This is a genomic window from Rhodococcus sp. NPDC056960 (assembly GCF_042674125.1).
In the GTDB taxonomy this organism is placed as follows: domain Bacteria; phylum Actinomycetota; class Actinomycetes; order Mycobacteriales; family Mycobacteriaceae; genus Rhodococcus_F.
Genome location: NZ_JBHURF010000002.1, coordinates 1 through 461,373, shown reverse-complemented (window position 1 = coordinate 461,373; position 461,373 = coordinate 1). Strand labels below are relative to the sequence as shown.

Here is a 461,373-nt window from a genome sequence, read left to right as displayed (position 1 = left end):
ACCGAACCGCTGGGCGAAGTCGTCCAACCGCAGTTCGAGGGCATCGAGGACACGGTCGACCGCGTCGGCGGCGAAGGCGTCCGAGGAGGTGATCAGGGCGCTCGACTCCTCCTTGACGATGTCGGCGAAGTGCATACCGGACGCCGAGAGTGCGGAGGCCACCTTCGGCAGCACCATCCGCTGGGTGCCGAGTTCCGCGGCGATCTTCATGATGTTGATTCCGGCGGCGCCGCCACCGGCCACGAGGGTGCTGTCCTGCGGATTCAGGCCCTGCGCGATGGTGATCTCGTGGACCGCCTTGACCATCGCCTCGCTGGCGAGAGACAAAATGCCCCACGCGGTTTCGTGGACACTGATCCCGAACCGGTCGGCGAGCGTGCTGATCGCCGTGGTCGCGGCGTCGACGTCGAGTTTCATCCGGCCGCCGAGGAAGTAGTCCGGGTCGAAATAGCCGAGCACACAGGCGGCGTCGGACAGGGTGGGCCGAGTTCCGCCGTTGCCGTAACACGCCGGTCCGGGTTCGGAACCGGCCGATTGCGGGCCGACGCGCAGCAGGCCACCCTCGTCGATCCACGCGATGGAGCCACCGCCGGCGCCGATCGAGCGAATGTCGACCGAGGAGATGCCCAGCAGGTCGCCCTCCCACTCGGGTCCGAGCCAGGTGTCACGTGAGTGCACCACCGAACCGTCCCGCGACAGGCCCACGTCGAAGGTGGTTCCGCCGGTGTCGGCGACGATCATGTCGCCACCGAGACCTTCGAGCTGCGAGTAGTTCAGGCCGGCCAGCGGGGCCATCGACGGGCCACTGCGCGCGGTGTGAATGGGAGACTCGATGACCTCCTCGATGTTCATCACCCCGCCCATGCTCGTCGAGACGAGGATGGTGCCCTGGTAGCCGAAGTCGCGGATGTCCTGCTCGAGCTCCCGAAAGTGGTGCTGCATCAGTGGTTTCAGGGATGCGTCGATCGCGGCGGCGGAGGTCCGCCGGTACTCGCGGACGATCGGCGCGATCTGATGCGACAGCGTCACCGGCAGGTCCGGGACCAGCTCCGCGATCTTCTTCTCCACGCGCAGTTCGTGGTCCGGGTTGACCACCGACCACAGCAGCGACACCGCGACCGCCTCGAAACCGCCCTCGCGGATCGTCTCGATGGTCTCGGCGAGGTGGTCCTCGTCGAGGTCGAGGACGACCTCCCCTTCGGAATTGACCCGCTCGCGGACCCCGAAGGTGTGACTGCGCGGAATGTACGGCTTGGGGTACTGCTTGGTGAAGTCGTACCCGTCCTGCTTGCCGCCCTCCTTCAGCAGCAGCACGTCCTCGAACCCCTCGGTCGAGAGCAGCGCGGTCTTGGCGATATTGCGGGTGATGATCGCGTTCGTCGCACGCGTGGTGCCGTAGATGAACAGGTCCGTGTCGTCGAGGACCTGCTTCGCGGTCAGCCCGAGTTCCCCGGCCGCCGCCTCCAATGCGGAGGACAGTCCACGAAAGACCCTGTCATGTGTGGTGAGCGACTTGCCGATCACCTGTTCCGATGCTGCGTCCTGAATAACGACATCGATGAACGTTCCGCCGGTGTCGGCGGAGACCTTGAAACCCATCGAATTCTCCCTGCGATTCATGCCTGAGTCGGTGTCCGCCATCGGTGGCGGGGAGGGCGTGTGGTCGGCCCGAGACTGAGCACCCTCGACGTTTCCGTCGCTGTCGCACCCGAGGTGATCTGGTTCACCTTCGCGTCATGAGGATCATTTAACGGGTCGTAAGGAAGCGTGTCAAGACCGAATCTCCCAGGAGGGCGGCGCCGCCTCCGCTCGACCCTGTACATCCCGGCCGGCGCCGACCCCGGACACAGCCAGGCCGCTCACCAGCAATTTTCTCGGCAGACTCGACGCAAGCGTCGAATCTCATCCCTCCAGAGGGACCGTCACCCCTTCCCCCGCACGGCAGAGGACAGGGATCCGGGCTCCCGTCAGTGGGTTGGGAAAAGTTTGCCCCCGGGAGTGGTGCAGGACACGATCTCAAGCTAACATTCATTCGCAAGTATGGCGTCGATCACGTCAACGGCAATGTTTCGAGGTGGCCCTCGACACCTTCCGGATCGCGAATCGATGGACCTGCCCGCACCCCGCGGGACGTCCGTGCCCCAGGTATCACAAGGAGACATCTGTGAGCGCCAATCAGCCCCTCGCGCAGCCCAGTCCCACCGTCGCCGTCATCGGCAGCGGTCCGTCCGGCTGCTACACGGCCCAGTTCCTGCGCAAGGAGTTACCCGGAGCGGAGATCAGCATCTTCGAGGCCATGCCGGTGCCGTACGGACTGGTCCGCTACGGTGTCGCCGCCGACCACCAGGGCACGAAGGCCGTCACCCGGCAATTCGATCGCATGTTCGAACGCAGTGGCATCACCTTCGTCGGCAACACCCGGATCGGGGTGGACATCGACTTCGAGACCATCACCGACGCCTTCGACATCGTGGTGATCGCCACCGGGCTTCCCGACGACCGCGCGCTGCCGATTCCGCGGGACGAGGGCGCCCACGTCATCGGCGCGGGCAAACTCCTGCGTACCCTCAACGCCTTCCCCGAGGAAGCCACGGTATCGTCCGCTCCCCTCGACGAGGAACTCGGCGACGACCTCATCGTCATCGGTCAGGGCAACGTCGCCGTCGACGTCGTGCGGCTGCTCACGAAGCCCGCACATCATCTGACCGGGTCCGACATCCACGACCGGGCACGGGATCTGCTGCGGCCCACGCCGCCGAAATCCATCCGCGTGATCGGCCGGTCGCCGGCCGAGAACGCCAAGTTCGACCTGGCGATGTTGCGCGAGCTGTGCGGTCTCGACAGCATCGGTATCGACGTCGAGGGGCTCGACGACTCGGCGCAGGGCGCCGTGGCAGAACTGCTGCGTCAGGCACAGCGGCAGCCTGCGGTGACCACCGAGGACGACTCGACCGGGCGAACCCGGGTCACGTTCCACTTCGAGACCGTCCCCACCGCTGTGCGCCGCGACGACACCCGTACCGTCCTCGACGTCGCGATTGCGTCCGGCGAGACGAAGTCGTTCGCCGCGGACGCCGTCATCACCGCGATCGGTTTCTGCCAGGCCGACGACGACCGGGACGACGTCCCGGTCGCGGCCTGGTCGGGGGCACATGTCTACCGTGTCGGCTGGCTCGACCGGGGCGGCCGGGGCAACATCGCCGAAAACCGCAAGCATGCCCAGACGGTGGCGAAAACCATCGTCGCGGATGTGGCCGGCGGCGTCATTCCGCACGGGGCCCCGGGGTTGGCGGCGATCGAGCCGCACCTACCCCTCACCACGGTCGGGTTCGCCGGCTGGCAGGCGATCGACGAGGCCGAGCGCCGCAACGCCGACACGGGGCGCTGCCGCCGCAAGATCACCGATCTCGACGAAATGCTCGCGATCGCGCACGCCACGAGCTGAATCACCCGGCGTCTGCGGACGCCCTCCTCAGGCACTCAATCGAGAAGAAAGCACACTGACACATGAGCACCATCAAGGTTCTGTTCGGCACCGAATCGGGCAACGCCGAATTGGTCGCCGACGACATCGCCGACACCTTCAACGACGCCGGCGTGAAAGCGGAAACCGTAGCGATGGAAGACTTCGACGTCGCCGACCTCCCCGGAGCCGGCACGATCGTTGTAATCACCTCGACCTACGGCGAGGGTGAACTTCCCGCCACCACCGCGCCGTTCCAGCAGGCACTCGTCGAGGGCCGGCCGGACCTGTCCGATCTGCGTTTCGCCGCGTTCGGGCTCGGAGACAGCAGCTACGAGACCTACAACAACGCGATCACCATCCTCGCCGCCACCCTGGACGAACTCGGTGCCCGCCAGGTCGGCGAGACCGGCCGCCACGACGCCGTCAGCGGCGAACCGTTCACCGACGTGGCAGTCACGTGGGCCGAGAACATCGCCGAGGCCCTGTGAAAGCACCTGTCCGCCGGACGTTCACACCTCATCTGCGAGATCGAAACGAGTAGCGCATGACCCAGAATCTCACTCTCACCGACCAGTCACCGGAAACCGACTACCTCCCGTGGGAGGACCCGGAGTTCATCCGGGCGCCCTGGCCGTGGTTCGACCGGCTGCTCGCCGAGAAGCCGATCCTCACCGTCGACGACGGCAGCATCGTCGTCAGCAAATACGCGGACGTCGTCAAGTACGCGAAACATCCCTCACTGCTGGCGGTGCCGGAGGAGGGCATCGGTGACAGCCCGTGGGCGGCGAACCTCAACTCGGTGCTGCTCACCGAGGGGGAACGCCATCGACGGATCCGCCGCTCGTTCGCGGGCTGGCTGACCCCGAAGGCCGTTCAGAAGTGGGCGCAGACGGCGGCGGACAGCGCGGGCGCCGCCCTCGACCGGATCGGTCCCGACGGCATCATCGAGGCGCACAGCGCCCTCGGCGTCCAACCGGCACAGGATGCCATGGCGCACGCCCTCGGCGTGGACACCGAGGACGGCTTCCCGTACATCCATGCCACGAACCTCACCATGATGTCGATGGGATGGAACCCGTCCGCGGACGAGGTGACCCGCGCCCACGAGGGGTTCGGCTACATGATGTTCCAGGCCGAGAAGCTCATCGAGGCCAAGCGTCGCAATCGCGGTGACGGAATGCTCCTCGACGAGATGATCACCGCCGTCGACGAGGGGCGTCTGACCGAACGCGAGCTCAAGGAGTCGATTCAGATTCTGTGGGGGTCCGCTGCCCACAACCCCGGGCAGGTGATGGCCTCGGCGCTGGTCGACCTGGCCGCCCACCCCGAGGTCTTCACGGCATACAAGGAGAACGTGGACTCCCGCGAGGCGATCATCAACGAGGTGATCCGGCGGTCCCTCCCCGAAGTCGCCCTCGACCGGTTCACCACCACACCGCTCGAGATCCGTGGCGTCGACATCCCGGCGGGTGTCCGGATCCGGTTCGTCCTCGGAGCGGCCTTGCGCGACCCGGAGGTGTTCCCCAACCCGGACGTCTTCGACTACAACCGTCCGAAGGAAGCGAGCATGGCGATCGCGTTCGGTGTCGGCACCCACAACTGCGCAGGCCAGGCCATCGCCCGCGCCGAGGCCCGAGCCGTCCTCGACGTGCTCGCCGATCGGTACAGCACGATCGAGGTCGTCGGGGAACCGGTGTGGATGAACTCGGATCGGCACCGCAACTGCGAAGGCCTCACCGTTCGCTTGTCCTGACACAACGGGTGCCCTCGGGTCCGCACACCCGAGGGCACCCGTTCGGATCCCGGTCCCGGCGGCGCGCGATATCCGACGCCCACCGGAGCCGGACAGCCTCCCCCGCGTCCGGCCCCGATGCCCCGGCCATTTATCAATCATTAAGTCGCCCGTCCAGAGCCTCGGCCGCTTCGCCGCCGGGCGGCCGCCCCTCGGCCCATCGCTCCGCGCTCGCCCGGCCCGAACGCCGGTGACCGCCTCCCGGACTGCGGGACGGACTCTTCTGTATTGCTCTTCTAAAATGTTGTGTAACAACAATTTAACGACACTCGCCAGAGACTCCCGGCGCGCATCACGCCGAAACCCGGTACGGTTGCACCGCGCGGCCACCCCACCGGTTCCCCTTGTCGCAAATCCCCCCGACAATCCCCTGGAATTCAGGGGTTGACAGACCGACTCCTTAATGACCATTATATGACTTAGGTCACATCGGATCTTCGTCTGCGGCCCTCAGGAAAGTGAAGAACGCAATGGAATCCCCCAGCACGACTCAAACGCCGGTATCCGGCGACGGCTCGGCGAGCCGCCTCTCCGGTCAGATGAGCACCACCCAGCTGGTGCTGTCGGTCCTGGCGTTTTCGTCTCCCCTGACCTGCCTCGCGGGCTACTTCTCCCTGACGATCATGGCCTCGGGCAACACCGCACCCGTGGCGTTCGTCCTCGTGACCGCGGTCCTGCTGATCTTCTCGGTGGGCTACATGGCGATGACCAAGCACATGCCCCGTCCCGGCGCCTTCTACGCCTACATCTCCGAGGGCCTGGGCCGACACGTGGGCCTGGCTGCGGCGTTCCTTGCGACGCTGTCGTACTCGGTCATCGGCATGGGTGTGTATTGCTTCGCAGGCCTGACCGTCACCGACCTCATCGCGAAATGGGGTGGACCGGTGATCCCGTGGTGGCTGGGGGCGTTGGCATTCTGGGTGATCGTCGGAATCCTGGGCTACTTCAACGTGGACGTGTCCGCGAAGGTACTGATGTGGGTGATGTTCGTCGAGGTCACCATCGTGATGATCTTCAACGTCGCCATCGTCGGCCAGGGCGGGGAGTCCGGCCTGCACCTGCAACCGTTCAACGTCTTCGACTTCGCGGGGGGCGAGGTGTGGGTGGGCCTGCTCTTCGCCATGCTGGTGTTCATCGGGTTCGAGGCGACCGCGCTCTACCGCGACGAGGTCCGCGACCCGAACCGGACCATTCCGCGGGCCACCTACCTCGCTGTCCTGTTCATCGGCATCCTGTACACCGTCACCGTCTGGGTGATGGTCACCGCCTTCGGCAGTGACGCCCAGAACGTGGCGACGGGCGACGCCGCGGGCATGTTCGGCATCGCCGCCGACCGGTACGTCGGCGTCTGGTTCAGCAACGTCGCCACCACCCTCGTGATCACCGCGGTGCTCGCATCCATTCTGTCCATCCACAACGCCTCCACCCGGTACCTGTTCAACCTCAGCGCGGACGGCGCCCTGCCCACGGCACTCAGCGCCGTGCACGGCCGACACCGCTCCCCTTACCGTGCGTCGATGGCCATCTCCGCGCTGGTCCTGGTCGGAGTCGGACTGTTCGCCGTCGCCGGCAGCGACCCGTCGATGGCCTACGCTCAGCTTGCCGGTCTCGGCAACGCCGGCGTCTTCATCCTCATGGCCCTCGTCAGCGTCGCCGTGGTGGCCTGGTTCCGCCGCAACGGCAAGGACACCGGCGAAGGCGCCTGGGCGACCCTCGTCGCACCCACCATCTCGGCCGTCGCCATGACCGCGCTGGTCACCTTCGCTCTCGCGAACTTCGAACTCGTCGCCGGCGAATCCGACAGCAATTCCATTCTGCTGGCCGTGCTCGGCGCCGCGTTCGTGGCCGGTCTGGTCACCGCGGCCGTCATGAAGGCGAAACGACCCGCCGATTTCGAGCGGCTCGGCGGCCAAGACCGCTGAACCCGCCGCCCACTGCGGCACAACTCCCTTCTGATACCCACACCCATTCCGGCCCTCATTGCGTTGTCGGACGGACTTTTCAAGGAGAATCGATGACTGTCGAGAACACCGAACGCGTCATGCACGCCTACCACGATGCGTGGGAGCCCGGCGACCAAGAAGCCGGAATGGACTTCTACGCCACCGACCTCGTCGTCCACATGGGCGGTGACGGCCCCCTCGCCGGTGTCTTCCACAGCCGCGAAGAATTCGTCCGCAACTGGGTCAGCCGCGTCGCCGCGTACACCGACAGCTGGGACGTCGTCGGCAACGACACCCTTCTCGTCGGCGAGGACGGCGTCCTGCTGCTCGTCCACGAAAAGTGGAGTCGCGGTGACCGTTCGGTGACCACCGAACGCCTCGGCTACTACCGAGTGTCTGGCGACAAGATCGTCGAATGCCGCTTCGCCGACATGAACCAGCCCGAGGTCGAAGCCTTCTTCGGCGACCTCACCCCGGTTCCCGCCGGCCGGCACTGAGCGCCTCGATGTCCACCCCTCACGAACCCGCGGCGGCCGCGGCCGATCCGGATCGGACCTCCGCCCCGCAAGGATGGGCGATCCAGCACCTCGACGATCCCCGCGTCGTCGCCCAGCAGGAACACGAAGATTACACCGATCACGTCGTCCCGCTCACCGCCCGCCAGCCGCGGATCAACGTCCTCGGCAGCTGGTGGTCGATCGCCAGCGCCATGGCGTTCCTGTACTACGGTGCGCTCGCCGCGTCCCTGGCAGGTACGCAGCAGGCGCTGATCGGGCTGGCCGTCGTCATCGTCGTCTACTCGGTCCTCGGTGCGTTCGCATCGAACGCCTCGATCCGGCGCGGCCTGAACTCGATGCTGCTCACCCGCGAGATGTTCGGGGTGCGCGGTGCCGCACTGACACCCCTGATCTGCGGTCTCGGTGGCCTCTACTACGCCGTGTTCGAGTCCAGCGTCATGGCCGCGGCACTGCAGGCCTACTTCCAGGTGTTCGACATTCGCGTGTGGTACGCCATCGTCATCATCGCGATGTTGCCGCTGATGCTCGGCGGCATGCAGACCTGGCTGAACAAACTGAACACCTGGTCGCTGCCGATCTACATCGGTGGTGTCGCCGCCGCGGTCGTCGCGGCCGGTCTCCGCTTCGGATGGAGCGGCGACTGGTTCACCACGACCCCCGACATCGTCGGATCCGGCTCCGTCCCCAAATGGCTGACCACGTTCGTGTTGTTCATGGGCAACTGGCTCCTGTTCGCCGACACCCCCGAGTTCGCACGCTTCGGACGGCCGGAAGACCGACGGTTCCACGCGCACATCACCTTCGGATGGCTCTTCTACCTCGTCGCCTACGGATTCAACGGGCTCGCCGGCATCGCGATCGTGGCGCTGGCCGCACCGAACGCGACGGTCGCCGAATCCGCCGTCACCACCGGCATCGTGGCCTCCCTCGGGCTGGCCGGGTTGATCGTCGTCCTCGTCAGCCAGATCCGGATCAACTCCGCGAACTTCTACGTCGCCAGCATGTGCCTCGAACGCGTGGTCAGCCACTTCTCCACCCGCAACCTGCCGCGTCGCGTCTGGGTCGTGCTCCTGGCGATCGTGACCTTCCTGTTGATGTTGACCAACGTGTTCAGTTACATCGCCACCGCGCTCGCCTGGCAAGGCATCGTGACCGTCTCGTGGGTCGGCATCTTCGTCGTGCACCTGCTCGTCGTCTCCCGCGACCCCGAGATCCGCGCGAGCCGGCTGCCCGGCGTGGCTCGCGGACTCGCGGTCTGGGTGGCCTCCGCGGCGGTCGGCCTGGCGGCGCTCGAACTCGGCTCGGGCGCGGTGTCGCAGTTGGCTCCCCTGATCTCGCTGGTCGCCAGCGTCGCCTTGTACTTGACACAGGTACCCGCGCTGCGGCGGCGATCATCCACTGCGAGTGACGCCGATCGTGCGGACCTGCGGAACTCCGTGGGCGATCTGTGGGGCACCCGTACCCGATGCGCAAGTTGCGGTCTCCACTACACCACCTACGAAATAGACACGCCCGCAGATCATCCCGAGACTCCCCTGTGTCTCGAATGCCAAGTGCATCCCGTGCCGGCGAGCGGCGTCGACGCCGCGCACACACCGATGACACCACCGCTCGCCTGAGCGGATCCGTGTCGAAACCCCCAGACACTCTCCACACCCAGCGAAAGAAGGAAGACATCATGACACAGTCCATGGACGACAAAGTCGTGATCGTGACCGGAGCCGGCTCCGGCATGGGACGATCCATGGTCGAGGAGTTCGTCGCCGCCGGTGCGCGCGTCGCCGCCCTCGACATCAATGAACCCAAGGCGAAAGAGGTCGTTGCTGCACTCGACACCCCGGACCGCGCCATCGCAGTGGCCGTCGACGTCTCGTCCGAGGAGTCCGTGACGGCCGCGGTACGGCAGGTGCTGAACTGGGCCGGGCGAGTCGACGTGCTGTGCAACAACGCCGGCATCATCGACAGCTTCCGCCCGGCACACGAAATCTCCATCGACGAATGGGACCGCAACCTGGCAGTGAACCTGACCGGGCCCTTCCTCATGGCACGCGCTGTCATTCCCGACATGCTCAGCCGCTCCCAGGGCATCATCATCAACACCGCCTCCATCTCCTCGCTCAGCGCGGCCGGCGGCGGCACCGCCTACACCGCAGCCAAACACGGTGTCCTCGGCCTCACCCGGCAGCTGACCTTCGACTACGGCAAGCTCGGAATCCGGGTCAACGCCATCTGCCCCGGCGCCACCCTCACCGGCCTGACCGTGCCGGAGGGGGGCTCGGACACCCTCCCCGACTCGGACGCCGAAATCATGCGCACCCCCGCGCAGCGCTGGGCTCAGCCGTCGGAGATCGCTCGGCTCGCGCTGTACCTCGCCGGCACCGACGCCGACTTCATCCACGGCCAGGCCTTCGTCATCGACGGCGGCTGGCTGACCGCCGCCCGCAACCCGATCTAGGGGCACCCGCCCCACCCACACCTCCTGCCCGACCGGACACGGCCAGGAGGTGTGGGTGGGGCGCAACGACCGCTTACTCACACCTTCCAGAAAGGACGTAACACAGTGCTCGACACGCCAGGACGGGTCACCGGAAAGGTCGCGGTCGTCACCGGCGGCGCCCACGGCATGGGGGCAGCACATGTACGGCTGCTCGCCGAACACGGCGCCTGTGTGGTCATCGCCGACGTCGACAAGAGTGAGGGCATCCGCCTGGCTCAGGAGCTGGGGCACAGGGCCCACTTCGTGCAACTGGATGTCACCGATCCCGACCAGTGGCGCGCTCTGACCGAGACGACCCGGTCACGCTTCGGGCCGATCGACGTACTCGTCAACAACGCCGGGATCCTCCTCTCACATACCGTCGAGACCGCAACACTCACCGATTTCCGAAAGGTGATCGAGGTCAATCAGATCGGCACATTCCTCGGAATGCAGGCAGTCATTCCGAGCATGAAGGAAGTCGGCCGCGGTTCCATAATCAACATCTCCTCCTCCGCGGGAGCAGTCGGTATCACCGACAACTTCGCGTACGCCGCATCGAAGTGGGCGGTACGGGGTATGACGAAGGAAGCGGCATTAGAGCTTGCCCCCTTCAACATTCGGGTCAACGCCATTCTTCCCGGCGAGGTCAACACTCGGATGATCGCGGACTTGCATCTCACCGTCGAGACCACACCCCTCGGCAGGTTCGGCGATCCTCGAGAAATCGCCTACCTCGCGCTGTATCTCGCGTCGGAAGAGTCCGCGTACACAACCGGCGCGGACCACGTCATCGACGGAGGCTACACCGTACCCTGACCTCACACTCACGAAGAACGGTCCCGCCCCTTCCCATCGTCGATCACCCCGCACCTGCGGACCGCTACCAGCACTCACGCATGATCGACGACCCTCCACCAGGAGCCGCCCATGCCCGCGCCTCCGGCATCACGCCACACCCCCGCATGCGTCGTGCTCATCGACACCGTCGCCGATCGCCTCATCGCGCAACAACTCACCAGACACTACGCGCTTCCCGACTCTGTCGAACTGATCGATGTCCGCTCGATCGCCCAGCGAGGCGCAGCCGTCATCGAGGCGCTGCGCGCGACCCGATTCACCGGCGGCATCCTGATCATCAGCCGGTCACCCACGGAAGACCGAGTCGATCTCCTCGACGCCGGCGCCGACCACGTACTCGACTCCTCGAGAGGGGTGGACGAACTCGTCGCCTGGGTCCGATCGAACCTGCGCCGCACGCAGTGGGATCGACGCACACCTCTCCTACCCGAGCACCTCGACCCGGAGCTCACGCTATGCACCCGCACCAACGCCATCGTCAACGACGAACTGCGGACCGACATCACCGAGACGGAACGCAGGATCCTCACCGTGCTCCTGCGCAACCGCGGCGACATCGTCCACCGCCGCCACCTCCTGATGGTCGTCTGGGGCGTCACCTGCGAATCCACCACCAACGTTCTCAACGCCTACATCTGGTCGATCCGCCGCAAACTCGCCGCCGTAGGAGCCCCATCCATCCTCCGCACCATCCGGGGAAAAGGATTCGTCCTTCTCACCTGAGCCGCCGCCGGAACAGTTCTGAGGCCGAATACAACTCAGCTATCACGTTCAGTTCCGCTACCGAGCGCGATGGCAGCCACGGTCTGGTCGATGAAGGTCGCGGGCAGGTCGGGTTTGTCCTCGCGGAACAGCGCGACGAGGGTGTCCACGACTCGTTGGCCACCCCCGAGGAGGAAGCGGATCAGCCCGCGGCGGGCACACATGGCTGCAATCGGGAGCAGTGCTGCCTTGGCGTCGTCGGTACGGCCGGCCGCCCACAGGCACGACACCAACAAACGGCCCGCGCGGAGACCGGCCAGTTCACGACCGGAGCCGTCGAGCGCGTGGACCCACTCCTCGGCCCGGGTGTGGGCGATCCCGATCTCCTCGGGCGTGCCGCTTCGCAAGAGCAGCATGATCGCCGTCTCGTCCTCGAGTTGCGCAGTGGACTGCTCGATTCCGCTTGTCGACACAGGGCTTCGGCGTGAAGTGGCGACAAATCCAGGTCGCGGTGGTAACCCGAGTCGGACGCGTTCGTTGTCGACGGCAGCTCGCAGCCGCGGCAGGGTCAATGCCTCGGCGGTGGCGGCACCGGCGTCGAGTTCGGCTGCGGCGCTCACCGAGTCGCCATGGATCACCAGAATCCGCGCATTCAGGCAGTAATGCCGGATCATGAAGTCCGGGGCACCACCGAGCGCGATGACGTCGGACGTCTCCCCCAGCAACTCTTCAGCCTCAGACACCTCATTCCGCCAGTACAGGATCTCTGCAAGGAGCACGCGCGCGAGGCGAGCATGGTGCGACTGGGTGTTGCCTGCCTGTTGGATGAGGTCGAGCGCTTGATGGTAAAGCTGCAGGGCGCCGGCGAGATCGAGCTGCTCGATCTTGGCGAGTCCCGCGTAGCAGTATCCGTAGGCGACGGCGTAGGGGCCGGTCGCTCGGCTGTGGTAGGGAGCAGCCCACGTCTGTCTGCGGTACGCGTCTGTGAACCGGAATTCGTAGAGATCGATGATCGTGTCGATCAGGGCGGCCATCGAGACGACGAAGGGATGATGCTCGGGAGCGTTGGTGAGGCATTCCGCAACAAGGTCTTTGACGCCGGATGTGCGCTCGAGCGCGCTCTCGATAGAGGCCTGCAGGACATCGACTTCTACGCGCAACTGAATTCTCCGGTCCTCGGGTAACGCGAGAGCATCGATCAACTCGATGGCTCGGCGCCGTGACTCGCGCGCTAAGTCGAGCCGCTGCAGTTCGACGTTCGCCCATCCGGTTGCCAGCTGCAGTCGGGGACTGGCAGAGACTAGATCGGCCGGTAGTTTCGCGATCAGGCCGAGGAGCGTCGACATCTGTGACCTGCTCAGGAGGTAGTAGCTCTCGTCTTCGATCAGCGTCACTGCTGCAGTTCTATCGCCTGCAGCGAGAAGATGATCGAGCGCCTCGCCTAATAGGTGCCGCTGCCGGAACCATCCGGAGGCAATCCGGTGCAGCTGTGTCGTTCGTCCCGGATGGTCCCGTTCGAGCCGCTGGCGAAGTACCTGGGCGAACAGATGGTGGTATCGGTACCACCGGCGGTCGTCGCCTGCCCGGCCCAGGAACAGGTCGCGGGCGACAACGCGTTCGAGCCGTGCCTGGCCGTCGGCGACGTCCGCGAGTGCCGAGGCCAGTTCTCCGCAGACGCGTTCGGGGACCGCGGTCGCGAGAATGAAGTCGAGCATGTCCGGCTCGAGGGAGTCGAGGACGTTCTCGGCGAGGTACTCGCCCAGCGCGTCGGTGTCACCGCGGAGTTGCTCGAGCAAGAACGGCGCGGCGGAACCGAGTTCTCCTGTGCCGGCACCGGATCGTTCCCGCAACGTCAACGACGCGAGCTGCAGGGCTGCGATCCACCCAGCGGTCGACTCCCGTAAGTAGTCGATATCCGTGTCCGTCAGGTGCGCCTCCTGCACCCGGTTCGCGAAGAATTCCCGTGACTCGTCAGGGTCGAAGCCAAGTGATGCAGCGTCGATTTCTCGCAGCTCATCGTGCATCCGCATTCGGCTCAGCGGCAGTCCGGTCCGGCTGCGACTGGCTACCACAAGCTTCAGGTGGTGGCAGCCGCTGTCGAGCAGAAACTCGAGCGCAGCTGTGGATTCGGGTGCGGTGACTCGGTGCCAGTCGTCGATGACGATCACGATCGTGTCATCGCGGTTGTGCAAACGGTTGATCAGTTCGGTCAATACGAATCGCTCCGCTGCTCGCCCGTTCTCCTCGAGAACGTGCCCCAGATCCTGGACGACCTCCGCGTGTACCCGCCCGATCGCCTGCACCAGGTGCGAGAGGAACCACACCACGTTGTCGTCGTCGCCATCGACGGTCAGCCAGGCCACGACGTTGCCGTTCGCGAGGAGCTCGTCTCGCCACTGCGCCACCAGGGTGCTCTTGCCGAAGCCGGCGGGACCGTGCACAAGGATCAGTCGACGATCCCGACTGTCTCGTAGCACGTCCAGGAGGCGGTGGCGCTGCACGAGGGGGCGGCTCGTCGTGGGTGGCCGGAACTTCGTCACCGGTGCCGGCGGAGTGGGTGACGAATGCAGCACATCGGGACGGCGATGAACGGATGCGGCGACCGTGGCCCCCGCTTCTCGATCCGGACTATCTCCTCTCGCACGTGCCAGTATCTGCATGTCGTCGACGGCAAGGCCATGAACGCGCTCGATTTCGCGGAGCCGGTTACCGAACTCGGCGGCTCCCGCGGTCCGGTCCTCCAGGCTGCGGGTCATAGCCTGCTCCACGGCTGCGCACACATCGTCCGGGATACCGGAGTCCCGCAGGTCGGGGATCGGCTGTCGAGAGATCCGCAGGAACTGGGCGATCACCTGCTCGCCAGTGTGCCGCTCGAACGCCGCATGGCCCGTCAATGCGCAGAACAAGGTTGATCCCAGGCTGTACACGTCGGAAGCGACCGTCGGCGGACGACCCTCGAGCACCTCGGGCGCGGTGAACGCGGGCGAACCCGTGATCGTTCCTGTCGTCGTCTCGAAACCACCCGAGATCCGGGCGATGCCGAAATCGGTCAGTTGCGGCTCGTCGTAGTCTGTGAGAAGGATGTTCGCGGGCTTGACGTCGCGGTGCAGGGTGCCACCGCGATGGGCGGTCTCGAGTGCCCCCGCGATCTTGATGCCGAGCCGCAGCACCTGCGCCCACCCGATCGGTCCCGACCGGCGGATCTGCGCATCGAGCGAACCGAGGGAGTGGTACGGCATCACCAGGAACGGGCGGCCCCGGCGCGTCACGCCCACCTGGTACAGGTCGACGATGTTCGGATGCCCCGACATGCGGCCCATCGCCCGCTGCTCACGCACGAACCGGGCGAGATGCTCGGGGTCGAGGTCCGAAGTGAGGACTTTGACGGCGACCGTGCGGTCGAGATCCTCCTGCAGGCACCGGTAGACGACTCCGAACCCTCCGCGTCCGATCTCCTCGGCCTCGTCGAAGCCGGCGGCGGCCAATTCGACCACGATATCCGGCTCACGCTGCGTCACCCACGGGTCATCCGCCATCGGCCTGCACCACCTCTGACACGCTCTACTCAGGATAGACCGCAGGGCTGTCGCGTCGAGAACATCGACATGAGCCCGGTAGTGGGGGCGCAATGGACCCAGCGATGCGGCGAAGACAGCCGTGAAGGGCTTGCCCCTCGGCGCGGTACGATCACGGTCGTGTACTCCCACCGAATTCGGTATCACGAGGTCGACCAGCAGGGATATCTCTTCAACAGCCGATACCTGGAAATCGCGGATATCGCGATGACCGAATTCTTCCGTTCGCTCGGATGGCAGTACGACACACTCATTGCGGAGGGGACGGATCCGTCCGTCGTCAAGAGCGAGATCGCCTTTGTGAGTCCCTGTCGTTTCGATGACGTCATCGATGCCGACACGGTTCCGACCCGCGTCGGAACGTCGAGCTTCCACCTACGCATCATTTTGCGGCGTGACGAGGTCATCGTCGCGACGGTCGAGAACACCTATGTCAACGTCGATCTCGCGTCAGCCCGGTCGCGTCCACTGCCAACTGACGTCGCCGAAGCGCTCAGGCGGGTAGCTCGGGTCGAAACAACCTAGTACCGTGCGCATTAGATGTCAGCGAAGACACTCGAGACTGCCTTCCGGGGCGCTCAGGTGAAGGGCACCCCGCCAGTGACGCCGAGGACTTCTCCTGTGACGTAGCTGGATTCGCTGGATGCGAGGAACACATATGCGGGCGCGAGTTCCGCCGGTTGACCGGGCCGCCCCAGAGGCACGTCGTCCCCGAACTGCCGGTAGCCGTCGGCCGGCATGGTCGCGGGAATCAACGGCGTCCAGATCGGCCCCGGTGCCACGGCATTGACCCGGATGCCTCTTTTCGCCACATCAGCGGCCAGCCCCTTGGTGAAATTGATGATCCCCGCCTTCGTGGTGGCGTAGTCGAGAAGGCCCGGAGAAGGATTCATCCCCTGGATCGAGGACGTATTCACGATGGTCGAGCCGGGCTCCATGACTTCGAGGGACATCTTGCACAACCAGAACAGAGCGTAGAGGTTCGTCCGCAGGACCCGATCGAACTGCTCGGTGGTGACGTCCGCGATACCACCCGTTTGCACCATCTGAAAGGCCGCGTTGTTCACCAAGATGTCCAGGCCCCCGAATTCATGGACGGTCAGGTCTACGAGGCTCTGGCAGTGCGCCTCCGAGGTGATATCTCCGGTTGCGACGACGCCTTTCCGGCCGGCTGCTTCCACCAGCCTCCTCGTCTCCTGCGCATCCGACTCCTCCGCGTCGAGACAGCTGACGACGACATCGGCACCCTCACGCGCGAACGCGAGCGCCACCGCTCGCCCGATACCCGAATCCGCGCCGGTGATCAGGGCGCGACGGCCCTCGAGCCGACCGCTTCCTCGATACGTGTCCTCACCGTGATCCGGGGCGGTCACCATCTCGGTGGTCAGTCCCGGATGCTGCAACTCGGGCTGATTCTCGCGATCAGGAGCGGGGTACTGCGTGCTGGGATCCTGCCGCGCGTACTGGTCGGCCATTCAAGTTACCCCCTTTCGGCATTCTCTCGAATAGACATGAACTGCTGCATGATTCATCGAGCACCCAAAAAGCGCTCGTCTCCGCTTACCCCTTCGCGGGCACACGGAAACCAGGCGTACCGGTGGTCGTGGCGCCTCCGAGTGCGGCCGCCACGTTGGGGCGATAGGCGGCTAATCGCCTCGTTACGAATTCAGTTGTGCGAGAACTTCGGCGGCGGCTCGCCGGCCGGACCGGACGGCTCCGTCCATGTAACCGTTCCAGATGTCGGAGGTTTCCGCGCCGGCCCAGTGCAGACGTCCGATCGGTTCGGCGAGTGCGGCACCGTACTGGGTCCACACGCCGGCCCCGAGTCGGCCACCGTAGCAACCACGGGTGTACTCCTCGGCCATCCAGTCCTGTTCGAGGTAGTCGACGGGCTCGCCGGCTGCAGACCCGAAGAGTTTGACCAACGTCGCCACGACCGACGCTCGGCGCTCGTCCGGGGTCCAGCGCGCGGCGTTGCGCGCGTGGGCGCCTTCGAAGAAGCCGACGAGGACACCGCACGTGCCATCGGCGGGCGAGTTGTCCAGGGTGACGCTCAGTTCGTCGTCCAAGTTGAAGGCGAACCCGTTCAACCCAGATTCTCGCCAGAACGGCGTCGGGTAGGCGATCTGAATCTTGATCACCGATCCCATCGGGATCTGCTGGGTGAGGCCGTCGCGGGAACCCGGAAGGGCGGGCCGGTAGCGAAGACGACCGGCCAAGGTCGGGGGGATCGCCACGATGGCATGCGCGGCAGCGACCGTTCCGCCGTCGAATTCGACTCGGACCTCGTTGTCGTCGTGGGTGATCGTGTGAATCGGGCTGTTCAGCCGGACCGCGTCACCGAGCTCGGCGGCGAGTCGTTCCGAAATCTGGTGTGTGCCCCCGGCGACGCGCAACTCCTGGGCGCCGCCGGTGGTGGCGACGAGGGCATCGATCATGCCGCCGGACTTGATGTAGAAGAGGAAGTGCAGCAGCGACATCTCGGCCGGCGCGGCGGAGAACAGGGCGGGCACGACCGCGTCCCAGAATGCCCGAACCTCGGGGTCGTCGGTGTTGGCGCGCAGCCATTCGTCCAGCGTCCTGCGGTCCAGCGCGGCGGCGTCGGGCGAGGCCCACGGCGCCGACAACGACACCGTGCCGGCCAGTTCCTCGAGTTCGTGCTGGAGTCTGCCGACTTCGACCGCGGCGTCGCCGGAAAGCCCGAAGGTCTCGTCGGCGTATCGAGTGGTTTTTCCTTTGTAGAGGGTGACGGCGGCGCCCTCGTCGTAGGTCGGGAACGTCTCGAGCCCGAGCTCGCCCACCAGCGCCAACACCTCGGTCTGGGTTCGGCCGATCCACTGCCCACCCAGCTCTACCGGAACACCGTTGGCCAGGTGACCGCCGAGATTGCGCCCGGCCACCCGATCGCGAGCCTCCAGAACCTTCACGCGGCGTCCCGCCGCAGTCAGCGCCCTGGCTGCCGTGAGCCCGGCAAGCCCGGCACCGACCACGACCACATCGCAATCCACCATCGCAAATCCTCCTCAAAAGTCAGTCGGTTGTCCGACCGTAACCTAGATCACAGTGGCGGGGTATGCAAGAGTGAGGTCGAGTCCACAGGGGACGTCGGAGGAGGAAGAGCGGTGGCCTACGTCAAGGCGTCCGAGCGCGAGGAGCAGATCGTCGCGGCGGCGATCAGGGAGTTCAGCGAGACGGGCGTGCCGGGTACCACCCTTAGGGCCGTCGCCGCGCGGGCCGGCATTCCGCTCGGCACGCTGCACTACGTCTTCCCCAGCAAGGACCAGCTCCTAAAGGCCGTCATCGCGACCGTCATCAGTGAGATCTCCGAGACGCTGCGCACCGAACTCGCGGTCGACAAGGGCGTCGAACATGCGCTGCGACACGGCGTGGGCAACTTCTGGAAGAAACTGGTCACGAGCAGGGTCGGGCTGCAGATCATGCAGTACGAGTTGCTGACCTATTCGCTGCGCAGCGATTCCGATGGCGGATTGGCGCGGCTGCAGTACGAGCGCTACAGCGCGCTGGTCACCGAGTTCTGCGAGCGGGCGGCGCAAGCGGCGGGCGAACGCTGTGCCGTCGGCTTCGACACCCTCGGGCGGATCGCGCTGGCCCAGGTCGACGGGCTGATCCTGCAGTACATCGCCAAGCCCGATCCCGACCGCGCGCGACGCGACCTCGGCCACGCGCTGGACATGCTCGTCCTGTTCGCCGACCCGCAGCCGGTCGCGCGCACGAAGGCGGCGAAGGCCGAGACGGCCTGAGGCCGAGACCCGAACGCCGGCGCCCGAGCCGGCCACGACGCGACGACTATTGCGTTCGCGAAGATCTCCTTCTACGGTAACTCGTACGGATGTCCGACTTACAAATGCGCACGGCGCTCTCCGTGCCCCGCGCCCTGGCGAAAGCTCGGCGCCGCGGACGAAGTCAACAGGCAGTCGCCTCGTTCACCGTCGATCAACGATCGGAGTGAGATCTATGAACCAACACCCCACCGACAGCTCGAACGACGAGCAGGCAACCTCACGCGAGACCACCGTCGCGGTGGTCGGTGCCGGCATGTCGGGTCTGATCGCAGCGAGAGCGCTGCACCGTCAGGGGCTCGACGTCCTGGTACTCGAATCCGCGGACCGCACCGGTGGCCGGATGATGGCCGACACCTCAGCGCTGGGCTCGCGGTTCGACCTGGGTGGCCAGTGGATCGGTCACGGACACCACCGGTTCTCTGCCCTGGCCGCCGAACTCGGGACCACCGTGTTTCCGATGCACACACCGAAGCGGCCGATGGTCGTCGGCGACGGTCGCACCGTCTCGGCCGTGAGTCCGTCCATGCTGCTGGCCACTGCCGTGCTGTCGGTCTGGGAGATCCGGGCGAGGCGAGGAGCGCCGAAGCGATGGAACTCGACGACCGTACGGGAGTGGCTGAACACCGTGCCGGCCGCCAGAGCTCGCCGCCTCCTGGAGGTACTCGTCGAGATCTCGACCACGGCAGATCTCGACCGCTTCTCGATGGACGCGTTCGTCAAGATGATCGATTACCAGGGCGGACTGTCCACGATGTTGTCGACGAACGGCGGTGCTCAGGAGAGTCTGATCGTCGAGGGGGCAGGAACACTGACCGACAGAATTGCCGATGAACTCGGACCGCGGGTGCTGACCGGCAGTCGAGTGACGTCCATCAGCCAAAACGGCCGCGGAATCGTCCTCCAGTCGGCATCGGCTCTCGTCCGGGCGTCCAAGGTGATCGTGTCGGTGCCGCCCCCGGCGGCGGCCACGATCACCTTCGACCCTCCGCATCCGGCCAATCGTCACCGTCTCGAGCAAAACACGTACATGGGTTCGGTGTACAAGGCGGTCGCGGTCTACCGGCAGCCGTTCTGGCGCTCCACTACAGACGCCGAATTCATGTTCCTCGATCGCCCCGGTTTCGCGGTCTTCGATACCTCCCCGCCCGGCGGGCCGGGCCACCTCTGTGTGCTGGTAGGCGGTCGAGAAGCGCGGGAACTCGACGGACTCGACGAAGCCGGCCGCCAGCGGGCGCTCCTGGGCCCCCTCGCCGCCGCCATCGGGTCACCGGAGATCCGCCGGCCGGCGAGCTGGCACGAGAAGTCCTGGCACCTCGACGAACATGCGATCGGGGGATATTCGGCACTACCGACAGCAGGCAACCCGGAGGGATCGTTCCCGTTTCCCTCCGAACCGATCGGCGACATTCACTGGGCCGGCACCGAAACCGCAAGCGAGCACGCCGGATACATCGAAGGGGCCATCGAATCCGGCGAGCGAGCCGCACACGAGGTCGCACATGCCCTGCGGCACAACACCGCTAATGCCACCAACCGCCCACACTAATCGAAGGACCGATAATGATGGACGGCACCACCAACGCACCGAAGTCTGTGCCACAGAAGCATATCGACCCGATCCACTTCGCCGTCGAAGCCGAAAGAGTCACCAACAACGGTCGCATCGACGAACTACTCGCCCTCTACGCACCCGATGCGGTTGCCGAATGGATCATGGACGGCGCCTACGACAGACACGACGGTATCGCGGCCATCCGGACGGCCGCCACCGAACTGTTCGCCGTGTGCACACGGCTGCGGTTACGCGTCCGCAAGACCGTGGTGTGCGCCGAACCGAACACGGTCGTGATCACCTGGACAGGCGGATTCGGCGGAGCAGACCGACAATCCGGAATCGAGATCTGGACCTTCCGAGATGGACTGGTCGTGCGTCACCAGATGTATTCCTACCTCGATATTCGCGCGAGCAACTCGCCGATCGCGCGCCTTCGGCTTCTTCTTACCTCGCCGAAAGTCGTGCTCGCATCGGTCGCGTATCGGCTGGGACGACTCACAAATGCGCCTCGACGGAACCACCATCACCCCCAGAGCCCTGCTGCGACGCCACCCGGCAGCCGTGGTTGACCGGGCCAGCCGGTCGCGAGGTCCCCGGTGCGCAGCGCCATAACCAGGCCTCGAGTTGGTGGCAGGCACGCTCTATTGCTGAGTTTGCCGCACCACAACGCCGTCTACGACCAGGTTGTCCGCGCCCAGCACGGAGCACGTGAATACCTCCTGAGTCCTCCCGCTGACTATGTCAACGACTCTGTCCCAGAACACGTCGCTCGTGGCGAGGACCCTGAGGCCATCGTCGTCGAGCACCTCGGCGACCTTGGCGAGTCGGGAACGACTCACAGCATGCTTCCACAGGGTCGATCCGCAGAATTTGGTATTCATTGCTGCTGCGAATGCACGGTGTGTGACACCGTTTGATGCCAGAATCTCGCGAACTTGGACCCAGACCTCATTCGGAATGGTATCGACGTTCAGGTTGGGGGCCACCGACGAAAGCTCACCCAGCACCCTCCGCGCAGCTTCGCCTCTGGCACCATGCACACCCACCACGGAGAGAAACTGCGTCTGGTTCTGGCTTCCGGCAATTGTCAAGAACCAGCAATCACGGTAACCCGACTGAGGGACCCGTTTGATCCGTCCGTGAACGCCGAGCCGGAGCAGTAGCATCGCAATGTCGTCGACCAGGCGACGACTCGTCGACGCGTAATACACGCGTCCCTCATTCCCCTTCTCGTCCCACCGAACCGAGCCATCCGTGGCCCACAGATGTCGCAGAAACAGCGCAACTTGATGGTTCCCCACGTCGAATATCACTTTGGGAACGAACTTGTCATAGCTGCGCATTCCGAAGAGTCCAAGCTCATCGAGCCAGGCTGCAATGGGATTGCGCTTGCCATGCCCGAGCCTATAGGGCGCCGGCAATCGCAGCGTGATACACCGCGCAGCTGGATACTCGTCACGAACCGCGGTGACACCGAAGTGGGCGGCCGCCGTAGTCACAGCTGCGAGATTTTGTTCATCGATCGATGCGTAGCGGATGGGCTGGCGCTTTACGCACGATCCGTCCCCGATCATGTGCGCCAGCAGAATGATCTCAGCATCAGCAAGTTGCGTCCCATGAATTGGTTCGGGTACGTATCGCGGATAGCCAGTCGTTGACCGATCTCCAGTTTTGTCAGCGGAATCCAGCCGTTCACCGTTCTGAACTCCTGGTCGCGCGACAGTTCGATTTGACGACCCGACGCGAGATGCACACGGAGGACATTGGCCACTCCGGCACGAACAACCTTACCCAGTGGTCTGGCGACCATTCGCAGATCCTCACCTAATGACCACACACATTGCGGTTCAACCGAACACGCGAGCTCGCCCATCTTGACAGGCGCTCCCGTGTCGGCGCGCAACACCCGCGCAGACGAAGGTATGCCTGAAGCTGGACTCGAAGGACCCCATCCCTCCGATACGAGTTCCAGTAGACCGCTTACAATCGATCCCAGTTCCCCACCCATGACTACTCCCCCGTTTTGAGCGACTAGTTGAATGATTGTATCTAAATAATCAGTGGCACAATAGGTTTTGGAAGATGGAGCAACAAGGAGTTGTGATCCACCAGGATCTCCCGTAGGTTAACGAGCAATTGAGCAGATGGCCACGAAGGACGTTCGTCAGCAACACCCTTGATTCTACAATTGCTAACACCTACAGCATATTTCGCGACTCAATGGCCGTTTGGCGACGAAAGGTTCTACACCGCTGCGAAAGAAGGAATCTCCTTTCGCAACACCGGAAGAGTCTCCGAGTTCCTGCTCGAGGTCGGCCAGATACTGATGCGGCCACCCCTTCATTGAGCTGGGATGCCAGGGGCGGCCTCGACGCGAACGCGTCAGGCTTCGCCGATGACGGCATTCGAAGCCGGAGAAGGCAATAGCGAAGCGTACGGCGATTACTGACCGGGAAAAGCAGCCACAATCACAGCGGCGGCGCCACCCCCAGGGAGGTGGCGCCGCCGCGCGAACAACTGCTTTTGCTGCTACTGCTGCCGCCTAACCTCTCGCCATATCCACGAACTTGGACAGGTGAAGCTGGTGCGCCACAGTGATTGTCGCGGTCGGACCGTTACGGTGCTTACCGAGGATGAGGTCGGCCTCGCCGCCGCGGGGGTCGTCGCGTTCGGTCGCGTCGGGGCGGTAAAGCAGGATCACCATGTCGGCATCCTGTTCTAGCGATCCGGATTCGCGCAGGTCAGCGACCTGCGGGCGCTTGTCCTGCCGCTGTTCGGGACCACGGTTCAGCTGGCAGATCGCGACCACGGGAACTTCGAGTTCCTTCGCCAGAAGCTTGAGGCTACGCGAGAACTCGGAGACTTCCTGCTGACGTGACTCGACCTTCTTACCGGAGCTCATCAGCTGCAGGTAGTCGATCACGATCAGCTTGATGTCGTGTTTCTGCTTGAGCCGCCGGGCTTTTGCGCGAATCTCCATCATGGTGAGGTTCGGCGAGTCGTCGATGAAGAGCGGGGCCTCACTGATCTCGCTCATGCGGCGAGCCAGCTTCGTCCAGTCGTCGTCGGTCATCTTGCCGGAGCGCATGTCGCCGAGCTTGATCTTCGCCTCCGCCGACAGCAGACGCATGACGATCTCGGTCTTGCTCATCTCGAGCGAGAACATGACGCTGGCCATGCCGTGCTTCACGGAGCACGAGCGCAGGAAATCCATTCCGAGCGTGGAGTTGTGGGTGGGCACCATCGACCGGCCCGCAAGGTACAGGTGGTCGGCGTTGTCGACCTCGACGCAGCGGACGGGGACGCTGTCGACCTGGCGCACTGCGATGATGTGGCGCGCACCGTCGACCTCGCTGCGAAGCTCCTTGTGCCGGATCGCTTTCCGGTGGAGCTGGAACACCTCTTCGTCGGCGCTGAAGGTGATACCTCCACCGACACGACGGGAGTCGTATCCCAGGCCGATCACGAGTTCGGCGACATCGTCGGACAGCGGGAGGCTGCCGGTCTCGAACAGCACCGAGCCGTCGTCGGTGACCGATCCTGCTACATCGAGCAGGCCGGCGAGCAACTCGCGACGCTCGGCTTCCGAACCGCGCAACAATTCCGCCGGAATTCGCTTGGCATCGGCCTGAACGGGGAGCGAGGCTCCCAGAGCGTAGGGGTCGACGCGCACAGCCGACGTCGGCAACTGGAGCGCGCGCGTGTGCGCGACCTGATGCTCGCGGTCGACGGAACCGGCGATCTGAGCCGTGGTGCGGACGGCGGCCCGGCCGTCGACGTTCGTCAGCCACTGATGCTGCTCGTCGGCGACGAGAACCGTGCCGTCGGAGAATTCCACCTCGTAGCAGGGTCGGCCGACCATGACGTCGGTGGCGGCGACGACGCGGGTGGGCTTGCCGTCGGCGTCGATGAGGTGGTCGCCGACCTGGACGTCACCCATGGTGGTCCAGCCGGTAGGCGTGGCGAGGGGGGTGTCGAGGGCGAGCGCCTTACCGACACCGGGACGCGCCGCGACGATGATCATCTGACCGGGGTGGAGTCCGTTGGTGATCTCGTCGAGTTCGACGAAGCCGGTGGGTACACCGAGGGAGATGCCGCCGCGGCTGGCGATGGAGTCGATCTCGTCCATCGTGGGCTGCAGGAGCTCTTCGAGGGGTACGAAGTCCTCGGTGGTGCGGCGTTCGGTGACCTCGAAGATCTCGGCCTGCGCGCGGTCGACGACCTCGGCGACGTCCTGTCCGTCGGCGCCGGTGTAGCCGTACTGGACGATGCGGGTGCCGGCGTCGACGAGGCGACGCAGGATGGCCTTCTCCGCCACGATCTCGGCGTAGTAGCCGGCGTTGGCGGCGGTGGGCACCGTCTGGGTGAGCGTCACCAGATAGGACGCGCCACCGATGCGACGGAGTTCGCCACGGCGATCCAGTTCCGCGGACACCGTCACCGGGTCGGCGGGCTCACCGCGGCTGTAGAGGTCGAGGATCACGTCGTACACCGACTGATGCGCGGGACGGTAGAAGTCGCCGGGGCGGAGGACCTCGAGCACGTCGGCGATGGCGTCCTTGCTGAGGAGCATGCCGCCGAGCACCGACTGCTCCGCCGCCATGTCCTGAGGGGGCTGCCGGCCGAACTCTTCACCGGGCTCCGCGTCGGGCGGACCCGGGTATTCGGAATGGCCCCGATCGTCTACTACAGCCACTCGACCGACCTTCCCCATCAACTGTTGCGCCGCCCCGGGAAAAGCTTCCCGGTGTTGGTGCTACGAACTCTTTGTACTCGCCCCCACCGACAACATTCGCAGGCTCTCCGCGGCAGCCGACGTCGTGATCGTGAGACACGCTGGGACGACGTTAGGGATTAGCTACCCAGGGTTCAAACCGGCCTGTGTACACAGTTGGGGACAAATTGTGTAAACCGCTGGGGACGTGTGTTAACCCCATGGGGATAACCTGAGGATAAGTACATATCACAATCCCAAATCCCCAGATCAAAGCAGTTTTTTTGATTCTCCCCACTGTGGATGAAAACCCGTTCGGCGTGTCTTTCGCGTTGACGACTCGGGCGTGTTGAGTTGATCGCCCCTGCGTGGCAATATGATTCACCTCACACACCGCCGGCGGGGGCGGCTAACTTCCAGTCACGCCTGGAAGCCAGTCCCCTGCGCGCCTCACACCCCCGGAAACGGGCTCGAGAGGGCAAGCGGAAGCCGGAATCGACAAACGCAGGCCCCCCGCACGCCGAGGCGTCCGGGGGGCCTGTGTGTGAACGAGTCGACTAGGCGCCGACGACGTTCAGGTGGAACTTCGCAACCACGTCGGGGTGCAGGTTCACGACGATGGCGTGCTTGCCGGTCGCCTTGATGTGAGCCTTCGGCAGCTCGAGGCTGCGCTTGTCGACGACGGGTCCACCGGCGGCCTTGATGGCACCGGCAACGTCGGCGGCGGTCACCGAACCGAAGAGCTTGCCCTTGTCACCGGCGGTCTTGACCGTCAGCGAGATGTTCTCGAGACCCTCGATGGCGTCCTTGAGCTCCTTGGCGTGGTCGAGACCGCGCACGGCGCGGGCTTCCTGCGCACGACGGATGCCCTCGACCTGCTTCTCGGCGCCACGGGTGGCGACGATGGCCAGGCCGCGGGGCAGCAGGTAGTTGCGGCCGTAGCCGTCCTTGACCTCGACGGTGTCGCCAGGCGCACCGAGGTTGTCCACGTCAGCGGTGAGGATGAGCTTCATGTCTTTCCTCCCTTTCCTTAGCGAGCCACGGTGGCGTAAGGCAGCAACGCCACCTCACGTGAGTTCTTGACGGCAATGGCAACGTCGCGCTGGTGCTGGACGCAGTTGCCGGTGACACGGCGCGCGCGGATCTTGCCGCGGTCGCTGACGTACTTACGCAGCAGCGTCGTGTCCTTGTAGTTGATCTGCGTGTTCTTCTCTTTGCAGAAGATGCAGATCTTCTTCTTCATTACCTTGTCGCGCAAGGGCGGCTTCGGCATTTGTTTGCTCTTTTCTGGATGTTCCGATCAGGTACGGATCAGAACGGGGGTTCGTCGCTCCCACCACCAGAGCCTCCGAAGGAGCCGGACGCCTGCGGCGCGCTGCCCCACGGATCATCTCCGCCGGTGTTGGATTGCGGACGTCCGCCGCCCGATCCGCCGGAGGAACCGAAGCCACCGCCGCTGCCGCCACCACGGTTGGCCTTGTTGACCTTGGCCGTGGCGTACCTCAGCGAGGGGCCGATCTCGTCGACCTCGAGCTCGACGACAGTGCGCTTTTCACCTTCACGAGTTTCGTAGGAGCGCTGCTTGAGCCGGCCGCTCACGATCACTCGCGAGCCACGGGTCAAGCTCTCCGCGACGTTCTCGGCTGCCTCGCGCCAGATGTTGCAACGCAGAAACAGTGCTTCGCCGTCTTTCCATTCATTGGTCTGACGGTCGAAGGTGCGGGGCGTGGACGCGACAGTGAAGTTCGCGACCGCGGCACCCGCGGGGGTGAATCGAAGCTCCGGATCAGCCGTCAAGTTTCCGATGACGGTGATGACGGTGTCGCCTGCCATATGGTTCCTCCTGCAGAATGTGGAGTTCGGTTGGGCACGAGCCTAGGGCTGGTGACCGACAGAAATCACTTGTTGTGGCGCAGAACCTTCGTACGCAGCACCGACTCGTTCAGACCGAGCTGACGATCGAGCTCCGCGACGGTGGCGGGCGTAGCGCTGATGTCGATCACCGCGTAGATGCCTTCGCTGTGCTTCAGGATCTCGTAGGCGAGACGACGCTTACCCCAGACATCGACCTTGTCGATCTTGCCGCCGTCCTGGCGAACAACATTGAGGAACGTATCCAGCGAAGGAGCAACAGTGCGCTCGTCCAGGCTGGGGTCAAGGATGACCATCAATTCGTAATGACGCATAAGACCTCATCACCTCCTATGGACTAGTGAAAACGGCCACGGACTGTCCGTGGCAGGAGGGTCGTTGCGTCAGCAACCTTTGCAGGGTACATGACGAGCCCCTGACCAGCGAAATCAGGTCGTCCGGTGTGACCGGGGGTACGGACGGGTACGCCGACACGATGGCAGCAGACAAGAATTTGCACCGGGGCGACAAGGTGGAGTGGAAGACGCACGGCACCACCACGTCCGGCGAGGTCGAGGAGAAGATCACCGACGACACGGAGGCCGCGGGCCGCACCGTGCGGGCCTCCGAGGACGACCCGCAGTACCGCGTCGTCAGCGACAAGAGCGGGAAGGACGCGGTCCACAAGCCCGACGCCCTGCGCCGGACGGGGGACTGACCGCCGCACGCACGGCGTTTCCGCGTCGCACGCGGGGGCCCGCGCACCCTAATGTGGATTCATGCATATCGGAGCTCGGCAGCGGTCGCCGATCACGGCGGTCGTCGTCGGGTTGGCGGGTCTCGCCATGCTCGCCGGCTACCTGCAGAAGGCGCGGTGCGCAGGGGCGCCGTTCGACGGCGTCGGGCGAAGCCTGCTCTTCGACCGCATCAAGGACACGCAGGTCTGCTACTCCGACATCCAGTTCCTGTGGCTCGGACGCGACGTCAACCTGCACGTCTTCCCGTACGTCACCGGCGGGATCAACGCCGACGGCGTGCTCACCGGCGGCACCGTCGAGTACCCGGTCCTGAGCGGTGTCCTCATGTGGCTCGGCGGTATCGGTTCCCACACCGACGCCGACTTCCTGCTGCACTCGGCTCTGATCCTCGCACCGTTCGGCCTGCTCACGGCGTGGATGCTGGGACGTCTCGCGGGGTGGTGGGCGCTGCTGTGGTCGGCGACTCCGCCGCTGGTCCTGTACGCGTTCCACAACTGGGAACTGCCGGTGGTCGCGACGTCGGTGGCCGCGATCTTCGTCATGACGTTCGAGCGCATCCCGCTCCGCGCCCGCGCCGTCCTCGCGGCGGTGCTCCTCGCCGTCGGTTTCTGTCTGAAGCTGTATCCGGGCGCGTTCGTGCTCCCGCTGATGGCGTACGTCCTCACCCGCAACGGCACCGCGGGACGACGCTACGACGTGCGCGGCGCGTTGATGGTCGCGGCCGCCGCGATCACCACCGTCGTAGCGGTGAACCTCCCGTTCGCCCTCATCTCCTACAGCGGGTGGCGGGCGTCGTTCACGTTCCAGCAGAACCGCCAGGCCGACCTCACCACGAATTCCATCTGGTACTGGGGCCTGCGACCACTGTTCGGTCCGGTCTCCGACGACGTCCCGCTCCCGGCGTACGACCAGACGGTGAGCCTGCTGTCGCCGCTCCTCGTGTGCGTCGCGTTCGCGATCGCCCTGCGGCTCGGCTGGATGCGATTCCACCGCGACGGCGTGTACCCGTGGATCGCCGTCAGCGCGGCCATGCTGTGCGGTTTCCTGCTGCTGCACAAGGTGCACTCGCCGCAGTACACGCTGTGGCTCATCCCGTTCTTCGTTCTGCTGCGCGTCCCGTGGGGGCTCGTCGCGGCGTACCTCGTGGCCGACCTGTCGATGGGGATCGGCGTCTTCAAGTACTTCGGCGCCCTCGCCGCGCAGACGGACGCGTCGACGTTCGAGGTTCTGGTGAAGTTCGGGGTGTGGGGCCGCGCGGGACTGCTGGTGGTGCTGTTCTTCGTGTTCCTGCGCGCCACGCTTCGGCATCCTCCTGTGCGCGGACACACCGGTCCCGATTCGGACCAGCGGCCGATGCTGAAGTCTCCCGAGCCGGTGCGATGAGCGAATCCTGGTTCGCGCACCCCACTCTCACCGGGCGGCACGTGCGACTCGAGCCGCTGGGCGAGGAGCACGTCGACGGACTGCTGGCCGCGGTCGACGACCCCCGGATCTTTCACTGGACGTCGGTCGCCATCGCCGATCGCGACGACGCGGCGGCGTTCGTCCGCGCCGCCGACGAGGATCCGGCCCGGCTGGCGTACGCGCAGATCGACGCCGCCGCCGGGAGGATCGTCGGTTCGACGTCGCTGTATCTGATCGACCCGAAGAACCGCAGCCTCGCGATCGGGCACACCTGGTTGTCCCGGTCGGCGCAGGGCACGCTCGTCAACCCCGAGTCGAAACTGCTGTTGCTGCGCCGGGCGTTCGAAGACCTCGGCGCCGTCCGCGTCGAATGGCACACCGACGAACGCAACGCCCACTCCCGCGGCGCCATCGCCAAGCTCGGAGCCGAGTTCGAGGGCATCCTGCGCAAGCACCGACGCCGCCGGGACGGGACCTGGCGCAACACCGCGCTCTTCTCGATGATCGACGAGGAATGGCCACGCGTCAGCCCCCGACTCGAGGCGCGAGTCGAGGGCTGACACGATCGGGTCACGTCACACGACGGGGGCGGTGGCCGTGACCCCCTTCACGAACTCGACGACCGCCGTACGCATTTCACTGCTGCGCGGCACCGCTCCGGACATCCAGAACGCTCCGTGGATCAGACCGTCGAACCGGATCGCCTCGGTGTCGACCCCGGCCTGCCGCAGCGACGCGGCGTACGCCTCGGCCTCGTCGCGGGCCACCTCGTTCTCGGTGGTGAGCACGAGGGCCGGCGGAAGCCCCTCGAGGCTCGCGGCGCGACTCGGGACCGCATACGGATGTTGCGCGTCGTCGGGCGAGGACAGGTAGTTGCTCCAGAACCAGTCGAGGTCGCCGGCGCCGATGACGTACCCCTCGGCGAACTCCCGCCGGGACAGGAACTCGGCGTTCGGGTCGACGACCGGGTAGATCAGCACCTGCCCCCGCAGGTGGGGTCCGCCCGCGTCGCGGGCCCGCAGCGCGGTGACGGCCGCCAGGTTCCCCCCGGCGCTGTCGCCCATGACGACGACGTTGCCGGGGTCACCGCCGTACTCGGCGACGGTGTCGGCCACCCACCGCAGGGCGGCCGCGGCGTCGTCGGCGGCGGCGGGGAAGCGATGTTCGGGAGCGCGGCGGTACGTCGCGGCCACCACGACCGCGCCTGCGCCGTTCGCGACCGCCCGCGCCGGTTCGTCGACCACGTCGAGGTCGCCGGCGACGAACCCGCCGCCGTGGAAGTACAGGACCACCGGATGCGGTGCCGGACCGTCGGGCACGTAGATCCGCAGCGGAATCTGCGTGCCGCCGCTGACATAGTGCGCGTCCGCCACCCGCGCGACCGGTTCGGGTGGGGCCTGCAGTCCGGTGAACGTGCCCACCACCGCGCGGGCCTCGTCCACGGTCATCTGCGCGAAAGCCTTCATACCCTGCGCCTGCAGTCCGGCGATCAGTTCTGCTGCGTGTGCGTCGAGTGCCATGTCGGTCTCCTCTGTCGGGGGTTCTGGTCAGGACACGGTGGCGGCGGCGCGGGCCTCGGCCGGGGCGAGGTCGAAGCCGGAGTAGCCGGCCTCGACGACCTCCGCGCACGTCGCCCGGTAGGTGGGGGCACCGCCGAGGTAGACCATGCAGGCGCGGGGCTTGCCGGGAATGTTCGCGCCCATGTACCACGAGTTCGTCTCCGGCAGCAGGGTCTGGTCGGCGATCTCGTTGGTCAATGCACCCCAGTCGCTTTCGGCCTGTGCGGTGGGCTCGATGACGTCGAGGCCGCGCTCGTTCAGATGGTCGATCGCGTCGGTGGCGAAGTCGACGTGGTCCTCGATGGCGAGCGGCATATTGTACAGCACCGACGGCGACTGCGGTCCGGTGACGAGGAACAGGTTCGGGAACTCGTTGACCATGATCCCGAGGTACGTCCGGGGCCCGTGCTCCCACTTCTCGGCCAGCGGCAGCCCGCCGCGACCGCGGATGTCCATGGCCATCAGCGGACCGGTCATCGCGTCGAATCCGGTTGCCAGGACGATGGTGTCGACCTCGTAGACACGGTCGCCGACCCGGACTCCGCTCGCGGTGATCTCGTCGATCGGCGTGGACTTCACGTCGACGACGCTCACCGAGTCGCGGTTGAACGCCTCGTAGTAGTTGGTCTCGAGCGGGGGACGCTTGGTGCCGTACGCGTAGCCCGTCGGCGCCAGCGTCGCCGCCTTCGCCGGGTCCTGGACGCGCTCGTGGATGCGCTCCCGGATGTAGTCGGCGATCGTGTCGTTGGCGGCCTTGTCGAACAGGATGTCCTGGTAGGAGTCGATGAACAGCCGGAACCCGCCGGCGTTCCAGCGTTCGTCGAACGTGCGGCGACGCTCGTCGGCGTCGACGGCGAGCGCGGACGGCTGCACCTGAGTGAACGGGACGCCGAGGAAGTGGTTGCGGGCCGCGTCCCGGACCTCGCCGTAATTGCTCTTGATCTCGGCGACCTCGTCCGGGTCGATCGGACCGTTGCCGAGGGGGGTGGCGAAGTTGGGGGTCCGCTGGAACACCACCAGTTCGGCCGCCTCCTCGGCGATGAACGGGATGGCCTGGATGCCGCTGGCCCCGGTCCCGATCACCGCGACGCGTTTGCCGGTGAAGTCGGCGCCCCCCCCGCGGCCAGTTGCCGGTGAGCAGCACCTCGCCGCGGAAGTTGTCGATGCCGCCGAACTCCGGGGTCTTCGGGACCGACAGGTTGCCCGCACCCGAGATGAAGAAGCGACTCCGCACGCTCTGCCCGTCGTCGGTGTGCACCGTCCACACCGAGTCCTCGTCGTCCCAGTGCACGCCGACCACCCGGGTGCCGAACGTGATTTCCTTGCGCAGGTCGAAACGGTCGGCGACGTGTTCGAGGTAGCGGAGGATTTCCGGCTGCCCGGCGAACTTCTCACTCCACTGCCACTCCTGCTGCAGATCCTCGTCGAACGAGTACGAGTAGTGGATGCTCTCGATGTCACAGCGGGCTCCCGGGTACCGATTCCAGAACCAGGTGCCGCCCACGTCCGAGCCGGCCTCGAACACGCGCGTCGTCAGGTTCATCGTGTCGCGCAGCTTGCGCAGCGCGTAGAGGCCGGCGAACCCGGCACCCACGACGACGACATCGACGTCAGCGGAAGAAATGGTCTTTGACATGGTGCTGAGCTCCTCGTGAACGATGGGTTCCGGCTGAGTTCGAGCGGCCAACCGGGGCATGTCAATCACGATGACCCACGTCACATCACCCCCACACGGGGTAAAACACCCCCTTCGTTACCTGTGTTGGCCGTCACATTCCGATGGGGGTACGTTCAGGCCACACCCTGGCCGCTCGGAAGAGGGAGATCCACTGACTCGCTCGAGAGAACTCACGAGGTCGATGACCAGCTTCATCGGCCGGCGGCGCGAGATCGAGGAGGCCCGGGCCCGGCTGCAGCAGTCCCGGCTCGTGTCCCTGCTCGGTGCCGGCGGCGTCGGCAAGACCCGACTGGCCGAGGAACTCGCGGTGCGCTCCGCCCGCGCCTTCCGCGACTCGGTCCGATGGATCGACCTCGCGCCCGTCCGCGACCCCGACGCGCTGCCCTCCGCGGCAGCGACCGCGCTCGGCGTCACCGACCAGTCCAGCCGCGCGGTGATGGACAAGGTGATCGACCACCTGCAGTCGCGGCACCTGCTGATCGTCCTCGACAACTGCGAGCACCTGCTCTCCGCCGCAGGCGAATTCGTCGGCACGGTCCTCGCCGCCGCGCCGGAGGTCCGGATCCTCACGACAAGCCGCGAGCCGCTCGGGATCGCCGGGGAATTCACGTACGTCCTTCCGCCGCTGAGCACTCCGGGTGACATCGAGGACTGCCGCGCATCCGACATCGCGCCGTTCGAGTCCGTGTCCCTGCTGGTGGAACGCGCGCAGAGCGTGGTCGCCGACTTCCGCCTCACCGACGCGAACGCCCACGCCGTCGCGCAGTTGTGCAATCAGCTCGACGGGATCCCGCTCGCCATCGAACTCGCCGCGGTCCGGCTCCGATCCCTGTCCGCCTCGCAGCTCGTCGAGCGCCTCGACAAGCGGTTCGCACTCCTCACCGGCGGCGACCGGGCCGCCCTGCCCCGGCAGCAGACGCTGCGCGCCCTCATCGACTGGAGTTACGAACTGTGCTCCGACACCGAGCGGCTGCTGTGGTCCCGGCTGGCCGTGTTCCCCGGCAGCTTCGATCTCGAGGCAGCCGAGGCGATCTGCGGATTCGGCGCGCTGTCCGACTCACCTGTCATCGACGTCCTCGACCGGCTGGTCGGAAAAAGCCTTGTCACCGTGGACCGTTCAACCGAGCGACTCCGGTACTCCCAGCTGATGACGGTGCGGGAATACGGGCAGGAGCTTCTCGACCTCGGCGGGGAGCGCGACGAGTTGTACCGCCGGCATCTCGAGCACTATTCGGCGCGCGCCCGCCGGTCGTCGCTCGACTGGTGCGGGCCAGGACAATCCGAGATCCTCGCGGAGCTGCGGATCGACCACCCCAACCTCGTCGCCGCTCTCGACTGGGCGCTGCACGACGACTCGCAGCGGGCCGCGGCCGCGGAACTGGCGGTCGCGCTCCGCTACCACTGGATCGCCGGCGGCAATCTGTCCGACGGACGGACCCGGCTCGAGCGGATCCTCCACCGGCTCACCGAACCCACCCGGGAGCGGGGGGACGTGCTGTGGGTGACCGCGTGGACCGCGCTCATCCAGGGTGATCGCGACGCCGCCCGGGAGCACCTCGACGAATGCACGGCGATCGCGACGGCACTCGGTGACGACCGGCTGCGCGCGAACGCCGACCACTGGGCAGGCAGCCATGCGATGTTCTCCGGCCGTCCCGGCGACGCCATCGCGCTGTTCCGCGGCTCCATCGCCGTTCAACGCGTCGTCGGCGACACGGCGGCGGCGCTCACCGCGTCGTTCGAACTGGGCATGGCGCAGACGTACGACGGCCGCCTCGACGACGCACTGGACACCTGCCGCGACGTGATCGCGGTCGCCGACGCGCACGGCGAGAAGTGGAACAAGGCCTACGCCCTGTGGGTTTCGAGCGTCGCCTATTTTCACCTCGGCCGGCACGACGACGCCGTCGACGCCGCCCGGCAGGCGCTGCGGATCCAACGCGATTTCAAGGACAAGATCTGCACGGCCCTGTCGATCGAGGTGCTGTCGTGGGTGGCCGCATCGAGCGGCGACGCGAGCGCGGCGGCGACACTGTGCGGTGCCGCGAAAGGGGTGTGGCACAGGCTCGGCACGTCCGTCGCGGCGTTCGGCCCCCAGATCACCGACGACTCACAGACGTCGGAGCGCGCCGCCTCCGGCACCGTCGGGGCGCACGAGTTCGCCAGGCTCGCGGAACCCGCGGTCCGGCTCACCATCGACCAGGCCGTCGACCTCGCGCTCGGCGCCCGAACCGAGGACGCGCCCGCCACCCGCGCCGAGCCGTCGCCGCTCACCAAGCGGGAACAGGAAATCGCCGAACTGCTCGCGCAGGGCCTCAGCAATCGGCAGATAGCCGAGGCCCTCGTGATTTCGCGGCGCACCGTCGACGGGCACGTCGAGCACATCTTCGACAAGCTCGCCGTCGGCTCCCGCACCCAGGTGGCGGCGTGGGTCGCGGCGCGGTCGCATCCTCCGGCCGTGGACAGCGGCCGATAACCGGGGCGTCACCGCCGGTAGCCGAAAGGTACTGCACAGTCGGGCATCTGGACGGGTCTATACTCCACGTCGTCGCCCACCGGCCGTGGGCAGGACCACCGGGAGGCAACGGATGACGTCGCAGCAGCAGGACACCGGGGCGGACTACCGCGGGCCGCTCGCACCGCCGCCCGCCAGCGGTGTGCCGCTCGCCGTCGTCGCGATCGTCGCGTTCGTGCCGTTCGGCATCGTCGCGCTGCTGCGTTCGCTCACCGTCCACCGCCTGTGGGAGAGCGGCGAATACGACCGGTCCGTGCGCGCCGCCGCCGACGCCCGCCAGTGGTCGATCCGCGCGATCGCCCTCGGCGTGTCGATCGCAGTGTTCGCCGTCGGGGCGGCGCTGGTGCTGTCGAAGTCCTAGGCCGGCGAAACACCGGGAGCGGGAGTCGCTTCCACCCGGGCCCGCGGGCGCAACCAGTCCGGCAGCCACCGCGGTTGATCGTCGGGGGCCTGGTCGAGTACCCCGCCCGCCGGGTCGTCGACGAAGCCGTACCGCACGAGGTCCTCGCCGGGACGGTAGATCTGGCGGATGATCAGCGCGCAGATGACGACGACGGCGACGTCGCGGACCACCACCGCGGCGGTGAACCACTGCTCGGGGAGTCCCTTGTTGGACACGCCCAGGTAGTAGAACATGCGCGGCACCCACACCAGCGCGTCGATCGTCATCCAGGCCAGCAGGATCCGCCGGTGCGGGAACGCGAGCACGGCCAGCGGCACCAGCCACAGCGAGTACTGCGGGCTCCACACCTTGTTGGTGAGCAGGAAACCCGCCACCAGCAGGAAGCACAGTTGTGTCAGCCGCGGCCGGCGCGGCGCCGTCAGCGCGACGTATCCGATTCCGACGCACACGAGGACGAACAGCACGAGCGACACGGAGTTGAGCACGGTGGGCGCCTGACCGGACGGGAGGATGCCGTCGAATCCGGTCCAGCCCGTGAACGACGAGATGACGTTGTAGACGGAATCCGGGTCGGCGCCGCGTTCGGAGTTGAGCCGGAAGAACTCGGCCCAGCCGCGCGGGAACAGCACGGCGATCGGCAGATTCACCGCCACCCACGCGCCGACCCCGGTCAGCGCCGTCACCGACCACTCCCGCACCTTGCCGGTGCGCAGGCACAGCACCAGCAGAGGTCCGAGCAGGAGCAGCGGATACAACTTGGCCGCGCCACCGAGCCCGAGCAGGATCCCGGCGAGCACCGGCCGTTTCCGCGACCACGCCAACAGGCCGCCCGCCGCGAAAGCCGTTGCGAGGGGATCGAAATTCGTGAACACGTGCACGATCACGAGCGGGGACCCGGCGATCAGCGCGGCATCCCAGATGCGGCGCCCGGCCAGCAGCGCGCTGGCCCACACCGTGACCAGCCACGCCAGCGCCAGACCGAACGCGACCACGTTGAAGTAGAGCGCGACCTGCAGCGCACCGGGCAGCCAGTGGACCGCGTCCCACGACTTCGCGATCGTCATCGCGCCGTACTGGTAGAGCCCCGAGATCACCGGGTACTCCATGTACCGGCGTTGCACCTGGCCGTTGCCGGCGGACTCCTCCCACCACTTCTTGTAGGGGAAGGCGCCCTCGTTCAACCGTTCCGCGCCGTACAGGGGCACCGTGTCCGAGTAACACATCGCGACGTACTGCCGGCTGCCACTCCAATCGAGTCCGAGCGCGCCGTTCGCGCCGACCGGCGCCTGCTGGATGCACGGAGCCTTCGCGAACCAGCCGAGCGCGAGAAACACGATCGCCAGCAACAGGATGGCGCGCATCGGTGTGAAGAACCGGCTACGCCCGACGACCGCATGCCGTCCGACCGGACCGCCGATCACCCCCGACAGGTCGGCGGTCAGCGGGTCGGTGCGCCCCGGAAGGTCGCGCCAGTCCGCGGAACGCCGATCCTTCGCCAGAGGCGCGGGCGAGACGAATCCCGCCTCGCCCGCGTCTCGGACGGCGTGCGCGTCACGGTTGTCGGCCACTCCGCGAGGCTACCGGTCGCCGTTAACGGGTCGGAACCTGCTGCTGACCGTTACCCGCGTTCGGCGGCGTGGTTGTCTTCGGCTCCGCCGGAACCGCCGGAGGCTGCGTCGTCTGCCGCGGGGCGAGACCCGGAATCGGAATGGTGATCCCGGGCAGGATCTCCACCGGCGACGGCGTCACGACCACCGGCGGCACGAGCTCCGTCGGCAACTGGAACGTGCTCGTCGGCGGCGCCGACGTCTTGGTCGGTGCGGGCGCCGAATAGGCCGGGACACCCGACTGACCACCGATCGCTCCCGGCTTCGGGAACTTCTCGACGTCGGTGCCGTCGAGGGCGCCGTCCATCGTGTCCTTCCAGATGTCGGAAGGCAGACCGGAACCGTAGATCATGGCCCCGCCGCTGTTCTCCAGCGCCGAACCGTCGGTGGTGCCCACCCAGACCGCCGTGGACAGCGACGGGGTGTACCCGACCATCCACGCGTCCTTGTTCTTCCCGGTGTCGCCGAGCTGCGCGGTACCCGTCTTCGCGGCCGACGGTCGTCCGCCCGCCAGGTTGTGGTTGCGCGAGTACCCGGCGATGGGCTCCATCGCCGACGTCACGTTGTCGGCGACGTCCTTGTCGATGCGGTCCTCACCGGTGTCGCCGCCGCGGTCGAGCAGGACGGTGCCGTCCGCGCTCACGACCTTCTGCACGAAGTGCGGGGCGTGATACGTGCCCGACGCCGCCAGCGTGGCGTACGACGACGCCATGTCGAGGACCCGCGACTGGTACTGACCGAGCACGATGCCGTTGTTCGGTCCGCTGCCGTCCGGCTCGGTCAGCGACGCACCGACACCCGGGATCTCCTCCGGGATGCCCGCCTTGTGGGCCATGTCGGCGATCGCCTGCGGTCCCCCGTCGAGTGCGAGCTCCTGACGGTAGAAGCTGGTGTTCAGCGACCGCTTCAGCGCCTCGGCGATGGTGCAGGTGCCGCAGCCCTCACCTTCGACGTTGCTGATGGTGATGCCGTTGACCGTGAGCTCCGAGCTGTCGTACATCTGCGACAGCGGGATGCCCTGATCCAGGGCCGCGGCGAGACCGAACACCTTGAACGACGAACCGGTCTGCAGTCCGGCGTTCGCGAAGTCGTATCCGCCGCCGTCCTCGCCGCCGTAGTACGCCCGCACCGCGCCGGTCTTCGGATCGACCGACACGACACCTGTACGCAGGTTCTCCGGCTCACCCTTCATGTTGGAGCGGGCCGAATCGACCGCCGCGGCCTGCGCGACCGGGTCGATCGTCGTGGTGATCTCGAGGCCCTCCGTGTTGAGCAGCTGCTCGCTGATCCCCGCCTCACCCAGCTCCCGCAGAACCTGGTTCTTGATCAGGCCCTCCGGACCGGAGTCCTGGTTGCCGTTGTCGACCTGCGCGATCGGCACGTACGGCGGGTACTGCATGCCGGCGCGGGCCGACTGCTCGAGCGTTCCCGCCGACACCATGCCGTCGAGCACGTAGTTCCAGCGCGCCTGCGCACCCTCCGGGTTGGTCTCCGGATCCAGCAGCGACGGCAGCTGGATCGACGACGCCAGCACCGCGCTCTCCTCGACCGTCAACTGGTCGACGGGCTTGTTGAAATACGCCTTCGACGCCGCGGCGATCCCGTACGCACCACGCCCGAAGTAGATGGTGTTCAGGTACGCGGCGAGGATGTCGTCCTTGGACCACTCACGGGCCATCTTCGACGAGATGACGAGTTCCTTCATCTTTCGCGTCAGCGAACGCTCGGAACCGACCATCGTCTTCTTCACGTACTGCTGCGTGATGGTCGAGCCACCACCGGCGCTGTCCTTGCCCAGGACGTTGTCGCGGGCGGCACGCGCGAAACCACCGATCGAGAAGCCGGGGTTCGAGTAGAAGTCCCGGTCCTCGGCAGCGAGCACCGCGTCACGGGTGTGCTTCGGAATCTGGTCGAGCGTCACCTCGGTGCGGTTGCCCTCGGGCGGCACGACCTTGCTGAGCACCGACGTGCCGTCGGACGCGTAGATCGTGGCCACCTGATTGGTCTTGAGGTCGCCGGGGCGCGGAACGTCCTGGACGACGTACGCCGCCATGAACAGCAGGATCGGGATGATCAGACCCAGCGCGACGCACGCGTACGCCGTCCGGCGCACGACCTTCCACCGCGACTTCTTCACAGCCGTCTTCTTTCCACCCTTGGGAGGTTCACCCCCGCGGCCGCCACCACCGGTCTTGCGACCGTTCGACGGCGGAGGTCCCGGCGGGCGCCCACCGGGGCCCGACTGGTTCCGCGCCACCGGGGGCGGGCCCGCGGGACGTCCGGGCGGCGGGCCCGGACGACGCGGCGGGGGACCCTGCGGCGGCGGACCGGGGCGACGCGGCGGCGGGCCGGGCGGACGGCCACCACCCTGCGGGGGCGGAGGCGGCATGCGACGCGGCGGCGTGCCGCCCGGTTGACGCGGCGGGGGCCCACCCGCAGGCTGTCCGCCGCGGGGTGGTGGACCTCCGGGGCGTCCCTGTGGCGGGGGGCCACTCGGTCGTCTCGGTCCGTTCGGTCGATCACCCGGGGCGTTGCTGCGGGGGGAACTCACGTACAAATCTCCAGTGGGTCGTGGACCGGCTTCAGTCCTGCGTTACGTCGGTGGGCATTCTTCGGCCCGCGTCCGTCTTCGGGCGTGTGTCTACTCGCTCGCGGTCCGGCGGGGCCGTGGCGAAGATCGCCGCGGCCGTTTCGGTGCGGGCACGGTACCGAGAACATAGGACTGAACCAAATGGTTCCAGCTGCATGTCCGGCACACCTCGACCACGTGAACCGAGAATTCCTCCTGAGTGGACGCGAGACGCACCAACTCTTCGGCCGTACGAGCGGAACCCGACACCGGGCCCAACTTGTCACCGAAGACCCAGGAGACCAGAGTCAACTGCTCCTTACGGCAGATCGGGCACACCACATCACTGCCCTTGCCGTGGAACTTTGCGGCACGAAGCAGGTAAGGGCTGGCGTCACAGACCTCCGTGACACCCGTCCTGCCCGAGTAGACCTCGGCCAGGAGAGACCGGCGCTGAAGCGCATAGTCCACCACCTGCCGCTGTATTCGCACGGAGACCAGAGTACGTGCGTCCCGTCGGGAGAGAAGGGGTCGGTCGAGTGACGCTGGTCAAACACGGTTACCCCATTACGATGCCGGTGTGGCCTCAGGACCGTCCTCGCAGACTCGCGCACGCGACCTCGACCGGGTCAACGCGTGCAGCCGGCTCGACGCCGCCTACGCCGACGGGCAGCTCGGTGCCGCCGAGTACCACGACCGCAGCGCCCAGGCCATGTCCGCCAAGACCCTCACCGAACTGAATGTGCTGATCAGCGACCTGCAACTGCCGTCGTCGATCACCGATCAGGCACCGGTCCGGGCGCCCCGCTCACCCCGCCGGGTCCTGCGGATCGCGGTCGCGTGCGGCGCGGTCGTCGCGGTCGGAGCGATCGGTCTCGCGCTCACCGAGCAGGACGGTCCCGACCCCGTCACCGTCCCCGTTCCCGCCCACGTCGAGAAGGCGGTGGCCCAGCCGGAGGTCGAGGTGCCCGCTGTCGACCCGATCATCGTCGGCGGGGCGCAGCCCCTCACCCAGGACGGGATCTACGCCCTCTTCGAGCAGTACCGGCAGAAGTTCGGCGACCTCACCGTCCACGAACTGGCGCTGTACGACAAATACGCCATCCTGTCGAGGACGGCCGCCGACGCGCCCGACAAGGTCGACCGGTACGACTTCCGCGGCGGATTCAAGGTGTCGGGCACCCGCACGCAGCGCCTTCCCGGGACCGGCGAAGTCGACCTCGCCCAGGTCGACGTCCCCGCACTCGTCGCCCTGCTCGGCGACGCACCCCGGCTGGTCGGGGTCCCCGACGGCACCATCGGCCACGTCCTCCTCGCCGACGGCGGCAAGGGACCGTCCGTCAACGTGTACGTCTACGACAGGGCACAGTCCGGCGGCGGGTACCTGCGCGCGACACTCGGCGGAGACGTGTGGCAGGTGACGCCCGCGAATCAGTGACGGGCGCTCTAAGATCCTCCCGTGGCCAGCCGATACCCACCGAACACGCGGGCGCGCGACGTCGATCGAGCCAACACGTCCGCACTGCTCGACGCGGCGTTCGGCGACGGCCAGATCAACGAGGCCGAACACCGGGCGATGTCCGACCTCGCCGCCGAATCCCGCACCCTCGCCGACCTCGACGTCCTGGTCAGCGACCTGCAACGACCCGCCGACGCACCACCGGACGCGACGCCTCCGCGCGACACCGCCCGGCACTGGTTCCCCGTCGCGGTCGCCGCTGCCGCGGTCGTGGCCGCCGTCGGCGCCTTCACCCTCGTCGACAGCGACGACGCGCAGGCCACCGCTACCCCCGCCGCGCAACAGGTCGACTTCGATTCCGTGCAACCCCTGGTCGTCCCCACGCCGAGCCCCGTCACCCCCGACGGCATGAAGCTGTTCCTCGACCGGTACCGCGCCAAATTCGGCGACCTCGTCGTCGACGAACTCTCCCTCTACGAGGCCGGCCACGGAAGTCTCGAGCGGGCACTCCCGCTCGAACCGAACCGGGTGGTGAGCTACGACTACCGCGGCGGATTCACGCTGTCGGGCACCCCAACCACCCGGAAGGTCGACACCCCGACCTTCGATCTGTCGACGCTGAACCTCGACCGGATCGGCGGAACTGTCCTGGGCGCTCCGGTGAGCCTCAACGTCCCCGACGGAAAAGTCAGCCACATCTCGTTCCAGACCGACAGCGGCGGCCCCACCGTGTCGATCTACGTGAACAACGAGTTCAGCGAGAGCGGACACATGGAACTCGCCCCGTCCGGTGAACCGCTCAGTGTTCGCCCCTTCGGCAGCTAGGACGCAGATGCCCAAGACCACACTCGCCGGTTTCCGCGCCCGCGACTCCGACCGCGCCGACGCGTGCGGTCTCCTCGACGCCGCCCTCGCCGACGGCCAACTGTCCGCCTCGGAACACGCCTCACGCACAGCCACCGCCATGAAGGCGAAGACGTTCGACGACCTCGAGCGCCTGATCGGCGACCTGCAGATCCCCCGCCGGCTCGCCGCCAGCCCCGTCGTGTCCCCGCGGCGCCGCCGATCACCCCGACGGTGGGTCTACGCCGCCGTCCTCGTCGTCGCCGCGGCCGCCGTCGGCGGTATCGCCGGAGCGATCGCGAACAGCGACCTCGGCCCGGCGAAAACCGTCCCGACCCTCACCACCGGCGCCGGCCTCCACTTCTTCCTCGACGAATACCGCGCCGAATACGGCGACCTCGTCGCCGACGAACTCGGCCTCTACCCCGCCCACGCCGTCTTCGACCGGCCCGCACCCGGCAACAACCGCGAGTCCGACCCCCACCTCTACGACGGCGAATTCGACGACTGGGGCAGCCCCACCACCCGAACCGACGACGACAGGTCCTTCGACCTCGCGGCCGTCGACCAGATCGCGATCGCCGGACTCCTCGCCGGAGCACCCGACACCCTCCACGTCCCCGACGGTGCCGTCGAAATCATCTCCTTCGGCTACGAACCCGGATCCGACAACGGACCACCCACCATCTCCATCCACGTCAAGAACGACGCCGGACACACCGGCCACATGGTCGTCGGCTTCGACGGCGAACCCTTCGACATCTACCCCTACGAAAACTGAAGGTCCGGGGGGCACGGCGCCGTTCACCTCGTCGTCGCCACCCAATGTCACATCCGTTCAGTCAGACGCCACCGGTGTGACATTCGGCGACCGGCACCCACCAGCCGGCTCCCCGTCGTCCCCACTGCCTCCGCCGCCCAATGTGACATGCGTTCAGTCAGACGCCACCGGTGTGACATTCGGCGACGCACCCACCAGCACTCGCCGCCGCCCAATGTCACATCCGTCCAGTCAGACGGCACCCGTGTGACATTCGGCGACCGGCACCGACCAGAACTCACCGCCGCCCCGACCCGCGTCAACCACCTGTGACGGGTTGTCCCATGTATCGAGCGGGCGTATCGTCCTATATATCGGTGCGATATAGTTTTGAATCGCATCACACGGTTAGGTCGGGCGACTCAGGGGGTGAACGTGCTCGAATTGGCAATTCTCGGGCTGCTTCACGAGTCACCCATGCACGGATACGAGTTGCGCAAACGGTTGACGGGGCTGCTGGGCGCTTTTCGCGCCTTTTCCTACGGTTCCCTCTACCCGACGCTCCGACGCATGCAGGCAGACGGTTTGATCGCCGAGGACGCAGGCCCTCCGGGGACCGTCAAGCGTCGCGCCCGCCGCGTCTACCAGCTCACCCCGATCGGCAAGGAGCGGTTCACCGAACTGGTCGCCGATACGGGTCCGCAGAACTACACCGACGATGGATTCGGCGTCCATCTCGCCTTCTTCAGCCGCACACCCGCAGAGGCGCGGATGCGGATTCTCGAGGGCAGACGACGTCAGGTCGAGGAGCGCCGGGAGGGGCTTCGAGACGCGATCGGCAGAGCAAGCGGCACGCTGGATCGCTACACCAAGCAGCTCCACCAGCTCGGTCTCGAATCCAGTGAGCGCGAAGTGCGCTGGCTCAACGAGCTGATCGCCGCCGAGCAATCGACAGCAACACCTAAGAAAGAAGGAGAACCCGACCATGGGTGAGAACAGCACCGCGGTGCGCGTAGCCATTGTGGGCGTGGGGAACTGTGCCTCGTCCTTGGTTCAGGGCGTGCAGTACTACAAGGACGCCGACGAGACGGCGACCGTTCCCGGCCTCATGCACGTCAAGTTCGGCAAGTACCACGTGCGCGACGTCCAGTTCGTCGCCGCGTTCGACGTCGACGCCAAGAAGGTCGGATTCGACCTCTCCGAGGCCATCTTCGCCAGCGAGAACAACACCATCAAGATCGCCGACGTCCCGCCGGCCGACGTTCCGGTGCTGCGCGGCCCCACCCTCGACGGCATCGGCAAGTACTACGCCGAGACCATCGAGATCTCCGAGGCCGAGCCGGTCGACGTCGTCAAGGCCCTCAAGGACGCCAAGGTCGACGTGCTGGTCTCGTACCTGCCCGTGGGTTCCGAGGACGCCGACAAGTTCTACGCCCAGTGCGCGATCGACGCGGGTGTCGCGTTCGTCAACGCCCTGCCCGTGTTCATCGCTTCCGACCCGGAGTGGGCTGCGAAGTTCAAGGACGCCGGCGTCCCGATCGTCGGTGACGACATCAAGTCGCAGGTCGGCGCCACCATCACCCACCGCGTGATGGCGAAGCTGTTCGAAGACCGCGGCGTGCAGCTCGACCGCACGATGCAGCTCAACGTCGGTGGCAACATGGACTTCAAGAACATGCTCGAGCGCGACCGCCTGGAGTCGAAGAAGATCTCGAAGACGCAGGCCGTGACGTCGAACCTGACCCGCGACCTCGGTCCGGGCAACGTGCACATCGGCCCGTCGGATCACGTCGGCTGGCTCGATGACCGCAAGTGGGCGTACGTCCGCCTCGAGGGTCGCGCGTTCGGTGACGTTCCGCTGAACCTGGAGTACAAGCTCGAGGTCTGGGACTCCCCGAACTCGGCCGGCATCATCATCGACGCCGTCCGCGCGGCCAAGATCGCCAAGGACCGCGGCATCGGTGGACCCGTCTACCCGGCGTCCGCGTACCTGATGAAGTCCCCGCCGGTCCAGATGGCGGACGACAAGGCTCGCACCGAGCTCGAGGCGTTCATCATCGGCGCGGAGTAAATCCGCGCAGCAGCAATAGGGCGAATGCACCTTTCGACGTCTTCACGGCGACGAAAGGTGCATTCGCCTTTGTGTTCGACTTCTTGTCAGACCCTCCCTCTACGGTGACACCCAGGATTCATCGAGGGAGGCGTGATGTCCGACAACACTTTCGATCGAGAGATCGACGACGCCTGGACCCAACTCCAGGACCGTCTGACCCGGTACGTGCATGCGATGGAGGACGACGACGAACTGGTGCTGCAGTCGCAGTACGACAGCGTCGACGACGGTCTCGTCGAGACGGCCGCGTGCGTGCGGTTCTTCGCCTGGGCGGGCGACACGGTGCGGTGCGAAGTGCCGTCCAACCGCTTCCTGCATCCGGCGCGGGCGCTCACCGAGGAGGAGCGCGATCGACTGATCGAACTCGGCTGGAACCGCCCCGACCTGTGCGAGCGGGTCGACGAGGGCAACGGTTCCGCGTCGTACTACCTCGACGTCGATCGGGAGGACGCCGAGCGGGTGGCGTCGATGACGGTCACCGTGTTCCGGGAGATCTGGGATCTCCTGCATCCGTCGTTCCTGAAGGCGATCACCGGGGGCCGCAGCGAAACCCCGGTGTTCGACAGCGCGGACGCCCCCGGCCCGTTGCGCGACGGCGCCGGGCTGCGTGACCGTGTCGATGCGGCGGTCGAAGCCATGCTGGAGCAGGCGCCGGGCCGGGATGCGGACGGCGACATCCTCGTGTGGGTGGGTGAGCTCCCCACCTACGTGCGGGTGATCGAGGAGGATGCCCGTGTCGAGGTGTTCGCCCGGGTGGTCCACACGATCAGCGACCGCACCCGCACAGCGGAGGCACTGGCCGACCTCAATCGCCAGTGGCCCGACATCAAGTTCCTGCTCATCGTCGACAACGTGGTCGCCGTCATGCGCGTCGACGGTGCACCGTTCGTCGCCGATCATCTCGTGTCGGTGTTCCGGATGTTCGAGCATTTCGTGGACACCGTCGACGACGCATTTGCCGAAAAACTCGGCGGCAAACTCAATTCCACTCCCGACGCCCCCACTGCGGACGCCGAGCACGCATGCGAGGACGAGTTTCCCGCCGCCCTCGTGACGCTGATCCACCTGGATTCCGAGAGCGGACTCGACGCCGACGACGTCGCGGAAATCTGCGGACGCGACCGCGACACCATCCTCGAATTTCTCCGCCTCTGCTCGGAGCAGGAGATCGAGTGGCGTCACAACGCGGAACTCGCCCGCGAAGCGGAACCCGAGGAAGCCGACATGTGCGACGACGAATCGAGGGCCTGGGCCAAGACGAAGGAGAGCCTGCGCGCCGCGCTGCGGGTCGTGGTGCTGCCGAACAGGACTCCGCCGCGCGGCGGGTTCCAGAACCTCGGCTAACCCGGCAGCGGTATGACGACGCCCGGCAGGATTTCGATCTGAGTCGGCGCCGGGACGGGTGCGGGCACCGGTGGGAGGATTGGGGCCGGCACGGTGGCGGGTGGCACCTCGACGGGTGCGGGGGTGGGCGCACCGGGCGGCGGGACCACCCCGCTGGTGCCGGTTCCCGTTCCGTCGCCGCTGGTTTGACCGCTCCACGTCGGCACACCGGCCTGGCCGCCGATCGGATCGGGCCACGGGAAATCTTCCCAATCGGTGTCTTCGAGGGCGCCGTCCATCGTGCCCTTCCAGATGTCGGACGGCAGGCCCGAACCGTAGATCAGGCCGCCCCAGCTGTTGTTGATGGCGGTGGCGTCGGACTTCCCGATCCACACCGCCGTCGACAGCGACGGCGTGTACCCGACCATCCAGGCGTCCTTGTTCTCGCCGGTGTCCCCGAGCTGCGCCGTGCCGGTCTTCGCCGCCGACGGCCGTCCCCCCGCCAGCGCGTGCCCGCGCGAGTAGGACGCAATGGGCAGCAGGGCCTGGCTGATGTTGTCGGCCACCGCCGCATCGAGCCGGCGCTCCCCCGGGCTGGGTGCGCGGTCGAGGAGCACGACGCCGTCGGCTGTCACGACGCGCTGCACGAAGTACGGCTGGTGATAGATGCCCGACGCCGCGAGCGTCGCATACGCGGACGCCATGTCGATCGGCCGCGACAGGTACTGGCCGAGGACGATGCCGCCCTCCGGTTCGCCGCCGTTCTCGCTGAGCGTCTTGCCCTGCACCCCGGGAATGAACTCGGGGATCCCCGCCTGGTGCGCTGCGTCGGCGATGGCTTGCGGACCGTTGTCCATCGACATCATCAACCGGTAGAAGCTCGTGTTCAGCGACCGCTTGGTGGCCTCCGCGATGGTGCACGTCCCGCAGGACTCGCCCTCGACGTTGCCGATCTGGACGTTGCCGACGGTCAGCGGGGCACTGCTGAAGCGGGCCGACAGGGGGATGCCCTGCTCCAGGGCCGCGGCCAGGCCGAACACCTTGAACGACGACCCCGTCTGCAGCGGCGCCTGCGCGTAGTCGAATCCGGCGCCGTCCTCGCCGCCGTAATAGGCGCGCACCGCGCCGGTGCGGGGGTCGATGGACACGACAGCGGTGCGCAGCGCCGGGTCCTCACCCTCGAGGGTGTCGTGGACGGCGTCGATCGCGGACTGCTGCGCCCGCGGATCGATCGTGGTGGTGATCTGCAGCCCCTCGGTGTTGAGGGTCTGCTCGGAGATCCCCGCATCCGACAGCTCGCGCAGCACCTGGTTGCGGATCAGTCCGTCCGGGCCCGGGGCCGAGTTGGCGTCGGTGGGCCGGTTGGACGGCGCGGTGACCGGGAACTCCGCGGCCGTGCGGTCCTGCTGGCTCAGCACACCCATCGAGACCATGCCGTCGAGCACGTAGTTCCATCGCGCCTGCAGCTGGTCGAGGTTCGCCTCGGGGTCGAGGTACGAAGGGCTCTGAATCACGGACGCGAGCACGGCGCCCTCCGCCACGGTGAGGTCGCCGACCGGCTTGTCGAAGTACGCGCGCGACGCCGCCTCGATGCCGTAGGCGCCGCGACCGAAGTAGATGGTGTTGAGGTAGGCGGCGAGGATCTCGTCCTTGGACCATTCGCGGGCCATCTTCGTGGAGATCACCAGCTCGCGCATCTTGCGGTAGACGTTGCGATCCGCGCCGACCAGCACGTTCTTGACGTACTGCTGCGTGATCGTCGACCCACCGCCTGCGCTTTCCTTGCCGAGGACGTTGTCGCGGGCGGCGCGCATGAACCCGGTGACGGAGAAGCCGGGGTTGGAGTAGAAGTTGCGGTCTTCCGCCGACAGGACGGCGTCGCGGACGTGCTGGGGAATGGCGTCGAGTGCGATCTCGGTGCGGTTGCCCTCCGGCGGGATCACCTTGGTCAGCTCGGTGGTGCCGTCGGCGGCGAAGACGGTGGCCACCTGGTTGGTCTTCATGTCCGACGGGCGCGGGACCTCGGCGCGGACGTAACTGACCAGGAACCCGACGAGCGGGATGACCAGCAGCAATGCGATCACCACCAGGCTGACCCGGCGGACCGTGCGCCACCGGGTGCGCTTCGTCTTGCCGTCCGATGCCGGAGTGGTCGTGTCGGCCGCACCGTCGTCAGACGGCGGGGTGCCCCCCGGATCGGAGGCAGGGGAACCCGTCGCGTCGTTGCCAGAACTCACTTACACACTCCCGGTCAGTTATCCGGTCACGGAGGATCGTCGCACCCACCCGTACGTATGTTATGTGAATGACCGCGAGCATGACGCGCGCCGCGCTACCGCTCAGCAAATATCCATACCGACCGTACTGTTTCAGCGCACCCGATTCCGGGCGACAACCGCCAGCCCCGACAGCACCAGGCACCCCAGCAACACCAGCGCGGGGGTGACTCCGGGATCGCCGCGGAAGACCTCGATCACTGCGGCGACGAACGCCATCACCGTGAAGAACCCGAGGATCCCGATCAGAACCTCGAGCCGCTGCCGCTTCGCCACCGGATGCATCCCCGACACCTCGGCCGTCAGCTTTTCACGCCGCCGGCCGTCAGGCCCGACACGATGCGACGCTGGAACAGCAGCACCATGATCACCAGCGGAATGGTGACGATCGTGCCCGCCGCCATGATCGCCGCGTACGGCACGACGTGCGGGTCGTTGCCGGAGAACCGAGCGATGGCGACGGTGACCGGTTCGGTGGCGTCGCTGGAGAGCTGGCTCGCGAGCAGGTACTCGTTGACGGTCGCGATGAACGCGAGGATTGCGGTGGTGAACAGGGCGGGCGCCGCGAGCGGCAGCATCACCAGACGGAACGCCTGACCACGGCTGGCACCGTCGATCCGGGCCGCCTCCTCGAGCTCCCACGGGAGTTCCTTGAAGAACGATGTCAGCGTGTAGATGGTGAGCGGCAGGACGAAAGAGATGTTCGGGATGATCATGGCCTGGTAGGTGCCGATCCAGCCGATGTTCGTGAACAGCTGGAACAGCGGGGTGACCAGGGCGACGACGGGGAACATCGACGCCCCGAGCACGATGCCGACCACCACGTACTTGAACCGGAACTCGATCCGGGCCAGCGCGTAGGCGGTGAAGATGCCCACGGCAAGGGCAATGGCGGTGGTGGCGCCGCCGATGATCATGCTGTTGACGACGGCCCGGGTGAAGTTGTTGCCGCTGTCCGTCGACAGCGCGTTCTGGAAGTTCTCGAGCGTGAGGTGCGTGGGCCACGGCGTGGTGTCGAACGTGTAGTCAGGGTCGCGGAACGCCGTCACCATCATCCAGTAGAACGGGGCGAGACCCCAGACGAGGATGATCGCGACCCCGATGTAGATGCGGGAGTTCTTGAACGCGAACCGCTTCGGACGGTTCCGGGGGGCGGGCTCGGCAGGGAGTTCGAGCTCCGGGGCGCGGTGGGTCACGGCTTCGGCCCCTTTCGCTGGGCTTCCTGCGTGTCGACGGCATTGGCGCCGAGGAACTTCACGAGGACGAACGCCACCGCGAAGATGAGAAGGAACGTGATGGTGGAGAGTGCGGACGCGCTGTTGAACCCTTGCCGCACCTGGTCGACCACGAGGATCGACACGGTCGTGGTGGCCGGGTTGCCGCCGGTCAGGATGGCGGGCAGGTCGTACATGCGCAGGGCGTCCATGGTGCGGAACAGGATCGCGACCATCAGCGCCGGCTTCACCAGTGGGAGCGTGATCTGCCGGAATCGCTGCCATGCGGAGGCGCCGTCGACGCGGGCCGCCTCGTACACGTCCTGCGGAATCATCTGCAGACCGGCGAGGATCAGCAGGGCCATGAACGGGGTGGTCTTCCAGACGTCGGAGATGATCACGGCGAACCGGGCGGGCCAGGCGTCCGACGTCCACAGGATCTCGGTGCCGAGGATCCGGTTGGCGATGCCGTCGTACGCGAAGATGAAGTACCAGAGTTTGGCGGTGACCGCGGTCGGGATGGCCCACGGGATCAGGACCGCCGCGCGCAGCAGGGCCCGGCCCTTGAACGTCTTGCCCATGATGATCGCCATCCACAGGCCGATCGCGACCTCGAGCGTCACGGTGACGACGGTGAAGAACGCGGTGTTGCCGACGGCCGCCCAGAACTGGGAGCCCAGCGTCCCGGGCGGGCACGCCATGGCCACGCCGCTCGGGGAGGTGCACTGCTGCAGGATCCAGTGCGTGTAGTTGGTGAATCCGGCCCAGCCGCCCTCGACGAACATGCCCGTCGTCGGGTCGAGGCCCGCGTCCTTCTGGAACGACATCACCACTGCCCGGACCACCGGGTAGCCGATGACGACGGCCAGCACGGCCAGCGTCGGCACGACGAACAGCCACGCGCGGCGACCGCTCATCCCGAAGCGCCGGTTCTCGCTCGCCTCACGCGAACCGCGGCCGGGGTTCGAATCCCCGGCCGCGGTGCGGGCCGGCGCCCCACTGGTGGTCCCAGTCGGAACGGCCATGTTCACTCCTGTGCTGTTACGAGCCTGCGGACTGGATACCGGACTGCATGTCCGTGATCGCCTGGTCCACCGACTTCTCACCCTTGATGGCAGCGTAGGCGTTGTCCTGCACAGCCTTCGACACAGCGGGGTAGAACGGCGTGACGGGACGCGGGACGGCGTTCTCGATCGACATCTTCAGCGTCGGCATGAACGGGTAGGCCGCGATGATCTCCGGGTCGTCGTACAGCGCGGCGCGAACCGGCGGCAGGGAACCCATCGCGATGATCCGCTGCGCCTGCTCACCCTGCAGGAACGCGAGGAAGTCGCGGGCCGTGGCCTTGTTCTCGGAGTACGCGCTGATGGCCGCGTTGTAGCCGCCGAGCGTCGATGCGCCGATGCCGTCCTTGCCGGGCAGCGGGGCCACCGCGTACTTGCCCTTGACCGCGGACGAGTCCTTGTCGGCGGTGCCGTACACGTAGGGCCAGTTCCGCAGGAACAGCGCCTTGCCGTCCTCGAACGCCTTCTGGCTCTCCGGCTCCTTGAACGTGGTGTCCTGGGCGGGGATGTCGCCGTTCTTGAAGTTGTCGACCAGCACCTGCAGGCCGGCGCGGGCCTCGGGGCTGTCGACGGTCGGGGTCTTGCCGTCCTCGCCGACGAACGAGCCACCGTACGCGTTGATGACCTCGGCGGTGTTCACCGTCAGGCCCTCGTACGGTGCGAACTGACCGGCGTAGCAGTCGATGTTGTTGGTCTTGGCGACCTCACACGCGGCGGACAATTCGGCCCACGTCTTCGGTGCGGCGGGCAGCAGGTCGCTGCGGTAGTACAGCAGGCCGCCGTTGGTGTTCTTCGGCGCCGCGTACTGGGTGCCGTTGTAGGTGGCGCTGTCGACCGTGGCGGGGAGGATTCCGGTGTTGTCGACCGCGAACTCGCCGGACAGCGGCTGCAGCCAGCCCTTGGCCGCGAACTCCGCGGTCCAGGGGACGTCGAGTGCGACGACGTCGTAGTCGGACTGCTTGGCCTGCAGGTGCTGGACCAGGTCGTCGTGCGCCTGATCGGCGTCGTTCGACTGCTCCTTGAACGTGACCTGCTCGTCCGGGTGCTCGGCGTTCCACGCGTCGATGATCTGGCGGACGACACCGGTCTCGGTGGTGTCCTTGCCCTCGACGTACGTGATGGGTCCGCGACCGTCGAGGTTCTCCGACGTGGAGTCGCTGCCGCTGTCGCTCGAGCAAGCGGTGAGCGTGACCAGCGAGGCAGCGGTGGCAAACACCGCGGCGCGCCGGACCGCTCTCGAAATCTGAACCATGGAGTCTCCCCGTAGGTAGATGTGGATGAACCCGATACCGGCGGCACGACGGAGCTCGCGGCACCGGCGCGGTGTCGGAACATACTGTGGCATGGAACACCGTCGAAGTCGTGCATTACCCCCGACCTGAATCGGTCAGGAGACGCCGCGATCAGCTGAGCCGGTACCCCTCGGACGCCGAGAACAGGTGCACCTGCGACGGGTCGACGCGCAGTTTCACCAGGTCACCCTTGCGGGGCGGGTTCCGCCAGTCGGCGCGGGCCACCAGCTGCTGTGTCTCACCGTTGACGGTGCTGCGGCCGTAGATGTAGGCATCGGATCCGAGCTCCTCCACCACCGCGACCTCCATCGGGATGCCCGTGGTGGACAGTTCCAGATGTTCGGGGCGGATCCCGACGACGACCTGGCGTTCGTCGGTGTCGGAACGCAGCTGCCGGGGCAGCGGGATGGTCGCGTCGCCGAGCACGACGCCGTCGGCGGTGATCGGCAGCGTGAACAGGTTCATCGACGGCGACCCCATGAACCCGGCGACGAACACGTTCGCGGGCCTGTTGTAGAGGTCGCGGGGCGACGCGCACTGCTGCAGCACCCCGTCCTTCAGCACGGCCACCCGGTCGCCCATGGTCATGGCCTCGACCTGGTCGTGCGTCACGTACACCATGGTCGTCTCGAGGCGGCGCTGCAGTTGCGCGATCTGGGTGCGCGTCTGCACCCGCAGCTTCGCGTCGAGGTTGGACAGCGGCTCGTCCATCAGGAACACCTGCGGCTGCCGGACGATGGCGCGTCCCATCGCGACGCGCTGCCGCTGCCCGCCGGACAGCGCCTTGGGCTTGCGGTCCAGGTACGGCTCGAGGTCGAGCAGCTTCGCGGTCTCCTCGACCCGCGTGCGAATGTCGTCCTTCGCGGCGCCCGCGAGCTTCAGCGCGAAACCCATGTTCTCGGCCACCGACATGTGCGGGTACAGCGCGTAGTTCTGGAACACCATCGCGATGTCGCGTTCCTTCGGTTCCTGCGTGGTGACGTCGCGGTCACCGATGAGGATCCGCCCGCTGTGGACGTCCTCGAGCCCTGCCAGCATCCGCAGCGACGTCGACTTGCCGCAGCCGGACGGTCCGACGAGGACCAGGAATTCACCGTCCTCGATCTTCAGGTCGAGCGTGTCGACGGCCGGTTTGTCCGAGCCGGGGAACAGGCAGGTGGCACCGTCATAGGTCACTGTGGCCATGAACGTCGAAGTCCCTTCTACCCGGCGCCGCGCTCAGGTGCGTGAGAATGTACCTGTTGACACACCTTCTCACTCACCTGTGGGTTCGTCGGGTACGAATTCGCCTCGGTCCGAATCATGTTGGTCGCATTCATGTACAGGTTTTTCCACAGCTGGGGATGGACGCGCCAATGAAACGGGGCGGTGAATACCGTGTGAACACAGGCCGCTTCGCGTCCCGTGCGCCTTTTTGGTTGCCCTAGCTACCAGAAGGGCGCACGGGCGGGGGCGCCTCGAACCGGTCCGGACTGTCGACCACGCCTGCGCTGCAGGCGGTCAGGCGGGGCTCGGCGCCACTCGTGCGGACCCGCACCCGGTCGGTGCCGTCCGGGTGCCGGACCAGGACGTCGGTGTCGCCGTCCGGTCGTGGGCTCGCCGACAGCGGGATCACGTCGTCCAGGCCGAGCAGCGACCGCTCGACCCGGACGGTGTGCTCGGCGAATTGCAGCACCGGGTCGTCGGTGCACCGGCCGCGGTAGTGCTCCGGCACCACCCGCCCGCGATCATGCTCGGCGACAATGCGTTCCGCGGCCTCCGCGGTGACCCGGCCGTAATAGATGCCCGACGGCAGGCACACCATGGTCGCGGCGAACCGGTCGCCGCCGACGTGCGTCGACTCCCAGACCCGTCCGCCGCGATGGCCGAGACCGGTGACCACCGGGCGTCCGAACGACGCGCAGCAGGCGTCCTTCTTGCCGTGCGTGCAGACCAGGAACAGCGATTCGGCGGCGCCGAGTCGTTCCCCGCGGCCGGGCGACAGGGTCAGGTCCAGGTCCAGCAGGTCCCGGTCCTCACGCACCAGCAGTCGCTCGGCCCAGCCGTCGTCGCGGCCCGGCCGGACGAGGTAGACGTGCCGTCCGCCGGCGAGGTCGCGGCGCTGCCGGGTGCGGATCAGCACCGGACGCACCCCCGCGTCGGCGCACCGGGCGGCGAGCGCGTCGCCGAGGACCGGGTCGAGGCGGCTCTGCCGGAGCCGGTCGCGGCCCCACGGTCCGGGTTGCTCGATCAGCAGCCAACCGCGCACCCGGGGCGCGGTGCCGCACAACGGCTCCTGGAGTGACCGGGACAGCGCCGCGCAGGCCGGTGGCGTCCACCCGTCGGGCAACGTCGTCACCTGCACGCTCACTCACCAGACTGCATATGGTTAGGTTCACCTATCTTCTCCCCCCTTCGAGATCGAGGTCCCGGATGCGTTCCGCCACGTGCTCCCCGAATGTCACCGACGTCCAATGGCAGGAGATCGTCGACGCCCTGACGCGACGCGAGTTCGGCGCCGGACTGGGTACAGCAGCGCTGGCCGCGATCACCGCCGCGTGCGCGCGGCCCGACGCGGCGGCGGGCAGCGACGGCGAACAGCGCACCGTCACCCACGCCATGGGGACGACGACGGTGAGCACCCGGCCCAGTCGCATCGTCGCGCTCGACAGCCTGCCCATCGACACCGTCGTCACGCTCGGCAAGACCCCGGTCGGCGCGGCGCAGGCCGGTTCCGCCGACGCACTGCCCGCCTACCTCGGCGGCGGACTGGACAGCACCACCGTCGTCGGGTCGATCGCCGAACCGAACCTCGAGGCCATCGCCGCACTGCAACCCGACCTCATCCTCAGCAGCAAGCAGCGGCACGGCGACCTGTACGACGCGCTGTCCGCGATCGCGCCCACCGTTTTCGCCGTGTCGCCGGCGGTCGACTGGCAGGGAACGGTGCGGCTGTTCGCCGAGGCCATGGGCGAGAGCGCGGCAGCAAAGGCGAAGTTGTCGGCGTTCCACGCGCGGGCCGCCGCACTGAGCGACGCCACCCGCGGCCGCACCGCACACGTCATCCGTGTCATGGACGACGGCCTACGCCTGCACGGACCCGGCACCTTCTCCGGTTCGGTCTTGACCGCGGCCGGCTACACCGTCACCGGGCAGGCATGGGACGCGAAGAACGACATGTCCGAGATCTCGCTCGAGAACGTCGCCACGATCGACTCCGACATCGCGTTCGTCGCCAACACGGCCGCACCCGGTGAGCTGGGAATCGACCCCGCACTCGTCGGGCAGATGGGGCCGTCACGACGCGACGGCGTCCACCAGACCGACTACCGCGTCTGGATCACCGGCATCGGACTCACCGGCGCAAACCTGATCCTCGACGACCTCGAGCGGCTGTAGGCGCTTCGCGCCCGTGCGCCTTTCTGGTAGCACCCACGACCAGAAAGGCGCACGGGCGATAGCCTGCCTGGGTGAGTTCCGACAAGATGCTGACCCGTATCGGTGGGCTCCTCCGGCAGGCGGAATCCACCGACAACCCGCACGAGGGCGAAGCATTCATGGCGGCCGCCCAGCGGCTCGCCACCGCCGCGTCGATCGACCTCGCGGTGGCGCGCGCACACGCGGCCGGCCGGGAGAAGCGGGCCACCCCCACGCAGCGTCTGGTCACGATCGGTGAACCGGGCAAGAAGGGACTGCGGACGTACGCGCAGCTGTTCCTGGTGATCGCCGCCGCCAACGACGTCCAGTGCGACATCGCCCAGACGTCTGCCGTCATCTATGCGTACGGGTTCGCCGGCGACATCGACGTCTGCGAGGCCCTGTACGCGAGCCTGCTGATCCAGATGGTCCGGGCGTCGGACGCCTACATCAAGTCGGGTGAGTACCGCGGCGAGACGACGGTGCGGACGCAGGTCGAGACGCGGGGACGCCGCCGGGTCGCAACCCGGGTGCGACGGCCCGTCGCCGGTGTCACCGCCCGGTTGAACTTCCAGCTCGCTTACACCGCCCGGATCGGGCAGCGCCTCGCCGACGCCAAGACGGAGGCCGAGGAGCAGGCGGTGTCCGTGCCGGAGTCGTCGGCGGAGACGGCACTGGTGCTGCGCGACAAGCAGCTCGAGCTGAAGGACTACTACTCGGAGAACTCGCAGGCCCGCGGCACGTGGCGGGGAGGGCGGGCGTCCGCCGGACATTCGTCGAGTGCCCGGCGCGCCGGTGACCGCGCCGCCCGGACCGCCCGCCTGGGCAACTCACCCGAACTGCCGGCCGCCCGCAAGCAGATCCCGTCGTGAAGCGGCCCCGCGACAGTCAGCGGACCGCCGTGTACGACGCGGAAGCCCTCGTGCGCACCATGTTCGACCGCGCCGACGAGCGCGGGCTGCGCGTCGTCGACGTCCTGGGGTCGCAGGTGACGCTGCCGGTGGAACGCAAGTTCGCGTCGATCGACTCGGTGCAGGATTACGTGGACCGGGTGCTCGCCCTGAACTGGGTGCGGTCGACGTGGACGCGGGCAGCCACCCCGATCCACGTCCGCGCACGGTCGGGCAACAAGGCCGCGCATTACGAAAGCGATTGCGCCACAATCGCGGTCCCCGAGCATCGGAACGGGAACGCCTGGGCGTTCAGGGAACTGGTGGTGCTCCACGAGATCGCCCACCACCTCGACCCGTCCGACCCCGACTACCCGAGTGTGGCCCCGCACGGGCCGGAATACGTGGACCGCTACCTCACCCTGGTCGGGGAGATCATCGGCCCCGAGGCGGCATTCGTCCTGCGGACTATGCTGCTGGCGGGCGGGGTGCGGCTGAACTGAGGTGCCTCAGACGCGGGATCGCAGCCTGACGAAACGGATCTCACGGCCCGCCGCCCGGAAGTCGGACGCACTGCCGTCGACGTCGAAGCCCATGACCCGGGCGAGCCGCATTCCGAGTTTCGGATGCTCCGACCCGTAGTGCGCCATGAAGTCCGCGCCGGTCTCGGGATCGAGGAATTCGGCCGTCACCGACAGTCGACGGCGGCCCACCTGAATCGTCGCGTCCGGCTGCGCCCGCAGGTTCCGGTACCAATCGGATTTCGGGCCGAAACCGGCGGCCAGCACGTACCCGTCGTCGACGGCGTCGTGGTTGACCACCTCGAGCACGACCTGCCGCCGGGCGCCGCTCTTGCGACCGACGTGTTCGAGGAGCAGGAACCTGCCGCCGAGCAGGAACCCGAGGTGGCAGCGGTAGAGATAGATCGGTGCCCGGAGGAACGCCCGCCGGAGTCCGGTGGGCGGGTCAGGCCGCTGGGTGACCTTCACAGACTCAGTGTTCCACGTCCGCGGTGTGCGGGCGGCGGTAGTCGGGTGAACGTACCGCTCGGCGCTTCCGAGGCGTCGAACGGTACATTCGCCCGCTCGGGTCGTCCGACCGGCGGGTTCGTTGTGCCCCCGCCCGTCGCGCGAGCAGTATGGATCCAGAAGGCCCAACGTCTACTCCGAGGAGCCACGAATGACTCGTCCAGTTCGCATCGGTGTCCAACTTCAGCCGCAACATGCGCCCGAGTACGGGCTGATCCGCGACGCGGTACTGCGGGCCGAGGACGCCGGCGTCGACATCGTCTTCAACTGGGATCACTTCTATCCGCTGTACGGCGACCCGGCCGGCGCCCACTTCGAATGCTGGACGATGCTCGGCGCGTTCGCCGAGCAGACGGAGCGGGTGGAGATCGGCGCACTCGTCACGTGCGCCGGCTACCGGAATCCCGACCTCCTGGCGGACATGGCCCGCACCGTCGACCACATCAGCGGCGGACGACTCATCCTGGGCATCGGCGGCGGCTGGTTCGAGCGCGACTACGACGAGTACGGCTACGAATTCGGCACCGCCGGGTCGCGGCTGAACCTGCTCGGCGAGTACCTGCCGCGGATCACCGCGCGGTTCGCGAAGCTGGAACCCGCACCCACCCGGCACATTCCGATCCTCATCGGCGGTGGCGGCGAGAAGAAAACGTTGCCGCTGGTCGGCAAATACGGCGACATCTGGCACAGCTTCAGCGACATGGACACCTACCGACGTAAGTCGGGGATCCTCGCCGAACACGCCCGCAGTGCCGGACGCAGCCCCGACAACATCCAGCACTCCACGTCGTGGCCGGGTGTCGACGACGCGGCAGCCCACGTCGACGCCGGCGTCACCCTCTTCACCGTGGGTGTCGGCGGTCCGGACTACGACCTCGGCACGCTGAAGGAGGCCATCGCCTGGCGCGACGAGAACACCCCGCCGCCGCTGTCGGGCCTGGCGTAGGCGCTTCGCGCCCGTGCGCCTTTCTGGTTGTTGGAGCTACCAAAAAGGCGCACGGGCGGCGGAGCCGCCTACAGCCGCTCGAGGACCATCGCCATGCCCTGACCGCCTCCGACGCACATGGTTTCGAGGCCGAACTGCTTGTCATGGGTGGTCAGGTTGTTCAGCAGGGTGGCGGTGATGCGGGCGCCGGTCATGCCGAACGGGTGTCCGAGGGCGATCGCACCACCGGAGACGTTCAGCTTGTCCTCGTCGATGTTCAGCTCCCGCGCCGACCCGATCACCTGGACGGCGAACGCCTCGTTGATCTCGACGAGGTCGATGTCGGAGATCCCCAGCCCCGCGATCGCGAGGGCCCGCTTGGACGCCTCGATCGGCCCGAGTCCCATGATCTCCGGGGAGAGCCCGGACACTCCGGTGGACACGATCCGCGCCAGCGGGGTCAGACCGAGTTCCTTGGCCTTGGTGTCGGACATGATCACCAGCGCGGCGGCGCCGTCGTTGAGCGGGCACGCGTTGCCGGCGGTGACGGTGCCGTCCGGCCGGAACACCGGCTTCAGCTTGCTGACGGCCTCGTAGGTGGTGCCGGCGCGGGGGCCGTCGTCGGCGCTGACCACGGTGCCGTCGAGCAGGGTGACCGGGGTGATCTCCCGGGCGAAGAAACCGTTGTTGATGGCCTCCTCCGCGCGGTTCTGCGAGCGCACCGCCCACCGGTCCTGCTCCTCGCGGGTGATGCCGGTGACCTGCGCGACGTTCTCCGCGGTCTGGCCCATCGCGATGTAGGTGTCCGGGACCAGGCCCTCCTGCCGGGGGTCGACCCACCGCTGGCCGCCCTGGGCGAGCTTCTCGGTGCGGGTCTGCGCGTCCGCGTACAGCGGGTTCTGGGTGTCGGGCAGCGAATCGGAGTTGCCCTTGACGAACCGGGACACCGTCTCGACGCCGGCGGAGATGAACACGTCGCCCTCGCCGGCCTTGATGGCGTGCAGCGCCATCCGGGTGGTCTGCAGCGACGACGAACAGTACCGGGTGATGGTGGTGCCGGGAATGAAGTCGTAGCCCAGCTGGACGGCGACGTTGCGGCCCATGTTGAAGCCCTGCTCGCCGCCGGGCAGACCGCAGCCCAGGATCAGGTCGTTGATGTCGGTCGGGTCCAGTGCGGGCACCTTGTCGAGGGCCGCCTGGACCATCTGCGCGGCCAGGTCGTCCGGGCGCATGCCCACCAGCGACCCCTTCATGGCACGACCGATCGGCGAACGGGCAATGGAAACGATGACGGCCTCGGGCATGGGTAACTCCTACCGATTGACGTGGTGGACGGCAGTCGGTGCGGACCTGCAGCCCCTCAGTTCTAAGCATATGCTTATTTTCTAAGCGTTTGCATATATTGTCTGTGGGGACGGCACGGTGTCAACCCCCGGAGACGTCCCTGGTTGCGCTTACACAGGTCCGTTTGTCATGCAGAGACAACGGGGTCGACGAAGATGTCGATCGTCAGGGGATCGGCACCACCGTAGGTCGTGAAGTCGGTGACGCCGGCTTCGGCGAGAACCTCGACGTCGAGAAGGGTGCGGCCGTTGTCGGTGCCGGCGGGACGGCCCAGGAGTTCGATCGCCGCGTCCGCCATAATCTCCGGCGACCGCGCGTGCCGCAGGCTCGTGTCGCCGCCGAGCAGGTTGCCCACGGCCGCGGTCGCGATCGTCGTCTGGGGCCACAGGCAGTTGCTGGACAGCGGCGTGTGCGCGTACTCGGCGGCGATCCCCAGCGTCGCCAGCGTCATCCCGTACTTGGCGAGCATATATCCGGGGTGGGCGCCCAGCCACTGCGACGACAGGTTCAACGGGGGCGAGAGCGTCAGCACGTGGGGACTCGGCGACTTCTGCAGGTAGGGCAGGCAGGCGCGGGTCAGCGCGAACGTGCCGCGCACATTCACCTGCTGCATCAGATCGAACCGCCGGAGGGCGAGGTCTTCGGTCTTCGAGATGTCGAGCACACTCGCGTTGTTGACCACGATGTCGATGCCGCCGAAGTTGTCACGGGCGGCATCGACGGCCCGGGCGATGTCGCTGTCGTTGCGGACGTCGCCGACCACGGCCACCGCGCGTCCACCCAGTTCGTTCAGTTCCCCGACGGCGGTGTGGATGGTTCCGGGCAACCGTGGGTCGGGGGTGTCGGTCTTCGCGAGCAGGACGACGTTCGCGCCACGACTGGCGAGAGCGCGCGCGATCGCGAGGCCGATGCCGCGACTGCCCCCGGACATCACCACGGTTCGCCCATGGAAGCTGTTGTCTTTCATCGCATTCCTTCGTTTCTCCGGAGCAGAGGAAGCCCGCACGTAATGCCGGTCCTCACGGTAGAAGGGCCGTCGCGCCTTGGCCACGCCCCGGAAGCACCAAGGATCAGCCGCGGCTTGTCCTGTCCGGACAAAGACATCCTCAACCCGCCGAGCTTCTGCACGACAATTCCCTGGTAGAAGAGATTTCCGGTGAAGTGGTGCCCGCAGTGCCGCCAGGCTCTATTGTCCTCACCATGGCTTTACACGACGAGAACGTCGCGCTTCTGGTCGGACGCATCGCAGCTTCACTCAACCAGCGCCTGGTCCCGCTGACCAGCGACATCACCGAGGTGCTCTATGCCGAGATCCCGGACCTGCGCGCCGACCGGCAATTGTTCGACCTCCTGCGAGCCAGCGTGGAGGGCAACCTCGACACCATCTTCCACACGCTCCAGCACGATATCGACCCGGAGGTCCTCGATGCGCCGGCTGCCGCCATGGAGTATGCGAGAAGACTTGCCCAGCACGGGGTTCCCGTCAACGCGTTGGTACGCGCCTATCGGCTGGGGCAGACGAACCTGCTCGGACTGGTTTTCGACGAACTGGGCGGTGCGGCAGTCTCGGCCGAGCTGGGTGTGCCGGTGCTCCAACGCATCATCACCGTCATGTCGGTGTACATCGACCGGGTCTCCCAGCAGGTCGTCGAGGTCTACGAGCGGGAACGAGAGCGCTGGCTGGCTCACCAGAGCAGTGTCCGGGCGGTTCGCGTGCAGGAGATCCTGGCGGGCAACGATGATCCGGACGTCGGCGCCGTCCTCAACTACGTTCTGCTCCAACGCCACCTCGCCGCGATCATCTGGGTGCCGGACACCGATTCGGGTGACATGCTGGCCCGGATCGAGGCCGCGGCACACGACGTCGCCGGCTTCGTCGGGGGCGTGACGGATCCGTTGTTCGTGGCGGCGGACCGCGTCACCGGATGGGTGTGGATCCCTCTCGGCGCGCGAACACGTGCCCCGCGCGGGTACCGCGAGGTGGGCGAATTCCTCACCGGGCGGTATCCCGGGCTCGCCATGGCCGTGGGCGAAGTGGCGCACGGTCCGAACGGTTTTCGCCGCTCTCACGGCGGCGCGCACCGCGCCCGTGCGCTCGCCCTCGCCGCAGGCCGGAACGCCCCCGTCGTCACGTCCTACGACGAGCCGGGGGTGTCCACGGTCTCCCTGCTGATCGACGACCTGACCGCGACCCGCGCCTGGGTACGTACCGTCCTGGGTGGCCTGGCCGCCGACAACGACAACGCCGCCCGCCTGCGTGAGACCGTGCAGGTCTATCTCGCGAACAATCTCAGCAACGTCACCGCAGCGAAAGAGCTGGGCCTGCACTACAACTCCGTGAAGTACCGGGTGAAGCGCGCAGCCGAGGAACGCGGCGAGGACTTCACCCGTGACCGGCTCGCCGTCGAACTCGCGCTCCTCGCGTGCCAGTGGCTGGGGCCCGCGGTCCTGGCGCCCAACTAGACGAAGCCCCGGTCACGCGGGCCGGCTTTCACAGCACGTCGCCTCCGCTTCGCCGCAGGTAGCGCAACGCGGACTGGGCGGCGTTGTACCCGCTCATGCCGTGCGCTCCCGCCCCCGGCGGCGTCGACGCGGAGCACAGGTAGGTGCCGGGGACGCCGGTGCTGTAGGGGTCGAGGGCGATTCGCGGTCGCAGTACCACCTGGGTTTCGGTGTTGGCGCCGCCGATGATGTCGCCGCCGACGTAGTTCGCGTTCGACGCCGCCAGCCGGACCGGACCGCTGCTCACCGTCGCCACGACGCGCTCGCGGAAGCCGGGGGCGAACCGTTCGATCTGCGCGACCACCGCCTCGGTGGCGTCGCCCGAATAGCCGTGCGGAACATGCGCGTACGCGTACAGCGGGTGCAGGTCACCCTTGGACCGTCCGGGGTCGGCGAGGTACTGCTGCCCCACGAGGACGAACGGACGCGACGGCATCCGGCCCGTCGCGACGTCGCGTTCGGCGTCGGCGATCTCCGCGAAGGTGCCTCCGAGATGGACGGTTCCGGCACGGCCGCAGTCGGGGTTCGTCCACGGCACGCCGCCGTCGACGGCGAAGTCGATCTTGAACGCGGCCGGCCCGTGCCGGTACCGGCGGTAGGCCTTGGCGACCCGCGACGGCAGCCGGTCGCCGAGGATGTCGACGGCGGCGGACGGCGCCACGTCGAGCAGGACGACGTCCGTGGGCGGGAGGTCGCGGCTGCCGCGGACCCGGGTTCCGGTGGTGATCTTGCCGCCCCGGTCGGTGAGCATCGCGGCGAGCGCGGTGGTGATCGACTGCGATCCGCCCTCGGCGACCGGCCAGCCGTAGCGGTGGCCGGCCGCGACGATCATCAACCCGACCGCGGAGGTGGCGGGCCGATCGAGCCGGTAGTAGGCGTGGGCGGCGACCCCGCCGAACAGGGCCCGGCCCCTCTCGGTGCGCCACCAGCGCGCCGTCGCGGTCGCGGGCAGCAGGGCGCGCGGACCGAAACTCGCGAGCTTGATCGGGTGCCGGGGAATGTTCGCGATCGGGCGCATCAGGTCTGCGGCGAGGTCGTCGAACCCGTCGGCGAGACCGCCGAACATCCGCTGCCAGCGCGGCCCGTCGGCACCGAGGCCGGCGGCGGTCTCCGCGATCGACCGATGCAGCAGGCCGGCGTCGCCGCAGTCGAGGGGGTGGGCGCAGTCGATGTCGGGCCACTTCCAGGTGAGGCCGTAGCGGTCGAGCTCGAGGGTCTGCAGATACGGCGACCCGGCACCCATCGGGTGGAAGGCCGAACACTCGTCGTGCAGGAGTCCGGGGACGGTGAGTTCTCCGGAGCGAGTGCCACCGCCGATGGTGTCGGCCGCCTCCAGGACCTGCACCTCGACCCCGTGACGGGCGAGGTGGACCGCGGCAGCGAGCCCGTTGGGCCCGCTGCCGACCACGACTGCGGTCGTCACGGCCGCACCGCCACACTGTCGTCCGTCATCACGCTCTCCTCGGTCTCACCCTCCAGTCTCCACCGGACGTCGAACGGAATGGGACCGTTCGGCAACCAGGGCTGCTCGGCGATGGCGTCGGTGACCTTGTAGGTGCCGCGTTCGATCACGCCGAGGGCGGCGTCGATCACCTTGTACTCCTGGACGCCCTTGTGGATGGGTTGCGACTCGATCCAGGCGACCACGAACTCGCCGGGAGCGAAGTTGCAGCGACGCTGGAGCGCGGCGATCAGGTGCTCGTTGTGCAGGTGGCCGTCACCGAAGTTGAACGCCACCAGCGAGTTACAGCTGAATTCGGCCTCACGCAGGGTGTAGGTGTCGATGTCGTCGCCGAGATGCCGGCTCATCAGCGAGAGCAGCGCGCGGCCCTGGCTGTGCATCGACCGCCAGCCGAGCAGCTGGTGCATCACGACGTCGGCCACCTCGGGCGGATAGGTCGCCAGCAACTGGGTCCGGGTGTTCCGGCTCGGTCGCTTGACGAACTGGTCGAGCTTGTCCTCGGCACCCGGCGCGAACGCCCAGGTCGCCGACGCCCAGTTGCCCGCGTACTGGCGCATCGAGGGAAGGAACGAGACGAGGTCGGGTCGCAGGTTGCCCAGGATCGGGAAGAACACCAGGGCCGCGATGATCACGGCGAGCAGCAGCGGCGAGGAGAAGTCCGACAGTCCGAAGCCGGAGGCATTCGGGAAGCCGAGGAACAGGAAGATCGCCGCGTACGCGAACAGCAGGTTCCATTCCAGCGGCACCGCGAGCGGGAATGTCGACAGGATGAACAGGTGGAACGCGACCATCAACACGACCGCGAGCAGGGTGACGGTGCCATTCGTGGAGAACAGCAGCACCAGCGGCGTCACCACCTCGACGACCGTGCCGAGCACGTGGGCTACGCCGCCCGCGACGACCGAGGGCCGCAGGTCGTTCGGGAAGTTGCGGTAGTGGGCGCGCTTGATCGACTTGACCGGCAACCAGGGGGTGTTGGACAGCATCGGGGGCACGACCATCGAGAAGTGGTGTCCCAGTTTGGAGATGCCGGCACCGACCCACACCGACACGATGAGCAGTTTCAGCGCGACGATCATGTCCACGAACGGCAGGACACCGAAGAAGACGATGGCGGGGAAGTACTGCTCACCGCGGGCGGCGATGAAGATGACCTTGTCGCGCAACCCGATCACGACCAGCAGCGCGATCAGCGGCAACAGGAGGGCTGGGTTCACCAGACCGTGATTGCCGGGCAGCACCGCGTCGATCGATGGAGTGGGCACGCCGGCAAACCCCAGCGCCAGAGCGGTGTTGACGAGGATTGCGAGGTAGACGAACACGTCGAAGACGGTGCGGGTGTCGCCGGACGTCAGTGGCACCTTCCCCGGCCACGGTGGAAGCCGGATGGTGCCGGGCCGCAACCAGAACAGAGCGCCGCCCATCATCGGCTTGAAGTGTCCGGCGAGCGGGCCCCAGGACCCACCCAGGCCGAGTGCCTCGATCAGCAGCGTCCACAGGATCATCTTCTGGTAGACGATCGGGGCGTTCCACCAGGCACCGACGTCGAGGACGTTGTAGCCGGAGGTGAACGTCGCGATCGACAGACCCGCACCGAGATAGAGGACGAGCAGCTTCAGGATGTAGATGGTGTGCACCATCTTCGGGGTCCCGAAGCCGTAGTCGACCCAGTGCGTCGACATGGCGCGGATGCGGTCGAAGAACGGGCGGTCGAGGAAGGTGGCGGGGTCGACGTCGGGAAAGTTCCCGGTCTTGAATCCCATGGGAGGCTCCTGGGGGTAGGGGGCATCGCCTCGGGTGGGTCCCGAGGTCTGGGGTCGTGCGGGGTCAGCTGACGGTGGTGGTCCGGTGGCGGTCGCGCAGTCCGGGCTTGTCGATCTTGCCGACGGGGTTGCGCGGCAACGCGTCGACGACGTGAATGGCCACGGGCAGTTTCACTTTCGTGAGCCGGCCGCGGAGGTGCTCAACGAGGTGTCCGTCGGTGACGGCGCTGTCGGGGTAGGTGACGACGTAGGCGACCGGCACCTCGCCGTACACCTCGTGCGGTGCACCGATCACGGCCGCCTCGAGCACGCCGTCGTGCGTGGCGAGGGCGTTCTCGATCTCCTTGGGGTAGATGTTCTCGCCGCCGCGGATGATCATGTCCTTGATCCGGTCGACGAGGGTGAGATAGCCGTCCTCGTCGAGGCGGCCGACGTCGCCGGTGTGCAGCCAGCCGTCGACGACCGTGCGTCCGGTCTCCTCGGGGCGTCCGCGGTAGCCGCGCATGACGTTCGGGCCCGCGACGAGCACCTCGCCGGTGGCGCCGACGGGCAGATGCTCGCCGTCGGGTCCGGCGATCGCGATCCGCTGTCCGGGCAGGGCCGGTCCGACGGTGCCGAGTTTGCGGACCCCGCCGGGCGGGTTGCACGCCGACGCGCACGTGCCCTCGGTGAGCCCGTACCCCTCGACGATGACGAGCCCGAACCGCTGCTCGGCGCGGTCGAGGAGTTCCCTGGAGATCGGTGCCGCGCCGCAGACCGCGAACCGCAGCGAGGAGGTGTCGCCGACGATCTCCTGGGAGGTCAGCAGCGCGTAGATGGTCGGGACGGCGGAGAAGTACGTGGGCCGCAGCCGGGCGACGTCGTCGAAGAACCGGGCCGGCGAGAAGCGTCCGGTGACGCTCAACTGTCCCCCGGCCAGCATCGGGGCGAGGAAGCTGACGCAGATCGCGTTCACGTGGAAGAGCGGCAGAATGAGCAGGCAGTGATCGTCGGCGGTGAGCGAGAAGTGCTGCACCATAGACGAACTCATGAACTGGAGATTGTCGTGGGTGAGCATGACGCCCTTGGGGCGTCCGGTCGACCCCGACGTGTAGATCAGCAGGGCGACGCCGTCGCCGGACGTGCCGATGTCGGGAACCCAGCCCGGCCGCGGGGTGGTGGCCATGTCCGCGACTGCGATCGTCGGGCGGCCGCCGGACGGGAAGTCGGGACCCTCGTTGACGACGAGCGCGGCGCCGGCGTCGTCGAACTGGTACTCCGCCTCCACGGCGGTGAACGTGGGATTGACCGGAGTCGCTGTCGCGCCGATCCGCCACGCAGCCATCAGGGCGACGAGGAGTTCCACCCGGTTGGGCAGCATCACCGCGACGACATCTCCAGAGCGGACGCGGCGAGCGGACAGTTGCGCCGCGAACGCGTCCACCCGGTCGGCGAACTGCCGGTAGGTGAGGTGGAGGTGGTCGTCGCGCACGCACGATGCGTCACCGTGTGCAGTCGCGAGGTCCCAAGCGAAATAGCCGATATCCGACACTGTTTCGATCCCCTTCAGTGGTGGTGTGATCCACGACACTATGCAGGGGATGTGGGGTGCGAAATATTCCGTGGGGCTCGAGTTCGCAGAGGGATTTGTCCGCCGGGGACAAGGCGCTCCGCGCCCGTGCGCCTTTCTGGTTCCAGCTACCAAAAAGGCGCACGGGCGGCGGAGCCGCCTACGCCCGGCTGAGGATCGCCTGCAGGTCGGCGGTGGGGGCGAGGGTGCCGTATTCGTGGGTGCGGTCGGGGCCGAGGCGGGCGTCGACGAAGGCGTCGGCGACGGCGGCGGGCGAGAACCGGGTGAGCAGCGACGCCTGCAGGGCGAGGGCCATTGACTCGACGACGGTCCGGGCGCGCAGTTGGGCGGCGGCGGGGTCGAGGCCGGCGAGGTCGCCGAGCTGGCGACGGACCCGGTCGAGGTGCGCGTCCAGCAGGGTGCTGCTACCGCGGGCCAGGTTCACCTCGGCGTCGAAGGCGGCGACGCTGTCGGGTTCGCGGGTCATTGCGCGCAGCACGTCGAGGGCGATGACGTTGCCCGACCCCTCCCACACGGCCATGACGGGCTGCTCGCGGTAGCGGCGGGCGAGCGGGAAGTCCTCGGTGTAGCCGTTGCCGCCCAGGCATTCCAGCGCCTCGTAGGCGTGGTGCGGTCCGCGCTTGCAGATCCAGTACTTCGCGACCGCGGTCGCGAGGCGACGGAAGCTGCGTTCCTGCTCGCTCGCGTCTTCGTCGTGCGCGCGGGCGAGGCGGAGGGCGGTGACGGTCGCCGCCTCGGACTCGAGCGCGAGGTCGGCGAGCACCGATGTCATGGCCGGCTGATCCGCCAGCACGGCACCGAACGCCGACCGGTGCCGCGCGTGCCACACGGCCTCGGCCACCGACTGCCGCATGCCCGCGGCGCTGCCGAGCACGCAGTCGAGGCGGGTGCGCGCGACCATCTCGATGATGGTGCGCACCCCACGACCGGGTTCGCCGACCATCACGCCGACGGTGCCGTCGAGCTCGATCTCCGACGACGCGTTCGACTTGTTGCCCAGCTTGTTCTTCAGTCGCTGAATGCGGAAGACGTTGCGGGTGCCGTCGGGCAGGATCCGCGGCAGCAGGAAGCACGAGAGAGCCTCGCCGCCTTGGCCTTCCGCCTGCGCGAGCACGAGGAATGCGTCGGACATCGGGGCCGAGCAGAACCATTTGTGACCGGTGAGCAGGTAGTCGGCGCCGGGACCGCCGCGCCCGGCGGGTGTCGCGACGGTGGTGTTGGCCCGGACGTCCGAGCCGCCCTGCTTTTCCGTCATCGACATGCCGAAGATCGCGGACGCCTTGCCCGGGGCGTCGAGTTCGGGGGTGTAGCTGCGGGACAGGGCCCGCGGCTTCCAGATCGCGGCGACGTCGGGTTGCAGGTCGAGGGAGGGGATGACGGCGTTGGTCATCGAGATCGGGCAGGAGTGCCCGGGTTCGATCTGCGCGAACATCATGAAAGCGGCTGCGCGCGCGACGTTCGCGCCCGGTTTCGGGTCGGCCCACGCCGACGTGTGCGCCCCGTGCGCGATCGCCGCGGAGATGATCCGGTGATAGGCCGGGTGGTACTCGACCTCGTCGATCCGGTTGCCCCAGCGGTCGAACGTCTTCAGTTCCGGGATGATCGTGTTGGCGAGTTCGGCGTCGTGCTGGAAGGTGGCGCTGCCGACCAGTTCGCCGATGTCGGCGAGCTCCGCGGCGGCCCAGTCGGCGTCGTGGCGGCGCACACCCTCGGACAGGACCGTGTCGAGGGTGAACTCGTTGACGTCGGTGCGGGGCACCGACTGGTTGAGCACGGTGTGCGTCCGGTGGGGTGCGGGATGGGTGATGCGGTTGTCGGAGACGGAAGTCATGGTGGTGCCCTTCCCCAGGTGAGTGGCAAAGCGTGCTGGAGCACAACGCGCCGCTCACGTGGTCAGTCGATGGAGGTGTTGAGGACGGTCTCGGGGATCTGCAGGTTCGCGAAGATGACGGCGACGGCCTCCTCGAGCGAGTAGCCGAAGCTCTCGCCGGTGGCGGTCTTCTGGATGACCAGGCCGAAGATCGCCGACCAGAAGGCCTTCGCCTCCACGTCGATGCCCGCGCGCAGTTGCCATCCGGTGCGCATCAGTGTGCGGATGAGCGCGTCCTCGCCCGACGAGTGCAGCGTGCGGAGGGTGTCGGTGATGAGGTCGCGCAGTTCGCCGCGGCGGCCGGTCATGAGCATCGCCTCGACGAACAGTTCGACGCTGGGCGCGCCGGGTCCGAGGAGGGAGCCGACGAGTTTCTCCGTGTAGTCGCCGACGGTCTCCGCGGTGGCCGCGTCGTCCTCGGCCCGCTTGCCGGCCCGCAGCACGGCGGCGCAGGCGACCTCGACGAAGAGTCGCTCCTTGGAACCGTAGTAATAGGTCACCTGGTTGGGGTGGGCTCCCGCGGCCGCGCAGATCTGCGCGATCGGGACGCCGTCGCCGTGTTCGAGGAAGAGTCCAGTGGCGGCCGTGAACAGGGCGTCGCGGGTCTGCCGACCGGACTCCCGGGTTGCGCGCGCCGCTCTGCCCGTCTGCACCATGACTGCCGCCCCTCATTGTTTGTACGACAAACAATAACTCTTCTTTGTTTGTATGACAAACAAGGAGAGTGACGGGCGTCGCCCCGGACGTCCACCGACCCCGGAAAACCCGGATGCCAGGGTTACGCTGCTCATCATGTTTTCTTCCGTCGGGCCGAAGATCCGTGTGGTGGTGGCGCTACTGCTCACCGCCCTGCTGGCGCTGACCCTGTCGTCCTGTTCCAGTGACGGCAGTTCGTCGGGATCGGCGCCGCAGGATCTCTGTTCGCCGCCGGGAGTCGGGGCCGCCACCGCGGCGCCCACCAACCTCGACGCGGCCGCCGCGGCCGGCGCCGAGGACAAATACACCACCCCCGGCGTCACTCCCCTCGACCAGATCGACACGTCCAAGCTGAACCTGATCACCCCGGGAGTGCTGACCGTCGGCACCCTGTCCGACGCCCCGCCCAGCATCTGCGTCAACTCGGACAACCAGTTCACCGGATACGACAACGAACTCCTGAAGGCCGTCGCGGCCAAACTCGGTCTCCGAGTCGACTTCGTCGGCACCGAGTTCGCCGGACTGCTCGCCCAGGTGGCCGGGCGCCGGTTCGACGTCGGATCGTCGTCCATCACCACGACGGACGAGCGCCGCAACACCGTCGGCTTCACCAACGGCTACGACTTCGGCTACTTCTCACTCGTCGTCCCCAACGGCGGACCGATCCAGGGCTTCGACGACCTGAACGCGTCCACCCGCATCGGTGTCGTCCAGGGCACCGTGCAGGACGACTACGTGGTGAACACCCTGAAACTCGATCCGGTGAAGTTCCCCGACTACGCCACCGCGTACGCGAACCTCAAGTCCGGGCAGATCGACGCGTGGGTGGCGCCGTCGCAGCAGGCCGAGGGGGCCATCGCACCCGGCGACCCCACGTCGATCGTGCAGAACACGTTCAGCGTCAACAACTTCGTCGGCTGGGCCGTCGCGAAGGAGAACCAGCCGCTGATCGATGCGCTGAACTCCGGTCTCGACGCCACCATCGAGGACGGCACCTGGGCCGAGCTGTACTCCGACTGGGTGCCCCGCGAACTTCCGCAGGGCTGGAAGCCGGGCAGCAAGGCTGCGCCGATGCCCGACCTTCCCGACTTCGCCGCGCTCGCCGCCCAGAACGCGGGCAACACGACCGAAGCCCCCGTCGCCGAACCCAAGTCGACACTCCAGCAACTGAAGGACACGTTCTTCGACTGGGACCTCTACACGCGCGCGTTCCCCGACCTGCTGAAGACCGGTCTGCCGAACACGCTCATCCTCGCGTTGGCGTCGGGCATCGTCGGCACCGTCCTCGGCATGCTCCTCGCGATGGCGGGCATCTCCCGCACCCGCTGGCTGCGCTGGCCGGCCCGCGTCTACACGGACGTGTTCCGCGGCCTGCCTGCCGTGGTCATCATCCTCATCGTCGGACTCGGCGCCGGACCCATCGTCAAGGGCCTCACCGGCAACAACCCGTACTGGCTCGGCGCGGCCGCGCTGTCGCTGCTGGCGTCCGCGTACATCGGTGAGATCTTCCGGTCCGGCATCCAGAGCGTCGAACCCGGACAGCTCGAGGCGTCCCGGGCGCTCGGCTTCAGCTACCGGAAGTCGATGTCGCTGGTGGTCGTTCCGCAGGGTGTGCGACGGGTTCTGCCCGCGCTGATGAACCAGTTCATCTCCCTGATCAAGGACTCGTCGCTGATCTACTTCCTCGGTCTCCTCGTCAGTCAGCGTGAACTGTTCGCCGTCGGCCGCGACCTCAACGCGCAGACCGGAAACCTGTCACCGCTCGTCGCCGCCGGCCTGTTCTACCTGGCGCTGACCATCCCGCTGACGCACCTCGTCAACTACATCGACAACCGTCTGCGCACCGGCCGCGCCGACACGTCCGGCACGCTCGATCCGGTGGAACAGTCCATCGTCGTGGAAAGGGGATAGGGCGATGGCCGTCTCTCTCACTGGAACCAACCTGCACCTCGCGTTCGGCACCAACCAGGTGCTGCGCGGCGTCGACCTCCACGTCGACGCCGGGAACACCGTCACCGTCATCGGACCGTCCGGTTCCGGCAAGTCCACCCTGCTGCGCGTCCTCAACCGGTTGCACGAACCCGACCAGGGCGACGTCCTCCTCGACGGCAAGTCCGTGCTGAAGGACAACCCCGACAAGCTTCGGCAGCGGATCGGGATGGTGTTCCAGCACTTCAACCTGTTCCCGCACAAGACCGTCGTCGACAACATCGCCCTCGGGCCCCGCAAGCTCAAGGGAATGTCCAAGGACGAGGCGCGGTCGGTGGCGCTCGAGCAACTCGAACTCGTCGGCCTCGCCAACAAGGCCGATTCACGCCCCGGCAACCTCTCGGGCGGGCAGCAGCAGCGGGTCGCGATCGCCCGCGCGCTGGCGATGAAGCCCGAGGTGATGTTCTTCGACGAGGCCACGTCCGCACTCGACCCCGAACTGGTGAAGGGCGTCCTCGCCCTGATGGCCGACCTCGCCAAGGGCGGCATGACGATGGTCGTCGTCACGCACGAGATGGGCTTCGCCCGCGAAGTGTCCGACACCGTGCTGTTCATGGACCACGGTGCCGTCGTCGAGACCGGCAAACCCGACCAGCTGTTCGACAAGCCCGAAACCGAACGGCTGCAGCAGTTCCTGTCGCAGGTGCTGTAGGCCGCTGCGCGGCTCGTGCGCCTTTTTGGTAGCTGGAACAACCAGAAAGGCGCACGGGCGGCGGAGCCGCCTACCGGGTCATCGCCCGGATCCGCCTGGCCGCGACGGAGATCAGCGCCAGCGTGGGTTCGGTGGCGACCTCCGATTCGATTTCGGTGAGCAGGGCCCGCGCGCGGGCGAGACGGGCAGCGTTGTGCTGCTCCCACTGGTCGACCTTGTCGGACGCGTCGTCACCGGGCTCGCTGACGGACAGCGCGTCGAGGGTGATCGCGCGCAGCGAGCTGTAGAGGTCGTCGCGCAGGGCCAGTCGCGCGAGGGCGTGCCACCGGTCCAGCCGGGGCAGGGCCGTGACCGCCGTGAGTGCGGTGTTGATGTGCAGGTGCGCCGACAGCGCGAAATACAGTTCGGCGACGTCCTCCGCGCGGTGCTGGGAGATCTCCGCGATGTCCACGATGTCGAGGAGGCAGTACGTGTGCAGGAGATCCGCGACGTCGGCGGCGATTCCGGGTTCCGCACCCCGCGACGTCAGGGCCTCGGTGCGACCCTCGACCGCGGTGATCTCGTCGCCCTGCAGCCATTCCCGCACGCGCGGACCGAGTTCGCGGACCACCGGCCGGTAACGGGCGATCGTGGCCTCGAGCGGCAGCGGTTGCGGGCGGTGCGTGGTCAGCCACCGCGACGCCCGGTCGATCAGCCGCTGGGTCTGCACCGTCAGCGCGTTCGTCCCGGTGGCCGGCGTCGTGTCTGCGGCCGCCCGGATCCTGTCGAAAGTCGCTCCGAGGTCGAAGATCTCGGTGACTGCCGTGAAGGCGTTCACCGCCTCCGCGGAGTCGGCGCCCGTCTCTTCGCGCAGGCGGAAGGCAAACGTCATCCCGGCACGGTCGACCATGTCGTTGACCACCGACGTGGTGACGATCTCCCGGCGCAGCGGGTGCACGGCGACCGTGTGCGCGTACTCGCGGCCGAGCCGCGGCGGGAAGTAGCTGTGGAGCCGGCCGGCGTAGACCCGGTTGTCGGGCAGTGTCGTGCCCGACACCTCGCTCTTGATGAACCGCTTGACCTGCGCGGTGAGCTGCGCCAGTTCGGGACTCGTCAGTCCCTTCTGCTCGCGTTCGAGCGCACCGAATTGCGCGGACGTCGGGAGCACGTCGATGGCACGGTCCACGTGTCCGCGCCGTTCCAGGTCGTCGACCATGCGGGAGTGGAAGCTGACGAGCGTGCCCGCCTGCGCCCGGTTGAGGCTCATCATCTCGTTCTGGCTGCGGTTGTCGGCGAGGACGAGCCTGCTGACGTCGTCGGTCATGTCGGACAGCAGTTCTCGACGGTCCTGCGCGGCGAGGGTGTTGTCCGCGGTGGCACCGGCGAGAGCGATCTTGATGTTGACCTCGTGGTCGGAGCAGTCGACGCCGGCCGAGTTGTCGAGCGCGTCGGTGTTGACGCGACCGCCGTTGCGCGCGTACTCGATCCGGCCGAGCTGGGTCAGTCCGAGGTTGCCGCCCTCGCCGACCACCCGGACGCGAAGCGCGGGCGCGTCGAGCCGGACTGCGTCGTTCGACTTGTCGCCGACGTCCGCGTGGCTTTCCGTCGTCGCCTTGACGTAGGTGCCGACCCCGCCGTTCCACAGCAGGTCCGCGGGCGCACCGAGGACGGCGCGGACGAGTTCGACGGTGGTGAGCGCCCGATCGGTTTCGATGCCCAGCGCGCGCCGGGCCTGGGGGGTGAGGCGCACCGACTTCGCCGACCGGTCGACGATCATGGCGCCCTCGCTCAGGACCGCGCCGTCGTAGTCCTTCCAGCTGGACCGGCCGAGCGCGAAGAGCCGTGCGCGCTCGTCCCACGACCTCTGCGGGTCGGGATCGGGGTCGATGAAGACGTGGCGATGGTCGAACGCCGCGATCAGCCGGATGTGCGGGCTGAGCAGCATCCCGTTTCCGAAGACGTCGCCGCTCATGTCGCCGATGCCGACGACGGTGAAGTCGTCGGTGCGGGTGTCGACGCCCATCTCCCGGAAGTGCTGCAGCACGCTCTCCCACGCGCCGCGCGCGGTGATGCCCATCGCCTTGTGGTCGTAGCCGACGGACCCGCCCGACGCGAATCCGTCACCGAGCCAATAGTTCCGGTCGAGTGCGATCGAGTTGGCGACGTCCGAGAACGCGGCCGTCCCCTTGTCGGCGGCGACCACGAGGTACGTGTCGTCGCCGTCGCGCCGGACGATGCCCTCCGGCGCCTGCACCTGACGGGTGGTGATGTCGAGGTTGTCCGTCATGTCGAGGAGGCTCGAGATGAACTCGCGGTAGCAGGAGATGCCCGCCGCGAGCAACGCCTCCCGGTCGGCGGCGGCGTCACCGGTCGGCGCGGGCGGGTTCTTGACGACGAATCCGCCCTTCGCTCCCGCCGGCACGATGACGGCGTTCTTGACGGCCTGCGCCTTGACGAGTCCGAGTATCTCGGTGCGGAAGTCGTCGCGGCGATCGGACCACCGGATGCCACCGCGGGCGACGTCGTCGAATCGCAGGTGTACACCCTCCACGCGGGGCGAGTACACGTAGGCCTCGTATTTCGGCCTCGGCAGCGGCAATTCGTCGATCGACGAGGAATCGAACTTGAACGCGAGAGCGCGCTCGGGCCGGCGGTCACCGGCGTAATAGGTGGTGCGGGTGGTTGCACGGATCAGGGAGAGCAGCGCCCGCAGGATCCGGTCGGCGTCGATCCCGGCGACCGCGTCGATCGCGTCCCCGATGCGGACCTCCAGGGCGTCCTCCGCGGCGGCATCGCGGGCCACGTCCGGGTCGAGTCGGAGTGCGTGCAACTCGACGAGGAGTTGCGTGATCGCGGTGTTGCCCAGAAGAACTCGTTCGACGTTGCTGCGGCTGTACGGGAGTCCGGCCTGGCGCAGGTACGCGGCGTACGCACGGAGAACGGTGACCTGACGCCACCCGAGCCCGGCGTGCAGGACGAGAGCGTTGAACCCGTCGACCTCGGTCTCCCCCGTCCACGCCGCCCGGAACGCGTCCGCGATCCGGCTGTCGCGGGTGCTGCCGTGGCCGTGGCCGTCCGTGACGGCGACCAGATCGACGGTGAGGTCGTAGATCCAGGCGCGGTGCCCGTCCGGCCGGGTCAGCGCTGCCGGCCGTTCGTCGAGGGCGTTGACGCCCAGGCTGGACAGGATCGGCAGAACCTCGTTGAGCGGCGCGGGTTTTCCGACGGCGTAGATCTTGAGGTTCTCGTACGGGGCGGACGCCGCGGTGGTGGTGAACGTCAGCGCCACGCTGTCGACGTCGAGTCGTTCCACCTCACCGATGTCGCGGATCGCCTGCGTCGGATCGGTTTCGGTGGCGTAGCTGATCGGCAGCGCGGACGCGTAGTGACGCGCGACCGCGGCATCCGCGCGATGCGGCTCCGTGAGCAGCGTGCTGCGCCACAGCTCGTGGGACCAGGGTGTGTCGAGTTCCGTACCGAGACTGTTCATGACGATGGGGTGATCTCCTGTTGTGGAATCGGAAACGAAGCCGATCAGGCAGTGATGAAGCGAATCAGTTGACCGGGGCGGGCCTGCGCGATCCGGTCGATGTCCTCGTCGGCGACGACGCCGATGACGGGGTACCCGCCGGAGATGGGGTGGTCCGGGAGGAATACGACGGGCTGCCCGCTCGGCGGAACCTGGATGGAACCGAGTGCGACACCCTCGGTGGGGAGCTCGGCGTCGGACTTCCGCACCAGCGGGGGCGCGTCGCCGTGCCGGTTGAGGCGGGCGCCGATGCGGTCGGTGTCCGGGGAGACAGCCCACGCGCCCGTGATCAGGGCCTCCGGGTTGGTGAACCAGTCGTCGCGGGGGCCGCCGATGACGCGCACCGACAGCATTCCCGGGTCCATCGGGGGGACGGGTGCGACGTCGACGTTCGGGAAGCTTCTCGCCTCGGTGCCGACGGGGAGAACGTCGTTGGGTTTCAACGCTTCCGGGCCGATCCCCGACAGCGTGTCGCTGCTGCGGGAGCCGAGCACCTCCGGCACCGCGACGCCGCCGCGGATCCCCACGTAGCAACGGAGACCGACCGGCGCGTACTGCAACCGCAGCGTCTCCCCCGGCTGCATCACGATGACGCTCGCGTGGCCCATCGGGATTCCGTCGAGCAGCGCCGTCGCGGGTGCACCGGTGACGGCGACGGTCGTCACCGCATGCGCGCGCAGGGCGAGCCCGCCCATCAGCACCTCGATGCAGGCGCTGTTCTCGTCGTTGCCGACGAGACGATTCGCCAGCTTCGCGGACCCGCGGTCGGCGGCGCCGGACACGCCCACTCCCGAACTCAGGTAACCGGGGCGGCCGAGATCCTGGATCAGGCTGAGCGGTCCCGTTTCGAGTACTTCGAGTTCACTCACAGCGTTTCCTCGTCGACGAATCGGACGCGGCGTCCCGGCTGCAGTAGCGCCGGGGGTTGCGCGTCGAGGTTCCACATCGGGGAGTCCGTGGTTCCGATGATCTGCCATCCGCCGGGCGACGACCGCGGATACACCGCGCCGTACCCGCCGGCGAGGGCCACGGACCCGGCGGGCACCACGGTGCGGGACTGGGCGCGGCGGGGCACGGTGAGCCGGTCGTCGCCGCAACTCAGATACCCGAAACCCGGTGCGAATCCGATGAACACACAGCGCCAGACGGCGGACGTGTGGGCGGCGATCACGTCCTCGCGGCTCAGCCGCAGGTGGTCGGCGACGTCGCCGAGATCGGCGCCGTCGTAGCGGACGGGGATCGTGACCGGTTCGGTGTCGGACACGCCGGTGGGGGCGTCGTCGTCGAGATCGACGGTCATCGTCCGCAGCGCGCGGCGCACCTCGTCGAGGTCGGTCCGCGGCGCGGTGGTGACGAGCACGGTGCGCGCGGCGGGAAGGACGTCCTCCACACCGGGCACCGGGGTGCGGCGGAGACGTTCGGTCAACGACACGACCTGGGGTTCCGACTCCAGTTCGACGAGCAGGGCGCGGGTGCCCGCCGGGAGGATCCGGGTGGTGGTCATGTGAAGGATCCGAGCGTGACGTCGGCAGTCTGCAGGGCCTGACGGACCCGGCGCGCGGTGTCCACGGACCCGGGCGAGTCGCCGTGGACGCAGATGCTCTGCACCGCGACCGCCACCTGCGCCCCGTCGAGCGCCTCCACCGTTCCGGTGGACGCCATCCGCACGGCCTGCGCGGCGGCGACGTCGGGATCGTCGATGACGGCGCCGGTCACCGAACGCGGCGTCAGCGTGCCCGCGGCGGTGTAGCGGCGGTCGGCGAACCCTTCGGCGACGAACTCGATGCCGTGGGTCTCCGCGGCACGTTGCAGCTGCGAGCCGGGTTGCCCCATGAGCGCGAGCGGTTCGGTGAACTCGTCGATGGCCGACGCGACCGCGTCGGCCCGGTCGTAATCGAGCGCCGCGGAATTGTAGAGCGCGCCATGCGGTTTGACGTACGTCACCGACGATCCGGCGGCGCGGGCGAATCCGGCGAGCGCGCCGATCTGGTAGAGCGTCTCGTCGCGCAGATCCGCGGCCGACACGGCGAGTTCGCGTCGTCCGAACCCGGCCAGGTCCCGGAACCCCACGTGCGCACCGATCGCGACCCCGCGTGCGGCGGCGTTCTCACAGGCCCGGCGGATGTTCATCGGATCTCCCGCGTGAAACCCGCACGCGATGTTGGCGCTGGTGACGATGTCGAGGAGTGCCTCGTCGTCGGCGAGCCGCCACTGCCCGAAGCCCTCGCCGAGGTCACAGTTCAGGTCAATGCGCATCGGGGACCTCCAGGACGTACTCGCTGTCCGGGGTGTCGGTGATCAGCATGTAACCGGGCGCGTGGGTGATCGCGAACGGCAATCGCGACGCCATCACCGCCGCCTGCGGGGTGACCCCGCACGCCCAGAACATCGGCACGTCGCCGGGCTCGAATGTCACCGGATCGCCGAAGTCGGGGGCCGTGACGTCGGCGATGCCGAGTTCCGCGGGATCACCGATGTGCACGGGTCCACCGTGGACGGCGGGCATCCGTGCCGAGATCGACGCCGCGAGCGACACCTGATGTTCGGGGACGGGACGCATCGACACGACCATCGGTCCGCTCATCCGTCCGGCGGTCCGGCATTCGCGGTTGGTCACGAACATCGGGACGTTGCTGCCCTGCTCGACGTGCCGGAGCGGCACACCGGCAGCGGCCACCGGGTGCTCGAACGTGAAACTGCACCCGATGTGGAAGGCGACCAGGTCGTCGCGCCACAGCGCCGACACGTCCGCGGTCTCCTCGGCCAGTTCGCCGTCCTTCCACACCCGGTACAACGGCAGGTCGGTGGTGATGTCGGCGCCGGGGGCGAGCATCGTCTCCCGGGAACCGACGTCGCCGACGTCGAGGACGGGGCACGGCTTGGGGTTCCGTTGCGTGAACAGCAGGACGTCGTAGGCCCAGTCCTCCGGGACGGCGATGAGATTCGTCTGCGCGAATCCGGGTGCCAGACCGGCGGTCGGGGTGATGCGTCCCGAGCGGAACGCGGATCGGAGGTCGGTCGGCGAGTCAGGCAAGTTCGCTCCCGCGGGTCTCGGGGAGGAAGAACAGGGCGATGACGGCGATGGCGTAGCCGAGCGCACCGAAGATCATCGCGCCGCCGATCCCCAGCTGGGTGGCTGCCAGGAACCCGACGACCGCGGGGAACACGGCACCGACCGCACGGCCGAAGTTGTACGTGAAGCCCTGGCCGGTGCCGCGGGCGTGCGTCGGGTACAGCTCGGACAGGAACGATCCGAATCCGCTGAAGATCGCCGACGTGCAGAAGCCGAGCGGGAAGCCCAGGATGAGGATCAGCGTGTTCGCGCCCTCCGGCACCTGGGTGTAGCCGACCATGAAGATCGCCGACAGGAACGCGAACAGCTGCATGGTCCGTTTGCGGCCCAGCTTGTCGGTGAGGATGCCGCCGCTGATGTAGCCGAGGAACGCGCCGGAGATGAGGATCGCCAGGTATCCGCCGGTGCCGACGACGTCGAGTCCGCGCGAGTTCTTGAGGAACGTCGGCAGCCAGGACGCCAGCGTGTAGTAGCCGCCCTGCACGCCGGTGGCCAGCAGCGACGCGAATACGGTGGTGCGGATCAGCCGGCCGCGGAAGATGGCGGCGAACGAGCCGGTCTCCTTGCCCGCGGACTCGCGACGTTCCGTGACGACCTCGGGGTCCTTCAGATTCCGGCGCACCCAGATGATGAGGAAGGCGGGCAGGACACCGGTGAAGAACAGCACGCGCCATGCGACGTCGGGGTCGAACAGCTGGAAGACGATGGTGTAGACGATCACGGCCAGTGCCCAGCCGACGGCCCACGCACTCTGCACGAAGGCGACGGCCCGGCCGCGGTACTCGGCGCGGGCGTATTCGGCCACGAGGATCGCGCCCGCCGCCCACTCACCGCCGAAGCCGAGGCCCTGGAAGGCGCGGAAGACGAGCAGAGTCTCGAAGTTCTGCGCGAAACCGCACAGCACCGTGAAGACCGTGTACGTCGCGACGGTGACCTGCAGCGTCCGGACCCGGCCGATCTTGTCGACGAGGACTCCGGCGAGGGCGCCACCGAGTGCCGACACCACCAGCGTCACCGTCGTCAGCAGGCCCGCCTGGCCGGTGGTGAGGCCGAAGTAGGCGGCGATCGCCGCGAGGCCCAGCGGGAGAACCTGGAAGTCGTAGGAGTCGAGCCCGTATCCGCCGAACGCGCCGACGAAGGCTCTTTTTCCCTTCGGCCCGAGGGTGCGGAACCAGTCGAAGGGGCGCGCCTGCGCGACCTCGGTCTGTGTATCTGTGGTCATGGCACCTCGCCTGAAGAAGGGATGTAACCGCCCTCACGTTACAAATCGTTCAACGATCCTGCAATACCCTGAGAGGATCGTTTAACATGGAGAGCATCGCGGAGCCGAGCTCACAACTATGATTGCGGTCGAGATCGAACCTGAGGAGTGGACTTGACCAGCTCGAATGCCCTTCGCGGCGATGCGCATTCCCGCCTGGCCGCTCACCGCGGCCTGCTCGAACGCACCAGCAGGACCACCCGGGTCGCGGGAATTCTGCGTGACGAGATCATCGACGGAACGTTCCGGCCTGGGGTGAGACTCTCCGAGCCCGACATCTGCGCCGCCCTCGACGTCTCCCGCAACACCGTCCGCGAGGCCTTCCAGATCCTGATCGAAGACCGCCTGGTGGCGCACGAACTCAACCGCGGCGTCTTCGTCCGCGTCCCCACGGCCGAGGACATCACCGAGCTCTACATCTGCCGCCGCGTCGTCGAGTGCGCCGGCGTCAACGGATTCGACCCCGAGACCGGCGACCTGTCCGGCGTCGCCGAGGCCCTGAACCTTGCCGACGAGCGCCACGCCGTCGAGGACTGGACCGGCGTCGGCACCGCCGACATCTACTTCCACACCGCCCTCGCCAGCCTCAACAACAGCAGCCGCATCGACGAACTGATGCGCAGCGTGTGGAACGAGGCGCGGCTCGTCTTCCACGTCATGGACGACGCCCACCGATTCCACGGGCCCTACCTCACCCGTAACCACGAAATCTACGACGCCCTGGCGGCCGGCAACACCGAAGCCGCAGGTCAGCTACTCAAGACCTACCTCGAAGACGCCGAGGCGCAGATCCTGGAGGCGTACTGAGGCGCTTCGCGCTCGTGCGCCTTTCTGGTAGCTGGAGCAACCACAAAGGCGCACAGGCGCGGAGCGCCTACCGGATCAGCCCGTAGAAGCCCTCGATGTGCTCCCGCACGAGGCGGGCGGCGTCGGCGCCGTGCCCGGAACGCAGAGCGGCGACGATGCCGCGATGCTCGCAGCGCAGGCCCGTCGCGACCGCGGGCCAGTCGTCGAGGAGCGGAACGGCGTCCATGACGTAACCGTGGATGGAGTCGCGGAGCGAGGCCATCATCGCCTCGACGAGGACGTTGCCCGCGAGACCGGCCATCGCGACGTGCAGGTCCGCGTCGAGCCGGTGGAACGCCTCCGGGGAGAGACCCTCGTCGTCCATCGCGTCGAGCAGCGAGTCGATGGCGGAGAAGTCGAGGTCGCGGGACCGTTCGGCGGCCTCCTGCACCGCCCACGACTCGAGCAGTGTGCGAGTCTGGACGACGTCGCGGATCGGCAGCGTGCGCGTCGCCATGTGCAGCCTGAGGGCGGCGCCGATGGACGCGGCTGGGTCGGCGGCCACGATCGCGCCTGCGTCCGGACCCGATCCGACCGCCGTCCGCACGATGCCCATCGCCTCGAGCACGCGCATGGCCTCGCGGACGGACGAGCGTCCGACGCCGAGTTCCTCCGCGAGCGCCCGTTCGGCGGGCAACCGGCCGCCGACCGTGAGTTTGCCGGCCGCCAGATCCTGCTCGATGCGGTGCAGGACGACCTCGTGTGTGCGCACGATCGAAGTTTACCTGGTGTGGTCTGACCACAGTGCGCTACTGTGGTCAGACCACAGCCCAGCCCGGTTGGAGTACCCGATGAGAATCGCCCTGTTCGCCACGTGCCTGGCGGATGCCCTGTTCCCCGAATCCGCCGCCTCCACGGTTCGCCTCCTCGAGCGGCTCGGCCACGAGATCGTGTGCCCGCCCAAGCAGACGTGTTGCGGGCAGATGCACGTCAACACCGGCTACCAGGCCGAGGCGTTGCCGCTCGTGCGTCACCACGTGGCGGCGTTCGAAAGCGGACCGTCCTGGGACGTCGCCGTGGCCCCGTCCGGGTCGTGCGTCGGATCCGTCCGGCACCAGCACGCGATGGTCGCCCGCCGGTACGGGGACGAAACCCTCGCCACGCGCGCCGAGGAGATCGCGTCCCGGACATACGAGCTGTCCGAACTGCTCGTCGACGTCCTCGGCGTCACCGACGTCGGCGCCTACTACCCGCACCGGGTCACGTACCACCCGACGTGCCACTCGCTGCGAATGCTGCGCGTCGCCGACAAGCCGCTGCAACTGCTGCGCGCGGTGCGCGGGATGACGCTGATCGAACTCCCCGCAGCCGAATCGTGTTGCGGTTTCGGCGGAACGTTCGCGCTGAAGAACTCCGAGACGTCGACCGCGATGCTCGCCGACAAGATGGGCAACGTCCTGAGCACCGGCGCCGAGGTGTGCAGCGCCGGCGACTCGTCCTGCCTCATGCACATCGGCGGCGGACTGTCCCGGCTGCGCAGCGGCGTCCGCACCGTCCATCTCGCCGAGATCCTGGCGAGCACCGAGAAGATCGGGAGCCCAGCATGACCACGTTCCTCGGCTCACCCACCTTTCACGCGGGCACCGGAAACATTCGGGGCACAGAGTCTTTCCCCGACGCCGCGCGGAAATCCCTCGCCGACACCCAGCTGCGGGCCAACCTCGGCGCGGCCACCACCACCATCCGCAACAAGCGGATCGCGGCGATCGCCGAGGTCGACGACTGGGAGGAACTGCGGCGGGCGGGCAGTGCCCTGAAGGCGGACGTGATGGCGCGGCTCCCCGAACTGCTCGTGCAGTTCGAGGAGAACGTCACCGCCCGCGGCGGCACCGTCCACTGGGCGCGCGACGCGGAGGAGGCGAACCGGATCGTCACCGACCTCGTCCGGGCCACCGGTTCCGACGAGGTCGTGAAGGTCAAGTCCATGGCCACCCAGGAGACGGGCCTCAACGAGCACCTCGAGGAGAACGGGATCGCGGCGATCGAGACCGACCTCGCCGAACTCATCGTCCAACTCGGCGAGGACAAGCCGAGCCACATCCTCGTCCCCGCCATCCACCGCAACCGCGCCGAGATCCGGGAGATCTTCCTGAAATCCATGCCCGGCATCGACCCGGACATCACCGACGACCCCCGGGCGCTGGCGATGGCCGCGCGGGCGCACCTTCGGCGAAAATTTCTGTCCGCCAAGGTCGCCGTCAGCGGCGCGAACTTCGGTGTCGCCGAGACCGGGACCCTGGCGGTGGTGGAGTCGGAGGGCAACGGACGGATGTGCCTGACCCTGCCCGACACCCTCATCACGCTGATGGGCATCGAGAAACTGGTGCCGTCGTTCACCGACCTGGAGGTGTTCATGCAACTGCTCCCCCGGTCGTCCACCGCCGAGCGGATGAACCCGTATACGTCCATGTGGACGGGGGTGCATCCCGGCGACGGGCCGCAGAACTTCCACGTCGTCCTCCTCGACAACGGACGCACCAACGTCCTCGCGGACGAGGTGGGGCGGTCCGCGCTGCACTGCATCCGCTGCAGCGCGTGCCTGAACGTGTGCCCCGTGTACGAGCGGGCGGGCGGTCACGCCTACGGGTCGGTGTATCCGGGCCCGATCGGCGCGATCCTCAGCCCGCAACTCACCGGGACCACCGGTCACGACGACCCGAACGCCTCCCTACCGTTCGCGTCGACGCTGTGCGGCGCCTGCTTCGACGCCTGCCCGGTGCGCATCGACATCCCCGGCATCCTCGTGCACCTGCGCGCGGAACAGGTCGACTCCGAGCGGCACGGGCTGCCGGGCGGCCAGGACCTCGCGATGAAGGCGGCGGGTTTCGTGATGGGGTCGGAGAAACGGTTCGCCGCCGCGGAGACCGTGTCCAAGGTCGGCCGGGTGCTGGGCGGAAAGAAGGGGCGCATCACGTCGTTGCCGTACCCGGGTTCGAAATGGACCGGCAGCCGCGACCTGCCCGCCCCGCCGAAGGAAACGTTCCGGCAATGGTGGGCCCGCACCCACGAGGACGGTGAGAAGTGAACGCCCGCGCAGAGATCCTGAGCCGCATTCGCCACGCGATCGGCGACACCCCGGCGAGCCCACCGGTTCCCCGCGACTACCACCGTGACGCGGTGACCGGCCCCGGGGACGTCGAGTTGTTCGCCCACACCGTCGACGACTACCGCGCGCAGGTCCACCGCGCCGACGAGAGCACCGTCGCCGAGATCGTCACCGGGCTGATCGCCGAGGGGGCGCGCGCCGTGGTCCCACCGGACCTGCCGCAGTCGTGGCGGCCCCGGGGGGACGTCGTCGTCGACGGGGCGCCCACCGCACTGACGACGCTCGAACTCGACGCACTCGACGTCGTGGTCACCGGGTGCACCCTCGGGATCGCCGCCACCGGGACGATCGTCCTTGACGGCGGGCCGGGCCAGGGGCGGCGAGCGCTGACCCTGGTCCCGGACCACCACATCTGCATAGTGCGCACCGATCAGATCGTCGACACCGTGCCGCAGGCCTTTCAGACCCTCGATCCGGCGAAACCCCTGACGTTCATCAGCGGCCCCAGTGCCACCAGCGACATCGAACTCAACCGCGTCGAGGGCGTCCACGGTCCCCGGGTGCTGGACGTCGTGATAGTGCGCTGACGCGCCTGTGCGCCCTTTTGGTAGTTCCAGCTACCAAAAAGGCTCACGGGGCGCGGAGCGCCCTCGCGGCGAGATCGACGACGGCGCGGACGATCTCCCGGCCGCCGAACATGACGTCGTCGTTGTGCCCCGCACCTACCAGCACGACGGTGTCGACGTCGCCGAGCGCCGCTTCGGCGACGCGGGCGCTCTGCTCCGGTGGCACGACGGTGTCCGCCGTCCCGTAGACCACGGTGGTGGGCACGTCGATGCGTGCGACGTACTCGGCGACGGGAAAACGGTCGCGCAGCAGCAACCCGACCGGCAGAAACGGGTAGTGGTGACCGCCGACGGCGGCGAGGTCGACGAACGGGGAACGGAGCAACAGCCCCGCGGGCGGCTGCTCGGTGGCGAGTTCGGTGACGACGCCGGTGCCGAGGCTTTCCCCGAGGTAGAGCAGCCGGTCCGGCGGAACGCGACGTTCGTCGACGAGGTGCCGGCGAGCGGCCCGGACGTCGAGGGCCAGCCCCTCCTCGCTGGGGTGACCGGGGTTGCCGCCGTACCCGCGGTAGTCGAAGAGCAGCGTGGCGAATCCCGCGGCGGCGAGATCGGAGGCCAGCAGCGCCCGGTCGGCCCGGTTGCCGGCGTTCCCGGCGGCCACGAGGACGGTCATGCGCGGCTCGCCGACCGCGGCCGGGACGTACCAGGCCCCGAGTTCGAGGCCATCCGAAGTGGTCAGCGTGACCTCCTCCGCCCCGGCGACCATCCGGCCGGCGGGCGGAACCGGGGTGTCATCGGGGTAGTAGATCAGTTTTCGCTGCAGCACCCACGCGGCGGTACTCAGTAGTGCGACCACCGCGACCGCGATCATCACGACGCGAATCATTGCCGAATCGGCGCGCCCTGCCGGGTCCAGTCGAGCAACTCCTCCACGGGCAGCGTGTTGACCACGTCCGACGGTTCGACTCCGCGTTCGGCGGCCCGCTCGCAGGCGTAACCCTGCCACGCGAGCTGACCGGTGGTGTGCGCGTCGGTGTCGATGGAGAACAGGCAGCCGCTGTTCAGGGCCAGATCGATCAGCCGTCCCGGCGGGTCGCGCCGCTCGGGGCGGGAGTTGATCTCGACCGCGGTGCCGTACTCGCGGCACGCGTCGAAGACCCGTTCCGCGTCGAACTTCGATTCGGGCCGTGGTCCCCGGGTGCCCTCGACGAGCCGGCCGGTGCAATGCCCCAGGACGTCGACGTGCGGCGACTTGACGGCCTGCAGCATCCTCTTGGTCGTCGTCGCGCGGTCGGTGTCCAGATGCGAGTGCACGCTGGCCACCACGATGTCGAGGTCGGCGAGCAGGTCGTCGTCCTGATCGAGGGACCCGTCGACGAGGATGTCGACCTCGATGCCGGTGAGCACCCGGAACGGCGCGAGCTCGACGTTCAGTTCCGCGACCACGTTCAGCTGGGTGAGCAGTTGCTCCGACGACAGCCCGTTCGCGACGGTCAGCCGCGGCGAGTGGTCGGTGATCGCGCAGTACTCGTGACCCAGCGCGGCGGCCCGGCGCATCATCTCCCGGATCGGGCACCGGCCGTCGGACCAGTCCGAATGGGTGTGCAGATCACCGCGGAGGGCCTCGAGCAGCTCCGTTCCGCCGAGCCCGATCGGCTCCGCGGACCCGCGGAGGTACAGCAGATACAGCGGCACCGCAGTGGCGCACTCACGGATGATGGCGGCGGGCTCGGACTCGATGTCGGGCGGTGCCGTCCAGCCGACCTCCTCGAGGTCGGCGAGCTGCTCGGGGGTCGAGTAGGCGACCGCGTCGGCGGCCCGCCGGAAGGCGGCAATCCTTTGGGCCTCGTCACGCGAGCGCTCCAGCCAGAACGCAATTTCCCGCAGCGCTTCGACGGGGTCCATCTATCCATGGTGCACGGCTACCGGGCTGCTGGCTAGACGCAATTTCCTCACGACTTAGGGTCGCCTCGTTGTCCGCACGTTCATACAAACGTTCCCTTTCCCTCGCTTGCAACTTCTACGGTGCCGGAGTTGTCCAATTCGAATCGGGAGCCACGGTGAGTTTGAAACCCCTCGCTTTGTTCGTCAACCACGACGGCGTGTCTTCGCGCGCAACCGTCACTTGCCAGTACAAGTGCGGAAACGCCTGCTCCCACGACGTCCCCAACACGTCGCAGGGCGAGTACTTCCGTGACATCGCCCGCACCGCCCTGTCGCGGCGCGGGATGCTCCGTGGAACGGGAATGGCCGTCCTCGCCGTCGGCGCCGGCTCCGCCCTGGTGGCCTGCTCGGACGATTCCGGAAACGGAAGCTCTTCCGCCGCAGACGGTTCGAACGGTAGCGCGCCCGCGGGTACGAACTTCGGCGCCGTCGCCCCCAACACCGAAGACGCCCTCGTCGTCCCCGAGGGGTACGAGCAGGCCGTCGTGATCCGCTGGGGCGACCCGGTGCTGCCCGGGGCTCCCGCCTTCGACTTCGACAACCAGACCGCCCAGGCACAGGCACAGCAGTTCGGGTTCAACAACGACTTCGCCGGACTGCTGCCGGTCGACGGCCAGCCCAGCACCTTCCTGCTGGTGGTCAACCACGAGTACACCACCGAACCGTTCATGTTCAAGGGCTACGACGCCGAGAACCCGTCGCCGGAGCAGTTCCAGACCGCGCTCGCCGCGCACGGACTGTCCGTGGTGCAGGTGAAGGGCGAATCCGCCTCGGGTGCACTCACTCCCGACTTCGGACCGTACAACCGGCGGATCACGGCGACGACGGAATTCGTCGTCACCGGCCCCGCCGCGGGCAGCGACTTCCTGAAGACGTCCGCGGATCCGACCGGCACGAAGGTGCTGGGCACGCTCAACAACTGCTCGGGTGGCGTGACCCCGTGGGGCACGGTGCTGTCCGGGGAGGAGAACTTCAACCAGTACTTCGCGAACGCCGAACTGGTCACCGACCCCGCCGTCGCCGCCCGGCTGAAGCGGTACGGGGTGGAAGGCGCTGCCTCCGAACGCAAGTGGGAGCGCTTCGACAAGCGGTTCGACCTCGCCCAGGAGCCGAACGAGGTCAACCGCTTCGGCTACGTCGTCGAGGTCAACCCGTGGGACGCGACGTCCGCACCCGTCAAGCACACCGCGCTGGGCCGGTTCAAGCACGAGGCCGCGACCATCCACGTCACCGACGACGGCACCGTCGTGGCGTACAGCGGCGACGACGAGCGCTTCGACTACATGTACAAGTTCGTGTCCAGCCGCAAGGCGATGGACGGCAACAGCCAGGCCGCGGTGCGCCACAACATGACGCTGCTCGACGCGGGCACGCTGTACGTCGCGAAGTTCAGCGGCAACTCGGCGGACGAGATCGACGGGTCGGGGACGTTGCCGGCCGGCGGCGCGTTCGACGGCACCGGTGAGTGGATCCCGCTGCTGCGCACCGGTGAGGACGGCAAGGGGGAGTCGCTCGTCGACGGCATGAGCGCCGAAGAGGTGGCGGTGTTCACCCGGCAGGCGGGCGACAAGGTGGGCGCCACCAAGATGGACCGCCCCGAGGACTTCGAGCCGAGCCCGACCACCGGCAAGGTGTACGTGGCACTGACCAACAACACCAAGCGCGGCGTCGACGGCGCGGCGGCCGCCGACGAGGCCAACCCGCGGAACAACAACAAGAACGGGCAGGTCCTCGAACTCACCGACGACCACGCCGGCACCGCGTTCACGTGGAACCTGCTGCTCGTGTGCGGCGACCCGACGGCCGCCGACACCTACTTCGGCGGCTTCGACAAGGAGAGCGTCAGCCCGATCTCCTGCCCCGACAACCTGGCGTTCGACCCGCACGGCAACCTGTGGATCTCCACCGACGGCAACGCACTGAAGTCGAACGACGGCCTGTTCAGCGTGGTCCTCGACGGCCCGAACCGCGGCGAGACCAAGCAGTTCCTCACCGTCCCGAAGGGCGCCGAGACGTGCGGGCCGATCGTCGGCGAGAACCGGGTCACGGTGTGCGTACAGCACCCGGGCGAACTGGACGACGCGAGCGCCGACAGCCCGGCGTCACACTGGCCCGACGGCGGCGACGCGCAGCCCCGTCCCGCGGTCGTGGCGGTGTGGAAGTCGGGCGGCCTGATCGGCGTCTGACCCACAGGTGAGTGGCAAAGTGTGCCCCGGCACGCTTTGCCGCTCACATGGGGGGACGGCCGAGGAGCGACTCGAACACGGCGTTGCCCGCGAGGAAGCCGTGCCGGTCGTAGAACTCGAACATCGCGGACAGCCGGACACGACCATCCTCGGACAGCGACTGCCCGTGCCGCGACATCCACTCGTCGACGGACACCTGCTTCACCGAGACCGGCTCATCCGCCCGCTCACACAGGTCCCGAACGCTGAGGGCCTCGGGGCCGCCGAGTTCGTAGGTGGCGCCGTGGTGGATGTCGGGGCCCTCCACCAGCACTCGCGCGGCCACCTCCGCGACATCGGCGAGCCGGACGAACGAGAACCGGGCGTCGGGACTGTAGGGCAGTTCGACGGTGCTCGCCGAACCGTCCAGGATCGCCGCGAAGTTCTCCGCGTAGGCGCACGGTTGCAGGACGGTCCATCGCAGTCCGGACGTCCGCACCAGGTCCTCGCACCGCGCCTTGTCGACGTGGTGGGGCATCGCCGGGGTGTACGGCCACGCAACCGAGTGGTAGACGACATGCTCGACTCCTGCATCGGCGGCGGCCGCGAGAACACGCCGCACGAGGGCCGGTTCGTCGGGATGCACGTTGGGCGCGATGACGTACACGCCCCGGCAGCCCGACAGCGCCTCGTCCAGACCCGCGCCGGTGTCGAGGTCGACGGCGTGATCGCCGGGACGCCGGGCGGTGTGCACCACCCGGCGTACGCCGGCGAGCCCCCCGAGCGCCGCGACGACGGCGGCTCCGGTCTTCCCCGCGGCGCCGACGACGGCGATGTCGGCGCCGCGGGAGAGGGACTCGGTCATCGGATCACCGGTCGATGAAGTCGAATTCGGCGAACTTCGCACCGCCGGAAAGGCGTTCGTACCCGGGACCGCGGTCGAAGAACGGCTCGTCCAGGCCGCGGTCGGTGCGCATCTGCTCACGCAGCGCCTCGGTGGCGTCCACGTCCGCGACCGGCTCCTCGGTCGACGACGCCAGCACCACACCGTAGTCGAGCCGGGCGCCCTCCGCGGACACCTTGCCCCACAGCACGTCGCGGACGACTTCCTCCGCCGGACGGTCGAGCGGGTCGCCCCAGCCGCCGCCACCGGTCGTGCGGATGCGCACCACCTCGCCGGCCTTGATCGGTTCGGCGTCGGTCAGCGCGTCGAACTCGCGCTCGTTCGGGCCGCCCGGGTCGAGAACCACCGAGAAGGGGCGTCCGGCCTTGCCGCCCTTCACTCCCCAGCAGGAGAGGATGGAGCGGTCGGCGATGGACATGAAGTTCGCATCCTTGAGCATCCGGATGTGCTTCTCGTAGCCGAGCCCGCCGCGGTAGCGTCCGGCGCCGCCGGAATCCTTCGCCAGGCCCAGCTTCTCGACGATGAACGGGAACCGGCTCTCGGTGAACTCGGTCGGCAGGTTCCGGGAATCGGGAACGACGTGGATGGTGTCCTCCCCGTCCGCGTAGTGCCTGCCGCCGGAGCCGCCGCCGAGCACCTCGCGCATCAGGTACGAGTGCCCGTCGAAGTCCTCGCCGTACACACCCGTGTAGCGGATGGTCTCCTGGTCGGCGGGCATGTTCCCGTCGACGGCCTTCGCGACCACACCGGCGAGCACCCCGAGCAGACGCAGGATCACGAACGTCCGGGCGTTGGTGGGCGCCGGGAAGATCGGGGTGATCAGCGTGCCCTTCTCCGGGAACTTCATCTCGATCAACGGCACGACGCCCTCGTTCACGTCGAGTTCCGCCATCCGCTCGGGACTGTCGGCGAGGTTGCGCAGGATCGGCGCCAGCCACTTGATGAGGAAATTGCCGTCGGCGTAGTCACCGCAGTGGTTGATGGGACCCTTCGCCTGCGGTCCGGTGCCGTTGAAGTCGAGGATGAGACGCTCGCCGCCCTCGTCCTCCGGTCCGGTCTTGGTGAGCGTGATCCGCTGACGGTGCAGCATGGGCTCGTCGACGCCGTCGTGCTCGGCGTAGTCCTCCCACGTGTATTCGCCCTTCGGGATCTTGCTGAGGATCTCCCGCCGGTATGTCTCGGTGGTGGCGTCCATCATCGCGTCGAAGCACGCCTCGACGGTGTCGCAGCCGTACCGCTCGAACAGTTCGGTGAGGCGGCGGGCACCCATGAGGCAGGCCGAGCACTCGGCGTCGAGGTCGGCGGCCAGCGCGTCGGGCATCCGCGAGTTGCGGGTCATGATGCGCAGCGCGGCCTCGTTGGGCACACCCTGATCCCACAGCTTGATCGGCGGGACCATCAGGCCTTCCTCGTACACCGTCGTCGCACCCGACGGCATCGATCCGGGGCAGCAGCCGCCGATGTCGTCGTGATGGCCGAACGCCTGCACGAACGCGACGACGGACGGTTCCGCGTCGCCCGGCCGGGTCGCGAACACCGGAACGGTGACGCAGAGGTCGGGGAGGTGGCCGATGCCGCCCTCGGACAGGTACACGTCGTTGTGGAAGTAGACGTCGCCGGGCTTCATGGTGTCGAGCGGGAAGTCCCGCGCCACCGGATGCACCAGCGCCGAATACGAACGCCCCGTGAGCTTCCGGAGGTTGCGGTCGTGGATGCCGGCGCGGAAGTCGTGCGCGTCGCGGATCATCGGGGAGCGGGAGGTCCGCGAGATCGACGTCTCGACCTCCATCTCGACGCTGGCGAGGTAGCCGGCGACGATCTCGACCAGCACCGGGTCGGGCGTCGTTCCGTCGACCGGTGTCAGCCGGTAGGGCTTGGCCGCCTGCACTGCAACGGGTTCGGTGGTGACGGTCATCGGTTCGCTCCGTTCGAGTCGGCGATCTTGGTGATGCGGATGTTTCCGAAGGTGTCGATCCGCGCGCGGAAGCCGGGGTGCACGGGGATGGTGGAGCTGAATTCCTCGATCACAGCGGGCCCGTCGAGCACGTCGCCCGCGCCGAGCCGAGCCCGGTCGTAGACCTGGGTGGTGACCCATTCGTCGAAGTACGCCGGACGGGTGCCGGTCACCGCGGACTCGGCACCAGTGCCGGCCGCGATCTCGTTGAGCGTCGGGCGCTTGATCGGGCCGATGCCGCTGACGCGCAGGTTCACCCACTCCACGTGCTGATGCGGGTCGCCGCGGAAGTCGTACCCGTACAGCTCCTTGTGCGCCTGGTGGAACCGTTCCGCGGCCTCCTCCATCAGCTCCGGGGTGACGGGACCGTCGCCGATCGCCACCCGGACCTCGAACGCCTGCCCGAGGTAGCGCAGGTCGGCCGAACGCGCATATTTGCGCTCGGACGGACCGAAGCCCTCGTCGGCGAGTGCGACTTCCGCCTCGGCGGCGAGCGCGTCCAGCCCCGACTGCAGTTCGGCGATCTCCAGCCGGTCGTGCCGGCAGACGTGGGTCTGCACGTAGTCGTTGCGGACGTCGACGGTGAGCAGTCCGAACGCGGACACGTTGCCCGGGTTCAGCGGGACGAGAACGTCCTTGAGCCCGAGGATGTCGACGAGCCGGCAGGCGAGCAGCGAACCGGATCCGCCGAACGTGACCAGGGTGAAGTCGCGGACGTCGAGGCCGCGCTTGACCGTGATCTGCCGCAGCGCGTTGGCCTGGTTCCACGCCGACACCTCGAGGATGCCGGTGGCGCAGGCCTCGAAGTCGAGCTTCAGCTGGTGCGCGAGTTGCTCGACGCCCTTTCGGGCCAGTTCGGTGTCGAGGGGAATCTCGCCGCCGAGCAGGTGGGGTGGGATGCGGCCGAGCAGCACGTGGGCGTCGGTGATGGTCGGCTCGCTGCCGCCCTTGCCGTAGCAGAGGGGACCGGGGTCGGCGCCCGCCGACTGCGGTCCGACGCGCAGCGTGCCCTCGGGGGTCTGCCAGGCGATGGAGCCGCCGCCGGCGCCGACGGTGACGACGTCGATCATCGGGATCTTCGACGGGTATGCCCCCACCCTGCCCTCGGTGGTGAGCGCGGGCTCCCCCTTCACCACGACGGTCACGTCGGTGGACGTTCCGCCGCCGTCGCACGTGAGGACCTGCTCGACGCCGGCGACACTCGCGATGAGCGCGGCACCGAGCGCGCCGGCCGCCGGGCCGGACAGCACCGTCGTGATGGGCTGGTGCACGACCTCCTTCGCGGAGAGCACGCCGCCGTTCGACTTCATCACGTAGAACGGGATGTCGCGGGCCTCGCCCTCGTCGGAGGAGAATTCGCGCAGCCGGTTCGCGATGTTGTTCACGTAGTTGCGGATGTTCGGCTTCACCGCGGCGTCGACGAGCGTGGTGATGGACCGCTCGTATTCGCGGTACTCGCGCAGCACCTGGCTGGAGATGCTCACCGTCGCCTCGGGGTATTCCTCGAGCAGGATGTCGCGGACGCGGCGCTCGTGGCTCGGGTTGGCGTAGGAATGCATGAGGCACACGCCGATGGTGCGGATGCCGCGGTCGGCGAAGAAGCGGGCGGCCGTGCGGACGTCGTCCTCGACGAGGGGGCGGATCTCGCTGCCGTCGAACGCGAGCCGGCCGCCGATGGTGCGGACGCGGTCGGCGGGGACGATGCGGTCGGGCTTGACCCAGAAGTAGGAGTTGCCGTAGCCGTCGGGGACGGACTGGCGGGCGATCTCGAGGACGTGCTCGTAGCCCTCGGTGGTGATGAACCCGAGGTTCTCGACCTTGCCTTCGAGGAGCTTGTTGGTGGCGACGGTGGTGCCGTGGCTGACGGCGCCGATCGCGTCACCGGTCTCGCCGAGCTTGGCGAGCACCTTCTCGATTCCGGTGAGGAATCCCTGCGCCGGGTCGGCGGGCGTCGAGGGTGTCTTGGTGGTGACGACGGCTCCGGACTCCTCGTCCACAGCCACGACGTCGGTGAATGTTCCGCCGGTGTCGATACCGACCCGAATCTTTCTGGATTCCACGATTCCTCCTGGGCTCGTCTCTGTAAGGCAATTGCACCGCTTCCGCCGCCCGGTTTCTTTGTCACATATCGCCGAACTCACCGGTCCTCGTTCGGCGCGGCCCGCGATCCGGTGGCCCCGGACAGACGACAGCACCCCGAACCGCAGGGTTCGGGGTGCCGTGGGACGGGTATGCGCGGGGGTTACTTCGAGCAGGTCCCCCGCACGAGAATGCCGCCGACGAGCACACCGGCGAGCGCGATGCCGGCACCCAGGGCTGCCGACGCGAGAACGGTTGCCGTGGACGCCCCCTCGGGTGTCTGCATCCGGGCGGCAACCGGAACCGGGGCTGCCGCGGAAGTGCCGGCAATCGCCGGGACCTCACCGGCCGCCGCGACGACCTCCGCCGCCGGGATGCCGTTGGCGATCACGCCGTCGATGCCCTTGAAGAACACCCCGGCCATCTTCTTCGCCACACCGGTGATCATCCGCTGCCCGACACCGCCGACCATGCCGCCGACGACGGCGTCGGCGTCGTAGCTGAGCAGGGTGCCGCCGTCGCGTTCCTCGAGCCGCACCGTCACGTCCGCCTTGACGGTGCCGGGAGCACCGGCCCCGGACGCCGTCATCACGAACGACTGGGGCCGATTCTGCTGCGACAGAATCACTTCGCCGTCATAGGTGCCCTTGATGGATGCGACGCCCGCGGTGATGGACAACTTGTAGTGGTTGTCGCTGAGCTGCTCGAGGGACTGCACCCCGGGGATGGTGGCCGCAAGGACCTTTCCGTCCTGCAGGTTGTCGTACACGGCCTCCGGCGGGGCGGTCAGTAGGGCGGTGCCTGCGATTCTCATTCGTTCTCCTTGCTCTGTGACGACGCGTGCGCGAGGCGAAGCTCGAACAACTCGGAAGGGGATATCGGCATGGATGTGATCGGGAAGCCTTCCGCGTCCTCGATCGCCGCCGCGATGACGGCGGACGTCGGGATCACGCCGGCCTCACCTGCACCCTTCATGCCGAGGGGATTGAGACCGGACGGGGTGACGGTGTGGTCCATCTCGAGGGAGTCGGGCATCTCGGTGACGAACGGCATCAGGAAATCCATGTACGACGCGTTCAGCATCTGCCCGTGCTCGTCGTAGACGATCTTCTCGTACAGCGCGCCGCCGACCCCCTGCGCGACGGCGCCCATGACCTGGCCCTCGACGATCCGCGGGTTGATGACGTTGCCGCAGTCGTGGATCACCGCGTACCGCCGCACGTGGATTTCCGCCGTCACCGGATCGGTTTCGACGATCGCCGCGTGCACGCCGGACGCGAACGTCGACGTCGGCGGCGAGTAGTAGCCGGTGGCCTCGAGTCCGGGCTGTTCACCCTCGCGGACCGGCGGAATCGTCATGTCCGTGTCCGCTTTCGCGAATCCGGTGGCCTGCCGCGACGCGTCGTCGAACGCGTACCGCAGCGGGTTCGACAGCACGGCGACCACACCCAGCGAGATGGACGTGCCCTCGGCGCCGGGCAGTGTGCCGATCTTGCACACGTGCCCACCACGCAGTTCCAGTTCGGCGGGATCGAGGTTCAGTGCCTCCCCGGCGATCGTGCGGGCCTTCTCCGCCACCATCTGCGCGGCCACGTGAAACGCCGAACCGGACATGACGGCGCCGCGGGACGCGAACGTGCCGACGGCATAACCGAATCGGCGGGTGTCACCGGTGACGATCTCGACGTCGGCGACGGGCACGCCGAGGTCGTCCGCGACGATCTGCGCGAACGCCGTCTGATGGCCCTGCCCCTGCGTGGTCAGACCCGTTGCGGCCTTGACCTTCCCGGACGTCTCGACGAGGACGTGGGCGCCCTCGTACGGGCCCGGCCCGGTGCCCTCCACGTAGGCGCCGATCCCGATGCCCACGGCCCGGCCCTCGGCCTTCGCCTGCTTCTTGTACTCGGCGAACCCGTCCCAGTCGATGAGCTTCTTCAGCTTGTCGATACCCGCCTGGTAGTCGCCGGTGTCGTAGATCAGCGGGCGGCCGTCCTGGAACGTGAGGTGGAAGTCGTACGGCATCTCCTCGGGACGGATGAAGTTGTGCTCGCGGACCTCGATGACGTCCTTGCCGAGATACTTCGCGATGGCGTCCATCGCCCGTTCCATCGCGAACACGGCCTGCGGGCGGCCTGCGCCGCGGTACGGCGTGACGATGACGGTGTTCGTGTACAGCGAGTACGCGTCCACCCGGAACGATTTCGGCTTGTACGGCCCGAGCACCTGCGTCGACGTGTTCAGCATGACGATGATGCCGTACGGCAGGTAGGCGCCGTTGTCGTGCCAGAACGAGAAATCGAACGCGAGCAGTGTGCCGTCGTCGTCGAAACCGACCGTCACCTCCTGGATCTGGCCGCGCTCGTGCGCGCTCGACACGAAGTGCTCGCGCCGGTCCTCGACCCATTTGACCTCGCTGGAGATGCCCGCCGTCCCGAGTCGCCGCGCGGCCCAGGTCACCATGACCTCCTCCGGCCACGGGTGGACGATCTTGACGCCGAAGCCGCCGCCGACGTCGGGCGCGATGCAGTGGACCTTGTTGTGCGCCATCTTCAGTCGGGCCGCGATCGCGGCACGCGCCGACGTCGACGTCTGCGTGGACGTCCAGAACGTGAGCGCCTGCTCGTCGGTGTCCCAGCGGGCGTAGACGCCCTTGCCTTCCATCGGCATCGACGCCGACCGCTCGATCTCGAGGTTCAGGGTGAGCCGATGCGGTGCCTTCGCCAGTTCGGCATCCACGTCGCCGAAACCGTGCTGCAGGTGTGCCGCCACGTTGTCCTGGACGTCCGGATGCACGGCGTTCTCCGCCTGCCGCGCCACCTCTATGCCCACGACCGGTGCGAGCATCTCGTACGTGACGTCGATCTTGGCGCACGCGTCCTCGGCGATGTACCGGTTGTCGGCGACCACCATCGCGATCGCCTCGCCGACGTGATTCACCTCGTCCTTGGCGAGCGGATACCCGTTGCGCGGGGCGGTGATCGCCGGGTGCGGAATGAGGAGCGGCAGATTCTCGGCCATCTCCGGGGAGTCGTCCACCAGGTCGTCGTACGTGTAGATCGCGTGCACGCCGGGCAGATCCAGGGCGGCATCGATATCGATCGCCGTGATGCGGGCGTGCGCGTGCGGTGATCGGACGAACGCCGCGATGAGCGCGTTGTGGCCCAGGTCGTCGAGGTAACGGCCCTGACCGCTGAGCAGTCGGGCGTCCTCGGTGCGGGGAATCGGTTTGCCGAACAGCTTCTCGGATTCGACCGCCCCCGAGCCGCTTTCCTTCGTACGTGCCGGTTCGGTGCGGGGTTTCGTGACGCTCATGCTCGCCCTGTCCTTCCCCCGACGGGATTGGTGGTGCCCCGGACCTTCGGGTCGAGTGAGGCGCGTGCCGACTCGTCGTCCTTGCCGAGCGGGAACTCGCCCGAACGCTCGCGCTTGATCTCCGCGGCGCGCAGAACGGCCGCGCGGATGTTCTGGTATCCGGTGCACCGGCAGAGATTGCCCGCGATCGCGTCGGTGGCCTCCTCGCGGGTGGGCGAATCGTTCTCCTCGAGGAACGCGGCGATGGTGGTGACGAAACCCGGAGTGCAGAAACCGCACTGCAGGCCGTGACAGTCGATGAACGCCTGCTGCACCGGGTGCAGCGTGCCGTCGGGTTCGACGAGACCCTCGACGGTGGTGACCTCCCGGCCCTCCAGGCTCGCCGCGAGCACCAGGCACGACCGCACCGGCTTGCCGTCGAGCAGGACGGTGCAGGCGCCGCAGACTCCGTGCTCGCAGCCGACGTGTGTTCCGGTCTGGCGCAGATGGTGCCGGATCGCGTCGGACGCGAGCGTGCGCGACGGCAGCAGCACCGTCTGCGTCACCGCGTTGAGCGTGAACGTCACCGCGACGTGCTGTTCGCCGGTCTCCTCGTGCAGCTCGGCGAGTTGCTCGTCGATGCTCTGCTTTGCCCTTGCCATGGTCACCTTCCTCCCGCCGACACGTGCACGGCGGCACCGTCGAGTACTGCATCCTGTGCGGCCGCGAACCCGACCCGGGCGGTCAGCGCCGCCACCAACTGCGACCGGTACCGCGCCGTGGCGTGGATGTCCGGTTCGGTGTCGATCCGCTCCCGCGCGAACTCGGACAGGTTCCGCCACAACGGGTCCCGGTCGTCCGTGGCGGACGCGCCCCGGAGGATGTCCGTGTAGTCGACGACCTCACCGAGTTCGCCGGCCGAGACATACGTCATCCGGGCCTGCGCCACGGCACCGCCCTCGACCCGCACCTGCGCCACGACTCCGACGAGCGCGTAGTCGCCGTGCCGACGGGCGATCTCGTCGATCGCGGTCCCGACCCCGGGCTCGGCGGCCGGGACCGTGACACTGGTCGCGATCTCGTCCGGTTCCAGGGTGCTTTCGAGCGGCCCGGCGAACAGGTCGCTCGCCCGGATCTCCCGAACCCCGCGCACCGAACGGACGGTGATCGAACCGCCGAGCAACGCGAGCACCGCCGGCATCTCCGCGGACGGGTCGGCGTGCACGATCGAGCCGACCGTCGTGCCGCGATTACGGATGGTGGGGTGCGCGACCAGACGCAGCCCGCGGCCGATCAGCGGCTGCACCTGCGCGGCGCCACGGTCGGCTTCGAGCACCGAATGCGTGGTCAGGGCGTCGAACGTGACACCGAGGTCACGCGAGGACGACACCGCGTCCAGCCGGGGGATAGATCCGATGTCGACGAGGTGCGCAGGCGCGGCCAGCCGCATCGACAGCAACGGGATCAGCGACTGCCCGCCCGCGAGCACCTTGCCCTCATGAGCCACGTCCGCGAGGATCTGACAGGCCTCGTCGATCGACCGAGGTCGGTGATAAGTCAGTGGCGACGGTTTCATTCCTCAGATCCTGCCCGTATCGTACGCTCGACGTTTCGTGAACTAGTGACAAAACTCACGTGCTGACGCTGGCAGATCACGTGAGCTGACCGACCCGATCCGGGGCCGATCCGTCGTCCGCGGTCGGCTTCGGGTGGTGACGGCCGGTGCCGGGGTCGTCGGCGTCGTCGATGTCCTTCGGGGCGATGACGCGGCACAAGTGGTACATCCCGATCACCACGATCGTGCCGAGTGCGATGCCGCTGAGGGAGAACGTGTCGGTGAACTTCAGCTCCGTGTCACCGATCGCGATGATCAGGCCCGCCGCGATGGGCATCAGGTTGAGCGGGTTGCCGAAGTCGACGCCGTTCTCCTTCCAGATCTTCGCGCCGAGCAGGCCGATGATCCCGTAGAGCACCACGGTGATTCCGCCGAGCACACCGCCGGGGGTCGCGGAGATGACGGCACCGAACTTGGGGGAGAAGCCCAGCAGCATCGCGATCACCCCGGCCGCGGCGTACGCGGCGGTCGAGTACACCTTGGTCGCGGCCATGACGCCGATGTTCTCCGCGTACGTCGTCGTGGGGGATCCGCCGACGCTGGTCGCGATGGTGGTGGCCAGGCCGTCGCCGATCAGGGCGCGTCCCATCATCGGGTCGAGGTCGGTCTTGGTGATCTCGGCGACGGCCTTGACGTGTCCGGCGTTCTCCGCGATCAGGGCGATCACACCGGGCAGCACGAGGACGATGAACGTGAGACTGAACGACGGCGCGTGAATGCCGACGATGCCGTTCGCCTCGTCGGAGAACGGCGGAAGCCCGATCCACGACGCGGAGGAGACGCCGTCCCAGTTGACGCGGAAGTGCTCGGTGACGCCGCCGGCGACCGGGTCGTACGACGTGATCATCCCCGTCGTCAGGTCGAGCACCCACGACAGCACGTACCCGAAGAGCAGCGTGAGGAAGATCGCGACCCGCCCGAGGAATCCACGCAGCGCGACGCTGGCGACCACCAGCACGATCATCACCGTCAACGCGACCCACTGGTCCTGCGGCCAGTACGTTCCCGCGACGACCGGGGCCAGGTTGAATCCGATCAGCATGACCACTGCGCCGGTGACCACGGGCGGCAGGATCTTGAACACCACCCCACCGCCGAGGAAGTGGATCAGCACGCCGATCCCGGCGAGCACGAGACCGGACACCAGGATCGCGCCCGTCACCTGCGCCGACGTGCCGCCCTGCGCTCGGATGGCGGCGATACCGCCGACGAATGCGGCCGACGTTCCCAGGTAGCTGGGGATCCGGCCCTTGACGACCAGCAGGAAGAAGAGGGTGCAGAAACCCGACATCATCACGGCCAGTTGAGGATTGAGACCCATGATGATCGGGAAGACGAACGTGGCTCCGAACATCGAGACCACGTGCTGCCCGCCGAGCCCGATCGTGCGGCCCCAACTGAGCCGTTCGCCGGGCGTGACGACCTCCCCGGGTGCGATGGTCTTGCCATCTCCGTGCAGTGTCCAGATAGGCATAGGGGGACCTTTCAGACAGTGGCGGTGCAGGGGTGCCGGCGGCCGGCTTCTTGCAGTGTGCCGCACGTCACAGTTACACCTCGATAGGAGGGAAACGTTATTACAGCGTCAGCCCACCGGCGTGAGAAGAATCTGCCAGGGCGTGCCCGGCGAAATTGGCAACTTTAGGAATTGATGCCGCGCATCGCCATGATCTTGAGGGCGAGCGACAGGTCGAGGCGCAATTCGGGGTGATCGGTGAACGACCCGAGCATCTTCTCGAGCTTCACCACCCGGTACCGCAGGGTGTTGTAGTGAAAATGGAGCTGACGTGCGGTTTCGGCGATGTTGATGTTGGTGGCGAGGAGCACCTCCAGGGTGCGCCGCATGTCCTGCGCCTCGGGTGTGTCGGCGGTCAGTTCGCGCAGCGTCTCGCTCGCGAACGATTCGAGTTCGCTGTCGTCCTCGACGAGGCTCAGCAACCGGTAGACGCCGAGGTCGTCGAAATGCGTCACCGCCCAGGCGCCGGTGATCTGCCGCCCCACCTTCAGCGCGGTCCGCGCCTGGCCGTAGAGGGCGGGGATGCCGTCCACCGAGTCCGTCGGCCGGGAGACACCCACCCCGAACGCCCGGCGTCCGCCGCCGCCGTCGCCGCGCACGTAGGCGACGAGTTCGTGGACGAGGTTCATCGTGTCGGTGCCGACCCCCATGAGGATCACCGTCTCCGTCGGCAGCGCGGTGACGGCGGCGCCGGGGTCACGGCCCGCGACGGCGCTGGTGAATGCCCGCGCCTGCCGCTCGACGAGGGGCATCCGGGGCATCGACGGTTCGTCCTCACCGACCGGATCGGGTTCGATCACCACGACCACCACGGGACGGTCGAGGTCCCAGCCGAACGTCTTGGCGTGCGCGACGACGTGCTCGTGTTCGCCGCCGCGGCCCAGCAGCAGGTCGCGGACGAAGTTGGCGCGGTGCTTCTCCTCCACCGAGGACACGACGAGTTCGCGGGCGACCACGAGCGCGCACACCGCCGCGGCCTGCTCGACGAGGTACAGGTCTTCGCTGCTCAGTTGCCGCCCGGTGCTGGACTGCACCAGCCGCCCGTGATCGATGCCGTTGGCCGAGATGGCGGAGACCGCGATGAACTCGTCGCCCAACCGGTGCAGGCCGAGACCGCCCTCGGTGGAATCGGTGCGGACCCGCCCGGTGGAGTCCAGTGCCGCACTCGACGCCAGCCGGCGCAATTCGGACTCGTCGCCGGCGCGGCACAGCTGACGGCCGTCGGGGGTGGTGATCAGCACGGCGCCGCCCAGTTCCCGGGCGACGGCATCGGCGAGTTCGGCGAAGCCTCCGCCGGCCATCACGACGTCGACGAGCACCCTGCGCAACCGGTCCGCCTCGAACACGGCGTCGACCTGCCGGGCCGACAACTCCGCGAGGTCACCGGCGAGGGGATGCGCCTGCGGATACAGGTCCGCGACCACCACGACGGGAAACCCGAGTTCGTCGGCGGCATCGCACATCTCGGCCGGAAGCGCCGCGGTGCCGTCGTCGAGTCGCACCGCGAGCCCGGCGACGCCGCGCCGGTCGAGTCGGGTGAGAAACACGTCGACCGGCTCGACCAGCCGGCCGAGCACCGAGGTGGTCGTGATCAGCAACTGCCCGGTCCGGAGCCACGGTCCGATGTCCGGCACCGCCATCACCGCGACGTTCGACACCTCACGGTTGGTGCCCTCGCTGCCGGCGAGCAGCGTCGGGGAGACGAGCAGGTCGGACGTCAGCACCTCGGCGAACGACTGCGGGGGAAGGTCCAGAACCGGCCCGGTGTCGGCGGCCGCGCGGAACCCGGCAGCGGAACCGCCGACATCCCTCGTCGTCACTGCAACACCCTGCTCACCTGATCCGACACACGCCCCTAATGGCGCGAAAGTGTGACCATAAGTCGCGACCCGAATACCCGTCAAACGTCGGTCATGCGGTGCACTCGAGCGGTCGGCCGGTGCCGCCGGGCGCGTCACGGTGAATCGGGCCGCTGAGCAGCTGGAGCTCGAGTCCCGTGGTGCCGCGGGTCGTCTTCATCATCTCGGCGAGGATCGACACCGCCGTCTCCTCGGGGGTGCGGGCGCCGAGGTCGAGGCCGATCGGCGAATGCAGTCGCGCCAGTTCCCGGGCGGTCGTGCCCTGTTCCCGCAGCAGAGCGACCCGGCGTTCGTGCGTGGCCCGGCTGCCCATCGCGCCGATGTACGCCGCGTCCGACCGCAGGGCGAGCCGCAGCAGCGGGATGTCGAATTTCTCGTCGTGGGTCAGTACGGCGAGGACGGTCCGGCGGTCCACCGGGGCCGTTTCGAGGAACCGGTGCGGCCACATCACCACGACGTCGTCGGCGTCCGGGAACCGGGCACGGGTCGCGAAGACGGCGCGGGCGTCGATCACCGTGACGTGGTAGCCGGCGAACGCGCCCAGGGTGCACATGGCCGCCGCGAAGTCGATGGCCCCGAAGACGTACATCCGCGGTGGCGGCGCGAAGATCTCGACCATGCACACCGCATCCGACTGCAGCTGATACACGACCGACTCGCCGGCGCCGAGGCCACGACGGACGCTCTCGACGTCGGACTCGGACAGCTCGAGGTCGCCCACCGGCCCGTCCGAGGCGATCACGCAGCGCCGGGTCCGGGCATCGTCGCCGGTCTCCGTCACGACGGCGATCGACTCGCCGCCGCGGATCCGGCGCGACACGGACGCGAAATCGGGAAAGTCCGCGGGCCCGATCCGCTGCACGAACACCTCGATGGTGCCGCCGCACGTCAGGCCGACACCGATGGCGTCGTCGTCCGCCACGCAGAAGACCTCGGTGCGGCTCCGCCCGTCGGCGAGCACGTCCCGCGCCGTCTCGTACAGCGCACTCTCGACGCAGCCACCGGACACGCTGCCGAGCACCTCGCCGGACTCCGACACGGCCATCGCCGCACCCGGCGCCCGCGGCGACGACTTCCAGGTGCGCACCACCGTGGCGAGGGCGAAGTTCTCGCCGCGGTCGAACCACGATTCCAGGCCCGTCAGGATGTCGCGCATCGTCTCGTCCTCCTCGGGGATGTTCGGTAGCTCACGCTAACCGGCGACGACCCGCCGTCGTGGCACACAAAGCGCCGAAATCCCCGGCGGCCGCTTGTGCATTCTCGCCATCGCTATCGGTCGGCGGGTCCGTAATTCTCGGACGGTCCCCCCTTCCTTTCCAGAGAACCGAGGATCCACCATGAACCAGTTGCTCAGCGGGATCCGGGTCCTCGACCTCACGCGCGCGCTCGCCGGCCCGCTGTGCACGGCGCTGCTGTCCGATTTCGGCGCCGACATCATCAAGGTCGAGACCCGTTCCGGTGGTGACAGTTCCCGGCAGTGGCCGCCGTTCGATGGCAGCGACAGCCTCTACTTCACGTCCGTCAATCGCGGGAAACGCTCGGTCGCGCTCGACATGCGCACCGACCAGGGCCGGACCTTGTTGCGCCGCATGGCCGTCGGAGTGGACGTCATCGTGGAGAACTTCCGCCCCGGCGTCCTCGCCGAGATGGGACTGGATCAGGAATCGCTCGCCGCGGACAATCCCGGGGTGATCGTCATGAGCGTCAGCGGTTTCGGACCGACCGGCCCCGAGCAGTTCTCACCCGGCCTGGACCAGGTGGCGCAGGGCATGTCGGGACTGATGTCGGTGACCGGCGCCGGCGACCACACCCCGATGCGCGTCGGCATCCCGATCATCGACACGGTGTCCGGTATCTATGCGGCGCTGGGCATCACGGCGGCACTCGTGGCCCGCGGACGCGACGGCGCCGGTCATCACGTGCAGACGTCGCTGCTCGAATCGGCGCTGTCGATCATGTCGTTCCAGGCGCAGGACTACCTGAGCACCGGACGCGTCGCGGAGCCGAACGGAAACACGCACCCCACCATCACGCCGTACGGCACGTTCGACACCGCCGATTTCCCCATCATCATCGCCACCGGCTCGGACCGGCACTGGGAGGCACTGTGCGGCATTCTCGGGGACCCGGATCTCGCCGACCGGCCCGAATACCGCACCGGCCAGTCACGACTCGCGCACCGCGATCGGCTCACGAAGGAACTGCTCGAGCTGCTGTCCGTGCGACCCGCCGCCGACTGGGTGACGCTCATTCGCGCCGCGGGCATCCCGTGCGGCCCCGTCCACACCATCGATCAGGCGTTCGCCGACCCGCAGGTACAGGCCCTGAAAATGGTGCAGCCCGTGGCCACCCCGGACGGCGGTGAGGTGCCGCTGGTCCGCGGGCCGTTCTGGGTGAACGACGAGACGCTGCCGATCCGGAACGCTCCGCCGATGGTGCTGGGGCAGGACACGGCCGAGGTGCTCGCCGAATTCGGGCTGAGCGACGAGGACATCGACAGTCTGCGGCGCGACCGGGTGATCTGACCTGGGTCGGCCGTGGCCGCCTCACAACCGGGCGGCCACGGCCAACGCCACGTGTTCGCACCACGGGCGCGCGACGATCTGCACGCCGATCGGCAACCCCGACTTCGTGTTTCCCACCGGAACCACGACGGACGGCAGGCCGGTGACACTGATCGCGCGGCAGCTCGCCAGGGCCTGCGCCCAGGTGAGCGTCTGCCCACCGACGGCGAACTGTTCGTCCCCGAGCGGCGGCGCCGGGATCGAGGCGACGGGCAGGACGAGGATGTCGCCCATCTCGCCGAGCAGGCGATGCACGAGTTCGGACCGCTGCGCCCAGAGCCGTTCCACCAGACGGCGGTCCACGTCCTGCACGTCGGCGAGCATCGCGGCGATGTTCGTCCCGAAACCGGTGCCAAGTTCTGTTATGTCGGTGTGGGTTTCGACCGACCGCAGCCGCCCGAACAACGCGTTACCCTCCGCGAGCGCCGCACCCCGGTACGCGCGGGCACCGAGCCCGCCGGCGGCACCGGCGACGGCGGAGACGATCTCGTCGTCGACGGGGACGGTTCCCTCGCCGGGCGCCCACGTGATGTCGAGGCGCGAAGGGTCCACCGAGCGCGGGTCGGTCCAGGAGTACTGCCGGGACGAGAGCACCCGCAGCATGAGGGCCGCGTCCTCCAGGGTCCGGGCCATCGGGCCGATCGTCTGCAGCGTGCCGTGCATCGTCGCCGGATTGGTCAGCAGATGCTCGCCCGACGGGACCCCGGGATACTGGCCGTCCGGGTCCACCCGGCCGATGGTCGGGCGGACGGAGCGCAGTCCGGTGCAGTGGGCGGGCCAGCGCACCGAGCCCCCGAAGTCGGTGCCGAGCCCGACGACGCTCATCCCGGACGCGATGGCAGCCGCCTCACCGCCGCTCGACCCGCCGGGGGAACGGGGAACACCGTCGGGCCGGAGCGGGTTCACGGTGTACCCGAAGAGGTCGTTGTGGGTGAGGCCGCTCGCCCCGAACTCGGGGGTGTTCGTCTTGCCGACGAGAATCGCGCCGGCCGCCCTCATCGCGGCCACCGCGGGGGCGTCGACGCGCGGCACGTTGTGTTCGAGCGCGCGCGATCCCGCCGTCGTCCGAACACCCGCGGTCGCGATCAGGTCCTTCACCGTGAACGGGACCCCCGCCAGCGGGCCGACGTCCTCACCTCGGCCGATCCGGACGTCGAGGTCGTCGGCGGCCCGGATCGCCTGATCCTCGGCGACCGTGACCAGCGCATTCAGCTCCGGGTTCCGGGCCTTGATGTGCGCCAGGTGGTCGGCCAGCACCTCGCTCGCGGACACCTCGCGGTTCGTCACGGCGCGGGCGATCGCGTGCGCGTCCGAGCCGACCCAGCTGCCGTCGTTACCCCACACATGTCCTCCTCGGCTCGTGCTCAGGGGTCGACGCTAGAGGTCCCCGAACCCGTCGCACACGGCCAGTCTGCACAGGAATAGGGGTCCCGGGCTGTGAAGAGTTGATACTTCCCCGCGCTACGGGCTCTGGGAGGATCGGGTGATGCTCTCGCCGTGGGTCCGCCTCGCCGTCGCGATGTTCGCGGTCAGCTGGGGTGCCAACCAGTTCGCACCGATGCAACTCGTCTACCGCGAGCATCTCGGCCTCGGCAACGGCTCGTTCACCGCGATGCTCGCCTCGTACGTGGTCGGGTTGATCCCGGCCCTGCTGTACTTCGGGCGCGTGTCCGACCGGTTCGGCCGGCGGGCGGTGATCCGCCCCATGATCCCCGTCGCCATCGTCTCGTCGCTCGTCCTGATCGCGGGGGCCGCCGTCCCCGACCTGCTGTATCTGGGACGGGTGCTGGCCGGCCTCGCGTCCGGCATGGCGTTCGGCGCAGGTACCGCCTGGATGAAGGAACTCAGCACCGACGCGCCGGCCGGGGCGGGGGCCCGCCGCGCCGCCGTGTCGTTGTCCGCGGGGTTCGGCTGCGGAGCCCTGTTCGCCGGTGTGATCGCACAGTGGCTGCCCGCGCCCGAACTGCTCCCGTACCTGGTGCACATCGCGTTGATGATCGGCGCGCTGGCGCTGGTGTGGTCGGTGCCCGATGCGCGGGGCCGCGCCACGAGCAGCACCCCGAAATCCCTGTCCGCGCTGTCGACCCGGCAATTCCGCTGGGGCATCGCCCCCTGGGCGCCGTGGGTGTTCGGTGTCGCGACGGTATCGTTCGCGACCCTTCCGCCCTTGGTGTCCGAGTCGCTGCGCTCCACCTCGGTGGCGTTCACCGGTCTCGTCGCCGCGCTGACACTGCTCACCGGCGCGGTGATCCAGCCGTGGGCCAAACGGTGGTCGCAGCAGGACGACGCGGCCGGCGTCCGCGTCGGCATCACCCTCGGCGTGCTCGGATTCGGCGCCGCGACCGTCGTCGCATACACACACGGCACACTGTCAGTCGCCGCGATCGTCGTGGCGGCACTCCTCCTCGGCTCCTGCTACGGCATCCTGCTCGGCTCCGGTCTCGCGTCCGTCGAACAACTGGCGCCGGAAGACGAACTCGCACAGACCGTGGCCGTCTTCTACTGCCTCATCTACATCGGCTTCGCGGTCCCCTTCCTCATCTCGGTGCTCGCACCACACCTCGGCTACGCCACCTGCTTCCTCGGGGCCGCACTGCTCATGCTGGCATCCGTCGCAGTCGGGCGGAAGGCGAAGGAAAGGCACCTCACCCCCAGGTGAGTGGCAAAGTGTGCCCGGGCACGCTTTCCCACTCACGTGGGGGTGGCGCGACCACACAGCACGACACCCCGCGAGTCGGAATTCGCGGGGTGTCGTGGGTGGAGATGATCAGGCGATGTCGAACCGGTCGAGGTTCATGACCTTGACCCACGCGGACGCGAAGTCCTGCACGAACTTCCCCTTCGCGTCGTCGGTGGCGTAAACCTCGGCGAGACTGCGCAGTTGCGAGTTCGACCCGAAGACCAGGTCGACGGCGGTGGCGGTCCACTTGGCCTTGCCGGTGGCCCGGTCGCTGCCTTCGTAGACGTTCTCGGCCGAGGCCGATCCCTTCCACTCCGTGCCCATGTCGAGGAGGTTGACGAAGAAGTCGTTCGTCAGCGCCTCGGACTTGTCGGAGAAGACGCCGTGCTTGGTCTGCCCGTAGTTGGCGCCCAGGGCCCGCAGGCCGCCGACGAGGACCGTCATCTCCGGGGCGGTCAGCGTCAGCAGGTAGGCGCGATCGACGAGGAGAGCCTCGGCGGGCAACTTCTCTCCGGCGCGGAGGTAGTTGCGGAAGCCGTCGGCGCGCGGTTCGAGCACCGCGAACGACTCCACGTCGGTCTGCTCCTGGGTGGCATCCGTGCGCCCGGGTGTGAACGGGACCGTGACGTCCTGTCCGGCATTCTTCGCCGCCTTCTCGACCGCCGCGGTTCCGGCGAGAACGATCAGGTCGGCGAGGGAGACCGACACACCCGACTGCGAGGAGTTGAAGTCCTGCTGGATCTGCTCCAGGGTCTGCAGCACCGTGGACAGCTCGGCCGGGTTGTTCACCTCCCAATCCTTCTGCGGCGCAAGACGGATACGCGCACCGTTGGCGCCACCACGCATGTCGGTGCCGCGGAAGCTGGCCGCCGACGCCCAGGCGGTGGACACCAGCTGGGAGATGGACAGACCGGAGTCGAGGATCTTGCTCTTGAGAGCGGCGATCTCCGTGTCACCGATCAGCTTCTGCTCGGCGGCGGGAACGGGGTCCTGCCACAACTGCGCCTCCGGCACCCACGGGCCGAGGTAGCGCGTGACGGGTCCCATGTCGCGGTGCAGCAGCTTGTACCACGCCTTGGCGAACTCCTCGGCGAACTCCTCCGGATGGTCCAGCCACCGCCGGGTGATCTTCTCGTAGGCCGGGTCGATGCGCAGCGACAGGTCCGTGGTCAGCATCGTCGGGGCGCGTCCCGCCGACGAGTCGAACGGGTCGGGAATGGTGCCCGCGCCCGCGCCGTCCTTCGCGGTCCACTGCCAGGCACCGGCGGGGCTCTTGGTCAGCTCCCACTCGTAGCCGTACAGCACCTCGAGGAAGCTGTTGTCCCACTTGGTCGGAGTGGGCGTCCACACGACCTCGAGACCACTGGTGATCGCGTCCTTGCCGACGCCGGTGCCGAAGGCGCTCTTCCAGCCCAGGCCCTGCTGCTCGATCGGGGCCGCTTCCGGCTCGGGACCGACCAGGTCGGCGTCGCCTGCGCCGTGCGTCTTGCCGAACGTGTGGCCACCGGCGATCAACGCCGCGGTCTCCACGTCGTTCATCGCCATGCGGGCGAACGTCTCCCGGATGTCGCGGGCGGCTGCCAGCGGATCCGGCTGGCCGTTCGGTCCCTCCGGGTTCACGTAGATGAGGCCCATCTGCACGGCGCCGAGCGGACCCGAGAGTTCGCGGTCGCCGCTGTAGCGCTCGTCGCCGAGCCAGGTGTCCTCGGGACCCCAGTAGATCTCCTCGGGCTCCCAGATGTCCTCACGACCGAAGCCGAAGCCGAACGTCTTGAACCCCATCGACTCGAGGGCGCAGTTGCCGGCGAAGACGAGGAGGTCTGCCCAGGAGACCTGCTTGCCGTACTTCTGCTTCACGGGCCACAGCAAGCGGCGGGCCTTGTCGAGACTCGCGTTGTCGGGCCAGCTGTTGAGCGGGGCGAAGCGCTGGGCGCCCTGACCACCGCCGCCGCGACCGTCGGCGATGCGGTACGTACCCGCGGCGTGCCAGCTCATCCGGATGAACAGACCGCCGTAGTGGCCGTAGTCGGCCGGCCACCAGTCCTGGGAGGCCGTCATCAACGCGATGACGTCACGCTTGAGCGCCTCGACGTCGAGCTTCGCGAACTCTTCGGCGTAGTCGAAGTTTTCGCCCATCGGGTTCGCCTTGGACGAATGGGCGTGCAGCACCGACAGCTCCGGCTGGTTCGGCCACCAGTCGCGGTTGGTACTCGGCCGATGCTCCTTGGCAGTGGGCGACGGGATTGCGGGGTTTTCACTTTCACTGGTGCTCTGAGACTTTCCCTCATGAGCGACCGGGCAGCTATCGGACACAGCATTCCTTCCAAGAGTGAGCGAATCGGGCTGTGGTCATTGGGATAATCGGGACGTATGTGACGTGGAGCAGTCGGGACAACGGCCCCAGTACACGACCTCCGCCTCGTCGACGACGAAACCGCTGTCGTCGGACGGTGTCAGGCAGGGCGCCTCGCCGACGGCGCAGTCGACGTCGGCGATGGCCCCGCAGGACCGGCAGATGACGTGGTGGTGGTTGTCGCCGACCCGCGACTCGTAGCGGGCAACGGAACCGGGTGGCTGAATCCGGCGCACGAGCCCCGCGGCGGTCACGGCGTGCAGCACGTCGTACACGGCCTGTCGGGAGACCCCCTCCAGGACCGTGCGTACAGCCCCGAAGATCGTCTCCGTATCGGCGTGCGGACGTGCATGCACCGCCTCCAGCACCGCGACCCGGGGGCGGGTCACGCGAAGTTCAGCACCACGCAGCAGCTCTGCGTAATCCGGCATCGACGGCACTCACACACTATGACTTACTTTTCTGGACTGAACCCAGACTTTGCGAAAATTAATCTCGCAGCCCCAGCTTATTCGCCCGAAGTGGACGCCGGGAGGCCCGACTTTCGGCGCCGCGGGCAGGGGTCAGCTGCCGAACGGGGACGCGCTGTTGGAGTACCGCGCGAAGTCGCCCTGCGCCCCGCTGTAGACGTTGAGGTCGACGTCGCCGTTGACTCCGGGGATGCGCCCGGTGCTGGTGTACTGCCAGAACGTCCAGTTGCCCCAGCCACCGGGAAGCGGACCGGGGACGTTCTGACCGTTGTAGTCGGCGATCCACAGCGGGTATCCCGCGAACTCGGTGGTGTTCGCCATCGCCGTCCGCCAGAAGGTCGGGTACGTGTAGATGATCGGCTGACGTCCCGTGAGCGACTGGACCGTGTTCAGGTAGCGGTGCGTCCAGTCGATCAGGGCCGCGGGCGGCAATCCGTTGGACACTTCCAGGTCGAGAACGGGCGGCAGGTCGCCGGGACCGTTGATGCCCAGCACCACCGTCGAGTAGAACGTGGCCTGCGCCTCGGGCGACTGCGCGGGGTCGGCGTAGTGGTACGCGCCCCGCGCGACCCCGGCCACCCGCATGGCGAGGCAGTCCTGCACGAAGTACGGATTGACGTAGTTCAGGCTCTCGGTCGCCTTGACCATCGAGAAGTCGTGGCCGGCGTTGCGGACGGCGAACCAGTCGATCGGCGACCCTCCTGGGTGCTGCCACGACGCGACGTCCGGACCTCGGACGGGTTCGGCTGCGGCATTCCCCGGCAACGCGGCCGCGAGCGCCCCGGCGAGCAGTAGTGGTGCGATCTTGGAGAACCTTCGGACCTTCACCCCGATAGCCATGCGCCCGAGGGTAGTGCCTTCCCCCCGCCCGCACGCGCCAACGGGAATCACTTCGTCACATACGCCGCCTGCCGGAGTGCCTCGCCGCGGGCGGCCCGTCCCGGCGCCGTCGATGCGTTGATCGCGAGCACCGACAGCAACTCGTACGCGACGTGCGCCGCCGCGATGCCGGTGATCTCGGCGTGGTCGTACGCGGGCGCAACCTCCACGATGTCGGCGCCGACCACGTTCAGGCCGACGAGTCCGCGCAGCGTGTTCAGCAACTCGCGGGACGTCATGCCGCCGGCCTCGGGTGTTCCGGTGCCCGGCGCGTGCGCGGGATCGAGGACGTCGATGTCCACCGACACGTAGACCGGACCGCCGTCGAGCCGTCGACGCATCCGTTCGACGATGCTGGCGACGCCGTCCACCTCGTAGTCGTCGGAGCGGATCACCTGGAAACCGAGAACGGCGTCATCCTCGAGGTCCTTCTTGCTGTACAGCGGACCGCGGATGCCGATGTGCTGCGACCGCTCGAGGTCGATCAGCCCCTCCTCGCCGGCCCGCCGGAACGGGGTGCCGTGCGTGAACGGGGCGCCGAAGTAGGTGTCCCACGTGTCCAGGTGCGCGTCGAAGTGCAAGACGGCGATCGGACCGTGGTCGCGGGCGAGGGACCGCAGGATCGGCAGGGCGATGGTGTGGTCGCCGCCGAGCGTCAGCACGGTCGAGCCGTCCTTGCGCAGGTCGGTGACGGCGCCGTCGACGGTGGCCAGCGCCTCCTGGATGTCGAACGGGTTGACGCCGATGTCGCCGAAGTCGGCGACCTGCTGCGCCGCGAAGGGGTGCACGTCCAGGGCCGGGTTGTACGGACGCAGGAGCTTCGACGACGCGCGGATGTGGCCCGGACCGAAGCGCGCGCCGGGGCGGTAGCTCACGCCGGAGTCGAACGGGACGCCCATCACCGTGACGTCGGCGCGGGACACCTCGTCGAGCCGGGGAAGGCGGGCGAACGTGCTGGGCTCGGCGTAGCGCGGGGTGCGGGTCGCGTCGACGGAGCCCTGGATGCGGGACGCGTCGATTGGGCCCTGGATGCGGGACGCGTCGATTGGGCCTTGGATGCGGGACGCGTCGATTGGGCCCTGGATGCGGGACGCGTCGATTGGGCCCTGCATTTCGTCATTGGTCATCGGAAATCCTTCGGTGTGTGCCGGGGACGTGGCTTCGTCGTATCGTTTCCTTGGAACACATTCTTGTCAACACCTGTTTCCTATACGAGACACAAAGAAGGATCGATGCATGGCGAACGAGCTCGCAACCGAAGGTGCGTCGAGCGTCGACGCACCCAGGATCGGCCCCCGGCTCAAGGCGGCCCGGCAGGCTCAGCGCCTCACCCTCGACGAACTGGCCGCCGGCTGCGGCATCACCAAGGGGTACCTGTCGAAGATCGAACGGGATCATGCGAGCGCGTCGGTGGCCACGCTGGTGCGGATCTGCGCCGCACTGAACATCCCCGTCGGATCGTTGTTCGAGAACTCCGCCGCAGGCGAGGTGGTCCGTGCCGACGCGTATCCGCCGATCAGCTTCGGCGGCGAGCGCATGGCCGAGTTCCTGCTCACCCCGTTCGGCGAGCGCCGCATCCAGTCGCTTCTGAGCCGGATCGAACCCGGCGGCGGCAGCGGCTCCGAGACGTACGAACTGCCCGTCGACGTCGCATTCGTCTACGTCGTCTCGGGCCGGATCGGCATTTCCTTCAACGGAGCGGAGACCGGGGAGGACGTGTCGCTCGCGACCGGGGACGCCTTCACCTTCTCACCGCAGTTGCCGCACAGCTTCCGCGCGCTCGGCGACGAGACCGCGACCGTGCTGTGGATTCTCGCCCCCGCACTCCCGGACGACGTCCGGCCCACGTCCCGATAGGAAACAACCCAGCGGTTTAGGAAACATGTGTTGACAGTCACGGCTCCCGCGGTCATTGTTGTCTGCGTCACTCCACCGCTCAGGAGATAAAAGTTGGACATCACCAGGATTTCTCCGCGCCCGCCGGGGCTGGCCGGCGCGCTGCGTGCCCGCAAATCGGTCGAGGCGATCGTGGCGCGCAACGACCAGGAACCCGGCCACGGACTCAAACGATCCATGGGCCTGGTGCACCTCACCGCGCTGAGCATCGGCGCGTCGCTGGGGACGGGCATCTTCGTCATCCTCGGCGAGGCCACACCCAAGGCCGGCCCCGCCGTGGTCCTGGCGTTCGTGCTCGCCGCGTTCACCGCACTCTTCTCCGCCCTCTCCTACGCGGAACTCGCCGGCAGCATCCCCGTGTCGGGCAGTTCCTACTCGTACACCTACGCGACGATGGGCGAACTGTTCGCCTGGATCTGCGGCTGGTGCCTGATGCTCGAGTACGGCGTCTCGGTCGCGGCCGTCGCCGTCGGCTGGGGTGAATACATCAACGAACTGCTGCAGGGCATGTTCGGCATCGCGCTCCCCACCGCGATCAGCGAATCACCGGGAGCGGGCGGCGTCGTCAACGTGCCCGCCATCGTCATCGTGCTCGTCGCGGTGGCCCTGCTGACCCGCGGCGCGTCCGAGAGCGCCCTGGTGAACACGATCATGGTCGCGCTGAAGATCCTCGTGCTCGTCTTCTTCTGCGCGGTCGCGTTCACCGCGTTCCGGGCCGGAAACTTCGCGCCGTTCATGCCCCTCGGCGCGGCGGGGGTGACGGCCGCGGCGTCCCAGGTGTTCTTCGCCTACATCGGCTTCGACGCCGCCTCGACCGCGGGCGACGAGGCGAAGAACGCCAAGCGCGACCTTCCCCGGGCCATCATCCTCTCGCTGCTGATCGTCACGATCCTCTACTGCCTGGTCGCGATCGCGGCCGTCGGCGCGATGCCCTGGCAGGACATCGCGGGCGAGGGCGCCGCACTCGCGACCATCCTCGACGCCGCCACCACCAGCACATGGCCCGCCGTCCTCCTGTCCGCGGGCGCCGTGATCGCCATCGCGAGCGTCGTCCTCGCCGTGATGTACGGGCAGACCCGGATCCTCTACGCGATGTCGCTCGACGGCCTCGTGCCGCGGGTCTTCTCCCGCGTGAACCCGCGCACCCGGGTGCCCGTCGTGAACATCGTGGTCGTCGGCGGTCTCGTGTCCGCGCTCGCGGGATTCGTTCCGCTGGGCGAACTGGCCGACGCGACGAGCATCGGCTCACTGTTCGCGTTCATGCTCGTCAACGTCGCGGTCATCATCCTGCGCCGCCGGCACCCCGACCTGCACCGCAGCTTCCGGACCCCGCTGTTCCCGCTGATGCCCGTCCTCGGCGTCGTGTTCTGCGCGCTGCTGCTGTTCGGCCTCGGTGTCTCGACGTGGGTGGCGTTCGCCCTGTGGATGGTGGTGGGGCTCGCCATCTACTTCGCGTACGGCGTCCGCAAGTCCGAACTCCGCAACAGTCCGGAAGCAGTGGAGGCACGATGAGGGCGGCACTGTTCCAAGGTCCCGAACTGTCCTCCGACGTCGCGGCGAACCTCGCCGCCCTCGCCGCCGCCGCCCGGACGGCGGCAGCTTCCGGGGCGTCCATCCTCGTCTGCCCGGAAATGGCGGCCACCGGCTACAACATCGGACCCCTCATCGCGGAGCGCGCCGAACCCGCCGACGGACCGATCGCCGCACGGGTGACGGAGATCGCCCGCGAGTCCGGCATCACCGTCGTCTACGGCTACCCCGAGTCGGACGGGGGCGTCGTCTACAACAGTGTGCAGGTGGTGGATTCGTCCGGAACGTCGGTGGCGAACTACCGCAAGACCCACCTGTTCGGCGAACTCGACCGCACCCACTTCACCGCCGGTGACGAACTGGTGGTCCAGTTCGACCACGACGGAATCCGGTGCGGAATCCTGATCTGCTACGACGTCGAGTTCCCGGAAGCCGTTCGCGCACATGCCGACCGCGGCACCCAATGGCTCATCGTCCCCACCGGGCTGATGAGCCCGTACGAATTCATCGCCGAGACCGTCGTCCCCACGCGGGCGTACGAGAGCCAGCTGTTCGTGACGTACGTCAACCGGTGCGGCACCGAAGCCGTCCTCGACTACTGCGGGTCCAGTTGCGCAATCGCACCCGACGGCACCGAACTCGCCCGGTCCGGCCGCCACGAGGAACTGGCGATCGTCGATCTCGACGTCGCCGACCTCCACCGATCCCGCCGCGAGAACACCCATCTCGACGACCGACGCCTCGACCTCTACCCCTTCCTGCAGGAGAAGACTTCATGACGATCCCCGTCACCCCGGACAGCACCGCCGCGGACACGGACGTCCCGCCGCTGACGATGTTCGGGCCCGATTTCCCGTTCGCCTACGACGACTACGTCACTCACCCGTCGGGCCTCGGTTCGGTGCCCGCCGACCGGCACGGCACCGAGGTGGCCGTGATCGGCGGCGGACTGTCCGGGATGGTCACCGCGTACGAGCTGATGAAGCTCGGCCTCAAACCGGTTGTCTACGAGGCGGATCAGATCGGTGGCCGGATGCGGTCGCAGCCGTTCGAGGGACACCCCGAGGTGGTGGCGGAGATGGGCGCGATGCGGTTCCCACCGTCGTCGACGACGCTGTTCCACTACCTCGACGCCACCGGGCTGCGGACGGAGGCGTTCCCCAACCCGCTCGCCGACGCCACCCCCAGCACGGTCATCGACCTCAAGGGCGAAAGCTACTACGCGCAGCACCTCGACGACCTGCCGCCCGTGTTCCGGGAGGTCTCCGACGCCTGGCAGCGCACGCTCGAGGACCACGCCGAACTGATCCCGCTGCAGCAGGCGATCCGCGACCGCGACACCGCCGAACTCAAACGGATCTGGAACGACCTCGTGGTCCGGCTGGACGATCAGACGTTCTACGGTTTCCTCGCCTCGTCCAAGCATTTCGCGTCGTTCCGGCACCGGGAAGTGTTCGGGCAGGTCGGTTTCGGAACGGGCGGCTGGGACACCGACTTCCCCAACTCGATCCTCGAGATCCTGCGCGTGGTGATCACCGCCGCCGACGACCACCACCGCGGCATCGTCGGAGGGTCACAGCAACTGCCGCTGCGCCTGTGGACGGACACCCCCTCGGGGATCGCGCACTGGCCGGGCGGCACGTCGGTGCGCTCGCTGAACGGCGGGAGCACCCGGCCGCGGGTCACCGAGGTCCGCAGGACGGCGCCGCACCGGTTCACGGTCACCGACTCGTCCGGCGAGATCCGCACCTACCCGGCCGCCGTCTTCACGGCGCAGAGTTGGATGCTGCTCAACAACATTCACTGCGACGACGACCTGTTCCCGATCGACCATTGGACCGCCATCGAACGCACCCACTACATGGGGTCGACGAAGGTGTTCGCCCTCGTCGACCGCCCGTTCTGGAAGGACAAGGACCCGGCGACCGGCCGCGACCTCGTCAGCATGACCCTGACCGACCGGATGAGCCGCGGCACCTACCTCCTCGACCACGGCGACGACAAGCCCGGCCTGATCTGCCTGTCCTACACGTGGTCCGACGATTCGCTCAAACTCCTGCCGCTCGACGCGACGGAGCGGATGAACCTGATGATCAAGTCGCTGGAGGAGATCTACCCGGGTGTGGACTTCCGCAGCCACGTCATCGCCACCCCGGTGACGCTGTCGTGGGAGACCGAACGCGACTTCATGGGTGCGTTCAAGGCGAACCTCCCCGGCCACTACCGGTACCAGGAACGGTTGTTCAGCCATTTCGTGCAGGACGAACTCGACCCGCGGCACCGCGGAATCTTCCTCGCCGGCGACGACATCTCCTGGACCGCGGGCTGGGCGGAGGGCGCCGTGCAGACCGCCCTCAACGCCGTGTGGGGCGTGATGCACCACCTCGGCGGTGCCGCCCCGGCCGACAACCCCGGCCCGGGCGACCGGTACGCCGACCTCGGCCCCATCCGCCTCTGCGACTAGCGCCCGTGAGTACTTATTAACGTCCGGCGGTTAATAAGTACTCACGGGGCGCTAGCCAAGCCAGTCCAAAACCGCAGCGGCCGTCCACGACTGCTGCATGCTGCCGAGGGGCTGACCGGTGAACGGCTCGTAGTATTCGGCGAAGCTGCCGTCGCTGGCTTGCCGCAGCCCCTCGGACCGCAGCAGGTGCGCGCGCTCGGCCCATCCGCGGCGGGCGAAGGCCCAGGAGAACAGCCACGTCATCACCGGCCACACCGGACCGCGCCAGTACTCGCGGGGGCGGAAGTCGCCCGACACCGGCGACGTCGACGGCGGCACGGCGTACCGGAGGTCGGGGTGGCCGCAGAACTTCGGGCCCTCGAATGTGCGGAGCAGGGCGCGTTCGGCGTCGCGGCTCAGGCCGCCGCACAGCAGGGGCGAGAACATCGCGAGGGTGTCGGTGGAAATCCACCGGCCGCTGCGCAGATCGAAATCGCGTGCTACCCCGGATCGTTCGTCGGTGGTCGTGAGAACACCCTGCCGGAACCGGGCCGCCCACCCGTGCAGATCCCGGACGTCCGCGTTCGGCATCGAGTGTTCCTCCCCGATGGTCGCGAGCACCTCGCATGCCATCGAGAACACGGCGCTGACGAACACGTCCTCGACGGCGAAGCTCATGGCGGTGGCCAGTTCCGCGTCGTCGTAGCGGACGGTCTTCATCTCCTCGAGCAGCCACAGGTAGCGGTCGTATTCGCCGTTCGACGGCCGCTGTCCCGTGTCGGTGACGTGGGACAGGTCCTCGCGCAGATACGCGGGCATCGCCCCGGCCACGACGTTGGCGTACGAGTGGTCCCAGCGCGGCGAGTTGTCCATGCCGGACTCCCAGCCGTGGTACAGCGCGATCCGGCCGTTGCCGTCGAGGTCGCGGGCGTTGGCCAGCCAGCGGTGCCAGCGCACGAGGTCGGGCCAGCGGCGGTCGAGGAACTCCTCGGCGACGGCGCGGGTGCTGCGACCGTGCCTGCGCGAATGGTCGAGGATGCGCTGCACGGCGATGGCGTGCACCGGGGGCTGCGTGATGCCCGACGTCTGCGTTCCGCTGGGCGCATGCGCGGCGAGTGTCCCGCACTCCCACCGGGCGGGTCCGGGGAAGTATCCGTCGACGCCGTTGGCGAACACGATGTGCGGGATCATGCCGTTCTTCCACTGCGCCGACAGCAGGGTGTCGAGTTCGACGACGGCCCGCTCCACACTCAGCGGTGCCAGTCCGACCGCGACGAACGCGGCGTCCCAGCTCCACATGTGCGGGTAGAGGCGCGGCGCGGCGCTCGTCATGGTGCCGAGGTCGTTGCCGCGAAGCAGGTACGCGGCACGTGCCGCGAGCTGTGTCGGGGTGAATCCGCGGTCCGCCATTGCACCATTCTGCTGCGGGTCGGCTCACATCGCTCGTCGGATGGGGGTCAGCCCGCGAATCCGCACAACGTCAGCGTCGGCCGCGAGTTGCGCAGCGGCGGCAGATCCGACAGTCGGCGGAGCGCGGCCGAACCCCACAGGCCACGGCCGAGGGGCAACGGGACCTCCCGGGCGAACGCAATGCCCGGCACCCGGGCGGGCAGTTCCGCCGCCTCGCCGGCGGACAGGTGGAACGGCATCGGCGGGACGGTGTATCCGCCGCGAATCTTCAATTCCTTCTGCGTCTTCCGGCTGAACCATTTCGGCACGGAGTCGAACAGCATCCGGCCGCCGGGGAAGCGCCGGGCGCAGTCACCGATCAGGGACAGCGACGCCTCGGCGGGGAGGTACATCAGCAGTCCCTCCGCCGACACGAACACGCCCCGGTCGGGGTCGACGTGGTCCATCCAGGACCGGTCGAGTGCCGACTGCGCGAGCGTGGTGACGTTCGGCTCGTCCGGCAACAGTCGCCGACGCAGCGCGATCACCTCGGGCAGGTCGATCGACACCCACCGGACGCCGGGGTCGGCGATCCGCCAGTAGCTGGTCTGCAGTCCCTCCCCGAGGGCGACGACGGTGCCGCCGGGGTGGTCGGCGAGGAAGGCCCGGATCTGTTCGTCGAAGGCCCGCGCGCGGAGAGCGTGGGATTGGCTCGGCTTGCCGAACTGCTCGTACGGATAGTCGAGGGTCTCGTAGAGCGTCACGGCGCGGGGGTCCGCGAACTCGGTGTCGGGGCGCGCTGCATCCACGGCGCGGTTGCGGAGCGTCCACATCATCGTCGCGGACACCCCGGTCAGGGTGGTCGCGTCCACCCGTGGCCGACCTCCGTCCGTCATGTCGCCTCCGTTTCCCCGTGCCGTGCGATGCGGTTTTCACTCAATCACTTTTCGGGACGTATGTGGGGCTCACCTACATGCGCGGGAATACGGTAGGGGGGTATGGTAGTTATACAGATGGACTCGTTACCCCGAAGAGAGGCAGAACTGTGAGCACCTCGAGCGTCACCGTGACCGGCATGACCTGCGACCACTGCGTGTCCTCCGTCACCGAGGAGATCAGTGCCCTCCCCGGCGTCACCTCCGTGGATGTCGACCTGGCCACCGGCACGGTCGTCATCGACAGCACCACAGACCTCGATCCGAGCGCCGTCGAGGGTGCCGTCGAAGAAGCCGGGTATTCACTCGCCGGCTGAGCCGGCACTCCAGCACCGCCGGCTGAGCCGGCACTCCACTACAGGAGCCCACCATGAACGCAACCGGCAAGTTCGCCGGATTCACCGTCGGTCTGGTCGTGATCTTCGGCGCCGCGCTCGCGCTCGGGTCGGTCGCCGGCCCGGATGTCGCCGAGCCCGCCGCGCACTCGACCGGAGACGCCGCGCACTCGACCGGAGACGACGGGCACGGAGCGGCCGGTCACGACGTCGCAGGGCATGACGCCGTAGCCGACCCCACCCCGGGCGGACTGACGCCCACCGCGGACGGCTACACCCTCGAACTCGCCGCCGACCAGATCACCGCCGGCCCGGCGGTCCCGGTGCAGTTCCGGATCACGGACCCGTCGGGGGTACCCGTGACGGACTACACCGAGGAGCACGAGAAGCCGCTGCACCTGATCGTCGTGCGCCGGGACCTCGCCGGCTTCCAGCACGTGCACCCCACGCTCGACGCGTCCGGCACCTGGACCGTCCCCCTCGACGTCGCCCGCGGCGGCGACTACCGCGTGTTCGCGGACTTCACCCCGGCCGGCGGAGACGGGCTCACCCTGGGCACCGACCTGCGGGTCGCGGGCACGTACGACCCGCAGCCACTGCCCGCGCCTACACCGACCGCCACCGTGGACGGCTACACCGTGACCCTCGACGGCGCAATCCGGCCAGGAGAGACGTCGAACGTGACCCTCTCGGTGAGCCGCGACGGACAGCCCGTCACCGATCTGCAGCCGTACCTCGGCGCCTACGGTCACCTGGTGGCGCTGCGCACCACCGACCTCGGCTACCTGCACGTTCACCCCGACGGGCATCCCGGCGACGGCGGTGCGGGCCCGGGGATCGACTTCGCGGTCACCGCACCCAGCGCGGGCGACTACCGGCTGTTCCTGGACTTCCAGCACGCCGGCGTCGTCCACACCGCCGAGTTCACCGTGACCGCCGGACCGGAGGAGGAGTGATGACCCGCCCGACCGACATCGCCGCACCGCCCGATTCCCAGATCGAACTGGCCATCGGTGGCATGACCTGCGCATCGTGCGCCAACCGCATCGAACGGAAGCTGAACAAACTCGACGGCGTCACCGCGACCGTCAACTACGCGACGGAGAAGGCCCGCGTCCACTACGACGCCGCCGACGTTTCTCCGGAGGACCTCGTCGCGACGGTGGAGCAGGCCGGATACACGGCCCGGCTGCCCGAGGTGAAGCCCCCGGCCCCGGAGGACGAAGACCCGGCGGCGGAGCTGCGGCAGCGGCTGCTCGTGTCGGCGGTGCTGACGGTGCCGGTCATCGCGATGGCGATGATCCCGGCGCTGCAGTTCACCAACTGGCAATGGCTGTCGCTCACCCTCGCGGCCCCGGTGGTGGTGTGGGGTGCGTGGCCGTTCCACAAGGCCGCCTGGACGAATCTGCGGCACGGCACCGCGACCATGGACACGCTGGTGTCGATGGGCACGCTGGCCGCGTTCGGCTGGTCGCTGTACGCATTGTTCTGGGGTACCGCCGGCATGCCGGGCATGACGCACCCCTTCGAGCTGACGATCGCGCGGGTCGACGGGACCGGCAACATCTACCTGGAGGCCGCGGCAGGCGTCACCACGTTCATCCTCGCCGGCCGCTACTTCGAGGCCCGCGCCAAACGCCGGGCCGGAGCGGCGCTGCGGGCGCTGCTCGAACTGGGCGCCAAGGAGGTGTCGGTGCTGCGTGACGGCACCGAACAGCTGATCCCCATCGACCGCCTCGAGGTCGGCGACCTCTTCGTGGTCCGTCCCGGCGAGAAGATCGCGACCGACGGCGTCGTCGTCGAAGGCTCGTCGGCGGTGGACGCGTCGATGCTGACCGGTGAATCCGTGCCCGTCGAGGTGTCGCCCGACTCCGAGGTCGCGGGTGCCACGGTCAACGTCGGCGGCCGAATCGTGGTTCGCGCGAGTCGTATCGGAGCCGACACCCAGCTCGCGCAGATGGCGTGGATGGTCGAGGACGCGCAGACCGGCAAGGCCGAGGTGCAACGCCTCGCCGACCGGATCTCCGGCATCTTCGTGCCGATCGTGATCGCACTGTCGGTCGCGACCCTCGGATTCTGGATCGGCACCGGCGGTTCCGTCGCGGCCGCGTTCACCGCCGCCGTCGCCGTCCTCATCATCGCGTGCCCGTGTGCGCTCGGGCTCGCCACCCCGACCGCCCTGATGGTGGGCACCGGACGCGGCGCGCAGTTGGGCATCCTGATCAAGGGACCGGAGGTGCTGGAATCGACCCGGCGCGTCGACACCGTGGTGGTCGACAAGACCGGGACCGTCACCACCGGCACGATGTCGCTGCACGACGTGGTCGCCGCCGACGGTCAGGACGAGGAGCAGGTTCTCCGGTTCGCCGGCGCACTCGAGCACGCGTCGGAACACCCCATCGCACGGGCGATCACGCGCGCCGCGACGGAACGGCTGTCGACGCTCCCGGACGTCGACCAGTTCACCAACGTCGCCGGACTCGGCGTCCAGGGAATGATCGACGGGCACGCTGTGGTCATCGGCCGCGCGAAGCTGCTCCGCGACTGGTCGCTGCATCTCACCCCCGAACTGCAGCGCGCCGTCGACGCGGCCGAGGCGGACGGCAAGACCGCCGTCGGGATCGGCTGGGACGGCACGGCGCGCGGCGTCCTGGTGGTCGCCGACACCGTCAAACCGACGTCCCGCGAGGCGGTGTCGCAGTTCCGCGAACTCGGACTCGCCCCGATCATGCTCACCGGCGACAACAAGTCCGCGGCCCGGACCATCGCCGACCAGGTGGGCATCGACGAGGTGATCGCCGAGGTGCTGCCCCAGGACAAGGTCGACGTGATCAAGCGCTTGCAGGCCGAGGGCAAGGTGGTCGCGATGGTCGGCGACGGGGTCAACGACGCCGCCGCGCTCGCGCAGGCCGATCTCGGTCTTGCCATGGGCACCGGCACGGACGTGGCCATCGAGGCCAGCGACCTCACGCTGGTGCGCGGCGACCTCCGGGCCGCGGCCGACGCGATCCGGTTGTCGCGCAAGACGTTGAGCACGATCAAGGGCAATCTGTTCTGGGCCTTCGCCTACAACGTCGCGGCGTTGCCGCTGGCCGCGGCGGGTCTGCTCAATCCCATGCTGGCCGGCGCCGCCATGGCATTCTCGTCGGTGTTCGTCGTGAGCAACAGCCTGCGACTGCGCCGCTTCCAGCCCCTGACCACTCCCACCCGAGGGGAACACTCATGACCGAGCAACCGCACAGCGACCAGGACCACACCGACCAGAACCACACCGACCACGACCACACCGCCGGCCACGGGTACATCAGCGCCAAGGACGACTACCTCAAGCGATTACGCCGCATCGAGGGTCAGGCGCGGGGCCTCCAGCGGATGGTCGAGGACGAGAAGTACTGCATCGACATCCTCACCCAGGTGTCCGCGATGACGAAGGCGCTGCAGGCCGTCGCGCTCGGACTGCTCGAAGATCACATCAGCCACTGCGTCGTCGACGCCGCCGTCGCGGGCGGCTCCGAGGCCGACGCCAAGATCAAGGAAGCCACCGACGCCATCGCGCGTCTCGTCCGTTCCTAGGGGTGGAGCATGTCGCACGCGCACGGCCCGGAGACACGAGAGGTATCTGCCACACCGACGACCTCCGACAAGCACGCCGGTCACGGCGCGCACGGCGAAGTGTTCCGGCGGAGGTTCTGGATCAGCCTGGCGTTGTCGGTGCCGGTGGTGGTGTTCAGCCCCATGTTCGCCGACCTCCTCGGCTATACGGTCCCCGATTTTCCCGGTGCGTCGGAGATTCCGCCGGTGGTCGGCACCGCGATCTTCTTCTACGGCGGCGCACCGTTCCTCACCGGCGCGTGGCGTGAGCTGAGATCTCGGCGGCCGGGCATGATGCTGTTGATCGGCATGGCGATCACGGTCGCGTTTGTCGCATCGTGGGTCACCACGCTCGAGATCGGCGGGTTCGACCTCGACTTCTGGTGGGAGCTGGCGCTTCTCATCGTCATCATGCTGCTCGGGCATTGGCTGGAGATGCGGGCGCTGGGGTCGGCGTCCGGCGCCCTCGACGCACTCGCCGCACTGCTGCCGGACACCGCCGACCGGGTCACCGACGACGGCGTCACCGAGGTGCCGGTCTCCGAACTCGCCACCGGCGACCTCGTGCTCGTGCGGGCCGGGGGCCGCATCCCCGCCGACGGCACCGTCGCGGACGGCCGCGCGGAGGTCGACGAGTCGATGATCACCGGCGAATCCAACCCCGTCCCAAGGTCGGTCGGTGACACCGTGGTCGCCGGGACCGTCGCCACGGACAGCGCGTTGCGCATCCGGGTGGGCGCCGTCGGCGAGGACACCGCCCTCGCCGGCATCCGACGGTTGGTCGCCGACGCCCAGTCCTCCTCGTCCCGCGCGCAGGCGCTCGCCGACCGCGCCGCGGCGTTCCTGTTCTACTTCGCTTCCATCGCAGGGCTTCTCACGTTCGTCGTGTGGTCGATGCTCGGCAACGTGGACGAGGCCGTGGTCCGGACCGTCACCGTCCTGGTGATCGCCTGCCCGCACGCGCTCGGTCTGGCGATACCCCTCGTGATCGCCATCTCCACCGAGCGCGCCGCGAAGGCCGGTGTGCTGGTGAAGGACCGATTGGCGCTCGAACGAATGCGGAGCGTCGACGTCGTCCTGTTCGACAAGACCGGCACCCTGACCCAGGGCCGGCATGCCGTCACCGGGCTGGCCGCGACCGCCGGTGTCGGCGACACCGAACTGCTCGCCCTCGCCGCGGCGGTGGAGGCGGACAGCGAGCACCCGGTCGCGCGGGCCATCGTCGCCGACGCGGCCGCGAAGGTGCCCGCCGAGTCCCGCCGCACCGCCACCGACTTCCGGTCGCTGCCCGGGCGCGGGGTGCGCGCGAACGTCGACGGAACACAAGTAGCGGTCGGCGGTCCCGCGATGCTCGCGGAGCTCGGAGTGACAGTCCCCGAAGACATCACGTCGATCACTCGATCCTGGGTCGCCCGCGGCGCCGCCGTCCTCCACGTGGTCCGCGGCGGCCGGGTGCTCGGTGCGGTGGCGCTCGAGGACGCCGTCCGCGAGGAGTCCCGGCAGGCGATCGACGCCCTGCACACGCGGGGCGTGACGGTCGCGATGATCACCGGCGACGCCCGCCAGGTCGCCGACGCCGTGGCCGCCGACCTCGGGATCGACGAGGCGTTCGCCGACGTGCTGCCGGAGAACAAGGACGCCGAGGTGGCTGCGCTGCAGCAGCGCGGTCACCGGGTCGCGATGGTCGGCGACGGGGTCAACGACGCACCCGCACTCGCCCGCGCCGACGTGGGCGTCGCGATCGGGGCCGGCACGGACGTCGCCATCGAATCAGCCGGCGTCGTGCTCGCCTCCGACGACCCCCGCGCGGTGCTGTCGATCATCGACCTGTCGCTGGCCAGTTACCGCAAGATGTGGCAGAACCTGTTGTGGGCCACCGGGTACAACATCATCGCCGTCCCCCTGGCCGCCGGCGCGCTCGCGTTCGCCGGGGTCGCGATCTCCCCCGCGGTCGCGGCGATCCTGATGTCGGTCTCCACCATCGTGGTCGCGCTCAACGCCCAGCTGTTGCGAAGACTCGATCTGAATCCCGAACGGCTGCGCGGGAACCGGCCGTGACGGCCGCAGGCTCGGATCCGTGGAGTCGTCGCAGGGCCGCGACGAGCCCGTCGACCGAGTCGGTGACCGCGGCGACGTAGGCGTCCGGACGGATGACCCACACCTCACCGGGAGCGGCACCCAGTGCGGCGGTGAGGACTCCGGTGGTGTCGATCTCGGACAGCCGGGCGATCCGGATCGGCGTGTGCACCGCGCCCAGGGCCGCGCCGCGGATCTCGTCGACGTCCACACCGTCACCGGCGAGGAGCAGGACGCCGTGCCGGGCGATCTCACGCAGGCGGGTCACGCCGCCACCGCGCAGCGTCACCGGGGTGTCGGGCACGAGGATTCCCGGCGCGGCGGCCGGCGTGCTGCCACGCTCGGGTCGTCCCGCGAACGGACGACCCAGATCGGCTGTGGTCAAAGATGATTCGACGTACCAGAACGGTTCGGCGAGACGACCGCTGTCCACCTGCGCGCGTGCCTGCGGGTCGGTGACCGCCGCGGTGAGCACGTCGCGCCGGTGCCGGTGCTGTTCCTCGGACTGGGGGACGAGGAAGTCCATTGTCGCCGTGGTGACGGCGATGTTCTCGACGGCGGCCGCGTGCCGCTCGGTGTGGTACGTCTCGAGCAGCGATTCGTCCGCCCAGCCGCGCAGGACGAACGCGAGTTTCCACGCGGCGTTCTCGGCGTCGGCGACGCCCGAGTTCAGGCCGCGGGCACCGAACGGTGACACGATGTGGGCGGCGTCGCCGGCGAGCAGCACCCGGTCGACGCGCATCCGGTCGGCGACGCGGGAGTGGAAGCGGTACACCGATTTCCACACGATGCGATAGTCGGTGTCGCCGATGATCTTCCGGATCCGCTCGTCCAGCGCCCCCGACCGTTCCTCGGCCTCTAGGTCGTAGTCGCCGGGCACCTGCCAGTCGATGCGGAACGTCGAGTCGGGGCACGGGTGGATGAGCACCTGGCGGCCCGGGTTCCACTCCGGGTCGAAGTAGAAGCGGCGTTCGTCGGCCCAGCCGGGGATGTCGGCGGCGATGTCGCAGATCAGGAATTTGTCGTCGAACGAGCGGCCGTCGAATGTGACGCCCAGTTGCTGCCGGATCGCGCTGCCCCGCGACCCCACCGCGACCACCGCGTAGTCCGACTCGATCACGCGATCACCGTCGTCGGTGCGACAGGTGATGGCTACACCGGTCTCGTCCTGATCCACCGAGACGGCCTCGTGCCCCCAGCGGACGTCGATCGACGGCGACGCGGCGATCTGCTCGTCGAGCAGTTCCTCCGTGCGGGCCTGCGAGATGTTGACGAACGGCGGGAACGACGAGATGCCGCGGTCGACGAACGTCTGCGCGAACAGCTCGTGGTCGCGGTGGAACGTGCGGGCGCATCCCCACGTCACACCCTCGTCGGCCAGTTTCCGGCCGACGCCGATCGCGTCCCACACCTCGAGGACGTCCCGTTGCTGGCAGATGGCCTTCGATCCGATCGGGTCGCGTTCGGCCCGCGCGTCGAGCAACGTGACCGGTATGCCCCAGCGGGCGAGCAGCAACGCGGTCGTCTGCCCCACCGGGCCGTTGCCCACGACGGTGACGGTGCCGCCGCGGGTGTGTCGTCTTCCCATGATCCTCGCCTTATGAGTGTGAAACGGTGACGGATTTCAGCCCTGCAACTGGTCCCAGACCTCGCGGTCACGCTCGGCGGTCCAGATGACGGGCCGTTCGATGCCCGACAGCTCGTCCCACACGCGGGACACGTCGAACGGGAGGCAGTGTTCGAAGATCGGCCAGTGCCCGTACTGCTCGTTGAGTGCGGCGTGGGTGGCCTCGAATGCTTCCTTCAGGGTGCCACCGCGCTGCTGCACGGCCCCGACCTCGGCCAGCATGACCTCGATGAAGTGACGGGTCTGCTCGATGGCGGCGTCGACGGCCTCCCGGCCGTGGGACACGGCGCCGCGTCCGCCGATGAGGACCTCCGCGCCGAGCGCCTTGATCGCATCGAGGGTGCCGGTGGACCAGTCGCGGTGGAAAGCGTCGCCGGTGTACAGCGCGGCCTGCGCCTCGACGAGGTCGCCGGCGAAGAGGATCTTCTGCTTCGGCAGCCACGCGACGACGTCGCCCTCGGTGTGCCCGCGGCCGAAGTGCTGCAGCACCAGGTCGCCGCGGCCGCCGCCGAGGTCGATGGTGAGCTTGTCGGCGAACGTCAGGGTGGGCCAGGTGAGTCCGGGAACCGAGTCGGCACCCTTCGCGAGACGCGGCATGCGCCCGAATTCGCTGGCCCAGTCTTCCTTGCCGCGCTCCTCGATGAGGGCGCGGGTGGTCTCGTGCGCCACGATCGTCTCGGCGTCGAACGCGGACGCGCCGAGCACGCGGACGGCGTGGTAGTGCGAGAGCACCAGGTAGCGGACCGGCTTGTCGGTGTGCTCGCGCAGCTTGCGGAGCCAGTCCTGGGCGGCGACCGGGGTGGCGAGCGCCTCGAAGCAGACGACGAAGTCCTCACCCTCGATGGCGCCGATGTTCGGATCCCCCTCGGCGGTGAGGGCGTACACGCCGTCGGCGAGGACCTCGAGGGTCTGCTCCTTCTCACCGAGGTCGGCCGACGAAGCGAAGCTCGTGGGGCTCATGCGATCCACCTAACTAATCAAAGGTTTGACTGATGGGTGCCACAGTAACCCGGATCACAGAATAATGAAAGCCTTGATTAAAGTTTCTCGGCGCCGCCCCGGCTCTCCCGGATCCACGCACGACGAACGGGACGCTCGTTGCATCTGACGCAACGAGCGTCCCGTTCGTTCGGGAGGGGCCGGGTGGTCACCCCGCCAACAGGACCCCGACCAGCGCAATCGACGCCACCCAGACGGTGGAGATGGTCGCGAGGACGAAGGGGCGGGCGCCGACCTTCTTGATGGTGGAGACGTGGACGCCGGCGCCGAGGGCGAACATGGCGGCGGTGAGGAGCGCGGTCTGCACGATCTTCGCGTCGGCGAGGAGGCCGGAAGGCAGCATGCCGGTGGACCGCAGACCGACGCAGACGAGGAAGGCGACGACGAACAGCGGGATCAGCGGGGGACGCTTCACGTCGGCGTCGCTGCCGGCGAGGGTGCGCTGCCGCACGCTGAGCACCGCCATGACCGGCGCGAGCACGAGCACGCGGGCGAGTTTCACCACTGCGGCCACACCGAGGGCGGCACCGCCGATCGCGCCACCGGCGGCGACCACCTGCGCGACCTCGTGGATCGAGCCACCCGCCCACAGGCCGGCGTCGGTGTCGGACAGTCCCAGGGCCCGCGCGAGGAGGGGGATCGCGGGAATCATGAGGGTGCCGAAGATGACGACCAGCGCAACCGCGGTGATCACCTCTTCCTCCTCTGCGTCCACCACCCCGTCCACCGCCGCGACCGCGGCCGCACCGCAGATCGAGAACCCGCACGCGATGAGCAGGCGCTGCGTCCAGCTGAGGCCGAGCAGCTTGCCCGCGAACATCGTCCCGACGATCCCGAGACAGACGATCGAGACCACCACGACGATGACACCCCAGCCGAGCCCGAGGATGTCGCTGAGCATCAGCTGCAGCCCGAGGAGGGCGATGCCCACCCGCAGCAGTTTCTTGGCGGAGAACTGCAGTCCGGGCCGGAGCCGTTCGGGTAGGTGCACGATGTTCGACAGGATCGCGCCGAGCACGATGGCGATCAGCAGCGGGCTCACCGTCGGAAGGAACCGTCCGACACCCATGGCGACGGCGGTGGCCACGACGCACAGCGCCAGACCCGGCAGGAGAGTGGCCATGGCGCTCTGCAGTCGCGGCAGCGTTGCCGGGCTCTCGACGCGCTGTTCCTCGGACTTCGATTCGCTCAGTTGACTACTCATGCTTCTACGGTCCGGCACTGCAGCACTTTGCGATAGCCGTCATTTCGGCATGAACACATATCATCCTGATATGTCTTGCGCCAGGGTCATATACTCGATGCATGTCCCGCAAATGGCCGGAGTTTCCCGTGCTCGAGTTACTCGTCGGCGTCGACGACCACGGAAGCCTCAGCGCCGCCGCCAGACTCGCGGGAATGGCGCAGCCGAACGCGAGTCGTGCCATCAAGCAACTCGAGCGCCAGTTCGGCATGACGCTGTTGCAGCGCAGCCCGACGGGCTCGATCCTGACGCCGCAGGGCACCGTGATCGCGCACTGGGCGCGCCGGGTGCTGTCCGATACGCGCCGACTGCTCGACGTGGCCGAGGGGCTGCGTGCGGAACGCACCGCCGAATTGACGGTGGGCGCCAGCATGACGGTGGCGGAACACCTGATGCCGGGCTGGCTGGGACAGTTCCGCCGGTTGCACTCCGACGTGACCATTCACCTGCAGGTGCACAATTCGACTCAGGTGTTCGAACGGATCAACAGCAGGACCTGCGACGTCGGGTTCGTCGAATCGCCGACGGTACCCCGGCCGTTGAAGAGCATCACCGTCGCACGCGACCGGTTGGTCGTCGTCGTTCATCCCACCCATCCGTGGGCGCGGCGGCGGAAGGCCCTGTCGGTCAGCGAGTTGGCTCTGACACCGCTGCTGGTGCGGGAACCGGGATCCGGCACCCGGACCACGCTCGACGTGGCGTTGCAGGAATACGACCGGGCGGCACCACTTCTCGAGCTCGGGAGCGCCGCGGCGATCCGCACCAGCGTGCTGGCCGGGGTCGGCCCCGCCGTGATGAGCACCCTCGCCGTCGCGGAACAGGTTGCCGCCGGCGAGCTGAAGGTGATCGACGTCGACGGCCTCGAGCTCGACCGGGTGCTGCGGGCCGTGTGGCGGGGTGCGCGTCAGCTCGACGGTCCCGCAGGCGAACTGGTGCGACTGGTCCGCCGGGTCGGGGCCGAGCACTGAGCGACGCTCATCCGAGGAGGAACGTCGTCGCACCGGCCGCGATCACGAGCACGATGACCGCGGAACGAAACACCCCCGGCGGGAGGCGGCGGGCGATCGCCAGTCCGGAGAGGTTGCCGATCAGCGCGGCCGCGACGAACACCGGGAGTCGTGGCCAGAACATCGACTCCGTGATCTCGTCGTGGAACCACAGGACGCCGAGGGCCATGATGTTGGCGACAATGAAATAGCCTGCGAGATCGGCGATGAACGCCAGCGGGGGCAGCCGCGCCCGCATCAGCAACAGAACCGGGGGCGGCCCGTTGAGGGAAGTCGTGGTTCCGAGGTAGCCGCCGACCGACCCGGTGAGAACGTGCGCGGCCGTGGACGGCGCCCGGGTGGTCTCGGACCGGTTCGGGAGTGCCATCGCCAGCCCGCACAGCATGACGACGACTCCCGCGGCCGGCTTCAGATACTGCTCCGGCAGCAGTCCGAGGGTGACCGCACCCAGCCAGGCACCGGGCAGACTGCCACCACCGAGCAGGGCCACCCGTCCCCAGCTGATGTGTCCTCGCAGTTGATACGCCGCACCGATCCGCGTGATCAGCCCGGCCGTCAGATTGACGAATACCACTTCGGGAACGGCGAATCCGACCATCAGCATCACCGGCGTCGCGATCAGTGCCGTCCCGAACCCGGTGGCGCCGCCGATGACCGAGGCGATGCCGATGCACAGGGCACCGACGAGGAGCATCGTCAACGCGACTCCCTTCTCGATTCCGGTGGCACGTTCCGTGTCCGACGCGTCAGGTGGCCAGGGACTGGACTGCACTCACGAGCGCCATCAGTTCGATGTCGCCGGCGGTACATCCGCGGGAAAGATCGTTCCACGGTGCGGCCAAGCCTTGCAGGATGGGCCCCAAGGCTATGGCACCTCCCAGCCGCTGGGCAATTTTGTACCCGATGTTGCCGGCGTCGAGATTCGGGAACACCAGGACGTTCGCCCGGCCCGCGACCCGTGAGTCGGGCGCCTTGGACGCGCCGATCTCGGCGACCAGCGCGGCGTCGAACTGCAGATCTCCGTCGACGTGCAGTTGCGGGTCCCGGACGCGGACCAGTTCCGCAGCCTCGCGTACCTTCTCCACCCGCGGATGCCGGGCACTGCCCTGGGTGCTGAACGACAGCATCGCCACGATCGGTGTCTGCTCGGTGAGATGGAAGTGGGTGGCGCCGGCCGCCAGTGCGATGTCGACCAGTTCGCCGACCGTGGGATCGGGCACGACGGCGCAGTCGGAGAACGTCAGCTGCCGTCCGTCCGGCAGCAACATCAGGAAGGAACTCGACAGGATGCTCGACCCGGGGGCGAGACCCACGATCCGCAGTCCGGCCCGCAGCACGTCGGACGTCGGCCTGCCCGCACCGGCCACGCCGGCGTCGACCACTCCGGCGCGCAGCGCCGCCGCGGTGAGGCACACCGGGTCGGACATTGCCGAGTCGATCCGGTCGGGGTACCGGGCGAATCCCTCTTCGACGGCTTCGCGGATCGCGGGGTCCGCGGCCGCGTCGGCGAGGTCGACGACCAACTCCTCGGCCAGCGGGATGCCCGTCGTCTCCGCGACGCGGCGGATGACGTCCCTGCGCCCGAACAGGCGCGGCGAGACGACGCACTTGTGGTGCAGGGTATGCGCGGCACGGATCGCGCGTTCGTCTTCGCCGTCCGCGAGGCCGACGATCCGATTCTGCCCCCGCAGGGCGGCGACCCATCCGTCGATCAGCGACGAATCATCCTGTTGCGCAGAGTAGGTAGGTGCAGCGGTGACTCCCGGGGCCATGGCCTCGCTCTCCCATCAATACGAAAAATGGGGTGGCGGCCGTCGATGGTCGACGACCGCCACCCGCTGGAATGAGGGAACTCGATACCCCTACGGCTGGATTGCCTTCTCGATGTCGGTGAGCATGCTGTCGACGCCGTGGAGCAGTTCCGACAGCACCTCGTCGTCGGCGACGAGGGGCGGCGAGATCATGAGCATCGTGGCGCCGCGGTCGTCGCCGCGGAGGATCACCTTGGTGCGGGCGAACGCCTCGGGCAGCACCTTGCGCAGCACGGTGAGCGATTCCTGCTCGGTGAACTCGCGGCCGCTGTCGCTGTCGGCCATCAACTCGATCGCGTAGAAGTACCCCGTTCCGCGCACGTCCTTGACGCACCGGTGCGCACTCATCAGCGAATCGAGTGCGGTCTTCAGCTTCGGGCCCCGGGCGGCGACGTTGCCAAGCACGTTCTCTTCCCGCATCGCGGTGATGTTCGCGACCGCGACCGCCGTCGACACCGGGTGTCCGCCCCACGTGGCACCGTGGGTGAACACGCCGCCCTTGGGCGAATCGTAGAGCTCGCGTACCAGTTGCTCGCGCACGATCAGTCCGCCGAGCGGGGCGTAGCCGGACGTGGAGCCCTTGGCGAACGTGATCATGTCCGGCACCACACCGGTGAGCCCGTGCCCGAACCAGTGTCCGAGGCGACCGAAGGAGCAGATCACCTCGTCGGAGACCAGGAGAATCCCGTGCTTGTCGCACAGCGCGCGCAGTGCCGGCCAGTATCCGTCCGGCGGGACCAGGGCGCCGCGGCCGTTCTGCACCGGTTCGGCGAAGACGGCGGCGATGGTCTCGGCGCCCTCTTCCTCGATGACGGCCTCGATCGCGGTGATGCAGTCGAGCTGGTCGGCCGGGCCGCAGTCGCCGAGGTAGCCGAGCGTGTTGGGTACCGACCGGACGCCGGGCAGCAGCGGGCCGAAGGGATCCTTGATCTTCGGCAGCTGCGTCACCGACAGGGCACCGAGAGTGGTTCCGTGATAAGCCATCTCGCGGCTGATGATCTTGGTTCGCTGGGGGTTGCCCTGGCTGCGGTGGTACTGCCGGGCGAACTTGACCGCGGTCTCCACGGCCTCGGATCCGGAGTTGACGAAGAAGGTCGTCCCGAGGTCACCGGGCGCCAGGTCGGCGATGAGCGCGGACGCCTCGATCGCGGGAACGTGGGCGCTGCCCCAGTTCGAGGCGTACGCCAGCGTGCCGATCTGCTCGCTCGCCGCTGCGGCGATGTCGTCGCGGCCGTGACCGATGTTCACACAGAACAGACCAGCCAGACCGTCGAGGAAACGGTCCCCCTCGGTGTCGATCAGATAGCTGCCCTCACCGCGAACGAACACCGGGAAGTCGCTCTCCCAGGTGTCCTTGCGGGTGAAATGAGGTCCGAGGTGCCGGCGGGCCCGTGCTCGCAATTCGGTGACGTCCACGACCATCTCCTTCGTTGTCGAATGGCTGTGACCCACAACATACCGACGGCGCAGAGCGCAGGTCAGGGCCAGAAGAGCGGTATTCGATGGGTCCAGACTGGTCCCCGCAGACGACGCTCAACTGGCCCTTCTGGTCCCATGCCAGTCTGATCCAGACTTCGGTATCGCCCGGACACTACGACGTGGCCGGAGCGGCGAACAGCCCCAGCTAACGGAGGTCTCAGATGAGGATCGGTATCCCCAAGGAAGTCAAGAACCACGAGTACCGGGTGGCGGCCACTCCCGCCGGCGTACACGAGCTGGTCGCCCACGGGCACGACGTGTTCGTCGAACGCGGTGCGGGGGAGGGCTCCTCGATCGGCGACGACGCGTACGGTGCCGCAGGCGCGAAGATCCTCGACACGGCCGACGCTGTCTGGCAGAGCGCGGAACTGGTCCTCAAGGTCAAGGAGCCCATCGCGGAGGAATACCACCGGATGCGTTCGGACCTCACGCTGTTCACGTACCTGCACCTCGCCGCCGGCGAAGAATGCACCCGGGCACTGCTCGCCGCCGGAACGAATTCCGTTGCGTACGAGACTGTTCAGCTTCCCGACGGGTCGCTGCCCCTGCTGTTCCCGATGAGTGAGGTGGCCGGCCGGCTCGCGCCCCTCGTCGGCGCACAGGCACTCATGCGGCCGGAGGGTGGCCGCGGCGTACTGATCGGCGGCGTATCCGGGGTGTCCCCGGCTCGCGTCGTCGTGATCGGTGCGGGCGTCTCGGGCATGAATGCCGTCGCCGTCGCCGCGGGCACCTGGGCCGACGTCGTCCTGTTCGACAAGAACGTCGACAAGCTGCGCGCTGCCGACCGCATGTACCAGGGCCGGATCCGCACCCTCGCCGCCAACTCCTACTCGATCGAGCAGGAGGTCATGCAGGCCGACCTCGTCATCGGCGCCGTGCTGGTCCCGGGCGCGAAGGCACCGAAGATCATCTCGAACTCGCTCGTCGCACGGATGAAGCCGGGCAGCGTACTCGTCGACATCGCGATCGACCAGGGCGGTTGCTTCGAGGATTCGCGCCCCACCACCCACGCGGAGCCCACGTTCAAGGTCCACGACTCGGTGTTCTACTGCGTGGCGAACATGCCGGGCGCGGTGCCCCACACGTCGACGTATGCGCTCACCAACGTCACGCTGCCGTACACCCTGCAGATCGCCGAGAAGGGGCTCGCCCGGGCGGCGAGGGAGAACGCGGCACTGCGCGCCGGGGTCAGCACGGTCGCGGGCCGCCTGACGAACGACGCCGTCGGCACCGCTCTGGGAATCGAGTCGATCAGCGTCGACGACGCGCTCCACCTGGTTTGATTTCACCGCCGGCCCGGCATACTGAGGAGTGCTCGTGCGAGAACTTCTCGGCGTGCCGGGTCGGCGTCCGTCCGGCCGCTGCGGGATCGACAGGAGGCGATGCGTGCCGAGAACGCTGATCGAGGTCGATCGCAATTCCGCCGAGCCGCTGTACCGCCAGGTGCGGCGGGCGATCGAGCACGGCATCGCCAACGGACTGTTCGATCCGCGCCATCGGCTGCCCAGTTCACGCGAACTCGCGGTCGATCTCGCGATCTCCCGGAACACGATCAACCTGGCCTATCAGGAACTGATCGCCGAGGGTCTGGTGCAGAGCCACCAGCGGTCCGGCATGTTCGTCAATCCCGACATGATCGAGACGCTGGCCTCGGACGCCCGCGCGACCATCCCGCGCATCGACTGGTCGTCCCGCATCCGGCGCTACCCGGATGCCGACGTTCCGCACATCGAGAAGAACCTCGACTGGCACAAGTACCCGTACCCGTTCCTGGCGGGGCAGATCGACATCCGCAGCTTCCCGGCCCGCGCCTGGGTGCGATGCCTGCGCGACGCGCTGTACCAGCCCCACGCGTATGCCAGCCTGCAGGACAGCGTCGGCGCGGACGACCCGATGCTGATCGACATGATCCGCCAGCACCTGCTGCCGTCGCGCGGCATCGAGGCGAGTGCCGACGAAGTGCTCGTCACCGTCGGTTCCCAGCAGGGACTGGACCTCGTCGGCCGGGTGCTGCTCGGGCCCGAACACCGCGTGGCCATCGAGAATCCCGGCTACCTCGACGCACGACACATCTTCCTGCGCACCGGCGCCCAGGTGTACGGCATCGACGTCGACGCACACGGACTGCGGCCGCCGGAGACGCTGCGCGGCACCGACCTGATGTATCTGACACCGAGCCATCACCATCCGACCAACGTGACGCTCGGCATCGACCGCCGGCAGCGCCTGCTGCAGCTCGCCGCGGAGTCCGGCACCGTGATCGTCGAGGACGACTACGACAGCGAGTTCCGCTACCACGGCAGTCCCAGTCCGGCGCTCAAGGCGCTCGACTCCAGCGGCGACGCCGTGTATCTCGGGACGTTCTCGAAATTCCTGGCCCCGGGCCTGCGCCTGGGCTACCTCGTCGGACCCGCGGAACTGGTGCGTGAACTGCGCAAAGCCCGCCGCTACGTGCTGCGGCACCCACCCGGTCATCAGCAGCGGGCCCTGGCGATGCTCATCGACAGCGGCGAATACCACCGGGCGCTGCGCCACCACCGCACCCAGATGAAGCACAAGTGGGAGCGGCTGTGCACCGCCGTCGACAAGTACCTCCCGTGGTCGCAGGAACCGTATCCGCCCGGCGGGGTGAGCCTGTGGATGACCGGGCCGGAAGATCTCGACTGCCGCGCCGTCGTCCGGGAGGCCGAGCAACGCGGCGTCCTCGTCGAGCGCGGCGACATCTTCTACACCCAGCCGGTACCGCCCCGCAACCACTTTCGTATCGGCTACGGGGCGATCCCACTGAAATCGATCGAGGAAGGTACCGCCCTCCTCGGTCAGGCCTGCGCGGCGAGTATGCGGCGCTGAGGGTCCTCCCGCCGGGCTCCGCGCGCGACCGGTTCCCGTTCGGGACCGGGAGCGAGCAGCCGCCACACCAGGACCACGAGGGCATTCACGCCCGTCGAGATCACGCCACTGTTGATGCCGCCGAGCACCGACGGCCCCTGCAGGTACAGCACCACCGACAGCACCACACCGACGATCATTCCGGTGGTGATCGCCGCCGCGGGCACCCGCCGGGCGAACAGCACCACCAGGAATGCCGGGACCACCTGCGCCACGAGGCCGTAGAACAGGTTGAGGACGGTGAGCATGAGTGTCGAGGCGTACAGCGTGAGCAGTGCGCCGAGCACGAGGAAGGCGGCGACGAACACGGTGCTCCACCGTCTCTGCGCGTGCTGCCCCAGCCCGGACAACAGGTTCCGCGACACCAGACCCCCGATGCCGAGTGCCGTCGCGGCGAGCACCAGCAGACCGGACAGCGCCGCGCCCGACGCCACGATTCCGACGAGCCAGTCCGGCAGCAGGCCTCGGGCTGTCACCATGAAGATCGTGTTGGGGTTGGAGACGCCCGGGTACTTCTGCAGGGCGTAGAACGAGGCGAGAACCAGCAGCGGGTAGATGAGCATGTACAGCGGCATCCACACCGTCGAGCCCTTCACCGCACGCTCCGATTTGGCCGGCAGGATGTACGACGCGCCCAGCCCCAGGTAGAACACGAGCGCCTGGAAGACGATGGTGGTCATCGTGAACGTCATCGCCGAACCCGAGATGGTGCTCACGGCGGGAGTGAGGTGGATCGGCGTGGTCGCCGCCCCCGACCCGCGGGTGGCGAACAGCACCGCGATACCGACGGCCGCGACCGTGATGACCATCAGCGTGTCCTTGATGACCGACACGTATGCGGGAGAGCGGATGCCCGACACCGCGACGTACAGGAACGCGAGGACGCCGGCGATCACCACAGCCTGCACCGGGGTGAGGCTGACCCCCAGCGACGACAGCACCACCTGCAGACCGATGAATTGGTACTGACCCCACGGCACGAGCCCCACGAGCAGCGTCAGACACGTCACCAATTCGACTGTGCGGCTGGAGAAATGCCTGCCGAAGATGTCGGGGACGGTCATCGCGTCGTACCGTTTCGCGGCCCGCCACACCAACGGTGCGAGGAAGTAGCCGAACACGTACGCGAGCAGGATGTATCCGATGAACCACACGCCGTAGCTCGCACCGTGGGCGTAGATGCCCGACGGGAATCCGAGCAGCGTGCCGATGCTGTACACCTCACCGACCGCGAGGAAGTACACGAGCCAGGCGGGGAACGACCGCCCGCCGACGAGGAATTCCGAGATGCCTCCGTTGCGGCGGCCGTATCCCGCGTAGACGGCGACTCCCACCGAGATGGCGAGGACGACACAGAGGACTGCGACGATCATGCGGTTTTCTCCTCGTCCGGGTAGTGACTGCGATCGAAGAAGCTCCAACTGACCCACAGGCAGAGCGTGGTGAACGGGAAACAGACGAACGTCCAGAGGAAGACGACGGGAAAGCCGAAGAGCACGGCGTGAATTCGCCCGAACGTGAAGATTCCGCCGAGTATCGCGAAGGCCGGGACGACGAACCCGATGACGACGCTCGGCCAGCTGCGGATCATCGCACCACCGCCGGCGACGTGAATTCGTCGCTCGCGTGCACGACGTCGCCACCGACTACGGTCGCGTCCACGGTGAGGGACCGGATCGTCTCCGGGGCCACCGAGGTGACGTCCGCGGACAGCACCGCGAGGTCGGCGAGCTTGCCCACCTCCAGGCTGCCCCGCGACGCCTCCTCGCCGCCGAGGTACGCGGCGTCGATGGTGTAGGCGCGCAGGGCCGCGTCGACGTCGATGGTCTGTTCCGGGCCGAGTACGTCGCCGTTGCGGGTGATCCGGTTGACGGCACACCAGATTCCCTCGAGCGGGGGCACCGGGGTGACGGGGGTGTCCGAGTGGAGGCCGAACGTCAGCCCCCGCGAGCGCGCCGAGGCCAGCGGGCTGATGCGGCGTGCCCGCTCCGGCCCGAGGAAGCGGTCCCGGTGCCGGTCGCCCCAGTAGTAGACGTGTTTGACGAAGAACGAGGCCAGCACGTCGTTCGCGGCCATGCGGTCGAGCTGGTCCTCCCGCACCGTCTGACAGTGCTCGATCCGGTGCCGTCGACGGCGTCCGGGTTCGACCCCGAGCCGCTCGTACCCGTTGATGATCGCCTCGATGGCGGCGTCCCCGTTACCGTGCACGGCCACCTGCCAGCCCGCGGCGTCCAGCGCGGCGATCCTGCGTCCCAGGTCGTCGGGGTCGAGCAGCATCATGCCGTGGTCGTCCGGCGCGCACGTGTACCCCTCGGCGAGGCAGCCGGTCAGCCCCTGGATGGACCCGTCGGCCACGATCTTCACGCCCGAGAGGGCGAAGCGGTCGTCGTCGGCGGCCGGATCCGGCGCCTCCGGTGTGCCCTCGTCGAGACCCGCCACGAGGTCGTGGAACAGGTAGCCGTGCACGCGGGTCGGGAGCCCGCCGGTCCGCGCGAGGGTGCGGTACGCGTCGAGTCCGGCGCGTCCGCCGATCAGCCCGATACCCGCATCGTGGACCGTCGTGACGCCGTGCCGCGCGTACTCCGCGCCGGCGAGCCGCAGCGCCTCCACCGCTTCGTCGCCGCCCCGGCTCGGCACGAGCGAATTCACCATGAACGCCGCGCCCTCGATCAGCAGCCCGGTCGGCTGCCCCGACGAGTCCCGTGCGATCCGTCCCCCGGGCGGATCGGGTGTCGTGGCATCGATGCCCGCGAACCGCAACGCCGCCGAGTTCGCCACACAGAAATGCCCCGACACGTGCGTCAGCAGAACCGGGTTGTCCGGCGACACCGGGTCGAGGTCGGTGAGGGTCGGATGCCGGTCGTCGGCGAGGAGCGAGTCGTCGTAGCGATAGCCGCGAATCCACGCGCCGGGTTCCTCGTCCGCCACCGCCTGCTCGACCCGGTGCACGATGTCCGCGATGCAGTCGTTCGGCGGCGAACCCGCGTCGACCTGCGCCGCCAGGGTCATCCCGAAGAACTCCGGGTGATTGTGCGACTCGACGAATCCCGGGATGGCGGTGCGCCCGCCGAGGTCGAGCACCCGGGTGTCGGGACCGATCAACTCGGCCACCGCCCGATCGGAATCGACCGCGACGATGCGACCACCGCGCGCCGCGAGTCCGCTCGCCCGCCGGCCCAGCCCGTCCATCGTCAGGACCGTTCCGTTCAGGACGACGAGATCGGCCGATCGCGTGCTGTCCGCGCTTCTGGGAAAGTCCACTACAGTGCCTGCCTTTCGTTACCGCGTCGAAGTAGTTCGAGCACTACCTTGCGCGCAGTGTGACGCGGGCAACAGGGCCAGAAGACGACCGCGGGACGGTACCAGCGCGGCCCGAGAGAGGTTCTACCGCAACGCCACCTGCACGAGGACGGCGGCGCCGAGGAAGCCGAGCAACCACAGCACGCGTTGGCGGACCTGTTCTGCGGTGGTGCGGTCGAACAACCACTTCCCGGCGGCGGCGCCGAGCATGCACAGCGGTGCGAACAGGACGATCTGCGCGAGGACGGGCACGGTGAGGAGACCACCGGCGGCCGAACCGGCCGCGCCGAATGCGTCGATGACGAGGAAGAACACGACGAGCGACGCGCGCCCGGCCGCGACGTGGGAGGACGCGGAGAAGTACATCAGGACGGCGGGCGGTCCACCGAGAGCGAAGCCGCCGTTGAGGAGTCCGGACGCCACTCCGGTTGCGGTGGTCGTCGCGGGGCCGGGCAGCGACTGCCGGTCGGGGACCGCGGCCATGGCGACGGCGGATCCGATGATCGCGACACCGAGCAGCACCCGCACCAGGTCGCCGGACAACTGCGTGAGTGCCCACATCCCCACCGGCATCCCGATCAGAGTGCCGGCGAACAACCAGCGCAACGACTTCCAGTGCACCTGCCGCCACACCTGGGGCAGCATCGCGGCGCTCGCCAGGACCTCGAGGACGAAGACGGTGGGGATCACCGACGTCGGCGGGAGCAGGACGACGAGTCCGGCCACCCACACCATTGCGCCGCCGAAGCCGCCGAAGCCGCGGACGACGCCGCCGGCCACGACGACGCCGAGCGCGAAGAGGAGGGCGGGCAGCGACAGATCCCACACCGTTGCCGCCATACTCTGTCACTCCGTTTCGCCGTCGTCTCCGGAAGAAGTGTGGGGGCCGCGGCGCCGAAGCGACAGGTCCAGTCCGCGACGAATCGTCGGTACCAGGGCACACGAAGATGGCCCCCGGCCGTGTTCGCCGGGGACCACCTGGTGCGATGGTGGGATTACACGTAGTCCTTGTACTTGTCGAGCAGGCGCACCGGCTTCGACAGCGCGTCGCGGCGGAAGGGGTCGCCGAGTTCGCGGGTGCACATGATCTCGATGACCGTCGTCTTGCCCTCGTTCATCTGTGCGGCCACCGCGCGCTGCAACGCCGGGCCCACCTCTTCGAGCTTGTCGACGACGATGCCCTCGGCGCCCATCGCCTGCGCGATCCCGGCGAACGACTCGCTCTCGAGCTCACCGGCGACGAAGCGGCGGTTGTAGAAGTCGACCTGGTTCTTCTTCTCCGCACCCCACTGCCGGTTGTGGAACACGACCGCGGTGACCGGGATGTCGTGGCGGACAGCCGTCATGACCTCACCGAGGCTCATTCCCCAGGCGCCGTCGCCGGCGTACGCGATGGCGGGCCGCTCCGGTGCGGCTGCCTTCGCGCCGATGACGGTCGGCAGTGCGTAACCGCAGTTGCCGAAGCTCATCGGGGCGAGGAAGCTGCGCGGCTTCTCGAACCGCAGGTAGCTGTTGGCGACCGAGTTGATGTTGCCGATGTCGGTGGACACCATCACGTTCTCCGGCATCGCCTTCTCCAGCTCACGCAGCACCTGGCGCGGGTGCAGCCAGTTGCCTTCCTCGCCTTCCTGCTCGGCGATCATGTCGAGGCTGAACGGATCGCGCTCGTGGGTCCACTCGTCGAGTTCCTTCTCCCACGCCGCCTTCTCGGCGTCGATCTTCTTGCTGCGCTCCTCGCGGTTGGCATCGCATGCGAGTGCCTTGCTCTCGAGCCGCTCGGTGAGGGCCACGGCGGCGGCCTTCGCGTCTCCGCAGATCCCGACGGACACCTTCTTGACCAGTCCGAGCATCTTGTGGTCGGCGTCGATCTGGATGATCTTTGCGTTCTTGGGCCAGTAGTCCATGCCGTGCTGGGGCAGCGTGCCGAAGGGGCCGAGGCGGGTACCGAGCGCGAGCACGACGTCGGCCTGGCTGATCAGCTTCATCGCGGCCTTCGACCCCTGGTAGCCGAGCGGTCCGGTCCACAGCGGGTGGCTGGCGGGGAACGAGTCGTTGTGCAGGTAGCTGTTGACGACGGGCGCACCGAGACGCTCGGCAAGTGCCTTGCACTCCTCGACGCCGTCGGCCATGACCACGCCGCCGCCGGACACGATCACCGGGAACTCGGCCTGCGCCAGCAGTTCCGCGGCCTCGTCGAGGCTCTTCTCCCCGCCGGGTCCGCGGTCGAGGCGGGTGGGCTGGGGGATCTCGGTCTCGATCTCGCCGTAGAAGAAGTCGCGGGGGATGTTGAGCTGCGTCGGACCCATCTCGGACATCGCGCGGTCGAAACAGCGGCCGGTGAACTCGGCCATGCGCTTCGGGTTGTTGACGTGGCCCTGGTACTTGGTGAATTCCTGGAACATCGGGAGCTGGTTGGCCTCCTGGAAGCCGCCCAGACCGGTGCCCATGGTGCCGGCTTCGGGGGTGACGATGACGACGGGGCTGTGCGCCCAGAAGGCGGCGGCGATCGCGGTGACGCAGTTGCTGATGCCCGGGCCGTTCTGCCCGATCACCATGCCGTGCCGTCCGCTGACCCGGGCGTATCCGTCGGCCATGTGTCCCGCGCCCTGCTCGTGGACCACCGGGACGAGCCGGATGCCTGCGGGGGCGAAGATGTCCATGGCGTCCATGAAGGCGGACCCCATGATGCCGAACATGTCGGTTACGCCGTTGGCGACCATCGTCTCGACGAACGCCTCCGACGGGGTCATCTTCTGTACACCGGAGACCGCGGTGCGATCGGCACCGTTCTTCTTCTTGCTCATGTGTGATCCTCCTTCAGGGGTGCGCCGGAAACGGCAGAGAATGTCAAAAATCGGAACGTTTCGTTCGTGATTTTGTGATGTGCAGTGACTGTAGGGCACGTCACGCGCTTCGTCAACGAATGTTCCCAAAACTGGAACGGGATGTATGATTTTTCGAAACAGGCACGCAAGCGCCGCCATTCCGGCCGAGGAGGAACCGTGGGTGAGATTCACCGGATCAACGAGTCGAACGGGCACCCGACCACCGAGCTGCCCGGAGACACCCCGACGCTCCGGCTCTTCGCCCTGCTCGAGATGATCGCGTCCAAGGATCAGCTGTTCACCCTGCAGGGCCTCGTCGAGGAGACGGGCATGGCCAAACCGACGCTGCACCGCATGCTGCAGCAACTCGAGGGGGCCGGGCTCCTCACCCGGCAGAACAACGGCCGGCACTACGGCACCGGCGTCCGCCTGCGCCGCTTCGCCGAGAATCTGCTGCTCAACGACACCCATCACGGCGCCCGGCACGCGATCCTCCGGAATCTCGTCGCGGAACTCGGCGAGAGTTGCAACGTGACTACCCTGTCGGGCAGCGAGGTGGTATACCTCGACCGCGTGGAAACGCCGGAACCCCTGCGGTTTACGCTCCATGCCGGATCCCGGGTTCCCGCACACTGCTCGGCGAGCGGCAAGATGATCCTGTCGCAACTCAGCCCGGCGCAGCGCGGACGACTGCTCGGGCGGATGCCGCTCGAGCGATACACCACCAAGACGGTCACCGACGTCGACCTCATCGAGGCCGAACTCAAGCAGGTCCGCCGCGACGGCTACGCCATCGACGACGAAGAGTTCCTGCCCGGTCTCGTGTGCGCCGCGGTGCTCGTCCCGTGCGCCACAGGCAATTCCAACCTCTGCATCGCAGTCCAGGCCCCGGTCATGCGACTCACCCCCGACAAGGCACTCAAACTCCTGCCGGCCCTGCGGCGGGCGGCCGACGCCATCGGTGAGATCGAGAACGAGGTCACGAGCACCGAATCGACCGAATGAACTAAAAGGAGGGCGCATGCCCGACACGACCACCTCGGCCCCCACCCACCCCGTGTCCGCACGCGAACTGTTCGGCCTCGACACTGATCTGACGGTGCGCGCGTACCGCGAACCCGTCGACCACGTCCCCGACATCGATCCCGCGTACCGCTTCGATCACGCGGTGACGACGGCCCTGCTCGCCGGATTCGCCCGCAACCGCCGGGTGATGGTGCAGGGATTGCACGGCACCGGCAAGTCCACCCACATCGAACAGGTTGCGGCGCGGCTCAACTGGCCGTGCATCCGCGTCAACCTGGACGGACATCTCAGCCGTCTCGACCTGATCGGCAAGGACGCCGTCGTCCTCCGGGACGGCAAGCAGGTCACCGAATTCCAGGAGGGCATCCTGCCGTGGGCGCTGCAGCGGCCCGTCGCGCTGATCCTCGACGAGTACGACGCCGGCCGCCCGGACGTCATGTTCGTCCTCCAGCGCATCCTCGAGCGCGACGGAAAGCTGACGCTGCTCGATCAGAACAGGGTGCTCACTCCCCATCCCGCGTTCCGCCTGTTCGCCACCGCCAACACCGTCGGACTGGGCAACCTCAACGGCCTGTATCACGGTGCGCAGCGGCTCAATCACGCGCAGATCGACCGCTGGAACATCGTCGCGACCCTCGATCACCTTCCCGCGGAACAGGAACTCGAGATCGTGTCCGCCCGGGTGCCGTCGCTGAGCCGGGACCTTCTCGCGTCGATGGTCGCGGTGGCGAACCTGACCCGGAACGGTTTCCGGGTCGGCGACCTGTCCACCCTGATGTCGCCGCGCACGGTCATCACCTGGGCCGAGAACATCGAGATCTTCCACGACCCGGCACTGGCGTTCCGGCTGTCGTTCGTCAACAAGTGCGACGAGGCCGAGCGGCCCGTCGTCGCCGAGTACTACCAGCGGTGCTTCGACGCGGAACTGGACCGGTCGGCGATGCTCGCGACGAGCGTGGCCTGAGTCCGCGGCCATGGTCGAATTGTCCACGCGGGCAGACGCCGTCCGCCGCCGGCAGCACAGTGCCGAACTCTGCGCCGCCGCGATCCGCGCCCTCACCGGCCAGGGCGAGTTGCACTTTCGGGGTCCGGTGCTCCATCGCGGACACCGGCGGGTGCCGATGCCCGCCCCGCACCTGCACCCGTCCGCCGCCCACGACGACGTCCCGAACGTGCGCGGCGCGGGCGACGGCATGGCCCTGCGACTGCTCCACACCGATCTCGCCCTGCATCGCAGCCTGTGCCCGGCCGACACGGCAGGCAGGCTGATCTTCGAGACTCTGGAGCAGTTCCGCGTCGAGTCGCTGGCCTCCGACGCGATGGTCGGCGTGCTCGCGAATCTGGCCCACCGCTTCGCGCGGTGGTCGGAGGAGTTCGTGGCGTCCGGGTTGACGGAGACCGTGCACGGCATGCTGCTGTTCACGGTGACGCAGATGTGCCGGGCCCGGATCACCGCCCAGCCGATCCCTGAGACCACCGAGGACCTGATCGAGTCGACCCGGTTCGCGCTGGCCGGCGTCCTCGGCGACCATCTGCCGCTCCTGCGCCGAACCCGCCACTCGCAATACGACTTCGGCACTCACGCGCGCGCCGTCGCCGAGGTGATCGGCCACCGGCTGGAGTCGGCGGCGGATCCGGACGAGCACGACGACACCCGGCGCGCCGAGCGGGCCGCCGCCTTCTCCCTGATCTTCGACGCCGAGCCGGACGAGAACGAAACGTTCGCGACAGCGGTGTCGGGGCACAGCCGCGCACTGGGCGACGGCGGCGACGGATACCGCGTCTTCACCCGCGCCTACGACGAGACACGGGACATCGCGTCGCTCGTCCGGCCCGCACTGCTCCAGGAGTACCGCCGACGGCTCGACCTCATCATCGATCACCGGCACATCAACGTCCGGCGACTCGGACGGCAACTGAAGGCGCTGTTGTCGGAACCCGTCCGCGAAAGCTGGGAGGGCGGCCGGGAAGAGGGGTACATCGACGGTCGCCGACTGGCGCAACTCGTCACCTCACCCACCGAACGCCGACTCTTCAGAGCCGAACGCACCGAACCCTTGACCGACGCGACGGTGACCTTCCTCATCGACTGCTCGGGGTCCATGAAGGAGTTCGGCGAACCGGTTGCGGTGCTGGTCGACGTGTTCGCGCGGGCGCTCGAGCTGGCCGACGCCCGCTGCGAGATCCTGGGTTTCACGACCGCCGCCTGGAACGGGGGCCGGGCCCGCAAGGACTGGCTCCGATCCGGACGCCTCGATAACCCGGGTCGGCTCAACGAAGTGCGGCAGCTGGTGTTCAAGGACGCGGAAACCACCTGGCGCCGAGCACGTCCCGCCATCGCGGGACTGCTGAAGAACGACCTGTTCAAGGAGGGCGTCGACGGTGAGGCCGTCGACTGGGCGTGCACACGGATGCGCGCCCACGGCCCGGGCAGGAGGCTCCTGTTCGTGATCTCGGACGGCAGCCCACTGGACGGCGCCACCGCGCTGGCCAACGACGAGTTCTACCTGGACCACCACCTGCAGGAGGTGGTCGAGCGACACGAAGACGAACGGGACGTCGAGGTGTACGGGCTGGGGGTCGGGCTGGATCTGAGCCCGTACTACGACCGTTGCCGGACGCTCGATCTGTCGCACGGTACCAACAGCGACGTCATCGCCGACGTGCTGTCGATGATCGCCCACTGACACCGGCCACCTGCCGGTGGCACGACACTGAAGGAGTTCCACTCATGACCGAACGCCGGGTTTCGCTGGTCACCTTGGACATTGCCGGTACGAGTGTCGACGAGGGCGGCGCCGTGTACGTGGCGTTGCGCGACACCGTCGAGAACTATCTCGGCGCGCCGATTCCGGACGATCGATTCGACCGCTGGAAGGGCACGGGCAAGCGACAGGCCATCGAGGGACTGCTGCGTGAGAGCGGCGTCCCCGCCGACACGGCCGTTCTCGACTCCGTCGAATCCGAGTTCACCGCCATGCTCCTGGGCGCGTACCGGAAGACACCACCGACCGCACTGCCGGGAGTCGCGGACGCCTTCGCCGCATTGCGGGGCGGCGGCGTCAAAGTGGTTCTGCAGACGGGATACTCACGCGGCATTGCGGGACCGCTGCTGGAGCAGGTCGGCTGGGAGATCGGGCGAGACGTCGACGGCGTGATCACCAGCGATCAGGTGCGAATGAGCCGCCCGTCGCCGTATCTCATCTTCCGCGCGATGGAGCTCGCCGGAGTGCAGAGCGTCGACGAGGTCCTCGTCGGCGGCGACACCCCCAACGATCTGCGGGCAGGCACCAACGCCGGTGCGCGATACGTGGTGGGCGTGCTGACCGGTGCCCACGACGCCGGCACCCTGCGTCCGGAACCGCACACCCACATCCTGGACAGCGCGGCGAACATCCCTCAGCTGCTGAGCTGACCGGCCGGCAATCCAGTTCAGTCGCGGTAGCTCGGGGCGGGCGGACCGGTTGCCGGTCCCAGTAGGCTCAGCCATCTGTCGTACAAGCGGGTCCACGTTCCGTCCGTGCGAAGCCGTTCGAGTGTTCCGTTCACGAAACGCACGAGATCGTCGTTGTTCTTGTTCGCGACGATGCCGTACGGCTCCAGTTCCAGGTTCGGACCGACGATCTCGAGGTTGGGATCCTGCGCCGCGAGGCCGGCGAGGATGGAGTTGTCGGTGCTGGCCGCGTCGGCCTGACCCAGCTGCAACGTGGTCAGGCAGTCGTCCCAGTCGGGAACGCCCACGATCGTCGCGGTGGGTGCCACGCGCTGGATCGTCGCGAGGGAGGTGGTGTCGATGAACGTGCACACCCGTTTGCCGGCCAGGTCCGCGGGCGAGGAGATGCCGGACCCTTCCGGGACCAGCAGTCGCTGATACGCCTCGAAGTACACGGTGGAGAACCCGACCCGGGCAGCGCGTTCGCACGTGATGGAGGTTGCGTGGATCACGAGGTCCACGTCGTTGTTCTCGAGCGCGTCGAAGCGGCCCGCCGACGTGAGCAGCCGGAATTCCACCTTGGACGGGTCGCCGAAGAGGTCGCGGGCGATCTCCCTCGCGAGGTCGATGTCGAACCCCTGCAGCGTGCCGGTCTTCGGATCCCGGAAACTGAACAGGTTCGTGTTCTGATCGGTTCCGACGATCAGGCGCCCGCGCGCGCGGATCGCGGCCAGCGCCGAACCGGGTGGCGCCGTCTCCGGCCGGACGGTGGGATCGGGTCGCAGGCTCGACAGTGCGCCGCAGGAGTTCGGATCCGGCGGGGGCAGCGGAGCGCTGCTCACGGGCGGCAGGATCTGGGCACCGTCCGGTAGTGAGTACCCGGAGTAGTCACCGGCGAGGGGCGGCGGCAGGGCCGCCGGCGCCGCGCACGCCGTAGCCAGCGAGACTGCCGCGACGAGCGCCGCCCAGTACCGTCCACGGGCGCCGCCGCGGGATCGTCTCGCGCCCCGGGTTCGTAGACTGATGCTCGTCATCGGCTGCTGCTCGTTCCGTCAGGTCATGCGGTCAGGTCACGGGATGACCGCAGACCAGATCTCGTCCACGGACTGCGTGGATTCCGTCGTGCGGAGTGCCTGGGTGATGAGAAGTTTCCCGGTGTTCTCCAGATGCGTGCGCATGGCGGCCTCCGCTGCCACGGGATCCCCGGCGATGATCGCGTCGATGATGGGGGCGTGTTCGTTGTCGATGTCGGCGAGGGTCCTCGTCTGTTCGGCGGTGGTGGCGCCGAGGAGCCGGGTGGTCTCGCGGAGGGTCTTGACGATCGCCCGGGCGCGGCCGTTGTCGGCGGCGTCGAGGATGAGGTCGTGCAGTCCGAGATCGTGGTGGGCGAACTCGTTTTCGTCGCCGACGGCGGCGGCATCCTGCATCAGACGCCGTTGCCTGAGCAGGGCATCGGGGAGCGTGGTGCTCGCCGTGGTGGCGGCCTTGCGGACCGCGGGTAGCTCCAACGCCAGCCGGACGGCGAAGATCTCGGCGATCTCCTTGGGCTGGGGCAGCAGGATGCGGAATCCCTGGCGGGCCTCGAACTTGATGAGGCCCACTTCTTCGAGCCGCAGGAGCGCGTCCCGCACGGGGGTGCGGGAGATGCCGAGGCCCTCGGCGAGTTGGTAGACCGAGTACTTCACGCCCGGCTTCATGCGGCCGTCGTCGATGGCGGCCCGGACGGCCGCGATCGCCTGTTCCATCCGTCGTCCCGCGAACGGGGCGAGCGGTTCGAGTTCGAGAACTTCATCTGCCACTCGATCACTGTAACAACCCGAGGCTGGTCGTAGCATGCTAGAAGCTGTAGCATGCTACGAATGATCTCCGCTGAATCACTGGCCGCTGAGCTGCGCAGTTCGGGAGTGAGCGACGTCCGCTCCGACGGCACCACCCGCGCCGCCTATTCGTCCGACGCGTCCCTCTACCGGGTGCGACCGTTGGTCGTGGCACGCCCGCGGCATGCGGACGAGGTCGCGGCGGCGCTCGCGGTGTGCCGCCGGGAGGGCGTACCGCTGACGAGTCGCGGCGGCGGCACGTCCGTCGCGGGCAACGCCGTCGGAACCGGGCTGATCCTCGACTTCAGCCGGCACCTGAACCGGGTGCTCTCGATCGACCCGGACGCGCAGACCGCCACCGTCGAACCGGGCACGATTCAGACGGTGCTGCAGCAGGCCGTGGCCCCGCACGGTCTGAGATTCGGGCCCGATCCGTCGACGTTCACCCGCTGCACCATCGGCGGCATGATCGGCAACAACGCGTGCGGTTCCCGCACTCTCGGCTACGGCCGCACTTCGGACAACGTCACGGGCCTGCACGTGCTGACCGGCACCGGCGAATCGCTGCGACTGGGCGCGGCCGGATCGATGCCCGAGTCGCCGACGCTGTCCCGGCTGGGGGAGGTCACCCGCGCCGGGCTGGCGACCATCCGCACCGAACTCGGGCAGTTCGGCCGTCAGGTGTCCGGGTACGCGCTCGAACACCTCCTGCCGGAGAACAGATTCGACGTCACCCGCATGCTGGTCGGCACCGAGGGCACCCTCGCCGTCGCCACCCAGGCCACCGTGCGGTTGGTGTCCGAACCCGCGCACCGGGTGCTGGTCGTGCTCGGCTACCCGGACATCGCGGCGGCCGGGGACGCGACCCCGCTGGTGCTGAAATTCGACCCGACGGCCTGTGAGGGCATCGATTCCCGGATCGTCGACGTCGTGCGGGAACGCCGGGGGCCCGCCGCCGTGCCGCCGCTGCCCGCGGGCGCGGCCTGGTTGTTCGTCGAGGTGGTCGGCGAGAACCTCGACGACACGATCGCCGCGGCCCGGCAGGTCGGGCGCGACTGCGGCGCCGTCGACAGCCTCGTGGTCACCGACGCGGGCCGCACCGCGCAGTTGTGGCGGATCCGCGCCGACGGCGCCGGCCTCGCCGGGCGCAGCCCCGCCGGACTGCCGGCACACGCCGGCTGGGAGGACGCCGCGGTGCCACCGGCGATGCTGGGCAACTATCTGCGCGACTTCGACGCCCTGATGGACGAGTACGGCGTCACCGGACTGCCGTACGGGCACTTCGGCGACGGATGCCTGCACGTGCGCATCGACTGGCCGCTCGGCGCACCCGGCGGCAGCGGCATCTTTCGCGAATTTCTCGTGGCGGCAAGCACACTCGTCGCCGGATACGGCGGATCGCTGTCGGGAGAGCACGGCGACGGACGCGCCCGCAGCGAACTCCTTCCGCTCATGTACTCGCCCGACGCGATGGCCCTCTTCGCCGCCGTCAAGCACACCTTCGACCCGGACAACATCCTCAACCCCGGTGTCGTCGTCGACCCCCGCCCAGTCGACGCGGATCTGCGGATACCCGCCGCGCCGCTGGTCCGCCGCAACCTGGCCCTGGCCTATCACCACGACGACGGCGACTTCACGCAGGCGGTACACCGCTGCACCGGCGTCGGAAAATGCCGCGCCGACAACACCGCCACCGGGGGCGTGATGTGCCCGTCGTACCAGGCGACCCGGGAGGAGAAGGACTCCACCCGCGGCCGGGCCCGGGTGCTGCAGGAGATGATCAACGGCACCGCCGTCGACGGCGGGTGGCGATCCCCGGAGGTCCACGACGCCCTCGACCTGTGCCTGTCCTGCAAGGGGTGCTCCTCGGACTGCCCGACCGGCGTCGACATGGCCGCGTTCAAGTCCGAGGTGCTGCACCAGAGTTACCGTGGCCGGATCCGTCCGGCCGCGCACTACTCCCTGGGCTGGTTGCCGCGGTGGGCGAAGATCGCCGGCCACGCGCCGGGAGTCGTCAATGCGGCCATGCGGATTCCCGGCATCGGTCCGCTCGCGTTGTCCGCGGCGGGTGTCGACCGACGTCGCGCCATTCCCCCGTTCGCGAAGCAGACGTTCCGGTCCTGGTTCAAGGCCACCGAGCACGACCGCGCCACCACCGGCGACCCGGTGATGCTGTTCGTGGACTCGTTCACCAACTACTTCACCCCCGAGGTCGGGCACGCCACCGTGCGGGTGCTCGAGGCCGCCGGCTACCGGCCGCAACTGACGGACAAGCAGCAGTGCTGTGGGCTCACCTGGATCTCCACCGGGCAGCTCACCGCGGCGAAGAAGATCCTCGGGCGCACCGTCGATGCGCTGTCCGGCAGTGCCGCCGCCGGGATACCGATCGTCGGGATGGAACCGTCCTGCACGGGTGTATTGCGCTCCGACGCGGCGGAACTGCTCGGTCGGACAGCCGCCGAACCCGTTGCCGCCGCCACCCGCACCCTTGCGGAACTGCTGACCGACCGCGGGTGGGAACCGCCGTCCCTCGAGGGCACGTCCGTTGTCGCACAACCCCATTGCCACCACCATTCGGTGATGGGATGGAGCCCCGACGCGCAGCTGCTGGAGAAGGCCGGCGCCCAGGTGCAGCGGTTGGGCGGATGCTGCGGCCTCGCCGGCAACTTCGGTGTCGAAAAGGGGCATTACGAGGTGTCGGTGGCCGTCGCGGAGCAGCAACTGCTGCCCGCGGTGGCGGCGGCGGACGCAGACACCACCATCCTCGCCGACGGATACTCTTGCCGCACACAGCTGTCGGATCTGACCGACCGCCGCGGCGACCACCTGGCGCAGCTCCTCGCGGCACGGCTCGACGCCGACGCCTCGGACCGACGGGACTGACCGTCATCGACCGTTCCGACCGGACACGCGAAACGGGGCGGCGGCGGAGACCGTGGTCGGTCTCACTCGCCACCGCCCCGTACGGGGGTGCGTTACCTCGCGGCAGGAGCGACGATGTCGTGTGCCAGTGGGTTCTTCGGAGTGCTGCGACGCCGGAATCGGTAGGCGATCAGCGTGACGGCGAGCGCGGCGACACTCAAGGTGATTTGCGAGCGGGACGACTCGACGGCGAACATCGACACCAGCACCGCGAAAATTCCGCAGGCGGCGAGGATCGACAGGTAGGGAAACAGCCACATCTTCAGACGCAGCTGCCCGACCTCCTCACGAGTCATCAAGCCGCGCAGTTTGATCTGCGACAGCGCGATCATCAGATACACCATCAGGATGGTGGCGCCGGAGGCGTTGAGCAGGAAGGCGAACACCGTGTCGGGCGAGAGGTAATCCAGTCCGATGCAGGCGAACCCGACGAGCGTCGCGAGCAGCAGCGAGTTGCGGGGAACACCGTGCCGGTCCAGCTTGGCGATGCCCTGCGGCGCATCACCGTGCCGGGCGAGCGTGAACAGCATCCGCGACGACGTGTAGAGACCGGAGTTCAGGCACGACAGCACCGCGACGAGGACGACGGCGTTCATGATGTCGGGACCACCCGGAATTCCCATGTGGGTCAGGGCTTCCACGAACGGCGACTGGCCGACCTTCACGTCCGTCCACGGAACGATGACCGCCAGCAGCAGCACCGACCCGATGTAGAAGAATCCGACCCGCGCGATCACCGAGTTGGTGGCCTTCGCGACGGCCTTCTCCGGTTCCGCGGACTCCGCGGCGGCGATGGTCGCGATCTCGGGGCCGACCATCGAGAAGACGGCGACGACGACACCGGACAGGATCACCGTCCAGCCGTTCGGGGTGAACCCGCCGTGGTCGGTGAGGTTGGTGAAATCGGCGGATCGACTCGGCCACAGGCCGAACGCGTATGCGGCGCCCAGCCCGAGGAACAGCACGATCGCGGCCACTTTGATTCCGGCGAACCAGTATTCGAACTCACCGAAGTTGCGGACCGACCGCAGATTGGTCGCGACCATCGCCAGCAACAACGCCGCCGCCATCACCCAGGAGGGCAGGTCGATCCACCGTTGCAGCAGCTTGCCGCCGATGACCGCCTCGGCCCCCACCGCGACGACCCAGAAGAACCAGTACAGCCACCCGGTGGTGAAACCGGCCCACCCGCCGAACGCCTTCCGGGCGTACCCGGCGAACGACCCGGTCGACGGGTTGGTGGTGGCCATCTCGCCGAGCATCCGCATTACCAGCACGATCACCACGCCGGTGATCGCGTACGACACGAACGCTGCCGGACCGGAACTGTGCAGCAGGGCACTCGAACCCACGAACAGACCGGCACCGACCACACCCCCGATCGCGATCATCGTCAGATGCCGCTGTTTCAAGGACTTCTGCAACGTCTCGGGCGGTTGTTCGAGAGTGGGCATCACACGCTCCAAAGGTCGAGTCGGGCACGAGATCGACACCGCGACCAGTGCCTCGAGATTCGTCGGCGCGGCGTTCGTGTGACCAACGTAACGACGAACCACGTAGCATGCCAGGGACGGATGTCAGAACTTTTCCCACCGCCGGTCAGACAGTTGTATGGCCGACTCCCCTTGATCGCCATACTTATCGCGCACGAAATACGCTGTTCACGGAGATGGTGAAGTGACACTCGATGAAATGGTCACCGAGGTGGCCGAACGGCTCTCGGCATCGGTCGTCCTGGTCGACAGGGCGTTTTCGCTGATCGCTTACAGCACCCAGTCGCCGGGCGTCGACAAGGATCGGGTGCAGTCGATCCTCACTCGCAGCTGCCCGCCGGAGGCCCGCGCGTGGTACGAGAGTTTCGGAATCGCCGATACCACGCGCCCCGTGGTGACGCCGGAGAACCCGGACATCGACGCGTCGGCGCGGATCTGCCTGCCGGCCCGCTACGCGGGTGCGGCGTATGGATACCTCTTCGTTCTGCCGGACGAGAACAGCACCGTCACGGAGAAGGACCTCGCCGCCGTGATGGCGCTGGCCGGGCACGCCGGCGCCCAACTCGCCCACACCTCGCGAGGCCGCGACGACCTGGCGGTCGCGGTCGCCGACCTCCTCGACGGCGACCGAAAGGCCCACGCCCGCGCGCTCACTCGCATCGAGGACTCCAGCCTCTACCCCGACGGCTGCGCACTGACCGTCCTGGCCGTCGACGGCCACCTCCCGGCGCCCGGCACGCGGACCCTGGTGGCGCAGATCGGATCACTGACCGCGGTCGTGGTTCCCGCCACCGAGGGCGCCGTCGACCCCGTGCGGTCCATCGCCGACAGCGGCGCGGCTGCCGGAGCCGTGGTCGGGGTGGGCGGCGCGTGTCACGGGCTGCGTTCCGCCCGGCGGAGCTGGCAGCAAGCCGCACTTTCCGTCCGGGCGGCCCGGCACGACGCGTCGATGGGACCGATAGTCCACTGGGACGAACTCGGCATCTATCGACTGGCGGCGTGCGGACCCTCCGGCGCGCTCGCCGATGCCGTGCTGACACCGGCGGTGCGGGCCCTGCTCGACCACCGCAACCTCGACCTGCTCACCACCGCCCGAACGTATCTCGACCAGGCGGGCGACACCGGCGCGACCGCGGCAGCGCTCGGAATTCACCGTCAGACTCTCTACTACCGACTCGCCAAGATCGAGGAGATCACCGGACTGAGCCTGTCGGTGGGCGCGCAGCGGCTGGAACTGCACCTCGGTCTCACCCTCGAACGCTTCCTCGTCGACGAATACTCCGGCGGCGCAACGGGACATCCAGACTGACGCCCGGCGATCACGCCTGCCGCGCCCCGGTCGCACTCGGGTCGACGACGCCGCGCACGATCTCGGTGACGGCCCGCACGGTCGGTCTGATGTCCGAGCCGGCGAGCCGGATCAGCACGATGCGCCGGCCGATCTCCTGGGTGAGGTCGACCCGGATGATCGGCACCGAGCTGTTGAGCCGGATCATCATGTCCGTGACCGGAGCGGCTCCCAGCCCCTCTCCAGCCAGCGCCAGCGAGACGGCGGTATCGACGATTTCGTGTCGCACGACCGGCTCGAAACCCTCCTGCCGACAGGCCGTGCGCACCGCGCGACCGAACTGCGTTTCCGCCGGGGGCAGGATCCAGTTCCACTCCGCCGCCTCACGCAGATCGATGGTGCCCTCGGTGCGGATGCCGTAGGCGCCGGGGGAGACGGCGAGCCCGAAAAGTTCGCTGCGCAGGGTGATCATCTCGATGTCCGGGGTCCGGGGCATCGGCGAGTGGGGGTAGTCCAGTCCGAAGGCGACGTCGACATGGCCGCGTTGCACCGCGGTGGCGGCCTCGTCGACATCGAGTTCGCGGCTGCTCAGGCCGAGCTGCGGATACTTGCGCTTCGCGGCGGCCACGACCGGCGGCAGCAGCGCCGCAGCGGTACTGCCGAACGTGCCGAGGAGGAGAGGCGCGGCAACGTCGTCGTGCACCGCGCGCAGCGCATCGCGGGCCGCCTGTTCCGCGTTCAGGATCCTCGCGGCGTGTTCGGCCAGGACGGTACCGGAGTCGGTGAGCACGACATTGCGTCCCACCTTGGTGACGAGCTGGGCGCCGACGGTCTTCTCCAGCGCTGCGATCTGCTGCGATACCGCGCCGGCCGTGTATCCGAGCTCCTCGGCGACCGCGATCATCGTTCCCCGCCGAGCCAGCTCCCGGAGTGCGAGGAGGTGCGCCAAGCTCATATTCATATAGAGATCCTAAACGGTGATCGGCAATTTCCTTCGCTGGTGCTATCGATTTCTGCGGTCCACGATGAGCAGGCGGAAACAATCACTCGATCCTCACCCACCCGGGAGTTGCACGCCATGCCGATCACCGAGCAATGGGAACTGCGCGCCGAGTTCGCGCGCCGCCTCTCGCATTTGTACGGGAAGGAAGTTCCGGCCTACACCTCGTTGCTCGCGGTGTCGCAGGCAGTCAACGACACCGTGTTGTCCGCCCTCGGTGCAGACGCCGAACGGCTGGGCTCCACCACAAGGGTCACCGCCGAACGACACGGCGCCATCCGAGTGGGGACCCCACAGGAGATGGCACAGGTCGCCCGGGTGTTCGCGGCGATGGGCATGTACCCGGTCGGGTTCTACGACCTGCGTGAGGCCGCGTCCAGTTCGGTGCCGGTCGTCTCGACCGCCTTCCGGCCGGTCGATCCGGAGGAGTTGGCCCGCAACCCGTTCCGGGTGTTCACCTCGATGCTGGTGCCGTCGGATCGCCGCTTCTTCAGCGCCGATCTGCAGCGCAGGCTGGAGAACTTCCTCGGCCGGCGCCGGCTGTTCACCGCCGAACTGCTGGTCCTGGCGGATCGGGCCGCCGAATACGGGGGCCTGAACTCCGGTGACGCGGAGATGTTCCTGACCCTGGCCACCGCGGCGCTCGAGCTGTCGACGGAGGCGGTCGACCGCGCCTGGTACCGCGAACTCGAGCAGGTCTCGTCGGTGGCCGCGGATATCGGTGGCGTCACCAGCACGCACATCAATCACCTGACCCCGCGCGTGCTCGACATCGACGACCTGTACACCCGCATGCAGGGCCGCGGTATCGAGATGATCGACACGATCCAGGGGCCGCCGCGGTGGGCCGGTCCGGATCTGCTGCTGCGGCAGACCTCGTTCCGGGCGCTGGCCGAACCGCGGGTGTTCCGCGAACCCGACGGCAGCATCGAGAAGGGTTCACTGCGAGTGCGATTCGGGGAGGTGGAGGCCCGCGGCATCGCCGCCACCGTCCGTGGCCGCGAGGTCTACGACCGGTTGACGGTCGAGACCGAGCAGGCGGTCCGGGAGGCGGCCGCCGCCGCGCCGGTGTCGGCCCGCGAGCGCAACACCATCGCCGCCGGGTTGTGGAATCGGCACGTGCCGGCCACCGAGCACGGCCTGGCCCTGCACGACCTGGCGTACTTCACGTACACGGTCGACACCGGCAGGCAACCGAACGGGCACACCCCGCCCCGGTCCCTGCCGGACCTGATCGACCAGGGCTGGGTTCGCCCGGAACCCATTGTCTACGAGGACTTCCTGCCGAAGTCCGCGGCCGGGATCTTCCAGTCCAACCTGACGTCGGACGGTCACAAGGACACCACCCAGTCGACGACCGACATCGACGCCGCCTGGATGGAAGGAGTCCTCGGCCGCCCCCTGCACGACCAGTACGACCTCTACGACGGGATCCGCCGCGAATCCCTGGCCGACGTCGCCGGCCGACTGGGAATCCGCGGACCCGTCGAAGAACCGAAAAACATTGCTACCCAAGGAGTCAAGTAAATGAGCACCGCTGTCACCGACACCGTGACCCTGCCCACCACCGAGGAACTGCGTACCCTCGCCCGCACCAGCCTGCAGCGGTGTGGGGTGGATCTGTCCATCCTGGACACCGACGCGAAGAACACGATCACCGCCCGCACCCCGGTCACCGGCGAGGACCTCTTCGACTACCCCGCCGCCGACGCCGCCGACGTCGAGGCCGCCATCGACGCCGCCCACGAAGCGTTCCTGCAGTGGCGCACCGTGCCCGGCCCGGTCCGCGGATTCCTGATCAAACGCCTCGGTGAGCTGCTCACCGAGCACAAGGAGGACGTCGCCCACCTCATCGGCATCGAGGTCGGCAAGATCCGCTCCGAGGCCCTCGGCGAGGTGCAGGAAATGATCGACATCTGCGATTTCGCGGTCGGGCTGTCCCGCCAGCTGGACGGGCGCACCATGCCGTCGGAGCGCCCCGGGCACCGCCTGATGGAGACCTGGCACCCGCTCGGTGTCGTCGGTGTCGTCTCCGCGTTCAACTTCCCGGCCGCGGTGTGGTCGTGGAACCTGGCGCTGGCGATCGTCTGCGGTGACTCGGTGATCTGGAAGCCGGCGCAGCTGACCACCCTCACCGCCGCCGCCTGCTCGGCACTGTTCGACCGCGCCGCGAAGGAATCCGGTGCCCCGGCCAACCTCAACGTCCTGGTCTCGGCGTCCGCCGCGGACACCCAGGCCCTGATCGACAGCCCGAAGGTGCCGCTGATCTCCGCGACCGGTTCCGAGCGGATGGGTGAGCAGATCGCTCCCCGCGTCGCCGCCCGCTTCGGCCGCGCCATCCTCGAACTCGGCGGCAACAACGCCGCGATCGTCACCCCGTCCGCAGACCTCGACCTCGCCACCCGCGGCATCGTCTTCGCCGCGGCCGGCACCGCCGGGCAGCGCTGCACCTCGATGCGCCGCATCATCGTGCACCGGGACATCGCCGACGAACTCGTCGGCCGCATCTCCGAGGTGTACGGGCGGCTGCCGATCGGCGACCCGTTCGCCGACGGCACCCTCGTCGGCCCGCTGATCGACGGCAAGTCGTACGCCAACATGGCCGACGCCCTCGACAAGGCCGTCGCGCAGGGCGGGCAGATCCTCGCCGGTGGCGCCCGCCGGCCGAGCAGCGACAACTCGTACTACGTCGAACCGGCGATCGTGCGGATGCCCGCACAGTCCGACATCGTCAAGGACGAAACCTTCGCCCCGATCCTCTACGTGCTGACCTACGACACGTTCGAGGAGGCCATCGCCCTGCACAACGACGTCCCGCAGGGATTGTCGTCGGCGATCTTCACCACCGACCAGCGGGAGGCCGAGCGGTTCATCGCCGCCGACGGCTCGGACTGCGGCATCGTCAACGTCAACATCGGCACGTCCGGCGCCGAGATCGGCGGCGCGTTCGGCGGCGAGAAGACCACCGGAGGCGGCCGCGAATCCGGTTCCGACGCGTGGCGCGCCTACATGCGACGCGCCACCAACACCGTCAACTACTCCCGTGAGCTGCCCCTGGCTCAGGGCGTCAACTTCGCCTGAACCGGCCCCTCAGCATTTCGAGAAGGAGCGCAACGATGTTCGAACTGATCGACGAGTGGGGTCCGGAGAAGGTCGTGTGCGTCTCCGACGCCCGCACCGGGATGCGCGGTGTGCTGGTCATCGACAACACCGCCCGCGGCATGGGTAAGGGCGGCACCCGGATGTCGACCACCGTCAGCGTCGGGGAGGTCGCCCGCCTGGCCCGCAACATGACGTGGAAATGGGCGGGGGTCGACCTGTTCTACGGCGGCGCCAAGGCCGGGATCTGGGCCGACCCGACCGCGTCCTCGAAGGAGGCGGTGCTGCGGGCGTTCGTCCGGGCCCTGCGCAACGAGGTCCCCGAGGAATACGTCTTCGGCCTCGACGTCGGCCTCACCGAGAAGGACGCCGCGATCATGCTCGACGAGGTCGGCGGCCGCGGCGGCGCCGTCGGCACCCCGCACGCGCTCGGCGGTCTGCCCTACGACCAGCTCGGGGTCACCGGGCACGGGGTCGCCGAATCCGCGGACGCCGCCGCGCAGGCCGTCGGGCTGGCCACCGGTTCGCTGAGCGTGTCGATTCAGGGCTTCGGGGCGGTCGGGGCCGCGACCGCGAAACGTCTGGCCGAACTCGGCGCCACCGTCGTCGCCGTGTCCACCTCCCGGGGCGGCCTCCACAACCCGGACGGCCTCGACGTCGCGCAGCTGCTGGCGCTGCGGGACGAATTCGGGGACGGACTCGTCGACCAGTACTCCGACGCCAAACCCCTCGCCGCCGGAGAGGAACTCTCGGTGACCGCGGACATCCTGATCCCGGCCGCGCTGCAGGACGTCATCGACACCGATCTCGCCCGCACCCTGCCCGCGAGGATCGTCGTCGAAGGCGCGAACCTGCCGAGCAGCCCCGACGCGCAGGCGGTGCTCTTCGACCGCGGCATCACCGTGGTTCCCGATTTCATCGCCAACGCCGGCGGTGTCGTCGCCGCCGCCGTGGCCATGGACGCCCGCTACTCCGGGATCCGGCCCGAACCCGCCGCGGTGTTCGACAACATCTCCGACAAGCTGCGCGCCTGCACCCTCGACACCCTCGCCGCGTCGAAGGCGCAGGGCCGCACCACCCATCACGTCGCCCGTGCCACCGCCCAGGACCGTGTGCGCGAAGCCATGGAACTGCGCGGGCGAGCACCCCGGACCGCCGCGTTCTGACGTCCGGCCGGTCACAACTTCACTACTCTCGAAGGAAAGAAGAGGGCGACATGAGCAAGGAACTTCCCGAACAGGCGTCCGTCGTCGTGATCGGCGGGGGCGTCATCGGCGCCAGCATCGCGTTCCACCTCGCCCAGTCCGGGGTGTCCGACGTCGTCCTCCTGGAGAAGGACGAACTGGCGTGCGGCTCGACGTGCAAGGCCGCAGGCGGTGTCCGCGCCTCCTTCAGCAACGAGGCCAACATTGCGATCGGTCTGCGCGGCCTCGAGGTGTATTCGCGGTTCGCCCAGGAATACCACCAGGAGATCGACTTCAGCCGCGACGGCTACCTGTACCTCCTGTCGGATCAGGCCAACGTCGACATCTTCACCGAAAGCGTTGCGCTGCAAAACCGTCACGGAGTTCCGAGCCGGATGATCAGCCCCGAGGAAGCCCAGAAGATCTCGCCGCTGATCGGCACCGACGGCCTCCTCGCCGCATCCTGGTCACCGGAGGACGGCAAGGCCACCCCGGAATCGGTCGTGATGGGATACGCCGCGGCCGCTCGCCGACACGGCGCCCGCATCATCCGGCACTGCGCGGTCACCGACATCGAGAGCACCGGCGGCACGATCACCGCCGTCGTCACCGAGCACGGGCGTATCGCGACCGGCACCGTGGTGTGCGCGGCCGGCGCCTGGTCGGCCGGGATCGGCGCGATGCTCGGGGTGAACATCCCCGTCGTCCCCGTCCGCCGGCAGATCGCCTTCACCGAACCGCTGTCCGAACTGCCCGACACGTCGCCGTCGCTGACCATCGACTTCCCGTCGAATTTCTACTTCCACCCCGAAGGCAAGGGCCTGCTGCTCGGCTGGTCGGACCCGGACGAGCCCGTGGGGTTCAACCTGAAATTCGAACTCGAGGACTGGCTGCTGGGCCTCGGCGCCATCGCCGAGGCCCGGGTGCCCGCCGTACTCGACTACGGCATCAGCACCGGCTGGGCCGGGCTCTACGAGGTCACCCCCGACCGCAACCAGATCATCGACCGCTCCACCGAGGTCGACGGCCTGCTCATCGCCACCGGGTATTCGGGCCACGGCTTCCTGATGGGACCGGCGACCGGGGAGATCGTGCGCGACCTCTACCACGGCCGGGAACCCGGATACGACATCAGCGCCTTCACCCTGGACCGCTTCGCCCGGGCCGGTATCGGCGCGGGTGAAACGAACATCGTCTGACCGCGGATCGCGCGACCGCGAGGTAGCCTGTCCGAGCAGGAAATCGACGTCTGGAGTAGTGGTGCCCACCTTCGATCCCGCGCGACCGGCCGAACCGGGACCGCACGTGGGGTTCGGCGGGGTCGAGGTATTCGACGCCAGCGAACACAACCTCGCCCACATCGACGTGTTCATTCCCCGGGACGTGATCGTCGCGTTCACCGGCGTCTCGGGATCGGGCAAGTCGTCGCTGGCGTTCGGCACCATCTACGCCGAGGCGCAGCGGCGTTTCCTCGAGTCCGTCACGCCGTACGCGCGCCGGTTGATGGATCAGATCGGCGCCCCCAAGGTCGGGGACATCACCGGGCTCCCACCGGCGGTCGCGTTGCAGCAGGCCCGCGGTCACACGTCCGTCCGGTCGTCGGTCGGCACCCTCACTCACATCTCGAACGTGCTGCGCATGCTGTTCTCCCGCGCCGGGACGTACCCGCCGGGCGCCGCGATCCTCGACTCGAACGCATTCTCGCCCAACACCCCCGAGGGCGGCTGCCCGGCCTGCCACGGGCTCGGCCGCACCCACGACGTCGACGTCGACGCACTGGTGCCGGACCCGAGCCTGAGCATCCGCGACGGCGCCGTCGCGGCCTGGCCCGGTGCGTGGCTGGGAAAGAACTACCGTGACATCCTCGACACGCTCGGAATCGACGTGGACCGGCCCTGGTCCGAGCTTCCCGCCGATCAGCAGAACTGGATCCTCACCACCGACGAACAACCCACGGTCACCGTGTCGCCGGTGCGCGACCCCGGAAAGATGGTGCGCGACTACCAGGGAACGTTCTCGAGTGCGCGCACCTACGTCCTGCACACGTTCGCGACGACGAAGAGCGCGGCCCAGCGGACGAAGGTCGGCCGCTATCTGGAGTCCCGCCCCTGCAGCGCGTGCGACGGCAAGCGGTTGCGGCCGGAGGCGCTGGCGGTGCGGTTCGCCGGCCTCGATGTGGCCGAGGCCGCCGAACTGTCCCTGGCGGAGCTGGCCGCGATCCTCGAAACCGCCGTCCTTCCTCGCGATTCCGCATCCTCCGATGCGACGGAGCAGGCCGCGGCGGCGTTGGTGGACAACCTCCTCGGACGCCTCGGCGGGCTGTCCGAACTCGGGCTCGGATACCTGAGCCTCGGCCGGTCGACCACGACGCTCTCGCCGGGGGAACTGCAGCGACTCCGGTTGGCCACCCAGCTGCAGTCGGGCCTGTTCGGGGTGCTGTACGTGCTCGACGAACCGTCCGCGGGTCTGCATCCCGCCGACACCGAGGCACTGGTCACCGCCGTGCGGCGACTGCGTGCGTCGGGGAACTCCGTCTTCGTCATCGAACACAACCTCGACGTGGTCCGGGCGGCCGACTGGATCGTCGACGTCGGCCCCGGGCCGGGAGAGCACGGCGGGCGGGTACTGTACAGCGGCGCGGTGGACGGTCTCGCGCAGATACCCGAATCAGTCACTCGCCGATACCTTTTCGACGCCGCCCCGCGCCATCGGCCACCGGACCGGCCGAGCGGGTGGATCGAGCTCGCCGGCATCACCATGCACAACCTGCGGGATCTGACCGTGCAGATCCCGCTCGGGGTGCTCACCGCCGTCACCGGGGTGTCCGGATCGGGAAAGTCCACCCTCGTCAGCCGGGTGCTCACCGACGTCGTCTCCCAGCACCTCGGCATCGACACCGATCCCGGCGCCGACACGTCCGGGGAGGAATCCGAGGACTTCACGACCGCGGTCGCGGACGCCCGCGACGGCAACTCCGAGCCGACGGTCGTGGCCACGCACGGGCTCGGGCACCTCGACCGACTGGTGCGGGTGGACCAGACCCCCATCGGCCGCACGCCACGCTCCAATCTCGCGACCTACACGGGACTGTTCGACGTGATCCGGAAACTGTTCGCCGCCGACCCCACGGCCCGCGCCCGGGGGTACCGGCCCGGCCGATTCTCGTTCAACGTCGCCGGCGGCCGCTGCGAGGAGTGCGAGGGAGCCGGGTCGATCACTGTCGGCATGCTGTTCCTTCCCGAAGCGTCCGCACCCTGCCCGACGTGCGGCGGCGCACGGTACAACGCGGACACCCTCGAGATCCTCGTCGACGGCCGCACGATCGCCGACGTGCTCGCGATGACGGTCGACGAGGCCCGTGCCTTCCTCGACCACGTTCCCGCGGCGACGAAGAGCCTGAGCATGCTGGTCGAGGTCGGTCTCGGATACCTGAAACTCGGCCAATCGGCCACCACCCTGTCGGGCGGTGAAGCGCAACGCGTCAAGCTGGCCACCGAACTGCAGCGCATCCGATCCGGCCACACCCTCTACGTACTCGACGAACCCACCACCGGGCTCCATCCGGCCGACGTCGACCGCCTCATGGAGGTGCTCCGCCGGCTCGTCGACGCCGGCAACACCGTCGTCCTGGTCGAACACGACATGTCCGTGGTGTCGTCGGCCGACTGGATGATCGACCTCGGGCCCGGTGGCGGAGACGACGGCGGTCGCATCGTCGCCGCGGGGCCCCCGGCGAGCGTCGCCGGGACCGCCGGCTCCGCCACCGCCACCTATCTCGCCCGGCATCTCACCCCTGCATAGGGGTGCCGCGCCTCTCGGTCTCGGTGTTCGCCTCGTCCGACACGTCCGACCCGTCCGACACGTCCGGCCCGTCCGACTCGGCCGACGAGCCGATCGGGGCCGCCGGGGACAGCGATTCTGCGTCGACGCCGGCCGATCCCATCCACCGGCGCACCTCGTATGCGATCAGGATGGCGATCAACGTCAGACCACTCATGAGGAACTGCGAGCGGGTGGTCGGCAGGAAGGCCATCGCGAGGATGACCGTGGCCATCAGCGCGATGGTGGCGTAGCTCAGCCACGGGAACAACCACATCCGGAGTTGCAGCGCCGCAGGATCTTCGCGCTCGAGCCGCCGGCGGAGCACCACCTGGGAGATGGCGATCAGGAGGTACACGAAGAGCGCGACCGCACCGTAGGAGTTGACGAGGAAGTTGAAGACGATGTCGCCCCACACGTATGTACAGGCGACGGAGACGTATCCGATGGTGGTGCCCAGCAGGATCGCGCGACGCGGCACGCCGTTGCGCGACAGCTTCGTGAAGAACGCGGGTGCGTCGCCGTTCCTGGTGAGCGCGAACAACATCCGGGACGTGGTGTACAGCGCGGAGTTCAGGCAGGACAGGACCGCGGTGAGGACGATGAAGTTCATGATCGTGGCCACACCGGGAATTCCGAGCACTTCGAGCACCGACGCGTACGGGCTCACACCGACACTCTCGGTGTCCCACGGCTGGATGGTGACGACGACGAAGATCGAACCGACGTAGAACGTCACGATGCGCGCGACGATCGACCGCATGGCCCGGGCAACAGCGCGTTTCGGCTCCTCCGACTCGGCTGCGGCGATCGTCACGATCTCGGCGCCGGTGTAGAAGGCGACGCAGGGGACGACCGCGGCGAGCACCGCACCCCAGCCCAGCGGGGTGAACCCTCCGTGACTCACGAGGTTGCCCAGTCCCGGTGTGGAATCGGGCCACAGCCCGGTGATCCAGAGGGCGCCCATCCCGAGGAACAGGACGATCGCGACCACCTTGATCGACGAGAACCAGTATTCGAACTCGCCGTAGGAGCGGGCGGAGACCATGTTGGTGGCCGTCAGCAGGAGCATCAGCCCCAGGCTCAGGAGCCACAGCGGCACCATCGGTACCCAGAGTTGCAGGATCCGGCCGCCGGCGATGGCCTCGACCGCGACGACGATCACGAAGAAGTACCAGTACATCCACCCCGTGGCGAAGCCGGCCCGACGTCCGAGCGCCTGACGGGCGTAGACGTAGAACGATCCGACCACCGGCCTGGCCACCGCCATCTCCGCCAGCATCCGCATGATCAGCAACGTGATGATGCCGGCGAGGAGAAACGAGACGATCGCGGCGGGACCCGCGCCACCGATGACGACGCCGCTGCCAACGAACAGTCCGGCACCGATCACGCCCCCGAGGGCGATCAGGTTCATGTGCCGGCGTTTCAGGCCCTTACCGAGACCGGAACTGTCGGTGTCTTCGGGAACGGTACTGTCCACATTTCCTCCAGAGGGCGTTGACCGAATGCGTGTGATCCACGTCACTTGTTTGGTGGATCAACTCACCCTACGACTCGGAAACAGGACCCGCCCAGAGCCAGATCGGAGGGGAGCGGAGGGGCCAGCGGCCGCTGCGCGAATTCGGTTCCGCGGGCTAGATCCGGGTGATCGTCGCCAACCACGCCGGGATGCCGTCCGCGGCGAACGTCGTCTCGATCCGGCTCGGCTCGACGGCCGCGACGGTCCACCCGCTGCTCCGGTCGAACGCGGCATCCAACTCGTCCCGCCCGACGGGATGCGGGCCGCTGTTCTCCGGGTCGATGTCGCTGAAGCACAACACGTACAGGGTCGCGCCGCGGTCGGTCACGGACGCGAGACTCGCCACGTAGTCGCGTCGCTCGTCGCCCTCGAACGTGTGGAACAGACCGCAGTCCAGGACCGTCTCGAACGTGCGACCCAGCCGGCCCAGTGCGAACGCGTCGGCCACCACGAATTCGGCATCGATGCCGCGCGCCCCGGCCTTGTCCCGTGCCATCGCGACCGCCGTCTCGGCGACGTCGACACCGAGAACCCGCAACCCCAGCGACGCCACATGAAGCGCGTTGTCGCCGGTCCCGCAGCCCGCATCGAGAACCGCACCGGTGAACGCGCCGGCCGAGGCCAGTTGCACGATCGCCCGCTGCGGTTGCCCGATGTCCCACGGCGCGGGGCCGTCCTCGTACGACGCGTCCCAGGGCCTGCCGGACTGCCGTTCGTGACTGGTCGGCTGCCGGCCGCGGAACGGATCGTCAGCGGGAGTGCCTGACCGCTCGGTCATCTGCATCCCTTCCCACGGCGACTGCTCTCGGCACCCCATCGTCGCACGCGTCGGCGGCGTGCGGCCCGTCAATCGAGGCAGAATTCGTTGCCCTCGGGGTCGGTCAGCACGATGTGGCCGCCCTGCAGCGGCGGCGCGGGCTCGAACCGTGCCACCCGGGTCGCGCCCAGGGCCACCAGTCGGGTGCACTCCGCTTCCAGCGCCGCCATCCGTTCGTCGCCCACCGATCCGGGAGCCGCGCGTACGTCGAGGTGAACCCGATTCTTCGCGGTCTTGCCCTCCGGCACACGCTGGAAGAAGACCCGCGGTCCGGATCCGTCGGGATCGATCAGCGCCGACGCGTCGTTGCGGCGCTCGGGGGGAATTCCCATCGCCGTGAGCGCAGCGTCCCAGGTGTCGAACCCGGGTGGCGGCGCCTGGATCCGGTAGCCGAGAACCTCGCCCCAGAAGCTCGCCAACGCCGCCGGGTCGCCGCAATCGAAGGTCACCTGGATTTCGCGAGCCATGAGTGCCGTCCTTTCGGGGATGCCGGTACCGCCCCGGGACGATCGCCCGCGGCAGGTCGTGAACCACACCCTGCCACGCTCGTAGGACAGCTACTGTCCTCGATCCACATCCGCCTCGTCCGGGATGCGCATCATGCGGAACGAGTTGAGGAGCCCGAGGAGACCGGCCAGGATCGGAACGAGCAACGCCACCTGCAGGGCGAGGGGTCGCGCGTCGGTGTTGATGCGGATGATCTCGTCCTGAATTGCGGGAGGCTGGTCGGCCAGCAGGCCTTCGAGTTGGGTGTTGCTCATGACTTCCGCGTCGTTCTCGAGCACCTGAGCCACGTGCTGCTGGTCTGCCGGCGGGAGGACGGTGCTCGATTGCGCCATCGCGGTGAACGTGAGGGACAACGTGGCGAGCATGATGGCCCCGGCGAACGCCAGCCCGAACGACAGCCCGAACGAACCCGCCGCCGAATTGGTGCCTGCGGCCTCGCTGACCCGCTCGTCCGAGATCGGGGCGAGCGTGTAGTTGTTGAGTTGCGACACCAGCAATCCCAGCCCCGACCCCGCGACGATCAGCGGGACCACCAGCGCCCAGCCGAACTCCGCACGCGGCACGATCGGGACCAGCGCCAGAACCCCGACCGTGAGCAGGACGAAACCCCACCGGACGATGCTGCTGGGGCGCCGATCGCCCGCCTTCTTCCCCGCGAGCAACGCCACCGCGAACATGCTCAGGGAGAGGGGCGCGAGAGACAGTCCCGCCTGCATCGCGTTGTACTCGAGCACCATCTGCAGGTAGATCGGCAACGCAATCATGGTGCCGCCCAACGCGATCTGCTGGAGCATCTGCTGGGTGATCCCCAACCGGAAGACCTTGGACGTGAACAGATCCGGGTCCAGGAGAGTCGGTTGGCCGCGCCGCTTGCGCCGCACGAGCCAGTACGCCAGCCCGGTCAGTGCGAGCGCGCCGATCACCAGCAGCGCGGCCACGGCCTCGCCACCCTCCTGCCACACCAGGATTCCCAGCACGATGCCGCCCATGCCCAGCACGGAGAGTGACGCACCGACCACGTCGACACCCCGCGGTCCGGTGTACGGCACATCCCGGACGAGTCTGATGCCCGACAACACGACCACAATGATGACGACCTCGAGGACGAACGCGATGCGCCAGGAGAGGTAGGTGGTGATGAACCCTCCGAGCAGCGGTCCGACGGCCGCGGCGATCGCGGCCGCCGCGCCGACGAGGGCGTACACCTTCTTCTGGGCGTCGCCTTCGAAGTTGCCGTGGATGAGCGACTGCATCGCGGGCAGCAGGAGTGATGCGCCGATTCCGCCGAGGACCGCCCAGAACACGATGATCGCCGTCAGGCTCTGCGCGAGCGCCATCGCCGACGCACCCACGGCGTAACCGAGCAGACCCAGCACGTACGCGCGTTTGCGCCCGATGAGGTCGCCGACCTTACTGCCGATCAAGATGAACGCCGCCGACACCAGCGCCTCGAGGGCGATGGCCGCCTGGACGCCGCTGACGGTCGTGTCGAGATCTCGAACCACCGACGAGATCGACACGTTCATCAGGGACGTGTCGACCACCAGGACGAACATGGCCATCGACAGCAGGAGCGCGAGCACACGTTGCCCGCCCGCCGCCCGCTCGGAACCACTCGTAGCCGATTCCGCGCTCATCGGACACCGGCGTGGATGTAAGACGGGTGCCAGGAAATCCGTGACATCACGGCCACCTCCTCGGGCGCACACCCGCCGTTCTCACGGCCGGTTCGACGTGAAGCGTATCGCGCCGTCAGGTGGTCGATGGCCCGTTTGGCCAGCGGCATTCCGCGGAGGTTCACATGGTGAGGACCATGCGATAGCGGGCTTTTCCTTCATCCATCGCCGCGTAGGCCTCCGCGGCCTGGGCCAGGGGCCGCTCCTCGATTCGCGCGCGCACCCCGGACAGGACCGCGAAGTGCATCGTCTCCTCGACGTCGCGTGCGGTGCCGGAGGGGTGGCCCGTCACGCTGAGGCCGGGGGTGATCAGCTGCAGGGGACTGATCGGCAGAGGGTCGGGGGTGACCCCGATGACGGTGAGTTCTCCGTGCGGAAGCAGCCCGCCGACCGTGTCACCCATGGCTTTCGAGTTCGCCGCGGTCGCCAGCACCACCGACACGCCACCGAGAGCCTGCAACGCCTCGCTGACGTCACCGGCGGTGGAGTCGATGTAGTGGTGGGCACCGAGTTCACGGGCGTCGTCACCCTTGTTCGCACCGCGTGCGATGGCGACCGTCTCGAAGCCCATCGCGCGGGCGAACTGCACACCGAGGTGGCCGAGCCCGCCGACACCGAGGATGGCGACGCGGTCGCCCGGCACCGCGTTGGTCTTCCGGAGCGCGTCATACGTGGTGACGCCGGCACAGCTCATGGGGGCGGCTTCCGCGAACGACAGCTCGTCGGGGATGCGGGCGAGCGCATTGGCCGGCGCTGTCACCGACTCCGCGTATCCGCCGGGATACTGCCAACTCGGGACCTGCAACTTTTCGCAATTGATGAAGAAACCCTTCCGGCACGGGATGCACTTGTTGCAGTGCCCACCGAACCAACCCACGGCCACGCGGTCGCCGACGGAGAAGTTGTCGACGCCGTCGCCGACCTCGGCGATGGTTCCGGCAATTTCGTGTCCCGGCGTCAGCGGCCACGACATGTCGGGGAATCCGCCGTTGACGAACCCGTGGTCGGTGCCGCACACCCCGCACGCGGCGACGGCGATGCGCACGTGGTCGCGGGGCGGCGACACGGTTTCGACGTCGACCAGTGTCAGCGGCTCGCCGGGGCCCTGGACGTGAACAGCCTGATGGGTAGGCATCTGCATCCTCACTGTCTCTGTGTTGTCGCGGTCCCGGTCACCCGAGCCGTCGTAGACCAGATTCCAGTCAAGCCCCTCGGCGGAACTCCTGACAAGAGTCGGCAGGTAACCACCGCACCGATGTCAGACGGTCTGCGGTCGGTAGGTGACCGTGGGATAGCCGGTGCCGGGGTCGAGGGTGACCGCGACCCGCACCCGGTACACCCTCTCGACGAGGGTCTCGGTGATCACCTTCGCAGGTCGGCCGGCCGCAACGATGCACCCGCGGTCGAGGACCACCACCCGGTCGCAGAACATCGCGGCCAGGTTCAGGTCGTGCAGGGCGATGTAGCTGGTGAGGGGCAGTTCGGCGACGAGCGACAGGATGTCGAGCTGATGCTGGATGTCGAGGTGGTTGGTCGGTTCGTCGAGGAGCAACTCGTCCGGCTGCTGCGCGAGGGCGCGGGCGATCTGGGCACGCTGGCGTTCGCCTCCGGACAGGGTGTGCCACAAGCGGTGTGCGTGCTCTGTCATGCCGGTGTGCGCGAGCGCGTCCTCGACGGCCCGGGCGTCCGCGGACTCGTCGCCGCCGAACAGCCCGCGGTGCGGGATGCGGCCGAGCCGAACCACGTCGATCACGGTGATGTCGACCTCGGTGTCGGCATGCTGATCGACCATCGCGACCCGACGGGCGATGTGCCGTCGCCGGAGTTGCCGAATGTCATTGTCGTCGAGAAGGACCCGGCCGAGGTCGGGTTCGGCGATCCCGCTGAGCAGTCGCAGTAGTGAGGACTTGCCCGACCCGTTGGGGCCGAGAAGCCCGATGGTCTCGCCCGGTGCCGGGTCGATCGTCACCCCGTCGAGGACGAGGTGTCCGCCGCGGCTCCAGCGGAGGTTTCGCGCGCGCAGCGTCATGGGCTCGTCCTCATGCGGAACAGGATGATCGCGAACGCGGGGACGCCGATCAGCGCGGTGACGACCCCGACCGGGACTTCCTGGGGCGCGAACACGGTGCGGGCGATTGCGTCCACCCACACCAGGAAGATCGCCCCGACCACGGCGGTGGTCGGGAGCAGCCGGCTGTGCCGGGGGCCGACGAGGAACCGTGCGGCGTGCGGGAGCACCAGACCCACGAACCCGATCGCGCCCGCCGCGCTGACGAGCGCCGCGGTGACCAGGGCGGTGATCCCGAGCAGCAGAAGGCGGATCCACCGCACGGACACCCCGAGTGCGGCGGCCGCGGTGTTGCCGAACGTGAACGCGTCGAGCGCCGACGACTGCGTCAGGCACACCACCAGGCCGGCCAGGGTGATCGCGCCGCACACGGCGACGTCGGTCCAGTCGGCGCCCGACAGCGATCCCAGCAGCCAGAACAGCACCCCGCGGGTCTGCTCGGCGTCGGCGGAGGAGATCACGATGAACGACGTGAGCGCGGAGAAGAGCTGTGTACCAGCCACTCCGGCGAGCACCACCCGGGAGGTGCCGCCACCGGCACCGCTCGCCAGCAGCATCACCAGGACGAACGCGATCACCGCACCGGCGAACGCGCCCGCGGACAGCGACACGGCGCCGGCACCGAGCCCGAGGACCACGACGACGACGGCGCCGGTCGAGGCCCCGGAGGAGATGCCGAGCACGAACGGGTCGGCGAGCGGATTACGCAGCAGTGACTGCATGATCGTCCCGCACAGGGCCAGCCCGGCGCCACAGACGGCGGCGAGGAGGGTCCGCGGCAGGCGGAGCTCCCACACGATGCCGTCCTTGATCCGGCTCACCCCGGACGTGCCGACACCCGCGTGCTCGAGCACCACCGCATACACGTCGCCGACCGACAGGCTGGCGGGACCGAAGGTGATGACCACCGCGATGGACCCGGCCAGCACCATCAGGGCGCCGAGCAGGAGCACCCCGAGCGCCGGTCCGGACGCGGCCCGTGCCGTTCGGTTTTCGCGTCGGGTCGCGGTCGTGGTCAGCGCGCCAGTCCCCACTGCTTCAGCGCGGCCGCCGTCTTCTCCACGCCGTCGACGGTGCGAATCGACGGGTTCAGGTCGGCGCCGTTGACCACGATGTACCGCTTGTCGCGGACGGCGGTGAGCCGCTGCGTGACGGGGTTCGACTCGAGGAACGCGATCTTGCTGTCGAGTGCGTCGCCGTCGATGCTGCGCCGGCTGAGGTCGGCGAGCACCAGTGCGGTGGGGTCGCGGTCGAGCACGCTCTCCCAGCTCACCTGGGGCCACTCGTTGGTGGTGTCGGCGAAGATGTTCTGCGCGGCAACCGAGTTGGTGATGATCCCGGACGAGCCGCAGCAGCCCGCCATGTACGGGGTCCTGGTGTCGGCGAACCAGAACGCCAGCGACACCCCGGAGGCCGTGACCTCACGGGATGCGGCGTCGAAGCGCTGCTGCAGTTCCGCGACGAACCGCTCGCCGCGCTCGCGGACGTCGAAGATGGCGGCGAGTTCCCGGATCTCCTTGTAGACGGTGTCGATGCGCAGCGGTTCGGTGCGGGCGCCGTCGGCGTTCACGCTCTCGTCGGTCTTGTCGACGCAGTCGGTCGGGGAGAGGTAGCTGGGCACCCCGAGCTGGTCGAACTGGTCGCGGTCGGCGACACCACCCGGGCCGAGAGTGCCCCCGAACGACGCCGTCACGAAATCGGGTTCGGTGTCGAGGACCACCTCGAAGGACGGTTTGTTGTCGGCCAGCCGCGCAACGCGGGCGTTGTCGCCGGCCAGGTTCTCGCGGACCGGGTCGGTCCAGGTGGCGGTTCCCACCATCCGATCCGCCAGTCCAAGGGAGAGCAGGATCTCGGTCGAGCCCTGGTTCAGCGACACCGCGCGCTGCGGCGGTGCGTCGATCGTGACGGTGTGGCCGCAGTTCTCGACGGTCATCGGAAAGGCGGACGCGCCCGGGGCCGCCTCCGACGCCGGTTCGTCCGGCGTCGACGAGCAGGCGGAGAGCAGCAGGATCGAGGCGGCAGTGAGGGTGACACCGAGACGGTGCCAGGACGTGCGCATAACGAGAAGAACTCCTTCATCAGGGCTCAGTCGCGGAGCCGAGGAACACCGAACTCGATCGGTGAGCAGTCGGACTCCGGCCCTGTTCGGACCGTCACCGTTGCGCGTCAGTCCCGGATTCACACCGGGTTCCCTCGCCGATCGTGGCCGCACGGACGGCCTCGCACACCATAGCCCCTGTGAGTACTTGTTAACCGCGGGCGGTTAACAAGTACTCACGGGTGTATTCGGACAGCGGTCGCCCGTCGACCGCGATGCCGTACGGGGACGTCCGGGACTTCTTCTACGATCGCGCTGACGGCATGCCGAACTGCCACGCACCGCTGCGGCACACCCGGGAATCCACAGCGCGTCTGCGACACTGGCGGCGGAGCGATGGTGCGCCGGGCGCCGCTGTCGTCACGACACGGGACTACGAGGGGGACCGCGAAATATGCCGGGGATGGACAGACACCTGCACGACACGCCGTTCTCACACCGTCACCGATTCGTGGCTCTCGCCGCCGGCATCGCCGCCGCGGTCGCCGTGGGGGCCGCACCGCTCGCCACCGCGCAGCCGGCTCCGGGTGGCGGCCTCGCCTGGGGGTCGTGCCCGGCCGAGTACGAGCGCGATCCGGCGGCCGATCAGTGCGCCTCGGTCACCGTTCCCCGCAATTACGCCGACCCCGCCGGCGGCACGATCGACGTGCTCGTCACCCGCCACCGCGCCGAGGATCCGGGCGCGCGCCGAGGCGTCCTGTTCACCAACCCCGGTGGGCCCGGCGGCGACGCGATCGGCTCGACCAGCATGTTCGCCGACATCCTGCCCGACGCCGTCCGCGCGCAGTGGGACGTGATCGGTGTGCAACCGCGCGGGCTCCCGTACGCCGGCGCCGTCGACTGCACCCTGACCCCCGAGCAGACGACGGCACTGGGTCTCGGCTTCGGCGGGGCCGCCACGCGGGCCGCATGCGAGTCCGCGGCCCCCGGCACCACGGCGCACCTGACGACCGAGAACACCGCGCGGGACTGGGATCAGGTCCGGCTCGCGCTGGGCGAGGACGTGATCGACATCTACGGCCTGTCCTACGGCACGATCCTCGGATCCACCTACGCGACGCTGTTTCCCCAGCACACCGGTCGCATGGTCCTCGATTCCGCCGTCGATCAGCACTGGCTGTGGAACGACGTGCTGTGGCAGCAGAACGACGGCTACAAGAAACGCTTCTACGACCTCATGGACTGGATCGCCGCCCACGACGACACGTACGGGCTCGGTGACACGCCGCTGAAGGTCTATCAGCGGTGGTCCGACCGGGTGGTCGAGGAGGCCGGCGGCAACCCCACCCTCGCGCCTCCGCCCGCCGAGGTCGGTGACGTGCCGCCCGGCCTCGAAGCCCTCGCCGACGCCTACCGCGGCGGGGTCGATCTCACCGGACCGGCCCGCGTCCAGTTCGAGGCGTTCGTGCGCAGCCTCGCCGATCCGTCGCACACCCAGATGTCGTCCAGCATCTACGTGATGACCCGTCAGGTGCTTCCCGCCCGCAACGGCTGGCCGCTCATGGCGCGGGTGATCCGGGACGGCGTCGGCGCGATACCCCAAGGCGTCGGAATGAAGGACCTGTCGGAGCAGGAGTTGGCGCGGATCGAGCAGTCTCAGATGATGCAGTCGCTCGTCCTGTGCAACGAGAACGGCGTCCCCGACCGCCCGGACCGCATCCCGGGCTGGCTCTTCTCCACCTTCGTCACCGGCGACCTCTTCGACCTCATCGGCTACGGCTACAGCGCCGGGCCCTTCTGCGCCGGTGCGCCGCCCGTCACCGCACTGCCCACGCTGAGCAACAGGGGGCTGGCGACGGCGCCGCTCGTCCTGCAGGGTCTGCGCGACCCGCAGACTCCCTATCTGGGCGGCGTGCAACTCGCCCACGACATGGGCGCGAACCTGGTCACCGTCGAGGGCGGAGATCACGGCGCCGGAATCCAGGGCGGAAACACCGTCGTCGACCAGGCCGTCACCGAGTACCTCGAGACCGGGCACACCACGGTCACCCACGCCCCCGAGGCGCCGATCACCGCACCACTCCTCGAATGAGGGATCGCTGCGTTTCACCCGGCACGGGCGAGGCGTGCAGCGCCTGACCGGGCCTACCGTCGAGAGTCGGACGGTCGTGCACCACCCGAGCCCACTCTCACGAAGGAATTGGCCATGATCGCAATCGGCGTGGTTCTCATCGTCATCGGCTTGATCGTCAAGATCTCGTCACTGTGGATCGCAGGCCTCATCGTCGGCGTCGTCGGTCTCGTCCTCCTGCTCCTCGGACTGCGCGGACGCAAGGTCGGCGGACGGCAGTACTGGTACTGATCGGGTCGACGGCTCAGCGGACGTAGTCCGCCCCCGTGATGTCGATCGTGGTTCCGGTTGCGTGCCGGGCGCGACCGGAGGCGAGGAAGGCGATCGTCTCGGCGACGTCCTCGGGTGGGGTGACCTCGCCGAGCGGTAGGGCGGCGGCCGCGTCGCCGGACACCGCGTCGCCGGCGAGGTCGGTGGCCACCCATCCCGGCGCGACGGCGTACGCGAGGATGTTCTCGCCTGCGAAGCCCCGGGCGACCCCCCGCGTGAACGCCAGGACCGCACCCTTGGCGGCGCCGTACGCCAGGTGGTCGGCGTCGTCACCGCGATGGGACGAGCGGCTGGCGACGGTCACCACGGCACCTCCGCCGTGTTCGCGGAAATGGGTGATCGCGTATCGGGTCAGATCGGCGGGCGCGGTGAGGTTGAGAGCCAAATTGCGGCTCCATCCCTCGCTCCACGCGGACTGGTCGTCGATCGGGGACGCGATCCAGGCGCCCGCGTTGTTGACCAGCACATCGATCCGCCCGCACATTCGCACCGCCTCGTCCCACACCGCGCGGGTGTCGGCGGGGTCGGTGAGGTCGCCCTGGACGAGGTGAACCCGCGTGCCACCGAGTTCCTCGGCGAGGGTTTTCGCCGCGCGCCTGTTCGACCCGTAGTGCACGACGACGACGCCTCCGTCCCGGTGGACCGCGCGGGCGGTGGCCGCGCCGATTCCCCGGGAGGCCCCGGTCACCAGTACCGCCTTTCCGGCGAGCGGGGCGGTCACGCGACTGCCTGTGCGCCAGTGATTTCCACGGCGGCGCCGCAGATGAAGGGGGCCTCGTCGGAGGCGAGGAAGGCCACGAGCGCGGCGACCTCCTCGGGGCGGCCGATCCGCCCGAACGGGACCTTCTCGTCGAGGTCGGCGACGGTCAGGCCCTTGCGGGCCAGGCCGGCTTCGAGCATCGGGGTGTGGATTTCGCCGGGGCAGACGGCGTTGACCCGGACACCCCGCGGGGCGTAGTCGCGGGCGAGGTTCTGGGTGAAGGAGACCACCGCGGCCTTCGAGACGTTGTAGGCGATGTGCCCCGGGGCGGGGTAAAGGCCCCACTGGGACGCGGTGTTGACGATCGCGCCGGTGCCCGCCTCGATCATCGCCGGCAGCACCGCGCGGCACAGGTGGAACATGGCGTCGACGTTCACCGCGAACGAGGCGGACCAGTCGTTCTCGCTCAGCGACAGCAGGTCACCGCGCCGGTTGATGCCGGCGTTGTTGGCCAGGACGTCGATGCGGCCGTGACTGTCCAGGACGTCCGCGGCGAGCGCCGTGCACGCCTCGGGGTCGGTGACATCGAAGACCCGGGCCTCGGCGCGCAGACCCCGCCCGGTGAGTCGATCGGCGACCGTCTTGGCGGCTGCGTCGTCGGCGTCGCACACGAGCACGCGGGCGCCCTCGTCGGCGAATCGGGTGCTGATCGCCGCACCGATGCCGCCGCCGGCGCCGGTGACGATCACGATCCGCTCGTCGAATCTACGGGTGGGCTGGGTTGGGCACATGGTCTGGCTGCTCCCCTTCGGTCGGAATGTGTCGGTGGTGGAGTGGTCAGAACCGGACTGCGTCGATGAACTTGTTGAGCTCGACGTTGTCGGACTTGGTGAAGGCGAGTTCGGGTGTGGTGTTCACCGCGATCTCGCCGTCCTGGAAGAACACCAGGCGGTCCGCGGCCTTCGACGCGAAGGCCATGTCGTGGGTGACCAGCGCGACGGCGATTCCCTCTTCGGCCTTCAGGCGCCGCAGCACCTCGAGGACCTCGGCGGCCACCGGCGGGTCGAGCGCGGACGTGATCTCGTCGCACAGCAGCAGTCGCGGCTTCATCATCAACGCGCGGGCGATGGCGACGCGCTGGCGTTCGCCGCCGGACAGCTGGGGGCACCGGCTGAGGATGTGCTGCTTCATCCCGACTTCCGCGAGCGCGGACTCGGCGCGGTCACGTGCTTCGGAGGCAGACATCCCGAGCCGCTTGCGGGGGGCGAGGGTGAGGTTGTCGAGGACGTTCATGTGCGGCCACAGGGTGTACGTCTGGAAGACCATGCCGACGTGAAAGCTCTTGTCGGACCACGCTTCGGTGCGCTGCCGGTCTTCGAAGACCCGGATTCCGTCGAAGTCGATGGTTCCCTCGTCGGGGTCGGTGAGACCGGCGAGGGCGCGCAACATGGTGCTCTTGCCGGATCCGCTCTTGCCGATGATGACGGTGATGTCGCCGGCATGCATGTCGAAGTCGACGTTGCGCATGATGGTGCGGCCGTGGAAGCTCTTCTGCAGGCCGCGGGCGGAGACGAGGACTTCGCCGATTTCGGTCTGGAACGGTGCGGTGGATTCGAGGGTTTTCATCGCTGGCCTCTGGTGTGGTTCGTGCGATCGATGGGGGCGGGGTGCGTGATCGTCATGCGGTCGCCACCCGCCGCCCGGGAATCATGCGGCTGAGGAAGTTCTGGCCGCCGGTCGCCCCGCGGGCGGAGTTCTGTTGCATGCGTCGTTCGAGGTTGCTCGTGGCCAGGGAGACCGGGAAGGCGACCGCGAAGTAGATCACCGCGGCGAGTGTGAAGACCTCCAGCGAACGGTAGGTCTCCGAGGAAATGGTGTTGGCGACGAACATCAGGTCGGCGACGGCGATCGTCGACACCAGCGCGGAATCCTTGAAGATCGAGATGTTCAGCGAGAGGATCACCGGCGTCTGCTGCCGAATAGCCTGGGGCACAATGATGTAACGCAGCTGCTGTAGCCGCGTCAGGCGCAACATCTGCCCGGCCTCGACCTGCTCGACGGGCACCGCCTGGAATCCGCTCCGATACGCCTCGGCCATGAAGGCGGTCAGATTCGCCGACAGGGCGATGATCGCCGAGGTGAAACCGGAGATCGTCAGGCCGGTGAGCGCGGGGAGGGCGTAGAAGATCCAGAAGAGCTGGACGAGCATCGGGGTGCACCGGAACACCTCGATGTAGGCCTGCGCGCCCCAGCGGACCAGTTCGATCTCCGACATGCGCGCGACCGCCACGGGGACGGCGAGGACCATGCTGATCGCGATGGTGATCACCGTGAGTTCCAGGGTGACGACGAGGCCGTGGAGCATCAGGGGGAACGCGTCGGCGACGACGGCCCAGTCGAATTCGTATCCGTTCATGACAGCCGTCCCTACTTCTTGACCAGATCGCCGAGATTGTCGATCTCGCGGTAGTTGACGTCCGAGTAGGCGCGGGTGAGTTGTCCACTCTCCCGGGCGCGTTCGATGGCGATGTTCACGATCTGCAGAGAGCGCGCGTCGGTGTCGGCGGGGATCCCGTATGCGGCCGACGCGGAGTAGATCGCCGGGTCGGGTACGACGATCTTCAGGCCGGGGTCGGCGAGTGTCTGCGCTTCGGCGGTCGGCAGATCGGTGAACTCGGCGATCACCCGGCCGGCCTGGACGGCGGAGATGGCGTTGGAGTAGTTGTCGACCGGCATGACGGTCAAGCCTGTTGCCTGAACGGCCTTTTCGGGTGCCGATCCCTGTGCGGTGACGACGGAACCGCCGTCGGACCTGATCTGCTCGGCGGTGGTGTGCGGCGAGTCCGCCTTCACCACGTACACGCCCTGATACTCGTAGACGGGGTCGGTGAACTGGATGGCCAGCGACCGCTCGACGGTGTAGTCGAGGTTGGCGGCGAAGTCGTAGCGATCGGCCTGGAGTCCGGCGACGATGTTCTTCCATTCGGCCGCCACCGGCTTCAACTCCACCCCGAGTTGATCGGCCAGATCCTGCAGCGGAATGAGGTTCGGGCCCCCGAGCGATCCGTCGGATCCCTGCACGGTCATCGGCGGGGCAACCGCCACGCCGACCCGCAACTCCCCGCGCTGCTTGATGTCGTCGAGGAACGAACCCTGTGGACCTCCGGCGCCGCCGGACGCCGATCCGCTGCTCAGGCCGGCCCCGAAGTAGCCGGCGGCCGCGGCGACGACGCAGATGCCGGCGACGGCGAGAACTCTGTTGGTGCTTTTTTGCATGAGGTGCCCTCTTCGTGTGCAGGGTGCAGGCGCCGTGTGAGTGCGGCGGCACTGTGTCCGAAATCCGAGGTCGGTGCGGCTTTCGCGCCCGAAGCGGGATGCTTTCCCGTCGCTCGGCTGGCCCGGAAGGCGGCCCGAGGTGTGATCTACGCCGCATTTCCGTCTACGTAAGATTGTCAGACGATCAAACGAAGCGCAAGGGGTCTGCGAAGGTTTTCGAGGACGGAGTCATTCCGCGGCCACAGCCGTCGGAGGTGTCCCGAGAGTCAGTCCGAGGACTCGGCAGCCGCCATCAGGGCGACCAATTCCTCGGCACTGTCGATGGTGTGCGCGACGAACGCTGCCCGGATCTTGTCGAGGTTGCGAGTCTGGATGGCGTCGACCAGCCGCTGGTGGACCTCGAAGGCGCGCTGCGGGTCCGACCGGGTGAACTGGTCCTGCGCGAGCGCGATCGTGATGTGGGCCTCGGTGACCGGCCACAGCTTCAGCAGGAGGTAATTCTCCGACGCCGCCCAGATGCTGCGGTGAAATCGCAGGTGAGCGTCGTGCTGGACGAGAGGGTCCGGATCGAAGGCGAGCCGCGCGTACTCGCGCCAGCTGTCCATCACCACCTCGAGGCGGCGTCCGGACGCGTCGGCGAGGACCGCGGTCATCGCCTGCATGTCGATCGCGACGCGCGCCTCGGCGATGTCGAGGAGTGCCTTCGCGTCGAGCGACGCCACCCGCAGGCCGCGGTACGGCTCCTGCACGAGCAGCCCTTCCTGGGCCAACTGGTTGAGGGCCTCGCGGACGGTCGGCCTGCTGACACTCAGGGACGACGAGAGCTGAGCCTCGGTGAGCTTCTCGCCCGGCTGCAGCGTGCCGAGCACGATCGCGCGCTTGATTTCGGCGATGACGCCGTCGCGACGGGTGGTCGAGGCAACCGGCAACAGCGCGGCGCCACCGCTCGGTGCCGCCGTCACGCCGCCGGTCGTGACCTGTGACTTCGCCATGATCCGCCTCGATCCAGTGGGAACTTTCCAGGACCCATTATGCATATTGCCTGACAATCGCGGAGCTCCGCCGGCCGTGAGTGCGGAGCGAGTCCAGAGACTCCCAGGTCACGCACGGGCGAAGCCCACCCGTTGACACCGGGCCCGGCAGTGCTTAGTGTTGCCCATCACAAGCGCAGATTGTCTGACAAACTGCAATTTCCACATCGTCGCGACCCGTTGGTTGCATCCGAGCGCCGATCGGCGCCGTCAGGAGGTTCGAGACATCATGCGAATCGTTGTTGTCGGAGGTGGTGTCGTCGCGTTGGCGAGTGCGTACCGTCTCGCCAAGGCCGGCTGCGAGGTCGTCGTGCTGGAGGCCAGGACCGCGGGGTCGGCCGCCACGCACGGCAACGCCGCGAAGATCGCGCTGGCCGAGAGCGGGCCGGTCCCGGCACCCGGCGTGATCCTGCAGGGGCTCCGGTGGATGCTCAAGCCCGACAGCCCGCTATACGTGAAGCCTTCCGTGGCACCGGATTTCCTCAAATTCATGCTCACCATGGCGCGGCACTGCACCGCCCGGGACTTCCGCTTCGGGCTGGAGACGCACCTGCGCCTGGCGTCGGACGCGAACGACCTGCTCGACGAATACACCCGGGACGGCATCGACTTCGAGATGCACAAGGCCGGTGTGCTGCTGGCCTTCGAGACCCGGGAGCGCTACGAGGAGCACTGCGGCTCCCTGAAGATCTTCGAGGGCTTCGGCATGCACCCGACCCACCTCGACCGTGACGGCGTGCGGGAGACCGAACCGGCGCTGAACGATCGGATCAAGCACGGCCTGTTCTTCGCCGACGACCGCCAGCTCGAGCCGGATTCGCTCACGCGCGCCCTGGTCAAGCGCTGCGAGGAACTGGGTGTCGAGATCCGGGAGAACACCCGGGTCCGCGAGTTCCAGCGCCGCGGCACCACCGTGACCGGGGTACTCACCGACGCCGGGGAACAGATCGCGGGCGACGCGTTGCTGCTGGCCGCCGGCGTGTGGAGTGGTCCGCTGTCGAAGGAACTCGGCGCTCCGATGCCGATCCGCCCCGGCAAGGGGTACAGCGTCGACTACAGCCCCGCGCCGATCCAGCTGAAGACGTCACTGACGCTCGAGGACGCCCGGGTCGCGGTCACCCCACTGAACGGCATGATCCGGCTGGCCGGGACCATGGAATTCGGCGGCTTCGAGGAGAGCGTGAACCAGACCCGGGTCGCCGCCATCCAGCGGGCGGCAGCCGAGAACTTCGTCGGCTGGGACAATCCACCCGGAGCCGCGGCACCGTGGGCCGGGTTGCGGCCGATGACGCCGGACGGCCTGCCGATCGTGGGCAAGTTCGGCAACCTCGACAACGCCTACATCGCCTCCGGACACGGCATGCTCGGGTTGACGCTGGCACCCGGGACCGCCGAGATCGTCGCAGACTCCATTCTGCACCAACGAGTTCCGGAAATCGCCGCGTCGATCTCGCCCAATCGATTCCTCACTCGTCGCGCCCTGCGCCGCGCCTGATCGACCTACCGCCGCAGACTCTCGGAGAAGGGGAACCGTTGCCATGACGATCACACAACCGGCCGCCGACACGAGCATTGTCCGGGGCCTGCAACCGGTCAGCAGCGGCACGCGCCGGGAGGAAGTGGCCGACTCGATCCGCCGGGCCCTGTTGACGGGCGAACTGCAACCGGGCCAGCGGATCAAGGAGGTCGAACTCGCCGCGGCACTCGGCGTCAGCCGGCCCACCCTCCGTGAGGCGGTACACGTGCTGATCCACGAGGGCACCCTGATTCAGGAGCCGTACAAGGGCATTCGGGTGGCGCAGACCAGTCCGCACGCGTTGCTCGATCTCGCCGAGGTCCGGGTCTCGCTCGAAACCACGGCGGCGCTCCGGCTGGCCGCCGACCCCACCCGCGGCGGACTCGACACCCTGCGGCACGCACTCCACGACCACAGAACCGCGATCGCCACCGGCGACGTGGTGGCGTCCGACCTGACGCACCTCGACTTCCACCGCACCCTGTGGGTCGCCTCGGGCAACGAGATGCTGATCAAGATCTGGCCCCTCGTCGCGGCACAGATCCGCATGGCCATGACGGTCGACCACGCCGCCCGCTACGACCCCGACCGCGACCTCGCCATGCACGCACGGCTGGTCGAGGTCATCGAGCTGGGGAACACCGACACCATCCGGGCCGAAGTGGCCCGCCACATCCGAAGCAGCGCAGAAGAAGTCGTCTCGATCATCGGCGACTCCGACCACCCCGACCCACAAGGAGACAATTCATGAGCACGCAGTTCAGCGGAATCCTCGCCGCGGTAGTCACCCCGTTGACCGCCGACGGATCGGCCGTCGACCCGGACGGCATCAAGCGTCAGGCCGAGCACATCATCGGCGCCGGCATCAACGGCCTCGTCCCCGGCGGGAGCACGGGCGAATTCACGACGCTGACCACCGACGAACGCAAGCGGGCAACGGAGCTGTACATCGAGGCCGCCGCCGGACGGGTTCCCGTCGTCGCCGGCACCGGCGCGCTGAGCACCGCCGAAACCGTCGAACTGAGCAAGCACGCCGCCGACGCCGGCGCGGCCGCGGTGATGATCGTGCCGCCGTTCTACGACACCCCGTCCTGGGACGAGCTGCTCACGCACTACTCCGCGGTGTCCGACGCGGTCGACATCGACATCATGTACTACAACCTCCCCTCCGCCACCGGCGTGGACCTGGCCCCCGCGCAGTTCGCGGAACTGGCGCGCAAGACCCGGGTCAACTCGTACAAGGACACGGGCGGTGACGCGGCGAAGTTCGCGTCCGTGCTGCACAACCACGCCGCGGACATCACCGCCCTCAACGGCTGGGACACCCTCTCGTTCGCCGGGCTCGCCGCCGGCGCGAAGGCATCGGTGTGGGGGACCGCGAGCGTCATCCCGCAACTGTGCGCGGACTTCTACGACGCGCTCGCCGTGCGCGGCGACCTGGCCGTCGCCCGGGAGCTGTGGTCGAAGATCTTCCCGATCTGCGAATTCCTCGAATCGCACAACTACGCTTGCGCTATCAAGACCGGCCTCGAGCTCGTCGGCCAGGACGCGGGCCCGACCCGCCGCCCGGTGCTGCCCCTGGCGCCGGAGTACCGGGACGAGTTCCGCCGCCTCCTCGTCGCGGCCGACGTCACCGTCGTCGAGAACTAGAACCGGTCGCCGAGAACGAGACCCGGAGGACGAGACCGTGATCCCCAGGCAAACCATCAACGCCGTCGACGTCCACGCCGCTGGCGAACCCGGACGGGTGCTGATCGGCAGCCACCTGCACGTCAAAGGCGCCACCATGGCCGACCGGCTGCAGTACTGCCGCGAACACCTCGACGATCTGCGACTGCTGTTGCTGCACGAGCCGCGCGGCTATCCCGGACTGTGCGCCGTCCTCGTGCTGCCCCCGGTCAACCCGGACAGCGACTTCGGCATGGTGGTGCTCGAGCAAGGGGGATTCCGGCCGATGTCCGGAAGCAACCTCATCTGTGCGGTCACCGCGCTCCTGGAAACCGGCACCCTGCCGGTGCAGGAGCCGGTGACGAAGTTGAAGGTCGACACCGCGGTCGGGGTGGTGCACGTGCGCGCCGACATCGCCGGCGGCCGGGTCGTGCGCGTCACCTTCGACAACGTGCCCGCCTTCGCGGTGGCCATCGACCATCCGCTGGAGCTGCCCGGCTACGGCACCGTGCCGGTCGACATCGTCTTCGGCGGACAGTTCTTCGTGCAGGCCAAGGCAGCCGATCTCGGGGTGGATTTGGTGCCCGGCGCGGCGAAGGACCTGGCCCGCGCCGGGGCCGTGCTCCGCACGGTCGCGCAACGCGATGTCACGGTCCGGCACCCGTTCAATCCGGACATCGACCACGTCGCGCTGACGATGATCCACGGCCCGTCGCCCACGCCGGGGGTCTCCGGCCGCAACACCGTCGTCCTCCCGAACGGCACCGTCGACCTCGACGACCCCACGACGTGGACCGGGGCACTGGACCGGTCGCCGTGCGGCACCGGCACCTGTGGCCGGATGGCCGCCAAGCACGCGCGCGGTGAACTGGCACTCGGGGAACAGTTCGTTCACGAGAGCCTGCTGGGAACCACGTTCACCGGCACGCTCACCGACATCACCGACGTCGGACCCCACCGGGCCGTGCTGCCGTCGGTCAGCGGTCGCGGCTGGATCACCGGCTTCAACCAGTACGTGCTGGAGGCGGACGATCCCTTCCCCCGCGGCTACACCCTCGGCGACCTGTGGGGCCCGGAGACCGAGGGCGACGACGCCCGGCAACTACTCGACCAACTCGATCTGGAGAATTGATGACCACCCACGAGAAGCTGCAGTTCATCGCCGGGAAGCGCCGGCACGGTGGCTCCGAGACGGAACTGTCGATCGTCGACCCGTCGACCGGTGCGACCATCACCACCGGACTGGCCGCGACCACCGGGGACGTCGACGACGCCGTCGCCGCCGCCCGCGCCGCCTTCCCCGGCTGGGCCCGCACCACCCCCGCCGAACGGTCGGACATCATGCTCCGCTGGGCCGCGGTCCTGCGCACCCGCAGTGCGGAACTGACCGCCCTCGAAAGCCGCAACGGTGGCAAGGCGATCAAACTCGCCGACGGTTTCGACATCCCCGGCGTGATCGACAACGTCACCTTCTTCGCCACCACCGCCCGCAACCTCGAGGGCAAGGCTGCGGGGGAGTACTCCGGTGAGCACACCTCGTCGATCCGGCGCGAGCCGATCGGGGTGGTCGGGTCGATCTCGCCGTGGAACTACCCGCTGCAGATGGCGGCCTGGAAGATCTTGCCCGCTGTCGCCGCAGGCAACACCATCGTCCTCAAGCCGTCCGAGCTGACCCCGCTGACCTCGCTGCTCTTTGCCGAAACCGCCCGCGAGGCAGGCATTCCGGACGGCGTGATCAACATCGTCACCGGCGCCGGACGGGTCGTCGGGCAGGCGCTGGTCGAACACCCCGACGTCGACATGGTCTCCTTCACCGGATCCACTCCCGTCGGCAGGCAGGTCGCCGCGACCGCAGCGGGCAGCGTCAAGCGCGTGCACCTCGAACTCGGCGGCAAGGCACCGTTCGTCGTATTCGACGACGCCGACGTCGAGGCGGCCGCCCGAGGCGCCGTCGCCGGCGCCCTGATCAACGCCGGCCAGGACTGCACGGCCGCCACCCGCGCCTACGTCCAGCGGCCCCTGTACGAGAACTTCGTCCAGCGCGTCGCGGCACTGATGGACGGGGTCCGCGTCGGCCCCGCCGACGATCCGGCCACCGACATGGGCTCGCTGATCTCGATCAAGCAGCGCGATCAGGTGGCCGCGATGGTCGACCGCGCCCGCGACACCGGAGCGAAAGTGGTTCGTGGCGGCCGGATCCCGGAGCACACCCCGGCCGAAGGCGCCTACTACGAGCCGACGCTGATCGTCGATGCGGCGCAGGACTCCGAGATCGTCCAGCAGGAAATCTTCGGACCCGTCCTGGTGGTCCTGCCGTTCGACACGGACGACGAGGCCATCACCCTCGCCAACGACACCCCCTACGGTCTGGCCGCCTCGGCGTGGTCGAGCAACGTCTTTCGGACCCAGCGTGCCACTCGCGAGATCCAGGCCGGCTGTGTGTGGGTCAACGACCACATTCCGATCATCAGCGAGATGCCGCACGGCGGCTACAAGGCCTCCGGATTCGGCAAGGACATGTCCACGTACTCGTTCGACGAATACACCAACGTCAAGCACGTGATGTCCGACATCACCGGACAGGCCCACAAGGGCTGGCACGACATCGTCTTCACACCGACGCCCTAGCCGTTTTCCGCTACCACCGGGGACGGGGTCGGTCTCCTCTCGCGAGGAGACCGACCCCCGGACACAGCTGCCCCGCGCCCGCCGAAACCTCACGCCAATGAGAGCGGGCACCTGAATCCCGAGGAGGATTCACATGAGCACATTACCGGATTCACCTTCGGCGCCCGGTCCTTCGGACGCTCCCGACCACAAACTGAAGCGAAGTCTCGGACTCTGGCAGCTGACGCTGCTGGGGGTCAGCACACAGATCGGCTCCGGCTGGTTGTTCGCGGTGCTGTCCTCGGCGTCGGTCGCCGGCCCCGCCGCCATCTTGTCGTGGGTCCTCGGCGCGGTCCTCTTCGTGGTCGTGTCGCTGACGTGGATCGAACTGGGCACGATGTTCCCGAGATCGGGTGGGATCGTGCGCTATCCCGCTCTCTCCCACGGTGTTTTCGCCGGATGGATCACCGGCTGGGGATACTGGATCGGCACCGTCTGCCTGCCCGCCATCGAAGCCCAGGCCGTGCTGACCTACCTCGGCGGCCGGTTCCCGCACCTCGGCCTGGTGAAGGTCGAGCAGGGCACCACCATCCTCGCCTGGCCGAACGGGATCCTCTGCGGTATCGGCATTCTCGCGATGTTCTTCGTCCTCAACCTGTTCGGCGTGAAACTGCTGGCGAAGGTGAACACGTACGTGACGATCTGGAAGCTCGTCGTCCCGTGCCTCACGTTCATCCTGCTGTTCTTCGCGTTCCGGTCGAGCAACCTCACCGTCGGCGGCGGATTCTTCCCCACCGGCGCGGGCGGTATCGTCCATGCCCTCGCGATCGGCGGCATCGCGTTCGGCTACCTCGGCTCCCGGCAGGTCCTCGACTACGGCGGTGAGGCACGAAACCCCAAGCGCGACATCCCGTTGGCGATCGTTCTCTCCATCCTCATCCCGATGGTCGTCTACATCGGACTGCAGATCGGCTTCCTCGGCGCCCTCGACTGGTCCGACGCCGGCATCTCCGCCGGCGACTGGACGGCGCTGCGAACCAGCGATTGGGCCTCGGCACCGCTGTTCCAGGCGCTCGGCGCCGCCGGATTCGGCGCCTTCGCCACCGTGCTGCTCGTCGACGCCGCCATCTCCCCGGCGGGCAACGGCTGGGTCACTCTCGGGTCCGCCGCCCGGGCGTCGTTCGCGTTCGGCATCGACAAGTACGCGCCGAAGAGCCTGGCCAAGGTGAACCGCTACGGCATCCCCTGGGTGTCGCTCGTCGTCGCCATCGTGGTCAGCGCCCTCTTCATGCTGCCGTTCCCAAGCTGGTACCAGCTGGTGTCGGTGGTGTCGGTCTGCCTGGTCCTGAGCTACCTGATGGGCAGCGCGATCGCGCCGGTACTCCGCAAGACGGCGCCGCACGCCGACCGCACCTGGCGGCTGCCTGCCATGGGCTTCTGGGCGCCCGCCGGCTACGCCGCGGGCCTGTTCATCGTGTACGCCGCCGGATTCGCCTCGCTGGCACAGCTTCTGGTCATCGCGTTCGCCGGGGTCAGCATCTACGGCGCCTACACCTCGGTGAACCACGGCTGGGTCAGCCGTCCCGCCGGGTGGTCCGTCTCCGCCGTGTTCCTCATGGCGTGGATCTACATCAGCTCCCGCGGCGGCTGGTTCATGAACACCACCGAGATCCAGCGCGCGGGAAGCTGGTCGTTCCCGGTCTACTTCGCGGCGATGACCGCCACACTGCTGGCCTTCGTGCTCGCGCTGCGGGTGGTCAGCTCCCCGGTCGGCCGCCGTCACCTCGACGCCGGCGTCTGGCTGATCGTCACCCTCCTGGCAACGCTGCTGATCTCTTACTACGGCGAATTCGGTCCGCTCGCCGAACCGCCGCTCGCCGATTCCTGGGACCTGCTGGTCGTCATCGCGCTGGCACTGGCCAGCTACGCGTGGGCAGTCCGCAGCGGATTTCACACCGAACAACTCGACGCCGCCCTCGCCGACTCCGGATTCGTCGTCGAACCCGCCGCCGTCGTCGGCAACACACCGGACCGTCGGTCGACACCGCTGGTCGCAGCACACGAACGAAAGGTCATCTCGTGAAGATCCTCGTGATCGGCGGCACCGGCCGCATCGGCACCGCGGTGGTGAATGCCCTCACACCCCACAACGAGGTGGTCGTCGCATCCCGCTCCAGCGCGGTGGACGTCGACATCCGCGACGCCCGGTCCGTCACGGCCCTGTACGAACAGGTCGGAAAGGTGGACGCGGTGGTCAGCACCGCGGGCGTCACCCCGTTCCCCGCCTTCAGCGAGACCACCACCGACGACTTCCGGCAAGGATTCGACGACAAACTGCTCGGACAGATCGAATTGGTCCTGCGAGGTCTGCCCTTCGTCGCGAACGGCGGCTCCTTCACACTGGTCACGGGCGTGCTGGCCCGCGAACCCATCCGCTCGGGGATGGTCGCGTCCACCGTCAACGGCGCCCTCGAAGCGTTCGTCCGTGCCGCCGCCGACGAATTGCCCCGCGGCATCCGCATCAACGCGGTCAGCCCGAGCGTGGTCACCGAGGCACTCGACGTCTACGGCGACTACTTCCCCGGATTCGCACCCGTCCCCGCTGCCGACGTCGCCCGCGCCTTCGTCAAATCGGTCAACGGCATCCACACCGGCCGCGTCTACGAACTGGGCTGACCACCGCGCTCGAACCCAGCCGTCGCGTGCCTAGGTAGGACTAGGTGAATGCCCGGGTTCTGCCGCGCGATCAGCGACGACACTGAGCGAGAGGGCCGCGCACGCCGGTCCGCCATCCGCAGCGACGACGTAGCGAAGGACTCTCGTGCCGAACGACACCACTGCACCAACCGCCCGAGATTCCGGTGACTGGCGGCGTCGCGCCGCGTGCCGCGGAGCCGAGACGTCGATGTTCTTCTCACCCGAGGGCGAACGCGGTTCTGCCCGTGTCCGGCGCGAGGCGCAGGCCCGGCGGATCTGCCAGGCCTGCCCCGTCGTCGAACCGTGCCGTCGGCATGCCCTGACCTCGGGTGAGCCGTACGGCGTGTGGGGCGGCCTGACCGAATCCGACCGCAGGAAGAACTCCCGCCGCCGAGCCGGCAACTTCGGACTGGCGGGCGCTCTCGGCCGTGACGCCTATATTTGAGCTGTGGCCATATCCAAGCGTGCCGATACCTCGCTGCTGACCGATCAGGTCTACGAGATGATCCACGAGTCGATCATGAACGGCGATCTGCCTGCGGGTTCACGCTTGCGTATCCGCGACATCGCCGCACAGGTCGGAACCAGCGTCATGCCGGTCCGCGAGGCGATCCGCCGACTCGAAGAAGCCGGATTGGCCGAACGGTCACCGCACAAGGGAGCGGTGGTCAAGGGCCTGACCCTCGCCGAGTTGTTGCATGTCTACGACGTGCGCCGACTGCTCGAGGTGGAGGCCGCCCGGCTCGGCGCCGCGCGGATCACCCCCGGCGACACGGCACGGATGCAGGAGGAGTTCGATCTGATGCGGGCCGCCATCGCCGAGCACCGTGTCGTGGCCTGCCTCGACCACGACGAGGCCCTGCTGAGCATTCTGTACGAGGCGTCCGAGAACCCCGTACTCGTCAACACGATCCGCATGCTGTGGGAGCAGTGCCGGGCGTACAAGATCGTCGGCGCCGCGGGCACGATGGATACCGGCGAGGACGACTCGTTGTGGACGTTCCAGCAGCGTCTCGTCGATGCCGGGCGGGATCACGACGCCGACGCAGCGGCCACCGTCAACAACGAATCACTCCTCGACGCCACCGCGCGGATCAGAGTGCAACTCGCGGCGCAGCAGGACGCAGGCTAGCCTCGGAATCTCGCCCTCCGAAGGGTGGTGAGGTAGGCGCGTAACGCACGGACGTGCCGGCGATCCAGCCCCATGCGGACGGTGCCGAACGCGTTTCGCTGTTAACGATTCTCGCCCCCACACCCCTCGGCGCTTCAATTCATCAACTGTTGACCTCGACCACTCGGCGTGCCTAGCATCGAATATGCGCGCCATGATTCTCAAGGAATTTCGCGAACTCCGGCGAGACCCACGCACATTGGCGATGTTGATCGCGCTACCACTTCTACTGCTCGTGATCTTCGGCTATGCGGCCAACTTCTATGTCTCCTCGGTCGAAACGGCAGTCGTGGGCCCCTCGGCTCAGCAGGTGAGCCAGTCGTTGCCGCCGTTCTTCGATGTGACGGCGACAAACGTTGACGACTCGACCGCGCAGGCGACGGATTTGTTGCGAGAGAACAAGGTCGATGTCGCGATAGTGACCGGGCCGACCCCGGCTGAGCAGTCGACGGCATTGGTGGACGGCTCGAATCTGTTCGCTGCCCAGTCGACGGTGTCGATTCTGAACAAGTTCGGTAATCAGGTCAGAACCGAAGTGTTGTTCAACCCCGACCTGAAGACGTCGTGGGTGATGGTACCGGCCATCATCGGCTTGATCCTTACCTTCATCGGCACGATCGTCACCAGCATCGGTCTGGTTCGTGAGCGTGAGGCGGGGACCCTCGAACAACTCGCGGTCATGCCGATCCGGCCGAGTCAGGTGATTCTGGGCAAGATCGTGCCGTATTTTCTGCTCGCAGCACTGGATATGACCGTCGTGACGGTGCTGGGTATGGTGCTGTTCGGTGTGCCGTTCAACGGCAATGTTCTCGTGTTTGCGTTGGGCGCCGCGCTTTTCCTGTTTGTCGTGCTCGGTCTCGGTGTGCTGATATCGACGATCTCGCAGACGACCGGACAAGCGATTCAAACTGCCTTCTTGTTCCTGATGCCACAGATTCTTCTGTCCGGCATGATTTTTCCGCTCGATGCGATGGCGGCCGGGGTTCGTTGGATCGGTTACCTCCTTCCGTTGACCTATTTCACGATGATCTCGCAGGGCGTCATGCTGCGTGATGCGCCGATTTCGTCGCTGTGGTTGCCGTTGGGCGTGCTGGCCGTGATGGCGACCGTGGTCTTCACCGGGTCGACGCTCCGTTTCCGGCGAGATCTCGCGCCCGATGTCTCCAAGCTGAAGGCGGCACCGGAGGCTTCGAAATCGGCCGATCCGACCGGTGCGGACGCCGGATGATCGCCGCGGCCGAGTCGGTCGTTGTTCGTTTCGGCGATCGAACTGCCCTCGACGGTGTGAGTATCGGCGTCTCGGCCGGCCAGGTGGTGGCGTTGGTCGGGGGAGACGGAGCGGGGAAGTCCACGTTGTTGCGGACGTTCGTCGGGGAGGTCGTCCCCCGAACCGGGACAGTTCATGCCCCGGGGAAGCACGAAATAGGGTTTCTCTGCGCGGGCCCGGGTAGCTGGGCGGCTCTCACCGTTCGGCAGAACATGGATTTCGTCGGCGGCATCTACGGACTGGGCGGCAACGAATTGGCCGAGCGGCGCGAGGAACTCATCGACCGGGCCGGACTGCGTGTTGCAGCGGACCGACTTGCTTCGGCGTTGTCGGGAGGGATGCGACGCAAACTGGGTGCGGCGATGGCGATGCTGCACAGACCCAAGTTGTTGATCTTGGACGAGCCGAGCACCGGCGTCGACCCCGTGAGCCGCATCGACCTGTGGCGAATGATCTCGGAGGCCGCGGCTGACGGCGCGGCCGTGCTGATGTCGACGACGTACCTCGACGAGGCCGAGCGGGCCGGGCATCTCGTCGTCCTGGACTCCGGCCAGATCCTGACCCAGGGCACCTACGACGAGGTGCGTGCCGGATTCACCGGCACCATCACCTCCGCAGCGGAGCCCGTGAGACCCGAGTGGTCGTGGCGCCGCGGCCGAGAGCGTCACGAGTACTGGGAGGACGGACATCCCGCCGCCGGCGCGGCGGCCGTGACACCGGACCTCGAGGACATTGTCATCGCGCTGTCGATGGCACGTCGGCGGAAGGCAACGACGTCATGACCGGTGAGGTCCTGCAGGCGCGTTCGGTGACCCGGAAGTTCGGTGACTTCACGGCCGTCGACTCGATGTCGATGACGGTCGCCCCCGGCGAGGTGGTCGGTCTGCTCGGAGCCAACGGTGCCGGGAAGACCACGCTGATACGGATGCTCCTGGGTCTGCTGGCCACAACGGACGGTGCGGTCGAGTTACTCGGTGGCCCGCCGGACCGAAAACGGCGGGCGCGCATGGGTTACGTGCCCCAGAACCTCGGTCTCTACCGCGATCTGACCGTCGAAGAGAACCTGTCCTTCAGCGCCGAGGCCTACGGTGTCCCCGTTCCCGGCGTTCCTGCCGAACTCCACGATGTGCGCAACACACTCGTCAGAGCCCTGGCACTCGGCACGCAACGACAGGTGGCGTTCGTCGTGGCCCTGGCACACGAACCCAGCGTGCTGGTGTTGGATGAGCCGACCTCCGGCGTGGATGCATTGTCCCGCGCACGATTGTGGGACACGATCCGGCACCAGGCCGACAAAGGCGTGGGCGTCTTGGTCACCACCCACTACATGGAAGAAGCGCAGCAGTGCGATCGCCTGTTGCTGATGTCGTCCGGGCAACTCGTCGGTGCCGGCAGCGAGGACGACATCATCGGCGACACGCGCGCGGTTGCGGTGCACACTTCGGATTGGGCACAGGCATTCGCGGCACTGAACGATGCCGGGGTACCCGTAATCCTGTCCGGTCGTGCGATCCGCGTCCCGGATACGGATCCGGCGACGATCGAATCCGTGCTGGCGTCGGCCGGTATCTCAGCCGACATCCGACCCGTGCGCGCCACCATCGAAGAACGCATGCTGGTTCTCGCGCGTGCCGGAGCGCACGGGTAGTCGCGCGACTCCGTGGAGTCCATGACGACTCCGATGGCACCTACCGGGGCGCCGCAGGAGGTGCAGCGACGAGCGGGATGATGACGGTGTCGATGATGTCGACGAGGTCGCGCTCGCTGACCGGTTCACGCTGCAGCAGGATGCGATGGGCGAGGAGGGCGGGGAGCACACCGGCGACGAGCGGGGTGACCGCCTCGGGGCGCACCTCGCCCCGATCGACACCGCGGCGCAGCAGCGCGAGCAGCCCCGCACGCCCCGGCGCCTGAAAACGTTCGTCGATGGCGGAAGCGAGTTCGGGATCTGTGACCGCCTCGCATTTCACCGCACGCATCACTCGACCCGCCGGGCTGTCGAGGGTCCGAGCGATCGCGCGGGCCACCTGCCGCAGCGCATCACCGGTGGTCGTGGACTCGTCGAGAACGGGATCGATCCCACTCTGTGCCGGCGTGGGCAGTAGCGCGCTCATCGCGTCGAGCACGAGTTCCTGCTTGGTGCGCCAACGTCGGTAGATGCTGGCCTTGCCGGTGCCCGCGCGGGCGGCGACGGACTCGATCGAGAACGCGCGATACCCGACCTGTGACAACTCCGCGAACGCACCCGTCAAGATCGCATCGTGCAGCGCGGCACCGCGCTTACGTTGGGGCGGCGCGGTGAGAGGCTCGCTGCTGCTCGTCGAGAGGGCCATGTCGCACCCGGTCCTTCCGACCCTCCCGTGACGGTGAGGGCATCCAGTGAACGCTTGCGTTCCCTACCGAGTGAAGACTAGCCTCTCAAAATAGAGAACGCGAGCGTCCGTCAGCTATTGCTCCGCCCGCCTCCCCATTTCGGGCGCCCACATCCGTGCGCCGCCCGACTGCGGCAACGGATCCGCCCCGACCTGCTTCTACCGTGAGATGAGCACATGACGAACACCGATCAGGAACTCGATCCGCGCCGATGGAAGGCACTGATCTTCATCTGCCTGGCACAGCTGATGGTGGTGCTGGACGGCACGGTGGTCAACATCGCGCTCCCGCACGCGCAGGCCGACCTCGGCTTCTCCGACGCCAACCGGCAATGGGTGATCACCGCGTACGCCCTGGCCTTCGGTGGGCTCCTGCTACTCGGCGGCCGGATCTCCGACATGTGGGGCCGGCGACGCGCGTTCATCGTCGGGCTGATCGGGTTCGCCGCCGCATCGGCGCTCGGCGGTGCCGCCGTCAGCACCGAAATGCTGATCGGCGCCCGCGCCCTACAGGGCGCATTCGGCGCATTGCTCGCCCCGGCCGCGCTGTCACTGCTGACAGTGACGTTCACCCAGGGCAAGGAACGCGCCAAGGCGTTCGGCATCTACGGCGCCATCTCCGGCGGCGGCGCCGCGATCGGGCTGATCCTCGGCGGCGTCCTCACCGAATACCTGAACTGGCGGTGGACGCTGTTCATCAACATCTTCTTCGCCCTCGCCGCAGTCGCGGGCGCCGTGTGGGAGATCCGCGAACCCGCCGGCGGACGCAACCCGGCCCACCTCGACATCCCCGGCGCGCTTCTGGCGAGCTCGGGACTCGCGGCCGTGGTGTACGGGTTCAGCCACGCCGCCACCGACGGCTGGGGTGACAGCGTGACCATCGCGGTCCTGATCGCGGCCGTCGTGCTGCTGACCGCATTCGCGGTGGTACAAAGCCGGGTGGCCGCACCACTGCTACCGCTCAGAGTGGTGCTCGAACGCAACCGGGGCGGGGCATACCTGTCTTTGGCGCTCGCCGTGATCGGCATGTTCGGCACGTTCCTGTTCTTGACGTTCTACCTGCAGGTGGTGCTCGCCTACAGCCCCGTCGTCGCCGGTGTCGCGTTCCTGCCCATGGTCGTCGGGATGATGATCGGATCGACCCAGATCGGTGCCCGCCTCACCACCAGAGTCGCGCCGCGGCTGCTGATGACGCCCGGCTTTCTGGTCGCCGCCGCCGGACTGGTCATCCTGACCCGAATGACAGTCGACAGCCCGTACGCAGCGGTAGTCCTGCCCGGCCTGTTCCTGATGGGCCTCGGCATGGGTACCGCGTTCATGCCCGCGATGAGCCTGGCCACCCACGGAGTGTCCCCACGCGACGCCGGCGTCGCCTCCGCGATGGTCAACACCTCGCAGCAGGTCGGCGGCGCAATCGGCACCGCCCTGCTCAACACCATCGCCACCAGCGCGACCGCCGCGTACATCACCGCCCACGCAGCCGACGTCACCACTCCCGCGGCAGGCGAACTCCTGAAACTGGAGGGTATGGTCCACGGCTTCTCGATCGGCCTCTGGTGGGCGTGCGGCGTCCTCGTCCTCGCCGCCGTCGTGGCCTTCGCCCTCATCAACACCGGGCATCCCGGCGGCGCCCACCCCGACGACATCGACGACGACACGGCCACCACCGCCATCACACACTGATCGCCACATGTAGCAGGCGACGGCGCCCAGCGGGGTGACGGCCGGGGCGATCACGAACAGGACCGGGGTGGCTGCCTCCACCCCTTGGGGGACTATTCGAATACCGGGCGGGTAACGGACTCTTGGGAGGTCCGAACCCGAAAGCACGGAGAGAGAAGCACTCTCGACCGAAAGGAACCCGTATTCATGCCCCGTATCCCCGGCCCCACCGTTCCCGACGTCCACGAACACGACCCGCCGGGCGCGCCCGCACCCGTAACCGTCCCGACGACGGTCCGGCATCACTGGACCTTCGCCCGGATTTTCATGTACCTCGCGCTCGCGGCCCTGCCGCTGCTGGCGATCTCGGCGCAGGTGTTCGGCATCATGCCGATGAATACCACTGGCGCACTGGTGATCATCCCGCTGACGGTCACCCTCGTCGTGCTGTGCGTGTTCGCTCCGCACCCGATCGACCGCATCGTCGGCCTCGGACTCGGCTGGGGAATGTTCGCGTGCCTGGCCTACGACGCCTTCCGCCTCGACACCGTCTACCTGCTCGGCCTGTGGGGTGACTTCATCCCGAAGATGGGCACCTGGCTCCACTCGGGCACCGACACCCGGACCGGCGCGATCGTCGGCTACGTGTGGCGCTACTTCGGCGACGGCGGGGGAATCGGCATCGGATCCTTCATCCTCGCCCTCGCCGTCGGACTCCAGCATCTGTCGCGTCGCGCAATACTTTTCGCCTTCGTCGGCTTCGCGGTGTTCCCGGTGTGGGCCGGGCTCATCGCCACGGTAGCCCTGTCGCCGAACGGGCAGCAGGAGATGTTTCCGCTCACGCCGACGACGCTGGCGCTGTCGCTGATCGGGCATCTGATCTTCGGACTCGTACTCGGTCTCGGATTCGTGCGTGCGCGGCGCAGCCTCGGGCAGCACTGGCCCTGGCGGCCGCTGCTCCCACTGGCACGGACACGAGGTCGCGGCACCGGCCGGTAGTCCCGGGTGCGCCCGCGTCGGAGTGGCGCGGGCGCACTTGACCGTTCTGTGACGATCTGGACCTCAGAGGCGCTCGAGAACTGGCACTGTGCCGCCCACCGCACCCTCCATACAGTGGTCTGCATCACACAACCAGTTCAGTTCGCGGCGGATCGTCTCCCCCTCTCCGCCGGCACTGATCTCCGTTCCAACCGCCGACGATCCGACCGCGGATCGCGATGGCGACCTGACGATTGCGGTCAGCGCACAGTGGAGGAAAACGTGACTTCAACACCACCCCCGGCCCAATCCGAGGACTCCGGTCTAGGAAAGGGCCTGAAGAAGCGGCACATGAACCTGATCGCCCTGGGCGGCGTGATCGGCGCCGGACTGTTCGTCGGCAGCGGCGTCGTCATCGAGAGCGCGGGCCCAGCGGCGATCGTGTCGTTTCTGATCGCCGGGGTCATCACCCTCCTGATCATGCGGATGCTGGCGGAGATGGCGGTCGCCAGGCCGGTGGTCGGATCGTTCTACGTGTACGCCCGGGAAGCGCTCGGCAACCGCGCCGGATTCTCGGTCGGATGGATGTACTGGTACTTCTTCGTCATCGTCGTCGCCGTCGAGGCCATCGCCGGCGGTCGCATCCTTCAGCTCTACCTGCCGTCGGCTCCGCTGTGGACTCTCAGCCTCGGCCTGCTCGTGATCCTGACCTGCACCAATCTCGTGTCGGCGCGGTCGTTCGGTGAGTTCGAGTACTGGTTCTCGTCGATCAAGGTGATCGCGATCGTCCTGTTCCTCGGATTGGGCGCGCTCTGGATCACCGGACTGTGGCCGGACTCGACCCCCGGGGTGGCGAACCTCGTCGGTCACGGCGGGTTCGCTCCGCTCGGCTGGGGTGCGGTGCTCGCCGCGGTGGTTCCCTGCGTGGCGTTCTTCACCGGTGCCGAGATCGTGACCATCGCGGCCGCCGAATCCGCGGAACCCAAGAAGGCGGTCGCCCGGGCGATGCGCTCCATCGTGGTCCGGATCATCACGTTCTATGTCGGTTCCATCTTCGTGGTCGTCGCGGTGGTGCCGTGGAGCTCGGAGGCGGTGGGCGTCAGCCCGTACGCGGCGGCCCTCGCGACGCTGCACATTCCCGGGGTGGCCACGATCATGAACGTCGTCATCCTCACCGCGGTGCTGTCCTGCCTGAACTCGGCGCTGTACACGTCCTCGCGGATGCTGTTCGCCCTGACCCGCAACGGCGACGCCCCGCACATGTTCACCCGGCTGTCCGGCGGCGGCGTACCCCGGCGGGCGATCCTCGCCGGAACGGTGATCGGGTACGCGTCGGTGATCGCGGCGTTCGTCTCCCCGGATCTCGTGTTCTCGTTCCTGGTCAACTCGTACGGCGCCGTGGCGCTCTTCGTCTACCTCATGATCGCCATCTCGCAGGTCGCGCTCCGCAGGAAACTGGAGGCGGAGGATCCGGAGTCACTCGGCCTGAAGATGTGGCTCTTCCCCTGGCTCAGCTACGCGACCATCGCGCTGATGGGCACCGTGATCGCCGCGATGGCCGTGCTGCCCACCACGCGTTCCCAGTTCTGGCTGAGTGTCGTGACCCTGGCCTTCATCCTGATCGGCTACGAGTTCCGCCGGCGCGGCCGCACCCGTGCCGAACGCCTCGACACCGTCGTTGCGCCGGCCGCACAGCCCGCCGCGCAGCCCGCCGAGAGTGAGGAAGCGGAACAACTGGTCGGAATCGTGACGCGCGAGCAACACTGACGCACACCCGACTGCTCCGAGGGCAGGGACCGCCGACGCGGTCCCTGCCCTTCCGCGTGTCTCCCTCCGGCATGGCTTTTCCGCCCCGACGCGGCGCACATCGGGGCACACTTGCAGGAAACCTCGGCGGAGGAGGACACCGTGTTCCACCGCGGAGACGACACCGTCACCGAAGAACACTCGCTGGACGAGTCCCTCCTCGTCGAGCCCGAATCCCGGCGCCGGCCGTGGCGGGAATTCCTCGTCTCGACCCCCGGACGGCTGTCCGTGCTGGGGATCGCGCTCGTGACCGCGGCGCTGGCGACCGGCGCCATCACGTCGGCGGCGATCGGCGCCCGGCAGCAGCGCATCGAGACGCTGCGGACCCACACCGAACCCCTGACCTACGCGGCCGAGCGGCTGTACAGCTCGTTGTCGATCGCCGACGCGGCCGCCGCCACGTCGTTCATCTCCGGCGGCGTCGAGTCGAACGCCGTGCGCGATCGGTACAACCAGGCCATCGGGGACGCGTCGAACGCGCTGGTCACCGCGTCGAACGGCGTCGCGTCGACGGACGCCCCCGCCCTCGCGCTGCTGTCCGAGGTGTCGCGGCACCTCGCCGAGTACACCACCCTGATCGCGACGGCCCGATCGAACAACCGGTCCGGCAATCCGGTCGGCGTCGCCTACCTCAGCGACGCGTCCACGCTGATGCAGGACACGATCCTGCCCGCCGCGGAGCGGCTCTACTCGGAGCAGTCGCGGTCCGTCGCCGACACCCAGGTGGTCACCGGCCGGATCCCGAGGGCCGCATTCGCCGTCGCCGTCGCGCTGCTCGTCGCGCTCGTTCTCGCGCAGGTGTATCTGGTCCGCAAGAGCAAGCGGCGCGTCAACCCGGGTCTGGTGCTCGCATCCCTCCTCGCCGCCACCCTCCTGGTCTGGCTGGCCGTCGCCACCCTGGTCTCCACGGCGGCGACCGATCGAGCGAGAACTGAAGGGGCGCAACCGCTCGCCACGATCACCCAGGCCCGGATCCTCGCTCAGCAGGCCCGCACAGACGAGACCCTCGCGCTGCTCGAGCGCGGCTCCGACGAACAGTCCGAGATCGACTACGTCCGGCGCTCCGCCACGCTGGCCGACATCCTCGCGCAGCTCAGCGCGGGCGGCGACCCGATCGACGGCGCGGAGACGGCACTCGACGGTTGGCGGCACGCGCACGAGATGGCGCAGCAGCGGCTGGCGGTCGGGGACTACCCGGGAGCCACGGTCATCGCGATCGGGCCCGGAGACACGGCGTCCACCGCCACGTTCGCCGCGCTCGACGAGGCGCTGCAGAACGGTATCGACAGCTTCCGCGGCGAGGAACTCGACGGGATGGCCGACGCATATCGGTCGTTGTCGCAGCTCGCGGTCGGTAGCATGGTAATCGGCGTGCTCTGCGGGTTCGCCGTCGGTGGGGGGATTTGGCCCAGACTGAACGAGTACCACTGATGACACGGGTGACGCGACCGGGATCGAGGTGTCAGCGACCGTGAGCGACGAGACCAGGCGAACACCGATGGACGACCCGGAATCCACCCGGGGTGTGAAGTTCGATCCCTTCGCGGACGACGACGACGAGTCCGACGCGCCCTCGTCGCGCACGGTGCCGGACGCCGTCCACACCTCCGACCTGTCGATGCTGCTGACCAATCCCGTTCTGGCGGAGAACAAACGTTACTGCGACCGCTGCAAGCGTCCCGTCGGGCGTTCCACCGCCGCACGCCCGGGCGACACGGAGGGCGTGTGCTCCCATTGCGGCACCGTCTTCTCCTTCGCCCCGCAACTCGAGGCGGGTGAGCTCGTGGCCGGTCAGTACGAGGTGCTGGGATGCCTCGCCCACGGCGGTGTCGGCTGGATCTACCTCGCGCTGGACCACAACGTCAGCGACCGCTGGGTGGTGCTCAAGGGCCTGCTGCACTCGGGCGATCCCGTGGCCCAGGAAGTCGCGCTCGCCGAACGGCGGTTCCTCGCCGAGGTGACGCACCCGAGCATCGTGAAGATCTACAACTTCGTCGAACACCCGGGTATGGACGGCAATCCCGTCGGCTACATCGTCATGGAATACGTGCGGGGCCGCACCCTGCGCGATCTGCTCACCGAGCTGAAGAACGAGGCCGAACCGGACGAACCGAGGCCGATGCTGCCGGTGGAGCACGCCATCCGCTACCTCCGCGAGGTCACGCCCGCCCTCGGGTACCTCCACTCGATGGGCCTGGTCTACAACGACCTCAAGCCCGAGAACATCATGATCGGCGACGACTACGATCAGCTCAAGCTCATCGACATGGGCGCGGTCGCGCGGATCGGGGATCACGGGTACATCTACGGCACCCAGGGGTATCAGGCCCCCGAGATCGCGACCACCGGGCCGACCGTGGCCTCGGACATCTACACCGTCGGACGCACGCTCGCCGTGCTGACGCTCGACATGCCCACCGCCGGCGGGTGTTACGTCGACGGTCTGCCGACACCCGAGGAGGCTCCGCTGCTGGCGGAGTACGAGTTCTACCGTCGCCTGTTGCTCCGGGCCATCGATCCCGATCCCGCTCGACGGTTCCACTCGGCCGAGGAGATGTCGACGCAACTCGACGGCGTCCTGCGCGAGGTGCGCGCCCAGCAGACCGGAACCCCGTTCCCGGGGCTGTCGCACCGGTTCAGCCCGCAGCGCACGACGTTCGGCACCGACCTCACGATCAGCCGCACCGACGTCTACGTCGACGGGCACCGCCGGGACGAGTGCATCAGTGCGATGAGCATCGTTCGGGCGCTGCCGATCCCGCTGGTGGACCCGGACGATCCGGCGGCTCCCCTGCTGTCCGTCGTCCACAGCCGACCGCGGGAACTTCTCGATTCGCTGCACCGTGCGCGGGAGGCCGCCGACAACGATGCGGCGTCCTCCAGCATCGAGATTCCGCTCGCCGAGGTCCGCGCGCATCTCGATCTCGGGCAGCCGCGTGACGCCGCGGTCATTCTCGAATCCCTCGACCACGAACGGGAGGACACGTGGCGCGTCGACTGGCACACCGGACTGTGTGCGCTCGTCGGCGGCGACTTCGAGGCGGCGTTCGCCCGTTTCGATTCCGTCCTGAGCGCGTTGCCGGGTGAGGAGGCCCCGAAGCTGGCGCTCGCGGCGACCGCCGAGATGTGGTGCGAGTACCGGGCGGGCGACCGCATCGAGCACTGGCGGCTGACCGCGGAGAAGTACTACCGCACGGTGTGGCGCACGGACCACGGCGTGGTCAGCGCCGCGTTCGGGTTGGCGCGGCAACTCGAGCACCGCGACGACCGGGCGCACGCGGTCGAGGCGCTCGACGAGGTGCCGCCGACGTCACGGCACTACGCCGAGGCCCGATTGACGAGTGTGCTGATGCTCGTCCACGATCGGCCGCTCGCCGAGGTGAGTGAACAGGACCTGCAGGAGGCGGCCCGGAGAGTCGAACTGCTCGCCCACGACGAGCGTCGCGCGCTGCAGACCCGCGTTCTCGTACTCGGGGTCGCCGTGGACTGGCTGCACGCCGGCGGCACCCCGGAGGCGCCGCGGATTCTGAGCGTGCCGTTCACCGAGCGCGGTCTGCGTACCGGCGCGGAGTCGGCATTGCGGGCGCTCGCACGCAAGGCCCCCGAGCGCCGGCATCGGTACACACTGGTCGATCTCGCGAATCTGATCCGGCCGACCACCTGGTTGTAGCGTTCACCGGCCGGCGAAACCGATCTGCTCCCGTCCCCAGCGGGCGTTCCACGCCAGCACCTGCAGGCGGTCGCTCAACGCGTCACGGCTTCGTGCTGTTTCGGCCAGCTGGGCCATGAGTTCGATGATGCGGCGCCGTGAGTCCTCCAATTCGTTGGCCAACCGCTCTACCTCCCTCGACCTCGCGGGGCGGCGTCGGGTCGCGACAATGGCGCTCATCTCTACTCCGATCTGACAATTCGGCCCCACCGGGGCTCGTCTCATCGACCACTGTGCTCCGACTGGTACGGGTCCAGAAGGTCCAGTTGGGCGGCGCCGTAGGGGTCCAATCTGGACCCGTCACGCAGCGCGCAAGTGGTTCTGCCGCCGGCCGCGATTCGGCCGTACCGTTCGGGTGCTCGCAGAAATCCCGTTCGGAGGTACCGATGCGCATCACGGTCAATGGCGACGTCCACGATCTACCCGACCCCTGCCGGGTCGAGGAACTCCTGGTCCGGCTGGGGCTTCCCGGCCGGGGAGTGGCGCTCGCGGTGAACGGCACCATGCTGCCCCGGTCGCAGTGGGCGACGTCGCTCGAGGACGGCTGGACCCTCGAGGTGCTCACGGCGGTGCAGGGTGGTTGAGATCCGCACCGACCCACTCACGATCGCGGACCGGGAGTTCTCGTCGCGGCTGATCATGGGCACCGGCGGCGCCGCCAACCTGTCGGTGCTGGAGGAGGCGCTGATCGCCTCGGGTACCGAACTGACCACGGTGGCGATGCGCCGCGTGGATGCCGCGGGGAGAACCGGGCTGCTCGACCTGCTGGACCGGCTGGGAATCGCGTTGCTGCCGAACACCGCCGGCTGCCGCGGTGCCGCGGAGGCCGTGCTCACCGCTCGCCTCGCCCGTGAGGCTCTGGGCACGAACTGGGTGAAGCTCGAGGTGGTCGCCGACGAGCGCACGCTGCTCCCCGACGGAATCGAACTCGTCTCGGCGGCAGAACAACTCGTCGACGACGGGTTCGTGGTGCTGCCCTACACCAACGACGATCCGGTGCTCGCGCAGCGCCTCGTCGATGCCGGATGCGCCGCGGTGATGCCGCTCGGTTCCCCCATCGGCACCGGGCTCGGCATCTCCAACCCCCGCAACATCGAGATGATCGTCGCCCGCACGTCCGTCCCCGTCGTTCTCGACGCCGGGATCGGCACCTCGAGCGACGCGGCGCTGGCGATGGAACTCGGCTGCGACGCCGTCCTGCTCGCCACGGCCGTCACCCGCGCCTCCGACCCTCCGCTGATGGCCGCAGCCATGGCCGGCGCGGTCACCGCCGGACGCCACGCCCGGACGGCGGGGCGCATCCCGAAACGCTTCTGGGCGCAGGCGTCGTCGCCGGTCGCGGTGTAATCGGGCCGCCTTCCACCGCGCGCTCCGCTACCGTCGACCTCCATGCGGGTACATCACCTCAACTGCGGCACGTTCACCTCGGCGCTCATGGGCCGGCTGGTGTGTCACGTGCTGGCATGCGAAACCGACACCGGCATCGTGCTGGTCGACTCCGGCTTCGGATTGGCGGACGTCGCCGACCCCACCCACCGCGTCGGCCGGTACGCAAAGCTGACGGGTGCCCGGTTCCGCGAGTCGGAGACGGCGGTCCGCCGGCTCGAGACGCTGGGGCTGGATCCGTCGGACGTCACCCACATCGTCGCGACGCACCTCGACTTCGACCACATCGGCGGCGTCGCCGACTTCCCGAACGCCACCCTGCACACCACCGCCGCGGAACACGCCGCCTCCGAGGGGCGTTCGACGTTCCGCGAGAGGGTCCGGTACCGGCCCGCCCAGCTGTCACCCGCACCCGCGGTCCGCACCTACTCGGGGCCGGGCGAATCCGTGCTCGGATTCTCCGGCACCCACCCGATCGACGAACTCGGCGGCCGCATCGTCCTCGTCCCCATGCCCGGCCACACCCGGGGTCACGCGGCGGTCGCCGTCGACACCGGCAACCGGGGCTGGCTGCTGCACGCCGGCGACGCGTTCTACCACCGCAGCACCGTCGCCGCCCCCGGACAGGTGCCGCCCGGAACCGAGGGTCGTGCCCTGCGCGTAATGGAGGAACTCATCGCGGTCGACCGATCGAAAATCCGCGACAACCACCGACGATTGCGGGAACTGAATAATCAGGCCGCCCCCCGCGTCCGGGTCTTCTCCGCACACGACCCGACCTTGTTCGACGAACTGGCCGGCGAGCGGGGCTGACTCAGCCCCGCTCCGCTTCACTGCGGTCAGGGTGCGGCCGCGGGTCCGAGCTCGAGCCGATCCTCGCCGATCGACAAGGTCCAACGCTGAGTGGACCTCTCTTCGATCACGCCCCGAGTGTGGAATGGATCGTTGTCAGCGAGCTCCTCCACGCGCGCGGCGGACTCGACGTCGAGGATCAGGAGTCCACTCGCCGGGCCCGGCTCGCCGAGAGGCCCGGCGAGGACAAGCTCACCCGCATCGGAGAGTCGGCGCAGGTAGGCCCGATGCTCCGGACGATGCTCCGCGATGAGATCGGCGTCGTCGATGTAGCGGTACACGAGGGCAAAAAGCGGCATGTTCGTTACTCCTTCGGTGCGACAGATGTGACGCGGTGCCCGTCCTCCCGACCGGAAGGACGGGCACGCAAGATCACACGCCGGCTGTGGCCTTTTCGACGTCGGCACCGAGGGTGACTGCGAGCGCGGTGCAGTCCCGCTCGCCCGCGCCCGCGGCCGACGCGTCGGCGAACAGCTTTGCTGCAGCCGCGGCCGTGTCCAACCGCACATCGAACTCCGCAGCCGTGGCGGTGGCCAGGCGCAGGTCCTTGTGGATCAGGTCGATCATGAAGCCGGGCTCGTAGTCGTGGGAGCTCGGCGAGTTCTCGACGACGCCCGGGAGCGGGAACCAGTTGCGGAAGACCCAGCTGTCGCCCGAGGAGCGGGTGACGATGTCGAAGAACACCTGCGAGTCGAGTCCGAGGCGCTGGGCAAGTACGGAGACCTCGCACGCGGTGGCCATGCCGACCGCCATCATCGCGTTGTTGACGACCTTCATCGCCTGGCCGTCGCCGCTCGGTCCGACGTGCACGATGTACGCGCCGACGGACTTCAGCAGAGGCTCCGCGACAGCGACGTGGTCGATGTCACCGCCGAGCATCAGACTCAGGCTGGCGTCCTCGGCGCCCTGAACACCACCGGAGACGGGGGCGTCGACGAAGCCGACCCCGAGCTTCTCGGCCTCCTCGGCAAGCAAGCGAGCCGTGTCGATTCCGATCGTCGAACAGTCGATTACCACGGTGCCCTTGGGCATGTTGGCGAAGGCGCCGTCCGGGCCGGTGACGACCTGCTCGACGACCTTGGCGGACTGCAGCATGGTGAACACCGCATCGGCGCCACGGACGGCGTCGGCGACGGAATCGGCGATATCGACGCCGTTGGCCCGTGCGGCCTCGCGGGCGGCGTCGGAGATGTCGTAGCCGCGGACGGTGTGGCCGGCCTTGACCATGTTGTGCGACATCGGGACACCCATGTGGCCGAGGCCGATCCAGGCGATCTTGCTCATCAAGTACTCCTTCGAAAGCCCGGTGCGACAGTCGCTTCCGGTCTCAATGCTGATACGGACATCATTCAGTCTGGGCACGGGGGAAGTAGGCGTCAACGGCCATTCACGCGCGGCACTGTTGCAGAACTGCAAGTCATCCCGCATGTTTGGCTGGAACAGGGCTGCGGATCTGCATCAGCACCGAGGGCCTGGCCGAGAGTACGACCGGCCGATCCGGACGCTCGATCAGGGCGACGCTCGATACCAGCAGTGCGCTCGCCGACATGACGAACCCCCACCGCCAGCCTGTCGTGTCGGCAACGACGGAGGCGCCGACACGACCGCCGAAGATGCCGAGTGCGAGCCCTGCGATGATCAAGGCCGTCGCATTCTCACGCTGGTGGGTCGGTGCGAGTCGGGCCGAGAATGGTTGCCGTGGCCGGTGAGCGCCATCGCGGCCACGGCAACCGGTCATGCGGTGCTGGACGCTACGTCGATCAGCAACTTGCCTGCGAGTGACCGAGAGGCGATGTCCTGTTGAGCCTTCGCGGTGTCCTCGAGCGGGTAGCGCGCAGCGATGGAGGTCGAGATGACGCCCTCGCGCAGCCACCCGAACACCTCCTCGGCACGCCAGGACAGTTCACCGGGCCGGATGGTGAAGTGCGCGATCGAAGGCCGAATGACCGACAGCGACTTCGCCGCGAGCGTGCTGAATTCGATGGCCGGCGGCGGTCCGCTGGCGGCACCGATCACCACGAGAGTGCCTCGGATGCCCAGGCTCTCGAGCCCCTCCTCGACGGTGTCGCGGCCGATACCGTCATAGACGACGTCGACGCCGCGGCCTTCGGTGATCTCCCGAACGACCTCACCGAAGTTCTCGTAACCGATGGCGTGGTTGGCGCCGCTGTCGACCGCGATGCGCCGCTTGTCGGCAGTCGACGCGGTGGCGATAACCGTAGCCCCCAGATGGCTGGCGATCTGAGTCAACAGCCGCCCGACGCCGCCCGCAGCGGCATGCACGAGCACGGTCGAGTCCTTGCCGATCGCGAAGGCACTGGTCGCCAGGTAGTGCGCGGTCAGGCCCTGCATCAGGAGCGCGACCACGTCGTCGTTGCTGATGTCGTCGGGAATCACGACGGCCTTGGCCTCGTCGAGGACGACCGTCTCGGCGAAACTGCCTTGGCCGCCGAGCCACCCCACGCGTCGGCCGATCCAGCTCGAGTCGAGAGCGGACCCCACCTTGGTGACCCTGCCGACGGCCTCGACGCCGGCCACGAACGGAGCCGAAACGGCACCGTTGCGCTGATAGATGTCGAGGTAATTCACACCGGCGGTCTCGACCGCGACCTGGAGCTGGTCGGCACCCGGCTCAGGAGTGTCGATGTCGGCGAACGTGACCTTCTCGGGTCCGCCGTTCTCGTTGACAACAATAGCCTTCATGATGGCCTTTCTAACGATGGGTTCGATCAGCGATTTCGCTGCCAGACAGCGTGAAACGAACATCTAGCTGCGCGGTTGCCGGTGCCGGCAACGCGGACGCCCGTCTCCAGTATCGAGACCGAGCGCAGCCGAGAGCAATCACCAACAGCACGCACCGGTGGTGCGAAAATGCACCATCAGTGCGTGGCGGGGCTTCATCGACCGGTCCATACAGGGGCGGAACGGGCGAGAAAGGCGGAAGTGCCGAGGGAGAAGTCGTCGCTGCCGTACACGGTGCCGACGATGTCGTCGCAGTCGGCGTGGGGATCGCGCTGCAGCCGCGAGAGGGTTTCCTTCGCCGCCCAAATGGTCAGCGGAGCGGCGGCACGAATATCGTCGAGCACCTCGCCGAGATCACGATCGAGGGTGTCCACACTGCTGAGGACGTTGACGAAACCGTTGTGAACGAACTCGTCGGCGGTGTAGGCCCGTGCCCGGATAAGCATGTCGCCGACGACAGACGATCCGAGTCGATCGCGCAGCAGGGATATCGAATTCGCGGACAGGCAATTGCCCATCGTCTTGGCCACCGGCACACCGAAGCGAGAGGTAGGTGTCGCGATGCGGATATCGCTCGCGGCGGCGAGGAGCAGTCCGGCGCCGTAGCAATGCCCGCTGATCACCGCGACCACGGGGATGCGGAGTTGCCGCAGCCGCGTTACGAGCCGGGTGATGCCCTGCTCGTAACGCAGCCCCAACGGCCCGGTCCGCATCCCCGCGATGTAGTTCGCATCCGTACCGGAGGTGAACGCACGCATGCCCTCGCCTCGCAAGACGAGGGCTTTGAGCGTCCCGTCGGCATCTACATCGGTCAGTGCAGCGTCGAGTTCGGCATACATCGCCTCGGTCAGTGCGTTGTGCGCGTGCACACGGCTGAACACGATCGTGGCCACCTCGTGATCGCGCTCGACACGGATATGGCCCTGCTGATCGTCGATTTCGGGGTCCTCGATTCGCGACCTGAACATTTGATGACCTGCCCTCGTGTCAGAGAGCAGCCGTCTCCACCGTCCGCACCGACCCGGAGCCCTGCAAGCGGCCGGCGAGTGCGGGAAGCAGGGCGGTGCAGTCGTAACCGCCGGCACCACCGTCGACCATCTGCTCGAAGAGTGCGTGCACCGTCCGGGCGGTGTCGAGTGCGGTGGCGGTGCTCTGGCCGGCCTGCAGTGCGAGCCCGAGGTCTTTGAGCAGCAGGGCGCTGGTGAATCCGGGAGCGTAGTCGTGCGAGCTGGGAGCCGCGTCCAGCACGCCGGGAGCGGGATACCACTCACGCAGTGCGAAATTCTCGGCAGTCGAGCCGACTGCGATGTCGTAGAAGACCTCCGGCTCCAAGCCGAGGCGTTCACCGAGCAGCAGGCCCTCGCACGTGGCGGCCAGGCAGATCCCGAAGATCATGTTGTTGACCACCTTGGCCGACTGGCCGGTGCCCGGGCCGCCGGTGTAGACGATCTTGGCGGCCATCGGTGCGACGATTCGTGATGCGGCGGCGAAGCTTTCCTGTGTGCCGCCGATCATGAACGTCAATTCTCCGGTCGTGGCCTTGGCCACCCCGCCGGAAACCGGGGCGTCGACGAACTTCAGTCCTCGAGCCTCTGCCAGAGCGTGCAATTCCTTGGCACTGTCGATGTCGATCGTCGACGAATCGAGAAACAGCGTGTTCGCGGAAGCGCAGGCAAGAAGGCCGTCGGGCCCCGTGAGCAACTCACGGACGTGAGCGCCGGTCGGCAGCATGGTGATGACCGCATCGGCGCCGTCGATCGCCTCGACCGGTGAAGGGAATATCCGGATTCCAGCGATCTCGGCTTCACGGGCGACGATCGGGTTGATCTCCACTCCCCGGACTTCGTGTCCTTCGCCGACGATCCTCAGCGCCATCGGCAGGCCCATTCGTCCGAGCCCGATCCACGCGATGACCGACATTGTTGATCTCCTTGCCAGTTAGGTTGTAACTGAGATATTCCGAGAACTTGTCGTCTCGTTCACAATCGAGAGTGCGAGAGCGATGGGTCGCCGGTCAATGACCAACTCGGCGCATGCCTGGCGCAAAACTGCCACCCCGTCGTGCTGTGCATATCTGTCACATCGATCGATCGGTGATCGACTCTGCGCGCACACCATTTTGCGGAGGCCTGCGTAGCTCTGTTTCGAGCGCGCCCAAGCCGGCGAGGAGGGCGGATGCGACGTCGTCGTCCGGCAAGCAGGCGCCCGCTGTCACCGCCAGTACCTCATTCACCCGGGTGCAGGCGTCGTACCCGGAATCAGTCATTTCCACCAGATTTTCGCGACGGTACGACGGGTTCCGGTAGCGGATGACGTGGCCCGATCGCTCCAGTCCGTTCACCGTGTGCGCGATGCTGGTCCAGTGCCGCTCGAGCTCGCGGGCGAGGGTGAGTATGGAGATCGGGTTTCGGGGGACGAGCATTTGCAGGATCTCGTATCCGGCCCAGCTGACTCCATAGGGAGTGAATGCCTTATTCAGTTGTGAGGACAACATTCGCTGTGTGCGCATCAGGGAAGAGATGATGTCGACCGTCGTCACTGCTGCAGCGTCCGACGGCACTCGGGGTGGCTGTAGCGCATTGCCGAACCCGGGGGCGACCCAACCGGCGCGGTAGGCTTCGGCGCTCACTTCATCTCCTCTCACGGCTCGAGGTTGGTTCGCTGCAGTGCCGGCAATGTGATGCCGCGAGTGGACAGCCATTGCTCACCCCAGTCGTTCAGAGCGACCAGAAGTGGCTTCAGCGAGCGCGCCTCCTCGGTGAGGCGATACTCGACCCGAGGAGGCACGACGGGGTAGACGGTGCGGTCGACCAGGCCATCTTCTTCCAGTTCGCGGAGTTGCCTCGTCAATGCGCGCGGTGCAACGCCGGGCATCTGGCGTTGCAACTCGTTGAAGCGCATGGTGCCCTCCAGCAAGTGAAACAGAATGACCCCTTTCCACTTGCCGCCGATGATCTTGACTGTTGCTTCCATCGCGCACCCCGGAATGTCTTTGTACGGTCGTGTTCGCGGCATGGGTGTGTTCTTCCGTTTCGTGATGCTCAGGGCACCGAGGATGAATGTTCGTCGCTCGCAGGTCAGGCCATGGTGGCGGCCAGGGGCGCGGCAGGCAGTGGTGGCTGAGAACGCTGCCAGGCCGATCCGTACCGGGTGTATTGCAGCGGCGCGTCGATAGGTGTGCGCAATTCGTCGGCAGCGGTACGCGCCCAGAACGGGTCCTTGAGCATTTCTCTGCCGATCAAGACGATGTCTGCGCGGCCGTTGCCCACGATCTCTTCTGCCTGCCGGGCAGTCTCGATCATCCCCACTGCTCCGGTCTTGATGCCGACCTCTCTCCGGATCAGTTCGGCGGCGGGAAGTTGGTAACCTGGATAGGAATTGATCTTCACGGCCGCGATGCCACCCGACGAGGCGTCGATCAAGTCGACACCTTGATCCTTCATCCACCGGCCGAAGATTACGAAGTCCTGAGGCGTGTTTCCACCTTCGGCGTAATCGGTGGAGGAGATCCGCACGAACAGGGGACCGTCCCACTCACCCCGGACAGCATCGATGACCTCGCGCACGATCCGATAGCGGTTCTCATGGTCGCCGCCATACTCGTCCGTTCGCTGGTTCGACAGCGGGGAAAGGAACTCGTTGAGCAGGTAACCGTGGGCTGCGTGCACCTCGATGACATCGAATCCCGCCGTTCGCGCTCGTACCGCGGCCTTCCGGAAAGCTTCGACAATGTGCTCAATGTCCTCGACCGTCATTTCCTGCGGAACCCGTGAGTCGGGGCTGAAGGGGATCGCGGAGGGAGCTATCGGTGTATACGTATCGACGCCGAGCTGTCGGCCGGCGTGTCCGATCTGCGCACCCGCCTTCGACCCGAACCCATGAATCACCTCAGTCAGGCGAGAGAGTCCGTCGATGTGCTCGTCGTCCCAGATTCCCAAGTCACCCGGTCCAATCGGGCCGTTGGGCAACACCGACGCAGTCTCCAGCATCACCAGCCCGGCACCGCCGAGCGCACGTGCACCGTAGTGCACCAAGTGGAAATCACGAACACGGCCGTGCTCATCGGCGGAGTGCATGCACATCGGAGACATCGCGATCCGGTTGCGGAACTCGGTACCGCGGATCGTGATCGGTTCATACAGTTTTGCGGGCACGAAAAGTTTCTCCTAGTTTCAGGGCGCGGATCTTCACGCTGACTGCAAGGCTAAGCAATGAGTACCCAACGCAACAGTACGCATATTCTGTTCCAGTACTGACAAAAATGTCAGTACGCAGCCAGAGAGACCGATAGCAAACGATCCTACTTTTATTTCCTATCAACGCTTTTCGTGGTCAATTCATCGTGCCGACTGCGCCCACATTGAGTCCGGTGCACTTTTGCACAACCGATGCGTGAGTTTGATTCTTGACTGTCGGCAAGCTCGTCGCGCACCGTAAGGGCTGGCCCGGCCGATCGCGGCGCTGGTGCAAACAGGTGCGTCGGCCCCGTTCCCACGGATCGCATCGGGTATCAGCACTACATTGACGAGGAGTCACCATGTTTGACAACCCCGGGGCCGCCATTCGTCAGGTCGACGCGTCCGTCGCTCGGTCATGGCTGCTGGTCAATGGCACGAGGAAGACAACCTTCGATCAATCTCTCGATTCCGCCGCAGATCAGATTGTCGTCGATCTCGAAGATGCCGTGGACCCGAAAGATAAACCCACCGCACGACTGGACGTCGCCGCCTGGCTCGAGAGACGGCCCGCATGGGTTCGGATCAACGATCGCACCACGCCGTTCTGGGCCGACGACCTCGACCTCCTGGCCGGTCTACCGGGCCTCCAGGGCGTGATGCTCGCCAAGACCGAACAGGCCGAACACGTGACGGAGACGTTCGACCGTCTCGGCGGCAAGACACCGGTCCTGGCGCTGGTGGAGTCGGCGATCGGAATCGAAGCCGCAACCGCAATAGCTCGAGCCCGCGGCATCTTCCGGCTGGCATTCGGCAGCGGCGACTACTGCCGCGACACCGGTGCCGGCGGCGACGACCTCTCCATGGCATACCCCAGGTCTCGGCTCGTTGTCGCGAGCCGGATAGGCCAGTTGCCGGGGCCGATCGACGGGCCGACTGTGGGTGGAGTTCACTCCGCCTTGCAGGAGCGCTCCGCCACCGCGGTATCGATGGGAATGACCGGAAAGCTGTGTCTCGAAACCGGCCAGGCCGGAACCGTCAACGCCGAGTTCAGTCCCAGTGCGTCGGATGTCGCATGGGCACGAGAGTTTCTCACCGAGTTCGACGCTCGAGGTCGCACTATTCGCGATGGCAGTGATCGCCCCCGTCTCGTGCGCGCGGCGAAGATCACCGAGCTCGCGGAGGCATTCCGTATCGGCGTCGAGTAGACGACGTGCAGTGCATGCTCGTGCTTCGCCGATCTGTCGCATGAAGGCGATGTTGTCGAGTTCGTCCGACCCGACCGCGGCGGGCGAGGCACACACGCGTCGCGCCACGGCGGTTTCGCCGATCACAAGGTTCGAATCGATCACGTGAAGTCCTTCTGTCGGGTCAATTTCCGTCTCAATGGAATCCACCTGGCGTTCGCCAACGCCGGGCGACTGTGTGGCGATCAAGCGGATCGAGGTCCGGACCCAAGCGGTCGCGGCCGGGTGAGGACGCTGAGGGGGCGCCGGACTTCCGGCGCCCCCTCATGACTCCGACCCCTCTGGCGGTCAGCCCTGCGTCACGTGCATTGGGTATGAATGTTCTGCGTCGGACTCGTAGCAAATCCCGAACGGCTTGTTGTGGATAACGAGAAAGGTGACGTCGTTGTCCTCGGTCGCACCATGTTCCATCCACCCGCCTTCAGGGAACCACACGAAGTTTCCCGGACCGTACTCCCCCTTGTGCGTTCTGAGGACTCCGTCCAGGACGTACATCCCGTGTGCATGCGGATGCGTGTGCCACACGTTGGTGAACCCGGCGGCGTAGCGGACCAGCTTCACCTGCATTCCGGTGTCGGGATCGGCGAACAGGAACTTGGATGGAATCGCACCGCCGGTCTGTGGGACCACAGCGGTCACCCAGGGCATCCTGCTCGAGTCGGCAACGACAAGATCGATCTGATTGGTAGGTGACGTCGACATCTTGGGCAAACTCCTTGACAGGTGAGTAGACGCTTACGGCGGTGAGCGGTGCTGTTCGCCTGGTTATTTCACGTCGGCGTGGGCTGCGTGGATGACCGCGTTCTCGCGTTCGGCATCGGCGAGGTCGATGCTCTCGAGGGAGAGTCCCTTCGTCTCCCGGGTGAAGAAGACCGCGACGGCGGTGACGGTGCACGCAGCGGCGAGGTAGAGGGCGATCGGGACGGACGAGTCGAACTTCTCGAGCAGTCCAACGGCGATGATGGGTGCGAGCGAGCCGGCGACGATGGAGGTGACCTGGTAGCCGAGTGAGACGCCCGAGTACCGCATGCGGGTGGGGAACATTTCGGCCATCGTGGCGGGCTGCGCGGCATACATGAAGGCGTGGTAGATCAGGCCGACGATGATGGCGGCCATGATGACCATGTTGTGGCCGCTGTTCATCATCGGGTAGGCGTAGAAGCCCCACGCGCCGGCCATGACGGCGCCGAAGAGGTAGACGGGCCGACGTCCGATCCGGTCGGCGAGGCGTCCGCACAGCGGGATCGCGGCGAAGTGGATGGCGTGGGCGATGAACATCCACCAGAGGATGGTGCTGGTGTCGGTGTGCACCACGATCTTCAGGTAGGTGATGGTGAAGGTGACCACCAGGTAGTACATGATGTTCTCGCCGAAACGCAGCCCCATGGCGGTGAACACGCCGCGGGGATAGCGTTTGACGACCTCGAAGACACCGTAGGAGGTCGCGGCGATTTCCTCGGTCTGCTTCTTGGCGGCGACGAAAATGGGAGCGTCGGAGACCTTGGTGCGGACGTAGTAGCCGATGAACACGATCGCGGCGGACAGCCAGAACGCGACACGCCAACCCCAGCTGAGAAAGGCCTCGTCGGACAGGGTCGCGGTGAGCACGAGAAGCACGATGGTGGCAATCAAGTTGCCGCCGGGCACTCCGGCCTGGGGCCAGCTTGCCCAGAATCCACGTCGGTTGTTGGGGCTGTGTTCGGCGACGAGTAGCACCGCGCCTCCCCATTCACCGCCTACCGCGAATCCCTGGATGAATCGCAGAGTCACGAGCAAGGTCGGTGCCCAGACACCGATCTGGTCGTGCGTGGGCAGACACCCCATGAGGAAGGTAGCGCTGCCGACGAGCACCAGACTGAACTGCAACAGCGACTTTCGTCCGTATTTGTCGCCGAAATGACCGAAGACGATGCCACCGAGGGGCCGGGCGACGAAACCGACTGCGTACGTGATGAATGCAGATAGGATCGCGGTCAGTTCGCTCATGCCCGCATCGAAGAACACCTTACTGAACACCAAAGTGGCGGCGGTGCCGTACAGGAAGAATTCGTACCATTCGACGATAGTTCCGGCCATCGAGGCTGCGACGACCTTCTTCAGGCCCGACGGGGCATGCGCCGACATGCTGCCGCCCTCTGGGGATAGTGTTTGATCCACTGACTTCTCCTACGTGGTTCGAATTACAGCGAGCGACGGGATGTGACACCGTGCACGTATCTGGAGAGAAGTATTCGGGGCAGTGAACGGGCGAGGCAACAGCCAATCGCACGCCACACTGTTGCAGAAATGCACCGGTTCGACGAACGGTGGTGACGACCAGAGACGGTGCCGCTCACACCGGGGGGAGTAGATCCGCTTTCCGGCGCAGCGCCTCGGCGTGGATCGCGTTTCGGACCGCCTGCACGGTGGGGTTGGTGAGGCTTTCGCGGCGGGCTGCCAGCGAATAGGTGAGATGGACATCGACTTCGCGGGGCAGCAGGCGGATCAGGTCGGGGTAGGGCTGGGCCATGAACGCGGGGAGCAACCCGATCCCGCCGCCGACGCGGGTCGCCTCGACATGGGAGAAGATGTTCGTCGACATGAATTTGGCTCGGGCACCGGGCAGGTGCCGCTCGAGATCCAGGTCGCCGACCTGGAGCAGAGAATCGACGAAGAAGATGATCGGGTGGTCCTTCACGTCCTCCACGGACGTCGGTGTGCCGTGCTCGCGCAGGTATTCCTCGGTCGCGTAGATGCCCATCGAATACGCGCTGATCAACTCCGAGACGAGTCGGCTGTTCACCGGGTTGCCCACCGCGATCGCTACGTCGAATCCGGATTGGTGGAGGTTGAGCTGACGAGTGGCCGTGAGCAGCTCCACCGACAGGTCCGGGTGTTGAATCCGCAGCCGCGCCAGCGCGGGAGTGACGACGAGTGTCCCGAAGCCGTCCGGCGCCGTGACCCGCACCGTCCCGCGGAGCGCGCTTCCGGTGTCTCCGACCGCGGTATCCACCGCCAGCTGGATAGATTCCTCGATCGCACGCGCCCGTTCGGCGACCGCTTGTCCGATGTCGGTGAGCTCCCAGCCGTCCGCGCCACGTTCGATCAGCCGCACGTCGAGTGTCTTTTCCAGAGCGTGGATTCGACGGGACACCGTGGTGTGGTCGACACCGAGATCAATGGCGGCCGAGCGACGGGTTCCGGTCCGCGCGATGGCGCTGAGGTATCGGAAGTCGTCGGCTCGGACCTGCCGTATGTCGATCATCTTCGGCGGACGTGTGCCTGACGGGGGCGCTTGTTCTCGTTCGTTGTCCGATGGGGTGGTGCTGCCGGTCATGCATCGAAACTCTACTCGTCAGCGAGGGCGATCCGAGGCGGCCGAAACGATCGCCCGACCGGGCGGGACGGATTTCCGGCTCGGACGGTGGTCGGCGTAATTGGTGCATTCCTGCAACAGCCTGGCGCGATGTTGGTGATTGACCCAACCCGAGTGATCACGCACTGTAGAAATTGGCCGCCATTTGAGGCGAGCTGTCGCCGGGGCACCACCGCGTCGCCCGCCGCATAGCGATCTCGAGATCGAAACCATCTGTACCACAAGGCTGTATGTCTAAGGAGTAGTGAGATGACCTCAACCCAGGTCGCACCCGAGAGCCTCGGAATTCCCGCGGCACGCGACTACCCGATGCTGATCGACGGCCGGCGGGTCGAGGCGATCAGCGGGAAGTGGACCGAGGTCACGACCCCGATTCTGCGCGGCCACGTGATCGGCCGGGTCCCTACCGGCGATACCGCCGACGTGGATCGGGCCGTCGCCGCTGCGCGAGCAGCGTTCCCGGCGTGGCGCGCCCAGCACTTCACCGGCCGGGCAAGGGCACTCGGCCACATCGCGGACGCGATCGAGTCCCGGATCGAGGACCTCGCCTCGGTGACTGCGCTCGACACCGGCAACGCGATCCGCACCCAGGCCCGCCCCGAGGCCCAGACTCTGGCCAACCTGTTCCGCTACTTCGCGGGCATCGCCGGGGAGAGCAAGGGCGTCGTGCTGCCCGCCGGTGACGATCAGTTGCAATACACCCGACTCGAGCCGCTCGGGGTGGTCGGTGCCATCCTGCCGTGGAACTCGCCCCTGATGATTGCCGGGTTCAAGATCCCGGCCGCGCTCGCCGCGGGGAACACCGTGGTGGTCAAGGCGGCCGAAGCGGCGCCGCTGAGCGTGCTGCTGCTCGCCGAGATCTGCGCCGAATTCCTGCCCGCCGGCGTCTTGAATGTCGTCACCGGCCTCGGACCGGTCGCCGGTGAGGCCCTGGTGCAGCACCCCGGGGTGGACAAGGTTTCCTTCACCGGATCCACCGAGGTCGGCAAGCACGTCGCCCAGGCCGCTGGTGAACGGCTCGCCCACGTGTCCCTGGAACTGGGCGGCAAGAACCCGTCCATCGTGTTCCCGGACGCCGCCGGCGACGACGACCTGATTGCCAACCTGCTGCTGTCCTCGCGGGTCCACCGCCAGGGGCAGAGCTGCACCGCCGGCTCGCGACTGTTCCTGCACGAGGACGTCTACGACGACGTCCTTGGCCGACTGGTCGACACGCTGGGTAGCCAGGTCGTCGGCAACCCGCTCGACGAGACCACCGACATGGGCGCCATCATCAACGACAAGCAGTTCGCCTCGGTGACCTCCTACGTCGAGGACGGGCTCGGCGCCCCCGGCATCACCGTCGCCCTCGACGGATCGGCGCGAGCGGTCGACCGCAGCGACGGCTTCTACCTGGCGCCCACCATCTTCGCCGGCGCGAACAACGACTGGCGCCTGGCCCGGGAAGAGATCTTCGGCCCGGTCGTCGTGGTCATCCCCTGGCGAGACGAAGCGGAGGTCATCAAGATGGCCAACGACTCGCACTACGGACTGGCCGCCTACGTGTGGACGCACGACCTCGACCGCGCCATCGGCACCGCGAACGCGCTCGAGACCGGCTGGGTCCAGGTCAACCAGGGCGGCGGCCAGATGGTCGGCCAGTCGTACGGCGGCTACAAGCAGAGCGGTATCGGCCGCGAGGCCTCCCTCGAAGGCATGCTCGCCGGATTCACCCAGACCAAGCAGATCAATATCCGGCTGCGCAACACGCAGTAGCGAGCCCACCACCAGACCACGCCGGTGAAGCATGCCCACTCTGCTTCACCGGCGTTCCCCATTTCAAAGGACGGAAAAACCATGACAGAAGGACCACTGAAAGACCTGCTTGTGCTCGACCTGTCCCGAGCTTTGGCGGGCCCGATCGCCGCCATGATGCTCGGTGACCTCGGTGCCCGGGTGATCAAGATCGAAACCCCCGGCCGCGGCGACGACTCCCGCAGCTGGGGACCACCATTCGTCGGCCCGGACCGCGACCAGTCCTCGTACTTCATGTCCGCGAACCGCAACAAGGAATCGATCGAACTCGACCTCAAGAGTGAGGCCGGACGGCATGCGCTGCGCCGGCTGATCGCGCGCGCCGACGTGCTCATCGAGAACTTCCGGCCCGGCGCGTTCGACCGACTCGGCTTCACCGCTACGAAGCTCGAGGAACTGAACCCGCGCCTGATCACGTTGTCGATCACCGGATTCGGTCACGACGGACCGGAGGGCACGCGCGCCGGGTACGACCAGATCGCACAAGGCGAGGCCGGGCTGATGGCCCTGACCGGCACCACGGAGTCCGGACCCACCCGCATCGGTGTGCCGATCGCGGACGTGCTGGCCGGTGTCCACGGCGCCGCCGGCGTGTCCGCGGCCCTCGCCGGACGCGCGAGCACCGGACGCGGCTCGATCGTACGGACCTCCCTGCTGGCCGCCGCGATCAGCGCCCACACCTTCCACGGAACGAAGTGGACGGTCGCCGGGCAGGTCGCTCAACCCAGTGGCAACCACCACCCACAGATCGCCCCGTACGGCAGCTTCCGGTGCTCGGACGGGTTCATCCAAATCGCCGTGGGAAGCGAGGCGATCTGGGCGAAGTTCGCACCGATCGCGGAACTGTCCGCGTCCGATCCGCGGTTCACGAACAACGTCGACCGAGTCGCGCACCGGGACGAACTCATCGCGGTGATCGAGGCGTCCTTCGCCGCTCGCACCCGGGAGGCCGTATTGGCCGACCTCACCGCGGCGGGGGTGCCGGCCGGGGCCATTCGAACGATCGACGAGGTCTACGAGTGGGAACAGACCCGCAGCCAGGGTCTGCTGATCGATGTCGAGCACGCCCTGGCGGGCGCCGTTCAGCTGCCCGGGCCCTCCGTGCGGATGGAGTCCGCGACCGGTGAGACGCTGCTGCGGACGGCGCACCAGCCGCCGCCGGTACTGGGGCAGCACACGCAATCAGTTCTCGAATGGCTCGATGCCGAGGAGAACGCTACCGAATACGAACTCTCCCGCATCGGCAACTGACATCGATACCCACCGTCGGATGGAATTCCGAACCGCACCCTAGTCCGAGTTACTGGGCTCCACGACAAATGAATTCAATCCCCAGGACTTCAAGCAGAGCACGTACCAGAGGGACCATAGGATGCACCAGTCGATGAAGCCGAGGGCGTTGCCTGCCATGTTCGAGCCCACCGTCGGCTCGTGCAGAATCGGCCCGGCAATCAGGAAGTAGTAGGTCAGGAAGGTGCCCACCGCCAGTACGAAGGTGATTGCGAGGCGGCAAACGTACCTGTACTTCGCGGGGGTCGTGACAGCGACCGGGATGTTGCCGAAGACATTGGGCCAGAGAATTGCCCACAGGACCCAGCACACACCGAATTGCGCCGGCATCGACGATATCGTCTCGCCGATAAGGTCGGTGTTGTCTTCGCCTACCAACAGACGTACAAGTTTGCCCAAGGCGAAGTACATGACGGCGCCGAAGGCTACATTTCCGATCGTGGCTGCAATGGCGATTCGTGCTGGTGTTCCAGCCAACCGCCAGGGCCAATTCTCGGTGAGATTGCCGGTGAGAACCACACTCAGAATGCAGGCATAGAAGAACCCGATAGAGGTGTCCAGTTCGACAAACGAATCATGACTCTCACTGGTCAGATTCGGCAACGCGAAGACCGCATACAGGGCCGTGGTCGGTAGGAGCAGACCAGCTATTTCAGCAAGTCCCTTCCATGGCTGCGCAACCCTGTCGTCGGTCCACGGCCAATGATTCCAGTTCACCACGCTCATCACGTAGAGCAGGAAGGCGTAGAGCACCCATTGTGCTCCGGTTGCGTATCCTGCTCCATTCTCTCGAGATGAGGAAAGGTCCGGTGCAATGTGTCCGAACGGGTGTGAGAGCAGGAACGTGATTGCCACGGAAATGGCACACGTGAGGGCAATCAGTACGAGTCCGCGGGTCGGCTGCCGCACCCTTTCGAAACCGTGAAACTGGAGACTGAACCCTACGAAGACCACGGTGATGAGACACCAGAAGAGCCAGCTGGTGAACGGTTCGGGGTAAATTTCCCAACCGAAGAGATTCCAGTCGCGATCGATCAGCAGCCACCACGAGGTGACCGCTAGGACCGTGATGACAGCGACGTTGGCGACGCCGAACTTCATCCACGACCCACGCTTGTCTTCGTTGGCAACCGAGGGGTTCTTCAGCTGGAGATCGTCGGTCATGGCCGATCCTTTCCTGTCCGGAACATGGGCCCGGCCGGGGGCGTTCGTCGCCGCGGCGACCGAGGTTTGCCAGTGGACACGGTGATCGATCGGCTCGAGGTAGCCGACCGATCACCGTTTGTCCGGTACTTCAGTGTTCGTGGACGATCACTCCGCGGATGTTCTTGCCGTTCAATAGATCGTCATAGCCCTGGTTGACGTCTTCGAGGCGGTAGGTCTTCGTCACCAGTTCGTCGAGCTTGATCTGTCCTCCCTTGTACATGCGCAGCAGTCGGGGGATGTCCACCGCCGGGTTGCAGTCACCGTAGAGCGAGCCCCGCAAATGCTTGCGGAAGTAACTCATCGGTGCGCTCGGGAGCTTGATCGTGATCTCGTCGACGCGGTTCAGTGCGGTGAGGACGACGTTGCCACAGCGACCGATGATGTTGAATGCATCCGTCACGGTCTCGTCGGTGATCAGGTCGGTGGTGATGATGGCGCAGTCCGCTCCTTGACCATTGGTGAGATGGTCGATGAAGTTCTGTGCTTCTCGAGCGGTTGCGAACGCCTGCGTGGCACCGAGCTCGCGAGCCTTGGAGCGCTTGTTCGCCAGCGGGTCCACGGCGACGATCTCGGACGCACCTGCGTGTTTGGCTCCCTGCACGGCGTTGATTCCGATACCGCCGATCCCGTAGATCACGACGTAGTCACCCGGCTTCACCTGACCGGTGTTCACAGCTGCGCCCCAGCCGGTGGGTACACCGCAGCCGACCAGAACGGCCTTGTCCAGCGGCAAATCGTCGTCGACCTTGATCGCCGACGATTCGTGGATGACGCCGTACTGGCTGAAGGTGCCGAGCAGGCACATTGCCCCGTAATCGCCTCGAGGTCCGGTGATCGGGAACCGTGGACCGGGGAGATAGCCTTCGAGCATGGGTGCGGACATGTCGCACACCGAACTCCGGCCGGTGGCACAGTACTTGCACTTGCCGCAGTTGGGGGTGAACGAACACACCACCCGGTCGCCGGGTTTGACGCGCGAGACGCCCGGGCCGGTTTCGTGAATGACTCCTGCGCCTTCATGGCCGAGGACCATCGGAAGCCGGGCGATGGTGTCACCGATCGAGATGTGTACGTCCGAGTGGCACAGTCCGCCGTAGAGGTACTGGATGAGTACCTCATTCTCGCGTGGGCCGTCGAGCGTGAGCTCTTCGATCTCGATGGGTTTGCCGGGCTCGATAACCACCGCTGCCTTGGTCTTCATCGTTTCTCCTGGTTGACGTGCTGCTGGGATACGAACGGGTTCCGGTCAGGACCGGCTGACATTGACGACGTGGATTTCGGTGAATTCCTGCAGTCCTTCTGTTCCGAACTCGACACCCATTCCCGACTGCTTGTGGCCACCGAAGGGGACATCCGGGGTCAGCGCGAAGTGGTGGTTGACCCATGAGGTTCCGGTTTCGAGTCGACTCGCCACCGCCGTTGCGCGTTCCACGTCGGTTCCCCACACCGAGCCGCCGAGGCCGTAAGGGGTGTTGTTCGCGCGCGCGAGTGCGTCCTCGACGTCGTCGTACTTGACGATCGAGCGAACGGGGCCGAACGTCTCCTCGGTCAGGAGCGGGTTGTCCTCCGTGATGTCGCGTACAACCGTCGGCTGCACGAAGTAGCCAGGTCGCTCTTCGAGCGATCCGCCGGCGATGACCTTCCCGTGTGCGGCAGCCAGGCGAAGCCATTCTGCGGCAGCGGAGTACTGGCGCGAGTTCTGCACCGGGCCCATGCCGGTGGCCGGATCGAGACCGTGGCCGAGGTTCGTCGCCGAGGCGAGCCGGGCGACCTCGGAAGCCAGATCGTCGTAGATCGACGCGGGGGCGTAGATCCGCTTGATCGAGACACACACTTGGCCGGCGTTCGCGAACGACCACGTGTAGATGCCCTTGGCCGCCTTTTCGATGTCGGCGTCCTCGAGGACGATTGCGGCATCGTTGCCGCCCAGTTCCAGCGTCAGGCGCTTCAGTCGAGGAGCGGAGGCAGCCATGACCCGACGACCAACGGCGGTCGAACCCGTGAAGGACACCTTGTCGATGCCGGGATGATCGGTCAGCAGCCGTCCGAGATCACCGGAATCGCCGACGACGTTGAACACGCCCGCCGGGACGACCTCGGCAATCAACTCTGCGAAGTACAGCGTCGCAATCGGGGTGGTAGGCGCCGGTTTCAACACCATCGTGTTGCCCGTGACCAACGCCGGAGCAAGCTTGTACACCGCCTGGAACAGTGGGAAGTTCCAGGGGCAGATGGCGCCCACGACACCGATTGGATCGTAGCGAATCTCGACATATGCATCCTCGTCATCGCGAGCAACCTTCGGGTCCAGTCGAGTGGCGGCGAAGTGGCGGGCAAAGTCCGCTGCCCACTGAACGTCGTCGCGGGCTTCCGCGAGTGGCTTGCCCTGTTCGAGGGTGGTGAGTCTGGCGAGAACCTCGAGGTTCGCCTCCAGGATGTCGGCCACCTTGCCCACGATCGCCGCGCGCTCGTCCCATCCCGTTCTGCGCCAGGATGTGGTGGCGCGCCGGGCGGCAGCAACGGCAAGGTCGAGTTGTTCCGCATTCGCCGTCGGAGCGGTCGCGAACGGTGCATCACTCGCCGGATCGACAACGGGAATCTCACCGGCGCCGCGTACCGGCTGCCCATCGATCAGTTGGGTGAATATCTTGGTCGCCGGGTCAAAGCCCAGGCCGGGGTCGATAATCGCGGCATCGATCGACATGAAGATTCCTTTCGCGGTGCAAATACAGCTGGATTCATCAGGTCTTCGCGACGTGTTCTCAGTCACTCGACCCGGTAGTCGAAATGTTTCCTCAGAACACGGGCGCTATCTGTACCGAATCTGCGCAGTTCAGTTCGCGGGTTGGCGCGCCCTCTCGCTTGACTCGCCCGGTTCCGCTGCACACTATGAGACACGCGCTCATTGGACTGAACACGCGCGTGGTACCGCAGTTGGAGGCGTAGTGCACATGTCCGGAGTCGATCCCCAGCGGTTACGGCCCGAAATTGAAGAGTCGTGGTCCAGAGCCCTGCGATGCGGTCTGAACACATCGACGGTGCGCCACACGGAGGTCCTCGACGTCGACCTGGGCAGTCGATTCGCGCGTGCTGCCGTCGCGGTCATCGATCAACTCTGCGACCAGTTGGCCGGCGAACGAGTTGCGTTCATGCTGACCAACAAGTCAGCCCGCCTGATCAAAACCGCTCAGGCCGATACCGCATTGACATCGGCGATGGACAGCATCGGCGCGGTGGTCGGGACGGTCTGGTCGGAAGAAAACACCGGCACCAACGCTCTCGCCACACCCTTCGAGACTCGCCGACCAATCTTCGTTCACGGGAGTGAACACTATGTCGAACCGATGAAGGACTTCAGTTGCTACGGTGCGCCCATCTTCGACCCCGTAACAGGTCGGTTGGAGGGTGTTCTCGACATCATGACCGACAGGACCTCCGAGAACGCCTTGATGATCCCGGTCGTGGACTCTGCCATCACACAAATTCAACAGACACTCCGTGCCGGCCAAACCCGCTCCTCCGCAGCACTTCTGTCGAGATTCGAGACAGTGTTCGGCGCATCGGCGCACCCAGTTGTGGCGATAGGTCCGTCCGTAGTGTTTCAGAGCGCGAAGGCGTCGCAAATGCTGACAGCGGACGATATCGAACAACTCCGCACCACCGTCCTCGGCCGGGCACGCAACCACACGACGAACACCGTCATAACGTTGCAGAACGGCCTCAACGCCGCGCTCACCATCGAAGACGTGTCATCGACGATCGGGGCCGTCGTCACAATACGAGTCGAGGACCGAGCGCTCATTCCCCGTAACGCTTTGTCACGCGACGTATTTCGAGATATCGATCAAGCAGTCACCAGAATTCGAGGGGAATCGGGTTCTCTGGTCATCGTCGGGGAACCTGGCACCGGACGAACCACCGTGGCGCACGCGGTCACGGCCGGCCAGTCGGTACACGAGGTCCACGCGCTACGTCTGAGTCGAGATGAAGCCGAGGAGAAGATACTTACGCACGTGAGGAGCGCGAGCGAGGGAGCTCTCGTCGTCGAAAATATCGAGTTCCTCAACGCAAAATCCCTCTCACTGCTCGCAAATGCAGCCGTTCGGTCCGACATTCGAGTGATCGCGACTTGCGACTCGACGGTGATGGCCGAGGCGACGCCAGTTCTCGCGCGTTTCGTTCATCGAATCACCCTTCGTCCGCTCCGTGAACTTCGCCATGACCTCAACCGTGTCATCCGTGTCATCAGGCCCGGCGGTCCGCGACTCCAGTTCGACACTGCCGCAACCAAAGCACTGACTTCGTATACGTGGCCCGGCAATCTGATCGAACTGGGTAGTCTTCTAGACTCGTTGTCGGACCTCGCAAATCGTCGGGTCGTGTGTTTGTCCGATCTTCCCGTGGGACTTCGTCGAGGCTCGGACAGAAATTTCACGCCCTGGCAAACTGCCGCGCGCGACGCGATCATCAGGGCGTTGGAATTGAAACACCACAACAAGTCTCACGCCGCCGAATTTCTGGGGATCAGCCGCAACAGTCTGTACCACCATATGCGCGAGTACGGCCTGCTCTGAGGCCTACCTCTTCACGAGGGCACGCACCGCGTCGACCACCTCCCGGGGTGCTTCCTCGGCCATGAAGTGCCCCGCGGTGAGGGTCTCGTGCACCAGGTCGGGGGCCCAGGCCCGCCAGAGGCCCGCGGCGTCGTAATCGAGCAGACTTCCCCAGTCCTGTTGGATGATTGTGACGGGCATCCGCAGGTGGTTCCCGGCAGCCCGGTCCATCCGATCGTGTTCGACGTCGATGCCCGCGGACGCCCGGTAGTCGGCGACGATGGACGGCACCGCTTCACGGGACGCCCGGAGGTACTCGGCGCGCACGTCGGCGGGAATCGCGCCGGGGTCGCGGGTCCAGACATCGAGGAAATGGCCGAAGAAGGCGTCGGCGCTCGCGTCGATCATCTGCTCCGGCAGCCCGGGCGGCTGCGCCATCAGATACAGGTGGAACGCGACCGCGGCGTTCGCGCCGTGCAGGATGTCCCACATGTCCAGCGTCGGCAGCACGTCGAGCGACGCGAGGTGAGTGATCGTCCCGGGGTGGTCGAGGCCCGCCCGGATGGCGACCAACGCGCCGCGGTCGTGTCCGGCCAGCGCGAACCGCTCGTGGCCCAGCTCCCTCGCGAGTGCGACGACGTCCGCGGCCATCGTCCGCTTCGAGTAGACGGTGCCGTCCGTTTCGACCGGCTTGTCGCTCGCGCCATAGCCGCGCAGGTCCGGGCAGATGACGGTGTGATCGGCGGCCAGTTCGGCAGCGACGTGCCGCCACATGAGGTGGGTCTGGGGGAAGCCGTGCAGCAGGACGATCGGGCTGCCGGAACCGCCCACCGCGACGTGCAGGTCCACGTCGTCGGCGACGGTCACACGCTGGTGGTCGAATCCGGGAATGACAGGGGTCACGGATGGTCCTTTCGAGGTCCGGGGAGGTTCTCGTCCAGTCTCGGGGAGGTCGATGAGCATCCGATGAGCGCTATACCGTGGCGGGGTGACTCCTACGTTCGGTGTGCTCGGATCGGTGGTCGGGTGGGACGAGGCGGGCGATTCCGTCGATCTGAAGGGCCCGCGTCACCGGGCGGTGCTCGCCCGCCTGATCGTCGCCCGGGGACGGGTCGTTCCCGTGCATGTCGTCGTCGACGATCTGTGGGCCGACCCGCCCGACGGGGCCAAGGGCGCGGTCCGCACGTTCGTCTCGGCGCTGCGCCGCGCACTCGAGCCGCAGCGCACGGCCCGCACCGCCGCGCGGCTGCTCGTCACCGACGGTCCCGGATACGCGCTCCGGGTTGCTCCGGAGTCCGTGGACGCGTGGCGGTTCGAGCGCGCGGTCGCGGCGGCGGCGACGGCCGCTCCGGGGCAGGCACTCGATCTGCTGGAGGAAGCGCTCGGGTGGTGGCGCGGCCCGGCCTACGCGGAGTTCGCCGAGGAGTCGTGGGCCCGCCCCGAAAGGGCCAGACTCGAGGAGCTGCGACTGTCCGCGGTCGAGCGGCAGGCGGAGGCGCGACTCGCGGTCGGGATCGCCGCGGAGGCGGTACCGGATCTCGATGCCCATGTGGCCGAACACCCTTGGCGGGAAGGTGCGTGGCGGTTGCTGGCTCTCGCCCTCTACCGGTCCGGGCGACAGGGCGACGCGCTGGCCGTGTTACGTCGGGCGCGAGAGCTTCTCGCCGAGGAACTGGGGATCGACCCGAGCGCACAACTGACGGCCCTCGAGACCGACCTCCTGCGCCGCGACGACCGGCTCGAACTCGACCCCGGGCGGATGTGGGAGCGGGCGGCCGCCGCCTACGACCGCACTGTGGCGTCCGGTGCCCGGGCCCGGCTCGAGTCGACTGTCGGGTTGCTGCGCAGTCTCGCCGTAGCCGGCGGCAGCGGACTCGAGGCGGCCCGGGAACAACGGCTCGCGACGATCACCGCTGCCGAACAACTGGGCGACCCCGAACTCACCGCCCGCGTGATCGGGCAGTACGACGTGCCCGCCATCTGGACCCGCTCCGACGACCCGGAGCAGGCCGCCCGGATCGTCGCCGCGGCCGAACGCGTCCTCGCGCAGCTTCCCCCGGGAAACCACGACACCGCGCGAGCCCGGCTGCTGGCCACGATCGCACTGGAATCGCGCGGAACCCGCGGCGACCGCGGGTTGCAGGCCGCCCGCGAATCCGAGGAGATCGCCCGCGCACTCGACGATCCGGCACTGCTCGCGTCCGCGCTGAACGGCGTCTTCATGCACACCTTTTACCGCTCGGGCCTGGCCCCCGAGCGGGACGCGATCGGCCGGGAACTGATCGCGCTGTCGGCCCGGCACGGGTTCGTGAACTTCGAGGTGCTCGGGCATCTCATCCGCCTTCAGGCGCTCGGAGCGCTCGGGGACTTCACCGGCGCCGACGAGCACGCCGCCGCGGTGGATGCTCTGGCCGCACGGCACGAGCGACCGTTGGTGGCCGTGTTCACCACGTGGTACCGGGCGATGCGCGCCGCGGCGACGGGCGCGTCCGACGCGGACGCCGAGGCCGGCTATCGCTCCGCGGCGGAACTGCTCGCGGGCAGCGGGATGCCGGGACTCGAACGCGGAATCCTTCCGCTGGCGCTGCTGTGCCTGCGGGTATCGCGGGGTCTGCCGGTGACATTCGACGCCGATACCGACTGGGGACCGTACGAACCGTGGGCGCGACCTCATCTCCTGCTGGCCGACGGCCGCGCGGACGAGGCGGCGGCCGCGCTGCGCCGGGCACCCGAACCACCGCGCGATCTCCTCGTCGAGGCGCTGTGGTGCCTGAGCGAGCACGCCGCGGCCGCCGTCGGCGATCACCGGCTGATCGAACGAGCACGAACCGAATTGGCTCCCGCGGCAGGCGAAATCGCGGGGGCGGGCAGTGGGATGCTCACGGTGGGCCTTCGGCCCGTGCGTGCGTGACGAGTCCCTGCACTCCTCAACCACGCACGAGCGCTATTTGGCCCATTCGAGCAGGTCGTCGGCGGACCACGTGTTCACGACGCGGTCGGCTTCCACTCCGCATCGCATCGCCCGCTCGCACCCGTACCCCTGCCAGGCGAGTTGGCCCGGGGCGTGCGCGTCGGTGTCGATGGAGAACAGGCAGCCCAGGTCCATGGCGAGATCGATGAGACGGCTCGGCGGGTCGCGGCGCTCGGGACGGCTGTTGATCTCGACCGCGGTGCCGTTGTCGCGGCAGGCGGTGAACACCTGCTCCGCGTCGAACGTCGACTCCGGCCGGGTCCCGCGGCCGCCTTCGACGAGACGGCCGGTGCAGTGCCCCAGCACGTCGACCCGCGGGTTCTCGACGGCCTTGACCATGCGCCGGGTCATGGCCCCGCGCTCGGCCCGCAACTTGGAGTGCACGCTGGCGACGACGATGTCGAGTTGATCGAGCAGATCCGGATCCTGGTCGAGCGAACCGTCGTCGAGGATGTCGACCTCGATGCCGGTGAGGATGCGGAACGGCGCGAGTTCCTCGTTCAGCTCGGCGATGACCTCCAGCTGCGACCGCAGCCGCTCCGCCGACAGCCCGTTCGCGACCGTCAACCGCGGGGAATGGTCTGTCAGAGCGCAGTATTCGTGCCCGATGGCGGCGGCGCTGCGCATCATCTCGTCGATCGGACTGCCGCCGTCCGACCAGTCCGAATGGGTGTGCAGGTCGCCCTTGAGCGCCTGACGCAGCGCACCGCCGCCGATCGGCTCCGCGCCCTCCCGCAGTTCCGCCAGATAGACGGGCACGCCGTCGAGCGCCTCCCGGATCACCGTCGCCGTCTTGGGTCCGATGCCCGGCAGATCCTTCCAGCTGTCGGTGCGTCGGCGGACGTCCCGCTGCTCCTCCGTCAGTTCGGCCACCACATCCGCTGCGCGCCGGTACGCCTTCACGCGATGAGTCTCCGCCCGCGACCGTTCGAGCCAGAACGCTGTCTCACGCAGGGCCTGCACCGGGTCCATCGGGCTGTCGGCGTCCATGACTCCAGTGTTGCGCCCACCCGGACGTCACCGCAACGCTTCGCGCGCCCCGTCCCGGACCACGGCGGTGAGCGCCGCGAGAATGGGCGAATCCAACTTCCAGCGCTGCCAGTACAGCGGGACGTCGACGGGCTGGGACGGGTCGAGTTCGACGAGACCGTGGTCGTCGCCGGTGTGCAGTTCCGGCAGCAGACCCCAGCCCAATCCGTGGCGGACGGCGTCGGAGAACGCGGAAGACCCGGGGACGTAGTGCCGCGGCGGCTGCACCCGGCGCCGCGTGAACCCGCGCAGGAACCGCGACTGCAGTTCGTCCTTGCGGTCGAAGTCGAGCATCGGTGCCGCCGCCAGGGCGTCCGCCGTGGGGCCGTCGGGGAGCCAGCGTTCGGCGAACTCCCGGCTGCACAACGCGCGGTACCGCATCGACCCCAGTTTCTCCACGGTGCAGCCCTGCACCGCCTCGGGGACGGACGTCACCGCGGCCATCACCGTGCCCTCCCGCAGCAGGGTGGTCGAGTGGAATTCGTCTTCCCGGTGCAGGTCGAACAGCGCCCGATGTTCCGGCGCGAGACGGGCGAGGGCCGGAATCATCCACGTGGACAGGGAATCCGCGTTGACGACGAGAGACAGGGTGCTCGTCGTCGGCTCGTCGGGATTGAGGGACGACATGGCCTCGCGCTCGAGATGCGCCATCCGGCGGGCGAGCGTGAGCACGACGTGCCCGGACTCGGTGGCCCTCACCGGTTTCGTCCGCTGCACCAGGACGCGTCCCACCTGCTGCTCGAGCGCCTTGATTCGCTGGCTCACCGCGGACGGCGTGATGTGCAGGACGCGGGCGGCGGCGTCGAAGGTGCCCTCGTCGATCACCGCGGCGAACGTGCGGAGCGAGGCCAGGTCCAGATCCATATGAAGTGATGCTAATGGCAATGAAGGATAATTAGCTGGATTGATGATCGCCGCGTTCGTAGCGTTGTCGTCATGCACCTCACCCCTGCCCTGCTCACGGCCGCCGCCGGATTCGGTACCGGTCTGTCGCTGATCGTCGCGATCGGCGCGCAGAACGCGTTCGTGCTGCGACAGGGGATCGTCCGCAGGCACGTCCTGCCGGTGGTCGTGCTCTGCGCGGTCTCGGACGCGGTACTCATCGCCGTCGGGATCAGCGGAATCGGCGCCGTCCTCGAACACGCCCCGGCCGCGATCACCGTGATCCGCTGGGCGGGGGCGGCATTTCTCGTCTCCTACGCGGTGCTCGCCGCCCGTCGCGCCCTGCGACCCGGCGCCCTCGATGCCGCGCAGGACGTCGGGTCGGCGACCCTCGCGACGTCGGTGCTCACGTGCCTCGCACTGACCTGGCTCAACCCGCACGTCTACCTCGACACGGTGCTGATGCTCGGTTCGGTGGCCAACAACCAGGGCCAGTCAGGGCGGTGGCTGTTCGGTTTCGGCGCCGCCACCGCAAGCGTCGTCTGGTTCGTCGCGCTCGGGTACGGCGCCCAGCTCCTGCGCCGGGTGTTCGCCCGCCCCGCCGCGTGGCGCGTCCTCGACGGCGGGATCGCCGCGCTGATGCTGACGCTCGGCATCACCCTCGTCGCCGGCTAGTCAACTTTTGGTTGACAGATACCCTCATGTCAACCAATACTTGACACATGCCCGAGTCTGCGCTCACCCACCTGCTGTCGGACGCGATCGCCAAGGCAGACCCGGAGATCGACTCGGCGCTCGACCACGACCCGGCCGCGTACCTGGACCTCGTCCGGCTCACGTCGCGGGCCCGGGAGTCGGTGGACGAACTACTGGTCTCCGCGATCGCGGCCGCGCGATCCGCCGGGCACAGCTGGGACACCATCGGCGCGGCCCTCGGCATGTCGCGGCAGGCGGCCCAACAACGCTTCGGCAAACGGATCGGCGACACCTCCGACGCAGACCCGGACGGCCGGACGCGCCGGCTCACCCCACTCACCGCGTTCAACGAGATGCGCATCCTCAACCACGCCGGCGCCTACGGCTGGCACTCCGTCGGATTCGGCACCCTCTTCCACACCATCCGCAAATCCGAGGAGCAGTGGGAGCACACCCGGGTGTCGGCGCTGGCGAGCCGCCAGAAACTCGAGGCCGATGGCTGGCAGAAGGTCGGGACGCTGTGGTTCCCGTGGGCATATTTCAAGCGCCCCTTGGGCGTTCCCGCCGTGCCCGAACCGGTGAGCGGCGACTACCTGATGGAGCCGTGATGGACGCCGTCGCACGATTCGCGGCCGCTCGGGTCGCCCGGCTCGCCACCGCCGGGGCGGACGGTGTGCCGCATCTGGTTCCGCTCGTCTTCGCGCTCGACTCCGGCACCATCTATTCCTGCGTCGACCACAAACCCAAGCGCACCACAGCATTACGCCGCCTGGCGAACATCTCCGCCAACCCCGCCGTCACCCTGCTCGTGGATCACTACGACGAGAACTGGGACCACCTGTGGTGGGTGCGCGTCGACGGGCGGGCCGAGATCCTCGAACCCGGCTCCGCCGAGGGCACCACCGCGATCGACGTTCTCGCCGCGAAGTATCCGCAGTATCTCGACCGCCGCCCCGACGGGCCCGTCGTCGCCGTCCGCAACCTGTCCTGGCATCACTGGGCTGCCTCCGGCCTGTGAGTACTTGTTAACCGCCCGCGGTTAACAAGTACTCACAGGGCGATAGCCTCGACAACATGCCCACAGCCCTGATCACCGGTGCCAGTCGTGGCCTCGGAGCCGCCATCGCCCGGGAACTCGCACCGACCCACGACCTCCTGCTCGGCGCCCGGTCGGCGGAATCGCTGGACGGCATTCTCGCGGAGCTGCCCGCCGCCTCGCCGTGGCCCGTCGACGTGACCGACTACGACGCGGTGGCGGCGGCGTGCGCCCCGATCGAGCGACTCGACGTGCTGGTCCACAACGCCGGCGTCGCCGATCTCGCGACCGTAGGCGGGTCGACCGTCGCACAGTGGCGGCACACGCTCGAGGCGAACGTGATCGCGGTGGCCGAGCTGACGCGTCTGCTGCTGCCGGCCCTGCGCGCGGCCGGTGGACACGTCGTCCTGATCAACTCGGGCGCGGGGATCCGCGCGAACGCCGGCTGGGCGTCGTATGCGGCGAGCAAGTTCGCCCTCCGGGCGTTCGGGGACGCGCTGCGACTCGAGGAACCGTTACTGCGCGTCACGTCAATTCACCCCGGACGCATCGACACCGATATGCAGCGCGCCATCGTGGCCGGCGAGGGCGACGAGTACCGCCCGGAGAGGTACCTACAGCCGTCGACCGTCGCAAAAGCCGTGGTGAACGCTGTGCGGACACCCGCGGACGCGCACCCCACAGAAGTCGTGCTGCGAGTGCGCTGACCGCGAAGAAATCTGCGTGAGATAGATCACAGATTGATCTCACAGAAAGGCTTTAAGCTGCTCACAATTAGTCGCCCTACAGTTCTTCTCATCAGCAGAGGTCGCAAACGCGAGTCAGGTTCTCCCAGCTGACTCCCAGGAGGTTGTCCCACGATGAACACCGAGCAGCGTATGCCCAGCGACACCGTCGTCGCGGTCGACGGCGAACTCTTCGCGACGATGTTCACTCTCGATCTCGGTGACGGCGAGGTCGATCGCGAGGCAGTCGAGCGGATCTACGACGGCGAATTCGACGAGTGGATCGAGGCGGCAGCGCGGTCCGGTCTGTTCACCCCCCAGGCGGTCGCGTCCCTCGTGCAGACGTGGCAGGAGAACCCGAAGTCGTTGTTCGACGCCCTGCTCGTCGACGCCGACGAGATGACCCACAAGCGCTACGCGATCATCTGGGACGCGCTCGACGACGCCGACTCCTTCGAGAACGTCGAGTACGCCTGACGATCAGAACGGCCACGCGGGAACGGGCGGCAGCCCCTCCCGCGTGGGACGTCCGATAACCCACGCCAGCAGTTCGGTGCGCGGCAGTTCCGGCACCGTGACGTCCGGATGCTGCTCCGCCAGCGCGGGCAGCTCCGATTCCAGCGTGTGCTCCACGAAGCCCTCCGGCCAGTCGGCCGTCGAGTAGTCGAGCCCCAGGTCGACGTGGTGGATCTCGAGTTCACGCCACCGCAGCACCGGCACCTGCCGCGCGGGCACCCGCTTCCGCCAGTTCACCGGCGTCTCGTACCGATCCTCGGTGATCGTGCGCAGCGACTCGATCACCCGCCGTCCCGCGAAGCGGACATCGGCGGCCAGCAGTTCCGCCGGACGCCCGGCCCCCTCCTCGATCGCCGCTGCCCGCGCCGCCGGACCACCCGGGTACATCTCGGGCGCGGCCTCACCGGTGATCACCCCGACGGCGAACCGGTGGAGCGCGTCCGCATTTCTCGCGAGATGCGTGATCAAGTGTCCCCGACTCCACCCCGGTAGCAGCGACGGCTCCCGCGCCTGGTCGTCGGTCATCCCCTCCAGCGTCGCCTCGACCGCGGTCTGCGATCGGGCGACGGCGTCGAGCAGTTCGGCATACGACAGTGCGGCACGCGGCGACGTCATACCGACGATGCTAGGCGATGCCCCCGTAGCCCGCCCGACGGTGAAACCCCCAGGATCCCGGTAACGGAACGATGACGATCGGCACCCGGTGTGGGCAATTCGGACGTCCGTACCGATACTGAGATCGACTGTCGGACAACGTGGTTGAAGGGTGGTGTGTGATGTACGACGAATCCGCTACGTGGGGGATACCGAGCGAGACCTTCCTGGTGATCTACGTCACCGCCGCCGTGCTGGCGGTCGGGCTCGGCGTGTTCCTCCGTTCCCGCGGCAACGGTCCGTCCCCGGCAGGCGGTGTCCGGCTCGATCCCGTGCAGGCCGGGATGCTGACCAGCGACGATCGGGCCATCGCCGCGTCCCTGACGCTGCTGCGGACGGCAGATCTCGTCTCCGCCGACGGGACGATCCTGCGGGCGTGGAGAGTCACCGACAACGTCCTCGGGTCGTTCACGCGGGCCGTCTACGACGAACTCGCGTACGGACGCAGCGCCGTCGGCAACCTTCGGCTCCGCGGCCGGTTGCGGGCCCCGCTCGACCAGCTGCGGTCCGCCCTGGTCGCGCAGGGCCTGCTCACCGGTCCCGAACAGAAGGCATGGAATCGACGCGCGAGCCTCCCGATCCTCGTCGTCGTGGCCGTCGGCGTCGCCCGCCTCGTCTCCGGGTTCGCCGCGGGCAAGCCGATCGGCTTCCTGCTGGTCGCGGTGGTGCTGCTGTCGGCCTCGCGTGAACTGGTCCGGCGGACCGGCCGCCGGACGCCTCGGGGCACGGCGGAACTCGAGCGACTGCGCCGCGAACACTCGTACCTGTCGCCGCGGATGCGCCCGTCGCTCACCGCATACGGTCCGGCGCCGATCGCGCTGTCGACGGCCCTGTTCGGAATGGGGTCCGTCGGCCTGTTCTCCCCGGGATTCGCGAGCGCGGCCGGGATCGCCGACGGCGGGGACGGCGGCAGCAGCGGAGGCGACAGCTCCTGCGGAGGCGGCGGCGGGTGTGGTGGGGGCTGCGGCGGCGGTGGGGGGTGCGGGGGATGACCGCCCTGATCGAGCCGGGCCTCGGCATCGGCTGGCGGCCGGAGATCTGCGGACTCATCGCCCGCCTCGACGGCCTGCGGTTCTGCGAGGTGATCGCCGAATCGCTGCCCGCTCGCCGGCGCGGGGTCGACGTTCCGGCCGAACTGCGGTCGCTGGGTGTTCCCGTCGTCCCGCACGGCATCTCACTCTCGCTGGGTGGCGCCGACGGCGTCGAGCAGCGCCGGATCGACCACCTCGCGCGGTGCGCCGCCGCCCTCGGTGCGCCGCTGGTCAGCGAACACGTCGCGTTCGTCCGGGCGGGCGGTCTCGAGGCCGGACACCTGCTGCCGGTTCCGCGCTCCCGGGAGGCACTGGACGTGCTGGTACGCAACGTCCGGCGCACACAGGACTGCCTGCCGGTTCCGTTGGCCGTGGAGAACATCGCTGCCCTCTTCGACTGGCCGGACGACGACTACTCCGAGGGCGAATTCCTGGCCGAGCTGGTCGAACGGACCGGCGTCCACCTGGTGCTCGACGTCGCCAACGTCTACGCGAACGCCCGCAACCGTGGCCGCGACGCCGGCGCGGAACTGCGGCGGCTTCCCCTCGAACACGTCGCGTACTGCCATGTCGCCGGGGGAGCGGAACGGGACGGCGCGTATCACGACACGCACACCGACCCGGTGCCCGGCGAGGTGCTGGATCTGGTCCGGGAGTGGGCATCCAGGGGTGCGCCCGCGCTGATGCTCGAACGCGACGGCAACTACCCGCCGGCTCGGGAGCTGTTCGACGAATTGGACGCGATCGCGGATGCGGCGGGGCTCGCACGGATCACCGGACACCCGGCGCGGAGCCTGCCGTGACGGGGCTCGCGGAGCGGCAGGCGGCGTTGGTGCGGGCGCTCGTCGCGGCGGGAGAGATGCCGGACGGTTTCGACCGCGACGCACTCGACATCGCGTCGACGGCCCTGCTGCGCAAGCGGTCCGGGGAGGTCGGCGCTCACCTGCCGGACGTCCGGGCCGCGTGCGGCGACCGGTTCTTCGCGTTGTTCGCCGCCTGGGCCGAGGGCAGGCCGAAGGTGAGCACGCACGCGGACGCCGACGCGTTCACCGCGCATCTCGTGTCGATCGGCGAACTGCCCGCACCGGAGCGGAGGCGCCTGCTCAGCCGGCGACGAAGTCGAGCAGCAACTCGTTGACCTCGTCGGGCCGCTCCAACTGGATGAAGTGCCCGGCGCCCTCGAGGAGGTGGACGCCCCGCAGGTCGGGAACCGTGTCATGCATCCGGTCGAGGGCCTGCCTCCCGGTCATCGCGATGACCGCATCGTTCTCCCCCGCCACGAACAGCGTCGGGACCTCGAGTGGAACGGCGACGGCCCGGCCGCGTTCCCAGTTGGCGTCGAATGCCCGATACCAGTTGAGGCCGCCGGTGAACCCCGTGCGGGTGAAGACCTCGACGTAATGGTCCAACTCGTCTTCCGTCAGCCACGACCACGGCAGGGGCGGGGCCTCGGGCAGCACGTCCAGGTAGCCGTTGCCCTCCGAGGGGTGCTGCCAGATGTCGAGGTAGCGGTAGTCGCCGGACAGTGCGTAGAACAGCCGGTGCAGGAATCCGCGCGGGTCGGCGTCGAGTTCCCGGTCGGCGACGCCGGGTTCCTGGAAGTAGTGGATGTGCAGAAAGTGCTTGCGCGCCATCGACGCATAGAGTTCCGACGGTCGCAGCGGAAAGCGGTCGGGCATGTAGGGAACGGACAGCAGCACCAGCCCCGCCACCCGTTCGCGGTGCCGGAGGGAGACGGTCCAGGCGACGGGCGCGCCGAAGTCGTGGCCGACGAACACCGCCCGCTCGTCGCCCAGCGCGTCGAGCAGGCGGATCAGCGCGTCCGACACCCGCTCGTTCGTGTAGTCCTCGATGTCGCGGGGAATATCGGTGCCGCCGTATCCGGGCATGTCCGGGGCGATTGCGCGGTACCCGGCGTCCGCGAGCGCCTGCATCTGACGACGAAAGCTGTACCCGAGGCCGGGGAATCCGTGGCACAGGACGACCGGCGGTCCGTCGCCCAGTTCGTTTATCTGCCAACGAAATCCGTCGACCGTGACCACCCGCTCCGTCGACGACGCCATGGTCCCCACCCCTCCGCCTGCCAGAACGCGTTCTCGCACTGTAGCGTAGCGGCGGCACCATTAGAATGCACCTGACTCGCAGTGGCGACCGACCGGGGAAGTGGGGTGATGAGCAATGGTGGAGGCACGATCCCGCCACGAGTTCGTCGCACTTCAGCTCCGGCAGCGCATCATGCAACGGCAGTACGAGGTCGGGGAGTCGCTGCCCAGCGAGAGCATGCTCTGCGCGGAGTTCGAGGTGTCGCGCGGCCCCGTGCGCCAGGCTCTCGCGACGTTGAAGAACGAGGGGCTCATTCAGCTGTCCCAGGGCAAACCGGCGGTGGTCCGCAGCCACGACATCACGCAGACCCTGGACACGTTCACCCCGTTCACCCAGTGGGCCCGCCGCACCGGACGGACCGCGGGAAGCCGCACGCTCGAGATCTCCCGCCGCCGGGTGTCCGAACCTGCCGCCGTCGCATTGGGAGTGGGCGCAGACGACTTCGTCGTCGAAGTGCTCCGCGTCCGCTTGCTGGACGGCGAACCGACGATGCTCGAGCGGAGCACGTTCACCGACCGCGTCGGGTCCCTGCTGTTCGAGTTCGACATCGACTCCGGCTCGATCACCGACTACCTCACGTCCCGCGGCATCCGATTCGAATCGATGGAGCACGTGCTCGACGCCGTCGCCGCTGCCGCGATCGACGCCGAACACCTCGGCATCGACCCCGGCAGCCCCCTGCTGCGGGAACGCCGGACCTCCCGCGACCAGAACGGCGACATCTTCGAATATGCCGACGACCGGTACCGGCCCGACCTCGTCGCGTTCAGCATCGTGAACGCCCGCACCATCGACCCCCGGCTCCCGGCGGACGACGCCACCGGAGGCTAACCGGGCGGAAACGGGCGGATCAGGCGCCGCGCAGTTCGGACAGCAGACCGGGCAGGTCCGCGACGCTGTCGAGGATGTGCGTGGCGCCGGCCTGCGACAACTGGACGGCGTCGTGGGCGCCGGTGAGCACGCCGACGGACGCGAGCGCTCCGGCGCGCAGGCCGGTGGTGACGTCCGACGCGGTGTCGCCGAGCACCACCATCGACTGCACTGACGGGGCGCCGGTGCGCATCAGCGCGGTCAGCGCCAGGTCCGGGTGGGGCCGGCCGCGGACACCGTCTCCCGGGCAGAGCACGACGTCGGCAACGTTCTCCCAGCCGAGGGCGCGGATGATCGACTGCTGCGTCTCGTGGGCGAATCCCGTGGTGAGCGCGATCTTGATGCCCTGCTCCCGCAGCGAGCCGAACAGTTCCTCGGCGCCCGGAACGGCGCTGCACCGGCCGTCGGCGACGAGTTGCGAATAGCAGCGTTCGAATTCCTTGTTCGCGGCCTGCGCCTGCTCCTCGTTTCCACCACTGAGATGGCGGAAGACGACGATCTTGGACTGCCCCATGGTGTCGGACACGTAGTCGAGCATCCGCCGGCGGTCGTCGTCCGTCTTCGACAGTCCGGCGTGCGCATCGGCGGCGAGGAAGGACTGCTGCACCAGCCCGCTGTCCTCCACGGTGGTGCCCGCCATGTCGAAGACGACCAGGCTGATGTCCCGGTAATGTGTTTCCATTGTCGTGTTCCTCTCGGTGTTCGATGAATGTTCTTGCGGGAGAGCGCCGTTACGCCCGCCCGAAAACGTGGTCGATCCGGTCTTTCGCCAGACCCAGGCCCGTCGTCATGCCGATCCCGGTGGTGACGGTGACGATGTGCACCCCGTCGATCAGCTCCTCGATCAGGAACTCCGATTCGGGGGCCGAGCTGTACACGCCCTGCCACCGCTCGGTGACGGTGACGTCGGGGACGCCGAACAGGGCGGCCGCTTCGCGGAGCAGCACCTCGAACCCCTCCTCCGACTGGAACGGTTCCGCCGTGTTCTCGCGGATGTGGGTGTCGCCGAGCAGGATCGACCCGTCGGGCTGCGGTGTGTACATCTGATGCAGGTCGAGTTCGACGTAGTCGGGGTACTCGTCGCGGAGCCTCGCCGCGAGCGTCGCCGTCGCGGGAAGATTCTCGAAACCGCTGTAGCGCACCAGCGACCATCCCGTGAACAGCGGCGCGGGCAGCGGTCCGGACAGCGGCATCCGGGCACGCATCATGTGCAGCCGGCACCGCTGAAGTCCGCCGCGTTCGGCCGGTTCCGGGAACAGCCGGTCGATGTCACAGTTGACGGTGACGAATACGGTCCCCGCGCGCAGGTAGCCCCGCGAGGTGTGGACCACTCCGGTGTCGAATCCGGATGCCGCGGTGCGCCAGAAGAATTCGACTCCCGACGCTTCCAGCCACCGCGCGATGGCGGGAGCCGCCTCCCGCGGGTCGACCTGCAGGTCGTCGGTCATGTACATGCCCCCGACGACGCGGTCGCCGGCAATCGGCAGCGCCGCGAGGATCCGATCACGCGACAGCAGTTCCACCTCGGACGGACCGCGCACCTCCGCGAATTCGGTCAGGACGGCCAGTTCGTCGTCGTGCCTGGCCACGCAGTACGTCCCGGACTCGGACGACCAGAATCCGGCCTTGCGCGACAGGTCCAGCCAGTGCTCCCGGCCCGTTCGCGCGTACTCGCGGGCGACGCCCGACTGGGCCGTGATGCAGGCGTGGCCGAAGTTCTGAACCGAAGCGCCCGCGACGCGGTCGGCGTGATCGACCACCGCCACCGACAGGCCCCGGTTCAGGGCGTGATACGCGTGAGCGAGGCCGACGATTCCGGCACCGACGACCACCACGTCGTATCGACGTTGATTTGTCATGGCACTCACTGTGAAGCCAGAAACTCAACATGTCAATACAAGTTGGTGGATTTAACCACCACGTATAGATAAGTTTCCCGACGTTCACCGTCCGTTGCGGGTCCGGGCGGACGCGGGCGTCAGTTGGGAATGGGGATGACGATGGGCGGCAGACCGGGTATCTGCACCTGAATCTGCTGCGGCGGCACGGGCACCGGCGCCGGGGCGGGCGCGGGCGGGTAGTTCACCTGCGGCTCGGGTGGGGGTGGGGGTGGGGGTGGAGGTGGTGGCGGTGGGGGCGGCGGCGCAGGCGCCACGGGTTCCGGGGAGGGAACCGACGCGGGCCGCGGAGCGGCCTGCTGCACCACCACCGGCGGCGGCGGCGAATCCACCACTACCGGTGCCTGGGCTTCCACGGGAACCACCGGATTCGGCCGCTCCGCCGGTTGCTGCGGACCGGAACCGATCGGCACCGGCAACAGGCCACCGGTCATCAGATCCACCACGGTCACTTCGGTCATCGCCACGTTGGAGGGCTGCACGACGTACAACCGATCCTGCTGGAAACCGGGCCAGGGATCTCCCTGCATGTCGGCGTTCTGATTCACCACCGGGGACAGCAACGGGCTTCCGCGCACGCAGCGGACGCGGGGAACACCGTGATCGTCGATCAGCACGATGGTCCCGGCCTCGAGCACCGACTGGAACGCGGACGCGTGACCGTCGTCGAAGCCGTGATTGGTGACCCGGGTGTCCGCACGCAGCAGCACGGGCGTGAGGGTGCGGACGTAATTGCGCACGTCGTCGACGTGGAACACACTCGACCAGGCCTGCATCCTCGCCGGATCACCCTCGAGATCGTCGACGAGACGCTGCCGGTCGCACAGCACCCGGTCGGGGCTTCCGCCGTAGAGACCGGCCCGATCGCCGATCACCCGGATCCCGGTAGGCCGCGGCTCGGCCGGCAGATCGGTGCCGGGCGGACCGAACGGCACCGTCGTCGGCGTCTGCGGCGGCAGCAGGACTTCCGTCCAGGGAAGCTGGCCGTTGTCGGTGGCCCCGTCGAGGTCGACCGGATCGGGGTGACCGCCCGGACCCGACGAACACGCGACGACCAGCGTCGCCGTCAGAGCGCCGACGAGCGCCAGCCAGCTACGCGGTGCGCGCCCGGGGCGCGTACCGGCACGAACGACTCGTCTGCGTCGGGCACGCCGTGCAGCCCGCCCGGCGACGTCGGTGGCCACCTCGCCATCGTAAGCACACTCGCGGATCGGCCGGGCCGTATTGCGGTGTGGTTACCGGGCCCGGCAACCGGTCAGCTGGTGATCATGTCCTCCTGCGACCAGAACGCCCGCATCGACGTGATCTTGCCGTCGTCGTCGAAGGTCATGACGTCGATCGGCGCGATCTCGAGCTTCTGCTCACCCAGGTCGGTGACGAGGGAGAAGTGGAACGCCGCCGAGTTGCCGGCGATCTTCAGCGTGAGGAGTTCACCGGTCTGCTTCAGCGGTTCGATCACCCCGTAGAACTCGCGCAGCGATTCCACCGAGGACCGCGGTTCGGTACCCACCGGGTCCTCCACGGTGGCGCCCTCGGCGTACAGCGCGACGATGTCGTCGGCGGTCCCGGTGGCCACCGCCTCGATGTACCTCTCGACGGTCTTGCGGATGTCTTCTGCGGACGGTGCCATGATACGAACTCCTCAGTCGAATAGAACGTGTTCTAGCGGTGAGAGTAACGCAGCACCGCCCGCCGGGGAGCCCCTTCTCCCAGGCAGCGGGACGTGTCCGCCCCTGCCGACGGAAACTCGGCAGGGGCGGACGGGGAACTCCCGATCACGTTCGTGGCGCGGACGCCTTCTCCAACGAATCCAGCCGGGGAGCGCTCGTCCCGGCCGTCGGCGCGGAAGACACGGAGGACACAGAGGTCACGGAGGACACCTCCTCGAGCGACTTCCCCTTCGTCTCGGGGGACATGAAGAAGCAGATCACGAAGGCGACCGCCGTCAGGACCGCACCGAAGAGCATCGTCGTGCCGGTGCCCAGCGAGGAGATACTCAGCGGCAGCAGGTACGTGCCGGTCGCGGCGCCGAACCGGCTGACCGCGGTGGCGATGCCCACCGCCGTGGCCCGGAACTCGGTGGGGAAGAGCTCGTTGGGGTAGATCCACACCAGGATGCTCGGGCCGCCGGAGATGAACGCGTAGGCACAGAATGCGGCGACGATGAACCAGAGGGGACCGTCCGCCCACAGCCACAGTCCGGCCAGCGGAAGCACCATCAGCGCGAGCGGCACGACGGCGATCGGGCGCCTGCCCCACTTCTCCACGAGGAACAGTGCGGGAATGGACCCGGCGACGATGAGCCCGATGATGACCGTCTCGACGATGAGCCCCGCCGAACCGTCGCCGGAGATCGAGAAGCCGGACAGGATGGTGGGCAGGAAGGTCAGCAGCGCGTAGAGCGGCGTCACCACCGCGAGGTACAGGGCACTGCACATGATCAGCCGGGCGAGGTACTGGCCCCGGAAGTAGATCTTGATGTCGGCCTTCGGCTGGTCGGCCGTGTCCTCGACGGTGACCTTGCTCAGGTCGAGTTTCTCCCCGTAGATCTTCTCGACCACGGCCTCGGCGTCCGCCACCCGGCCGTTCTTCAGGAGCCACCGCGGCGACTCCGGAATTCCGCGGCGCACCAGGATCACGATCAGACCCAGCACCGCACTGGACGCGAGCAGCAGGCGCCAGTGGTCGTTGCCGCCGGAGATGCCGACGACGAGGGCACCGACCACGTAGGCGGCGACCGCGCCCGCCGACCACGCGACGGCCGACATCCCGACCATCGCGCCGCGCTTCCTGGTGGGGGTGAACTCGGTGAGCAGGGAGGTGGCGATGGGGTAGTCGGCACCGATGGCCGCGCCGATGACGAAGCGCAGGACGATGAGCTGCCACGGCAATTGGACGAACACCGACAGCACGCACGCGACGACCAGCACCACCAGGTCGAGGGCGTACATCTTCTCCCGGCCGATCCGGTCGGTGAGGAATCCGAACACGGTGGCGCCGAAGAAGATACCGATGAGCGAGGCCGCGCCGATCAATCCCGCCTCGGCCGTCGTCGGGTGCAGTTGCTCGGTCACTCCGAGCAGGGCCACGCCGATGATGCTCATGACGTACCCGTCCAGGAATGGTCCGCCACAGCACGCGATCAGGAGCTTGGTGTGAAACCCGCGTTTGGCGGGTCTGTCCATCACGTCGAAGGAACTCATGTCGTCTCCACTACGTAGATTGGTGCCGTCACCCTGGGGGTGGCGGTCGAATCGGCCACGCTCGGCCGGTACCGCTAAGGGGTTGTCTTGTTGAGCGCCGAGTAGGCGAGTTGCTCGAGCAGCAGCGAGGCGTGGTGCGGGGCATCGGCCCCGACGTCCAGCACCTGCTTGGTGATGCTCAGCGCCAGCGGGGAATACTCCGCGAGTTCGTGTGCGATGCCCAGCGCCTGCTTCACATGCTCTGCGGGAGGGGCGATCTCACTGACGATGCCCCAGCGTTCGGCGTCGGTGGGATCGAAGCGCCGTCCGCGCAGGACCAGGTCCCGGGCACGACCCGCCCCCACGATCCGGGTGATGCGGGTGACTCCACCGGAACTCGGCAGGATGCCGATTCCGATCTCCGGGAACCCGAAGACGGCGGCCGGATCCGCGACCCGGATGTCGGTGGCGAGCGCCAGTTCGAGCCCACCGCCGAGACAGTAGCCGGTGATCGCCGACACCGTGGGCTGCGGAAGGGCGGCGAGCACCTCGTACACCGACCCGGACGTCCGGTAATACTCGGCGATCGCCTCCGGGGTCATCTCCCGCAGTTCGGTGACGTCCGCGCCGGCCGAGAACACCGAGTCGCCCCCGGTGAGAACCACTGCACGACTGGACTTCACGTCCGGTGATCTCAGCGCGTCGAGCAGCGCGGTCTCCATGTGCGTGGACAGGGCGTTGCGCTTCTGTTCCCGCCGCAGGGTGACGACGGCGACGCTGCCGTCGCGCCGCACCTCGACGGTCCCGGTGTCCTCGGTCGGCATCGTGTTACTTCTCCCCGGTCTCGTAGCGGAACGACAGGAGGTTGTCGAGTCCCCGCTTGTTGGCCTCGTTCGCGATGACCAGGCGCTGGATCTCCGACGTGCCCTCCCAGATGCGGTCGACGCGCAGTTCGCGCCACAGCCGCTCGACGGGGTAGTCCCGGATGTAGCCGCGGCCGCCGAAGATCTGGACGGCCCGGTCGACGACCCGGTTGGAGGCCTCGGAGGCGGCGAGCTTCACCGTTGCGGCCTTGGCGTGCAGAGTCTTTCGCAGGTCGGCATCGTTCGGGTCGGCCTGGTCGAATTCCCACGCCACCTGATGCGTGAGCGCCCGGTTGGTGGTGATGTCGACGACGGAATCGGCGATCATGCCCTGGATCAGCTGACGGTTGATCAGCGGCTCGCCGCCCTGGACCCGCTCCCGCGCCCAGTCGACGGCCAGGGTCAGGGCCCGCTCGGCCGCACCGATCGTGCGGGCGCCGATCATCAGCCGCTCCTCCGTGAACCAGTCGCGGGTGAGGTCGTGGCCCTGCCCGATACCGCCGAGCACGGCGTCCGCTCCCACGCGCACGTTCTCGAACGTGAACTCGGGGTGCTCGTACACGAAAGTGTGGGTGTAGCGCGGGATGTGCTTGATCTTCACGCCCGGGGTGTCGACGTCGATCAGGAAGATCGTGGCGGCGTGATCGGGTTCGACGTTGGCCAGCACGATGAGGTAGTCGGCGACGTCACCGACCGTGACGAACCACTTCTCGCCGTTGATGATGTAGCCGCCGTTGCCGTCGGGGGTTGCGGTCGTGCTCGCCGCGGAGAAGTCCGAGCCGGCGTTGGCCTCGGAGATCGCGACGGCGTCGCGGCGATCACCACGGGCACCGGGGATCAGGTAGCGCTCCCGCTGCTCGGGGGTCGCATGGGTCAGCGGGTTCGCGGGCCGCCACACCGTGTCCCACAGTGCGTTGGTGAGCTTGCCGAGTTCGTCCTGCACGACGGCCTGTTCCAGCACCGTCAGTCCGGCTCCGCCGTATTCGACGGGGGTGTTGATCGCCTGCAGTCCCGCGGCGAGGACGGCAGCCTTGATGGTGGCGTGGGATTCGTCGGAAATTCCGTTGTTGCGTTCGCACTCGTCCTCGAACTGCATGATCGTGTCGGTCAGGGCGCGTGCGCGCTCCTTGAGGTCGGCGAGGCGGGGGCTGTATGCGAATTCCATGATGTGAGAACTTCCTTGTGTCAGTGGGTGTTCGATGAGCTGAGGACGATGCGCGCGTCGAGCCCGAGGGCTTGCTTCGGAGTGACGAGCAGGGGGTTGATCTCGAGTTCCGCGATCTCCGGGTGCGCGACGGCGACGGTCGTGATGGCGGCGACGGCGTCCGCCGCGGCGTCGAGGTCGATCGGTGGCCGGCCGCGAACCCCGCGGAGCAGGGCGGACGCCCGCAAGCTGTCGAGGAGACCGCGGGCGGTGTCCGCGTCGACGGGCGCCAGCGCGAACGCGACGTCGGCGAGAACCTCGGTGAAGATGCCACCGAGACCCACCATGGCGACGGGACCGAACCGCGGGTCGGTCTGGACACCGACGATGAGTTCGACCCCCTCGGACAGGTCGGCCATCGCCTCGACGCAGTAGGCGGGCGCTCCGAGCGAGGCGTCCATGCGGTTAAAGGTGTCGGCGAGTTGGTCCGCCGACCCCAGTCCGAGGGCCACTCCACCGGAGTCCGACTTGTGCAGCAGGCCCATCGCTTTCAGCACCACCGGAAATCCCACGGTTTCGGCCGCCGCCACCGCTTCGGCGCAGTTCTGCACCAGTCGCGCGGCGGGAAATTCGACGCCGGCGCCGCGGAAGAGTTCCCGGGAATCCCAGTACGCGTCGCTGGTGACCCGCTCGGACGGAAGGCTGTCGTGGGCCGCATGATATTGCGGCGCAGCGGTTTCGGCGATTACGCCGAGTGCACCCGCGGCGTCCTCCACCGCACGGAAGACGGGGACACCGCTGTCGGCCAGGACGCGCGCGGCGGCGCTGTCGGGATGTATGGTGTGCACCACCACCGGTTTGCCGTGGGCGCGGGCCGTCTCCGCCATCGCACGGGCGGTCTCGATCTCCTTGCGCGCCAGGTTCTCGCCGTAACTGCCGTAGCCGCCGAAGTATCCGGTGAGCAGGACGGAGTCGATGGCGGGACTCTGCAGGATGGTGTCGAGGACCGAGACGAACGAGGTGATGTCCTGTTCTCCGGCGCCCGCGAGGTCGACCGGGTTGGTCACTCCGGCGGACGGGGGCAGCAGTGCGCGCAGGGCGTCGCTGATGTCGGCCGTGAACTCCGGCACAGCGAGTCCCGCCGCCTCGACGACGTCGGATCCGACACCGGCGTGCCCGCCGCCGTCCGCGACGACACCGACCCGGCGCACCTCCGCGGGACCGTAACTGAGGAGGGTGGCCGCGACGTCGGCGAGTTGCCGCGGGCTCGACACCCGGTACACCCCGGCGGCCCGGCAGGCGGCCTCGATGACCGCGCTGTCGGAGGTCAGCGACCCCGTGTGCGACTGCGCCCCGCGGATGGAGGCCTCGCTGCCGCCGACCGTCAGCAGCAGAACCGGTTTCCCGGCCCGGGACGCCTGGGCGGCGGCATCGACGAACGCCCGCCCGTCGCCGAAGTCCTCGCAGTACACGGCGATGAGATCGGTGTCGTCGTGCTCGACGCAGGAGCGGATGAGGTCGGCGGCGCCGAGATCCGCCTGGTTGCCGAGCGAGGCGAACCGGGAGAATCCGTGTCCGCGGGCCTCGAGGAACTGGCTGAGTTCGAGCGCCATGTTGCCGCTCTGCGAGAGCAGTGCGACACGTCCGGCGGGAAGCGGGTTCGAGGCCAGCGTCAGGCCGGTGCCGGAGTCGAGCACGCCCAGGCAGTTCGGTCCGAGCAGCACGGCCCCGGCCGCCCGCACCCGCGCGACGACTCGCTCCTGCACCGCCCGTCCGGCGGCACCCAGTTCGGCGAATCCGGCGGTGACGCCGACGATGGCGGTGGCGCCGGCGGCGAGCGCGTCGTCCACGGCCTCCTCGAATCCCTGTGCCGGGACGGTGATGACGACGAGGTCCACCCGTTCGTCGAGTTCGGCCAGGCTCCGCAGGGAGGGGTGTCCCAGGATGCGGTCGCCGCGCCGGTTGACGAGATGGACCGCCCTCGTGCCCGTCATGCGCAGGGCTTGGACGCTGAGCCAGTTGCCGTACTTGGTCTCGTCGTTGCTCGCCCCGAGGATGGCGACCGACCGGGGGTCGAACAGCGCGGTGAGGTCGCGGTCGGCGATCGTGCTCATTCCGTCACCTCGACCTTCGGCGCGGGATGTCCGGTGCCCCAGGCGTCGGCGCCGCCGTCGATCACCAGAGTGGTTCCGGTGACGTAACTTCCGGCCGGTGAGGCGAGGAACGTGACGACGCCCGACACGTCCTCGGCGGTGCCCAGCCGTCCCAGCGGGACCGCGGACGTCCACTGGGCGCGGGCCTCCTCGGTGTAGTTCTCCTCCATGCCTTCCGTCGCGATGGTGCCGGGGGCGATGCAGATCGACCGGATTCCGTACCGGCTCCACTCCAGGGACAGTCCGGAGGCGAGGTTCTCGAGGGCCGCGCGGGCCGAGGTCGCATGGACCATCGAGGCGATTCCGCGGCGCGGGGAGAACGCCATGAAGAAGATGCATCCCGACCGCTGCGGAATCATCGCGCGGACGGCAACCTCCCGGGTGACCGCCCAGGTGGCGTCGACGGCCAGGCGGTGGACGGCGCGCCACCCCTTGCTCGTGATGTCCTCGGCCGGCGCCGCGAACTGTCCGCCGGCGTTGTTGACGAGGATGTCGATGCGGCCGAACGCCTCGAGGGCCCGGTCGACCAGGGAGGTCACCTGCTGTTCTTCGCGGATGTCGGCGGGCACGGCGAGCGCCCGGGCGCCCAGCGCCTCGATCTCGGCGGCGGTCTTGTCCAAGGGTTCGGACCGGCGGCCGCTGATGACGACGTCGGCTCCGCACCGCGCCATGTCGAGTGCGATCGCGCGTCCTATCCCCGTGCCCCCACCGGTGATCAGCACTACCCGCCCGCGATGGACGTCGGGGCGCAGCACCTGCCCGGCGCCTCCACCTGGGTTCTCACATTCCATCGAGCGTTCGCCTCTCGTCGCTACCGTTCGACCACTCGGGGTCTGACTGATGCATCAGTTATACCGTGACCGGGGCCACAGATGTCAAGGGTCGAGCGGAAGGTGATTCCGCATCCCCGGTCTCCATCGAGGATCGATAGGGCTTTGAACTGCGTATATGACTCTGACGTCCGGACGTCGATCATTTCCAAGCGGCTCGTTCCGCGTCTGACTGATGCGTCAGTTTTGACTGTATGATTTGATGGGTCAGTCAGATGACTACCGAAGGAGGGGCCGTGACCGCTCAACTCACCGAAGACGCGCGACGAACGGCGATACTCGACGCCGCGGCGCAGCTGATAGCCGAGCGCGGATACCACTCGGTCCGCATCTCCGACATCGCCCAGGTCGTCGGCACCAGCACCGGGGCGGTGCACTACTACTTCCCCGGCAAGAGCGACGTCCTCACCGCCGCCCTCCGGCACGCCATCGACAACGCCTTCGACCGGCAGAGCCGCGAGCTCAAGGCGATCGACAACGCGCACGAGCGGCTGCTCCGCCTGATCGACATGCAGTTGCCGCGCGTCGGACCGCTGCGCGACGAGTGGTCCATCTGGTTGCAGTTCTGGGCCGAGGCCACGCTCCGCCCCGAACTGCGCCCCTTCCACAACACGTATTACGCGCGCTGGCACGAGACCGTCGTCAAGATCGTCCGGCGTGGGCAACGGCAGGAGATCTTCCGCACCGGGGTCGACCCGGAGACCATCGCGCAGCGACTGACCGCGCTCACCGACGGCACCGCCATCCAGGTGCTCACCGGCGCACCGAACATGACCGTCGCCGCCATGAAAGAGGTACTCGTGCAGTTCGTCCACGACGAACTCGTCGCGCCGCGCACGTGGTGATCCAGTTTCGGCGGGTCGCCCGGCGCTGTCGGGTCCATGACCGTTAGCACCACCACCCGGCACACGCGCGGCGGCAGCGCGGTCGCCTGGGGATGCGGCGCGGCCTCGGCGGTCGCGTACGGTCTCACCCCGACGTTCGCCGCGATCGGCTACGCCGGCGGAGTGTCACCCGCCGTCCTCGTGTGCCTCCGCAGCCTGGTCGGCGCCGCACTCCTGCTCCTGCTCGCCTGGTCCACCGGAAAGCTGAAGGCCGTGCCCTGGAAGGCAGCCGCCGGCCTCTGCCTCGTGTGCGGCCCGCTGTTCGGCATCCAACTCCTGTGCTTCTTCGCGGCGGTGCGGGTCACCGGGGCCCAGATCGCGGTCGTGATCGTCCACATCTACCCGCTGTTCGTGATGGCGCTGGTCTGGGTGCTCACCCGGAACCGGATCCACCGCGGGCAGCTGGCGCTGGCCGTCGCGATGTCCGGCGGCATCGCCCTCGTCGCGGGGTCGGGCAATTCGAGCGTCGCCGTCAACGGCGCGATCCTCGCCCTCCTCAGTGCGGCCGGGTACGCCCTGTACCTGGTGGTCGGGGAACGGTGGGTGCATCACGTCAGCCCCCTCACCGCCGGCGGGCTGGCCTCGCTCGGCGCCGGCGTCGCCACCGGCACGATCGCCGTCGTCGACGGACAATCCTGGACGTTCGCACCCAGCGGCTGGGGATCCATCCTGTTTCAGGGGCTCCTGCTGATGCCCATCGGCATCGGCTGCTCCTTCATCGCCGTGCGCGCCCTCGGATCGGCCTCCGTCGCCCTCCTCGGACTGCTCGAACCGGTGGTCGGAGTGCTCGCCGCGCAGGTCCTGCTGGGAGAGCAGCTGTCGCCGGTGCAGTGGGCGGGCATGGCCGTCGTCCTCGTCGCGTCCGCGGCCCTGCCCTTCGTGCGCTCCGCGCCCGTGAGTACTTATTAACCGCCCGACGTTAATAAGTACTCACGGGGGCTTGTATGCAAGCTTCCATGCAAGGCGTAGGGTGCCGGTTGTGACGATGCAAACCGGGTCCGCCGCAGCCGAGCGGGCGTATGCCCACACGAAGAGTCAGATCCTCAACGGCGATCTCGTCGGCGGCCAGTTGGTGAGCGAGGGCAACATCGGCGCCGAGCTGGGGATCAGTCGTACGCCGGTGCACGAGGCGTTCCTGCGGCTCGGCGCCGAGCAACTCCTCGACCTCGTCTCGCGCAAGGGTGCGATCGTCCGTCCGATGACGCCGACGGAGGCGGCGGACGTCCTCGCCATGCGGAAGGCCATCGAAGCGGCGTCCGCCGGGCAGGTGTTCGCCGCGGGCGGTCCCAACCAGCGCATCGCCGACCGGATCGCCGAGAACCTGGACAGTCAGCAGGCGCTCGTCGCTGCCGGCGACGTGGCCGGGTTCGTCGACGCCGACGACGACTTCCACGCGCTACTCATCGAGGCCTCCGACAACCCGCTGGCACGACAGTTCTACGAGCAGCTTCGCGGGCGGCAACAGCGACTGCGGAACTTGCTGCTGCGCGTCGATCCCGCCAACCTGGCGTCGTCGTTCGCCGACCATCAAGAACTGGCAGCCTGCTTCACGAGTGGCGACGAGGACGGGTTCAGCGCCGCACTCGTCGCCCACCTCAACCGGTATCAGGGCGCCCTGTGAGCACACAGGAGATCACCGCGACCGTCGACGGTCCGGCCCGGGTGCGTCCGTGGGTGCTCGTGTTCGGGACGTTGTTCGTCTGCGCGTGGTCGGGCAACCAGTTCAGCCCGATGCTGTTGCTGTACCGCGACATCCAGCACTATTCGACGAGCACGGTGACCCTGTTCCTCGGCATCTACGTGGCCGGGCTGGCGCCGGCGCTCGTGATCGCCGGAGCGATTTCCGACCACAGCGGCCGACGGACGCCCATGTTCTACGCGGTCTGCTTCGGCCTCGCGGCGAGTGCGCTGCTCGCACTGGGAGAGTTCGGTTCCGCACCGATCTACGTCGGCCGATTGCTGGCGGGCATGTCGGTCGGGACCGCGATGTCCGTCGGAACCAGTTGGCTCAAGGAAGTCTCGCAGACGCCCTACGACGTGGGATCGGATGCCGGTTCCGGTGCTCGCCGCGCGTCGCTGGCCTTCACACTCGGCTCGGCGTCGGGCGCGTTGGTCGCCGGGACCATCGCGCAGTGGGGACCCGTACCCACCGTGCTGCCCTACCTGATCCATCTTGCCATCACGCTGCCGTTCCTCTGGCTCACCCGGCGCCCGCCGGAAACGGTGCTCCCCTCGGCGCACCGACCGAGCCTGCGCACCCGCGTCCACGTTCCCTCGGTGTCGCACCGGCGGTTCCTGCGGATCGTTGTGGTCTGCGGGCCATGGCTCTTCGCCGCGTGCGCGCTGTCGTACGGGTACCTTCCGGTGCTACTGGCCGACGCCGCCGGTTCCCTCGGCCTGGCCTACGCCACCGGCCTCAGTGTCATCGCGCTCGTGTCCGGCGCGCTGATCCAGCCCGTCGCCAAGAGGATCGACTCGGTCTCCAGCGCACGTGGCACCGTCGTATCGCTCGCGACGCTCACCGCCGGACTGCTGGTGATGATGATCGCCGTGGCGGCCGACCAACTGCTGGTCGGCGCACTCGCGAGTGTGGTCTTCGGCGCGGGTTTCGGGATCGGCCTCGTTTCCGGTCTGCTCGAAGTTCAGCGCATCGCCCCCGCAGCCGAGCTGGCCCGACTGACCGGCGTCTTCTACGCCATCGCCTACCTCGGCTTCATCGTCCCGACGATCCTGGCAGCACTCACGCCACCCTTCACCACCCTGGCGTTGCTGGGTGTTCTCGTCATCCTGCTCGGCTTCTCCACGATCGCGGTGATGGCCGGCTACCGCAGACACCTCCCCATCGCGAATCACTGAAGCCGGTATCACTTCTCGGCGAGCAATCGCGACCGCCGGGCGAGGGTGACACCGATTCCCTCGGCGGCGGTGCGCACCGAACTCGTGTGGGCCTCGGGGCGGAAACGGTGGGACGGCCCGGTGACGCTGATGGCGGCGACGACGGTCTCGCCGTCGCGGACCGGGGCGGCGACGCACACGATGCCGGTGGCGGATTCCTCGTATTCGTAGGCCACGCCCTCGGCGGCGATGCGGTCGAGCTGAGTGCGCAGCGATCCGGGGAGGATGACGGTGCGCGGGGTGTAGCGAGGCAGCGGGGCGGCGAGCACCTGCTCCTGCAGTGCGCTGTCGGCGTGCGCGACCAGCACCTTGCCGATCGCGGTGCAGTGCACCGGCATTCGACCTCCGATCCTCGACGGCGCGCTCGCCTGCCGGTGCCCGCCGATCTTCGACAGGTACACGACCTCCGTCCCGTCGAGGACCCCCAGGTGCACCGTCTCGTGGGTGCGCACGTACAGATCCTCCATGAATGGGATGGCCACCTCGAGCAGGCTGCGCTCGACCGACGCCCGCATTCCCAGCTCGAACAGGGAACCGCCCAGCCGGTAGCCGGCGTCGGTCCGGTCCAGCATCCGCACGGCGACCATGTCGGCGAGGACGCGGTGCAGGGTGCCCTTGGGGATGGACGTCCGCCGGCACAGTTCGGCGAGCGACACCGCGGAGTCGTCGACGGTGAACGCGTGCAGCACCGACATCACCTTGCCCAGGACGGTCGTCCGGTCGAACTCCTGATCAGACACTGTGCATGCCACCTCCGTTGCCGCTGTTCCCGGCGATGCCGTCCACGATACGGGGCAGCGTTCGACTCAGTGGAACGCAATGCTTGGCCGGCGACCGTCCGGCGGCGACAGTGGGACCACAGTCCGTTCCCCCACGATCACATCGGGAAGTCAGATGAGCACACCTCAGGGCACCAGCGTGCCTCCCACGGCGCAGGCCTCGGCCGACGCGATCGCCGCCGCCGCCGAGCGGTTGAGTGCCGCCGCCGGAACCCGCACACCGTGCGCCCCGATCCGCGACCTGATCGGGCCCGACGACGTCGCGGCCGCGTACACCGTGCAGGAGCGGAACATCGCCGCCCGGATCGCGGCCGGTGCGAGCGTCGTCGGACGCAAGATCGGCCTCACCTCCCCGGCGGTCCAGCAGCAACTCGGCGTCGACCAACCGGACTTCGGTGTGCTGCTCGACGACATGCGCTGCGACGAGTCCGCCCCGATCCCGCTGTCGCGGCTGCTGCAGCCGAAGGCCGAGGCCGAGATCGCGTTCGTCCTCGCCGACGACCTGGTGGACGGACCGCTCGACGACGCCCGGATCCGCGCCGCCGTCGACTATGCGGTGGCCGCCCTCGAGATCGTCGACAGCCGAATCGCCGGGTGGGACATCACCTTCGCCGACACCGTCGCCGACAACGGGTCGAGCGGACTGTTCGTCCTCGGCTCCGAACGTCGCACCCTCGACTCCTTCGACCCGGTCGCCACGCAGATGCAGATGTCGATCGACGGCACCGAGGTGTCCACCGGTACCGGGGCCGCCTGCCTCGGCGACCCCCTCCACGCGCTGGCGTGGCTCGCGCGCACCGCACGCGAGTTCGGCCAGCCGCTGCGCGCCGGTCAGGTGATCTTGTCCGGGGCGCTCGGACCGATGGCCGCGATCGCCGCCGCAGGCACCGTCCGCGCCGACATCACCGGTCTCGGATCGGTCACCGCAACCTTCAGCCAGGAGTGACAACCATGAGCGAGAGCCCCCGCAAGGTCACCGTCGCGGTGATCGGATCCGGCAACATCGGAACCGACCTGATGATCAAGGTGATCCGCCACTCCGACGTCCTGCAGATGGGCGCGATGGTCGGCATCGACCCCGACTCCGACGGGCTCGCCCGCGCCCGCCGGCTCGGCGTCCCCACGACCGCGGACGGCGTCCAGGGTCTGCTGGAGTTGCCGAACTTCGACGACATCGACGTCGTCTTCGACGCCACCTCCGCGAAGGCGCACACCGCCAACGCCGCCCTGCTCGAACCGCGCGGCAAGCGGCTGGTCGACCTCACCCCGGCCGCGATCGGCCCGTTCGTGGTGCCTGCGGTCAACCTCGACGAACACCGCCTGGCCCCCAACGTCAACATGGTCACCTGCGGTGGTCAGGCCACCATCCCGATCGTCGCCGCCGTCTCCCGGGTGACACCTGTCGCGTACGCGGAGATCGTCGCGTCCATCGCGTCGAAGTCGGCGGGCCCGGGCACCCGGGCGAACATCGACGAATTCACCGAAACCACCTCGCACGCCATCGAATCCGTCGGCGGCGCGCACCGCGGCAAGGCCATCATCATCCTCAACCCCGCCGACCCGCCGCTGATCATGCGCGACACGGTCCTGTGCCTGATCTCGGACCCCGACCCGGGCACCCACGACGCGATCCGCGACTCGATCGGGGCGATGGTCGAGCACGTCGCGTCCTACGTGCCCGGCTACCGGCTCAAGCAGAAGGTCCAGATCACGCCCGTCCCGGACGGCCAGCCCGTCCACACCCTGCTCGCGTCGGGTGACCCCGCCGCCCCCACCCACCAGGTGTCGGTGTTCCTCGAGGTCGAGGGAGCGGCGCACTATCTGCCGGCCTACGCCGGCAACCTCGACATCATGACGTCGGCCGCCGTGCGTTACGCCGAAAGCATCGCCGACACGATCGCCGCCCCGGCGGCAGCACAGGGAGCCACCCGATGACCACCCAACTGTTCATCCAGGACGTCACCCTCCGCGACGGCATGCACGCGGTCCGCCACCGCATCACCCCCGACGACGTCGGAAAGATCGTCGCCGCCCTCGACGCCGCCGGTGTCGACGGCATCGAGGTCGCGCACGGCGACGGACTCGCCGGCGGTTCCCTCAACTACGGTCCCGGCAGCAACACCGACTGGGAATGGATCGAGGCCGCCGCCGCCAACCTCACCCACGCCCGGCTGACCACGCTGCTGCTGCCCGGCATCGGCACCATCGCGGAACTCGAGCAGGCCTACCGTCTGGGTGTGCGGTCCGTCCGCGTGGCCACCCACTGCACCGAGGCCGACGTCTCCGCCCAGCACATCGGGAAGGCCCGCGAGCTCGGCATGGACGTGTCCGGCTTCCTGATGATGAGCCACATGACCGGCCCGGCCGAACTCGCCGCGCAGGCCAAGCTGATGGAATCCTATGGCGCGCACTGCGTGTACGTCACCGACTCCGGCGGTCGCCTGACCATGGACGGTGTCCGCGAACGGGTTCGGGCCTACCGCGGCGTGCTCGACGAGGCCACCGAGATCGGCATTCACGCCCACGAGAACCTGTCGTTGTCGGTCGCCAATTCCGTTGTCGCGGTGGAGGAAGGCGTCACCCGGGTCGACGCGTCCCTGGCCGGGCACGGCGCCGGTGCGGGCAACTGCCCGATCGAACCGTTCATCGCCGTCGCCGACCTGCAGGGCTGGAAGCACAACAGCGACCTGTTCGCCCTTCAGGACGCCGCCGACGATCTCGTCCGGCCCCTGCAGGACCGGCCGGTCCGCGTCGACCGCGAAACCCTCACCCTCGGCTACGCGGGCGTCTACTCGTCCTTCCTCCGGCACGCCGAAACCGCATCCCAGCGATACGGCATCGACGTCCGCACCCTGCTCCTCGAAGTCGGCCGACGCGGCCTCGTCGGCGGGCAGGAAGACCTCATCGTCGACATCGCCCTCGACCTGATCGCCGCGAAATGAGGTCCCCGATTCGGTAGTGAGTCGAGCTACCGCATCGGGTGTTCTGCAAAAGAACCCACGTGTCGTCGTGCACGGGTGTCGGAAATGGCGGCCTCGAGGATGCTGATCTCGGCGAGGGCCACGATCGGCGAGCGCGTTCGCCCGCGAGTCTCGAGATCAGTTCTTCCGTCCAGCTCCGACGCCGAGTTCCATCAAGTCTTCTCCGACGAGGATCTCGCCGGAGAAGTCGTTTTTCGCTTCGAGCCACCGTTCGGGCGGATTGTGCGCCGGCGCCAGATGGGAGAGCACGAGCGTCCGCACACCCGCACGTTCAGCCACTTTCCCGACGTCCTCGATCGGGGTGTGCGAGTTGACGAGGTGATCGATCTTCGCTTGCTGCGCCGGACTGGGCGGGTCCGGAAAGAGTCCTCTAACCCAAGCAATGTCGATCACCTCGTGGACGAGAATGTCAGCGCCCCTGGCAAGTTCGACGAGATTCTCGCATGCGTTCGTATCTCCGGATATTACAACCGATCCGTCGTCGGTATCGAAGCGGAACGCGAACGCCGGGAACACCGGTGCGTGATCGACCAAGGTGGCACTGACTCGTACCCGTTCGTCCTCGAATATCCGGAACGGCGCCATACGCGGTGCCACATTGTCGTTTGGATCGACGGCGACCCCGGCCGGAAGTTCGATATCGCGAACCGAGATCAGAGAGTGGGGGTCGGGCTTGAGGCTGTCTCGCATATTGTCGTTCAGATCGTTCGAGAAGGCCTGGTACAGGTATTCGGTGGTATCGCGCAGGCCCGGTGTCGGATTCGTCGCGTTGATAACGGGCGGCTCCGGGGCACGTGAGTTGCCGAGCGGTACGAGTGAGGGGCGGGGACCCGGTCCGAAGACCTGAAGCGGCTTTGGACGGTTCGCCAAGCCGTCGGATGATCCGAACGTCAGGATGTTCGGGTAGTCGACTATGTGGTCGGAATGAAGGTGGGTAACGAAGGCAGCTTCGAGTCGCTCGAGGCCGTGGAACTCTTCCTGCCTCCCTAGCCCTGCCTGTAGGTACCGCCTCGCCCACCCTTCCCCGAAATCGACCAGGTATACCGAGTCCTCCACCACGACAGCAGTAGATATCCCCTTCCGCTCCGAGCCACCCCACCACGTCCGGCCAGCAGCTGTCCCCAGCAACACGAGTCGTGTCCGAAAGTCGGCTGCACTGCTCGCAGAATTTGTCGCCCCGGCCGAGGTGGCAACTTCGCCATCCTCCGTGCACCCACTCAACGTGGTGGATGCTACGGCCGCACTGGTCATGGCGAGTGCCGCCTGAACGAAGGAGCGACGGGAGATTCCGGCGAGTGGACCGGCGATATCGCACATGTTGGTATTCCAATCGATGAAGGTAGGGCACGCGAATTCGCTTCTCGGATAGGGAGCGGGAGGACGTGGGTTCAGGCGCTTTTGGTCAGTCCCCACTTCGGCGCGCTCCCACACCGATCACATCCAAGTCCCGGCCGATGATCAGTCCCGAACACCACCAGGGAGGTCCCCGGCGCCGGACGTAGGTCGTTGAGTACAGCGCCGGGGGTGGTCTGCAGACCGCAGCCGAGCGGGGCGAGGGTAGCGAGCGGGGCGAGGGTAGCGAGCGGGGCGAGGGTAGCGAGCGGGGCGAGGGTAGCGAGCGTGGCGAGGGTAGCGAGCGGGGCGAGGGTAGCGAGCGGGGCGAGGGTAGCGAGCGGTGCGTCCGGGTCGACCTTGACGGCACTGGTCTCGACGACGTTGGCGTGCGCCGCAAACGAGGACTGCGCGAATAGCCTCAGCCGTTCGCGGCCTCGACGAGGGCGGCGGCGAGCGGCTCCGGCTGGGTGAGCTGGGCTTCGTGGCTGCCGGGGGTGTAGATCAGAGGGGAACCCGCCGGCAGTCTGTCCGGGAAGCGCGGCGCCCAACCGAATTCCCCTGGCGGGAGGGCGAAGTCATCCTTGGACAGCACGTAGGTGGAGGGCAGCTGCAGGCGTTCCCACTCGTCGAGGTCGAGTGATTCGTTCATGGTGTGGAAGGGCTGACGCTCGAGCAGCGGGTAGAGGACGCGCTGGGCCTCGGGGGAGGCGTCCTGCATGAAGGCCGCGCAGAACACCTCGAACGGGAACATCACCGAGTTGTCGGTGGAGGCACTCGCCGACGCCCGGAACATGTCCCCATAGGCGGGTGGGCACAGATCGATCAGCGACTCGCCGCTGTGCGGCACGAACGCGCTCCAGTAGACCAGCCGCGAGATGCGGGTGGCGAGTCGCACGGACGCGCCGGAGACGGGGAAGCCGCCCCAGCTGTGTCCGACCAGGACGACGTCCGTGAGATCTCGCTTCTCGACGTAGTCCACGAGGTAGTCGACGGTGTCGGCGAGATGGATGTCGGACCGCCGGTCCTCGGTGCCGAGCCCGGGGAGGGTCGGCATGTACACGCGATGTCCCTGAGCGCGCAGATACTCGGCGACCGGGCGCCACGACCAGCCCGCGTGGCAGGCACCGTGGACGAGTACGAAGGTTGTGGACATGATCTCTCCTGTCGTGATGGGTGGAATCAGAGTCGTTCGGGTGTCGCCGGCGCCGCTGCCCGTGCATCGGCGGTGGCGTTCGACGGGCGTGGGCCGGAAGTCGAACGGCTGACGAGGGCGACGGCAAGGCAGCCCACGGCGGCGAACGCCGCGAAGGTGTAGAAGTTCCATTCGACGCCGAGGGCGGAGGACGCGATCCAGCCGCCGAGGATCGGCCCGACGATGGCTCCGACCCGGCCGAGCCCGAGCGACAGGCCCAGCGCGGCGGCGCGCTCGTTCTCACCGAAGTACGTCGCGACGTAGCCGTTGACGAGGATCTGGGTGCCGACGGTGCCCAGGCCGGCGACCGCGACGACCGCCATGGCGGCGATCACCGGCAGCCCCGTGCCCAGCGCGAGGATGGCTCCCACCGCGAGCAGGAACGACGCGACGGTCACCGGTTTGCTGCCGAATCGGTCGGCGGCCCGCGATGCGGCGAGTGCGCCGACGATGGCTCCGAGGTTGAGCACCACCAGGAAACTCAGTGAGCTCCCCAGGGAGTAGCCCGACTGGCGCATGATGTTCGGCAACCACGTGTTGACCCCGTAGACCAGGAGCAGCCCGCAGAACGAGGCGATGACGAGAAGGAGCAGGGGGATCCGGCGAGGCCCGGTCACCAGCGCCGCCATGCTTCCGTTCGACGTGGTAGCCGAGGGCGCGGGGAGGTCGATGCCGAATCTTGCGGCTAGCGCCCGCGCTTCGCCCGTCCGACCCTTGCCGACCAGGAAGGCGGCAGATTCGGGGAGGTACCGCCAGGCCAGGGGGACGATGGTGATCAGCGGCAGCAGACCGAGCGCGTACATCACCCGGAAGCTGTTCTCCGGGAGCAGCGCCAGTGCGGCCAGGGCGGAGAGCATGCCGCCGACGGAGTACCCGCTGTACATGAGCGCGTTGTTGAACTGACGGCGTGAGGGCGGCGAGTATTCGACGGTCAGGGCGATGACGGTGGGCACGACACCGCCGAGCCCGAGGCCACCGAGGAATCGCAGCAGACCGAATACCTCGGGGTTGGGTGCGATCGCGGTGAGGCCCATGAGTACCGAGAAGGAAATGAGCGAGCCGAGCACGATGGCGCGGGCGCCGATCCGCGAGGCCAGCCATCCCGACAGCAGTGCGCCGAGCAGCATGCCGACCAGTGCGTAGCTACCGATCGCACCCACCTGGCCGGCATCGAGGTGCCACGGCTCGTAGGCGAGCAGCGACGGAACGGTGGCGCCGTAGACGACCAGGTCGTATCCGTCGTAGACGATGATGACGAAGCAGAGCGCGACGATCGAGGCGCTCGAACGCGGGGCGCCGGGGGCGGATGAGGTCAGGGGTGTCAACTGTTTCCTCCGGGAATGTCGGTGTGTGGAGGCGATGCCGGGAAGTTCGTTCGCACTCGTGGGTGCGGACCGGTGGGCCGTGAAGCCACGGAAGGATGCGTGAGCTCTGTCACTATGTGACACGATTCGATAGCATGTCAATAGCAATGACACATTTACATGGTCGAGGATTTCGATCACGGGCGAAGGGATGGCACACATGCGACCACGGGCACTCGTGTTCGACCTGTACGGCGAGTACTTCCGGTACACCGGCGGCGCGGCCAAGCTGGGCGCGCTGACCGAGCTGATGGGCGTCTTCGACGTCGAACCGGCCACCGTGCGGGTGGTGATGACCCGACTGCGCAAGGACGGGTGGTTCGACTCGACGAAGGACGGCCGCGAGGTGTCCTATCTACTCAACGACAAGAGCTGGCGCCTCCTCGACGACGGCCGCGCCCGCATCTTCGAACGCCACCTCGACGACTGGGATCGGGTGTGGACGCAGGCGCTCGTCGATGAGTCGGGCTGCAGCCGTGAGCAGCGTAAACGCATCGAAACGGCGCTGACCTGGTGGGGCTTCGGCCATCACGGCGGCGCCGCGTGGTTCTCGCCGCACGACCGCGAAAAGCAGCTCCGGGAAATGCTCTCCGGCGACGACGAGCTGCACATCCAGTTCCTGCGCAGCCAGACCTCGGGCCTTCCCAGCGACCGGCTCATCGCGGAGCGATGCTGGGACCTGAGCGAGCTCGGTGCCGACTACCAGGGATTCATCGAGGAGTTCCAACCGCGACTGGCCCGGTATCGCCGCGGGCTGAGCGACCGCGAGGCGCTGGTCGAACGCATGAAGCTGATCCAGGAATACCGGAAATACCCTTTCCGCGACCCCGACCTGCCCGAATCGCTCTTGCCCACCGGGTGGCGTGGCCGCGTCGCCCACGAGGTGTTCACCGAATGCCACGACACACTTCGCCCGGGTGCGGAGAGATTCGTCGCCCACGCCGCCGAAGATATGTAACAAATTTCTTGACTCATCAAAGTTGCATGTCACATAATCGAGTGAGAGAGTTCGCCCGAGATCCGGGCCACCGTCACACGAGGGGCCGACATTGATGTCCATCCCAGATCAGAATTCGTCGCCTGAAGCGGCACCACTGCGAGTCGCCTGCATCGGCGGCGGGCCGGGCGGACTGTTCTCCGCGATCGCGCTCGCGCACACCGTCCCGGGTTCGACGATCGACGTCTTCGAGCGCAACAGCGAATCCGACGTCTTCGGATTCGGCGTCGTCTTCTCCGACGCCACACTCGACAACGTCGATCGCGTCGACCCGGTGCTGCGCGACGCCCTCGCCGAGCACGGCCGGCACTGGGACGCCATCGAGGTCCGCAGCAAGGGCGCGACGACGTCCGCAGGCGGCAACGGCATGTCCGCCGTGCACCGGCGGGTCCTGCTCGGTGCACTGCGGGACCGCGCCACCGAACTGGGGGCGCGGCTGCACTACTCGACCACGGTGGACGTCGACGCCCTCGACGCCACCGGGGAGTACGACCTGATCGTCGCCGCGGACGGCACGAACTCCGCAGCACGCGGGCAATTTCTGGATCGTCTGGGGCACTCGGTCGACGAGGCCGAGATCAAGTTCATCTGGTTCGGCACCACCTTCCAGTTCAACGGCCTCACCTTCCTGCACAAGCAATCCGAGCACGGCAACTTCGCCGTGCACGCCTACCCCATCGGCTCCGACCTGAGCACGTTCATCGTCGAGACCGACGAGGCGACATGGCGGCGCGCGGGCCTGGACGGCTTCGACATGTCCGCTCCGCCCGGGGAGTCGGACCTGATGACGCAACGCTACTTGGAGGACCTGTTCGCCGACGAGATCGCCGGACATCCGCTGGTGGCCAACAACTCCCGGTGGGCGAACTTCCGTACCCGCCGCACCCGGCACTGGCACACCCGCGCCGCCCAGGGCACCCCCGTGGTCCTCCTCGGCGACGCCGTGCACACCGCCCACTTCTCGGTCGGCTCCGGCACCAAGATGGCCATGGAAGACGCCGCCGTCCTCGCCCAGGCCGTCGCCGCGCACCGCGACCTCGACACCGCCCTGGCCGCCTTCGAGGACATCCGGCGCCCGCAGGTCGCGAAGATCCAGGATTCTGCGATGCCGAGCCTGTCCTGGTGGGACCACTTCGGCGAGTACTACCGCGCACTCGACTCCTGGCAGTTCGGATTCCACTTCTTCAGCCGCGCCATCTCCGCCGAGAAGATGCGGGTGCGCGACCCCGGATTCGTCGCCGATGCCGAACGGGCGTGGAGCGCTCGATACGGCGCCGGACCCGTCGACACCCGTCTGGCGATCGGAACCCGCACGCTCGGTTCCCGGCTGCTCCAGATCACCGAGTTCTCCGATGATGCACTGTGTTTCAGCGACGGAACCACCACCGTGGCCGCCGGAACGTCGCCCGGCGATCCGGACGTGGCGGCGATCTTCACCGCTCCGGACGCAGACCGGACGTCGTTGGACGAGGACACCCGCGCCGACATCGACGAGCTGTGTGCCCTGCGGCCGATAGCCGTCGCCGTCCGCGGCGGAACCGCCCTCTCCCGTGTGCTGTGCGCCGAACGCATCCGGTTCGAGCACCGCATCCCGGTCGTCGTGGTCGACCAGCCCTCGTCTCTGCGCGCCCGCCGCGCGGTCGACGAACAAGACTGCGCCGCAACGCTGATCCTGTCCGGTCGCGCGGATGCCGTTGCCTTCGAACCCGCCCCCGACGCGCACGCGCGTGTCCTCACTTCCGCCGAGGTGGCGAAATGACATTGACTCACGTTCCCGCGCCGACGAATACACGTCTGGACCGACTCCTCGCGCCGACGTCGATCGCCGTCGTCGGAGCATCCGCCTCGTCCGGAAAACTCGGCTCGGTGATGCTCGACGCGATCACTCGCGGCAGCGACGGCTCCGTGAGCGCGTACGGGGTCAACCCGAAGAGCAGCGGTGATGACGGACTGTTCGGATCGCTCCGAGACGCCGCCGACACGCACGGCACCCCGATCGACCTCGCCGTCCTCTGCATCCCCGCTTCCGCCACGCCCGCTGCACTGCGGGACGCGGCGGACAGCGGAGTCGGTGCCGCGCTGATCTGCTCCGGCGGATTCGCCGAGGCCGGACCTGACGGCATCGCGCTGCAGAACGAGCTGGCCCAGATCGTCGCCGACACCGGCATCCGCCTGCTCGGACCCAACACCTCCGGATTCTTCCGTCCCGGCAGCACCACGGTGAGTTTCGTTCCCACGGTCGAGCACATCACCACGGGTACCGTCGCCGTCGTCGCCGCCAGCGGTGGCATGAATCATGCCCTCTCGTTCCTGCTGTCCGAACACGGTGTCGGCGTGGGACTCGGTGTGGGACTGGGTAACAGCGTCGACGTGACCAACGTCGACGTCCTCGACTATCTCCGCGACGATCCCTCGATCACCGCGATCGCATTGCACGTCGAATCCGTCGACGACGGTCGCGCTCTTCTGGCCGCGGTGCGCAACATCACCACGCACAAGCCGGTCGTGGCGATCGTCGTCGGCCGCAGCGACGTGTCCGCGTTCTCCGAATCGCACACCGGCGCACTCGCCACGTCGTGGAAGACCACGCGGGCGCTGCTGGCCGAGGCCGGCGCGGTGGTCGTCGACACCGAACAGCAACTCGTCGACGCGCTCGCCGTCCTCAGCCACACCCGACTGCCCGCCTCCGCCGCTCCCGGAGTCGGTCTCGTCACCGCCCAGGCCGGCCCCGCGCTGATGATCCTCGACGAACTGCTCGCGCAGGACGTGCAGGTGCCGACTCTCACCGAGGCGACCCAAGCGGGTCTGTCGGAGCTGCTGCCGCCGTTGACGTTCCAGGCAAATCCCGTCGACACCGGTCGGCCCGGCGCCTCCTTCGGCGCCGTACTGTCGACCACGGCCGCCGACGCCGCGATCGACGCCCTCGCGGTCTACGCCTTGGCCGAACCCGACGCCCTCGACCTCGCCGACGCCGTCCGCGCCTCCGGAGTACACACCCGGGTGCCCGTGGTCCTCGGCATCGGCGGTCCCGGCGAGGCAGTGGGCAAGACCGGCGCTGCGGCCGCCGCTCTCGGGGTCCCGGTACTGCCGAGCCCGACCGCCCTCGCCACCGGCGTCGGTGCGCTCGTCCACGACGCACGAAGTCGTTTCCTGCGCACCACCGACACCGCGCCCACCGCTCCGACCGTGGCACCGGCCATCGCACTCCCCGCCGACGAGGCCACCGCCAAAGACCTGCTGGACGCGCTGGGGATCGGCACACCACCCCGGCGTGTGTGCGCGGACCGCCCCGCCGCGCACCAGGCTCTCGCGGAACTGCCGCTGCCCGTCGCGGTGAAGATCCTCGACTCCGCCGTGCTGCACAAGACCGAGATCGGTGGCGTCCACCTGGGTATCCGGAGCGCGGACGAACTCGACGTCGCGCTCGACGCACTCGACGCCATCAATGCGCCCGCGTATCTCGTCGAGAGCATGGCTCCGTCCGGGGTGGACCTGTTCCTCGGTGCGCGCCGCGACCCGGTGTTCGGCCCCATCGTCGTCGCCGGACTCGGTGGCACCGCGGCCGAGGCCATCGGCGATGTCGCCATCCGCAGCGCCGACGTCACCCGGACAGCGGCCGCCGCCATGCTCGACGACCTGCAATGCGCCCCACTGCTCGACGGCTGGCGTGGCGGTCCCGTCCTGCGCCGCGACGAGTTCGCGCACCTCGCCGTCACCGTCGCCCGCTACCTCGCCGACCATCCCGCGATCAGCGACATCGAGATCAACCCGCTGCGCCTGACACCGACCGGACTGACCGCCCTCGACGCGGTCATCGTGCCGACACCGGCCCGAGGCAACGCAGTCGAAGGAGAGAAGCCGTGAGCACCCGCACCCCGCTGTCCATCGAGGGCGTCGTGCCCTGGCCCGGCGAGATAGCCGACCGCTACCGCAAGGCCGGTTACTGGCAAGGAGTGTCGATCGGCTCCCGCATCGCCGAGCAGGTCGAGCACAGACCCGACGACGAGGCCCTCGTCGACGGGACCACCCGGCTCACGTACCGGCAACTGTGGGACGCGGCCGCCTCCTGCGCGCAGTACCTCCTCGACCTCGACTTCGCGCCGGGCGACCGGATCGTGCTGCAACTGCCCAACCGGTGGGAATTCGTCGCCCTCACGCTCGCGTGTTTCCGCATCGGTGTGATCCCGGTGATGGCCTTGCCCGCCCACCGCCGGCACGAACTCACCCACCTGGCCTCGCTGTCCGAGGCCACCGCGATCGTCGTCGCCGACACCGACCGCGACACCGACCTCCGCCGGATCGCCCAGCAGGTCGCCGCCGACGTCCCGACCATCCACACCGTCCTCGTCCACGGCGAACTGTCGACCGACGCGGCACGGCACGCACCCGAACGCGCACTCGACGCCGCAATGACCACCCCCGTTCGGTTCGCCGACGCCGACTACGACCCCACCGGCGCCGACGTCGCCTGCCTGCTGCTCTCCGGCGGCACCACCGGACTGCCCAAGCTGATCGTCCGCACCCACGACGACTACGTGTACAACATTCTCCGCTGCAACGAGGTCACCGAATTCGACTCGGACACGGTCTATCTCGGCGCGCTGCCGAGCAGTCACAACTTCCCGCTCGCGTGTCCGGGCATCCTCGGTGCGCTGTTCGCCGGCGGCCGAACCGTCATGTTGCCGTCCCCGGCATCCGAACGGGCGTTGCGGACCATCGACGCCGAGGGCGTCACCGTCGCCACCGTCGTTCCGGCCGTCGCCCAGACCTGGATCGAATACCAGCGCGAGCACCACACCAAGACGGGCAGCACCCTGCGCGTACTGCAGGTCGGCGGATCCCGCATGCCCGACGAACTCGCCGCCCGCGTCGAACCCGTCCTCGGCGCCCGCCTGCAGCAGGTGTTCGGCATGGCCGAGGGACTGATCAACATGACGCGGCTCGACGACGACCCGGAGATCATCACCAACACCCAGGGCAGGCCGGTCAGCGAGGCCGACGAGATCGCCGTCGTCGACGAGGTCGGGCACCCGGTTCCCGACGGCACCCCGGGAGCCCTGCTGACCCGCGGTCCCTACACCCCCCGCGGCTACTTCCGCGCCCCCGAACACAACGCGAAGGCGTTCACCGCCGACGGGTGGTACGCCAGCGGCGACATCGTGGTGCGGCGTCCCGATGGCAACCTGGTGGTCGCCGGCCGCGACAAGGACATGATCAACCGGGGCGGGGAGAAGATCTCCGCCGAGGAAATCGAGAACTTCGCCTACCAGATCGACGGCGTCGAGATGGCCGCCGCCGTCGCGATGCCCGACCCCAATCTGGGCGAAAAGCTCTGCCTGTACGTCACTCTCGCGCCCGGCTACGCACTCACTCTCGACGACGTCGTCACTGTCATGAACGAGGCCGGCGTCGCCCGATTCAAACTGCCCGAGCGCCTGGTCCTGGTCGACCAGATGCCCACAACGAAGGTCGGCAAGATCGACAAGAAGGCCATGCGTGAGGACATCCGCCAGCGCCTGGCACAGGAAAACGCCACCTCGTAACACGTCCGCCGAAGGAGCCTGACACTCTCATGAAACTTGCCACCCTCCGCCTGACCGGCGGCACCGCCGCCGTCCGCGTCGATTCCGACACCACCGCCACCATCGTCGACGGGTTTCCCGACCTGTCCGCGCTCCTCGCCGCTCCGGACTGGACGACCCTGGCCGAGAACGCGTCCGGAGCCACCGTCGATCTCGCTGACGCCGACTACGCACCCGTGGTCCCGAACCCGGGGAAGATCATCTGCGTCGGGTTGAACTACGCCACCCACATCCACGAGATGGGCCGGGATCTGCCGCAGTACCCGACCCTGTTCGCCAAATTCAAGGAAGCACTCACCGGTCCGTACGACGACGTGATCGTCCCCGCCTACGCGGCAGCGGAGTTGGACTGGGAAGCCGAGTTGGCGTTCGTCGTCGGGAAGCAGGCGTATCAGGTGTCCGAGGCCGACGGCGAGCAGTACATCGCCGGGTACTCGGTGATCAACGATTACACGATGCGCGACTACCAGTACCGCACCCTGCAGTGGGATCAGGGCAAGACGTTCGAGAAGACCAGCGGATTCGGCCCCCACCTGGTCACCGACTACACCCTGGGCACCCGGATCGAGACCCGGCTCGAGGGCGAGGTGATGCAGTCGGCGACCACCGACGACCTGGTGTTCACCCCGGCCAAGCTGGTCGAATACATCAGCCACATCGTGACGTTGCAGCCCGGTGACGTGATCATCACCGGCACCACCGGCGGGGTGGGACACGCCCGTAAACCGGCCCGATACATCCAGGACGGGCAGACCGTCGAGGTGACCATCGATGGCCTCGGCAGCGTCCGCAACAAGACGATCGTCAAGTAGCGGCCTTGTCGTTTCAAGACTAGATCGAACTGACCTCATCCAGCGCAGTCATCGCTTCGTCGTCGAGGGTGATGTCTCCGGCTGCGGTGTTTTCGAGTAGATGCGGGGCGCTGCTGGTTCCCGGGATCAGCATGGTGTTCGGTGAGTGGGCGAGTTGCCAGGCGAGACCGACCTGTGAGGGGGTCACCCCGAGCCGTGCTGCAACGGCTTGGACGGCGTCCTCGTCGACGACCTTGGGGAGGGTGCCGAACCCGCCGCCGAGGGGGAAGTACGGAACCCAGGCGACGCCGTTCTCCGCGCACAGGTCGAGTAGCTGTTCGCCGGATCGATCGACCATGTTGTAGATGTTCTGCACGCACGCGATGCCGGCGGGCAGTGCGCCGACGAGCTGCTCGACGGTGATGTGGCTGAGTCCGACGGCGAGAATCTTCCCCTCGTCGCGCAACGCGGTCATCTCCGCGAGCTGGTCGTCGAAGGGCACGATCTGGTCGCCTTCGGCGAGCAGCCCGGGGGTGAAGTCCATGCGCCTCAGATTCACGACGTCGATTCGGTCGGTGCAGAGGGTGCGCAGGTTGTCTTCCACAGCGGCGCGCAGTTCGGCCGGCTTCTGCGCGGCGGTCAGAGGGATCTGGGCTCCTGGAACCGGTTTCGCGCCTGCCTTCGTGGCGATGACGATCTCGTCGCGGCGGCCGCCGACGCTGTCGCGAATGAGTTCGTTGGCCAGTCCGTTCCCGTAGAACTGGGCCGTATCGAAGTGGGTGATCCCGAGTTCGAGCGCGAGGCGCAGAAGATCCACCGCCCGCGCCCGTCCGTCGGCGTCCCCTGCCCGGCGGGTGACCTGGCCCATGCCGTAGCCGACGCGCGCGGTCGGCCGGCCGCCGAGGGGAAAGGTCCCGCCCGGCGTGGGACGGGGTGAATTCTGCACGGTCTGGTTCGGCCGACTCATCCCTGATCGAGGGTGTGCCGGCCATCCGGCGACGCCGGCGGAACGGGCACTGCCCCATTCTGCGCTGCTGCGGTGCCTGCGTCCGAGTGCGCGGCGGACCCGTGATGGGTGGCCTTCTTCGCCAGCTCCTCGACCTTGTGCTGCACCTCCGGGGCCTTCTCCTTCACAACGTGCGTCGCACTGCTCACCTTCTCCTGCACGGCGGGGTTGTGCCAGAGCTCGAGGGACTGATCGCGCATCTTCTCGTAGCCCTGCCGGCCGGTCCGCGTACCCACGACGAAACCCACGGCCACCCCGGCTGCGAAGGTCAGTGCTCTCATCATGACGTTCCCCTTTGCTCGATACGTTGTCGGTCCTCCCACCGCGTGCCCAGTGCGGGCCCAGGGGAAACATCCGCCGGACCGATCAGGAATCGAGAAGCGCAGACCCCCGGGGCCTTCTAACGTAATGGACACAGTCGTCACGCGGTCGCCGATTCGACCGCCGTACCCGGAGGAGAAAACATGAGTGCCACCATCCGCAGCCTGGTGATCCCGGTATCCGACCTGGACGCCGCGAAGGCCGTCTACACCGCGCTGCTCGGTGCGCCGCACACCGACCAGCCCTACTACGTCGGCTACAACGTCGACGGCTTCGAGGTCGCCCTGAATCCGGGCGACGACAAGGGCGGACCGGTGGCCTTCGCCGACGTCGACGACCTCGACGCGACCCGCGAAACCCTGCTCGCGGCGGGTGCGACCGAGCGCAGCGCCCCGCGCCAGGTGGCACCCGGGGCGCGAGTGTGCGTGCTCGCCGACGCCGACGGAAACCCGATCGGGCTGCGAGGAGCGTGACCGGGCCGCGTCGGGTCTACGTCACTTCTTCTGTGGCTGCAGGTCGCACTGGAAGAACTCGGTGATCCCGAGGCGGCCCATCATCGCCGCGACGGGGCGGGGAAGTAGCGCTTCGGCATCGGCGCCGCGGAGTTGCGGATTGTGGATGGTGTAGGTCTTTCCTGCCCTGGTGATTTCACCGCCACCGGCGATGATGTTGCGCGCCCAGTTCGGGTTCTGGTTGTAGGCCAGGCCGACGACCACCCCGCTCTTCGTGCGGAATGCCTGCACGGGACTGCTGTAGGGGGTGCCGGAGCGGCGGCCGCGGTGATGGATCACCGCCAGCGGCGGCAGGTACGCGGCAAGGGGCCGCAGCACCGGATTGAGGTACTTCGGCAGTACGGCCATCTTCTCGGGCAGTGGCATCGATCTTCGTCCTTCTCGGGAATGGTGCAGGAGCACTCGTGGATTGGTGGGTGTCAGGGGATGTCGCGGCGCCGGAATCCGGCGAACCCGACAACGAGGAAACCAAGGGTGAACAGGCCCCAACTGTTACCGTAGTCCCTAATACTTCCTATCCCTTCCTATCCCTTCCTATCCCTTCCTGTTACTAGTGGATCATGCGCATCGGCGAGGCGGCGGCATACCTGAACATGTCGGTGGTGGGGGTCCGCAAGGCCGCGTCGGAGGGCCGGTTACCGTCTCGGCGTACAGGTTCCGGTCAGCGAGCCTTCGATCGGGAGGATCTCGACGTCTACCTGGGTCGACCTGCACCGGCGAGTGTTCGGGCGGACAGGGCGGAAGCGTTGTACTGCCGGGTGTCCGGCTCGACCGGTCAGGAATCCTCGCTCGCCAATCAGGAGAAGATGCTGCGTGAGAGTGCCACCGGCCACCGTGTACCGGGTCTACAAGGATCGTGGTTCAGGTCTGCGGGAGACCCGAGCGGGACTGAATCGGATGCTCGACGACGCAGCCAAGGGCCGGTTCACGGTGGTGCGAGTGGTGTGGCGGGATCGGCTGGCGCGATTCTCCGGTGGCGTGGATCGAACGTTACCTGTCGGTGGTCGGCGTTAAGGTCGAGGTGCTGCGTGAACATGGGGATAAGTCGCTGGTCGAGGAGCTGATGGATGACTTCATGGCAGTGCTCGCTTCATTTTCCGGCCGCTTCTACCCGTCGCGGTCGAAGCGGAATCAACGTCGACTTCCGGGCGATGCGGCAGCACGGTTGGAGATGGACTCACTGATGGCCGATGCCGGATTCACTGCGCCGCGGCAGTTCTCGTTCACCACCCGCCCCTACCTGGCGGTCGATGACATCACCGGTGAGCCGATCGGGCTCGACGACGTCGATGTTCGTGTCGGGTGGCTGCTCGACCTGATCTCGGGCGCCGAAGCGCAGATCCTGTCGCGGCTGTGGCAACCGGCCACCTTCGACGTCCTCACCGCCGGCGTGGACCGCCAGGGCCGCAAGCTCCCGATACAGGGCCATGTCGCCGCTGCCCGCCTCGGCTGGAACCCGCACTACCCGGACGGGCTCTACGTCCCCTCGCGTGTCACGCGAGTGGTGACCGCGCAGGCAGTAGGCACGTTGCGGACTCTGGCATACCGGGACACCGCGATCGCGTCGCTCTCTAAGCGGTTCGACCCGGCCACAGGCCGCATCGCCGCACCCACCGCAGCGGCGGAGTACCTCCCGGCCGGATACGCCCGGGGCGTGGTGCGGCAGCTCACCGCGCGCGCCCGCCGCGACGGCGACGCGGTGCCGGCCGGCCGGTTGCGGATCACCGACATGCAGGCACCACCGCAGACGAGCGCGATGGCCCGGCTGTCCGCAGCGGATCGGCAACTCGCACACCTCACCGTCACCGACGCTGTCATGACGTTGACGGTGAAACTCCCCACCACTCCCGCCCCGACAGGCCGTGCGCAGTGGCGACGAGTCCGGTTGACCGCCACCATCCCCGGGCACCTGCACGGCCGGCCGATCAGCGACTGGCACCTGCCGACCCTGGTCCTCGACAGGAAAGGCCTGTTGTGGCGGTGCGCGGCGACCGAACTCGTCCCCGCCGGTGACCTGGGATCGGCCACCGTCGCGGTGGGGGTCGATTGGTCCCCGGCCACGCTCGGTGCCGCCGCCATCACCACCCAGAACTCGGACGGGTTGTCCTCGGACTTTCGGGGTTGGACCTACGACGACCGCGGCCTCGGGATCAAACTGGCCCGCCTGCAGGCCGAGGAGCAGATGCTGCACCGCAAGGCCGCCCGGCTGCGCCGGCTTGCCGCGGCCGCCACACCCGAGGTCCGAGCGCAACTCGACGCGAAGATCGCCGTCCTCGACGCCCACCGCGAGGCGGTCGGTATCAAGCGCGGGAAGATCAACCGGGAACTGGGATTCCACTTCGCCCGCCAGGTCACCGACTACGCCACCGCGGCGGGCGCGCAGGTGATCGCGGTGGAAGACCTCAGCACCCTCGAAACCCGCGGGCACGGGCGCGTCAACAACAATCGGGCCGCGCAATCGGCCCGCCGCCAAGCCGTCGACGCTCTCACGCACACCACCGCCGGTGTCGGTGCGGTGGTGGTGTGCGTACCGGCACGCGGATCTTCCGCGTTGTGTCCGGGCTGCAATGAACCACTCTCTCGCCCCGGCGGTTACCACCGGGCATGGTGTGCGGGGTGCAAGGTTGGCGGAAACCGTGACCGTGTGGCGGCCGTGAACCTGGCCAAACGGGCATTGCTGGGACGCGGAAAAGCCGTTCGGAAGCGCGGCCGGAATCCGCAGATCCGGGTGATCGAGCATGCGCAGGTGCGCCGACGCCGCGACAAGATGTGTCCCACTCCGAGCAGGCCGCGGCACCGCCGGGTCCGACACAGTGCTCCCGCCGCGGCACCGCCGGTGGGGGTGAATCAGACAAAGACTGTTCCTGCGCCACAAGCGTCGGTGTGGGACACGGTCAAACCCGCAACACCGCAAGGTATTACGGGTAGCCGTGAAGTACATACATCTCCAACGCCAGCCACGTCAGTGGTAGGAAGTAGGAGATCTATGTAGACGCTGATCCAGAGCAGTCCGGACCAGTCCGGTGATCCCCCCGGCACGTTCGGGATGTGATAGAAGGGGCTGATTCCCAGCGCCCAGTCGGGCAGTTTGAAACTCGGCCCGAGCAGGGTGAGGACGAACGACGCCAGCACCCGAGCCAGGACGCCAGTTGCACGTGTGGGCGGGCTCCGATGACGGCGACAGACGGGCTGACGACGGTCCACACCGCGGGGACCGTCGCTGCCGCCTGCAGCACGGCGTCCCCGAAACTGATGCCGATGTCGGCGGGGGAGGCGAAGATTCCGATGACGATTCCCGCGATCAGGACGAACACTGCCGGTGCGACGAAGGCGACCGCGACGTTGCTTCCCAGGTAGCGACTGCGGCCGATCGCGGTGGCCAGCACGGGTTCGGTGCGATCGTCGAGTTCTTCGGCGCGGACGCGGTTGATCGTCTGCACTCCGGGGACCGAGGCGATGATCCCGATCAGGCTCAATATGGTGACGAGGAACTCGGCGACGAGCGCTGGCGGGGATGTCGCACCGGCGGCGAATACTCCGGCCATCGCGGGATTCGCGGCGAACAGGTCGTTCACCGAGCCGGTGAAGTACCCGAAGATCACGCCCAGTCCGATGAACGCCACCGTCCAGTAGATGACCGGCGCCGAGTTCAGTCGCACCGCCAGGCGCAACGGGGTGCGTGCGGCACCCTGCCGGGGCCCGGCCGCGGGGCGATCAGTCCCTGACCGAAGTCGCGACGTCTGCAGCCCGAACGCGACGGCGCCCATCACGATCGCGAATGCGATCCCGAGTAGCAGCGGCCACCAGTGGTTTCCGCTCGCCGGGCGGGTTTCCTGCACCCAGCCGAGCGGATTGATCCACGTGGTCCAGGCCGGCGCGCCGACCGAATACAGGAAACCGCGCAGGACGAACAACACGCCGAGGGCGCCGACGGCGATCGAACTGGCGGTCCTTGCGTCGGAGCCCACCTGGGCGGTGACCGCGGCGACGGTGGCGAACATCCACCCGGTGACGGTGAACCCCGCCCCCAGCAGCAGCGACGGTCCCCACCCACCGCCGCACAGCCCGGTCGCCACCGCGGCGACCACACCGACCGCCAGCGAGGCGATCACCGCCCACGGTGCGAAGGACCGGGCCTCGTTGGCGAGCGAGGCCCGCAGCAGCGGCGGGGTGCCGACGATCGCCGCCGCCATCGGGTGACCGCGCTTTCGTCGTCGCCTTCGTACAGTCGCAGGAGCAGGCTTTCCAGCGACGGCGGTGCGACCGTGAGCGAGCGCAGACCGCACGGGGTCAGCGCTTCCATCGCCTCGCCGATCCGGTCGGAATCGACCGACGCGGTCAGCCGGTTACCGTCGAACCGCACGTCCCGCAGCATCGACAGCCGCCCGGTGTCGGGAATCGTGTCCAGTTCGGCATGCACCGTGGTCCGGGTGTGCCCCCGCAATTCGGTCAGGGTGCCGGTCTCGACGATGGCGCCGTCGCGGATGATGCTCAACCGATCCGCCAGCGTCTCGACCTCCGCCATGATGTGACTGGACAGCAGCACGGTGGTGCCGCGGGCCTTCGCCTCGCCCACCACTTCCTGGAATACGTTCTCCATCAACGGATCCAGCCCAGACGTGGGTTCGTCGAGGATCAACAGCTCCACATCCGACGCCAGCGCGGCCACGATCGCCACCTTCTGCCGGTTGCCCTTCGAGTACTGGCGCCCGCGTTTCGTCGGGTCCAGTTCGAACCGCTCCAGCGGGTCCGCGCGGCGGGCTTCGTCGAGTCCGCCGCGGAGGGACCCGAGCAGGTCGATCGCCTCACCGCCGGTCATGCCCGGCCACAGCGACACGTCGCCGGGCACGTACGCCAGCCGGCGATGCAACTCGACCACGTCCCGCCACGGGTCGCCGCCGAGAAGTCGCACCGTGCCGGCGTCGGCGCTCAACAATCCCAGCAGCACCCGGATCGTCGTGGACTTGCCGGCGCCGTTCGGACCGAGGAACCCGTGCACCTGCCCCCGTTCGACCTGAAGGTCCAGACCCCGGAGTGCCCCTCCTGCCCGGCGAAGGCGCACCCTGACGCACCGGAAGCGGAGCACACGATGAGTTTCGCGGACGCGGGGAGTCTGAACCTCTACATTGATCATCTGACGGGCGGGAGAATCGAATGACACAGCTACTACGGGTACAGAACTTCGGCGTGTCGAGCGACGGCATCGGTGCCGGTGAGCATCAGAGTCTCGAGAATCCGTTCGGCCTCGACCACAGCGGGATGTTCGCCTGGGCCGGGGCCACGGCCAGCTGGCCCATGCGCACCGACCCGGGTGGAAGCCGGGGTCTGGACGACTACTTCACCCGCGACTACCCGCGCAACATCGGCGCCGAAATCATGGGCCGCAACAAGTTCGGGCCCTACCGGGGACCGTGGAAGGATCTCGAATGGCAGGGCTGGTGGGGAGACGAACCCCCGTTCCACACCCCGGTGTTCGTGATGACCCACCACACCCGCCCCTCCCTCACGCTGTCCGACACCACGTTCCATTTCGTCGAGGGCGACCCGGCCACCGTCCTCGAACAGGCGCGGGAGGCGGCTGACGGCAAGGATGTCCGGCTGGGCGGCGGAGTCACCACCATCCGGCAATTCCTCGACGCCGATCTCGTCGACACCATGCACGTGGTGGTCTCACCGGTCACATACGGATCCGGGCTGCGCCTGTGGGAGTCACCCGAGGAACTGCTCGACCGCTTCCACCTCGACGTCGTACCCAGCCCGAGCGGGGTCGTCCACCACCTGTTCTGGCGCAAGTAGTAGGACAGGGGCCCACTCTGCTCGTCCTCGACCCACCCGGCTCCCGCAGTCGCGTCCCCGCGCACTGAACTGCGGTTTTCTACATTTGTAGGGCAAGTTCTCCGGATCTCTCATCATTTGCAGGTCGTGACCCAGCTCACGCATTCCTAGTGTTGACGTCGTAGCAAAGACGTCCTCGCGAATCGGCGAGAAACACTTTTCGATAGGAGCATGTGATGACTTCCACCGTTGGCTTTGTGGGCCTCGGGAACATCGGCAGCCGGGTGATCGCGCATCTGGTGAAGGCGGGTCACGACGTCGCGGTGTACGACCTGAACACGGTCGCGGTCGAAGCCGCCGTCGCGCTCGGTGCCCGCTCGGTCGCGTCGCCCGCCGAAGCGGCGACCGAGGCGACGGCGCTGTTCCTGAGCCTGCCGACCCCGCCGATCGTCGAGGGCGTGGTCGCCGAGGTTCTGCAGCAGGACAACCCGGGTCTGATCATCGTCGACCACAGCACCATCGACCCGGACACCTCTCGCCGTCTGGCACAGGACGCGCTGGCTGCCGGGGCGAGCTTCCTCGACGCTCCGGTCAGCGGCGGCGTGCAGGGCGCAGAGGCCGGCACCCTCGCGGTGATGATCGGCGGCGACGAAGCGTCGGTGAAGAAGGTCGTCCCGCTGGTGGAAACCTACGCGGGCAACATCTTCCACGTCGGACCCTCCGGAAGCGGCCAGGCGATCAAACTCGCCAACAACCAGATCACCGCCGCCAACATCGTCGCCCTCGGCGAGGGCCTCAGCAGCGCCGTCGCCGCCGGGGTCGACCTCGACACCGCGGTCGCCGTGCTGACGAAGAGCTCGAGCAACAGCAACGTGCTGAGCAACTACTTCCCCAAGACACTGTTCACCGAGGACCGGCCGACCGGGTTCGCGCTCGACTTCATGCACAAGGACCTCGGCCTGTTCCTGGACTCCGCCGGCAAGGCCAAGCTCCCCACGCCGGTGACCAGCCTGGTCCGTGACCTGTTCAGCATCGGCCGGCGCGACGGCCGCGGCGGCAAGGACTTCACCAGCGTCGTCGAGTTCTACGAAGACTTCACCGGCATCCGCCTGCAGACGAAGGGAAACAACCAGTGAGCACCCCCACCCTGACCACCGCCACCAAGGTCGCTCAGCTCATCGGCGGCGAATGGGCCGCATCCGACTCGGGTAACTGGATCGAGGTCGAAAACCCGGCCCGCCGTGAGGTTCTCGCCCTGGTTCCCGAGTCCGGCGAATCCGACGTCAACCGCGCGGTCGCCGCGGCGAAGGCCGCTTTCGGACCGTGGAAGGCCCTGCCCGCCCGCGAGCGCGGCGCCCTGCTGATCAAGATCGGCGACAAGATCGCCGAGAACGCCGAAGAGCTCGCCCGGATCATCGCCTCGGAGACCGGTAACGCGTTGCGCACGCAGGCCCGCGGTGAAGCGGCCAGCGGCGCGGACATCTTCCGCTTCTACGGTCAGATCGCCTCCGAGCAGAAGGGGGAGACCCTGCCGTTCGGGGAGAACCTGGTCAGCTACACGGTCCGGGAACCCATCGGTGTCGTCGGCGCGATCGTGCCATGGAACGCCCCGGTCACCCTGTCGTCACTGAAGATCGCGATGGCCTTGGCGATGGGCAACACTCTCGTCCTCAAGACCGCCGAACTCGCACCGCTGGCCGTCTTGAAGTTGGCGGAGTGGGCGCACGACGTTCTGCCTGCCGGCGTGCTCAACGTGCTGACCGGTTCGGGCATGAAGGTCGGTGTGCCACTGTCGAAGCACCCTGATGTGGCGAAGCTGACCTTCACCGGTTCCACCGGCGTCGGCAAGGAGATCCTCGCCGCCGCGGCGGACCGGATCGTCCCGGTCACCCTCGAACTCGGCGGCAAGTCGCCGGCGATCGTGTTCCCCGACTCCGATGACGACGCCACCGTCGACGGCGTGATCGCCGGCATGCGGTTCACCCGCCAGGGCCAGTCGTGCACTGCGGGCTCGCGCCTCTACTTGCACGAGGACATCTTCGAATCGTTCCTCGAGAAGCTGAAGAACAAATTGGCCACGTTCAAGATCGGCGATCCCCTGGACGAGGCGACCGACATCGGTGCGATCGTCAGCGAGAAGCAGTTCGACACCGTCTGCCGCTACATCACTTCCGGGATCGAACAGGGCGGCACCGTCATCACCGGCGGGCCGGAACGACCGTTCGAGGGCGACGGTTTCTTCGTCTCCCCCACCGTGATCACCGGCGCCGGCCCCGACTGGGACATCACCCGCGAAGAGGTCTTCGGCCCCGTCCTGGTGGTCATTCCGTGGAACGACGAGGACGAGGTCGTCGCCGCCGCAAACGACAGCGCCTACGGGCTCGCCGGCTACGTGTGGGCCAAGGACATCACCAAGGCCATCCGCACAGCGAACGCCCTCGAGGTCGGCTGGATTCAGATCAATCGCGGTGGCGGCCAGCTGCCCGGCATGTCCTACGGCGGCATCAAGCAGTCCGGCCTCGGCCGCGAGTACTCCATCGACGGTGCGCTCGAAAGCTTCACCCAGGTCAAGAACATCACCATCGCGGTCTGACCCCGCCTCTCCCGGCGCCGTCACGCGGCGGCGTCGGGAGACCCCGAACTGCACGGCAGAACCCACCTCGGGCGTCCTCGGACACGCGCACCTTCTCACGGCCGTTCCGACCCCCAGCTAGAGCCACCGAGCGACGCCCGGCACCCCACGGTGTCACGGCCGTCCTCGCCGACCCTGGAAACAAGGACCCACCATGACAGTCCACAGTTCGCACGAACAGTTGAACGAGGACGGCCTCGCACAAGGCCTGAACAAACGACATATCCGGATGATCGCCATCGGCGGCGCCATCGGAGTCGGGCTCTTCCTCGGCTCGGGCAAGGGCATCTCCTACGCCGGTCCCGCCCTGATCGGCGTCTACGCCGTCACCGGCGTGTTCATCTTCATCATCATGCGCGCTCTCGGCGAGCTGCTGATGTACCGGCCCGTCACCGGCTCCTTCGCCGAGTACGCACGCGAATTCCTGGGCCCTGCCTACGGTTTCATTACCGGCTGGGGGTACTGGATCACCTGGACGATCATCGGGATGGCCGAGATCACCGCCGCGGGCATCTTCGTGAAATTCTGGTTCCCGGCGATGCCCCAGTACCTGACCGCCCTCATCGCGCTGATTGCGTTGGTGTTCCTGAATCTGGCCAAGGTCGGATTCTTCGGTGAGGCCGAATTCTGGTTCGCCTCCATCAAAGTCCTCACCATCGTCGCCCTCATTGCAGGCGGAATCTTCGCCCTCGTCTTCGACGTCGGCAAGGCCGGCCAGGAAGGTGGTATCAACAACCTCTGGGATCACGGTGGCATCGCCCCGCACGGTCTGCTCGCCGTTCTGCTCGCCTTCCAGATCGTGGTCTTCTCCTACCAGGGCGTCGAACTGATCGGCATGACCGCCGCCGAGACGAAGGACCGCGCCACGGTCCTGCCCAAGGCGATCAATTCCATTCCGTGGCGGATCGGCATCTTCTACGTCGGCACGCTGATCGTGCTGCTCTCGCTCTTCCCGTGGGATCAGTTCAACGCCGACTCCAGCCCATTCGTGAAGGGATTCACCCAGATTGGGCTGCCCGCCGCCGCCAGCATCATGAATTTCGTGGTCCTCGCCTCCGCGTTGTCCTCGTGCAGCGCCGGTCTGTACAGCAACGGCCGCCTGCTCAAGAAACTCGCCACCGACGGGGTGGCCCCGAAGATCTTCGAGAAAACCAACCGCGGCCACGTCCCGGCGCCCGCGATCATCGCGTCGGGCTCACTGATGCTCGTCGGGGTCGCGATCAACGCCATCGTTCCCGAGAAGGCGTTCTCGTACATCTCCGCGGTCGCCACCCTCGGTGCCATCTGGTCCTGGGGCGTCATCGTCGCCTGCCACCTCGTCTACCGCCGACGGGTCGAACGCGGTGAACTGCCCGCCAGCACCTTCCGTCTTCCGCTCGCAACGCCGCTGTGCTGGGCCACCCTCGCCTTCCTGACCGCGGTCACCGTCCTGCTCGCCTTCGACGAAGGCCAACGCATCGCCCTTTACGCGCTCCCGATCTGGGCCGTCGTGCTCCTCGCCGGCTACTACCTGTCCACCCGCCGGACCGCGGCAACACCCCTGGTCGACGGCGCACCGGCCGACGACGACTCGCCCGCGCTCCATCACTGACACCGACAGGCCGCACCCGCTCGGCGGGTGCGGCCCGCGTACCGTCCGATAATCGAGGAGATCGACCGCATGACATCCCGTTCGCTCATCGCCCCGTGGGCATCGCCGATCGCTCAGGACCGTCTGTCGGCCCTCGAACAGCAGCACACCGAGAACACGACCGCGCAGGTCGTCGAGTCGGTGAACCGGTCGCTGGCCGAATACCACCACCGCATCGACGACGGCATCGTCCTCTACGCCGGCACCAACGTGCTCTCCCCGAACGTCACGGCCGCACACGACACCGCCCTGTCGACGCGGCCCGCGCTGGGGTGGCCGGGAGAGAAGGTGCAGACGGCGGTCCAGGAGATCGAGCACCTCGAGGTCGTCGCCGCCCGGCAGGTCGCCGCCTCGATGCGCGGCACCTACGCCGAGGTGAGGTACCTGACCGCGACGATGGCCAACCTGGCCGCCTACATCGCGTTCACCGAACCCGGTGACACCATCGCCGTGCTGTCCCCGGAATCCGGGGGCCACGCCAGCCACCAACAGGTCCTCGGCACCGCGGGCATTCGTGGACTGACCGTCGAGCACTTGCCGTACTCGCCGAGCGCTTTCGACCTCGACGCGGGGGAGATCGGGGACTTCATCGGGCGGGTTCGCCCAACCTTGATCGTGATCGGTGGCAGCGTCACCCTTTTCCCGCACGATCTGGCCCCGGTCCGGGAGGCGGCGGACGGTGTCGGGGCGGTGGTGCTGTACGACGCCTCGCACACCGCCGGCCTGATCGCAGCCGGCTACTACCAGGATCCCCTCGCCGAGGGCGCCGACGTGGTGACCTTCTCGACCTACAAGACCTACGCAGGGCCCGCCGGCGGCGCCGCGGTCACCAACTCCGCCGAGTACGCCGAACGCCTCGCCGAGGCCGCCTATCCGACGATGCTCTCGAACTACGACCCGGCCCGACTCGGGCCACTCGCGATCGCCGCCCGCGAAGCCGTCGAGCAGTCCCCGGCATGGGCCGCAGCCACGATCGAATACGCGGGTGAACTGGCCGCGAACCTCAACGCGCGGGGTCTCGTCGTCGCAGGCCGCCGACGCGGTTACACCCGCAGCCATCAGGTCGTCATCGACGCGCAGGCACTCGGGGGCGGGCCCGCCGCGGCGCGCCGCCTCGAGGCCGTCGGTCTGTACGCCGGCGCATGCCGCCTGCCCTGGCAGACACCCGACAGCGCCCCCGAGGGCATCCGGCTGGGCGTGCAGGAATTCATCCGCCGCGGCGCCGGATACGACACGGTGACAACGCTTTCCGGCCTGATCCACCGTTCGTTGACCGGCGCGGGCGGAGGGACCCTGATCTCCGAAACCCGGCAGTTGCGGAGCATCGTCGACACCGACCTGTGGGGCCGTGAGACCGTCGGGGCGCCCGCAGAATGGAGCGCCGTCTGATGCCGATCAGCGCGTTCGACCTGTTCTCCATCGGAATCGGACCGTCCAGCTCCCACACCGTCGGACCCATGCGTGCCGGCGCCATGTTCGTCGAGGAGGTCGAGAATCGTCTCGACCTGCGGACGATCACCCGTCTCGAGGTCGACCTCTACGGTTCCCTCGCGGCCACCGGCCGCGGACACGGCACCCTCGGCGCGACATTGCTCGGTCTGGAAGGCAACGCGCCCGAAACGATCGACCCCCACTACGCCCGCAACCGGGTCACCACGATCGACGCCGACCGCCGCCTCGCGCTCGGCGGGGCGAAGCACCTCACATTCGGCACCGAGTCCATCGGCATGCACCCGCTGACCATCAAGGACCGGCACACCAACACCATCCGATTCGCCGTCCACACCGACCCGGCCGCCGCCGACCACACCGCCGCACAGCTCGCGGCCGCCACGCCGGCCCACGAGGCGGTGTACTACTCGGTCGGCGGTGGCTTCGTCGAACGCGAAGGCCGGAATGCCACCGCCGGCGCCTCGCCGTCCGTGCCGCTGCCCTTCCGCACCGGTGCGGAACTGCTCGAGATCTGCGAGCGGGAGAACCTGTCGATCAGCGATGTCATGTGGCGCAACGAAACTGCGCATCGCAGTCCGGAACAGGTACGCACCGGGCTGCTCACGATCTGGCGGGCGATGGCCGATTCGATCCACCACGGATTCACCGCCGACGGATATCTACCGGGGAGCCTGCGGGTGAAGCGCCGCGCCCCCGAGTTCTACCGTCGCCTCACCGCGCGCGACCGCGGAATCGACCACACCGATTCGATGGACTGGCTCAACGTCGCCGCGATGGCGGTCAACGAGGAGAACGCCGCCGGGGGCCGGATCGTCACCGCCCCCACCAACGGGGCCGCCGGCATCGTCCCGGCCGTGCTGTTCTGGGCGCTGCGCTACCTGCCCGGCCTCGACGAGACCCCCGCGAGAAACGCCGCCGTCGTGAAATATCTGCTCACCGCCGCCGCCGTCGCCGTGCTCTACAAGGAGCGAGCCTCCATCTCCGGCGCCGAGGTGGGCTGCCAGGGCGAGGTCGGCTCCGCCTGCTCGATGGCCGCCGGTGCCCTCGCCGAACTCCTCGGCGCCACCCCCGCCCAGGTCGAGAACGCCGCCGAGATCGGTATCGAACACAACCTCGGCCTGACGTGCGACCCGATCGGCGGACTCGTGCAGATTCCCTGCATCGAACGCAACGCCATCGCCGCCGTCAAGGCCGTCAACGCCGCGAAGATGGCGTTGCACGGCGACGGCACCCACCGCGTGAGCCTCGACCAGGCGATCGAAACGATGCGGCAGACCGGCATGGACATGCACGCCAAGTACAAGGAAACCTCGCAGGGTGGGCTCGCCGTCAACGTCCCCGAATGCTGACCGACCCGACGAACGAGCACCACCGGGATTCGACGACGCGAACCCGTGGTCCCGGGTCGCGCACCGAACAACGTGCGAGGCGGATGATGAGACGGTGAGTGAACGAGAGATCCAGGCAGCGATCGACGAGATCGCCGACGCGTTGCATACCGGCGCATCCCTCGACGACCTCACCGGTCGGCTCGTCGCCTACAGCGCCCAGCACGGCCGCGCCGACGACGCCCGGGTCCGGGCGCTGCTCAACCGTGAGGTCCCCGAAGACATCCGGGAGTGGGAATCCCGGCACGGCACCGGTACCGCGGTCGAACCGTTGATCGTCCGCGCCAACCGCGACCTGAAGATGGAGGCGCGGATCTGCGTTCCCCTGATCCACCGCGGCGTGCGCACCGGACTCCTCTACGTCATCGATCCCCTCGTCGAGGAGCACCCGGACCGCGTCGCCGCAACCGTCGACATCATCCGGGTCCAGGTCGACCTCCTCGCGGCCGTCCTCTACGAGATGGCCTCGCCGCACCTCGACGAGCGGCATCAGCGCGAAGTCGAGTTCTTCGCGGCGTGCCAAGGCGAACCCGCCGCCCTGGCATCGGTGGCCGCGTGGGCGGGACTGCGGTCGACCCTGTCGTTGCGCCTGGCCGTGTCGATCTTCACCACCGGCTCCGATGTCACGGAGGTCTCCGAAACGCAGGCCGCACAGGTGCGACTTGCCAGCCAGCAGACCGTGTCCCGGTACCCCAGTGTGATCGCCGGAGCCGTGCAGGACACCCATTCCGTGGTATTGCTGCGTCCGGACAACGAAGCCAACGCCGCGCTGCACCTGCATCAACGCCTCGCCTCGGCATCGGGAGCCGGACGCCCCGGGGACAATCGTCGCGAACGTCTCTACACCGGTGTCGCAGAAAACCTCCGGTCTGCCGACGAACTCCCCGAGGCCTACCGGCGCGCTGTCATCGCCGCTCAGACCGCGGCTGTCGAGCCGGAATCGGGCACCATCGCGTCCTGGGAAACGATCGGACCCTACCGTCTCATCGCGACCCGAATGCGCACCGACGGAACCGTTTCCGACCTGCTCGAATCCCTCATCGGCGCCGATACCACCGGCGACCTCGTCGGCACCCTGGAGGTGTTCTACGACAAGGGCGACAACGTGCAAGCCGTCGCCGACACCCTGCACCTGCACCGCACCAGTCTCTATTACCGGATCAACAAGATCCGCGACATCCTCGGTGTCGATCCCCTCAACGGCGCCACCCGACTCGAACTACACCTCGCCCTCAAAGCACGCCGCTGGAACCGCCGTCCGCGGATCTGACGCGCGACGTCCTCACGGAGGACGATTCGGGGAATGTCAGCGCGCGGCCTCGCCGGCGGTCTGACCGCCGGCGTTCTGCGGTTCGACTCCCGGTGACTCGTGGATGTGGTGTCGCAGTGCGGTCCGGATCTCGTCGATGTCTCCGCGGCGGATGATCTCGACCAGTTCCTCGTGCACACCCGAGACGTCTCGCGGGTCGAGGAAGGCGCTGTGATCGGCGACGAAGAACAGCCGCAGTCTCGATTCCCAGGTCCGCCAGAGGCCCGCGAGGAGATTGTTTCCGCACTTCTCGTAGAAGTAGCCGTGGAAGGCCAGGTGCGATTCGATCTGCGCGCTGGCGTCGCCGTCGGCAGTGGCCTGGTTGAGCCGGGTGAGGATGTCGACGACCTCCTGCCAGTGCTGCGGCTCGAGGCGGGGGAGCGCCTGCTCGATCACGTACGGCTCGACGACCACTCGCACGGCCGCGATCTCCGCGATGGTTTCCGGGGGCACTGCCGAGACGAAGGCGCCTTTGAAGGCGACCTTCTCGACCAGGCCCTCTTCCTCGAGGCGGCTGAGGGCCTCCCGCAGCGGCGACCGGCTGATGCCCATGTCCGTGGCGATGTGGGCCTCGCGGAGTTGACTTCCCGTGGGCAGCGTCCCGTCGAGAATGGCCGCCCGGATCTGCAGGTAGGCCGCGGTGGCGTTCTTCTGGTGTCCCAATGGCACGAACACAGACATGCGCGGCCCCTTCGTCGACAATGAACTAACAGAGTATGACAGGCGGTCCCGGGGAGCGAGACCCTGGTATTTTTCGGCATTCACGCTACTATTGTCGACAAAGAGCAATATTGGCGTTCGTCGTCGAATCGGACTCGGCGCCTGCACGGAAGGGCAACGCGATGACTCTGACCGCGAATCGAGCGCAGGTCGCTGGAGTGGGACGACGAGACGACGCGAACATCTCGCTCGGGCCGATCGAAAATCGCACCACGCCCCGGACGGTCGCGAACGTCCTGCGCACGGCGATCCTGGACGGCACCCTGTCACCGGAGAGTCCGCTTCGAGAAGCACGCATCGCGTCGGATCTCGGCGTCAGCCGCGCACCACTGCGCGAAGCGCTGGGCATCCTCGCCGACGAAGGCCTGGTCGACAAGATTGCCTACAAGGGTGCCTACGTGGCCGAGGCCAACGCGAAAAAGATCGCCCAGATCGCCGGTCTGCGGAAACGGCTGGAGCCGTTCGCTATCGAGTTGGCGATGCCGAGACTGGCCGGCGGTGGCCGGACCAGGGTCGTGCACGCCCTGCAGGAGATGTCGCGCGGCGCCGACGGCGCGAACCTGGCGATGACCATCGAGGGGCACATGAGCTTCCATCGCGCCTTCTACGAACTCTCCGAACACGACCTGCTGATCGATCTGTGGCACAGCTGGGAGGGGCAGCTTCAGCTGTTCCTCTCCGTCGATCACCAGTCGTTCGCCAACCTGCACGACGTGGTCGCCGAGCACGAGCGGCTGCTGGCCATCATCGATACCGGCGACCTGGAGGCCATCGCGCTCGAGATGGACCGCCACGTCCACGACCAGATCGAGGCCGGATAGACGTCGACGCTCGGTCGGTGATCGCTCCGGAGACGCTACCCGGATCCTCGCCGTTCACAGAAATGCAATCAGGGGAACCAGAGCGATCGCGGAGGCGATGATCCCTGCGACTCCGGCGACGACTCCCAGCAGGGCACGCAGAGAAGCGGCCTCGTCGTCGGCGACCGCCGGCCGCAGCGTGGCCAGAGCCCCGCAGGCGACCGCGCCCAACCCCAAGGCGAAGCCGAGTCCGAACACCCAGAACGCCCCGATGGACAGCACTCCCATCAGGATCGACACCGAGGGCAGGCGTGAACCACGTCTCCCGTATCGCGCGGAACTCGGGTGGTGAGGCGCAGGCCTCATGATCCTCCTTCACGCGGTTGATAATTCGGGTCGCGTCGCCCCGGGCAGACGGCGCGCGCGAGGATGCCTCGACACATCCTCGCGCGCGTCGGCTACCTAGCGCACCGCGGCGCGGAGTTCGCCGTCGATCCGGCGCGGGATGGCGGTGTAGCCGTCCCGGAGTTCTTCGGGAAGAACAGCTTCCGGCGCGTTCTGGTAGGTGATCGGACGGATGAACCGGCGGATCGCGGTGGCCCCGACGGAGGTGTGCAGCGAGTTCGTCGACGGCCACGGTCCGCCGTGGGTCTGGGCCCAGGACACCGCCACACCGGTGGGGAATCCGTCGAAGACGATGCGGCCGGCGCGCGCCGAGGCGAGCGTCGTCAGCGCGGAGACGAGGGTGCTTTCGCCGTCGGAGACGTGCAACGTCGCGGTCAGCGAGGACGGGAACGTGTCGAATACCTGTGCCGCAGCCTCTTCCGTCTTCTCCGGGTTGTACCGGGCGATGACGGCCACGGGCCCGAAGACCTCGTGCACGATGGTGTGGTCGAGTTCGTCGAGCGTGGTCTCGAAGAGCATGGGCGTCACCGCGAATCCGGTGCCGGAGTCGGCGGGCGCCTTCAGCGCCCGGAGGTCGGCCCGCCCGTCGAGAGTGGCGGTTTCCTCGGTGTAGGTGGTGAAGATGCGCTCGTTGAGCAGGACATGCCCCTGCGCGGCGGCCAGCGCATCCCGCGCGGCCTCGATCAGCCGGTCACCGGCTTCACCGGTGGGCACCAGCACGAAACCCGGCTTGGTGCACAGCTGCCCGGACCCGACGGTGAACGAGGTGACGAGCCCGGTCCCGATATCGGCGCCGCGCTCGGTCGCGGCACCCGGCGTGATGATGACCGGGTTGAGGCTGCTGAGTTCGCCGTAGAACGGGATCGGCTCCTCACGACCGCCGATGATCTCGAGCAGCGCCTTGCCGCCCGACAGCGAGCCGGTGAACCCGACCGCCTTGATCGCGGGGTGGGCCACCAGCCGCGCCCCACCCTGGGTGCCGAAGACGATCCCGATGACGCCCTCCGGTGCCGCGCTCGCATCGAGCACGGACTTCAGGATCTCGTAGGACAGCTGGGAGGTGGCGGGGTGCGATCCGTGCGCCTTGACGATCACCGGCGATCCCGCTGCCAGCGCGGACGCGGTGTCGCCGCCGAGCACGGAGAACGCGAACGGGAAGTTGCTCGCCCCGAACACGGCCACGGCGCCGATCGAGGTGAGGATCCGGCGCAGGTCCGGGCGCGGACCCATCGGGGTCTCGGCGGCTGGGTCGATGGTCGCTTCGAGGTAGCTGCCTTCGCGGAGCACGTCGGCGAAGAAGCGGAACTGGAACGCGGTGCGGGTCAGCTCACCGCCGAGCTTCACCTCACCGAATCCGGTCTCCCGTGAAGCGGTTTCGATCAGGTCGCTGCGCCGCCGCTCCACCTCGTCGGCGATCGCGTCGAGGATCTCGGCGCGGGTGCCACGGCTGAGCGACGCGAACGCCGCGGCCACGTCGTCGGCGGCACGGGCGAGCGCGTCGACCTGGTCGGCGGAGGTGATTTCGGCGACGGGGGGAAGTGCGTCGCCGGTTCGGGGGTCGGTGCCCGCGATCATGGTCATGGGGTTCCTTTCGTGGTGACCAGGTGGTGCATGAGCGAAGAGACGTGTGGGGTTACTGCGGTGTGGACGGTTCCAGGAGGACACCCGTCGTCAGGGGAGTGCCCGTGACGGCGCGTTCGTGTTCGAGGCGTCCGGCGAGGGCGATGAACAGGTTCGCCGTGGTGAGGGCATCGCCCAGGGCGTGGTGGGGAGTGTGGATCGGAAGGTGGAGCGCGGTCGCCGCGTACTCGAGCGACACGAGGCAGTCCGATTCGGCGGTGACGTCGAGGAACGGCATCGCCAGTTGCGCCGTGTCGACGATCGGACAGGCGAAGGTTCTGTGGGAGACGTGGAATGCGCGGCGGAGGAACGTCCGTTCGACCCACGCGCCGTGCGCGACCACGACCGTATTCGCCAGGAGTTCGTCGAGTGTCTCGACGCATGTCGCGAGCGGCGGCGCCTCGTCGAGGTCCTGGGTGCGGATTCCGTGGATCCGGGTCGATTCCGCCGGGACGGCTCGGGGCGCCTTGACGAGGCTGTACACCGACTCCCCGACACGGATGCGACCGTCGCGGACCGGCACGGCGCCGTAGGAGACGATGTGGTCCCGTCGCGCATCGAGGCCGGTGGTCTCGAGGTCGACGACGACGAAATCGGTGTCACGCCAGTTCTGCTGGAGCAGCGCGCCCTCCGGTGCGTCGAGTCCGCCGAGGTACCGCCGGAGCGAGGTGGTGATCTTCACGGCAGGACCTGCTCGAATCGGTTGCTGCCGACCCGTTCCTGGATGTGGTTCACCGCACGGAAGGCGTCCCGGAGGTGGCGGCGTTCGAGATTGTCGAGGGTGTCCGGGCGGATCACGGTCTCGATGGCGCGCCCCGCCTTCATCGCGCCGATCTGATCGTCGACCACGAGCTGATAGCACAGCGAGAACGCACCCTTGAGCGACTCGGCTTCGTTCTCGGTCAGCAGGCCGGCCTTGCGCGCACGGTCGAGGCGATCGGTGGTGGACCCGGATGCGTCCCTGGCGCGCACGGCCAGCGCCCGCGCGAGGGAGACGATCGGGCGCAGTCCGACCTTCTTCAGGTTGAGGTATCCCTTCTGCTCGCCGAAATGACCGACCACCAGTTCGCGGACGAACCCGGCCGGGGGCCGGGTGGTGATGGAGAACCGCGTCATCGCCTTGGCGAAGTCGTCACTGCCGTCCCCACTGAGCAGGGCGCTACGGAGGGGGTGGGCGAGTTGGTTGTGGGTGATCGGCCGCCCGTCGAGCATGGTGGACGCGAGGAGGAGGTTGTCGACGTCGGGGTGGCGTCGCCAGTCTTCCGCGGCGCGCCGCCACCCCTCACTCGACCGATTGAACAGGGGATAGGACGCGTTGAGGCCCTGCGGGCACGGCTGCAGACCGCATTGCCGCATCGCGTCGATGAGCGGTTCGACGGCCGCGCTGATCTGTACGCGGGTGAACGGCACCGGACCGCCGTCGCCGTCGCGGGCCCGCCAGATGACGGCCGTGTCGACGTCGGAGTTCGGCAGTGGCTCGCGCCGGCCGAGGGACCCGAGCAGCAGCCAGCTGCATTCGAGTTCGGTGAAGGGCCACTGGTCGCCGTGGAGGTCGACGATCTTCCGGAAGATGGCCTCGATCATGGTGGACCGGACGGCGCCCAGGTGTTCGGCGGGCACGCCCGCATCCCACAGTTCGACGGTGGTCGGATCGAGCAGTCTGCTCGCCTCGGCCAGTTCCGCCAGCGTCCGCGCGGACGCGACCGCGCTCCGGATCACCAGGGGATCGCGGATCTCACGCGCAGCGATGTCGACGACCCGCGCAATTCCCACGGGTCGTCCGGTGTCGCCCAGCACCACGAGGTGGTGGATGCCGTGTTCGACCATGTGGAGGTACGCGGCGCTGACCGTCTTCTCCGCGGACACCGCCAGGGCGGGGACGCTCGCGATGGTGTCGATCGTGGCGTCGACGCTCACCTCACCGGTGGCGATACGACGACGAAAGTCGTCGTCGGTGACGATTCCGATCTCGTCGCCGCGCACGAACACCGCGCACGAACCGCCGCCGGCGGTCATCCGCGCGGCCACGGTCCGCACGGATTCCGTGCTCTCGCACCAGACGACCGGTTCGATGACCTCGGACAGGGGGCGTTCGAGGCGCGGGAACGAACCGCCCGACGCGATCAGACGCTCCCGCGCCACCAGCGTTCCGTAATGCGCATAGCGCAGTTTTTCCGGGTGCGCCACCAGCTTTCGAGGGTCCGGCAGCCGATAACAGAGTGTGTCCTCCGCTGCCCGCACCGCGAGCGGCGGAGGGAGCCCGGACAGGACCGAGATGTGCCCGAACGTGTCGCCGGGACCGAGGACGTCCACGGTGCGGCCGCGATCGAGAATTTCGACGGATCCGGTGCGGATCACGAAGATGTGGTCGAGGGTCGGGGCGTTCTCCTCGACGATGATCACACCGGCCGAGAAGAACTCCGCCTCGACGGTGCGGGCGAGCCGACTCAGATCGTCGCCGTCGAGGCGATCGTACGGAGCTTGCGCGCCGAGGAATTCGACGAACTCCTTCATCTCGCCTCCCGCGATCGGATCGTGCTGTGGTTCCCGGCCTGTCAGTTACCGACGACGAACAATGGTGCGCCGAGCGCGTCGGCGTCGACGGTGATGCCGAGGCCGTGCCCGGTGGGGGCCGAACCCCGGCCCTTGACCGACCGCGGCTGGTGACCGGCGACGTGACCGTCCGTCCAATCGTTGAAGAACGGCGTCATCAGCAGGCTCTCGGGACGGGTGGTCGCCGCGATGTGACTGGTGGCGGCGGTGATGACGTCGCCGCCCCACATGTCTTCGACCGAGACGAGCATGTTCAGTTCCTGGGTGAGGTCGCGCATGCGGACGACGTTGGTCAGCCCCCCGACCTTTCCGAACTTGATGTTGATCGAGACCGCGTTGGCCTCGTTCTTGGCCCGGAACACCTCGGTGGAATCGACGATCGACTCGTCGAGCACGAGCGGCACCTCCGACCCACGGTGGGCGAGGATGCAATCGGTGGTGGTGCGGCACGGTTGTTCGACGAAGATCGGCAGATCCTTCATGCCCTTGAGGGCGATCTTCGCGTCGGAGATGTTCCATCCGCCGTTGGAGTCGGCGACGATGACGGTGTCCCGGTCGCCGGCCTCGACGCAGGCGCGGGACCGGACGATGTCGTCGTGCGGATTGTTCCCGACCTTGAGCTGGAATCGATTGATGCCCTCGGCCCGGCGGGCGCTGATGAAGTCGGCCATCGATTCGGGGCTGCCCAGGGGGACGGCCTCGTAGAGCGGGAAGTCGCTGTTGACCACTCCGCCCAGCAGCGCCGAGATCGGCTGTTCGGTGGCCTTGCCGAGCAGGTCCCAACAGGCGATGTCGAGGGCGCTCTTGGCGAACGTCTGGCCCATCAGGGTCGAATCCATCACGTCGTAGACGTTGCGCACATTCGTCGGGTCGAGCCCGATCAGTGCGGGACCGAGTTCCGCGAGGGCCGCCCGGATGCCGCGCGGGAAGGTGGGGAGATAGGTGGTGCCGAGCGTGGTGATCTCACCCCAGCCGTCGACTCCCTCGTCGGTGCGGATGCGCACCAGGGTGCCGTCCTCGGTGACGGCGGCCCGGTTGCCCGACATGACGTACTCGCCGTGGGCGTATCCCAGCTCGTATCCAAAGACGTCGATTCCCACAATCTTCATCAAGAAGCTCCTCCACGCGATGTGGCGACGACTACGCGACACCAATCTAGAATGTAATCGGTAATCGACTACTCTACACCCAGCGCGGTGCGTGGGCAATGGCCGCACCGGAGGAGTCCCGAGCTCCGGCCACGGTGGCGCAGATCACCGCCATGTCGTACATTACATGTAACATCTTACTAGCCGGGTTCCGCACACCGTCGTCACCGACGACACGGCCCCACCCAGGCACATCGCCACGTTACGACTGTCGTACCGACGGCCCGGCCTGTCGGGAAAGGAAGACCATGTCAGAGCACACCCCCACCGCGATCGTCTCGGGTGATCTCCCCGCGCAGGACTTCGTCACCGCCGACGAGGCGCGTGAGCAGGAATGGTCCAACTGGGGCGGAAACCAGAGCTTCACCTTCACCGCCTCGGCCCGACCCACCACCGACGACGACGTCGTGTCGGTCGTGCGCCGGGCCGCAGACGCCGGTACCGGCGTCCGGGTCGCCGGAAGCGGGCACTCCTTCACGCCGATCGTGCAGACCGACCACACCCTGATCAGTCTCGAATCCATTTCCGGAGTCACCGGAACGGACGCCACCACCCTGCGCGCGAACGTACGCGCCGGCACCCGGCTGTGCGACATCGGCGCACCACTGTGGGAGGCGGGGCTGTCGCTGGCCAACCAGGGCGACATCGACGCCCAGTCTCTCGCCGGTGCCGTCGCCACTGGGACGAAGGGCTCCGGCCCCTCCTTCGGCAGCCTGTCGTCGATGGTGCGCACCGTCCGCCTGGTCGACGGCACCGGACAGATCGTCGACATCGCCGAGACCGACACCGAGCGACTGCGCGCCGCACAGGTTTCCCTCGGCATGCTCGGAGTCTTCCTCGACCTCGGGATCGAGACCCTGCCCGCCTACAAGCTTCGCGAGCACAACGCCGTCCTGCCCTTCTCCGAGCTCCGGGAGAATTGGAACCGATTCCTGACGGACTACCGCCACTTCTCGTTCTGGTGGATGCCGACCGCCGAATCGTCGGCCATGTACGACCTGGGGACCGTCCCGCAGGACCACTGCGTCGTCAAACTGCTCGAGCAGTTGCCCGCCGACGCCGAGGACGTCGACGCCGACCCCGGCCAGCGCACCGGCCGCGCGCACCTGATCTACCCGGACGCCACGACCGAGGCCCGGTTCCACGAACTCGAATACATGGTCCCTGCCGACCGCGGCGTCGAAGCACTCGACGTCGTCCGGAACCTGATGCTGCACAAGCACACCGATCAGATCTCGCCGGTGCAGATCCGCTGGCAGAAGGCCGACGAGGGATATCTGTCCGCGCATTACCAGCGCGACACGATGTCGGTGTCCGTGTCCGGCCAGGTCGGGACGGTCTACGAGCCGTTCCTGCGCGAACTCGACCGCGAACTCCAGCGGTTCGACGCCCGCCCGCACTGGGGCAAGATCCACTTCCTCACCCGCGACCGCGTCGAGGCCCTGTATCCCAAGTACGACGAATTCCAATCGATCCGTAAGGAATTCGATCCCCAGGGCATCTTCCTCAACCCGCACCTGCGCGAGCTCTTCGGCTGACCACCGAGTCTTCCGGGCTCGGACCGGAGACACGGTACAATGTAGTGTGTTACATTGCACACTAGCGTCGGATGGTCGGATGGAGTGCCTTCCAGCGTCGTAAATTTTGGAGGTCCACGATGATCACACCCACGTCGAATCTCAAACGTGCGAGCCTGCGCGAACAGGCTCTCGCGGTGATCCGTGAAGGCATGGTCTCGGGAGAACTCGTGCCCGGTGGCATCTACTCCGCAACGGCCCTGGCATCCGAACTCGGCGTCTCCGCGAGCCCGGTCCGGGAGGCCATGCTCACCCTGGTCAACCAGGGGTTGATGGAGGCCGTCCGAAATCGCGGCTTCCGAGTGGTGCCCCTCGGCGACGCAGACCGCCGGGAGATCTACGAACTGCGGGTCATGCTCGAGATTCCGGCGACCCAGAAGGTGGCGGGCATCCCGAGCGTGAGGGATCACTACGACGAATACGTGGGCATCGCCCGCGAGATCGTCGACGCCGCTCGAAGCGGCGACCTGATCGCCTACCTCGACGCAGACCGCCGATTCCACCTGGGACTCCTCGGATTCCTCGACAACGAACGCCTCATCGCCATGGTGGACGGCCTCCGGGATCAGACCCGCCTGTTCGGCCTGAAGGAAATGTCGGAGCGCGGCGACCTGACGGCCTCGGCGGAAGAGCACGAGCCGATTCTCGACGCGATCGTCGCCGGTGACGCCGACAAGACGGGCGCACTGATGTACCAGCATTTCGAGCACATCAAGGGCGACTGGGCTGTCGGTGCGCCCCGCCGCGCCACACTGACGGCCATCTGACGGTCACCGGTCTCCGCCGGTGGCAAGTGAGTGTTGACACGATCCCCATCGGTAGCGATAAAATACTACCGATTACCGGTAATGCGGCGCTGCGATTCGAAGCAGGGGCCGGACCGATCGACATCCGGCGCCGGTATCTCGGACAATTCACAACAACCACCTGCCGGCACGCCGGCGATTGGAGAGCAACATGACCACGTCACTCCCGGCGTCCGTGCGCACCCAGGCGTACATCGACGGCAAGTTCGTCGATGCCGAAGACGGTGCCACCTTCGACAACCTCTCGCCGGCGACCGGCCAGGTCTTGAACAAGGTGGCAGCAGCCTCCGCGGCGGACGTGGACACCGCCGTCGCCGCGGCGCGCCGAGCGTTCGACGGCGGTGCGTGGAGCAAGATCTCGCCTGCCGAGCGCAAGGCGGTCCTGCTGAAGTTCGCCGACCTGGTCGAGCAGAACGCGAACGAGCTCGCCCTCATCGACTCGATCGACGCGGGCAAGCCGATCACGGACTGCGAGCAGCTCGACATCCCGGACGTCATCATGACCATCCGCTGGTACGCCGAGGCGATCGACAAGGTCTTCGGCAAGGTGTCGCCGACCGGCGCCGACAACGTGGGCCTGATCGTGCGCGAGGCCTCCGGTGTCGTCGGGGTCGTCGTTCCGTGGAACTTCCCCTCCAACACCCTCGCGTGGAAGATCGCTCCGGCACTGGCCGCCGGCAACTCGATCGTCGTCAAGCCTGCCGAGCTGTCTCCCCTCAGCGCGCTGCGGTATGCGGAACTCGCCACCGAGGCCGGCATCCCCGACGGCGTGTTCAACGTGGTCACCGGGCTCGGCCACGTCGCGGGCAAGGCCCTCGGCCTCCACGACGACGTCGACGTCGTCGCGTTCACCGGGTCGGTCGAGGTCGGCCGGATGTTCCTCAAGTACGCCGCCGACAGCAACCTCAAGCAGGTCGCCCTCGAGATGGGTGGCAAGAGCCCCCAGATCGTGTTCGCGGACATGCGCGACGAACTGCACACGGTCGCCGAGGATCTCGCCGGAGCCGCGTTCTGGAACGGTGGACAGAACTGCACCGCCGGCTCGCGCATCCTGGTCCACAACTCGATCAAGGACGACTTCGTCAAGCTGATCGCCGACCTGGCCGCCAACCTCAAGGTGGGGGATCCGCAGAACCGTGAGACCGAAATCGGACCTCTGATCGAGGCGTCCGCGCGCGAGCGGGTGCTGCGGTACATCGACGACGCAAAGGCTTCCGGGGCGAAGGTCATCGGTGGCGAGCGCATCCTCGACGAAACCGGCGGATTCTTCGTCTCCCCGGCAGTCATCGACGAGGTCGAGCCCACCTCCGCCGTGGTCCGGGACGAGATCTTCGGCCCCGTGGTCGCCGTCCTCGGCTTCGAGACCGAGGAAGAGGCGATCGCCCTCGCCAACGACACCGTCTACGGTCTCGCGGCCAACGTGTGGACCCGGGACATCAACGTGGCGCTGCGCGTGGCGCGATCCGTGCGCGCCGGCACCGTGGCCGTCAACGGCTTCAGCGAAGGTGACATCTCGACGCCGTTCGGCGGCTTCGGCCTGTCCGGCTTCGGGGGACACGACAAGGGGCTCGAGGCCTTCGATCAGTACAGCGAGCTGAAGACCATCTGGGTCACGCTGCGCTGACCAGCGGCTCTACCAGGCTCTCGGCGCACCCGTGGTGCGCCGAGAGCCTTGCCCGGGGAACCGAATACCTCGCGCAGAATATTCATAATCAATGGTAGAATGTTACCGGTTACCGGTGATACTCTTTCTGTACAGGCCATCCACTAGAAATGAGGCTCTTATGACCGCCAAGCCATGGCACGGAATCGTCGTCGCGGCCACTCTGCCGTTCAAGGACGATCTGTCGATCGACTACGACCGCTTCCAGGATCACGTTCGCTTCCTGGCCGAGAGCGGGGCCCACGGTGTTACGCCGAACGGTTCGCTCGGCGAGTACCAGGTCCTGTCCGACGAGGAGCGCGCTCGGGTGGTCGAGCTGGCCGTGGAGGCTGCGCCCAAGGGTTTCAATGTCGTTCCGGGCGTGGGAGCCTACGGCTCCGCCGAGTCGCGGCGCTGGACCGAGCAGGCGCAGCAGGCCGGTGCGCAGGCGGTGCTGGCGTTGCCGCCGAACTCGTACCGCGCCAACGATGACGAGGTCGTCGATCACTACCGGGCGATCTCCAAGGTGGGTCTGCCCATCGTGGCCTACAACAACCCGTTCGACACCCGCGTCGACCTCACCGCGGAGCTGCTCGGCCGGATCGCCGAGATCGACAATGTCGTTGCGGTGAAGGAGTTCTCCGGCGACATCCGGCGGATCACCGCCATCCAGCGGATCGCTCCCCGGCTCGACGTCCTCTCCGGCGCCGACGACAACGTCCTCGAGGCCACGCTGCTCGGTGCGGTCGGGTGGATCGGCGGATTCTCCAACGCTCTGCCCAAGGCCTGTGCCAAGATCTACGAACTCGGCACCACCGGACAGATCGAGGAGGCCCGCAAGCTCTACGCCCTGCTGCAGCCGGCGTTCTTCTGGGACACCAAGCACACCTTCGTCCAGGCGATCAAGCTCGCCCAGAAGGTTGCCGGCCACTACGGCGGACCGACCCGGCCGCCGCGTCAGCCGCTCAGCGACGAGGACCGCGCCCAGGTCATCAAGGATGTCGAGCTGGCCCTGACCGCCGAGGTCTGATCCACCCGCCACGAGACGTGGCATTGCACCTCGTGAGTACGCCACGCACGGGACCACCGTTCGGCGTACGCACGACTCGGTCCCCTTCCGGACGCGCCCTACCCGACAGCGCCTCCGGAAGGGGACTTCCCAATTTCACGAGCCTTGCGTCCTGGTAGACGCCCCCGCCCGTACGGGCGCCGAGGAGACGACGATGGAACTTCGCATACAGCACCGCGACGGGATCGACACGTTCCGCGGCAATCAGACCGCCCACCTTCTCGGGTGCGGCACGCTCCGAATCGTCGATTGCGACAAGGAACTGCAGGCGTCCTACCCGCCTGCCGGCTGGACGATACTCGTCACTCCTCCGGGCGACGCGCCACACGGCGGATGATGCGACATCTCGGGTAAGGACAACCGACCCGATTCAAAACCACCTTCACCCCGCATGGAGGCGTGTGGCCGGTTCGGCGACACGCCTCCCTCTGCATGCGGCGGGACCAGCTCGACTCGTCGATCCGGCTACAATGAACGGTAATCTGTAGTATTCGACACGGCGAGAGCGGGCACGAGTGGCCATCAGGACGGATCAGCTCGAACGTACGAGCCTGCGGGATCAGGCGCTGGCCGTCATCCGGCAGCGGATGGTGACCGGTGAGATCGCGCCAGGAGAGATCTACTCGGCGTCTGCGATCGCGGCAACGCTGGGCGTGTCGAACAGCCCGGTCCGTGAAGCGATGCTCTCGCTGGTGGAGCAGGGACTGATGGAACCCGTCCGTAACCGCGGGTTCCGGGTGATCCCGTTGTCGGATACCGACCGCGAGCACATCCACCAGCTCCGACTGATGCTCGAAGTCCCCGCCATGGGTCAGGTCGCCACCGCCAAGCTGGTGAAGCCTCACAAAGCCGAGTACCAGAAGCTCGTCGATTCGATCATCTCGCTCGAAGCCGAAGGCGATTACGTCGGATTCCTCGAGTCCGACCGAGAGTTCCACCTCGGTCTGCTGGCCCTGCTGGGCAACCCGTACCTGAATACGATCGTGGGGAACCTGCGCGATCAGACGCGGTTGTTCGGCCTGATCGAATTGGCCGAGCAGGGACTGCTGGCGGAATCCGCCAAAGAACACCGGGGAATCCTCAACGCGATGGTCAAGGGTGACGGACCGTTGACCGAGAAGCTCATGACCGAGCACCTCGAACACGTTCGGCAGCATCAGTTCGGCAATACCCCCGCGCCCTGACCCGTCACAACTCCCGCCGACAGCACGACAGCACGACGCCGGCCCCTCCTGGTGAGGGGCCGGCGTCGTTCGATGCTGCCGAACGGGTCAGTGCCGCAGTGACGTGCGAATTCGGCGGAGCATCGCCGACACGAGGGACTCGACGAGCTCACGTGCACCGGTGTACATGTCGGCCTCGGTGGCCGGACATTCCTGGAGAGCCGCGCATTCCTGCCGCGAAATCGTCATGAGTGTCATTCCTGATAGACGGAAGGCGCTACCGGTCGGTGGACAGGATCGGCTCGCCCAGAGCCTGCGCGTCGACGGTGATTCCGAGGCCGGGACCCACCGGTGCGGATCCGCGGCCGTTGACCGACCGCGGCTGGTATCCGGCGACGTGCCCGTCGGTCCAGTCGTTGAAGAAGGACGTGTTCAACAGGTTTTCCGGGCGCGTGCTGGCGGCCAGGTGGCTCACGGCGGCCGTGATGACGTCACCGCCCCACATGTCCTCGATCGACACCATCATGTTGAGTTCCTGCATCAGGTCACGCATGCGGGCCGCCTTGGTCAACCCGCCGACCCGGCTGATCTTGACGTTGACCGACACGGCACCCGCCTCGGTCTTGGCCTTGAACAGGTCGGTGGGTCCGGTGATGGATTCGTCCAGCACCAGGGGGAGGCGGCAGTTGCGGTGGGCGAGAATGCTGTCTTCGGTTGTGCGGCAGGGCTGCTCGACGAGGACGGGCAGGTCTTCCATATTGCGCATGGCGATCTGAGCGTCGAGGAGATTCCAGCCGCCGTTCGAGTCCGCGATGATGACGGTGTCGCTGTCGCCGGCCTCGGCGGCCGCGCGGGTGCGGTCAGCGTCCTCGAGCGGCCGGTTGCCGACCTTCAGCTGGAAGCGGTTGATTCCGGCTTCCCGGCGCTCGGAAATGTAGTCGGCCATGCTTTCCGGGCTGCCGAGCGGCACCGCTTCGTAGATCGGGAAGTCCTCCTGGAGGACGCCACCGAGGAGGGCGGAGATCGGCAGGTTCGCGGACTTCCCGAGCAGGTCCCAGCAGGCGGTATCGATTGCGCTCTTCGCGTATCCCTGGCCGAGGAGAACCGCATCCATGATGCGGTTGATCCGGGCGATGTTCGTCGGGTCGGCACCGACCAGGTGCGGGAGGACCTCTGCGAGCCCGGCGCGGACGACGTCCGGGGAGGTGGGCAGGTAGGTGCTTCCGAGCGGGGTGATCTCACCCCAGCCCTCGAGTCCCTCGTCGGTCCGGATACGCACCAGGGTTCCCACCTGATGCACGGCGGCGCGGCCGCCGGACATGACGTACTCGCCGTGCGCGTACCGCACCTTGTAGTCGAAAACGTCGATGCCGACGATCTTCATGGGGTCTCCTTCTCGGGATGTGTCGTTGTGGCGCGAATGGCCAACTAGTACGTAATCGATTACCGGTAACAATAGACGTGTGTTGCCGATCACGCCAGCCCCGAAAGACGGGAATGACCAACAGATGTGGACAACTGCTGTGGATTACCTGTCAGCAGAGGGTCGGAACGGCCTCGATCAGGCGTCGACCGTAGTCGGACGTCGGCGAATCCAGGACCGTCCGTGCGACACCGCTTTCGCGGACCCGCCCGCTCTCGAGGATCATCACGGTGTCCGCGATCCCGGCCACGACGCCGAGGTCATGGGTGATGAACAGCAGAGCGACACCCAGCTTCCGCCGCAGATCGTTGAGCAGTTCGAGAACGGCAGCCTGCACGGTGACGTCGAGGGCAGAGGTGATCTCGTCGCACACGATCACCTTCGGTGACGCGGCGAGTGCCCGGGCGATGCAGACGCGCTGCCGCTCACCACCGGAGAGTTCGCGAGGAAGCCGGTGTGCGCAGGATTCCCGAATCCGGACCATCTCCAGCAGTTCCGCCGTCGTCGTGGTGACGGAGGGATCGGCCTTCTTCGTCTGCCGCAGAACCCGCTCGATGGCCGTGTGCACGGTTTCGCGCGGGTTCAACGCCTGGGTGGCGTTCTGGAAGACGATCTGGAGGTCGCGGCGCTGCTCGACGGTGCGGGCGGCGCTGTCCGAGGGCAGTTGCCGCCCACCCAGGACGAATTCCCCGGTATCGACCTTCTGGATGCCGGCGACCGCCCGGGCGATCGTCGTCTTGCCGCTGCCGGACTGGCCCACCAGCGCCAGGCACTCACCGCGCTTCAGCGCGAAGCTGATGTCGCGGACCGACGCTGCCTCGACGCCACGGACCCGGTGGGTGATGTTCAGGCCGCGGACATCGAGCACGGCGTCGGTCGGTTCGCTCGCCGGTGTCCGGCCCGGGCGCCCGTCGTCTTCGGCTGGGGATCCGAATGTGCGGGGGCGATGGATGTCGGGCCGCGACTCGAGGAGCCCCCGGGTGTAGGGGTGCGACGGCCGCCGGAGCACATCCTCGGTGGCACCGACCTCGACGACCTGTCCGGCGTACATGACGGCGACACGGGTGGCGAGCTGGGACACGACGGCGAGATCGTGGGAGATGTACACCATCGAGACGCCGATCTCGGATCGCAGTCGCTGGAGCTCGCGGATGACCGCTGCTTGCGTGATGACGTCGAGGCCCGTGGTGGGTTCGTCGAGCACGATTGCCTTGGAGCCGGACAGCAGCGCCATCGCGATGCAGACACGCTGCTGTTGTCCGCCGGACAGCTGGTGCGGATAGCGCTTCCGGAACTCCGGGGTCGTGGGGAGACCGACGATGTCCAGAGCCTCGGAGGTCACGACGTCGCGGCGTTCCCGGAAGACCGGGTCCACGGCCGCCCGGCGGTCACCGACCTCGCGCAACAGTTTTGCGATCCGCATGGTGGGGTTGAGCGCGGTTCCGGGGTTCTGCGGAACGTAGCTGAAGTAGCGTCCGCGCAGGTCCCGCATGTTCGTTGCCGTGGCCAGGTCGATGGGATCGCGACCGGGGACCGTGACGGTGCCGTCGACGAACCGTGCGCCGTGCTGGGCGAATCCGAAGAACGACAGCACCGATGTCGTCTTTCCACTGCCCGATTCGCCGACCACGCCGAGGATTTCGCCGGCGTGCAGGTCGAACGAGACGTCGTCGACGATGCACAGACCGTCGCTGGTCTCGACGCGCAGATTCCTGACGGCGGCCACGGGCTGGGCGGTCGGGCGGTCGGCGACGTCGCCGGTAGATTGGGGACTGGTCATCGCAGCTCGGCACCTTCGCTGTTCGTAGCATCGATCACCGGGGGTGTGACGCCGGGGCTCTTCGGTTTCTTTGCGCGCCGGGTGGTCCCGCGACCGGCGACGGCCTTGACGTACGCGTCCGCGACGAGATTGACCCCGATCGACAACAGCGCGAGCATGACGCCGGGAGCGACGATCGCCAGCGGGTTGAGGGTGACCAGGCTCTGGTTCTCCGACGTCATCAGACCCCAGTCGGACGCCGGCGGCGCGAGGCCCAGCCCGAGGAAGTTCATGCTCGCCACCAGGATGATCGACAGGCCGAATCGGATGCCGAAGTCGGCCAGCACCGTCGGAAGGATGTTCGGGAGAATGTCACGCTTCCAGATCGTCAGCGTCCGTTCCCCGCGGGCCTTGGCCACTTCGACGTAGGCCGATCGTGCGACCGCGGCGGTCGATGCCCGCGTGACCCTGACGATGTTGGGGATCTGGACGATCACGACGCCGAGGATCAGCACCCAGATGTGCGACTGGAAGCCGCCCACGAGCAACAGGAGCACGAGCAGGGGAGGGAAGGCGAGGATCACGTCGACGCACCGCATGACGGTGGCCCCGACGTATTTCTCGACGTATCCGGCGAGCAGACCCAGCGTCACACCGATCAGGTAGGCGATCAGGGTGGCGGTCAACCCGATCGCGATGACGGAGAATCCGCCGTTGAGGACCCGGGAGAGCACGTCTCGGCCGAGATAGTCGGAGCCGAGCAGGAGATATCCGGTCCCGAGGACGCTGGGGCCCGGGCCCATCCCCGGGGCGGTGATCGGCTCGGTCGGTGAGTACGGGGCCATGAACGGCCCGCCGACCGCCACGACGGCGACGAATGCCAGGAGGATGCAACCGACGCGGCCGCTGGTTTGGGAAAGTATCTGCGTCAGGCGGTTTTTCATCACACTGCCGTTCTAATCTTCGGATCCAGCACGATGCAGATCAGGTCGGCGACGAGGTTGATCACGATGTAGGTCGCCGCCAGAATGGTTGCGATAACGACGATCTCCTGGGTGTCGCGCACGGCGATGGCGCGCACCAGGGTGCTGCCGATCCCGGGATAGTTGAAGACCGCCTCGACGACGATGATGCCGCCGATGAGATATTGCAGCTGTTGAGCGAAGATCTGCACGGTGGAGACCATCGAGTTGGGCAGGACGTATTTGCGCAGCACCTCGCGGGCGGGAAACCCGCTCAAGCGGGCCATGGTGACGTAGTCCTGGGCCATCACTTCGATCACCGTCGCTCGGAGCATCCGGGAGCCGAAGGCCAGGCTCACCGTCAGCAGGGTGAGGACCGGGAGCGCCATCAGATCCGGATGCGACAACGCGACGTCACCCGCGGGGATCGCGCTGATGGGTGGCAACCAGCCCAGCCACGAGAAGAAGATGGTGATCAGCGCGGACGCCACCAGGAACTCGGGCAGGGCACTGATCGCGAGGGACGTCATCGACACCACGTGGTCGGTGGGCTTGTAGGCCCGGACTCCAGTGAGCAACCCGAGTCCCAGCGCCAACGGGACGAACAGCACCATGGTCACCGCCGCCAGGGTGGCGGAATTCGCGAAAGCGGGGCCGATGACGTCCGCAACCGGGATCTGCACCCCCTGCACGAGTCCGGCCGTCGAGTACCCCAGATTGCCGGTGAACAGATCGCCGAGGAACTGGAAGTACCGTTCCCAGACCGGTGTGTCCAGATTCAGTTGCGCTTCGACCTCCGCGATGCGTTCCGGGGTGGCGTTTCGCCCGAGAACCACTGTCGCCACGTCGCCCGGCAACACCAGGATTGCCGCGTAGACCAGTGCCGACGCGGCGAATACCGTGGCGATGCCCGCCAGGATGCGACGGACGATCATCGCGCCGAGCGGATAGCGATATCTGAGGGGCCGACGGCCCGCGGGTGTCTCGGGGGCCGCCGATGGGGGCGTCAGTTGCGTCGTGGACATTGCTCAGCCTTCCAGCCATGCGGAACTGAAGTCGAAGTTGTTGCACGGTCCCGCGTTCGTCGTCTTGACCCCTCGCACGCCGAGCCCGTAGCCGTCGAGCCAGTTGTAGTTGGCGTAGTTCAGCGTTCCGCCCTGATCGTGCTGAAGCACCTGCACGTCGTGCCACTTCTGGGCTGCGAGCGCCTCGTTCTTCTCGGCCATCGCGGCATAGGCGAGCTCGTCGTGTTCGGGGCTGCCCCAGTACGACACCTGGAACGGTGCGCCCTCGACCAGGTCGAGGAGGTAGAACAACGTCAGGGAGTTGACGCCGTTGGTCCACAACTCCATCCCGAACGGCCGGGTCTGGTATCCCCCCGAGGGCGTGAAGTACGTCGACGGGTCACTCTGGTTGACGCTGACGTCGATTCCGGCCTTCTTCGCCTGCTCCTTGTACAGCGTCGCCAGTGAATTGGTCTGGCCGGAGAGTGCGGCCGTGTCGAGTGAGACGGCCAGCCCGTCGAACCCCGCCGATTTCAACAGCGACTTCGCCTTGTCGGGGTCGTAGGACGAGGTCAGGTCGTTCGCGAAGTATTGACCGGTGTAGCCGCAGCAGTCGTTGCCCGCGGTGGCGTACCCGCTGAACACCAGATCGACGGCCGCCTGGCGGTCCAGGCTCAGTTTGAGGGCCTCACGGACTCGTTGGTCTCGAAACGGCTCGGTGTCGACGCGGAACACCGGGCCCGTCCAACCCGGGCCCGGCTGATTGCCGAGGTTGATTCGTCCCGCGGACTCGTTGGCTCGGGCGAGCGCGGGCGGAATGCCCGGCATGATGTCGATCGACTTCGCCAGCAACGCGTTGAGACGGGTGTCGTCCTGGGCGAAGGACGAGTCGATGATGAGCGAATCGACGGGAGGGCGGCCCGTACTGCGCCAGTAGTTCTCGTTGGCGACGAATTCGCTCTGGCGGCCGGCCGTGAAACTCTTGAACTTGAACGGACCGGTTCCGACCGGACGATCCCAGTTGCTGAACCCGTCGGGCACGACGTAGCAATTCTGGATACTGGCCACGGTCGGGAACTGCGCGAGACGACGCTTGAGGGGAACGACGACGGTGAATTCGCCGTCGGCCCGCACGTTCGGGGCATCGATGATCTGCTGCAGGACTGCGCCGAACCCGTTCTCCGGGGCCACCCAGGAATTCTGAATCGTATAGACGACGTCGGCGGCGGTGAAGGACTTGCCGTCATGCCACTGGACGCCTCTGCGCAGCTGGATCGTCCACACATCGGCGGCGTCGTTCGAATCCCACGACTCGGCCAGGCCGGCGACGACCGTCCCGCGCTCGCCCACGAACCACAGCGGGTCGTACAGGGCGGAGACGCGCGCGATGTCGGGAACCTGCGTCGTCCGCCGGACGTCGAGTGTTTCCGCGTTGCCGCCCGAGATCAGCCCCACCCGGAGGGTTCCGCCGGAGGTGGGAACTCCGTCCTGCGGCGGACCGAACGAGTAGGCGCTCGGGTCGCTCGCCGATCCCCGCGACGCACAGCCTGTCAGCGCTCCGCTGCCGAGCAGCGCGGCGCCCCCGACAGCCAGGGCGCCCAGGCGCAGTGCCTCGCGGCGACTGAATAGCTGGCTCATCGCCTGGCTCCTAGGGAATGTCGTGAATTGCCCGAGTGGCGCACGTGTGGTCAGTCCTTCGTTCGGAGAGTCACGAGGCTCGAGTGCGGCGGCCGATCGGTCGGCGGCATGCGGGAGTGCAATCCGCAGAAGGGTGGCGACGTGTACCCGCTACCGGCCATCTCGATACCGCTCTCGCACGAGTCGTGGATCACATATGGAATATAACCGGTAGCATACGACCGTTTCGCGCACCTGGTCAAGGACGAAAGGCGCCAATTCGCCAGCGGCGCAGGGCGAGAAACACAAAGTTGACCGCCACGCCCCGTCTGGCGACGTAGCGACATGTTCTATATTACATGTCAGCGGTCACATTTTGACCGCAAGGACGTGAGAATCCAGCGGCAGATCGGAGATGTCAGTGCACAGCCATACACCGATCAACAGCACGCCCGAACCGGGCGAGGCGGGCGAGCATCGGCGAGCCGTGTGGGCGGTGGCCGGCACCTTCATGCTCCACGGCTTCATCTTCTCGACGTGGGTCTCCCGCATCCCCACGGTGCGTGGCGCGCTGGGGCTCACGAACGGTCAGCTGGGAGCGCTGATGCTCGCCCTCTCGGCCGGTGCCCTGATCGTTCTGCCGTTCACCGGAATGGTGGTGGGACGCTTCGGCGCGAACAAGACGGTGGTCCGCACCTCGATGATGTTCGTGCTGGGCCTCGCGACCGTGGCGTTCGGCGCGGACTACGCGGTCGCGACAGCGGTCGTCGGCGGGTTGTTCGTGCTGGAATGGGCCACGCGACCTGGGATGTCGCGATGAACGTGCAGGCGACAACGCTGGAAGTGACACTGAAACGCCCCCTGATCCCTCGCCTGCACGCCGGCTTCAGTATCGGGGCCGTGGCAGGCGCGGGTTTCGGGTCTCTGATGCTTCGGTTCGACGTTCCGTTTCCTGTTCACGTACTGATCGTCGCGGCGGTACTGCTCGCCCTCACGCCTCTGATCGCCCGCAATTTCCCCGCCGATGCGGCGGCAGCCCCCGCGAAGTCCGCGCCCGAGCAGTCGAACGCGAACGGTGCGCTCTCGGCGTGGCGCGAGCCCCGGACCCTGGTCATCGGGGCGTTCATCGCCATGTTCTCGTTCTGCGAGGGAACCGGAAACGACTGGCTGGCAGTGGCGAGCATCGACGGCCACGGCGTGTCCGAGTCGAACGGTTCGCTGATGTTCGCCGCGTTCACCTCGGCGATGACGATCGGCCGCTTCGTCGGACCGATCGCCATCGAGCGCGTCGGCCGGCAACGGTCGGCGGTGCTGTGTTCGGTGTCCGCGATTCTGGGCGTATTGAGCGTGGCCCTCACCGCCTCCACCACGTTCGTGATCGTCGGAGCCGTGTTCTGGGGTATCGGAACATCTTTGGGTATCCCGCTGGGGATCAGCGCCGCGGGTGACGATCCCCGGCGAGCGGCGAGACGCGTCAGTGCCGTGCTCACGATCAGCTATGTGTCGTTCCTGTCCGGACCGCCGCTCATCGGTTTCCTGGCCGATCACACCGGTGTTCTGAACGCGATCATCCTCGCGGCAGGCGCAGCCGCGGTCGGTCTGCTCCTGAGCCCCGTTCTTCGAGCGACCGGAGCGGCCGAAGAAGCGCCACAGCCGTCCCGCCCGAACTGATGGTGCGGTCGAGGTACCGATAGAAGTGCTCGAAAAGCCCGTAGCCCCGCCGATGACGGCGGGGCTACGGGCTTTCGGGGGAGGACTCGGCCTAGCTCGTCGTGTTGACGGTCGGCCTTCCGGGCCACATGTCGCCCACGGTGAAGCCGTGCGCCAGTGGATCGTTCTCGTTGACGACGATGTCTGCGCGGGCGATGATCCAGCCCGTTCCGGTCAGTTCCGGAATGATCGCAGGCCTGCCGTGGAATTCTATTTCCTCGGCGACCTTGGCGATGTACACCTCGTCGATGATCGACTCCATGCGGAACTCCTCGCCGACGGCGAGCTTTCCCTTCGCGCGGAGGGCAGCGATCATCGCGGACGTCCCCGTGCCGCAGGGGCAACGGTCGATCAACGCGGGGAGGCCGGTGGGGTACGCGGGCGGGCCGGGGAGCATCGGCATGACCACACCGTTGCGGCAGTTGTTCTCCGAGAACTTCGGGGGGCCGTAGATCATCACGGCATCCACGGCGCTGAGACCCTGCGCGGCCGGGTTGTCGATCACGACCGACTCGATCGCGGCGGCCCGCACCCGCTCACCCATCTCGCCGATGACGGCGGCGTTGTCGGCGGTGAGCTCGATGCCGAGCGCCTCGGCTTCCACTAGCGCATAGAACATTCCGCCGTAGGCGATGTCGGCGGTGACCGTTCCGACTCCGGGAATCTGGAGGGGAACGTCGAGGTGCGTGGCGTACGAGGGCACGTTGGCCACCGTGACATGTTCGACCTTGCCGGCCGGGCCGATCTTCGCCGTCGCCGTCACGAGGCCTGCCGGGGTGTCCACGTTCACCGTCGTGATGTCGGAGTCGGGATTGACCGGTACCACGCCGGATTCGAGGATCGCGGTGAGGAACGCCAGGATGTTTCCACCCGACATCAGGGGGGCGATCGGGCGCTGGTTGAGGATCACCAGACCGACATCCGCGCGTTCGTCGCACGGCGGAAGCACCAGATCGGCGTTGAGAGCGACGTTGCCGCGGGGCTCCTTCAGCAGCGCGGTGCGGAACCAATCGAGGTTCTGCTCGATGTACTTCTTCTTCTCGAGCATCGTCGAACCCTGGATCCCGAGCTGGTCGAGACCATCGATGACGATGCGACACGGGGCGCCCGAGGAGTGGACGTCGATAACCTTGAATTCCATGACCAGTCCTTCTAGCTTGTCGATGCAGCGATCGCCGATTTCGTGGTGAGCAGTGCGGGGTCGATCTGGGCGATGAACGCCTCGAGCTGCTCGACCTGCGCGTCGTCGGGCATCAGATAGGGCGCCCGGGACACGCCGACATCGCAGCCGAGAATGCGGAGAACGGCCTTCAGCTTGCCGATGTACGGGCCCTCCTGGAAGAACTCGAACAACGGCTTCAGGGTTTGCTCGATCGACGTGACGACCTCGTTGTCGCCGGCCTGAGCTGCGCGGAACATCTTCACCATGCCCGGGCCTGCGACGTTCGCGCCGCCGACGATCGCGCCTCTCGCGCCTCGGAGCAGGGTGCTGCCGACGAACTTGTCTTCGCCGTTGAAGACGGTGAAACCATCGGCGTCGGGGTTGTCGAAGTGATCCATGAGCACGCTCTGGCCCGACGAGTCCTTGAGGAACTTGACCGACGGCACTTCCCGGATCAGCGTCTCGAGAGTGTCGACCTGCCAGGCGAAGTTCATTGCCGGCGGAAAGTTGTAGGCCACGATCGGAAGGGTCGAGGCCTGCGCGACGCCCTTGTAGTAGGGCAGGACGTTGGCGAAGGTGAGCGGCTCGTAGTACGGGGTGGCCAGCATCAGGGCGTCGGCCCCGACCTGCTGCGCGTGCGCGGACAGTTCCGCCGCTTCCCGAGTGCTCGTCGCACCGGTCTGGGCGACGATCGCCATCCGGTGGTCGTTCTGCTCCACGACCACCTCGAGAACCCGCTTGCGCTCCTGATGGGTCATGGCCGCGAACTCGCCGGTGCCGCCACACACGACCAGACCGGCCAGGCCGTCGGCCACGCTGCGGTCGACGAGCGCACGCAGCGCGTCCTCGTCGACCGCGTCGTCGGCGGTGAAGGGGGTGAGCAACGCGGCGAAAATGCCTTCAAGCATTGTTTGATGTCCTTAGCGAAGAGTTAGTGGGAGTCGATCAGAAGAACGACTCGCGCGGAGTCGTGCGGATACCGATGGTCTTGGTCTCGGTGAACTCGCGGAGGCCCTCGGCCCCCTTCTCACGGCCGATCCCACTGGTCTTGTACCCGCCGAACGGAAGCTGAGGCTGTCCCTCGAGGGAGGTGTTGATCTCGATCGTTCCGGTCCGCACGCGGCGTGCCACGGTCAGCGCGGTGTTGATGTTCGTCGTCCAGACGCTGCCGGCCAACCCGTACTGGGACGTGTTCGCGAGCTCGATCGCCTCGTCCACGGACGTGAACCGGGTGGTGGTCAACACGGGTCCGAAGACCTCGTCGCTGAAGATCGGCATGTCGGGGGTCACCTCGTTGAGGACGACCGGCGGATAGAACGCCGTCCCCTCCGGAACCTCGGGGAGCGCGTTGGTGGTTCCGAGCGAGGCGCCGTCCTGCACGGCGCGGTCGACGAACCCGGCCACGAGGTCGCGGTGCTGTTCGGAGATCAGCGGCCCCAGATCGATGGAGGCGTCCGCCGGGTCTCCCACCGACAGCTGGTTGACACGATCGGCCAGGCGGGCGAGGAACTCGTCGGCGATCGAATCCTGCACCAGCAGACGCGATCCCGCGCAGCAGACCTGTCCCTGGTTCATGTAGATCGAGAACAGGACGCCGTCGATCGCCGCGTCGATGTTCGCGTCGTCGAACACGATGGCCGCGGACTTGCCGCCGAGTTCGAGGGACACGCGCTTGAAGTTGACTTCCTGCCCCTTGAGCACCTGCAGACCGGTACGCGTGGAACCGGTGAACGAGATCATGTCGACGTCCTCGCTGCGGACGAGGGTGTCGCCGACGGGAACGCCGTAACCGGTGACCACGTTCAAGGCCGACGCGGGAATGCCGGCCTCGTGTCCGAGCCGGGTCATCTCGATGGCGGTACCGGACGTCATCTCGGACGGCTTGACGACGACGGTGCACCCGGCGGCCAGTGCGAACGGAACCTTCTGCGCGAAGATGATGCTGGGGAAGTTCCAGGGCACGATCGCGCCGACGACGCCCACGGGCTCGTGGACGACCATGGCCTGCAGATCCGAACCGAAGTCCGTGTGCGATTCGCCGGTCAGGTTCTGGGCGAGGGCTGCCGCGTAGGACGTCAGGGTGACGACGCCCTCGATGTCACCGCGGGCGACGCGGGCGGGCTTTCCGCCCTCTTCGATCTCGATCCGGACCAGGGTCTCGGTGTGCTCGGCGATCAGCTCGCTCCACCGCTGGAGGATGCGTGAACGCTGGGTTCCGGACAACCTGGGCCACTCACCCGAGTCGAACTCGTTGCGTGCCGCCGCAATTGCGGACAACGTTTCTGCCGCAGTGCCGTTCGGGAACATCGCGACAACTTCACCAGTCGCCGGATTCACGCGGGAGATGTACCCGTCCGCAGGCGCTACCTCGCGTCCGCCGATGACGTGGGCATGCTGCCTGACACTTTCGGAAACAACCATTGCTACCTACCCGTCGAGTTCAGGGGTATACGACAGACGCCCCGAGAGGCGCCGTGACAACCACACAGTGAAGAAAGCGTTTCGCGATGCTCTACTTCACCACCGACCAGGTAGAATGTCAAGGGTCATATACTACCCATAACCGACTTCCGGCAGCCCTGCGCAATCGCCTCGAACTTGTCGGTCCGCGAGTCTTGCCTCTGCGCTCTCGCCGAGTAAAATACAACCCACTACACGTAACATTCTATAACTGAGGAGCCAGGGTGACTGTAGAACAGCCCGATCAGACACAGGTGCTCGTCATCGGCGGAGGTCCCTCCGGGGCCGTTGTCGCTCACTCCCTCGCCGTCGCGGGCATCTCTGTGACCTGCTTGGAACAGGGCGACTGGCTCAACCCGAACGAGTACGCCGCAAACCACAGGATGTGGGAACTGGTGGCCCGCACTCACTGGGGTCTCGAGCCGCAGCAGCGCCGCAACAAGGCGGACTACCCGCTCGAGGTGACGGACGCCGATCTACCGCCGTCGATGTACAGCGCCGTCGGTGGTTCGACCATCCACTTCGGCGCACTGTGGCCCCGACTGACCGCGTCGGACTTTCACCTGAAGACGCTGGACGGAATTGCGGACGACTGGCCGATTTCCTACGCCGACCTGGCTCCGTTCTACGCCGAAACCGACGCGTTCATCGGTGCGGCAGGTCTCGACGACGATCCCGCCTATCCCGAGGGCCTCGAATTCCCGCAGCCACCGCATCCTCTCGGCAAGACAGGCATGCGTGTCGCGGAAGGCCTCAACAAGCTCGGCTGGCATTGGTGGTACGGGGTCAATGCGATACCCACTCACAAGATCGGCGACCTGGCCGCATGCGCTCGCTGGGGAACGTGCGTGCAAGGGTGTCCGGAGGGCGCCAAGGCCTCGTTCGACCTGGCCTACTGGCCCGCAGCCATCAGAGCCGGCGCGAAGCTGGTGACCGGGGCGCGGGTCAAGCGGGTGCTCACCGACGCCGACGACCACGCGATCGGCGCCGAGTGGATCGACGTCGCCACCGGCGACGTGAAGACCACCCGCGCGGACTACGTGGTGCTGTGCGCGAACGGCATCGGCACCGCCCGGCTGCTGTTGATGTCGGGCAACGACGAAAAGGGCCTCGCCAACTCGTCCGGCCTGGTGGGCAAAAATCTGATGCTGCACCCGAATTCGATGGTTCTCGGCTACTACGAAGACGATCTGGAAACGTGGCGCGGTCCCCTCGGCGCGATCATCAGCTCGATGGAATTCTATGAGACCAACCTGGACCGCGGCTTCTACCGAGGACTGAAGCTGCACGCGTCCACCGCCCCCGGACTCATGATGAGCGGTGTCGAACCGTCTCGCACCCTCGGATTCGACGCACTGTGGGGTGAGAACTTCCATCAGATAGTCGACGACGCACGGAGCACGGTGCTGTGGGCATGCAACATCGAGGACCTGCCCGAGGAAAGCAACCGGGTCGAGCTCGACTACGACCTGAAAGACAGTTCCGGTCTCCCGGCAGCGAAAATCCACTACAAATACAGTGAGAACACACTGAAGATCCGAGATTTCGCCATCGAGAAGATGAGCGAGGCCCACTACGCGGCCGGCGCCAAGCGCATCCTCCCGATCGCGGAGATGCCGGGCGAACCCGGTCACCTGCTGGGTACGGCACGGATGGGCGACGACCCGGCCACATCGGTTGTCGACTCGATGGGCCGCAGTCACGATATTCCCAACCTTCGCATTGCCGACGGCAGCATCTTCGTGACCAGTGGGTCTGCAAATCCGACAAGTACGATCATTGCCCTCGCTCTGCGGATCGGCCGCGATCTGGTGAGCGAAATCCAGGAAGGCTCGAAATGACCCGATCGACTTCGGTTGCCTCACCGCAGATCCAACGACTGTCTGCGCCGACCGTCCGGAAGACTGCCCGCCGCAATCTCACCGAATCCGAACTGCGCGACCTTCGCCGCATCGCGGCATCCCTGATCCCCGGTGTTCCGGGGCGCATCGCGGCCGATCAGGTCGCGACGTTCGACGATCTGGTTCATGAGGCTTTGGCCATCATGGACCCGCACTTCGACTCGATCGTGGCCGCGATCGACCGCATGAGCGATGTCGAGGACGCCGACATGTTCGCCGCACTCCGCGCCCTCGACGCGGAGTCGCCCACACTGTTCTACCCGCTGTCGCTTCTGGTGGCCGGCGTCTACCTGTACTCGCCGGAAGTCGAGGCGGTCCTGCAGTACCCGCATCCGCACCGAAATCCAGCGGGAGCCATGGAGGCAGCGGACGAGATCGAATCCGGCATTCTGGATCCGGTGATCGAACGCGGGCCCATCTACGTGGCGGCGCCTACCGAGTAGGTCCCGAAAGTCGGGCTTCAACCGAATCAATTGCCACCGCTCACATGCGGGCTCGAATGCCGCTGCGTCTCGTCGCGCAGCGGCATTTGCGCGTTTGCGCGTGAACCCGGTGTAAATCCTCGCCCGTGCCCTTGACAGCAGTGTGTTGCCGGTCATATGTTACCGATCACACCTTACGGAAGAATCGAGCGACGATGTCGATTTCTCAGAACGAGATTCCACAGCAGACCGCAGCCGCCCCGCACGACGGCGCCCCCACCGACCACGGGTTGAAGAAGAACTCGCTCGGCGTCTCGGCGATCGTCTTCTACATCATCGCCGCGGCGTCACCGCTGACCGGTGTCGTCGCGATCGTCCCGATCATGATCGGCCTCGGCAACGGTGCCGGCACGCCCGCCAGTTTCGTGGTGGCAGCCGGAATTCTCGTGCTCTTCGCCGTCGGGTACCTGGCAATGGGTCGCCACGTCACCAACGCCGGCGCGCTGTACTCCTACGTCACGTGCGGGCTGGGCCGGGTCACGGGCCTCGGATCGGCATCCCTGACGGTGTTCTCCTACAGCAGCATCCAGTTCTCGCTGTACGGCGGATTCGGGTACTACCTCAGCAGCCTGGTCCGGAGCGTCACCGGACTCGACGTGCCCTGGTGGGCATGCGCCGTGCTTGCCATGGTGTTGTGTCTCGGGCTGGGTCTGCGGGGCGCCCACGCGGGCGGAATGATTCTCGGAATACTGATCACGCTCGAGTGCCTGATGCTGATCGTGCTCGGCGCCGGCATCGTCTTCAGCCCCGATACCCACGCTGCCGACGGACTCACGCTCGAGCCGTTCAGCGTCTCGGCTCTGTTCGCTTCGGGAGTCGGCGTGTCGGTCATGTTCGCGCTCACGACGTTCATCGGGTTCGAGGGCAGCGCGATCTACTGCGAGGAAGCGAAGAATCCCCGGCGCACGATTCCGCGGGCCACGTATTTCGCCGTCGTCTTCATGGCCGCCGTCTACGCGGTGACCTCGTTCCTGATCGTCAACGCGACCGGCACCGCCGACGCCAAGGGCATCGCACAGTCCGAGTCCGGAAACCTCATCTTCTTCGTCAGCGGACAGGCCCTCGGTCCGTGGGCGGCACACGTGTTCCAGGTGCTGATCGTGACGGCCATCTTCGCCGCGATCGTCACCTTCCACAACAACCTCTCGCGGTACCTGTACGCCATCGGACGCCAGGGGCTGGTGTGGAAGCGGCTCGGGCACACGAGCCGCGTGAACAAGACCCCCCACGTCGCCGCGGTCACGCAGACGATCAGCGCCGCCATCGTCGTCCTCGCCTTCGCCGTGATCGGTCTCGACCCCTACACGACCCTGTTCACCTGGCTGGCGGGCATCGGGACCCTCGGGATCATCGGAGCCCAGACCATCGCCGCCGTCGCGATCCTCGTGTTCTTCCGGCGCACCAAGGTGGATACCCGACTGTGGCACACCAAGATCGCACCGACCCTCGCGATCCTCGGGATGCTGGCCATCTTCGTCGTGGCAGTGAGCAGCGTCGAACTCCTGCTCGGGACGTCGGGCCCACTGACCGTGATCCTGGTCGGACTGGTGCCGGCCAGCGCGCTGCTCGGCATCGGATACGCACTGTGGATCCGCGCCCGATCGCCGCAGAAGTACGAACAGATGCGGGTGCTGCTCACCTCGAACGACTCCACCACCCCGGCGTAGGCAGCGTGGCACAGGAAGGGCGGTCGGGCGGTCCGCCCGACCGCAGTCGTTCCGGCGCCGAGGGGTCGTTGCTGATCGAGTTCGCCCGGACGTGGGCGCCCTACGGCGGCCCTCCCGAGCAGGACCTTCTCGTCCACTTCGGAATGACAGCGGACCGGTTCATCGAGCGTCTGTGGCACGTGGTTCCCGAATCGGACTGCACCCCGGCCGAGATACGTCACCTCGAGCGTGTGTACCCACGCGATTGGCACGGTCCGGCCGAATCGGTCGCACCGATCGCCGACGGTGAACTCGCCCGCCGATTCGATCGACGCGCAAGCACCCCGGCCGCCGGCCTCACCCGACGCAGGTGGTGGTAGGGCCGTCGGAGCTATCGCGATCCGCGCGGGGTGGAGGCGGCGGCTCCGGACGCGAGCACTGCCAGCCCCGCGGCGCCCAGCACTGCGTAGAACGAGTTGAGCAGCCCGAAATGCTCACCGAGAAAGCCCAGGAACGGCGGACCGACGAGGAACGCCGTGTAGCCGAGAGTGGACACCGCCCCGACCTGTTTCGCGGCCGCGCCTTCCATCGAGGACGCAGCCGAGATGGCGAGGGGAAATCCGAGCGCCACCCCGACACCCCACAGCACACAGCCCGCGACCAGGGCAACGGTGGGCAGTCCGCTCGACAGAACGACCACCAGCACACCGATCATCGCGATCACGGCCGACGTTCGGATACAGGTGACGCGGCCGAATCGGTCCACCAGGCGTCCGCCGAGCAGGCGTGTGACCGTCATCGACGCCACGAACACGATGTAGCACGTCGACGCGGCGGCGGGGGAGAGCGAATAGCCGTCCACTACCGACAGCGGCAGCCAGTCGTTGGCCGTTCCCTCGGCGAAGGCCATACCGAGCGCGACGAGACCGATGAGGAGAATCTGCGGATTCCGCCACACCGTGACGCCACGACCCGCCGACTCGCCCGGTTGGTCCTCGACAGTTCCGGTGTGCGGAGGGAGGAAACGGACCACTCCCACGCCGCAGCCGGCGACCACACCCGCGACCACGCCGAGGTGTATCACCAGCGACACTCCCAGGAACTCGGCCAGGGCGCCGAAACCGGCACCGAGCAACGTGCCGAGGCTGAATGCCCCGTGCAACAGGGGCAGAAAACTGCGGTTGCGTCGAACCTCGAGCGCGGAACCCTCGACGTTGAGCGCCACCTCCCCGATGCCGGAGCCGGCGCCGATGAGGGCGAGCCCGCCGGCCGCGAGCGGCACGGAGGACGCCGCCGCGCCCAGCCCGAGCAACGTCGTGCCGGCGCACATGGCGACTGCCGACCCGGCAACGGAGACTCGGCCGCCGAGACGCGACACCGCCCGGCCGGCCACGAAGAGACCCGCCATGGAACCGACGGCCACGCACAGGATGACGATCCCCATCCCGGCGGTCGACACTTCCAGGGCCGAACGAATCGCCGGGGTCCGAGCAACCCAGGACGAGACGACGACACCGATGCTCATGAAGCCGGCGAACGTGGCAATCTGCCACCGGCGATCCGAGCGGACCGCGACATCGACCGACAAGGCAGAGCTCCAATCTCCGCGAGTGTTGGCCGATGTTCTAGAGCGCTGACGGGATACGGCTCGACGCCACTTCGTAACAGTGCGACGCGACCACGACGTCTTCCCACGACATTCCGATGCCGTTGTAGACGAGCGGGCCCGACTCGGGCACCGAGGCCCGGCCGTTCACGAGGTCGGCGACATTCGGCAGTGGCCGCGACTTCCACTCGTCGACGGTTCGGGCGGGTACGAGATTTCCGCCCTCCCGCAGTGCCGAGGCGCGGGCTTCGACGAATACGTGTGAGCGCCGGACGAGACCCGGATCGAGCTCGCGGGCGTCGAAGCCGTGAGATCCGATGGCCGCCACGACCGCGGTGTCCGGCACGAGGTCACCGTCGAAGAGCGGAGTCGACGAGGAGGTGGCGCACAGGATCAGGTCTGCGTCGGCCACATCGGACACCGCACCTGCGCGAACCGTGCTCCCGTCGGGTCGCGCATCGACGAACCGCCGGGCCTTGTCCGGGGTGCGCCCGACGACCACGACCTCGTCGATGGCGAACGTCGCCGTGAAGGCATCGATGTGGCGGTGCGCCTGGGGCCCCGTGCCGAACACCACCAGGCGTCCGACCGACGACCTGCCGTCGCGATGCGGTCGGCGCGGCTCCAGCAGGTGGGAGACCGCGAGCGTGGTGACCGCGGGAGTGCGGACCAGGGTCAGCTCGACGCCGTCCAGGGTGGCGAGCGGGGCGAGCGTCTCCGCGTCGAAGAGAACGTACATGCCCTGGATCTTCGGAAGGCCCCGCGACGGGTTGGACGGTGCCAGCGTGAGCACCTTCGTCCCACAGTATTGCCCCGCCGCGGTGGGCATGATCAGGAATTCGCCGTCGGGAAGGGGACTGAAGAGTCGAGCGCTGTCGCCTTCCGGGTCGAAACCGGACCGGAGAACCGCACCGAGATGGCGGGCAGCGCCGGGGGCGTCCACGAGCTCGGCGATCGACCGTGCGTCGAGATGAATCACGTTGTCCTTTCCAGCGTGCGGCGGTACTCACATTAGTAATCGGTTACATTTTACACGTCACCCGCACACCGGTCGGAACTCGGCGCACTCAGGCCAGCTTCGCGAGGATCCCCTCGAGCTCGGCGAGCGACGACGCCGACAGATCCTGAGCGGGGCGACGCACGGTCGAACCCACCGGAACTCCGACGATCCGCAGCGCGTGCTTGATCGCGCTCGCGTAATGGTTTCCCTCGGCAAAGGTGAAGAACGGCAGGAGGCGGGACCACTCGTCGATCAGCGCCGAGTGATTACCGTCGGCGGCAGCCGCGTACATGGTGGCGAATTCCCGGGGGAAGACCTGCGACGCCCCGTTGACCACACCCACCGCGCCCATGAGAAGGGCCGGAGCGGTGTGGCTGTCACTGCCGGAGAAGACCCCGACCTTGCCGTCCAGGGACGTGGCGATCCCGTGGACCTGCCCCAGATCACCCGCGGAATCCTTGACGTATTCGACCGACGGCACCGCCGACACGAGTTCCGCCGTCAGCTCCGGAGTGAAGTTGAATCCGGTCGCGTACGGGTAGTTGTACGCCATGAGCGGTAGATCGACTACCGCGGCGATGGCCGAGAAGTATTCGATCACCTGGTCGATGTTCAGCGGCTCGTAGTACGGCAATCCGACCATGAGGGCGCCGGCGCCTGCTGCGGCCGCATGCTCGGAATGCTCGATCGCCTCCGTCGTGGTCATGGCTCCTGTCTGCGCCACGACCGTGACCTTGCCGGCGCTCTGCTCGGTGACGATCTCGACCGCCCGTCGGCGCTCTTCGATTGTCAGGGAGTTGAATTCGCCTGATCCGCCGCACACGACGAAGCCGTTGACGCCGCCGCTCACGGCGTGGTCGACCACAGTCCGCAGGGCCTTTTCGTCGATCTCGCGCGCGTCCTCGCTGAACGGCGTGACGAGGGCGGGGAACACTCCGCGCAGCCCGCCGAAGCGTGCAACCGTTGATTCGGGCATGGGTTGAATCCTTTCTCAGATGTAAATACCGGTCGCCGCTCCCGCCTCCTGCGGAGCAAGGACGGGAGCGGCGATCATGTGGCGAATGCGTACCGTCAGGCGGACGGGGATCCTGCACGATCCGGGGCTTCGAACACCCGGTCGTCGACCGCTTCAGGTGCGGCCTGCGCGTGCCCCGCGGCGTCGACGGTTGCCGTGTGTTCGGCGACGGGGACGTCCTTGCCGTCGCGGTGCAGGTAGAAGTAGATCGCCCAGCCGATGGAGAGCGCAGCGCCGACGAAGACGAAAGCGCCCCACTGGAAGTACCACCCGGCATCGCCGTAGATCTCGACCCGCGGCCACATCAGGTTGATCAGAGCGACGATCTGGAACACGACAGCAGCGATGTTGATGGTCGTCGCCAGGCTGCCGAGATTGAAGTAGGGGCCGTGGTCGGGCTTCGGCCACTGCTTCTTGAACCGCCGGATGAGCAGCGACACCGTGACGATGAGGTACGCGATGTAGAACAGGACCAGCGCGATGGACGCGACGGTGGTGAACACCTGCTGGTTACCGACGTTCACCAGGAGCAGGGCGACCGGTGCGACACCGAGCAGAATCGAGGCGCCCACCATGCTTCGGGTCTTGGAGTTGACGCTGGCCAGCCGATTCGAAAACGGGAGCTTGCCGTCCCGAGCCATCGAGAACACCATGCGAATGCCGGCGGCCTGGACCGCAAGCGCGCAGACACACATCGAGATCGCCACGGCAACCAGGAACAGCTTGGCGAAGGTTTCGCCGAGCACCGCCTTGAGCACGTAGGGCAAGCCCTGCGCGGCGATCATGTCGAGGTTGTTCTGACCGAGGATGTCGGGCATCGCCATCTGGGCGGCCAACACGAGGGCGGCACCCAGGATCGCCGATACGACGAGCGCGCGGATGATCTCGCGGGGCGCGAACCGACGGGGGTTGGACGTCTCCTCGGCCAGCGCTCCCGCCGCGTCGAAGCCGCAGTAGATGTTGACCGCGAACAGGCTGGCGATGAGCATCGCGCCGAAGATGCCCCACGACGTCGAGTACGCGCCGTCGGTATGGGTGACGATGTCCGGTCCGCGCTGCGCCTTGGCGAACAGGACCAGGATGAGCACGGTGCAGCCCACGAGTTCGGTGAACACGCCGATGTTGTTGATGAGGGCCATGAGCCGCACACCCAGGATGTTGATGACCGTCGCCGCGATCAGGAGGATGCTGCCGAGGAGGACGGCATTACGGGCGCCGTCCACGGTCGAGTAGGTGCCGATGTCCGCCGCGGTTCCGAAGACCTGAAAACCACTCCAGATCTGCGGCAGCACCACCTGCAGACCGACCGCCGGTCCGGTCACCGCGACCATGCTGCTGAGGATCATGACCCAGCCCGCGGTCCACGCCGCGAAGGGCGAGGCGATCTGTTTCGTCCATTGATAGATGCCGCCGGCGATCGGATACTGCGACGCCAGCTCCGCGAACAAGAAGGCGACCAGCAGCTGGCCGGCGACGACGATCGGGATCGACCACCAGAATGCCGGGCCGCCGAAACCGAAGCCGAAACCGAAGAGCATGAAGACTCCGGTCAGGATGGACAAGAAGCTGAATCCTGCTGCGAATGAGGAGAACTTACCGAGGCTGCGATCGAGTTCCTGTTTGTATCCGAACTCGGCCAGGTAGTCGATCTCGTCGGTGGATGAGCGCGTCATCTTGATTCCTTGCTGAGACTGTGTGTGGGGATGGCGAGAACTGGCGCCACTGCTCAGTGCAAGCCCTGTAGCGCTAATGTGTCAAGGATAACATTTTACCGATAACGTGTGAAGCCAAAAATGTTGTTTGACCAGCGGTCGACAGAATCGTGACCGCGCGCGGATGGGCAGCCGGCAGCGCCGGCCGCCCACGGCCCGTCGTCTACGCGAAGGTAGTGGTAACGGCGTCGGCGCGTGGCTACTTGTAGCCGTCGGCAAGCGCCTTCTCGGTGTCCTTGCGAACGGCGGCGGCGACCTCGGGTGCGAGCGGGGCACGGGGGGCGCGGCACACGCCGCCCTTGCGTCCCGCGATGTCCATGGAGAGCTTGATGGCCTGGACGAAACCGGGCTTCGAGTCCCAGCGCAGCAGGGAATGCAGGTCGCGGTACATCGGGAGGGCCTTGTCGAGGTCCTTTGCCACGGCGAGGTCGAACAGTTCGACGCAGCTGGCGGGGAGCGCGTTCGGGTAGCCGGCAATCCAGCCCTTGGCACCGGCGACGGCCAGTTCCAACAGCACGTCGTCGGTGCCGACGAGAACGTCGAGTTCCGGTGCGAGTTCCCCGATCTCGTAGATTCGGCGGACGTCGCCACTGAATTCCTTGATCGCGGCGATCAGGCCGTCACGGTGCATGCGAGCCAGCAGTTCGGGGGACAGGTCCACCTTGGTGTCGTGGGGGTTGTTGTAGGCCACGACGGGAATGCCGACCTCCGCGATCTGTGCGAAATGGTCGTAGACGATTGCGTCGTCGGCGCGGTAGGCGTTGGGCGGCAACTGCAGGATCGCCTGCGCGCCGGCGTCCTTGGCGTGCTGCGCCCAGTACACCGATTCCCGGGCCCCGTAGGCGCCGGTGCCGGGGACGACCGCGAAACCCTCGGGTGCGGCTTCCACCGCGACCTCGACGACCTTGGCGCGCTCCGCGGGATCGAGGCACTGGTACTCACCGAGCGATCCGTTGGGGGTGATTCCCGAACACCCGTTGGCCGCCAGCCAGCGCACGTGCTCGGCGAACGCGCCGAAGTCGACCGAAAGGTCGTCGTTGAACGGCAGCGCGCTGGCCACCACCACTCCGTGCCACGGTTGCTTGCTCATGTCGCGATCCTCATTTCGTCTGTTGTCGACAATGTGCGATAAGTGTGCAGCGTCAAGTGCACGGCGTCAACCGTCACGTGTGAAATCGATCGCAGGACGCCTCGGTCACGAGTCGATCACGAGTGCCATTGCACCTGAGTTGATTTGACGGTCATGATCGAGCCACGCCGGATCATGTCGCCACCGGGCGAGCGTGCGATCTCGGTCGGCCGGAGATTCGGTCTAGCCACGCTCGCGCCGCCGGTGTACGCTCTAATCACGTTGTCGACAATAGACAAACTCAGTTCCCCTTCCCCGGTTGTACGTGCCGAGGCTCAGTCGACAACGAAGAACGGCCGTGCTTTTCCGGCCGGTGCAAACGAGAGACCGGAGAGGAAGCCAAGACGGTGACAGACACGACCACCATCGAGCTGACCGCCCTCGAGGAGCGGATGCTCGCCGGCGACGAGGGGCCCGCCACTGCCTTGGCGATGCGCATCGTCATCGTCGCCGCGCGGACGCAGCGCGCTTCCCTATTACTGCCCGTGCGCTCCGCGCACGTCGACAGCTGCCTGTACCACGGGCCGTCGAGTCTGGATTTCGTCCGCACGCTCATCGAGGGTGGGGGTGAGGTTCGGGTTCCCACCACGCTGAACGTCGGCGGCCTCGACCTCAATCGGCCCGACCTGTTCCGCGGTGCCCAGCAGGCGGGCGCGGCGGCCAGGGAGCTGATGGAGGGCTACGTGAAGTTGGGATGTCAGCCGACCTTCACATGCGCGCCCTACCAGCTGCCGGGGCGGCCCGAGTTCGGCGAGGACGTCGCCTGGGCCGAATCCAACGCAATCGTCTTCGGCAACAGCATGATCGGTCTGCGTACCAATCGCTACGGAGATCTGATCGACGTCTGCGCAGCCATCACCGGACGCGTTCCGTATTCCGGCTTGCACATCGAGTCGAATCGGCGCGCGAGCGTCGTCTTCACACTCGACGACGACGTGATCGCATCCACCGATTCCGACCTGCTGCCTGCGCTTCTGGGGCATCACGTGGGTCGTCGAACCGGTACCCATATTCCGGCCGTCGCCGGGCTCGACTCCGTCACGATCACGGAGGACTGGGGAAAGAACTTCGGTGCGGCCGCAGCGAGTAGCGGCGGTGTGGCGATGTTCCATCTGGTCGGCGCCACCCCCGAAGCACCGGACCTGCAGACCGCCCTGCAGGGCGGAACGCCGTTGCGCGAGGAACGGATATCGCTCGACGACCTCCGGAGGGCTCGCCGTGAACTCACCACCGCGACCGCGGACGCACCCCTCGGCGGGGTCAGTATCGGCACCCCGCACCTCTCACGCAGTCAGCTCGTCGCGATGGCCACGCAACTTCGCGGTCACGAGGTACGGGTGCCGACCTACGCCACGACGAGCCGAGCCGTACTGTCGGCCGAGCCCGACGCCGAGCGGCAACTGGAAGAAAGCGGAGTCACGATCGTGCGCGACACCTGCACCTACGGCCAGTCGGTCATCATGGAACCGGCCGGCGCCGTCATGACCAACTCGGCCAAATGGGCGTACTACGCGCCCGCACACCTGGGCTTCTCCGTCGTATTGGCGAGCCTGACCGACTGCCTGCGCAGCGCCGTTCGCGGCGAGATCACCCTGACGGACGGAGAACTCTCGTGACAAGCCGACGACTCGACGCCGAACTGATCCTCGGCGGGGCCGCCTCCGCACCGCTGCTGGTGCTGCGCGAACCGGTGAGTTTCTGGGGCGGCGTCGACGATCAAGACGGAACGATCATCGATCGCAACCACCCTCAACAGGGCACCAGTCTGGCGGGAACGGCCCTGTTGATGGACGGCAGTCGCGGTTCGAGTTCGTCGAGCAGCACCTTCCTCGAATGCGTCCGGCTGGGCACGGCTCCCGCAATTCTGCTGTTCACCGAACGCGACACGATTCTCACCGTCGCGGCGGCCGCAGCGTGGGAAATCTACGGGACCGGCCCCACCGTGCTGATCCTGCCCGAGATGCCGGACCTCGCCGGCGTCCACACGATCACCGTCGACGATGAAGGTGTCCTCCATGCGAGGTCGGACGTGGAAGAGACGTCCGCGAGCGGCGGGCGCACCTAGCGTCAGCTCAGACGCGCGATCACGTACTGGCTGACGACCAGATCCAGATGCGCGCCACCGGCATTCTTGTACGCGGTGATCTCATCGCGCCCGCGCTCGAAGGCAGCCTGCCTGCTGAGATCGAACAGATCTCCCTCGATGCACGCCTCGTCGATGACCCCCGCCTCGAGCGGGATGAGGATGTCTCCCGCCACCGCGGCCGACCGGCGGTCGTCGACGAATATCCTTGCCTTGCCCAGCAGTTCGTTGTCCGCCTCCTGCATGTCCGGGCGAAAGCCGCCGACCAGGTCGACGTGGGTGCCGGGGCGGACGTGGCGTCCGTGGATCAGGGGGGTGGAGGTGCTGGTGGCGGCGCTGATGATGTCGGCTCGTGCCACGGCCTGGTCGAGGTCGCCGACGACGACCGCGTCGATGCCCCGAGCCTGCAGGTCTGCCCGCGCCTCCCCCAGCTTCTGCGGCGAGCGGTTCCACAGCAACACCTGGCGAAGCGACGGGCGGATGTGCAGGTAGGCGTCGGTCAATGCCCTGGCCACCGGTCCGGAACCGAGCACCAGGAGCACGCTGCTGTCCTCGCGGCTCAGGCTGCGCGCGGCCAGGGCCGAATCGGCCGCGGTCTTGGCGGCGGTGACGGCCGGGCCGTCGAGCACGGCGGCGATGGCCTTGGTGGTCTGGTCGATCACCAGGAACGCCGCATGCTCGGTGGGCAGCGGTGGAACGGCCTGGGCATTGGCAGTGTGGATGGAGGCGACCTTGAGCCCCGCGCCGCGACCCGGCAGGATCGTGCCGCGGCTGAACAGCCCGTAGTCTGAATCGCCGACGAAGTAGCTCTCGCCCAGCGGCCTCGGGCCGAGATGGGCGTCGTGCAGCGCTCGCAGCACCCCTTCCCAGTCCAGTACCGACCGAATCTGTTGTGCCGAAATCACTTGCATCTTCTGATCCCCACGAAATTCCGGGAAGGGTCGGGGCCGAGAACGTCGCTCAGTTTCACGGCCCCGCGGACCTGACGGGCTGCTATCGCCCGATGACAGCCACCGGCTTGCCGAGCACCGCAATGTCGGGTGTCACGCCCAGCCCCGGCGCCGAAGACGCGACCATGTAGCCGTCCTTGATCACCGGCCCGCCGTCGGCGATCTGCACGCTGTGGTACTCGTGGAAGGCCGAGGACTGGAAGTGGAAACCCTGCGGCGTGGAATGCGCCAGGTGTGCAATGGCCGCGGTGGCGATCTCGCCTCCCCAGGTGTCCTCGATGGTCATGGTGATGCCGAGCGTCGCGCACAGGTCGCGGAACTGCCGGGCCCGGGTCAGACCGCCGACGCGACTGACCTTGAGGTTGACCACATCCATCGCACTGTCCTGGAAACCGCGCATGAGCACGCGCGGATCGTCCATGCACTCGTCGAGGATGAACGGATGGTCGGTGTGCCGGCGCACCGCCAGGCACTCTTCGTACGACAGGCACGGCTGCTCGATGTAGATGTCGACATCGCGAACAGCCTTCACGACGCGGATCGCCTCGTGTTGCTTCCAGCCGGTATTGGCATCCGCCGCAAGGACATTGCCGGCCTGCAACACCTCGGACACCGCGAGGATGCGTTCGATGTCCTCCCCGGCGTCGGCACCGACCTTCATCTGGAACTGGCGAAAGCCCTGCTGCTGGTAGTCGGCCAGCTTGCCGGCCATCGCGGCGGGGTCCTGGCGGCTGATCACCTTGAACAGGGTGACCTCCTCCTGCAGCAGGCCGCCCAACAGGTTGTACACCGGTTGCCCGGTGGCCTTGCCGAGCAGGTCCCAGCAGGCCATGTCGATGGCCGACTTGACGTAGGGGTGGCCCTTGAGAAGTGCGTCCATGGTCTGGTTGATCCGGCCGATCTGCAGCGGATCCTCACCGATCAGGCCCTGGGCGATCTGCGCCAGGCCGACCCGCGCACCCTCGGCGTAGGCCGGTAGATACGACGGTCCCAGCGGGCAGATTTCGCCGACACCGGTCAGTCCGCTATCGGTCTCGATGATCAGCACGGTGCTGTCGAAGGCGGCGAAGCTCTGGGTGGACCAGCTGTAGGCACCCTCCTTCAGCGGAAGGTCGACCTGGTGGATAGCGATGCGGGTGATTTCCATGGATGCCGCTCCTGCGTCGGAAGTACGAACGAACGAGCACCACGTTATTTGCCATGCATGTCTGCGTGATTGTAGATTCCGGACCGGTAATGGTACGTCTCGACGGTACCGACGGAGACAGCATGCAACCGGATCTCGCCTACCTCGGCCCCGGCCCCAGCAGGCCCGCCCCGCAGGTCGACACGCCGCTGAGGGTCGGCATCGCCCCCACCCCGGATTTCACTCTGATGTCGCTGTCGTGCTTCGTCGAGTTCCTGCGCCTGTCGGCGGACGAGCGCGACTTCAGCCGGCAGGTCTACTGCGCCTGGGACCTGCTGTCCCACGACGACCAGCCGATCACCTCCAGCTGCGGGTTCCCCATGGTGCCGACCCGGCGCTTCGGGGACCCACGCGATTACGACTACATCGTCGTCCACGGCGGGATCCTCCACGGCACGACCCCGATCCCGGGCGCCCTGTTCGCGTTCGTCGAAGAGGCGGTGGCAGCCGGGGTGCCCGTAGTAGGGCTGTGCACCGGTCAATTCGTTCTCGCCCGCCTCGGCCTACTCGACGACAGTCGCTGCGCGGTGCATTTCTCCATGGCTTCGGCCCTGCAGCAATTGCATCCGCAGGTCATTCCCGTCACCGACCAGCCGGTGGTGCGCGACGGTGGCTTCATCACCTGTCCCGGAGGGCTGGCATCGATCAACCTGGCAATGCAGCTGGTGACCGAGCACTGCGGCAGCGTGCGATCGGACAAGACCTTGCATTACCTGATGGCCGACCGCGGCTTCGACGAGATACAGGCACTGAAGCAGGATCCCGACATCGGCCTGAAATGCCCGGACCAGCGGGTAGTCAACGCCGTGGGACTGATGCGCCAACGTCTGTACGAGACCGGCACGGTGGCCGATATCGCCAAGGCCGTCGGCGTCACCGAGCGCGAGCTGACTCGGCTGTTCAAGCAGCACCTGCGCACGCCACCTGCGCAGTACTGGCGGCAGATCCGTCTGAAAGCGGCGCACTGGATGGTGCTCAACAGCAACCGTTCGCTCACCCAGATCGCCCACGAATGCGGCTTCACCGACAGTTCGCACCTGATCCACTGGTTCAAGCGCGCCTACCAGGTGACGCCCTCACGCCTGCGCAGTGTCCGCAACGAGTTGGGCGTCCACTGATCCGGTCACATGTGGACGCGTCCACATGGGGCGCACACTGGTACGAGATAGGAACCCGATGTCGGAGACGAAGAGTCCGGTAGAGACTCCCATCAGGAAATGGCCCCGCAAGGTCAAGACCGCGGTGGTCGGCGCGACGGTGGGCAACATCCTGGAGTGGTACGACTATTTCGTCTACGGGACGCTCGCCGGCCTGGTGTTCCCCGCATTGTTCTTCCCCGACGTGGATCCGTTCATCGGAACGGTCGCGTCCTTCTCGACGTTCTTCGTCGGCTTCCTCGCTCGCCCACTCGGCGGCATCATCTTCGGTCATTTCGGTGACAAGTACGGCCGAAAAAACACCCTCCTCGCATCGCTTCTGACAATGTGCGCCGGCTCGCTCGCGATCGGCCTGATGCCCACCTTCGATCAGATCGGACTGTGGGCACCGGTTCTCCTGGTGGTCGCTCGCTTCGTCCAGGGCATCGGTGTCGGCGGCGAATGGGGCGGCGCGGTAATCCTTGCGTCCGAATGGGCTCCCAAGACGCGGCGCGGACTGGTGACCAGCTTCGTCGAGATAGCGGCACCCGTGGCCACCCTCCTTGCCGTTGGTGCCGTCAGCCTCTCGGCCTCGATCTCCGGAGACACGTTCGACGACACCGGCCTGACAGCAGGATGGCGGTGGCCGTTCTACATCTCGGTCCTGATCGCCGTCGTCGGCTTCTACCTTCGGTCGAAGGTCGACGAATCGCCCGAATTCGAAGAAGCGAAAGCCACGCGCGGAGACACGAAGGAAGCCAACTCACCCCTGCGTTCGCTGATGCGGAAACAGTGGCGCGAGGTCCTGCTCTGCACCGCCCTGCGAGCGGCCGAGAACTCGTCGTATTACATCTTCGCGACGTTCTCCATCCCGCTCGCGATCATGTACGTCGGGCTTGCCGAACAGACCATCCTGAACGCCTTGGCTGTCGCCTCGGGAATCTGCATTCCCTTCATGCTCTACGCGGGTCACCTGTCCGACCGAATCGGGCGCACGAAGGTCTACGTGGGCAGTGCCGCGTTCATGGCGCTCGCAACGATCGGGTTCTTCGCCACGCTGCAATTCGGCAGTGAAGCACTGATCATCGTGGCCTTCTCCGGGTCACTGATTCCGTGGGCACTGCATTACGGGGCGCAGCCGGCGCTCATCATCGAGTCCTTCGGCGTCCTCCAGCGCTACTCCGGGGCGAGCATCGGATACCAGGTGGCGTCGCCACTCTGGGGCGGGCTGTCACCACTGATCGCGACCCTCCTCGTCCAGATCAACCCCTGGCTCGTCGCCGCCTACCTCGTCGTTCTCTGCGGTTTGACCATCGTCGCCACACTCCTCCTCGTGCGGGTTCGCGCGAAAGCCCTACGCGAGGAACAGGAATTGATCACCGACGGGAACAGCACGACGGAACAGGCAGTGCAGTAGCGGAATCACCGTCTTGCGACGCTAGCCGGCCCCGACGCTGTCAGCTCGGGATCCGTTTCCTATTCCGGCTGCCGGGCTCGCTCGTGTGCGGTGAGGATGAGGTGGTCGAATCGGGTGCGTAGGTGGGTGTCGGGTTCGCAGTCGGCGAGGCCGGCGACGATCTGTTCGGCGATCGTGCGGAGGCGGGTGTTGGTCTCCTGGGAACGCCAGGTGAGGATGTCGAAGGCGCGGGCGGCGGGAATGCCGTAGACGAGCATGAGGGCACCCTTGGCCTGTTCGATCACCGCCCGCGACTGGGCGAGTTCGGCGACGGCCTCGTCGACGGAGCCGTTGAGGTCGGTGCGGTACGAGTCGGTGATGTCGACGTAGAAGCCGGAGGTACCGATCACCGTCCCGCTGTCGTCGAACATGCGATCGCCGACAACCACGACCTGCCGGACCTTTCCGGTGGTGTCGATGATGCGGTGTTTGCTGCTGAACGGTTCGGCGGCGTTGACGGTCCGGTCCAGCACCCGGGCGACATTCGGCTGGTCTTCGGGGTGCTTGTGGGAGAGCAGCAGCTCGGTGGTGGGGGTGACCTCGCCGGGCCGGTAGCCGTGCATCTGGGCGACGGTGTCGGACCATTCCCACCGTTGTCCGTCGAGGTAGAACCGGAAACTGCCTACCCGCTGCGGCTCACCGCCACCGAGAACCTGCTCTGAATCCACCCCAAAGTTCTACCGCACCGCCGCCCCGGGGGCGAGTAGGTAATGCCTGGGCACGACCCCTGGTGTGTGAGGTCGGGCCCTGCGGGGAACTCTTCCTCATGGCTTCGACTGCCGGCAGTCCGATCAGCCCCGCCGCTCTGGGTGGGCGTTTGACGTGGCTGATCGGAGAACGGGACAGCGCCGCGCTGGCCCACGAGGTGTCCGCGGTCAGCCTCGAGCCTCGTCCCGACTCCGGTCGCCCGCGATACGAAGACGTGCTGGCGTGGGTGATGGAGTCGATCGTCGAGGTGGTCGAGGCCCGGCTGGGCGCGGCGCCTCCAGGGGAGACGTTCCTGCTGGAAGTCCGCCGCACGGACGGGGGCGCAGTCACCGCGGCCGAGTTGCCGGCCTCGGGAGAGTGGGTGCTGCGGACCGCCGCAGCGTTCCTCGCCGACGACCCCGCCGCGGGACGGCATCAGCTCGCGGTGGCGGCGCGGCAACTCGAACCGTTGAGGCGGGCGGAGACCCTCACCGATGCCCTGATCTGGCTGGACTTCCTCCTCGACGTCGATCTGCCCGACCCACCGGACGTCCCCACCCGCTGAGCGCACAGTGCCGTCGAGTCGCCCGCGGCGACGCGGTGTCAGGTGCCCTCCCCGCAGGCGACGGGTGGCCGAGCGCGGCGCGTGGCGAGCTGTTCGAGGGAGTGTCGGTGCTCCGGTGATACCTCGAGGCGATGCACTCCCACGGGCTCGGGCAGTACGCCCGTGTCCTGCCCGGCGACTACACCGAGCTGTCCGGCTCCGCGGCCGCGCGCACCCTCCTCGACGGCGATACACTCCCGACCGCCGTGGTCGCCGGCAACGACCAGTGCGCGGTCGGCGTCCTCGACGAACTGCGCCGATCCGGAATCGACGTTCCCGGGCAGGCCTCGATCGTCGGATACGACGACAGCCGCCTCGTCCGACTCGCCCACGTCGACCTGACCACCGTCCGTCAGGACGCCGAGCAGCTCGTGCGGCTCGCGGTCGCTGCCGTCGTCGAACTCCTCTACAGCGCAACGGAACTCGACCGCGAACCGCGCGTCTTTTCGCTGTCCCCGCATCTGGTGGTCCGAGGATCCACCACGCGGCCCCGAGCCTAACGTTCCCACTCGCAACCTGCTGTAGCCGACCGCCACCTCGCGCCACCCCGTGCGAAGCGCGCCTAGTCTTACTGCATGACGTGGGCGGTGCAGGGCGGCGACGAGGACGAGTTCGCATACGTGTTCACCGATGAACTCGCTCAGCGTGTGGTGGATCAGGTGAGCCCCCGACTGGCCTACAACGTCAATCTGATGGACCGCAAAGGCCGCATCATCGGGTCGGTCGACGGGTCACGAATCGGCACAGTGCATGCCGGCGCACTCCAGGCCATCCGGGACGGGCGGCCCGTCCTCGTGGACACCGACGAACAGTCTGCGGACGTTCGAGCCGGGATCAACATCCCCCTGGCGCTCGACGGGCGGATCGTCGGAGTCGTGGGGGTCACGGGCGATCCCGGGGAGGTCGAGTCGGTAGGCAACGTCCTCGCGCTCACCGTCGAACTGTTGTTGCGGAACGAACAGCACCGGGACAGTTCGCGGTGGCGAGAGACAGCCGTGCGCGAACTACTCCTCGGCCTGGTGAACGGTACCGTCGCCGAGACCGGCCTGCTGGAAGCGTTGCGCCACATCGGTTCACCGATGACCCCACCGTGGAACGTCACCGCGGTCATCCCGGCGGCGGGCAGCGGGTCGTGGTCGCTGCCGTCGTCGACCTCGGTGGCCCTGCTTCGCAGGATTCAGGGAACCTCCCACGTGGTTGCGGCCGAGCTGCAGGGTGCGGTGTGGGTTCTGAGCGGGTCGGCGACGGACCGCGAGCTGGCCGCGACGTGGGAGCGACTGCGCTCCGCCGACGTACGTCTCGTCACCGGCAGGCGTGAGGCCTCGGCCCGCGAATTGTCGGTGGACGCCGCGCGACTCGGCATACTCCTTGCCCGGGCGCACCTGCTGCCGGCCGACAGCGAGATCGAACTGTCCGCACTCGCGCCCGAAGTTGCTGTCGCACAGCAGTCTCGAGACATTTCGCACGACACCGTGGAGCGGGTCCTCACACCCCTCTCCACGATTCTGCGCGACACCGCTCGCGCCTTCCTGGCGCAGAACCTGTCGATCGCGGCGGCGGCGACGGCTCTCGACGTGCACCGCAACACCTTGGTCCAGCGGCTCGATCGGATCGAGCAGCTGACCGGGTTGAACCTGCGCACCTTCGACCACGCGGTCGCCATGCGACTGGCCCTCCTCGCGGCCACGGTACTGAAAGATCCCCACCACGAAGCCTGACCCACTATCCGATCTACACATGTTTCCGAGGACGAATCCGCGCCAGAACTGTGCATATTGCACATACCGCATCGGGGGTAGGCGACCTACGCTTCATCTCATGCGAAAGCGCACACCCACCGTTGTCCTCGCTCCCGACTCGTTCAAGGGGAGCCTCCCCGCCGTCGAGGTCGCGGCCGCGATGGCGGCCGGGGTCCGGCTGGCGCTCGGCGCCGATGTCGACATCGTGCAGTGCCCTCTCGCCGACGGTGGCGAGGGAACCCTGCAGACGTTTCTCTCGGCGGGTAACGCCGCGCCCCGCCTGATCGACGCTCACGACGCGGCCGGGCGCCCACGGCGTGCGCGCTACGGGCTGTCGAACAGCGGCACCGTCGCGATCATCGAGGCCGCGGAAGCGAACGGTCTGCCGCACGTGGCGGACATTCCGCCGGCGCCGATGCAGGCGGACACGTACGGCGTCGGTGAAATCGCTGTGAGCGCACTGGAAGACGGTGTCAACGAGATCCTGCTGTGTATTGGAGGCAGCGCCACCACCGACGGGGGCACCGGGATGCTCCGCGCACTCGGGGTCCGATTCCTCGACGAACACGGACAGGACGTGGAAACCGGCGGCGCCGGGCTCGGACGCATCGTCGCGGTCGACGAGTCGCGCCTTCACCCCCGGGCACGGGCGGTGCGCTGGCGCGTCGCGACCGACGTCGACAACCCGCTCTGCGGGGATAACGGCGCCGCCGCGGTCTTCGGACCGCAGAAGGGCGCCACCCCCGACCAGGTTCGCGCACTCGATTCCGGACTCGAACAGTTGGCGGCCACCCTCCGCACCACCTACGGGACCGACGTCCTGGCATTGCGCGGCGCGGGGGCGGCCGGCGGCATGCCCGCCTGCCTGAGCACACTCCTCGGCGCGGAACTGGTACCCGGGATCGACCTCGTCGCGGACACGGTGGGACTGCGGTCGCTGTGCGCCGACGCCGACCTGGTGATCACGGGAGAGGGGGCCTTCGACGCGCAGTCACTGCAGGGGAAGGTGGTGCAGGGCGTCGTGCGCCAGACCCCGGCGGATTGCCCCGTCGTCGTGATCGCCGGGACCGTTCGCCTGCCCGCGGCCGCAATTCGTGCAGCGGGGGTCTCGGCGGCATTCTCCATCGCCCGTGGGCCCGCGGAACTTCAGGACCTGCTCGACAACAGCGCCGAACTCCTCCTCGACACCGCCGCCCAGGTCGCCGGACTCGTCGGCAGTCGATGGGCGCAGTCCGTTCCCGCCGGCGAGCCGTCGGTCGGCATCCTCAGTGGATAGAGCTCCGGCACAACCATTTCCGCACCCATTCGCGAGGAGTCACATGACCGCCATCGATCTCGAACAACCGGCGACACCCACCGCACAGCCCGGACTGCTCGGCACCTCCCGGCGCACGAAGATCGTATGCACACTTGGACCTGCTACCGCCACCGGTGACCGTATTCGCGAACTCGTCGAAAGCGGTATGGACGTGGCCCGGCTGAATTTCAGCCACGGAGATCATTCCGACCACGAGGAGAACTACAAGCGGGTGCGGGCCGCCTCGGATGCGACGGGCAAGGCCGTCGGTGTCCTCGCGGACCTGCAGGGTCCGAAGATCCGGCTCGGCCGGTTCGCCGAGGACCGCACCACGTGGGCCGACGGGGAGGTCGTGCGGATCACCGTCGACGACGTCGAGGGCACCCACGACCGGGTCTCGACCACCTACAAGCAGCTCGCCGAGGACGCCAGGCCGGGTGATCGGCTGCTCGTCGACGACGGCAAGGTCGGTCTCGTCGTCACCGGGGTCGAGGGCAACGACGTGGTGTGCCGGGTCACCGAGGGTGGTCCGGTGTCCAACAACAAGGGTGTGTCGCTGCCGGGGATGAACGTCTCGGTCCCGGCGCTGTCGGAGAAGGACATCGCGGACCTCGAGTTCGCGCTCGGTCTCGGTGTCGATTTCATCGCGTTGTCGTTTGTGCGGTCCCCGGCGGATGTGGAGCTGGTGCACGCGGTGATGGATCGGGTCGGCCGCCGGATCCCGGTGATCGCGAAGCTCGAGAAGCCGGAGGCGATCGACAACCTCGAGGCGATCGTGCTGGCGTTCGACGCGGTGATGGTCGCGCGCGGTGACCTGGGGGTGGAGTTGCCGCTCGAGCAGGTGCCGTTGGTGCAGAAGCGGGTCATTCAGATCGCGCGGGAGAACGCGAAGCCGGTGATCGTGGCCACGCAGATGCTGGAGTCGATGATCGAGAATTCGCGGCCGACGCGGGCGGAGGCGTCCGATGTGGCCAATGCCGTCCTCGACGGTGCGGATGCGGTGATGCTGTCCGGGGAGACGTCGGTCGGCAAGTATGTGATGGAGACGGTGCGCACGATGGCGCGGATCGTGGAGGCGGTCGAGCACGAGTCGACGCAGGTGCCGCCGTTGACGCATGTGCCGCGGACCAAGCGGGGGGTCATCTCGTATGCGGCCCGGGACATCGGGGAGCGTCTGGATGCGAAGGCGTTGGTGGCGTTCACGCAGTCCGGGGACACGGTGCGCCGGTTGGCGCGGTTGCACACGCCGTTGCCGTTGCTGGCGTTCACGCCGTTGCCGGAGGTGCGCAGTCAGTTGTCGCTGACGTGGGGCACGGAGACGTTCATCGTCGATCCGGTCGACAGCACCGACGCGATGGTGCGTCAGGTCGACCACGCCCTGTTGGGGTTGGGCCGGTACCAGAAGGGTGAGTTGGTGGTCATCGTCGCCGGTTCCCCGCCGGGCACCGTAGGCTCGACGAACCTGATCCACGTCCACAGAATCGGCGAAGACGACCACTAGGCGTCGGAAACCACTACCCCATGCCATCTCTGACACTCACCGTCCGTCTGCTGAAACCCCACTCCGACCTGTGGGACTGGCAGACCCGTGCACTGTGCCGAACCACCCGGACGGACGTCTTCTTCGGACCGGACACCGAGAACCGGGCAATGCGCAGTCGCCGCGAGAAGCAGGCGAAGGAATTCTGCCGGAGCTGCCCGGTCCGGCACGAGTGCCTTCGCCACGCACTCGACGTCGGCGAACCCTACGGCGTCTGGGGCGGGCTGACCGAATCGGATCGGCGCTTCGGCGTCAATCGCCGTCAACAACAGCCACAGCCGAAACGCACTCCGCCACGGGCACTTCGCATCTCACCGCGGCACCCCCGCCCCGGGCGCGTCGTCACGCGGTGAGCTCTTGTCTGTGCACGTTGCCGGTTATCAGACGCCGAACGGGTGTGTCCTGCGCCGGCGTGCGGAGCTGGTGACCTTTTCGGTGCAGTACGCACGGAGGTACTGCTTGGCGGGGAATTCGAGTTCGCTGCGCGTGTCGACCATGGTGAGGACCCGGCGGTAGAACACTTCGGGGGTGAGACCGAATTCGGGGAAGATGTGTTCGTCGCCGCCCCCGTAGTTGCACCACCGCAGGGTGTACTCGAGCAGGGCCTGATCGTAGGGATCCATGTCGTTCTCCGTCGTACTTCGGATGGTTGATTCATGAGGTGCACCGTGTGGGGTGCGGTCCCTCGTTCGTGCTCCTCCGACAAGCACGAGCGAGGGGGTGGGTGTTACAACCCCACCGGCCTACTCTCCGATGACGGGGAGTATCAGCGAGATCCGCAGCTTCGAGTCGATTTCCTGCGAGAGGGCGAGGGACTGGTCCAACAGCGGGGCGAGGGTCTGCACCTTTCCGTCGGCGTCTCCGAGGGTGTGCACGATCTGTTCGGCCGGGACGGCGGCGGCGTTGGCCTGATCGGTGGCCGACGAGCCGGCGTCGATGATGTCGGCGAGTGGGGCGTCGGCGGACTCGAGTGCGTCACCGAGCGACGCGAGTTGGGTGCCGAGGTCGCCGAGGGTCTGGTCGGCGCGGGTCAGGGAGTCGAGGACTCCCACCACCTCGGGCAGGCCCTGGTTGATGGCAGCGTTCGCGGGAGGCAGCTCCTTCGCTCCCGCCAACGCGTCGTTGGTGGTCTTGTCAACCGTTTGTGCTTGTACGACACCGTCTTTGAAGATGTCGTTGGTGATGGCGAGGTCCCTGGTGACGATCAGGATGCCACACAGGAGCGCGATGGTGAAGGCTGCGGTGATTGCCCAGGAGAGCCGAAACATCGTCTGTGTTCTGCCTTTCACTCGGTTGCGGCCGGATCGGACGCGCGAGCGTTACGGGGTGGGAGCGGTTGCGATGCCCAGGGGTGGGAGGTTGAGGGAGTTGACCGGGGGACCGACCACCGCGAGCAGTGGCCCCATTTCCTGGACGTGCCGGGCTTCTTCCTGCACGTTCGACAGGGTCGCGGCGATGGCGGTGGCCTTCGGGCCGAGCGCGCCCAGGGTGCCTTCGATGGTGGTCAGCCCGGTGTTGATCGTTTCGAGTTGGGTGGTGACCGATCCGACGGCCGTGGACAGTCCCGCGACGGTGGGGCCGGCCTGGTTGGCCCGGCCGGTGACGTTCGCGACCAGATCCGGCAGCGGACCCGCGATGGCGCTGACGTCGCCGGTGGAGGAGTTCAGCGTTTTCGCCTGCCCGGTCAGCTCGCCGGCCTTGTCGGTGAGGCCTTCGAGGTCATTGGCGAGCGGGCCCAGGGTCTGGATGTCTCCGGCGAGTTGGGCGTGCTTGGGTACGAGAATGCCTGTGAGGGTGTCGAACTGGTCCGCGGAGTCGATGACCTCCAGGCTGAGCTGGGACGGCCGGCCGAGGGGGTCGACGACGTCGTCGAGTCCTGGAAGGAAGCCGTTGACGGCGCACAGCAGCACCGCCGGTGCCACGCCGAGCCCGAGGACGACCCCGAGCCATGCCTTCTTGGTGATCACTTCAGTTGCCTCCCGGTGCAGGAATGATGGCGTCTTGTGCCGGTATCAGCGCCAGCTTGTTGGTCGTGCGGGTGAGTTCGCTGTTGAGCTGGTTGACCAGGTCGATGGCGGTGGTGAGTTCGTTGTCGACGTCGGAGACGGTGGTGTCGGCGTCCGCGGAGATCTGGTGCAGTGAGGCGGCCGATCCCTGCAGGGTGGTGGCGACGCCTTCGAGCTGCCCGGCGATCGCGGTGTCGCCCTGACCGGCGGCGAGCAGGGCCCGCGCGTCCGGCAGCAGCGCCGAGAGGTGGTCGACGTCGGTCGCGGTGGCGGTGTTGAGCTGTGCCAGGACCCCGGCGAGTTCGTCGAGTTGCCTGCGGGCGGTGGCCGGTGCGGTCAGGTCGGCGCGCTGGGCGAAGTAGTCGTTGGTCGTCCGGAAGTTGTCCACGATGGTGCGGGCGCTGTCCTGGACGAGCTGACCTTTGTGGATGGCCATCAGGACCAGCGCGAACAGCACGAGCGCCATCACCGCAGCGAGGCGGCCCATCCATTCGGTGGCCACGGTGAATCCGTTCGGCGCCGTCGCCGCGGCCGCTGCGCCCTTGCGGTGTGGCAGCGCCGATGCGGGAACATCGGAACGCTGGAGTCCGGCCAGGCCGCGGCGTGGATATGCCTCATCTGGCAAGTCGGTGCCCTTCTTCATGTCACGTCCAAGTCAGTCGGTTGTCGGATCAAAGGAATGGGGGGTTCGCTCAGCCGGGCAGGGGCAGCATCTGGTTGATCGTCTGCGCCGCAGCGACCGACCCCTGCAGATCGCTGACCAGGCCCTGCACGATGGCCAGCAGTTGGCGGCCCTGATCGCCGAACGCGTCGGCGGACTCGACCAGCGGCAACACGGTGTTCTGGACTTCGCCGAGGATGCCCTGGATGTTGGTCAGTTGCTGGTTGGTCAGCTGAGCACCGTCGGTGCTACTGGACAGCATCTGCGCGGCCGGGGAGATCGCCTCGTCCAGCTTGACCAGCAACGGGCCCAGGGCCGCAGTGGAATCGAGGGCAGTCTGCGCGGTGTGGGTGAGCTCGGTGAGCTGCTGCAGCTGACCGGTGAGCCGGTCGTTGACGTCGACGATCGCCTGGGAGGCGGTGATGCTGGTTTCGTTGGCCTTTTGCTGGTTGTCGAGTCGGGTGTTGAGGTTGAACACCACGAATGCGAGCAGGCTGAGCACGCCTACCGCGACGACCGACAGCACCAGTCGGGCCGAACCGCCGCGGCGTCCGAAGAAAATCACGGGTACATCTCCTACTTTCCGGACAGATCGTTGGCGGACGATTCCGCGGACACACGGGCACTGTGGACCTTCTCGGCCGTCGAGCGTGCGTCGACGAGGATTGCGTCCAGGGTCGCCCGGTCGGCGGCGACGGCGGCAGTGGCGCCGTCGGCCGCGGGCTGCAGCGAATTGATGTGCGCGGTCAAGGTATCGAGGGAGGCCACCAGGTCGGTCACGTTCGCCCCGGCCTGATCCAACGTCGCCTGGACGTCCCCGCTGATCTGTCCGGTCAGGGTGTTCAGCTCCGCGGTCACCGCAGCGTCGGTGCTCAGCACATTGGCCAGCGAGGTCTTCATCTTCGCAAGCGAGTCGAACGCGGCGAGGGTGACCTTCTCGTGCTCGACGATCTGGTCGAGGGCCGGGTTGTAGTTGCCCGCCGAGACCACCGCCTGATCGAGCCGGTACGGCGTCGCCGTCAGATCGTAGATCCGCGGATACAGATAGAACGCACCGACCGGGATCAGCGCGGCCACGAGCAGACCGCGGGCGATGTTCATCTTCGCCGAGGCGCGCGGCGGCTGTTCCGGTTCGGGCGCGTCGGCGTCACCGATATAGGGCAATGCGAAGACGTCGGTGCGGTCGTCGAGGGCGTGAGCGTTCGGGCGCCCTCGGCCCGAGACGGCGGTCATGCGTCGACGACCGAGACCAACGCGATCGTGCGCAGCGCTGTCACGGTGTGGGTCAGCAGTCCCTTGACGACGAGCTTGTGCTGGAGGATCTGACCGAGGACGGACATGCCGCGGCCGGTGAAGAAGCCCACCGGAACCAGGCCGCCGGCCTTCATCGGCAACTGCGAGACATCGAGGATCTGATCGACGGTCGCCATCACCGTCACGGCGGGTTTGCCGACGATGTCGTTGTAGACCACGGCCTCGTCGCTGCCGAAGATGATGGTGCAGGCGGTCTCGGTGTCGGTGCTGTAGATGGCCACCGGCCGGGAGATGCGGCGCGCGAACTTCACGCGGGAGGGAAAGTTGTCGAGATTCTGCCCGAGCAGCATCCCGACGATACCGGCGACGCCGTTGGCGTCCTGGCCGTCGTACAAGGTGACGGCATAGCCTGTCTCGACGGTTGTCATGGGTCGAAGCCTTTCCAAGCAGGGTGATCGATCGAAGGGGTCGGTCCCGCGCGGGACTCACCGACGGTGCGGACGACGAGTCCCGCGCGAGGGGCGAACTGGTGCGAGTGCGACGGTTGCCGAGGGTGTTACACGTCCCAGTCGGTGGGGATCTGTCCCCAGGTGCGCAGGAAGGCGTTGAGGGCGCCGGCATTCTCGATCGCCGCGGACATCGGGCCCTTGGCGAACTTGACCAGCCCCTTCATCAGGAGCTTTCCGCCCTCTTCCTCACCGGCGGCCGCGGTCTGCCAGGTCTCGAAGCTGCCGTTGATGACCAGCCACAGATCACCCTGGTCGAACACGCGCGGCGACCAGGAGACGATCTTGCCCTCCTTGAATTCGAGGTGGCTGGCGACGTCGTCGCGGCCGATCACGCCGAACTCCATCTTGTTGGTGAACGACGATGCGTCCTTGAATCCGGCGAGGACGTCCGGGTTCGCGTTGACGGCCTCGCGTGCGGCGTCACACCATTCCTGCGAGAAGAACTTCAGCTTGTCGTTCATGTAATCTCATCTCCCTTTTCCTGTTTCGCCAGCACGGTGTCGCGCTGGTCGTGATTTCGGGGTAATTCGAGCATCCTGCGCTATTCGGCGTGTCCGGGTCTTGTCATTCTGCGCTCAGATTGTGCGACGATTCCGAACTCGTCCGGCTGCGGTATTTCGGCTCTCTCGCAATGGAAATGACACTCCGATGCGGAAGTAGGACCGGCCCGCAGAGTGGTCAGGCAAATCTGAACGTTCGTCGCGCCACCGCCGCCGCAGCGGCCGTCCACAGCGTCAGCACGGCGAGGCTCGGCAACGCGAGATGACCGTCGTTCGCCTGCTGGAGAGCGGCGGTGAGGGCGCCGGCAGGGGTCACCCCGACCGCGGTCTGTACGGCGTCGGGGGAGTGGTCGGTCAGGCTCGTGACCGAGCACAGACCCAGCTGCACGAACCAGAGGATATTCGCTAGTGCGAGAACGATGTCGGCGCGCATGCTGCCGCCGAGCAGCAGTCCGAGCGTCGCGAAAGCCGCGGTGCCGACGATGATGACCGCAGCGGTGAGGATGAGTTCCAGCGGGTTCGGAATCCAACCGAGGACGAGCGCGATAGTGCCGAGCAGCACCGTCTGCAGGCTGACCACGACCAACACGGCGGCACTCTTACCGGCGATCATCGCCCACTTCGGAATAGCGTTGGCGCCCAATCGTTTCAGTGCCCCGTAGCGGCGGTCGAAGCCGATCGCGATGGCCTGGCCGGTGAACCCGGTGGACATGATCGCGACCGCGAGGACCACCGGGAACACGGTGTCGATGCGCGGCTCGGGAAGGTCGCCGATCGGCAGGACCGTCAGCCCGATCAGGAAGGTGACCGGTAGCAACATCGTCAACAGTTGTTGTTCACCGTTGCGGAGCAGCAGGGTCGCCTCGAGTCGGGTGAGGGCGGCGAGCATGGCCGGTGCGGAGTTCCTGCGCGGTGCCGGGGCGAAGGTGCCGGCAGCGAACACCGGTGCCAGACCGGAGGCGGTGGTCATCGGTAGCTCAACTCCCGCCCGGTGAGGTCGAGGAAGTATTCCTCGAGGCTGCGTTGTTCGACCCGCAGTTCGGTCATGAGCACGTTCATCGCCGTGCACCAGGTGGAGACGGTCGTCAGCAGTTGCGGACTAAGGTGCCCTTCGACCAGGTAGGAGCCCGGGCCGGTCTCGCTGATGCGGTGGGTGCCGGCGAGGGTGGCTTGCAGGGTTGTCAGGTCCAGGCCGGGTATCGCGGTGAACCGCAACTGGTGTTCGGCGCCGCGGCGGACCAACTCCTCCGGGCTGCCGGTGGCCACGATCCGGCCGTGGTCGAGGATAACGACGTCGTCGGCCAGCGCTTCTGCCTCGTCCATCTGATGGGTGGTGAGCACGATGGCGACACCGTCGCGGCGGAGGCTGTCGATCAACTCCCACACCAGGTGCCGGGCTTGGGGGTCGAGTCCGGCGGTCGGCTCGTCCAGGAAGACCAATTCGGGCCGTCCGACGAGCGCACACGCCAGAGACAGAGGCTGCTGCCGGCCGCCGGAGAGACGCTTGTAGGGGGTGCGGACGGCCTCGGTCAATCCGAGGGTCCCGAGCAACCAGTCCGGGTCGAGAGGATCGGCCGCGCACGCCGCGACCACCCGGAGCATCTCGCCGGCGCGAGCACCGGGATAACCACCGCCACCCTGCAACATGACCCCGATACGGGGGCGGAGGGCGTCACCGTCGATGCTCGGGTTCAGCCCGAGCACGGAGATCTCACCCTCGTCCGGAATGGTGAAGCCTTCGCACATCTCGATCGTGGTGGTCTTGCCGGCCCCGTTGGGGCCGAGCAGGGCCAGCACCCGAGCGGGAGCGAGCTGCAGGTCCACCCCGCCCACCGCGGTGGTGTCACCGAACCGTTTGACCACCCCTTTCAACTGGAGACAAGGCTTGTCGGTGCGGGGGCGGTAGGCGTTCATTGCTACTCCGAAGGGGCAGAGGGAAATTCGGGGAGCCGGCTGGTCGACCCGGATCGAGATTCGGGCCGACCAGCCGATGGGTCTAGAGGACGATCGTGACGACCTTTTCCTCGGTATTGGCGAGGATGCCGGCGTAGCCGAGTTCACGGCCGATGCCGGAGGTCTTCATCCCGCCCCAGGGCAGGGCCGGGTCGATGGCGGCCCAGCCGTTGACCCAGACGGCACCGGCGCGAACCTGCCGGGACAGGGTGTGTGCGCGGGAGACGTCCTGGGTCCAGATGCCGGCGGCGAGCCCGTACCGAGTGTCGTTGGCCAGGCGGATCGCCTCCTCCGGATCGTCGAACGGAATGACCGTGCCGACCGGGCCGAAGATCTCTTCCCGTGCGATGGTCATGTCGTTGGTGGCGTCGGCGAAGATCGTCGGCCGCACGAAGTAGCCGGAGTGATCGGGCCGGGTGCCGCCGGCCGCGACGCGGGCGCCTTCCTTCTTGCCCTGCTCGATGTAGGACAGCACGGTGTCACGCTGCTTGGCGCTGACCAGTGCACCGAGAGTGGTGGACGGGTCGAACGGGTCGCCGAGCACCTGCGCGTCCGCGGCTCCGCTGAGGGCCTCGACGACGTCGTTGTAGAGGGAGCGGTGCACGAACACCCGGGTGCCGGCGGCGCAGACCTCACCCTGGTTGAAGAACAGGCCCATCGCGGTGCCCTGCACGGCCGACTCGACGTCGGCGTCGTCGAGGATGATCTGCGGCGACTTGCCGCCGAGTTCGAGGGTGACGCGCTTGAACGTGGCCGCGGCCCGCTGCTGGATCAGCCGGCCGACCGTCGGGGACCCGGTGAAGCTGATCTTGTCGACGTCGGGGTGCTCGACGAGCGCGTTGCCGGTGACCGCGCCGTTGCCCGGCACGATGCTGACCACGCCCGCGGGCAGACCGGCCTCCTCGAGGATCCTGCCCAGGTGCAGGATCGAGAGCGGTGCCTCCTCCGGCGGCTTGACGACGACGGTGTTGCCGCACGCCAGAGCGGGAGCGAGCTTCCAGGCGGCGATCATCAGCGGGGTGTTCCAGGGGACGATCGCGCCGATGACGCCGACCGGTTCCCGGACGGTGAACGAGTGGGTGGGCTTGCCGAAGTACCCTGCGGTCGGGATGACGCTGCCGGTGATCTTGTCGGCCCACCCGGCGAAGTGCCGGAACGTCGCGGCAGCGTTGGGGACGTCGAGCAATTTGGGCTGGCCGACAGGCTTGCCGACGTCGAGGGCCTCGAGAGTGGCGAGGATCTCGATGTCGCGCTCGATCAGATCGGCTATCCGACTGAGGATCTGGCCGCGGACGACCCCGGGTGTTGCACCCCACTGGCCGCCGAGCTGTGCCCGGGCCGCGCGGACGGCGGCGTCGATGTCGTCCGGGGTTCCGGCCGAGACCTCGGCCAGGACCTGTTCGGTGGCGGGATTGACGTCGGTGAAGGTGCCGCCGTCGGAGGCCGGCTGCCACCGGCCGTCGAGGAAGAGCTGGGTGGGGGTCCCGGCCGGCAGCGCCGCACCGACGCCGGGCAGGGTGTCTGCAGTGGTCATCGCAAAGTCTTTCTGGGTAGGTCGGGAAGCGGTGAATCGCGAACCGAACCGGCGGATCCGGTCGGCGAAGGTGGTCTCAGGCATTCGCCGATTCGAGTGCCGTGTCCTCGGCGTCGGTCTGCCGCAGGGCCTTGATGCCGATGATCGCGAGCGCGCCGATGGCGAGGACGCCGAAGACGTACGCCGGGGCCAGCGCGAGAACACCGAAGATGTTGGTCTCACCGAGCCGGTTCGAGCCGAAGCTCAGACCGCGGCTGGGGGCGAAGTTGCTGAAGAAGTAGAAGCAGACGTTGCCCCAGCCGTCGAGGACGATGATGTAGCCGAGCCGCTTGGCGGTCTTGAGGGGGAAGGCGAGCTTGGGCAACGCGAGGCCGATGGCGATCACCATCATGCCGTTGAGAGCGGGCCCGACGTGCGCCTTGGCCCAGCCTTCCGCCGTGCCGGGGATGTTGAAGTTGATGATGTACCCCGGGACGATTTCGAAGCCGCCGACGAGGTTCATCCACAGGAACAGCCCGAAGATCAGGGTGCTGAGGATCATCAGCACACCATGTCCGTAGATCTTGCGTTCGAGCGATTTCATGATTTTCTCCGTGTAGTTCAGGTTGTGGGTGATCGCGCCGGCGGTTGCCCGGAAGGGCACGAGTCAGCGGTCGCCCAGGACGGGTTGGTGGTAGGTGCTGGCGAAGAACATCAGTGGGGAGCCGTCTTCGGATTCGCAGCGGATCACCCGCGCCAGGAACAGGGTGTGGTCGTTGACCTCGATCGTGTCGAAGACCTTGCATTCGAACCGGGCGAGGCTGCCGAACAGGGTGGGCACGTTCTCACCGGCGACGAACTGGGGATGCCAGTCCGAGTCGCGGGTGCCGCAGAAGTAGCGGGAATGCTCCTGCTGGGCCTCGGACAGCACGCTCACTCCGTACCAGCCGCTCTTGCTGATCAGCTCGTGCGCGTATCCGGGCTTGAGCGAGATCATCACCGTCGGCGGGTCGAGGCTGATCGACGTGAAACTGTTGATGGTGGCGCCGTGCACGCCGCCGTCGCCGTCCTGCATGGTCACCACGGCGATACCGGTGGCGAAGAGGGCAACGGAGTTGCGGAACTCCAGCGAGTCGGCCGCGACGTCTACGGGCACGGGGGGAGCTTCGGCCGCGCGGGTCATCACCGTGCTCCCGTCTGTGCGAAAGGGCGAGCGGACTCCTCGGCTCCGGTCTCGTTCGCTTCGATCCAGGCGATCATGTTCTCCGGGCTGGAGAAGATGTCCCACTGCTTCTCGGGGTAGTTGAAGTTCTCGGTGAACCGGTCGGAGAGCTGCTGGTCGGTCAGAACCCGGCCGAGGAACTCGACGAAGTGGTTGGGAAGGTCCCGCATGTTGGTGAGCATGAAGTTGGTCCAGCGGGTGGCACCGAGAACGCGGGTGGCGCGGCGGGCGTCGACGCGCTCGCAGAACAATTCGTCGTAGACCTCGTTGTCGACGATCTCCTCGCCGAGGACGCGTGCGGCGTAGGAGGCCATGTTGCCGCCCTGGCCGAGTACCGGGTCGACGGTGGCGTGCGCGTCGCCGAGCAGTATCGCGAGCTTGCCGTTGTCGAGCTTGACGTGACCGTGCCGGACGGTGGGAGTGACCCCGCCCTGGAGGATGTCGAGGTGGCTGTTGGCGACGTCGAACTCGTTCTCGTCGAGCCGCTCGGCGGTGATCGGGTAGTGCTTGCGCAGCTTCTCGATCATCAGGTCGAGGAACGCCCGCGGGTCGTCCTCGTAGCGGGTGTGGGCGAGAACCTCGAGGTCGCTACCGATATGGTTCTCGAACACCAGGGCGGTGGCGTCGCCACTGAACGTGACGGTGGGGATTTCGATCATCTCGCCGGCGCCGGGGGAAATGCAGAACGTCACCGCCTTCTTCTCCGCCTGCGCGATGCCCTTGAAGATGCCGACACACAAATGGCGCTGCGGTTCGGTGAACGGTGAACTCTGCTCGTCGCGTGCGAACAGGGTGCCCAGCCCACCCTTGCCGGTGCCGATCACGACGAGGTCGTACTCCTCGGACAGGGCGGTGAGGTCCTCGACGCCGATCGGCCGGTACTCGATCTTCCCGCCGCGGGTTTCGAAGTCCTTCATCATCTGCGGCTGCAGGATGCGGTAGTCCACCGCGCGGCTCGGCTTCCCCAGATCCCCGTAGAAACGGATCGGCATGTTCGGGATACCGACGTAGTAGTAGTGCCCCTCGTAACCGTCGTTCGGCCAGTGGTTGATCGCGAGTTCGTCTTCGCGATCGATGGTCACGTAGTGGTGGGCCACGGTGTTCAGCAGCCGGATATTCGCGTATTCCTCGGGACGACGATCCGTGAAAATCGTTGCATCGATGCCCTTCTCGTTGAGGTACAGACCGAGATGCAGGCCTGCGGTGCCGGCTCCGACGATGGCGATTCGCTTGCTCATGGAAGGTCTCCTCCTGCTGACGCGCCGAGACGCGTCGGTGTGTGTGACACGGGATTTCTGGGTGAGCCGACTGCGCTTGTGGTGCGCTCGACGGTGTCTGCACCCGACTTTTGTGGTCAGTTGTGACCCGCATCACGAGTATGTACACGTCGGCACCGATCAGTCATGCACTGAGGCGCACGGATACTTGGAGAAAACCGCACACCGAGTTGTGTGCCGACCTCGCCCGAACCGGCACACCGCCCCGCACCTGTCCCATTTGTGCGGTATCGGCCGCCGAGTGGCCGGTATCGTGCCTCGACGGCGATGCCACCTGCCAAGATCTGGTGTGGATCCGGCGGATTCGGGAAGAGCAGGCGTGCGCGTAGCGTGGGGTCATTGGAGGCGATGGGACGATGCAGGGGTCGCCGAAAGCGGCGGGTGAGGCAGCTGGTGCGCCGGCGGAGCGTGAGGTCCGCGCGTTCGAGGCCACCGATCCCGACCATGCACAGGCTGCACTCGGACGCACCTACTTTCCGCACCGACTGGACCAGCTCGGCACGGGTGGGAACATGGACATGGCACTGCACCTGGTCGAACTCGGACCGCTGACGGTGGGGCGGCTGAGCTACGGGGTCGAGGTCAGCCTCGACCTCGGCGAACTCGGCAACGCCTACAACGTCGCCATCCCGCTCGCCGGGCGGCACGAGACGGAATCAGCTGGTCAAACACATATTTTCGCGCCCGGCCGCGCCTGCATCTACCTCCCGCACCGACCGTCCCGAATCGCGCATTGGAGCGCGGACGGCGTCCAGTACGGGATAAAATTCGACCGCGACTACCTCGAGGGGGAGCTGCAAGGAATCCTCGGGCATCCGACGCGGGGACCGGTGACGTTCGACCCCGTCCTCGACCTGTCGAATCCCCACGTCAGCAGCTGGCTGGCGTTAGTGAAAACCCTCGTCGCGGATCTCGACAAGGATCACAGCATGTTGTACTCACCACTGGTCTCACGGCCGCTCGTGGAGGCTCTGACCAGCGGTTTATTGCTCGCAACAAATCACGACTACCGGGATCTGCTCGACACTCGCGTGCCGGCAGCCCGCCCGAGAACGGTCAAAGCGGCCCTCGACGCCCTGCATGCACACCCCGAGGAAACCTGGACCGTGCGAGCCCTCGCCGACCTGGTCGGCGTCAGTGTGCGCACGTTGCAGGACGGATTCTCCCGATACGTCGGCGCTTCGCCGATGGCGTACCTGCGCGGCCTTCGCCTCGAACGCGCGCACGAAGACCTGCTCGCTGCCGATCCGCGCTACGACGCGGTCTCGGATATCGCCTACCGCTGGGGCTTTCGGCACCTCGGCCGGTTCTCCGTCGAATATCGCAAACGGTACGGCCAGCCTCCCTCCGCCACCCTGACCGGGTCGTAACCGCCGCCGAGAAAAGGGAGCGGCAAAGTCGTTGCGCAATGCGGATAGTCTCTGCGCTCGACGGACAGGGCCCCGCCCTCGTTGCGTCTATCGTTGCCGACAGAGGGCAGTACCCCGCCGGATGTAATGTCAAAAGTGTTGTTCCGGAACAGGTATGGAGTCCTCGAATGCCATGCGCGGGACATCCGCCGCATGAGTGACGAGCTACGCCGGCCGGCTGCCGAGTGAGGACCGATCCGTGAGTTCCCTGCATTCGTTCAACGACCTTCCCGCACAGGAAAAATTCGACGCCTGGCGCGAGACGGTGTCCAACGCTTTCGTTCCCCTGGATGCCACGTCGCACACCCCCGCCGCCTTCACCGGAAATCTGCTGTCCGAAGCCATCGGATCGCTGCAGGTCTCCGAGGTGACCGGAGGAGCCGTCGAAGTGCGCCGCACCCCCGATGCGATCCGCCGGTCGGATCCCGGGTACCTGAAACTGGGCATGCAGATCCGCGGCTACTGCGTCCTGAGTCAGGACGACCGCGAAGCCGCCCTGACCCCAGGCGACTTCAGCATGTACGACACCGGCCGACCCTACCGGGTGTCGTTCGAACGGGACTTCGCGCAGCTGGTGGTGATGTTCCCGCACGAGTTGATTCATCTGCGTCCGGACGCGATGAAGGACATGACCGCTCGCCGAGTGTCCGGTCGCCGAGGCGTCGGCGGATTGGTGTCGAAGCTCCTCGTCGGCATCGCCGAACAACTCCGCGGCATCGAAGAACTCGCCGCCAACCAGCAGTTGTCGAGCGGGGTCCTCAACCTGCTCGCCGCCGCACTGTCCGAACAACTCGGCTGTGAGTCGAATGTTCCCCCGGAAACACACAAGGCCGCCCTGGTGTTGCAGATCAAATCGTTCATCAACGCTCACCTCGACGATCCCGAGCTGAGCTCGGCACCGATCGCCCGCGCCCACAACATCTCGGCCCGCTATCTGCAGAAGCTGTTCGAGGGCGAAGGAACCACCGCCACCGAATGGATCCGCCACCGCCGCCTCGAACACTGCCGTCGTGACCTCGCCGATCCCCGGAACAGCGGCACACCGATCGCGACCATCGCCGCCCAGTGGGGACTTCTCGACTCCTCGTACTTCTCCAAGCTGTTCAAGACCACTTACGGCATCTCTCCCCGCGAATTCCGGGCACAGGCATCCCACGCCGCCGCCGAAGGCGTGCAGGCCTGAGACCGGACCGTGCGAGTGCAAGTGCAGACCGCCCCCTACGCGCATACTGGCAGTAGGTCGGGCCGGGACCGTCCTGCAGATCCAACCATCGTGCAGACCTCGCGAGCCGTTCCGGTGCGACCGGACATCCGTCCGTGCACGGCGATGGTCGAGGAGAGATGCGTCCCCATGTCCTCCCGCCCGACCGATCCCGAGCCGACCCAGGCCGATGCCGGCCCGGCACTCGAGGACGAATTCGCCGAGGCCGGATTCGAAGACGCCCGCGAGGTCGGCCGCGGCGGTTTCGGAATCGTCTACCGCTGCCGGCAACCGGAGCTCCGGCGGACTGTGGCAATCAAGGTGCTCTTCACCGATGACACCGACCAGGCCCAGCACGCTCGGTTCCTGCGCGAGCAGCAAGCGATGGGCGTCCTGTCGGGGCACCCCAACATCGTCGACATCCTGCACACCGGGACGACGTCCCACGGCCGCCCCTACATCGTCATGCCGTATCACCCCGGTGCCTCGCTCGACACCCGGATCCGCGAACACGGCCCACTGCCGGTCGCCGAAGTCCTCACCATCGGAATCAAGCTCGCCGGGGCCCTGCAACTCGCGCACCGCGCCGGCATCGTGCACCGCGACGTCAAGCCCGCCAACATCCTGATCACCGCGTACGGGGAGCCGCAGCTGACCGACTTCGGCATCTCCCGGGTCACCGGCGGATTCGAGACCACCGCCGGCACCGTGGCCGGATCCCCGGCCTTCACCGCCCCCGAGATCCTCACCGGGCAACCTCCCACGGTCGCCTCGGACGTGTACAGCCTCGCCGTCACACTCCATTGCCTACTCACCGGCCACTCCCCGTTCGAGCGCCGGTCCGGAGAACGCGTCGTCGCCCAGTTCCTGCGCATTACCGGTGAACCGATCCCCGACTTGCGCCCGGGCGGCGTCCCGGACCCGGTTTGCACCGCACTCGAACACGCGATGTCCCGCGAACCGGCAGACCGTCCCGCCACCGTCGCCGAATTCGCCCAGCAGTTGCGTGACGCGCAGCGGCAACTCGGGCTCCGCCCCGACGACATGGCACTGCCCGATGACCTCACCGGGTCGCGCGAACCCGTTCCGTCCTCGCTCCCGGCCGCCACCCCGACACCACCGTCGGCAGGCGCCGTGGTGCCACCGAGCGCCTCGACGAAGTACCGGCCCCCCACACCCACCCGTGCCCTCGTCTCCCGGGCACGGCTGCTCGACCTGCTACGGGCCGGGCAGCGCCGACGCCTGGTCCTCATCCATGCCCCCGCCGGTTTCGGCAAGAGCACCCTTGCCGCCCAATGGCGCGAGAACCTGACCGCTGGGGGCGTGCCTTCTGCCTGGTTGAGCATCGACTCCGATGACAACAACGCCGTCTGGTTCCTCGCCCACCTCATCGAGGCCATCCGCACCGTGCGCCCCGCTCTGGCCCACGAACTCGGGCAAGCACTCGAAGAGCACGGCGACGACGCCGAACGGTACGTCCTCACCTCGCTGGTCAACGACATCCACGACAGCGGCGAACTACTCGTGGTGATCATCGACGACTGGCACCGCGTCACGGCCCCGGCCACCCTCGCGGCCCTCGACTTCCTGCTCACCAACAGCTGTCATCACCTTCAGGTCGTGGTGACGAGCCGCAACCGATCCGGGCTGCCGCTCAGTCGACTGCGGGTCCGCGACGAACTGATCGAAATCGACTCCACCGAACTACGTTTCGACGACGAGGAGGCCAGGTCCTTCCTCGTCGACCTCGCCGGACTCACCCTGGCCGCGGACGACGTCGCCCGATTGCGGACCGTCACCGACGGATGGGTGGCGGCCCTCCAGCTGGCGTCACTGTCACTGCGCGGCCGTGACGACCCTGCCGAGCTGATCTCGCACCTGTCCGGCAGGCACCGCGCGATCGGGGACTACCTCGTCGAGAACGTCCTCGACACCCTCGAACCGGATGTCCTGGATTTCCTCCTGCGCACCTCGATCACCGAACGACTGTGCGGCCCACTCTCCGCCCGGCTGGCGGACATCCCCCGCGGCCAGGCGATGCTCGAGCACGTCGAAGCGCGTGATCTGTTCCTGCGCAGGCTCGACGACGAGGGGGAGTGGTTCCGCTATCATCATCTGTTCGCGGACTTCCTCCGCCGTCGCCTCGAACGGGATCGCCCCGACCTGGTGGCCGATCTGCATCGAGCAGCATCGCAATGGTTCGCCGAACACACCATGCTCAGTGAAGCCGTCGACCACGCTCTGGCAGCCGACGACCCCGACACTGCGGCCGACGTCGTCGAGTCCCGTGGCATGGTGTTGATCGAACATTCCCAGATGGCAACCCTCCTGGGTCTGACCGCGAAACTCGGCCCCCAGCAGGTCGACGCCCGCCCGCGTCTGCAGATCGCGGTGGCCTGGGCCCAAGTCCTGCTCCACCACCCGCCTCGGCCGATCCAGGACTCGCTTCGCAGCGCCGAAAAGACCCTCGAAGAGACTCGGACGAGCACAAGCGATTCGGCCGATCTGCTTGCCGAGGTGTCCCTTGTCCAGGGGGTCAGTGAGTTGTTCGCCGACCACGTCGTCGGCCTGGACAAGCGCATCGCGGAGTGCCTCGCGCGGCCGGACACACTGCGTCCCTTCCTCGTCTCCGCGGCCGCCAATGTCGCTGCGTTCCAATCCATCTACACCTTCGACTTCGCTGCAGCCCGCCGCTGGCAGGAGTGGGCTACGCCCTACCACGAACACACCACCGGACCCTTCAGCGTGATGTATGGGTCGTGCTTCGGCGGCATCGCGGCCATGGAGCAACTCGACATCACTGCGGCGGACGAGGCCTTCCGTAACGCCCGGCGGCTCGCCCGTCAGATGGGCGGCCGATCCTCGCACGCCCTGCGGCTGGCCGGAGCGATCCTCGCCGACCTGTTGTACGAGCAAGGCCATCTCGACGAAGCCGAGCAGCTTCTCGACGAGAGCCACGAACTCGGGGCCGAAGGCGGGGTCGTGGACTTCATGCTCGCCACCTACGGCACCGGGGCCCGGATCATGGCGCTGCGCGGCGACCGGCCTGCGGCCGAACAGCGGCTACGCGAAGGCGCCGAGATCGCCGCCCATCTGTCGCTGCCGCGACTGGCGGCCCGGATCGAGAACGAACGCGTCCGCGCCGGGCTGATCACCGAACGCCGCGCCGATGACCGCCCACCACCCATGGGGTCCGACGGCATCGCGACCATCACACGCGAACTCGACACCGACTCTACGATCCGGCTCCTGCTCGTCGACCCCGCCACCGAGCAGGCCGACACGGCCGTCGAGTTGGCCACCGAACTGCTGAACCGCACAAAGACATCGGTTCGGCCGCGCGCGGAACTGCGGGCACGGGTGCTTCTCGCCTGTGCATTGCAGGCCGCGAGCCGACCGGACGACGCCGCGACCGAACTCGCGCCCGCCGTAGTCACGTGCACCGAACGCGGACTCATCCGCCCTCTGCTGGACGGAGGTCCGCGCATCCTCGACATCGTCGACGCGCTCGAGGACCACCTACACACGCACTCCCCGCCGCCCGGCTGGTCGGAGGCCGCCGACGCCTTCCTCCTCCGCCTGCGCGACAGACGGTGACCAGTGGGCAAAGCGCTATGCGGTGACGCATCTATAACCGTATGTTCGGTCTGTTTCGGTCCTCACCGGGGCGTCGAATTCTCGTCAAGGGCTGAACGGGAAAAATCGATTCCGTCGACGAACACGGACTTTTCCGTGCCGGCTGCCGCAATTCTTGCCTTCCCACGCGGGGCCGCGAATAGCCTGAGGAAACTTGTCTTTCCGACCTACCTCTCCGAAAGAGGCTGCATTTCACAGCGAATTACCACGATCATCCCCTGTTAGCGTCGAGCTTGGATCGAGATCGGTTGGGTAGAACGGATAGCCGATATCGGACCTGTCGAGAGGGACCCCTCACCGACTCTCCGCCGAAGATCAGATCGAGAGCGGCGCCCGAGGAACGACCGGTCGCTCCGATACACATCATTGTTCACAATCGTCCTTGTTCAGCTACCGAAGATTCGGTTGTTAATGCGGGACGACGCCCGCCCGGGACGACACACCGGACCGTTTCCGGCACCTTCCGCACCGTCGCCGACCGGAACCGGAGGGCGCCTGCACCACTGCCGAGCGGCAAAAAGTCGGACCATCTGTCCACCCTGGCGCGCAGAGTGCCTCGTAGACCGGACCATTGGTATGTAAATTTCGCTGCCTATGGCCAGCCCGGCAAGGAGATAGCTAGCGTTCGTGGCCAGTGACGTGAGTCACTTTCCATACTTCCCGCGATCGGCGCAGCCCCGCCGACGCGGCGCAGGAGGCGAACGTGAAGATCAAGGATGCTGTGCAAGGCGCGGAGACACGACCCGAGGCCCGGCCACCGTCGGAGCGAGCGAGGATTCTGGCGATCCCGTGGCCGTGGTACCTCGCCCTCGTCGCAGTCGGACTCGGCGCCGTCTACACCGGTGCCCTCCCGGAGAACATCTTCGGCGGCCTGGCGATCAGCATGATCGTCGGCTGCGGCCTGTTCTGGATCGGCGATCGAACTCCGGCGCTGTCCGCGATCGGCGGCGGACCGCTGTTGTGTGTGTTCTTCCCTGCCCTGATCGTGCATTTCGGTCTGGTGCCGGACAGTTTCTCCACCGTCGTCAAGGACTGGTTCACCGGGTACGGGTTCGTCGAGATCCTCGTGGCGTCGATCATCGCCGGCAGCATCCTCGGTATGGACCGACGGTTCCTGATCAAGGCCGGTGGCCGGTTCTGCGCGGTGATCGTCGTGGCATTCGCCGTGGTCGTCACCGTCATCGGCGGTCTCGCTGCGGTCACCGGATTCGGCTTCAAGACCGCGATCCTCGACGTCACCATCCCCATCATGGCCGGCGGTATTTCCGGTGGCGCAATCCCGTTGTCGCAGATGTACGCCGACACCATCGGCGGCGACGCCCAGCAGTACATGTCGGGCATCGTGCCACCGATCATCTGCGCGAACCTGCTGTGCATCGTGCTCGCCTCGGTGTACGCCAATCTGACCCGCCGCCGCACCAAGCTGTTCGTCGGATTCAACGGGCACGGTGAGATGTTGCGCATCAAGGCGACGGCCGAGCAGGTGGCCGCCGTGACCGAGAAGCGACCGTTGACGGTGAGCGGCCTCGGCACCGGTCTGCTGATGACCGGCGCGATCTACCTCGTCGGCGCGATGTTGCAGGCAGCGGTTCCGGCCGTGCACCTGTACGCCTGGGTCATCCTGCTCACCGCGGCGATCAAGCTGTCGGGCGTGCTGCCGCGGGAGGTCGAGGAGTCGACCACCGAGTGGTACCAGTTCGTGGTGAAGCTGTGGGTACCCGCGGCGCTGGTCGGCATCGGTGTGTCATTGATCGACATCGATCAGATCACCGAACTCGTCTCTCGCCCGGCATATCTCGCATTCACCGTCGCCACGGTCCTGATCACGGCACTGACGGCCGGGTTCGTGGGCTGGCTGCTCAAACTGTACTTCGTCGAATCCTCGATCACGGCCGGCCTGTGCATGACCGATCTCGGTGGATCGGGCGACATCGCCACACTCGGCACCACCCGGCGCATGCATCTACTGCCGTTCGCGCAGATCACCTCCCGGCTCGGCGGCGGACTGGTGCTGCTGTCGGCGTCGGGGTTCCTCGCGTACTTCTACGGCTGAACCGCCGCCGTTCCCGCGTTCGACACAAGGAGAAGGAAGTTTCATGGGTAAGACACTGGCCGAAAAGGCGTGGGACGCACACGTGGTTCGCCGCGAGGAGGGCGAACCGGACCTGCTGTTCATCGACATGCATCTGCTGCACGAGGTGAACACGCCGCAGGCGTTCGCCGGGCTCCGGGCGAGCGGCCGCACGGTGCGCCGTCCCGACCTGACGCTGGGCACCGAGGACCACAACACCCCTACCGTCGCGGTGGACAAGGAGATCACCGATCCGGCGGCCCGCGAGCAGGTGTCGCTGATGCGCAAGAATTGCGCGGAGTTCGGCATCGAGTTGTTCCGCCTCGGCGAGGAGCATCAGGGGATCGTGCACGTCATCGGACCGGAACTGGGACTGTCCCATCCGGGTTCGACGATCGTGTGCTGCGATTCGCACACCGCGACGCAGGGTGCGTTCGGCGCTCTCGCCTTCGGGATCGGTACCAGCCAGGTCGAGCACGTGCTGGCGACGCAGACGCTGCCGATGGGGCGGCTGAAGAACATGGCCGTCACCGTGAACGGTTCCCTGCCCGAGGGGGTGACGGCGAAGGACCTGATCCTGGCGATCATCGCCCGGGTCGGTACCGCCGGCGGTCAGGGGCACATCATCGAGTACCGCGGTCAAGCGATCCGCGAACTGTCGATGGAGGGCCGGATGACGGTGTGCAACATGTCCGTCGAGGCCGGGTCGCGTGCCGGAATGATTGCCCCCGACGAGAAGACCTACGAGTATCTGCACGGACGCCCGGCCGCCCCGACCGGGGACGCGTGGGATGCGGAGGTGGCCTACTGGCGCACCCTGTTCACCGACGACGACGCCGTCTTCGACAAGGAAGTCGTCATCGACGCGTCCACCCTGACCCCCTTCGTGTCCTGGGGCACCACGCCTGCGCAGAGCGCGCCGCTCGGTGATCCGGTTCCGCATCCGCACGAGTTCACCGACCCGGTCGAGCGCGCCGCGGTCGAGCGCGCCCAGACCTACATGGACGTCGCCCCCGGTCGCCCGGTTCGCGGACTGCCCGTCGATGTCGTGTTCATCGGATCGTGCACCAACAGCCGCATCGAGGACCTGCGGGAGGTCGCGCGCGTTCTCGACGGGAGGACGGTCGCCCCCGGCGTCGAGTTGATGATCGTGCCCGGGTCGATGAAGGTGCGACAGCAGGCGATCGACGAAGGCCTGAGCGAGGTGTTCGAGGCCGCCGGGGCGGGACTGCGGTTCGCCGGGTGTTCGATGTGCGCGGCGTTGAACGAAGACCGCCTCACTCCCGGCCAGCGCGCCGCCTCGACGAACAACCGCAATTTCGAAGGCAGGCAGGGAAAGGGCTCCCGAACCCACATCGTCTCGCCCGCCGTCGCCGCCGCGACCGCGGTCGCCGGCCGCCTCGCCGCACCGTCCGACCTGACCTGAGCTGTCACACTCTTCGAATCGAGAACCCATGGAACCGTTCACCGTGCACACCGGTGTGGCCGCCCCGCTGCGCCGCACCGACGTCGACACCGATCAGATCATTCCCGTCCGCTTCCTCACACACAGTTCCCGTACCGGGTTCGCGGACAAGCTCTTCCACGACTGGCGGGAGGAACCCGACTTCGTCCTCAACGACCCCGCCTACGCGGACGCGACCGTCCTGGTCGCCGGCCGTGACTTCGGCACCGGATCGTCGCGCGAGTACGCGGTGTGGGCGCTGCAGAACTACGGATTCCGGGCCGTCATCGCGCCCCGGTTCGGGGACATCTTCCGCGGCAACGCCCTCACCAACGGCCTTCTCACCGTGACCCTTCCGGCCGAGACCGTCGAACGGATCTGGTCGGTGCTCGACCACGACCCGCGGCGACCCGTCACCATCGACCTGATCGAACGGCAGGTGCACGCCGGGCCGGTCACGGCGTCGTTCTACCTCGACGACAACACCCGGTGGCGGCTGCTCGAAGGTCTCGACCACATCGACCTGACCCTGACGCACGCCGAGACCATCACCGGCTACGAGCATCGGCGGCGCCCCGCGTTGCCGTCCACCACGCAACTCGTGCTCTGACGATCACGCGAGCGGCCGAGACGTCGTCAGGGCGCCTCGGCCCGCTTCTTTTCCAGCAGCGGCACGATGCGCGGGGCGATACGGCGACTGAGCACCAGTTCGGACTGCGTCCGCAGCACCCCCTCGCCGGCAATCATCTCCTGCAGCACCCGTTCGAAGTCCTCGTGATCCTTCGCCACCACCCGGCACAGCAAATCACCTTGACCGGCAACGGAATTGACCTCGAGAACCTCGGGGATGGTGGCGAGATGCGCACAGGTGGCGTCCATCATCGCCTGCGCGATGTCCAGGTGCACGAAGGCGAGGATGGAGTAGCCGAGCGCGGTCGGCTGCATCTGCGGCCGGTAACTGGTGATCACGCCGTCGCGGGAGAACTTGTCGAGCCGCGACTGCACGGTGCCCCGCGCCACGTTGAGCCGGCGGGCGTACTCCCGAACGCCTGCCTTCGGCTCCTCGACGATCAGTTTCAGCAGGTCGAGATCCAGCTTGTCCAAATCGGTCGGCATCCGTAAATCACTCCGTCCCTGAAGCATGGTCATCGAATCCTAGCGAAACCCGACCGCCCCGCACCCGAATGCCGGCAAAGAACTACCAGCGGACCAACTCACCCGCACAGATACGACCACACACGAAATGGAGATCACGATGTCCCGAACCGAGCGCGGATGCCTGCTCGCCTCCCTGGCCACCGTCACCGATGTGTCCTCGGCCGTCGCCGATGCCCTCGACCACCTCGGTTGCGGGGCTGCGATCGGCGCCGGCATCCTGCCTCCCCTGCGGCGCGGGCAGCGAATCTGCGGACCGGCCGTGACACTGCGCTACCGACGTCTGGCCGGCGCGGTGGCCGACAACCGGGTCGAGGGGCTCGGCGCCCGCCTGGGCGACCGCGACCTCTACACCTCCGCGCGACCGGGCGATGTGGCGGTCTTCGACTGCCCCGGCCCCGCAGACACCGCGGTGATGGGTGCCATCTCCGCGCACTGGGCGCAGCTCGCCGGGCTTGCCGGGTGCATTGTCGATGGGGCGGTGCGCGATTCGGTGTCGATCGCCGACAGCGGCCTGCCGGTCTGGTCGACCGGCCGAGCCCCACAGGCTGCACGGTTCCGGTTCGTCACCGAATCGATCGGCGAACCGGTGCGGCTGTCGGGACATCTGGTTCACCCCGGCGACATCGTGGTCGCCGACGACGACGGGGTCTGCATCGTCCCCGCGGACGCACTCCCCGAGGTCGTGCAGATATGCATCGAGGCCGACCGGATCGAACACGAACTGCTCAGCCTGCTGCAGCGCAGTGACTCGATCGACGACGTGATGCACGCGATGCGTCAGCGGCCGATGACTGTCTTCGACCGCTGACGCGACTCGCTAGCGCCAAACTCAGAGAACGATGTTGACCATCTTCCCGGGCACGACGATGACCTTGCGCGGGTCCTTGCCGTCGAGCAGTGCGACGATCTTGTCGTCGGCGCGCGCGATCTTCTCGATCTCCTCGCGCGGGGCGTCGGCGGCCACGGTGACGCGGCTGCGGACCTTGCCGTTGACCTGGATCGGGTACTCGACGGTGTCTTCGACGAGCCACTTCTCCTCCGCAACCGGGAAGGGGCCGTGCGCCAGCGACTTCTCGTGCCCGAGCCGCGACCACAGTTCCTCCGCGAGGTGCGGGGCCAACGGTGCCAGCATCAGCACCAGCGGTTCCACCGCCGAGCGGGGAGCACCGGCGGGGTACGCCTTGGTGAGATGGTTGGTGTACTCGATCAGCTTGGCCGCGGCGGTGTTGTCGCGAAGGGCCGTGTAGTCCTCGCCGACTCCGGCGATCGCCTTGTTCAGCGCGCGCAGGGTGTCTTCCGTCGGGGCGTCGTCGGTGACGCGCAGGTCGCCGGACTCCTCGTCGACGACCACACGCCAGGCGCGCTGCAGGAAACGCTGCGCACCGACGACGTCCTTGGTCGCCCACGGGCGGGACGTGTCCAGCGGGCCCATCGACATCTCGTACACGCGGAGGGTGTCGGCGCCGTACGCCTCACAGATCTCGTCCGGCGAGACGGAGTTCTTGAGGCTCTTGCCCATCTTCCCGTACTCGCGGTTGACCTCGGCTCCCTGGTGGAAGAACTTGCCGTCCTTCTCCTCCACCTCGTCGGCGGGCACGTACACGCCGCGCGCATCGGTGTACGCGAACGCCTGGATGTAGCCCTGGTTGTACAGGCGGCGGTACGGCTCGCTGGAGCTGACGTACCCGAGGTCGAACAGCACCTTGTGCCAGAACCGCGAGTACAGCAGGTGCAGCACCGCATGCTCGACGCCACCGACGTACAGGTCGACGCCGCCGGGATCGTTCGGCCCGTGGATCTCCGGACGGGGGCCCGTCCAGTACTGCTCGTTCTCCTTGTCGCAGAACACGTCCGGGTTGGTGGGATCGATGTAGCGCAGCTGGTACCACGAGCTGCCCGCCCACTGCGGCATCACGTTGGTGTCGCGGCGGTACGTCTGCAGTCCGTCACCGAGGTCGAGTTCGACGTTGACCCAGTCGACCGCCTTCGCCAGCGGGGGAGAGGGCTCCGACGACGCGTCGTCCGGATCGAACGACACAGGTGCGTAGTCCTCGACCTCCGGAAGCTCCACGGGCAGAGCCGAATCCGGCAGGGCGTGGGCGTTGCCGTCGGCGTCGTACACGATGGGGAACGGCTCGCCCCAGTACCGCTGCCGCGCGAACAGCCAGTCGCGCAGCTTGTACTGGATGGTGCCCTTGCCGGTTCCGTCCGCCTCGAGGCGCTCGGTGATGGTCTTCTTCGCGTCGGCGACGGACATGCCGTTCAGGAAGTCGGAGTTCACGATCGTGCCGTCGCCGGTGTACGCATCCTTCGACAGGTCGCCGCCGGAGATCACCTCGACGATGTCGAGACCGAACTCGGTGGCGAACTCGTAGTCGCGGTGATCGTGACCCGGAACGGCCATGATGGCGCCCGTGCCGTAGCCGGTGAGGACGTAGTCGGCGATGAACACCGGCAGCTTGTGACCGTTCACCGGGTTCACGGCGTACGTGCCGAGGAAGACGCCCGTCTTCTCCTTGTATTCCTGACGCTCCAGATCCGACTTGGCGGCGATCGACTTCCGGTACGCCGCAACCGCTTCGGCGGGCGTCGCGGCGCCGCCGGTCCAGCGGGAATCCACACCCTCCGGCCACTCGGCCGCGACGATCTCGTCCACCAGTTCGTGCTCCGGCGCCAGCGTCACGTACGTCGCGCCGAACAGCGTGTCGGGCCGAGTCGTGAACACCTCGATCTGATGGGCAGTGGATCCACCCTCGCTCCGCTCGACCGTTGCCTCGAACTTCACCTGCGCACCGTGCGAGCGCCCGATCCAGTTGCGCTGCATGGTCTTGACCTTCTCCGGCCAATCCAGGTAGTCCAGGTCGTCCACCAGCCGGTCCGAGTACGCGGTGATGCGCATCATCCACTGCTGCAGGTGCTTACGGAACACCGGGAAGTTGCCGCGGTCGCTGCGACCGTCGGCGGTGACCTCTTCGTTCGCCAGCACGGTACCCAGACCGGGGCACCAGTTGACCATCGAATCGGAGTGGTAGACGAGGCGGTAGGAGTCGAGGACGGCTTCCTTCTCGGACACCGGCAGCGACGCCCAGTCCCGTCCGTCCTCCACCGCACGCTCACCCGAGGCGAATTCCGCCTCGAGCTCCGAGATTCGCCGGGCCTTGCCTGCCGCCTTGTCGAACCACGCGTCGTGGATCTGCAGGAAGATCCACTGCGTCCAGTGGTAGAAGTCGGTGTCGGTGGTCGCGAACGTGCGGCGTTCGTCGTGGCCGAGCCCGAGGCGGCGCAGCTGCCGCTTCATGTTGCCGATGTTGGCCTCGGTCGTGGTCCGCGGGTGCGTGCCCGTCTGCACCGCGTACTGCTCGGCCGGCAGACCGAACGCGTCGTAGCCGAGCGTGTGCAGCACGTTGTGGCCCTGCATGCGGTGGTAGCGGGCGAACACGTCGGTGGCGATGTAGCCGAGCGGGTGACCCACGTGCAGACCCGTCCCCGACGGGTACGGGAACATGTCCTGCACGAACAGCTTGTCGGCGGGAACCGGGCCGGCCAGCGGACCGACCGGGTTGGGCGCGTTGAACGTGCCCTCGTCGCTCCACCGGTCCTGCCAGCGCTGCTCGATCTGGCCGGCGAGCTCCGCGGTGTAGCGGTGCTGCGGGGTCGCGTCGGACGGGTTGGCGGGCTGCACGTGCTCGGTCACTGTGGTCGCTATCTACTTGGCTGACATTCTGAATTAGGGGGATTCCGTCAACCAGGGTAGAGCCTCACCCCACCCGGGCTCACCTGCGCGTCCGGGTCCGCCGTATCCTGGTCCCGTGTTGATTGCCTCCGTCGTGCTGTTCGTGCTCGCCGTCGCTGTGTCCGGTGTCGCCGTTGCAGGCCTCGCCGAGCGCCTCCCGCGCAACCGGTGGGCGGGTGTCCGCACCCCCGAGACGATGCGCGACGATCAGACGTTTGCGCTGGCCAACAAGGTCGCGGGGCCCACCCTGCTCGCCGCGGCCGGGCTCCTCGTCATCGGCGGAATCGCCGGAATCCTGATCGGCGGCGTCTTCGGCGTCGGCGCCGTCCTCGTCAGCGTGGTGGCCGCCGCACTCACCGCGGCGACGGGTGGATCGCTCGGCGCCCGCGCCGCCGCGGCCGTCCCCGCCCCCGACACCGGTGGCTGCGGCAGTTCCTGCGGTGCGTGCACGCTGAAGGGCGCCTGCCAGCCGTCCTGACCGGCTGGTGACGGCCGTCCGGTGAACTCCTCGCGCGTCGTCGACCCCGCAGGCGCGGTGTTCGGTCTGCTGCTGCCGATCGTCGCCGCCCTCTCCGGTGTGGTCCTGACGAAGAGCTGGGAACCTCGCCTTCCGGCGGAGATCGCCACCCACTGGACCACCACCTCACCCGACGGCTTCGCCACCCCGATGTCCAGCGCCTGGACGTTTGCCCTGGTGACGGTCCTGTTCGGCGGCGGATGCGCTGCGATCGCCGCGCTCGCCCAGGCGATGCTGATGATGCGCCGCACGATGCTCGTCGTCGGACTGTCGGTGGTCGGCCTGATCCTCACGGTGCAGGTGGTGATGCTCTACGTCCAACTCGACGTCGCCGACGCCTCCGACACCGAACTCCCGTTGTGGTCCCTCGGCCTCGGCGTCGTCATCGGCGCCGCCGTCGGCCTGATCGGCGCCGCCCTGCTGCGCGACTTCCGCGCCCGGGTCGCCGCCACCGACCCGCCCGACCCCCGGTTGCCGCGCGCAAGCGACCCGGCCGTCGTCGCGGACAGCGTGGGGTTCGGCACCGTCGGCTCGCTGGTGCTGCTGCTCCTGCTCGGCGGCGTGCCCGCTGTCGCGGTCTGCCTACTCACCGGCGGATGGTGGCCGGCGGCGGTGTTCGTTCCGCTCGGACTGCTCGTCGTGAGCCTGCTCCGGTTCCGCGTCATCGTCGACGAGTCCGGCATCCGGGTGGTGAACATGGGCATGACCGCCCTCCGGTACGGCGTCGAGGAGATCGAGGGTGCCCGCGTCGACCTGATCAAACCGTTCGACGACTTCGGCGGCTGGGGCCTGCGGGTGAAGGGCAGGCGCAACTACGGCGTCGTCACGAAGACCGGTCCCGCCGTGATCGTCGCAACCGCGTGCGGCGACCGGCTGACCGTCACCAGCGCCCGGGCCGAGGAGATGGCCGGTGCGCTCAACACGTTCGCGGACCGGCGGCTCCGCCGCCCGTGAGTGGGTAAGGAGTGCAGGGACTCGTCAACCACTCACGAGCCGGAGGCCTTGTGCACCGCCTCCAGAACGCGGTCGAGGTAGCCGAGGGACGCCCGGACCGCGGCATCCTCGTCGCGGGCGGCGATCGCGTCGACGACGACACGATGGTCGTCCGTGGTCAGCGACGGCGGGTGGATGCCCTCGGTGTAGTCGTAGGTGGCCCGGGTGGGTTCGAGGATGCCCGCGAACAGGTCGGACAGCACCGGATTGTGCGCGGCCTCCACCACCCCGAGATGGAATGCGAGGTCGGCGTCCGCGAATCCGGACGGTTGATCCGCCGTCCGCTCCCGCTCGTCGAGTAGCGACGACAGCGACCGCAGGTCGTCGTCGGTGCGGCGGATGCACGCCAGCCGGACGGCCTCGGTCTCGAGGGCTCGCCGTACCTCGAACACGTTGAGCATCTCGGCGACCGCGACCTGCCGCCCGAGCAACCCGCCGATGTCGGTGCGCGCGCGCACGAACGTCCCCGACCCGCGCCGGATCTCGAGGATGCCGGTGGACGTGAGTGTCTTGATGGCCTCGCGCACGGTATTGCGTCCGACGCCGAGCAGCGCCATCAGTTCGGGTTCCGTCGGGATGCGCTCGCCCACGGTCCAGTCGCCCTGGGCGATCCGGCCACGCATCCAGTCCAGGGACTGCTGATACGCGGACTCGCGCCGAACCACCGTCATGTACTCATCCTCACACCTCGTCGGCTCGCCGGGCTCGGCCGCCCCGCCTACACTACGTAGGACGTCCCATGTATTTGCTCTCCGAGGAGGCGACCCCACACGTCCACGTCAACCGCTCACGCCGACACCCTCCCGACCGCCGCCGCCCGTACCACCGGCCGCCACTTCCACGGCCTGAACTATCTCCTCGTCGTCCTGCTCCTCGGGTCCAACATGCCCACGGCGCTGTACTCGCTCTACCGCCACGAATTCGGCTTCACCCCGCTGGTCCAGACACTGATCTTCGCCGTCTACGTTGCCGGCCTGCTTCCCTCGCTGCTGTTCTTCGGCCCGCTGTCGGACGCGCTGGGACGCCGCTTCGTGTTGCTGGCCGCGATCGTCTTCAGCGTGCTGGGCGCCGTACTCCTCGCGTTCGCCGACTCGACGATCTGGCTGTTCCTCGGCCGGATCTCCCAGGGGATCGCCGTCGGTGCCTGCTCGGCCGCCGGTTCCGCCGCCCTGATCGAGCACGAACCCACCCGGAACCTCCGCCGCGCCGGTCTCGCCGCCACCCTCACCACCGCCCTCGGCGCGGCGCTCGGCCCGCTTTTCGGCGGCGCCGTCGCGCAGTACCTTCCGCACGCCCTGGTCCTGCCGTACGTGCTGTTTGCGCTGGCGCTCCTGCCCGCGCTGATCATGATGCTGCTGCTCCCCGCACCCACCGGCGGTACGTCACGCCCCGCCCAGCTGTTCCAGGTGCCGCGCGTCCCGGCACCCCTCCGCCGGGTGTTCTGGCTGTCCTCCCTCGGAGTCGCACTGGCGTGGGGCGCCGTCGGCCTGTTCCAGTCGGTGGTCCCGACCTGGATCATCGACCTGCTCGACGTGAACAACCTGGTGGTCGCAGGCGGTGCCGCCGCACTGGTCATGGTGTGCTCGGTGTCGGCGCAACTCGTCGCCAACCGGCTCGGAACCGTGCTCTGCCGAACACTGGGCATCGGCGCCGTCGGCGTCGGCATGGTCGGATTGCTCGTCGTCGACTTCGCGCCGTCCCTCGCCCTTCTGTGCGCCGTGACCGTCGTCGTCGGTGTGGGACACGGACTCTCGTTCGCCGGTGCGATGCGCGCGGTGGGCGCCGCCGCCGCCGAGCACGCCCCCGACGCCCAGGGCGGGACGCTCGCCGCGTTCTTCACCGTCGGCTACGTCGGCCTCGCGGTGCCGTCCATCTGCGCGGGCATCGCCATCACCGTCCAGGGCATGCATGTGGCGGTCCTCGAACTCGCGATCATCGGCGCCGTCCTGTGCGGCGTCGTCGCAGTGCTGGGCGTCCGCACGAAGGGTGGGGACCGGGCCGAGGCGGCCGGTACGGTGGCCTGAGGACGTGAAACATCGATGCCCGAACCGCTTCGCCGCTGTGAGTTCCGCTTCTACGAGGAGCTGAACGACTTCCTGCCGCCCGTTCGGCGCAAGCAGACCTTCGAGCACGAGTTCGACGGCACACCGTCGGTGAAGGACCGCATCGAGGCGCTGGGCGTGCCGCACACCGAGGTGGATCTGATCCTCGTCGACGAGGTGTCGGTCGATTTCGGTCATCTCCTCCGCGGCGGCGAACGCGTCGCGGTGTACCCGACGTTCGAGCGACTCGATCTGACCGAGGTCACGAAACTCCGTCCGCGGCCGTTACGGGAACCGACGTTCGTGCTCGACGTGAATCTCGGCCGCCTCGCAGGGTATCTACGACTGCTCGGCTTCGACACCCGCTATCGCAACGACTTCGCCGACCTCGAGCTGGTGGACATCTCCCTCGCCGAGCATCGCATCGTCCTGACCCGGGACCGGGGTGTGCTCAAACGGTCAGCGCTGACGCACGGCGCGTTCCTCCACGAAACCGATCCGCGCCGCCAGTTGCGGGAAGTGCTGGACCGCTTCGACCTCCGGTCGCGGATCGACCCGTTCACGCGGTGCGCGCGGTGCAACGGACTGCTCGCGCCGGTGCCCCGGGACGAGGCGCTCGCCGAGGTGCCGCCGGGTGTCGCGCGGCACGGGCACGAGTTCAGCCGGTGCCGGGGATGTGCGCAGTTGTACTGGCGGGGCAGCCACCTACCGAAACTGCGTCGGCGGTTGTCGGAGGTCGGGGTGACGCTCGACGTGGATTCTCAGGACGCGTGACGCAACTGCACGCCGAACTCCGCCGAGCACGCGCAGTCACCGAGTTCGTCGCAATCGATGATCAGGGCGTGCCGGACCTCGGACAACTCGGTGCACGACTCGTCCGTGCACTCGGCTCCGAAAAGCGTGTGCACGATCAATGTTCCGGAACAGGTGTCGATCACGGGTGCTGTCCTCCTCACTTCTCGTTCCCCACTTCTGTTGATACCACCCGTCACCGACAGCCCCGGGACCTGCGCAGGGTGTGTCGGCTCGCGCGCTCTAGTTGCGCTCGACGTCGATCGGGTGGGTGGCGAGCAGGGCCAGGGGGAGTGGCTGACGACGCAGCACCTGCGCCCACACGTCGATGCGGGCGGGGGCGACGACGTCCGACGCGAGCGCGGAGATGACGATCCAGTCGTCGCGCTGGAGTTCCGAGTCGAGCTGACCGTACGTCCAGCCCGAGTAGCCGGCGAAGATCCGGACACCCTCGACGAGCGGCGCGACGACCTCGGGATCGGAATCGAGATCCACCATCACGACGCGACCGTGGACGCGGCGCAGACCCGCCACACCGTCGGCCTGGGCGCCGGTGCGCAGCGTCGCGAGGCACAGTGCGGCGTCACGCTTGACCGGCCCCCCGACGTACAGCGCGGGCGGGTGGGCGGCGAGCGGCGCCCACTGGGGCAGCACGTCGTGCACCGCGGTTTCGCTGGGACGGTTGATGACCACGCCGAGGCTGCCGGCGTCGTTGTGCTCGATCACATAGATCACTGTGCGACGGAATGCGGGTTCGACGAGATCTGTGGACGAGACCAACAAGCTGCCGGGGCGGACCACCGGTTCCGTCGACGCCGTACGATCCTCGGGTTCTTCTGCGTGCGCCACCAGAACATCATCCCACCGCCGCGGATGCGACGTGACGGAGGACGCGAGCTCTACGCCGCGGGGAGCCCCGCCGTGTCGGCCAGCACGGCGAGGTGGTGCTCGAACAATGCCGCGGGTGTGGTGAACGTGTCGGCACCGAATTGCCCGAACACCTCGAAGTTCACCGCCCCGAACAGCGCCGACCAGACCAGCACTCCGCGCGCGAGCAGATGGTCGGGGATGGTGAGCCCGAGTTCGGTGCGGATCCGGCCGAGGTCCGCCGCGAGTCCGGCGTCGACGGGTTCCGCGGGATCGGCCTCCAGCCGGCCGGCCCGGTACGCGTTCTCGAAGATGCCGACGAGGGCGTAGATCACCCGGGTGCCCGGCGTGGTGGTCTGCTCCCCGGGCGCGTCGTACCCGGGAACCGGGCTGCCGAACAGCAACCCGTAGCGGGCGGGCTCACGCAACGCCCATTCACGTACCGCGCGTCCGAGCGCCAGGAACTGCGCCCGCGGCTCGGCGGAGTTCGCCACCGCCGCCTCGGCCGCGTCGCCGAGTTCGTTGTAGCCGTCGACGAGCAGCAGCGTCAGCAGTTCGTCGCGGCTCTTGACGTACCGGTACACGGCGGACGACACCACACCGAGGTCCCGCGCGACGGCCCTCAGCGACAGGGCGGCCGCGCCGACCGCGGCCAGCTGTTCGCGACCGATCCGGGTGATGTCCTGCAGCGTCTGCTCGCGGGCGCGTTCTCGTGGTGTTCCTGGCATGGGTCCAGGGTGGCAACGACAGAGAGCGGTGTCAACAAACGAGAGCACTGCTCTTGACATTGGACACGGAAGGGAGCATTCTCGAATCACACGGAGAGCAGTGCTCTCGAATCCAGAACCTCATCCAGCGGGAGCAGAAATGTCGAACATCGAAATCGTCACCGGAGCCGGACCCGTCGGCTGGACCGTCGCCCGGCAACTCGCCGAGCAGGGACGGCAGGTGCGGATCCTCACCCGCTCGGGCAGCGGCCCCGACCACCCGCTGATCGAGCGACGGAAGGTCGACGTCTCCGACGCCGCAGCACTACGTGAGGCATTCGACGGGGCAGTCGCCGTCTACCACTGCGTCCACGCCGCGTACAGCGCCGACGCGTGGGAGCGCGAACTCCCCGCCGCCGAGCAGACCGTCCTCGAAGCCGCCGGACACGTCGGCGCGGTCGTCGTCTTCCCCGAGAGCCTCTACTCGTACGACGCGTCGCAGCAGCCGATGACCGAACACACTCCGCGCTCCGCCGACTCCGGCAAGCGCGGCATCCGCACCCGGCTGCTGAAGGCGCGGGCCGAGTCCCCGACACCCACCGTGAGCGTCGTCGCGTCCGACTTCTTCGGGCCGCAGGTGCTGAACGCGCACGCCGGCGAGCGCATGGTGCCCGTCGTTCTCGCCGGCAAGACGATGCGCGTGCTCGGCTCCGCCGACCTGCCGCACTCGTTCACGTACATTGCCGACTTCGCGGCCGCGATGATCGCCGCCGCCCACGACCCCGCCCTGTGGAACTCGGTGCTGCACGCACCGACCGGCCCGGCCGTCACCCAGCGACAGATGGTCGAGGCCTACGCGCACGCCGGCGGCGTTCCCGTCCCGAAGGTCGGCACCCTCCCCGGCTGGGTGATCCGCGGCGGCGGGCTGGTGCACCAGGGCAGCCGCGAACTCGCGGAGATGCTGTACCAGTTCGAAGAACCGTTCGTCATGGACTCGTCGGAGAGCGAGGCCCGGCTGGGGCTGACCCCGACGCCGCTGGATCAGGCGGCCGAGGAGACCGTCCGGTGGTGGCAGGAGAGGCCGGTCGCGGCCGCCGGATAGGGTCCTGTGAATGGTGAAACAGCTCGGGGACCGGCGCGAGGCGTGGCGCAGAACGGCCTACACGCTCCGGCGGTCACCCGGGCTGGCCCGTCTCGCGACGGTCCGGTTCGCCAGCCAGCTGGGCGACGGCATGTTCCAGGCGGCGCTCGGCGGCGCGATCCTGTTCAACCCGGAACGGGAGACGGATCCCGTCGCGATCGCCGCCGGTTTCGCGGTACTGCTGCTCCCGTATTCGGTGATCGGTCCCTACGCGGGCGCACTCCTCGACCGCTGGGATCGCCGCGCCGTGCTGCTGTGGGCGAATGTGCTGCGCGGACTGCTCATTCTGGTGACCGCCGTGCTGCTCGCGACCGGGACCGGTGAGTCGGCGCTCCTCCTGCTCGCCCTCGCCGCCATCGGCGTGAGCCGTTTCGTTCTCGCGGGGGTGTCGGCCGCCCTGCCGCGGGTGGTGCACCGATCCTGGCTCGTGGCCACCAATTCGGTGCTCGCCACCACCGGATCCGTCGTCGCCGCGCTCGGGGCCGCGACGTCCGTCGCGATCATCTCCTTCGTCGGAGCCGGCGACCGCGGTTCCGGAATCGCCGTGGCCGCTGCTGCCGGCGGTTCCGCGGTCGCGGCATTCGCGGCCTCGCGTTTCCACCACCGACTCCTCGGCCCGCACGCCGACGAGAAACCCGGATACGGGGCAGTTCGCGCGGTCGCCGCCGGACTGCGGAACGGGGCGGCCGCGGTGTGGCATTCTCCCGGTGTCACGACCGCGATGATCGGGATCGGAACGCACCGCATCGCTTTCGGCGTCAATACGCTGATCATGGTTCTGGTGCTCCGCGACACCGCCACCGTCAGCGCCCTGCCCGGCGGTCTCGCCGGTTTCGGCGTCGCCGTCGGCGCCACCGCCACCGGCATGCTGCTGGCCGCGATCTCGACACCGTTCCTGATCCCGCGGATCGGACGGTCCCGCACCATCATCTGCGGTCTGGTCCTCGCGCTCGTCGTGCAGTGCACGCTCGTCGCCACACTCACCCAGGTGTCGCTGCTGTGCGGCGCGCTGCTCCTCGGTTTTGCCGGGCAGTCGATCAAACTCAGCGGCGACGCAGCGATGCAGATCGAGATCGAGGACGACCGCCGGGGGCAGGTGTTCGCGCTGCAGGACACCGTGTTCAACGTGGCCTTCATCGCGTCGATCGCCGCGGCGTCTCTCGTCGTCGCCCCGGACGGGCGGTCACTCGGGCTGGTGCTCGCCGGCGGCGCTGTCTACGGCCTCGGGCTGGCCGGCGTCCTGCTCAACTCCCGGCGCCGACCCGCCTGAGAACCGGGTTATTTCGCATCCGGCAACGGAACGTTCTGCAGTCGAACCTGGCCGCGCGCCACCTCCTTGCCGGTGTCGGCCGCGGTGATCACCACGGACCACAGTTGCTGCACCCGCCCCTGCTGGATGGGCACCGCGACCACGTCGACCCGGCCCTCGGTGCGCGCCCGCAGGAAGTCGGTGCCGTTGTGCACTCCCACCGCGAACTGTCCGCGGTCGGCGACGGCCGTGCTCGCCCCGATGCTCGCGGCGGATTCGACCGCCGTCGTGTACACGCCGCCGTGGACGACACCCCACGGTGTGTGGTGGTCGGCGGACAGGTCGATGTGGCCGACGACCTTCGTGCCCGACACCTCGTCGAGTTCCAGGCCGGCGGCGGCGACGAAAGCGCTCGCCGCTTCCCGGGTCAGATCGGTCATGGCAAATTCTCCTCAGTAAGTTTGATTTCCCAACCCACCTTGCCTTGACTTCGGCCCCGGCGTCAACGGTCCGGGCGGAGCCGAGCACGATCGGCAACACCGGCCGGGGAAATTCTGTTCTGCGACAGTGAGACCGCACTGTGACCGGACCGGCCGGGCTCGTGCACCGACGCCGCCGCCACCCGGTGTTATCTTCGACCCGCGTGTGCAGGTCGGTCCACCGTCACTCCGACCACCGATGGGGAGGGGACCCGTGGTCGAAAAGTCATGGTCTGTGGCCGGAGTGCCGCTGTGCGTCGCGGCTGTCGTGGCCGCGACCATCGGTTTCGCCGCCGCACCGGCCGCGGCCGAGACCCTCCCGTGGCTGCCGGTGAATGCCTGCGGCGAGACCGGATTCAACCCGGCGAAGGAACCGCCGAGTCCGGGTGGCCCGCTGCTGCCACCGGTCCCGCCGACGGTGAGCATCCCGATCCCGTACCCGGACTTCGTGCCCGTCCCCGTTCCCGGACCCCGCGTCGAACAGACCCGCGTCGCCCAGGACCTTCCGGCCGACCCGTGCGCGGACCCGTGCCCGGACCTCACCGACGAGGTCGACGAACCGGAATCCGAGCCGGGATCCACGGGTTCCGCGGGGTCTTCGGGTTCGTCCGGATCGGCAGCGCTGCCCATCCCGAAGATCTCGATCGATCCGCGGCCCGAGACCATTCCCATCCCGGTCCCCGGCGGTCCGGGGCCCGAACCGCAGCCGGCGCCCCCGGTCGAGATCAACCCGGCCGAACGTGGTTTCCTCACCGCGTCGATGGCGAAGCCGGGTGTCGGCGACGTCCGGCTGGTGTCTCAGCTGACGGGGCAGGGTTCCGAGAACCGGACGGACAAGCGCTGGCAGGTGGACGGCACCGACCTCGGCATTACGTGGGAGACGAAGCCCGGCGAGGTGGCGGTCGCGTTCGGTGACACGTTCGGTAAGGACTGGGCCCCGCCGGGTGCGTTCGGCGAGGACTGGCGGAGCAACGTTCTCGGCCACAGCACCGACACCGACCTGTCCGACGGCATGACCATCGACAGCATGGTCCAGGACAGCCGGTGCCACGCCGCCGAGATCATCGACAGCAGGCACATCAACAACTTCGAGACCACCACCATCCCGACGTCCGGGTTCGCGATCGGTGACCGCCAGTATCTCAGCTACATGTCGGTGAAGCGCTGGAGCATGATTCCCGGCATGTGGTACACGAACTACGGGGGCATCGCCTACTCCGACGACGACGGGCAGACCTGGGTCAAGGATCAGCACGCTCAGTGGGACAACATCTTCGGCGCCCGATTCCAGGTGTCGGCGATGGTGCCGCACGGCGACTACGTGTACATGTTCGGCACCCCCAACGGCCGGATCGGCACCATCGGCCTGGCCCGGGTCCCCGTCGACCAGGTCCTCAACACCACCTCGTACCAGTACTGGTCGGACGGCACGTGGACACCGGTGTCCCGGAATCTCGCGACCCCCATCGTCGGAGGTGTCGCCAGTGAACTGTCGGTCCGCTACGACGCGGCGGCCGACAAGTGGCAGATGAGCTACCTCGAGCCCATCGGCGGGTCGATCATCCTGCGGCAGTCGTCGAGTCCGCAGGGTGCGTGGTCGGAGGGCGCGACCCTCGTCGACACGGCCGACTACCCGAAGGCGTACGGCGGCTTCATCCATCCGTGGTCGACGGACCAGGATCTGTATTTCACGATCTCGGAGTGGGACAGCTACAACGTCTATCTGATGCACGCGTCCCTGCACCCGTGAGTACTTGTCAACGTCGGGCGGTTAAGAAGTACGCACGGCATGGAGGGCGACCTCGGTGGCCTTGACGACGAAGAACACGTCCAGCCCCGGCACCAGATCGAGTTCGGCGACGGACGCCGCGGTCACGTCCGCGCTCAGCTCCAGCCGGCCGCCGGCCTCGGCGGCGCGCACCCGGACCGTCGGCCCGCGCACCTCGATCTCCGAGACGGTCACCTGGAAGACGTTGCGCGGGCTTCCTTCCGGGGACCGGCGGTGCACGGCCACCGAGTGCGGCGCGAACACCGCGACCGCCGGCGCGCCCGGCACGAAGTCGGCGTCGGGCAGGCCGTGCATGTGAACACCGGTCTCGGTCTCGAAGCCGTCCTGTGCACCGAAGACGGGGACGAGATTGAGGCCCGCGATCCGGGCGGCGAACGCACTGCGCGGACGCGTCAACACCTCTCGCACCGAACCCGATTCGACCACCTGACCGCCTTCGACGACGATCACCCGGTCGGCCAGCGCCAGCGCGTCGAGGACGTCGTGAGTGACCACGACCGCGGTCCGGTCGCCTTCGCGCAGCACCTGCCGGAGCAGCACGCGCAACGCGGGGGCCGCCGCGACGTCGAGGGCAGACATGGGCTCGTCGAGCAGGAGCGCCTGGGGTTCCGCGGCGAGCGCGCGGGCGACCGCGACCCGCTGCGCCTGCCCCCCGGACAACTCGTGCGGACGACGGTCGGCGAACTGCGTCGCATCGACCGCGTCCAGCCACTTCTCGGCGATCGCCCGCGACTCCCGGCGTCCGCGGCCGGAGCTGCGCGGCGCGAACGCCACATTGGCCGCCACCGTGAGATGCGGAAACAACAGCGCCTGCTGCGCGAGCAGCGCGATACCGCGCCGGTGCGGCGGCAGCGCGACACCGCGGGCGGTGTCGGTGAGCACGCGACCGTTCAGTTCGACGCGTCCGGCGTCGGGGCGCACCAGGCCCGCCACCACCGACAGTGCCGTCGACTTGCCGGCGCCGTTCGGTCCGAGGACGGCCAGTACCTCACCCTCGGCGAGGTCGAATCCCACCTCGACGCCGCGTGCATCGACCCGCGCCTCGACGCTCAGGCCCGTCACAGCGCGGCCCTCGACGCCCAGCCCCGCGACCCCACTACGATGACCACGGCGACCACGACGAGCACCAGCGACAGCGCCACGGCCGCATCGGCGTCGGTCTCGCGCTGCAAATAGATTTCGAGCGGCAGGGTGCGCGTGACACCCTGCAGACTGCCCGCGAACGTCAGCGTGGCCCCGAATTCGCCGAGCGCCCGCGCGAACGCCAGCACCGACCCCGACACCAGTCCCGGCAGCACCAACGGCAGCGTCACCCGGCGGAAGACAGTGGTGGGGCTCGCACCGAGTGTGGCGGCGGCGTGCTCGTACCGCCGGCCTGCGGTCCGCAGCGACCCTTCGAGACTCACCACCAGGAACGGCAGGGCGACGAACGTCTGCGCGAGCACGACGGCCGTGGTGGTGAACGCGATGTGGATGCCCGCGACCTCGAGATGCTGCCCGATGAGACCCCGGCGGCCGAAGGTGTAGAGCAGGGCGATGCCCCCGACCACCGGTGGGAGCACCAACGGCAGCAGCACGAGCGAACGCAGTACGTTCAGTCCACGAAAACTGCTGCGGGACAGCACTGCTGCCATCGGTACTCCCAGCAGGATGCACAGCGCCGTGCTCGCGGCGGCGGTGCGCAGACTCAGTTCCAGTGCCGCGAGCGAGGATTCCGACGTGACCAGTTCGAAGAAGCGCGACCAGTCGACACTCGCCAGCATCGCGAACAGCGGCAGGACGACGAACAGGCCGCCCACCGCTGCCGGCACGAAGATCCAGCCCGGAAGGCCGGACGGAACCTTGACGCGCGCCGTCCGGATCACGGCTGAGCGAATCCTGCCTTCGCCAGCACGGCCTGACCCTCGGGTCCGGTGACGAGATCGATGAAGCCCTGCGCCGCTTCGGGATTCTTCGACGCGGACAGTGCGGCAATCGGATAGGTGTTCACGGCCTGTGCGGCCTCCGGGAAGGCGACGGCCGTCACCTTGTCGCCCGCACCGGCCGCATCGGTGACGTAGACCAGTCCGGCGTCGGCCTGCCCGGCCGTCACCTTGTTCAGTACGTCGGTGACCGACGACTCCTCGCTGACGGGGGTGAGGTCGACGCCGGAGGCGGTCTCGACCTTCTGCGTCGCGGAACCGCACGGAACCTGCGGGGCGCACGTGACGACCAGCGTCCCCTCCCGGTTCAGATCCGCGAAGGACGTGATGCCCTTGGGGTTTCCGGGTGCCGTCACGATGGTCAGTGTGTTGGTCGCGAAGTTCACCGGGCTGCCCGCGACCAGACCGGCGTCGACGACCTTCGTCATGTTGTTCGTGTCGGCCGATGCGAACACGTCGGCGGTGGCACCCTGGTCGAGTTGGGCGGCGAGGTCGGAGGACCCGGCGAAGCTGAACTCCACGTGCGATCCGGGGTGCGCGGTCTGGTACATCTCGCCGAGTTCGGTGAAGGTGTTCTTCAGCGAGGCCGCCGCGAACACGGTGATGTCACCGCCGTCGGCGGACGCCGACGTGGATTCCGCGGAGCCGGATGCGGAATTGTCGTCGTTGGATCCGCAACCGGTGACCAGGGCGAGACCGAGTGCGGCCGCGGCCAATCCGGTCGTGCCCCTGCGCCAGGACATCTTCATGAATCTCCTCCAGGTGTTTCGACGATCACCGTGGTCGACTTGACGACGGCTACCGCGACCTTGCCGGGCTCGAGCCCCAGGTCGCGGACGGCTTCACTGCTCATGAGCGACACGATGCGGAAGGGCCCGCACTGCATCTCGACCTGGGCCATCACCTTGTCCGTCACGACTGACGTGACGATGCCGGTGAACCGGTTGCGCGCCGAGGATTCGGACCCGAGCAGGTCCGGGGACTTGGCCGCGTTGGCCCGCGCGAAATCCGCGAGCGCGACACCGTCGATCACCTTGCGGCCCGACTCGTCCTTCTCCGCGGCGAGACTTCCGTTGTCGATCCAGCGCCGGACCGTGTCGTCGCTGACACCGAGCAGTTCCGCAGCTTGGCGTATCCGAATACTCGTCACGGCGAAATCCTAGGCACCGGCGTCGACGACGGTCAGTTCGGTCAGGTCCGACACGTAGCGCCCGCCCTTCTTGTCACTGGGCACGACGAGCCTCGGATGGCCCAGAGGTTGTCCGTCGTACCCGTCGGACGCGGCCGCTCTCACGACCAGACGAAGGAGCGGGTTCTTCGCGTCGGCCTCCCGTGGATCGGCGCTGTCCACCACGTCGGACAGCAGGGCGCCGACGTACGTGTGGGCCTGCGGTCCCTTGCTGCTGTCGAACTCTCCGCTCTCGGTGTGGGGCGGGTAGCCCCGCAGCGCTGCATCCGTCAGTTCCAGCGGGTGTTCGACGGCTCCGCCGACCAGAACGCCGTCGACTGCGGCCGCCGGCGCAGTGGTGCTCACGAGAAGCGCCGCAAATGCGTCATACGCGACATACTAGGTCGGCAAATGCGGACCGATCAAGTGCGGATCTCCGCAGCTGCGGATCAGTACACGTCCCGCACGTACCGCTTGTCGGTGGCGAGTTGCTTCATGTACAACTCGGTGTCTTCTTCGTCCAGACGCCCGTGGGTGCGGACGACTTCACGGACCGTTTCGTCGACATCCTTGGCCATCCGACTGGCGTCGCCGCACACGTACAGAGACGCACCCTCCTGCATCCAGCCCCACAGCTTGGCACCGTGTTCGCGAATGCGGTCCTGCACGTAGATCTTCTGCCGCTGGTCCCGGGAGAATGCCGCATCGAGGTGGGTGAGGAATCCGTCGCGGTGCATAGCTTCCATCTCCTCGCGGTAGTAGAAGTCGGTGGCCTCGTGCTGCTCGCCGAAGAACATCCAGTTCTTACCGGTGTGACCCAATTCCCTTCGCTCGTGCAGGAATCCGCGGAACGGCGCGATCCCGGTGCCGGGACCGACCATGATCATCGGTGCGTCGGCGGCCTGCGGGGGACGGAAGTGCGCCGACTTCTGCACGAAGATCGGCACGTCGGCGTCGTCGCAGTGATCGGCGAGGAACGTCGAGCACACCCCGGAGCGGTTCTTGCCCTCGTGGTTGTAGCGCACCGCGGAGACGGTCAGCTGCACCTCACCCGGATCGACCTTGGGGCTCGACGAGATCGAGTACAACCGCGGTTGGAGACGCTTGAGGACGCCCAGCCACTCGTCCGCGTCGGCGTCGACCCCGTACTCCGCCAGCACGTCCATCGACTGCCGGCCCCACAGCCATTGCTGGAGCGCGATCTTGTTCTGCGGGCGCAGCAGCCGCGCCAACTCGGTGTCGTGGGTGCGGCTCTGCACGAACCGCAGCAGTTCGGGGGTCACCTTGGTGATCTCGAGCTTCGTCCGCAGCGCCTCACGCAGCGTCATCTCCGGCAGGTCCGGCAACGTGACCGGTGTGTCCGGGATCGATCGGGTGACCTTCAGCCACTCGTCGACGACGCCGTCGCTGTTGGTGGGCCAGACACCGAGCGCGTCGCCGGCCTCGTAGGTGAATTCCGGATCGCTCACCTCGAAGCCGAACTGCCGCACGTCCTTCGACGATCCGGCCGCACTGAGCGGGATGTTCCTCGTCAACCGGGTGACCAACGGCGACTTCCGTGTGAACGTCGCCGCCTTCTTCGCTGCGGGCCGGACCGGCGCGGGGGCCGCGGTCACGCCGTCGGCCGCACGCTCGCGGACCAGGTCCTGCACCTGGGTCAACCACTGCCGGGCCTGGTCCTCGTAGTCGGGTTCGCAATCGACGCGCTCGGTCAGGCGCTTCGCCTCGAGCTGCTCGAGCCGCGCATCGATCCGCTTGCCGTGCCCGCAGAAGTCGTCGTAGTTCGAGTCGCCGAAAGCCAGGACGGCGTACCGGGTCTGCGACAGCTTCGGGGCCTCGTCGCTGCTGAGCGCCGACCAGAAGCTGCTGCCGTTGTCGGGGGCGTCGCCGTCGCCGAACGTGCTGGTGATGATGAGGAGATCGCGGACGTCGGCGAGGCTCGCGACGTCGTAGTCGTCCATCCCGACCAGACGGGTGCCGTGCCCGGCCGCCTGCAGTTGTTCGGCGCATTCGGCGGCGAACTCCTCCGCGTTGCCGGTCTGCGACGCCCACACCACCACCACCGGATGCTGGACCGATTCAGCGTTCGCCGGACTCCCGGACGGGAGCGCGGTGCCGTGCGGAACGTCGGAGCGGGAGAACAGGCCCGCCATCAGCCCGTCCAGCCACACCCTCTTCGATCCCGAGATCGGCGCGGTGCGCGGAAGGACCGGAACGCCCTGCAGTTCGGTGGATTGCAGACCGGCCAGCAGACCCGCGAGGTACATGCGTTCGTGCTCGTCGAAACTGGGTGACGCGGAATCGTCCAGTCCGAGAATGCGGCTCATCTCGGCGGCGGGCGAACCCTGCGCGAGGGTGAGCGCCCCACCGGATTCCGGGGCCTCGGGCGTCGACACGGGTGCCACCCGGGTCAGGGAGACGGCGCACGCCTTGAACTCCGGCTGGAACGACGTGGGGTCGACGGCGTCGTTGGTGACGGCATTGATGCTGAGGTATTCGCCGAACGAGTCGTTCCAATGGAACGGGGCGAAACACCCGCCGGCGAGGACGCGGTCGCTGACGACGGCGGGAAGCACCGCGCGTCCGCGCCGGGACGCGACCTCCACCTTGTCGCCGTCGGAGATCGAAAGCTTCTGCGCATCCGCCGGATTGATCTCGACGAACGGACCGGAGTTCAGCTTGTTGAGCTTGGCCACCTTGCCCGTCTTCGTCATCGTGTGCCACTGATGCTGCAGGCGTCCGGTGTTGAGGACGAACGGGTAGTCGTCGTCGGGCATCTCGGCGGGCAGCATGTGCGGGCGCGGGAAGAACGCGGCCTTGCCGCTCGCGGTCGCGAACGCGAGCCGGGGGAGGGAACCGTCGGGCGCCGACAGCAGGTTCTGGCTCACACCGTCGTTGACGTAGCGGATCGGGTTGCGATCGGTGCGGTCGCCGGGCGGGCTCGGCCACTGCACCGGTGTCTCCCGCAAACGGTCGTAGGTGATGCCGCGAAGGTCATAGCCCGTCTTGGGATTCCAGGCCCGCTTGATCTCCTCGAACACGTCCTCCGAGGATTCGTAGGTGAACGCGTCCGCGTACCCCATCTCGCAGGCGACGCGGGCGATGATCTGCCAGTCCGGCAGCGCCTGACCGACCGGGTCGACGGCCTGCTGCAGCAGGGTGAGGTTGCGCTCGGAGTTGATCATCACCGAATCCGACTCCGCCCACAGCGCCCCGGGCAGCAGGATGTCGGCGTACCCGTTGGTCTCGGTGTCGAGGAAGACGTCCTGGGTGATCACGAGGTCGGCGGCCTCGAGACCTTCGATCACCGTCCGCCGGTTCGCCACGGTGGCAACGGGATTGGTGCAGATGATCCAGCAGGCCTTGATGTCGCCCGCGACCATGCGCTCGAACATGTCGACGGTCCCGGTGCCGACCTCGGTGCGGATGCTGCCCTCCGGCAGTTCCCACAGATCCTCGATGAACGCCCGGTCGTCGGCGGCGAGCACCGACCGCTGCCCCGGCAACCCCGGGCCCATGTACCCCATCTCGCGGCCGCCCATGGCATTCGGCTGCCCGGTGAGGGAGAACGGTCCGCTGCCCGGACGGCAGATCGCCCCGGTGGCCAGGTGCAGGTTGCAGATCGCGTTGGTGTTCCACGTGCCGTGAGTGCTCTGGTTGAGCCCCATCGTCCAGCAGCTCATCCAGTTCCGGGCCTCGCCGATCCACTGGGCGGCCTGCCGGATGTCGGATTCCGGGATCCCGGTGATCTCCGCGACCTTCTCGGGGGTGTACTCCTCGAGGAACTCGTCCATCACCTCCCAGCCCTCGGTGAACTCGGCGATGAACTCGGGATCGGTGTGCCCGTTCTTCACGAGCAGGTGCAGCAGCCCGTTGAGCAGCGCGAGATCGGTGCCGGGCGCGATCTGCATGAACAGGTTCGCCTTGTCGGCGGTCGCGTTGCGGCGCGGATCGACGACGATCAGCTTGGCGCCGGCCTTGACGCGGTCCATCATCCGCAGAAAGAGGATCGGGTGACAGTCCGCCATGTTGGCGCCGATCACGAAGAAGACGTCGGCGTGATCGAAATCCTGGTACGAGCCGGGCGGACCGTCGGCGCCGAGGGACTGCTTGTAACCGGTGCCCGCGCTGGCCATGCACAGCCGCGAGTTCGACTCGATCTGATTGGTGCCGACGAAACCCTTCGCCAGTTTGGTGATCAGGTACTGCGCCTCGATGGACATCTGACCGGACACGTAGAACGAGAGGGCGTCCGGGCCGTGCTCGTCGAGTTGTTCCTTCAGCCGGCGCGCGGTCTCGCTGATGGCCGCGCCGACGTCCATCGCGGTCGGCGCCTCCCCGCGCTCGTCGCGCACGTATCCCGTCTCCATGCGGCCACCGGCCACGAGCATCTCGGCGCTGGTCGCACCCTTGGTGCAGAGCCGGCCGAAATTGGTGGGATGGTCCTTGTCGCCGGACGCCTTGAGCACTCGGCGCGCATTCGTCTCGGGATCGACCCCGACCTCCAGCACGATGCCGCAGCCGACACCGCAGTACGAGCAGGCGGTCTTCACTGTGGAAGTCCCGGCTTTCTGCTGCTGCATCGACTCGCTCCTCACCTGCACGGTCGCCGCGTGTCCACCTGGCTCACGACCTGTATCAATGGTGCAGACCGGCGTGTTTCGTCGGGATTAACCCCCGTGAGCGTTCGGTGACGTCTCTCGCACCCGGCGCCGGGCGCCGTGGTGATGTCGCTCGGCAGAATCGGTCACATCGTGTGACCGCAGTCACTCTCAGGGGGTCGTCGCCCGGAAGCGGAGTGCGGGAATGCCGGAGTCAGCCCTGCTGCGCAGCCCACCACGACAGCAGTTCGGCCTCGGCCTCGTCCCGGTCGAGGGGGCCGCGATCGAGCCGGAGCTCCTTGAGGAACTTCCACGCCTTGCCGACGTCGGGTCCCGCCGGAATCCCGAGCAGCTCCATGATGGCGTTGCCGTCGAGGTCGGGGCGTACCCGCGCGAGGTCTTCCTGCTCGGCGAGCCGGGCGATCCGCTCCTCGATGTCGTCGTAGGTGGCCTGCAGCGCCGCCGCCCGGCGCTTGTTGCGGGTGGTGCAATCCGCGCGGACCAGCTTGTGGAGCCGCGGCAGCAGGGGTCCGGCGTCCGTCACGTACCGGCGTACCGCGGAGTCGGTCCACTGGCCCTTGCCGTAGCCGTGGAACCGCAGATGAAGGAACACGAGCTGCGAGACGTCGTCGACCATCTGCTTCGAGTACTTCAGCGCCCGCATCCGCTTGCGGACCATCTTCGCGCCCACCACCTCGTGGTGGTGGAAGCTCACACCGCCACCCGGCTCGTTGCGCTTCGTGTCCGGTTTGCCCACGTCGTGCAGCAACGCCGCCCACCGCAACACCAGGTCGGGGTCGCCGTCTTCGAGGTCGACGGCCTGTTTCAACACGGTCAGCGAATGCCAGTACACGTCCTTGTGCTGATGATGCTCGTCGATCTCGAGCTTCATCTGCGGCACCTCGGGCAGCACGAAGTCGGCCAGGCCCGTCTCGCACATCACGTTCATGCCGTCGATCGGGAACTCGCCGAGGATCAGCTTGTCGAGTTCGGCCCGCACGCGTTCGGCCGTGATCCGCTCGATCTGCGGCGCCATGTCGACGATCGCCGCATGCACGCGCTCGTGCAGGCTGAACCCCAGCTGGGACACGAACCGGGCGGCGCGCAGCATGCGCAGCGGGTCGTCGTTGAACGAGTTCTCCGGCGCCGACGGCGTGTCCAGGACCCCGGCCAGCAGCGCGTCCATGCCGCTCAGGGGGTCGACGAAGTCCTGCGAACCGTCCGCACCGATCCGCACGGCCATCGCGTTGACCGTGAAATCGCGCCGCACCAGGTCGTCCTCGAGTTTCGTCCCGAACTGGACGACAGGGTTGCGCGACACCCGGTCGTAGGCGTCGGCCCGGTACGTCGTGATCTCGATCTGCTGACCCGCCTTCGCGGCGCTGATCGTCCCGAAATCGATGCCCGTGTCCCACTGGTTGTCGGCCCAGCCCGACAGCAGTTTCTGCACCTGCTCCGGCCGGGCGTCGGTGGTGAAGTCGAGGTCGGTGCCGAGACGGCCCAGGATCGCGTCCCGGACACTGCCCCCCACCAGGTACAACTCGTGACCGGCGGCAGCGAACCTCTCACCGAGCGGCGTCAGGACTTCGGACAGCTCGCGCAGCGTCACCGCGGCGCCGGCAAGCAGTCGCGTACGGCGCTCGTCGTCGAGAGAAGGGGCAGTCACGTCCAGGAAGCTTACCGAGGTGCGCAAATAGCCGGATACGCATACACGCTGTCACCTCGCAGTTCGGTTCGCCACGGGACTGTCACGACAGTTCTCGGTTCGGGTGCGGCGTTCAGGTGGAAACGGTAAAGCCAACTACTATCGATGGGGTGTCTGCTGCCGAACGTGCGAACAGGAGTCGCCGCAACTCGCGGCGGCGCGGCGCCGTCGGCAAACCCGCGAAACCCCACATGAGGACGGTGCGGGAAACCTCGGCGGGCGGACTCGTCGTGAACGGTCTGGGCGGACCGCGGGAGAATCTGTGTGCCGCGCTGATCGGCCGCACCGATCGTCGCGGGCGGCTGCTGTGGTCGCTGCCGAAGGGGCACATCGAGCAGGGGGAGACCGCGGAACAGACCGCGATGCGCGAGGTCGAGGAAGAGACCGGCATCCAGGGGACCGTCCTCGCGTCGCTCGGCAGCATCGACTACTGGTTCGTCACCGAGGGCCGCCGCGTCCACAAGACCGTCCACCACTATCTGCTCAGATTCCTCGGTGGGGAACTGTCGGACGAAGACGTGGAAGTCACCGAGGTAGCGTGGGTGCCGCTCGCCGAGCTGGGATCACGCCTGGCCTACGCAGACGAACGGAAACTCGCAGAAATCGCCGGTGATTTGATCTCCAAGATGACGACCGCCCCCGACCTGAAGCTCCAGAAGGGGCCAGACGCCGGATGAGGATGGCTTTGCGTCGGGTCGGTGCCGTGACGTTGACCGCACTCGCGGTCGTTCTGGCTCCCACCAGCACCGTTGTGGCGACCGCCCAGGATCCCGTGCCGCCCGAGAGCGCCGGGACGCAGATGGTCGACGAGGACCCCGAGTTCCTCGCACTGCACATCGACAACGTCACGCCGTCCACCGTCACCACCACCAGCGACCCGTTCGTCACCGTCACGGGATCGGTGGAGAACATCGGCGACCGCACGGTCCGCGACGTCAGCGTGCGACTGCAGCGCGCCCCCGCCGTCGGGAGCAGCGAGGGCCTCCGCACGTCGCTGACCCTCGATCAGTCCCGGTACGACACGGTCGGCATGTTCGACACGGTCGCGGGACGCCTCGACGAGGGGCAGAGCAAGCAGTTCACGTTGTCGCTGCCGCTGCGCTCCGACACCGACGTGTCCCTCGACATCACCGAACCGGGCGTGTACCCGCTGATGGTGAACGTGAACGGCACCCCCGAGTACGGCGGTGCCGCGCGCCTCGACGACGCCCGCTTCCTTCTCCCCGTGTTCGGGGTTCCCGGAAACCCGGCCGTGCCCCCGGACATCTCCAGCCCGGTCGCCGTCACCATGCTGTGGCCGCTGGCCGACCGGCCCCGGCTCGCGGCGGGTGTCCCCGGCTCGGTCACCGAACCGGTCCGGCTCGTCGACGACGACCTCGCGACCTCGCTGGCGGACGGGGGCCGGCTCGACGAACTGCTGGCCGCGGCCGAGTTCGCCACCCGGGAGAGCGTCGACCGCGACCACGCGCTGCGGGACAGTCTGTGCCTGGCGGTGGACCCCGACCTGCTGATCACCGTCGAGAACATGACCCGCGGCTACCTGGTGGTGGACGATCCGTCCGATCCCACCGGTTCCGCCCACGACGGGGAGGGCAAGGCCGCCGCGTCCGCGTGGCTGGACCGGGCCCGGACGCTGGCCGCGTCGATGTGCACCACGTCGGTGCCGTTCGCGCAGGCCGACCTGTCCGCGATCTCCGACGTCGGGAATCCGGACCTCACCGCCACCGCGGTCGAGGCCCCCGCGGACATCGTGGACAACGTGCTCGGTGTCACGTCGCTGCGTAATTTCGTGTGGAGCGACGCGGGCGTGCTCGACGATGCGACCGCGCAGATGCTCCGCGGCGAGGAGGCGACGACCACGCTCGTGGCCGCGAATTCCGTCGACACGACCACCCGCCGCGACAGCGCCCACCTCATCGAGGCGACACCGCTCCCGGTTCCCGTCCCGGGGAACGGGGGCACCACCCCGGCCGCCGCCGAGACGACCACGGCCGCCGGCAGCGTCGACGCCCTGCTGTTCGACCCGTCCGTCGGCACGGCACTCGCCGCCATGGGAACGACCCCGCAGACCCCGTCGTACACCCCCGAACGTGCCCGGTACGACCTGTCGGACGATTCGCAGACCGCGCGACTGCAGGACGCTCTCGGCGCCGTGTCCTGGTCTGCCCTCGAACCGGAAGCCGCGAAGCTCTCCGGCGCACCCCGTTCGCTGATGGTGGTGCCGCCGCAACTGTGGACGGCGGGCGCCGACGACGCGAAGACGCTGCTGTCGACGGTGTCCTCGCTGATGCGGTCGGGGCTGGCCACACCCCGGCCACTGCCCGCGCTGCTGGGGCGTCAGCCCGGGTCACCCGAGATCGCGTCCCTGGACTACCCGGATCAGGCCGCCGAGGACGGCGTCCCCGCCCACCTCCGCGACACCGCGACCACCCAGATGCCGCGCATCGAGGCGCTCAACGCCGCACTGGTCGACGACCCGCAGGCACCCCTCACACCGGAACGGTTCACGGCACCGCTGCGCGAGGACCTCGTGCGGTCGATGAGCCTCGCGCACCGCCGCGACGACGAACGACGGTCCGCGGAAGAGGCGGCCGACCTCCGCGCCGACGAGGTGGCCGAGACCATGGACGACATGTTCGCGGCCGTCACCGTCGTCTCGCCCGGCGGCGTGTACACGCTGGCGTCGGAACAGAGCCCGCTGCTGCTGGTCGCCCGGAACGACCTTCCGGTCGGGATCACGGTCCGCCTGCAGGTGGATGCGCCGTCGGGGATGACGATCACCGACATCGGCCCCACGACGCTGCCCCCGCGCGGCAGCCGCACCCTCACCGTCCCCACCGAGGCCAACGACTCACGCAAGCTCGTCGTCGAATTCTCTCTGACCACCGCCGATGGACAGCAACTGGGAGAGCCGACCAGCGTGACGGTACGGTCCAACGCGTACGGGCAGGCGTTGGCGATACTGACAGCATGCGCGGGTGCTCTGCTGCTGTTCCTCGCCGGCCGCCGGCTGTGGCATCGATTCCGCGGCCAGCCGGATCCAGCTGACGAAGGGTACGAACGTTCATGACCGGGAACTTGCCCAGTAGGGGCCAGAGGCTTCCCGATCGCTCCCATCCCCGGGTTGCACCGTGGGAGCGGGACCACTGGGCTCGGGAGATCCGGCCGGACGAGGCACCGACGGTGCAGTTCGCGGCCATCCGGGTCGACCCACCACCGCCTCCGGTCCAGGACTCCGGGCCGTCGACGGCGCCGCAGAAACAGACCAACTCGCGGCTGCTGGCGTCCACCGGTTCGATCGCGGTCGCGACGCTCGTCAGCCGCATCACCGGATTCGCCAAACAGCTCCTGGTCCTGACACTGCTGGGTGGCTCGGTGGCCAGCTCGTTCACGGTCGCCAGCCAGATCCCGAACATGATCTCCGAGCTCGTGCTGGGCGCCGTGCTCACCGCGATCGTCGTGCCCGTCCTGGTGCGCGCCGAGCGCGAGGACTCCGATCAGGGTGCGGCGTTCGTGCGGCGCCTGTTCACCGCGACGTGCGTGCTGCTGGGGACGGCGGCGCTCCTCGCGACCGCCGCGGCGCCGATACTCACCACCCACGTCTTCCTGTCGGCGGACGGCAAGGTGAACACGTCCCTCACCACAGCCCTGTCCTATCTCCTTCTGCCCGCGATCCTGTTCTACGGACTGTCGGCGCTGCTCACCGCCATCCTCAACACCCGGCAGGTGTTCAAACCCGGGGCCTGGGCACCGGTGCTGAACAACGTCGTGATGCTCACCGTGCTGGTGATCTACTACGCGACCCCGGGGGAGATCACCCTCGACCCGGTGCGGATGAGCGACCCGAAACTGCTCGTTCTCGGCGTCGGCGTCACCCTCGGTGTCGTCGTGCAGGCGCTCAGCCTGGTGCCCGCCATCCGGCGCGAAGGCATCTCGCTGAAACCGCTGTGGGGCCTCGACGACCGGCTCAAGCAGTTCGGCGGCATGGCCGTCGCCATCATCCTGTACGTGCTGATCAGCCAGGCCGGCATGATCGTCGCCACCCGCATCTCGTCCCACGCGGACGCGTCGGGTCCGGCGATCTACAACAACGCGTGGCTGCTGCTCCAGCTGCCGTACGGCGTGCTCGGCGTGACGGTGCTGACGGCGATCATGCCCCGGCTCAGCCGCAACGCCGCCGCCGACGACACCCCCGCCGTGGTCGACGACCTGTCGGTCGCCACCCGGCTGACGATGATCTCCCTCATCCCGATCATCACGTTCCTCACATTCGCCGGCCCCGAGATCGGCCAGGCACTGTACGGGTACGGCAACTTCGGGTCCGGTGACGCCGAACGGCTCGGCGAGGCCGTCAGCTGGTCGGCCTTCACCCTCATTCCCTATTCCCTGGTGCTCATCCAGCTGCGCGTGTTCTACGCCCGCGAACAGGCGTGGACTCCCACGTGGATCGTCCTCGGCATCACCGCGGTGAAGATCGCGCTGTCGGCGCTCACCCCGATGATCGCCTCGAGCGACGACCAGGTGGTCATCCTCCTCGGCGCGGCCAACGGTCTCGGCTACATCACCGGCGCACTCGTCGGCGGCTGGCTGCTGCACCGCAGCCTCGGCAACCTGCAGATGGCGAACGTCGGGAAGACGGTGTGGGTGGTGGTGCTCGCGTCGATGGCGGGCGCGCTCGTCATGCTCGGCGCCGACCGCCTCCTCGGGCTCGATCGGCTCACCAGTTTGTTCGGCGGTCCGGGCTCCATGGTCCGGGTCATGATCAGCGGCGTCCTCATGCTCGCCGTCACCTTCGTGATCCTCTGGTTCGCGAAGGTCCCCGAGATCGTGTCCATCACCGTCGCCGTCACCCGCAAGGTTCGTGCCCTGCGTGGTCGCGGTGCGGCTCCGGAACCGGAGGTCGACCCGCTCGCCGACGCCGAAACAGAACTGATTCCCGTGGTCCGTGCCACACCGCCCGAGGCCGGAGGACAGCCGCGTGGTATCGAACGACCCGGTGGACTCCCGTACCCTGGACACGAGCGGGCCGGATCGCCGCCCGGTACTGGTCGGAGTTGGGCATTCGAGAATGAAGGAGTGAGGGTGAGCGACGACGACGTGGCCGGCAGCAAGAGAGCCGGAGGTTCTACGGTGCAAGCGTCCGAACGCGATTCGGCCGCCACACCCGAAGGCGTCGACGCCCCGACCACCCGGATCTCGTCCGAGTCGGCCTCCACCGCCTCCACGAAATCCGACAAGAAGGACGGTTCCGGCGCCTCGCAGAAGAAGGACGGCGACGCGTCCGCGAAGCCGGCCGACGCCCCGAAGTCGGGGCAGAGCAAGGACACCGGCGATCGCAACGGTGCCGATGCCGAGACGAAGGCCGTTCCGGCGACCCCGTCCGGCGAGGCACGCGGAGACACACGTCACATGGGTGCCGCTCCTGCCCGCGACCTCAGCTACGACACCGGCGTGATTCCGATCACACCGGCGCCCGGACGCGAGCCCGGCGCAGGCCCCCGCCGTACTCCCCGTGGCCCCAAGCTCATTCCCGGCGCATCCGTCGCCGGCGGCCGGTACCGACTGCTGACACCGCACGGCGGTTCCCGTGGTCTGCAGTTCTGGCAGGCACTCGACGTCAAGCTCGACCGCGAGGTCGCGCTCACGTTCGTGGACGCCGAACAACGTTCCACCTCCGCCGGTCCCGAAGGCCCGCAGGCCATTCTCTCGCGCACCCTGAGACTCGGCCGGATCAATTCGCCCGGCCTCGCCCGCGTCCTCGACGTGGTCCGCGGCAGCTCCGGCGGCATCGTCGTGGCCGAGTGGACCCCGGGCCGCTCGCTGCGGGAGATGGCCGACACCAAGCCTTCTCCGATCGGCGCCGCCAGCGCCATCCGCGCGCTCGCCGCCGCCGCCGAGACCGCACACCGCGCCGGTGGGGCACTGTCCATCGATCACCCCGACCGCGTCCGCATCAGCATCAACGGCGATGCCGTGCTGGCGTTCCCGGCCACGCTCGCCGACTCCGACTCGAGCACCGACGTGCGCGGGCTCGGCGCCATGCTCTACGCCCTCATCACCGCCCGCTGGCCGCTGGCCGACCCGTCCGCGCCGGCAGGCGACGCGACCCCGCGCCCGGGCAGCGTCGGCGGCATGCGCCTGGCCGACCGCGACTCGAGCGGACAACCCATCGGACCGCGGGTGATCCGGCCGGAGGTCCCGTTCGAGATCTCCGCGGTGGCGCTGCGCTCGCTCGAACCGAACGGTGGAATCCGCACGGCCGCCACCGTGCAGCACATTCTCGATCAGGCATCCGTCGTCAACGACAAGACGGAATTCATCCCCGCGCTGCGGCTCGGACAGCGGGGACCGAGCACGTCCGGGCACGCTCTCGCCGACCCGGAAGCGCTGGAGGCGGAGAAGAAGAAGTCCAATCGGATGATCGCCGCGCTCGTGGGCCTCGCGATCGTCACGATCATCGTGCTGGCGTTGCTCGGCTTCTGGCTCGCGACGTTCCTCACGGGCAGCAGTTCCGACGCCCCGCTCACCGAGCAGGACTTCGGGCTCACCACCTCCGCCGAGGCGCCGTCCAATCCCGAGTCACCCGCGCCGGCGCCCGCCCCCGCTGCGAACGTCGCACCGATCAAGCCTTCCGGGGCAACGGTGTTCTCGCCGCAGGGCACCCCCGACTCCGCCGCCAACGCCCGCCTCGCCGTCGACGGCAACACGTCCACCGTGTGGAGCACCGACTCGTACTTCCAGCCGTTTCCCGCCCTGAAGAACGGTGTGGGACTGATGGTCACACTGGACGAGCCGGCCACCCTGTCGAGCGTGTGGATCAACTCACCGACACCGGGCACCAACGTCGAGATCCGCAGCGCCCCGTCGGAGAACCCGACCCTCGACCAGACGCAGGTGCTCGGTTCGAAGGTCCTCGGCGACGGTGTCACCGAGATCCCGGTGAAGTCGGAGGGGCCCACCAAGAACGTCCTGGTGTGGATCACCGGCCTCAGCAATTCGGGTGGCAAGAATCAATCCTCCATCGCGGACATCGGTTTCAACGCCTCGACGTAGTCGGCACCCGGTGCTCACCGAGCGGCGAACTGAGCTAACATCCGCCGGTGCGAATCTTCCGGGGGGATTCCGAGGGTGAGCCCTCGGACGTCGACCTGTTGGCGGCGCACGTCGCCGGCGACAGGCACGCATTCGAGACACTGCTCGGACGCCACTACGACCATCTGTGGCACGTCGCCAAACGCACCAGCTATACCGCCGAGGACGCCGCCGACGCGTTGCAGGAGGCGCTGCTGTCCGCGCATCGAAACGCGGGCTCGTTCCGCCGCGACGCCGCGGTCCGGAGCTGGCTCCACACGATCGTCGTCAACGCCTGCCTCGACCGCATCCGACGGAACAAGGCGCGCCCGGCGGTGTCTCTTTCCGCGGAGGAGGACGACGAACCACGCGACACCCGCGACTACGTCGCCGAGGTGGAGCTCAGCCTGGTGGTCGAACGCGCACTGGCGCAGCTCCCACCGGAACAGCGGACCGCGATCGTGGCCGTCGATCTCGAGGGCCGGTCGACCAGCGAGGCCGCCGCGCTCCTCGGGGTTCCGGAGGGCACCGTGAAGAGCCGCTGCGCCCGTGGCCGGAAGAAGCTGGCCGCCTCGCTCGAATATTTTCGGGTGGAGGGGAACCGATCATGACTCCGGGGCGTCAAACCCTAGTAGGAGCGGGGAAGTGTCTCGGCGTCCCCGACCACGATTACCCGGACCGCAACCACTCGGTGAGGAGGTGCCATGGCCGACCGTGAACCCGACCCGTTCGATGCCGAGCTGTTCGATGCCACGCTGCCCGCACCGCCGTACTCCGAGGACCTGCTGGCCGATCTCCACGCCGGGGTACTGCCGGACTCGGTGAGCGATCGACTGTGGCCGCTGGTCCGGAGCGACCCGCAGGCCATGGCCGTCATCGACTCGCTCGACCGGGTCACCGAACAGCTCGGCGCGCTCGGCCGCGATCATTCCGTGTCTACCCCCATTCCCGACGACGTCGCCGACCGCATCCGTCGGGCGCTCGCCGCGGAACGGGACACCAAGGCCACCGTCGTGCCGCTCACCCGGCGGCGGACGTGGGCGGCGGTGGCCGCGGGAACGTTCGCGGCAGCGGCAGCGGTCGTGGTGGCCGTCGCCGTCGTCACGCCGGACGGCCCGGCACCCGCGCCGCCGGTTGCCCTGCCCGGTTCCGGCACCACCTCGACGCCGGCGGTTCTCGAGCTGGGTGCCGATCTCGATTCGGGGCGCCTTCTCACGGTGATCGGTTCGCGGCAGCTCGGTCCGCTCGAGAACCCCGTGGCGCTCGCAGAATGTCTGCGCGCCAACGGTATCGAGCAGTCCCGCACCGTTCTGGGATCCGGCGAGGTCCGCCTCGACGGCGCACAGGGGGTCCTGCTCCTGCTGGCCGGTCCGCAGCCGCCGCAGATCACGGCTCTCGTGGTGGGCCGGGCGTGCAGCGCAGCCGATCCGGCGACACTGGCAGTCACCGATATCGGTTGACGGTCAAAGATTTTCGTTCTCCGACCGTGCGACCGGCAGGAGCAGTTCGAGGATCTTGTCCCGCAGTTGCGGAGTGTCGTCCTCGACGGCGATCAGGCTCGTGAACAGTGCGGCGCCGGCGGCGAGCACGAGGACGGCGGTCGCGGTTTCCGACTCCTGAGACGGTTCGCTGCCGAACAGCTGGGTGCTGGGCCCGCTGAATCCCCGCCAGAGCGCGGTGCGGAGATCGTCGTGGTCCCGGATCGCGGCCAGCAGACCCGGGGTGGCCGCCCGCACCTCCGGGCGGGAGAAGAGTTCGGCACTGCCGGTCACCACCCAGCGGATCCAGCCTTCGCGATCAGTGCCCTCGAACGGTGTCAGATCGGGTGTCGCCCCGAGGATGGCGTCGAGGACCAGGTGGGCCTTCGACGGCCACCGCCGGGTGATGGATGCCCGGCTCACCCCGGAGCGGGTGGCGATGGCCCGCATGCTCAGTTGTTCCCAGCCCACTTCCACGAGCATCGCGCGGGTGACCGCGAGGACGTCGGTATCGATCCGCGGGTCGCGGGGGCGGCCGGTTCCGGTTGCATTCATCGGTTCGAATTGTGGGACAGAAGTGCCTTCCGCGCTATATCGTACCCATTACGAGTCCAGTGGCATCGTAATTCGAACGGGACGGACACATGAAGATCGCGGTCACCGGCGGCACCGGATACGTCGGCGCCCACACCACGCTGGCGCTCCTCACCGCCGGCCACACGGTTCGACTGCTGGTGCTGCCCGCCGACACCCCCGACGCTCTGCTCGCAGCGGCCGGAACCGGCGCCGCGCGGATCGAGCAGGTCACCGGCGACATCCGGGACGCCGAGACGGTGGCGCGCCTCCTCGACGGCTGCGACGCCCTGCTCCACGCCGCCGGGGTGGTGGGCACCGACGATCGCCGCGAACAGCTGATGTGGGAGATCAACACCCAGGCCACCGCCGCGATCCTCGCCCGCGCGGCCTTCCTCGGACTCGATCCGATCATCCACGTGGCGAGTTTCAGCGCGCTGTTTCCGTCACCCGACCCCGTCATCGGACCGGACAGTCCGACCGCGGCGGGGCGCAGCGCATACGGCCGCACCAAAGCCGCCGCCGACCGCATCGCCCGAGCACTCCAGGACGCCGGCGCGCCCGTCGTCATCACCTACCCGACCAGCGTCGTCGGCCCCGGCCTCGGCTCCACCACCGGTGTCACCGAACAGGGCTGGGGCGCGATCGTCGGCGGCGGGGTGGCACCTCGCTTCGACGGCGGCATGCAGATGATCGACGTGCGGGACGTGGCCGCCGTCCACGCCGCCGCGATGCACCCCGGCCGCGGACCGCGCCGATACGTCTGCGGCGGCGAACTCGTCGAGTTCAATCAGATCGTCGACATCCTCGAACAGTCGTCCGGCCGGCGTCTGCGTCGCATCCCGCTGTCCGGGGGAGCCTTTCGCACGTTCGGCCGCGTCGCCGACGTGATCGGCAAGCTCACCCCGCTCAGCGCCGGACTCAGCTACGAGGCCGCCTGGCTCCTCACCTCGGCCACCCCGACCGACGACTCCCGAACCCGGGAGGAATTGGGCCTCACCTGGCGTCCGGCCCGCGCCGCGCTGGCCGCGACCTTCGCCTGAGCACACACCCCTCCGAACACCCACCCCCAACTCCACCCGAAGGCAGACCACCATGACCGTTCCGGCACCGCGCCCCGGCATCTGGGAACCGGCTCGACTGGGCCCCCTGACTCTGCGCAACCGCATCGTGAAGGCAGCGACGTTCGAAGGTGTCATGCCGCGCGGGCGGGTCACCGACCAGCTCGTCGACTTCCACTCCGAGGTCGCTCGCGGCGGCGCGGCCCTGACCACCGTCGCGTACTGCGCGGTCTCACCCGGCGGACGCGTCCAGGCGAACACCCTCGTGCTCGACCGCGCCCACGTGGCCGACCTGCGCCGGCTCACCGACGCCGTCCACGCCGAAGGGGGACTGGTCGCGGCGCAGATCGGTCATGCCGGACTGGTCGCGAACACCCTGTCCAACCGCACGAAGACACTCGCACCATCCACCCGCCTCAGCCCACCAGCCATGGGCCTGGTGAAGGCTGCCACCAAGGACGAACTCGATCGGGTCACCGTCGACTACGAGGACGCGGCGCGCAATGCCGTCGACGCCGGCTTCGACGCCATCGAGGTCCACCTCGGGCACAACTATCTCCTCAGCTCGTTCATGAGCCCGAATCTCAACAGACGCACGGACGAGTACGGGGGCAGCCTCGAGCGGCGGGCCGCCTTCCCCCGCCGGGTGATCGAACGGGTGCGCCGCGCCGCCGACGACTCGGTGGCCGTGACGGCGAAATTCAATATGACGGACGGTGTCCCGAAGGGGCTGTGGCTCGACGACAGCCTGCGCATCGCCCAGCTTCTCGAAGCAGATGGGCACCTCGACGCGTTGCAGCTCACCGGCGGCAGCTCGTTGCTCAACGGCATGTACTTCTTCCGGGGCGACGTCCCGATGGCGGAATTCGTTGCCTCCCAGCCGAAACTGGTTGGCTGGGGCCTGAAGGTGTACGGGCCGCGCATCTTTCCGACCTATCCGTTCGAGGAGGCGTTCTTTCTCCCGATGGCCCGGCAGTTCCGTGCGGCGCTGTCGATGCCACTCATCCTCCTCGGCGGCATCAACCGGCTCGACACCATCGAGAACGCCCTCGGCGAGGGCTTCGACTTCGTCGCGATGGCCCGGGCCCTGCTCCGTGACCCCGACCTCGTCAACAAGTTCCACGACCAGCACGTGCCCGAGGGACTCTGCATCCACTGCAACAAATGCATGCCCACCATCTACACGGGCACACACTGCGTCATCCGGGAGACTCTGCGCTGATCAGGGTGCCGAGAGGGGAGCGACCGGTATCACCTGCAGCCCGGGAACAACACCCTTTAGTCTGGTGTTGATCGATACGACTGAGCACCCCTCACTACCGGAAGGCCCGCATGACCACTCCATCGACGGTTCATGAACTCATCATCGTTGGTTCGGGACCTGCCGGATACACCGCTGCCGTCTACGCGGCGCGCGCGGAACTCGAACCGCTGCAATTCGAGGGGACCCAGTTCGGTGGCGCCCTCATGACCACCACCGAGGTCGAGAACTTCCCCGGATTCCGTGAGGGAATCATGGGACCCGACCTGATGGACCAGATGCGCGAGCAGGCCAAGCGCTTCGGCACCGACATCCGCACCGAGGACGTCGAGGAGATCGACCTCACGGGCCCGATCAAGAAGGTCGTCGTGAACGGCGAGACCTACCAGGCGCACGCCATCGTGCTGGCCATGGGTGCCGCAGCCCGTTACCTGGGGATTCCCGGTGAGGAGAAGTTGCTCGGCCGCGGCGTCAGCGCCTGCGCCACCTGTGACGGATTCTTCTTCAAGGATCAGGACATCGTCGTGGTCGGCGGCGGCGACTCCGCCATGGAGGAGGCCACCTTCCTCACCCGCTTCGCTCGCAGCGTCACCGTCGTGCACCGCCGCGAGGAGTTCCGTGCGTCCCGCATCATGCTCGAACGCGCCAAGGCGAACGCGAAGATCCGATTCGTGACCAACGCCGCGCCCGTCGAGGTGCTGGGGGAGAACAGCGTCACCGGCCTCGTGATCCGCGACACCGTCACCGGCGAGACGTCCACGCTGGACGTCACCGGCATGTTCGTCGCCATCGGACACGACCCGCGCAGCGAACTCGTCAAGGGTCAGGTCGACCTCGACGACGCCGGATACGTGATCGTCCAGAACCCGACCACCGCCACCTCCGTGGACGGCGTCTTCGCCGCCGGCGACCTGGTGGACCACATCTACCAGCAGGCGATCACCGCCGCAGGCACCGGATGTTCCGCGGCGATGGATGCCGAGCGCTGGCTGGCCGAGCGCGGCGACATCACCGCCAACACCGTGGCCGCCGCCGGTTCACCGGTCGACGCCTGAGCACCCCCACACACCCACCTCGAGTAAGGGAAATCCCCGTGTCGAATACCGTCACCATCACCGATGATTCGTTCCAGCAGGACGTCATTTCCAGCGACAAGCCCGTCCTCGTCGACTTCTGGGCCACCTGGTGCGGCCCGTGCAAGATGATCGCCCCCGTCCTGGAGGAGATCGCCGGTGAGCACAGCGACAAGCTGACCATCGCGAAGCTCGACATCGACGCCAACCCGGGTGCCGCCCGCGACTTCCAGGTCATGTCGATTCCGACGCTGATCCTGTTCAAGGACGGCAAGCCGATCAACACGATCGTCGGCACCAAGGGCAAGGCTGCGCTGCTGAAAGAGCTCGCCGACGTTCTCTGATCGACACCTGAACACCCGGCGCGATTCCCGATTTTGTGGGAATCTCTGAGACAATCGATCGATGTGCTCCAGTCGCATCAGTTAGACCGACCGGGCACATCGATCGTTTTGTTTGTACCGAGACTCGTTTGAATCGGACTGAGAGGCCCTGAAACATGCACCGACTCCGTCACGGCGACACCGGTCCGGCCGTCGCTGAGATTCGGGGCACTCTGGCCGGTCTCGGATTCCTCCACAACGGTGTCGGCGGCCCCCGACGCGAGAGCGCCAACGGTTCACACTGGATCGCCCCCGACGCCGTGTTCGATCACCATCTCGACAGCGCCGTGCGGGCCTTCCAGCAGCAGCGTGGGCTTCTCGTCGACGGAATCGTGGGTCCCGCCACCTACCGGTCCATGAAAGAGGCGTCCTACCGTCTCGGGGCCCGGACGCTGATCTATCAGCTGTCCGCGCCGCTCTACGGCGATGACGTCGCCACCCTGCAGACCCGCCTGCAGGACCTCGGTTTCTACGTGGGCCGCGTCGACGGATTCTTCGGACCGCAGACCCACGACTCACTGTCCTCGTTCCAGCGGGAGATCGGTATCGCCGCCGACGGCATCTGCGGTCCCGCCACCCTCCGGTCGCTCGAACTGCTCGGAACCCGTGTCACCGGTGGCTCGCCGCACGCGATGAGCGAGGAAGAGATGGTGCGCAGCTCCGGCCCCCAGCTGAGCGGCAAGCGGATCATCATCGACCCGGGTCTCGGCGGCGACACCTACGGCACCATCGTGCGCTCCCCGTACGGCACGATCTCGGAGTCCGACATCCTGTGGGACCTCGCCAGCCGCCTCGAGGGCCGCATGGCCGCGACCGGAATGGAAACGTTCCTGTCCCGCCCGTACCACGCGAATCCCACGGACATCGAGCGTGCGTCCACGTCCAACGCGTTCGATGCCGACCTGATGATCTCGTTGCGTTGCGACGGCAACGTCAGCCCGTCCGCGAACGGTGTCGCAAGCTTTCACTTCGGCAACTCACACGGTTCCACGTCGATGATCGGCCAGGTTCTCACAGGGTTCATCCAGCGCGAGATCGTGGCCCGCACGCCGCTGCAGGACTGCCGGACCCACGGCCGCACCTGGGATCTGTTGCGCCTCACCAACATGCCGACCGTGCAGATCGACCTCGGGTACCTCACCAACGACCTCGATGCCGCGGTGCTGTCCAACCCGCGGGCGCGTGACGCCATCGCCGAAGCGATCCTCATCTCCGTGAAGCGGCTGTACCTGCTCGGTCAGGACGATCAGCCCACCGGTACGTTCACGTTCGCCGAGCTGCTCGCCGAAGAGCTGTCGGCCTCCGAACGTTCCTGACCACCCGCCGTGAGCGCTCAGTGCGCTCCGACGGGTGTGCGCTCCCCGATGTCGACCATGCTCACCGACGCGGTGTGAATCAGCCGCTCCAGCGCTGCCTCCACGTCTTCCTTCCACCCGTGATCCCGGTTCAGCTCGAGCCGCAGGCGCGGGAACCGGTGATGGGGTGCGACGATTTCGAATCCGTTGTCCTCGAGAAAATCGGCGGGGATCATGCACTCCTCGGGGGAGCACTCCCGGGCCGCGGTCGCCGACGCCACCCCGTGCGTGTCGACCAGTCCCGATCCCTCGGTGTCGCGGATCCCGAACGCCTCGAGCGCACGGACACCGCGGCGCACCAGATCGGCCACCACGGCCTGGATCAACGTGGTTCCCAGATTCTGTTCCTCGCCGGCCGGCTCGAGCCGGAGGCTGGTGAGGAGGACGGCGTCGGCGCCGACCGGGGCGGTCGGGAGGAGTTGCGCGCGGGGCACCGTGCGCGGGGGAGCGTAGAGCGCGCTGCCGACGGGCTTGCCGTCCATGACGGCGACCTGTCCGCACGAGCCCCACTCGAGCATGACCATCGAGAGCCAGGCTTCCTTCTCGAACTCCTGGTCGCAGAAGCCGCGGGAGCTGTGGATGGCTGCCGGGTCCATTTCCCAGAAGACACAGCGGCGGGCGTGGGCGGAGAGCTTGTCCAAGCCGTCGAGAGTGAGCGATGTGACGTGAGTCGACACGGGCTAGCTCAGCCTCCCAATGTCACTACCGCAGATCATGCGACATCCTCTGGTATTCAATATTTTTCGCCCCCGATAGTTTCGCTGCAGTCGGTCCGCCGGCGATCACCGTCACAGTGACGGATCCTCCGTGGGTACTTCTACCTCTCTCAGGCGCTCACGAATCGGCCTTCTGTGCCTCCATCATCCCAACGATCCTCTGAAGATCGTCCACCGAACCGAACTCGACCACAATCTTCCCCTTGCGCTTGCCGAGGCTGACGGTGACCCGAGTGTCGAACGAATCCGACAGTCGCTCGGCGACGTCCTGCAGACCCGGCATCTGGATCGGCTTGCGTCGTTGCGCAGGCTGCACCTGGTCGTCGCTGCGGTTGGCGAGCGTCACCGCTTCCTCCGTCGCGCGGACGGACATCCCCTCGGCGACGATCCGCGCCGCCATCACTTCCTGCGCGTCGGCGCCCGCCTCGAGCGACAGCAGCGCGCGAGCGTGCCCGGCGGACAGGACACCCGCCGCCACCCGGCGTTGCACGGGAATCGGCAACTTGAGCAGACGAATCATGTTCGTGACGACCGGACGCGAGCGACCGATCTTCGCGGCCAGTTCCTCGTGGGTCACCTCGAACTCTTCGAGCAGTTGCTGGTACGCCGCCGCCTCTTCGAGTGGGTTCAGCTGGACGCGGTGGATGTTCTCCAGGAGGGCGTCTCGGAGCATGGCGTCGTCACCGGTCTCGCGCACGATCGCCGGGATCGTCTCGAGTTCGGCTTCCTGGCCGGCACGCCACCGACGCTCACCCATGACGAGCTGGAACTTGCCGCCGTCGATCGGGCGCACCACGATCGGCTGCATCAGACCGAACTCACGAATCGAGTGGACCAACTCGGCGAGAGCGTCGTCGTCGAACACCTGGCGTGGCTGCTTGGGGTTCCGCTCGATCAGGTCGGGAGCGATCTCCCGGTACACCGCTCCGGTGGGGGAGGGGAGGGGTTCCGCGCCGTTGCCGGACGTTGCGGCGGCGCCGTTCTTGTCACCCTTACTCTTGGACGACGTTTTTCCCGTAGACGCAGGCGCCGTGTCTTCGTCGGTCGCAGAGTCCGACGAGTTCGGTGCCGGAGCCGTCAGAACGTTGCGGCGATCCGCCCCGATAACGACGTCGGCGGCGGCGTTGCCCAGACCCGGACCCGCGGCCGGTCCGGTAGGAATGAGCGCAGCCAGTCCCCGGCCGAGTCCACCCTTGCGCGTCTGGCTCATCGCTGCTCCTGCTTCGTGGTCTTTGCGCTGCGTGCCGCGAGTTCACGTCCCGCGTCGAGGTAACTCATCGCGCCCCGCGATCCGGGGTCGTAGTCGAGCACAGTCATCCCGTACCCCGGGGCTTCGGACACCTTGACGCTGCGGGGGATCACAGCACGGAGGACGGCGTCACCGAAGTGGTTACGGACCTCTTCGGCTACCTGGTCGGCCAATTTGGTGCGCCCGTCGTACATCGTGAGCAGGACCGTCGACACGTGGAGTTCGGGGTTCAGATGCGCCTGCACCAACTCGATATTCCTCAGAAGCTGTCCCACACCCTCCAGTGCGTAGTACTCGCACTGGATCGGAATCAGGACTTCCTTGGCCGCGACCATCGCGTTCACGGTGAGCAGTCCGAGCGAGGGCGGGCAGTCGATGAGGATGAAGTCCGCGTCCACCTCACCGAGAGCCTTAGCCGACAACGCGCCCTTGAGGCGCCCCTCGCGGGCGACCATGGACACTAACTCGATCTCGGCGCCGGCGAGGTCGATGGTCGCCGGAATGCAGAAGAGCCGATCGCTGTGCGGGCTCTTCTGGATCGCCTCCGCGGCCGTCACTTCGCCGAGAAGGAGTTCGTAGCTGGAGGGCACCCCGGAATGGTGGGCGACCCCCAATGCGGTGCTCGCATTGCCCTGCGGGTCGAGGTCGATCACCAAAACCGTGAGTCCCTGCACCGCCAGGGCGGACGCAAGATTGACCGCGCTGGTCGTCTTACCCACGCCGCCCTTCTGATTGGCGATCGTGAGGATGCGCCGTTCGGGTGGCTTCGGCAGCGTCACCGAATGCGGATGCAGCACTTGGCTGGCGCGATGCGCGGCGGCGCCGATGGGAGTCTCCGCCGCGGAGATTCCGTTGTAGGGGGCCGTGAATCCGTCGTCTCCGTTCTCGGAGCTCGTCGCCTGGTCGGATCGATGGTCGGTTTCACGTGAAACTGTTTCACGTGAAACGGCGGATTCAGGCCCACCCGACATTGACTACTCCTTCAATTGGGAATCGCTCGTTACTCGACATACTCACTCGCTATCCACCGTCCCCATCGTCATCGACGCTGACGGCGTTTCGGCACCCGCTCTGCCCGAACGACAACGGTGGGGACAGGAAGCAGTCCCACTCCGCATTCCACGATATCCAGCTTGCCAGCACCCAACCGAGTCAGGGAAGCGCGGTCACGGGAAATCTCTTCGGCGGCGCTCGAACCTTTCAATGCGAGCATTCTCCCATGCTCATGGATGAGCGGCAGCGACCACTTCGCCAACTTCTCCAGAGGGGCCACGGCGCGCGACGTCACGACGTCGGCGCCGCCTGCTTCCTTCACGACACCCGACTCCTCGGCTCGTCCCCGCACCACGAGCACGTCCAGTCCGTTGGATTCGACGAACTCGGCGAGGTACACCGAGCGGCGCAGTAGCGGCTCGACCAAGGTGATCCGAAGATCCGGCCGTGCGATCGCGAGCGGGATCCCCGGCAATCCGGCGCCGCTTCCCACATCGACCACCGACTCGCCCTCGGCGATCAATTCACCGACGACGGCACAGTTTAGGAGATGTCGCTCCCACAGACGCGGGACTTCCCGCGGACCGATCAACCCTCGCTCGACACCGTCCGTCGCCAGCGATTTGTAGTAGCGCTCAGCAATGTCGAATCGTTCACCGAACACCTGGCGTGCCGCCGCTTGTTCGTCCCATTCGGCCGGCTCTCCACCATTCGGTTCCACGTGAAACATCCTCCCGCGAACAACGCGAAATCAACAAACACAGCCTCTCCATTATCCGCCCTCACTCCCGCGTATGTCCGTCAACTCGAACGCGCAACGCCGGAACAGTGTCGAGCCGCACCCCTCCCGGCGGGGGAGGGGAGGGGTTGGGTCCGTTCACACCCCACGGCCACGCGAATCTGCTCGGAGCGACGATCTCGCGCACGCGACCCGCCGCGGATTCCGCCAATCAACGACGGGGAGATCGCCGTCCGGATGTTTCACGTGGAACGGCGGCCGACGGCTCATACCTGGTTCGGGACTCTGCGCCGACCGGACGAATAGCCCACAACGCTCGGCAGCACTGCACCCGGTTGGTGCGGGCGGTTTCACGTGGAACACACAACCCGGCGTTCACGTGGAACAGACGGGAGATCACTGACCGTGTTCCGCGCACCACTCCGCACCACCTCGCGGCGCCCCGAGAGGGCGGCGGAGTTCCGGCGACGGATCGCCGAACCGATGCCCTTCACCGGAAGGGCCCACCCATGCCTACACAATGGCTGACACCCGGTCGATCACTTCGGTGATTCCCGACTTCGCAATCATCACAGTGACGAAACTTCCCGGTATGGCTGGGTGGGTGAACCTACAACCTAAAAATCTGTGAAAACACTGAATGGCGGCCCGAGGCACCGCACTTGCCGGCTTCAGACACTCGTGTCAGGAAAGGAGTGATGCTCGTGCGCAACGACCCAACGACCATCTTCCTTCCGCAACCCCACCGTCAGCCGAAGCCGGTTCTCCGGATTGTCGGCGACTTCCGCTTCCATTCCACAGCGCAGGAGCGCGTGGCCGAACGCGACGTCCTCGCCGGCTGTCACCTCCAGTGAGACGATCTCGAATCGCGCGCCCTGCGCCTGCCATTCGAAGAACGGTGGCCATGTCTCGCGGTACGCATCGATCCCGCGCGCACCCTCGTAGGGCGGTGGCACGTCGAACATCACGATGTCGTCGGAGTGGTCCGCGAGAACCCCGGCCATGTCACCGTCGTGCACAGCCTCGACCCACCGTTCGATCAGATTCCGAATCTGTCGTTCGTCCTCGCTCATCGCTCGCTCCATCCCAATCGGCCGCGCGGTTCGGTCCGCTCGATGGTGTGGACTTCGGGAGGCGTCGAAACTCATCGCGCCACGTCGGGTCGCGTGAGCGGGCGGTGTCTCAGGACATCTCTGGGTCCTGCACTCTTGCCCTCGTCCACCGCTCCTGGCGTGGGTCGAGCAGCCGAACCGATATCGCCCGTGGACGATCAACGCGGTTCTCTCGAGGCAGGGAGTAGTGAAGGAATCTTCCGGCGATGCCGAGGATGACCGCAATCCTCGATCGCAATCTCACTGCAGACACCGGACTCTCGGTGGGGGAGGGGAGGGGTCGGTGTTTCACGTGAAACGAAAGTGATCCAGAGTGACGGCACACGACCAGGGTGACAAAAGAAGGCGGGCTCCCGGATGTGAGTCCGGGAGCCCGCCTGGGTGATGCTCCTGTGGATCAGTCCTTGATGACGACCACGCGACGTGACGGCTCAGCGCCCTCGCTCTCGCTGGACACGCCATCGACCTTCGCGACTGCGTCGTGGACGATCTTGCGCTCGAACGGCGTCATCGGAGCAAGCTCCTCGCGCTCACCGCTTTCGAGAACACGACGCGCTGCGGACGAACCCAGCTCGGTGAGTTCTGCTCGACGTCCGGCACGCCATCCGGCGATGTCGAGCATCAGTCGACTGCGCTCACCCGTTGCCTGCTGCACCGCGAGGCGAGTCAGCTCCTGAAGCGCGTCCAGCACCTCACCCTTGCGACCGACCAGTTTCGTGAGGTCGTCCCCACCGTCGATGCTGACCACGGCGCGGTCACCCTCGACGTCCAGGTCGATATCGCCGTCGAAGTCGAGGACGTCGAGCAACTGCTCCAGGTAGTCGCCGGCGATTTCCCCTTCCTCGATCAGGTAGTCGTCAGAATCGGAATCCACCTCGGTGTCCGGGTTCTGCGTCGTTGCAGTCACGTCTGTCTCATCTCCGTCCACTGCGATGTCAGGCTCAGTAGCCATGCTCGTTCTCTTTTCTGAATCAGCGCCGCTTGCGCTTGGGGGACTTTCCGCGGTTGGACTGGGGGCGGGCACCGGGCTTCGGCTTCGACGTACCCGACGCCGAACCGTCACCGCTCACCTGATCGGAGGCGTTGTCTTCGACCACGCCCTCCACGATCTCGGGTTCACCGTCCGAGGAAGAACCGTCCGTTGCGGTCGCGGACTTCTTCTTTTTCTTGGCGAGATCCGGGCGCGCGCCGGGCTTCGGGGCGTTGTCGGCGCGGCGTGCGATAGCTGCCTGCTTCTTCTCTTCCTCTTCCGCGTCGATGCGGCGGAAGACGATGTGCTGCTGCCCGTACGTCCAGATGTTGTTACTCACCCAGTACAGGAGGATTGCGATCGGGAGGAACGGGCCACCGACGAGGACACCGAGCGGGAAGACGTACAGCGCGAGCTTGTTCATGATCGCGGACTGCGGGTTGGCCGCGGCCTCGGGGCTCTGGCGCCCGACGGACGCGCGGGAGTTGAAGTGCGTCGCGATGCTGGCGATGACCATCAACGGCACCGCGACGACGGCAATGTTCAGGACCGTGGGAATGGGACCGTATGCGGCGAACGCATCGAGCTGCGCCTTCGGCATGGTGATCCAGGCCGAGATGGGAGCACCGAACAGTCGGGCACTCAGGAAGGACTGCACGTCCTCGACGCTGAAGAAGTAGTTCGGCGTGTTCGCGTTGGCCTCGACCGACATGCTGAGCTGACCGATACCGGTGCCGGTGCGGTTGAACGAGCGAAGCACGTGAAACAGGCCGATGAAGACCGGCGCCTGCGCGAGAACCGGGAGGCAACCCATGATCGGGTTGAACCCGTGCTCCTTCTGGAGCTTCTGCATCTCGGCGGCCTGGCGCTGGCGGTCACCCGAATACTTCTTCTGCAGAGCCTTGATCTGCGGCTGAAGTTCCTGCATCTGGCGCGTCGTCCGGACCTGCTTGACGAACGGCTTGTACAGCACCGCACGCAGCGTGAACACGAGGAACACCACGGAGAGCGCCCACGTGATTCCGCTGTCCGGACCCAGGAAGGGAATGGCACCGAAGACCTTGTGCCAGACCCAGAGGATCCCGGACACCGGATAGTAAATGAAGTCGAGCACGGCTCTATGTACTCCTCTGTTCGTCCACGTTCGCCGGACAGCAATGGCGGCTACCCGCATGACGGTCGGTTGAATCCGGCCCACCGGGAACCGGGTCCCACCCACCAGGGTGCCAGGGGGCGCACTTGGCCAACCGAACCACCGTCAATACAAGACCTTTGATCGCCCCGTGGGTACGCAGGGCTTCCACCGCGTACTCGCTACAGGTCGGCATGAACCGGCAGGTCGGCAACCTCAGAGGCGACACATACGTCCGGTAGAGCTCGATGAAGAATATGAGGGTGCGCGCCGGTAGCGCACGGACCGACTTCCATGCGGATGCGGCCGAGGAGGTGCCCTCGGCCGTGTCGGCGCGCGACTCGTGAAGTGCGCTTTTCATGTGGAGTTACTCACGGGCGCAAGAAGGTCCAATCGAAGGAGACCTGCACGGAGTTGCTTCTCCAGGTCCCGGCTACTTGCAGTCGCGGCTCCCGGAAGAGCCCGAATCACCACATCGGTTCCCTGTGGAACGACGTCCACCAGGTCGATGCAGATATGACGAAGCCGGCGTGCGACTCGATGTCGAATCACCGCCGGCCCGACAGCCTTACTCACAACCAGTCCGAATCGCGGACCGCCGCTACTCACCAGCTCATCTGCCTGTGCACGGTCGAATGCGTGCACAACCAGGTCGCGTCTTCCCATCCGCCGACCGCGTCGCACAGTCAACGAAAAATCTGAATGACGACGCAATCGGTGCGGCTCAGGCAACACCCCGAGCTCCCGAACCCAGTGTCGGGATCAGGCGGTGAGGGATTCGCGGCCCTTACGGCGACGCGCCGAAACGATTGCACGACCCGCACGGGTCCGCATACGAAGACGGAAGCCGTGAACGCGCGCGCGGCGTCGGTTGTTCGGCTGGAACGTCCGCTTGCCCTTGGCCACGGTCAACACTCCTCGAAGTTCATCGACGCCTCCCGGCGTCATGGATCTAACATTGGCGAAAACTCAGGTGTTCATCCACAGGTGGGGATGAAACGCTTCCGAAACTGGACTCGAGCCAGCACGAAACCGCCACCTCACCACAGGGTGACTGTTCGAGAGTACTTACCACTCCCGGTCAGGTCAAACTCGCTCACCTGCGATTCCCCCGCGAATCGGTGGACCGACACGCCGAGGATCGACAAATGCTTGCACCCCACCTTGCAATGTGCCAAACCGCTGTGAGGTTGCCGACACTGTTGCTAGCGTCTATGCATGGTCTCGCCGATGAACCCTGATCGAGTGCCCAGCTCTCGACTTCAGCGTTCTCATCTGCACATTCACCACAATTCATCCACAGGGCACAGATGCTGCGCCGCTTCGGATCGCCACGAGGGTTGTTGACACCCTTCATCTCCCGGGTCCTCGAACCCGCTCATCCAGGTTTCGCATGCATAGGCGCAGGTCAGCGCGCTCAATCTGGACTTTTCGTCACGCAACGGCGTCTCGACGGGGGACGTCTGCGCTTTGTCCACATCTGTGGATAATTGTGTGGAAACACAGTTCAGATGGCATATTCGTAGGTCCGTACGGGGTTCATCCCCAGGTCGGGGAACTCCCGAATCCACCTCGACGACGGCACCGACATCTCGACTCGGCACCGCCGGCGCCGAGCCCGCGAAACACTGGAGAGGAACCACGTGAACGACGATCCGAATGCGCTCGCACGGATCTGGATCGACGTCGTCGCCGACCTCACATCCGATTCGCCCGGCGGCGATCTGCCGCCGTTGACGAGGGGACAGAAGGCGTGGTTGGCGCTCGTCAAACCACTGACACTCGCCCAGGGCTTCGCGCTCCTGTCCGTGCCGTCCCCGTTCGCCCAGGAGGCGATCGAGCGGGATCTCCGTGAGCCGATCCTGCACGCGCTCGGCCGCCATCTCGGTGAGCAGGTGGAAGGCCTCGGTGTGCGCATCGCGGCCCCGGTCGACGACGAACCCGAATCCGAGGCCCCGACCCGGGAGCGCAGGCCCGAACCGGAACCTGTGCACACCCCTCGCCATCTCGAGCCGTCCGTCACCAGTTCCGGTTCGTACCGGCGGCGCCGATTCGGCGCCGAAGATCAGCCGTATACCGACACGACGGACTTCGAGGAGGTCGACGACGACAGCGAGGCCATCGCCAGCGTCCACGAATCCTGGCCGTCGTACTTCACGAAGCCGCCCACGGGCCCGGCACCTGCGGCGACGGGGGGCAACAGCCTCAACGCGAAGTACACGTTCGACACGTTCGTGATCGGCTCGTCCAACCGGTTCGCCCACGCCGCCGCCGTCGCGATAGCCGAAGCACCGGCGCGCGCATACAACCCGCTGTTCGTGTGGGGAGCCTCGGGACTCGGCAAGACGCACCTCCTGCACGCGGCCGGCCACTACGCGCAGCGGCTGTTCCCCGGCATGCGGGTGAAGTACGTCTCCACCGAGGAATTCACCAACGACTTCATCAACAGCCTCCGTGACGACCGCAAGGTGGCGTTCAAGCGCCGCTACCGCGAGACCGACGTGCTGCTCGTCGACGACATCCAGTTCATCGAGGGCAAGGAAGGTATCCAGGAGGAGTTCTTCCACACCTTCAACACCCTGCACAATGCGAACAAGCAGATCGTCGTGTCGTCCGACCGACCGCCGAAGCAACTGGCGACTCTCGAGGAACGCCTGCGCACCAGGTTCGAATGGGGCCTGATCACGGACGTCCAGCCTCCCGAACTCGAGACCCGCATCGCGATCCTCAGCAAGAAGGCCCGAATGGACCGGCTCGAGGTGCCCGACGACGTCCTCGAGTTGATCGCCTCCCGGATCGAACGCAACATCCGGGAACTCGAGGGTGCCCTCATTCGGGTGACGGCCTTCGCGTCCCTGAACAGGCAACCCCTGGACCTCACGCTCGCCGAGGTGGTGCTGCGCGACCTGATGCCGGACTCGTCGAGTCTCGAGATCAACGCCGCGACGATCATGGCGGTCACCGCGGAGTACTTCAACATGTCCATCGACGACCTCTGCGGCCCCGGCAAGGCGCGTCCGCTGGCGTCCGCCCGCCAGATCTCCATGTACCTGTGCCGTGAACTCACCGATCTGTCCCTGCCGAAGATCGGGCAGACGTTCGGCCGCGACCACACCACCGTCATGTACGCGGACAAGAAGATTCGCAAGGAGATGACTGAACGACGGAAGGTCTACGACCAGGTCCAGGAGTTGACGGCCCGGATCAAGCAGCGTTCCAAGAGGTAGTCGACACCCACCGCCTCTCCTGTGCCCCTGGTAGCCGCCTACCGGGGGCACAGGCCGTTTCCGGGCTGCTGCGCTCCGGGCCTCGCAGCGTGCCGGGTGCCCGGTCGACACGGGAATGACCCGAGGGGTGCCTCGAGCCGGTCCTCGAGGGTGAGCTCGAGCGCGTCCTCGAGGTGCCGCTCGAGCCGGTCCTCGAGGGTCTACTCGAGGCGCGGGCGAACCGCGGCCGACGCGACACACCGGTGCAACACGCCGACGCCGGGACCTGGGATAAAGCATGCACACTTGTGGATAAGTGTGGGGATGAGGTGGAATCCCTGTGGACAGAACGTGCAGAACTTTGAACAACCTCGAGTAGTCCACATGCGGGCCGATTTAGTCCTCGAGTTTGTCCTCGAGAATTCCCCATTCCTCGAGGCGGACCGACCAGCGTCTACAGCCGTTCGTCCACAGATTCCACAGGACCTAATAGTACTTCTCGTTAATTCTTATAGAAAACTCTTTGAAAACAGGGTTGGGGATCGCGTCGGTTCACAGGCCTCCGTCGGAGACTCGAGGACGGGACCATTCGGCTTTCAAGTTCGTCCTCGAGGGCATACGGTTATGCATCGCTGCTCTGTGAAAGACTGCAGTGCTGTGGTCACGGCCCGACCGTGGCGATCAACCGTGCCTACCGAGAGGAACAACCCGGCGATGGAGCTTGGAAGCCTGAAGTTTCGTGTCTCCCGGGAAGAATTCGCTGATTCAGTGGCATGGGTCGCTCGCAGTCTGCCGTCACGGCCTCCGGTGCCGGTTCTGGGCGGTGTCCTCCTGGACGCGACCGAGCAGGGATTGACGGTTTCCGGATTCGACTACGAGGTATCGGCGCAGGTCAGGGTCGCAGCCGAGGTCGGTAGCGCCGGTCAGGTACTGGTCTCGGGCAAGCTGCTCGCCGACATCACGAAGTCGCTCCCCAACAAGCCGGTCGACGTGACGCTCGAGGGCACCCGCGTCCTGATCACCTGTGGAAGCGCCAAGTTCTCGCTGCCCACGATGCCGGTCGAGGACTACCCCCAGCTTCCGCAGTTGCCGCAGCAGACCGGATCGATCCCTGCCGACCTGTTCTCCGAGGCGATCAGCCAGGTGGCCGTCGCGGCGGGCAAGGACGACACCCTCCCGATGCTCACGGGCATCCGTGTCGAGATCGAGCGCAACGCCATCGTCCTCGCGGCCACCGACCGGTTCCGGCTCGCGGTTCGCGAACTCGAGTGGTCGCCGGCGAACCCCGACACCACCGCGGCCGTCCTCATCCCCGCGAAGACGCTGTCCGAGTCCGCGAAAACACTTGCAGGAGATGCCACTTCGCCGGTCGAACTGGCTCTCGGTTCGGGTTCGTCGGTGGGCAACGACGGACTCCTCGGCATCGTCAACGACGGTCGCCGCACCACCACCCGCCTACTGGACGCCGAATTCCCGAAGTTCCGGCAACTGCTGCCGTCCGAGCACACGGCGCTGGCCACGGTGGAGATCGCGCCGCTCGTCGAGGCCATCAAGCGTGTGGCCCTCGTCGCCGAGCGTGGCGCGCAGGTCCGTCTGCAGTTCTCCACCGAGGGACTTCTCCTGTCCGCCGGTGGCGACGACGCCGGCCGTGCCGAGGAAGGCTTGAACGCGATGTTCCAGGGCGAGCCGCTCACCATCGCCTTCAACCCCGGCTACCTGATCGACGGACTGTCTTCGCTGCACAGCGAAAATGTGCTGTTCGGTTTCACGACCCCCAGCCGCCCGGCCGTGCTGCGTCCGGCCACCGAGGACGAGATCGAACCCGACGACTCCGGTAGCTTCGCGGCGCCGGAGAGCGCGTACACGTACCTGCTGATGCCGGTGCGTCTGCCGGGCTGAGTCTTCGCGACGGCGAAACCAGCACTGCCGAACGAAATCTCACGAGTGGACGGAGATCACGATGCAGATCGGGTTGGTCGGGCTCGGAAAGATGGGTTTCAACATGCGCGAGCGGTTGCGCGCGCACGGGCACGAGGTGGTCGGCTACGACCCTCGCCCCGAGGTCACGGATGTGGCCTCTCTGGCGGAGCTTGCGCAACGACTCGAGACCCCGCGGGTCGTGTGGGTGATGGTGCCGGCGGGAAAGATCACCCATGACACGGTCACCGAGCTGTCGTCGGTGCTCGAGACCGGCGACCTGGTGATCGACGGCGGCAACTCGAGATATACCGACGACAAGATTCACGGTGAACTGCTGGGCTCCCGCGGCATCGGCTACCTCGACTGCGGTGTGTCCGGCGGTATCTGGGGACTCGAGAACGGCTACGGGCTGATGGTCGGTGGGTCCGACGCGGACGTCGATCGCGCGCTGCCGATCTTCGACGCTCTGCGGCCCGAGGGTGAGCGGGCGGACGGATTCGCTCATGCCGGCCCGATCGGCGCAGGTCACTACGCGAAGATGATCCACAACGGCATCGAGTACGGGCTGATGCAGGCGTACGCCGAGGGCTACGAACTGCTCGAGGCCGAGGACCTCGTCACGGACGTCCACGCGGTGCTGCGGGCATGGTCCAAGGGCACGGTGGTGCGGTCATGGCTGCTGGACCTCCTCGTCAAGGCGCTGGGCGAAGATCCCGATTTCGCCGAGATCTCCGGGTACACAGACGATTCCGGTGAGGGTCGGTGGACGGTGCTCGAGGCGATCGACCACGCCGTGCCGGCACCGGTGATCTCGGCCGCGCTGTTCGCGCGGTTCGCGTCCCGTCAGGACGATTCGCCCGCGATGAAGGCCGTCTCGGCGCTGCGCAACCAGTTCGGTGGTCACGCCGTGAAGAAGGCTGCCGGCGAGGCAGAAGCCGGTTCTGGAACGTAGGTGTTCGTTCGCGCTCTCTCGCTCAGAGATTTTCGTTCCTGGGATGCTCTCGGTCTCGAGTTACGCCCGGGATGCACCGTCTTCGTCGGACCCAACGGTCACGGCAAGACGAACGTGCTCGAGGCGCTCGGCTATCTGTCCACCCTGTCGTCGCACCGGGTGAGTTCGGACGCTCCGCTGATCAGGTCGGGCACCGGTCAGGCGTTCGCGGGGGCCACCGTGGTCAACGCGGGGCGGGAACTGACCGTCGATCTCGAGTTGAACGACGGCAAATCGAACCGGGCGCGGATCAACCAGTCGCCCACCCGGCGGCCGCGGGAGATCCTGGGGATTCTGCAGACGGTGCTGTTCGCGCCGGAGGATCTGTCGCTCGTCCGCGGTGATCCCGGTGATCGCCGGCGCTATCTCGACGAACTCCTCACGTCCCGCATCCCGCGGATGGCGGCGGTGCGCGCCGATTACGACCGGGTGCTGCGCCAGCGGTCGGCGCTGCTCAAGACGGCGGGCGGCGCGCTGCGCCGGTCCGCCCGCGGCGGGCGGCCGAACGAGGACGGCGCGAGTGCCCTTGCCACACTGGAAGTCTGGGACGGACACCTCGCCGCGCACGGGGCGCAGCTGCTCGCCGGGCGTTTGGGTCTCGTCCACGATCTGGCCCCGCATCTGGCGGAGTCGTACCAGTCGCTGGCACCCGAGTCGCGGCCCGCGAGCATCCGGTACCGCTCGAGTCTCGGCTCCTCGCTGCCGCCGGACTTCACCGAGCCGGCGCGGGTGCCGGAGGCGGGTGACATCGCGTTTCTCGAGGAGCGGTTCCTGAACGAGCTGTCCGTGATGCGCTCCAAGGAGATCGAGCGGGGAGTGTGTCTCGTCGGACCGCATCGCGACGACCTCGAACTGCACCTCGGCGACACCCCGGCCAAGGGGTTCGCGAGTCACGGGGAGTCGTGGTCGTTCGCGCTGTCGCTGCGGCTGGCGGGATTCGCGTTGCTGCGTTCGGACGGCAGCGATCCGGTGCTCATGCTCGACGACGTGTTCGCCGAACTCGACCGCCGACGCCGCCGCGCGCTCGCGAAGGTGGCGTCGGACGCCGAACAGGTGCTGATCACGGCTGCCGTGCCGGAAGATGTTCCGGAGGAGCTCGACGCCGTCCGGTTCGGTGTGGAGGCCCGCGACACCGATCGTGGACGCATCTCGCGCATAGTGGAAGAGATGGAGGACCACCGTGACGGATGATTCGGAGTCGACGACACCCGCGGGCACACCCGAGCCCGAAGTGAAGGGCATCGATCTCGCCCGTCGTGCCCTCGAGGAGGCCCGCGCCGCGGCGAAGGCGAGCGGGAAATCCGTCGGGCAGGGCCGTCGGTCGGGTACCGGTGTCCGGGCGCTGCGCGCGCGTCGTCGTCGGGGCTGGTCCGGTCCCGGCCCGGACGACCGTGACCCCCAGCCGTTCGGTGCGCTGACCAGCGCACTCGCGAAGCAACGGGGCTGGTCTCCGAAGGTGTCGGAGGGCGCGGTGCTCGGGCGGTGGGTGCAGGTGGTCGGCGAGGACATCGCCGCGCACGCCGAACCGACCGGCCTGCGGGACGGGATCCTCAGCGTGTCCGCGGAGTCGACGGCGTGGGCGACACAGCTCCGGATGATGCAGTCGCAGATTCTCGCGAAGATCGCCGCGGCGGTCGGCGACGGGGTGGTGAAGTCGTTGCGGATCACCGGCCCGACCGCTCCGAGCTGGCGAAAAGGGGAACGACACATCCGTGGGCGCGGTCCCCGGGACACCTACGGATAGGCCGGAGCGGGCGTTCGGTCCCTAGTTTTGTCTATTACCCGGTGTTACAGTTACTCCGAGTTGTTCGAGTGAACTGTGCCACAACCCTTCGTCGTGGCGCAGCGGCCGGCACGAAGGAGTAATGAGATGTCCGCCCCGACTGCACCCCGGAACCGGAATGCGATCCCCGAACCCGAGCACATCCTGCTGCAGGCCAGGAACGTCGAGTTCGACTGGTCGAACCTCCCGATGCACTGGATCCCGGGCGACCCGTTCAGCACGCACGTCCTCAACGTCCTGCACCTTCTCCTGCCCGCGGGCGAGGAGTGGTTCGTCGACACGTTCAAAGAGGCCCTGCCGCTGATCGAGGACGAGCAACTCCGCGACGACGTCGTCGGCTTCATCGGGCAGGAGGCGATGCACTCCAACGCTCACACCGGGGTGCTGGTGCACCTGAAGGACAAGGGCCTCGACCCGACACCCTTCACCGAGCAGATGGAATGGACGTTCTCCAAGATCCTCGGTCCGCGGCCCCTCACCGGACTCCGTGAGAAGAACTACCTGATCGAGCGGCTGGCGGTCATCGCCGCCATCGAGCACATCACCGCGTTCCTCGGGGACTGGGTACTCAACGCCGACGGCCTCGACCGCGCCGGAATGCACCCGACGATGCTCGACCTGCTGCGCTGGCACGGCGCCGAGGAGGTGGAACACCGCTCCGTCGCCTACGACGTCATGCGGTACTTCGACAAGCGTGAGTCCCGGCGGATCCGCACCCAGGTGATCGTGACCCCGGTCATCGTGTGGCTGTGGGTGCGCGGCACCCGGTACCTCATGCGCAACGACCCCGAACTCGCCCAGTGGTCGGCGCACCGACGCAAACCGCACCTGACCGACTTCTTCGCGGCCGGGAAACGCGGCACCCTGCCGACCGCGCGCGAGCTCGCGAAGCGGATGTCCACGTACTTCACGCGCCGCTACCACCCGAGCAACGAGGGGTCGACGGCGCAGGCCGTGAAGTACCTGGCGTCCTCGCCTGCCGCCCAGGCGGCGGAACGGTGAAACTCTCACAGGTGCGGGAGGTCCTGACCGGGCAGGGGCTGCCCCGCTACGACGCTCCCCCGGACATCAAAGGGCGGCCGCGCCCGGATCGTGCCATGCGCATCACCGAGGCCGTCGCCGCCAAGTACCTCCGGGTCCTCACCGCGTACGACTACGACCCGGTGGTGGCCGGACACAACCCCGATGTCGCGATGACCCTGGTCGTCACCCACCGCGACGTCGTCGCATCGGACGAGAATGTCGTCCGGCTGCGGTTCGAGGCCGCGAACGGTACGGAACTGCCTGCGTGGCATCCGGGTTCGCACCTCGACTTCCATCTGCCGTCGGGGCTGCGACGGCAGTACTCCCTGTGCGGCGATCCGTCCGACCGCACGGGCTACAGCGTGGCCGTGCGGCGGATCCCGGACGGGGGCGGCGGATCCCTCGAGATGCATGCCCTCGAGCCCGGGACGTCGGTGACGGTTCGCGGCCCGCGCAACGGATTTCCGTTCGTGGGCGAGGGGAGCGCGCTGTTCGTCGCCGGTGGCATCGGCATCACCCCGATCCTGGCGATGGTCCGGGCGGCACGGGAACTGGGAATGGACTGGCAGTTCGTGTACTCCGGGCGGTCCCGGGAATCGATGCCCTTCCTCGAAGAGATCGAAACCTTCGATCAGTCAAGGGTTTTCATTCGACCGGATGACGAGTACGGACTTCCGGCCGCCGACGAGCTGCTGGAGCGTGCCGTGGCGGGCGGCGCCGTCTACTGCTGCGGGCCGACGCCGATGCTCGAGTCGGTACGCCGCGCATTCCCCGGAAGCCCGGCCACCGCATTGCATTTCGAACGATTCGGGGCGCCACCGGTACTCGACGGCACCGAGTTCGAGGTGCAGCTCGTGAGCACGGGCGAGGTGCTCACCGTGCCCGCCGACGAATCCGCCCTGACGACGATCCGGAAGACGATGCCCGGCGTCGGGTATTCGTGCCAGCAGGGGTTCTGCGGAACCTGCCGGGTGAAGGTGCTCTCCGGCACCCCGGACCACAGGGAGACGCGGCTCACCGACGCCGAGCAGGAGAACGAGATGCTGATCTGCGTGTCCCGCGCCGACAGCGGCCGTCTCGTGCTCGACCTGTAGTTCCCCTCGATTCCCGACACACCGAACGACCTGAGGACACCCATGACTCCCTCCACTTCCGGCACCGCCCGGCGGATCACCAACGGTTCCGTCGACCTCGCCGTCTTCGAGGACGGCAACCCGGCCGGCGAGACGATCGTGCTGGTGCACGGCTGGCCCGACACCCACGACCTGTGGAGCCGGGTGGTGCCGTTCCTGAGCGAGCGGTTCCGGGTGGTCCGCTACGACAGTCGCGGCGCAGGCCGGAGCACGGTTCCGGACCGGGTCGAGGACTACCGGCTGCCCGCGATGGCCGACGATCTGTTCGCGGTGATCGACGCCGTGAGCCCGGGCGAACCGGTGCACGTGCTCGCCCACGACTGGGGGTCGGTGGAGGCGTGGGAGGCGGTGTGCGAGCCGGGGGCCCGCACGCGGATCGCGTCGTTCACGTCGGTGTCCGGGCCCAACCTCGATCATCTCGGCAAGTGGATGCGCCGCCGCTTCGCGGACCGTAGTTTCGGTGGGCCGCTCGCCCAGGCGGTGGCGTCGGGATACACCATTCTGTTCCAGATCCCCGGCCTCGCGACACTGCCACTGCGGCTGTGGTTCTCCCGGCACTGGCCGGCGTTCCTGAAATTCTTCGACCGCCTCGACCCCGCGCTGGTGCGTCCGGCGCCGACGCTCGCGGACGACATGGTCAACGGCCTCAAGCTGTACCGCGCCAACATCCGGACGTGTCTGCGGAAGCCCCGCGACCGGTACACCGACGTTCCTGTCCAGCTGATCCTGAACCGGAACGACAAGGCGGTGCGGCCCGTCGGGTACGAGGACACCGAGAAGTGGGCGCCCGACCTGCGGCGGCGGGAGGTCGACGCCGGGCACTGGTCACCGATTTCCCACGCCGAGGACATCGCGCAACTCGCGGCGGAGTTCGTGCTGGACATCGAGGACCGGCGGGTGGCCGATCTCTCCGACGGCCCGCCCGAGAGCGCATCGGCCTAGGTTTTCACTCCCCAGGCGCCCTGAAAATTCGCCTACGGGGCGCTCAGGGGTGTCATAGCATGCTCCTGGGCCCGGCGTACCAGTAAGATGGCCGAGGTAACTAGCGGCAAGATTCCCGATTCTCGTCTCCCGCGTGCCCGACCAGGGCGGTGGGCGCCTGCGTCGGGCATTGGACGGAGAAGGAGAGCTACCCACCCGTGGCTGCCCAGAAGTCAGACAAAAGCACCTCCAGCAAGGACTACGGCGCTTCTTCCATCACCGTCCTCGAGGGACTCGAAGCCGTTCGTAAGCGACCGGGTATGTACATCGGTTCCACCGGTGAACGCGGTCTGCACCACCTGATCTGGGAAGTCGTCGACAACTCCGTCGACGAGGCCATGGCCGGATACGCCAGCAAGGTCGAGATCACGCTTCTCGAAGACGGTGGCGTCCAGGTTGTCGACGACGGTCGAGGCATCCCCGTCGGAATGCACGCCTCCGGTGTCCCCACCGTCGAGGTCGTCCTCACCCAGCTGCACGCCGGCGGCAAGTTCGACTCCGACTCCTACGCCGTGTCCGGCGGTCTGCACGGTGTCGGCATCTCCGTCGTCAACGCGCTGTCCACCCGGCTCGACGTCGACATCAAGCGCGACGGATTCCGCTGGACCCAGACGTACACCGACTCCAAGCCCGGTGAGCTCGTCAAGGGCGACGCCACCAAGGAGATGGGCACGACGGTCCGGTTCTGGGCCGATCCGAACATCTTCGAGACCACCACGTACAGCTTCGAGACGGTCGCGCGCCGACTCCAGGAAATGGCCTTCCTCAACAAGGGCCTGACGATCACCCTCACCGACGAGCGCGTCAGCGACGCCGAGGTCACCGAGGAGGTCGTCAGCCAGGTCGCGGACGCCCCCAAGACGGCCGAGGACGAGTCCGCCGCGGCGGATGCGCCGGCCGTGCACAAGGTGAAGACCCGCGTCTACCACTACCCGGGCGGCCTCGAGGACTACGTGCGGCACATCAACCGCACGAAGCAGCCGATCCACAACTCCGTCGTCGGTTTCACCGCGAAGGGCACCGGTCACGAACTCGAGATCGCGATGCAGTGGAACTCCGGCTACTCGGAGTCGGTCCACACGTTCGCGAACACGATCAACACCCACGAGGGCGGCACCCACGAAGAGGGCTTCCGTTCGGCTCTGACGGCGACGGTCAACAAGTACGCGCTCGACAAGAAGCTTCTCAAGGAGAAGGACCCGAAGCTCACCGGCGACGACATCCGTGAGGGTCTCGCTGCGATCATCTCCGTGAAGGTGGGTGAACCGCAGTTCGAGGGTCAGACGAAGACGAAGCTCGGCAACACCGAGGTCCGGTCGTTCGTCCAGAAGGCGAGCAACGAGCACCTGTCGCACTGGTTCGAGGCGAACCCGGCCGACGCGAAGACCATCGTGAACAAGGCCGTGTCGTCGGCCCAGGCACGCGTCGCCGCCCGCAAGGCCCGCGAACTGGTGCGCCGCAAGAGCGCCACCGATCTCGGCGGTCTGCCCGGCAAGCTCGCCGACTGCCGGTCCAACGACCCGAGCAAGTCCGAGATCTACATCGTGGAGGGCGACTCCGCAGGCGGCTCCGCGAAGTCCGGCCGCGACTCGATGTACCAGGCGATCCTGCCGCTGCGCGGAAAGATCATCAACGTCGAGAAGGCACGCATCGACCGTGTGCTGAAGAACACGGAAGTTCAGTCGATCATCACCGCGTTCGGCACGGGCATCCACGACGAATTCGACATCGCGAAGCTGCGGTACCACAAGATCGTGCTGATGGCCGACGCCGACGTCGACGGCCAGCACATCGCAACGCTGCTGCTCACGCTGCTGTTCCGGTTCATGCGGCCGCTGGTCGAGCACGGCCACGTGTACCTCGCGCAGCCGCCGCTGTACAAGCTGAAGTGGCAGCGCAGCGACCCGGAGTTCGCGTACTCCGACCGCGAGCGCGACGTCCTGGTCAAGGCCGGCCTCGAGTCGGGCAAGAAGATCAACAAGGACGACGGCATCCAGCGTTACAAAGGTCTCGGCGAGATGAACGCCAAGGAACTGTGGGAGACCACGATGGATCCGTCGGTGCGCGTCCTGCGTCTGGTGACGCTCGACGACGCCGCCGCGGCCGACGAACTGTTCAGCGTCCTCATGGGCGAGGACGTGGAGGCTCGGCGGAGTTTCATCACCCGCAACGCGAAGGATGTCCGCTTCCTGGACGTCTAGGTATCGGGCGCAAGAGAATACGGATTCGTGCAGCCACCGGTGGTCGGAAGACGCCGGTGGCTGTTCCCGTCTGCGGTGGATCCGCGGACCGGGGAGCCGGTGGATCCGTCCTCGACTGTGAACCGCGATTCTGTGTAGCCTGGTCGGCTGATCCACCCCCCGTCGGCGACGTATGGGATCAGTGGTGCGCATGTTACTGGAAAGTAAGGATCGGGGAATTTCTGTGGTAAGAACGTTCCCCATGGGGATGTGATGAACTCGTTACATTTCGACAACGGTGCGTCGGGCAGCGCGACTGATCGATCACTTTCCTCTGTCGACGCGTGTCGTCCCGGCCCGTACGTCTGCCGTGCCGTGGGCGTGGTCACGAGCACAGATCGGCGAGTTATGACTGGTTGGAAAGGAAGCGTGGGATGAGCGACGATTCGCCGCCCCGGGCAAAGTTCTGGGATATCGAGGGTTGGGGTCTGCGGTGGAAGGTCACCGCGGTCCTCGCAGTTCCCGTCACCGTCGCCATGGTGCTCGGTGGGCTCCGGGTTCAGGGCGAACTGAGCAACGCCGTCCACTTCACCGAGGCGGCCGACCAGATTGTCGTCGTCCCGGACATCGTGGCCCTCGAGGCCTCGATGGGAACGGTGACCAGTGGTTACGCCTCGGGCACTCTCACAAAGGACGACCGGGCGACCGCGGAATCCCTGATGGACGACGTGGCCGAACAGGCCCGCAACCCCGAACTGGATCCGGCCGTCGCCAGCTCCATCAACCAGACCGTCTCGGATGGCCGGGCCCTGCTGAACCTGATGGATTCGCCGGGTGTCGCCACCGACCTGCTCGCCGAACGCCAGCGCGCGTTCGCCGCGGACTTCATCCGCGAGGTCGACGACATCGTGCGCCCCATCGAGGACAGTGAGGTCGTCGACAAGGGCTACCAGCTGACCAACGCCTGGCAGGCGCAGCGCCGCCTGTTCGAGCAGGCGATGGGTCTCGTCATCGTGAAGGACGCCTACGCCGCTCCCGACGGACGGGAGAAGGCCCGGACGGGCAACATTCCCACGTCGGCCGTCGTCGCGGCCGCCGGTGCCGAGTCGAGCCTCCTCGACGTCCTCGACCGGTACTACCCGAAGGGCGATGCCCGCCTCGAGACCCTGAGAAACAACATCGCCGGCCGCAACGCCCTCATCGACCAGGGTCTGGCGGACGCGTCGCGCGGCGGGGTGCTGCCCATCCTGCAGCTGCGCTCATCGCTCATCGCGAGCCGTGACGTCTACCAGGAGCTCACCAGCGAGGCGGCGAAGGACATCGCGTCCACCGTGCAGGTCCGCGCGGCCGAGACCCGGTCCGCCGCGCTGCGTGACACGGCGATCGTCCTCGGCACGCTCCTCGCGGCGCTCGTTCTCGCGCTCCTCGTGTCCCGTTCGCTGATCGGCCCGATCCGTCGCCTGCGCTACGGCGCGCTGAAGGCCGCCCGCCGCGACCTCCCGGACGCGATCGAGCAGATCAAGGCCAGTGACGATCCGCGGGCACTGTCGTTCGAGCCGGTGGCCGTGCACTCCTCCGAGGAGATCGGCCAGCTCGCCCGCGCCGTGGACGACATCCACGGGCAGGCGCTCAAGCTCGCCGGTGAGCAGGCGCAACTCCGCCTGCAGATCAACGACATGTTCGAGACGCTCGCCCGGCGAAGCAAGTCGCTGGTGGACCAGCAGCTCGGCCTGATCGAGAATCTCGAGTTCGAGGAGAAGGACCCGAAGCGTCTCGAGAGCCTGTTCCGGCTCGACCATCTGGCCGCCCGTATGCGGCGGAACGGCGAGAACCTGCTGATTCTGGCCGGCACCCGCGTGCGTCGGTCGCAGGCGGCGCCGATCCCCCTCGGCGACGTGCTGCGTGCGGCAATCTCCGAGGTCGAGGACTACCAGCGCGTGCAGATGGGCGCCACCCCCGAGGGTGCGCTCAGTGGAACGGTCGTCACCGACGTCGTCCACCTGCTCGCCGAACTGGTCGACAACTCGCTGCGCGCCTCGCCGCCCGACACGGCGGTGACGTTCAGCTTCGCCCGCGCCGTGGACGGGGGAGTGCTGCTCGAGATCGCGGACCGCGGCATCGGTATCCCGGCCGACGACATGCGCGCCGTCAACGAGCGCCTGGCGTCGGGTGGCGAGGTCGGTCCCGAGACTGCGCGTCACATGGGTCTGTTCGTCGTGAGCCGGCTCGCGAAGCGGCACGGCCTGACCGTGCGCCTGCGGTCGACGTTCGACACCGCGCGCAACCCCGGCGTGACCGTCAGCATTCACATCCCGAACGCACTGATCGTCTCGCAGGCCGCCCGGCAGGACACGGGATCGCAGCGGAAGATCCCCGCGGCACCGGTTCGCACCGCCATCCCGGCGCCCGCGGCCCCCGCCCCGCGGAAGGACAACGGGCAGCAGGCGACCCGCAACGGGCTGCCGGTCCGCACCCCGTCCACGCCGCCCGCACCGAGCCCGGCTCCCGCGAGCGCGGTGACCACCGCCTCGGGCACCAGCCTGCCCCGACGGCAGCCCGGTGCCAGTGGCATCGCAGCAGGCGCGGGATCGCCGGCCGCCGCCCCGGCCGTGCAGTCCTCGGAGACCGTCACCGTCCGAGGCTCCGGAGCGATGCCGAAGCTGCCCGTGCGGCGACCGCAGGCGGCGACCCCGGACAAGGCATCGGACAAAGCTACGGACACGGCGCCGGCGGAATCGCGACCGCAGCACGCACCGCAGGCGCCGCGCAGCGAGAACCGCGCCGAGACGCGGACCGTGGCGCAGCCGGCGTCCCCGTCGCCGGACGGCGACGACCAGGCTCCGGTGCGGCACCGCTACCGCACGAACTCGGTGAAGACCGCCTCGTTCTTCCAGTCGCGGATCGACCCGCCACCATCCGAGGCGGCACCCCGCCCCGGCGGCGGCACCCCGATCTTCTCCGACATGGTGTCCGACTGGCTGACCGATCCGACCGGAGCCGAAGGCGCACCGGGTGTCTGGCACTCCGCCGCCGACGCCGGATGGTCCGCCGCAGAACGAATCAGCGAGACCCCGGTCGAGGTCGACCCCGAGATCGGTCTGCCGAAGCGGCGACCCGGCGACCGACTGGTTCCCGGCACCGTGGAAGGCGCGCACAATACGGGGACCCTGCGTCGCGTGCGTGATCCTGAGACAATTCGCGCCAATCTCAGTCGTCACCAGCAGGGCGTCCGAAACGGCAGGGCCACGAGGCTCGCGGAACGTAACAGCATTGAAGGAGACCGATGAACACCGCTCATGGATCCGACGTCACGCGCCCTCTCGACTGGTTGGTGTCGAACTTCGCCAGTGACGTCCCCGGTGTCTCCCACGCCGTGCTGGTATCCGCGGACGGTCTCCTGATGGCGGCCAGCGCCCACCTCCCGATCGACCGGGCCGAGCAACTCGCCGCGGTCACGTCCGGGCTGGCCAGCCTCTCGGCCGGCGTGTCCCGGTTGTTCGAAGGCGGCGGAGTGCTGCAGTCGGTCGTCGAGATGCAGCACGGGTACCTGCTGCTCATGAGCGTCGGCGACGGCTCCCACCTCGCGACGCTCACCGACGCCGAGTGCGACATCGGGCAGGTCGGCTACGAGATGGCGATCCTGGTCGACCGGGTCGGCGCCTCGGTGCAGGCCACGGCCCGCACCCCGCAGGGTCTCTGACCGGACCATGCCCATGGACGATCACCACTCGGAGCGGTCGGGCCCGAATATCGTGCGCCCGTACTCGCTCACGTCGGGCCGCACCCGGCCCGCGGTCGAGCTCGCGCTCGAGGCATTGATTCAGGCACTCCCGCAGTCGGTGGACCGGCAGTGGGAGCTCGACGACGTCAACGCCGCGATCGTCGCGTTGTGTCAGCAGTCGCCGTCGGTCGCCGAGATCGCCGCCCGAGTGGGTGTGCCGCTCGGAGTGGCACGCGTCCTGGTCGCCGACCTCGTCGAGTCCGGGCATCTGCAGATCCTGGCCACCCTGAAGGAAGACTCGACCGACTCCGAACGTCGTGAACTCATCGAAAGGGTCCTCAGTGGACTTCGCGAAATCTGATCCCCGCAATCGGGTGACCTCGACCAAGATCGTGATCGCCGGCGGGTTCGGCGTCGGCAAGACCACGCTGGTCGGTGCTGTCTCCGAGATCGTCCCGCTGCGCACCGAGGCGCTCGTCACCAACGCCAGCGACGGCGTCGACAACCTCGCTGCGACGCCGCAGAAAGGCACGACCACCGTCGCGATGGACTTCGGTCGCATCAGCCTGGCCGACGACCTGGTGCTGTACCTGTTCGGCACCCCCGGACAGCACCGGTTCTGGTTCATGTGGGACGACCTGATCCGCGGCGCGATCGGCGCGATCGTCCTGATCGACACCCGCCGGCTGGACGAGAGTTTCGCAGCGGTCGACTTCTTCGAGGCCCGGCAGTTGCCGTTCCTCGTCGCGATCAACGAATTCGACGACGCCCCCCGGTACCCCATCGAGGACATCCGCGCGGCCCTCGCGATCTCCGAGGACGTGCCGATCATCCCGATCGACGCGCGTGACCGGGAATCGGCGAAACGCGCTCTGGTGGCGATCACCGAATACGCACTGACCAGGCTCCACACGGCCGCGTACTGAGGATTTCGAACATGTCGGACGACTTGCAGCACTTCTCCATGGGCACCTGGATCGCCGCCCTCGCCGCGGTCACGGCGTTCATCGGCGTCTTCGTCGGTATCGCCGCCGCCCGCAAGGCGGTCACCGCACCGAACCCGCGGCAGCGGTATCTCTGGCTGGCGTGGGGCGCGTTGTCGATCGGCGGCATCGGCGCCTGGCTGCCGCACTACATCGCGATGGTCGGGTTCGAGGTGTACGGCAGCGTGGTGCGTTACGACGTCCTGTGGATCGTGATCTCGTTCGTGGTGCCCGTCGCGGCCGCCGCGGTGGCGTTGCTGATCGTCAGCCCGCCGCCGACCAAACACCGGAGGCCGAACTCGTCGACGGAGTTGGGCCGCCTCGCCGGCGGCGCGGTGCTCCTGGCCGTCGGGTTCGTCGGCATGCAGCTCGCGATCGTCGCTTCCCTGGAGATCCAGGGCTCGGTGGACTCCGACTTCCTGTACATCTCAGCCGCGGCGCTGATCGGCCTGCTGGTGGGCGCCGGGATCATGTGGTCGATCTCGGCCCTCGAATCCCGCACGCTCCGCCTGATCGCATCGGTGGTCGTGGCGGTCGGATTGGTCACCATGCACTACACAGGGGTGTTCGGGCTGAGCGCCGCCGTGGACCCGGCCGTGGCGCGCCCGGACGGACTCGAGGTGTTCTCGATCCTGTTCCCCGTCTTCGTGCTCGGCATGCTCGTGGTGACCATCCCCATCACGGCGCTGCTGATGGCCCCCGACCGCGTGGCCGCCGAACTCGAGCTCGAGGCCGACATGCTCGCGGCGGAATCGCTCGCCGCCGAATCCCGGGGCGGAGAGCTCGAACTCCGGTAATCGGGCGACTCTCGCGGCACCGATTCCTCGGCGCACCCGAGTCCTTCCGCCTCACAGCTGACCTGCACCTATAGACTCGGGTGGTTGCGCGACGTCGTGCAGGACCGCTCGTCCGCGAGGAGACGTCAAGCCGAGTAGAAGAAGGAGCTCATGACTGACACAACGTTGCCGCCGGAGGGACCGGGGCACGACCGCATCGAGCCCGTCGACATTCAGCAGGAGATGCAGAGCAGCTACATCGATTACGCGATGAGCGTGATCGTGGGTCGTGCACTGCCCGACGTGCGGGACGGCCTCAAGCCGGTGCACCGCCGTGTTCTGTACGCGATGTACGACAACGGGTACCGGCCCGACCGCGGTTATGTGAAGTCTGCGCGCCCGGTCGCCGAGACGATGGGTAACTACCACCCGCACGGTGACTCCTCGATCTACGACACCCTCGTCCGCATGGCCCAGCCGTGGTCGCTGCGGTACCCGCTCGTCGACGGTCAGGGCAACTTCGGTTCCCGCGGTAACGACGGCGCCGCCGCCATGCGGTACACCGAGTGCCGACTGACTCCGCTCGCCATGGAAATGCTCCGGGAGATCGACCACGAGACGGTCGATTTCACCCCGAACTACGACGGCCGTACACAGGAACCGTCAGTTCTCCCCAGCCGTATCCCCAACCTGTTGATCAATGGTTCCGGCGGCATCGCCGTCGGTATGGCCACCAACATCCCGCCGCACAACCTGGGTGAGGTCGCCGAGGCCATCTACTGGGCCCTCGACAACTGGGAAGCCGACGAGGAATCCACCCTCACCGCGGTCATGGAACGCGTGAAGGGTCCGGACTTCCCGACGCACGGCCTGATCGTCGGCGGTCAGGGCATCCACGACGCCTACACCACCGGCCGCGGTTCGGTCCGCATGCGCGGCGTCGTGGAGATCGAGGAGGACGCCAAGGGGCGCACCACGATCGTCATCACGGAACTGCCGTACCAGGTGAACCCCGACAACCTGATCACGTCCATCGCCGAGCAGGTGCGGGACGCGAAGATCGCCGGCATCTCCGACATCCACGACGAGTCCTCGGACCGTGCGGGCATGCGCATCGTCGTCACCGTCAAGCGTGACGCGGTCGCGAAGGTCGTGCTGAACAACCTGTACAAGCACACGCAGCTGCAGACCAGCTTCGGCTGCAACATGCTGTCCATCGTCGACGGCGTGCCGCGCACCCTGCGCCTCGACCAGATGATCCGGCTCTACGTAGCCCACCAGGTCGAGGTCATCCGCAGGCGCACCGAGTACCTGCTCCGCAAGGCCGAGGAACGCGCTCACATCCTGCGCGGACTGGTCAAGGCGCTCGACGCCCTCGACGACGTCATCGCCCTGATCCGGGCGTCGCAGACCGTCGACATCGCCCGCGCGGGCCTGATCGAGCTCCTCACGGTCGACGAGATCCAGGCCGACGCGATCCTGGCGATGCAGCTGCGCCGCCTCGCCGCCCTCGAGCGTCAGAAGATCATCGACGAACTCGCCGAGATCGAGCGTGAGATCGCCGACCTCAAGGACATCCTCGAGAAGCCGGAGCGTCAGCGCCGGATCGTCCGCGACGAGCTGAAGGAAATCGTCGACAAGCACGGCGACGACCGCCGCACGCGCATCGTCGCGGCCGACGGTGATGTGGCCGACGAGGATCTGATCGCGCGCGAGGACGTCGTCGTCACGATCACCGAGACGGGCTACGCCAAGCGCACCAAGACCGACCTGTACCGCTCGCAGAAGCGCGGCGGCAAGGGTGTGCAGGGTGCCGGGCTGAAGCAGGACGACATCGTGTCGCACTTCTTCGTCAGCTCCACGCACGACTGGCTGCTGTTCTTCACGACGAAGGGCCGCGTGTACCGGGCCAAGGCATACGAGCTGCCGGAAGCGAGCCGCACGGCGCGCGGGCAGCACGTGGCCAACCTGCTCGCGTTCCAGCCCGACGAGCGCATCCAGGGTGTCATCCAGATCAAGACGTACGCGGACGCGCCCTACCTCGTTCTCGCCACCCGCAACGGCTTGGTGAAGAAGTCGAAGCTCACCGACTTCGATTCGAACCGCAGCGGCGGCATCGTCGCGATCAATCTGCGCGGCGAGGACGAACTGGTGGGCGCGGTGCTCTGCTCCTCCGACGACGACCTGCTGCTCGTCTCCGCGCAGGGACAGTCGATCCGGTTCTCCGCCACCGACGAGGCACTGCGTCCGATGGGGCGCGCCACGTCCGGCGTGCAGGGCATGCGATTCAACGGCGACGACGAACTGCTGTCGCTGAACGTGGTGCGCGAAGGGACCTACCTGCTGGTGGCGACGTCGGGCGGCTACTCGAAGCGCACCGGCATGGAGGACTACCCGGTCCAGGGACGCGGCGGAAAGGGTGTACTCACGATTCAATACGACAAGAAACGTGGCACCCTGGTCGGAGCGCTCATCGTGAACGACGACGACGAGCTCTACGCGATCACGTCTGGCGGTGGCGTCATCCGCACCGCCGCCAGGCAGGTCCGCAAGGCCGGTCGCCAGACCAAGGGCGTTCGTTTGATGAACCTCGGGGAAGGCGACAACCTGCTCGCGATCGCGCGCAATGCCGACGAACCGGACGAGACCGACGACAACGCCGAGAGCAGCGGCAAAGGAGCTAAGGAGTCCTAGTGAGCACTCCCAACCAGCCAGGCAGTGACCGGCCGAATCCGGGTTCCGCCGGGTCGACGACCGACAAGCAGGCCACCCGCACCCCGGAGAACGGGTCTGCGCGACCGAACCCGCAGCAGGGTTCGGCGCCGCAGGGGCCGCAGGCGTCCACCGGTCGTGGCCCCGCTCCGGTAGGGCCGGCTGCCCGGCCGGGCAGTGCTCCCGACGCGAGACCGGCCGATCCGGCCCGGTCGCCGTCGACGCCCCAGCACCAGGGTCCGCGCACGCAGACCCCTCAGGGCCGGCCGGTGCCGCCCCCGCAGCAGGGGCACGCTCCGACTCCACACACCCCCGGGCACCAGGGCCCGCCGCAGCAGGCTCCCGGTAACCGGGCGCCCGCGGGTGGTGCGCCCACCGAGTCCGTCCGGGGAAATCAGGCACCGCCGTGGCAGCGGGGAATGCAGCGGGAGCCGCAGACCAACCTGAAGCGGCCGCTGCAGGGCGGGGCCAAGCAGGGCCCGCGCACGGAGGGTCAGCCGAACCCGGCGGCCGCCGCGGGCACCGCCGCCGCGGCGGGTGCTGCCGGTGCTGCCGCGGCGAAGGCCGCAGGCGGTCCGGACGTCCAGACACCGCAGACGGCGCCCACGCAGAAGTCGCCGGCCCAGGGAAACCAGGGCCAGCGGCCGCAGGGTGCACCGAGCGCCGGTGCCCCCACCCAGGCCGTCCCCACGCAGAAGTCGCCCGCACAGAAGCCGGTGAACGGTCAGGCCGCGCCCAAGCAGGAGCCGCGGACCCGCCCGTCCTCGACGGCCGCCACGGCCGCTGTCGGTGCGGTGTCCGGCGCGGCTGCGGCCGGTGCCGTGACGCAGCGCGAGTCGGCCAAGGCCAAGGCGTCCGCGATCGACGGACCCACCCGGCACATCAGCCGGGACGTGCTCCCCAAGGACATGCCGGACCTCTCCGAGGCCAAGCATCCACTGCCGGGGGCGGCGGCGACGGGTCAGCAGCCCAAAGTCGCGGTGGCCCCGCAGCGGGTCGAGGAGGGCGAGGCGCTCCGCGCGACGGTGCAGGTCCGCAAGATCGACCCGTGGTCGACGCTGAAGATCTCGTCCGTCATCTCGGTGTCGCTGTTCTTCGTGTGGATGGTGGCCGTCGGCCTGCTGTACGTCGTCCTGGACGGGATGGGCGTCTGGGACAGGCTGAACAACGCCTTCACCGACATCGTCGCCGAGTCGAGCTCTGACGGCCTCGTGACGGCCGGGCAGGTCTTCGGCTACGCCGCCGTCATCGGACTCGCGAACATGGTGTTGTTCACCGCGCTCGCGACGATCGGCGCGTTCATCTACAACCTGTGTTCCGACCTCGTCGGCGGCGTCGAAGTGACGCTCGCGGACCGGGACTGAGCGCGGAAAAGCACGATGGCTGAGCTGGGAAAAGAGCGTCTCGCCGGACCGGTTTTGGTACTTGCCGGTCCGGTGGGGTAATCTTCCGACTCGGTTCAGGGAACTGTGTTAGGCGAGTTTCCAGACTTCAGGGGCCTATAGCTCAGGCGGTTAGAGCGCTTCGCTGATAACGAAGAGGTCGGAGGTTCAAGTCCTCCTAGGCCCACTCCTGGTGCTGGTGAAAGGTCATTCGCATGAAGGTCCTCCTGTTCGTAGGAGCCGGAGTGCTGGTGGCGATCGGACTGACCAAGTTGCTGCGTGGCAATGAGGTGTGGCACGAGGTAACGGGGCCTTAGCTCAGTTGGTAGAGCGCTGCCTTTGCAAGGCAGATGTCAGGAGTTCGAATCTCCTAGGCTCCACAAGTTAGATGGCAGGTCAGAGCCACTTTCTCGGAAACGGGAAGGTGGCTCTTTTGCTGTGCTGCCCACATTTTGCCCACATCACCCGACAACTCGGAGTGATCTCAGCTCACCTCGCGCCAGCTTGTCGAGCTGATCGCCGACCATCCCGAGGTCGTCGTCGAACAGGTGGCCGTACCGGTCGAGCGTCAGTGCGGCCGAGGAGTGGCCCAGCATCCTCTGGAGCGTCTTGATGTTGGCCCCTGCGGTGATCGCCAGCGACGCGCACGTATGGCGCAGCTCGTGCGGTGTGAGCCCCTTCGGCGCCGTCGACGTCTCCACGGCCGTGTTCCACCAGCGACGCCTGACGTTGTTCGCCCGCATCGGGCCGCCGCGCGAGTCCGGGAACACGAGAGCATCGGGGCTCATTCCGTCGAGACGCTTCTCGAGGAGCTCACAGAGGAACCGTGGGATGGGTACGTCGCGACCCTTGTTCGATTTCGTCGAGGAGAACACGAGCTTGCTGTCGACCACGGTCACCGAGCGGTGGATCCTGAGCCGCTGGCGGTCGAGGTCGACGTCGTAGGCCTGGAGGGCCGCGGCCTCGCCGAAGCGCGGTCCGCAGTAGGCCAGCGTGTAGCAGAGCACCCCGTGCGCGCCGGCCGCCGTCGCGAGTGAGTCCACCTGCTGAACGGTGAGGTACCGCATTTCGTTGTGCTCAATCGTGGGTAGGTCGAGGCCGGCCGCTGGGTTGGCCACGATCCGCGAGTCCGCGACCGCCTGGTCGAGCACCTGGTGCAGGACGCCGACGTTCTTGCGCACCGTCGCGGCCGAGCTCGTCTCGCACATGCCCGTGACCCAGCTCCGCAGCTTCTCGCGAGTGAGGTCCGACAGGGGAGTGGACTTAAATGCGGGCAGGACGTGAACATCGAGGGCGGAGCGGTACCGCGAGCGCGTCGACTCAGACAGGTTGACCTTGTCGGCCATCCATTTCTCGGCGCATTCACCGAACGCGACACGCCCGGCCGATGGAGGAATATACGAGCCCGTCAGCTTCTCGACTTCCACCGTCGCGGCGAAGTCTTGCGCGGCCCGCTTGGTGGTGAAGCCGCGCTTGTCTGTCTGCTTCCGGTCGGGTGTCCGATAGCGCACTCGGTAGCGTTTGCCGGCCTTCGTGTCGTAGGACTCAATCGTTGCCACGAGGGCTCCTCTCGATAGCGGTGGCGATTTCACTGGTGAGCTGACGCGTGACGATTCCTCGGCGTTGAGCGTTGGCCTCCGGTCCCGCTCGGCGGTCTCGTTCTTCGGCAAGCGATCGACCCCACAGCTGTTCCGCATGCCGCCCGAGATCTTCAATCGAGATGTTGAGGCCTTTCGCGGCGCGCTCTTCTGCGAGGCCGGCTTCCGGACGCGGAGCCCTATGGCGTTGGTAATGCGCGAGGGCATCCATGTACTGGGCGCCGTCGAACGCCCGTCGTTCGCCGGTGAGCCATGCCGCAAGGGCTGCTGTGGTGACGATCCATTCGGGAGTTAGCTCAATGGGTTGTTCCGACTGAATCAAGTCGACGATTCCGACGTCGACCCCAGTCGCATCGGTCAGAGCGAGCGTGAGTGCGAACAACGTCGGGACGGTTGGGGAGACACGTCCCTTTTCCAGATCGGTGACGCGGCCTGTGTTCCAGCTCAATCCTGCTCTCTTCGCGTTCTTCGCAACTGCCTCCATCGGGAGCGAGCCGCGCAGACGCCGTGCGTTGCGGCCGATGACGACAGCGAGAGGGACAGGTTCGGACTCCGAAGTCATGTGGCGACAGTACTTCAAAAAACGAGACTTGACATCATCTGGGCTCACCTGTAGTTATTTAGTCAGCACTCGGAATTACGAGATTTGAGAATGGAGATCCGATGCCGGACACGAAAGTTTCTCCGCTCGCGACACCGCAAGAAGTCGCGGCACACATGAAAACCACCACGGATTGCCTCGCCCAGCATCGGTACAGGGGCACCGGGATCCCGTTTGTGAAGCTCGGTCGGCGCGTGCTGTACCGGTGGGAGGACGTCGAGCAGTACGTCGAGTCGAACTTGATGACACGCACGGACACTCGGTCGGTTTAGCGCATGCCTCGCCGGGAGCCTGCCGCCTATGTCGCGGCCCGAGAGAACGCGCAACGCATCCGTCGAGTCCGCCGCACATTGTTCGATCTGGGATTTCGGCTCGTCCGCACCAATCACCACGAAGACGTCGTCGGGAAATACACCACGAGCCAGCGGTACCGAATCACCACACACGACGGGACCGCGGTCGCCATCGAAGAAATGGATGCCGCCCAGCTTGAGCAGTGGACCGAATGCAGGAGCAACGCGTGACCACCAAACGCGCGAACGCCGCCAGTCACGGAGTTGCCGCTCCGAATGTGACTGCCGGCGCCCAGTGCCCCACCCTCACCAGAAAGCAGGACAACCTCATGAAGAACGTACCCGAAGCCACCGACAACTGGAACACCAAGGGTGAACTCCGGTCTCGCCGCGCGAATTGGAGCAACGACACCACGCGACTTCAAGGCGCCTTCACTCAGGCGGTAGCCGACGTGATCGACGAGGCGCACCTCCCGATCGACCAGCTCGCGCCACGCGCAGGTATGCCCGTCGTGCTGCTGCAACGCAAGCTCGCGGGCACAGAGGCAAAGGGCTTCGATCTGGAGGACATCGTTCGCATCAGCGACGCCGTTGGAGTTCATCCTTTCGCCGTCTTCGAACGGGCAGCCGTCCTCGAAGCAGAAGCGCTGGAGGCTGCCTGATGTACGTCACCTTGGATGCCCTGGTCACGGATGCGCCAACCGTTCGCGACGTACCCGACAACAGAGGAATTCGTCTCGTCCTGGGCATGACCGGGCACGTTTCAATTTCGTACGCGGAAGCGGAGAACCTCATCATCGACATCGCAGCGGTGCTCGGACGGGAGGCCACACTCCGCCTCATCGGCCGGCTGCAGGGCGTGGCACGGCAGTCGGGGTCGGAGGGATCCGAATGAACCTGACCGAGTGCGCACTCGCGATGACCCTGCTCGTCGAGAACGTCGCCCTGATCTGCATCGGACTTCGGTTGTTCGACGACACCCCGCGGTAGGCGTGGGGCGCAATACCGCGCTGCTGGCTGTGGGCCGGGCGGACAGAAGGAAGCTGCTGGTGGCCTCGGGCCCGGCTTCAACGAAGCGTGGAGATCAACGTGACAAGAACGACGAAAACGCCGGTCCGAGCTACGAACTCGGACCGGCGCGGGATGACTGGGCTGGTAGTCGCCACCGATTCTACCCGCGACACCGACCCTTCTGATGAAAGTCGCCAGGCCACAACAACCCTCGACATCGGGCACAGGACGATCGGGGCGCTCATGTCCGCCCCGGCCGCCGAGGTGGCGAAAATCCTTGAGTACATCGCAGACACCGATCTTGACGACCCATACCTGCGTGAGCTGCTGGAAACGATCCGAACCCTCGCACTGGAGGGCAAAGGCACCGATGGGGCGCTCGTGGGCGCCGAGCTTCACCGCACCGGGAAGTTCGCCGACGTTGGCCACGAGCGGCTCATCAAGCGACTCATCGACACAATCACCGCAGGCGCGAACCCATTCGCGCTCAGGCAATATGCTGCCGCACTCGTCGCCGAGTCCTACCGGCTGAGCTTCGCGTTGCTCGGTGAAACGCTCACCGAATTCTCGCGCTCTCAGCCTGAGGCAGCCCTGCTGCCATACCTGGTTGATGCCGGCACCCGACTACGAGCCCACTCCAATCGCCTCGCCGCACTACGAGGTGACGAGTGAACATACCGAGCGGAACGGCAACGCGGTTCGCTGATCCCTACGACCAAATCCCGCCTCCAATCGAAGACCGGAACGCTGACTTGCCGCAGCGTATCCACCTCCGCGAACGACTCCTGAGCGTGTCCGACCTGAGCGCAATGCAGCCCGTTCAACCGCTCGTCGACGGACTGCTCTACCGCGACACCCTCGCCCAGATCTCCGGTGCGCCCGGGTCGTACAAGTCCTTCGTAACCCTGGGCATGGCCTGCTCTGTCGCCATCGGACAGAGCTGGGAAGGGCATCACGTGCCGACCGCGGGCCCCGTCGTCTACTGCGCCGCGGAGGGCGCGACTGGCCTACGCCCACGCATTCTCGCCTGGTGTGAGATGACCGGCGTCGACCCGGCCGCGCTCGACGGGATGCTGCACGTCCTCCCAATCGGCGTGCAGCTCGGCAGCATCGTCGACGTATCTGATGCTGTCGACATCGTCCAGGAGCTCGGCGCCGTCCTCCTCGTCCTCGACACCCGAGCGAGGTGCACGCTCGGACTCGAGGAGAACTCCGCAACTGAGCAAGGGAAGGCGATCAGTGCAATCGAACGGATCCAGGACGCTGCCCAGTGCACCGTCCTTGCCGTGCACCACTCGGCGAAGGGCGGAACCGGCGGCCGCGGGTCGAGCGCATGGGACGGAGCCGTCTGGTCGGACCTACGGGTGTCAAGCGAGGGGCGGCTGTGCACCATCCATTGCGGGAAGCACAAGGACGTCGAGGACGGGTGCAACCACGAGTTCAAGATGGTCGCCCACACCGTCTCGGAGGCGCTCATGCCCGGGTGTTCCGAGACCCAGCGATCCTCGCTCGTTGCGGTCCAAATGGACATGCGGAAAAACGATCTGGATTCCGCACCGTCTGTTCGTCAAGTCGCGGAAATTGTGCGGAAAACGGACAGCCCAGAAGGGCTCACCCGTACGCAGATAGTGGACCTCTGCACGGATGCTGGAATCGGGAAGACTGCGGCCTATTCGGCCGTGAAGGCCCTGATCACGCGGGGCGAGTTGGTGAACGTGGGTACAGAGAAGCGCGCCCGATATGTGTCGCAGACCCCCCACATTCCGGAGGGGCAGGCGTCATGACCGCATGCAATTTCCGGACTCTCTCCGCGTGGTTTCCGCGTGGTTTCCATTTTCCTTCCGCATTCCGCCCCCTTATAGGGGCGGAAGCGGAAAAAGGACCGGAAATCTCGTCCGGACCCCAGCCGAGATCTGCCCCGAAACGGAGGCTTCGAGACCTCCGGATGAGTCCCAGCGCTTCCTCCGAAGGGAGATCGAAATGAGTCCCGTTGAACCCGCCGTCGTCGAACTCCTCGCCCACGCAGATGGAAACAGGGAGGAGCTCTCTTATGCTCTCGTCGCCTGTAGCCACCTATCGGCTCTGCTGGTGCATATCGCCGGCCGCGATGTCGATGGTGTCCGCACGATCCTCCAAGAATCGGCGAACACCCCCGACGGACTAGAGCGCCTCGCACACGGACTTGTCGCGGCGTCGAGCGCCGCCGATGTCATCGTCCCCGACCCAGACGAGATGCGAGAACTCGCCGTCCTATTCGCCAGATGGGAGACCCAGCTGTGACTGACCATGAGTCCACCGCGGCGGGGACGCTCGCCGAGCTTCCCGCCTGGGCGCGCGGCCTAATCCACGACCTCGTTCGCAGGGACGTCGTATCTACCGACTACCTGTGCGCGGTGCGAAACGCCATCCAAACCGGTGACACCGCTCGCGCCCAGGACCTCGCGAACTATGTCACCGGAGCCGAGCCGAATTGGGTGACATACGACGAAGATGCGGAAGTTGATCGGCGACTCACTCACGTCGTCGCACATGCGATCCAGCGAGCGGCGTCATGAGCCACCACCAACGCACCCGCCAGGTGACGCCGTGGAAGGCAGGTTCGCCGCCGAAGTCGCCGCAGCTGATCGTCGGGCTCGTCGACGCGCGTCTCGAGGGTGCGGCCTGCCGGGGCCGCGCCCCACTATTCGACGACCGGGTCGACGGCGAGACCGACCAGGACCGCATCCTCCGACATCGCTACGCCGTCAATATCTGCTCACACTGCCCCGTCATCAGGGCCTGCCAGGCAGCAGCCGACGACCACCACTCCGAAGGCATCTGGTCCGGACGACGACAACTCATCTACCCGAACAAATCCAACCGCAGCAGACAGCACCCAAAGGAGACCAAGTCAGCATGACTATCCCGAACCACACCGCAGCCGACGCACTCGCACAGATCGCCGTCCTCGTGAAGACGCGCATCGAGTACGCCGTCGATCAAATCGGAGGGAACATTCCGTCGATCAACGATGGCAACGCCGACCAGCTGTACGACAGCAATAGCGTGGTCCTCGACGACCTGGACGGGCTGGTGAAGCGGGTCATCGAACTCGCTGCACCGCATTGCTCGGGCACGCACTACACCGATGGCCGCGCAATCCAGAGCCGCGCGGAACTCCCCGACGGCGGCGTCTTCACACACCTGTGGCCGGCCGACCCGACCGCCGCCAAACCTCACAAGGTCGAGGTGCAAACCGACACCGGACAAGCCGTCGTCATCATCACCCCACCGTCCAGCGTGACCGTCGAACACGGCCGCACCCTTCAGGTCGCACGTGAAGCTGAGAAGGGCGCACACCGATGAAAGACCCAGATGGCAACGAACTACCCGACCGGATCTACCTGCATGAGGGCGGAGTTCCCGTCGGCTCGGTGAACGTGCCCGACTTCAACTCCGCCGCAGTCCGCCTCGTGTTCAACCTCGCCGCCAATAGCAGCGACAACGACGAACTCTCGCGAATTCTTGAGGCGTCCGCCGCCGAGGTTCCGCCCGACGTCGCCGCCGACTTCTTCAGCGCGGCTCTCGGCATGATGACCACCACGATCGTCGAGCTGATCCTGAAGGAACTCGACCGCGTGGACCCAGGCAACGATGTGCGTCTCCGCCTACTCGGCCATGCCACTGATGCGAACGTCCGTATGCATCAGGACCCACGCAGCCCGGGAGAGACGTCATGATCGGCCGCCGCATCACCCCAGCCACGGTCGCGGTGGCAGGCACCGCCGGAATCGGCCTCGCAGCTTTCTGGCTGTCATTCGCAGCCCTCACCGACCTCGCACACCGATCCGGAATCACAGTCCCTTGGCTGGGGCCGCTCATCGTCGACGGACTAATCCTGACCGCGACTGTCGCGGTGGTCGCGCACTCCGGTGGCTACGCCTGGACTCTCCTCGCAGTCGGCGCCGCAATGAGCCTCGCAGGCAACATGCTCCACGCCGCCCTACCCGAGGGACCCCTCCCGGTGTGGCTGCGCGCCGCAGTCGCAGCGATCCCGCCACTCGCACTCGTCGCAGTCACCCACCTCGCAGTGCACCTACGCCGCCACACCAGTGCAACAACCGTGCAATTGCTCCCACCGCAGGAAGACCCGATCGGATCAGACGATGCTGTGCCCACTGGGGAACACGCCAGCGATCCCTCGCCCGCCGACGAGCCGGCGCCTGTCGCACCACCGGACGCAAAAGCACGCGGACTCGCACTGCTCGCCGCCGCCGCCCACCCCAAGGACGTCGCCGACCAACTCGGCGTGAACGTCAGCACGGTCTACCGCTGGGCGAAAGCCGCCCAGCCCGCCACAACACCCTGAGAGGGCTGCATCCGATGTTCAAGACCAAGACCCCCAGCAGCACCGCCACCACCAAGGAGAACAGCATGAATACCCCCAACCGCAACATCATCCCCGGCGTCGGACCTCGCATCGACGCCGGCCGCGGATGGCTCAGTTTCGAGTTCTACCCCGACGACATCGCCAACCAAATCGACGAGATCCGCACCACCGACATCGAACGCCTCAAGGAAATCGGTGTGCCCACCACCGCGGCATTCGAACGACCCACGCACAAAGTCGAGCGCCAACTCCTCAGCCACATTGGGTTCCACGGCCTGCCCCGCGACCTCGCCACCCTCGTCACGGGGGAGCGCCGTCCATTCACCTCAGGTGGAATGACCACCACGGTCGTGCACATCAGCTACCGGTGGCCGGCCCTCGAGGACATCGGCGTCGAGGAAGCGCCCTACCTGCCACCCACCGACATCTCCGGGCACATCACCAAGACGCAAGCAGTTCAGCTCGTGTCACGGGTACACAGGGAGGCCGCATTCAACGCACTCAAAGCCTTCGACGACGACAATCTCGCCACCGCACGATCGTGGCTCGACGCCCTCGTCGCGCACACCGAATCGCCCTGCAGGGGCGGTATGTGATGACGACACCAGGCAACGACGGTTCCCGTCGCGAACACCAGGCCGAGGCGAAAGCCCTTGCCTACGATCTCGCGGCGTGCAACGGCGACCACGACAAGATCGACGCCGTACTCCTTCGCTACGAAGAATCCGCAGAGCAGGGCAGCCACGGCCAACTGGTGTACCTGCTCCACCGGGCCCTCCGCGACCTGACCACCGACGTCGTCGAGCCCCTCCTTCAAGCCGTCGACGCAGCATCTCCCGACAGTCACATCCGCAATCAGTTCGCTGAGATGGCGACGACCGCCCGAGCGCAACTCCCGAAGTAGCGGCCCAGCTACACCGGCGCACCACACGACCTCACCGTTGTGTGGTGCGCCGCACGCATTCCCGGGCAACCCGAAACACCAACTCGCAGTGGATACACTCAACAGTGCCCACAGATCGGGTGAGCAAAGACGGACGAAGGAGGGGATATGAGCACCAGCAAGAGGAATATCGACCGCCGCCTCCGCGCCCTCGAAGCCCTCCGCCTCCGAAACGAGACCGACCTGTCGTGGGCAGAGATCGCCAGCCAGACCGGCTACGCGACACCGCAGTCGGCGCAACGTGGTGTCGCTCGCGCTCTCAACCGTGTTGAGACGAAGACCGTCAACGAACATCGGGATGCTCTCGACGCCCAGCTTGCCTGGCTGTGGGACGAGACCGCGGAGAAGCTGATCGCCGCGGACAAGGGGTCGATGAGCTATGCCACCCTCGTCGGCTCGGCTGTCCGGATCATTGATCGTCGCGCCAAGCTGTTCGGTCTCGACGGGCCGACACGGGTCGAGGCATCGGTATCGGTGAAGTCCGAATTGGATGTGGAGATCGAGCATCTCGTCGACCATCTCAAGAGACAGCCAGAGGAGTCACGATGAGCGCTGACACGCAGGATCGGCTCGAAGCCGCGGACAAGCTCGACGAGGTCCGAGAGGGCTTGGACCTCACGCGCGAGCAGGCGGCGTACCTCGAAGGTGCTGCGGCAGCGCTGCGAGCCCTGGAGGCAGAGGGCAACGTCGGCGCCAGCCACTAGCCTGGACAAGAGAAAGGCCCGAGCTGTCAGGTCCGGCTCGGGCCTTTCTCTGTCGCGTCACAGGAACGGCGCCCGCTGCCGACCGCATGCCGGCGCCGCCGCGGTGGCCGCGCGCATGACGACATACGCTTCGAGCAGTTCGGTCGTCGCAGTCACCCATCTCTTCCGGGCTTCCAGCATCTCGCGCTCAGCGACAGCGTGGTGGGCCAGGATGAGATCGAACTTCGCCACAGCGACCACGATCGGGTCGCACGAATCGTTGGATTCCATGAGCACGCTCCTCAGTGCGACAATCAGTGCCCCGGGTATAACCCGCCCGGTCGTGGCTGATCCGCTGTCTCACATGTGTTCAGAGTGAGACACCGGCTGAGACCGGTTGGGTGAGGGGAGTGCCCGCAGGTGGGGGTGTCTCACATGTTTGTCTCAGAAAGAAGTGTCTCAGTATTGCGTCCATCGAATTTATGAGACACAATCAGAGGCATGACAACGGCGACCGGGACGAAGATCGGCTACACCCGCGTATCGACAGTGGCGCAGACCCTGGAACAGCAGCAGACCGCGCTCGATGCCGCCGGCGTCACCAAGACCTTCAGCGACATCATGTCCGGCGCACGCGACGACCGCCCGGGACTTGCCGCCCTCCTCGAGTACGTCCGCGAGGGCGACACAGTTGTCGTCTGGAAACTCGACCGCCTCGGCCGAGACACCCTGCACATCCTCGAAACCGTGAAGGCGCTCACCGAGCGCGGCATCACCCTCGTCTCCACGAGCGACGGAATCGACTCCTCGACCGCTGCCGGCCGGATGGTGATCGGCGTCCTCGCATCGATGGCCGAGTTCGAACGTGAGCTGATCAAGGAGCGCACCGCCCTCAAGCGTGAGGCCGCGAAGGCGAACGGCACCAAGTTCGGCGCGCCCCGCAAGGTCGACGACCCGGAGCACATCGCGACCGCCCGCCGGATGAAAGAAGACGGGCACACCGGCAAGGCCATCGCCAAGTACCTCGGCGTATCCCGGGCCACCCTGTACCGATACCTCGCCGACGCCTGATCTCGCCGCTGAACGACTCTCCGCGTCCAAAGGCGGAGAGAGGCGCGCGGCCGGGGGAGTTCCCGCAGGCCCTTCACTCAGGAGGGTTCGACCGTTTCGTTGTCGCCCACACTGACATCGCGCCCCGGCACCCGGACTGTCGAATCCTGGGCGTACCCCGGCTTGCCGATGTTGAAGTTGTAGTACTGGGCGGGGTTCTCGACCACCCGCGTCAGCAGCTCGGCCAGGGCACGTGCTTCCTCGAGTTCGATGATCAGGTCGACACCCGGGCCGCAGGTGAAGATTCGGACCCCGACCCCTTCGTGCGAGTGCGGGTGCACGTGGATGCGAAGCGGTTCGGAAATGTTGGTGTTGGTCTGTGCCCACATGTGCGTGTCCGTTCGTCGCCGGATGGGGTGATGACTGTATCGCCCCGGGCCGACTGCAGGGGATGTCCACGACCACGGACACCCAGGTCCCGAGTATTCTGAGACACGTTAGAGCTGCTGGCTTTGGGCCGAGCCAACCACGAGATTTCATGTCGCGGAGGCCCACCCAGTGACCGCTCCCTACGCATCAGCTGTTGTCGAAGCACGACTCGACTGGGGCAATATCGACTCCGAGTTCGAGGCGCGTGTGCGGGCCGCTGTCGAGAAGGCATCGAAGGCAGCGCAGAAGAACCTCGACAAGATCAAGCTCGCCGCGAAGGTCAGCCTGAACCCGAAGATCGCCGAGTTCCGGACTGAGACGCAGGAGAAGCTCGACAAGGTCAACCTCCGGGCGAACGTCAAACTGAAGGCCGACACCTCCGAGCTCGCCGCCAAGGTCGCAGGGATGAAGTCGTCGCTGCCGAAGGTGGAGGTGTCGCTCAAACCGAAGGTCTCGGACAGCGACTTCACGAAGTTCGTCACCGACCTGCGGACTCGGCTGGTGGCGGCGAACGTCGAGGTGCCAGTCACCCTCACACTCAACGACGCTGGGTATCAGGCGCGGCTGCGGGCGCTCACTGCGTCGCCGGTGAACCAGCGGGTCAACATCATCGCGAATGGTGACTCCACACGGCGCACCATCGAAGGATTGAGCGGCGGACCGGTCCGCCGGATCCGGATGCAGATCGACCTGGACCGGGCATCGGTGGCCCGCGCGCAGGCGGAAGTTACCGCGGTCGAGGGCCGACTGACGGAGGCTCGGCGCCGGCAGACCGACGCGACCGGCCGCGTTTCGCAGGCGGAGGCCCGCCTCGCGGAGGTCCGGGCCCGTGTCACGTCCACCGCGTCTCAGACGTTGGCGGCGCAGAACGCTCTCTCACGCGCCCAGCACGGCGCCGCGGACGCTTCGTCGCGGCTCACGTCGCTGATCGGGGACCAGGCCGACGCGCACCGCCGTTTGCGGCGCGCGCAGGAAGACCAGAACTCGATGGGCCGCCTCGCGCGGGCCGGGCTCGGTGGCGTCGCCGAAGCGGTCGGCGACCTCGGGCGCAACGTCGCCGGGATGATCAACCCCGCCGGCCTGGCGCGCACCGCACTGATGGCCCTGGCAGCGGTGTCCCTGGTGCCGCTGCTCGGGCAGCTGACGCAGGCTGCCGGTGTGCTGGCGTTGCTGCCCGCGATGGGTGCGGCGGCAGCTGCTGGTCTGGCGACGATGATCATCGGCTCGACCGGTGTGTTCGACGCATTCTCGAAGGGCTCGAAGGCTGCCGATGCTGCCGCGGCCGCCTCTGCGCAGGGATCTCGCCAGGCGGAGGAGGACGCGAAGAAGCGCGCGTCCGCGGCCCGGCAGGTGGCGTCCGCGCAACGTGGCGTCGAGAACGCAGTCGACGGTGTGAACCGCGCCGAGCGTGGCGTGACGACGGCCCTGCGGAACGCGCAGAAGGCGCAGGAGGCGGTGAACCGCGCCCGGGAGGACGCGAAGGACACCATCGACGATCTGAACTTCGCCCTGAAGGGCACAGCGATCGACGAGCGCGACGCCGCGTTGGCGCTCGCCCGCGCCCGGGAGCAGTACGACCAGACGTTCACCGACCCCGGGGCGTCCGCGCTGGACCGCGCTGAGGCATCGCTGAACATCGACAAGGCCCTGCGCCGGCAGGAAGAGGTCGGCCGCCAGAACACGAAGATCGCGAAGGACGCGGCGGAGGCCAATAAGAAGGGCATCGAGGGGTCCGATCAGGTCGTCGCGGCGAAGGAAGCTGTCGCCGACGCAGACCAGGGGATTGTCGACGCGAACAAGGCTGTCATCGACGCGCAGGAGCAGCTCGCCGACGCGCAGCAGAATCTCATCGACGCCCAGGAGGCGGCAGCCGAGGCGACGTCGGACAACACGAAGGAGCTCGACGACTACGCCCTGGCGCTCGCGAACCTGTCGCCGAACGCCGCGGACTTCGTGACGAAGGTCCGTGGACTCAGCGAGGAATGGAAGGCCCTGCGCACCGAGGTGCAGGACGACCTGTTCGATGGCCTCGGCGATGGTGTGGTCGAACTCGCCAAGGTCTACCTCCCGATCCTCCGTACCGGGTTCTCGGGGATCGCGACCGAGATCAACGGCGGGATCTCGCGGTTCTTCACCGACCTGAAAACCGAACACGCGCAGGGCAACTTCAAGAAGATCTTCGAGAACGCTCAGCTCGCCATCGGTCCGCTGATGGACGGGCTGTCGTCGCTGTCGGGTGCGCTCGGCAACATCGCTGCGATCGGCTCCGACTTCCTGCCTGGGCTGACGGGTGACTTCGCCAGCCTGATGCAGCGGTTCGAGACCTGGACCTCCTCGGAGGAGGGCCAGAACAAGATCCGCGAATTCCTGCGGGAGTCGATGGAGGCGTTCGGCCAGATCAAGGACCTTTTCCTGGCCATCGGGAACGTGATCGGCGGGTTGTTCGCGACCTCGGAGAAGAACGGCAAGTCGATGATCCAGTCGATGACGGACGGGCTGAACAAGTTCGCCGAGTGGATGCGAAGCCCCGAGGGCATCGAGCGAATGAGCCAGTTCTGGAGCGACGCCCAGCAGACCGCGAAGGATCTGCTCACCCTCGTTGGTCAGGCGATCACTCTGGCAGACAAGGTCAGCACGCTCACGGGTAACAACTTCGGCCTGACGACCCCGAAGGGCGACGCTGCGCCGGACCCGATCCTCGATCCGCAGGGCAATGACGGCGGAAGCACGGGGTACGGGACCAAGGACCCGGATTCTCAGCCGTACAGCAACAGCGCTGGCTTCGTCGACGTCCCGATGCTGCCCGGCGGGTTCGATGACAGCCCGGCGGGCTCGATTGTTGTCGACGCCTTCGGTGGACGGGACAGCTGGGAACGGTTCATCGACGGATTCACCGAGGGTGGCTACGACAAGAAGCTCGGCATGCTGCAGAGCTTCGGGATCTTCGCGCAGAAGATGGTCCCCGGTCTTACGCAGGCAAAGGCGCTCGGCGGGGAATTGGTCACCGCCCTTGGCGATGTCGCTGGTAAGGCAGTGGAACTCGGCGGCGTCTTCCTTGACGAGATCCAGACCAAAGCCGGGAACGCGTGGAATTCGCTGAGCGACAAAGTCTCGAGCACGTGGACGACGAACATCTCGCCCGCAATCGAAGCGTTCAAGCGCGATGGGCTCACCGGGCTCGCGAACCACTTCACGTCGACGATCACGAACGGTGCGGTCCTCAGCTGGAACGACCTGCCGTCCGCGATCGGATCCGGCATCGCATCGATCGTCGACCAGCACTTCCCCGGATTCCGGGATGCCCTCTCTGGCATGCGGGAATTCTTCGGCGGCGTTGTCGACGGCATTTCTGCGAAGTGGGCCGAGCTGAAGGCGACGACGGCCGAGCCGATCAATTTCATCATCGACCACGTCATTAACGGCGCGCTCAAGACCGCCTGGAACGGACTGGCGAAAATCCTTCCCGGACTTGAGCAGTGGGAAGGCGTAGCTCGAATCGAGAGCCCAGATGCCGGAAAGGCTGAGGGATTTGGGAAGCCGCTCGCGGGCATGTACACCGGTGGCATCATCCCTGGCTACACGCCTGGTCGCGACCCGTACACCATCGGTGTTTCTGGTGGCGAGGCTGTCATGCGTCCGGAGTGGACCCGAGCGATGGGCCCCGACTACGTCAACTCGATGAATCAGATCGCCCGCACCCAGGGCATTGCCGGTGTCCAGCGCCATGCGGGCTACTTCTCGAACGGCGGCATCGTCGACAACCTGCAGTCGATCATGGCGGAGAAGTATCCGATGCTGCAGATGACGTCCGGCCTGCGCTACACCGACAACGGGCTCCACTCGAAGGGGATGGCGGCGGACTTCTCCAATGCCGGGATCGAGGGATCGCCGGAGATGAAGTCCGCGTCGCAGTGGTGGTACGAGAACTTCGGACCGGACCTGTTGCAGCTGATCCACATGCCGTTCAATAACAACGTCCTGAACGGTCAGAACGTCGGCGACGGCATGGGGTCACCCGGCTACGGCGAAGCGACGATGCTTGAGCACCGTCACCACCTGCACGTCGGCACCGACAAGATCCTGAACGGCGACGGCACATCGTCACCGGCGGAACCCGGATTCCTCGACCGTGTGAAGAACATGGTCGGCGACGCGGTGGGCGCCGGCAGAAACGCAATCGCCAGCCAGGCGCGCGGGATCATCGCTGCCCCGTTCGACGCAGTGAAGTCGGCGATGCCTGACTTCGGTCCATCGATGCTCGCTCAGATTCCGGGGATGATGATCGATCGCATTCGGGACGCGGTCACCCAGAAGGCGCTCGGGTTCATCGGTGCCGGTGGTTCGAGCGCAGACGCTGGCAACACGCCGTGGGATCTCGGTGCGGGCGTGGAGCAGTGGCGCGGCAAGGTCATCGCCGCGTTGCAGCGCGAAGGATTCGACGCCGGTATCCGCAACCAGAACCTGATGCTCGCGCAGATCATGTCGGAGTCGAGCGGCAACCCGAACGCGATCCAGCAGGTGCAGGACGTGAACTCAGGCGGCAACGAAGCTGTAGGTCTGCTGCAGGTCATTCCGGGCACGTTCGCGACGCACCGGAACCCCGCGCTGCCGAACGACCGCACCAACCCGGACGCCTCGATGTCTGCGGCGCTGCGCTACTACCGTTCGAAGTACGGCGATGACCTCGGCACGATGTGGGGCCAGGGCCATGGGTACGACCTCGGTGGACTGGCCAACGGTATTGGTCTCATGCCGAAGAAGATCCTCACGCCGGAGCGGGTTCTGTCCCCGGAGATGACCGCGGACTTCGAGCGCCTCGTGAAGGTGCTCGAGCGCCCGGACTTCATCGAGGTCCTCCGCAGCCTCGACAAGGCGGCCAGCGACGCCAGCTCCGTCACGACCGCGGCGACGAACGCGGCGAACAGCATGCCGACGGTGACACCGGCGCCGGCGGTGGCGGGTGCGGCCGCGGCGACGGGCCCGGCCGGGCCGCCGCCGATGGTCGCGTTCAACCCGAACAACAAGAGCTACGACCCGTCGTTCTACGGCGATACCGTCGCCCTCGGCGGGGTCGAGGGCGCGAACGCGTGGCTCGCGCGGCAGGACTTCGCGCCCGCCGGCCGAACATGGCTGACGGGCGCGCTGAAGGAGATCGGTGGCGAGTTCGCCGAACCGGTCGGCCTGCAGAGCGCATGGGGCGGCCTGGTCGACCGGGGCGCATCCGATGCCATGAAGTTCGCGAACGGTCAGGACGGGCAGGGAACCACGGTCATCAACAACACCTTCAACGGCTACCAGGGGACACCCCAGCAGATGATCGCCGAGTGGGAGCGCTCCCAGCAGCAGCGGATGGCGCCGGTCACCGGCACGTACAGAAACGGATAGCCACCGTCATCGTCAGCGGTGGGGTCGTGCCGGTCGGAATCGCGCACGGGCCCCGCCGACCCCTCGTTGCGGGTTCCAGTTAGATTTCGAGCGTGGCAGCCCTATACGTCTCGGTGAAGCAGCTCGCGGAGCGGTGGGACTGCAACGAAATGGCCGTCTACCGGCTGGTGCAGTCCGAGAAGCTGCCGGCACTCCGGATCGGCCAGGCCATCCGGATCCCGATCGCCGCCGTCGAGCAGTACGAGGCTGAGAACACCACAGGGACAGGCAAACCACGGCGCCCGTCCGAGGGGTAGAGACTCGTCGGCAGTGCCCGCCTTGCGTCAGCCGTGGTTCGGCCGCGTGTACGGGGTCCATTGGCTGCCGTCGAACCAGCGGAGCTGGCTCGAATCGTGCTGGTCTGGGTACCAGCCCGCTCCGCCCTGAGACATATTGACGACCTGGACGGGCGTCGGGCGTTTGTCGCCAACACGGACCAGCCCACGGATCACGAGCACAACGACTGCGCCGATCGCGAGGACGAACGCGTAGAAGCCCATCTCAAAACCAGTCACACCCGAACCCACTCCGGATGCCAGGAGAATGACCACAGCGACGGCACCGAGGACCCAGAGGATCTGCCGCATCCGTCTGCCCTGCTCGTCGCTCATCGACTGTCGGTCTGCTCCCATGCACGTATCAAACCAGACAGTCCGAACAGCCGGATGCCTTCCGCTCGACCTGTCACAGAATCTGGCCGGCGCTACCGTTCGCTCGGCAGGGAGTCGAGCCAGGACTTCAGCTCGTCGACGGGGATGAGGACTGATCGGCCGGCGTACCGGCAGGCGAGATGGCCAGCCTTGATCTGGCGGCGGATGTACTCGTCCGACATGCGCACGGCCCGCGCGGCCTCGGCGATGGTGTAGGCCAACCAGGGTGGCTCAGCGGTCTCGTACTGGCCGCCGAGGTGCGTAGCGACGGTTCTGTTCGCCATCGACTCCCGGCGCCGTTCGTGATCCACGCAGTCCCCGACTCGCTGATCGATGCTCGGCGTACTGGCCTCATCCATCGGCGTAACCTACCCCGGGATTTCGCTCTTCGTCGCGAGTTGCGCAGGCGGCAACATCGGCACTCTGTCGCTTCGAACGGCGGGATGCCAGGTCCGTGAACGCCACCTACCGATCACTGGGTAGTGCGTGAAGCCACGACCTCAGTTCGTCGGCCGGAATGAGAACCGAACGGCCCGCATATCGACAAGCCAGGCGACCAGCCCGAATCTCGCGACGAATGAAGACCTCCGACATACATACAGCCTTCGCCGCCTCCGCGATGCTGTAGGCCAGGAGGTCAATCTGCCTCTCGGTCACCGTCGTCCCTCTCCGGCTGTTCCTGTCGGCGCATTTCTTCCCGCGCTGCTCGGCCGAACTCCCGCTTGATGACTGCGAGCTGGTCCTCCGTCAGCGGCTTGCTCCGTGACAGCGTCTCCTCGAGCCATGTCTGCATCGCAGGCGTCCACTCCACCTCGCTCATGTCGCGGACTCGCTGTCAGTCGGGTCGACGTCGGTATCGCCGGGGAGCGCCACCTTGCGGAACTCGGCCTTGACGATGTCCAGCTGGCGGACCGTCGGCTCCGGCATGCGGGATACGACCTCGTCGAGCCACTCCTGCATTTCGCGGGTCCACTCGACCTTGAGTTTGCTCATTGGTGGACCCTGACCGTAGTGGAGATACGGTCAGCCTCCGCGCGCAACGCTGCATTCCTGAACACTGCGACGATCTTCGCGAACACGTCGTCGGGTGCCGGCCCGACCGACTTCACCCACTCGTCGATCTCATCATCAGTCACTGCGGCATCGTTCCATGGAAATCGAGCGCGAGCTGACGGAGCGCACTGCCATGCCTGCTCAGGATCGATCCCTCCGCCCGTGTGGGCGCGACCGTCTGCACTGCAGGACGCGGCCACCGATTGCCCGCCTAGTCCAATCGGTGTGCTCACGCGGCCGGATCCGGCTCACTCCGGGGCCGCGACACGCCGACGATGCGGTCGAGATTGCGGCCATGTTGCTGTGGATGAGGTGGGGGAAAGGTGGGTATGGCTTGGGGATAGTGTGTGGACGGCATGTGGTCGCCTGAGCAGGAACCTACGGCCGGCGACCGGTTTCAGGCCCTGGGCTGCGGGTAGTTTGCCATCGTGGCCTGCGGCTTATGCGGAATCGGCCGGCGGCGATGCGAACAGGCTGGGGATCGCGGCAGTCCACAGGCTTGTCCACAGACATTTCTGCTTGAGTGCGGTGGCGGACGGAGGGCCTAAACTGTTCCTCGGTCGACAACCGGTCGGCCGAGGAAACGCCGAGGCCCTGCCGGAGCGGACTCCAGCAGGGCTCGGGATGTCTTTGGTCGGACGCCTCGATCCTAAGTGATGCGACCCGTCACGTCTCCACTTGGGCCGCATCACGGCTGAGTTCTGTTCTGTCATGCCTCGAACTTTCCATGCAACGAAACACGGAAGGTTCCACACTCATGACAGCAGGCACACCCGCTGAACAGCCCACCGGCGAATTCATCGTCTACCGCACTGACGATGGTCGCGCTGAGGTGCACCTTCGTGCTGTAGACGGCACCGTCTGGCTGACTCAGGCGCAGATTGCCGACCTGTACGACACGTCGCAGCCAAACGTGGCCCAGACCATCAAGCGCGTCCTCGCTGATGGAGAGGTGACTGAGGCAACTTATAACTCAGAGTTATTGGTTCGAATCGAGGGCGGCCGCGAAGTGAGGCGGTCGGTGAAGCATTACAACCTCGACATGGTCCTCGCGGTGGGATACCGCGTGACCACCGCGAGAGCGGTCCAGTTCCGCCAGTGGGCGACCACGGTCCTTCGCGAGTACCTCGTGAAGGGTTTTGCGATGAACGACGAGAAGCTGAAGGACCCCGCGGGCCTCGATTACTTCGATGAGCTTCTCGACCGCATCCGTGACATCCGGGCTTCGGAGAAGCGGTTCTACCAGAAGATTCGTGACCTGATCGCCGATGCCAGTGTCGATTATGACCCGAAGTCGGGGATGGTTCACCGCGCCTTCGCGTCGATCCAGAACAAACTGCTCTTCGCGGTGACGGGAAAGACTGCGGCCGACCTGATTGTCGAGCGATGCGATCCGAGCAAGCCGAACATGGCTCTGACGAGTTGGAAGTCTGAGGTTGTGCGAAAGGCCGACATCACCATCGCGAAGAACTACCTCGCGAAGGAAGAGGTCGACGAACTGAATAGGTTGACCGTGATGCTCCTCGATCACGCCGGGGATCGAGCTCGACGCCGAAAGCCCACCACGATGGCTGACTGGGAGTCGGTCACTGAGCGGTTCCTCGAGTTCAACGATCGGGACGTCCTGACCCACAACGGCCGGCACTCGCGCGTACACATGGAGCAGGTGACGGGCGATCGGTACGACGTGTTCGACAAGCAGCGCAAGCGGGAGGCCGCCGAGCTTGCTGACCGTCAGGACCTCGCGGAGCTGGAGGCAATCCAGGCCGAGGTGGAGCACAGGGCGTAGGTCGGTCGATGTGGGCCCCTGCCGTCGGAAAGGTTGACGGCAGGGACGCGCGGCCCGTGCCCACATTTTGCCCACACTTGCCCGCAATTCCGGGTGATATCGGGTGATCTGCTGTGATGCGAATCCGCAGGTAGCGGCCAGGTTCATCCGCTGGCCTGCACGTTCGATCGCCTTTGCAAGGCAGATGTCAGGAGTTCGAATCTCCTAGGCTCCACAATTACGAATACAGAACGGTGTGCCCCGGATTCGGAAGAGTCCGGGGCACACTGCTGTGCGGACCACGTTTATGTGAGGCTACCCTTACTTTCATGACCGCACTCGACCCCGGAACCCGTGACCGTCTCGACCCGCGCAGCCGCGTCGAATCCCACCACCGGACGGGGGAGGGAACCGCCCGGATCGGCTACCCGATCGGAGTCCGCACGGTCACGGTCCGTGCCCGCGAGTACGTCACCCCCCGCATGCTGCGCCTGACGATCGGCGGCCCCGGCCTCGACGGTTTCCACACCTACCAGGCGGACGACCACGTCAAGATCGTGTTCCCCGATCCGGACGGCACCCGCCGCGTCCCGGTCGCGAACGACGCGATGATGCTCGACTGGCCGCGACCGCTCCCGACCACCCGGAAATACACCGTCCGCCGGTACGACGCCGACGCCCGCGAACTCGACCTGGACTTCGTGCTGCACGACGGCGGGCTCGCATCCTCCTGGGCGACGACTGTCGCGATCGGCGACGAGGTGACCATCGCCGGTCCGCCCGGCGCGAAGGCGTTCGCGCACACCTTCGACCACTACGTCTTCGCGGTCGATTCCACCGCACTGCCGGCGGTCGCGCGATGGCTCGACGAGTCCCGGGCCGACGTCTCGGCGCACGTCGTGATCGAGACGGACGACGCCGTCGAGCACGGCTACCCGCTGGCCGCGCGCGACAACGTGAACGTCACGTGGCTCGTCCGCGACGGCAGTGCGTCCGCCCTCGCGTCGACGGTGCAGTCGCTCGCTCCGCCCGAGGGTCGCGCGTTCCTGTTCGCGGCCGGCGAGGCGACCGACATCAAGCCTCTGCGCGCGTGGAGCCGGGACCGGATCGAGTCGCTGTTCACCGGATACTGGAAACGCGGAGTGACCGGGCTGGACGACTGACCGGCCCTACACTCGCATCATGTCCACGGTCCGGCCCGCACTCGTCCGTCGCGCGGCCGTCGCCGTCGTGTTGCTCGGGATACTGACGGCCGCTGGCACCGCACCCGCGAGCGCGGAGACCCGGCCACTGCGGCCGATCGCTCTGGCCGTGTCGCTGCGCCTCGCCACGGCCGACACGGTCGCCTCCGCCAAGTGGGGCACGCCGTCGCCCATCGATGATCCCACCCGCGAGGCACAGGTCCTGGGCACGGTGACGGCGCAGGCGGCCGACGAGGGGCTGAGCACCGCGCGGGTGCAGCAGATCTTCCGGGACCAGATCGAGGCCAACAAGGACGTGCAGCGGGCGCTCTTCGCCTGGTGGACGGTCGCGCCCGGCGCGGCGCCGACGGTGCGGCCCGACCTGACGCAGGTTCGTCCGGTGATCGACCGGCAGAACACGGACATCCTCCTGCAGTTGCGTGAACAGGAGGCTGTGCTCGCCGGTCCGGACTGCGTGCCGGCTCTCGTCGACGCCGGGCTCGCGGTCGCGGCCGAGCAGCGCCTCGACCCGCTGCATCAGGCCACGTTGGCGCGTGCGCTCGTGTCGATCTGCGGTGCGGTCCGCGCATGATTGGCTGTTTCGACATGGTCCGGCAAGATGTCGCCATCTAGACTGGGGGGCATGATCTCCACGGTCGCGACCCTCGTCCTCGACCGAGTCTCGATGTTCGAGTTCGGTGTGGTGTGCGAGGTGTTCGGAATCGACCGCACCCGGCACGGGGTTCCGCCGTTCGACTTCCGGATCTGCGGGGTGCGGCCCGGCGAACCGCTCGCGTCGATCACGCCGGGACTGACGCTGACCGCCGACCACGGGCTGGACGGACTGCGCGGCGCGGACCTCGTGGTGGTCCCGCCGCCGGGCGCGACGTCCGGCTTCCCGGCCGAGGCGCTCGACGCCGTACGCGGTGCCGCGGACGCGGGCGCCATCGTCCTCAGCCTCTGCTCGGGGGTGTTCCTGCTCGGCGAGGCGGGACTGCTCGACGGGCGCACCTGCACCACACACTGGGAGTACGTCGAGGAGCTGGCCGCCCGCTATCCGGCGGCGACGGTCGACCCCGACGTCCTGTTCGTCGACGAGGGCGCCCTGGTGACCAGTGCGGGGACCGCCGCGGGCATCGACGCCTGCCTGCACGTGGTGCGCCGCGAGCTCGGGTCCACGGTGGCCAACACGATCGCCCGCCGGATGGTCGTCCCGCCGCAGCGCGACGGCGGACAGCGCCAATTCATCGAGCAACCGGTGGTCGCGTGCACGTCGGACAGCCTGAGCGCGACGATGGCCTGGATGAGCGACAACCTCGAGCTGCCGCACACGGTGGACGAACTCGCGGCCCGTGCCTCGATGTCGACGCGCACCTTCGCGCGCAAGTTTGCGGCCGAGACGGGCACCACGCCCGTGAAATGGCTGACGACGCAGCGGGTGCTCTACGCGCAACAGCTACTCGAGGGCACCGACCTCGGTCTCGAGGCCATCTCGAGACGCAGCGGATTCGGGTCCGGTGCCCTTCTGCGCCATCACTTCAACCGGGTCGTCGGGGTCGCGCCCGCCGACTATCGGCGCCGGTTCGGTTGCAACGCGGCCGAACTCACGCGATGAACGTTCCGATCGCCGGATTCGCCTGGCAGATCGGGCTGCTGCCGAGATTGATCGAACCGAACGCCGTCGCCACCACGTTCCCGACGCCGGTGTTCACCGTCGCCGACAAGTAGGGGTACACACCACCGAGGTTGACGATTCCGGAACGTCCGCTGTCGGTGTTGACCCAGGCCACCGTGACCTGCGCGGCCGCGGGGATCGGCGGGGCGGCGGGGTGCGATTCGAAGCGGATGTCACCGTCCGCGATCGGCGGCGACGCCTCCGGGCCGGACTGTCCGGTGAGCGCGGTCAACGACATCAGGCTGCCCTGGTTCGGACATCCGATGGTGAGGGCCGGTCCGCCGAACGGATGGGGTGGGTCGGCGGCGGCCGGGCCCGCGGTCAGCACCGCCGCCGTGGCGGCGACCGGGAGGGTGACGACGGCGATGCGATGGACGAGACGTCGGGCGGTCATGTCTGCTCCTCGGAACGGATCCTCGCGCGGGTGCGCATCTCATCGCGGGATACCCCTGGTACAACCCGGGAAACGAAGACACGACCGCCCGCCGGGACGACATCGCGTGCCGTGCCGGCCGGGGAGTGACGGATCAGTTGGCGGTGAGGGGCTTCGTCGCCGTCGGCGGAGTGGGCTCCTGCGAGTTGGGGCTCTCGCCGTCGCGCAGCGTCGGGGGAGCGGACGCGACGCGGGGCTGCTCACGGCGACGGCTCTTGAAGAACACGGCTCCACCGGCGACGGCGGCACCGACGAGGACGGCGATCACGATGCGGCGGCTCCTCCGCGCCTTCTTCTTCTCCTCGGCGTGCGTCACCGCCTCGGTCAAGGGGCGAACGACGTCCTGGGCGACCTTCTTCACGGGTGCGGTGCGGGCGCGGGCGTACCCCTTCTTGGCCAGCGAGGCGCCCTGGCGGCCGAGGTACACACTGACGCGCCCGGTGCCGCGGGCCGCGGCGAGGGCCCCCGCCCGCGCGCACCGCAGGGCCTGATCGACCGCCTCGGATTCCTTCACCCGCGACGCGGAATCCTCGACGTGGGCCAGCGCGGTCTCGACTCGTTCGGTGACCTGCTCCTGCAGGGCCTCGGCGCGTTCGGTCGGAAGCAGATTCGTGAGGGACTCCGTCGCTCGTGTCATGTCCCCACTTTGTCACAAGAAGCGGGACCACGAACCGATCCGGAGTACTCGAGTCACGGCGGCGGAACCATGCGGAATCGCACAATGGCAACATGGTGGTGTGACTTCACCTCATCAGACCGCAACCGCAACGCTGCACACCAACCGCGGCGACATCAAGATCGCGCTGTTCGGCAACCACGCGCCCAAGACCGTCGAGAACTTCGTCGGGCTGGCCGACGGTTCGAAGGACTACAGCACCGCCAACGCGGGTGGCACCGACTCCGGACCGTTCTACGACGGCGCCATCTTCCACCGCGTCATCGACGGATTCATGATCCAGGGTGGCGACCCCACGGGCACCGGCGCCGGCGGCCCGGGCTACAAGTTCGGCGACGAGTTCCACCCGGAACTGCAGTTCGACCGCGCCTACATCCTGGCCATGGCGAACGCAGGCCCGGGAACCAACGGCTCGCAGTTCTTCATCACCACCGGCCCGACGCCGCACCTCAACCGTCGCCACACCATCTTCGGTGAGGTCGTCGACGAGGACTCGAAGAAGGTCGTCGACGCCATCTCGACCACCGCCACGGACCGCGCGGACCGTCCGCTCGAGCCGGTCGTGATCAACAGCGTCACCATCGCGTAGGGAACCGCAGCACATGACCAACCCCGGCTGGGGCGGTGCCGCGAACGAGGGCACTCCGCCCCAGCCGCGGTGCGTCCGGCACCCCGATCGTCCCACTGCGCTGTCGTGCAACCGGTGCGGTCGTCCCGCGTGCCCGGAATGCCTGCGCGAAGCGGCGGTCGGCTACCAGTGCGTCGACTGCGTCGCGGCCGGTCAGCGTGACGTTCGCGCGGTCCGGAACGTCGCCGGTGCGGTGACCACCCAGCGTCCCGTGCCGCTGGTGACGTACCTCCTGATGGCCGCGAACGTCGGCATCTTCCTGATCACCGCGGCACAGTCCCGCAGCATCATGCAGAACCAGGCAGGATCCACGCTGTTCGCCGACTGGGCGCTGTACCCGCCGGCGGTCGTGGGTGGGCAGGTGGTCCGCGTGCTCGGCAGCGGATTCCTCCACTTCGGCCTCATCCATCTGGCCGTCAACATGTTCGCGCTGTGGATCATCGGGCGCGACACCGAACTCGTCCTCGGGCGCGCTCGCTACGCCTGCGTGTACTTCGCGTCGATCCTCGGCGGTTCCGCCGCGGTGATGCTGTTCCAACTGGGCGCGGTCACCGCCGGTGCGTCGGGCGCGGTCTTCGGCCTCATGGGCGCGCAGGCCGTCATCCTCCTGCGGCTGCGACGCAGTCCGGCCCCGGTCATCTCGGTGATCGCGATCAACGTGATCATCAGCATCACGATCCCCGGCATCTCGCTGTGGGGGCATCTCGGCGGTCTCGTCGCCGGTGCCGCCGCCACCGCGGGCATTCTCTACGGACCGCAGCTGCTCGGCGCCGGGAACAATCGGGAGAAGGCCGTCGCCATCGGCTGGGTCTGCCTCGGCGTCGTCATCCTGGTGCCGCTGGCTGTCATCGCGGCCCGCGTCCTCCAACTCCGCGCGAGCGTCGGCTACTGACCTCGCCCGACCAGTCGATGCACCGCGAGGGCGTCGAACACGTCCTCCGGATTGGTGCCGAGATCCCATCGGCCGAAGATCAGGAGGCGTTCGGCGCCGTCCACGGTGCGGACGTCGATCTCGAGCATCGGAACCCGGCGGCCCAACCGCGGATACCGCACGAGCCGGGCGCGATCGATCTCCGCGCGGGCGTAGCTGTGACGCCCCGACAGCCGGTTCACGACGATCCCGCCTGCGGCCCTGTCGACGGCCAGCCGCGGTCGCTGCCGGAGCGCCGACGCGGCCGTCAGCAGCAGTCCCAGCGCGGCGACACATACGAGGACGCGTCCCGCCGGTTCGGTCGCCACCGCGAATCCCGCGACCCCCAGGGCGACTCCGCCCGCGGCCAGAGCGAGTACCGCGCCGAGGGGCGTCGACCACTCGAGCGGTGCCTCGTCAGCAGACATCGGCACTCGACCTGCGGCTATCCACAGGGGTTGTCCACATTGGGGATGAATGACATGGGTGTAATTGTGACGTCAACGCCAGCGCATCGTCATGACCAGACCGACCACCATGAAGCCGAATCCGATGAGGAAGTTGTAGGCGCCGAGGTTGTTCATCCACTCGAGCTGATCGGCGGCCAGGTAGTAGACGAGCAGCCACACCAGCCCGACCAGCATGAACCCGAGCATCACCGAGACGTACAGGGTGCTCGAGGGGCCGGCCTTCACCTTCACCGGGGTGCGGCTCGCGGGGTTGATCGTGTAATCGGTCTTCTTTCGGACCTTCGACTTCGGCATGACGTCCTCGTTCGTGCGGCTCTACGGGAATGTGGGCAGGTAGATTCGGAAACACCTGCGTGTGTACACGCTAACGTAGCCGCGATTCGCACGGCGAGGACGAGGGGACGGAAACACCGGTGACCAGGTCGATCTTCTGGCGGATCGCCGTGCTGGTGGTCTGCCTGGTGGCCGGTTTGCTGGCGGCCACCACCCGTCAGGTGTCGCACGGGAACGAGATCCGCGCCGGCGATTCCACCCGGTTGTCCGACCTCGTGCGCAACGCGCAATCCGAGACCGATCAGGTGGCCGAGACCCGCGACCAGCTGGCGGCGCAGGTCGAGTCGTTGCAACAGGACGCCGCGGCCTCCGACAGTGGTGTCGCGCAGGCGCTCGCCGACTCCAAGGCGCTCGCCACCGACGCCGGCCTCACCCCGATGACCGGCCCCGGAGTCACCGTCACGCTCACCGACGCCCCCCGCGACGCGGACGGCAAGTACCCCGTCGACGCGTCGCCGGACGATCTCGTCGTTCACCAGCAGGACGTCCAGAGCGTGCTGAACGCGCTGTGGGTGGGCGGTGCCGAGGCGATCAGCATGCAGGACCAGCGGATCGTGAACACGTCGGCGCCGCGCTGCATCGGCAACACCCTGCTGCTGCACGGCCGCACCTACAGTCCGCCGTACGTCATGTCGGCGATCGGTGATCCTGCGCGCCTCGAGGCGGCGCTCGCCAACGAACCCGGTATCCGGGTGTTCAAGCAGTACGCGACGCGGTTCGGGCTCGGCTACTCGGAGGCCGCGTCCGGCCAGTTGACCGTGCCCGGTTACGCGGGGCAATAGAGCAGAACGGTCCCCGGCCGTGCGGGACGAGCGGCGGGCAGAATACCCTGCTCCCATGAGGATTCTCGTCGTCGACAACTACGACAGCTTCGTGTTCAACCTGGTCCAGTACCTCGGACAGCTGGGAACCCGGGCCGTGGTCTGGCGCAACGACGATCCGAACCTCACCGGACCCGACGCCGTCGCGGCGGCAGCGGCCGACTTCGACGGCATCCTGCTGAGCCCCGGCCCCGGCACACCGCAGCGCGCCGGCGCGACGATGGACCTGGTCACGGCATGCGCCGCCGTCAAGACACCGCTCCTCGGGGTGTGCCTCGGACACCAGGCGATCGGGGCCGCGTTCGGCGCCACCGTCGACCGGGCACCCGAACTGCTGCACGGCAAGACCAGCGTCGTGCACCACTCCGGCGAGGGCGTTCTCGCCGGTCTGCCCGACCCCTTCACGGCCACCCGCTACCACTCGCTGACCGTTCTGGAAGACACCATCCCCGACGAACTCGAGGTCACCGCCCACACCGACAGCGGCATCGTCATGGCAATGCGGCACCGGGAACTCCCCATCCACGGCGTGCAGTTCCACCCTGAGTCCGTGCTCACCGAGGGCGGTCACCGCATGCTGGCCAACTGGCTCACCGTGTGCGGCGACACCCCGAAGGAATCCCTCGTCGCCACCCTCGAAGCCGAGGTCGCGCAGGCACTGGGCGCGTAGCGCCCGTGCGCCTTTCTGGTAGTTCCAGCAACCAGAAAGGCGCACAGGCGGCGAAGCCGCCTACCGCGGGATGCCGAGCGCGCCGACGCCGACCGAGACGACACCGTTCTTGGTGATCTCCGATCCCGGCGGCTGTTCCTGGCTGATGATCTTGCCGACCATCTCCGGGTCCAGCGTCGACGTCTGCGTCTGATTCAGCGACGCCGACGACCCGCTCCAGCCGGCGCTGCGCAGTTGGGCGAGTGCCTGCGACACCGTCTTGCCGGTGAGGTCGGGCATCTCGATGTTGTTGCCGTTGGACACCCGGATCTGGATGGTGTCGCCCTTGGCGGCGGTGGACCCGCCGACGGGGTCGGTGGACACGACCTGACCCTTGGGCGCTCCGGAATCGATGTTCTGGATCTGCGCCTTGAATCCGGCGCCCTCGATGTTCGCCTGCGCGACCTCGACCTTCTGGCCGGTGACGTCGGGGATGCGGATCTGTTCCGGGCCGGTGCCCAGGGTGATCGCGACCTCCGAATCGAGGGAGATGCTGGCGCCCGAGGTCGGGTTCTGATCGATCACCTTGTCGACGTCGGACGTGTCCGACGGTGCGCGGGCGACGGCGGTGTCGAGCCGCAGACCGACGGCGTTCAGTTCCTGCTGCGCCTCCTGCTGGCTGAGGCCGGCGAGCCGCGGGACCTTCACCTGTTCGGGGCCCGACGACACTTCGAGGGTGATCGTGCTGCCCTCGTCCACCTGCACGCCGCCGACGGGGCGGGTGGTGATGACGTTCCCGGTGGCCACCACGGCGTCCGGTTTCTGTTGCCGGGAGACGCGGAAACCGAGGTTCTGCAGCGTCGTCTCGGCGTCGTCCGCGGCCTGGTTCGTGACGTCCGGCATGGTGACCTGATCCGCCTTCGATCCCGGGCCGACGGACCACAGGAACGCGCCGACGATGCCGACGACGATGAGGGCGCCCAGCGCCATCAGCGCCAGTCGCATCGGGTTCTTCTTCTTGTCGGGTTCACCGCCGTCCGTCTTCGCCGCCGCGTTCGCGGACGTCGCGGGCGTGCGCCGGTAGTTTCCCGCGCCGGAGTCGACGGCACCGAGGATCGTGGTGCGGTCCTCGTCGCTCATGACCATCGGCGCGCTGGGGCGCTGCCCGCCGAGGACCCGGACCAGGTCGCTGCGCATGTCCGCGGCGGTCTGGTAGCGGTTGGCGGGGTTCTTGCTCATCGCCTTGAGGATCACCGAGTCGAGCTCGCGGGGAATGTCCGGGTTGACCACGGACGGCGTCTGCGGGTCCTCCCGGACGTGCTGGTACGCGACCGCGACCGGGGAGTCGCCCTTGAACGGCGGTTCCCCGGTGAGGATCTCGAACAGCACGCAGCCGAGCGAGTACACGTCGGATCGGGCGTCGACCTGCTCGCCGCGAGCCTGCTCCGGCGACAGGTACTGGGCGGTGCCGATGACGGCGGCCGTCTGCGTCATGGGGCTGGACGCGTCGGAGATCGCCCGCGCGATGCCGAAGTCCATCACCTTCACGGCGCCCGCACGGTTGATCATCACGTTGGCGGGCTTCACGTCGCGGTGCACGATGCCGTTGCGGTGGCTGAAGTCGAGCGCCGCGCACACGTCGGAGATGACTTCCATCGCACGGCGGGGCGCCATGGGACCTTCGCCGCGCACGATGTCCCGCAACGTGTCGCCGTCGACGTATTCCATGACGATGTACGGCAGCGGTCCGGCCTCGGTCTCCGCCTCGCCGGTGTCGTAGACGGCCACGATCGCCGGATGGTTCAGCGCCGCGGCGTTCTGCGCCTCGCGGCGGAACCGGAGGTAGAACGTGGGGTCGCGGGCGAGGTCGGCGCGCAGGACCTTGATCGCGACGTCACGGCTGAGCCGGACGTCGCGGGCGAGGTGGACCTCGGACATGCCACCGAAGCCGAGAATCTCACCCAGCTCGTAGCGTGAGGAGAGGTTGCGCGGTGTCGTCATGGCAGTCCTTGTGGGGTCGGAGTAACTGACTTCTCCGACGTGGTCGTCGTGGTCGTCGTCGTGGGTGCGTTGGTGGTGGTCGTCGTGGTCGTCGTCGGCGGCTCTGTCGTCGTCGTGGTCGTCGGCGGCTCTGTCGTCGTGGTGTACGGCGGCTCGGTGGTCGTGGTGTACGGCGGCTCGGTGGTCGTCGTCGGTTCCTCGGTCGTGGTGGTCGTCGTCGGCTTCGGCGTCGTCGTGATCGTCCGCAGCGACGAGGTCACCGCGGGCACCGCCGGCGGTTCCTGCGTGTCACCGCCGTCGAACACGACGAGCGCCAGCGCGATGATCGCCGCCAGCAGGAGCAGACCGCCCGCACCCCAGGCCACCGCCTTCTGGCCGCTGGTCAGGCCGCCCTTCTTGCCGTCGCCGTTCGAGTCGTCGGGAGGCACCTGCCCGGTGACCGGCCCCGCGTACGCGGTCTGCGACGGCGGGATCATCTGGGTGGCACCGGTCATCGGCGGCGGCAGCACCCGCGATGTTCCGGTCCCCATACTGCCGGGAGGCGGCGGCCGCCGGCCTGCCCGGACCGCCGCGACCGCGTCGGCGAACTCGCCACCACTGGCGTAGCGGATGCTCGGATCCTTCGCGATCGTGATGTCGATGAGTTCGCGGATGTTCGGCGGCAGGTCGTTCGGCAGCGGCGCCGGCGCTTCCTGCACATGCTTCATCGCGACGGTGATCGCGCCGTCGCCGATGAACGGGCGACGTCCCGACAGCGCCTCGTAGCCGACGATGCCCAGCGAGTACACGTCGCTGGCCGCCGTCGCATCCTGTCCGAGGGCCTGTTCGGGTGCGATGTACTGCGCGGTGCCCATCACCATGCCGGTGCGCGTGACCGGCGAGTTCTCGACGGCCTTGGCGATGCCGAAGTCGGTGATCTTCACCTGGCCGGTGGGGGTGATCAGGATGTTGCCGGGCTTCACGTCGCGGTGCACGACGCCGGCGTCGTGCGCGACCTGCAGCGCCCGCCCGGTCTGCTCGAGCATGTCCAGTGCGTGCGGCACGGCGAGCCGGCCGACCCGTGCGAGGACGGCGTTCAGCGGCTCCCCGTTGACGAGTTCCATCACCAGGTAGGCGGTGGAATCGCCGGTGGCGTCCCGCACCTCGCCGTAGTCGTAGATCCCGGCGATGCCCGAATGGTTCAGCTGCGCGGTGGTGCGCGCCTCGAAGCGGAAGCGTTCGACGAACTCGGGGTCCGACGAGAACTCGGACTTCAGCACCTTCACCGCCACACGACGGTTGAGCCTGTTGTCCGTCGCCTCCCAGACCTGTCCCATTCCGCCCGTGGCGATGAGCCGGATCAGGCGGTATCTATTGGCGATCAGCGCGCCGTTGTTCAGTGCCACAATCAGCCCCCTTGTAGTCCGGCTGCGATGACGGCACGGCCGATAGGTGCAGCCACCGAGCCGCCGGTGGCGGCGAGTGCGCGATCGCCGCCGTCCTCGACGATGACCGCGATGGCGACGGTCGGGTTCTGGGCGGGTGCGAATCCGATGTACCAGGCGTGGGGCGGGGTGTTCCGGGGGTCGGTTCCGTGTTCGGCGGTGCCCGTCTTGGACGCGATCTGGACGCCGGGGATCTTGCCTGTGCCGCTGGTGCTGTTCTCGGAACCGATCATCAGGTCGGTCAGGGTGGCCGCCACCTGGGACGACATCGCCTGACCTTCGGACACCGGGTTGGTGGTCGCGAGGTTGGAGAGGTCCGGCCCCTGCAGTTCGGACACCAGTTGCGGTTGCATCCGCACCCCACCGTTGGCGACGGTAGCCGCGATCATCGCATTCTGCAGCGGAGTGAGGGCCACGTCCCGCTGGCCGATGCTGCTCTGGCCGAGCGCGGCGTCGTCCGGGATCGACCCGATGGTGCTGTCCGCGACGGGGAACGGGACGCCCTGCATCGGGCTCCCGACGCCGAGCGCGGCGGCCTCGTCGCTGACGGCGTCGGTGCCGGTCTTGATGCCGAGTTCGACGAACGCCGTGTTGCAGGACCGCGCGAACGCCTCCCGCAGCGATGCGGTCGGTGCGGCGCCACACGTGGAGCCGTTGTAGTTCTCGAGGGTCGTCGACGTGCCCGGAAGGGTGATCTGCGGGGCGGCGGTCAACTGGGTGTCGGGGGTGGTTCCGGCGGCGAGCGCCGCGGCGGTCACCACCACCTTGAACGTGGAGCCGGGCGGGTAGGTCTGTGACACGGCACGGTTGATCAGCGGCTTCTCGGGGTCGGCGTTCAGCGCCTCCCAGGCCTGGGTGGTCTCGGTGCCGTCGTGGCTGGCCAGCGAGTTGGGGTCGTAGCTCGGGGTGCTGACCATCGTCAGGATGCGTCCGGTGCTCGGTTCGATCGCCACGACCGAACCGGTGTAGCCCTTCGCCGTCAGCTGGTCGTACGCCACCTGCTGCATGACCGGGTTGATGGTGGTCACCACGTTGCCGCCGCGCGGGTCGCGCCCCGACACGAGGTCGAAGAAGCGACGCCCGAACAGCCGGTTGTCGGATCCGTTGAGCACCGGGTCCTCGGAACGTTCGAGTCCCGTGCTGCCGTACTGCATCGAATAGAAACCGGTGACGGGTGCGTTGGCCAGCGGGCTCGACGGCGCCGCCGGGTTCGGCGGGTACGTGCGCAGGTACTTGTAGCGGTCGTCGGTCGGAACCGACGCCGCGAGCACCTGCCCGGCGGCGGAGATCTGACCGCGCTGCCGCGAGTACTCGTCGAGCAGGACCCGCGAGTTCCGCGGATCGGCCCGCAGGTTGTCCGCCTTGATGACCTGCACGTAGGTGGCGTTGGCGAGGAGGGCGACCACCATCACCATGACGGCGATCGCGACGCGGCGCAGAGGTGTGTTCATGAGCGCGGCACCATCTCGGTGGGGGCGTCGGCGATGGGTGCGGGGCCCTTCTTCTTCGGGACGGCCGGCTCACGCGCTGCGTCGGAAATCTTGATCAGGATCGCGAGGAGAAGGTAGTTGGCGAGTAGTGACGACCCACCGTACGACATGAACGGTGTGGTCAGACCCGTGAGGGGGATCAGCTTGGTGACGCCGCCGACCACCACGAACACCTGCACTGCGATCGTGAACGACAGACCGGCCGCGAGGAGTTTGCCGAAGCTGTCCCGGACGGCCAGGGCGGTGCGTAGACCGCGGATGACGAGGATCAGGAACAGCATCAGCACGGCGGCGAGCCCGATGAGACCGAGTTCCTCACCGATCGTGGCGACGATGAAGTCGGTCTTCGCGAACGGCACCTGTGCGGGCCGCCCACTGCCGAGCCCCGTCCCGGCGACCCCGCCGGTCGCGAGTCCGAACAGCGATTGCGAGATCTGGTAGCCCGTGTTGTTGTAATCGGCGAGAGGATCGAGCCAGGTGCTGACGCGGACCCGGACGTGGCCGAACAACTGGTACGCGAAGAAGAAGCCGATGCCGAGCAGCCCGACACCGATGAGCAGCCACCCGACACGTTCGGTGGCGATGTAGAGCATCACCAGCACGGTGCTGAACAGCAGCAGCGACGTGCCGAGATCCTTCTCCAGCACCAGCACACCCACCGACACCATCCACGCGACGAGGATGGGACCGAGGTCGCGGGCGCGGGGCAGGTCGATGCCGAACACGTGCTTGCCCGCGGTGGTGAACAGGTCACGCTTCGCGACGAGGACGGAGGCGAAGAAGATGATCAGCAGGATCTTCGCGAACTCGCCGGGCTGAATGCTGAAGCCGGGGAGCCGGATCCAGATCTTCGCGCCGTTCACCTCGGAGAAACTGGACGGCAGGATCGCTGGGATGGCCAGGAACACGAGCCCGGCGAGGCCCAGCGTGTAGCTGTAGCGGGCCAGGAGACGGTAGTCCTTGAGCAACACCAGCACGGCCACGAAACCGGCGATGGCGAGCGTCGTCCACAGCACCTGCTGGTTGGCGTCCGGCGACGGGACGGGCAGCCCGAAGTAGGCGGCGGACTGCGCGTCGGCGAGGTCGAGGCGATGGATCAGCACCAGTCCGAGGCCGTTGAGCAGCGCGACGATCGGCAGGATCAGGGGGTCGGCGTACGGCGCGAACCGGCGCACCGCGAGATGCGCGATCAGGAACAGCGCCGAGTAGGCGGCGGCATACTTGGCGAGGTCCCAGGTGATGCTCTGCTCCTGGCTGGCCTCGACCAGCACCAGCGAGATCGTCGTGATCAGGATCGCGAAACCGATCAGGATCAGCTCGGTGCCCCGACGCGTCGACTGGACGGGGGCTGGCGCGAACCCGCCGGGTGGACTGGGAAACTGCGCCCCCGGTGATGCACTTGCGACCGACATCAGCTAGCCGTCCTGCAGTTCTGACCGGGAACCTGGGTCACGGTCGGCGCCGGGGTGGCGGTCGGGGTCTGGGGTGCGGGCGTCTCCGCCACCGGCGGCACCGGGGCCGGAGCCGGGGGAGCGGGCGGCGCTGTGGTCTCGGGTGCGGGTGCGGGTGCGGGGGCCGGACTCGGCGCCGGGGTGGTCGTGGTGGCGGCTGCCTCCGTCTCGCACACCGGAAGCAGGTCGTTCTGGGCGAGCCGCGTCATCTGGTTGCGGACGTCGTCGAGCTTGCCCGAGGGCAGCCCGGCACGCACCTGCTCGCGTGCGGACGGCTGAAGGTCGTCGACCTCGAGGATGGTGCACCCGTCCGGCTTCTCGGTCGGCGACATCAACGTCAGGTCGCCCGCATCGCTGACGCAGCCGACGAGATTCGCCTCCTGCAGCGAGTAACCCAGCACCGAGCCGGGAACGCCGCGCAGCACGGTGACGCGTTCGCCGTCGGCGCCGACGTAGTAGTTGTTGCGGACCAGAGTCCGCCCCACGAAGGCAGCGACGGCGACCACGACGATCAGACCGAGCGCGAGTGCCGCCCACCACATGCGGTGACGCTTCTTCTTCGTCGGCGGTTCCTCGACCTGCGGGACGACCCGTTTGGGGGTGGCGCGCGGCGGGCGCATCGCGGCCGCCCGACCCGCGGCCGTGTTGGGCGGCGGGGCGTCCTCTTCGTCGTCCGCCGAGGCGGCACCGGCGACGATGGGGTGGCTCTGCCCGTAATCGAGGTCGATGACGTCGGCGACGACGACCGTCACGTTGTCCGGGCCTCCGCTGCGTAAGGCGAGTTCGATGAGCCGGTCGGCGCACTCGTCCTGCGTGCCCTCACGCATGGTGTTCTCGATGGTCTCGTCGCTGACCACGTCCGACAGTCCGTCGGAGCACAACAGGTAGCGGTCGCCGGCGCGGGCCTCGCGGACCGTCAGCGTCGGCTCGATCTCGTTGCCGGTGAGGGCCCGCATGATCAGGGACCGCTGCGGGTGCGTGTGCGCCTGCTCGGCGGTGATCCGCCCCTCGTCGACGAGTGACTGCACGAACGTGTCGTCGCGGGTGATCTGGGCGAGGGAGTCGTCGCGGAGCAGGTAGGCGCGGGAGTCACCGATGTGAACCAGCCCGAGCTTGTTGCCGGAGAACAGGATCGCGGTGAGCGTGGTGCCCATGCCGTCGAGTTCGGGGTCTTCCTCGACGTGGTCGGCGATCGAGTCGTTGCCCTCGCGGGTGGCGGCCTCGAGCTTGCCGAGGAGGTCCTCGCCGGGCTCGTCGTCGTCGAGGTGCGCGAGGGCGGCGATCATCAACTGCGACGCGACCTCACCGGCCGCGTGACCGCCCATGCCGTCCGCGAGCGCCAGCAACCGGGCGCCGGCGTAGACGGAATCCTCGTTGTTGGAACGAACAAGGCCACGATCGCTGCGGGCGGCATAACGCAGTACGAGGGTCACGGGCGCAACTCGATTACCGTTTTGCCGACGCGTACGGGAGTACCGAGCGGCACGCGGACAGATGTAGTGACCTTGGCGCGATCCAGGTACGTGCCGTTGGTCGAGCCGAGGTCTTCGACGTACCAGTCGGCGCCTCGCGGGGAGAGCCGAGCGTGGCGGGTGGAGGCGTAGTCGTCGGTGAGGACGAGGGTGGAGTCGTCGGCGCGGCCGATCAGGACGGGCTGGGTCCCGAGGGTGATGCGGGTGCCGGCGAGGCCGCCCTGCGTCACCACCAGATACTTGGCCGTCTTCGTCTTCCCGAGCGACGGCAGCACGTTGCCGCTGCGCGAATAGCGCGGGGGCACACGGACGCCGGAGCCGGCATAGATGTCGCCGCGCAACGCCCGCAGGACCGTCCACACGAACAGCCACAGCAGGAGCAGGAAACCTGCTCGTGTGAGTTGCAGAATCAAACCTTGCACGGCAGTCCACCTCCTTCTGTGGCCGAAACGGTCGAAGCTCCGGCGTCTTTTTCTCGCAGCATCGTAGGGGCGACCCGCACCCTGCGATCAGGATACGGACAGCCCACAACGATACGGAGTCCACACCGTGTTACGTCCGACACGGGCTCCGACGCGATGTCGGTCCAGTATCGAAGGCGTCTCGGTTGTGTCTCGGCGGCGGTGTTCGGGGTCGGGTCGTGGCGGTACCTGCTCCGGGTCCTATCTCGGTGGCACCTCAGAGGATTCGGACCAGGATCTCCGAATGACCCGCCCGGATGATGTCTCCGTCGGCCAGCTGCCAATCCTGCACGGGAGCACCGTTGACGGTGGTTCCGTTGGTCGAGCCGAGGTCGGACAGCATCGCGACCTGCCCGTCCCAGCGGATGTCGATGTGGCGTCGCGACACGCCGGTGTCCGGCAGACGGAACTGCGCCTCCTGGCCGCGTCCGATGATGTTGTTTCCCTCGCGCAGCTGGAAGTGGCGTCCGCTGCCGTCCTCGAGCTGCAGTGTGGCCGTGAACGTGTGGCCGTCCGGCGCGTACGCCTGCTGGTAGCCGCCCTGGTCGTAGTCGGCGTAGCCCTGGTCGTACCCCTGCTGGTCGTAGCCGCCCTGCTGGTAGCCGCCGCGGTCGTACCCCTGGTCGTAGCCCTGCGGCTGCTGGTAGCCGGCCTCGGCGTACGAGCCGTCCGGGTAGCGGGCGGGAGCCTGCTGGTCGTAGCCGGCCTGCTGGTAGTCCTGCTGGTAGCCGCCCTGCTGGTAGTCGTAGCCGGCGTCCGCGGGCTGGTCGTAGGGAGCATGCGCACCCTGTTCGTAGGCCTGCCCGTACGCAGCGTCCTGTGGGTAGCCGCCGCGCTGGTCGTCGGCGTACGGCTGCTGGTCGTAACCGCCCTGCTGGTAGCCGCCGCGGTCGTAGCCGTTCTGGTAGCCCTGCGGGTACCGCTGGTCCTGACCGGCATGGGCATGACCGTTGCGCGCGTACTGCGGGTCGGGCTTGCGGTTGCCCGCTGGTTCGCGGCTGGGGTCGTAGCCTGAATTCTGCGTCATGGGGCCAGCTCCTGGATTCGACGTGACGGGTACAAACGGTGCCTGTGGTCGCGGTGCGGGACCGCGTGGCGGTTCGGGTCGCCCCGGCGCGGCCGCATCCGGGCGGCCGGCATCCGGATCCACCGAACCCCGGGTGCGGAATTGCCCGGTGTGCAGCGAAGGCGACGGTTCGAACGCGACATGAATGGGACCATACGTCTGCCAGCCCTGGTCGCGAATGAAGTCTTCGAGGTGTCGGGCGAAGGCCTTGACCGTCAGATCTCTGTCGGCGGCAAGTCCTTCGTGGTCCGAATTGTTGATGGAGATGACATAGCTGTTCGGCGCGAGCAGGTGCCCGCCGTCCAACTGCTGGATCCGGTCGGAAGCTTCCTGTTGAAGCGCAGCCTCCACCTCCTGCGGCACCACGCCGCCGCCGAACACCCGGGCGAACGCGTCGCCGACGGCTCCCTGGAGTTTCCGTTCGAAACGTTGAACTATCCCCATCGGAACCTCCTCACGGTGCCTGGCTGCCGGGGCCTTCTGTCGTCGGTGTGCGGTGGCTGTGGCGAGACACGTTCGTGTCGCGGCACTGCCGTGCGCGTATCCCACGGTACTGTCATTGCCTCGGGCCACGACACGGGTCTACGCCTTTGCATGATATCGGTCTTTCCCCGAACGGGTGTTTTTGTGGCCTTTCCGCGCCCTGACCTGTACGAATCGTGATTTCTGACGTCCTCGTGTTAATGTTTCCGGGTCGCTCGGGCGAGTGGCGGAATGGCAGACGCGCTGGCTTCAGGTGCCAGTGTCCTTCGGGACGTGGGGGTTCAAGTCCCCCTTCGCCCACCACACGCGATTCTCCGGAATCGCGACAACGAGGCCACGAACTCCACGGAGTTCGTGGCCTCGTTTCGTCGGCTGTGCCAGTGCCTACTGGGGGCGGATCGGATTGCAGGCGACACTGACGTACGTGACGATTCCCTCCTGCAGTCCGCAGGTCGTGAACGCGCCCGTCGAGACGCCGACCTCCCACCACGGGGCACCGTTCCCGGCGACGCACGATCCGGTGGACGGTGTCCCGGTCGGAACCCACAGGCCGTCGCGGCGATAGCCCTGGATCCACGGAATGTGCGACACGCCGCCGGGGCCGGGAATTGCCCGCGGCGTAAGGCCGAAGCATTCGACGGTTCCGAGGTGGACCGCGGTCCTGCCCGCGGGCACGTCGTTCGCCGTGCAGTGCGAGGTGCCCGATACGGGCATGGTGGCGGTGTGGCAGTCGGCCGACGGTTCGGCCTCGGCGGGTGCGGTGCCGATCGCGACCACCGCGACGGCGAGGGCGGCCGCTCCGGCGAGCAACGTGCGGATCCTGTGGGTCATCGAATACTCCTTCGGGTCCGTGTGTTGCTTGTGATCGGTGCGGTGCCTAATTCCGTTAGCCGCCGTCGCCGGCAGGGTGGTCCATCCACACCCCAGGGTGGCTATCGGGTGCATCGACGCTGCCCGACGATGAAATAGAAGCCTCGGCACCGACCCAGGACCCGTCCTCTCGGTGCTTCGTGACGAATGACTCAAGTGTGAACCTGACGTCCGGCTTCCTCTGCTGGGTTTCTGCGAACGTCGAGAGTGGGTTGAATATGAGCATCAGCCAGGTCCGGGCCACCAGCTCGGCGAACGTCGGTGAATATGTCGGCTCCGTCGCGGCGACGGTGGAAGCGCTGTCGGTCGACTGGTGGTGCACGCCCGCCTTCGACGCGGTGGTGACGCTTTCCGTCGAAATCCCTTACTACCGTGGCCGGAAAGCGGTTCTGGCCTGGAACCGCACCTTCGGATGGTCGCTCGGCGTCCACGGCCTCACCCCCGGCAACGTGCTGGTGGTCGAGGGACTCGGATTGGGACCGGCACCGGATCCGGCCCGGTGCGCGGATCGGGTTGCCGAACTGATCGCCGAACTCGCCGACTGGGCTCCCCAGCGGTCCGGCGACCGGCCGTCCCCGCGCATCGTGCACGGCCCGCACGCACCGACCGGGTAACCATATTCGGGAAGTCGTGCGCCCCCGGCGTCCACGGGCTTGGATATCGAAGTATGGACGGCAGGAGAGCCCCCGATCCGCTGCGCCTCGCGGCCGGCGCCGCCGCGACAGCAGGCGGGGCGTTGCAGCGCATGATCGGATTCGGTATCGACACTGCGCGGCGCCTGCCGGGAGTCGACCCGCTCCTGATCACCCTGGAGGAACGCGGCACCGAGACACTGCGCAGCGCCGACGAACTCGCGGATCGGGTGCTGCACGCGGTGTTGCGAAGGATCGTGCAGGTCGCCCTCCAGGAGGTGGATCTCACCGCGATCGTGCGTGATCACGTCGACCTCGACGTCGTCGCCGAGGGCATCGACATCCAGCGCATCATCGACCGGGTCGATGTGGACGCCATCGCCGCCCGCCTCGACATCCCGCAGATTCTCGATCGCGTCGACATCGACGCCGTCGCCGCGCGGGTGAACGTGGATGCGATCGTCGACCGGGTCGACGTGGATTCCGTCATCGGCCGGGTCGACCTTGTGGTTCTGGCGGACACCGTGATCGAGGGCGTCGACCTGCCGCGGATCATCCGCGAATCGACGGACTCGATGTCCAACGAGGCGGTCCGTGGGGTCCGGACCCAGGGCATGCAGGCCGACGACGCCGTCGCCGGATTCGTCGGCAAGTTGTTCGGGCGCGGGCACGAACCGGACGATGCATGAGCGCGCCGGCGCACCGTGCGGCCGGGATCGTCACCCGGGGTCTGGCCACCGGCATCGACCTGGCGGTCGTCCTCGCGGTGATGGGCGGCATCTACGTCGGCGCCCTGTTCCTGCGCTTGTTGTTCTCGCCGCAGGAGTTCTCGTTCCCCGACGCCGGCGCCCTGCTCTCCGTGACGTTGTTCATCGCCGTGTCGGTGGTGTACCTGACGGTGTGCTGGGCGGTGAGCGGCCGCACCGTCGGTGCCGTGACGATGGGACTGCGGGTGATCAGTCGCAACGGTGACCTGATCGGCTGGCCGCGCGCCCTCGTCCGGGCGGTGCTGTGCGTGATGTTCGGTTTCGGGTTGCTGTGGGCGGCCGTCGACCGACGTCGCCGGTCACTGCAGGACATCCTGCTGCGAACCGTCGTCGTCTACGACTGGGAGTCGGATCTGCACGCGGGCGAGCCGGAGGTCTGACGCCGCGCCGAATGTCGTGGTGGCTGCCTAGCATGGGGTCATGTACACGGAGCGGCGGTCGGTGTTCCCCGGCGCCGTGCTGTGGCAGAAGACCGCGGCAGGGGGTGAGGCCGCGATCCTGCCCGACGGTTGCATGGACCTCATCTGGATGAACGGCGACGTCGTCGTGGCCGGCCCCGACTCGCGGCCGTATCTCATGCGCAGCCGGGAGGGTGACCGCTATGTCGGATTACGTTGCTCCCCAGGCACTCTGCCGGATCTCCTCGGAACACCGGCCGAGGAGTTGATCAATCAGCGGGTGCCACTCGACGAGGTGCTGACCGATCGCGCCACCACGGATCTCCTCGGCCGGATTGCCGTCGACGCCGATCCCGGCCGGGCGTTGGAGGAGTTCGCGCGGTCCCGTCTGCTTCTCGGACCGCCGCCGGACGGCAGGATTCCGGTGATCGTGCGCCTGCTGGAGCAGCAGGTATCCGTCCGGCAGGTGGCCGACCGGATCGGTCTCGGTGAGCGCCAACTGCACCGCCTCTGCCGACGGCAGTTCGGTTACGGACCGAAGATGCTGGCCCGGATCCTTCGACTGCAGTCGGCGCTGGGGCTGGCGGGTTCAGCCATTCCCGCAGCGCAGGCCGCCGGGATGGCGGGGTTCGCCGATCAGGCTCATCTGATCCGCGAGGCCCCCGATCTGACCGGCCGCACGTTCGGTCAGCTGGTCACGGCGTGAGCGCGGCGAACAGGTCGACGGAGTTGCCGTCCGGATCGTCGACCGTGGCGTAACGCTGACCCCACGGTGCGTCCCACGGCTTCTTTTTACCGGTGTAGCCGTCGCCCGTGATGTCGTCGAAGAGGCTGTCGACGCCGGCGGCGGTTCCGCAGTCGAAGGCGAGGGCGATGCGATGCCCGCCGGTGGGTTCGGTCCAGTCGGGTGTGAACGAGCGGATGGTGTCGACCGTGTCCCACAGGAGACGGATTCCGCCGGGTAGCGCGAATTCGACATGGGGCGCCTCGTCGGCGTCGGCGGGAATGTCGAGGCCGAGTCGCCGGTAGAACGCGAGCGACGCGGGCAGATCGGCGACGACCAGTTCGATGGCACTGAATGTTGCGGTCATACCGAGAACGCTAACGACCGTCGGCCGACCCGCATTGAAGGTTTCGGACATTCACCGGGCAGTCCGAATTCTTCAATCGCCCAGTCGGCGCACCGGGGATGCTGGGAGGCATGACCACCGAATCAACCCATGTGAGTGTGTTCATCTCTAGGACCGCCGCCGACGTCTACGCCTACGCGAGCGACCCCGCCAACCTCCCCGCCTGGGCGGCAGGCCTCAGCACCACCATCACCCGGGACGGCGACCGATGGCTCGCCGATTCCCCGATGGGGCAGGTCGCCGTGACCTTCGCACCCGCCAACGACTACGGCATCCTCGACCACTACGTCACCCTCCCCAGCGGTGACACCGTCTACAACCCCGTCCGCGTCATCCCCAACGGCGACCACAGCGAAGTCGTCTTCACCATCCGCCGACGCGACGGCGTCACCGCCGAAGAATTCGCGCAAGACATAGCAGCCGTCACCGCCGACCTGCAGAAGTTGAAGGGCTTACTGGAGGGGTGAAGTTTTGATGCTGTCTGCCACGTTTGCGCACCGTTCCGCACTGGCTGCCGTGTTTGCCCACCGAATAGTCAGATGCACACGCAATTCGTTCGTTGTCAGGATGGTCGTGAGACACCCGACTACGAACGCGGGGAAGCTGGAGCATGACGTGATCGAGGCAGAGGTCGGACGAACCCCCACCGGCAGACGCTCTTATCCGGTGGCCTACCGGATCGAGTTCCTGCGGCGCTGGGACGAGTGCCTGGAGCGAGGAGCCAAAGCTCGGCTGATGCGGGAGAACAACCTCGACCGTTCCACAGTCCAGGCGTGGCTCAAGGCCCGCAATCGGGGAGAATTCACTGCATCAATGGTGACCGCAGCGGAGAAGTCGAGGAGCCGTCGGATGAACAGTCGTGAACGGGCGGAGGTGGCCAAGCTCCGCGCGGAGAACGAACGGCTCAAGGAGAAAGTCGTCCAGGCCGAGGCCGCGCAGCAGATTCTGGGAAAAGCATTCGAGCTCTTGCAGGGGATCACCGAGCGCTCGACGGAAGATACGACGGAGATCCCGCCGGCCCTGATGAGCGCGAGCGAGTACGCGCAGTGGCTCGAACGCAGAAGTCTGTCCTGATCGACACGGTCACCGCCCTCCACGGGCAGGCCGGTATGCCTGTCGCCCGGGCGAGTGC

At 67.5% G+C, this 461,373-nt stretch carries 423 protein-coding genes, 3 tRNA genes, 3 pseudogenes and 1 riboswitch (1 of these 430 only partly in view); of the genes and pseudogenes, 217 read left to right on the top strand and 212 right to left on the bottom strand.

The window, feature by feature from the left end:
- Positions 1-1,599, bottom strand: the 5' portion of a protein-coding gene (locus tag ACFTWF_RS05105; protein WP_378460176.1) for a hydantoinase/oxoprolinase family protein. 486 nt of this gene lie to the left of the window's left edge; only the first 1,599 of its 2,085 coding nucleotides appear in the window; its start codon is at positions 1,597-1,599; the stop codon falls past the left edge of the window.
- Between the two features lie 565 nt (positions 1,600-2,164).
- On the opposite strand from ACFTWF_RS05105, the gene ACFTWF_RS05100 reads away from it, so the two are divergent.
- The 9 genes from ACFTWF_RS05100 (at position 2,165) to ACFTWF_RS05060 (ending at position 11,779) form a co-directional block, all read left to right on the top strand.
- A complete protein-coding gene (locus tag ACFTWF_RS05100) occupies positions 2,165-3,445 on the top strand; it encodes an FAD-dependent oxidoreductase (protein ID WP_378460175.1) in 1,281 nt (426 codons plus the stop codon).
- 62 nt (positions 3,446-3,507) lie between these two features.
- The gene (locus tag ACFTWF_RS05095) at positions 3,508-3,954 is read left to right on the top strand and encodes a flavodoxin domain-containing protein (RefSeq protein ID WP_378460174.1); all 447 of its coding nucleotides are present in this window, start codon (positions 3,508-3,510) and stop codon (positions 3,952-3,954) included.
- A 56-nt stretch (positions 3,955-4,010) separates the two neighbouring features.
- On the top strand, positions 4,011-5,219 hold the full coding sequence (locus ACFTWF_RS05090) for a cytochrome P450 (RefSeq protein ID WP_378460173.1): 1,209 nt from the start codon (positions 4,011-4,013) through the stop codon (positions 5,217-5,219).
- Between the two features lie 509 nt (positions 5,220-5,728).
- On the top strand, positions 5,729-7,180 hold the full coding sequence (locus tag ACFTWF_RS05085; protein WP_378460172.1) for an APC family permease: 1,452 nt from the start codon (positions 5,729-5,731) through the stop codon (positions 7,178-7,180).
- Between the two features lie 92 nt (positions 7,181-7,272).
- Entirely contained in the window at positions 7,273-7,698 is a 426-nt protein-coding gene (locus ACFTWF_RS05080; RefSeq protein WP_378460171.1) for a nuclear transport factor 2 family protein, read from the top strand.
- Positions 7,699-7,706: 8 nt separating this feature from the next.
- Complete coding sequence (locus ACFTWF_RS05075) at positions 7,707-9,338, top strand: purine-cytosine permease family protein (protein WP_378460170.1); 1,632 nt, start codon at positions 7,707-7,709, stop codon at positions 9,336-9,338.
- A gap of 59 nt (positions 9,339-9,397) precedes the next feature.
- On the top strand, positions 9,398-10,174 hold the full coding sequence (locus ACFTWF_RS05070; protein ID WP_378460169.1) for an SDR family NAD(P)-dependent oxidoreductase: 777 nt from the start codon (positions 9,398-9,400) through the stop codon (positions 10,172-10,174).
- Positions 10,175-10,279: 105 nt separating this feature from the next.
- On the top strand, positions 10,280-11,014 hold the full coding sequence (locus ACFTWF_RS05065) for a glucose 1-dehydrogenase (protein WP_378460168.1): 735 nt from the start codon (positions 10,280-10,282) through the stop codon (positions 11,012-11,014).
- Between the two features lie 111 nt (positions 11,015-11,125).
- The gene (locus tag ACFTWF_RS05060) at positions 11,126-11,779 is read left to right on the top strand and encodes a winged-helix domain-containing protein (protein WP_378460167.1); all 654 of its coding nucleotides are present in this window, start codon (positions 11,126-11,128) and stop codon (positions 11,777-11,779) included.
- Between the two features lie 35 nt (positions 11,780-11,814).
- Here the strand turns inward: ACFTWF_RS05060 and ACFTWF_RS05055 are convergent, their stop codons facing one another.
- The gene (locus ACFTWF_RS05055) at positions 11,815-15,294 is read right to left on the bottom strand and encodes a protein kinase (protein WP_378460166.1); all 3,480 of its coding nucleotides are present in this window, start codon (positions 15,292-15,294) and stop codon (positions 11,815-11,817) included.
- 69 nt (positions 15,295-15,363) lie between these two features.
- On the opposite strand from ACFTWF_RS05055, the gene ACFTWF_RS05050 reads away from it, so the two are divergent.
- The gene (locus tag ACFTWF_RS05050) at positions 15,364-15,858 is read left to right on the top strand and encodes an acyl-CoA thioesterase (RefSeq protein ID WP_378460165.1); all 495 of its coding nucleotides are present in this window, start codon (positions 15,364-15,366) and stop codon (positions 15,856-15,858) included.
- Positions 15,859-15,911: 53 nt separating this feature from the next.
- Here the strand turns inward: ACFTWF_RS05050 and ACFTWF_RS05045 are convergent, their stop codons facing one another.
- Positions 15,912-16,808: a glucose 1-dehydrogenase gene (locus tag ACFTWF_RS05045; RefSeq protein ID WP_378460164.1), complete on the bottom strand. Its 897-nt coding sequence runs from the start codon at positions 16,806-16,808 to the stop codon at positions 15,912-15,914.
- Between the two features lie 183 nt (positions 16,809-16,991).
- Positions 16,992-18,344 carry a flavin monoamine oxidase family protein gene (locus ACFTWF_RS05040; RefSeq protein WP_378460163.1) on the bottom strand — a complete coding sequence of 451 codons (1,353 nt, stop codon included), beginning with the start codon at positions 18,342-18,344 and terminating at the stop codon, positions 16,992-16,994.
- A gap of 111 nt (positions 18,345-18,455) precedes the next feature.
- On the opposite strand from ACFTWF_RS05040, the gene ACFTWF_RS05035 reads away from it, so the two are divergent.
- The 3 genes from ACFTWF_RS05035 (at position 18,456) to ACFTWF_RS05025 (ending at position 21,260) form a co-directional block, all read left to right on the top strand.
- Positions 18,456-19,094 (top strand): TetR/AcrR family transcriptional regulator, encoded by a 639-nt coding sequence (locus ACFTWF_RS05035; protein WP_378460162.1) that lies wholly within the window; start codon positions 18,456-18,458, stop codon positions 19,092-19,094.
- Between the two features lie 214 nt (positions 19,095-19,308).
- Positions 19,309-20,682 (top strand): flavin monoamine oxidase family protein, encoded by a 1,374-nt coding sequence (locus ACFTWF_RS05030; protein WP_378460161.1) that lies wholly within the window; start codon positions 19,309-19,311, stop codon positions 20,680-20,682.
- A gap of 14 nt (positions 20,683-20,696) precedes the next feature.
- Positions 20,697-21,260 (top strand): nuclear transport factor 2 family protein, encoded by a 564-nt coding sequence (locus ACFTWF_RS05025; RefSeq protein ID WP_378460160.1) that lies wholly within the window; start codon positions 20,697-20,699, stop codon positions 21,258-21,260.
- 72 nt (positions 21,261-21,332) lie between these two features.
- Here the strand turns inward: ACFTWF_RS05025 and ACFTWF_RS05020 are convergent, their stop codons facing one another.
- From ACFTWF_RS05020 to rpsF, 7 genes are all read right to left on the bottom strand, one after another.
- The gene (locus ACFTWF_RS05020) at positions 21,333-22,265 is read right to left on the bottom strand and encodes an LAGLIDADG family homing endonuclease (RefSeq protein ID WP_378460159.1); all 933 of its coding nucleotides are present in this window, start codon (positions 22,263-22,265) and stop codon (positions 21,333-21,335) included.
- A complete protein-coding gene (locus tag ACFTWF_RS05015) occupies positions 22,262-22,501 on the bottom strand; it encodes a hypothetical protein (RefSeq protein ID WP_378460158.1) in 240 nt (79 codons plus the stop codon). Before ACFTWF_RS05015 ends, ACFTWF_RS05020 begins: the two co-directional genes overlap by 4 nt.
- Positions 22,502-23,233: 732 nt before the next feature.
- Entirely contained in the window at positions 23,234-25,387 is a 2,154-nt protein-coding gene (dnaB, locus tag ACFTWF_RS05010; RefSeq protein WP_378460157.1) for a replicative DNA helicase, read from the bottom strand.
- Between the two features lie 575 nt (positions 25,388-25,962).
- Positions 25,963-26,418: a 50S ribosomal protein L9 gene (gene rplI, locus ACFTWF_RS05005; RefSeq protein ID WP_185726440.1), complete on the bottom strand. Its 456-nt coding sequence runs from the start codon at positions 26,416-26,418 to the stop codon at positions 25,963-25,965.
- Positions 26,419-26,435: 17 nt separating this feature from the next.
- On the bottom strand, positions 26,436-26,678 hold the full coding sequence (gene rpsR / locus ACFTWF_RS05000) for a 30S ribosomal protein S18 (protein ID WP_005249686.1): 243 nt from the start codon (positions 26,676-26,678) through the stop codon (positions 26,436-26,438).
- Between the two features lie 38 nt (positions 26,679-26,716).
- Positions 26,717-27,238, bottom strand: coding sequence for a single-stranded DNA-binding protein (locus ACFTWF_RS04995; protein WP_005249678.1), 522 nt, complete (start codon positions 27,236-27,238; stop codon positions 26,717-26,719).
- A 65-nt stretch (positions 27,239-27,303) separates the two neighbouring features.
- Positions 27,304-27,591 (bottom strand): 30S ribosomal protein S6, encoded by a 288-nt coding sequence (rpsF, locus tag ACFTWF_RS04990; protein ID WP_005249677.1) that lies wholly within the window; start codon positions 27,589-27,591, stop codon positions 27,304-27,306.
- 161 nt (positions 27,592-27,752) lie between these two features.
- Between rpsF and ACFTWF_RS04985 the strand changes: the two genes are divergently transcribed.
- From ACFTWF_RS04985 to ACFTWF_RS04975, 3 genes are all read left to right on the top strand, one after another.
- On the top strand, positions 27,753-27,974 hold the full coding sequence (locus ACFTWF_RS04985; RefSeq protein ID WP_378460213.1) for a DUF2945 domain-containing protein: 222 nt from the start codon (positions 27,753-27,755) through the stop codon (positions 27,972-27,974).
- A gap of 61 nt (positions 27,975-28,035) precedes the next feature.
- Complete coding sequence (locus tag ACFTWF_RS04980) at positions 28,036-29,397, top strand: hypothetical protein (protein ID WP_378460156.1); 1,362 nt, start codon at positions 28,036-28,038, stop codon at positions 29,395-29,397.
- Entirely contained in the window at positions 29,394-29,978 is a 585-nt protein-coding gene (locus ACFTWF_RS04975; RefSeq protein WP_378460155.1) for a GNAT family N-acetyltransferase, read from the top strand. The genes ACFTWF_RS04980 and ACFTWF_RS04975 overlap by 4 nt, the downstream gene beginning before the upstream one ends.
- Positions 29,979-29,993: 15 nt before the next feature.
- On the opposite strand, the gene ACFTWF_RS04970 is transcribed toward ACFTWF_RS04975, so the two are convergent.
- Both ACFTWF_RS04970 and ACFTWF_RS04965 read right to left on the bottom strand, forming a co-directional pair.
- Positions 29,994-30,938 carry an alpha/beta hydrolase gene (locus ACFTWF_RS04970; protein ID WP_378460154.1) on the bottom strand — a complete coding sequence of 315 codons (945 nt, stop codon included), beginning with the start codon at positions 30,936-30,938 and terminating at the stop codon, positions 29,994-29,996.
- Positions 30,939-30,965: 27 nt separating this feature from the next.
- A pseudogene (locus ACFTWF_RS04965) lies at positions 30,966-32,613 on the bottom strand (flavin-containing monooxygenase).
- A gap of 223 nt (positions 32,614-32,836) precedes the next feature.
- Here ACFTWF_RS04965 and ACFTWF_RS04960 point away from each other — a divergent pair.
- A complete protein-coding gene (locus tag ACFTWF_RS04960) occupies positions 32,837-35,131 on the top strand; it encodes an ATP-binding protein (RefSeq protein WP_378460153.1) in 2,295 nt (764 codons plus the stop codon).
- Between the two features lie 112 nt (positions 35,132-35,243).
- A complete protein-coding gene (locus ACFTWF_RS04955; RefSeq protein WP_378460152.1) occupies positions 35,244-35,531 on the top strand; it encodes a CD225/dispanin family protein in 288 nt (95 codons plus the stop codon).
- Here ACFTWF_RS04955 and ACFTWF_RS04950 read toward each other — a convergent pair.
- From ACFTWF_RS04950 to ACFTWF_RS04940, 3 genes are all read right to left on the bottom strand, one after another.
- On the bottom strand, positions 35,528-37,141 hold the full coding sequence (locus ACFTWF_RS04950; RefSeq protein ID WP_378460151.1) for a glycosyltransferase family 87 protein: 1,614 nt from the start codon (positions 37,139-37,141) through the stop codon (positions 35,528-35,530). The two genes, ACFTWF_RS04955 and ACFTWF_RS04950, sit on opposite strands and share 4 nt — an antisense overlap.
- A gap of 22 nt (positions 37,142-37,163) precedes the next feature.
- On the bottom strand, positions 37,164-39,437 hold the full coding sequence (locus tag ACFTWF_RS04945; RefSeq protein WP_378460150.1) for a transglycosylase domain-containing protein: 2,274 nt from the start codon (positions 39,435-39,437) through the stop codon (positions 37,164-37,166).
- 384 nt (positions 39,438-39,821) lie between these two features.
- Complete coding sequence (locus tag ACFTWF_RS04940; protein WP_185726449.1) at positions 39,822-40,241, bottom strand: DUF5318 domain-containing protein; 420 nt, start codon at positions 40,239-40,241, stop codon at positions 39,822-39,824.
- A gap of 88 nt (positions 40,242-40,329) precedes the next feature.
- On the opposite strand from ACFTWF_RS04940, the gene ACFTWF_RS04935 reads away from it, so the two are divergent.
- From ACFTWF_RS04935 to ACFTWF_RS04910, 6 genes are all read left to right on the top strand, one after another.
- The gene (locus ACFTWF_RS04935; RefSeq protein ID WP_378460149.1) at positions 40,330-41,187 is read left to right on the top strand and encodes a DUF1707 domain-containing protein; all 858 of its coding nucleotides are present in this window, start codon (positions 40,330-40,332) and stop codon (positions 41,185-41,187) included.
- A 21-nt stretch (positions 41,188-41,208) separates the two neighbouring features.
- Entirely contained in the window at positions 41,209-42,033 is an 825-nt protein-coding gene (locus tag ACFTWF_RS04930; protein ID WP_378460148.1) for a DUF1707 domain-containing protein, read from the top strand.
- Positions 42,034-42,040: 7 nt separating this feature from the next.
- Positions 42,041-42,832, top strand: a complete 792-nt coding sequence (locus ACFTWF_RS04925) for a DUF1707 domain-containing protein (RefSeq protein WP_378460147.1) — start codon at positions 42,041-42,043, stop codon at positions 42,830-42,832.
- 414 nt (positions 42,833-43,246) lie between these two features.
- On the top strand, positions 43,247-43,804 hold the full coding sequence (locus ACFTWF_RS04920; RefSeq protein ID WP_141470616.1) for a PadR family transcriptional regulator: 558 nt from the start codon (positions 43,247-43,249) through the stop codon (positions 43,802-43,804).
- Positions 43,797-44,882, top strand: a complete 1,086-nt coding sequence (locus tag ACFTWF_RS04915; RefSeq protein WP_378460146.1) for an inositol-3-phosphate synthase — start codon at positions 43,797-43,799, stop codon at positions 44,880-44,882. Before ACFTWF_RS04920 ends, ACFTWF_RS04915 begins: the two co-directional genes overlap by 8 nt.
- Positions 44,883-45,017: 135 nt before the next feature.
- The gene (locus ACFTWF_RS04910) at positions 45,018-46,268 is read left to right on the top strand and encodes a hypothetical protein (RefSeq protein ID WP_378460145.1); all 1,251 of its coding nucleotides are present in this window, start codon (positions 45,018-45,020) and stop codon (positions 46,266-46,268) included.
- Here the strand turns inward: ACFTWF_RS04910 and ACFTWF_RS04905 are convergent.
- From ACFTWF_RS04905 to ACFTWF_RS04875, 7 genes are all read right to left on the bottom strand, one after another.
- Positions 46,265-48,484 carry a transglycosylase domain-containing protein gene (locus ACFTWF_RS04905; RefSeq protein ID WP_378460144.1) on the bottom strand — a complete coding sequence of 740 codons (2,220 nt, stop codon included), beginning with the start codon at positions 48,482-48,484 and terminating at the stop codon, positions 46,265-46,267. The two genes, ACFTWF_RS04910 and ACFTWF_RS04905, sit on opposite strands and share 4 nt — an antisense overlap.
- Before the next feature lie 132 nt (positions 48,485-48,616).
- Positions 48,617-48,808, bottom strand: a complete 192-nt coding sequence (locus ACFTWF_RS04900) for a hypothetical protein (protein ID WP_378460143.1) — start codon at positions 48,806-48,808, stop codon at positions 48,617-48,619.
- Positions 48,809-48,825: 17 nt separating this feature from the next.
- Positions 48,826-49,719, bottom strand: coding sequence for a carbohydrate ABC transporter permease (locus ACFTWF_RS04895; RefSeq protein ID WP_378460142.1), 894 nt, complete (start codon positions 49,717-49,719; stop codon positions 48,826-48,828).
- A complete protein-coding gene (locus ACFTWF_RS04890) occupies positions 49,716-50,762 on the bottom strand; it encodes a carbohydrate ABC transporter permease (RefSeq protein WP_378460141.1) in 1,047 nt (348 codons plus the stop codon). Before ACFTWF_RS04890 ends, ACFTWF_RS04895 begins: the two co-directional genes overlap by 4 nt.
- A 16-nt stretch (positions 50,763-50,778) precedes the next feature.
- Positions 50,779-52,053 carry an ABC transporter substrate-binding protein gene (locus ACFTWF_RS04885; protein ID WP_378460140.1) on the bottom strand — a complete coding sequence of 425 codons (1,275 nt, stop codon included), beginning with the start codon at positions 52,051-52,053 and terminating at the stop codon, positions 50,779-50,781.
- 151 nt (positions 52,054-52,204) lie between these two features.
- Positions 52,205-53,278 (bottom strand): ABC transporter ATP-binding protein, encoded by a 1,074-nt coding sequence (locus ACFTWF_RS04880; RefSeq protein WP_378460139.1) that lies wholly within the window; start codon positions 53,276-53,278, stop codon positions 52,205-52,207.
- Between the two features lie 238 nt (positions 53,279-53,516).
- A complete protein-coding gene (locus ACFTWF_RS04875; RefSeq protein WP_378460138.1) occupies positions 53,517-54,443 on the bottom strand; it encodes a sucrase ferredoxin in 927 nt (308 codons plus the stop codon).
- 62 nt (positions 54,444-54,505) lie between these two features.
- Between ACFTWF_RS04875 and ACFTWF_RS04870 the strand changes: the two genes are divergently transcribed.
- From ACFTWF_RS04870 to ACFTWF_RS04860, 3 genes are all read left to right on the top strand, one after another.
- Positions 54,506-55,471, top strand: a complete 966-nt coding sequence (locus tag ACFTWF_RS04870) for an ABC transporter substrate-binding protein (RefSeq protein WP_378460137.1) — start codon at positions 54,506-54,508, stop codon at positions 55,469-55,471.
- Between the two features lie 71 nt (positions 55,472-55,542).
- The gene (locus ACFTWF_RS04865) at positions 55,543-56,361 is read left to right on the top strand and encodes a DUF2786 domain-containing protein (protein ID WP_378460136.1); all 819 of its coding nucleotides are present in this window, start codon (positions 55,543-55,545) and stop codon (positions 56,359-56,361) included.
- Positions 56,358-56,882 (top strand): TIGR04338 family metallohydrolase, encoded by a 525-nt coding sequence (locus ACFTWF_RS04860; RefSeq protein WP_378460135.1) that lies wholly within the window; start codon positions 56,358-56,360, stop codon positions 56,880-56,882. Before ACFTWF_RS04865 ends, ACFTWF_RS04860 begins: the two co-directional genes overlap by 4 nt.
- Positions 56,883-56,888: 6 nt before the next feature.
- Here the strand turns inward: ACFTWF_RS04860 and ACFTWF_RS04855 are convergent, their stop codons facing one another.
- Positions 56,889-57,368, bottom strand: a complete 480-nt coding sequence (locus tag ACFTWF_RS04855; protein WP_378460134.1) for a nitroreductase family deazaflavin-dependent oxidoreductase — start codon at positions 57,366-57,368, stop codon at positions 56,889-56,891.
- 190 nt (positions 57,369-57,558) lie between these two features.
- On the opposite strand from ACFTWF_RS04855, the gene ACFTWF_RS04850 reads away from it, so the two are divergent.
- Entirely contained in the window at positions 57,559-58,353 is a 795-nt protein-coding gene (locus ACFTWF_RS04850; protein WP_378460133.1) for an LLM class F420-dependent oxidoreductase, read from the top strand.
- Between the two features lie 68 nt (positions 58,354-58,421).
- Here ACFTWF_RS04850 and ACFTWF_RS04845 read toward each other — a convergent pair whose 3' ends face one another.
- The gene (locus ACFTWF_RS04845) at positions 58,422-59,636 is read right to left on the bottom strand and encodes an acetyl-CoA C-acetyltransferase (RefSeq protein ID WP_378460132.1); all 1,215 of its coding nucleotides are present in this window, start codon (positions 59,634-59,636) and stop codon (positions 58,422-58,424) included.
- Positions 59,637-59,803: 167 nt separating this feature from the next.
- Complete coding sequence (locus ACFTWF_RS04840) at positions 59,804-60,643, bottom strand: SDR family oxidoreductase (protein ID WP_378460131.1); 840 nt, start codon at positions 60,641-60,643, stop codon at positions 59,804-59,806.
- 233 nt (positions 60,644-60,876) lie between these two features.
- Here ACFTWF_RS04840 and ACFTWF_RS04835 point away from each other — a divergent pair, with 233 nt between their 5' ends.
- A complete protein-coding gene (locus ACFTWF_RS04835) occupies positions 60,877-62,139 on the top strand; it encodes a PucR family transcriptional regulator (protein WP_378460130.1) in 1,263 nt (420 codons plus the stop codon).
- Between the two features lie 28 nt (positions 62,140-62,167).
- Here the strand turns inward: ACFTWF_RS04835 and ACFTWF_RS04830 are convergent, their stop codons facing one another.
- The 5 genes from ACFTWF_RS04830 to ACFTWF_RS04810 form a co-directional block, all read right to left on the bottom strand.
- The gene (locus ACFTWF_RS04830; RefSeq protein ID WP_378460129.1) at positions 62,168-63,601 is read right to left on the bottom strand and encodes a phytoene desaturase family protein; all 1,434 of its coding nucleotides are present in this window, start codon (positions 63,599-63,601) and stop codon (positions 62,168-62,170) included.
- Entirely contained in the window at positions 63,598-65,403 is a 1,806-nt protein-coding gene (locus ACFTWF_RS04825) for a DUF3556 domain-containing protein (protein ID WP_378460128.1), read from the bottom strand. Before ACFTWF_RS04825 ends, ACFTWF_RS04830 begins: the two co-directional genes overlap by 4 nt.
- Before the next feature lie 64 nt (positions 65,404-65,467).
- Positions 65,468-66,934, bottom strand: a complete 1,467-nt coding sequence (locus tag ACFTWF_RS04820) for a class I adenylate-forming enzyme family protein (RefSeq protein WP_378460127.1) — start codon at positions 66,932-66,934, stop codon at positions 65,468-65,470.
- 178 nt (positions 66,935-67,112) lie between these two features.
- Positions 67,113-68,804 (bottom strand): acyl-CoA dehydrogenase family protein, encoded by a 1,692-nt coding sequence (locus tag ACFTWF_RS04815; protein ID WP_378460126.1) that lies wholly within the window; start codon positions 68,802-68,804, stop codon positions 67,113-67,115.
- Positions 68,805-68,866: 62 nt separating this feature from the next.
- Positions 68,867-69,499, bottom strand: a complete 633-nt coding sequence (locus tag ACFTWF_RS04810; RefSeq protein WP_378460125.1) for a TetR/AcrR family transcriptional regulator C-terminal domain-containing protein — start codon at positions 69,497-69,499, stop codon at positions 68,867-68,869.
- A gap of 136 nt (positions 69,500-69,635) precedes the next feature.
- Between ACFTWF_RS04810 and ACFTWF_RS04805 the strand changes: the two genes are divergently transcribed.
- Positions 69,636-71,450, top strand: a complete 1,815-nt coding sequence (locus ACFTWF_RS04805; RefSeq protein WP_378460124.1) for an ABC transporter substrate-binding protein/permease — start codon at positions 69,636-69,638, stop codon at positions 71,448-71,450.
- Positions 71,451-71,454: 4 nt separating this feature from the next.
- The gene (locus tag ACFTWF_RS04800; protein ID WP_185726562.1) at positions 71,455-72,180 is read left to right on the top strand and encodes an amino acid ABC transporter ATP-binding protein; all 726 of its coding nucleotides are present in this window, start codon (positions 71,455-71,457) and stop codon (positions 72,178-72,180) included.
- A 70-nt stretch (positions 72,181-72,250) separates the two neighbouring features.
- On the opposite strand, the gene ACFTWF_RS04795 is transcribed toward ACFTWF_RS04800, so the two are convergent.
- The 6 genes from ACFTWF_RS04795 to ACFTWF_RS04770 are packed head-to-tail and all read right to left on the bottom strand — an operon-like array spanning position 72,251 to position 79,983.
- Positions 72,251-75,649, bottom strand: a complete 3,399-nt coding sequence (locus ACFTWF_RS04795; protein ID WP_378460123.1) for an NAD-glutamate dehydrogenase domain-containing protein — start codon at positions 75,647-75,649, stop codon at positions 72,251-72,253.
- A 44-nt stretch (positions 75,650-75,693) separates the two neighbouring features.
- Positions 75,694-76,557 (bottom strand): biotin-dependent carboxyltransferase family protein, encoded by an 864-nt coding sequence (locus tag ACFTWF_RS04790; protein ID WP_378460122.1) that lies wholly within the window; start codon positions 76,555-76,557, stop codon positions 75,694-75,696.
- On the bottom strand, positions 76,554-77,192 hold the full coding sequence (locus tag ACFTWF_RS04785; protein WP_378460121.1) for an allophanate hydrolase subunit 1: 639 nt from the start codon (positions 77,190-77,192) through the stop codon (positions 76,554-76,556). The genes ACFTWF_RS04790 and ACFTWF_RS04785 overlap by 4 nt, the downstream gene beginning before the upstream one ends.
- Complete coding sequence (locus ACFTWF_RS04780; RefSeq protein WP_378460120.1) at positions 77,189-77,944, bottom strand: LamB/YcsF family protein; 756 nt, start codon at positions 77,942-77,944, stop codon at positions 77,189-77,191. Before ACFTWF_RS04780 ends, ACFTWF_RS04785 begins: the two co-directional genes overlap by 4 nt.
- Entirely contained in the window at positions 77,934-78,722 is a 789-nt protein-coding gene (locus ACFTWF_RS04775; protein ID WP_378460119.1) for a putative hydro-lyase, read from the bottom strand. The genes ACFTWF_RS04780 and ACFTWF_RS04775 overlap by 11 nt, the downstream gene beginning before the upstream one ends.
- A complete protein-coding gene (locus ACFTWF_RS04770; RefSeq protein WP_378460118.1) occupies positions 78,715-79,983 on the bottom strand; it encodes an MFS transporter in 1,269 nt (422 codons plus the stop codon). Before ACFTWF_RS04770 ends, ACFTWF_RS04775 begins: the two co-directional genes overlap by 8 nt.
- Before the next feature lie 147 nt (positions 79,984-80,130).
- On the opposite strand from ACFTWF_RS04770, the gene ACFTWF_RS04765 reads away from it, so the two are divergent.
- Positions 80,131-80,829, top strand: coding sequence for a GntR family transcriptional regulator (locus tag ACFTWF_RS04765; protein ID WP_378460117.1), 699 nt, complete (start codon positions 80,131-80,133; stop codon positions 80,827-80,829).
- A gap of 67 nt (positions 80,830-80,896) precedes the next feature.
- Here the strand turns inward: ACFTWF_RS04765 and ACFTWF_RS04760 are convergent, their stop codons facing one another.
- Positions 80,897-81,580: a FadR/GntR family transcriptional regulator gene (locus ACFTWF_RS04760; RefSeq protein ID WP_378460116.1), complete on the bottom strand. Its 684-nt coding sequence runs from the start codon at positions 81,578-81,580 to the stop codon at positions 80,897-80,899.
- Between the two features lie 79 nt (positions 81,581-81,659).
- Between ACFTWF_RS04760 and ACFTWF_RS04755 the strand changes: the two genes are divergently transcribed.
- The 3 genes from ACFTWF_RS04755 to ACFTWF_RS04745 are packed head-to-tail and all read left to right on the top strand — an operon-like array spanning position 81,660 to position 84,501.
- Complete coding sequence (locus tag ACFTWF_RS04755) at positions 81,660-82,415, top strand: (Fe-S)-binding protein (protein ID WP_378460115.1); 756 nt, start codon at positions 81,660-81,662, stop codon at positions 82,413-82,415.
- Positions 82,412-83,893 carry a LutB/LldF family L-lactate oxidation iron-sulfur protein gene (locus ACFTWF_RS04750; RefSeq protein WP_378460114.1) on the top strand — a complete coding sequence of 494 codons (1,482 nt, stop codon included), beginning with the start codon at positions 82,412-82,414 and terminating at the stop codon, positions 83,891-83,893. The genes ACFTWF_RS04755 and ACFTWF_RS04750 overlap by 4 nt, the downstream gene beginning before the upstream one ends.
- Positions 83,890-84,501: a lactate utilization protein C gene (locus tag ACFTWF_RS04745; RefSeq protein WP_378460113.1), complete on the top strand. Its 612-nt coding sequence runs from the start codon at positions 83,890-83,892 to the stop codon at positions 84,499-84,501. The genes ACFTWF_RS04750 and ACFTWF_RS04745 overlap by 4 nt, the downstream gene beginning before the upstream one ends.
- A gap of 43 nt (positions 84,502-84,544) precedes the next feature.
- Here ACFTWF_RS04745 and ACFTWF_RS04740 read toward each other — a convergent pair whose 3' ends face one another.
- Both ACFTWF_RS04740 and ACFTWF_RS04735 read right to left on the bottom strand, forming a co-directional pair.
- Positions 84,545-85,366 (bottom strand): alpha/beta hydrolase, encoded by an 822-nt coding sequence (locus tag ACFTWF_RS04740; RefSeq protein ID WP_378460112.1) that lies wholly within the window; start codon positions 85,364-85,366, stop codon positions 84,545-84,547.
- Positions 85,363-86,385 carry a PHP domain-containing protein gene (locus ACFTWF_RS04735; RefSeq protein WP_378460111.1) on the bottom strand — a complete coding sequence of 341 codons (1,023 nt, stop codon included), beginning with the start codon at positions 86,383-86,385 and terminating at the stop codon, positions 85,363-85,365. Before ACFTWF_RS04735 ends, ACFTWF_RS04740 begins: the two co-directional genes overlap by 4 nt.
- A gap of 155 nt (positions 86,386-86,540) precedes the next feature.
- On the opposite strand from ACFTWF_RS04735, the gene ACFTWF_RS04730 reads away from it, so the two are divergent.
- Positions 86,541-88,610, top strand: a complete 2,070-nt coding sequence (locus ACFTWF_RS04730) for a PhoX family protein (RefSeq protein WP_378460110.1) — start codon at positions 86,541-86,543, stop codon at positions 88,608-88,610.
- A gap of 43 nt (positions 88,611-88,653) precedes the next feature.
- Here the strand turns inward: ACFTWF_RS04730 and ACFTWF_RS04725 are convergent, their stop codons facing one another.
- The 10 genes from ACFTWF_RS04725 to ACFTWF_RS04680 form a co-directional block, all read right to left on the bottom strand.
- Positions 88,654-89,454: an NmrA family NAD(P)-binding protein gene (locus tag ACFTWF_RS04725; RefSeq protein WP_378460109.1), complete on the bottom strand. Its 801-nt coding sequence runs from the start codon at positions 89,452-89,454 to the stop codon at positions 88,654-88,656.
- A 4-nt stretch (positions 89,455-89,458) separates the two neighbouring features.
- Positions 89,459-91,408 carry a hydantoinase B/oxoprolinase family protein gene (locus ACFTWF_RS04720; protein ID WP_378460108.1) on the bottom strand — a complete coding sequence of 650 codons (1,950 nt, stop codon included), beginning with the start codon at positions 91,406-91,408 and terminating at the stop codon, positions 89,459-89,461.
- Entirely contained in the window at positions 91,405-93,507 is a 2,103-nt protein-coding gene (locus ACFTWF_RS04715) for a hydantoinase/oxoprolinase family protein (RefSeq protein ID WP_378460107.1), read from the bottom strand. The genes ACFTWF_RS04720 and ACFTWF_RS04715 overlap by 4 nt, the downstream gene beginning before the upstream one ends.
- 182 nt (positions 93,508-93,689) lie before the next feature.
- Positions 93,690-94,340 (bottom strand): carbon monoxide dehydrogenase subunit G, encoded by a 651-nt coding sequence (locus ACFTWF_RS04710; protein ID WP_378460106.1) that lies wholly within the window; start codon positions 94,338-94,340, stop codon positions 93,690-93,692.
- Positions 94,337-96,838 (bottom strand): aerobic carbon-monoxide dehydrogenase large subunit, encoded by a 2,502-nt coding sequence (gene cutA, locus ACFTWF_RS04705; protein WP_378460105.1) that lies wholly within the window; start codon positions 96,836-96,838, stop codon positions 94,337-94,339. Before cutA ends, ACFTWF_RS04710 begins: the two co-directional genes overlap by 4 nt.
- Positions 96,835-97,479, bottom strand: a complete 645-nt coding sequence (locus tag ACFTWF_RS04700; protein ID WP_378460104.1) for a (2Fe-2S)-binding protein — start codon at positions 97,477-97,479, stop codon at positions 96,835-96,837. The genes cutA and ACFTWF_RS04700 overlap by 4 nt, the downstream gene beginning before the upstream one ends.
- A gap of 2 nt (positions 97,480-97,481) precedes the next feature.
- A complete protein-coding gene (locus ACFTWF_RS04695; protein ID WP_378460103.1) occupies positions 97,482-98,393 on the bottom strand; it encodes an FAD binding domain-containing protein in 912 nt (303 codons plus the stop codon).
- Between the two features lie 76 nt (positions 98,394-98,469).
- Positions 98,470-99,906, bottom strand: a complete 1,437-nt coding sequence (locus ACFTWF_RS04690; protein WP_378460102.1) for a uracil-xanthine permease family protein — start codon at positions 99,904-99,906, stop codon at positions 98,470-98,472.
- A gap of 164 nt (positions 99,907-100,070) precedes the next feature.
- Complete coding sequence (locus ACFTWF_RS04685; RefSeq protein WP_378460101.1) at positions 100,071-101,765, bottom strand: PucR family transcriptional regulator; 1,695 nt, start codon at positions 101,763-101,765, stop codon at positions 100,071-100,073.
- Positions 101,766-101,856: 91 nt separating this feature from the next.
- Positions 101,857-102,960, bottom strand: a complete 1,104-nt coding sequence (locus ACFTWF_RS04680) for an XdhC family protein (protein WP_378460100.1) — start codon at positions 102,958-102,960, stop codon at positions 101,857-101,859.
- A gap of 181 nt (positions 102,961-103,141) precedes the next feature.
- Between ACFTWF_RS04680 and ACFTWF_RS04675 the strand changes: the two genes are divergently transcribed.
- On the top strand, positions 103,142-104,329 hold the full coding sequence (locus ACFTWF_RS04675) for a CaiB/BaiF CoA transferase family protein (protein ID WP_378460099.1): 1,188 nt from the start codon (positions 103,142-103,144) through the stop codon (positions 104,327-104,329).
- A 21-nt stretch (positions 104,330-104,350) separates the two neighbouring features.
- Here ACFTWF_RS04675 and ACFTWF_RS04670 read toward each other — a convergent pair whose 3' ends face one another.
- Entirely contained in the window at positions 104,351-105,712 is a 1,362-nt protein-coding gene (locus ACFTWF_RS04670) for an amidase (RefSeq protein WP_378460098.1), read from the bottom strand.
- A gap of 142 nt (positions 105,713-105,854) precedes the next feature.
- Between ACFTWF_RS04670 and ACFTWF_RS04665 the strand changes: the two genes are divergently transcribed.
- On the top strand, positions 105,855-107,027 hold the full coding sequence (locus ACFTWF_RS04665) for an MFS transporter (protein ID WP_378460097.1): 1,173 nt from the start codon (positions 105,855-105,857) through the stop codon (positions 107,025-107,027).
- 108 nt (positions 107,028-107,135) lie between these two features.
- On the opposite strand, the gene katG is transcribed toward ACFTWF_RS04665, so the two are convergent.
- From katG to speB, 4 genes are all read right to left on the bottom strand, one after another.
- A complete protein-coding gene (gene katG, locus ACFTWF_RS04660) occupies positions 107,136-109,361 on the bottom strand; it encodes a catalase/peroxidase HPI (RefSeq protein ID WP_378460096.1) in 2,226 nt (741 codons plus the stop codon).
- A 36-nt stretch (positions 109,362-109,397) separates the two neighbouring features.
- Positions 109,398-109,832 (bottom strand): Fur family transcriptional regulator, encoded by a 435-nt coding sequence (locus tag ACFTWF_RS04655; RefSeq protein WP_213015178.1) that lies wholly within the window; start codon positions 109,830-109,832, stop codon positions 109,398-109,400.
- A 132-nt stretch (positions 109,833-109,964) separates the two neighbouring features.
- Positions 109,965-110,711, bottom strand: coding sequence for a glycoside hydrolase family 25 protein (locus ACFTWF_RS04650; RefSeq protein WP_378460095.1), 747 nt, complete (start codon positions 110,709-110,711; stop codon positions 109,965-109,967).
- 47 nt (positions 110,712-110,758) lie between these two features.
- The gene (speB, locus tag ACFTWF_RS04645; RefSeq protein WP_378460094.1) at positions 110,759-111,877 is read right to left on the bottom strand and encodes an agmatinase; all 1,119 of its coding nucleotides are present in this window, start codon (positions 111,875-111,877) and stop codon (positions 110,759-110,761) included.
- 109 nt (positions 111,878-111,986) lie between these two features.
- Here speB and ACFTWF_RS04640 point away from each other — a divergent pair, with 109 nt between their 5' ends.
- The 4 genes from ACFTWF_RS04640 (at position 111,987) to ACFTWF_RS04625 (ending at position 116,640) form a co-directional block, all read left to right on the top strand.
- The gene (locus ACFTWF_RS04640; RefSeq protein WP_378460093.1) at positions 111,987-112,607 is read left to right on the top strand and encodes a helix-turn-helix domain-containing protein; all 621 of its coding nucleotides are present in this window, start codon (positions 111,987-111,989) and stop codon (positions 112,605-112,607) included.
- A gap of 93 nt (positions 112,608-112,700) precedes the next feature.
- The gene (locus tag ACFTWF_RS04635; protein WP_378460092.1) at positions 112,701-114,158 is read left to right on the top strand and encodes an amino acid permease; all 1,458 of its coding nucleotides are present in this window, start codon (positions 112,701-112,703) and stop codon (positions 114,156-114,158) included.
- Positions 114,155-114,955, top strand: a complete 801-nt coding sequence (locus ACFTWF_RS04630) for a carbon-nitrogen hydrolase family protein (protein WP_378460091.1) — start codon at positions 114,155-114,157, stop codon at positions 114,953-114,955. The genes ACFTWF_RS04635 and ACFTWF_RS04630 overlap by 4 nt, the downstream gene beginning before the upstream one ends.
- Complete coding sequence (locus ACFTWF_RS04625; protein ID WP_378460090.1) at positions 114,952-116,640, top strand: flavin monoamine oxidase family protein; 1,689 nt, start codon at positions 114,952-114,954, stop codon at positions 116,638-116,640. The genes ACFTWF_RS04630 and ACFTWF_RS04625 overlap by 4 nt, the downstream gene beginning before the upstream one ends.
- Before the next feature lie 51 nt (positions 116,641-116,691).
- On the opposite strand, the gene ACFTWF_RS04620 is transcribed toward ACFTWF_RS04625, so the two are convergent.
- Positions 116,692-118,029 carry an amylo-alpha-1,6-glucosidase gene (locus tag ACFTWF_RS04620; protein WP_378460089.1) on the bottom strand — a complete coding sequence of 446 codons (1,338 nt, stop codon included), beginning with the start codon at positions 118,027-118,029 and terminating at the stop codon, positions 116,692-116,694.
- 47 nt (positions 118,030-118,076) lie between these two features.
- Positions 118,077-118,904 carry a class I SAM-dependent methyltransferase gene (locus ACFTWF_RS04615; RefSeq protein WP_378460088.1) on the bottom strand — a complete coding sequence of 276 codons (828 nt, stop codon included), beginning with the start codon at positions 118,902-118,904 and terminating at the stop codon, positions 118,077-118,079.
- Between the two features lie 149 nt (positions 118,905-119,053).
- Between ACFTWF_RS04615 and ACFTWF_RS04610 the strand changes: the two genes are divergently transcribed.
- Genes ACFTWF_RS04610 through ACFTWF_RS04590 form a run of 5 tightly spaced genes read left to right on the top strand, consistent with a single transcriptional unit; the run spans position 119,054 to position 124,927 of the window.
- Positions 119,054-119,260, top strand: coding sequence for a heavy-metal-associated domain-containing protein (locus ACFTWF_RS04610; RefSeq protein ID WP_378460087.1), 207 nt, complete (start codon positions 119,054-119,056; stop codon positions 119,258-119,260).
- A 53-nt stretch (positions 119,261-119,313) separates the two neighbouring features.
- The gene (locus ACFTWF_RS04605; protein ID WP_378460086.1) at positions 119,314-120,234 is read left to right on the top strand and encodes a hypothetical protein; all 921 of its coding nucleotides are present in this window, start codon (positions 119,314-119,316) and stop codon (positions 120,232-120,234) included.
- Positions 120,234-122,504: a heavy metal translocating P-type ATPase gene (locus ACFTWF_RS04600; RefSeq protein WP_378460085.1), complete on the top strand. Its 2,271-nt coding sequence runs from the start codon at positions 120,234-120,236 to the stop codon at positions 122,502-122,504. Before ACFTWF_RS04605 ends, ACFTWF_RS04600 begins: the two co-directional genes overlap by 1 nt.
- Positions 122,501-122,851: a metal-sensitive transcriptional regulator gene (locus tag ACFTWF_RS04595; RefSeq protein WP_378460084.1), complete on the top strand. Its 351-nt coding sequence runs from the start codon at positions 122,501-122,503 to the stop codon at positions 122,849-122,851. The genes ACFTWF_RS04600 and ACFTWF_RS04595 overlap by 4 nt, the downstream gene beginning before the upstream one ends.
- Positions 122,852-122,860: 9 nt before the next feature.
- On the top strand, positions 122,861-124,927 hold the full coding sequence (locus tag ACFTWF_RS04590; protein ID WP_378460083.1) for a copper-translocating P-type ATPase: 2,067 nt from the start codon (positions 122,861-122,863) through the stop codon (positions 124,925-124,927).
- Here ACFTWF_RS04590 and ACFTWF_RS04585 read toward each other — a convergent pair.
- The 3 genes from ACFTWF_RS04585 to ACFTWF_RS04575 form a co-directional block, all read right to left on the bottom strand.
- Positions 124,863-126,533, bottom strand: a complete 1,671-nt coding sequence (locus ACFTWF_RS04585; RefSeq protein ID WP_378460082.1) for an FAD-dependent monooxygenase — start codon at positions 126,531-126,533, stop codon at positions 124,863-124,865. The two genes, ACFTWF_RS04590 and ACFTWF_RS04585, sit on opposite strands and share 65 nt — an antisense overlap.
- 36 nt (positions 126,534-126,569) lie before the next feature.
- Complete coding sequence (locus ACFTWF_RS04580) at positions 126,570-127,532, bottom strand: MBL fold metallo-hydrolase (RefSeq protein ID WP_378460081.1); 963 nt, start codon at positions 127,530-127,532, stop codon at positions 126,570-126,572.
- A gap of 187 nt (positions 127,533-127,719) precedes the next feature.
- Positions 127,720-128,775, bottom strand: coding sequence for a YeiH family protein (locus ACFTWF_RS04575; RefSeq protein WP_378460080.1), 1,056 nt, complete (start codon positions 128,773-128,775; stop codon positions 127,720-127,722).
- A gap of 101 nt (positions 128,776-128,876) precedes the next feature.
- Between ACFTWF_RS04575 and ACFTWF_RS04570 the strand changes: the two genes are divergently transcribed.
- Positions 128,877-129,782 (top strand): LysR family transcriptional regulator, encoded by a 906-nt coding sequence (locus ACFTWF_RS04570; RefSeq protein ID WP_378460079.1) that lies wholly within the window; start codon positions 128,877-128,879, stop codon positions 129,780-129,782.
- A 7-nt stretch (positions 129,783-129,789) separates the two neighbouring features.
- Here ACFTWF_RS04570 and ACFTWF_RS04565 read toward each other — a convergent pair whose 3' ends face one another.
- The 3 genes from ACFTWF_RS04565 to ACFTWF_RS04555 all read right to left on the bottom strand — a co-directional run bounded on the left by ACFTWF_RS04565 (position 129,790) and on the right by ACFTWF_RS04555 (position 133,054).
- A complete protein-coding gene (locus ACFTWF_RS04565; RefSeq protein ID WP_378460212.1) occupies positions 129,790-130,521 on the bottom strand; it encodes a sulfite exporter TauE/SafE family protein in 732 nt (243 codons plus the stop codon).
- Between the two features lie 46 nt (positions 130,522-130,567).
- Positions 130,568-131,593, bottom strand: a complete 1,026-nt coding sequence (locus tag ACFTWF_RS04560) for a phosphotransacetylase (RefSeq protein WP_378460078.1) — start codon at positions 131,591-131,593, stop codon at positions 130,568-130,570.
- A 90-nt stretch (positions 131,594-131,683) separates the two neighbouring features.
- On the bottom strand, positions 131,684-133,054 hold the full coding sequence (locus ACFTWF_RS04555) for an aspartate aminotransferase family protein (protein WP_378460077.1): 1,371 nt from the start codon (positions 133,052-133,054) through the stop codon (positions 131,684-131,686).
- A gap of 218 nt (positions 133,055-133,272) precedes the next feature.
- On the opposite strand from ACFTWF_RS04555, the gene ald reads away from it, so the two are divergent.
- Both ald and ACFTWF_RS04545 read left to right on the top strand, forming a co-directional pair.
- On the top strand, positions 133,273-134,394 hold the full coding sequence (gene ald / locus ACFTWF_RS04550; protein WP_185726606.1) for an alanine dehydrogenase: 1,122 nt from the start codon (positions 133,273-133,275) through the stop codon (positions 134,392-134,394).
- 103 nt (positions 134,395-134,497) lie between these two features.
- Positions 134,498-135,961, top strand: a complete 1,464-nt coding sequence (locus ACFTWF_RS04545; RefSeq protein WP_378460076.1) for a PLP-dependent aminotransferase family protein — start codon at positions 134,498-134,500, stop codon at positions 135,959-135,961.
- Here the strand turns inward: ACFTWF_RS04545 and ACFTWF_RS04540 are convergent.
- The 5 genes from ACFTWF_RS04540 to xsc all read right to left on the bottom strand — a co-directional run bounded on the left by ACFTWF_RS04540 (position 135,931) and on the right by xsc (position 142,104).
- Positions 135,931-137,373: a sodium:solute symporter gene (locus ACFTWF_RS04540; protein WP_378460075.1), complete on the bottom strand. Its 1,443-nt coding sequence runs from the start codon at positions 137,371-137,373 to the stop codon at positions 135,931-135,933. The genes ACFTWF_RS04545 and ACFTWF_RS04540 overlap by 31 nt on opposite strands.
- Positions 137,370-137,591, bottom strand: coding sequence for a hypothetical protein (locus ACFTWF_RS04535; protein ID WP_378460074.1), 222 nt, complete (start codon positions 137,589-137,591; stop codon positions 137,370-137,372). Before ACFTWF_RS04535 ends, ACFTWF_RS04540 begins: the two co-directional genes overlap by 4 nt.
- Positions 137,588-139,261 (bottom strand): amidohydrolase, encoded by a 1,674-nt coding sequence (locus ACFTWF_RS04530; RefSeq protein WP_378460073.1) that lies wholly within the window; start codon positions 139,259-139,261, stop codon positions 137,588-137,590. Before ACFTWF_RS04530 ends, ACFTWF_RS04535 begins: the two co-directional genes overlap by 4 nt.
- A gap of 123 nt (positions 139,262-139,384) precedes the next feature.
- A complete protein-coding gene (locus ACFTWF_RS04525; RefSeq protein WP_378460072.1) occupies positions 139,385-140,140 on the bottom strand; it encodes a TSUP family transporter in 756 nt (251 codons plus the stop codon).
- 155 nt (positions 140,141-140,295) lie between these two features.
- Positions 140,296-142,104: a sulfoacetaldehyde acetyltransferase gene (gene xsc / locus ACFTWF_RS04520; protein ID WP_378460071.1), complete on the bottom strand. Its 1,809-nt coding sequence runs from the start codon at positions 142,102-142,104 to the stop codon at positions 140,296-140,298.
- 198 nt (positions 142,105-142,302) lie between these two features.
- Here xsc and ACFTWF_RS04515 point away from each other — a divergent pair, with 198 nt between their 5' ends.
- Genes ACFTWF_RS04515 through ACFTWF_RS04500 form a run of 4 tightly spaced genes read left to right on the top strand, consistent with a single transcriptional unit; the run spans position 142,303 to position 146,566 of the window.
- Positions 142,303-143,130 (top strand): IclR family transcriptional regulator, encoded by an 828-nt coding sequence (locus tag ACFTWF_RS04515; RefSeq protein WP_378460070.1) that lies wholly within the window; start codon positions 142,303-142,305, stop codon positions 143,128-143,130.
- A 16-nt stretch (positions 143,131-143,146) separates the two neighbouring features.
- Complete coding sequence (locus ACFTWF_RS04510) at positions 143,147-144,115, top strand: AAA family ATPase (RefSeq protein ID WP_378460069.1); 969 nt, start codon at positions 143,147-143,149, stop codon at positions 144,113-144,115.
- A gap of 10 nt (positions 144,116-144,125) precedes the next feature.
- Positions 144,126-145,838 (top strand): cobalt chelatase, encoded by a 1,713-nt coding sequence (locus ACFTWF_RS04505; RefSeq protein WP_378460068.1) that lies wholly within the window; start codon positions 144,126-144,128, stop codon positions 145,836-145,838.
- Positions 145,839-145,882: 44 nt separating this feature from the next.
- Positions 145,883-146,566 (top strand): phosphonatase-like hydrolase, encoded by a 684-nt coding sequence (locus ACFTWF_RS04500; RefSeq protein WP_378460067.1) that lies wholly within the window; start codon positions 145,883-145,885, stop codon positions 146,564-146,566.
- A gap of 17 nt (positions 146,567-146,583) precedes the next feature.
- On the opposite strand, the gene ACFTWF_RS04495 is transcribed toward ACFTWF_RS04500, so the two are convergent.
- Positions 146,584-147,618 carry a glutamate ABC transporter substrate-binding protein gene (locus tag ACFTWF_RS04495; RefSeq protein WP_378460066.1) on the bottom strand — a complete coding sequence of 345 codons (1,035 nt, stop codon included), beginning with the start codon at positions 147,616-147,618 and terminating at the stop codon, positions 146,584-146,586.
- A 36-nt stretch (positions 147,619-147,654) separates the two neighbouring features.
- Positions 147,655-148,383 carry a GntR family transcriptional regulator gene (locus tag ACFTWF_RS04490; protein WP_378460065.1) on the bottom strand — a complete coding sequence of 243 codons (729 nt, stop codon included), beginning with the start codon at positions 148,381-148,383 and terminating at the stop codon, positions 147,655-147,657.
- Positions 148,384-148,434: 51 nt separating this feature from the next.
- Here ACFTWF_RS04490 and ACFTWF_RS04485 point away from each other — a divergent pair, with 51 nt between their 5' ends.
- On the top strand, positions 148,435-151,284 hold the full coding sequence (locus ACFTWF_RS04485; protein WP_378460064.1) for an FAD-binding and (Fe-S)-binding domain-containing protein: 2,850 nt from the start codon (positions 148,435-148,437) through the stop codon (positions 151,282-151,284).
- Positions 151,285-151,376: 92 nt separating this feature from the next.
- Here the strand turns inward: ACFTWF_RS04485 and ACFTWF_RS04480 are convergent, their stop codons facing one another.
- Positions 151,377-152,777 (bottom strand): amino acid permease, encoded by a 1,401-nt coding sequence (locus tag ACFTWF_RS04480; protein ID WP_378460063.1) that lies wholly within the window; start codon positions 152,775-152,777, stop codon positions 151,377-151,379.
- A gap of 223 nt (positions 152,778-153,000) precedes the next feature.
- Between ACFTWF_RS04480 and ACFTWF_RS04475 the strand changes: the two genes are divergently transcribed.
- The gene (locus tag ACFTWF_RS04475; protein ID WP_378460062.1) at positions 153,001-154,125 is read left to right on the top strand and encodes a PucR family transcriptional regulator; all 1,125 of its coding nucleotides are present in this window, start codon (positions 153,001-153,003) and stop codon (positions 154,123-154,125) included.
- A 10-nt stretch (positions 154,126-154,135) separates the two neighbouring features.
- On the opposite strand, the gene ACFTWF_RS04470 is transcribed toward ACFTWF_RS04475, so the two are convergent.
- Positions 154,136-155,065, bottom strand: a complete 930-nt coding sequence (locus ACFTWF_RS04470) for a LysR family transcriptional regulator (RefSeq protein WP_378460061.1) — start codon at positions 155,063-155,065, stop codon at positions 154,136-154,138.
- Positions 155,066-155,182: 117 nt separating this feature from the next.
- Between ACFTWF_RS04470 and ACFTWF_RS04465 the strand changes: the two genes are divergently transcribed.
- From ACFTWF_RS04465 to uvrA, 5 genes are all read left to right on the top strand, one after another.
- Entirely contained in the window at positions 155,183-156,631 is a 1,449-nt protein-coding gene (locus tag ACFTWF_RS04465; RefSeq protein ID WP_378460060.1) for a VOC family protein, read from the top strand.
- A complete protein-coding gene (locus ACFTWF_RS04460) occupies positions 156,632-158,185 on the top strand; it encodes an aldehyde dehydrogenase family protein (RefSeq protein ID WP_378460059.1) in 1,554 nt (517 codons plus the stop codon).
- A gap of 35 nt (positions 158,186-158,220) precedes the next feature.
- On the top strand, positions 158,221-159,369 hold the full coding sequence (locus ACFTWF_RS04455) for a Glu/Leu/Phe/Val dehydrogenase (RefSeq protein ID WP_378460058.1): 1,149 nt from the start codon (positions 158,221-158,223) through the stop codon (positions 159,367-159,369).
- Positions 159,370-159,419: 50 nt separating this feature from the next.
- Positions 159,420-160,586 (top strand): NAD(P)/FAD-dependent oxidoreductase, encoded by a 1,167-nt coding sequence (locus tag ACFTWF_RS04450; protein ID WP_378460057.1) that lies wholly within the window; start codon positions 159,420-159,422, stop codon positions 160,584-160,586.
- Positions 160,587-160,647: 61 nt separating this feature from the next.
- On the top strand, positions 160,648-163,188 hold the full coding sequence (uvrA, locus tag ACFTWF_RS04445) for an excinuclease ABC subunit UvrA (RefSeq protein WP_378460056.1): 2,541 nt from the start codon (positions 160,648-160,650) through the stop codon (positions 163,186-163,188).
- Here uvrA and ACFTWF_RS04440 read toward each other — a convergent pair.
- From ACFTWF_RS04440 to ACFTWF_RS04405, 8 genes are all read right to left on the bottom strand, one after another.
- A complete protein-coding gene (locus ACFTWF_RS04440; RefSeq protein WP_378460055.1) occupies positions 163,175-164,689 on the bottom strand; it encodes an amino acid permease in 1,515 nt (504 codons plus the stop codon). The two genes, uvrA and ACFTWF_RS04440, sit on opposite strands and share 14 nt — an antisense overlap.
- 154 nt (positions 164,690-164,843) lie before the next feature.
- Positions 164,844-165,506, bottom strand: a complete 663-nt coding sequence (locus ACFTWF_RS04435; RefSeq protein ID WP_378460054.1) for a class I SAM-dependent methyltransferase — start codon at positions 165,504-165,506, stop codon at positions 164,844-164,846.
- Positions 165,507-165,574: 68 nt separating this feature from the next.
- Entirely contained in the window at positions 165,575-166,012 is a 438-nt protein-coding gene (locus ACFTWF_RS04430) for a VOC family protein (protein WP_378460053.1), read from the bottom strand.
- Positions 166,013-166,102: 90 nt separating this feature from the next.
- Positions 166,103-167,689: an MFS transporter gene (locus ACFTWF_RS04425; RefSeq protein WP_378460052.1), complete on the bottom strand. Its 1,587-nt coding sequence runs from the start codon at positions 167,687-167,689 to the stop codon at positions 166,103-166,105.
- Positions 167,690-167,849: 160 nt separating this feature from the next.
- Complete coding sequence (locus ACFTWF_RS04420) at positions 167,850-168,863, bottom strand: alcohol dehydrogenase catalytic domain-containing protein (RefSeq protein WP_378460051.1); 1,014 nt, start codon at positions 168,861-168,863, stop codon at positions 167,850-167,852.
- A 123-nt stretch (positions 168,864-168,986) separates the two neighbouring features.
- Positions 168,987-169,757: an ABC transporter ATP-binding protein gene (locus ACFTWF_RS04415; RefSeq protein WP_378460050.1), complete on the bottom strand. Its 771-nt coding sequence runs from the start codon at positions 169,755-169,757 to the stop codon at positions 168,987-168,989.
- Positions 169,754-170,728: a FecCD family ABC transporter permease gene (locus ACFTWF_RS04410; RefSeq protein ID WP_378460211.1), complete on the bottom strand. Its 975-nt coding sequence runs from the start codon at positions 170,726-170,728 to the stop codon at positions 169,754-169,756. Before ACFTWF_RS04410 ends, ACFTWF_RS04415 begins: the two co-directional genes overlap by 4 nt.
- Positions 170,729-170,811: 83 nt before the next feature.
- Positions 170,812-171,855 (bottom strand): ABC transporter substrate-binding protein, encoded by a 1,044-nt coding sequence (locus tag ACFTWF_RS04405; protein ID WP_378460049.1) that lies wholly within the window; start codon positions 171,853-171,855, stop codon positions 170,812-170,814.
- A gap of 49 nt (positions 171,856-171,904) precedes the next feature.
- Positions 171,905-172,031: riboswitch (cobalamin riboswitch) on the bottom strand.
- A 257-nt stretch (positions 172,032-172,288) separates the two neighbouring features.
- On the opposite strand from ACFTWF_RS04405, the gene ACFTWF_RS04400 reads away from it, so the two are divergent.
- Entirely contained in the window at positions 172,289-173,926 is a 1,638-nt protein-coding gene (locus ACFTWF_RS04400) for an alpha/beta fold hydrolase (protein WP_378460048.1), read from the top strand.
- Between the two features lie 114 nt (positions 173,927-174,040).
- Positions 174,041-174,196, top strand: coding sequence for a hypothetical protein (locus tag ACFTWF_RS04395; RefSeq protein ID WP_185726620.1), 156 nt, complete (start codon positions 174,041-174,043; stop codon positions 174,194-174,196).
- Between the two features lie 13 nt (positions 174,197-174,209).
- Here the strand turns inward: ACFTWF_RS04395 and ACFTWF_RS04390 are convergent, their stop codons facing one another.
- The 6 genes from ACFTWF_RS04390 to ACFTWF_RS04365 all read right to left on the bottom strand — a co-directional run bounded on the left by ACFTWF_RS04390 (position 174,210) and on the right by ACFTWF_RS04365 (position 179,203).
- A complete protein-coding gene (locus ACFTWF_RS04390; protein ID WP_378460047.1) occupies positions 174,210-174,956 on the bottom strand; it encodes an SDR family NAD(P)-dependent oxidoreductase in 747 nt (248 codons plus the stop codon).
- Positions 174,953-175,726: an SDR family NAD(P)-dependent oxidoreductase gene (locus tag ACFTWF_RS04385; protein WP_378460046.1), complete on the bottom strand. Its 774-nt coding sequence runs from the start codon at positions 175,724-175,726 to the stop codon at positions 174,953-174,955. Before ACFTWF_RS04385 ends, ACFTWF_RS04390 begins: the two co-directional genes overlap by 4 nt.
- Positions 175,727-175,772: 46 nt before the next feature.
- Positions 175,773-176,561 (bottom strand): amino acid ABC transporter ATP-binding protein, encoded by a 789-nt coding sequence (locus tag ACFTWF_RS04380; RefSeq protein WP_378460045.1) that lies wholly within the window; start codon positions 176,559-176,561, stop codon positions 175,773-175,775.
- A gap of 52 nt (positions 176,562-176,613) precedes the next feature.
- Positions 176,614-177,351: an amino acid ABC transporter permease gene (locus tag ACFTWF_RS04375; protein ID WP_378460044.1), complete on the bottom strand. Its 738-nt coding sequence runs from the start codon at positions 177,349-177,351 to the stop codon at positions 176,614-176,616.
- An 11-nt stretch (positions 177,352-177,362) separates the two neighbouring features.
- On the bottom strand, positions 177,363-178,211 hold the full coding sequence (locus ACFTWF_RS04370; RefSeq protein WP_378460043.1) for a substrate-binding periplasmic protein: 849 nt from the start codon (positions 178,209-178,211) through the stop codon (positions 177,363-177,365).
- 266 nt (positions 178,212-178,477) lie between these two features.
- Positions 178,478-179,203: a GntR family transcriptional regulator gene (locus ACFTWF_RS04365; RefSeq protein WP_378460042.1), complete on the bottom strand. Its 726-nt coding sequence runs from the start codon at positions 179,201-179,203 to the stop codon at positions 178,478-178,480.
- A gap of 268 nt (positions 179,204-179,471) precedes the next feature.
- On the opposite strand from ACFTWF_RS04365, the gene ACFTWF_RS04360 reads away from it, so the two are divergent.
- The 12 genes from ACFTWF_RS04360 (at position 179,472) to ACFTWF_RS04305 (ending at position 191,816) form a co-directional block, all read left to right on the top strand.
- The gene (locus tag ACFTWF_RS04360) at positions 179,472-180,737 is read left to right on the top strand and encodes an NAD(P)/FAD-dependent oxidoreductase (RefSeq protein WP_378460041.1); all 1,266 of its coding nucleotides are present in this window, start codon (positions 179,472-179,474) and stop codon (positions 180,735-180,737) included.
- Between the two features lie 43 nt (positions 180,738-180,780).
- Positions 180,781-181,509 (top strand): GntR family transcriptional regulator, encoded by a 729-nt coding sequence (locus ACFTWF_RS04355; protein WP_378460040.1) that lies wholly within the window; start codon positions 180,781-180,783, stop codon positions 181,507-181,509.
- Positions 181,506-182,408, top strand: a complete 903-nt coding sequence (locus ACFTWF_RS04350) for a dihydrodipicolinate synthase family protein (protein WP_378460039.1) — start codon at positions 181,506-181,508, stop codon at positions 182,406-182,408. Before ACFTWF_RS04355 ends, ACFTWF_RS04350 begins: the two co-directional genes overlap by 4 nt.
- 37 nt (positions 182,409-182,445) lie before the next feature.
- Entirely contained in the window at positions 182,446-183,558 is a 1,113-nt protein-coding gene (locus ACFTWF_RS04345; protein ID WP_378460038.1) for a proline racemase family protein, read from the top strand.
- Positions 183,558-185,054, top strand: coding sequence for a gamma-aminobutyraldehyde dehydrogenase (locus ACFTWF_RS04340; RefSeq protein WP_378460037.1), 1,497 nt, complete (start codon positions 183,558-183,560; stop codon positions 185,052-185,054). The genes ACFTWF_RS04345 and ACFTWF_RS04340 overlap by 1 nt, the downstream gene beginning before the upstream one ends.
- Before the next feature lie 133 nt (positions 185,055-185,187).
- Entirely contained in the window at positions 185,188-187,116 is a 1,929-nt protein-coding gene (locus tag ACFTWF_RS04335) for an APC family permease (RefSeq protein ID WP_378460036.1), read from the top strand.
- Entirely contained in the window at positions 187,113-187,709 is a 597-nt protein-coding gene (locus ACFTWF_RS04330) for a short chain dehydrogenase (protein ID WP_378460035.1), read from the top strand. The genes ACFTWF_RS04335 and ACFTWF_RS04330 overlap by 4 nt, the downstream gene beginning before the upstream one ends.
- A gap of 145 nt (positions 187,710-187,854) precedes the next feature.
- Positions 187,855-188,175, top strand: a complete 321-nt coding sequence (locus ACFTWF_RS04325) for a WhiB family transcriptional regulator (RefSeq protein WP_378460034.1) — start codon at positions 187,855-187,857, stop codon at positions 188,173-188,175.
- A 9-nt stretch (positions 188,176-188,184) separates the two neighbouring features.
- On the top strand, positions 188,185-188,862 hold the full coding sequence (locus tag ACFTWF_RS04320) for a GntR family transcriptional regulator (protein WP_378460210.1): 678 nt from the start codon (positions 188,185-188,187) through the stop codon (positions 188,860-188,862).
- 184 nt (positions 188,863-189,046) lie between these two features.
- A complete protein-coding gene (locus ACFTWF_RS04315; RefSeq protein ID WP_378460033.1) occupies positions 189,047-190,129 on the top strand; it encodes an ABC transporter permease in 1,083 nt (360 codons plus the stop codon).
- Complete coding sequence (locus tag ACFTWF_RS04310) at positions 190,126-190,950, top strand: ABC transporter ATP-binding protein (RefSeq protein ID WP_378460032.1); 825 nt, start codon at positions 190,126-190,128, stop codon at positions 190,948-190,950. The genes ACFTWF_RS04315 and ACFTWF_RS04310 overlap by 4 nt, the downstream gene beginning before the upstream one ends.
- Positions 190,947-191,816: an ABC transporter ATP-binding protein gene (locus ACFTWF_RS04305; RefSeq protein ID WP_378460031.1), complete on the top strand. Its 870-nt coding sequence runs from the start codon at positions 190,947-190,949 to the stop codon at positions 191,814-191,816. Before ACFTWF_RS04310 ends, ACFTWF_RS04305 begins: the two co-directional genes overlap by 4 nt.
- A gap of 40 nt (positions 191,817-191,856) precedes the next feature.
- On the opposite strand, the gene ACFTWF_RS04300 is transcribed toward ACFTWF_RS04305, so the two are convergent.
- A complete protein-coding gene (locus ACFTWF_RS04300) occupies positions 191,857-192,501 on the bottom strand; it encodes a TetR/AcrR family transcriptional regulator (RefSeq protein ID WP_378460030.1) in 645 nt (214 codons plus the stop codon).
- Between the two features lie 216 nt (positions 192,502-192,717).
- On the opposite strand from ACFTWF_RS04300, the gene ACFTWF_RS04295 reads away from it, so the two are divergent.
- On the top strand, positions 192,718-194,223 hold the full coding sequence (locus ACFTWF_RS04295; RefSeq protein WP_378460029.1) for an MFS transporter: 1,506 nt from the start codon (positions 192,718-192,720) through the stop codon (positions 194,221-194,223).
- Positions 194,224-195,040: 817 nt separating this feature from the next.
- Here the strand turns inward: ACFTWF_RS04295 and ACFTWF_RS04290 are convergent.
- Entirely contained in the window at positions 195,041-195,238 is a 198-nt protein-coding gene (locus tag ACFTWF_RS04290; protein ID WP_378460028.1) for a hypothetical protein, read from the bottom strand.
- A 293-nt stretch (positions 195,239-195,531) separates the two neighbouring features.
- Here ACFTWF_RS04290 and ACFTWF_RS04285 point away from each other — a divergent pair, with 293 nt between their 5' ends.
- The 3 genes from ACFTWF_RS04285 to ACFTWF_RS04275 all read left to right on the top strand — a co-directional run bounded on the left by ACFTWF_RS04285 (position 195,532) and on the right by ACFTWF_RS04275 (position 200,656).
- Positions 195,532-196,947 carry an amino acid permease gene (locus ACFTWF_RS04285; RefSeq protein ID WP_378460209.1) on the top strand — a complete coding sequence of 472 codons (1,416 nt, stop codon included), beginning with the start codon at positions 195,532-195,534 and terminating at the stop codon, positions 196,945-196,947.
- Positions 196,948-197,088: 141 nt separating this feature from the next.
- Positions 197,089-198,417: a hypothetical protein gene (locus tag ACFTWF_RS04280; RefSeq protein WP_378460027.1), complete on the top strand. Its 1,329-nt coding sequence runs from the start codon at positions 197,089-197,091 to the stop codon at positions 198,415-198,417.
- Positions 198,418-198,484: 67 nt separating this feature from the next.
- A complete protein-coding gene (locus ACFTWF_RS04275) occupies positions 198,485-200,656 on the top strand; it encodes a tetratricopeptide repeat protein (RefSeq protein WP_378460208.1) in 2,172 nt (723 codons plus the stop codon).
- Between the two features lie 3 nt (positions 200,657-200,659).
- Here the strand turns inward: ACFTWF_RS04275 and ACFTWF_RS04270 are convergent, their stop codons facing one another.
- The gene (locus ACFTWF_RS04270) at positions 200,660-200,818 is read right to left on the bottom strand and encodes a hypothetical protein (protein ID WP_378460026.1); all 159 of its coding nucleotides are present in this window, start codon (positions 200,816-200,818) and stop codon (positions 200,660-200,662) included.
- Between the two features lie 263 nt (positions 200,819-201,081).
- Here ACFTWF_RS04270 and thiS point away from each other — a divergent pair, with 263 nt between their 5' ends.
- Genes thiS through ACFTWF_RS04255 form a run of 3 tightly spaced genes read left to right on the top strand, consistent with a single transcriptional unit; the run spans position 201,082 to position 202,894 of the window.
- Entirely contained in the window at positions 201,082-201,279 is a 198-nt protein-coding gene (gene thiS / locus ACFTWF_RS04265; protein WP_378460025.1) for a sulfur carrier protein ThiS, read from the top strand.
- A 1-nt stretch (position 201,280) separates the two neighbouring features.
- A complete protein-coding gene (locus ACFTWF_RS04260) occupies positions 201,281-202,042 on the top strand; it encodes a thiazole synthase (RefSeq protein ID WP_378460207.1) in 762 nt (253 codons plus the stop codon).
- A 42-nt stretch (positions 202,043-202,084) separates the two neighbouring features.
- Complete coding sequence (locus ACFTWF_RS04255; RefSeq protein WP_378460024.1) at positions 202,085-202,894, top strand: MBL fold metallo-hydrolase; 810 nt, start codon at positions 202,085-202,087, stop codon at positions 202,892-202,894.
- A gap of 26 nt (positions 202,895-202,920) precedes the next feature.
- Here the strand turns inward: ACFTWF_RS04255 and ACFTWF_RS04250 are convergent, their stop codons facing one another.
- The 9 genes from ACFTWF_RS04250 to namA all read right to left on the bottom strand — a co-directional run bounded on the left by ACFTWF_RS04250 (position 202,921) and on the right by namA (position 209,829).
- Positions 202,921-203,232 (bottom strand): YciI family protein, encoded by a 312-nt coding sequence (locus ACFTWF_RS04250; RefSeq protein WP_378460023.1) that lies wholly within the window; start codon positions 203,230-203,232, stop codon positions 202,921-202,923.
- A 73-nt stretch (positions 203,233-203,305) separates the two neighbouring features.
- Positions 203,306-204,217 carry an NAD(P)-dependent oxidoreductase gene (locus tag ACFTWF_RS04245; RefSeq protein WP_378460022.1) on the bottom strand — a complete coding sequence of 304 codons (912 nt, stop codon included), beginning with the start codon at positions 204,215-204,217 and terminating at the stop codon, positions 203,306-203,308.
- 133 nt (positions 204,218-204,350) lie between these two features.
- Positions 204,351-204,575, bottom strand: coding sequence for a hypothetical protein (locus ACFTWF_RS04240; RefSeq protein WP_378460021.1), 225 nt, complete (start codon positions 204,573-204,575; stop codon positions 204,351-204,353).
- Positions 204,576-204,667: 92 nt separating this feature from the next.
- Positions 204,668-205,636 (bottom strand): quinone oxidoreductase family protein, encoded by a 969-nt coding sequence (locus tag ACFTWF_RS04235; RefSeq protein ID WP_378460020.1) that lies wholly within the window; start codon positions 205,634-205,636, stop codon positions 204,668-204,670.
- 194 nt (positions 205,637-205,830) lie between these two features.
- On the bottom strand, positions 205,831-206,643 hold the full coding sequence (locus ACFTWF_RS04230) for an enoyl-CoA hydratase-related protein (RefSeq protein WP_378460019.1): 813 nt from the start codon (positions 206,641-206,643) through the stop codon (positions 205,831-205,833).
- A 19-nt stretch (positions 206,644-206,662) separates the two neighbouring features.
- Positions 206,663-207,595 (bottom strand): 3-hydroxyisobutyrate dehydrogenase, encoded by a 933-nt coding sequence (gene mmsB / locus ACFTWF_RS04225; protein ID WP_378460018.1) that lies wholly within the window; start codon positions 207,593-207,595, stop codon positions 206,663-206,665.
- 157 nt (positions 207,596-207,752) lie between these two features.
- On the bottom strand, positions 207,753-208,214 hold the full coding sequence (locus ACFTWF_RS04220) for a MarR family winged helix-turn-helix transcriptional regulator (RefSeq protein WP_378460017.1): 462 nt from the start codon (positions 208,212-208,214) through the stop codon (positions 207,753-207,755).
- 101 nt (positions 208,215-208,315) lie between these two features.
- Positions 208,316-208,648 carry a winged helix-turn-helix transcriptional regulator gene (locus ACFTWF_RS04215; RefSeq protein WP_378460016.1) on the bottom strand — a complete coding sequence of 111 codons (333 nt, stop codon included), beginning with the start codon at positions 208,646-208,648 and terminating at the stop codon, positions 208,316-208,318.
- A gap of 104 nt (positions 208,649-208,752) precedes the next feature.
- Positions 208,753-209,829, bottom strand: coding sequence for an NADPH dehydrogenase NamA (gene namA, locus ACFTWF_RS04210; RefSeq protein ID WP_378460015.1), 1,077 nt, complete (start codon positions 209,827-209,829; stop codon positions 208,753-208,755).
- Between the two features lie 383 nt (positions 209,830-210,212).
- On the opposite strand from namA, the gene ACFTWF_RS04205 reads away from it, so the two are divergent.
- Entirely contained in the window at positions 210,213-211,058 is an 846-nt protein-coding gene (locus tag ACFTWF_RS04205) for an HpcH/HpaI aldolase/citrate lyase family protein (protein WP_378460014.1), read from the top strand.
- 327 nt (positions 211,059-211,385) lie between these two features.
- On the opposite strand, the gene ACFTWF_RS04200 is transcribed toward ACFTWF_RS04205, so the two are convergent.
- From ACFTWF_RS04200 to ACFTWF_RS04190, 3 genes are all read right to left on the bottom strand, one after another.
- The gene (locus ACFTWF_RS04200; RefSeq protein ID WP_378460013.1) at positions 211,386-211,799 is read right to left on the bottom strand and encodes a cupin domain-containing protein; all 414 of its coding nucleotides are present in this window, start codon (positions 211,797-211,799) and stop codon (positions 211,386-211,388) included.
- Between the two features lie 63 nt (positions 211,800-211,862).
- The gene (locus ACFTWF_RS04195; RefSeq protein WP_378460206.1) at positions 211,863-213,221 is read right to left on the bottom strand and encodes an MFS transporter; all 1,359 of its coding nucleotides are present in this window, start codon (positions 213,219-213,221) and stop codon (positions 211,863-211,865) included.
- Between the two features lie 208 nt (positions 213,222-213,429).
- On the bottom strand, positions 213,430-214,341 hold the full coding sequence (locus ACFTWF_RS04190) for a LysR family transcriptional regulator (RefSeq protein ID WP_378460012.1): 912 nt from the start codon (positions 214,339-214,341) through the stop codon (positions 213,430-213,432).
- A gap of 360 nt (positions 214,342-214,701) precedes the next feature.
- Here ACFTWF_RS04190 and ACFTWF_RS04185 point away from each other — a divergent pair, with 360 nt between their 5' ends.
- Positions 214,702-216,207 (top strand): aldehyde dehydrogenase family protein, encoded by a 1,506-nt coding sequence (locus tag ACFTWF_RS04185; RefSeq protein WP_378460011.1) that lies wholly within the window; start codon positions 214,702-214,704, stop codon positions 216,205-216,207.
- 81 nt (positions 216,208-216,288) lie between these two features.
- Positions 216,289-217,497, top strand: a complete 1,209-nt coding sequence (locus tag ACFTWF_RS04180; RefSeq protein ID WP_378460010.1) for a CaiB/BaiF CoA transferase family protein — start codon at positions 216,289-216,291, stop codon at positions 217,495-217,497.
- 39 nt (positions 217,498-217,536) lie between these two features.
- Here ACFTWF_RS04180 and ACFTWF_RS04175 read toward each other — a convergent pair whose 3' ends face one another.
- From ACFTWF_RS04175 to ACFTWF_RS04165, 3 genes are all read right to left on the bottom strand, one after another.
- A complete protein-coding gene (locus tag ACFTWF_RS04175; RefSeq protein ID WP_378460009.1) occupies positions 217,537-218,700 on the bottom strand; it encodes a hypothetical protein in 1,164 nt (387 codons plus the stop codon).
- Between the two features lie 130 nt (positions 218,701-218,830).
- Positions 218,831-219,943 (bottom strand): NDMA-dependent alcohol dehydrogenase, encoded by a 1,113-nt coding sequence (locus tag ACFTWF_RS04170; protein ID WP_378460008.1) that lies wholly within the window; start codon positions 219,941-219,943, stop codon positions 218,831-218,833.
- A 45-nt stretch (positions 219,944-219,988) separates the two neighbouring features.
- On the bottom strand, positions 219,989-221,446 hold the full coding sequence (locus ACFTWF_RS04165) for an aldehyde dehydrogenase family protein (protein ID WP_378460007.1): 1,458 nt from the start codon (positions 221,444-221,446) through the stop codon (positions 219,989-219,991).
- 247 nt (positions 221,447-221,693) lie between these two features.
- Here ACFTWF_RS04165 and ACFTWF_RS04160 point away from each other — a divergent pair, with 247 nt between their 5' ends.
- A complete protein-coding gene (locus ACFTWF_RS04160) occupies positions 221,694-223,316 on the top strand; it encodes a sigma-54-dependent Fis family transcriptional regulator (protein ID WP_378460006.1) in 1,623 nt (540 codons plus the stop codon).
- Positions 223,317-223,319: 3 nt separating this feature from the next.
- On the opposite strand, the gene ACFTWF_RS04155 is transcribed toward ACFTWF_RS04160, so the two are convergent.
- The gene (locus ACFTWF_RS04155; protein ID WP_378460005.1) at positions 223,320-224,198 is read right to left on the bottom strand and encodes an alpha/beta fold hydrolase; all 879 of its coding nucleotides are present in this window, start codon (positions 224,196-224,198) and stop codon (positions 223,320-223,322) included.
- A gap of 85 nt (positions 224,199-224,283) precedes the next feature.
- Here ACFTWF_RS04155 and ACFTWF_RS04150 point away from each other — a divergent pair, with 85 nt between their 5' ends.
- Positions 224,284-226,206, top strand: coding sequence for a BTAD domain-containing putative transcriptional regulator (locus ACFTWF_RS04150; RefSeq protein WP_378460004.1), 1,923 nt, complete (start codon positions 224,284-224,286; stop codon positions 226,204-226,206).
- A gap of 33 nt (positions 226,207-226,239) precedes the next feature.
- On the opposite strand, the gene ACFTWF_RS04145 is transcribed toward ACFTWF_RS04150, so the two are convergent.
- On the bottom strand, positions 226,240-227,238 hold the full coding sequence (locus ACFTWF_RS04145; RefSeq protein ID WP_378460205.1) for a PHP domain-containing protein: 999 nt from the start codon (positions 227,236-227,238) through the stop codon (positions 226,240-226,242).
- A gap of 45 nt (positions 227,239-227,283) precedes the next feature.
- On the bottom strand, positions 227,284-228,159 hold the full coding sequence (locus ACFTWF_RS04140; RefSeq protein ID WP_378460003.1) for a LysR family transcriptional regulator ArgP: 876 nt from the start codon (positions 228,157-228,159) through the stop codon (positions 227,284-227,286).
- A 72-nt stretch (positions 228,160-228,231) separates the two neighbouring features.
- Here ACFTWF_RS04140 and ACFTWF_RS04135 point away from each other — a divergent pair, with 72 nt between their 5' ends.
- From ACFTWF_RS04135 to ACFTWF_RS04115, 5 genes are all read left to right on the top strand, one after another.
- Positions 228,232-228,852, top strand: coding sequence for a LysE/ArgO family amino acid transporter (locus ACFTWF_RS04135; protein ID WP_378460002.1), 621 nt, complete (start codon positions 228,232-228,234; stop codon positions 228,850-228,852).
- 47 nt (positions 228,853-228,899) lie between these two features.
- Positions 228,900-229,481 (top strand): hypothetical protein, encoded by a 582-nt coding sequence (locus ACFTWF_RS04130; protein WP_378460001.1) that lies wholly within the window; start codon positions 228,900-228,902, stop codon positions 229,479-229,481.
- Positions 229,481-229,891, top strand: coding sequence for a TIGR03668 family PPOX class F420-dependent oxidoreductase (locus ACFTWF_RS04125; RefSeq protein ID WP_378460000.1), 411 nt, complete (start codon positions 229,481-229,483; stop codon positions 229,889-229,891). Before ACFTWF_RS04130 ends, ACFTWF_RS04125 begins: the two co-directional genes overlap by 1 nt.
- Positions 229,892-229,947: 56 nt before the next feature.
- A complete protein-coding gene (locus ACFTWF_RS04120) occupies positions 229,948-230,616 on the top strand; it encodes an SDR family oxidoreductase (protein WP_378459999.1) in 669 nt (222 codons plus the stop codon).
- Between the two features lie 153 nt (positions 230,617-230,769).
- Entirely contained in the window at positions 230,770-231,111 is a 342-nt protein-coding gene (locus tag ACFTWF_RS04115) for a hypothetical protein (protein ID WP_378459998.1), read from the top strand.
- A 3-nt stretch (positions 231,112-231,114) separates the two neighbouring features.
- On the opposite strand, the gene ACFTWF_RS04110 is transcribed toward ACFTWF_RS04115, so the two are convergent.
- On the bottom strand, positions 231,115-231,765 hold the full coding sequence (locus tag ACFTWF_RS04110; RefSeq protein WP_378459997.1) for a maleylpyruvate isomerase family mycothiol-dependent enzyme: 651 nt from the start codon (positions 231,763-231,765) through the stop codon (positions 231,115-231,117).
- 161 nt (positions 231,766-231,926) lie between these two features.
- Between ACFTWF_RS04110 and ACFTWF_RS04105 the strand changes: the two genes are divergently transcribed.
- From ACFTWF_RS04105 to ACFTWF_RS04095, 3 genes are read left to right on the top strand one after another with little or no spacing between them, the layout of a single operon-like run.
- Positions 231,927-232,796, top strand: coding sequence for a TIGR04222 domain-containing membrane protein (locus ACFTWF_RS04105; protein WP_378459996.1), 870 nt, complete (start codon positions 231,927-231,929; stop codon positions 232,794-232,796).
- Positions 232,793-233,638, top strand: a complete 846-nt coding sequence (locus ACFTWF_RS04100) for a DUF692 domain-containing protein (protein ID WP_378459995.1) — start codon at positions 232,793-232,795, stop codon at positions 233,636-233,638. Before ACFTWF_RS04105 ends, ACFTWF_RS04100 begins: the two co-directional genes overlap by 4 nt.
- Complete coding sequence (locus ACFTWF_RS04095; protein ID WP_378459994.1) at positions 233,635-233,973, top strand: hypothetical protein; 339 nt, start codon at positions 233,635-233,637, stop codon at positions 233,971-233,973. Before ACFTWF_RS04100 ends, ACFTWF_RS04095 begins: the two co-directional genes overlap by 4 nt.
- On the opposite strand, the gene ACFTWF_RS04090 is transcribed toward ACFTWF_RS04095, so the two are convergent.
- The gene (locus tag ACFTWF_RS04090) at positions 233,939-234,898 is read right to left on the bottom strand and encodes an alpha/beta fold hydrolase (RefSeq protein ID WP_378459993.1); all 960 of its coding nucleotides are present in this window, start codon (positions 234,896-234,898) and stop codon (positions 233,939-233,941) included. The two genes, ACFTWF_RS04095 and ACFTWF_RS04090, sit on opposite strands and share 35 nt — an antisense overlap.
- Positions 234,899-235,013: 115 nt before the next feature.
- On the opposite strand from ACFTWF_RS04090, the gene ACFTWF_RS04085 reads away from it, so the two are divergent.
- Positions 235,014-235,769, top strand: coding sequence for a GntR family transcriptional regulator (locus tag ACFTWF_RS04085; RefSeq protein ID WP_378459992.1), 756 nt, complete (start codon positions 235,014-235,016; stop codon positions 235,767-235,769).
- A 19-nt stretch (positions 235,770-235,788) separates the two neighbouring features.
- Here the strand turns inward: ACFTWF_RS04085 and ACFTWF_RS04080 are convergent, their stop codons facing one another.
- The 9 genes from ACFTWF_RS04080 to ACFTWF_RS04040 form a co-directional block, all read right to left on the bottom strand.
- Positions 235,789-236,490 (bottom strand): phosphonatase-like hydrolase, encoded by a 702-nt coding sequence (locus ACFTWF_RS04080; RefSeq protein WP_378459991.1) that lies wholly within the window; start codon positions 236,488-236,490, stop codon positions 235,789-235,791.
- A gap of 49 nt (positions 236,491-236,539) precedes the next feature.
- Entirely contained in the window at positions 236,540-237,667 is a 1,128-nt protein-coding gene (locus ACFTWF_RS04075) for a TIGR03364 family FAD-dependent oxidoreductase (protein WP_378459990.1), read from the bottom strand.
- 119 nt (positions 237,668-237,786) lie between these two features.
- Positions 237,787-238,890 (bottom strand): DUF6777 domain-containing protein, encoded by a 1,104-nt coding sequence (locus ACFTWF_RS04070; RefSeq protein ID WP_378459989.1) that lies wholly within the window; start codon positions 238,888-238,890, stop codon positions 237,787-237,789.
- Between the two features lie 71 nt (positions 238,891-238,961).
- Positions 238,962-239,336 (bottom strand): nuclear transport factor 2 family protein, encoded by a 375-nt coding sequence (locus ACFTWF_RS04065; protein WP_378459988.1) that lies wholly within the window; start codon positions 239,334-239,336, stop codon positions 238,962-238,964.
- 145 nt (positions 239,337-239,481) lie between these two features.
- Positions 239,482-240,909: an MFS transporter gene (locus ACFTWF_RS04060; RefSeq protein WP_378459987.1), complete on the bottom strand. Its 1,428-nt coding sequence runs from the start codon at positions 240,907-240,909 to the stop codon at positions 239,482-239,484.
- A 74-nt stretch (positions 240,910-240,983) separates the two neighbouring features.
- Positions 240,984-241,712, bottom strand: a complete 729-nt coding sequence (locus ACFTWF_RS04055; protein ID WP_378459986.1) for an enoyl-CoA hydratase/isomerase family protein — start codon at positions 241,710-241,712, stop codon at positions 240,984-240,986.
- Positions 241,713-241,716: 4 nt separating this feature from the next.
- Positions 241,717-242,916: an acyl-CoA dehydrogenase family protein gene (locus ACFTWF_RS04050; protein ID WP_378459985.1), complete on the bottom strand. Its 1,200-nt coding sequence runs from the start codon at positions 242,914-242,916 to the stop codon at positions 241,717-241,719.
- A 20-nt stretch (positions 242,917-242,936) separates the two neighbouring features.
- Complete coding sequence (locus ACFTWF_RS04045; RefSeq protein WP_378459984.1) at positions 242,937-245,009, bottom strand: acetate--CoA ligase family protein; 2,073 nt, start codon at positions 245,007-245,009, stop codon at positions 242,937-242,939.
- Positions 245,006-245,839 (bottom strand): SDR family NAD(P)-dependent oxidoreductase, encoded by an 834-nt coding sequence (locus ACFTWF_RS04040; RefSeq protein ID WP_378459983.1) that lies wholly within the window; start codon positions 245,837-245,839, stop codon positions 245,006-245,008. The genes ACFTWF_RS04045 and ACFTWF_RS04040 overlap by 4 nt, the downstream gene beginning before the upstream one ends.
- A 254-nt stretch (positions 245,840-246,093) precedes the next feature.
- On the opposite strand from ACFTWF_RS04040, the gene ACFTWF_RS04035 reads away from it, so the two are divergent.
- From ACFTWF_RS04035 to ACFTWF_RS04020, 4 genes are all read left to right on the top strand, one after another.
- Positions 246,094-246,723, top strand: a complete 630-nt coding sequence (locus tag ACFTWF_RS04035) for a TetR/AcrR family transcriptional regulator (protein WP_378459982.1) — start codon at positions 246,094-246,096, stop codon at positions 246,721-246,723.
- 36 nt (positions 246,724-246,759) lie between these two features.
- Complete coding sequence (locus ACFTWF_RS04030; protein ID WP_378459981.1) at positions 246,760-247,671, top strand: DMT family transporter; 912 nt, start codon at positions 246,760-246,762, stop codon at positions 247,669-247,671.
- 76 nt (positions 247,672-247,747) lie between these two features.
- On the top strand, positions 247,748-248,383 hold the full coding sequence (locus ACFTWF_RS04025) for a GntR family transcriptional regulator (RefSeq protein ID WP_378460204.1): 636 nt from the start codon (positions 247,748-247,750) through the stop codon (positions 248,381-248,383).
- Positions 248,380-249,618, top strand: a complete 1,239-nt coding sequence (locus tag ACFTWF_RS04020; protein WP_378459980.1) for an MFS transporter — start codon at positions 248,380-248,382, stop codon at positions 249,616-249,618. The genes ACFTWF_RS04025 and ACFTWF_RS04020 overlap by 4 nt, the downstream gene beginning before the upstream one ends.
- An 8-nt stretch (positions 249,619-249,626) precedes the next feature.
- Here the strand turns inward: ACFTWF_RS04020 and ACFTWF_RS04015 are convergent, their stop codons facing one another.
- Positions 249,627-250,397, bottom strand: coding sequence for an IclR family transcriptional regulator (locus ACFTWF_RS04015; protein ID WP_378459979.1), 771 nt, complete (start codon positions 250,395-250,397; stop codon positions 249,627-249,629).
- A gap of 154 nt (positions 250,398-250,551) precedes the next feature.
- Between ACFTWF_RS04015 and ACFTWF_RS04010 the strand changes: the two genes are divergently transcribed.
- From ACFTWF_RS04010 to dmpG, 3 genes are read left to right on the top strand one after another with little or no spacing between them, the layout of a single operon-like run.
- The gene (locus tag ACFTWF_RS04010; protein ID WP_378459978.1) at positions 250,552-251,382 is read left to right on the top strand and encodes a 2-keto-4-pentenoate hydratase; all 831 of its coding nucleotides are present in this window, start codon (positions 250,552-250,554) and stop codon (positions 251,380-251,382) included.
- A gap of 5 nt (positions 251,383-251,387) precedes the next feature.
- The gene (locus ACFTWF_RS04005; RefSeq protein WP_378459977.1) at positions 251,388-252,371 is read left to right on the top strand and encodes an acetaldehyde dehydrogenase (acetylating); all 984 of its coding nucleotides are present in this window, start codon (positions 251,388-251,390) and stop codon (positions 252,369-252,371) included.
- On the top strand, positions 252,368-253,378 hold the full coding sequence (gene dmpG, locus ACFTWF_RS04000; protein ID WP_378459976.1) for a 4-hydroxy-2-oxovalerate aldolase: 1,011 nt from the start codon (positions 252,368-252,370) through the stop codon (positions 253,376-253,378). The genes ACFTWF_RS04005 and dmpG overlap by 4 nt, the downstream gene beginning before the upstream one ends.
- Positions 253,379-253,534: 156 nt before the next feature.
- On the opposite strand, the gene ACFTWF_RS03995 is transcribed toward dmpG, so the two are convergent.
- From ACFTWF_RS03995 to ACFTWF_RS03985, 3 genes are all read right to left on the bottom strand, one after another.
- Positions 253,535-254,668, bottom strand: coding sequence for an MBL fold metallo-hydrolase (locus ACFTWF_RS03995; RefSeq protein WP_378459975.1), 1,134 nt, complete (start codon positions 254,666-254,668; stop codon positions 253,535-253,537).
- Positions 254,669-255,170: 502 nt separating this feature from the next.
- Positions 255,171-255,905, bottom strand: a complete 735-nt coding sequence (locus tag ACFTWF_RS03990; RefSeq protein WP_378459974.1) for an alpha/beta fold hydrolase — start codon at positions 255,903-255,905, stop codon at positions 255,171-255,173.
- A 26-nt stretch (positions 255,906-255,931) separates the two neighbouring features.
- Entirely contained in the window at positions 255,932-257,269 is a 1,338-nt protein-coding gene (locus tag ACFTWF_RS03985; RefSeq protein ID WP_378459973.1) for an MFS transporter, read from the bottom strand.
- Between the two features lie 199 nt (positions 257,270-257,468).
- Here ACFTWF_RS03985 and ACFTWF_RS03980 point away from each other — a divergent pair, with 199 nt between their 5' ends.
- The 5 genes from ACFTWF_RS03980 to ACFTWF_RS03960 all read left to right on the top strand — a co-directional run bounded on the left by ACFTWF_RS03980 (position 257,469) and on the right by ACFTWF_RS03960 (position 264,699).
- Positions 257,469-258,266 (top strand): PaaX family transcriptional regulator C-terminal domain-containing protein, encoded by a 798-nt coding sequence (locus ACFTWF_RS03980; RefSeq protein WP_378459972.1) that lies wholly within the window; start codon positions 257,469-257,471, stop codon positions 258,264-258,266.
- Positions 258,267-258,360: 94 nt separating this feature from the next.
- Positions 258,361-260,064, top strand: a complete 1,704-nt coding sequence (locus ACFTWF_RS03975; RefSeq protein WP_378459971.1) for an FAD-dependent monooxygenase — start codon at positions 258,361-258,363, stop codon at positions 260,062-260,064.
- A complete protein-coding gene (locus tag ACFTWF_RS03970) occupies positions 260,061-262,169 on the top strand; it encodes an acetate--CoA ligase family protein (protein WP_378459970.1) in 2,109 nt (702 codons plus the stop codon). The genes ACFTWF_RS03975 and ACFTWF_RS03970 overlap by 4 nt, the downstream gene beginning before the upstream one ends.
- On the top strand, positions 262,166-263,848 hold the full coding sequence (locus ACFTWF_RS03965) for a (2,3-dihydroxybenzoyl)adenylate synthase (protein WP_378459969.1): 1,683 nt from the start codon (positions 262,166-262,168) through the stop codon (positions 263,846-263,848). Before ACFTWF_RS03970 ends, ACFTWF_RS03965 begins: the two co-directional genes overlap by 4 nt.
- Before the next feature lie 29 nt (positions 263,849-263,877).
- On the top strand, positions 263,878-264,699 hold the full coding sequence (locus tag ACFTWF_RS03960; RefSeq protein WP_378459968.1) for a fumarylacetoacetate hydrolase family protein: 822 nt from the start codon (positions 263,878-263,880) through the stop codon (positions 264,697-264,699).
- A gap of 19 nt (positions 264,700-264,718) precedes the next feature.
- Here the strand turns inward: ACFTWF_RS03960 and ACFTWF_RS03955 are convergent, their stop codons facing one another.
- Positions 264,719-265,645, bottom strand: a complete 927-nt coding sequence (locus ACFTWF_RS03955; protein WP_378459967.1) for an aldo/keto reductase — start codon at positions 265,643-265,645, stop codon at positions 264,719-264,721.
- The gene (locus ACFTWF_RS03950; protein WP_378459966.1) at positions 265,642-265,968 is read right to left on the bottom strand and encodes a YtxH domain-containing protein; all 327 of its coding nucleotides are present in this window, start codon (positions 265,966-265,968) and stop codon (positions 265,642-265,644) included. Before ACFTWF_RS03950 ends, ACFTWF_RS03955 begins: the two co-directional genes overlap by 4 nt.
- A gap of 180 nt (positions 265,969-266,148) precedes the next feature.
- Here ACFTWF_RS03950 and ACFTWF_RS03945 point away from each other — a divergent pair, with 180 nt between their 5' ends.
- Positions 266,149-266,478 carry a VOC family protein gene (locus tag ACFTWF_RS03945; RefSeq protein WP_378459965.1) on the top strand — a complete coding sequence of 110 codons (330 nt, stop codon included), beginning with the start codon at positions 266,149-266,151 and terminating at the stop codon, positions 266,476-266,478.
- A 21-nt stretch (positions 266,479-266,499) separates the two neighbouring features.
- Here ACFTWF_RS03945 and ACFTWF_RS03940 read toward each other — a convergent pair whose 3' ends face one another.
- Entirely contained in the window at positions 266,500-266,883 is a 384-nt protein-coding gene (locus ACFTWF_RS03940; protein ID WP_378459964.1) for a nitroreductase family deazaflavin-dependent oxidoreductase, read from the bottom strand.
- A 194-nt stretch (positions 266,884-267,077) separates the two neighbouring features.
- On the opposite strand from ACFTWF_RS03940, the pseudogene ACFTWF_RS03935 reads away from it, so the two are divergent.
- From ACFTWF_RS03935 to ACFTWF_RS03925, 3 genes and pseudogenes are all read left to right on the top strand, one after another.
- Positions 267,078-267,158, top strand: a pseudogene (locus ACFTWF_RS03935) (hypothetical protein); the annotation flags it as partial.
- A 172-nt stretch (positions 267,159-267,330) separates the two neighbouring features.
- On the top strand, positions 267,331-267,531 hold the full coding sequence (locus ACFTWF_RS03930; RefSeq protein ID WP_378459963.1) for a recombinase family protein: 201 nt from the start codon (positions 267,331-267,333) through the stop codon (positions 267,529-267,531).
- A gap of 169 nt (positions 267,532-267,700) precedes the next feature.
- Positions 267,701-269,509, top strand: a complete 1,809-nt coding sequence (locus ACFTWF_RS03925) for a zinc ribbon domain-containing protein (protein ID WP_378460203.1) — start codon at positions 267,701-267,703, stop codon at positions 269,507-269,509.
- On the opposite strand, the gene ACFTWF_RS03920 is transcribed toward ACFTWF_RS03925, so the two are convergent.
- Positions 269,502-270,710: a hypothetical protein gene (locus ACFTWF_RS03920; protein ID WP_378459962.1), complete on the bottom strand. Its 1,209-nt coding sequence runs from the start codon at positions 270,708-270,710 to the stop codon at positions 269,502-269,504. The genes ACFTWF_RS03925 and ACFTWF_RS03920 overlap by 8 nt on opposite strands.
- Before the next feature lie 17 nt (positions 270,711-270,727).
- Positions 270,728-271,603 (bottom strand): annotated as a pseudogene (locus ACFTWF_RS03915) (ABC transporter ATP-binding protein); the annotation flags it as partial.
- 68 nt (positions 271,604-271,671) lie between these two features.
- On the opposite strand from ACFTWF_RS03915, the gene ACFTWF_RS03910 reads away from it, so the two are divergent.
- From ACFTWF_RS03910 to ACFTWF_RS03880, 7 genes are all read left to right on the top strand, one after another.
- Positions 271,672-272,313, top strand: coding sequence for a dihydrofolate reductase family protein (locus ACFTWF_RS03910; protein ID WP_378459961.1), 642 nt, complete (start codon positions 271,672-271,674; stop codon positions 272,311-272,313).
- 215 nt (positions 272,314-272,528) lie between these two features.
- Positions 272,529-273,428: an NAD(P)-dependent oxidoreductase gene (locus tag ACFTWF_RS03905; RefSeq protein WP_378459960.1), complete on the top strand. Its 900-nt coding sequence runs from the start codon at positions 272,529-272,531 to the stop codon at positions 273,426-273,428.
- On the top strand, positions 273,425-274,885 hold the full coding sequence (locus ACFTWF_RS03900) for an aldehyde dehydrogenase family protein (protein WP_378459959.1): 1,461 nt from the start codon (positions 273,425-273,427) through the stop codon (positions 274,883-274,885). Before ACFTWF_RS03905 ends, ACFTWF_RS03900 begins: the two co-directional genes overlap by 4 nt.
- Before the next feature lie 193 nt (positions 274,886-275,078).
- Positions 275,079-276,515, top strand: a complete 1,437-nt coding sequence (locus ACFTWF_RS03895; RefSeq protein ID WP_378459958.1) for an amino acid permease — start codon at positions 275,079-275,081, stop codon at positions 276,513-276,515.
- Between the two features lie 69 nt (positions 276,516-276,584).
- Positions 276,585-277,943, top strand: a complete 1,359-nt coding sequence (locus ACFTWF_RS03890) for a glycine hydroxymethyltransferase (RefSeq protein WP_378459957.1) — start codon at positions 276,585-276,587, stop codon at positions 277,941-277,943.
- Positions 277,943-279,355, top strand: a complete 1,413-nt coding sequence (locus ACFTWF_RS03885; RefSeq protein ID WP_378459956.1) for an L-serine ammonia-lyase — start codon at positions 277,943-277,945, stop codon at positions 279,353-279,355. The genes ACFTWF_RS03890 and ACFTWF_RS03885 overlap by 1 nt, the downstream gene beginning before the upstream one ends.
- A 94-nt stretch (positions 279,356-279,449) precedes the next feature.
- A complete protein-coding gene (locus ACFTWF_RS03880; RefSeq protein ID WP_378459955.1) occupies positions 279,450-280,664 on the top strand; it encodes a PucR family transcriptional regulator in 1,215 nt (404 codons plus the stop codon).
- Positions 280,665-280,700: 36 nt separating this feature from the next.
- Here ACFTWF_RS03880 and ACFTWF_RS03875 read toward each other — a convergent pair whose 3' ends face one another.
- Entirely contained in the window at positions 280,701-281,384 is a 684-nt protein-coding gene (locus tag ACFTWF_RS03875; RefSeq protein ID WP_378459954.1) for a GntR family transcriptional regulator, read from the bottom strand.
- Positions 281,385-281,545: 161 nt separating this feature from the next.
- Here ACFTWF_RS03875 and ACFTWF_RS03870 point away from each other — a divergent pair, with 161 nt between their 5' ends.
- The gene (locus tag ACFTWF_RS03870) at positions 281,546-282,244 is read left to right on the top strand and encodes a GntR family transcriptional regulator (protein WP_378459953.1); all 699 of its coding nucleotides are present in this window, start codon (positions 281,546-281,548) and stop codon (positions 282,242-282,244) included.
- 54 nt (positions 282,245-282,298) lie between these two features.
- On the opposite strand, the gene ACFTWF_RS03865 is transcribed toward ACFTWF_RS03870, so the two are convergent.
- The 5 genes from ACFTWF_RS03865 to ACFTWF_RS03845 all read right to left on the bottom strand — a co-directional run bounded on the left by ACFTWF_RS03865 (position 282,299) and on the right by ACFTWF_RS03845 (position 287,910).
- Positions 282,299-282,589 (bottom strand): hypothetical protein, encoded by a 291-nt coding sequence (locus ACFTWF_RS03865; RefSeq protein ID WP_378459952.1) that lies wholly within the window; start codon positions 282,587-282,589, stop codon positions 282,299-282,301.
- 96 nt (positions 282,590-282,685) lie between these two features.
- The gene (locus ACFTWF_RS03860; protein WP_378459951.1) at positions 282,686-284,209 is read right to left on the bottom strand and encodes an aldehyde dehydrogenase (NADP(+)); all 1,524 of its coding nucleotides are present in this window, start codon (positions 284,207-284,209) and stop codon (positions 282,686-282,688) included.
- Positions 284,210-284,261: 52 nt separating this feature from the next.
- A complete protein-coding gene (locus ACFTWF_RS03855; protein ID WP_378459950.1) occupies positions 284,262-284,930 on the bottom strand; it encodes a PolC-type DNA polymerase III in 669 nt (222 codons plus the stop codon).
- Complete coding sequence (locus ACFTWF_RS03850) at positions 284,927-286,762, bottom strand: putative nucleotidyltransferase substrate binding domain-containing protein (RefSeq protein ID WP_378459949.1); 1,836 nt, start codon at positions 286,760-286,762, stop codon at positions 284,927-284,929. The genes ACFTWF_RS03855 and ACFTWF_RS03850 overlap by 4 nt, the downstream gene beginning before the upstream one ends.
- A gap of 41 nt (positions 286,763-286,803) precedes the next feature.
- Positions 286,804-287,910 (bottom strand): mandelate racemase/muconate lactonizing enzyme family protein, encoded by a 1,107-nt coding sequence (locus tag ACFTWF_RS03845; protein ID WP_378459948.1) that lies wholly within the window; start codon positions 287,908-287,910, stop codon positions 286,804-286,806.
- A 287-nt stretch (positions 287,911-288,197) separates the two neighbouring features.
- On the opposite strand from ACFTWF_RS03845, the gene ACFTWF_RS03840 reads away from it, so the two are divergent.
- The 6 genes from ACFTWF_RS03840 (at position 288,198) to ACFTWF_RS03815 (ending at position 294,227) form a co-directional block, all read left to right on the top strand.
- The gene (locus ACFTWF_RS03840) at positions 288,198-289,487 is read left to right on the top strand and encodes a D-arabinono-1,4-lactone oxidase (RefSeq protein ID WP_378459947.1); all 1,290 of its coding nucleotides are present in this window, start codon (positions 288,198-288,200) and stop codon (positions 289,485-289,487) included.
- Positions 289,488-289,606: 119 nt separating this feature from the next.
- Positions 289,607-290,293, top strand: a complete 687-nt coding sequence (locus tag ACFTWF_RS03835; protein WP_378459946.1) for a GntR family transcriptional regulator — start codon at positions 289,607-289,609, stop codon at positions 290,291-290,293.
- Between the two features lie 190 nt (positions 290,294-290,483).
- The gene (locus ACFTWF_RS03830) at positions 290,484-291,956 is read left to right on the top strand and encodes an aldehyde dehydrogenase family protein (RefSeq protein WP_378459945.1); all 1,473 of its coding nucleotides are present in this window, start codon (positions 290,484-290,486) and stop codon (positions 291,954-291,956) included.
- Between the two features lie 160 nt (positions 291,957-292,116).
- Positions 292,117-293,004 carry a dihydrodipicolinate synthase family protein gene (locus tag ACFTWF_RS03825; protein ID WP_378459944.1) on the top strand — a complete coding sequence of 296 codons (888 nt, stop codon included), beginning with the start codon at positions 292,117-292,119 and terminating at the stop codon, positions 293,002-293,004.
- Positions 293,005-293,197: 193 nt separating this feature from the next.
- Positions 293,198-293,380 carry a hypothetical protein gene (locus tag ACFTWF_RS03820; RefSeq protein WP_378459943.1) on the top strand — a complete coding sequence of 61 codons (183 nt, stop codon included), beginning with the start codon at positions 293,198-293,200 and terminating at the stop codon, positions 293,378-293,380.
- Positions 293,381-293,558: 178 nt separating this feature from the next.
- Positions 293,559-294,227: a GntR family transcriptional regulator gene (locus ACFTWF_RS03815; RefSeq protein WP_378459942.1), complete on the top strand. Its 669-nt coding sequence runs from the start codon at positions 293,559-293,561 to the stop codon at positions 294,225-294,227.
- An 87-nt stretch (positions 294,228-294,314) separates the two neighbouring features.
- On the opposite strand, the gene ACFTWF_RS03810 is transcribed toward ACFTWF_RS03815, so the two are convergent.
- The 6 genes from ACFTWF_RS03810 to ACFTWF_RS03785 form a co-directional block, all read right to left on the bottom strand.
- Entirely contained in the window at positions 294,315-294,455 is a 141-nt protein-coding gene (locus ACFTWF_RS03810; protein ID WP_378459941.1) for a hypothetical protein, read from the bottom strand.
- A gap of 28 nt (positions 294,456-294,483) precedes the next feature.
- Positions 294,484-295,590, bottom strand: coding sequence for a mandelate racemase/muconate lactonizing enzyme family protein (locus ACFTWF_RS03805; RefSeq protein WP_378459940.1), 1,107 nt, complete (start codon positions 295,588-295,590; stop codon positions 294,484-294,486).
- A 151-nt stretch (positions 295,591-295,741) separates the two neighbouring features.
- Positions 295,742-297,409, bottom strand: coding sequence for an ABC transporter ATP-binding protein (locus ACFTWF_RS03800; protein WP_378459939.1), 1,668 nt, complete (start codon positions 297,407-297,409; stop codon positions 295,742-295,744).
- Positions 297,406-298,332 carry an ABC transporter permease gene (locus tag ACFTWF_RS03795; RefSeq protein WP_378460202.1) on the bottom strand — a complete coding sequence of 309 codons (927 nt, stop codon included), beginning with the start codon at positions 298,330-298,332 and terminating at the stop codon, positions 297,406-297,408. Before ACFTWF_RS03795 ends, ACFTWF_RS03800 begins: the two co-directional genes overlap by 4 nt.
- The gene (locus ACFTWF_RS03790) at positions 298,332-299,375 is read right to left on the bottom strand and encodes an ABC transporter permease (RefSeq protein WP_378459938.1); all 1,044 of its coding nucleotides are present in this window, start codon (positions 299,373-299,375) and stop codon (positions 298,332-298,334) included. Before ACFTWF_RS03790 ends, ACFTWF_RS03795 begins: the two co-directional genes overlap by 1 nt.
- 3 nt (positions 299,376-299,378) lie before the next feature.
- Positions 299,379-300,992 (bottom strand): ABC transporter substrate-binding protein, encoded by a 1,614-nt coding sequence (locus ACFTWF_RS03785; protein WP_378459937.1) that lies wholly within the window; start codon positions 300,990-300,992, stop codon positions 299,379-299,381.
- A gap of 400 nt (positions 300,993-301,392) precedes the next feature.
- Here ACFTWF_RS03785 and ACFTWF_RS03780 point away from each other — a divergent pair, with 400 nt between their 5' ends.
- On the top strand, positions 301,393-301,791 hold the full coding sequence (locus tag ACFTWF_RS03780; RefSeq protein WP_378459936.1) for an MFS transporter: 399 nt from the start codon (positions 301,393-301,395) through the stop codon (positions 301,789-301,791).
- Positions 301,788-302,642, top strand: coding sequence for an MFS transporter (locus ACFTWF_RS03775; RefSeq protein ID WP_378459935.1), 855 nt, complete (start codon positions 301,788-301,790; stop codon positions 302,640-302,642). The genes ACFTWF_RS03780 and ACFTWF_RS03775 overlap by 4 nt, the downstream gene beginning before the upstream one ends.
- Positions 302,643-302,733: 91 nt before the next feature.
- On the opposite strand, the gene ACFTWF_RS03770 is transcribed toward ACFTWF_RS03775, so the two are convergent.
- From ACFTWF_RS03770 to ACFTWF_RS03760, 3 genes are read right to left on the bottom strand one after another with little or no spacing between them, the layout of a single operon-like run.
- On the bottom strand, positions 302,734-303,822 hold the full coding sequence (locus ACFTWF_RS03770; RefSeq protein WP_378459934.1) for a proline racemase family protein: 1,089 nt from the start codon (positions 303,820-303,822) through the stop codon (positions 302,734-302,736).
- A gap of 11 nt (positions 303,823-303,833) precedes the next feature.
- On the bottom strand, positions 303,834-304,751 hold the full coding sequence (locus ACFTWF_RS03765) for a dihydrodipicolinate synthase family protein (RefSeq protein WP_378459933.1): 918 nt from the start codon (positions 304,749-304,751) through the stop codon (positions 303,834-303,836).
- A gap of 37 nt (positions 304,752-304,788) precedes the next feature.
- The gene (locus ACFTWF_RS03760) at positions 304,789-306,264 is read right to left on the bottom strand and encodes an aldehyde dehydrogenase family protein (protein WP_378459932.1); all 1,476 of its coding nucleotides are present in this window, start codon (positions 306,262-306,264) and stop codon (positions 304,789-304,791) included.
- 263 nt (positions 306,265-306,527) lie between these two features.
- Here ACFTWF_RS03760 and ACFTWF_RS03755 point away from each other — a divergent pair, with 263 nt between their 5' ends.
- The 4 genes from ACFTWF_RS03755 to ACFTWF_RS03740 all read left to right on the top strand — a co-directional run bounded on the left by ACFTWF_RS03755 (position 306,528) and on the right by ACFTWF_RS03740 (position 310,712).
- Positions 306,528-308,144, top strand: coding sequence for a GMC family oxidoreductase (locus ACFTWF_RS03755; RefSeq protein WP_378459931.1), 1,617 nt, complete (start codon positions 306,528-306,530; stop codon positions 308,142-308,144).
- Complete coding sequence (locus tag ACFTWF_RS03750; protein WP_378459930.1) at positions 308,141-308,647, top strand: hypothetical protein; 507 nt, start codon at positions 308,141-308,143, stop codon at positions 308,645-308,647. The genes ACFTWF_RS03755 and ACFTWF_RS03750 overlap by 4 nt, the downstream gene beginning before the upstream one ends.
- A 194-nt stretch (positions 308,648-308,841) precedes the next feature.
- Positions 308,842-310,353 (top strand): APC family permease, encoded by a 1,512-nt coding sequence (locus ACFTWF_RS03745; RefSeq protein ID WP_378459929.1) that lies wholly within the window; start codon positions 308,842-308,844, stop codon positions 310,351-310,353.
- 5 nt (positions 310,354-310,358) lie between these two features.
- The gene (locus tag ACFTWF_RS03740) at positions 310,359-310,712 is read left to right on the top strand and encodes a hypothetical protein (RefSeq protein WP_378459928.1); all 354 of its coding nucleotides are present in this window, start codon (positions 310,359-310,361) and stop codon (positions 310,710-310,712) included.
- Between the two features lie 11 nt (positions 310,713-310,723).
- Here the strand turns inward: ACFTWF_RS03740 and ACFTWF_RS03735 are convergent, their stop codons facing one another.
- The 5 genes from ACFTWF_RS03735 to ACFTWF_RS03715 form a co-directional block, all read right to left on the bottom strand.
- Complete coding sequence (locus ACFTWF_RS03735) at positions 310,724-311,920, bottom strand: MFS transporter (RefSeq protein WP_378459927.1); 1,197 nt, start codon at positions 311,918-311,920, stop codon at positions 310,724-310,726.
- Positions 311,921-311,957: 37 nt separating this feature from the next.
- A complete protein-coding gene (locus ACFTWF_RS03730; protein WP_378459926.1) occupies positions 311,958-312,917 on the bottom strand; it encodes an ornithine cyclodeaminase family protein in 960 nt (319 codons plus the stop codon).
- Positions 312,918-313,005: 88 nt separating this feature from the next.
- Complete coding sequence (locus ACFTWF_RS03725) at positions 313,006-313,914, bottom strand: dihydrodipicolinate synthase family protein (protein ID WP_378459925.1); 909 nt, start codon at positions 313,912-313,914, stop codon at positions 313,006-313,008.
- 95 nt (positions 313,915-314,009) lie between these two features.
- A complete protein-coding gene (locus tag ACFTWF_RS03720) occupies positions 314,010-315,626 on the bottom strand; it encodes an APC family permease (RefSeq protein ID WP_378459924.1) in 1,617 nt (538 codons plus the stop codon).
- A 238-nt stretch (positions 315,627-315,864) separates the two neighbouring features.
- Complete coding sequence (locus ACFTWF_RS03715; protein ID WP_378459923.1) at positions 315,865-316,755, bottom strand: dihydrodipicolinate synthase family protein; 891 nt, start codon at positions 316,753-316,755, stop codon at positions 315,865-315,867.
- A gap of 386 nt (positions 316,756-317,141) precedes the next feature.
- Here ACFTWF_RS03715 and ACFTWF_RS03710 point away from each other — a divergent pair, with 386 nt between their 5' ends.
- Together ACFTWF_RS03710 and ACFTWF_RS03705 are read left to right on the top strand one after the other, a co-directional pair.
- A complete protein-coding gene (locus ACFTWF_RS03710) occupies positions 317,142-318,410 on the top strand; it encodes an aconitase X (RefSeq protein ID WP_378459922.1) in 1,269 nt (422 codons plus the stop codon).
- The gene (locus ACFTWF_RS03705) at positions 318,407-318,859 is read left to right on the top strand and encodes an aconitase X swivel domain-containing protein (RefSeq protein WP_378459921.1); all 453 of its coding nucleotides are present in this window, start codon (positions 318,407-318,409) and stop codon (positions 318,857-318,859) included. Before ACFTWF_RS03710 ends, ACFTWF_RS03705 begins: the two co-directional genes overlap by 4 nt.
- A gap of 2 nt (positions 318,860-318,861) precedes the next feature.
- Here the strand turns inward: ACFTWF_RS03705 and ACFTWF_RS03700 are convergent, their stop codons facing one another.
- The gene (locus tag ACFTWF_RS03700; RefSeq protein WP_378459920.1) at positions 318,862-319,737 is read right to left on the bottom strand and encodes an ornithine cyclodeaminase family protein; all 876 of its coding nucleotides are present in this window, start codon (positions 319,735-319,737) and stop codon (positions 318,862-318,864) included.
- A gap of 133 nt (positions 319,738-319,870) precedes the next feature.
- The gene (locus ACFTWF_RS03695; protein WP_378459919.1) at positions 319,871-320,974 is read right to left on the bottom strand and encodes a cis-3-hydroxy-L-proline dehydratase; all 1,104 of its coding nucleotides are present in this window, start codon (positions 320,972-320,974) and stop codon (positions 319,871-319,873) included.
- 2 nt (positions 320,975-320,976) lie between these two features.
- Here ACFTWF_RS03695 and ACFTWF_RS03690 point away from each other — a divergent pair, with 2 nt between their 5' ends.
- Positions 320,977-322,131, top strand: a complete 1,155-nt coding sequence (locus tag ACFTWF_RS03690) for a GlxA family transcriptional regulator (protein WP_378459918.1) — start codon at positions 320,977-320,979, stop codon at positions 322,129-322,131.
- 58 nt (positions 322,132-322,189) lie between these two features.
- Positions 322,190-323,566, top strand: coding sequence for an MFS transporter (locus tag ACFTWF_RS03685; RefSeq protein WP_378459917.1), 1,377 nt, complete (start codon positions 322,190-322,192; stop codon positions 323,564-323,566).
- 59 nt (positions 323,567-323,625) lie between these two features.
- On the opposite strand, the gene ACFTWF_RS03680 is transcribed toward ACFTWF_RS03685, so the two are convergent.
- Positions 323,626-324,273: a PAS and ANTAR domain-containing protein gene (locus tag ACFTWF_RS03680; RefSeq protein WP_378459916.1), complete on the bottom strand. Its 648-nt coding sequence runs from the start codon at positions 324,271-324,273 to the stop codon at positions 323,626-323,628.
- 98 nt (positions 324,274-324,371) lie between these two features.
- Here ACFTWF_RS03680 and ACFTWF_RS03675 point away from each other — a divergent pair, with 98 nt between their 5' ends.
- The 6 genes from ACFTWF_RS03675 (at position 324,372) to ACFTWF_RS03650 (ending at position 329,825) form a co-directional block, all read left to right on the top strand.
- A complete protein-coding gene (locus ACFTWF_RS03675) occupies positions 324,372-324,857 on the top strand; it encodes a hypothetical protein (protein WP_378459915.1) in 486 nt (161 codons plus the stop codon).
- A 131-nt stretch (positions 324,858-324,988) separates the two neighbouring features.
- Positions 324,989-325,396 (top strand): substrate-binding domain-containing protein, encoded by a 408-nt coding sequence (locus tag ACFTWF_RS03670; RefSeq protein WP_378459914.1) that lies wholly within the window; start codon positions 324,989-324,991, stop codon positions 325,394-325,396.
- A gap of 75 nt (positions 325,397-325,471) precedes the next feature.
- Complete coding sequence (locus tag ACFTWF_RS03665) at positions 325,472-326,614, top strand: CdaR family transcriptional regulator (protein WP_378459913.1); 1,143 nt, start codon at positions 325,472-325,474, stop codon at positions 326,612-326,614.
- 100 nt (positions 326,615-326,714) lie between these two features.
- Entirely contained in the window at positions 326,715-327,911 is a 1,197-nt protein-coding gene (locus ACFTWF_RS03660; RefSeq protein WP_378459912.1) for a glycerate kinase, read from the top strand.
- A gap of 43 nt (positions 327,912-327,954) precedes the next feature.
- Entirely contained in the window at positions 327,955-329,433 is a 1,479-nt protein-coding gene (gene pyk / locus ACFTWF_RS03655; protein ID WP_378459911.1) for a pyruvate kinase, read from the top strand.
- Positions 329,434-329,453: 20 nt separating this feature from the next.
- Complete coding sequence (locus ACFTWF_RS03650) at positions 329,454-329,825, top strand: WhiB family transcriptional regulator (RefSeq protein WP_378459910.1); 372 nt, start codon at positions 329,454-329,456, stop codon at positions 329,823-329,825.
- Positions 329,826-329,852: 27 nt separating this feature from the next.
- On the opposite strand, the gene ACFTWF_RS03645 is transcribed toward ACFTWF_RS03650, so the two are convergent.
- The 14 genes from ACFTWF_RS03645 to styA form a co-directional block, all read right to left on the bottom strand.
- The gene (locus tag ACFTWF_RS03645) at positions 329,853-330,095 is read right to left on the bottom strand and encodes a hypothetical protein (RefSeq protein ID WP_378459909.1); all 243 of its coding nucleotides are present in this window, start codon (positions 330,093-330,095) and stop codon (positions 329,853-329,855) included.
- Between the two features lie 120 nt (positions 330,096-330,215).
- Positions 330,216-330,740: a hypothetical protein gene (locus tag ACFTWF_RS03640; RefSeq protein ID WP_378459908.1), complete on the bottom strand. Its 525-nt coding sequence runs from the start codon at positions 330,738-330,740 to the stop codon at positions 330,216-330,218.
- 51 nt (positions 330,741-330,791) lie between these two features.
- Positions 330,792-331,439 carry a hypothetical protein gene (locus ACFTWF_RS03635; RefSeq protein WP_378459907.1) on the bottom strand — a complete coding sequence of 216 codons (648 nt, stop codon included), beginning with the start codon at positions 331,437-331,439 and terminating at the stop codon, positions 330,792-330,794.
- A 1-nt stretch (position 331,440) separates the two neighbouring features.
- The gene (locus ACFTWF_RS03630) at positions 331,441-332,121 is read right to left on the bottom strand and encodes a hypothetical protein (protein ID WP_378459906.1); all 681 of its coding nucleotides are present in this window, start codon (positions 332,119-332,121) and stop codon (positions 331,441-331,443) included.
- A 49-nt stretch (positions 332,122-332,170) separates the two neighbouring features.
- Positions 332,171-332,704, bottom strand: a complete 534-nt coding sequence (locus ACFTWF_RS03625) for a hypothetical protein (RefSeq protein WP_378459905.1) — start codon at positions 332,702-332,704, stop codon at positions 332,171-332,173.
- Between the two features lie 11 nt (positions 332,705-332,715).
- Positions 332,716-333,372 (bottom strand): hypothetical protein, encoded by a 657-nt coding sequence (locus ACFTWF_RS03620; protein WP_378459904.1) that lies wholly within the window; start codon positions 333,370-333,372, stop codon positions 332,716-332,718.
- The gene (locus ACFTWF_RS03615; RefSeq protein WP_378459903.1) at positions 333,369-333,821 is read right to left on the bottom strand and encodes a hypothetical protein; all 453 of its coding nucleotides are present in this window, start codon (positions 333,819-333,821) and stop codon (positions 333,369-333,371) included. Before ACFTWF_RS03615 ends, ACFTWF_RS03620 begins: the two co-directional genes overlap by 4 nt.
- A 128-nt stretch (positions 333,822-333,949) precedes the next feature.
- Entirely contained in the window at positions 333,950-334,363 is a 414-nt protein-coding gene (locus ACFTWF_RS03610) for a hypothetical protein (protein WP_378459902.1), read from the bottom strand.
- A 217-nt stretch (positions 334,364-334,580) separates the two neighbouring features.
- Positions 334,581-335,372 (bottom strand): ABC transporter permease, encoded by a 792-nt coding sequence (locus ACFTWF_RS03605; protein WP_378459901.1) that lies wholly within the window; start codon positions 335,370-335,372, stop codon positions 334,581-334,583.
- On the bottom strand, positions 335,369-336,316 hold the full coding sequence (locus ACFTWF_RS03600; RefSeq protein WP_378459900.1) for an ABC transporter ATP-binding protein: 948 nt from the start codon (positions 336,314-336,316) through the stop codon (positions 335,369-335,371). Before ACFTWF_RS03600 ends, ACFTWF_RS03605 begins: the two co-directional genes overlap by 4 nt.
- An 82-nt stretch (positions 336,317-336,398) precedes the next feature.
- Positions 336,399-337,889: a phenylacetaldehyde dehydrogenase StyD gene (gene styD / locus ACFTWF_RS03595; protein WP_378459899.1), complete on the bottom strand. Its 1,491-nt coding sequence runs from the start codon at positions 337,887-337,889 to the stop codon at positions 336,399-336,401.
- 76 nt (positions 337,890-337,965) lie between these two features.
- The gene (gene styC, locus ACFTWF_RS03590; RefSeq protein WP_378459898.1) at positions 337,966-338,472 is read right to left on the bottom strand and encodes a styrene-oxide isomerase StyC; all 507 of its coding nucleotides are present in this window, start codon (positions 338,470-338,472) and stop codon (positions 337,966-337,968) included.
- Between the two features lie 63 nt (positions 338,473-338,535).
- On the bottom strand, positions 338,536-339,051 hold the full coding sequence (gene styB / locus ACFTWF_RS03585) for a styrene monooxygenase NADH-dependent flavin reductase subunit StyB (protein WP_378459897.1): 516 nt from the start codon (positions 339,049-339,051) through the stop codon (positions 338,536-338,538).
- The gene (gene styA / locus ACFTWF_RS03580; protein WP_378459896.1) at positions 339,051-340,328 is read right to left on the bottom strand and encodes a styrene monooxygenase subunit StyA; all 1,278 of its coding nucleotides are present in this window, start codon (positions 340,326-340,328) and stop codon (positions 339,051-339,053) included. The genes styB and styA overlap by 1 nt, the downstream gene beginning before the upstream one ends.
- A gap of 395 nt (positions 340,329-340,723) precedes the next feature.
- Between styA and ACFTWF_RS03575 the strand changes: the two genes are divergently transcribed.
- The 6 genes from ACFTWF_RS03575 (at position 340,724) to leuD (ending at position 350,738) form a co-directional block, all read left to right on the top strand.
- Positions 340,724-341,737: an AraC family transcriptional regulator gene (locus ACFTWF_RS03575; RefSeq protein ID WP_378459895.1), complete on the top strand. Its 1,014-nt coding sequence runs from the start codon at positions 340,724-340,726 to the stop codon at positions 341,735-341,737.
- Between the two features lie 238 nt (positions 341,738-341,975).
- Entirely contained in the window at positions 341,976-342,959 is a 984-nt protein-coding gene (locus tag ACFTWF_RS03570) for a helix-turn-helix domain-containing protein (protein WP_378459894.1), read from the top strand.
- Between the two features lie 168 nt (positions 342,960-343,127).
- A complete protein-coding gene (locus tag ACFTWF_RS03565; RefSeq protein ID WP_378459893.1) occupies positions 343,128-346,574 on the top strand; it encodes a protein kinase in 3,447 nt (1,148 codons plus the stop codon).
- 742 nt (positions 346,575-347,316) lie between these two features.
- A complete protein-coding gene (locus ACFTWF_RS03560; RefSeq protein ID WP_378459892.1) occupies positions 347,317-348,666 on the top strand; it encodes a 2-hydroxycarboxylate transporter family protein in 1,350 nt (449 codons plus the stop codon).
- Between the two features lie 43 nt (positions 348,667-348,709).
- A complete protein-coding gene (leuC, locus tag ACFTWF_RS03555; RefSeq protein ID WP_378459891.1) occupies positions 348,710-350,110 on the top strand; it encodes a 3-isopropylmalate dehydratase large subunit in 1,401 nt (466 codons plus the stop codon).
- A gap of 28 nt (positions 350,111-350,138) precedes the next feature.
- The gene (leuD, locus tag ACFTWF_RS03550; protein WP_378459890.1) at positions 350,139-350,738 is read left to right on the top strand and encodes a 3-isopropylmalate dehydratase small subunit; all 600 of its coding nucleotides are present in this window, start codon (positions 350,139-350,141) and stop codon (positions 350,736-350,738) included.
- Between the two features lie 26 nt (positions 350,739-350,764).
- Here the strand turns inward: leuD and ACFTWF_RS03545 are convergent, their stop codons facing one another.
- Positions 350,765-351,244, bottom strand: coding sequence for an Lrp/AsnC family transcriptional regulator (locus ACFTWF_RS03545; protein WP_378459889.1), 480 nt, complete (start codon positions 351,242-351,244; stop codon positions 350,765-350,767).
- 139 nt (positions 351,245-351,383) lie between these two features.
- On the opposite strand from ACFTWF_RS03545, the gene ACFTWF_RS03540 reads away from it, so the two are divergent.
- The gene (locus ACFTWF_RS03540) at positions 351,384-352,094 is read left to right on the top strand and encodes an RraA family protein (protein WP_378459888.1); all 711 of its coding nucleotides are present in this window, start codon (positions 351,384-351,386) and stop codon (positions 352,092-352,094) included.
- Positions 352,095-352,115: 21 nt separating this feature from the next.
- Here the strand turns inward: ACFTWF_RS03540 and leuS are convergent, their stop codons facing one another.
- Positions 352,116-354,980, bottom strand: coding sequence for a leucine--tRNA ligase (gene leuS, locus ACFTWF_RS03535; protein ID WP_378459887.1), 2,865 nt, complete (start codon positions 354,978-354,980; stop codon positions 352,116-352,118).
- 115 nt (positions 354,981-355,095) lie between these two features.
- Between leuS and ACFTWF_RS03530 the strand changes: the two genes are divergently transcribed.
- Together ACFTWF_RS03530 and ACFTWF_RS03525 are read left to right on the top strand one after the other, a co-directional pair.
- A complete protein-coding gene (locus ACFTWF_RS03530; RefSeq protein ID WP_378459886.1) occupies positions 355,096-355,497 on the top strand; it encodes an SdpI family protein in 402 nt (133 codons plus the stop codon).
- Between the two features lie 21 nt (positions 355,498-355,518).
- A complete protein-coding gene (locus tag ACFTWF_RS03525; protein ID WP_378459885.1) occupies positions 355,519-356,490 on the top strand; it encodes a DUF1648 domain-containing protein in 972 nt (323 codons plus the stop codon).
- A 32-nt stretch (positions 356,491-356,522) separates the two neighbouring features.
- Here the strand turns inward: ACFTWF_RS03525 and ACFTWF_RS03520 are convergent, their stop codons facing one another.
- The gene (locus tag ACFTWF_RS03520; RefSeq protein ID WP_378459884.1) at positions 356,523-357,200 is read right to left on the bottom strand and encodes a FadR/GntR family transcriptional regulator; all 678 of its coding nucleotides are present in this window, start codon (positions 357,198-357,200) and stop codon (positions 356,523-356,525) included.
- A 72-nt stretch (positions 357,201-357,272) separates the two neighbouring features.
- Here ACFTWF_RS03520 and ACFTWF_RS03515 point away from each other — a divergent pair, with 72 nt between their 5' ends.
- Positions 357,273-358,553: an MFS transporter gene (locus ACFTWF_RS03515; RefSeq protein ID WP_378460201.1), complete on the top strand. Its 1,281-nt coding sequence runs from the start codon at positions 357,273-357,275 to the stop codon at positions 358,551-358,553.
- A 15-nt stretch (positions 358,554-358,568) separates the two neighbouring features.
- Positions 358,569-359,345 carry a Mut7-C RNAse domain-containing protein gene (locus ACFTWF_RS03510; protein ID WP_378459883.1) on the top strand — a complete coding sequence of 259 codons (777 nt, stop codon included), beginning with the start codon at positions 358,569-358,571 and terminating at the stop codon, positions 359,343-359,345.
- On the opposite strand, the gene ACFTWF_RS03505 is transcribed toward ACFTWF_RS03510, so the two are convergent.
- The 3 genes from ACFTWF_RS03505 to ACFTWF_RS03495 all read right to left on the bottom strand — a co-directional run bounded on the left by ACFTWF_RS03505 (position 359,333) and on the right by ACFTWF_RS03495 (position 360,958).
- Positions 359,333-359,509: a hypothetical protein gene (locus ACFTWF_RS03505; protein ID WP_378459882.1), complete on the bottom strand. Its 177-nt coding sequence runs from the start codon at positions 359,507-359,509 to the stop codon at positions 359,333-359,335. The genes ACFTWF_RS03510 and ACFTWF_RS03505 overlap by 13 nt on opposite strands.
- A gap of 97 nt (positions 359,510-359,606) precedes the next feature.
- Positions 359,607-360,212 (bottom strand): YqgE/AlgH family protein, encoded by a 606-nt coding sequence (locus ACFTWF_RS03500; protein ID WP_378459881.1) that lies wholly within the window; start codon positions 360,210-360,212, stop codon positions 359,607-359,609.
- Between the two features lie 50 nt (positions 360,213-360,262).
- Complete coding sequence (locus tag ACFTWF_RS03495; protein ID WP_378459880.1) at positions 360,263-360,958, bottom strand: TetR/AcrR family transcriptional regulator; 696 nt, start codon at positions 360,956-360,958, stop codon at positions 360,263-360,265.
- 139 nt (positions 360,959-361,097) lie between these two features.
- Here ACFTWF_RS03495 and ACFTWF_RS03490 point away from each other — a divergent pair, with 139 nt between their 5' ends.
- Together ACFTWF_RS03490 and ACFTWF_RS03485 are read left to right on the top strand one after the other, a co-directional pair.
- A complete protein-coding gene (locus ACFTWF_RS03490; RefSeq protein ID WP_378459879.1) occupies positions 361,098-362,039 on the top strand; it encodes an NAD-dependent epimerase/dehydratase family protein in 942 nt (313 codons plus the stop codon).
- Positions 362,040-362,049: 10 nt separating this feature from the next.
- Entirely contained in the window at positions 362,050-363,348 is a 1,299-nt protein-coding gene (locus ACFTWF_RS03485; RefSeq protein WP_378459878.1) for an MFS transporter, read from the top strand.
- 8 nt (positions 363,349-363,356) lie between these two features.
- On the opposite strand, the gene ACFTWF_RS03480 is transcribed toward ACFTWF_RS03485, so the two are convergent.
- On the bottom strand, positions 363,357-363,767 hold the full coding sequence (locus ACFTWF_RS03480) for a PaaI family thioesterase (protein ID WP_185726682.1): 411 nt from the start codon (positions 363,765-363,767) through the stop codon (positions 363,357-363,359).
- Between the two features lie 274 nt (positions 363,768-364,041).
- Between ACFTWF_RS03480 and ACFTWF_RS03475 the strand changes: the two genes are divergently transcribed.
- Positions 364,042-365,556, top strand: coding sequence for a DUF4185 domain-containing protein (locus ACFTWF_RS03475; RefSeq protein ID WP_378460200.1), 1,515 nt, complete (start codon positions 364,042-364,044; stop codon positions 365,554-365,556).
- Positions 365,557-365,577: 21 nt separating this feature from the next.
- Here the strand turns inward: ACFTWF_RS03475 and ACFTWF_RS03470 are convergent, their stop codons facing one another.
- From ACFTWF_RS03470 to ACFTWF_RS03440, 7 genes are all read right to left on the bottom strand, one after another.
- The gene (locus ACFTWF_RS03470) at positions 365,578-366,657 is read right to left on the bottom strand and encodes a sulfate/molybdate ABC transporter ATP-binding protein (RefSeq protein ID WP_378459877.1); all 1,080 of its coding nucleotides are present in this window, start codon (positions 366,655-366,657) and stop codon (positions 365,578-365,580) included.
- Positions 366,654-367,460, bottom strand: a complete 807-nt coding sequence (locus ACFTWF_RS03465) for an ABC transporter permease (protein ID WP_378459876.1) — start codon at positions 367,458-367,460, stop codon at positions 366,654-366,656. The genes ACFTWF_RS03470 and ACFTWF_RS03465 overlap by 4 nt, the downstream gene beginning before the upstream one ends.
- On the bottom strand, positions 367,457-368,266 hold the full coding sequence (modA, locus tag ACFTWF_RS03460; protein WP_378459875.1) for a molybdate ABC transporter substrate-binding protein: 810 nt from the start codon (positions 368,264-368,266) through the stop codon (positions 367,457-367,459). The genes ACFTWF_RS03465 and modA overlap by 4 nt, the downstream gene beginning before the upstream one ends.
- Positions 368,263-368,667: a molybdopterin-binding protein gene (locus ACFTWF_RS03455; RefSeq protein ID WP_378459874.1), complete on the bottom strand. Its 405-nt coding sequence runs from the start codon at positions 368,665-368,667 to the stop codon at positions 368,263-368,265. The genes modA and ACFTWF_RS03455 overlap by 4 nt, the downstream gene beginning before the upstream one ends.
- A gap of 9 nt (positions 368,668-368,676) precedes the next feature.
- Entirely contained in the window at positions 368,677-369,051 is a 375-nt protein-coding gene (locus ACFTWF_RS03450) for a hypothetical protein (protein ID WP_378459873.1), read from the bottom strand.
- 83 nt (positions 369,052-369,134) lie between these two features.
- Positions 369,135-373,268 (bottom strand): molybdopterin-dependent oxidoreductase, encoded by a 4,134-nt coding sequence (locus tag ACFTWF_RS03445; RefSeq protein WP_378459872.1) that lies wholly within the window; start codon positions 373,266-373,268, stop codon positions 369,135-369,137.
- 232 nt (positions 373,269-373,500) lie between these two features.
- Positions 373,501-374,952 carry a CCA tRNA nucleotidyltransferase gene (locus ACFTWF_RS03440; RefSeq protein ID WP_378459871.1) on the bottom strand — a complete coding sequence of 484 codons (1,452 nt, stop codon included), beginning with the start codon at positions 374,950-374,952 and terminating at the stop codon, positions 373,501-373,503.
- 149 nt (positions 374,953-375,101) lie between these two features.
- Between ACFTWF_RS03440 and ACFTWF_RS03435 the strand changes: the two genes are divergently transcribed.
- From ACFTWF_RS03435 to ACFTWF_RS03415, 5 genes are all read left to right on the top strand, one after another.
- Complete coding sequence (locus ACFTWF_RS03435; protein WP_378459870.1) at positions 375,102-375,668, top strand: NUDIX hydrolase; 567 nt, start codon at positions 375,102-375,104, stop codon at positions 375,666-375,668.
- Positions 375,669-375,670: 2 nt separating this feature from the next.
- The gene (locus ACFTWF_RS03430; protein ID WP_378459869.1) at positions 375,671-378,061 is read left to right on the top strand and encodes a DUF6049 family protein; all 2,391 of its coding nucleotides are present in this window, start codon (positions 375,671-375,673) and stop codon (positions 378,059-378,061) included.
- A 113-nt stretch (positions 378,062-378,174) separates the two neighbouring features.
- Positions 378,175-382,044 (top strand): murein biosynthesis integral membrane protein MurJ, encoded by a 3,870-nt coding sequence (murJ, locus tag ACFTWF_RS03425; RefSeq protein ID WP_378460199.1) that lies wholly within the window; start codon positions 378,175-378,177, stop codon positions 382,042-382,044.
- Between the two features lie 47 nt (positions 382,045-382,091).
- The gene (gene sigM / locus ACFTWF_RS03420; RefSeq protein ID WP_378459868.1) at positions 382,092-382,673 is read left to right on the top strand and encodes an RNA polymerase sigma factor SigM; all 582 of its coding nucleotides are present in this window, start codon (positions 382,092-382,094) and stop codon (positions 382,671-382,673) included.
- A 93-nt stretch (positions 382,674-382,766) separates the two neighbouring features.
- Entirely contained in the window at positions 382,767-383,522 is a 756-nt protein-coding gene (locus ACFTWF_RS03415; protein WP_378459867.1) for a hypothetical protein, read from the top strand.
- 3 nt (positions 383,523-383,525) lie between these two features.
- On the opposite strand, the gene ACFTWF_RS03410 is transcribed toward ACFTWF_RS03415, so the two are convergent.
- Complete coding sequence (locus ACFTWF_RS03410; RefSeq protein WP_378459866.1) at positions 383,526-384,095, bottom strand: helix-turn-helix domain-containing protein; 570 nt, start codon at positions 384,093-384,095, stop codon at positions 383,526-383,528.
- Positions 384,096-384,184: 89 nt separating this feature from the next.
- On the opposite strand from ACFTWF_RS03410, the gene ACFTWF_RS03405 reads away from it, so the two are divergent.
- The 5 genes from ACFTWF_RS03405 to ACFTWF_RS03385 all read left to right on the top strand — a co-directional run bounded on the left by ACFTWF_RS03405 (position 384,185) and on the right by ACFTWF_RS03385 (position 389,207).
- Complete coding sequence (locus tag ACFTWF_RS03405) at positions 384,185-385,156, top strand: NAD-dependent epimerase/dehydratase family protein (protein WP_378459865.1); 972 nt, start codon at positions 384,185-384,187, stop codon at positions 385,154-385,156.
- A gap of 52 nt (positions 385,157-385,208) precedes the next feature.
- Positions 385,209-386,396, top strand: coding sequence for a 4,4'-dithiodibutanoate disulfide reductase (gene nox, locus ACFTWF_RS03400; RefSeq protein WP_378459864.1), 1,188 nt, complete (start codon positions 385,209-385,211; stop codon positions 386,394-386,396).
- A 110-nt stretch (positions 386,397-386,506) separates the two neighbouring features.
- Positions 386,507-387,490, top strand: a complete 984-nt coding sequence (gene trxB, locus ACFTWF_RS03395) for a thioredoxin-disulfide reductase (protein ID WP_378459863.1) — start codon at positions 386,507-386,509, stop codon at positions 387,488-387,490.
- Positions 387,491-387,528: 38 nt separating this feature from the next.
- Positions 387,529-387,852: a thioredoxin gene (trxA, locus tag ACFTWF_RS03390; protein ID WP_005249122.1), complete on the top strand. Its 324-nt coding sequence runs from the start codon at positions 387,529-387,531 to the stop codon at positions 387,850-387,852.
- 155 nt (positions 387,853-388,007) lie between these two features.
- Complete coding sequence (locus ACFTWF_RS03385; RefSeq protein WP_378459862.1) at positions 388,008-389,207, top strand: N-acetylmuramoyl-L-alanine amidase; 1,200 nt, start codon at positions 388,008-388,010, stop codon at positions 389,205-389,207.
- A gap of 17 nt (positions 389,208-389,224) precedes the next feature.
- Here the strand turns inward: ACFTWF_RS03385 and ACFTWF_RS03380 are convergent, their stop codons facing one another.
- The 10 genes from ACFTWF_RS03380 to rpmH all read right to left on the bottom strand — a co-directional run bounded on the left by ACFTWF_RS03380 (position 389,225) and on the right by rpmH (position 397,063).
- On the bottom strand, positions 389,225-389,923 hold the full coding sequence (locus ACFTWF_RS03380) for a GNAT family N-acetyltransferase (RefSeq protein WP_185726697.1): 699 nt from the start codon (positions 389,921-389,923) through the stop codon (positions 389,225-389,227).
- 157 nt (positions 389,924-390,080) lie between these two features.
- A complete protein-coding gene (locus tag ACFTWF_RS03375; protein WP_378459861.1) occupies positions 390,081-391,172 on the bottom strand; it encodes a ParB/RepB/Spo0J family partition protein in 1,092 nt (363 codons plus the stop codon).
- Positions 391,169-392,182: a ParA family protein gene (locus ACFTWF_RS03370; protein WP_378459860.1), complete on the bottom strand. Its 1,014-nt coding sequence runs from the start codon at positions 392,180-392,182 to the stop codon at positions 391,169-391,171. The genes ACFTWF_RS03375 and ACFTWF_RS03370 overlap by 4 nt, the downstream gene beginning before the upstream one ends.
- A 68-nt stretch (positions 392,183-392,250) precedes the next feature.
- Entirely contained in the window at positions 392,251-392,934 is a 684-nt protein-coding gene (rsmG, locus tag ACFTWF_RS03365) for a 16S rRNA (guanine(527)-N(7))-methyltransferase RsmG (protein ID WP_005249117.1), read from the bottom strand.
- Between the two features lie 680 nt (positions 392,935-393,614).
- Positions 393,615-394,016, bottom strand: a complete 402-nt coding sequence (locus ACFTWF_RS03360; RefSeq protein ID WP_378459859.1) for a nuclear transport factor 2 family protein — start codon at positions 394,014-394,016, stop codon at positions 393,615-393,617.
- 436 nt (positions 394,017-394,452) lie between these two features.
- Positions 394,453-395,007, bottom strand: a complete 555-nt coding sequence (locus ACFTWF_RS03355; protein ID WP_185726700.1) for a protein jag — start codon at positions 395,005-395,007, stop codon at positions 394,453-394,455.
- A gap of 19 nt (positions 395,008-395,026) precedes the next feature.
- Positions 395,027-396,139, bottom strand: a complete 1,113-nt coding sequence (gene yidC / locus ACFTWF_RS03350; protein ID WP_378459858.1) for a membrane protein insertase YidC — start codon at positions 396,137-396,139, stop codon at positions 395,027-395,029.
- A gap of 4 nt (positions 396,140-396,143) precedes the next feature.
- On the bottom strand, positions 396,144-396,518 hold the full coding sequence (gene yidD, locus ACFTWF_RS03345; protein ID WP_378459857.1) for a membrane protein insertion efficiency factor YidD: 375 nt from the start codon (positions 396,516-396,518) through the stop codon (positions 396,144-396,146).
- Complete coding sequence (gene rnpA, locus ACFTWF_RS03340) at positions 396,515-396,892, bottom strand: ribonuclease P protein component (protein WP_087554933.1); 378 nt, start codon at positions 396,890-396,892, stop codon at positions 396,515-396,517. Before rnpA ends, yidD begins: the two co-directional genes overlap by 4 nt.
- A 27-nt stretch (positions 396,893-396,919) precedes the next feature.
- Entirely contained in the window at positions 396,920-397,063 is a 144-nt protein-coding gene (gene rpmH, locus ACFTWF_RS03335) for a 50S ribosomal protein L34 (protein WP_005263481.1), read from the bottom strand.
- Positions 397,064-397,800: 737 nt separating this feature from the next.
- Here rpmH and dnaA point away from each other — a divergent pair.
- The 18 genes from dnaA to ACFTWF_RS03245 all read left to right on the top strand — a co-directional run bounded on the left by dnaA (position 397,801) and on the right by ACFTWF_RS03245 (position 419,328).
- Entirely contained in the window at positions 397,801-399,384 is a 1,584-nt protein-coding gene (gene dnaA / locus ACFTWF_RS03330) for a chromosomal replication initiator protein DnaA (RefSeq protein ID WP_378459856.1), read from the top strand.
- A 693-nt stretch (positions 399,385-400,077) separates the two neighbouring features.
- On the top strand, positions 400,078-401,262 hold the full coding sequence (dnaN, locus tag ACFTWF_RS03325) for a DNA polymerase III subunit beta (RefSeq protein WP_378459855.1): 1,185 nt from the start codon (positions 400,078-400,080) through the stop codon (positions 401,260-401,262).
- A gap of 55 nt (positions 401,263-401,317) precedes the next feature.
- Positions 401,318-402,235: a phosphogluconate dehydrogenase (NAD(+)-dependent, decarboxylating) gene (gene gnd / locus ACFTWF_RS03320; protein ID WP_378460198.1), complete on the top strand. Its 918-nt coding sequence runs from the start codon at positions 401,318-401,320 to the stop codon at positions 402,233-402,235.
- Positions 402,236-403,465 carry a DNA replication/repair protein RecF gene (gene recF, locus ACFTWF_RS03315; protein WP_378459854.1) on the top strand — a complete coding sequence of 410 codons (1,230 nt, stop codon included), beginning with the start codon at positions 402,236-402,238 and terminating at the stop codon, positions 403,463-403,465.
- A complete protein-coding gene (locus ACFTWF_RS03310; protein WP_378459853.1) occupies positions 403,455-404,018 on the top strand; it encodes a DUF721 family protein in 564 nt (187 codons plus the stop codon). Before recF ends, ACFTWF_RS03310 begins: the two co-directional genes overlap by 11 nt.
- 126 nt (positions 404,019-404,144) lie before the next feature.
- Positions 404,145-405,059, top strand: a complete 915-nt coding sequence (locus tag ACFTWF_RS03305; RefSeq protein ID WP_378459852.1) for a metal-dependent hydrolase — start codon at positions 404,145-404,147, stop codon at positions 405,057-405,059.
- Positions 405,056-406,174 (top strand): PDR/VanB family oxidoreductase, encoded by a 1,119-nt coding sequence (locus ACFTWF_RS03300; RefSeq protein WP_378459851.1) that lies wholly within the window; start codon positions 405,056-405,058, stop codon positions 406,172-406,174. The genes ACFTWF_RS03305 and ACFTWF_RS03300 overlap by 4 nt, the downstream gene beginning before the upstream one ends.
- Positions 406,175-406,216: 42 nt before the next feature.
- On the top strand, positions 406,217-407,155 hold the full coding sequence (locus tag ACFTWF_RS03295; protein WP_378459850.1) for an alpha/beta fold hydrolase: 939 nt from the start codon (positions 406,217-406,219) through the stop codon (positions 407,153-407,155).
- Between the two features lie 197 nt (positions 407,156-407,352).
- A complete protein-coding gene (gene gyrB / locus ACFTWF_RS03290) occupies positions 407,353-409,395 on the top strand; it encodes a DNA topoisomerase (ATP-hydrolyzing) subunit B (protein ID WP_378459849.1) in 2,043 nt (680 codons plus the stop codon).
- 413 nt (positions 409,396-409,808) lie between these two features.
- Positions 409,809-412,661: a sensor histidine kinase gene (locus ACFTWF_RS03285; RefSeq protein ID WP_378459848.1), complete on the top strand. Its 2,853-nt coding sequence runs from the start codon at positions 409,809-409,811 to the stop codon at positions 412,659-412,661.
- The gene (locus ACFTWF_RS03280) at positions 412,658-413,074 is read left to right on the top strand and encodes a roadblock/LC7 domain-containing protein (RefSeq protein WP_005249096.1); all 417 of its coding nucleotides are present in this window, start codon (positions 412,658-412,660) and stop codon (positions 413,072-413,074) included. Before ACFTWF_RS03285 ends, ACFTWF_RS03280 begins: the two co-directional genes overlap by 4 nt.
- A 7-nt stretch (positions 413,075-413,081) precedes the next feature.
- Positions 413,082-413,456: a DUF742 domain-containing protein gene (locus ACFTWF_RS03275; protein WP_185726714.1), complete on the top strand. Its 375-nt coding sequence runs from the start codon at positions 413,082-413,084 to the stop codon at positions 413,454-413,456.
- Complete coding sequence (locus ACFTWF_RS03270; RefSeq protein ID WP_185726715.1) at positions 413,437-414,021, top strand: ATP/GTP-binding protein; 585 nt, start codon at positions 413,437-413,439, stop codon at positions 414,019-414,021. The genes ACFTWF_RS03275 and ACFTWF_RS03270 overlap by 20 nt, the downstream gene beginning before the upstream one ends.
- An 11-nt stretch (positions 414,022-414,032) precedes the next feature.
- Positions 414,033-414,875, top strand: coding sequence for an MHYT domain-containing protein (locus ACFTWF_RS03265; protein ID WP_378459847.1), 843 nt, complete (start codon positions 414,033-414,035; stop codon positions 414,873-414,875).
- Positions 414,876-415,025: 150 nt separating this feature from the next.
- Positions 415,026-417,548 (top strand): DNA gyrase subunit A, encoded by a 2,523-nt coding sequence (gyrA, locus tag ACFTWF_RS03260; protein WP_378459846.1) that lies wholly within the window; start codon positions 415,026-415,028, stop codon positions 417,546-417,548.
- The gene (locus ACFTWF_RS03255) at positions 417,548-418,930 is read left to right on the top strand and encodes a DUF3566 domain-containing protein (RefSeq protein ID WP_378459845.1); all 1,383 of its coding nucleotides are present in this window, start codon (positions 417,548-417,550) and stop codon (positions 418,928-418,930) included. Before gyrA ends, ACFTWF_RS03255 begins: the two co-directional genes overlap by 1 nt.
- A 131-nt stretch (positions 418,931-419,061) precedes the next feature.
- Positions 419,062-419,135, top strand: a tRNA-Ile gene (locus ACFTWF_RS03250).
- Between the two features lie 120 nt (positions 419,136-419,255).
- Positions 419,256-419,328: transfer RNA gene (locus ACFTWF_RS03245), tRNA-Ala, on the top strand.
- A gap of 81 nt (positions 419,329-419,409) precedes the next feature.
- Here ACFTWF_RS03245 and ACFTWF_RS03240 read toward each other — a convergent pair.
- Both ACFTWF_RS03240 and ACFTWF_RS03235 read right to left on the bottom strand, forming a co-directional pair.
- A complete protein-coding gene (locus tag ACFTWF_RS03240) occupies positions 419,410-420,507 on the bottom strand; it encodes a tyrosine-type recombinase/integrase (protein WP_378459844.1) in 1,098 nt (365 codons plus the stop codon).
- A complete protein-coding gene (locus ACFTWF_RS03235) occupies positions 420,494-421,108 on the bottom strand; it encodes a hypothetical protein (RefSeq protein WP_378459843.1) in 615 nt (204 codons plus the stop codon). Before ACFTWF_RS03235 ends, ACFTWF_RS03240 begins: the two co-directional genes overlap by 14 nt.
- Before the next feature lie 314 nt (positions 421,109-421,422).
- Here ACFTWF_RS03235 and ACFTWF_RS03230 point away from each other — a divergent pair, with 314 nt between their 5' ends.
- From ACFTWF_RS03230 to ACFTWF_RS03160, 15 genes are all read left to right on the top strand, one after another.
- A complete protein-coding gene (locus ACFTWF_RS03230) occupies positions 421,423-421,671 on the top strand; it encodes a hypothetical protein (RefSeq protein ID WP_378459842.1) in 249 nt (82 codons plus the stop codon).
- Positions 421,668-422,102: a hypothetical protein gene (locus tag ACFTWF_RS03225; protein WP_378459841.1), complete on the top strand. Its 435-nt coding sequence runs from the start codon at positions 421,668-421,670 to the stop codon at positions 422,100-422,102. Before ACFTWF_RS03230 ends, ACFTWF_RS03225 begins: the two co-directional genes overlap by 4 nt.
- Positions 422,102-422,335 carry a hypothetical protein gene (locus ACFTWF_RS03220; protein WP_378459840.1) on the top strand — a complete coding sequence of 78 codons (234 nt, stop codon included), beginning with the start codon at positions 422,102-422,104 and terminating at the stop codon, positions 422,333-422,335. Before ACFTWF_RS03225 ends, ACFTWF_RS03220 begins: the two co-directional genes overlap by 1 nt.
- Positions 422,336-422,517: 182 nt before the next feature.
- Positions 422,518-423,123, top strand: coding sequence for a DnaB-like helicase N-terminal domain-containing protein (locus tag ACFTWF_RS03215; RefSeq protein ID WP_378459839.1), 606 nt, complete (start codon positions 422,518-422,520; stop codon positions 423,121-423,123).
- A gap of 119 nt (positions 423,124-423,242) precedes the next feature.
- Entirely contained in the window at positions 423,243-424,235 is a 993-nt protein-coding gene (locus tag ACFTWF_RS03210; RefSeq protein ID WP_378459838.1) for an AAA family ATPase, read from the top strand.
- A gap of 196 nt (positions 424,236-424,431) precedes the next feature.
- A complete protein-coding gene (locus ACFTWF_RS03205) occupies positions 424,432-424,731 on the top strand; it encodes a hypothetical protein (protein WP_378459837.1) in 300 nt (99 codons plus the stop codon).
- A complete protein-coding gene (locus tag ACFTWF_RS03200; RefSeq protein ID WP_378459836.1) occupies positions 424,728-425,006 on the top strand; it encodes a hypothetical protein in 279 nt (92 codons plus the stop codon). The genes ACFTWF_RS03205 and ACFTWF_RS03200 overlap by 4 nt, the downstream gene beginning before the upstream one ends.
- The gene (locus tag ACFTWF_RS03195) at positions 425,003-425,350 is read left to right on the top strand and encodes a WhiB family transcriptional regulator (protein WP_378459835.1); all 348 of its coding nucleotides are present in this window, start codon (positions 425,003-425,005) and stop codon (positions 425,348-425,350) included. The genes ACFTWF_RS03200 and ACFTWF_RS03195 overlap by 4 nt, the downstream gene beginning before the upstream one ends.
- Positions 425,347-425,796 carry a hypothetical protein gene (locus ACFTWF_RS03190; protein ID WP_378459834.1) on the top strand — a complete coding sequence of 150 codons (450 nt, stop codon included), beginning with the start codon at positions 425,347-425,349 and terminating at the stop codon, positions 425,794-425,796. The genes ACFTWF_RS03195 and ACFTWF_RS03190 overlap by 4 nt, the downstream gene beginning before the upstream one ends.
- Positions 425,793-426,170 carry a hypothetical protein gene (locus tag ACFTWF_RS03185; RefSeq protein ID WP_378459833.1) on the top strand — a complete coding sequence of 126 codons (378 nt, stop codon included), beginning with the start codon at positions 425,793-425,795 and terminating at the stop codon, positions 426,168-426,170. Before ACFTWF_RS03190 ends, ACFTWF_RS03185 begins: the two co-directional genes overlap by 4 nt.
- Positions 426,167-426,799 carry a DUF2637 domain-containing protein gene (locus tag ACFTWF_RS03180; protein WP_378459832.1) on the top strand — a complete coding sequence of 211 codons (633 nt, stop codon included), beginning with the start codon at positions 426,167-426,169 and terminating at the stop codon, positions 426,797-426,799. Before ACFTWF_RS03185 ends, ACFTWF_RS03180 begins: the two co-directional genes overlap by 4 nt.
- A 14-nt stretch (positions 426,800-426,813) precedes the next feature.
- The gene (locus ACFTWF_RS03175; RefSeq protein ID WP_378459831.1) at positions 426,814-427,416 is read left to right on the top strand and encodes a hypothetical protein; all 603 of its coding nucleotides are present in this window, start codon (positions 426,814-426,816) and stop codon (positions 427,414-427,416) included.
- Positions 427,416-427,724, top strand: coding sequence for a hypothetical protein (locus ACFTWF_RS03170; protein WP_378459830.1), 309 nt, complete (start codon positions 427,416-427,418; stop codon positions 427,722-427,724). Before ACFTWF_RS03175 ends, ACFTWF_RS03170 begins: the two co-directional genes overlap by 1 nt.
- Before the next feature lie 147 nt (positions 427,725-427,871).
- The gene (locus ACFTWF_RS03165; protein ID WP_378459829.1) at positions 427,872-428,312 is read left to right on the top strand and encodes a hypothetical protein; all 441 of its coding nucleotides are present in this window, start codon (positions 427,872-427,874) and stop codon (positions 428,310-428,312) included.
- Positions 428,309-428,467: a hypothetical protein gene (locus tag ACFTWF_RS03160; protein WP_378459828.1), complete on the top strand. Its 159-nt coding sequence runs from the start codon at positions 428,309-428,311 to the stop codon at positions 428,465-428,467. The genes ACFTWF_RS03165 and ACFTWF_RS03160 overlap by 4 nt, the downstream gene beginning before the upstream one ends.
- Positions 428,468-428,524: 57 nt before the next feature.
- On the opposite strand, the gene ACFTWF_RS03155 is transcribed toward ACFTWF_RS03160, so the two are convergent.
- Positions 428,525-428,737, bottom strand: coding sequence for a hypothetical protein (locus ACFTWF_RS03155; RefSeq protein WP_378459827.1), 213 nt, complete (start codon positions 428,735-428,737; stop codon positions 428,525-428,527).
- 210 nt (positions 428,738-428,947) lie between these two features.
- Here ACFTWF_RS03155 and ACFTWF_RS03150 point away from each other — a divergent pair, with 210 nt between their 5' ends.
- Positions 428,948-429,517 carry a recombinase family protein gene (locus ACFTWF_RS03150; protein WP_378459826.1) on the top strand — a complete coding sequence of 190 codons (570 nt, stop codon included), beginning with the start codon at positions 428,948-428,950 and terminating at the stop codon, positions 429,515-429,517.
- Positions 429,518-429,594: 77 nt separating this feature from the next.
- Here the strand turns inward: ACFTWF_RS03150 and ACFTWF_RS03145 are convergent, their stop codons facing one another.
- Entirely contained in the window at positions 429,595-429,885 is a 291-nt protein-coding gene (locus ACFTWF_RS03145) for a hypothetical protein (protein WP_378459825.1), read from the bottom strand.
- A 169-nt stretch (positions 429,886-430,054) separates the two neighbouring features.
- Here ACFTWF_RS03145 and ACFTWF_RS03140 point away from each other — a divergent pair, with 169 nt between their 5' ends.
- Positions 430,055-435,310: a transglycosylase SLT domain-containing protein gene (locus ACFTWF_RS03140; RefSeq protein ID WP_378459824.1), complete on the top strand. Its 5,256-nt coding sequence runs from the start codon at positions 430,055-430,057 to the stop codon at positions 435,308-435,310.
- A 92-nt stretch (positions 435,311-435,402) separates the two neighbouring features.
- Complete coding sequence (locus ACFTWF_RS03135) at positions 435,403-435,606, top strand: helix-turn-helix domain-containing protein (protein ID WP_378459823.1); 204 nt, start codon at positions 435,403-435,405, stop codon at positions 435,604-435,606.
- A 27-nt stretch (positions 435,607-435,633) separates the two neighbouring features.
- On the opposite strand, the gene ACFTWF_RS03130 is transcribed toward ACFTWF_RS03135, so the two are convergent.
- The 6 genes from ACFTWF_RS03130 to ACFTWF_RS03105 all read right to left on the bottom strand — a co-directional run bounded on the left by ACFTWF_RS03130 (position 435,634) and on the right by ACFTWF_RS03105 (position 437,135).
- Entirely contained in the window at positions 435,634-435,960 is a 327-nt protein-coding gene (locus tag ACFTWF_RS03130; RefSeq protein ID WP_378459822.1) for a DUF2510 domain-containing protein, read from the bottom strand.
- Positions 435,961-436,052: 92 nt separating this feature from the next.
- A complete protein-coding gene (locus ACFTWF_RS03125; protein WP_378459821.1) occupies positions 436,053-436,358 on the bottom strand; it encodes a helix-turn-helix domain-containing protein in 306 nt (101 codons plus the stop codon).
- A 106-nt stretch (positions 436,359-436,464) separates the two neighbouring features.
- A complete protein-coding gene (locus ACFTWF_RS03120) occupies positions 436,465-436,656 on the bottom strand; it encodes a helix-turn-helix domain-containing protein (RefSeq protein WP_378459820.1) in 192 nt (63 codons plus the stop codon).
- Positions 436,637-436,819: a hypothetical protein gene (locus ACFTWF_RS03115; protein WP_378459819.1), complete on the bottom strand. Its 183-nt coding sequence runs from the start codon at positions 436,817-436,819 to the stop codon at positions 436,637-436,639. Before ACFTWF_RS03115 ends, ACFTWF_RS03120 begins: the two co-directional genes overlap by 20 nt.
- A complete protein-coding gene (locus tag ACFTWF_RS03110) occupies positions 436,816-436,992 on the bottom strand; it encodes a hypothetical protein (RefSeq protein ID WP_378459818.1) in 177 nt (58 codons plus the stop codon). The genes ACFTWF_RS03115 and ACFTWF_RS03110 overlap by 4 nt, the downstream gene beginning before the upstream one ends.
- Positions 436,989-437,135: a hypothetical protein gene (locus tag ACFTWF_RS03105; protein ID WP_378459817.1), complete on the bottom strand. Its 147-nt coding sequence runs from the start codon at positions 437,133-437,135 to the stop codon at positions 436,989-436,991. Before ACFTWF_RS03105 ends, ACFTWF_RS03110 begins: the two co-directional genes overlap by 4 nt.
- Before the next feature lie 674 nt (positions 437,136-437,809).
- Here ACFTWF_RS03105 and rhuM point away from each other — a divergent pair.
- From rhuM to ACFTWF_RS03085, 4 genes are all read left to right on the top strand, one after another.
- Positions 437,810-438,841 (top strand): RhuM family protein, encoded by a 1,032-nt coding sequence (gene rhuM / locus ACFTWF_RS03100; protein ID WP_378459816.1) that lies wholly within the window; start codon positions 437,810-437,812, stop codon positions 438,839-438,841.
- Between the two features lie 308 nt (positions 438,842-439,149).
- Positions 439,150-439,983: a siderophore-interacting protein gene (locus ACFTWF_RS03095; RefSeq protein WP_378459815.1), complete on the top strand. Its 834-nt coding sequence runs from the start codon at positions 439,150-439,152 to the stop codon at positions 439,981-439,983.
- Positions 439,984-440,002: 19 nt separating this feature from the next.
- On the top strand, positions 440,003-440,593 hold the full coding sequence (locus ACFTWF_RS03090) for a chorismate mutase (RefSeq protein ID WP_378459814.1): 591 nt from the start codon (positions 440,003-440,005) through the stop codon (positions 440,591-440,593).
- Between the two features lie 51 nt (positions 440,594-440,644).
- A complete protein-coding gene (locus tag ACFTWF_RS03085; RefSeq protein WP_378459813.1) occupies positions 440,645-441,616 on the top strand; it encodes a helix-turn-helix domain-containing protein in 972 nt (323 codons plus the stop codon).
- Here the strand turns inward: ACFTWF_RS03085 and ACFTWF_RS03080 are convergent.
- Entirely contained in the window at positions 441,606-442,070 is a 465-nt protein-coding gene (locus ACFTWF_RS03080; protein WP_378459812.1) for a hypothetical protein, read from the bottom strand. The two genes, ACFTWF_RS03085 and ACFTWF_RS03080, sit on opposite strands and share 11 nt — an antisense overlap.
- A gap of 133 nt (positions 442,071-442,203) precedes the next feature.
- Entirely contained in the window at positions 442,204-442,746 is a 543-nt protein-coding gene (locus tag ACFTWF_RS03075; protein WP_378459811.1) for a hypothetical protein, read from the bottom strand.
- Positions 442,747-442,846: 100 nt separating this feature from the next.
- Here ACFTWF_RS03075 and ACFTWF_RS03070 point away from each other — a divergent pair, with 100 nt between their 5' ends.
- Both ACFTWF_RS03070 and ACFTWF_RS03065 read left to right on the top strand, forming a co-directional pair.
- Positions 442,847-443,374, top strand: a complete 528-nt coding sequence (locus tag ACFTWF_RS03070; protein ID WP_378459810.1) for a peptidylprolyl isomerase — start codon at positions 442,847-442,849, stop codon at positions 443,372-443,374.
- Between the two features lie 13 nt (positions 443,375-443,387).
- Positions 443,388-444,305 carry a rhomboid family intramembrane serine protease gene (locus ACFTWF_RS03065; protein ID WP_378459809.1) on the top strand — a complete coding sequence of 306 codons (918 nt, stop codon included), beginning with the start codon at positions 443,388-443,390 and terminating at the stop codon, positions 444,303-444,305.
- On the opposite strand, the gene ACFTWF_RS03060 is transcribed toward ACFTWF_RS03065, so the two are convergent.
- Together ACFTWF_RS03060 and crgA are read right to left on the bottom strand one after the other, a co-directional pair.
- Positions 444,299-444,757 (bottom strand): PH domain-containing protein, encoded by a 459-nt coding sequence (locus ACFTWF_RS03060; RefSeq protein ID WP_378459808.1) that lies wholly within the window; start codon positions 444,755-444,757, stop codon positions 444,299-444,301. The two genes, ACFTWF_RS03065 and ACFTWF_RS03060, sit on opposite strands and share 7 nt — an antisense overlap.
- A 66-nt stretch (positions 444,758-444,823) precedes the next feature.
- Positions 444,824-445,087 carry a cell division protein CrgA gene (gene crgA / locus ACFTWF_RS03055; protein WP_073366030.1) on the bottom strand — a complete coding sequence of 88 codons (264 nt, stop codon included), beginning with the start codon at positions 445,085-445,087 and terminating at the stop codon, positions 444,824-444,826.
- Positions 445,088-445,206: 119 nt separating this feature from the next.
- Between crgA and ACFTWF_RS03050 the strand changes: the two genes are divergently transcribed.
- Both ACFTWF_RS03050 and ACFTWF_RS03045 read left to right on the top strand, forming a co-directional pair.
- Positions 445,207-445,908: a DUF881 domain-containing protein gene (locus tag ACFTWF_RS03050; protein WP_378459807.1), complete on the top strand. Its 702-nt coding sequence runs from the start codon at positions 445,207-445,209 to the stop codon at positions 445,906-445,908.
- A gap of 55 nt (positions 445,909-445,963) precedes the next feature.
- On the top strand, positions 445,964-446,617 hold the full coding sequence (locus ACFTWF_RS03045) for an aminodeoxychorismate/anthranilate synthase component II (protein WP_378459806.1): 654 nt from the start codon (positions 445,964-445,966) through the stop codon (positions 446,615-446,617).
- A 60-nt stretch (positions 446,618-446,677) separates the two neighbouring features.
- Here the strand turns inward: ACFTWF_RS03045 and pknB are convergent, their stop codons facing one another.
- The 7 genes from pknB to ACFTWF_RS03010 all read right to left on the bottom strand — a co-directional run bounded on the left by pknB (position 446,678) and on the right by ACFTWF_RS03010 (position 456,405).
- A complete protein-coding gene (pknB, locus tag ACFTWF_RS03040; protein WP_378459805.1) occupies positions 446,678-448,597 on the bottom strand; it encodes a Stk1 family PASTA domain-containing Ser/Thr kinase in 1,920 nt (639 codons plus the stop codon).
- On the bottom strand, positions 448,594-449,982 hold the full coding sequence (locus ACFTWF_RS03035) for a serine/threonine-protein kinase (RefSeq protein WP_378459804.1): 1,389 nt from the start codon (positions 449,980-449,982) through the stop codon (positions 448,594-448,596). Before ACFTWF_RS03035 ends, pknB begins: the two co-directional genes overlap by 4 nt.
- A gap of 2 nt (positions 449,983-449,984) precedes the next feature.
- Entirely contained in the window at positions 449,985-451,472 is a 1,488-nt protein-coding gene (locus ACFTWF_RS03030; RefSeq protein ID WP_378459803.1) for a penicillin-binding transpeptidase domain-containing protein, read from the bottom strand.
- Entirely contained in the window at positions 451,469-452,923 is a 1,455-nt protein-coding gene (locus ACFTWF_RS03025) for an FtsW/RodA/SpoVE family cell cycle protein (RefSeq protein ID WP_009476773.1), read from the bottom strand. The genes ACFTWF_RS03030 and ACFTWF_RS03025 overlap by 4 nt, the downstream gene beginning before the upstream one ends.
- Positions 452,923-454,395, bottom strand: coding sequence for a PP2C family protein-serine/threonine phosphatase (locus ACFTWF_RS03020; RefSeq protein ID WP_378459802.1), 1,473 nt, complete (start codon positions 454,393-454,395; stop codon positions 452,923-452,925). The genes ACFTWF_RS03025 and ACFTWF_RS03020 overlap by 1 nt, the downstream gene beginning before the upstream one ends.
- Complete coding sequence (locus ACFTWF_RS03015) at positions 454,392-454,856, bottom strand: FHA domain-containing protein (protein WP_005249074.1); 465 nt, start codon at positions 454,854-454,856, stop codon at positions 454,392-454,394. The genes ACFTWF_RS03020 and ACFTWF_RS03015 overlap by 4 nt, the downstream gene beginning before the upstream one ends.
- A 256-nt stretch (positions 454,857-455,112) precedes the next feature.
- On the bottom strand, positions 455,113-456,405 hold the full coding sequence (locus ACFTWF_RS03010; protein ID WP_378459801.1) for an FhaA domain-containing protein: 1,293 nt from the start codon (positions 456,403-456,405) through the stop codon (positions 455,113-455,115).
- Between the two features lie 256 nt (positions 456,406-456,661).
- Here ACFTWF_RS03010 and ACFTWF_RS03005 point away from each other — a divergent pair.
- Positions 456,662-456,747: transfer RNA gene (locus tag ACFTWF_RS03005), tRNA-Leu, on the top strand.
- An 81-nt stretch (positions 456,748-456,828) separates the two neighbouring features.
- Here the strand turns inward: ACFTWF_RS03005 and ACFTWF_RS03000 are convergent.
- Positions 456,829-457,275 (bottom strand): hypothetical protein, encoded by a 447-nt coding sequence (locus tag ACFTWF_RS03000; protein ID WP_378459800.1) that lies wholly within the window; start codon positions 457,273-457,275, stop codon positions 456,829-456,831.
- 257 nt (positions 457,276-457,532) lie between these two features.
- Between ACFTWF_RS03000 and ACFTWF_RS02995 the strand changes: the two genes are divergently transcribed.
- The 4 genes from ACFTWF_RS02995 to ACFTWF_RS02980 are packed head-to-tail and all read left to right on the top strand — an operon-like array spanning position 457,533 to position 459,817.
- Positions 457,533-457,928, top strand: coding sequence for a DUF6292 family protein (locus tag ACFTWF_RS02995; RefSeq protein WP_378459799.1), 396 nt, complete (start codon positions 457,533-457,535; stop codon positions 457,926-457,928).
- Positions 457,929-457,981: 53 nt separating this feature from the next.
- Complete coding sequence (locus ACFTWF_RS02990) at positions 457,982-458,635, top strand: hypothetical protein (protein ID WP_378459798.1); 654 nt, start codon at positions 457,982-457,984, stop codon at positions 458,633-458,635.
- Positions 458,632-459,093: an RDD family protein gene (locus ACFTWF_RS02985; RefSeq protein ID WP_378459797.1), complete on the top strand. Its 462-nt coding sequence runs from the start codon at positions 458,632-458,634 to the stop codon at positions 459,091-459,093. The genes ACFTWF_RS02990 and ACFTWF_RS02985 overlap by 4 nt, the downstream gene beginning before the upstream one ends.
- A gap of 40 nt (positions 459,094-459,133) precedes the next feature.
- Positions 459,134-459,817, top strand: coding sequence for a helix-turn-helix domain-containing protein (locus tag ACFTWF_RS02980; protein ID WP_378459796.1), 684 nt, complete (start codon positions 459,134-459,136; stop codon positions 459,815-459,817).
- Here the strand turns inward: ACFTWF_RS02980 and ACFTWF_RS02975 are convergent.
- Complete coding sequence (locus ACFTWF_RS02975) at positions 459,807-460,202, bottom strand: VOC family protein (protein WP_378459795.1); 396 nt, start codon at positions 460,200-460,202, stop codon at positions 459,807-459,809. The genes ACFTWF_RS02980 and ACFTWF_RS02975 overlap by 11 nt on opposite strands.
- Before the next feature lie 110 nt (positions 460,203-460,312).
- Between ACFTWF_RS02975 and ACFTWF_RS02970 the strand changes: the two genes are divergently transcribed.
- Together ACFTWF_RS02970 and ACFTWF_RS02965 are read left to right on the top strand one after the other, a co-directional pair.
- Positions 460,313-460,708 (top strand): SRPBCC family protein, encoded by a 396-nt coding sequence (locus ACFTWF_RS02970; protein WP_378459794.1) that lies wholly within the window; start codon positions 460,313-460,315, stop codon positions 460,706-460,708.
- 148 nt (positions 460,709-460,856) lie between these two features.
- Entirely contained in the window at positions 460,857-461,315 is a 459-nt protein-coding gene (locus ACFTWF_RS02965) for a hypothetical protein (RefSeq protein ID WP_186301137.1), read from the top strand.
- The last annotated feature ends 58 nt before the right edge of the window (positions 461,316-461,373 follow it).

Coding starts and splice junctions, on each gene's coding strand:
- ACFTWF_RS03795 (WP_378460202.1), bottom strand. CDS start 298,332: ATGAAAAACCGCCTGACGCAGATACTTTCCCAAACCAGCGGCCGCGTC.
- ACFTWF_RS04805 (WP_378460124.1), top strand. CDS start 69,636: ATGTTTTCTTCCGTCGGGCCGAAGATCCGTGTGGTGGTGGCGCTACTG.
- ACFTWF_RS03775 (WP_378459935.1), top strand. CDS start 301,788: ATGAACGTGCAGGCGACAACGCTGGAAGTGACACTGAAACGCCCCCTG.
- ACFTWF_RS03495 (WP_378459880.1), bottom strand. CDS start 360,958: ATGCCAGGAACACCACGAGAACGCGCCCGCGAGCAGACGCTGCAGGAC.
- ACFTWF_RS03190 (WP_378459834.1), top strand. CDS start 425,347: ATGACTATCCCGAACCACACCGCAGCCGACGCACTCGCACAGATCGCC.
- speB (WP_378460094.1), bottom strand. CDS start 111,877: ATGACCAATGACGAAATGCAGGGCCCAATCGACGCGTCCCGCATCCAG.
- ACFTWF_RS03150 (WP_378459826.1), top strand. CDS start 428,948: ATGACAACGGCGACCGGGACGAAGATCGGCTACACCCGCGTATCGACA.
- ACFTWF_RS03385 (WP_378459862.1), top strand. CDS start 388,008: ATGCACCGACTCCGTCACGGCGACACCGGTCCGGCCGTCGCTGAGATT.
- ACFTWF_RS04145 (WP_378460205.1), bottom strand. CDS start 227,238: ATGGACCCGGTGCAGGCCCTGCGTGAGACAGCGTTCTGGCTCGAACGG.
- ACFTWF_RS04725 (WP_378460109.1), bottom strand. CDS start 89,454: ATGACCGAGTCCCTCTCCCGCGGCGCCGACATCGCCGTCGTCGGCGCC.
- ACFTWF_RS04365 (WP_378460042.1), bottom strand. CDS start 179,203: ATGGCGAAGTCACAGGTCACGACCGGCGGCGTGACGGCGGCACCGAGC.
- ACFTWF_RS03405 (WP_378459865.1), top strand. CDS start 384,185: ATGAAGATCGCGGTCACCGGCGGCACCGGATACGTCGGCGCCCACACC.
- ACFTWF_RS03745 (WP_378459929.1), top strand. CDS start 308,842: ATGTCGATTTCTCAGAACGAGATTCCACAGCAGACCGCAGCCGCCCCG.
- ACFTWF_RS04815 (WP_378460126.1), bottom strand. CDS start 68,804: ATGACTTCCGTCTCCGACAACCGCATCACCCATCCCGCACCCCACCGG.
- ACFTWF_RS04510 (WP_378460069.1), top strand. CDS start 143,147: ATGCCCGACACGACCACCTCGGCCCCCACCCACCCCGTGTCCGCACGC.
- leuC (WP_378459891.1), top strand. CDS start 348,710: ATGGGTAAGACACTGGCCGAAAAGGCGTGGGACGCACACGTGGTTCGC.
- ACFTWF_RS03840 (WP_378459947.1), top strand. CDS start 288,198: ATGTCAGAGCACACCCCCACCGCGATCGTCTCGGGTGATCTCCCCGCG.
- ACFTWF_RS03275 (WP_185726714.1), top strand. CDS start 413,082: ATGCCCATGGACGATCACCACTCGGAGCGGTCGGGCCCGAATATCGTG.
- ACFTWF_RS03235 (WP_378459843.1), bottom strand. CDS start 421,108: ATGACTTCGGAGTCCGAACCTGTCCCTCTCGCTGTCGTCATCGGCCGC.
- ACFTWF_RS03885 (WP_378459956.1), top strand. CDS start 277,943: ATGCCGATCAGCGCGTTCGACCTGTTCTCCATCGGAATCGGACCGTCC.
- ACFTWF_RS04130 (WP_378460001.1), top strand. CDS start 228,900: ATGCCCGAGTCTGCGCTCACCCACCTGCTGTCGGACGCGATCGCCAAG.
- ACFTWF_RS04400 (WP_378460048.1), top strand. CDS start 172,289: ATGCCGGGGATGGACAGACACCTGCACGACACGCCGTTCTCACACCGT.
- ACFTWF_RS04655 (WP_213015178.1), bottom strand. CDS start 109,832: ATGCCGGATTACGCAGAGCTGCTGCGTGGTGCTGAACTTCGCGTGACC.
- ACFTWF_RS03355 (WP_185726700.1), bottom strand. CDS start 395,007: ATGGCTACTGAGCCTGACATCGCAGTGGACGGAGATGAGACAGACGTG.
- ACFTWF_RS03180 (WP_378459832.1), top strand. CDS start 426,167: ATGATCGGCCGCCGCATCACCCCAGCCACGGTCGCGGTGGCAGGCACC.
- ACFTWF_RS03960 (WP_378459968.1), top strand. CDS start 263,878: ATGAAACTTGCCACCCTCCGCCTGACCGGCGGCACCGCCGCCGTCCGC.
- ACFTWF_RS04570 (WP_378460079.1), top strand. CDS start 128,877: ATGTCCCGCAAATGGCCGGAGTTTCCCGTGCTCGAGTTACTCGTCGGC.
- styC (WP_378459898.1), bottom strand. CDS start 338,472: ATGAAATCGCTCGAACGCAAGATCTACGGACATGGTGTGCTGATGATC.
- ACFTWF_RS03000 (WP_378459800.1), bottom strand. CDS start 457,275: ATGACCCACAGGATCCGCACGTTGCTCGCCGGAGCGGCCGCCCTCGCC.
- ACFTWF_RS03485 (WP_378459878.1), top strand. CDS start 362,050: ATGGTGAAACAGCTCGGGGACCGGCGCGAGGCGTGGCGCAGAACGGCC.
- ACFTWF_RS04055 (WP_378459986.1), bottom strand. CDS start 241,712: ATGCCGACCGAGGACACCGGGACCGTCGAGGTGCGGCGCGACGGCAGC.
- ACFTWF_RS03640 (WP_378459908.1), bottom strand. CDS start 330,740: ATGTTTCGGCTCTCCTGGGCAATCACCGCAGCCTTCACCATCGCGCTC.
- ACFTWF_RS04425 (WP_378460052.1), bottom strand. CDS start 167,689: ATGAGCGCGGAATCGGCTACGAGTGGTTCCGAGCGGGCGGCGGGCGGG.
- ACFTWF_RS04305 (WP_378460031.1), top strand. CDS start 190,947: ATGACCGGTGAGGTCCTGCAGGCGCGTTCGGTGACCCGGAAGTTCGGT.
- ACFTWF_RS03085 (WP_378459813.1), top strand. CDS start 440,645: ATGATCTCCACGGTCGCGACCCTCGTCCTCGACCGAGTCTCGATGTTC.
- ACFTWF_RS03600 (WP_378459900.1), bottom strand. CDS start 336,316: ATGAACGCCTACCGCCCCCGCACCGACAAGCCTTGTCTCCAGTTGAAA.
- ACFTWF_RS04625 (WP_378460090.1), top strand. CDS start 114,952: ATGACGATCCCCGTCACCCCGGACAGCACCGCCGCGGACACGGACGTC.
- ACFTWF_RS03145 (WP_378459825.1), bottom strand. CDS start 429,885: ATGTGGGCACAGACCAACACCAACATTTCCGAACCGCTTCGCATCCAC.
- ACFTWF_RS03115 (WP_378459819.1), bottom strand. CDS start 436,819: ATGAGCGAGGTGGAGTGGACGCCTGCGATGCAGACATGGCTCGAGGAG.
- ACFTWF_RS04355 (WP_378460040.1), top strand. CDS start 180,781: ATGACGATCACACAACCGGCCGCCGACACGAGCATTGTCCGGGGCCTG.
- ACFTWF_RS04465 (WP_378460060.1), top strand. CDS start 155,183: ATGCCGATCACCGAGCAATGGGAACTGCGCGCCGAGTTCGCGCGCCGC.
- ACFTWF_RS04595 (WP_378460084.1), top strand. CDS start 122,501: ATGACCGAGCAACCGCACAGCGACCAGGACCACACCGACCAGAACCAC.
- ACFTWF_RS04140 (WP_378460003.1), bottom strand. CDS start 228,159: ATGGATCTGGACCTGGCCTCGCTCCGCACGTTCGCCGCGGTGATCGAC.
- ald (WP_185726606.1), top strand. CDS start 133,273: ATGAGGATCGGTATCCCCAAGGAAGTCAAGAACCACGAGTACCGGGTG.
- ACFTWF_RS02995 (WP_378459799.1), top strand. CDS start 457,533: ATGAGCATCAGCCAGGTCCGGGCCACCAGCTCGGCGAACGTCGGTGAA.
- ACFTWF_RS04620 (WP_378460089.1), bottom strand. CDS start 118,029: ATGGCGGACCGCGGATTCACCCCGACACAGCTCGCGGCACGTGCCGCG.
- ACFTWF_RS03970 (WP_378459970.1), top strand. CDS start 260,061: ATGACATTGACTCACGTTCCCGCGCCGACGAATACACGTCTGGACCGA.
- ACFTWF_RS04165 (WP_378460007.1), bottom strand. CDS start 221,446: ATGTCGATCGATGCCGCGATTATCGACCCCGGCCTGGGCTTTGACCCG.
- ACFTWF_RS04575 (WP_378460080.1), bottom strand. CDS start 128,775: ATGAGTAGTCAACTGAGCGAATCGAAGTCCGAGGAACAGCGCGTCGAG.
- ACFTWF_RS03065 (WP_378459809.1), top strand. CDS start 443,388: ATGACCAACCCCGGCTGGGGCGGTGCCGCGAACGAGGGCACTCCGCCC.
- ACFTWF_RS04485 (WP_378460064.1), top strand. CDS start 148,435: ATGCTACGAATGATCTCCGCTGAATCACTGGCCGCTGAGCTGCGCAGT.
- ACFTWF_RS04540 (WP_378460075.1), bottom strand. CDS start 137,373: ATGATCGTCGCAGTCCTCTGTGTCGTCCTCGCCATCTCGGTGGGAGTC.
- ACFTWF_RS04310 (WP_378460032.1), top strand. CDS start 190,126: ATGATCGCCGCGGCCGAGTCGGTCGTTGTTCGTTTCGGCGATCGAACT.
- ACFTWF_RS04195 (WP_378460206.1), bottom strand. CDS start 213,221: ATGTCGGCGCATGCCCCGTCGGGCCTGAAGAAGGTCGTCGCAGCCTCG.
- ACFTWF_RS03130 (WP_378459822.1), bottom strand. CDS start 435,960: ATGAGCGACGAGCAGGGCAGACGGATGCGGCAGATCCTCTGGGTCCTC.
- ACFTWF_RS04600 (WP_378460085.1), top strand. CDS start 120,234: ATGACCCGCCCGACCGACATCGCCGCACCGCCCGATTCCCAGATCGAA.
- ACFTWF_RS03430 (WP_378459869.1), top strand. CDS start 375,671: ATGGCTTTGCGTCGGGTCGGTGCCGTGACGTTGACCGCACTCGCGGTC.
- ACFTWF_RS03850 (WP_378459949.1), bottom strand. CDS start 286,762: ATGAAGGAGTTCGTCGAATTCCTCGGCGCGCAAGCTCCGTACGATCGC.
- ACFTWF_RS04065 (WP_378459988.1), bottom strand. CDS start 239,336: ATGGCACCGTCCGCAGAAGACATCCGCAAGACCGTCGAGAGGTACATC.
- ACFTWF_RS04125 (WP_378460000.1), top strand. CDS start 229,481: ATGGACGCCGTCGCACGATTCGCGGCCGCTCGGGTCGCCCGGCTCGCC.
- ACFTWF_RS04870 (WP_378460137.1), top strand. CDS start 54,506: ATGCGTTCCGCCACGTGCTCCCCGAATGTCACCGACGTCCAATGGCAG.
- ACFTWF_RS04235 (WP_378460020.1), bottom strand. CDS start 205,636: ATGAAGGCTATTGTTGTCAACGAGAACGGCGGACCCGAGAAGGTCACG.
- ACFTWF_RS04700 (WP_378460104.1), bottom strand. CDS start 97,479: ATGGCAAGGGCAAAGCAGAGCATCGACGAGCAACTCGCCGAGCTGCAC.
- ACFTWF_RS03865 (WP_378459952.1), bottom strand. CDS start 282,589: ATGAGGCCTGCGCCTCACCACCCGAGTTCCGCGCGATACGGGAGACGT.
- rplI (WP_185726440.1), bottom strand. CDS start 26,418: ATGAAGCTCATCCTCACCGCTGACGTGGACAACCTCGGTGCGCCTGGC.
- leuD (WP_378459890.1), top strand. CDS start 350,139: ATGGAACCGTTCACCGTGCACACCGGTGTGGCCGCCCCGCTGCGCCGC.
- ACFTWF_RS03760 (WP_378459932.1), bottom strand. CDS start 306,264: ATGGTTGTTTCCGAAAGTGTCAGGCAGCATGCCCACGTCATCGGCGGA.
- ACFTWF_RS05080 (WP_378460171.1), top strand. CDS start 7,273: ATGACTGTCGAGAACACCGAACGCGTCATGCACGCCTACCACGATGCG.
- ACFTWF_RS04850 (WP_378460133.1), top strand. CDS start 57,559: ATGACTCGTCCAGTTCGCATCGGTGTCCAACTTCAGCCGCAACATGCG.
- ACFTWF_RS03750 (WP_378459930.1), top strand. CDS start 308,141: ATGACCCGATCGACTTCGGTTGCCTCACCGCAGATCCAACGACTGTCT.
- ACFTWF_RS04590 (WP_378460083.1), top strand. CDS start 122,861: ATGTCGCACGCGCACGGCCCGGAGACACGAGAGGTATCTGCCACACCG.
- ACFTWF_RS03995 (WP_378459975.1), bottom strand. CDS start 254,668: ATGACCAGTGCGGCCGTAGCATCCACCACGTTGAGTGGGTGCACGGAG.
- ACFTWF_RS03285 (WP_378459848.1), top strand. CDS start 409,809: ATGAGCGACGATTCGCCGCCCCGGGCAAAGTTCTGGGATATCGAGGGT.
- ACFTWF_RS05040 (WP_378460163.1), bottom strand. CDS start 18,344: ATGGTGGATTGCGATGTGGTCGTGGTCGGTGCCGGGCTTGCCGGGCTC.
- ACFTWF_RS05075 (WP_378460170.1), top strand. CDS start 7,707: ATGTCCACCCCTCACGAACCCGCGGCGGCCGCGGCCGATCCGGATCGG.
- ACFTWF_RS04025 (WP_378460204.1), top strand. CDS start 247,748: ATGCAAACCGGGTCCGCCGCAGCCGAGCGGGCGTATGCCCACACGAAG.
- ACFTWF_RS03615 (WP_378459903.1), bottom strand. CDS start 333,821: ATGACAACCGTCGAGACAGGCTATGCCGTCACCTTGTACGACGGCCAG.
- ACFTWF_RS04640 (WP_378460093.1), top strand. CDS start 111,987: ATGGCGAACGAGCTCGCAACCGAAGGTGCGTCGAGCGTCGACGCACCC.
- ACFTWF_RS05055 (WP_378460166.1), bottom strand. CDS start 15,294: ATGGCGGATGACCCGTGGGTGACGCAGCGTGAGCCGGATATCGTGGTC.
- ACFTWF_RS04695 (WP_378460103.1), bottom strand. CDS start 98,393: ATGAAACCGTCGCCACTGACTTATCACCGACCTCGGTCGATCGACGAG.
- ACFTWF_RS05020 (WP_378460159.1), bottom strand. CDS start 22,265: ATGATCGGGGACGGATCGTGCGTAAAGCGCCAGCCCATCCGCTACGCA.
- ACFTWF_RS03220 (WP_378459840.1), top strand. CDS start 422,102: ATGTACGTCACCTTGGATGCCCTGGTCACGGATGCGCCAACCGTTCGC.
- ACFTWF_RS03975 (WP_378459971.1), top strand. CDS start 258,361: ATGTCCATCCCAGATCAGAATTCGTCGCCTGAAGCGGCACCACTGCGA.
- ACFTWF_RS03370 (WP_378459860.1), bottom strand. CDS start 392,182: ATGTCGGGTGGGCCTGAATCCGCCGTTTCACGTGAAACAGTTTCACGT.
- ACFTWF_RS04005 (WP_378459977.1), top strand. CDS start 251,388: ATGAGCGAGAGCCCCCGCAAGGTCACCGTCGCGGTGATCGGATCCGGC.
- ACFTWF_RS03230 (WP_378459842.1), top strand. CDS start 421,423: ATGCCTCGCCGGGAGCCTGCCGCCTATGTCGCGGCCCGAGAGAACGCG.
- ACFTWF_RS03185 (WP_378459833.1), top strand. CDS start 425,793: ATGAAAGACCCAGATGGCAACGAACTACCCGACCGGATCTACCTGCAT.
- ACFTWF_RS03075 (WP_378459811.1), bottom strand. CDS start 442,746: ATGACACGAGCGACGGAGTCCCTCACGAATCTGCTTCCGACCGAACGC.
- ACFTWF_RS04050 (WP_378459985.1), bottom strand. CDS start 242,916: ATGGAATTCGCATACAGCCCCCGCCTCGCCGACCTCAAGGAGCGCGCA.
- ACFTWF_RS04060 (WP_378459987.1), bottom strand. CDS start 240,909: ATGAGTTCCTTCGACGTGATGGACAGACCCGCCAAACGCGGGTTTCAC.
- ACFTWF_RS05030 (WP_378460161.1), top strand. CDS start 19,309: ATGAACCAACACCCCACCGACAGCTCGAACGACGAGCAGGCAACCTCA.
- ACFTWF_RS03790 (WP_378459938.1), bottom strand. CDS start 299,375: ATGTCCACGACGCAACTGACGCCCCCATCGGCGGCCCCCGAGACACCC.
- ACFTWF_RS03945 (WP_378459965.1), top strand. CDS start 266,149: ATGAGTGCCACCATCCGCAGCCTGGTGATCCCGGTATCCGACCTGGAC.
- ACFTWF_RS03480 (WP_185726682.1), bottom strand. CDS start 363,767: ATGACCGATCTGACCCGGGAAGCGGCGAGCGCTTTCGTCGCCGCCGCC.
- ACFTWF_RS04910 (WP_378460145.1), top strand. CDS start 45,018: ATGTCCGACAACACTTTCGATCGAGAGATCGACGACGCCTGGACCCAA.
- ACFTWF_RS03205 (WP_378459837.1), top strand. CDS start 424,432: ATGAGTCCCGTTGAACCCGCCGTCGTCGAACTCCTCGCCCACGCAGAT.
- ACFTWF_RS04995 (WP_005249678.1), bottom strand. CDS start 27,238: ATGGCAGGCGACACCGTCATCACCGTCATCGGAAACTTGACGGCTGAT.
- nox (WP_378459864.1), top strand. CDS start 385,209: ATGACCGTTCCGGCACCGCGCCCCGGCATCTGGGAACCGGCTCGACTG.
- ACFTWF_RS04555 (WP_378460077.1), bottom strand. CDS start 133,054: ATGGTCGTGGACGTCACCGAATTGCGAGCACGGGCCCGCCGGCACCTC.
- ACFTWF_RS03785 (WP_378459937.1), bottom strand. CDS start 300,992: ATGAGCCAGCTATTCAGTCGCCGCGAGGCACTGCGCCTGGGCGCCCTG.
- ACFTWF_RS04080 (WP_378459991.1), bottom strand. CDS start 236,490: ATGGAAACACATTACCGGGACATCAGCCTGGTCGTCTTCGACATGGCG.
- ACFTWF_RS03170 (WP_378459830.1), top strand. CDS start 427,416: ATGACGACACCAGGCAACGACGGTTCCCGTCGCGAACACCAGGCCGAG.
- ACFTWF_RS04885 (WP_378460140.1), bottom strand. CDS start 52,053: ATGGTTCAGATTTCGAGAGCGGTCCGGCGCGCCGCGGTGTTTGCCACC.
- ACFTWF_RS03670 (WP_378459914.1), top strand. CDS start 324,989: ATGCACTCCCACGGGCTCGGGCAGTACGCCCGTGTCCTGCCCGGCGAC.
- ACFTWF_RS04615 (WP_378460088.1), bottom strand. CDS start 118,904: ATGACGGACGGAGGTCGGCCACGGGTGGACGCGACCACCCTGACCGGG.
- ACFTWF_RS04680 (WP_378460100.1), bottom strand. CDS start 102,960: ATGCGCGACATCCTGACGGGCCTGGAATCGTGGTTCGACCGCGGCGAG.
- yidD (WP_378459857.1), bottom strand. CDS start 396,518: ATGAAAAGCGCACTTCACGAGTCGCGCGCCGACACGGCCGAGGGCACC.
- ACFTWF_RS03165 (WP_378459829.1), top strand. CDS start 427,872: ATGAGCACCAGCAAGAGGAATATCGACCGCCGCCTCCGCGCCCTCGAA.
- ACFTWF_RS04750 (WP_378460114.1), top strand. CDS start 82,412: ATGACCACGTTCCTCGGCTCACCCACCTTTCACGCGGGCACCGGAAAC.
- ACFTWF_RS05070 (WP_378460169.1), top strand. CDS start 9,398: ATGACACAGTCCATGGACGACAAAGTCGTGATCGTGACCGGAGCCGGC.
- ACFTWF_RS02990 (WP_378459798.1), top strand. CDS start 457,982: ATGGACGGCAGGAGAGCCCCCGATCCGCTGCGCCTCGCGGCCGGCGCC.
- ACFTWF_RS04455 (WP_378460058.1), top strand. CDS start 158,221: ATGTTCGAACTGATCGACGAGTGGGGTCCGGAGAAGGTCGTGTGCGTC.
- ACFTWF_RS03010 (WP_378459801.1), bottom strand. CDS start 456,405: ATGGGGATAGTTCAACGTTTCGAACGGAAACTCCAGGGAGCCGTCGGC.
- ACFTWF_RS04205 (WP_378460014.1), top strand. CDS start 210,213: ATGTTTGACAACCCCGGGGCCGCCATTCGTCAGGTCGACGCGTCCGTC.
- ACFTWF_RS04535 (WP_378460074.1), bottom strand. CDS start 137,591: ATGATCCGCAGCTGGCCGAGCGTCGTCATCGGGTTCGTCGTCCCGGCC.
- ACFTWF_RS04825 (WP_378460128.1), bottom strand. CDS start 65,403: ATGGGATTCAAGACCGGGAACTTTCCCGACGTCGACCCCGCCACCTTC.
- ACFTWF_RS04675 (WP_378460099.1), top strand. CDS start 103,142: ATGAACCAGTTGCTCAGCGGGATCCGGGTCCTCGACCTCACGCGCGCG.
- ACFTWF_RS03620 (WP_378459904.1), bottom strand. CDS start 333,372: ATGACCGCCGTCTCGGGCCGAGGGCGCCCGAACGCTCACGCCCTCGAC.
- ACFTWF_RS04135 (WP_378460002.1), top strand. CDS start 228,232: ATGCACCTCACCCCTGCCCTGCTCACGGCCGCCGCCGGATTCGGTACC.
- ACFTWF_RS04230 (WP_378460019.1), bottom strand. CDS start 206,643: ATGTTCAGGTCGCGAATCGAGGACCCCGAAATCGACGATCAGCAGGGC.
- ACFTWF_RS03830 (WP_378459945.1), top strand. CDS start 290,484: ATGACCACGTCACTCCCGGCGTCCGTGCGCACCCAGGCGTACATCGAC.
- ACFTWF_RS02980 (WP_378459796.1), top strand. CDS start 459,134: ATGTACACGGAGCGGCGGTCGGTGTTCCCCGGCGCCGTGCTGTGGCAG.
- ACFTWF_RS04835 (WP_378460130.1), top strand. CDS start 60,877: ATGGCTTTACACGACGAGAACGTCGCGCTTCTGGTCGGACGCATCGCA.
- ACFTWF_RS03690 (WP_378459918.1), top strand. CDS start 320,977: ATGCCGCTCCTGCGTCGGAAGTACGAACGAACGAGCACCACGTTATTT.
- ACFTWF_RS03820 (WP_378459943.1), top strand. CDS start 293,198: ATGGAACTTCGCATACAGCACCGCGACGGGATCGACACGTTCCGCGGC.
- ACFTWF_RS03980 (WP_378459972.1), top strand. CDS start 257,469: ATGCGACCACGGGCACTCGTGTTCGACCTGTACGGCGAGTACTTCCGG.
- ACFTWF_RS03410 (WP_378459866.1), bottom strand. CDS start 384,095: ATGAATGCAACCGGAACCGGCCGCCCCCGCGACCCGCGGATCGATACC.
- ACFTWF_RS05085 (WP_378460172.1), top strand. CDS start 5,729: ATGGAATCCCCCAGCACGACTCAAACGCCGGTATCCGGCGACGGCTCG.
- ACFTWF_RS03725 (WP_378459925.1), bottom strand. CDS start 313,914: ATGCCCGAATCAACGGTTGCACGCTTCGGCGGGCTGCGCGGAGTGTTC.
- ACFTWF_RS03195 (WP_378459835.1), top strand. CDS start 425,003: ATGAGCCACCACCAACGCACCCGCCAGGTGACGCCGTGGAAGGCAGGT.
- ACFTWF_RS04710 (WP_378460106.1), bottom strand. CDS start 94,340: ATGAGAATCGCAGGCACCGCCCTACTGACCGCCCCGCCGGAGGCCGTG.
- ACFTWF_RS04160 (WP_378460006.1), top strand. CDS start 221,694: ATGTCCGGAGTCGATCCCCAGCGGTTACGGCCCGAAATTGAAGAGTCG.
- ACFTWF_RS05050 (WP_378460165.1), top strand. CDS start 15,364: ATGAGCCCGGTAGTGGGGGCGCAATGGACCCAGCGATGCGGCGAAGAC.
- ACFTWF_RS03650 (WP_378459910.1), top strand. CDS start 329,454: ATGCCATCTCTGACACTCACCGTCCGTCTGCTGAAACCCCACTCCGAC.
- dnaN (WP_378459855.1), top strand. CDS start 400,078: ATGGAGCTTGGAAGCCTGAAGTTTCGTGTCTCCCGGGAAGAATTCGCT.
- ACFTWF_RS04975 (WP_378460155.1), top strand. CDS start 29,394: ATGAGCGAATCCTGGTTCGCGCACCCCACTCTCACCGGGCGGCACGTG.
- xsc (WP_378460071.1), bottom strand. CDS start 142,104: ATGAGCAAGAAGAAGAACGGTGCCGATCGCACCGCGGTCTCCGGTGTA.
- ACFTWF_RS04755 (WP_378460115.1), top strand. CDS start 81,660: ATGAGAATCGCCCTGTTCGCCACGTGCCTGGCGGATGCCCTGTTCCCC.
- ACFTWF_RS03510 (WP_378459883.1), top strand. CDS start 358,569: ATGCCCGAACCGCTTCGCCGCTGTGAGTTCCGCTTCTACGAGGAGCTG.
- ACFTWF_RS04215 (WP_378460016.1), bottom strand. CDS start 208,648: ATGGAAGCAACAGTCAAGATCATCGGCGGCAAGTGGAAAGGGGTCATT.
- ACFTWF_RS04380 (WP_378460045.1), bottom strand. CDS start 176,561: ATGAAAACCCTCGAATCCACCGCACCGTTCCAGACCGAAATCGGCGAA.
- ACFTWF_RS03280 (WP_005249096.1), top strand. CDS start 412,658: ATGAACACCGCTCATGGATCCGACGTCACGCGCCCTCTCGACTGGTTG.
- ACFTWF_RS05090 (WP_378460173.1), top strand. CDS start 4,011: ATGACCCAGAATCTCACTCTCACCGACCAGTCACCGGAAACCGACTAC.
- ACFTWF_RS04890 (WP_378460141.1), bottom strand. CDS start 50,762: ATGGCCGTTCCGACTGGGACCACCAGTGGGGCGCCGGCCCGCACCGCG.
- ACFTWF_RS03800 (WP_378459939.1), bottom strand. CDS start 297,409: ATGACCAGTCCCCAATCTACCGGCGACGTCGCCGACCGCCCGACCGCC.
- ACFTWF_RS03375 (WP_378459861.1), bottom strand. CDS start 391,172: ATGAGCCAGACGCGCAAGGGTGGACTCGGCCGGGGACTGGCTGCGCTC.
- ACFTWF_RS03305 (WP_378459852.1), top strand. CDS start 404,145: ATGTCCGCCCCGACTGCACCCCGGAACCGGAATGCGATCCCCGAACCC.
- ACFTWF_RS03920 (WP_378459962.1), bottom strand. CDS start 270,710: ATGGCGGCGGCGATCGTCGGCACCCCGCCGCTGCTGCGGGCCTCGCTC.
- ACFTWF_RS03845 (WP_378459948.1), bottom strand. CDS start 287,910: ATGAAGATTGTGGGAATCGACGTCTTTGGATACGAGCTGGGATACGCC.
- ACFTWF_RS04315 (WP_378460033.1), top strand. CDS start 189,047: ATGCGCGCCATGATTCTCAAGGAATTTCGCGAACTCCGGCGAGACCCA.
- pknB (WP_378459805.1), bottom strand. CDS start 448,597: ATGACGACACCGCGCAACCTCTCCTCACGCTACGAGCTGGGTGAGATT.
- ACFTWF_RS02985 (WP_378459797.1), top strand. CDS start 458,632: ATGAGCGCGCCGGCGCACCGTGCGGCCGGGATCGTCACCCGGGGTCTG.
- ACFTWF_RS04740 (WP_378460112.1), bottom strand. CDS start 85,366: ATGATTCGCGTCGTGATGATCGCGGTCGCGGTGGTCGCACTACTGAGT.
- ACFTWF_RS04120 (WP_378459999.1), top strand. CDS start 229,948: ATGCCCACAGCCCTGATCACCGGTGCCAGTCGTGGCCTCGGAGCCGCC.
- ACFTWF_RS03870 (WP_378459953.1), top strand. CDS start 281,546: ATGACTCTGACCGCGAATCGAGCGCAGGTCGCTGGAGTGGGACGACGA.
- styB (WP_378459897.1), bottom strand. CDS start 339,051: ATGACCCGCGCGGCCGAAGCTCCCCCCGTGCCCGTAGACGTCGCGGCC.
- ACFTWF_RS04185 (WP_378460011.1), top strand. CDS start 214,702: ATGACCTCAACCCAGGTCGCACCCGAGAGCCTCGGAATTCCCGCGGCA.
- dmpG (WP_378459976.1), top strand. CDS start 252,368: ATGACCACCCAACTGTTCATCCAGGACGTCACCCTCCGCGACGGCATG.
- ACFTWF_RS04010 (WP_378459978.1), top strand. CDS start 250,552: ATGAGCACACCTCAGGGCACCAGCGTGCCTCCCACGGCGCAGGCCTCG.
- ACFTWF_RS04170 (WP_378460008.1), bottom strand. CDS start 219,943: ATGAAGACCAAGGCAGCGGTGGTTATCGAGCCCGGCAAACCCATCGAG.
- ACFTWF_RS04430 (WP_378460053.1), bottom strand. CDS start 166,012: ATGGCTCGCGAAATCCAGGTGACCTTCGATTGCGGCGACCCGGCGGCG.
- thiS (WP_378460025.1), top strand. CDS start 201,082: ATGCGCATCACGGTCAATGGCGACGTCCACGATCTACCCGACCCCTGC.
- ACFTWF_RS03575 (WP_378459895.1), top strand. CDS start 340,724: ATGCAGGGGTCGCCGAAAGCGGCGGGTGAGGCAGCTGGTGCGCCGGCG.
- ACFTWF_RS04720 (WP_378460108.1), bottom strand. CDS start 91,408: ATGACCGTCACCACCGAACCCGTTGCAGTGCAGGCGGCCAAGCCCTAC.
- ACFTWF_RS04370 (WP_378460043.1), bottom strand. CDS start 178,211: ATGCAAAAAAGCACCAACAGAGTTCTCGCCGTCGCCGGCATCTGCGTC.
- ACFTWF_RS03950 (WP_378459966.1), bottom strand. CDS start 265,968: ATGATGAGAGCACTGACCTTCGCAGCCGGGGTGGCCGTGGGTTTCGTC.
- ACFTWF_RS03155 (WP_378459827.1), bottom strand. CDS start 428,737: ATGGAATCCAACGATTCGTGCGACCCGATCGTGGTCGCTGTGGCGAAG.
- ACFTWF_RS04180 (WP_378460010.1), top strand. CDS start 216,289: ATGACAGAAGGACCACTGAAAGACCTGCTTGTGCTCGACCTGTCCCGA.
- ACFTWF_RS04375 (WP_378460044.1), bottom strand. CDS start 177,351: ATGAACGGATACGAATTCGACTGGGCCGTCGTCGCCGACGCGTTCCCC.
- ACFTWF_RS04395 (WP_185726620.1), top strand. CDS start 174,041: ATGATCGCAATCGGCGTGGTTCTCATCGTCATCGGCTTGATCGTCAAG.
- cutA (WP_378460105.1), bottom strand. CDS start 96,838: ATGAGCGTCACGAAACCCCGCACCGAACCGGCACGTACGAAGGAAAGC.
- rpsR (WP_005249686.1), bottom strand. CDS start 26,678: ATGCCGAAGCCGCCCTTGCGCGACAAGGTAATGAAGAAGAAGATCTGC.
- ACFTWF_RS03045 (WP_378459806.1), top strand. CDS start 445,964: ATGAGGATTCTCGTCGTCGACAACTACGACAGCTTCGTGTTCAACCTG.
- modA (WP_378459875.1), bottom strand. CDS start 368,266: ATGAAGATGTCCTGGCGCAGGGGCACGACCGGATTGGCCGCGGCCGCA.
- ACFTWF_RS04585 (WP_378460082.1), bottom strand. CDS start 126,533: ATGGGAAGACGACACACCCGCGGCGGCACCGTCACCGTCGTGGGCAAC.
- styD (WP_378459899.1), bottom strand. CDS start 337,889: ATGACCACTGCAGACACCCTGCCCGGCGTCGGTGCGGCGCTGCCGGCC.
- ACFTWF_RS04785 (WP_378460121.1), bottom strand. CDS start 77,192: ATGACCACCACCCGGATCCTCCCGGCGGGCACCCGCGCCCTGCTCGTC.
- ACFTWF_RS05045 (WP_378460164.1), bottom strand. CDS start 16,808: ATGGCCGACCAGTACGCGCGGCAGGATCCCAGCACGCAGTACCCCGCT.
- ACFTWF_RS03860 (WP_378459951.1), bottom strand. CDS start 284,209: ATGACCATGATCGCGGGCACCGACCCCCGAACCGGCGACGCACTTCCC.
- ACFTWF_RS04580 (WP_378460081.1), bottom strand. CDS start 127,532: ATGAGCCCCACGAGCTTCGCTTCGTCGGCCGACCTCGGTGAGAAGGAG.
- ACFTWF_RS04410 (WP_378460211.1), bottom strand. CDS start 170,728: ATGGTGCTGGCCGGGTCCATCGCGGTGGTCATCACCTTCGGTCCCGCC.
- ACFTWF_RS04985 (WP_378460213.1), top strand. CDS start 27,753: ATGGCAGCAGACAAGAATTTGCACCGGGGCGACAAGGTGGAGTGGAAG.
- ACFTWF_RS03875 (WP_378459954.1), bottom strand. CDS start 281,384: ATGTCTGTGTTCGTGCCATTGGGACACCAGAAGAACGCCACCGCGGCC.
- ACFTWF_RS04650 (WP_378460095.1), bottom strand. CDS start 110,711: ATGGCTATCGGGGTGAAGGTCCGAAGGTTCTCCAAGATCGCACCACTA.
- ACFTWF_RS03890 (WP_378459957.1), top strand. CDS start 276,585: ATGACATCCCGTTCGCTCATCGCCCCGTGGGCATCGCCGATCGCTCAG.
- ACFTWF_RS04105 (WP_378459996.1), top strand. CDS start 231,927: ATGTACGACGAATCCGCTACGTGGGGGATACCGAGCGAGACCTTCCTG.
- ACFTWF_RS05095 (WP_378460174.1), top strand. CDS start 3,508: ATGAGCACCATCAAGGTTCTGTTCGGCACCGAATCGGGCAACGCCGAA.
- ACFTWF_RS04955 (WP_378460152.1), top strand. CDS start 35,244: ATGACGTCGCAGCAGCAGGACACCGGGGCGGACTACCGCGGGCCGCTC.
- ACFTWF_RS03720 (WP_378459924.1), bottom strand. CDS start 315,626: ATGACGCGCTCATCCACCGACGAGATCGACTACCTGGCCGAGTTCGGA.
- ACFTWF_RS04845 (WP_378460132.1), bottom strand. CDS start 59,636: ATGCCCGAGGCCGTCATCGTTTCCATTGCCCGTTCGCCGATCGGTCGT.
- gyrA (WP_378459846.1), top strand. CDS start 415,026: ATGACTGACACAACGTTGCCGCCGGAGGGACCGGGGCACGACCGCATC.
- ACFTWF_RS04340 (WP_378460037.1), top strand. CDS start 183,558: ATGACCACCCACGAGAAGCTGCAGTTCATCGCCGGGAAGCGCCGGCAC.
- ACFTWF_RS04250 (WP_378460023.1), bottom strand. CDS start 203,232: ATGCCGCTTTTTGCCCTCGTGTACCGCTACATCGACGACGCCGATCTC.
- ACFTWF_RS04780 (WP_378460120.1), bottom strand. CDS start 77,944: ATGCGCATTGACCTGAACTGTGACCTCGGCGAGGGCTTCGGGCAGTGG.
- ACFTWF_RS04255 (WP_378460024.1), top strand. CDS start 202,085: ATGCGGGTACATCACCTCAACTGCGGCACGTTCACCTCGGCGCTCATG.
- ACFTWF_RS03080 (WP_378459812.1), bottom strand. CDS start 442,070: ATGACCGCCCGACGTCTCGTCCATCGCATCGCCGTCGTCACCCTCCCG.
- ACFTWF_RS04900 (WP_378460143.1), bottom strand. CDS start 48,808: ATGCATCCGGTGGCGAAGCGGCAGCGGCTCGAGGTTCTGATCGGGATC.
- ACFTWF_RS03360 (WP_378459859.1), bottom strand. CDS start 394,016: ATGAGCGAGGACGAACGACAGATTCGGAATCTGATCGAACGGTGGGTC.
- ACFTWF_RS04030 (WP_378459981.1), top strand. CDS start 246,760: ATGACCGTTAGCACCACCACCCGGCACACGCGCGGCGGCAGCGCGGTC.
- ACFTWF_RS03895 (WP_378459958.1), top strand. CDS start 275,079: ATGACAGTCCACAGTTCGCACGAACAGTTGAACGAGGACGGCCTCGCA.
- ACFTWF_RS04110 (WP_378459997.1), bottom strand. CDS start 231,765: ATGACGTCGCCGCGTGCCGCACTGTCGTATGCCGAACTGCTCGACGCC.
- ACFTWF_RS03565 (WP_378459893.1), top strand. CDS start 343,128: ATGTCCTCCCGCCCGACCGATCCCGAGCCGACCCAGGCCGATGCCGGC.
- ACFTWF_RS04245 (WP_378460022.1), bottom strand. CDS start 204,217: ATGAGCAAGATCGCCTGGATCGGCCTCGGCCACATGGGTGTCCCGATG.
- ACFTWF_RS03030 (WP_378459803.1), bottom strand. CDS start 451,472: ATGAACACACCTCTGCGCCGCGTCGCGATCGCCGTCATGGTGATGGTG.
- ACFTWF_RS03910 (WP_378459961.1), top strand. CDS start 271,672: ATGACACAGCTACTACGGGTACAGAACTTCGGCGTGTCGAGCGACGGC.
- ACFTWF_RS03835 (WP_378459946.1), top strand. CDS start 289,607: ATGATCACACCCACGTCGAATCTCAAACGTGCGAGCCTGCGCGAACAG.
- ACFTWF_RS04085 (WP_378459992.1), top strand. CDS start 235,014: ATGGTGGAGGCACGATCCCGCCACGAGTTCGTCGCACTTCAGCTCCGG.
- ACFTWF_RS03630 (WP_378459906.1), bottom strand. CDS start 332,121: ATGAAGAAGGGCACCGACTTGCCAGATGAGGCATATCCACGCCGCGGC.
- ACFTWF_RS05060 (WP_378460167.1), top strand. CDS start 11,126: ATGCCCGCGCCTCCGGCATCACGCCACACCCCCGCATGCGTCGTGCTC.
- ACFTWF_RS04970 (WP_378460154.1), bottom strand. CDS start 30,938: ATGGCACTCGACGCACACGCAGCAGAACTGATCGCCGGACTGCAGGCG.
- ACFTWF_RS04770 (WP_378460118.1), bottom strand. CDS start 79,983: ATGACCACAGATACACAGACCGAGGTCGCGCAGGCGCGCCCCTTCGAC.
- ACFTWF_RS04295 (WP_378460029.1), top strand. CDS start 192,718: ATGACGAACACCGATCAGGAACTCGATCCGCGCCGATGGAAGGCACTG.
- mmsB (WP_378460018.1), bottom strand. CDS start 207,595: ATGTCGGTCATCGCGTGGATCGGGCTCGGACGAATGGGCCTGCCGATG.
- ACFTWF_RS04200 (WP_378460013.1), bottom strand. CDS start 211,799: ATGTCGACGTCACCTACCAATCAGATCGATCTTGTCGTTGCCGACTCG.
- ACFTWF_RS03715 (WP_378459923.1), bottom strand. CDS start 316,755: ATGAGCAAGCAACCGTGGCACGGAGTGGTGGTGGCCAGCGCGCTGCCG.
- ACFTWF_RS04405 (WP_378460049.1), bottom strand. CDS start 171,855: ATGCGCACGTCCTGGCACCGTCTCGGTGTCACCCTCACTGCCGCCTCG.
- ACFTWF_RS04350 (WP_378460039.1), top strand. CDS start 181,506: ATGAGCACGCAGTTCAGCGGAATCCTCGCCGCGGTAGTCACCCCGTTG.
- ACFTWF_RS04605 (WP_378460086.1), top strand. CDS start 119,314: ATGAACGCAACCGGCAAGTTCGCCGGATTCACCGTCGGTCTGGTCGTG.
- ACFTWF_RS04495 (WP_378460066.1), bottom strand. CDS start 147,618: ATGACGAGCATCAGTCTACGAACCCGGGGCGCGAGACGATCCCGCGGC.
- ACFTWF_RS03665 (WP_378459913.1), top strand. CDS start 325,472: ATGACGTGGGCGGTGCAGGGCGGCGACGAGGACGAGTTCGCATACGTG.
- ACFTWF_RS03160 (WP_378459828.1), top strand. CDS start 428,309: ATGAGCGCTGACACGCAGGATCGGCTCGAAGCCGCGGACAAGCTCGAC.
- ACFTWF_RS03490 (WP_378459879.1), top strand. CDS start 361,098: ATGTCGAACATCGAAATCGTCACCGGAGCCGGACCCGTCGGCTGGACC.
- ACFTWF_RS04690 (WP_378460102.1), bottom strand. CDS start 99,906: ATGCCTATCTGGACACTGCACGGAGATGGCAAGACCATCGCACCCGGG.
- ACFTWF_RS04800 (WP_185726562.1), top strand. CDS start 71,455: ATGGCCGTCTCTCTCACTGGAACCAACCTGCACCTCGCGTTCGGCACC.
- ACFTWF_RS04450 (WP_378460057.1), top strand. CDS start 159,420: ATGAGCAAGGAACTTCCCGAACAGGCGTCCGTCGTCGTGATCGGCGGG.
- ACFTWF_RS04795 (WP_378460123.1), bottom strand. CDS start 75,649: ATGAACAGTCTCGGTACGGAACTCGACACACCCTGGTCCCACGAGCTG.
- ACFTWF_RS03090 (WP_378459814.1), top strand. CDS start 440,003: ATGTCCACGGTCCGGCCCGCACTCGTCCGTCGCGCGGCCGTCGCCGTC.
- ACFTWF_RS04735 (WP_378460111.1), bottom strand. CDS start 86,385: ATGGACCCCGTCGAAGCGCTGCGGGAAATTGCGTTCTGGCTGGAGCGC.
- ACFTWF_RS03540 (WP_378459888.1), top strand. CDS start 351,384: ATGTCCCGAACCGAGCGCGGATGCCTGCTCGCCTCCCTGGCCACCGTC.
- ACFTWF_RS04840 (WP_378460131.1), bottom strand. CDS start 60,643: ATGAAAGACAACAGCTTCCATGGGCGAACCGTGGTGATGTCCGGGGGC.
- ACFTWF_RS03825 (WP_378459944.1), top strand. CDS start 292,117: ATGACCGCCAAGCCATGGCACGGAATCGTCGTCGCGGCCACTCTGCCG.
- ACFTWF_RS04415 (WP_378460050.1), bottom strand. CDS start 169,757: ATGACGCTGCGCGCGCGAAACCTCCGCTGGAGCCGCGGCGGACACCTC.
- ACFTWF_RS03605 (WP_378459901.1), bottom strand. CDS start 335,372: ATGACCACCGCCTCCGGTCTGGCACCGGTGTTCGCTGCCGGCACCTTC.
- ACFTWF_RS03905 (WP_378459960.1), top strand. CDS start 272,529: ATGACTTCCACCGTTGGCTTTGTGGGCCTCGGGAACATCGGCAGCCGG.
- ACFTWF_RS04075 (WP_378459990.1), bottom strand. CDS start 237,667: ATGACAAATCAACGTCGATACGACGTGGTGGTCGTCGGTGCCGGAATC.
- ACFTWF_RS04665 (WP_378460097.1), top strand. CDS start 105,855: ATGCTCTCGCCGTGGGTCCGCCTCGCCGTCGCGATGTTCGCGGTCAGC.
- ACFTWF_RS04470 (WP_378460061.1), bottom strand. CDS start 155,065: ATGAATATGAGCTTGGCGCACCTCCTCGCACTCCGGGAGCTGGCTCGG.
- ACFTWF_RS04385 (WP_378460046.1), bottom strand. CDS start 175,726: ATGTGCCCAACCCAGCCCACCCGTAGATTCGACGAGCGGATCGTGATC.
- ACFTWF_RS04500 (WP_378460067.1), top strand. CDS start 145,883: ATGACCGAACGCCGGGTTTCGCTGGTCACCTTGGACATTGCCGGTACG.
- ACFTWF_RS03925 (WP_378460203.1), top strand. CDS start 267,701: ATGGCCGATGCCGGATTCACTGCGCCGCGGCAGTTCTCGTTCACCACC.
- ACFTWF_RS03295 (WP_378459850.1), top strand. CDS start 406,217: ATGACTCCCTCCACTTCCGGCACCGCCCGGCGGATCACCAACGGTTCC.
- ACFTWF_RS04880 (WP_378460139.1), bottom strand. CDS start 53,278: ATGGCCACAGTGACCTATGACGGTGCCACCTGCCTGTTCCCCGGCTCG.
- ACFTWF_RS03805 (WP_378459940.1), bottom strand. CDS start 295,590: ATGAAGATCGTCGGCATCGACGTTTTCGACTACAAGGTGCGGTACGCG.
- rhuM (WP_378459816.1), top strand. CDS start 437,810: ATGACAGCAGGCACACCCGCTGAACAGCCCACCGGCGAATTCATCGTC.
- ACFTWF_RS03110 (WP_378459818.1), bottom strand. CDS start 436,992: ATGAGCAAACTCAAGGTCGAGTGGACCCGCGAAATGCAGGAGTGGCTC.
- rpsF (WP_005249677.1), bottom strand. CDS start 27,591: ATGCGTCATTACGAATTGATGGTCATCCTTGACCCCAGCCTGGACGAG.
- ACFTWF_RS04115 (WP_378459998.1), top strand. CDS start 230,770: ATGAACACCGAGCAGCGTATGCCCAGCGACACCGTCGTCGCGGTCGAC.
- styA (WP_378459896.1), bottom strand. CDS start 340,328: ATGAGCAAGCGAATCGCCATCGTCGGAGCCGGCACCGCAGGCCTGCAT.
- ACFTWF_RS03025 (WP_009476773.1), bottom strand. CDS start 452,923: ATGTCGGTCGCAAGTGCATCACCGGGGGCGCAGTTTCCCAGTCCACCC.
- ACFTWF_RS03545 (WP_378459889.1), bottom strand. CDS start 351,244: ATGCCGACCGATTTGGACAAGCTGGATCTCGACCTGCTGAAACTGATC.
- ACFTWF_RS04275 (WP_378460208.1), top strand. CDS start 198,485: ATGGACGACCCGGAATCCACCCGGGGTGTGAAGTTCGATCCCTTCGCG.
- ACFTWF_RS05015 (WP_378460158.1), bottom strand. CDS start 22,501: ATGGTCGCCAGACCACTGGGTAAGGTTGTTCGTGCCGGAGTGGCCAAT.
- ACFTWF_RS04040 (WP_378459983.1), bottom strand. CDS start 245,839: ATGGAATGTGAGAACCCAGGTGGAGGCGCCGGGCAGGTGCTGCGCCCC.
- ACFTWF_RS04100 (WP_378459995.1), top strand. CDS start 232,793: ATGACCGCCCTGATCGAGCCGGGCCTCGGCATCGGCTGGCGGCCGGAG.
- ACFTWF_RS04480 (WP_378460063.1), bottom strand. CDS start 152,777: ATGCCCACTCTCGAACAACCGCCCGAGACGTTGCAGAAGTCCTTGAAA.
- rsmG (WP_005249117.1), bottom strand. CDS start 392,934: ATGTTTCACGTGGAACCGAATGGTGGAGAGCCGGCCGAATGGGACGAA.
- ACFTWF_RS04925 (WP_378460147.1), top strand. CDS start 42,041: ATGCCCAAGACCACACTCGCCGGTTTCCGCGCCCGCGACTCCGACCGC.
- ACFTWF_RS04090 (WP_378459993.1), bottom strand. CDS start 234,898: ATGGCGTCGTCGACGGAGCGGGTGGTCACGGTCGACGGATTTCGTTGG.
- ACFTWF_RS03415 (WP_378459867.1), top strand. CDS start 382,767: ATGGCCGACCGTGAACCCGACCCGTTCGATGCCGAGCTGTTCGATGCC.
- ACFTWF_RS04525 (WP_378460072.1), bottom strand. CDS start 140,140: ATGGCGGCAACGGTGTGGGATCTGTCGCTGCCCGCCCTCCTCTTCGCG.
- ACFTWF_RS03675 (WP_378459915.1), top strand. CDS start 324,372: ATGGCTTCGACTGCCGGCAGTCCGATCAGCCCCGCCGCTCTGGGTGGG.
- ACFTWF_RS03520 (WP_378459884.1), bottom strand. CDS start 357,200: ATGACGGTGGTTCGGCGCGAGTCCGCGTATCAGCAGTCCCTGGACTGG.
- pyk (WP_378459911.1), top strand. CDS start 327,955: ATGACCGCCATCGATCTCGAACAACCGGCGACACCCACCGCACAGCCC.
- ACFTWF_RS03175 (WP_378459831.1), top strand. CDS start 426,814: ATGTTCAAGACCAAGACCCCCAGCAGCACCGCCACCACCAAGGAGAAC.
- ACFTWF_RS04360 (WP_378460041.1), top strand. CDS start 179,472: ATGCGAATCGTTGTTGTCGGAGGTGGTGTCGTCGCGTTGGCGAGTGCG.
- ACFTWF_RS05025 (WP_378460160.1), top strand. CDS start 20,697: ATGATGGACGGCACCACCAACGCACCGAAGTCTGTGCCACAGAAGCAT.
- crgA (WP_073366030.1), bottom strand. CDS start 445,087: ATGCCGAAGTCGAAGGTCCGAAAGAAGACCGATTACACGATCAACCCC.
- ACFTWF_RS04435 (WP_378460054.1), bottom strand. CDS start 165,506: ATGACCGAGCGGTCAGGCACTCCCGCTGACGATCCGTTCCGCGGCCGG.
- ACFTWF_RS04630 (WP_378460091.1), top strand. CDS start 114,155: ATGAGGGCGGCACTGTTCCAAGGTCCCGAACTGTCCTCCGACGTCGCG.
- ACFTWF_RS03660 (WP_378459912.1), top strand. CDS start 326,715: ATGCGAAAGCGCACACCCACCGTTGTCCTCGCTCCCGACTCGTTCAAG.
- ACFTWF_RS04045 (WP_378459984.1), bottom strand. CDS start 245,009: ATGAGCACGATCGCCGACCGCGACCTCACCGCGCTGTTCGACCCCCGG.
- ACFTWF_RS03695 (WP_378459919.1), bottom strand. CDS start 320,974: ATGGAAATCACCCGCATCGCTATCCACCAGGTCGACCTTCCGCTGAAG.
- ACFTWF_RS03990 (WP_378459974.1), bottom strand. CDS start 255,905: ATGTCCACAACCTTCGTACTCGTCCACGGTGCCTGCCACGCGGGCTGG.
- ACFTWF_RS03265 (WP_378459847.1), top strand. CDS start 414,033: ATGTCGGACGACTTGCAGCACTTCTCCATGGGCACCTGGATCGCCGCC.
- trxB (WP_378459863.1), top strand. CDS start 386,507: ATGACCACTCCATCGACGGTTCATGAACTCATCATCGTTGGTTCGGGA.
- ACFTWF_RS04960 (WP_378460153.1), top strand. CDS start 32,837: ATGACCAGCTTCATCGGCCGGCGGCGCGAGATCGAGGAGGCCCGGGCC.
- ACFTWF_RS03765 (WP_378459933.1), bottom strand. CDS start 304,751: ATGCTTGAAGGCATTTTCGCCGCGTTGCTCACCCCCTTCACCGCCGAC.
- ACFTWF_RS03940 (WP_378459964.1), bottom strand. CDS start 266,883: ATGCCACTGCCCGAGAAGATGGCCGTACTGCCGAAGTACCTCAATCCG.
- ACFTWF_RS04190 (WP_378460012.1), bottom strand. CDS start 214,341: ATGATCGACATACGGCAGGTCCGAGCCGACGACTTCCGATACCTCAGC.
- ACFTWF_RS03955 (WP_378459967.1), bottom strand. CDS start 265,645: ATGAGTCGGCCGAACCAGACCGTGCAGAATTCACCCCGTCCCACGCCG.
- ACFTWF_RS04915 (WP_378460146.1), top strand. CDS start 43,797: ATGGGTGAGAACAGCACCGCGGTGCGCGTAGCCATTGTGGGCGTGGGG.
- ACFTWF_RS02970 (WP_378459794.1), top strand. CDS start 460,313: ATGACCACCGAATCAACCCATGTGAGTGTGTTCATCTCTAGGACCGCC.
- ACFTWF_RS04505 (WP_378460068.1), top strand. CDS start 144,126: ATGGTCGAATTGTCCACGCGGGCAGACGCCGTCCGCCGCCGGCAGCAC.
- ACFTWF_RS02975 (WP_378459795.1), bottom strand. CDS start 460,202: ATGACCGCAACATTCAGTGCCATCGAACTGGTCGTCGCCGATCTGCCC.
- ACFTWF_RS04810 (WP_378460125.1), bottom strand. CDS start 69,499: ATGGTGCAGACGGGCAGAGCGGCGCGCGCAACCCGGGAGTCCGGTCGG.
- ACFTWF_RS04285 (WP_378460209.1), top strand. CDS start 195,532: ATGAACCTGATCGCCCTGGGCGGCGTGATCGGCGCCGGACTGTTCGTC.
- ACFTWF_RS04175 (WP_378460009.1), bottom strand. CDS start 218,700: ATGACCGACGATCTCCAGCTGAAGAACCCCTCGGTTGCCAACGAAGAC.
- ACFTWF_RS03810 (WP_378459941.1), bottom strand. CDS start 294,455: ATGACGATTTCGCGGCAGGAATGCGCGGCTCTCCAGGAATGTCCGGCC.
- ACFTWF_RS03770 (WP_378459934.1), bottom strand. CDS start 303,822: ATGGAATTCAAGGTTATCGACGTCCACTCCTCGGGCGCCCCGTGTCGC.
- ACFTWF_RS04420 (WP_378460051.1), bottom strand. CDS start 168,863: ATGCCTACCCATCAGGCTGTTCACGTCCAGGGCCCCGGCGAGCCGCTG.
- ACFTWF_RS03445 (WP_378459872.1), bottom strand. CDS start 373,268: ATGCAGCAGCAGAAAGCCGGGACTTCCACAGTGAAGACCGCCTGCTCG.
- ACFTWF_RS04560 (WP_378460078.1), bottom strand. CDS start 131,593: ATGGCCCCGGGAGTCACCGCTGCACCTACCTACTCTGCGCAACAGGAT.
- ACFTWF_RS03645 (WP_378459909.1), bottom strand. CDS start 330,095: ATGGATCCCTACGATCAGGCCCTGCTCGAGTACACCCTGCGGTGGTGC.
- ACFTWF_RS03610 (WP_378459902.1), bottom strand. CDS start 334,363: ATGAACGACAAGCTGAAGTTCTTCTCGCAGGAATGGTGTGACGCCGCA.
- ACFTWF_RS03685 (WP_378459917.1), top strand. CDS start 322,190: ATGTCGGAGACGAAGAGTCCGGTAGAGACTCCCATCAGGAAATGGCCC.
- ACFTWF_RS04300 (WP_378460030.1), bottom strand. CDS start 192,501: ATGGCCCTCTCGACGAGCAGCAGCGAGCCTCTCACCGCGCCGCCCCAA.
- ACFTWF_RS04035 (WP_378459982.1), top strand. CDS start 246,094: ATGACTACCGAAGGAGGGGCCGTGACCGCTCAACTCACCGAAGACGCG.
- ACFTWF_RS04335 (WP_378460036.1), top strand. CDS start 185,188: ATGAGCACATTACCGGATTCACCTTCGGCGCCCGGTCCTTCGGACGCT.
- ACFTWF_RS04980 (WP_378460156.1), top strand. CDS start 28,036: ATGCATATCGGAGCTCGGCAGCGGTCGCCGATCACGGCGGTCGTCGTC.
- ACFTWF_RS04460 (WP_378460059.1), top strand. CDS start 156,632: ATGAGCACCGCTGTCACCGACACCGTGACCCTGCCCACCACCGAGGAA.
- ACFTWF_RS03095 (WP_378459815.1), top strand. CDS start 439,150: ATGACCGCACTCGACCCCGGAACCCGTGACCGTCTCGACCCGCGCAGC.
- ACFTWF_RS03125 (WP_378459821.1), bottom strand. CDS start 436,358: ATGGATGAGGCCAGTACGCCGAGCATCGATCAGCGAGTCGGGGACTGC.